Raw genomic sequence first — 461,373 nt, 5'->3', positions numbered from 1 at the left:
GAGCTTCGCTGGATTGACGTAACAGAAGACGGTCGCGTGCGCACGGATGCAGATTATTTGCGAACAATTATTGACGAGCGCACGAAAATCGTTGCAGTTACGCATATTAGCAACGTTACTGGCGCTGTTACGGACGTTTCGTCGATTTGCAAGCGTGCTCATGAAGTTGGGGCGATTTTTGTGCTCGACGCATGCCAGTCAGTTCCGCATATTCCAGTTGATTTTCACGCATTAGACGTTGATTTTGCGGCATTTAGTGCGCATAAAATGTATGGTCCTACGGGAGTTGGATTCTTGTATGGTCGTCGCGAGCTTTTGAACGCGCTTCCGCCTGCGAATTTTGGCGGCTCAATGGTGGAGCTTGCTTGGCTTAACAAGCCGGCGCAATACATGGATGCGCCTTACCGCTTTGAGGCTGGAACTCAGCCTGTTGCGCAAATGGTTGCGGCAGGAGTTGCAGCGGATTGGCTGCGCTCGTTGGACATGAACCGAGTTGCAGAGCATGAGCAGGAAATTGCTGCAGAATTGCTAAAATTACGGGATGTTCCAGGCGTTCGCGTTTTAGGTCCGACTGATTTAGAGAATCGAATTGGCACAGTTGCTTTTGAAGTTGAGGGCGTGCATCCGCACGATGTTGGACAGTTTTTGGATGCTCAAGGCATTGCGATTCGCGTCGGGCATCATTGTGCTCAGCCGATTCACCGTCATTTTGGTGTATACGCTTCGAATCGCGCTTCTGTTGGTGTTTACAACACAGTTGACGAGGCTCGCGCGTTTGTTGAAGCAGTCTCACACGTTCGCGCCTACTTTGGCGCATAATATTGTTAGCGAGCGAGTTGGATAGTTAGCGAGTTAGGAAGTAGGTAAGGAGTGCGTATGTTTGATATGGGTTTTGGTGCGGGCGCTGGTTTTGGTGCGGGCGCTGGTTTTTCAGATGCGGCTGGTGACGGCTTGGAAAGCATGTATCAAGAAGTGATTTTGGATGCTGCGCGAAATCCGCATGGCAAAACTCATTTTGAAAGCACGGATGCGCTCGCACAAGCGGAATTGCAGGAAGAATCTCAAGAATCTGCTGAATCTGCCGAATCTGCAGAAAATACAGAATCTTCCGAAAATAAAGAATCTGCTGAAAATACAAAATCTGCCGAAATCACCCTAAATAATACTCACGAAAGTTGTGCTGTTACATCTGACGAAAACTCTGCTTTAGGTCAATCGCACCAATTCAATCCAACTTGCGGCGACGAAGTTACCATGCGCGTGGAGCTTTCGCGCAGCGCAAATAATGACGAAACACCAATAGTATCAAGTATTAAGTGGGACGGTCACGGCTGCTCAATTTCGCAAGCAAGCCTTTCAATGATGGTTGATCTAGTCGAAGGAAAATCAGTTGACGAAGCCTTACAATTAGACGCGCTTTTCCACAAACTTATGGAATCTCGCGGAGAAGGTTTGCAAAGCGAAGAGGACGAAGATGCGCTGGAAGATGCAATGGTTTTGCAAGGCGTATCGCGCTACCCAATGCGAATTAAGTGCGCGCTTTTGGCGTGGGAAGGCTTAAAAGACAGCATCGCAAAAGCTTCACAAAACTTGAATCCGCAAATTCTTGGCAGCTTGTAAAATCGAAATTTGGTACAAGCAAAGCAAGGAATATTATGGAAGAAAATAAATCGGCAGTTGAGGTGGCGGCGTCGACACCTTTAAGCGCGAACGATATTGGCAGGGTTACCGAAGAAGATATTAAGGAAGCGCTTCACGATGTTGTGGATCCTGAGCTTGGCATTGACGTGGTTGATTTAGGCTTGGTTTATGGCATTGAAATTGATGAGCTTGGGCGCGCAATTATTACTATGACGCTTACCACGCCTGCATGTCCGTTAACTGAATTGATTGAGGATGAGTGTGCGAATGCGCTCGCAGGCTTGGTGGAAGAGTTTCGTATTGATTGGACGTGGAAGCCGCGTTGGAGCGTTGAAAACATTAATGAGGACGGTCGCGCGCAGCTTGAGGCGCTTGGCTACAATCTCAACAGTTTGCAAGCGAATTTTGCTGCAGGAATGTACGGTTCTGGCGTAGTTGGCGATGCGTCGATGAGTGCTGGTATTCCGCCAACTGTGTGAGTATTTGGTTGGCGTGCTGTTTTGTTTTGTTGTTTTGTTTTGAGAGCAACGTATTGCACAAGTGGGAATTATGGGCGCTGAAATAAAGGCAGTTAGTGCAAGCGGTATCTGTGATGTGCACGAAATAAGTGATGTGCGCAAAATAAGTGATGTGCGCGAAAATAGTATTCGCAAGTATGCTTTGCGCAAAATAACTGACGTTGTTTTCGACTTGCAATTGCTGGTGGATTGGGATGCGCGCCGCACTCTGGCTGCGGATTATCCGGATTTTATTGGGGAAGTGCTTTTTAGTTTCGAGCCTGAGTGGGGATTTGAGTTTCACGAGTCATTGCGCGAGGCTGGGTGGAGCAGCAAGCAAGCGCTGGATTCGTTTGATGAGCATCACGGACCGGCAGTTACGTGGCTATATCGCTTGTATTTTGAGCGTTTCGAGCGCGGTTTTGCAGGCGAGCTCGCGGATGCTTCGGCTGTGGCGCGTGAGTTGATTGCGAGCGGCGTGCGCGTGTGGGCACTTGGTAACGCTTCTTGCGATTGGTTAAATTGCGCGCGCAAAACTTGCCCAATACTCGGCGAGCTTAACGGCGTTTGTGCATCTTACGAATCGCATTTGCGCAAACCCGACGTAATGCTTTACCGCACGTTTTTGCAACAAACCGGTCTTTCCGCTGCTTCCGCGCTTTTTCTCGAAAGTGACTCTCGCGCAGCTTCTGCAGCGTCGCTGCTTTATTCTTAAGCTGCATTTCTAATCTGCGCGCGCTCGGCCGCTTCGAGCGAATCGTAGCCATACATGTGCACGGTATTCGCGATTATCATTTGCGTAAGATTTAGGTTTTCCGCGCGCAAGTTATGTACAAAACGCTGGTATTTAGCGAAAGTTGCGTCAGAATACGTGCTTAATTCGCCTCGCAAATACGTTTCAAAAGACGTATTCTCTGCCGTATCCTCGCTAGTTTTAAGCACGCGCATCGCAAAACCCAAATTTGGGTAGCGATTGCGAAAACCCACAGCCCACTCAACTTGAGTTAAAATAATCTGCTCCTGCGCGCTTTTTCTAGGCTCCAAAATCGGCTTAATATAAGGCTTAATCGTGCGCTCAAAAATTTCCGGCGCAGTCGACTCCATCATTCGCGCATACTTTTCCGTAATCAAATTGCCGCCGTCGCTATTCGCGAGCTCAAGATCCTGTTTATAAGACTCCTGCAAATCAAGCGGCCACGCCAAAAACTGACTTATGCGCATAATGCGAAAAGTTGGCCAGTTTCCTTGGCAATTCGCGCGTCCACCTTCGTTTTCTGTAAGCTGGAACTGATCCCACTCGAGTTTAGTGATTTCTTCCGCAAGATTTTCTGCTTTCGCAAGCTTTTGCGCTTTCGTATTTACTGATAAATCGCACATCATAAGCTCTTCAAACATGCTGCACGCGAGTGAATATGTGCTTCAACGTACGGCCGCTGCCATTCCAAAAAAGTTTCGCTGCAATCGCTTAAGCCTTGATATTGCAATTCTCGCACAATATCTTCGCAAATGCTGTCAATTATTTGCGTAACTTGCTTTTGCGCAATTCCGGCTCCCTTCCCGCCTTCGCCAAAACTGTCTCCGCCAAAACTGTCTCCGCCGGAGCCGTCTCCGCCAAAGCAAGAAGCGGAAGAAAGTCGCATTATTGACTCAAGTTTGCTGCACACTTCCGGAAGCCTAGAAGCCATGCGGTTGCAGAGCTTTCGTAACGCTGCAAACTGCCACTTGTAGTACGGCAAGTAGCCTGCGGTTACGGGATTGTTGAGCAGAAACACGAGTGAAGCGGTTGCGTGTACGAATTCGTTTATAGAAAGCCATGCGGCGGATGCGTCTTTGCGCGCGATCATGCGGGGGAAATTGTACTGGCCAGCTTGCGAAATCATGCCAAGTCTGCGAGAGATTAGTGAGATTCGCACGTCGTCCGGCATGAGCTTGAAGCTTTGGCGCGCCTTTGAGAACTCGCCAAGAGGATCCGCGAAAATTTTGCCATTCGTCGCTGTTGCAAGCGTTGACTCGCTTAGCGATAGCCATAAGTGCGGCTCGTTTTGGCTTGGAGCGGTGGGGAAGCCGGTTAGATTTTCAAAAAATTCGCTTATGCGAAATACTCCGACGCGCTTGCTGCTTTCGCATGATTTTGCGCGCGGTGTTTCGTTGCGAGAGTCAAAACCGGCGTATTTTCGCGGAAGTGCGTCGTAAGCAGTCTGCAAATCCGCGCCGATTTCCGCGTAATCTTCGTTGGTAAGCCATAAGCAGAATCCTGGTCCAAAATCGTGGTCTCGCGAAATCTCGTCGTCAAAACCGTAACATTCCGATCCGTGTCCAACTAATCCCGCAGCTATGCGGTTTTTGTATTTTGCAAATTTTGGCTGATCAAGTAACGTTTTTCCGTAAGTTTGCCAATATGATTGCGCTAATTGCATGCCGGTTTTTATGTTATGGTTTGCTGCGTTCTGGGTTGCTGCGTTCTGGTTTGCTGCGTGTGAGTTCGTTGAGTGTTGTTCTGTTATATCTTGGTTTGCTGATCCTTGAATTTTTGTAGATTTTTTCGTAACTTTTTCTGCCAACTCGCGCGTCTGCCGCAAATTTTCCGTCGTAATCGCGTAAGATTCGCTATCTTTTCCGTAGCATCTCGCAATCAAATCAAGTGCCTTACTGTAACTCTCCTCCGCTTGAGCGTACTCGCCGCGCGCGCACTGTACTTGCGCAAAACCTGCCAATGCAGAAGCGTAGTGCGGCTGATTTTCGTTATTCCCCGCAATATACATGCGAACGCTGGTCGAAGCGTGTTCAAAAGCGGATTCAAGAGTTGCGGATTTGCTGTTTGTGCTGGTGTTGGGATGCGAGCACTCCTTCGTACACTCCTGCAGCATCGCAAGCGCAAGATTCGTGTGCGTGGCGGCAATATCGATGTCGCGCTCAGGATCCGTGCTCGTATTTTGCAAAATTTCAAGCGCCTGATTAAGCTCCTCAATTGCATCATGCGTGCGACCGGTTTCGCTGTAAAGCATCGAAAGATTGTTGTGAAGCGCGGCGAGCTTGCGATTTTTGGCGCCAAGAGTCATGGCGGATTCGTTAAGAGCCTGAGTGTAAATTTTTTCGGCGCGATCGTAGTCGCCAGCCGCGCGGAGGCTTGTGGCGGCGTTAATTAGTGTGGTTGTGCCAGCTTCGGTGCCAGCTAGCTGCATTTTGTTTGCAAGATTTAGAGCGCGATTGATGATTGGCTGATTTTTTGTGTGCTCTCCGCGCGAACGGTAAAAGCCCATGAGTTCGTTGAGAATAGACAGTTGCAGGGGATTGGCTTCGGTAAGTTTTCGCAAAAGATACGTTTCAATCGCGTCTGCGCTCGCGTGATTCGCGAACATTTCGTCAAGCTCGTTATAAAATTGCGCAGCGTCCTCCATCAAAGCCCCTTGCTATTGCGCTTGTTCACAATCAATCGACTTCAATTTTACAGCCATGTAAAGAAACTGCCGCTTTCACGCCAAATTGCGGCAGAAACTTTACGCACGTGTAAAGGAAATATCGCCTACGCGCCTTAATTCGGCAGAAATTTTACAGCCTTGTATAGGAAACGTCGGAATTGTGGGGGGGGGTAATGTCAAAAATCAAAAGTCGGGCTGGCGGGATTTGAACCCGCGGCCTCTTCGTCCCGAACGAAGCGCGCTACCAAACTGCGCTACAGCCCGATGCTGAAACTAGCGAAAGCATATGCGCATAAAAGTTCCAACAACGTCCGTAATGTTACAGGTTGGCTAATACAAATTATTGTAAAGCGTGTGCAAGTCGCGCAAAGCAAGTCACGCAAAGTAAGTCCCGCGTAAGCATATTGCTACAGGCTGCGGAATTTCTTTGTAAACATATCGCAAATTATCACTGCAAGTCGCGTATAAAACCTGTATTACCTACTGGCTACAATTAGCGTTTATGACTGACACCAATACTGCAATGTCTGCCGCGCAAAGTGCCGCAGAATCTGCCGCTAAAAATGCAGCAGAAAACGAAGCAACAGATACCGTCAATGAAATTGACACTGTTGAACATGCCGAAATGTTACTCGCTCAAGACGAGGCAATCGCCAAGCGCGTAAACGAAGGCGCAACCTTGGATGAAGCAATCGACCCAAGCAATAAAGAATTTGGGCCACAAGCTCATCCTGAGCAGGTACAGATGCGCGTTGCTAAGCGTGCAATGATGCTTAAGGAGGGTGTGCAGCCTTATCCTGTGCATCTTAACGTTACTGACACAATCGAAAAGGTGCGTGCTGATTTCGATGGCAAGCTTGAAGCTGGCGAAGAAACCGATACCGAGGTTGGTATTGCAGGTCGCGTGCTTTTCTTGCGTAACGCTGGCGGCTTGTGCTTTGTTAAGCTTTCTGCCGGTGATGGTACTACGATTCAGGCGATGGTTTCCAAGAAGGAAATTGGTGAGGAGTCCATTAAAAGTTTTAAGCAGATGGTGGATTTGGGTGACCACTTGTACGTTCGTGGTCGCGTGATTTCTTCTAAGACTGGCGAGCTTTCTGTATTTGCAACCGAGTGGGCGATTGCGGCTAAGGCTTTGCAGCCGCTTCCGGCTTTGCATAAGGAATTAAGCGACGACACTCGTACGCGCAAGCCTTATATTGGCATGATTGCGGACGAGAAGATTCGCGATATGGTTCGCAGGCGTTCGCGCGCTGTGGCTTCGCTTCGCCGCACTTTCGACAGTCATGACTTCTTGGAAGTCGAAACTCCAATGTTGCAAACGGTTCATGGCGGTGCTGCTGCTCGTCCATTTACAACTCACATGAACGCTTTCGACATTGATCTTTATTTGCGCATTGCGCCTGAGCTTTTCTTGAAGCGTTGCTTGGTTGGTGGTATTGAGCGCGTGTTCGAAATCAACCGCGATTTCCGCAACGAAGGCGTGGATGCAACTCACGCTCCAGAGTTTACAATGCTTGAGGCTTACCAAGCTTACGGCACCTACGATACGATTGCTGCTCTTACCAAGGAGTTGATTCAGAAGGCTGCTGTCGATGCTTTCGGTTCCACTAAGGTGACTTTGCTTAATGGCGAAGAGTACGATTTTGGCGGCGAGTGGAAGCAGATTACCATGTACGGCTCGCTTTCTGAGGCTTTGGGCGAGGAGATTACTCCGGAAACTTCTGTTGAGCATTTGGGTGCGATTGCAGACAAGCTTGGCGTTGAGCGCGATGACGTGGAAAATCACGGCAAGTTGGTTGAGCACTTGTGGGAGCACTTCTACGAGGATAAGCTTTACGAGCCAACGTTTGTGCGCGACTTCCCAGTGGAGACCAGCCCTCTTGTTAAGGGTCACCGCACAAAGCCAGGAATGGTTGAAAAGTGGGATTTGTATGTGCGTGGATTTGAGCTTGCAACCGGCTACTCCGAGCTTAACGATCCTGTTGTGCAGCGCGAGCGTTTTGTTGCTCAAGCTAAGGATGCTTTGGCTGGAGACGTTGAGGCAATGGATATTGACGAGGACTTCATTGAGGCTCTCGGCGTCGGTATGCCTCCTGCTGGCGGCATGGGAATGGGTATTGATCGCTTGCTGATCGCTCTTACGGGCGCAACTATTCGCGAGACAATTACGTTCCCACTCGTGAAGCCACTTCGCTAGTTGGTAAGTTTTAAGGGATATAAAGCCGTTGGATGTTGGTTAACATTCAGCGGCTTTTTTGTATGCGATGAGGTTGCTGCGTAGTGCTCCATTTGCGAGCGTTTTGGCTGTTTGTAGAAACATTTGCCGTGTTTTTCTTTGGCGTTTATGGTCAGTTTGGTTGGTTTTGGAAACATTTGCCGGTAAATTCTACGGCGTTTGTTGTCGTTTATGCATTGTCTGACCACATTTGCCGTGTTTTTCTCTGGCGTTTGCGCGACGACATGCTTGAGTGCAGCATAGAGCGCGCGAAAGCAACTCGGAGCGGAAACTCGCTTAGGTTGGAAGTCCGGGGGACTTCCAACGCGAGTTTCGTAGCGAGCGCGTTACCCGCACGAGCGTTGCCTCACATTTGGAGCGTTTAGGTCTGTCGTCGTAAGGCGTGAATAAACTAGGCAATTATGACATACAAATTAGTATTGCTCCGACATGGTCAGAGCGCATGGAATAAAACCAATCAGTTCACTGGTTGGGTTGATGTACCACTGACTGAGCAGGGTGTTGAGGAAGCTAAGCATGGTGGCGAGCTTCTTAAGGAGAAGAACGTTCTTCCAGACATCGTGTTCACTTCTTTGCTTCGTCGCGCTATCAACACCGCGAATTACGCGCTTGATGCAGCCGACCGCCTTTGGATTCCAGTTCGCCGCAGCTGGCGTTTGAACGAGCGTCACTATGGCGCTTTGCAAGGCAAGAACAAGTCTGAGATTCGTCAGGAATATGGCGATGAGAAGTTCATGATTTGGCGTCGTTCTTACGCAACCCCACCTCCTGAAATCGATCCAAACGACGAGTATTCTCAGACGAACGATCCTCGTTACGCAGGCGATCCAGTTCCAGAAACTGAGGCTTTGGCAAACGTTGTAACTCGCGTAACTCCTTACTGGGAGTCGGATATTATTCCTGAGCTTAAGTCCGGCAAGACCGTAATGATTGCTGCTCATGGCAACAGCTTGCGCGCAATCGTTAAGATGCTCGATAACTTGAGCGAGGAAGAGATTTCCAAGGTGAACATTCCAACCGCTATTCCTCTGCTTTACGAGTTGGATGAGAACTTCAAGCCAATCAAGTCTCGCGGTGAGTATTTGGATCCAGAAGCTGCTGCTGCCGGCGCTGCTGCCGTGGCTGCTCAGGGTCAGAAGTGAGACTCTGATTAAGCTGGATTTGGTTTGCTTAAGTTAGCTTTGAACTGATTAAGTTAGCTTTTACAATAAAAGTAGGTTTGCAATTAATTTGCAAACCTACTTTTTGTTTACTTTTATTTTCATGCGCACTTTGAGTAACTTGAAAGTGCGTAGCGCGTTTCGCTGTAACCGCTTTACGCTACAACCGTGTCTTTATCTGGCTCCGGCTTCTTGGACGGATCGAATCCGGAAACAATAAACACAATTTGCCTTGCGACGGCAACGCAATGGTCTCCAATTCGCTCAATAAAGCGGCTAAGCAGAACGACATCAATTAACTGCCTGCGTGTACCCTTCCAATTTTCGCCTTCTACCAGCTCAAAAATCTTTTCGTGCAATTTGTCGAGCGCATCGTCGCCAGCAATAATAGTTTCCGCCATTTGCACATCGCGATTTGCAACCATGGTCGTTAAGCGGCCTGACAGTTCGTGCAAGAAATCAACCATTGCAACAATAGTTTCGCGTCCTTCTTGCGCAATAGCAGATTCAGGCCAGGTTCGTCTAGTAATTTGAGCGATATGACTTGTTAAATCTCCCATGCGTTCAAACGTTGCAGCTAATCGCATTGTAGCTACAACTTCGCGCAAGTCCGTTGCCACAGGGTTTTGGCGAGCAAGCAAAGTCAAGCATTGGTCAATAGTGCTTGCTTCTAAAGCGTCTAAGTTTGCGTCTTTATCGATAACAGTTTGAGCAGCTTCCAAATCCGCGTTTAAAAGCGCGCTTCCAGCATCGTTCATAGCTTTTGCTACAAGTTCTGCCATGCGCTCGATGTTTGAAGCAATCGCCTTCATTTCTTCGTTGAAAATTACTCGCATGGTGCGTCCTTTCTCAGTGCTGTGAGTTTATTTGAACGCCTAGTTTGCACGTCTCTATAAGTCAGGCATCCTATGTAATTATAGACGACGCTGGTAACGAAGCGACCGAAACTTTACAGCCGTGTAAAGTTTCTGCCGCTTTTTAGTTGCATAGTTACAAAAGCGCGCAAAATATGAGATTATAGGAGTATGCCTCAAGGTTCTTCTGCGGTTGTGATCGTTGTATTTGTTGCTTTCGGCGTGCTTGCGTTGTGCGTTGTGCTTTCGTTGTGTGTGTTGATGTCGGATTGGTTTTCTACAGTTTTGCGTCTTTTTAAGCGAGCGTTTAATTATATTCGTGGCGCAAGGTATGGCACAAAGTATGACGAAAGCGACGACATAAGCGACGACATCAGCGACAACGCAAGCGACGACATCAGCGACGACGCGTCCCAAGTTTTGGCAATGCTCGACATGCCAACTGTTGTCATTGATGCCAACAATGACGTAATTCGCGCAAGTTCTGAAGCTTATTTGCTAGGTGTTGTTAGCGATGATTCGCTATGTCAGCCTCGCGTTCTTCAAGCTGCTAATTCCGTACGCGCTTCTGGTGGATTCGAGCGCTTCTCTTTGGTCACTTCGACCCCTGAGCGTTATGTGTCAATAACTGCAAATCCTCAAGAGTCAACCACTGTTTCGCGCCCTAATTGGCTTACTGTTACGGCTGGAAGCATTGGAGGCGGTATTGTAGTTGTAATTATTGAGGATACGAGTGCAGCTCACCGTTTTGCGCAAACTCGCGACGACTTTATTTCCAACGTTTCTGAGCAGTTAATGCGATCTACTCGCAACTTAACTCAGCTTACGAAAGTTTTGCAAAACGAACAGGTATCTGCGCAAAAAATTAAAGATATTGCGCAAATTGCCGGTAAATCTTCCAAGAAACTTGAGCACATGCTTGAAGATTTGTTATGGCTGGTTCGCGCTCAAAATCCTATTGATTTAGATTCTGCGCAAGTATTTTCTTTGAATGATGTTTTGTCGTATGTGCAAAATCAAGTTGCTGCGTTTGCTAAGGATTGTTGCGTACGCGTCGTGTCAAAAGTCGATTCGCACTTATGCGTGCGCGGTGAAATTTCGCAAATTCAAGCTGCAGTGCGGAAATTAGTTGAGAATGCAATTACGTATTCTCCAAAAAATTCTACAGTTTCGCTATCTGCGTCACTTTCAACAGATGGTCAATACGCTGTGATTCGTGTTGTAGATCGCGGAGTTGGCATTGATTTGCAAGATCAGTCGCGAATTTTTGAACGATTCTATCGTGCGAATAATCAAAATAGTCAAAGCCAGGATGGTGTAGGTTTAGGGCTTGCAATTGCTAAGCATGTGGCACTTACGCACCACGGAAATATTACGCTTTGGAGTATGCCGGGGCAGGGTACTACCGTAAGTTTTGCGCTACCAATTGCAAATAAATAAGCAGCAAGTTAGCAAGTTAGCAAATCAGCAATAAACTATTTTCCTAAGCGCCTGTAGTCCCAACGGTCAAAATGTTCCCAGATTAATAGCAGAACGCCAATAATTGTTCCCGATACGCAAAACAGCACAGGAAACCAAGTTGTAATATGCAATAACGCAACGATAAGCGCAATCATTGTTGCGACTAGCCACGCGATCGTTCCTATAGCAAAAACCTTTCGCAAATCAACGCGCAGCGGTTTTGGTGCTGCTTTTCGTGCATCAGGATTAACTATAGGTGCAAATTTCATACTTCCAACCATACAACTTACCGAAGTCTAAGTGTGACAAGTGCAGCTTAAGCGCGAAAATTGGCGGATTTAGGTTGTGTGCGTTTCTTACATCCTAACCACGTTGTAACCTTTCACATAGAAGATTGGAAGAAAATCAGTTGGGGGTGTAGCGTTTGTGCGCTGCGTTCCACGTTTAACATAAGAAAGTGATTAGTATGAGACATGCTGCACATGGTGCCACAAAAGCAAAGAGGCGTGGTGATTCGCCGCTTTCGCTGTTTGTAGCTCAGCATGGCGCGCATGGTGCGCATAGTGTGCGCGGTATGCGTTCTGTTCAGGCTAATCGTGTTAGTGAGCGTTTGGCTGCGGTTGCTACTAGCAATGGTGCTGTTGTAGAGCTTCCAGAAGCTGTTTCTGAGCGTTTGCAGGAGCTTGTTCCTCAAAGCAGGCGCGCGCTTAGGTTGTCTAAGCTTGCTAATGAGCGTCGTCACAATGTAATACTTTCGGCTTCTCTTGTTGCAATGGTTGGTACTGTTGCAGCTACTATGGCTTTAACTAAGGTTAATAGTTTTGATGCTCGCGCTTCCGAATTTGAGCCGTCTATGACTGCAGTTGGCGACGCATCTTCAACAGTTTCGCGTTCTAGCCAGCGCGAGTCTCTTGATCCTATGGCGACTATTAATAATGCTGTTGACTCTATTGAGAATGCTGCTAAAAAATCGCATAATGCGGGCTCTGCTGATGCTGCAAATAGCGCGAATGAAGATAGTTCTGCTCGCTCGGATTCGAAGCATGGAAACTTAGCCAATAAGGTTGCTAATTCAGTACAACCTGGCACTTTTTCTACTATATCTTCGAAGTCTGATTCGTGGAATTTAGGTTCTGATTCAGGCTTTAATATTGCGGAAATGTCGCGTTCTGCTGCGAATAATCCTAAGGTTGCTTTGTTGATAGATAAAGACTTTGACGTTTTGCCGAAGGGCTTTAACCCAAATCACGCAACTGGGGATACCGGTAACGCGTATGAGTTCAGCCAGTGCACGTGGTGGGTGTATATTCGCCGCCATCAGTTAGGTTTGCCTGTTGGCTCGCATTTTGGCAACGGAAATATGTGGGCTGATTCTGCGCGCAGTCTTGGCTATTGGGTAGATAATTCCGCTCGTCATGTTGGCGATATCATGGTGTTCCGCTCGGGTCAGGCTGGTTCTGATCCATTCTATGGGCACGTTGCAGTTGTTGAAAAAATTAATTCAGACGGTTCTATTGAAACTTCTGAATGTGGCGCTTCTTACCAAGGACGAACTTTCTCGCGCAAGTTTGACGCTAAGGAAGTTTCTCAATATCAGTTTATTCATTACTAAAGCTGCATTACTGAAGTTTCGTTACTAGAGCTGGTTTGCTAAAATTAGTTTGCTTATTACTGGCTTTGCTATTTTTCTCGTATGTAATACCCAGATGATACACTACGGAAAGTATGCTAAAACAAAGTAGAATTTTCTCAGTTTTTGTATCAACTGCCGCTGCAGCTTCAATGCTTACTGTTATGGCGCCATTCGCCATGGCAGAGTCTTCGCATGAGCTTTCCGAGTCAGCTGTCACTTCTACGCGCGCATTTCCAAAGGTGACGAATGTGCGTCGCGATATTTTAACTGAATCTACTTCTACTGATGTCGACGCAGATTCTCATTGGGGTGGCATAGAAAGCTTGAATGTACCTCAAACTAAGACTCCTAGCGAACAAGCTGCTGAAGTGGCACACCGTGCTTTTGCTGGAAATGTTGCTGCAAGCCGTTCTGGTTTCCGCAGTGGTGTTGAGCAGGTTCCTCTTGCTTCTGTAGTTCCTCCTGACGGTAAGTCTGTTGTCTCTCTTTTGAATTTTGCTACTCAATTCTTAGGCAAAGTTCCGTATCGTAGTGGTGGCAATACTCCTGCTGGATGGGATTGCTCCGGTTTTGTGCAGTATGTTTTTGCTAGTGTTGGTGTTTCTTTGCCTCGTACTTCTGGAGCGCAGGCAACTGTTGGAACCCCAATCCCAAGTTTGGCTCAAGCGCAGCCTGGAGATATTATCGCGAATGCGCAGCATGCTTCTATTTATGTTGGTAACGGCATGGTAATTAATTCGCAGCTTGCTGGCACTAAGTACGATCCTATCCGCTGCGTGTTCCCAGGCGGATACTCTATTCGTCGCGTTCTGTAGTTTCTATAGCTTCTGTAGAGTTTCTGTAGTCATATATCGCAAAACTGGCCAACACTCAATCTAAAATTACGCTACAATAGTATTTACAAGTTGTGCGCGAGTGACGCTGCTGTCGCAAGTGCAAGTATGAGGAGGTTGGCAATGATCCCAGAAAAAGCTGTATTGGTTGGAGTTGACGGCTCGCACGCGAGCTATAAAGCGGTTTGGTGGGCTGCAAATTACGCAAAGCATGCTGGGTTGCAATTGCAAATTGTTTGCGCTTATTCGTTGCCGAGTTATGCTGCTGTTTCTTTTGATGCCACTTACACTGCGATTGGTGACGATAATGCAGCTCATCACGATGCACAAGAAATTCTATCTAAAGCAAAAGCTGTTGCTCTTGAGCAGGGTGTTGACGCGACTACGCTAATTGTTACGGGCGATCCTTCTTCGGTTTTCGTGGAGCTTTCTCGTAACTATCAGCTTATTGTGATTGGCAATCGCGGCAAAGGTGGCTTGGCAGAGCGTTTGCTCGGCACAACTAGTTCTTCGCTTCCAGCTTATGCGTATTGCCCAATTGTGGTTGTGCCTTACACTGACGATGACGGTCAGCGTATTCATTTGAATAATACGATTACGCGTGTGGCTGTTGGCTCTGACGAGTCGAAGTGGGGACTTAAAGCTCTTGAAATTGCGGCTGATTTGGCGGATAGCTGGCATGCTGAGCTTGATGTTATTTCTGCAGTGCCAAGAGTGCAAGGTGCTGAGGGCGATACCGCTGTTATGGGCTCGTACATGGAGGATCTTGAGGAGCGCGTGAAGCCAATTTTGCAGCGTTTGCCGGATTTGCAAATTCATCGAACTGTTGTGCCTGGTTCTGCTGTTGAAGCTTTGACTCAAGCTAGTTTGAATCATGATCTTGTGGTTGTTGGTTCTCGCGGTCGCGGTGGCTTTACCGGTTTGCTGCTTGGCTCGATTAGCCAGGGATTGTTGCAGCATTCTTCGAGGCCTGTGTACGTTGTGCCGCGCAAGTATGTGGAATTTAGTGCAGCTCAGGTTGCGGCAGCGCAAAAGCAGCATTCTGAAGCGTCTATTGACGATATTTCCGGAGTGCATGAGGTTGATGTGCCGAAGGCTGGTAAAGAAGCTGCTAAGGAGATTGAACAAACAATCGATCCGCTGCGATAATGCAACGACTGCTTGGGATAACGCTCGCGTTGCTGCGACGACCTGCTTGAGCGCAGCACAGCGCGCGCGAAAGCAACTCGGAGCGCCGAGCTTGCTTAGGGTTGAAAGCACGGTGTGCTTTCAACGCAAGCGAGGTCTGCCTTCGTCTCGATTGACGAAGGCAGGACAGATTTGTGTGGTTATGCTTTAGAAACTAGGTTGTGTTTTGTGTGCGCTGACGACCTGCTTGAGCATTGAATTACTAGCGTTGACTTGCTTTCTGCGCGCGTGTCTCATTTTGCCCATTTTGAGACACTGGTGCAGATGAGTTACTGCGTTATTGTCTCTGTTTGGTTGTTTTCGGACATTAGTGCAGATTGCGTACTGCATTAGGGTCTCATTTTGCTTGTTTTGAGACATTCGTGCAGATTGCGCTCGCGCTGATTACGCTCGCGCGTGAAACTCGCGTTGGAAGTCCACTGGACTTCCAACTTAAGCGAGTTTCCGCTCCGAATTGCCTTCGCGCGCTAAAATCGCAGCGCGAAAGCAGGTCGTCGCGCTGCGCGCGTGTCTGAAGACCGGCGTAGTGAAACATTTGCCGGAGTTTTTACTGGCGTTTGTTGTTGGTTTTGCCGAAGCTGACCACATTTGCCGGGGATTTTATCCCACATTTGGAGCGCGCAGGTCATCTAGTCTTGCGGCTTTTGCGGCTCTTGCGACTCCGCTTCAGTATTCTCGCGCTTTTTCAGCATAAAACGCGCGCGCCTGGCATCTCGCTTAGCTTTCTTTTCAGCGAGCTTTTCTTTATTCATCTCGATTGCGCGCTTGTAAATCTTAAGCAGCTCACGCGCTTGGCTCTTAAAATCGTTATTTTTCGAATACTCGAGCACGTTCGCCTTAAGCTGAGCCTGCTCAGCCTCGCTCATATTCAAAACTTTACTAAAAACAGTTTTAAAATCTTCCTTAGTATCCCACTGATACCCGTTTTGACCGCTGATAATCTGCTTCTCATTCGGTACATCATGCTTTACAAGCGCAAACAGACCGGAAGCCATTGCTTCTAACATCGAAAGTGAGTGCATTTCGGAAAGTGATGCGGTTGTGTAGTAGTCCATTGCGTGCAAATACTTTGGAATTTCCGTGTGAGCAATAGGCCCAAGCAAGCAAATTCTGTCGTCAAAACCATTATCTGCCACGCGCTTGCGCAACGATTCCAAATCAGGACCGCCGCCAATAACAAATAAGCGCGCTTTTTCGCGAGGAAAATCGCAATACATAAAGTTGTCAATTAATTCTGAAATATTTTTTTCAGCGCCGATTCTACCAACGAAAACAAACAGCTTAGTAGAGTCAGAAACGCCATATTTTTCGCGGAAAGCTTTGCGGAATGCAAGTCGCTCAGGCGTTGGTAGGAACTTTTTATATTCCACAGCATTATTCAGCACAATTACTTTTTTATCAACCTTCTGACGGTCAATATATGCCTGTGCTTTAGGAGACATGCTCGTAATAATTGTGGCATTTTTCGAGAATCGCATAAAATATTTCGCCGAAATATTGCGAGAGAACTCAGTAAAATGCTTTAAGCCAATGTAAAACAGGAATTTATCGTATTCTGTATGAAGCGTGTAAATAACGGGAATATGCTCTTTTTTTGCTACTTCCAAGCCGATTTCGCCAATGCCAAATTCGTTTTGAATATGAATGACATCCGGCTTAAATTTAAGAGGAAGTTGCTTTCGCATGTGACCAATCGGAAGCGCAACGCGGTATTTGTAAAGCTTTTTAAGCAATATGCCCGGAACGTAAACAACTCCATCTTCAAGCTTGGTTTTGCGCTGTTTTTCGGAGCCGACCGTGACTACTAGCACTTCATGCCCAAGCTCTTCATACATCTTTTTGAGCATATAAGACTGTGTTGCGACGCCATTTATGTACGGTGGATACGTTTCGGTAAAAATAGCGATTTTCAAAGTTTCCTCCGGTTGCATACATGCATGCGTAGCGTCATTATTGCGCAAATATCTTGTGTACTCAATTGTGCCACACGTGGTGAATTTTAGTGTGATTTTTCGCGACTTTTGGTGCGACTTTTGGCTTATTCTAGCTGCGAACCGTAACGTTTACGCTAACTTGCGCGCCTTTTTCGAGCGTATGCTTAACAGTACAACCCCTGGAAATGTGGCGTTCCATGCGCTCTTTTAGTGCGGACGCATCTTCCTCGCTCAGCGCAGGTTTTGCCGAAGTCGCGTCAAGAGTGACGTCTTCTTGAAAACGCAAGTATGCGCCTTCCTCCGCGTCGTACGTGCCGTTTACTACAACTCGCGCTCCAGCGCCCTCGCCAATAGCGTGTTCTGCAGCGTACTGGCTGCTAAGAGCTGTGCAACCAGCTAAAGCGATTTGCATTAATTCAACCGGGTTGAACATGCCTTCGCCGTGACCAAACTTCAAGCTCACACCGTCGTCGCTGTGTGCTTCCCAAGTGCCGTCCTCGTTGCGCTCTACCCATAATCTTCTAGACATTTTTGCTCCTTTGCTGTAGTCGTATTTGTTCATGTTATCGTAAGGATTGTAACTTTGTGCTCAATTGTCGAATCTAGCGTTTTGCGTGGTATGCATATGGTTTTACGAGCGCGATTCTTTAAATTTATTAGCACTTTGTTAACATGGCAGCATGGCTTTAACAGAAGAAGAACTTGTCGCAATTCGCGCGCGCGTACCACAAAAACCGCTTTCCAGCATCCCAACTCCTTACGAGGATTTAGTGCGAAAAATCCTTACGGAAGGCACTTTAAAATCAGATCGCACCGGCACTGGCACAATCTCGCTTTTTGGTCAGCAAATCCGCTTCGACATTAGCAAATATTTCCCGCTTATCACCACGAAAACCGTGTTTTTCAAAGGACTTGCGTACGAGTTGCTTTGGTTCCTTAAGGGTTCGAGTAACGTGCGTTGGTTGCAAGAAAACGGCGTTCATATTTGGGACGAGTGGGCGGACGAAAACGGCGATTTAGGTCCTGTTTACGGTGTGCAGTGGAGGAGTTGGCCGGCACCGACCGCGGAAAATCCAAACCGCACAATCGACCAAATCGCAAACGTGCTGGATCTTATGAAGAATCACCCGGATTCCCGTCGCATGATTGTTAGTGCTTGGAATCCTGCGGAAGTTGAGCATATGGCGTTGCCGCCTTGCCATTCGCTTTTCCAATTTTACGTTGCTGACGGCAAGCTTTCGTGCCAGCTTTACCAGCGCTCTTGCGATATGTTCCTTGGTGTGCCGTTTAACATTGCATCCTACTCGCTTTTGACGATGATGATGGCTCAGCAAGCAGGTCTTGAGCCGGGCGAGTTCGTATGGACGGGCGGCGATTGCCATATTTACGACAATCATGTTGAGCAGGTGCTCGAGCAGCTTTCGCGCGAGCCATACCCGTATCCGCAGCTTGAAATTCGTAAGGCGGATTCGATTTTTGACTACGATTACAGCGATTTTAAGGTGATTGATTACAAGCATCATCCGACGATTAAAGCGCCGGTTGCTGTGTGATAATTGCGAATTATTTTGCTTGATTTAGCGTGTGAGGTGCGTATATGGCAAACAGCGTGTCACATAATTTCCCTGTGCGACTGATTTGGGGCGAGGCTTTTGGTTTGGACGGCAGGCCCGGCGCGATGGGCGTAAACGGAGGCATGCCGTGGCGACTTTCGCCGGATTTGCGCTATTTTAAGGCGATGACTATCGGTTGCCCTGTGATTATGGGTCGCGGTACATGGGATGCGATGCCGCCGAAATTCCGTCCGCTTCCGGGGCGCGAAAATATTGTTGTTACGCATAATCCTGATTTTGTGGCGGATAGAGCGCGTAGTTTTACTAGCATTGATGCGGCTTTAGATTATGCGCGCGAATGGCTGGAAAATAGGGAAGTGCTGGAAAGTCAGGAAAGCGTATCTCAAGACTCGCCTTTAGACGGACGAGCAATCTGGGTTATTGGCGGAGCTGCGATTTTGCGCGAAATGCTTGCGAATTATCACGCAGACGCAGCTTACGTAACGCAAATTGAAGCGAAAGTTGCAGCGGACACATTTGCTCCGAATATTCATGCATTAGTTGATGCAGGAAAATGGCATGTTGCGCGCGAAGGCGAGTTTGAGGAAGCGCCGCTGAAAGTTGGTAGCGAAAGCAATCCTGCACGATACCGGTTTATGGTATATGAGCCTGCTCAGTAAACGAGAAATCGCAAAGTAAACGAGACAGCAAAATAAACGAGGAAATATGACTGAAGAATCAAGCAAAATCAAGGTCGACGCGCGTCGCCCATACACTGTTATGACGGTTTGCACAGGTAATATTTGTCGCTCGCCAATGGCGGAAATTGTGTTGCGCAACGAGTTTCAATTGAGGGGATTGGGTGACGTTGTTGCCGTGCGTTCCAGTGGTGTAAGCGACGAAGAGTACGGAAATCCGATTGACCGTCGCGCGCAAAGGGAATTAACTAAGCGCGGATATAGGATTCCTGCGTCGCATTTTGCGCATCGAATTGAAGCGGATGAAATTGCGGAAACGAACCTGTTTTTGCCTATGACGGCTTCGCATATGCGCTCGCTTTTGCGTTTGTTGCCTGTGCAAAAGCGCGAACTTGTGCATATGTATCGCGCGTTTGATCCGTCGCTCCCTAAACCGCAGCCTGGTCGCGAGATGTTGCTTGACTTGGCTGATCCGTGGTACGGAGGTCCTCGCGAGTTCGAAGTTGCGATGGATCAGGTTGAGCAGTGCGCGCCTTACATAGTTGATTGGGTTGCTGCTCGCATTGAGAGGGTTAACTAAAGTAAGCGCTCCAAATGTGAGGTAACGTTCGCGCTATAAGCGAGCACTTATAGTGCGAGCGTTTCCTCGTGTTTGCGGACATAGTTTAAATTTGTAGGTATAGTTTTACAGGTATCAATTACCGCTCTGTTACTTTTAGTTGGGAGGATTTATGGCAGGTTTGGCTGTCGAAGACGTGCGCGCTCGCGTGCAAAACGCCTGGAATGATGTAGTTTCCGTGTTGAATAAGAAGATTTCGCTGGCTGCGGTTTCTGCTAAGGGTATTGCCGGCGAGCATATGCAAAAGTCCGCGCAATACGTGGCTGGGGTATTGCGTGAGGTTGGTATTGACGCGCGCGTTGAGCAGTCCACGAATCCGGACGGCACTCCGGGGGCTTTTGAAGTGGTCGGCTCTCGTATCGTAAACCCAAGTGCGCCAACGGTTTTGCTGTACGCGCATCACGATGTGCAGCCTGTTCCGGACCCATCCGAGTGGAACACAAACCCATTTGAAGGCACAGAGCGCGACGGTCGCCTCTACGGACGCGGCTCAGCTGACGACGGCGGCGGAATCGCAATTCACTACGGAGCTTTGCGCGCACTAAGCGACGATTTGCGCGTAAATATTAAGGTTTTCATCGAAGGCGAAGAAGAAATGGGCTCGCCAAGCTTCATCCCGTTCATTGAATCGCATAAAGACGAGTTCGAATCCGACGTAATTATCGTTGCCGACTCCGGCAATTGGTCCGCCGAAATCCCAAGTCTTACAACGAGTTTGCGTGGAAATACCGACGTGGATGTAAGGGTTAAAGTACTTGGTCATCAAGTGCATTCTGGACAGTTTGGCGGTCCGATTTTGGACGCTTACACGCTCGCTTCCATGCTTATTGCCTCGCTTTACAACGAAGCTGGCGACTTGGCAGTTCCTGGAATTGAAGCACAGGAACCGGTTGGCGGTTTGCAGCGCGATTTGGACGAAGCACAAGTGCGCGCCGACGCTTCCGTGGTCGATTCTTATAAGCTTGCAGGCACCGGTTCTCTCGCCGCGCGCATGTGGACTAAGCCAAGCCTGACGGTAATCGGCATGGACGCACATCCTGTTGAGGGCAGTTTTAATGTGATTGCGCACGAAACTAAGTTGCGTCTTTCGCTTCGTACCGCGCCTTCGCAGCGTCCGGAAGAAGCGCAAAAAGCGTTGTGTGACTTCTTGGTATCTCACGCGCCTTTTGGTGCGGAAGTTACTGCAGAGCCGATTGATAACGGCATGGGTTGGGCAATGGATCCGGATGCTGTTGCAACGAAGGATGCGCTCGCTTCTATGCGCGATGCTTTCGGCGTGGAGCCGGTAAACAAGGGCGAGGGCGGCTCGATTCCGTTTATTCCTGAGCTTCAGCGCATCTTCCCGAAGGCGCAGGTGCTGGTGACGGGTCCGGAAGACCCTAAGTCTAATGCACACAGCCCGAACGAGTCGATTTCGCTTTCTGGTTTGCGCGGAAATATTGTGACGGAAGCGCTGCTTTTGGATCGATTGGGCGAGTAATTCTGGCTAATTTTGCGCGAAGGCGGCAGAAACTTTGCAACGCTGTAAAGTTTCTGCCGTTTTTTGATATGTACCCCTTTTTCTTTACATGCGCGTAAAGTTTCTGCCGTTTTTGTGGCGATTCTCGACCGAAATTTTACGTTACTGTAAATTTTCTGCCGTTTCCGCCGCGTCTGCATGCGTCTAGTCTGTTGAGTAATCTGCAAACATGACATGGAATCCATTTGCAAAGAAAACTGCCAATAATGAGGGCGCGTCTACTCCTTCGTCGCAAAAGAAAGTAGCGGATGCAGAATCGTCCGTAGCGACGAAATCTCGCGAAAAAAACGCGCCGACTCCTAAGCGCAACGCTGCTCAGGCGCAAAAGCTTCGTCCACTAGTGCCGGCAGATCGCAAGGAAAGTGCAAAACGCGCGCGCGCTCGTCTTCGCGAATCTGAGAATTTGCAATACAACGCAATGCGCACTGGCGATTTGGCGCATATGCCAAAAATTGAGCAGCTTCCGTGGCGTGTGTATATTCGCGATTACGTGGATGCTCGAATTAATATTGGCGAGTTTTTCATACCAGTTGCAGTGCTGATTATGATTTGCTTGTTTGCGCTATCTAAATTTGTGATTGTTTATTTTGTTTTTGCAGTGTTCTTGTACGCGTATTTGTTTGCATCTGTAATTGACATGTTTGTTATGTGGCGTAAGTTGCGTAAGGAGCTGATTCGTCGTTTTGGTGATGTGGCTGTGTCGCGCAAATCGCGTTCCGGCATGTATGCATTCAGCCGCGCTATGCAGCTTCGTCGCTGGCGTTTGCCTAAGCCGAGTAGCGCAAAGCGTGGTAACTGGCCGAAGTAAGTGCAAAAGTAAGTGCAAATTTATTAATATTTGCACAAGCTACTATTATTATTTGGGATACTCAAAATAACGCGAATATTATGGGGTAAACGCATGTCACAAGATAAAGCACAAAGCAAATCGCAAGGCGCGTCTCAAGGCGCGAAGCAAGGTATGAAGCAGCCTAAGAAAAAGCAAGGCATGTTCTCGCAGATCATACGTATTTATAAGTACACGCATTCTGACGACAAGCAGCTGCCTTTGTGGTTGTCTTGCGCATTTGCTGCGCCGATTTTGGTTGCTGTAATTCTTGGAATTGTATCTCGTTGGTCCATTTTGATGTGGATTATGATGCTTATTACAGCGGTGATGCTTGGTTTGCTGCTGTTTACTGTTGTGCTTACGAAGCGTGCAGATAAAGTTGGTTATGCAAAGTTGGAAGGTCGCCCGGGTGCGGCTGCCGGCATTATTTCTGCGATTAATAAGGGCGGTTTTACTTTTCCGCAGCAGCCTGTGTGGGTGGATGCGCGTACGAAGGATGCGCTTTGGCGAGGCACTGGTTTTAATGGAATTTTCCTCGTTGGTGAGGGTAATTACGAGCGTTTAATGCATGCTATGGATCGACAGGAGCATGCTATTAAAAGCGTTACTGCCGGATCTAATATACCTGTATACCGTATTGCTGTTGGTAATGGCGAAAATCAGGTGAAGCTTAAAGAATTGCGCGGAAAGGTGTTGCGCTCGAAGACGCTACAGCCTGTGAAGCACAAGTTTGCGTTGTTCGATAAAATTCATCCGAACCGCCGATTCTTCCTTACTAAGACGGAGCTTGCGATTTTGAATGAGCGTTTGCGCACGTTGCAAAGCAAGAGTGGATTTGGCATTCCGAAGGGCATCGATCCAACGCGTCCGCAGCGCATCAGCCGTCGTGCAATGCGCGGTAAGTAAATTAAGTAAATTTTAGTGTTTTAGCCTTATTGTTGCGTGCGTAAGTGGCGTTTGTTCGGTGCTTGCGCACGTTTTTTATTGACGTGACGGACCTGTTTGAGCGCAGCACAGCGCGCGCATTTGGAAGGTTTGGTGTGGTGTTTTGCTCCGAACGTGGGTAGCTTTTCTCGCGTTTGGAGGGTTGGCGTCGACGCAGTGCCGTACAATCGTCAATCGACACGGGTGCTCTGTGTTCTCGCTTATGCAAGCGTGAACATTCAGAGCTGAGAGAAAACCGCTTGAACGTGAATCCGGGTAATACCGGCGCACGGAGGTCTGTTTTTCCCGTGCCTGGAGAGGTGTTGCAAGGTTTCTTTGTAACGCAAAGTATTGCATGTAATGCATCGCAATGTAACGCGTTTGACGCACAGCATCGTAATGTACACATGTAACGCAAAATATTGCATTGCGCACAATGTAACGCATTGCAACACGTAACAAGAAAGGCACATTTTTATGTCAGAAGAAAATTATCAGTCCAACATGCAGTGGCGTGTTGCAGACATCGCAGTTGCTTCCGTAATTGGCGTTGTTTCTGCTTTTATTTATTGGGTTGTTGCCATTTTTAGTGAGGTTCCATGGACTGCGCTAAACAGCATTCTTCCAGGTTTTGCAGGTCTTATTAACGGTCTTTGGCTCTTCGCTGCTCCTTTGGCCGCAGTAATCGTGCGTAAGCCGGGTGCTGCTATTTACGCTGAAGTCGTAGCTGGCGTGCTCGAAGCTTTGATGGGCAATCAGTGGGGTGGTGCTGAAACCTTCGCTATTGCAGTGGTTCAGGGTTTGTTTGCTGAAATTGCGTTCATTATTTTCGCTTACAAGAAGTGGAATTTGAACACAATGATTCTTTCCGGCGCATTGACTGGTATTGGTTGCTGGGGTTACACCTTCCTCGGTAAGTTGCAGGCTGTTAGCGTATTCGGCAAGTATGGTCTTCCATACTTCGCCAGCACAGTGGTTTCCGGAATTGTGTTTGCTGGTGTTTTAATGTGGTTCTTGTATGTGGGAATCGCTAAGACCGGCGCGTTGGATCAGTTTGCGTCCGGTCGCGAAATACGCGAAAAATAGCGAATAGCGTATTAAGAAATAACTAAAATCTATCATTGCCATAAAGGATTTACTATGCCTGATGCTACTCAATCGCAAGAATCTGAAACTTTCCTTCCAACAGATTTAAGTGATCGCAAGAGTATCAGCAACGCTAGTGACGCAAGTAGAGCTAGTGATAACGCTTCTAACGCAAGTAACGCTGAACTTCGTTTTGAAAACTGGGGTTATCGTCATGCTTCCCGTCGCGCTTTTGCTGTGCGCGGGTTGGACCTCACGATTAAGGCGGGGCAGCGCGTGTTGCTGCTTGGTGCATCAGGCATCGGTAAATCCACGATTTTAAGCGGCGCGGCAGGTCTTATTGGCAATGATTTTGTGGCGAAAAATAGCGCAAAATCCCAGCAAACCACTCTCGTCGAAGATGCCGATGGTGGTGTGAGCGAGGGTTGCGTTTTGGTTGACGGCGTGCCGGTTCGACGTGCGCGCGGTCGTGTTGGTTTGGTTTTGCAAGATCCGGATGCACAGGCGATTTTCCAGCGTTTGGGGGATAACGTTGCGTTTGGTCCGGAAAATATGAACGTTCCGCGCAGCGAGATTTGGGATCGCGTGCGCAAAAGTCTTAAAGAAGTTGGGTTGGATGGCTTGCAATTGCATCGCTCAACTTCGCATTTAAGTGGCGGTCAGATGCAGCGTTTGGCGCTTGCTGGCGCGCTCGCTATGCAGCCGAGTGTGCTGCTTTTGGACGAGCCGACTGCGAATTTGGATCCGGATGGCACGCAGCAGATTGTTGGTGCTGTGCGCGCGGTTTTGGATTCGACGCATGCCACGATGGTGCTTGTGGAGCATCACGCGGAACCGTGGATTGACATGATTGACCGCGTGGTTGTGCTTGGGCTTGAGAATGATGAAGCTGCGAACGGAAAAGCTGCGAACAACGAAACCGTTCACGACGACGATATTGCGCGCGCGGCTTCTTCGCGCACGGTGATTGTGGCGGACGGCACGCCAGACGAGGTGTTTAATCGCACCGATTTGGACTTTGAGGATCTGGGTATTTGGCTTCCGGAACGCTACAAGAAAAACGTAAAATCTTCTGCAAATGAATCTTCCGTAAGTAATTCTTCCGCAAATGCAGAATCTTCTGAAAAATATTACGAAAACTGCGATTCAGCAGAAGGCTACGGAGAAGTGCTACTTTCCACGAAGGACCTCGCAATCAGCCATAATAGCGAGCCGATTGCGCGTCACATCAACCTTGAGTTTAAAGCCGGACAGATTACGGCTTTGGTCGGCGCGAACGGTGCTGGAAAATCAACGCTTTCGCTCACTTTGGCTGGTCTTTTGCCGGCAGTAAGCGGCGAGGTTGTGGCGAGTGATGCTCTTACTCAAGGCGCGAATGGTACGGATCCAATGAAGTGGAAGTCGCCTGATTTGGCGAAGCGCATTTCGTACGTTTTTCAGAATCCGGAGCATCAGTTTGCGTGTGGTTCGGTGTTGGATGAGGTTATGTTGGGGCCGCTTCGCACGGGTGTTTCGGCGGATGAGGCGCGCGCGAAGGCTCAGGAGTTGCTGAAGCGATTCCGTCTGGCTCGTTACGCGAAGGCGAATCCGTACACGCTTTCGGGAGGTGAAAAGCGTCGTCTGACTGTGGCGGCGTCGCTTGCTGCGGCTCCGCGTGTGCTGATTTTGGACGAGCCGACTTTTGGGCAGGATCGCAAAACTTGGTTGCAAATTATTCGCTTGATTGCAAGCCTTCGTAGCGAGGGTGTGAGCATTATTGTGGTGACGCACGACCGTGAGCTGGTTGAGGCGTTGGGTGCGCGCTTGGTTGAGCTTGTGCCGGATGTGAAAGCTGAAGCTGCTGAAATGAGTGCTGCTGAAGTGAGTGCTTCCGAAGTGAAATCTTCCGAAGCGCTTTCCGCAACTACCGGCGCAACAGACATTTCGCGTATCAAAGTGAGCGCTGTAAACAATCGCGACGAGGAAGCGAAACTTTCAAGCAAATCGCCGCTTCTCGCGTCAATTAATCCAGTATTTCGCATTTTTGGAGCGTTCGCGGCTTCGATTCCGCTATTTTTTACGCTTGATTGCGTTTCTGCTTCGGTCGCGTTGCTGTTGGAATTTGTGATTTTTGCGTGCATTAAGCTTCCGCCATGGCGTGTGATTCGCCTTTCGTGGCCTGTGTGGGTGGGCGCGCCGACTTCCGCGCTCACTGTGTTGCTATACGGCAAAAGTGGCGGAAATACTTGGTTCCAGTGGTGGCTGATGCATGCTACGGATCGTTCGGCTATGCTGGCTATTGCAACTTCGCTTAGGATTTTGGCGATTGGCGTGCCGTCGATTGTGATGGTGATTGGGCTTGATGCTACGGATTTGGCAGATGCTTTCAGTCAGGTGCTACATTTGCCGGATCGATTCGTGTACGGCGGTTTGGCAGGAATTAGGCTGTTTGGCGTGCTACAGGATGATTGGGCGGCGCTGACTGCGTCGAGGCGTTCGCGCGGTTTGGGTGATGAGCATCGCGTGAGGGCGTTCTTCCCGCAGTCGTTTGCGCTGCTTGTGCTTTCGATTCGACGTTCGACGACGCTCGCTACTGCTATGGAAGCGCGCGGTTTTGGGGGAGTTGGTGCGCGTTCGCACGCTAGGGTGAGTCGTGTGCGTGCGCGCGACTGGTTGATTTTTGCTGTGTGCGCGATTGTGCCGTCGGTTGCTGTTGCGGCTGCGCTTTACTTTGGCACCTTTGCCTTCCTCGGTGGCGCGTGATGACTGTGCGCGCGATTGCGTGCGCAGGCGGCATAAACTGCGCGCGGCTGTAAACTTTCTGCCGTTTCTTCCGGTTCCGCGCTTCTGCTCGCACCTTCTGTCCGCACTCGTGTAAAGTTTTTGCCGGATTAAGGCGTGCAAACGACTTTTCCTTTACACTCGTGTAAAGTTTCTGCCGTTTTTTCGCGCGCGCTGTGCTGCGCTCAAGCAGGTCGTCAGCGCACGCAAAACACAACCGAATTCACAATGAACAACCACACTAACCTGCCCTGCCTGCGTCAATAAAGCCGCAGGCAGACCTCGCTTGCGTTGAAAGCACACTGTGCTTTCAACCCTAAGCAAGCTCGGCGCTCCGAATTGCCTTCGCGCGCGCAATGCTGCGCTCAGGCAGGTCGTCGCGCATCCTCACTAGCGTGTATACTTTCTCGAGTTGCGGGCTTGTAGCTCAGTGGATAGAGCGTCTGCCTCCGGAGCAGAAGGTCGTGGGTTCGAACCCCATTAAGCCCACTTTTGATTTTCTACTTTTGGTCGTGCCTGTCTATTCGTTGCTTTTCGTGTAGTGTTTTGTAGAATATTTGCATATGCGCTGGTGCATTTAAAGAGTCATCGAATGCTATTGGGGTAGTATTCGCAAAAATAAAAGATATTTATCCATAGTTTGGAAAAGGGGAATACATAGTATGGACAATCAATGCGATTCGGATATAAAGAAAACATGTGCAATTAGTAAATTGCCTGTGAAGCTTTCGTCAATAGATCAGATAAAACATCTTAAGAAGCAAGGTATAACTTTTAACAAACAATCTGAAGATTCTGCAATTTCCTACCTTTCAATCTTCTCATATTATTTTGAGACTTGTTCATATAAAAAATTGTTTAGCAAGAGAGTTGGTGGATCTAGGGATGGCCAGTATATTGACTTGGATTTTGATCAATTATGCAAAATAGAGCAGCTTAATAGGATGTTTCAAATACTTTTGCTTCTAATAACTTTAGCTATAGAGCATGAGGCAAAAGTTAAGTTAATGAAAATGTTTACTGAAAATCCTGAAGAAGATGGATACTCCATTGTTGAAGATTACATGTCTAGTCTTTATAACGATGACCGCAAAATACTAATTGCTGAATTAGAACGACTTAAAGATGGGAAATATAGCAGAGAATCGGCGGCAAAGTATACAGGTGGAATGCCAATTTGGGTATTTGTTGAAGGTATTACATTTGGAACATTGTTAAGATTTTATCGTTTTTGCGCAAAAAGATGGGGTAGTAGAGAGATGCAGAAAGAGCATCACTTATTGTGCAGGGTAAAATCCGTGCGTAATGCTTGTGCTCATTCTAATTCAATATTGGATGGAATTACTGAAAAGAGTTTTGACAACGTGCTTTTGCTTGAAGAAGTAAGTAAAGCTATTGAAGCTGTAGGGTTCAATAAGCGTGCGAGGCGATCGAATATGTGTAATGCGAAGATGAAAGAAATAGTGATAACTGCATATATGTATAAGAGATTTTTGTCTAGGAATTATCAATGTGATGAATGCGTGAATGATCAAAAAAGCATTATTAGATACATTGCAGGAGGATTTATAAAAAAGGCATCTGAGTACACAAAAGAGTATGATAAAGCGAGTAAATTTAACTCATTGCTTGCTTTTATTTGTACTGTTATTGACAGTTGGATATGTGAAAGATAGAATTGAAAATGCTTGAAAACCTTAGGGTTTTGGGGGGCGGAAGTGCGAGAGTGCATCTGCCCCGATTTTTTTTTGCGCGCAAACGACTTTTTCTGTACACGGCTGCACAGTTTCTGTCGGATTTTCTTGCTGACGCGACGACCTGCTTTCGCGTTGCACAGTATATATAGCATGGCATATAGTGACGAATCTCACACAGTATATAGCGACGAAGCACACAGAATACAGCAGCGCAGCACACAACACACACAGCATATACCAGCACAGCATATAGCGGTGCGATGCATGCGCTATAACAACATGTAGTACTTTGTGTTGGGAAAGTGGTCGGTTTTTAGACACGCCGAAGACGCGATTTCGTCGTTTTGGCGTCGGAAATTATTCATTATAAATGCGTTTTACAGTAGATTTTTTAGCGATATTCGTGAATTATAGAAATTTTTTATATGCACGAATATAACACGTGTTTTGCTTGAAATCATTCATGGGGGGGGGTATAAATATTAGAGGCTTTTCAGCAACCATGCTTGCATATAGGGCATACAGGTATGTTATACTGACTACCTGTGGTTAGCTCTGTCTATGGCATTTGCAGTAGTGTGCGTACAAGGTTTTAGTACGCTGAGCATTGGCATCGCATGCAGGTTGAGTACGTGAAGTCTTAAAGATTAGAGAGTTGGAATTTGGGATATACTGCGGCTTGTTCAGCAGTTGAGGACCAGGAAGGCGAGAAAATGTTACCAGCAAAGTTCCGTGGATTCGCATCACGCGTGGGTCGTCTTGCGTCGCGCGCTTTGGTCTGGCGTAAGACCAACGAGCGTGATGCCGCCGTTCGTACTTCCAGCACCGCAGTTATTTCTTCCAGCAATGCCAATACTTTTGGCACCGCCAACACTTCTTTCGACAATGCAGTCACTTCCAGCAGCGCAGCTACTTCCGGCAGCGTCACCATCGCTCGCGCAGCACGCCCATCTCGCACTCTTCATCGCGCGCTCTTCGCAATGTTCGTAGCCGCCGCCACCATAGTAACCATGCTCATAGTGCCGCCGGTAAAAGAAGCAAATGCAGCTAATGTTAGTTGGGATTACATTGGTAATGGATATATTTCTCCTAACTCTGTTGCGAGTTGGGATGTATATAGGGATTTCGATGTTCAGCCTCCAGATATAAATACAATAACCGTTAATGGAAAGAAAAAAACAACCATCACTTGGAATGTTCTTTTTAACGCAAATGGATGCAGAATTAAAAAAATAGAAAACCCAAATGTAGATTGTGATGAAAATACTGCTCTACATGCATATGATGGTAGACCTGATTTTTATCTTATTCTTCCAAAAAACATCAAGGATAATAGCATAAGAATTACAAGGTATCGTACAAAATTTGCTGGCTACAGTGGTAGAAGCAAAAAGTTTGTTTGGGAAGAACGAGGCAAAGATCAAATACCAAGCGATTTTAATGGTTATACTAATGCTACGCGCTTACCAGGTGATAGTGATTATGAGAATTTCTGGAAAGCATCTATTGAAAAATGTGGTTTAAATACAGATGCAACATGTGAAGTAGATACATGGCGTCGAGCTGGTAATTTTGGTAGGTTATTTAAATCTTGGGAACAAGATAACGCTGTAGATTCTATTCGCTGGATTGTTACTGCAGAAGTTGAAGAAGGCAGTGACCCTTATAAGTTACCTTTTATGGCAGGTTGGATTTCCTACTATGGAGATAAGCATAAGTTTACAGTTTTTGGTCCGTATGATCATGATGGCGACGGCATACCAGACTTGGAAGAGTTTAAGTATGGTTTAAATCCTAAAAATAATGATGACATCCAATTCCCAGAGAAGTCTAAAAATGACGCTGTTTACGGTGAAGTTACTTCCGTGAAACCGTATATAAATACTGGTGAGTGGGTTGGTGATTCTTATAACGGCGATTTTAAATATTATAAGGACATGCCAAATCATGGGGGCAGAACTACGTCTGAGATGATTCCAACTGATGCTGGAATAGAATTTACGTTTAAAAAGAATGAAATTGGAAATCATGAGATACTTCCGGATGGTGTTACTAAGACTAATAATCCTAATAATATGCAGCCTGGTCAAGCATATATTAACCCAAAAACAGGCGAAGTTAAGTATAGTCCTAAGGCTTCTGATAGAAACAAAACTATACATTTTGATGTTCAAATAAACTATCCTGATCCTAAACCTAACAATTGTAAAATGAACAATTCAATTGTGAAGGTCAAAGGCGTTGATATACACGTTGTTTCGCAGGCGTCCCGGTATAACCCTTACTATGACGATACTACAGTAAAAGCTGGTGAAGAAAAGAATTCTCCAAATCCAAAAGACAGGGGAGGGAAGAAATTCCCATCTGGCACTAAGTTTAAGGCAGAAATTTATAATAAGTATCAAAATCCACCAACTTGGGCAAAGATTAATAACGAGTCCACTGGTGTTGTCACTTTCCACCCAAATAAGTGGGTTCCTGCTTCTAAAACTGGTCAGCCTGAGAAGAGACCTGTAGTTGTGCATTATCCTGATGGTTCAACTTCGAAGGATAAAGATTCTGGTAATCATGGTGATCCAGTTAATGCTCCAGTGTATGTAACAAGAGATAACCCTGGCACTGGTGACTTGCAGCTCCATATTCATAAGAACCAAAATGGTCAAGAGATTGACTACAACGATGGATTCGTATTCCGCAAGAATCGTGAAGTTAAGCCACAACCATGGATAGATTCTTGGTCAGTGCAGGAACCTGGCGATATTACTATTCGCTCTGTGTGTGCTGATACTACAAATCCTCTGAATCTTAAGTTTTATCTTAACGGTATTAATGGAATAACAATAAATGGTGAAAAACCGTGGCCTCATGCTACTGATGAGGAACAAGAAAAGTGCCGAAATGGTCAGGGCTGTGCAGCAAACAAATTATTTGATAGCACAGGCAGAACCATGGAGCGTACGCGTGGTAGCATCACAGGAAAGCCACTAAAGGTTGGCAATTACCAGTGCACTGTGTATGCTTTGAAGCCTAAAGCTTTGAAGAAATTTGAGGATGCTGCTAAAAAGAACAAAGATATTGAAAAGCAAACCGGTTCTCCTACCAATATCATTAATCCGGATACCTTCAAGGGTTTAAGAGAAGATATTGATTATACATCTAGGACTGTGCCAATTAAGGTTCACTCCGACGCGCATTATTATAACCCTCAATACGATAAGGTATATGTGCAGGCTGGTGGTAAGTCTAAAGAATCGGCTGCTCCAGTAAGCCATTCTGGTGCTAACGGCGTGAAAGGTAATGACAAGAGTCAACAGGAGCTTGTGCAGAATGGTACTAGGTTGCCAAAAGGCACTTGGTTTGAGCTAAGAACCTATCCTAAAGATAATGAACATGTTCTTACATGGTATAAATTTGTCAATAAGCAAAGTAACAAGAAATCAGGCAAGGATGAGCCTGAAGATAGTACTACTGACGCTAGATATGGCAAAGTTACTTTTTCTCCAGAAAAAACTGTAATGCTTGGTGAATATTTTGCTCCTGTAATTGTGCATTATCCAGATGGTTCCACTTCTGAAGATCCGGATTCTGGTAATCTTGGCAAGCCTGTATATGCGCCTGTAGAGGTAACTAGTCAACCGATCCAAAAAAATGATTTAAAGCTCAATGTTTATTCGCAATATGGCGGAAGACGAATTGAAAACAATGATAAAAATGGTATGCGTTTCCGTAAAGATGAAGTGTTAGGCGACGCTACTGGTAACACTAAGCCAATGTTCTTTGACTCATGGTCAAGTGCTAAGCAAGGAAAAATTTATCAGCGCATGCTTTGCTATAAAAAGAATCCACAAACTGGTAAACCTGAAAGCTATGAGATTGATGGTATTAATGGTCTGACACTTGCCGGTCGAAAAGGTAATACTACAAGCGGTGAATTTATTGATAAACAACCATCACAATGGACAAGAGCTACTGAAAAGAATAAGTATGAATGTACGGTTCGTGGTAAAAACTGCAACCGTAACCTTTACTTATACGGTGATGAGCATGATACCGTAGAGCGCACTTGGGGTTGGTTACATGGCAAGGTTAAGGAAAATGGCGACTTTGTGTGCACTGTGTACGCTATTAAAGACCTTGAAAATAAAGATGGTAAGCATGGTGATTTACAAAATAAGTTTGATAAAGCTGTAAATGACTTTGTAAAGAAACCTGCTGATCGCAAGTTTGAAGAGGTTATTAAATCAGTCTTAACAGATAAGCCGGGTAGTGAAGATAGTCCTCAAGAAGCCACTCAAAGGCATATCGATTGGGATTCGGTAACCTTCCCAATTCATGTGCATAGTGATGCTCACTACTACAACCCAGAGTATAAGACTATTAGCATGGAGGCTGGTACCAAACAAGCCACTGAGGTGCCTAAGAGCAAGAAGAATGCCAACGATGCTAATACGTTGCAAGACGATGTGCGCGAAGGTGATCTACCGGACGGAACTTGGTTTAAGTTTAAGAAATCTTTAAGCTACACATTCTTTGAGGATGATCAAGATAATAAAGCTGACTCTGGTGATTCAGCTAAGAATGGCACGGGTCAGTTTGGCAAGGTGACGTTCCGACCGCACAAGTGGTTCCCTGTTGGTTCTGACAAAGTGCAGGTTATTGTGCACTATCCGGACGGTTCTACTTCTGAAGATAAGGACTCTGGTAATCTTGGTAAACCTATTTATGCGAAGGTAGACATTACGCGATCGCATGATGAGGATGCTGGTAATTTACGGCTGAATGTTGGCGATCGTGAAGGTAGCGGCGACTGGAATGATACTACCATCAAACTCACTAAGGGCGAGGAACTTAGTACTTCTAAAAAGACGACCCGTTGGCTTGATTCATGGTCCAAGTATAAGCCTGGAAAAATCAATTTGCGCACAATTTGCAATAAGATTAATTCAGACGGCACTAAGTCTCACTACCAGTCGGGCGGTATTGCCGGCATTAAGATGCAAGATGTAAAGATTTGGGATCATACTGAAGATGCGTCAGCGCAGAAAGCTTGCGAGAAGGATGCAAGTCAGTGCCACCCTGATAGGCAGCTGTACGACGATTACATTGCAAATGGTAACTCAAAAGATACCACTGAGCGTACTCGTGGGTGGATTAAAGGCAAGGCTAACGAATCCGGCGACTACGAGTGCGTAGTTTACGCGATTAAAGCAAAACAGTTTAAGAATGACAATAACGATTTGCTTGCTAGATTCGATGCAGCTGTTGGCGCACTTAACAAAGATGCAAGTAAGAATAACACTGATCCTTTGAAAGATTTCAAGTGGAAGCTTGATGGTAATAACGGCAACAAAAACGCGGTTAAAGGTGTTGACTACGCGTATCGCGCAATACCAATCCACATTCACAACGACAACCACTTCTACAACCCGAAGTATGTTGATGTGAGCGTTACGGCTGGTCAAAAGGTTGAGAATGCTGTGCCGCAAAGCGTTAAGAGAGCTAACGGTGCGGATAAATACCAGGATGCTGTGAAGGCTGGTGCGCTTCCGGACGGAACTTGGTTTGAGTTTAAGGATGCTACTCACGGATTTGAAGTAAATAATGACGGTACTGCTGGAAACAAGGTGTCTTTAGACTGGTCGTATTGGGCTTCTGGCAATGCTGCCGATAAAACTGGTGAGCAAAGCAATAAGCCTGACAATCCTTCCAAGCAAAAGAAGGGCAAGCACAGTTCCAAGGATGACGGCACTCGCTACGGCAAAGTGACCTTCCACCCAGATCAATCTGTTGCTCCTAAAGCGTACTTGAAAGAGATTGTCATCCATTACCCGGATGGCTCCACTTCGGACGACTCGGATTCTGGTAACAACGGCAAGCCTGTGTATGCGAAAGTTACAGTTGGAGACCTCAGTGGAGCTGAGAAGGATCTTAAGATGACATTGCTCAGATCTCAAGACGCTGATCCTGTTCATGACACGCTTGGTAGTGGTAATTCTCTTACCGTTATGAGCGGCACGAGCCTTACTAAGAATCCGTATGTGCTCGCGTGGAGCTTGAAGGATCGTAGCAATATTTCATTGCGTATGATGTGTGCTAAGCAAGGCGAGCAAAAGTGGAGTCGCGGGCTTGACGATACGCTCAATATGCACCTGAACCAGAATTATGGCGAAAGTGTAAAGCCGTGGGCTTTTGCAAATGCTGATCAGCGAAAGTCTTGCAGTCAAGACAGTAAGAATTGCACGGCTAACTTGCTGTATGGCTTTACGAAGGATAAAGATCCGAACAGCATAGAAAGTGCTGTGTCTCGCAGTGAAGACGATATTGCTGGCGTACCTCAAAAGGCTGGAAATTACACGTGCGCTGTGTTTGCGTTGAAGCCGAATGCGCTGACGGTGTTTAATAACACTGTTAATGGAAGTCTTATTGAAGGTAACAAGTATTCGTCTACAAATATGCAAACAACTCAGCTTGCCGGCGTAACCGTTGGAAAAGACTGGAACAGAATTGCTGTTAATGTGACCGTGATCGATCCGCCTAAATTCGCTCTGCCAAAGACCGGCGGAATGAACTGGAACGTGCTGCTTGGTGCGTTTGCTGTGATTGGCACGGGCGTGATGGCGGCTGGGTTCTTCCTTGAGCAAACCAAGTGGGGGCGCGCGATGCTCGAGGCGTTGCTGCGTAAGACACTGCTTAAAGATTTTATTTGCAAAACTGCCAAAAAGCTTCGCGCTTTAAGGCGACGTAGCGAAAGGTGGCGATGCTGATGAAAATTTTCTGCAGCTTAAAAACTGCAGTATCAACGTTCCATGTGCTGGCAATGGCATTACGCGTTACGTAGTGATGGTACACAGTGACGGTAATTATGCCGACATATGGTTCGTATTTAATCTTGCTGCGCGCGGCGCAAATCGTAGCCGCCGACAGAGTTCATGCGGCTTTGCGATGACTCCGCCGACCGTGCGCAACACAAAATAAAACAATAAACGTATTTTCCTCAAAACCTGCCCACAAGGGCACTAAAAATAAGGAGAAGAAAGTGAATAAATTCACTAAACAATGCGTGGCGGCATTCGCCTCGCTCGCAATGGCTGGCACGCTGTGCGTCGCCGGCGCCGTGGTGGCAAACAACGTAGCATTTGCTACGGGTGCTACAGCAGCTGAAAAAGCCCCATGGAATCTTGGCAATGAAGCTACCACCAAGAAGGGTTCCATTACCATCAAGAAGTATAAGGACGAAGTTGATGATCACGGTGCTCAAAAGAAGTCTACGCCTATTAATGGTGCAGAATTTAAGATTACAAAAGTGCTAAAAATTGATAGTACAGCTATTGATCTTAAAAAACGTGATGATTGGGTAGCTATTGCTGCAGTAGTTAAAAAACTTAACGAGCATAAAGAAACTGAAGCTAAGATTACCTTAGGAACAGATGCTTCTAGCAGCCAAACTAAAACAACTGGTCACGACGGTCAGAAAAATGGTGAAGTACAATTCAATAATCTTGAACTTGGATTATACAAGGTCGAAGAAACGAAGGCTGCTGAAGGTTATTCAAATGATGTAGCACCATTTTATGTGACTGTCCCTCAAATTACCCGCGAAAATACAGAAGTAAATAATACCTACACTTATGATGTTGTTGTAGAACCGAAGAACGCTTACATTAAGGATAGTGTTACTAAAACAGCAGACACTACTAAGATGGTTGGTGCTGGAGATGAAATCACATACACTATTAAAGCTAAGTTGAATAAGACGAAAGCTACTAATGGCAATAAGGATCTCACTGAAAAAGATCTTCAGGACTTTGCTATTTATGATGATGTTTTAACTTCAGCATACAAAACTGTTAATCAAAGTGTTATTGCTGAAGTAAAAATCAATGGTGAAAATGCTGCAATGACTAAAGATCAGGACTACACCGTTTCTGAAGAATCTGGAACTGCTAACAATGGCATTAATACTGATCGCAAGCGCATTAAGGTTACATTTAAGAAGGGTGTTACTAATAAAGGCCTTCAAGCTATTGCAACAAAAGCAAATGCTCTTGATTCAAAACCGGTAGAAATTGATGTTACTGTAAAACTTCAATTAGTATCAGACTTGAGTAATTTTGTCGGTAAAAACAAAGTTCTTGAAAACAAGTCTGGCTTTATTCCTGGTCACGGTGATGGTATTCAACCAAAGCCAACTCCTGGTGGCAGTGCAACAACTGAATTCCGTAAGTTCCACATTAAGAAAGTCGATGCAACTGATAAGACAAAGGTTCTTAATAAGGCTCAATTCAAGGCATTCGCAGATAAAAAGGAAGCTGAGAAGTGTGCTGCTGACCCAACTGCTGCTGATGCTTGCGCTAAAGCAATGACTGGTTTTGCTGATACTGCTCCACAAACTAATACCGAGGCTACTATCACTACAACTGGTGTTAACCAGGGTAATAGTGGTGTGACTAAAGATTATGTTGCTAAGGTTACGGACCAGAATAGCAAGATTTATCTTGTTGAGATTAAGGCTCCAGAAGGATACACTCGTTCTGATAAAGTTCATGAAGTTTCTTTGACTTCTGGCGATACTGCTCAGGAGATTGAGATTGTGAATATTCCAGATAATAAGGGTGGCTTCTGGTTCAACCTTCCAAAGACTGGTGCTGCAGGCGTGATTATCTTCGCTCTTGCTGGCATGTGCTTGGTTGCTGTTGGTATGTTCATCTTCTTGCGCAATCGCAAGAAGGATGAAGAGCAGCAGGCTGCCTGATTGTAATTGGTGACTGCTGAGAAAAAAATCAGCAGTCACTGCTACATGAATGTAAATATCTGTTTGCATGGCATAAATATTGGAGCTGGGTGCGACTTGTTGCTCCCGGCTCTATATTTGTACGCTTTAATTGAACTAACTAGCGAGCGCAAAATAAATAAATCGTAAATCAAATCTAAATCCAACGAAAAACCCACGAAACGAGGAAGCATGAAATTAAACGACGCTGTTGCTAAAGTATATGCTTTCCTCAACAAAATCTCCCAAAATAAGCTTTTCAAAAACCAAACAAACGCAACCCAAACTAACGAAACCAACTTAACCGAAACCAACTTAACCGAATCAAACGCAACCGAAAATAACGCAACTCAAGCCCACGCAACCGAAGCAAAATCCGCCGAAAGTAATCAAAAATCTAAGCAAAAAACCAATCGAAAATCTAAGCTCCGCCGCATCGTCGAGCCAATCGCATTCGTGTTGGCAGGCATTTTGTGCTTCAGTTACCCTGTTGTTTCAACACTTTGGAACAATCGCGTGTCGAAGGAAATTTCTAACGCGTACGACAAGTATAACCACGATCAGGCTGGTGATGTGCGCCGCGCTCACATTCGCGCAGCGAAGCTTTACAATAAAAGTCGCAAGAATATGCTTACCACGGATCCGTATGGTCCGGATGGTCAAAAAGACGTAACTAACACGCCTGAATACAAGCGTTATCTTAAGGCACTTGAGGAGCCTATGGGCATTATCGGCATCGTAAAAATTCCGAAAATTGGCGTAAAACTTCCTATTTATCACGGCAGTTCACAGGAAGTTTTAGCGCACGGCGCTGGTCATTTGTACGGCACGGATTTGCCGGTTGGTGGCAAGAACCGCCACACAGTTATTACCGCGCACACAGGTCTTGCGGATGCAACCATGTTCGACGATTTGGTGAATTTGAAGAAGGGTGACTATTTCTACCTCGACGTGCAAGGCGAAACTTTGCGATACAAAGTGTTCCGCATCAGCGTGGTTGAGCCACACGATATTAGTTTGTTACAGCGCGAAAAGGGGCGCGACTTGGCGACGCTGCTAACGTGTACTCCGTATGGTGTGAACTCGCATAGGCTTTTGGTGACGGGGTATCGTGTGCTGCCGGACCCCGTGAAGCCGCCGAATGACCACATGCAATGGCCGCTTTGGATGACGCTATTCGTGATTGCAATGGCGTTCTCATTGATTATTTTGTCCATGATGATTGCCGCGGCAACGTCTAAGCGATGGCGGCAGCTCGACATTCGCGGCAAGCATTTGCTGGTACTTTCGCGCAAGATGCTGCGTAAGTTGCGTCGCGAGTAGCGCAAGAGTAGGCGAGTAGCGTGACGACTATATACAGCGAGCGCGTTACTGCGCGCGTTTGGAGCGTCGCACAACGCTAATCCCTCCAAATGTGAGATAACGCTCGCACTATAAGTGCTCGCTTACGAAACTCGCGTTGGAAGTCCACTGTACTTCCAACTTGAGCGAGTTTCCGCTCCGAGTCGCTTTCGCGCGCGCTGTGCTGCGCTCAAGCATGTCGTCGCGCCTGCGTTTGGAGTGCTAAAGTAGCGCAAACCCTCCAAACGTGAGATAACGTTCGCGCGAGCGTAAAATTTAGGTCAGTTGCGCATATCGTCGGTTGGCTGAAAAATTTACGGTTTATATTGCGCAACGCACTAACATTAGTTGGTAAATCAACAATATTTTTTTAAAAAATATTGCCACAATGCAAGGTTGTTGAAAAATTCTGTAAATTATATGTTAACTACAGATTTTTTACATGTTACTTGTGGAAAAGTGTTTGCGAGGAAATGGCGTAATTTAGCCATTTTTTCTATCCTAAATACAAATTTTTCAAATTTTATTTGCTAAATTAACAAGTTAAAAAAATTTTTTCTCTTTAAACAAGTGCTAGAGTATATGAAAAATATTTTGTTGCACTTGCAAAAATACACCATTATTTGCTGTTTGCATGGGGGGGGGTATATCTCTTATGCGATATTTAGCGGAAACGATTCAAACCAGCGTAACAAAAATATTTACACCCGCATGAAAAATTTTGGCAGCCAGTATGAAAGATTTTGGCAGCTGGCATGAGTTTGTGATAGCTAGAACCGAAATTTTTCCGGGATAACAACCACCATTTTGAAGGAGAGTATGTTTATGAAGTTCAAACGAACGTCATATCTGACTCGTTTAGCAGCATTAGGCGTGGCTGCGGCGGCGCTTATGGTACCGCTTGGTACAGCAAATGCTAAAGACAATAGTGCTGAGAACAATAATCTCGCACAAGTTGTAAATCAAAAGAATAAGAATAAGAAGAATAAAACTACTAAATATCTTGATCCTAAGATTGTTAGCAGAATAGTTAATAATCCATTTAATAGGACTGGTACTTCTAATAAGCCTGTTACTGTTATCGTTACTTTGAAGAAACAGCCAAAACTTCCTTCGAAACAAGCTGAAGACAGTAATAAAGTTGACCAGAATCGTCTTATTGGAAAATGGTCTTCAAAATATGGCATGACAGTACGTCGCCAATTTGGTTACCTGATGAATGGTTTTGAAGCAACATTACCAGCTAAGAAAGTTGCGGCTTTACGTCATGAACATGAAGTAGCTTCTGTTGCAAAAGAACGTTTGTATTATCCTCTTGAAAATTATGCTCGCGGTTTGCAGGGTGTAAATGAAGAATTTAAGAAGCGTGGACTTGATGGAACTGGGATGCTTGTGGCTATTATCGATACGGGCATCGATCCAAGTCACCATGATATGAAGCTTGATTTCAAAGCTGAAAAAGCTCGTAAGATTAAGGACACATTCCCGTCTAATGGTGTAAAGTTCACTAATAAAGTTCCTGCTGGATTCAACTATGCTGATGAAAACTACACTATTACAGATAGTGGTGCAGAGCAGCATGGCATGCACGTAGCTGGTATTGTGGCAGCTAATGGTGATGATGAGAATAAGCCAGCTGATAAAAACGGTCATATTAACGGCATTGCTCCAAATGCTCAGTTACTTGCAATGAAAGTATTTTCAAATAAGCCGGGAGCGCACGGAGCTCGTGATGCTGATATAGTTGCTGCAATTGAGGATTCTGTAAAGCTTCATGCGGACGTTATTAACATGTCTCTCGGCTCAGATAACGGTTTTGGTGGAACTTCTAATGCTACATCTCTCGCTTTAAAGAAGGCTCGCGAAGCTGGTGTGCTTCCAGTTATTTCTGCAGGAAACTCCGGTTTAAGCTTCTCTACATCTGGAGGAACTAATGATGCATTAGGAAAGTGGGATGATGCAACTCTTGGTTCACCGTCTTCTTATCCTTCTGCTTTCAGCGTTGCTTCTGTAGAAAATTCTTATATTATTCAAACCGCTGGTTCATATACGGATAAAGCTAATAAAACAACTGAGATTCCTTACTCTATAGCCTCAGGAAAAGCTGATGGTAAAGAACATGAGATTGTGAATATCGGTCTTGGCAAAAAAGATGAAGTTAAGGATTTGGATCTTCATGGAAAGTACGCTTTAGTTGAACGTGGCGCAATAGCATTTAGTGAAAAATTCCAGAATGCTATTGATAAGGGTGCTGATGGTGTAATCGTTTATAACAAAGCTGGCGATTCGGCACAGTTCCTTGGCATGGCTGGAGTTGATAAGTTCACATGCTTTGGAGCATCAATTCGTCGTGAAGATGCTTTAAAGATTGTTGATGCACTCAAAGCTAATGCAAGTGGTACAGTTAAGGTTTCCTTCTCTGATAAGACAATGGGCATTGCAAATCCTGATAAGTTGCATCCTTCTAGCTTTACTTCTTGGGGTCCAACGCCAGAACTTGATTTTAAGCCTCATATTGCTGGCATCGGCGGTAACGTGTGGTCTACTCAGAACAACAACAAGTACACTAATATGTCTGGTACTTCTATGGCTGCTCCAAACGTTTCCGGTCTTTCAGCTTTGGTGATGGAAAGCTATAAGAAGCGCTTCCCTGAGCTTTCTGCTAAAGATCGTGCTACTCGTGTTGAACAAGCCTTGATGAATACGGCTGAGATTCTCAATAATTCCAGCAATGTACCATTTGCTCCTCGTCAAATCGGCGCTGGATTAGCTCAGGTTGATAAAGCTGTTGCTACTAACGTGATTGCAACAGTCAATGGCAATTCGTACGTGGCTCTACGCCAGGTTAATGGAGATCGTAAGTTCACTGTTAAACTGCATAATTATGGAGATAAGGCTGTAACTTATGAAGTTCCTAAACAAAATGTTGTTAATGAATCTAATAATGCTAATGCAGAAACGACTACCTCTATTAGCTCAGAAACATTAGCTTCTTCGACTAATACGGTTACAGTAGATCCTAAGTCAGAAAAGGAAGTAGAGTTTACATTAACTCCAGACGTGACTCGCGACCATTATGTTGAAGGTTGGGCGCGTTTTACTTCAAAGACCTCTGGGGAACCAGATTTGGCTGTTCCATATCTTGGCTTTGTTGGCAATTGGGATAAGGAACCAATTCTTGTAAAGCCTGGTGAAGAGTATCTTAAAAATGCAATTAATATGACTACTTCGCTTATTGCTGAAAGTTATTTTGGTGATGTGCAAGTTAATGATGAAGCTCCTGATCATTTAGAATTTTCTCCAAATGGTGATGAGTTATTTGATAAGATACGACCATCACTAGCATTATTCCGTAATGCAAGTCTAATACAGTATTCTGTTTTGGATAATTCTGGTAAGACTGTTGCAGAAGTAGGAGAGGAACATGACGTTTCTCGTTCTAATTTCTCAGAATTATTACGCGATCCAAGAGCATTAAATAGTTCTGTTGAATTTGATGGAACTATTTATGATAAGACATCTACTGATATCGCGCATTGGAATAAGAAGCTTCCTGATGGCAAATATATTTATCGAGTAAAAGCTTGCTTGACTAAGGATATGTGCCAGACGACTGATATGCATTTTAACCTTGATACTAAAGCTCCAACCGTTACAATTAGCGAACCTGATAAAGATGGTGAAATTACCATTACAGCTCATGATGAGTTAAGTGAAACATTGAGTGAACCAGGTGTAAGAGTTAATGGTAACAGTGATTATATCAAGGTTGATGAGAAGGACTGCAGTGAAACTCATGACGCAAATGGCTATACTCGCACTTGCAAAGTTAATGTAGGTAAGGATGCTTATTACGTCAATGTCAGTTTGCATGATGGAGGTTTCAATGAAACCAATACTTCCAAAGTGTTTAAGGGATTTGCTAATAAAAAGATTCTCATAAATAATGAGGTTAATCTTAAGAATATTGGCATTAAGGATGTCACTGCTAAAAAAGATAACGGTGTTGATAAATACAGCATCGAAATCTCTGGACGTATTGCTGATGGTTGCAAGGATGTGAAAGCTTATGTTCAATCAGGAACTGAAGCAGAAGAAGAATTAGCTGTTAAGACAGATGATTCTGAATTTAGCTTTACTGCTCCTATTAAATCAGGTGCTAATACAATAAAAGTTAAGGCAAAAGGTTCTGATAATAAAGAAGTGGTTGAAACTCTTGTAACTAATTTCGACGAAAATGCACCAACAATTAAACTAACTAATGCAGATAGTAACGGGAATGTAACAATTGACCAAAATGGTGCAGTAGAAGTTAAAGGTGAAGTTAAGGACGATACTACTCCAAAGCAGAAGCTCACGCTTACTGTTAAGTATAGTAAGGATGAGGTTGTTGGCGGTGAAGTCCAGACTGAACAAGTGGAAGAGCCTGTAAATGTTGCTACTGATGGCTCATTTACTGTAAAAGTTACTCCATCTGCTAGTACATATTCAGTTACCTTGGTTGCTAGTGATGGAGTTAACACAGCTACTCAGAATGTAGGTTTTGCTAATCGCGTTATACCAACAAAGCCAAAGCTTTATAATATTTCACTGAGTAATGCTAACGGCTTAGAATCATACAACTGGATTGTTCCTGGAAATAGTGGTACTTCGCTCAATTCATTTACTGCAAAAGGCAAAGTAAGTAACAAAGCTACAGAAATGCTATTTACAAAAGCTAATCGAGTTAAAGATGATGGTTCGGGGTATGAGGATTTTGATCCTATAGCTGCAACAATCACTAAGTCCACTAATGCAAATGCTGATTCTACATTCACGGTAACTCTGCCAATGCATCCTGGAATAAATGACTTTAGGATGATTGTCAAAGAGGGAAGTGATGTGGTATTAGACACTCCAGTTGCTTTCTACTTCGACAGACAGGCTCCAGAAGTAATGTTTAGTACTCCAAAGTTGTATGGCGGCAGAATATTTACTAATAATGACACTGTGAAATTCAAGGGTGTTATTAGTGATGATTTTGCTGGCTATACTCTTAAGATTAATAATCTTATTGCTTCAGACAACTTCAGTACTGATTCTAAAGGCAAAGAAACTAATGCTCAGAGCTTCGATAGAGATGTTGAAGTTAAAAATGGAGAGTTTGTATTAATCCAAGCCATCGATCAGATGTCTAGCGCACTGTATGGTCGTGCTCCTGTTGTTGTTGATAAGGATGCTCCTTCTGTGACACTTGGAATAAAGGACAATGATCATGTTGAAGCAAATCGTAAGATTTCTGTAACAGCTAAAGATGATCATTTGAAGTTATTGCGAGTGAAGATTGATGGTAAAGAAGTAAATCATGCAAGTAATGGTCTTAAAGAAACGGATATTAAGCTGAGTAAGAATAATCCTTACGATGCTACTTTTGCCGATCTGAAAGATCTGAAGGATCCGCTGAAGGTAGATGTTGATTTCAATTCACTTTCTGCCGGAAAGCACTTAATCACAGTTGAAGCTGTTGATTATGCTGGTAACGTTGCAACGAAGAATACTTCCGCAGAATTCGTCGTTGAAAAGAAGTCGAATGATGGTCATGGGAACGATCATGGTTCCTCCTCTGTAACTGTCAATCCTCCTTCCGTCTCAACTCCAGCACCTAAAGCTCCTGAATCTATCGCAAAGCTAGATCAGTCACTTAAGGGAATCCTTGTTGCTGGTGAACATATGAATGATGTTGTTCGTGCTGGTAAGAGCAATCCTGTGAAGTTGTATTTCGCTGGCATGGATGCTCCTGCTAAGGGTGATGCTGGCTCTAAGTCTCACAAGACTAAGGTCTCTTCTGCCATGAGCAAGTTCATCAAGGAACTTAAGAAAAACAAGGTTGCTTACGCTTATGCTTACATGTATTCTTCGCCTGTGTTATTGAAGGGCGCAGATGGATCTAAGTATGTGAAAGTAACTTTGGATAAGAATGGTCAACCTCAGTTTAATGTTGTGATTCCAGCTGGCTACTTCGGTAAGCATACGATTGTTTTGCTTAACGATAAAGGTGAGCAGCTTGCTTGGGCTAACGTGTGGGTTATTGCTGAGAATGCTACAGCGTCCGATGAAACAGATGCAGAGATTAACCTGAAGTATTCGGAGCTTCATTCTGGTACTGGATTCGGCAACGGATTAGGTGCTGGTTCTGGATTTGGCACATTTACTGGCACTACTTACGTTGGTACAGACGGAAATGCCTCCAGCGAAAGTGGCAACGCAGGTGCTGCGAATGCTAACGCTGCTGCAAAGCAGAAGGCTGCTGAAAAGGAGCAGGCTGCCGCTAAGTCTGCCGCCAAGAAGATGACTTCTGACTTGGCGATGACTGGCAGCAGTGTGATTGGCATGATTGTGACGTTTATGGTGCTGCTTGCAAGCGGTGCTGTAACGTTTAAAACTCGCCGCCATCATGCGCATGTAAGCAAGTAAATAAACAAAATAAGTAAATAAATAAACAAAAATAAATAAACAAAGAGCACTTTCATCTTCTAGTAAGGTGGGAGTGCTCTTTGCTCCTTTCTTATTAGTGGAGGAATCATGAAGCTAGCTGATTTTGCAGAGTCTGCTCGCGCGCTATTTAAGCGGCTGACTCGTATGCGCGCTAATAAGTCCTCCAAAAGTGCGGAATCTTCCGCAAGCTCTGGAATCGCTGCATCTTCCGAAAATACTGAATCTGCGCAGTCTACGCAGTCTTCGTAATCTTCATCATCACAAGAGCAATCTTCCCCAAAACCAATGTCCACACTTCGCAAGCTGGCTGAGCTGATTGCGCTTGTTACTATTGGCGTTTTGTGTTTCAGCTATCCTGTGGTTTCTACTTTGGTCAACAATCACGCTGCCAAAGAACTCTCAATCTAGTACGATAAATTAAATAAGGAAAAGACTAAAGAAAATCGCGCGGAAATTTTGGGAAAAGCGCGTGAATACAACGCTCGCCACAAGGCGATTATTAGCGCGGACCCGTATAACGGCAATAACGACTACATGGACACTCCCGAATATAAAGAGTACGAAAAAGTGCTTAGTGATGTCGATGCTGAAGGCGTTGTGAAAATACCGAAAATTGACGTGAGGCTGCCGATTTACCATGGAACTACTCAAGATACTCTCGCGATGGGAGCGGGGCATTTGTACGGCACGGATTTGCCGGTGGGCGGCAAAAGCAGGCACACGGTTGTGACGGCGCATACGGGTATGCCGGATGCCACAATGTTCGACGATTTAAACACGCTGAAAAAAGGTGATTACTTCTACTTTGACGTGCAAGGCAAGACTCTTCGATACAGAGTGTTTCGCATAAATGTGGTGGAGCCGAACGATATTCGTTTGTTGCGGCGCGAAAAGGGGCGCGACTTGGCGACGCTGATTACGTGTACCCCGTATGGAGTTAACACGCACAGGCTGCTCGTGACGGGGTATCGTGTGTTGCCGGATCCTGCTAACGTGCCGGGCGACCATATGCAGTGGTCATTGTGGATGACGTTGTTTGTGATATCGATGGTGATGTCTGCGGTGTTGATGGCGATGATGCTGATTGCGTCGTTGCGAAAGAAGAATGGTGTGAGTAGTGTGCAAGGCAGGCATTTGCTGGCGGTTTCGCGCAAAATCTTGCGTAAGTTGCGCAAACGACCTGCCTGAGCGCAGCAATGCGACACGCCGGCTTGCGTGCAAGCTCATTCTGAGTATAGTAGTTACTCGGTTCGCGAAACGAGCCAAGATAACCAACGCCCCTTTAGCTCAGTTGGTTAGAGCAGCTGACTCTTAATCAGCGTGTCCAGGGTTCGAATCCCTGAGGGGGCACAAGCGAAACCCAAGCTTCACTGCTTGGGTTTTTTCGTATCTAATCTCTCCGTCACGCATATGCAGCAGCGCGCGTTTGTCCTTCTTTGCGGTCAAGCTGGAAACATGACCTCGTCAAATATGATGCCGCAATTATTCCAGGATGATGCCCAGCTTGAACAGCCGCAACCGTCGCAACAACCGCTGCTAAATTTAGCACAGTCGCAGTCGCAACAAGTTCAGTCATCGCCGCAACTACTTACGCCGCAGCAAGCTCAGCTGCGACAGCTCCCTCTAAAAGCCGCCGACACGACTGCCGAAAATCCATGGCCTGTTGCCGTTTTAAGCCAAAAGTTCCACAGTGCAGTAGAACGCTGGCCAGCCGCGTGGATTGAGGGTCAAATCGTCGAAATTAACATGCGCCGCGCTTCTTCCGGTTACATCACCCTTCGCGACAGTAATGAAGAAGTGTCGATTTCCGTAATGGGCTTCAGCAATTTCGTGCAGCAGGCGCGCGAACTTCGCCAGGGTGACCGCGTAGTCGTTCACGGCAAGGCGGATATTTGGGTAAAAGCCACGCGCTTAAGCTTCGTTGCAGACGAAATCCGCCGCGTCGGTGCCGGTGACTTAAAAGCGCAAATTGACGAGTTGCGAAAAAAGCTTAAGGGCGAGGGCTTATTTGACGCTGAAAATAAGGTTCCGCTGCCGGAATTTCCTAAGTGTGTCGGTCTCGTGTGCGCTCCTCAAGCGCGCGCGGAGGGCGATGTTATTACGAACGTGAATTTGCGCTGGCCTGTTACGCGCTTCAAAGTTATTCACGCGCACGTGCAGGGCGTGCAGTGCCCGGCGGATATTATTGCCGCAATTAAGCAGCTCGACGCGGATCCAGAAGTTGACGTTATTATCGTTGCTCGCGGCGGTGGAAGCTTTGAAGATTTGATTGGTTTTTCAGATGAGGGTGTGGTTCGCGCTACTGCTGCGTGCATAACTCCGATTGTGTCTGCAATTGGCCACGAGGACGATTGGACGCTGATTGATTTGGCTGCAGACATGCGCGCTTCGACTCCTACGGATGCTGCAAAGCGCGTGGTTCCAGACGTACGCGAGCAGTGGCAGCTTATTGATAACGCGTTGCAAACTATGCGCATGCGAATTTCTGCGCGCGTAGACAATGAGATTCGTCTCGTTGAAGGTTATGCGAATCGCCCGAGCCTTACGCGCCCGAGCACTATGCTTGAGCCGCACGAGCGTTTGGTTGAGCAGGCTGTTGAGCGAATGCGTCACGGTTTGGTGCGACTTCTTGACGACGCGAGTTTGACTGTTGAGAAGGCTCACGCGAGCTTGACTGCGCTAAGTCCGCAATCGACTTTGAATCGCGGGTACGCTGTTGTGCAGCTCAGTGGTGGGCGAGTGCTTGACGATGCGGCTTTAGCGAAAGTTGGCGACGATATGACAGTTACGCTTAAAAGTGGCGTGGTTCTTGGCAAGGTGACTGGAACAAAGTCAGCTGTTACTAAGTCTGCTTTCATAAAGCCAAGTAAAAAGTCAAGTAAGTAATTTTTTAGATATTTTAGATATTTATTTAGATACAACGAAAGGTTAGATATGAGTGAGAAAGTAACGAAAAAAGCGGAAGAATCAGCAGAAAACACAGAATTTGCAAGCACACTTACGAAAGAAGAGCGCGCTGCGATTGAGACGATGCCGTACGAAGAGGCTCGCGAAAAGCTGGTTCAGGCGGTTCAAGCGTTGGAAGCTGGCGGTTTGACACTAGATCAGTCCATGCGTCAGTGGGAGATTGGCGAGGCGCTGGCAAAGCGCGCGCAGGGTTTGCTTGCCACGGTTCGCGCTAAGTTGGACGCGGCACAAGCGGAACAATCGGCGACGGCAGCTACGGCTGGCACGCAATCGAATCTTGAGGATTAGCACTCGCTGATTATGCGCTCAGGCGGCATAAACTACTCGCGACTGAGTCGTTTTGGTCGGATTCTTGCGAAAAAGCGGCATAAACTACTCACCCTTGCACTGTTTCTGCCGTTTCTGCTGCGCGCCGCAGTGACACGCCATAGTGTATAATTGCCATTTGTTGCCTCGGTAGCTCAGTGGATAGAGCACCACTCTCCTAAAGTGGGTGTCGTCAGTTCGATTCTGATCCGGGGCACTTTTATGTGTGGACGTTGTGCAGTTTATATTTGTGCAATGGTGTTGTGTGCTGTATAATTCGCCTATTTTTTGTTGACAAATATTAGTTTCTTTCGTATAATTGAGTAGTGGTGAAGCCAGGCAGTGTCTGGTTCGCAAAGAGCCAATCAAGCGATTGATTGGCTCTTTGTGCATCTAATAGCGGGGGATTGGTGGGGATGATGGTGATTTATAAACCTTTTACTACTATCAGACAACAAATAGAATTACTTAAGTCTAGAGGAGTAGTGTTTCCTGATGAGATTAAAGCTATGGAAATACTTGAAAGAGAAGGTTACTATAGCGTTGTAAATGGATATAAAAATCCATTTCTTGAGTCAAAAAATTCGAATAAATATGTTCAAGGAGCAAAGTTTGAACAAATTTATTATCTTTTTAAATTTGATCGTGAACTTCGCAGTATTATCTTTGCGGCTACAACTAGAGCAGAAGCATTGTTAAGGTCATCATGTTCATATTGCTTTAGCCAAATGCACGGTAATGAAGTTAATGCTTACCTTAATGAAACTAACTATGAAGATCCAAAGGAATCAGGTGGTTTAATTAAAGCATTTAATCGAATTATAGAAAATAATAAGTCAAATAATCAAAAATTAAATATAGGAAAAGAGTACATACGACATTGTATCAATAATCACGATGGGCAAGTTCCATTATGGGTTTTATCTAATGATTTGACTTTCGGACAGATGTTCTGGTTTTACAAAGCGCAAACTAAATGCGTGAGAGGTTTGGTTGCTAAAAAATATACTGAACTTTATAATTCTTCACACTGTTCTCAAAAAGATATTACGTCAATAAAAACTGATTCTATTTATAGAAGAATTAAAGAGTTCAGAAATATTTGTGCGCATGATGAACGTTTGTATTGTGCTAGACCGCATAGTGATAATGCAACAGTCTTTCAGCTTATTAAAGATTTCGACATATTATTAGAAACTAGCTATTATCTAGAGTTTTTAGAGAAGATTGAAAAATTACTTGTTGCGCTTTGCGATAAAGTTCCAAATTGCTCTAAAAATGTTATTGAATGCATTGGAATGTCTAGTATTGATGAATTTTATGATTGGAAAAATAAAATTAAAGAAAATATTATCTTGAATAGTAACTTGTCTGTTCCAAACGAGGCAACGCTTAAGGCTATGAATCACGCTAATCAAATTATGAATGGCAAAATTTCTGACGATGGCATTGCTTTTAGCAATGCTAATGAAGCTAAGGCATTTTTGGATAATATGTCATGAAAATGTCATGAAAATTATTCGCGAGTCGCGAAATTATTCCTAATGTTAGGGGATAGTGTTAGATTATTTCTAACTTAAGCGATGATCCGTTATCGGCGGGGAGTTTTCGGAAGAACGGCGAGGATTCGTAAGGTTTTCGCTTATTAGAACCGACGGGGTTGGCCCGCACAGCCAAACACGAGAGGCTATGGGAATAGTTCGATTGCGTTGCATATTTGTGTTACGCACTTGCGTTATGCATTGCGATACACGTTACGTAATCATCTTATAGCAAGCGAGGTGGTACCGCGGCAGTAACTGTCGTCCTCGCAGGGAAATATTCACCCTGTTGAGCGAGGAGAGCACAGTGAGCGAATCCACTAATCCAGCAGCAAACGCGTCCGAAAATACGTCCGCAAATCACGTATACCCAAAGGTAAGTGTTTCAGCATCAACGCAAGAAAACTCCGGCGCGCAAGTTGCACCAAATCCTTCCTTCCCAAAGCTTGAAGAATCAGTTCTCCAATACTGGGATGCAAACAACACTTTCCGCAAGTCAATCGAATACCGCCCGTCCGGCAAGGGTAGCCAAAACGAGTTCGTGTTCTTCGACGGCCCTCCATTCGCAAACGGTCTTCCTCACTACGGCCACCTGCTCACAGGCTACGCAAAAGACGTCGTTCCGCGCTATCAGACTATGCGCGGTCGCAAAGTAAACCGCGTTTTTGGTTGGGATACTCACGGTCTTCCTGCAGAGTTGGAAGCGCAGAAGGAACTCGGCATTGAATCGGTTGAACAAATCGAAAAAATGGGCATCGCAAAGTTCAACGATGCTTGCCGTGCCAGCGTTTTGAAGTACACGAACGAGTGGCAAAACTACGTGCATCGTCAGGCTCGCTGGGTTGATTTCGAGCGCGGTTACAAAACGCTGAACATTCCATACATGGAATCCGTTATGTGGGCATTTAAGCAGCTTTACGATAAGGGCTTGGCTTACAAGGGTTACCGCGTGCTTCCGTACTGCCCGAAGGACCAAACTCCACTTTCAGCCCACGAGCTTCGCATGGACGCGGATGTGTACCAGAATCGTCAGGATACTACCGTTTCCGTTGCCGTTAAGCTTCGCGACGAAGCCGACGCTTACGCAGTATTCTGGACCACTACTCCTTGGACTGTGCCAACCAATTTCGCAATCGTAGTTGGCGCAGACATCGACTACGTGGAAGTTCGCCCAACTGAAGGCAAGTTCGCAGGTAAAAAGTTCTACATCGGTAAGCCTTTGCTTGGCTCCTACACTAAGGAACTTGGCGAAAATTACGAAGTTGTGCGCGAACTTAAGGGCGCTGAGATGGCTGGTTGGCGCTACTACCCAGTGTTCCCATACTTTGCAAGCGATTCCGCGCTTTCCGAGGGTGGCACTCCTGGTCCTAACGCTTTTACGATTTTCACTGCAGATTATGTTGACACCGCTGAAGGTACTGGTCTCGTTCACCAGGCTCCTTACGGCGAGGACGATATGAACACGCTTAACGCGCACGAAATTCGCAGCGTTGACGTGCTCGACGCAGGCTGCAAGTTTACAAGCGACTGCCCAGATTACGAAGGCTTGTACGTTTTCGACGCGAACTTGCCAATTTTGCGTAACTTGCGTGCAGGAGACGGTCCGCTTGCTCAAATGCCGGAAGATCAGCGCGCGTTGCTATTCCAAGAAAAAAGCTACGTGCACAGCTATCCTCATTGCTGGCGTTGTGCAACTCCGCTTATTTATAAGCCTGTTTCTAGCTGGTTTGTGTCTGTTACGAAGATTAAGAAGCGCTTGCTTGAGCTTAATCAGGAGATTAATTGGATTCCTGGAAACGTTAAGGACGGTCAGTTTGGTAAGTGGCTTTCTAACGCGCGCGACTGGTCGATTAGCCGTAACCGCTTCTGGGGTTCGCCAATTCCAGTGTGGGTGAGTGACGATCCAAAGTATCCTCGCGTAGACGTGTACGGTTCTTTGGAAGAGCTTAAGGCTGATTTTGGCGACTATCCGCGCGATGACGACGGCAATGTGAATATGCACCGCCCGTATATTGATCGCCTTACTCGTCCAAATCCAGACGATCCTACTGGAAAGTCGCAAATGCATCGTATTACGGATGTTCTCGACTGCTGGTTTGAGTCTGGTTCCATGCCTTTCGCGCAGTTCCATTATCCGTTTGAAAATAAGGAATTCTTCGAAGAGCACTTCCCATGCGACTACATCGTTGAATATATTGGTCAGACTCGTGGCTGGTTCTACACGCTTCACATTATGGCTACGGCTCTATTCGACCGCCCAGCTTATAAGAACGTGATTTGCCACGGCATCGTGCTTGGTTCCGACGGCCAGAAGATGAGTAAGCATTTGCGCAATTACCCGGATGTGAACGGCGTTTTCAACGAGTACGGCTCGGACGCAATGCGCTGGTTCCTCATGTCTTCGCCAATTTTGCGCGGTGGCAATTTGATTGTGACTGCAGACGGCATTAGGGATACGGTTCGTCAGGTTATGCTTCCAGTTTGGAGCTCGTACTACTTCTTCACTTTGTATGCGAATGCTGCAAACGGTGGTAAGGGTTATGACGCTCGTCGCCTTCGCGCGGATGAGGTTGCAGGACTTTGCAACATGGATCGTTATTTGCTTGCTCGCACGCGTTTGCTTGTTGAGCGCGTAGAAAAGTGCTTGAACGCGTTTGCGATTAGCGATGCTTGCGCAGCAGTTGGCGATTTTATTGACGTGCTTACGAATTGGTATATTCGCGGCAGTCGTGACCGCTTCTGGAATGAAGACGAGACTGCTTTCAACACGCTTTACACTGTGTTGGAAGTGTTCATGCGCACGATTGCTCCTCTTGCTCCTATGGAAGCTGAGGCTGTTTGGCGCGGTCTTACCGGTGGCGAATCCGTGCATTTGGCTGATTGGCCTTATTTGGTGGAGCCTGAAACTCTTTCAGACGGTGAGAAGAACCCTAAGGCTGGAACAGTCACTGAGCTTGGTGCTGTTCTTGCTCATGACGATGCTTTGGTTGCTGCTATGGATAAGGTTCGCGAGGTTGTGTCTTCTGCGCTTTCGTTGCGTAAGGCGGAACAGTTGCGCGTACGCCAGCCATTGGCAAACTTGACGGTTGTTGCAGAAAATACTGCTGCTGTTGAGCCTTACGAGCAGGTTCTTGAGCGCGAGCTTAACGTGAAGAATGTTACATTCTGCACTTTGGAAGACGCAAGCAACCACGGTTTGAAGATTGTTCACGAGCTTAAGGTGAATGCGCGCGCGGCTGGTCCTCGTTTGGGCAAGCAAGTGCAGTTTGCTATTAAGTCTTCTAAGAGTGGCGATTGGCGAGTTGACGAGTCTGGCGCTCCTGTTGTTCAGACTCCAAACGGCGAAGTTGCGCTTGTTGAGGGCGAATATGAGCTTGTAAATCGCGTTGAGTCTTCGGATGCTCAAGCGGCTGCGAATACTGCTTCTGCTGCAATGCCAACTGGCGGTTTCGTTATGCTCGACACTGCTTTGACTAGCGATTTGCTTGCTGAAGGTTACGCTCGCGACGCTATTCGCGCTGTTCAGGATGCCCGTAAGGAGAACGGTTTGGATATTAGTGACCGAATCGCTTTGACTTTGAGCGTGCCAGCTTCGGACGTTGTTAAAGTTGAGCAGTTCCGCGATTTGATTGCGGAGGAGACTTTGGCTACGAGCTTCGAGGTTGTTGAGGCTGATTCTAGCGCAACTGAGCTTAGCGTAACTCTTAAGCGTGCGTAGCTTAAGTGCAAATCTTAGCTAACTAAACAAAACGTGCCGGTGTATTTCAATGCGTCGGCACGCTTTGTTTTATTTCTAGTTTTGCTTCGAACTTTCTAGTTTTTCTGCAATGAGTGTATTGACGACTGCGTTTCTGCTAATAGCAAGAATTTTTGCACGTTTATCAAGTTTTTCAATAATCCATTCTGGCATAGTAAATGTTACGCGTTTTTGCACATTTGAGTTATGCTCTATAGTTGGATGTTCCAAATCAAAGTACTCAAGTACGTCTTCACCGTTATCGAATTTTTTATCGAGTTCTTTGTCACTTATTTCCTTATTCGTTGTAGTGCTCTTCATAATATTGCTCCTCATTTTTACGCGATTTTCTTACAGAAATAATACGAATTCGATTATTTCTTTTTGTTATTATTGCCGTCCAATGTTTATTGTTTATTTTTCCAAAAACTAAGTAGCGAGAGTTGTCGTTTCCTGAATTTTTGGATTCTAATGTAATTGTTGTATTCTCCCAAAGTAATTGGGCTTTTTTGAAACTGATACCATGTTTAGCAAAATTTTTTAAGCTTTTTGCAGGATCGTGTTCAAAATCCATTCTCACCTCCTAGTGTGTATTTTACATCAAAACAACATCAATATGAAGCAATTTTTTAATGATTGTTGTTTTGTATTAAGTATCGTAAATGCTTTAAGTCGGCTTTCCTAGATTTTTTACGCATTGTGATTAAAGGCTATTTATAAAAGCGCGCTACCGCATTGGGTCTCTTTTCGCGCTACGCTTAATCGAAAAGCGAGTCAATGTGACACCCCGTTTTCTATGGGTTCCTATAGTGTCGATAAGACAACAATACAAATTTTTACTCGATTTGTGTTTTGCGTTAATTTATATTGCATGATATTCAAAAAGAAAGTGCAGGTGACGAAATGAGTAAAGATGAGAAGGGTCGGTGTATTTCGTTCACGCTATAAGCGTGATTCATCTAGCGTCACCGTTCCTACTGGAAATAATTCTGGCATTATTATCGGAAGTATAATTATTGCAATTTTTGTGATTTTGGCAATTTTTGCCGATGCTTTTACTGCAATCACTGGCAATAATCCTTATGATGAGCATCCAGAATATTTAGATTTTAATTCTGTTCCAACAGGTTTTGGTGGCATTAATTTCCAGCATTGGTTTGGTCTTACGCCACTTCGTGGTCTTGATATTTTTGCAATTGTGGCTCATGGCGCGCGCGTATCTCTTGGAATTGGCGTCGCTTCTACCATAATATCGCTATTTCTTGGCATCGTAATCGGCATGATTGCAGGGTATTTCAGTGGTTTTGCAGATGCTTTGCTTTCGCGCACAATGGACGTGTTCTTCGGTTTCCCGTTCCTGATTTTTGCGATTGCTTTGTCTGCTGTTGTGCCGCAAGATTTTCCGCGTCCGCTTCTACTAATACTTGTTTTAGGATTTTTTGGTTGGCCAAGTATTGCGCGTTTAGTTCGCGCTCAAACTCTTACGCTTAAATCTCGCAATTTTGCAGTTGCATCTCGCGTAATGGGAGCCGGTACGTGGCATGTTCTTCGTGAACAAATAATGCCAAATATGATGCCGTTGTTGCTTGTGAATGTAACGTTCCTTATTCCTGGACGAATTGGAGCTGAAGCTGCGTTGTCTTTCCTTGGCGTTGGTATGAATCCGCCTTCGCCTTCGTGGGGTCGCGCTATTGCGGAAGCTGTGCAGTGGGTTTTAGTTGACCCATGGTATTTACTTTTCCCTGGAACTGCACTGTTCTTGCTAACTTTCGGTTTTAATCTTGTTGGTGACGGTTTGGCCAGTGCTCTTCAGCCTCGCGCTAAAAAGGCGGCGACGGCATGAGATATAAGGAAAATATTAGTAATAGCGATACAAAAAATAGTAATAGCAGTACGAAAAATATCAGCAATAAGCAGAATGTAAATAATACGCAGAAGAAAAATATGCAACAAAATATTAGTAATAACAGCAATAATGAATCCGCAAAAAACTCGCGAATTATTAGCAAAACCGTAGATTTTCTTACGTTTTTAATAAAGCGTTCAGCAAGCGCGGTACTTGTTTTAACACTGATTGCAGTTGTATTATTCCTTATTTTCTTTATGCTCCCAGCGAATCCTGCGCAACTAGCTTGCGGAAAGCCGTGCACTCCTGAGCGTTTGGCTCGAGTTTCCGCATTTATGGGCACGGACGCGCCGTGGTATGAGCAGCTTGGAAACTATATTCGTGGGATATTTTTTGGACGAGAATTTGGAACTAATTCTGCATCCTCAGGAATTTCAGCCGCTGGTGCCGCAATTATCTGCTCGTCTCCATGCTTAGGCTGGTCCTTCACGCTTAACGAACCAGTCACAGATCTTATTATGAGCCGTTTTGCTGTGACAGCTTCTTTGGCGATTGGCGCTGCATTACTTTGGGTAATTATTGGTGTAGTAACCGGAGTGATTTCTGCTTCTAAAGAAGGATCGCTTTTTGATCGTGCATTTAGAGCGCTTTCTTCAGTGGGGATTTCGTCCCCTGCTTACCTGATTGGTATGCTTGCAATACTTGCTTTTGCAGTATATCTGCCAATTTTCCCTACAGGCGGTTATGTGAATTTTTCGGATGATCCTTTAGGTTGGCTGCAGCATTTGCTACTTCCGTGGATTGTTTTGGCACTTCTTAACGCTGCTTATTATACGCGACTTACTCGTGCTCATATGCTTGACGAGTTGCAACAGGATTATATGCGCACTGCCTTGGCTAAGGGTATGCCGCGAACGAAAGTTATAACTCGTCACGCTCTGCCTAACGTAATGCTTCCTGTGCTAACAATGTTTGGCTTGGATCTAGGCGGTTTGCTTGGCGGTGCTGTGATTACTGAGAGAGTTTTCTCTATGCAAGGTTTGGGTTCGCTACTTCTTGATTCTGTTAAAAATCTTGATTTGCAAGTGCTGGTTGGTGTGACGCTTTTTGCGGCTGCGCTTGTGATTGTTGCGAATCTTATTGTTGACATCTGTTATCGTTTCATCGATCCTCGTGCCGCAGTCTGTTAGTGCCTTTCGAGTGAAATTGTTAGTGGGCGAGGACTAAGCGCTTGCGTTTGCTTGATGCTGCTCGTGTCAGCTCGCTCACTTTTTCTCAAGTTCAAAAATGTTAAATAGCTTATGCGCGAGTTTTAAAGAATTAAATTTTAAATAGAAAAGATTAAAGAAATAAGGGGATTATTATGTTCATTTTCAAAAATAATACGGCTTCAAAGAAAATTCTTGCTTCAACAGCAGCTTTTTCACTACTTACAATTTCACTACTTTCGCTTTCAGCTTGCACAAATTACAACTCTGGGAAAACCAGTATTACGAACGCTTCCGTGCTAAATTCTAATCCTAAAAAAGGCGGAACTTTTACAATATTTACGTCAAATACGAATATGAATTTCGATCCAGCTCGCAGTCAGGGTTTGCCAATTACGTCAAATAATTTCATCTTCCGCGCACTTACTACGTGGAAAGTAAGTCCGGATTCAAGCGAGCAAACGCGCGTAGTTCCAGATTTGGCAACGGATACTGGCACAACAAGTGACGGCGGAAAAACTTGGAAATACACTCTTAAAAAGGGTGTTAAGTATGAAGATGGAACCGAAATCACTTCGCACGATATTAAATTTGGTATTGAGCGCTCGTTTGCAGATTCGTTAAGCGGTGGTTTTGGATATCACAAAACTCTTCTTGTTGGAGCTGAAAACTATAGAGGACCATTCGACGGAAAGTCGCTTGATTCGATTGAAACTCCAGATAATCAAACGATTATTTTCCATTTGAAAGCACCTTTTGCAGATTGGCCGTGGGTGACATCTTTGGCTGCATTTGTGCCAGTTCCAACTAGTTCAGGCGATGCTCAGACATATAGTAAAAGGCCGAAATCTTCAGGACCATACAGGATTGTGCAGAACGAAGTTGGAAAGCAAGTTGTAATGCAACGCAATAAGTATTGGGATTCCAAGCTCGACAGTACTCGCACAGCTTCTGCAGATGAAATTGTGTGGAAACTTGGTTCAGACACTACTGTTTCAGCTCAGTCTATGATTCAAGGAAATACGGATACAAAAACCGCATTTTTGGCTGATTTTGTGCCGCCTGCTCAGCTTGCACAAGCTCAAGCGCATCCTCAATCTCGCAAGTTGCTAACTACTAGTAGTGATGGTGCTCTTGAATATTTGGCTATGAATACGCGCAGAATAACGGATATCAATGTTCGAAAAGCGATTCAGTATGCTGTTGATAAGCAGTCGTATCGAACTGCGAAGGGTGGCGAAATTGCTGGAGGTTTTGCTACTACGCTTATTACGCCTGGTATTTCTGGTCGAAAGCAGTTTAATTTGTATTCTGAAGATCCTCGAGGGAACGTTGAGAAAGCTAAACAACTGTTGAAAAAATCAGGTAAAACCGATATTAAGTTGATTCTGATTGCTCGTCCGGATCAAACGCAAGTGGCATCTTCTGTGCAATCAAGTTTAAAGCGAGCTGGTATTAAAGTGACGATTAAAACTGTTGATGCAATAAACTTTACGGATGCAATTACGTCAAATTCCGGAGATTACGATTTGGCTTTGGCTTCGTGGCAGCCTGATTTTCCTTCTGCTTTTGCGAATTTGGGACCGCTTTTTGATTCTTCGCAAATTGGCGGCGGTAACTGGAATATTTCTCGTTATTCGAATCCTAAAGTAGATGCTTTAATTCGCGAAGCTGTGCAAACTGTTGACGAGAATTCGGCTCATAAACTGTGGCAAAAGGCGGATCACGCTATTATGGAAGATTCTCCTGTTGTTCCGCTTATTTACTCGCATAATACGTTTATTCATGGAAGCGGTGTTGAGAATTTCTACATCGGAAGTTTTCCTGCTTACCCTAATTATGCAGCTGTGTCTTTGAATAGGTGATTGAAGATGACGAATTTGGATGCGCAAGCTTTGGATAATAAAGATTTGGATGCGCGTAAAAGAATTGTTATAAGCGTTGAAGATTTGTCAGTTTCGATTGACGGTAGGCAAATTACACGCAATGTTTCTATGCGATTGCGTGATGGAATGGTTTCTGCGTTAGTAGGCGAGTCCGGTTCTGGAAAGTCACTTACTGCGTTGGCTCTTATGGGATTGCTCGATAATAATGCGCGTGTTGAAGGGAATGCGGCGCTTCTTAACGCTTCGGATGCTAACGAATCTTTTATAAATTTGCTTAGCGAAGATGCCTCTTATGAGCATATTCGCGGTGGCATGATTGGCATGATTTTTCAGGAGCCGTCCAGTGCGTTTAATCCTGTGAAAACAATTGGCAAGCAAATAGAAGAAGCGCTAATATATCATCCTGAAAAAGCAGGAAAGCTTAGCCAAAGAGAGCGTAAGAAGCGTGTGATTTCGCAGCTCCTCGAGGTTGAGTTGAGTGATGCTGAGCGCGTGTATCGTTCTTATCCGCATGAGCTTTCTGGCGGCCAACTCCAGCGTGCGATGATTGCTATGGCTTTAATAAATCGTCCACAAGTTTTGATTGCAGACGAGCCTACAACAGCACTCGACATCACCACGCAACGAGATATTTTACGTCTTATACGTAATTTGTCGGAGAAATTACAGCTTGCTGTGTTAATTATTACGCACGATATGAGTGTTGTGCGCGCGCTCGCAGATGAAATGTATGTAATGCAAGGCGGGAATGTTGTGGAATCTGGCGAAGTTCAGCATATTTTTGCGAATCCTAAGCACGAATATACGCGCACTTTGCTAGATTCTGTTCCTAAATTTGATATGCAATATGCTTCAAGTGGTGATTCTTATGAAAGTATAGAAGAAGTAGCAAAAGCAATTGCTAAGAATATTGCTAAGAATATTTCTGAATCTCCAGGTTCTGAATCTCCAGTAGTTGAAGTTCAAGGCGTAAGTGTGAAGTATTCGCATGCTCGTTTTAGCAAAGATTCAAATAAGCTTGCTCTCGCTAATGCAAACTTGCGCATTAACTCTGGCTCTACACTAGCTTTAGTCGGGGAGTCTGGAGCTGGGAAAACCACTATTGCAAAGCTTATTTCTGGGCAAATCAAACCAAATTCAGGATTAGTGCTACTTAATGGAGAAAACTTAAACAGATTAAACAATAAAGTTCGCCGCCAAGCATTATCGCGAATTGGATACGTTTTTCAAGATTCAGGTTCCGCACTAAATCCGCGTAAAACCATTGGCTGGAGTATTGCAGAACCATTACTTTTACACACGAATCTTGATGCCAATGAGCGTTTAGAGCGCGTTGGAGAAATGCTTAATCAAGTACAACTGCCAGTTGAATTCGCAAGCCGTTTTCCTCACGAGCTTTCCGGAGGTCAAAGACAGCGCGTAGGTATTGCGCGAGCGTTGATTTTGCAGCCTTCTCTGCTTATTGTGGATGAGCCAACTTCTGCGCTTGACGTAACAGTGCAACGTTGTGTACTTAACTTATTGCATGATTTGCAACAAAAATACCGTTACGCATGCTTGTTTATTACTCATGATGTTGGCGTTGTGCAAGAAGTTGCTAGCGAAGTTGCCATAATTAGAAATGGCAGCGTTCAATATATTTCGTAGTATGTTTTCCTAGTATGTTGACACTCGCCATTACGATAGTAAGCGTTTTTAGGAGGTAGTTTATGGCATCGTCGGCAGCAATTGGCGTTTTTGATTCTGGGCTTGGAGGCATTTCCGTAGCTCGTCAGTTGCATGCTGCTCTTCCGCATGAGCGAATTATTTATTTCGGCGACTCTGCAAACGCGCCATACGGCATTAAAACGCCTGAAGAAGTTAAAAAGTTAAGCTTTGCAATTGTCGAGCATTTTGTTCGCCTAAATGTAAAAGCTGTTGTAATTGCTTGTAATACTGCCACTTCCGCAGCTGTGAACGATTTGCGCGCGCATTACAATATACCTATCGTAGGTATGGAGCCGGCGCTTAAATTAGCTTGTGATTTAGGTAAAGGTGAGCCTCAGCGCGTAATTGTGGCCGCAACTGAGCTTACTTTGCGCGAGCATAAGTTTGCGGATTTGCTGCAACGTTTTTCGCAAAATAACACGATTTTTTCGCAGCCTTGTCCTGATTTAGTGCGTATTGTTGAGCGTGGGGAGCTTAATAATCGTGATGTAGTTTTTGCTGCTTTTCACAAGTATTTCGACGAGTATGATTTAGACAGTATTGATTCGGTTGTGCTGGGCTGCACTCATTTTGTGTTTTATAGGGATTATTTCCGCGAGTTTTTGCCTGCGCGCACGAATATTGTTGACGGCAACGAAGGAACTATTAATCATTTGCGCAAAATATTGGAACTTAATAATGAGCTTGCAAGCGATTCTCAAGAAGGCAGCATAACTCTTACTAATTCGGATACAAGCTTGCGCATGCAGCAACTTGCGAAGAGCTTGTGCTGTTAAAATCTTGCGTTAAAAATCGCTCTTATTTAGCCAAAAAATACTTTAGAATATTGGCACAAAATCAAAGTAAGCAATGCCGCAATCCAAAGCACGTCTATGAGCAAGTCGTATCGCAAACGGTAGTAGCTTTCCAGCAAGCTAAAACGCTTAACAAGCAACTTTTGCGAACTTACGCTTGCGTGAGTCAATGATATAAATTGCATTGTTGTGGAGAACATAAGCACAATGCACCACGGGCACAACGCGTGAATTACGAACATAGATTGCGAAAACAGCCAGTAAGCGTAGGCAAGCGCGCATAATCCACCAAGCCAAGTGCAAATTGCGAACCATCGCGGCACGCGTACGCGAATCATTCCAATAACTGCGAGCGTTACGAATACGCTTTCTGCAGCAATTCCAAAGAATGCGTTTGGGAAGCTTAATTCGCCAAATTTCACAATTTCTGCCTGCCAAGTTTGCGCAACTCTAGAGCAGGATACTACGCTGTTGAAGTCGCAACTGAGCAGCTTATTAGGTTCGCGCGCTAAAGCAAGGGTTTCAGCAGAAAGTATAAGCGAAGTTATGAGTGCTACCGCAGAGAAAAATAGCATAATGCCATACGTCCATACTGCAGAGTGCCTCCATCCGCTAAGTGTTGTTTCATAGTCTTCTTTAGCGGCGTTAGTTTGCTTCATTGCTGCTCCTAAAAGTTACTAATTGCGAATGATGTGAATAATAATAAATAATAGCAAATAATTATGTGTGCATATTCATTTCTCGTTACATGGCACAGTTTACGATGATTATATGACCGCAATAAGCAACAACCAACGTGACGCATCAAATCATGCTAGCGATAGCAACTCCAGCATGATGAATTTTGCGCGCGAACGCTGGGATTTGCACTGTCATACTGTTTATTCAGACGGCACTGCAACTCCAGAAGATTTAATTACGCAAGCTAAAATCGTTGGTTTGCAAGGTGTTGCTATTACTGACCACGACACAACTGCAGGATGGCATGATTTTCAAGAGGCTGCTAAAGCTTCGAATGTGCCAGTATTATTTGGTTCGGAGATTACTGCGCAAGACTCAGGCGTGTTTGTGCACATGCTCGCATACCAGTACAATCCGAAAAATAGCATGATTGTGAGCATGTTTGAGCTTACTAGGAAGCGTCGTTTTGATCGCACAAAGCGTATGGTTGAATGTATGTCGCGCGATTTTCCAATTACTTGGGATGACGTTTTGGCTCAAGCGAAGCTCGGCGACTTAACTACAATCGGGCGGCCGCATATCGCTGATGCTTTAGTAAAAGCTGGCGTGTATAAAACGCGTTCTGAAGCTTTTGCTGGGCCTATTTCTCCGTGCAGCCCGTACTATATACCAACTCCTTCTCCAAATGTTCGTGAAGTTATTGAGGCTGTTAAAGATGCTGGAGGGGTTGTTGTTATTGCGCATCCTGCCGACCCTACGCGTAACCGCGTGCTTCTTTCGGATAATCAAATTATATCGTTTGCTAAAGCTGGTCTTGACGGTTTAGAAGTGTATCATCGCGGAAATTCTAAAGCACAGCGTGAAAGACTGCTTTCTTTAGCGAGTAAGTGCGATTTGCTTGTGACGGGCGGCTCGGATTGGCATGGCTACGGTAAGCCAAATCGTTTGGGCGAAGAAACAACAAGCCGCGAAGTAGTATCGGAAATACTCTTGCGCGGCTATAAGCTCTAAAACTATTTATTTATTTATTTATTTATGTTGCTGTAAAGTTTCTGCCGCTCTTAGCGGAATTTCGTTATTTTAGTTGAGTGCTCCGAAGCCTACTGAATGCTTTGGCGTATCGCCGATGAGTGCGTAAGACAGCGACGAAGCTGAGACCATAATAGTGCGCCCATTTACGTCCGTAAACTCAAGCATATCCTTGGAATCGTTAATCACTTTGCGCACTTCTTCTGCGCTTTGGTTGGTTTCAAAATCGATGGAATCAGAAACGTTTTTTACTCCTAAAACAACTCGCATACATACTCCTTTTGCTTTTTACGCTATTTATCGTTTTAATTAGTATTTAGTATTTTATTTATCTTAGTCTAAGTCTGCTTGTGCGTCGCGCATTGCTCGTTCTTCACGCTCTAGCAGAGGGATGATTACGGTTTCTGGTTTATCGTCATTTTTTTGCGTATTTCTTTCTGTATCTTCAGAAAGTTTTGAGTCCGAAGAAGTCTCGTTTGCGCTATCAACCTTACTGTCACGCTCAACTATAACTTCATCCTTAACCTCAGAATCATTGTTGTTCTTGGCGTCCTTAGCTTCCTCATTGCTACCAGCGTTACTAACGTTTTCATGCTCAGCACTAGCATTGCTATCGGCAGATTTACTCATTGCAGTTTGCACAATAGTTTCTGCGGTTTCGTGTACTGTTTGAGTTTTTACATGAGTAATTACTTGAGTTGCTGTGTCGTCAGCGAGTTGTGCTGCTTTTTCAGCCTCCTCAGCGTTAGCTGCGTGTGTGCCAGCATATTGAACTTTGCGCTCATGAGTATCGTCGCTTATAGTTTTGTTGCTATCGTAAGTCTCGTCTTGAGTGTTATTTAATTCAGTATTTCTTTCTGAAGTAATGTCTCGCTCATGAGTTTCGTCGCTATTTCCAGTGTTTAGTTGGTTTTCAGTAGAATTATTCTTAGAAATTTGGCGACTTTGCGTATTGTCATTTTCAAGAAGCGTTCCAACTGTAATAGTCGAGACGGGATTTCCTGCAGCACGACCAGTTTTAGCAGTTTGTGCATTGCTAATACGACTAAGCTCGTGCGCTAAACGCTCAACTTGAGCCTTAAAACGCATAATACTAGTGTTATCTGCACGTTGCAAAGCTTGAACAAAATCGCCAACTTGTTCCATTTGCAGCCACAAGTTTGCGCGAAGCATAATCAAACTATCTAAACGAGAACCCATAATTCTACCGTATGCAGAAAGCACTGCGTTTCGGCGCTGCTCGTTAAGTTTTGCAAAAATCCAAGCCAAATCGCGCGCAGGATCGTTAATTTGCATTCTTTGCCAATTTGTCACAGCAGTAATTGTTGAGCCAGCAAACAAAATGTCGCCATCCATAAAACCGCCGTGTACTGGGCAAGTTTCAAATGACCACAATCCTTCAGTTTCCAACACTCTTGACCAACTGTCAGTAATTTCGGTTGGAATATGACCGGCTTGACGAAGTCTTTTAATCCAACCGGTTAACTGTGCGCGAATTTGACCAGTAGTAAAAGCAGAGTATTTTCCGCGCGTTACGAAAGTAGGGCGCAGGCGATGAATAGCGCCGATTGCAGTTCCAACATTTGCGCAATCGTCAGTAGTAAGAAGACGCAAGTCGCGAGCGCTACCTTCAAGATGTTCGCAAATAAGCACAGTGTCTTCATCGTTGTTGTTGGCAATAATGCTTGACATTCGTATAGATTGCTGTTGTGTAGATTGCTGTTGTACGTATTGCTGAGTGCCAGCAACTGTAGAATTTTCATCGGTTACATTATTTGCAACATTTCCAGCGTTATTATTAGCATCTTCGCGTTTTCCTGGCATAAACGTGAGCATAGTGTCGTAAGCGAATCCCAAAGCTGCCAAATCTTTACTGTGCTCAAGAGTCCATGCTGCACGAGCCCGGTCATGCAAACGCTTGCGACCTTTACTATCCGCACTGATAAAAACGTCGTAAAGCTTACCGGAAATATCTTGCACAACGGCGTGAGAAATTCCAGCCGCGGTATCAGTGGCATTAACTTGCTCACTTTGGCGTGTTCCTGCAAACTGTACTTCGGGCATGGCTGCAGATGCCAGTGCTGCCAACTTGAATCTACTGAGTTGTGTCACACTCCCACAGTAATACAAAGCACCGAAATTTTGCCAATTTTTTGTAAGTTATACACATATTTTTATTCTTGTTGCGTAAGCGTTGTTATTGCTGCAACAATAGAATTATGAATTCTTCACCAGAACCTTCGCAAGTGACTTCTAAAACTTCTCAAGTGACTTCTCCAGAAGCACTTTTAGACGGGTTGGATAATTCGCAACGCGAAGCTGCTACCGCACTAGAAGGGCCAGTGCGCATTATAGCTTGTGCAGGAGCTGGTAAAACGCGCACTATTACGCGCAGAATTGCGTATGCTTGCGCTACTGGTAAGTGGGATCCTGAAAGAGTTTTGGCAGTTACTTTTTCTGTAAAAGCAGCTGCGGAAATGAGATCGCGTATTGAGGCTCTTGGTGTAAGTAATGTTGGATGCGTCTCAACATTTCATTCTGCGGCTTTGCAACACATTCGCAGCGTGTGGAACGACGTCTGTTCAGCACAATTTCCATCAATTATGAATGATTCTCAGCAAATCATAGCTTCTGCGCTTAAGCGTTATCCGGATTTTGCGGATATGACTTTGTTGCAAACTCGCGATATTTTGGCAGAAATTAATTGGGCGAAAGTTTCGCTTATTGCGCCTGACGATTACTTGCGTGTGTGCGCTTCTACGCACCGTTTGCCTCCTGCAGGTTTAGAGCCGCAGCAATTTGTCGATATATATGAAGCTTACGAAACCGAAAAAAATGCGCATAATTGCATCGATTTTAACGATATTCTTCTACTTTGCTGCCATATTTTACGAAATTTTCCGGAAGCTGCAAACCGTATTAAGCAATCAATCGGATGGATCACAGTTGACGAATATCAGGATGTGTCTCCTTTACAGCACGAATTGTTGCGATTATGGATGGGGCAGAACCGCGATATTTGCGTAGTGGGCGATCCTGCGCAAACAATCTACTCGTTTGCAGGTGCGAATAGTTACTATTTGCTTTCATTTCCGCAAGAATTTGCTCCTCTTGGAGCAGATATTAGTTTGAATACCGACTACCGCTCCACAGAACGCATAGTAGGTCTTGCTAATAGAGTGCTTGCGGCTTCTGCGCATAAAAAGGATTACGTAAAAGTTAAGGCGGCAACAAAAGGCGGCGTTCGTGTTAGCCAGCAAGTTTTTGCAACCGATGTTGAAGAAGCTTTGGGCGTAGTTGAGCAAATTGCAAAACTTGTAAAAAGCGGCGTTGCACATCTTGGGGAGTGCGCAATACTAACGAGAACCAATGCTCAACAGCAAGTAGTTTGTAAAGCGTTAAAAGCAGCAAAACTTCCGTATCGCGTGAGAAAAGACGTGGGGTGGCAGCGAAATGTTTTAGAGGATGCGCAAAGCTACGGTTCTCAAGGTATTTCTGACATTTTTGCATCTTCTAATATTTCAACTGTTACTGTTTCAACTATTCATGCTGTTAAAGGTTTAGAGTTTGCGCATGTTTACGTAATTGGCTGCTCTGAAGGGCTTATTCCTTTTGGCTCTACGGCTGATGACAGTGCTTTGGAAGAAGAGCGCAGACTTATGTACGTTGCAATAACTCGCGCAGAAAAGACTTTGCATCTTTCTTACGCTTCTAGAAAAGACAGTGGAACTGGCATGAATCGCGTGCCTAGCCGCTTTCTGGCTTAATCTCGCGGCATAAATTTTACGCTCGTGTAAAGTTTTGGTCGTTTTTGGTTGAGACCGACCTTTTCTTTACACAGTTGCACAGTTTATGCCGTTTTGAGCGTTGATGTCGATTATTCAGCTGGATTGTTATTGAATCAGGAGTTTTACAAGAGTTTTATTCGCCGTCAGCATCAGTTTCGTCGGAATTGCCGGATTCGTTGCCAGCTTCGTTACCGGATTCGTCGCCGGATTCGTCGTCAGTTTCGTTACCGGTTTCGCTGTTTTGCTTCTTTTGGCGTGCATCCTCTTCCAAAAGCTTGCTAAGTTCAGCATCCCAATCATTTGTGCCTAAATCGTCTTCTGTTAATTTTTCAAAAGATTTTTCGATAGGCGCATTTTCGATAGCGTTATCAGTATTTTTGTTACTTTCGTAACTGTCTGCACTTTCGTGACTTTCGCTAGTTTCGCTAGTTTTTTCAGTTGCTTCGCTAGTTTGGTTAGACTGAGTTTCTATTGCATTTTTTGCAGCAGTTTTCGTTGCATCCTCCGCATCGATTTCTTTCGTAACTTCGTCACCTGCGTTACCAGCTTTACTTTCATTACCAGCGTCTTTCGCAACTTCGCTAGCTTCCGGCAAAGTTGGCAACAAATCTGGATGACTCCACAAGCTATCTCGCTCTTCAATACCGCGCTCGCGAGTCAACTTTTCCCACAATTGCGATGCCTCGCGCATACGGCGAGGGCGCAAATGCAAACCAAGTAACGATTCAAACGTCACTTCTGCAGGTCCTCCTGCAGCTCGCTCGCGACGCATCATCTCTCGCAACTGCTCAATGTGCACAATATGAGCCATTCCAGACTGCCATGTAACACAATCAACCCAACCTTCAACAAGTGCAAGCAAAGTTTCCAAACTATGCAAAGCTTGACACTGCTCTTCAGAATCATTGCTGCCAATATTTTGCAAATTAACAGCTCCTGAAATTGCTTCCGGATTCATTGTTTCCACGTCGCGAAGCTGTTCTTCCATAGCCTCTAAATCAATGCTTATTCCGTTTGCGTACTTAATAATCAGCGCTTCAAATCGTGGCATAAGCCATGGCACGGATGCAAATAATCTTGCGTGTGCAGCTTCTCGCAAAGCCAAATAATTCATGACTTCTGTAATATCCAATTCCCACACTTTTGCATACTCAATGCAATTATATGGAATTAATCCGCCTGCAGGATTTTGTAAAAGCGCAAGACCTTGATCAAAACTGCCGTGCACTTCGTGTGAAAGTGCTCCAGCTGCTTGACCTAGTTGCATAGCAAACGAAGTGTTTCCAAGCAGTTTCATTAGTTGCGCTGGATTATTCATTCCTTCAGGCAGTGGAATTGGCACAACTCCTGCAAATAATCCTTTTACTTCAGCATCATCCACATCGCGGAATCGCTCTTCAATAACAGAAGTGAGTGCTTCGTTTACTGATTTTGCAACAGGATTAGCGAATTTAACCCAAGCTTCCAGCGTTTTTTCTACCCAATCAGCTCTAGACAATACTTCTGGCGTTCCAGGAGCAGGATTGAAATTGCACGTTATATCTAGCCACAAGTTCGCTTGGCTTAAAGATCTTCGTGTGGCATCTGCTACGTCTGCATTTACATTTCCTTGATCGCCATTAGCGTGCTGTAGAGCAATAGATTGCGCTAACTTGCGATTAATTGGCCCTTCTTCAAGTGTTGCTTCCATTTCGTATGGATTATTAAGACCGCCTGCACTAAAAGCTTGCATCATTCCGCGAACTTCGTCTGGTTTAGGAAGCTTATCTGGATTCTGATTTAAGAGTTGTTCGCGTAGCTCAAAAGGAAGCTGATCAAGTTGTTTCCATGCTTCTTCTCCTTGTATTGGCCCAAAGCATTCAATGAGCCATTGGTGAATTGCATCGTCATTCATGAGCGTATCCTTCTCGTGCCACGTGTTGCATAATTTACAGTTTTTATTTTTATACGTTTCGTACCTGCACGTATTTGTACGTATTTTATAAGTATTTATACGTATTTTACACGTCTTTATATGCGAGTTTAGCGCATCTTCTTAATAAAAATATTTCTTAATACAAATATTCTACTCGATAATATGGTTTTATGCGCTATAACTTGCGTGCAAATATATTTTAAAGCAAAACTATATAGGGCTTGTGTCATGATACAAGCATGTTTCGCTTTTCTACAGGTGCTAGTGTATTCCGTGCGTGTTTTAAATCCTTGCGCTCGCTGTCTCATGCTTTAGTTTTGTACATTACTTCGCATTCTTTGCGATATTTTGCAGGATTCTTTACAGTAATTGTTGCGATTTTTGCGTTGTCGCTTCCAAGTGCATACGTCGTAGAAGAGCCTGGTCCAACGCAGGATGTTTTAGGATCCCTATCAAATACTCCTGTGATTGATATGTCTGGTTCTCGAGTAAAAGAAAATCATGATACTGGTAAATTATTGTTGATTACTGTCAATGTTTCTGGTGTTCCTGGATATGAGGTTTCAACATTTTATTCATTGATTTCATGGATGGATCCTCATAAAAGTTTGTTGCCTCGTGAAGCTATTGTGCCAGTAGGACAGAGCGCTGACGAGTATGAGAAGGAATCCACGAACGAGATGGATAATTCGCAAAATCTTGCTCAAAATGTTGCGTTGCAGTACGCGTCTAAGCATCTTGGAATTAAAAAAGAAGATGTAAAAGTTCGTTTACATATTGAAGATATTGGTGGACCGTCTGCCGGAATGATGTACACTCTAGGAATTCTTGACAAGCTTACTCCTGAACAAGAAACTGGTGGTAAGACGATAGCCGGAACTGGAACTATTGAAAAATCGCAAAAAATTGGTGCAATTGGTGGTATTCGTTTAAAGATGATTGCAGCTAAAAGAGATGGAGCTACTTGGTTCTTAGCGCCTTACGATAATTGCAATGAAGTTGTTGGGCATGTGCCACAAGGTTTGCGCGTTGTAAGTGTAAAAACATTGGATGATGCTTACAAAGCGTTAAAAGCTATTGGTTCTGGTCGTGGTGCAAATAAATTGCCAAGCTGCAATGTGAAATAAAACTATAAACCAAATAAAGCAGAAACCAAATAAAGAGCAGAAAGTGGGCGATGAGGGACTCGAACCCCCGACATCCACCGTGTAAAGGTGGCGCTCTAGCCAGCTGAGCTAATCGCCCGTTTGCAACAAATTAAAAACATACATGATGGTGTGTACGAATGCAACGTGTGGCGCGCGTCGTAACAATCGCGTACAGTATACTGAATAAGAACATGTGCTCAGGAGGTCGATATTCGATGGCTCAGAAACCTGATACCGCTCGTAATGCTTCAGCAATGGAGCGTGTGGGTAAGCGTAAGTTAGGATATAACGTCGCACAGGTGAATGCTTTTCTAGAGCGTGCTCACACTTTGTACGAAAGCGATGAAGCTCGACTTACGCAGAAAGATATTCAAGAGGTTTCTTTTGACTTGGAGCGTAATGGTTACATTATTGGTCAAGTTGATGCTGCGTTATCGCGTTTGGAACGTGCGGTAGTAGATAAGTGCACTGAGCAAGAATTGGCGCAATGCGGACGAGTTGCATGGAAAGCTCGTGTAGAAGTGCTTTATCGTAAACTTTTGCAACATGCTCAAAGAGATTATCGCGATCGTTTTGATCGTGGTTCTTCGCGTCACCCGTCTTATGCGCGTAAACAAGTGGATATTATGGTCGATCAAGCCTTAGATAAGATTGCTCTTATGCTTGGTCATGAGCTTGAGTGGGAAACGGACAAAGAAACATTACAAGATATTGATTCTGCTTATGTTTCTAATGTGATTTTTACGCAAAAAAACGGTAAGCACGGTTATGATGAGCGTCAAGTTGATTATTATTTAAACGCTTGTGTGCGTTTGCTTAGCAGCTTGGAATCTTTTGAGCGTGTAGAACAGTATGTTGATGCGGATAATAGTAGTTCCTCATACTCTCGAGCAGCATCTGAATCTTATTCTGCTCCTGCTTCTGTTTCACCTTCTATCTCGGCTTCCGTTCCACCTTCTGTTATTCCTGTAACTAAAGCTGAAGAGCCTGCTAAATCTTCAGAATCTACGGAATCTTATAACCATTCTGAAGAGCCTGTTCCATCATTTGCTCCTTCAATAAAGCCTGCATCTGATTTCAGTGCTGCTTCTGCAGCTTCTTCCGCTTCTGCCACTGCACCTTCTGCTTCTTCAATATTCAAACCTGTTGAGGATGCTGTGGATGATGAAGACACTGCGGATAGATTGTCTAAGATTGCACCTCGCTCAATACCTAGCGTGCCAAATCATGATAAACAAAGCATTTTTGCTCCTGTAGATTATGCTAATCAAGATTCTAATGATTCGTTTGAAGCGTTAAATAAGTCTGAGCGCGCAATATTTACACCTCATGCTGCTGCAAGTAAGCCTTCTAATGTTCTTAACGATACTGATAGCAATGACGAGCTTTTGCAAAGCGCTACAGTAATGCGAAACTCTTCTGAATCTTCTGTGCTACCTCCTTCTTTCACTCCTGCAGCTCGTAATCGCAATAATTCATCTGCACCTAAGCCTGTTGCGGCTCCTGCTCCTGATGAATCAATTCCATCATTTGCTCCTCAAGATTCTGCACAGCATTCCTCGCAGCATTCTTCGCTTAATATTCCGGAGTTGCATGTTTCTAATTTGCAGTCGAGTAAGCCATTGAGTTTAGATATTCCAGATTTGTCATTCCCAATTATTGGTCATATTGATGAATCTACTAATTTCGGTAGCTCTTCTCAAGGCGACGACGATTCGGAAAATAACGATCGTAATTAATCTAACTATTAAAAAAGATATAGTTTGATTTATGCCATTGTATCGCGATGAAGCTGTTGTGCTTCGTACTTTTCCTTTAGGTGAAGCGGATAGGATTGTTGTGCTTCTTACTAAGCGGCATGGCAAAGTTCGTGCTGTTGCAAAGGGAGTTCGTAGGCTTAAATCACGTTTTGGTGGTCGTCTTGAGCCGCTTATGCGTGTTGATTTGCTTCTTGCACAAGGTAAATCTTTGGATGTAGTCTCGCAGGCTGTTTCTATTGCTGCTTATGCTGGTGAAATTTGTGCAGATTATACGTCCTATGAGTATGCAAACGTCATGCTTGAAGTTGTGGATTTGCTTGTTTCTAACGAATATACAGATGAATACAGGCGTGAATATCAAGATACGCTAGGGCAGTATCGTCTACTTACTGCGGCTTTACTTTCATTGTCCAAGCATAAGCATTCTCCTGATGCTATTGGCGTGTCGTATATATTGCGAGCATTGTCATTAGCTGGGTGGTCTCCGCGACTACAAGCTTGTGTTGTATGTGGGAAAAATGAAGATTTGTGCTATTTTTCGCCTTGCGCAGGTGGAATGATGTGTGCAAGTGATCACACTCCGGATTCAATAGTTTGTGCTAATTTGACGCGTTTGCAATTGTGTGCGCTTGCGCAAGGAAACTGGTCTGTTCTTGACGGAGTGTCGGTTGATTCTTCTACTATGCGATGCGTTCAGCAATGGGCTGAATATTATCTTGAGCGACCTATTCGTTCGATGGGGTTGTTACATTCGTAAGTATGGCTTTTGAAAACGTGGATTATAAGTCGCTTGATATTCCAGCGGCTCCTTTTAGTGACCCTTCTCGCATACCAGATTTTCCTAAGGGCAAAGTGCCTCGTCATGTCGGTGTGATTATGGACGGAAACGGACGCTGGGCAAAAGAGCGCGGAATGATTCGAACCGAAGGTCACAAAGCTGCAGAACCGGTAGTTTTTGACGTTATTGCAGGAGCTATAGAAGCAGGAGTTCGTTACTTAAGCTTATACACTTTTTCTACCGAAAATTGGAAGCGATCTCCACAAGAAGTGCGCTTTTTAATGGGATTTTCTAGGGAAATTATCCATAGGCGAGTTGCGCAAATGAACGAGTGGGGAGTGCGAGTTCGTTGGGCAGGAAGGCGCCCTCGTTTGTGGAAGTCTGTTATTGACGAGTTGGAAAAAGCGCAAGAAATCACCAAAAATAATAAAACTATTGACGTTGTTTTTTGCATAAATTACGGCGGTCGTGCAGAAATTGCGGATGCTTGCGCGCAAATCGCGAAAGAAATTCAAAATGGCAAAATTAAAGGCGATCGTGTAAGTGAAAAAATGATTGCTGAGCACTTGTATAATCCGGATATTCCAGATTGCGATTTGGTGATTCGCACTTCCGGCGAGCAGCGCACTAGCAACTTTTTGCCTTGGCAAGCATCCTACGCGGAACTTGATTTTGTGCCGGAACTATTCCCGGATTACGGCCGCGAAGCGCTGTGGAGGTCGATTGACCGCTATGCGCATCGCGACCGCAGGTTTGGTGGCGTAAAAAACGCCTAGTATCTCACTAAGATTTGTTACTTTTCGCTAGTGAGCCAAGCGCAAGCTGCCACAACTGCAGCTTCTAATCCGCGATTAAGAGTGGGCTGCAAATCTGGGGCGAATGCCGGATTGTGATTTCCAGGAGCATTCTGCATATCCGCAAAACCACCTAAGCCCCAGTAAGCGTAAGGAGTTTTAAAAGCGTTCGCGACTATAGAAAAATCTTCCGAAGCAGAAGCGCGCGAAATATCTACAGAATCTTCTCCAAAGTATTCATCAAAAGCTTTACGCACGCGCAAAGACGCATTCTGATCATTATTTGTAAGCGGATAGCAATCATAATACGTAAACTCTGGTTCTTTAGGACATCTTGCAAGCTCGCACTCTCCACGCACAATTCGTTCAATAGCATTGTGCACAAATTTTTGAGTATCTTCGCTATAAGTTCTTGTGTTAATTAAAAGCTCGGCATCATCAGGAATAATATTCGACTTACTTCCTGCATTAAGCGCGCCAACTGTAACAATTGCGTAATCTTTAGCTGCAAGTTCGCGAGAAACAATCGTCTGCAATTTAAGCACAATTGACGAAGCAACAACCACCGGGTCAACGCTCAACTCAGGCATAGAACCATGCGAACCTTTACCAAAAATGTGCACGCGAATCGAAGCTGCAGTAGTTAAGAACGCGCCCGAACGAATACCGACTGTTCCTGCAGGAATAGCACCCAACACATGCTGACCAAGGTAAACGTCAGGCTTTGCAATCATGCTCATAATGTCATTTTCCACCAAGTCTTTTGCGCCTTGAGCTGTTTCTTCTCCAGGCTGAAAAACGCCAATATACGTTCCTTTCCAAGCATCTTTATGCTCATTAAAAGCCTTCAAGGCACCAAGTAGGCTGGAAATATGAAAATCGTGACCGCAAGCGTGTGAAACTCCAACCGTTTTGCCATTTTCGTCTTGCGCACTAACTGTTGAAGTGTAATCTTTTCCTGAATTTTCTTTAATTGGAAGCGCATCGATATCCGCTCTCATAGCAACAACAGGACCTTCGCCGTTTTTAATCTCTGCCACAACGCCTGTTTTTCCAACTCGCTTTGTTTCAATCCCAGCTTCGCTAAGAATATCAATAATTGTTTGAGCTGTATGATCTTCTTTCATTGACAGTTCAGGATGTTGATGAAAGTATTTGTATTGTTTTTCTCGTTCTCTTTGGGTTTCATCTAAATCGGATAATATTTTCTGAACTGCCGTAAGTTGCAGCATAAATTCCTGCTTTCTTTTGTTTTATTATAACTTTTTCGAGTTTTGAGATTATTTGAGATTATTTGATTTCAGTTTTATTCTTCTTTATTTCGTTCGTCGAGAATCTTATCTACAAGCGCACTTTTTGCGTCAATTTGATTGCTAAAACCAGGGCGAATATCTAATTTTAGTATTACTCCAGTACGGTATCCTTTACTAACTAAAGTCATCGTAGCATCTTTCACAACGCGCATAACGTCATCAAATTCGCCCTCAATATTCGTAAACATTGCGTTAGTTTCGTTCTTTAATCCAGAATCGCGAATTACTTGTACGGCATCTGCCACGTACTCGCTCAACTCGTCTCCGACTCCGCTTGGAGCAATGCACAACGCCGCGACCGTGTTAGTTCTGTGCTCGTTCATGTGGTCGTTTGTATTCTCGTTATTATTTTCACTCATAGTAACAATCCCTTTAAAATCGTAATCTTACGCAAATCTAGCAAAACAAGACAACGCCAAATAATGCGTCAACAAACCTATAAATTTGCATTACTTTAACAATTTTACAAGCGTCACAGGGTTTTTCTATAATAGCAACGTTTTCACCCGAATTTTCTAGTTTTTACGAAAAGGTGTATTGTGGCTGTTTCAAAGCTTGATGAAGTCGTTTCCTTGGCTAAGCGTCGAGGATTTGTGTTCCCAGCCGGCGAAATTTACGGTGGCACGCGTTCTGCGTGGGATTATGGCCCACTCGGTGTTGCGTTGAAAGATAATATCAAGCGCGAATGGTGGCGCTACATGGTGACCACGCGTGGAGATGTTGTTGGTGTGGATACTTCCGTTATTCTGCCTTCACAGGTGTGGGTTGCTTCCGGTCACGTTTCCGTGTTTAACGATCCTTTGATTGAGTGCTTGAATTGCCATAAGCGTCATCGTGCAGATAAGTTGGAAGAGTCTTATGCTGAAAAGCATGGCGATAAAATGCCAGAAAATGGCTTAAAAGACATTGCTTGCCCAGATTGCGGTACTCGCGGAAACTGGACTGAGCCACGCGACTTCAACATGATGCTTCGCACTCATTTAGGACCGGTTGAAGACGAAAATAGCTTGCATTATTTGCGTCCAGAAACAGCTCAGGGCATTTTCGTTGATTTTAAGAATGTCATGACTTCTACTCGTCAAAAGCCACCTTTCGGTATTGCAAATATTGGTAAGTCTTTCCGCAACGAAATTACGCCTGGAAACTTCATCTTCCGCACTCGCGAGTTTGAGCAGATGGAAATGGAATTCTTCGTAGAGCCTGGAACCGACGAAGCTTGGCACCAGTATTGGATTGACACTCGCGTGCGTTGGTATGTTGATTTGGGTGTGAAGCCAGAAAACTTGCGCATGTATGAGCATCCTAAGGAGAAGCTCAGCCACTATTCCAAGCGCACTGTCGATATTGAATACAAATTCGGCTTCCAAGGTTCGGATTGGGGAGAGCTTGAGGGTATTGCAAACCGTACTGACTACGATTTGTCTGCTCATGCTAAGCATTCCGGCGAGGATTTGAGCTACTTTAACCAGGCTACTGGCGAAAAGTATGTGCCTTATGTTATTGAGCCTGCGGCTGGTCTTACGCGCTCGCTTATGGCATTCTTGGTTGATGCTTACGACGTTGACGAAGCTCCAAACACTAAGGGCGGAGTTGACAAGCGCACTGTTCTTCGACTTGATCCTCGTTTGGCTCCTGTTAAAGCTGCAGTTTTGCCTTTGAGCAAGAAGCCAGAATTGCAAGCTGTTGCTCAAGATTTGGCTGCAGATTTGCGTCAGCATGATTGGGTTATCGATTACGATGAGGCTGGAGCTATTGGTCGCCGCTATCGTCGTGAGGACGAAATTGGTACTCCTTTGTGCGTAACAGTCGACTTCGATACTTTGGAAGATCATGCTGTTACAATTCGCGAGCGCGACACCATGCAACAAGAGCGCGTTTCTTTGGACAAGGTTGCAGATTACGTTGCTAGCCGAATTAACGAAAAGCGCGTTAAGTATCCGCAAGGTCCTGTTGAAATCGTTGGTACTCGTGCAGCCGACGGTGCTACGGATATTGCTAAAGAAGCTGGCGAAGACGAGTCTAAGCCTGTACAAATCGCTACTGCTGGCGGATTGTACTAATACGCGTTTGAGTAGTGCTTAAGCGAGTAGTGCTTAAGCACTAATAAGCAAAATTATTATTATAGTGAACGGAGTTAAAGCAATATGAATTTTTCTATAAAACCAGTAGATTTAGGGAAAGTTCATATTGCAACTCCTGTTGTTTTATCTCCAATGGCTGGGATCACTAACTGGCCGTTTCGCGTAATTTGCCGCGAATTTGGTCCGGACGGGCTTTACGTAGCAGAAATGATTACAGCGCGAGCTCTAGTTGCACGAAATCCAAAAGCACTTAGACTTTGCCGTTTTGCGCCTAGCGAAAAAGTGCGCTCTTTGCAGCTTTATGGTGTAAATCCTTCTATTGTAGAACAAGCTACTCGAATTGTTGTCGACGAAAACATGGCTGATCACGTTGACTTAAACTTCGGCTGTCCAGTTCCAAAAGTGACGCGACGTGGCGGCGGTTCTGCTCTTCCTTGGAAAACTGATTTGTTGCAAGAAATTTTGCATCGCGTTGTTTCTGTTTGCGAACCTGCAGGAATCCCTGTTACGGCTAAATTCCGTGTTGGTATTGACGAGAATCATGAAACTTTTATTCAAGCTGGTCATATTGCGCAAGAAGAAGGATGCGCTGCTGTAACTTTGCATGCTCGCACAACTGCAGAATATTACGGTGGTCATTCAGACTGGCAGCGTATTGGTGAGCTTGTAGAGACGCTTGATATTCCGGTTTTTGGCAATGGTGATATTTGGGGTGCGGAAGATGCGCTCGCAATGTTTAAAGAAACTGGCTGCGCTGGCGTTGCTATCGGTCGAGGATGCCAGGGTCGCCCATGGTTGTTTGCTGATATTCGCAATGCTTGCGAAGGTAGCGATAATCGTGTTAATCCTACTTTGGCGGAAGTGGGATCAGTTATTTTGCGCCACTTAAATCTTTTAGTTGAGTTTTATGATGGCGACGAGCGTATGGCTGTTCACGACTTGCGTAAGCATATTGCTTGGTATTTAAAGGGCTTTCCTGTTGGTGGTGGCACTCGTAAAGCGTTTATGGAGTGCGAGTCGATTGAGGATGTTCAACGTAATCTCGATATGCTTGATGGTTCTCTTTGTTTGCCAAAAAAGGTGTTAGACACGCCGCGTGGACGAGTTAGATTTGCTAAAAAAGTTCATTTGCCGTATGGGTGGTTAGATTCTCGTACAACTAGTCACGAAGAGCGAGAGGCGTTATTTGGTGACGATCCAATGGATGCAAGTTACTAGTATTTTCTAGGGCTTTCGTCATTTTTTTGCACTGATTATTTCGATAATGTTCTATTAAAATCACCTTGTGCTCATATTTGCATATAGCACGGTGTATTATCAAAGCAGTGACATTTTTTCAGTTTATTGTGAAAACGTCGTCAGTATCGAGCGTTTTACGCTAAAATATTGTGTAAACGTGCGTGAGTGACAGGAGATAACGGTGAGCGAGATTGCCCAGACTGACAATTTCAACGACAAAACCATCATCAAGGTAGTCGGCGTCGGTGGTGCCGGCGGTAACGCCGTCAATCGGATGATCAGCGAGGGTCTACAGAATGTAGAGTTTGTGGCCATTAATACTGACGCTAAAGATTTACTGCGTTCTGATGCTGATGTAAAGATTTCATTATCTGATGCTTCGAGCCGAGGCTTGGGTGCTGGTGCTGATCCTGAAAAGGGTGCTAAGGCTGCGCAGGATCATCAATCAGACATTGAAGAGGCACTTAAGGGTGCTGACATGGTGTTTGTTACCTGCGGTGAAGGCGGCGGCACGGGTACTGGTGCAAGCCCAATTGTGGCTCGTGCAGCTCATCAGCAAGGTGCTTTGACTATTGCTGTTGTTACACGTCCATTCGGTTTTGAAGGACCGCAACGTGCTGCATCTGCAAAACTTGGTATCGAGAATCTTCGCAAAGAAGTTGACGCGTTGATTGTTATTCCAAACGATCGTCTTTTGGAAATTTCTGATCGTACTATTGGAATTATTGAAGCATTTAAGACGGCAGATACTGCGTTGCTCGCAGGTGTGCAAGGCATTACTGATTTAATTACCATGAATTCTTACATTCATGTTGATTTCTCTGATGTTACAGCTGTTCTTCGCGGAGCAGGTACCGCACTGTTCGGTATTGGTGCTGCAAAAGGCGAGGATCGTGCAACTCAGGCAGCTGAAATTGCTATTAGCTCCCCATTGCTGGAAGAAAGCATTGAGGGTGCTCACGGTGCTTTGATTAATATCGCAGGTCCAAGTGATTTGAAGCTTCAGGAAGCTTCTGCTGCAACTGAACTTGTTCGTAAAGCTATTCATCCAGAAGCTCAAATTATTTGGGGTCTTTCCCTCGATGATTCTTACGGCGATGAGGTTCGAGTTACGGTTATTGCTGCTGGATTTGATGCTCATCCTAAGGCGGAGGAGTCCTCGGCTAAAGCTGGTCAGTTTGTTGATATGCAAGCAGATGTTAAGCCTGTAGCTCCTGCACAGTCTACCTCATCTTTCAAAGAGGAAGCTCAAGCTGCTCCACAAGTAGAACAACCTGCTTCTATGCCTTCTATGTTTGAGCCTGCGATGAATCATCAGCAATATTCTCCTGCGGCAGCTCCTGTACAGCAGCCTGCTGAACCTGACGAATTAGATATTCCTGATTTTCTGCGTTAAGCGTAACGAGAGGAGGGTTGTTTCATGGCTGGCTTTATGAAGAACGTGATGTCATACGTTGGTATGGCAGATGTGCCTGAGGATGATGATTATGCTGAATCTGATGTTCAAGAAACGTCATTCGATAATGATCGCTCGGTAACTCCTGCTGTGTCGCAACATGGTAATGATTTGCGTGGTGGTTCTGCTCGTGCGAATGCTAGTCGTATGAGTCGTATTACTACAATTCATCCTAAGTCTTACGATGATGCGCAAATGGTGGGTCGTGCTTTGCGTGACGGTGTTCCAGTGGTTTTAAACCTTACTGGTGTAACTGAATCGGTTGCGTATCGTATTGTTGATTTTTCTGCTGGAGTTGTATTTGGTGTTCGCGGTTCTATTGAGCGTGTGACTCCTAGGGTATTTTTGCTAAGCCCGGCACAAGTGAATATCAAAGTGGAGGATGCTCCGAACGACAATACTGCGCGTGACTTGTTCTCCTAAAATTGTATTTGCTAAAGAATTAATTGAGCAGCGTTTGTTTAACAACTTTCGCTGCTTTTTTATACTTTTTGGTAGCATAAAAGCGATGTGTACGAGCATGACTAAAATCATGCGAATTTAAACTAAAGGCATGTAACCCAAATAACGAAAGTAATCTCATGAGCACTGAAAATGAAAACGAAAACACTATGCAAGCCAAGCAACGCACTGTATTGTCGTTTGTGCGTCGTTCTGGGCGCTTAGATGCGCGTTTACAGCACGCTCAGGAGCGTTATGCAAGTCAGTACCTGCTAGACGTTACTGAAGCACCTGGCTCATTTAGATTGCGCGAAAATTTGAACATTACGCATGATTGGATTAGCGATAAGTGGGGGAATGACAATCCGCTTATTGTTGAAATTGGTTCCGGACAAGGCGAAAACATTGTTGCCGCAGCTGAACGTTTGCCGGAAACTAACTTTTTAGCGCTTGAAGTTTATGATCCAGGCGTTGCTCACACAATGCTTCTTGCTGGAAAGCAAGGTTTGACTAATCTTCGTATTGCACAAATTAACGCTCCTGATTTCTTCGCTGCGTGCGACTGCGGAGTTTTAGAAGAAGTTTGGACTTTCTTCCCGGATCCATGGCCTAAAATGCGCCACCATAAGCGTCGTATTGTGCAGCCAGAGCTTGTCTCTACAATACACCAGGCATTGCGTAGAGGGGGTGCGTGGCGCATTGCTACAGATATTGAGGATTACGCTTTGCATGTGCATGAGATTATGGATTCTCGCGAAGATTTTGCAAATATTGGCGAATTAAGCGCAAGTCTTCCAATTGAGCATGTAGGGAAAGGTACAGCTGATACTGCAGCAGCTCTTCCGCACGCAGATTTTAGCGAGTCTGAGCGCTTTGCTGGTCGAGTTCTTACGAATTTTGAGCGCAAAGGCTTGGAGGCTGGTCGCACGATTCACGACTTCACCTACATAGCACAATAATGCTCTGCCGCCGCTGTTCTCGTAGCTTTGCAGTTGTACTTAGTCTCAACACGCCGTGAGTTGCGTACTGCTTTTTTGAGTGTTAATATCATATGGTTTGGTTCGAAGCCCCCTTCGTCTAACGGTTAGGACACCAGACTTTCAATCTGACAACAAGAGTTCGACTCTCTTAGGGGGTACAAATTACAACGCCGCTGGGTTTTCAGCGGCGTTTTTCGTTTTTTGTATTTCTGATATTCGTATTTCTATTTTTGCTGCTTACCCTATTTTTCGTATTTTGCGCAGCAATTAGTTTTTCATATATTTTTTCTATAAATCGATATAAGATCTGACAATGTATTAAATATCACAAAAGGTATGTTGTGCTTTTTAGAGGTGATACACTTTCTCATTGGTACTTCTGCCCGGGCTGCGTAGGTCAGGAAGTATTCAATTCAGTAATTTACAATGCGCAGCAGCTTAAAAAAGGATTTCCTATGAGCGATATTTTCAATACAAATAATAATGGGTTAGAATCATCTAATTGTGTAACGGATCAAGTGGATAGTAATGCTGCTTCTAGTATTAATAGGGTTGTGAGCATGCGTTGGCGTGTTGCAGATATCGCATTAGGTGCTGCTCTTGCTGCTGTTTTTGGCGTTATCTTGTATGGCTATGGCTTGGTGTTTATTCCTTTGATTCGTACTTTGAATGCAGCTGTTCTTCCTGGTTTTGCAAGCATCACGCATGGTGTTTGGTATTTGTCTGGAACTCTTGCAGTTTTGCTTATTCGTAAGCCAGGTTCTGCAGTGTATGTAAATGTTGTTGCAGCATTTGTACAGGTGCTACTTGGAACTCCGTTTAATATGCGAGATACGCTTATTTCCGCACTTTTACAGGGTGTGTTTGCGGAGATTCCGTTCTTAATTTTCCGTTTGCGAAAGTTTAATTTGACTTTGAGTGCTCTTTCTGGTTTGCTTGTGGCTTTTGAGTATGGTGTGTTCTTAAGCTTCACTAAGTATCAGGCCAAAGCTTCTACTTATATTACGATTCATATGATTACAGAGCTTATTAGTGGATTGTTGCTTTCTGGAGTGCTTGTGTGGTTTGTGTATTTGGCTTTGCGTAAAACTGGTGCTCTTGATAACTTCGCATCTGGACGCTCTGACCGAGCTTGAAATCATCGGGATTTCAAGCTCAGTAATCCTAAGCAAGGTCAAAAATTCGACTCACTGAGTTGGCGACGTTTATGGGTATGTGCTAATCTAGTCGTTGCTAACTTTGTTAGCGTGGGGCTTTAGCTCAGTCGGTTAGAGCAGCGGACTCATAATCCGTCGGTCCAGGGTTCAAGCCCCTGAGGCCCCACAAGATATTAATAATGCCACTTCATTATGATTTATGAAGTGGCATTTTTGCATCTTATAATTTAAATTTTATTTTTTGTTTTATTTGTTATTTTCTGCCATTGACAAGTAATCTGGTATTTGTTTTGGATACTTAGGCCATGCTCCTTCTTGAGTGCACACAAATGCTGCAGTATTAACAGCTGCGCGATGCGCCTCTTGCAAGCTTTCTCCCTTAAGAATATGCGCTGCAAATGTTCCTGAGAACGAGTCTCCAGCACCAACTGTGTCAAGAACTTCAACGTGTGGAGTTGGGATAGTTGAGCTTTCTCCAGTGCTAGTAGTAATCGTGCTAAAAGTAGAGCCGCCTGTAAGAATCACATAATCTAGTCCGTAACGAGCTTGGAACCACTTGCAAGCTTCCTCGTCTGAAGTGTCGCGAATATTGAACATATCGCGTAATAAGAATAGTTCCGAATCGTTAAGCTTAAATACTGTTGCTTCTTGAAGTAATGTGTCAATAAGATCCTTAGAGTAGTGATCGCTTCTAATGTTAATATCGAAGAACTTCATTGCTCCAGGCTTAGTATGCTTTAACAATTGCAAAATTGTGTCGTGAGTTTCTTGAGAACGTAAGCTTAGAGTGCCAAAGCATACTGCATCTGCTCGTTCTACTAAATCAATGAGTTCTCGAGTGTAAAGAATATGATCCCATGCTATATTTCGCAGAATAGTGTACTCTGGTATTCCATTTTTTAGTGTTACTTCTACAGTGCTTGTTGGCCAAGCGTTGCGTTGAATAATTGAAGCGATGCCAGCTTTGTTCACTTTGTCAATCAGCTCATCGCCGAGTTGGTCTTGACCAACAGCGCTAATCATGCAACTTTGCGCTCCGTGACACTGTGCATGATATGCAAAATTTGCTGGTGCTCCGCCAACACGTTTTCCGTGTGGAAGCAAATCCCATAAAAGTTCGCCGAGTGAAAGAACAATTGGCTTAGTCATAATATTCCTTTCGCACGCGTCAGTGCAGCAAGTTTGTAGAGCTATACTTTTTACTAAATATCTTCTCGCTTCTTCAAAAGCATTTTGATGCAAATTTTGCTTGTAAAAATGCTATACAAACAATTATGGTGCGCCCTTTCGATAAGTAATATGCGCAATGCGTGTTACGTTTCTATAGAGCGCACCATAAGTGCTATATTGTGTACGTTTAACTTAGCTTATGCTGGCGTACTATATTATTATTATTCTTTTTTATTATATTTTTCTATTATTTTGATTTATTGCTTAATGCTGAAAAATATCACTTTTGTGAGCTTGTTCAGCCATCCATGCTTCTACATCATCGATTTGCTTTGGAATGTCAATAGAAAGCCACTCTGGACCGTTTTCAGTCATTAGTACATCATCTTCAATACGAATTCCAATTCCGCGCATTTCTTCCGGTAGTATCAAATCGTTAGCTGCAAAGTATAATCCTGGCTCAATAGTGAATATCATTCCTGGAGTAATTTTTGCGCCCTGATAAGACTCGTAGCGTGCTTGTGCGCAATCGTGCACATCCAAACCAAGATGATGAGCAACGCCGCAAGCGTGCCAACGACGATGTTGTTGACCTTCTGGCGAAAGTGATTCTTCAACGCTTACTTTCAAAATTCCCCATTCGTGCAAGTGTTCAGCTAGAACGCGCATGCAAGCATGGTGAATATCGGAGTAGGTTGCACCTGGCTTAGCAGCCTCAAAACCGGCTTGCTGAGCGTCAAGAACGCACTGGTAAAGCTTCTTTTGCAAGTCAGTGAATTTGCCGTTCGTTGGGAAAGTTCGTGTAATGTCAGCAGTGTAGAGGCTGTTAACTTCAACGCCGGCATCAATAAGTAGCAATTCTCCGCTGGAAACAACGCCAGTATTGCGCATCCAGTGCAAAATTGGCGCGTGCTTGCCGGAAGCAACAATCGTGTCGTAGCCAACTTCGTTGCCTTCTTCGCGAGCAACAGAATTAAAAGCACCCTCAATCATGCGCTCGGAATGCTCATGACCCAAAGCATTAGGCAAACGCGTAAGCATGCGGTCAAAACCAAGTTTTGTGGCGGCAATAGCTTTGCGCATTTCGCGAATTTCGTAGTCGTCCTTAAGCATTCGTGCTTCTGCAGCGAATTCGTGCAATTTGTCGTCTGCGCAAGTGTTTGCATCTTCATCAGTAAATCCACTTGCTTCTCGCATTGTTTCAACTTTTGCAGTAAGCTCAGGATCGGTTTCTCGAACAATTCGCACGCGAATGCCTTCACCATTAGCATCGTCGCTTACGTTCTTTGCAATAGCGTCATCAAGTTCTGCAATATCGCGCGTTTCAATGCCAGTCATTGCTTTAAGTTCTTTTAAGCCTGCGCGAGGACCAACCCAATATTCTCCGTAGTGAGGATCCTTGTAAAATGCTGAAGTGCTGTTATCTGCGCGTGGAGCTACAAAAAGCTCAGGTACATGCGTTTTTCCAGCCTTAGCTTCTTCGCTGTCTTCGCTGACTGGCTCCATAACAAGCACAGCACCAGCCTCATAGTCTTGACCTAAGCCAGTGTAGTAAGCAAATGTAGTGTCTGGACGGAAAGCATAATCGCAGTCGTTATTACGCACCTTTGGTTGTCCTGCAGGAATAACTAAACGTTCACCTGGGAAACGCTTTGAAAGAGCCTCTAAACGAGCTGGAATGTACTTGCTAGATTCAAGAGCTTTAACTTCTGGCTCCTGGTTATCCCAGTTATTCGTCATAAAATCTTTAAAAGAATCACTGTTTGGACGAAGTGAACGGTTATTTACGCGATCTTCTGCCTTTTGCGTGCCGTCAGCTTTTAGCTCTTCGCCGTGCTCAGTTGGCGTATATTCTGCCATTATGAGACTCCTTAATTTTTGCTTGTTAATTTTTGCTTGCGCAAATTATACAAATAGTAAATAAACAGTCAATAAACTAACATAGTCTTATTTAGTGTTTTATGCGAGTTTTTTAGTGCAAAATAGCAAGATTTTATACGCAATTTACAAAGTGCGTATAAAACGCTTTTGCTATGTGAATATTGTCACAACATATTTATATGCGTGTGTTGTTGGTATCAACTAATCTAGATTGTTGGAAAATGAGTAAGCGAGCGTAAAAATTAGGGGGAGTAGTTATGTCTATTGAAAATCCAAATCGCAATAATGAGCGAATTGTTGATATCGAACGCAATATTATGAGTCGAGCTCCAGAACACAATAAAACTAATCTCGACTTGGATCGCATGCGTCTTATTCTCGATATTTTAGGTCATCCAGAGCAGTCTATGCGTGTTATTCACATAACTGGTACGAACGGCAAAGGTTCTACTGCTCGAATGGCTGAGTCAATTTGTCGAGCATACGGTTTGCGAACCGGATTATATACTTCTCCACATTTGGAGCGCGTAAACGAGCGCATTATGATTGACGGACAGGAAATTAGTGACAATCAGTTCGTTGATGTGTGGGATCAAATGAAAGACATTATCGACATGGTTGACGCTCGCATGGAAGCTGACGGTAAGCCAAAAATGAGCTTTTTTGAAGTGCTTACAGCCATGGCAATTTGGGCTTTTGCGGACGCTCCTGTTGATGTTGCTGTTATGGAAGTTGGCATGGGTGGCGAATGGGATGCCACTAATGTTATGAATGCTGATGCTGCAATTATTGGGCCGGTTGATATGGATCACATGCAATGGCTTGGAAACACTGTTGAAGAGATTGCTCGCACGAAGGCTGGTATTATTAAGCCAAATTGCACTGTTATTTTGGGTCCTCAGCCGCATGAAGCTAAGGTTTTGCCAATTATTAAGGAAGTTGCAGAGCGCAACCATGCTACATTATTGCGCGATTCTTCTTATGGCGATGGCGAACTTGAAGTTGTGTCTCGTACTCCTGCAGTTGGTGGACAGGTTGTTACTTTGCGTACACCTCTTGGCACTTATGAGGATGTTCCGGTTGACAAGTTTGGCAAGCATCAGGCTCATAATGCTTTGGCAGCTCTTGCTGCTGCGGAGGTTGTGCTGCCTGTAAGTGGTGCTTTGGATGGCGATTTAGTTGCAGAGGCTTTAAGTCAGGTTAAGGTTCCTGGGCGTATTGAGCAGGTTCGTACTTCGCCGACAATCATTATTGATGGTGGACATAACGTGAATGCTGCCGAGTCTCTTCGTGAAACTATTGAAGAAAACTATCATTTTGAGCAGCTTATTGGCGTTGTGGCAATGATGGCAGATAAGCAAGTTGAAGAATACTTGGGTGTTCTTGAGCCTATTTTGACGAAGATTATTGTTACGCGTAATTCTTGGCGCGACCGCGTAATGGATCCGGAAGAACTCGAAAAGATTGCTGTAGGCGTATTTGGCGAGGATCGCGTAATTCGTGTTGACGAGCTTCCGGATGCTATTCAAACTGCTGTTGATTTAGTTGATGAAGACGATGAGCTTGGTGTTGGCTATGGTCACGGAGTGCTTATTTGCGGTAGTTTCGTCACTGCAGGAGACGCGCGCACAATGCTTGTTGAGCACGTGAATCCGGATTTAAAAAAGCCGAAGGATCAGCGCGTAGCAATCCACCCAAATATTGACGAGTCCTGAAAATTAAGCTATTTCTGCTACTTCATTCGCAAAGATTTAGCTTTTTCTACAGTATTTTTTACGAGTACTGCTTGAGCGTCAACTAACGGTATTTGCGGAAGAGGGAAAGCTTCATTAAGCACGCTTAATTCTGTGCAACCCAAAATAAGTGCGTCGCAACGGCACGTTCCTGCAGGGTCGAGCATGTCGCTTAAAACGGACTCGTAACGGCGTAAATTAAGATTGCCTGTGCCTTTTACATCATCATAAATAAGTGATGTAATGCGTTTTTGCAAATCGTCGTCGGGTGCTACGAATGTGTATCCTGCTTCTTCTATAGCGCGCTGATACACTCCAGCTTTACGCGATCCTGCAGTACCTAAGAATCCAATACGGTTACATTTAGACTTTGGGTAACGTTTAGAAACTTCAGCTACAGCACCACGCGGCATATGTATAATTGGCACGTCGGTGAGTGCTTGGAACTTATCGTAAAAGTAATGCGCAGTATTGCACGTGAGCACAATAAATGAAGCACCTATCGCAGTTGCTTTAGCTATGTCGTCTGCAAGAGTAGGGAATGGGCTTTCGGATGATTCGCCAACAATATATGCTGTTCTATCTGGCACAGAAGCATCATTGAATACCACATAATCTAAAAACTCTTGATCGTTATGTGCATGCGTTTCTTTATTAAGTAAACGAATATAGCTTTCTGTTGCAAGTGTGCCCATGCCGCCAAGTACAGCAAAAAACGGACGTTTCATTGTCTCATATTCCCTTCAAAGTTACGTAATAATTTTCACGCTTTATTGCGGAAAAATTCTGCGTAACGCCTTGTGTAAATTGAAAACATATGACGAATCATCAACCAGCGTAGCAGATTCATATCTTTTTTATATTCTAGCGTAGTGCCCCAATCGCCGCGACGAATCATATTAAGACCGCGCTTCTTTTCATCGCCTTCTGCTACATAATTGCAAAATATCGATCGCGGAATCTCCATCCACAACTTTTCTCCACGACCGAACACAGTATTTCCGTCAAAAGGCTTATGGTCAATTAAATCTTCAACAAAATATTTAGCAATATTAAATCCGTTTAAAGTGACGAAATAGCTTGAACGGCCTTGGCGTAAATTGATTTCAAAAAGCTTATATTTTCCGTCTCTCTCATCGTATTTCATATCAAAATTAGCTACGCCAACGTAATGTATATCTTCCAAAAATGCTTTAATATTTTGGAAAACTTCTTCATTGTAGTCTGGAATAATAGCTGCATAATTGCCAATCGCTTCTGGAGTTGGATCCTCCAGCAGAGGGTGTCCTAGAAACATCATGCGCACATGATGATTGCTATCAACGTAAGCGTTTAGCACACGCATGCGGCTGTCGTCTCCAGGAATAAAGTCTTGCAAAATCATTTCGTCATCGTAGCCAGCTTTGTACGAGCGTTGAATAAGAGTATCAAGTTCTTGCGGAGTATTGATAATAAAAGCTTTTTTGCGTCCCTCAAAATCAATATCAAGCCATTTAGTGCTATTCGCTGGTTTCATAGCAATAGGGAAGCTGAATGGCAAATCTTCATAAGCGTGCGCTGCTACTTCTTGAGCGTTTACAACTTTAGTTTTTGGATGAGGAAGATTGTATTTTTCACAAGTTTTATAGAATGAGCTTTTAAGGCTAAGCTGGCGATTGAGCGAATTTGGCAATGTGTGGAAAGCAAAATATTCGTGCAATTCATCACCGCATTGGCTTAGAAGGTTCGCATATACGTCGCCGCAAGGAATAAGCAGAAGTTTGGTATTAGGATGCTCTTGATGCCATGATTTAGCAAAATTAAGCATTGTATTGCGGAATGTAGGAAGTTCTCCAAAGCCTGGAACAATTCTCACATCGACAATTTTGCTAAATTTCGTAGGTGAAAGTTGGAAGTGCGCAAAAGCAATTGAAGTAATGCCATATTCTTCATGGAATGCTCGAGCCATGCCGTATGCGTTTATATCGCTACCGAGTAACACAGGTTGAAATCGTTGATTCTTCATTTGTATCTTCTTCATTTGTTTTAATTTGTTATTTAACTTGTTTGTTATTTAGTTTGTTAGCTAGCTTGTTAGTTAGTTTATGTAGTAATTGCGTTTATTTTATTCGTATATTTTCATACTTTCGCATAAGCGTATTACAGACCAAAAAGACGCTTTATTACGAATGAATCACCCTCATACGGCACATGCTTTCGTTTGTTTTTAATCCAACGTTCATCGCCCTTACCAATAGCAAGAAGAATGTTTAATCTTCCATTTTTTTGTTCGCTACTTGCTGCATCGTTGTAAGCGCATTCTATTGCTTCAGCTCTGTCGATAATAATGCGTGAAGAAACATTTGGGTTCGTAACATAACTTTGCATATCCTCGCAAATATGCATTACGTCTTCAGTATCAGTATCTTCAGTAGTGAAAATAAACTGTTCTATGCGGTTTTGCGCGGCTTCAACAATTTCTTTACGACGGTCGACAGCTTTATCTCCTGTGGAACCAGTTATTAGCGTAATTCGAGGATTAAATTTGCCGTAGCGTTCTTCTACAAAGTCAAGAACTGATTTTGTAGAAATGTAGTTATGCGCATAGTCGACAACCGCAATCATGTTTGAGTGCGTGTCTTTGAAAACTTCCATGCGTCCAGAAATTTTCACATTCTCAATAGCGTGTAGTGCGTGTAAATCAGTATCCTGATTAATTCCCAATTCTCCTGCAATAGCGATTGCAGCTAAAGCATTTTCGTAGTTAAAATCTCCTGCAATAGACAATGCGAATTCGTCAATAGGGCAGTAGTGCACGTCTTCTTCGTAGTCGTTATCTTCATAGTCGTCGTCTTCGCTTGAGTCTCGCATAGCGATGCAATGTGATTCACTATTTTCTACTGGCATTGCAATGTAGTCAGGAGTAAGTAATTCCGTGTAATCGTCATCGTTAGCAGGCGCGCAATAATTTATGCGATCGTCGTCAAGATCATCGAAATTGTCATTTTCGCAAGCATCGCCTTCTATTTCATCTTTTTTAATGCGAGCAAAAGTTGTTACGAGCACATTGTTGCGTTCCGCATCTTGTAAAAGAAGATCTGCGTGATCTGTATCAGAATTTAGTACTAAACGCTTAGTATTTGCAATAATTTGTCGTTTGCAATACAAGTAATCTTCAAAAGTTGGGTGCTCAATAGGGCTAATGTGGTCTGGGCTAATGTTTAAGAATGCTGCAACATCGAATTTAAGACCGTATACGCGATTCACCTTATAAGCTTGCGAAGAAACTTCCATAACAAGATACTTCATGTCGTTATCTACAGCTTCGCGCATCATTTTGAAAGCATCAAAACTTTCAGGGGTAGTTAAATTAGATTCAACGTAATTTTTTCCGTCTACGCAATTATCTACTGAGGAAAACAGTGCTGCTTTACCGTGCGAATGGGAGTTTAGAATAGCGTGAGTAAAGTAGGCTGTAGTTGTTTTGCCTTTAGTTCCAGTAATTCCAACAATAGTGAGTTTTTCTTGTGGATTTCCAAAGAATGCTGCTGCAAGCACGCTCATTGCTTTTTTAGCATCCGTAACAATTAAACCAACAGCTTTTGTGTATTGTGCGTAGCTTTGTTCAGCAACATATGCAGCAAGTCCTTTGTTGTCTGCATCTAAAAGATATTCCGACTTAAAATTGCCTTTAATAAACAGAAGTGTTCCAGATTTAATATCGCGAGTATCGTAAGTTGCGTTAGTAAAGTACTCATCTGCATCAATATTTGGGAAATAATACGGATTTAAAGACCATATTTCATTGCGAGAATGAGTAGAGTCTATAGTTTTTTCTTTAGTATTAGCACCATTAGCAGTATTAGTATCTTCTGCTTTACCATATTGAATCATTTCGCGTAACAATCCATAGTGTTGCAAAATTTCACTTGCGTTTGCTAGTGACAACGTGTTATGCATGATCATAATTTACTTCTTTTCACCAAATGTTTTATAGCCATGTTCCAGTAATAGGCTCACGTCCGTGAGATTGCAGCCATTGATTGAAGCTATCTCGCCAATTAATATAAGCTTCGCGCTGCCAATCCATCATAGTATTCAGCCTCATGCAACTTACTGACTCATATAGTTTGCTCATTGGAGCAATCAAATCAAGAGCTGCAACTGTGTCTGCTGTAGCATCGTGGAAATCTCCGATTGGTTCAACCCCGTAAAACTGAGATGTAATAGTGAGAGTACGCTTGCCGGATCTTCTAGAAACAGCCCTATCGATAACAAGAGGGTCAACAGTAAGAATGTCATTAGCGTTTAGTGCATGTATTGGACAAGTTGCGCGTTCTTCTAGCGCAGTAAGATGCCAATGCTTCAAGTCGTGACGTAACATTGCAATATCAAATGGAGCGTTATAAGCAAGTAGTGGAATATTCTTAGCTTGAGCCATGCTTACTGCACGTGCAAGGAATTCAAGTTCTTCTTCAGGCTCTCCGCCGTGTTCTTTGAGGTATTCATCTGTGAAACCATTTACTTCGCTTGCTTTAGGATTCATAGGCTGATGAGGGTTAATTAACCAAGTTGATACCACATCTCCAGTGTGAGCTAGTTCAGGATTGCGTAATACTAGAGTTGCAGAAACAATGGCATCTTTACCAATATTTGCACCTGTAGTTTCAGTGTCGAAACCAAGTAACCATGATTCAGCAAGTAATGTATTCTCATCTTGCTTAGGTGCTAAATCTAAAGCATTTAACAATTCTTGAATATGAGTTGGCATAGTCACAATACTACCGCAATGTCACGCAATGTCACACTATGCCGCGCTGCGTTATTGTGCTGCGATGTGTTATCATCTTGCGCTGCGTTGCACTATGTAGCACGATAAATCAGTAGCTATATGTGCAAAATGAAAGTATTATTGACTATATGAGTGAGCAAATCGAGAAGACAAATGTTATGTGCTCTAAAAGCGTAAGAGCTAAAAAACAAAGTGCAAAAAATTGTAATGCTCGCTTATTTAGTGATCGTTTAGTAAATACTAAGCAAAGTTCTGCAATGGAAAGTCGACGCAAAAGATTTGAACAACTTGTATCTACTTGCGTTGATTCTTTATACACCCAAGCTATGCGTCTTACGCAAAATGCGCAGGATGCGCAAGATTTAGTGCAAGATACTTTTGAGCGCGCTCTTAAATCTTTTGAAACTTTTCAGCCTGACACAAATTTTGCTGCCTGGATTAACAGAATTGAACGAAATTTGTATTTTAATCAGTACGCGAAAGCAAAACGAAGCCCTAAACGTGCTAACGATGAAACTGGTGACTACAATGATTGGGATATTTATGAGGCTTCTAATCATTGCGCAAAAGGAATGCTTTCTGCTGAACAAGAATATTTAGAAGGGTTTGCTCCACAAGAGATTATTGCGGCGCTTAGTAAGTTGCCACCTGAGCGTAGAAAAGTTTTTATTGAAGTTGCTATTCGAGGTAAATCTTATAAACAAATTGCGCAAGAAGAAGGCGTAAAAATAGGAACTGTTATGAGTAGACTTAACCGCGCTCGCATGCAACTTAAACGTGAACTTTCTGATTATTCTAGTGAATAAAAGTATGTTAAAACGAAAAAGCCCACGATTGACGTGGGCTTTACAGTATGTATAAGCGAATTTATAGCTTAAGCATTTGGTCTTTTGCCATGATTCGCTGCTTTTTTACGACGCGCCTTGCGCTTGCGGCCACGCATACCCATAATGCACTCCTTAACGATTAATGAACAACCTTAGGGATTATCGCACGTTGCCAAGACGTTATATTTGTAAACGTACTAATCTCGTGCGAGCAATCACTTGTTGGTAGCAATATTTGCAGTGATGAAGCTTATGTTGCTTATGCTGCTATATCAGCTACAGTTGCGTTTAATAATGTTACGATATCTTGAGGATTAAGAACTACGTCCAATCCTCGTTTTCCTCCAGAAACAAGAATCTCATCAAATTGCATTACGCTACTATCTAGTACTGTTTCATGATGCGTTTTTTGTCCGAATGGTGAAATTCCGCCAACTACGTAGCCGCTTTCTCGTTGCGCGACTTCTGGGCTTGTCATACTTGCTTTCTTTGCGTGTACGGCTCCTGCAATTGCTTTCATATTGAGACGTCCGTTTACTGGAACAATTCCAACTACTCGCTTTTCACCAGTGTCAACCATGAGAGTTTTGCAAACTTGAGCTGCGCTTACGCCTAGCTTCTCAGCAGCCTCAATTCCGTAGCCGTCGTCCATGTGATCAGCGTCATGCTCGTATTGCGCTATGCGGAAGGTGATGCCTGCGTTTTCGAGTTGCGCAATAGCAGGAGTTGCTTTTCCGGTTTCTGCATGTTTTTTACTCATTTGTTACCGTGCCTTATACTCAGCCATCAAATTGTGTTACATGATATGCTATACCGACTGTTGACTTAATGTATATTAAACATATAAACCCCTTGTGTAGCTTAGAAAGCAGCACAAGGGGTTTTTGATATATTAAATATTCGCACAAGCAACTATTGCTAATCGATGCTTAGCGAAATCACTCGGAGATTTCAGCGAAGTAAAGAAGGGTGCGAATCATGTTGGAAGTGAAGCCGTACTCGTTGTCGTAGAAGGTAACGGTACGAGCCAAAGTTACACCGTCAACAGTGTTCACATCGGTCTGAGTTGGATCGAAAACGCCACCGTGGGTGTCGCCGATGATGTCAGAAGACACGATACTGTCTGCATTGTAACCGAAGTACTCGCAGTTTTCGAAAGCCTTCTTGAAAGCGTCGTTAATTTCTTCAGTGGTTGCTGGCTTCTCAAGAACAGTAGTTAACTCGGTAACAGAGCCGTCTGGAACTTGAATGCGCTGTGCGTGACCCTGGAGCTTGCCGTTAACTTCTGGCACAACCTTGCCGATTGCCTTAGCAGCGCCGGTGGAGTGCTCAATGGTGTTGCAAGCTGCGGAACGGTTGTTGCGTGGCTTGGAGCCGCGTGGGCCGTCGAGAATCATCTGAGTGCCGGTGTAGGCGTGAATTGTGGTCATGAAGCCGGACTTGATTCCCCAGTTATCTTGAAGCAACTTCACCATTGCGGCCATGGAGTTGGTGGTGCAAGAACCAGCGGAAACAATGTTATCAGAAGCCTTCAAGATTTCGTGGTTAACACCGAACACAACTGTTGGAGTGGTTTCGTCCTTAGCAGGAGCAGAAATAAGAACCTTCTTAGCGCCTGCGTTCAAGTGAGCCTGGGACTTTTCTGCAGAAGTGTAGAAACCGGTGCATTCGAGAACGAATTCAACGCCATCGTTCTTAACCCATGGAATGTTATTTGCGTCTTTTTCGGCGTAAACCTTATAAGTCTTGCCATCTACAACGATTGCGTCTTCGGTGGAGGTTACCTCAACTGGGGTGCCGTCATCGTGGCGGAATGTGCCGTGGGTGCTGTCATACTTGAGCAAGTAGGCGAGCATCGAAGGGGTGGTCAGATCGTTGATGGCTGCGACTTCGATGTCACCTGCTTGACCGCCGCGAGCTTGAAGCTCAAAAATACGACGGAATGCGAGACGACCGATGCGACCGAAACCATTAATACCAATCTTGACTGTCATGTGGTTCTCCCTTGAGTGAGACCTCGTGCGCAACGTTTTAAGCCGCGCTATTTTCGCGATGAAAACTCACGCATTTAGGTCATCGTTATTTGAATTAACGGTGTTCATTTTAGTGTGCGGTATGTACGAAGAGTTGTAATATAGCTCACTTTTATTGCAATCATGCACTGTGAGAACAGTGAGCGTTAACATGCTGTGTTTTATGAGTGTTTTTGTGAATTTTTTGATAGTTTCTAGTTGCGTTTTTGCATAACATTTTACGAATCAATATTGTTCAATTGAACAACGCATGTAATTTTAAAAAGAAAAATGCTGACGAGTTTTCAAGTAAAAGATCCTCGTCAGCCATTTGTGCAAACTAAAGTTTGCGCTATTCGTTATACGTCATTGCTTCAGCAGCTGCAGTAGTCGAATATGTTGGAGTAGTCTCGCTTTCAAGAGGAACTGCTAATGCTTCCGATATAGAAGCATCAACTTCGCCTAAATCTCCAATTGGTCTTTTAAACCAGCTCACCTGTGGCAATGGAGCGTTAATAGGGAAGGTTACAATAAGTGTTCCTTCATGAACGTCAATATGAGCCGGCGTATCATTTAATAATTCGTTACTTAAACCTTGTACTGCATCTCCATGCATGGTTGCGTGTTTAAGCTGATACTTTAATCCAACTTCATTTACATCATTAGAAACTGGAGTATGAGAAAAAACGGAAACTATGCGCAAATCATTTCCAGATGATGCTGGAAAATCAAGAGATCCATCATGTATTGCTGTAACAATTTGACCGTCGCCGTACAAGAATCCAATTCCACCGCGACGCGCTAAACGAACCATAAGTTGAATATTAGAAATAGTATGGTCAACTCGACCACCTAATCCTCCGAAAATATGAAATTCTCGAGAGCCTTTAGCCCAACCGACTTTCAACGCAGAAAGTAAGTCCGGATCATCTTTTTCTGCAGGCAATCTAGTAATAACTGCATCAGTAGGGAGCTTTAATCTAACAGAGTCAAAATCGCCGATGAGCGCATCCACATGCAAACCTAATTTACATGCATGATCCCAGCCTCCATCAGCTGCAATTGTTAAAGCGCGATCTGGCACATGCTCACGCGTATGATCGTAATAATCTCCTGCTGCTAATACTACGCAGCGTTGCAAAGGTTCCATAGCAACATAATAACGCTGCATTTGTACTGATGACATACATTTATAACAAGAGTTTATAAGCGTAGTGTCAACCAACATTTGACTATGTTTTATGCCATTTTTTGGATTTGGTTTTAGCGTATTTTATTGTTTTTATTCCGGCAAATACAGGAATTTTTAGACTAATACTCGCTTAACATAAAGTGCTTGGTGTAATATTGCATGGCAAGTTAGATTTTCCAAGTTATTATGGATTTTCGTTAATTATTTGCTAGTAGACTAACGTAATGCTGTGTTGTATATTCTACGAGGAGAAATAAATGTGCGGAATTGCAGGGTTCATTAATGACACCCCAATTAACGTCAAAAGCCAAATTGTAAAAGATATGACAGATGTGATTGTGCATCGTGGTCCTGACGAGTATGGAACTATGATTGACGAACACGCAGCACTTGGTTTTCGTCGACTTAGCATTATAGATCTTCACGGTGGATCCCAACCTATGTACAACGAGGATGGGAATCTTGCAGTTACTTTTAATGGCGAGATTTATAACTACAAGCCACTTCGCGAAGAACTTATTAAAGCTGGTCACACTTTCCACACTGATTGCGATACAGAAGTATTAGTGCACGGATACGAAGAGTGGGGTAAAGGCTTACTTAATCGTTTACGCGGAATGTTTGCATTTGTTATTTGGAACAAGAGTACTCAAGAATTGTTTGGCGCTCGCGACCATTTCGGTATTAAGCCTTTTTATTATGCGCAAATGAACGGTACTTTTATGTACGGATCCGAAATTAAATCTTTACTGCGCCATCCAGATTTTAAGAAGGAACTTAACGAAAATGCGCTTAAGCCGTTTATGACATTCCAATATCCTGCAATTAACGAAACTTTCTTCAAAGGCGTTTTTAAGCTGCGTGAAGGTAATTGCTTTACGTATAAGAATGGCGAAATGAAGATTGAGCAATATTACGATCCTAATTTCAAAGAAACAAAGCAACGCTTGAATGAATTAGTTGATTCTATCGATAAAACAGTTTGTGATTCTGTTCAAGCTCACCAAATTGCGGATGTTGAAGTTGGTTCGTTCCTTTCTTCTGGAGTTGATTCAAGTTATGTTGCCGCTGTTGCGCGCCCTGAACACACATATTCTATTGGTTTTGCTGGTGGAAGATACAATGAATCCAAACAAGCAAGCGAATTGGCAAAAATTATTGGCTTAAACAATAAATCTGAAATTATTGACGCCGCTGACGCATTCCGTTATTTTCCACAAATTCAGTGGTATTTGGACGAACCTGATTCTAACTTCTCTTGCGTCCCATTATTCTTCCTTGCAAAATTAGCTTCGCAAGATTTACGCGTTGTGCTAAGCGGTGAGGGAGCAGATGAATTATTTGCAGGATACATTGATTATGGTGTTCATACGCGTTCTAAACTTATTAAAGTTGTGACTCGCATGCTTGCAAAGTTGCCAAAAAAGTTACGTTACGCGATTGGTCGAGCTGCAAAGGGTAAGCATTTCCATGGAGCGTGGCACTTGTACGCTAATTTAGCTCCAGCTGAGGAGCATTTTATCGGCCAATCAAAGGTCTTCAATGAGGAAGATGCTGTAAAACTTTTGAAGCCTGAGTATCGCAAGGGTCCTAGCGTTCGCAGCATTGTTGATGCTATTTACAATAGAATTGCTGGTAAGGGACTTTCTGAAGTGAAGAAAAAGCAATATCTTGATATGCATCAATGGATGCCAGGAGATATTTTGCTTAAGGCAGATAAAATGACTATGGCACATTCTTTGGAGCTTCGCGTGCCTTTGCTTGATCGCGTTCTTATGGATGTTGCAGAAAAAGTTCCTACTAAATATTTAATTACTGACGAAAATACGAAGTTTGCTTTCCGACAAGCTGCGTCCCGTCATTTGCCAAAAGCTTGGTATGACAGAGAAAAGCTTGGTTTCCCTGTGCCAGTTAAGGATTGGTTGCGTGAGGAACGTTTTTATAAGATTGTGCGTAAGACGTTTGAAAGTGACGATGCTGCTAAATTCTTCGATAGAGATGCTTTACTTCGTATGATTGACGATAATTATGCAAAGAAAAATGACGATCGTCGTAAGATTTGGACAGTTTACACATTCCTGACTTGGTATGATGTGTACTTTAATCATGATGGATTGAAGCCTGAGCCAATGCAGTTAGCGTAGAAATCGCATAGTTCTAGCTTTGATTTGTGGCAGTCAAAACACGTTTCGTGTGTTGACTGCTTTTTTGTCAAGGCTTCTAGTAGAATAGACATTCGGCTTGAGTAATCAAGAAAGTGGGATGTCCCCACCTGGAAGCCTGCTGTGGTTTCGGGTTCATGACTTCGGTCACGCAAGTTAGCTTCTTGTGCTGCTTGCTGCGCTGTTTGTAGCGTTTTATTGATATGAAGTAGTGAATCTTAAGCTCTTGGACTTCTTGGTGTATTGCATCTTACAAGTATTTAGAAGGATTGGAGTCATCATTAGCGACGAACCACGCATTAACGAGGAAATTCGAGTCCCTCAGGTGCGCCTTATTGGTCCAAAGGGCGAGCAAGTGGGAGTTATCGCAACCTCTGTCGCGTTAAACCTTGCAAGGGAAGCTAACCTCGATCTTGTCGAAGTTGCACCTACTGCTAAGCCTCCAGTAGCCAAGCTTATTGACTACGGTAAGTACAAGTACAACGAAAAGATTAAGGCTCGTGAAGCACGTCGTAATCAAACCGTCGCAGAGGTTAAGGAAATTCGTTTCCGCCTTAAGATCGACGATCACGATTTCGATGTGAAGAAAGGTCATGTGCTTCGTTTCTTGAACGGCGGAGACAAGGTAAAAGTAACTATTATGTTGCGTGGCCGTGAGCAATCTCGTCCGGTTGGTGGCGTTGAATTGTTGCGCCGACTTGCAGATGAGGTCTCTGAAAGTGGCACAGTAGAGTTTGCGCCAAAGCAAGAAGGTCGAAATATTATTATGACTCTTGCTCCAAAAGGCAAGAAAATTCATACACAGTCTGAGCAGCGTCGTCGTGGCGCTGAATCTCGCGCTGAGCGTCAAGCTCGTCAGGCTGCTCGTCTTGCAGCTAAGCAAGAAGTTCAGTCACAAGCTGCAGCTGCAGTAAATGCTATGCAATCCGATCAACATCACAAGGAGGGCAGCAATGCCGAAGATGAAAACTAATTCCGCAGCGTCCAAGCGCGTTCGTCTTACCGGTACCGGTAAGGTGATGCACGATGGTAGCGCCATGCGCCACAACTTGGAGCACAAGTCGGCTCGTAAGCGTCGTGCTCTTTCTGAAGATAAAGTATTGGCTACTGCGCAGAGCAAGAAGCTTAAGGGCTTGCTCGTTAAGTAAGTAACAAGTAAGAATTGCTTGTAAACGAATACGCAATCGAAAATTTTAAGAAAGCTGAGGAATACTTATGGCACGAGTAAAGCGCGCAGTAAACGCTCACAAGAAGCGTCGCGTTGTTCTTGAGAGGGCTTCTGGCTACCGCGGTCAGCGCTCCCGTCTTTATCGCAAGGCAAAGGAACAGCTGCTCCACTCATTTACTTATAACTTCCGCGACCGCAAGGCTCGCAAGGGTGATTTCCGCAAGTTGTGGATTCAGCGCATTAACGCAGCAGTTCGCGCTGAAGGCATCACTTACAATCGCTTCATTCAGGGCTTGCACTTGGCAGGCATCGAATTGGATCGTCGCGCTCTTGCTGAGCTCGCAGTTTCCGATATTGAAGCTTTCAAGGCTGTTGTCGAAGCTGCTAAGGCTGCATTGCCAGCTGATGTAAACGCTCCAGTTGAAGCCTGATTTTGCTTTAATAGAGTTCTATTTTAAGCCCACCAATTTAGGTGGGCTTTTTCTTTTAAATCAACAAATTTACTTATTAGCTATAATTATTTTTATGCGCTCAAATCTTGATTCTGACAATAGGGAAAATAATATTCCTGAAGAGTTTGCACTTCATATTCAACGCTTTATTGCGCATATTGATATTGAGCGTGGTCTTTCTAAAAAAACAGTATCTGCGTACGCTTCAGATTTGCAAGATTACACATGCTGGCTTTGCGACGAACGAAAAATAAAAGATATTGCTACTATTTCTCAATTAGATATTGAATCATACATTCGAACTTTGAATGAATTAGGGTTGGGGACTAGGACAGTTGCGCGTCGACTTGCAAGTATTCACGAGTGGCATCGCTTTATGCTTGCTCATGGTGACATACAAGCTGACGTTTCAGCGCAAGTAAAAGCTCCAAAACAAGCAGACTACTTGCCGGATGTTTTAAGTATTGAAGAAGTAAATAGAGTTATTGAAGCTGCAGGGAATTTTGGAAGTTCCGATGCTATTTCGATTAGAGATACTGCTCTTCTCGAGTTTTTATACGCTACTGGAGCGCGAATTTCGGAAGCAGTTGGCGTAAAATTCGAAGATATTGATTTAAACGAATCTGTTGTAAAACTTACAGGTAAAGGCTCTAAGCAGCGTTTAGTTCCGATTGGTGGTTGTGCTGTTCGTGCTCTTCGTAACTATATGGAGAAATCTCGCCCAGAATTAGCGTTAAAGGGCAAACGTGAATTGCACACAATTTTCTTAAATAAGAGAGGTAATGCACTTTCTCGTCAATCAGCATGGGCAATAGTAACGCAAGCTGGCGAGCGTGCAAAACTTGACAAACCATTGCATCCGCATACGCTGCGTCATTCTCTTGCCACGCATCTTATTGCAGGTGGTGCTGATGTGCGCACAGTTCAAGAGCTTCTTGGTCACGCTTCCGTAACAACTACGCAAATTTATACGCATATTAGTCCCGACGCATTAGTTGAAGCTTACGTAATGAGTCATCCTCGAGCTAAATAATTTTATGCTCAGAGTTTCGTGAGTATACCTGTTGATAAAGTGGGGAACATGCCTACTGATTTACTTGGACGCGAATACGAAACTTTTCATGCACCAGAGCCGTTAACTTCACATGGTCCTGCTCGCATTATTGCAATGTGCAACCAGAAAGGTGGAGTTGGTAAAACTACAAGTTCCATTAATATTGCTGGCGCACTAAGTCAGTATGGTCGTCGCGTTTTGATTGTTGATTTCGATCCGCAAGGTGCGGCAACAGTTGGACTTGGAATTAACGCAAATGCGCTTGATAATACAGTTTATACGGCATTATTTGATTCGTCTGTAGATGTTCACGACGTAATTCGTCATACTGAAACAGAAAATATTGATATTATTCCTGCAAATATTGATTTATCTGCAGCTGAAGTTCAGTTAGTAACTGAAGTAGGACGAGAGCAAATATTAGCAGGTGTATTGCGCAAAGTGCGCGACGAATACGATGTTATTATAGTCGATTGTCAGCCTTCTCTCGGCTTGCTTACTGTAAACGCGTTAACGGCAGCTGATGGTGTGATTATTCCACTTGCTGCAGAGTTTTTTGCTCTTCGAGGCGTGGCTCTTCTTATGCAATCAATTGAGAAGGTACAATCTCGTATTAATCCAAATCTTAAAGTATTTGGAGTTCTTGTCACTATGTACACTCGCACACTTCATAGTGAGGAAGTGTTGCAGCGCATTTATGAAGCTTTCCAAGATCGCGTTTTGCACTCTGTGATTTCGCGTTCTATTAAGCTGCCAGATTCTACAGTTGCTGCAGTTCCTATCACTATTTTTGCTCCTGAACACAAGACTGCAAAAGAGTACCGCGAAGTTGCGCGTGAGCTTATTGCTAAAGGTGTTGTTGCGTAAGTTCTTGTTGTTCTGCGTTAGTGTGGATTAAAAGCTGTCTGCGCTCACTAGTAAAATCGGTGCGGTTTGGCAGTTTACCTATTTGGGTGCTTGTCAATAATGTATATAGCTACTGTTTCAGCCGATATTTATAGCTTAAGCGGTTGCATGTTAATAATTACTTAAACGCGAAGAATGGAAGAGGTTTGTGATGACTGTTCGCGGTGATATTCGAAATGTGGCAATTGTGGCGCACGTAGACCACGGTAAGACCACTCTGGTAAACGCCATGCTTCAGCAGTCGCACGTATTTTCTGAGCGTGAAGAAGTTCCAGATCGCGTTATGGATTCCAATGATTTGGAACGCGAAAAGGGCATTACTATTCTTGCTAAGAACACTGCTGTGCAGTACACAGGTCCATTAGCTGAAAAGTATGGTCATCCAGAAGGTATCACTATTAACGTTATTGATACTCCAGGTCACGCTGATTTCGGTGGTGAGGTCGAGCGTGGTATCTCTATGGTTGACGGCGTTGTTTTGTTGGTTGACGCTTCTGAAGGTCCTCTTCCACAGACTCGCTTTGTGCTTCGTAAAGCTTTGGAAGCTAAGCTTCCTGTTATTTTGTGCGTAAATAAGGTAGATCGTCCAGATGCTCGTATTGAAGAAGTTGTTGGCGAATCTACAGATTTGCTTCTTGGCTTGGCTCAGGATGTTGTCGAGGAAGGTATTGACCTCGATCTCGACGCTTTGCTTGATTTGCCAGTAATTTATTGCGCTGCTAAAGCTGGTTATGCTTCTGTTAATCAGCCTGAAAATGGTGGTTTGCCAGATAACGATAATTTGGAGCCATTGTTTGATTCTATTATTTCGAACATTCCAGCTCCTGAATACGAAGAAGGTGCTCCTCTTCAAGCTCATGTTGCAAACATTGATTCCTCTGACTTCTTGGGTCGTCTCGGTTTAGTGCGAATTTACAACGGAACTTTGGAAAAGGGCAAGACTTACGGTCTTTCTCGCGTCGACGGTTCCATTGAAAACTTCCGTGTTTCTGAGCTTCTTCGCACTCAAGGTTTGGAGCGCACTCCTGTAGCTTCTGCAGGTCCTGGCGACATTGTTGCTGTTGCTGGCGTAAACGACATTATGATTGGCGAAACTATCGTTGACCAAAACGATCCAAAGCCGCTTCCATTAATTCATGTCGACGATCCTGCAATTTCTATGACTTTCGGAGTAAACGATTCTCCTCTTGCTGGAACTGAAGGCAAGGATCATAAGCTTACTGCTCGTATGATTAAGGATCGTTTGGATCGCGAGCTTATTGGTAACGTTTCTATTAAGGTTATTCCAACTGAGCGTCCAGATGCTTGGGAAGTTCAAGGTCGTGGCGAGCTTGCTTTGGCTGTGCTAGCTGAGCAGATGCGTCGCGAAGGCTACGAGCTTACAGTTGGTCGTCCTCAGGTTGTTACCAAGACTATTGATGGTCAAATTAATGAGCCTATGGAAAGCACTACGATTGACGTCCCAGAAGAGTACATGGGTACCGTCACTCAGCTTATGGCTGATCGCAAGGGTCGCATGGATTCTATGAGCAACCACGGTTCTGGTTGGGTTCGTTTGCAATTTACTGTTCCTTCGCGTGGTCTTATCGGTTTCCGCACTGCTTTGCTTTCTGCTACTCGCGGAACTGGTATTGCAAGCTCTATTTCCGCCGGTTATGCTCCATGGGCTGGTCAGATTGTGACTCGTCAGAATGGTTCCATGGTTTGTGACCGCAAGGGTGTTGCAACTCCTTATGCTATGCAGCGTTTGCAAGCTCGTGGCGTATTCTTCGTTGATCCACAAAGCCCAGTTTACGAAGGACAAATCGTTGGTATTAACAACAAGCCAGATGAGCTGGATGTAAACATTACGCTTGCTAAGCACATGACTAACATGCGTTCTTCAACCGCTGATGTTCTCGAGACCTTGACTCCGCCAATCAAGATGAGCTTGGAAGAGTCTCTTGACTTTGCTAACGAAGACGAATGCGTGGAAGTTACACCTGAAGCAATTCGCGTGCGCAAGATTATTTTGAGCCGTGACGAATGGTATAAGTGGCGTGCTAAGCAGCGTCGTCAAAACAACAACGCTGCATGATAATCGCAATATACCAATTAGTAATGGAACGTTAGGTTTTATTATGTCGTCGAAACCGTGGTCGCATCGCTTGCCTTCGTGGGGCAGGTATGCGACCACGTGTGTTTCTGCAGTAATATGCGCGTTGATTGGTACTTTTGCTCATCGCTGCGGTGCAATGGATAACATTCCTTACGGATTCGTATTATCTATGCTTTTGCTGTTTTTGTCTGCTTGGTGTGCAAGATCTCGTAGTGGTTGGAGTGGATTACTTATTCACGCAATAGTTTTCTCCGCGTTTGCTTGGATTCTCGCATTAGATTTTATTGGCAGTGCAATTCTAGTACCTGTTGGTTTCACAATACCGTTGCCATGGTGTTCGCAATATGTTGGATATTTTTGGCTTTACGGCGTTCTTGTTGCTCACTTAGTCTTGCTTTGTATGCCTCAGCGTTGGTTTGTTATTGAATAGTGAAATGAGCAAAGAATTTGCAATAATTTAAGCGTGACTTCGCTGTGAATTTTGCATACAAAGAAGTATTAAGCAGTATTTTTTACAGTAGTCTTGATTACAATATTCTTAACTGCAACAGTTTTTAAGGAATACTTATGAATAGTAGTAACAGTAAGTTCTCACGTAAATTATGCTATTTAGGGCCGGAAGGTTCTTTTACTCATCAAGCAGCTTTAAAAGTTCAGCAGCAGTTACAATCATTTGAGAATTTGCGACTTATTCCAATTGCTTGCGAGAATGTTCTTAGTATTGCTAGTGAAATTGAAGAGCATAACAATTGGGGTGTTATTGCGTGGGAAAACAATATTGAGGGCGTTGTAATACCTAATTTAGATTTACTAATTGATGCAAAGAATATGGTTGGTATTGCTCGCGTAGGAGTCGATATTAGTTTTGATGCTGTTATTTGCAAGTCAGATTCAATCGATAACTGTTCTACTATTGTTGCTCATCCGCATGCGTTGGCACAATGTCGTAAGTTTGCTCAAGAGCGTGGATTGAAAGAAAAAACTGCGTCTTCAAATGCTGCTGCTTGTAGGGATTTAGTTCCTGGAGAAGTTGCTTTATGCCCTAAAATTTGTGCTGATTTATACAATAGGCAGATTGTGAGTGAAGCAGTTGAAGATTTTTCTGGCGCGCGAACTGAGTTTTTAGTGCTAGCTCCTCGAGATCAGGCTTTAGATTTTGTTAATGTGCAGCGAGAAAACTTTTCATCATTTTCCTCAATTATTGCATTTATTCCGCGTTGCACAGGTGCTGGCGTGTTAGCAAATTTGCTTGATGTTGTGCGTGATCATGGTCTTAATATGACTTCCTTTATGTCTAGACCGATTAAAGGGCGAGGCGGTTTATACAGTTTTATTGCAACTGTTGATTCTGCTCCTTGGGATTCTATGTGTAAAGATATGATTCAAGAGGTTGTTGAACATGGTGATTGGGTTCGAGTTTTAGCAGTGTATTCTTCTGATAAACGCAAGAATCCGGTGATGGATGATTGGATGCTACCTCATGGTGGAGTGTGCGTTGAACCTTCAGTTGATGCTTTACGTAATTTGAACGTAATGCGTGCAGAAAGAGAATTATTATGGTAGACGATGCTGAATTTTCTCAAAATTTTTCTGTTGGTATTGTAGGTCTTGGTCTTATTGGTGGATCTCTTGCAAAACGACTTGCTAAACTGGCAAATTGCAACGTATATGCATGGAATCGTCATAATGAGCCTTATGACGAAGCTAAAAGTTTAGGAATTACTTGCGTAGACAATGTGCAAGATTTAGCTAAACTTCGTCCAAATGTTTTGATTTTATGCAATGCTTTAGCCGCTATGCCAAGTATTTTGCATGAAGTTGCACCTTATATTGACAAATCTTGCACAACTATTAGCGATGTTGGTAGCGTAAAAACTTTAGTTAGAAATCAGGTTGCTGCAGCAGGTTTGCAAGATTGCTACGTTGGTGCGCATCCGATGGCTGGTAGTGAATTTACTGGTTGGAAAGCTTCTAGTGGTGAGCTTTTAAATGGTGCTTTGTGGGCTTTAACTGTTGATGATTCTACTGAGTTTTGGCGAGTTAGAAATATTTTGCAAATGATTGTTTCGCTATGCAAGAATCGCGCAATAGTTTTGGATGATGCAACGCACGATAATTCTGCAGCTCTTATTTCTCATATGCCTCATGTTGTTGCAACAGCTCTTGCAAACGTATTATGTGAACAATCTAATCGTGCTATTGCTTTACAACTATCTGCAGGTTCCTGGCGAGATATGACACGAGTTGCTCTTACTGATCCTCAACGCACTCGTGCTATGGTAAGTGAAAATCGGCATAATACTGCGAAATTATTGCGTTCCGTAATTTCTGAGCTAACTTTTGCTGCAAATATGTTAGATAATGATGTTGAAACCGCGGATGCTTTAGAGCAAGAGTTTTTTGCTAAAGCTCAATCTTGGAGAGAATATAAATACTTGCAGCGCAACTCGTCTAAAACTAGTATGCAACAAAGCGATGCTGCAAATAGCAGATTGTGGAAGTATGATTCTCAAATCAATTGGCAGCAGGAATTATTAGAATCCGCGCGCTTAGGAGAATCCATTGTTGAACTTTCCGGATTTAACATCAACGAATCTTCGCAACTGCTATTGCGCTCAGATGCTTCCTTGAGAAATGTGTAAAACTTGCTCCTTATCAGACAATTCTACAGACTAAGCGGCTTTTGGAATTTGCGTTCTGGGATTGGCTTTAAACGGTAAATAGTTTTGGCATCAATGAACATTTCTTCGGCAGCTCTAGTGCCGTTTGCTGCAGGATCTCGAAGTAAATGAAGCATTACCCCGTCCCACTCGAGTACGTGCCCAATTGCATCATGATACTCGATTTTTTGTGTTCCATTGTTATTGTCTTCTATAATTTTGTAAGTTCTTACTACTATGCGCGAGCCTGCAGGTATTTGCTGTGGTAGTGTAGTTAAATTCCGTGTTTGTGTGTTCATAACATGCTCCTTGTTGTATTATGCATGTGACTGAAGTATATGGCAAACGTTTTGTTTTAAACTTTTATGGAAGGGTGAGTTAAGTATGAGCAACAATAAATTTGTTTCTGAAAATTTCTTAGGCTTACCTTCTAAATATATGAGTTTAATAGATGATTATATTGATTATGTTCGTGCTAATAAAGGCTTGGGTGAACGCACGCAGAAAGCTTATGCCAGTGATATTTTGCAATGTTTAGCATGGTGTAATCGGCACGGATTTAATAATATTTCGGAGCTTACTACGGATGATTTGCGTTCGTGGATGGCTGATGAGTCGCGAAGTCATGCGCGTTCAAGTTTGGCTCGCAAAGTAGTTGCGGTGCGTGGTTTTTTTGCGTGGTGTCAGCATGTTGAATACATAAGCGGTAATCCTGCAGAAATTTTAATGACGCCAAAAATTAAAAATATGCTGCCATCTGTTTTGGATGAATATCAAGCAGAATCATTAATGAATAATGTTGATTCTAAAGCTAATGTTTCAACTTCGTGTCCCAAAAATCAGAAAGCTATAGGACTTCGCAATGCTGCAATTCTGGAGCTTTTATATGCGACTGGTATTCGTGTTGGTGAGCTTACTAGTTTAAATATTCAGGATATTAATTTTTCCTCGCACACTATAAAAGTTACTGGTAAGGGAAATAAGCAGCGTGTTGTGCCTTTTGGGGTTCCTGCTTATAAAGCTTTATCTGCTTGGATTTCTAAAGATGGACGAGAAATTTTATTGCGAAATTCTGTTGAAGAGGCAGTATTTCTTGGTACTCGCGGAAAGCGTATTGATCAGCGTTTGGTAAGGCAGATTGTGCATGACGAGGCTAAAAGTGCGCATGTTCCGGATATTTCTCCTCATGCTTTGCGGCATAGTGCTGCTACGCATATGTTGAATGGAGGGGCAGATTTACGCGAAGTGCAGGAATTATTGGGTCATTCATCGCTTAATACTACTCAGCGTTACACTCATGTTTCTATTGAATCTTTAAAACGTAAGTATTCTCAAGCTTTTCCGCGTGCATGATAGTAAATGTTTTAAACATTCAATTATTCATATTTAACATGTTTTTTACATAATAAATATGTTAATTTACATTTTTGTAATATACATATATCTATAAAAAACAATAAATTTTACTATATAAATAATAAAATTTTCGGTATTTATAATTAAATCTAGACTTAAATAATTAATTATTACTAATATACAATATTTTTTTCAATTTTCTTTTACTATTGCATTGTTTGTAAAAATACGTATCATTGAATTTTAATCAACGAAGAGGCCTCGTCATTGGCTTGCGAGAATCCATCTGGCAATAAAAACCGGATGGATTTTTATGTTTTAGCTGATGTTTGGCTTTTTTGTGATATGACAATCCTGCCTACCAGACGTTAGGAGAAAAATATATGAAGAATAAGGCTTTGGCTTTCGCTGCTGCTGCCTGCTCGCTGGCAATGTTACTTGGTGGCTGTGGCTCTTCCGCTAAGAATGCACAAACAAACGGTGGCAAGGTTATTATTACCGTTTCAAACTCTGAGCCACAAAACGAATTAGTCCCTGGAAATATTAACGAAAATGCTGGCGCTCGTCCTGCCATGTTGGTTAATTCCACGTTGGTAACTTTCGATGAAAAAGGTAATCCTGTGAATGAGGATGCTGAAAGCATCACTCCAAATGCTGATGCTACCCAGTACACCGTGAAGGTTAAGAAAGGAAAGAAGTTCAGCGATGGCACTCCTATTACAGCCGAAAGCTTTGTGAAAGCTTGGAGCTTCGTCGCTAACGCTAAGAATGCTCAGAAGTGTGCTTCCTTCTTCCAAACCATTAAGGGTTATGCTGATTTGCAGAAGGATGGTACTAAGGGTGACGAACAGCTTTCTGGTTTGAAGGTTGTTGATGAAAATACTTTTACCGTTGATTTGGAACAGCCAGATTCTGTATTCCCAATTAAGGTTGGCTACTTGGCATTTGCTCCACTTCCGGAATCCTTCTACAAGGATCCAAAGGCTTATGGCGAAAAGCCTGTTTCTTCTGGTCCATACTTGTTCAAGTCTTGGGATCACAACAAGCAGATTGAAGTTGTGAAGAACCCAGATTACGATGGTCCACGTAAGGCTCAGAATGATGGCGTAACTTTCAAGGTTTATACAGATGGTAACGCTGCATACCGCGATGTGCAGGCTGGAAACCTCGATATGACTGATAATATTCCAGATACCCAAACTAAGACTTTCCAGAAAGATACAACTGTTAAGGCTTACAACCGTCCAGGTTCTGTAATCCAACAGTTCACTATTCCTTCAAGTCTCCCGCACTTTGATGTAAAGACTGAAGAAGGTAAGCTTCGTCGTCAAGCTATTTCTATGGCTATAGACCGTAAGGTGATTATCAACAAGATTCTCAATGGCACTGCTTCTCCTGCGAACGAATTTACTTCTCCATTGACTCCAGGCTATAAGGCTGATCTTAAGGGTCATGAGAACGTAGAATTTAATGCAAAGAAAGCTAAGGAACTTTGGGCTAAGGCAGATAAGATTTCTAAGTATGATGGATCTCTTACTTTCTCCTACAATGCCGATGGAAATGCAAAGTCTGTGTTTGATGCTGTTGTGAATTCCCTCAAGAATAATCTTGGAATCAAGGCTGAGACCACTCCAATTCCTACATTCCAGGAATTCCGTAATGCTTGCGCTAAGCGTCAGATTAAGGGTGCATGGCGTGCAGGTTGGATGCCAGATTATCCAAGTGCAGAAAATTACTTGACTCAGGAATTTGCTTCCGTTGCAGCTGATGGCAATGGTTCCAACGAAGGTGATTATAAGAATCCAAAGTTCGACGATTTACTTAAGAAAGCTGCATCTGCTAAGCCAGAAGAGGCTATTAAGCTCTATCAGCAAGCAAACGAAATCCTTCTTGAGGATCTTCCATCTGTCCCATTGTTCTACTCGAACGCTAAGGCTGTGATGGTTCCAACTTTGAAGGGCTTCACAATGGATTGGCAGAATATGCCGCTGTACTATCAGCTTCACAAATAAGCTGGTAGCTAATTAAGAAAACAGCATAGTGTTACATACTTTTTAGAAAGTTAGTAGGTAACACTAGTTGGTTCCTCTTAATAATTTAATATCGCTTATTGCGAAATTGCTGCTCCAGCTAAACTAGTTAAATAAAACTATTGAGCTGGAGCGGCACTTTGTTGTTTTTTGAGTAAGTTTTAACAATTCAAGGAGAATTCGATGGGTAAGTACATTCTGCGTCGTATTTTGCAGATGATTCCTGTTGTTCTCGGCACAACATTATTAGTTTATGCTTTAGTATTTGCTTTGCCTGGAGACCCAGTAAAAGCAATGTTTGGAGAAAAACCTGTTAATCCTGCAGTGGCTGCACAAATACGAGCCGAGTATAACTTAGATAAACCATTTATTATTCAATATTTACTTTTCTTAAAGAATGCTCTTACCCTCGATTTTGGTCATACTTTTGCAGGTCAACCAGTTATCGATGAAATTGGTCGTGCATTCCCGGTTACTGTTCAACTAGCAATTATGGCATTCGCTTTCGAGGCAATATTTGGTGTCATATTTGGCATAATTTCAGGTTTGAAGAAAGGCAAGTGGTATGACAGTGTGATTCTGGTTGTATCTCTTCTTCTTATTTCTGTTCCAACATTTGTGACAGGTTTCGTAGGACAATACTTATTTGGTGTTAAATGGCGCATATTACCAGTTACAGCTAGTAACGATCCTGGATTCTTCGATTTGCTTCTTCCTGCAATGGTTCTTGGTTCTGTGTCTATGGCGTATATCATTCGACTTACAAGATCTGAAATTTCTTCAAATATTTCGCTCGATTATGTGCGTACAGCTCGTGCAAAGGGCTTAAAAGAAGGCTCTGTTATTGTTCGTCACGTTTTGCGCAACTCGCTTATACCTGTCGTCACCTTCTTAGGTCAGGATTTGGGTGCTCTTATGGGCGGTGCAATGATTTCGGAAACGATCTTCAACATTCATGGCGTTGGATTCCTCACATATCAAGGGATTCTAAAAGGAGAAGGAAACCTTGTTGTTTCCATTGTCACGCTTTTGACATTGATATTTGTATTTAGCAATTTTCTTGTTGATATGTTGTACGCGGCTCTTGATCCGCGCATTCGTTACGCGTGAGGGGAGTACACTATGGAAGATAATTTGATGAAAAATGATTTGATTGCAAATAATGCTTCAAATTGCGATATATTACCGGGGCAAGAACGCTACGTTGCACCATTAGACGATACGCCTATTCAAGAAGTGGATTCCGTAGACGAATCCGCTGCTGCAACGAGTATGTGGGCAGATACTTGGAGAACTTTGCGCAGGAATCCATTGTTTATTGTTTCTGCAATTTTGATTATTGCAATTATTTTTGTTGCGTTCTTCCCAAGCATTCTTACAAAGCACAATCCTAATTATTGCGTTTTGGAACACTCTCTTGAGCCAGCTTCAGCCGCGCATCCATTTGGTTTTGATATGCAAGGTTGCGATATTTATGCTCGAGTTGTTTATGGTACTCGTACATCGCTAAGTGTTGGTTTGCTTGCAACTATTTTGGTTGTACTTGTTGGTTCTTTAATTGGTGCGTTAGCAGGATTCTTCGGAGGCTGGGTTGATACTATTCTCAGCCGAATAACTGATATCTTCTTGGCTTTACCAATGCTTCTTGGTGCAATCGTAGTTTTACAAATGTTCCGTACATCTAAATCAATTTGGAAAATTGTGCTTGTTATGGTGCTTTTTGGATGGGTTAGCGTTGCTCGTATTGCACGAAGCGCTGTTATGGAATCAAAAAATCTTGAATTCAATACCGCATCTACTGCTTTAGGATCTACTCCAATACGTAATCTTTTCAAACACATTATCCCGAACTCTTTGGCTCCAATCATTGTTGTTGGAACAACTTCGCTTGGAACTTATATTGTGTTGGAAGCAACATTAAGCTTCCTTGGAATTGGTTTACCAAGTACTACTGTCAGCTGGGGTGGAGATATTTCTACCGCTAGAAATGTTCTTACTACGAACCCAGAAGTCTTGTTCTATCCGTCTATTGCACTCGCAATTACTGTGCTCGCCTTTATTATGATGGGTGATGCTGTAAAGGATGCATTAGATCCGAAGAGCCGTAAGGCGTGAATTTAGCGTGGAGGAATAAAACTTATGAATACAACACGTAAAGATATAGACATTCGCGCCATGCAGCTAGAGCAAGGGCCATTGTTGGAAGTAAAAAATCTCCAGGTTGATTTCACAACAGACTCAAAAAAAGCTGTTCATGCTGTTAGAGATGCTAGCTTCTGTGTTTATCCTGGTCAGTGGGTTGCAATTGTAGGTGAATCTGGTTCAGGAAAGTCCACTTCTGCAATGGCTGTTCTTGGTCTTCTTCCTGGAACCGGTCATGTTACAGGTGGATCTATTAAGCTCAAGGGTAAAGAAATTAGCAGTTTGAAGCCAAAAGAGATTGCTGCCTTGCGTGGTACTGCAATGGGCCTAGTTCCGCAGGATCCTATGAGCAACTTGAACCCTGTGTGGCGTATTGGCGAACAAGTTAAAGAAGCATTAATCGCAAATGGTGTTGACGTTGATCACGAGAAGCGTTCTTCATTAGCTGAGGCTCTTGCAGGCGATTCTGTTCAAGTCAAAAGCAATGAGGATGAAACATTCCTTGGCTCTAAAGAATTACCAGATTTGATTGAAGTTGCTAAGAAAGCTTTGAAAGAAGTTGGGCTTGATGAGCATAACGATGCTGAAAAGTTCAATGAAGCTATTGATTACTACAAGAAAGAGTGGGTTCCAGGCTCTGAAACTCGTTGGCGCGTAGCAGACGATTTAATCAAATATGGTGTAAATGACGACAAAGCTTGGGAAATTGCCAAAAAGTATGTTGTAGGTGCAAGCGTTGAAGATCGTATTGCTGGTTTGCTCGATGAAGCTGGTTTGCCAGATGCTGCAACTCGTGCACGTCAGTTCCCACATGAGTTTTCCGGTGGTATGCGTCAGCGCGCTTTGATTGCTATTGGTTTGGCTTGCCGACCGGACTTGCTTATTGCAGATGAGCCAACTTCCGCTTTGGATGTTACTGTGCAAAAGCGTATTCTTGACCATTTGCATACACTAACTGATTCGCTCGGAACTTCTGTTCTCTTCATTACACACGATTTAGGTTTGGCTGCCTCTCGCGCGCAGCATGTTGTTGTTATGTATAAGGGTCGTGTTGTTGAGTCTGGCCCATCGTTGGAAGTTTTGCAGCATCCTCAGCATCCGTATACAAAGAGACTTGTTGCTGCCGCTCCAAGCTTAGCTTCTCAGCGCATTATTTCTGTTAAAGAACACGGTGGTAACGCTGATAACTTGCTTGAGCATCATGTAGTAGGTGAGCAAACTCTCGAAAAAAGTGAGCATATTATTACTGTGGATCACTTAACTCGTGAGTTTAAGCTTCCTCGCAAGAAAGAGCTTTTTAAGGCTGTTGACGACGTTTCATTCTCTATTAAGCGTGGTACGACGTTAGCTATCGTTGGTGAATCTGGTTCAGGTAAATCTACCGTTGCGAATATGGTTTTGCGACTTCTTAAGCCAACAAGTGGAACTGTTACTTACGAAGGTAAGAATATTTCCGATTTAAAGGGTGCGGATTTGCTTGACTTCCGTCGCCATGTGCAGCCAGTTTTCCAGAATCCGTATGGTTCTTTGGATCCTATGTACTCAATTTATCGTTCAATTGAAGAACCTTTGCGTATTCATAAGATTGGTGATAAAAAGAGTCGTAAAAACCGTGTGGTAGAGCTTCTAGACATGGTTCGTATGCCTGCTTCAGTTATGACTCGATTCCCGAACGAACTTTCTGGAGGACAGCGTCAACGAATTGCGATTGCTCGTGCTATGGCTTTGGACCCAGATGTTATAGTTTGCGATGAAGCTGTATCTGCTTTGGATGTGCTTGTGCAAGATCAGGTTTTGCACTTGCTTAACGATTTGCAGGCGGAGCGTGGTTTGAGCTATTTGTTCATCACACACGATTTGGCTGTCGTTCGTCAGATTGCAGACGAAGTTGTTGTTATGCAGCATGGAAAGCTTGTTGAGCATGCAACTACAGATGAGGTATTCAATCATCCACAGATGGAATACACTCGCGATTTGCTTGATGCAATTCCAGGAGGAAATTTGGAACTTGGTTTAGACTAAATAGTACAAGCTGATAAAAAGGTGCAGGTTTTATAGAATCTGTACCTTTTTATTTTTCTATTAATTCCGTGTTTATTGGTTGAGTAATCCATAACTTGTAATCTGTGTTGGTTGCGTGATTTATGTCTGTTGCTTAGTGGTGGAGCTGTTTGTGTTGTGTACATATTAGAGTTGATTACATGATTACAATTACGACTTCGAATTTAAACGGTATTCGTGCAGCTGAGCGCAAAGGTATGCTTAACTGGTCTGACGCGCATACTCCAGACGTGTGGTGTATGCAAGAAGTGCGCGCTCCGCAGGATGCAATCGACCCAATTATGACAAAAATTGAAATGGGATATCGTACGTCTGAAAATATCGTAAATTCTATAAAAAACGATAATTTTACTTATACAAATGAAGTTTGCCGTGTAAAAGGTCGAGCTGGAGTAGCTCTAGTTACGTCTCTTCCTGTAGTTGAAAAACGCTACGGTTTGCCTGGCTTAAACGAGGATGTTGATTCTGGGCGATGGGTTGAAACTGACGTGCGTACCCCTGAAGGGTATGAAATTACTATTGCTTCTGTGTATGTTCATGCTGGCAATGTGGACGATCCGCAGAAAATGCAACAAAAATTCCGCTTTTTAGACACAATGCTTATACGCTTGGGGGAGCTTCGAAATATTGCAGCAAGTGGCGGAAATCAAGCGATTTTGTGCGGTGACTTTAATATTGCGCATACTTCACTTGATATTAAAAACGCTAAGGCTAATGAAAAAAGTGCAGGATTCTTGCCAGAGGAACGCGCTTATATTGATCGCTGGATTAACGAATATGAATTTGTGGACGTTATGCGCATGCTTGCAGGAGATATTCAAGGACCATACACTTGGTGGAGTCAGCGCGGTAAAGCTTTCGACAATAACGTTGGCTGGAGATTAGACTACCAGTTCGCAACTCCTGAAATTGCGGAAAGCGCTCGCGGATTTGTGATCGATCGTGCTGAAAGTTATGATGCGCGATGGTCTGATCACGCGCCGTTAAGTATAAAGTATGACGTGTGATGCGTAAGTATTAATTTGCATAATGTGAAATAACTAAATAATCGCACGTGTATATGAATGTACTATATACGCAAATTTTTCAGTGCTTTGCTTGTGCTATTCTGGTGAAGTTAGGCAATTTACAATAATAAGTAATAAATATATTTTTGTAGATTTGTTGTTTTAAGAAATGAGGAATAATGGGTTGGTTATTTGGCCGACATGAAGAAGAAAAATCTTCAAAAGTTGAAGACAAAATCGTAGAGGTAAAAACTGGTCCATGGGATTTCAATGATGAAGATGCTCCTGATTTTAGCGATTATCTAGATTTTGGTTCAATCTATATTCCATATTTTCAAGGCATTGAGTTGCGAGTAAAAAAGCAGCATGAAACATCGCAAGTTCTTGGTATGACAGTAACTTATGGTTCTTCAAGCGTAGAAGTTGAAGCTTTTGCTGCGCCTAAAACATCTGGTATTTGGCTAGAAGTATGCAAAGATTTGCTTGATGGTAATAGTCAAGCGTGTACAGTACAAGGCGAATTCGGTACTGAGCTACTGTTGCCTGTAAAAGTTGGAGAAAAAACCATTACAACGCGTATTGTTGGCGTTGATGGTCCTAGGTGGATGCTTCGCGGAGTATTCTCTGGACCTGCAGCAACAGAGCTTGCAGATAATAATAACGAAACAAAACAATTAGACGAATGGTTTAAGGGGATTGTTGTAAATCGTGGTGAAGAGCCGCTTGCGCCTCGCGATTTTATTCCTATGCATGATCCAATAACTAGAGAAGAAAAAGAAGCTGCTTTAAATGCAGAAAATAGCGGTAAAGATGGGGAAAATAATACGTCTGATGAAGATGCTAATAATGCACTAAAAAAAGACGATAAACCATTAGGTTACGACCAACAAGTAGAAGTAAAAACTACGCTTACACGCGGTCCAATGTTTGCTGAAATTAGATAATGCAAGTAGTAGAAAGTTAATTGAATGGATTCACAGGAATCTTTACAGAAGGTCGAAGAAGAGTTTTCTTCGCAAGAGTTTTCAAATGAAGTAAAACTCGACGATTATGCGCAAACCAACAATTTTGTGCAGACTAAAAAACGCTCAGGATTAGCGACATTGGCTTCAATCGGAGCAGAAGGGTCTACATTTTCTGTAATTGATTCATTGGGTGGCATTCGAGGCGTAATTGAATCCATGCTTCCAGGCTTGCTGTTTGTTATTTGCTTTGTTGTAACGCGTAACGTACAAACAACGGTTATTGTGGCAGCTGTGATTGCTGTTTTGCAAGTTGTGGTTCGTCTTATTCAGAGGCAATCGCTTATGGGAGCAATTAGTGGACTTGTTTCCATTGCAATTTGCCTTATTTGGGTGTGGACGAGTCATCAAGCACGCGACTACTACATGATGGGTTTTATTACAAACGCTGTTTATGGTGTGCTTCTTGCTATTTCGCTGATTGTGCGCGTGCCTGCTTTAGGGCTTGTGATTGAGTCAATTCGCAAAATGCCTACAGAAAACTTTGGTGCGTGGCTTCATGAATGGCTCGATTATAAGCCGCTTAAGCGAGCGTATATGTATGTGACAGGATTGTGGATTGCTGTTTTTGTGCTGAGGCTCGTTTTGCAAGTGCCATTATATTTGACGAATCACGTTGTATGGCTTGGTACCGTTCGCTTGATTATGGGATTGCCGTTTTGGGCGCTCGCAATTTGGGTTTCTTACTTGATTATTGCAACGCCGTTTATGCGTCTTCATCATAAAAATCATGAAGAGAAGCAGAGCGAAGAAAATCAGCTTAACTAAAATCAGCCTAACAAAACGCAAAACTAGGGGGTAGTTTATGCAAGTGACGATGCGAATCGAGCGATATGCGGATCAAGGAAGATGTGTAGGTCATCTTGACGGACGCGTTGTATTCGTGCGATTTGCGCTGCCTGGTGAGCTGGTTATTGTGCGTATGGATGAGCCGATGCGTGCAAAAGCGCACTTTTTCACTGGTGAAGTTGTGGAAGTTTTGGAGCCTAGCGCGGATCGTGTGGAGCCGCAATGGAAGCTCGCTGGTCCTTTGGCTCAAGGCGGCGGAGTTGGAGGCGCAGATTTAATTCACGTTTCTTTGCCTGGACAGATTCGTTGGAAGGCGTCCGTGATTGCCAATCAATTCCAGCGTTTAGCACATATGGATGTTGCGGATAACGATGTTAGCGTTGAGCGAATGCCAGGTGATGAGGAGCTTAACGGATTTAATTGGCGTACGCGCATGGAGTTGGTTGCGGATGATGAAGGGCGATTGTCTATGCGAAAGCGTGAGTCGCATGATCGCATTGCGATTGATACTATGCCGCTTGCGTCGCGCGCGGTTTTGGCTGTTGCGGATTCTTTGGATTTGTGGAATCGAGAATTTGAGCCAAATTCGCAAATTCGTCTTGCTGTTCCAGAGCCTCGGGTTGAGGGTTTGGATTTTAATGACAAGGCTGCGCTTCTTGATGCGATTGGCGAAAATTATGCGCTTATAGTAAATGATGAGTTGGTTGCAGGCTCGGCTTTGCTGCGAGAGCGCGTGCGAGTTGCGGTTGATGGTGATTCGTCGCGTATGCGTACTTTTGATTACGATGTTGACGCGCGCGGTTTTTGGCAGATTCATCGCGCAGCTCCAGAGCATTTGGTGAACTACGTTTTGGGATTAGTTCGTTCTGCGCTTGGTGGGCGTAGTAAGAATACGGTTTTGTGGGATTTGTATTCTGGATCTGGTTTGTTTACGATTCCGCTTGCAACTTTGGCTAATGTTGGCGGAGATTCTTATGGTGCTTATGATGCTGTAGGCGCTTTTGGTGCTGCTGAACCAGCTCGCGTGCTTAGCATTGAGGGTGCGCCGATTGCTGTAAAGAATGCAAGGCGAAACATTGGGCGTGCTGGTCTTAGCAGGGATGTTGTTGAAGCGCTTGAAGGCGATGTTGCGCAAACGCTTGAATCGCAGGTGTTTAAGGCGAGTAAGTCGTCTAAGATTGTTCGCCGATTTGCGCATCCTGATGTTGTTGTGTTAGATCCTCCGCGCGCTGGTGCTAAAGCTCAAGTTTGTAAGCAGATTGCGAAGTCTGGAGCAAGAAGCGTTGTGTATGTTGCTTGCGATCCGACTAGTCTTGCTCGCGATGTTGGAACGTTTAGTGAGCTTGGCTACAGCGTTCAGTCTTTGCGTGTGTTCGATATATATCCCAACACTCACCACGTTGAGAGTGTCGTATTGATGTCAAAGGCTGATTAGGTGGGTGCATTTTTGCCCTTGTGTATCAGGGGTTTGCGAGGGCTATCGTTAAAAGGTTTAGCGTGTGGTGGCTTTAAGCTGGGTTCTTGCGATTTTTGAGCGCAGTTTGGCTGTATGAGGGAAGATATCAACGTTCTAGGGTCGAGTGCACAGGATGTTAACGTACTTCGCTTGCGTTGAAAGCACACTGTGCTTTCAACTTTGAGCAAGCTCAGCGAATCGAAGTGCATTCGCGAATTATATTTAATCGCTCATGCAAGTCGATTCGCCACTTTGCACCCACCTTGTGGAGTGGGAAAATAAGGTTTAGGCTAATTATCATGGAGAAGAAATCTAAGTTTCGTTAGTCTAATAATAAGGAGAGATGGCTATGGATAAGATAGATGAGCTAAATAAAGATGTGATAGTCATCCATCCTCAGCGTGTAATTAAGGATTATGCGGTTGGGGTTTATGCTCGTGTGAGCACAAATCGTAAAGAGCAGTTGGATAGTCTTGCTGTTCAAGTGTCTGGTCTTACTCGTCTTGCTGCTTCTCACATGACTTGGTTTGTTGCTGATATTTTTCTTGATGTTGCTTCAGCTAAGGTTGGATCTTCAAGAAACGAGTTTAATCGAATGATTGATGAGTGCGAGAAAGGTAATCTTGATATTATTCTTACTAAAAGTGTGAGCCGTTTTGGTCGTGATACGAAAGAAGGCTTAGAGGCTATTAGAAAGCTTAAAGCTTGTGGCACGAGAATTATCTTTGAGACAGATAAAATTGATACGGAAACTGTCGATGATGAACTTTTAATCAGTGTGGTTCAGGCTTGTAGTCAAGCAGAGAATGATTGGCGTAGTGAGAATATTGTTTGGGGATTAAGACGTAGGGCAGAAGATGGCACATCAGGTCTTTATAGCAGAGTTTGTTATGGTTATAAAAAAGATAAACATGGCATGCTGATTATTGATGAAGAGCAAGCGAAGGTAGTGAGAGCTATCTTTGATTGGTATCTAGAAGGTTTAAGCGTTGTTGGAATTATTGAAAGATTAAAAAGTAAAGGTGTTAAGTCTCCAAAGGGGAAAGACAGTTGGAGTAAACGGGCTGTTGAGAGCACTTTGACTAGGCGTAAATATACAGGCGATGTGGCTATAGCTGATTCAGGCGGTTCTGACAGGCAATATTTGTATTCGGATCATCATTCCGGAATTATTTCTAAAGAGAAGTTTGAAGCCGTTGAGCTTGAGATGGCGGCTCGGAGTAATGTGGAAGTTGGAGAGGACGGGACTATTGTTAGAAAGAAGAAAAAATATAGCTCGAAGAAATAGGAAGGAGTCGAGATATGGATTGCAGAGGACATGCAACAAGAGAAAAGATTGCTCAAGATTACGAAATTCATCCTAGAGCACATATAAAACTATTAAAAAATCAAAGTAAACATAGTGATGCAGGGCCTATTATTCAAAATGAATACTATATTTTAATGCTAAGAGAAGAAATGATGGGGAGCTAGAAATAATTCAGTGTGGTATGGGTGCAGCAAGAGATTTTCTTGAATTAATTAAGCATCAAGGGCTACCAATTTTTAATCCCCTAAAAGTTAATTACAGAGATTCAAACGGTGATGAAAGTAATACTACTGGTACTAATAGCTTAAAAAATGTGACCTGGAATGAAACTGCAAAACAACTGTATAACGCAATCATGTGGCTAATTGTATTATGGGATGCCAAACCTGATACGCCTCTCTTTGATTTTATGGATGAAGTAATCAAATACAAAAAATGTGAGCCTTTTGATAGAAAAATCAGAAGAGTAAATACTGCTATACAACATGGAGGCAAAGGTAGGACTTTAACAGAGATGATTGATGATTATAGAAAGTACAATGATTTTAAGAATGATATTTGCAATTTTGAACTTCTTAGCGACAAAATTAATAATATGAGGGACAAAGACGGAAGTAAAATAAAATCCTATTTTTAAGGCTCGCTAGATGGAATAGAAATTATATGCTTGAAATAGCCTAATCAAGGATAGAAAGAGCTGAATGAAACAACCTCCTCTAATAGACGCAGCAACACAGGAAAAACAAGTACCTTAGCCAATTTCCAAATTTAACCTAACAATCTCACGTCGAGAGTGTCGTATTGATGTCTAGGGCTTAATAGGTGGGTGCATTTTTGCCTTTGTGTAGCAGGGGTTTGCGAGGGCTATCGTTAAAAGGTTTAATGCGAAGCAGCTTTAAGCTGTGTTCTCGTGATTTTTGAGTGCGATTTTTCTGTATGAGGGAAGATATCAACGCTCTGGGGTCGAGTGCACAGGATGTTAACGTTAAAAGGTGCACCCACTTTGCACCCAGCTAGAAGTTAGGAAATAGGAGTTTAGAAACTTTCCTGTACCGTATGAGGGAGAAACTGAGTATGTGTTTAAGATGCAAACACGGCTAGCAGAAAAAGTAGCAAAACTACTACAAACACAAGCACAGCCAAAACGCGTGAAGATATAGGCAGTCAGATAAAAGAACGCGCCGAGGAACTTAGAAGAAGTGCGAAAATACTAAACCAAAACCGTCCCACCAACCCGCACAGAGGACACGGAAGATGAAACTAGGATCTCTCCTGAAACAGCAGACCCTAAACGATTCGTTTTTGTCATGCTGTTAAAGATAAGTTAAACGTTTTCTTGAGTATGTGAAATAATTTCTGTAAAAAGCAGATGAAAGATTCCAATAGGTACTCCTGCGATATAAACTAATTAAAGGAGGCCGAAAAAATGGCAAGAAGCAAAAAAGAAAACATCCACAAAGTGAAAATGACTGAAGGGAAGCGGAAAATCATCCAAGGACTTCTCCAAGAATACGAAATTAAAACGGCAAAAGATATTCAAGATGCACTAAAAGATCTATTAGGCGGAACAATCAAAAGAGATGCTGGAAGCTGAAATGGATAATCATCTAGGATACGAGAAATCGGAACGTAGCAACTCAGAAGATTATCGAAACGGCTACAAAGAAAAGACAGTAAACACAAGCTATGGTTCCATGTGCATAGAAGTTCCGCAGGATCGTAAATCCACATTTGAGCCACAGTTAGTAAAGAAACGCCAAAAAGACATATCAGAAATTGATCAAAAAATCATCTCAATGTATGCCAAAGGGATGACAACAAGGCAAATTTCAGATACATTGATGGATATTTATGGATTTGAAGTATCAGAAGGTTTCATATCTGACGTAACGGACAAGCTGCTACCACAAATAGAAGAATGGCAAAATCGACCATTAGATGAGATTTATCCGGTATTTTTTATTGATGCAATTCACTATTCTGTACGAGAAAATGGAATAATACGCAAACTTGCAGCCTACGTCATTTTAGGCATCGGCTGTAATGGCAAGAAAGATGTTCTAAGCATAGAAGTTGGTGAAAATGAGAGTGCAAAGTACTGGTTATCGGTCTTGAACAGCCTAAAAAATCGGGGCGTAAAAGACGTGATGATCATATGTGCTGACGGACTGGCCGGCATTCGTGAAGCTATATCTACAGCTTTTCCTAACACTGAATACCAACGTTGTATAGTTCATCAAGTCCGAAACACTCTGAAATATGTGGCAGATAAGGACAGAAAAGAATTTTCTAAAGATCTAAAGACAATCTACAATGCGGCAAACGAAGAACAGGGGCGCAAAAATCGAGATTATGTGACAGAAAAGTGGTCGACTAAATATCCCAATGCCATGAAACGCTGGGAAAGAGATTGGGATGTTATAACGCCTATCTTTAAGTTTTCAGCTGATGTTCGTAAGGTTATCTATACTACGAATGCAATTGAAAGTCTTAATGCAACTTATCGCAAATTAAATCGCCAAAGGAGCGTTTTTCCAAGCTCACAAGCGTTATTGAAGGCTTTGCATCTATCTACTTTTGAAGCTACGAAAAAATGGACTATGCCACTTAGAAACTGGGGTCAAGTTTATGGCGATTAACGCTCATGTATGAGGATAGGCTACCTGAATAACTTGAAAATACCAAGCAAAAGAGCAGACAGGAAACACCTGCCTGCTCTTGACATGCAATTTCACATGAATTATATAATAAATAACTGCTAAGTAGTTGGAATAGTAAGCATCTGGGCTCATTAGCAGAAAATTATATCACAGGAAATCTTATTTACAGAGATTTATTTACACGCTCGTTTTCTTTGTCGTAACCACGCTTGAGCGTTCGGTTTCCTAGTATTCTTCCAATAGTAAAACCAGTAAGAAACACTATAAGAAACACTAACCAAGTAGGCATTCCTGTTCCTCCTGCTTAACAGTGGGTAGAAACCCATGTCCAAAAGAAGCCTTCTCCTAGGGCTACTAATACGGCTATTGCCGGATTTACCCCAACAAGCGTTAATGCAAATTGCCAAGCGCTAGCATGTAAAGTCCCAACTGCGCTAACTAGATAAGGGCACACATCTGATTTCGAAATCCTAGATTGTGCACTAGCTAGGAGGTAGGAGCGTTGTTCATCGTCAAGATTTTTCATTGTATTGGATAGTTGACTTACTAGCTCTTCACCTGAAAAAACTTTTATCGTTCCGTCATAGTTAGAAGCAATAACTGTTCCTGTCTCGTAGTTGATTGTTACAGTTACTGTTCCTTTATTAGGGATAGTAACTGAACTAGTTTTTATTCCTTTTAGGTCACCTCCTGCGAAAGCAGGGATTTGGGATGGGTTGTCTGTAATTCGGTTAAATGAGAGAGGGATATTTTCTATGCGATTTATTACTGGAGTTTTCTGCTCATCTGCAGTAGCAACTGCTGAGCCACTAAAAACTAGTGCAATGGAACACAATGCGGTAATAGCTTTGGTAAGTTTCATTTTTGCCTCCTTAATCAGTAGCTGCTAACACCCAATTGCACCCGTAACGGTCATGCATGGGAGGGATGTAGCTACCGGCATCATTGTGGTATCGATTGTGGATTCTGCGGAATCTGCAATCAAATTTGCCAGTTCACTTGCGTCTGTGAACACAGATTCAATGACCTTGTCTTCGAGTATGGTATCCTGCATCATTGAAGTTCCTTCTCTAGATTTTCTTGAGGTCAAGGTTTACGTATTATGATATACTTAAACTTAATTTTAGGTTACCACACTGTCACGACTCGGGCAATATTTCGATGGAATGAAACTGCGGGGCTAAGATATAAGATAGTTTTCTTCATGTAGCCCCTGACTACGTTGCTGACGACTTGACGCACTTGTAATACCTGCCGATGAAGATGACTGGCCAAAATCTCCCGAGCAACCTGTCATGATGAGTTTTGACGAATCTGAATCAATACTCGTGATCAAGAACCCGAACCTAGCGAGATACTTTGAGACAGCTTACGAGAAGGCAAGGAACTCATACCTCCTTCGTAACCGATTGCCTGATACGAGGTGGAACACCGAGAATTAGCACCATTTCTGCTTACCTACATGGGCAGGGCAAATGCCAAGATGTTTCCTTTTCGGTTTAGTATGAACTACTCGAAGGCAATCGCAACAAATGGATGTCTCATGCTTTATCTGTGCGGCGAGCAGAAGAAAGTAATTCAAGATGAATCCCCTCAGACATCGAGAATGTCCACGACGTCCTCAGTCAATTGTCGAAGGACTTGTTAATTGCTGATGCTTGCGTCTACGGGGGGGGTGACCTTAGGGAAATCTACCCGAAGGAGCTTCCCAATATCCCCGCTTCTCACCTAAGTCACATGCTCGGGTTCACCCAACGTCCTCAACAGGGGTCTTGTTCTAGGGTACAACCGCGTTTCCCTCTCATGTTGAGCGTCTTGCCATCATGCCCGCTAAGCTCTAATCAGGAGCAATAGCAATCCCGATAGCAAATACTTTTTGGCGCCTGTGAAACCTTTTGACACTTCACTTCTACTCACGGTCAGAGGGGGCACAAGGTAGTGATCAAGCAGTCAAGGTGTAGAAGAACTTCGCTCCTGGACTACGCAACACTCAAATAGTCTGAGAAGAATCACGTGTCTTACCTAGCCAGGACACAATCAGGCGAAGAACCTAGGCAAGCAGTAACTACGCCGCTTGTATCCAATACGGACGCTTGTGCGAAATGATTTGTTGGCAATCAGAGAGCGTCTCAGAATTTTGTTACTTAAAATAAACCAAAGATTAAGAAGTGCAACTGAACTTACAGAAACTTATGAGCAGATTATAAAAGAGTTGTCAAAGATATATAGTGAGGCACCACAAACGACAGATAAGGCAGCGAAAGAAGCATCAATATCCCTGAATATCAAAAGGGATAACGAGTTCTATGACGAGGAAATTAATGCAAATTTACCAAAATCTCTAAAAAGGAGTCAACTGTAATACGAAGAGGTATAACAAAGTAATATCAGTAGAGCAAAGAGAAAAGATAAGTAAAAGGTATCACAAAATAACATCAGCAATAAATGAAGAATTCTGGAAGATAAATAGTTCAATTGACAATAGTCTTTATGTTGGGTCATATGGGCGAAACACAGCAATTTGTACAAGTGACATAGATATTTTACTTTGCTTACCAAGTGCTATTTTCGATAGATTCAATGCCTTACGGGTAATTCACAGTCAAGATTATTACAAGCAGTAAAAACAGCAATAAAAGAAGCATATCCAAATAGTGATATTAGGGCTGATGGACAAATAATTAAAATAGCATTTTCTGATGGGATAATATTTGAATGTTTACCAGCTTTTAAGAATATATCAGGTTCATTTGTATATCCAGACTCAAACATTGGCGAAAATGGCTATCAACTAACCCTAAAGCGGAGCAGGAAGCTATACGTGAAAAAATAAGACTAGCAATGGTCTGCTCGTATCAACATGTAAGCATATGAGGTATATACGAGATAATTTTTTCAAAAGTTATAAATTATCAGGAATCGTGATAGATAGTTTTGCTTATCAAGCAATTGGAAGCTGGAGATTTACTGAATCTGGTGGCAGTGAACCATTTTATTATGAGAAACATTTGCTTGCGTTCTATAATGAGCACTGCTTTGGTTGGCTTTTGTCTGGAATGGGTGCTGCTGTTCGCAAGGCTCGTCACTAAGCATTGCGCGCATTAGCTAATGCGCAGCTACCAGCGCTTGTAGTGTAGTGGCTTTGTAAATGCTAATGTTATACTTATGGTGGTTGTGGGTTCTCCTGCAGCCACCATTTTTCTAACTAATTGAATATATAAATTAATCAAAATTATTAATTAATCAAAATTATTATAGAATCGAGGCGACGCGGCCTATGTGTATTAAAAATTATAATTCGCAAACTGATTCTAAAGTTGAAACTTGTAAAGAGTGTATAGATAAAAAAATTTTAGACAGTATTAGTAGTTGTATAGGATTCTTTTATGTGTTTTTAGCTGCTATACCAGTATCAGTGGTATTTATATTTTATAAAACCGATACTTCTATTGGTCGTTTATTTATTCTTCTATTTATGCTAGCTGCCTATATTACTTTTATTTTCTTTTATGTATATGCAAAAAAAGTTGAATGTACAGAAATTCAAGATGATTTAAAACCTAATACCTTATATATGTTGATTCTAACGACACTTGTGGGTTTATTTAGTATTATATCTACTTGTATTAAGTCAGATGATTATATTAAAATCAATGCACTTGTTATTCTGTTAGTTACTTGTTGTATTGGTGTTAAAGTGAAATCTTACAATAATAAATACACCTTAGCTAAGATTGACATAGACTATATGTCTACAACAAATAAGTATTCGAAGATTGGAGAACATGAAATAGAGAGTAAACTTCTTGTTAAAAGGAAGTCTTATCTAAAGTATTATAAGGTAATGGAAACGAATTATCTTATGATGTCAGCGCTCTTTACATTCATAACATCTGTATTAGGCATTAGTTCTATTGGCTTATTATAGAATGTAGCAAGTTGTTCGTGCTAAGTATAGCTATGTAGTTCTTTTATTCCCGTGTATGCATAACATGTTGCTATGCATACACGGGAACATGGTTTTATTGGCTTCAATTCCGTATATTTAGTTTTTACCTGTCTATTTAGTTTTTACTGTTTTTATCCGTTTCATTCTTACTTGAATGAGATTTTATGTGTGTTATTAAATCTCTTAGGAACGAAATTGCTGGTAATGCCAATGGCGTCCATGACCATTGGTTATTTGTAACAAGGAAAGCTATTAGTCCAGAAAGCAAGCATAAAACGAATAGTACAGCGCTTATCCATGTATTTCTTTTAGATGTTTCTATTTCTGCTTTAACAAGTTTGTCTTGTCGTTTAGACTCATCGACCGTAAAAGCATCTGCCTGATTAAGTATTCTTTCTTGTACATTCGTTGGGTACAAATTAAAACTTTCTGGATCTGGCAGTATTCCGCTCCATTCGTCGCTATAACCTAGAGTCTTGAGTGCAAATATAAGTGAAGCAGCTTGTTTTTCTTCAAAGGTAGTTGAATCTATTGTTTCGTTAATGTCATTTGACGTAATTCCGTCGACACTCCCAGCAGTATTCGAGTCATTCTTCGATTCATGATTTGTTTTTGAGCGTTCTTCATTGACGCCTGGCGATATTGTTCCAGCTTCTGAGTCTGATTCGCGCTCGGAATCGTCGGCATAATTGAAATCATTTTTCACAAACTCCTACCTTTTGCTAGTGCGGTTTGATTCTCAAATGAGAATTTAATAGTTTACGCAATATAAAACAGTCTACACAATATAATGAAACTATTTTACATTATTGTTTATTGCTTAGCTAGTGTATAACAAGATTGTTTTTGATTAAAGCAGTAATGTTTATTGAGTTATAAAAGTGATTGTGTTTTTGTTTTAACATTTTATCTCTTATTTGTGTTGGCGTTGGTTGCGTATGTGTGTGTTTTAAGTGTTGAGTGTGTTGCTTTCGGTTTTGTTTGCTACTAGGGACATTCAAAACCGAAAGCTTTTTGTTTTTTACTCTTTTTGTTTTGAACTGTTTTAGTCTATAATCCCTGTTTTTTTTTGTAGTGTTTTTGTTGTTTTGTATTATTATTTGTTGTTTTTTTGACCAAGGGTATAGTGTTATCAAATTTGTCAAATAAGCTATTTGATTTGTGTAGTTTGTAGTGAATTATTTAAGTTGGATAGCGATTTGCGAGTAATTATGTAAGTTTGCATGTAAGCCTGCGTGTAAGTAGTTATGTAGTCTTGCACGCAAGTTTGCATTATTTTGAAAGAGTTTTATGGGAGAGCTGGTTGCTGTGAAGACGATTTTTAGCAAAGATAATATTTTTATTCGTATGAGATCTATTAGTCCTGCATTGCGATGGGCTCTGGTTGGCTTCTGTTTTTCTATGCTCGGCAATCAAGCGTATGAAGGCTCGGTTTTGCCTATACTCGCGCTGATTTTTACCGCCGGTCTTCTTGTTGTTTTGCCGCAGCTACCAAACACGAGCTACGCTACAGACTAGGGATGTAGTTGTGATTTTGAGTATTCTAATTGTAGTCTATTTGCATAATTTAGTATTTGGGGGAATAACCCTATTCCTATTTGTTACAAGTAAAACTGAGAACACCTTATACATTTTATATATTATCAAAAATAACAACAACAATTGTATGGCAAAAAATTATGGAATAAGATGAGTACTAAACCTAATGATAGGTCTTTTATATATTGTAATTACAAAGGGGAATTTCTATGAAATGTCATATTTTTAAGTCTATTGCTGTAGTTGTTGTAGCATTATCAACCTGTATTTCTCTGGTATCAACTGCTCAAGCTAGTGAGATAGTGGATAACGGACCAAGTGTTGTAGAAAGCAATGTCAGTGATGCGAATATAGATAATTATGCTAAGCGTCTTGAAATTATTTTTTCAAGGTATCTCAAGTTTAATGAAATTAATAAAAAATGGACTGTAACACAAGCAGGGGAGTTTTCTCATGTTCCGAAAGAAGTGCTTGAGAATTTAATTCATAAGCTTAATGCAAATGCATCTGTTGATAAGATTTCGTCTAATGATAATCATGCAGTGCGTTCGAAGGATTATGCTAAATGTATAATTAATGCTACTGGGCTAGGCACCCTTGCTGGAATATTTCGTGGTGCTTTAACAAAGTTACTTGAAAATCAGCTTTGGAAGCAAGCTGCTATGTATATCTTAAAGGCAGTTGGTCCAGCCGCATTTAGAGGTGGAGCTGTGGGTCTAGCTGCATTCTTAGCAGCTTCTGCTATTTGGTGTGCGACTCCGTGGAGTAAGTGAGGAGGATATTCTTATGTACAAGGTTCTTATGTTCGTGCTGAAGTTGGTTATGTTTACAGCTGTGAATTTTATGTTCCTTTACTTGTCGATGGTGGTATACGGCCATGATTTTGGTGTGATGTTCAAAACGTATGGGAATGCGCTCGGTCCGTTTACGTTCATGCTTGCTTTGATGACAACGATGTCGTTGCCTAATGAAGGAACTATTTTTGAGGGTAAGCGGCAAAAAAGTGTGTCTAAAAACCCGAGTTATCGTTGAAATACTACGGAAAACTCGCTGTAGTTAAGCTAAAAAAGCTTAACATTCAGCATTACTTGACATTGAAAACAAAAGGGGCTTAAAAGATAATCGTGCTATTACTGCATAAAATACTTAAGAAATTATCATAAGCCCCTTTTCGGCCTATAGACCTTCTTTTTAGTGGATTATATTTAGCCTAATTTTGTTAATCTTTAAAAATTTGTATTAGTTACAACAGTATATTTTACTTTTTCTCAATGATCGTTTTCTTTTTAACACACAATTTAGTATAAAATTTTTCATTCATACAATAATTTACTATAAATCTTTCTTAAAATAATTAATAAAATTTATTATTTGTTACTGTTTTGTATTCATGACTTATAACTGTATTGTATTTTTTGTAAGAAGTAATAGTATCTCCTATTAAAGTTCTTAAATGAACTTAAAAGGAAATTAAATGAGTTATTATTTTTTTATTGAAAGGTGAATATTATGGGACGTACAGACTTCTAACGAATATGTATAATGACAATATCAAGAATAAGATGGTTAACTCCCAAGTATGAATAATTTGACTAGAAACTACTATCAAAATTTACTTATCTAGACGAATACACATTGTTGCATCTTCGGTAGGAGCTTTTCTATGAGAAATCACAATCACTAGCTTACTCTCCGATAACTCATGTATGACTTCGCAAACCAAGCCTTCTGAATCATCATCCAAATTTGAGGTAGGCTCATCTAAAATTAGAATTGGTGTATCTCTTAATATGCCTCTAATAAAACTGAGTCGTTGAATTTGACCCGCAGAAGCCTCTGAAATTACGTCAGAAATCTCAGAATCCAAACCTAATGGAAGATTATCCAAAAATTGTTCCAGATTAAGTTTTCGCATCCACTCAAGAACTCTCTCATCGGATATGTTTTTCCCTAAAGTTATGGATTCTCTAACATTTTTCCCATATAGGGGGGCATTTTGTAATACTAGAGTTACAAGATGCTCTCTAATATAGCTTCCTTCCAAATCGTTGATGTCAGTAGAATTAAGTCGAATTACTCCTTTTTCTGGACTCAACAATCCAATTGTCGAAAGGGCAATCGTTGTTTTGCCAATTCCTGATGGACCTACAATTGCAACAAGACCTCTTGAGGGTGTTTGAAAAGTTAAATCTTTAAGTGCTAACAATGAGTCTTCTGAATATCTTACAGAGACTCCATCAAAAGATAGGCTTACATTAGAAAAAGAAGTTTTATCTAGGTGCAAGTCTTTAATAATGTGTTTATCGGATTGACTTGAAATTAGAGGATGTAACCTTCTAATAGCGGCAGTCGCAGACGCAATGGTTCCAATTGCTGTTGTCGCACTACTTAATGGAGCAATCATCACAAACAAGAAAGTAATTATTATAGCTAGATTCTCATATGAGAGATCTGATGAATGTACTCTTACTCCACCTATAATTACAACTATTAATATTAATCCATTTGCCATGAGTGAAGATAATGGTGTTAGCGCGGACATAAAACGTGCGAAATGACGCGAAGAAAAAAACAGCTCATTTGCAGAAGCAATATATGAATTAAGAGATTTTTCTTCCAGATTATTTGACTTAACGAAAATAACATTAGAAGTAAATCTTTGAATTCCTTGTCCTATTTTAGAATAAGTTTCTTGTATCGATTTAGTAATATTATTAATAAATTTACCAGAGATAATAGTGATTAATAGGAGCACTCCTAGAGAAACAATAATGACAAGCGATAAAACCCAGTCAATGAGAAGTATTGTTATAACCGATGCAATAACAAGTAAGAATGCTCCAGGAAGCGATAAAACACTCTGGCTAACAATTTGACGGGCGACAGAAATATCAGTAATAATTCTTGATGTTAACTCACCATTAGAATAGTTTGACATTTCTTGCATAGATAAGTTAAATATTTTTTTCCCAGCTAAGACATGATAATTCAGTGTAAATCGTTGAGATAATAATTGGCATCCATAATTTATAAGTGCACCAATTAGCGAGTTGAGAATCAAAAATCCAAATAACATACCCAGCGTTAAAAGGTCAAGGTGACCCAAATCAGTATATGAACCTACAAGCTTACCAATCCAGAACGGTTGGATATATGTGACAAAGAACGATAAAAATGTTGAGAAGACAAGCATGCTTAATAGAACGTAAGACCCTCTAATGCTTATTTTAATATCTTTCCACATACATGCTCCTTTATTTCAAATGATTGCAGATAGGGACTTCTCCCTATCTGCAATCATTTTCTGTTCAATCCGACATGCAATCACTAGCAAATCAATAAACTAACTGAACTAAACTTCTTGCAGCTAAAAGCAACGCTTACCGAAGAGGCAAATGCTACTGCGTTCTCCTCTGATGCAAGAGCCTGTAAAGACAGAACCTTGTTCATAATACACCTCCTTCCTTATTGGTCAACTGTTTATTTGTGGGATAGAACACACTCTTCACCCCTGGAATAGTTCCGAGAATTTCTCCCGATAAAGCATATATCCAACCACACAGACCCGTGGCTAAATCAGTGGAAAATCGGTATGAAAAATCTCCTGGTGCATAGAGAACACCGTCATTCCTTGCTTCAACCAGATAGAGCGAAGCATACCGTAAGATATCACGCTCCTCTTTTTCTGAAAGATGATCTAAATAAAGAAGAGTTCCTAAAAGTCCTGCTTCTCCTTTAAATAAACCTGCGTGTGCACATGGACGTGCACTCATAGTATTAGATATTGCACGATAATCTATTGTCAGATCACATTCATCGCAAAGAGATTCTCGTATACTCATTACAATGGCTAAACCAGCACTTCCTAGCGAAAAGTATGGCATAAGCCTTCCGTCATCCGTCCAAAGATTGTATAGACCATCATCAGTTCTTAGTCTATTAACATCACTCTGTAAAAATTCATCTGCCATTTCAAGATATACTCGATTGTTTGTGATTTTATAAACTGCTAATGCAGCTAAGGCAAATCCTGACTTTCCAAACAACAAGCCAGTCTTGGTTGCATTCTCATCGAAAATAGTACTTGACATGTCATTCTCATCGTTTGCTTTGAGATACTTTAATGCTTTTTCTGCAATATCTAATGCGTGCGAAGATCCAGTCTCACGGTAGTAATACGCAAGAGTTAATATAACTCCAGCAAGACCAGACTCTAACGATAGATTACTAAATAAACGCGTGGACTCAATATATTCTCCCAATCTATTTACTAGTGTATCGGCAATTTCGTAATCCTTGATGCGTAAAGCCAATCCAACAAAACCAGAAATACCGGTATACAAGCCGATGGAGAATGGATCTTCAATCAAATCTTCTAAAGAACCTGTAATCCTGCGAAGCCAAGAAGAAATATTCCCGTATAAATTATTATAATTAGGACAATAGTCTAGCAATGTATTCCAAATCCCAGCCGCACCATAGGAAAGGCAATATTCTCTAATCATCCCTTCATGCTGCAGTGGATCGCCATAACCAAGACTAGGCTTACTAAAATCAACTTGTTTCAACAAAGAAGTAACCATGCGTCTGACATAATCATCCCTTGTGTTAATTGCAATCGGTGTGGATTGTATCAAACTTGAATTAGCTGACTCAATTTCAAAGCCCTCAGAGACTGCTGCTAAACGTACTTTGGAGATAATCTTCTCACCTTGCGATCCGAACTCAGAAGCAATCCAACAATTATATTCTTGCTGTTTAGCTGAGCCAAGAAGTTCCTCGGTTCCAATAGGTAATAAAGCACCACGGATTGTGCGATAAAGACCAATCCAGTCTCTTTTCTTTAGAGAATCTCTTGGAGAATCGTAGTAACCAGGAGTACCTAGGGTGATGAGTGGTTCATCCTCATCAGAAGAAGCTGTTTCGAAATCTATAATAGTAGCTGAGTATGAATCAGGATCAACCAGAATATTGTGTGGCTGAATATCTCCGTGGAACCACTTCTTTTTGTGAATTGACTTGATAGTTGACACTAATACATCTGTAAACCGATCTAAAGTATTCAAATATTGATTAACATCATTCTTAGAAGCGGTTGAGTTAAATGGATAAGAAATAGCTATCCATCTACCGAATGTCATTTTTTCATGGTAAGTCTGGATAATATAATGGTGTTCCCAAACGTCAAACTCATCGACTATTTCAGGGATTCCCGCAGTTCCTTCAAGGTCTCGCAAAACATCAGCTTCATGAGAGATTCTTTGTATGGCATCCTGTTGTGCTGCATCTAAACCAGCGAAAGGACGACCTTCCTTCATAACATACTTGTGATTATCTTTCAGTACGGAATAAACACCACCACCTGTACTGAAATGCAATGCACCTTGTACTTCAAAACCATGGAAGTCCGAGGATGAGGAGTTTTCTTCTGTTTCATTTCTTAATTGGTCTTGTAGAAGAAAGTCTGGTGTTTTAACCCAATCTGGAACTCTGTAATACGGAACTCTGATATCTTCCTCTTTTTTGTTATCCGGATTAAGTATACAGAGCTTACCTTGTTGATCAAAAATTTTAACGAAACCACCATATCGATAATAAACAGGCCCAGATTGGAATCGCATATCACTTAGTATGTAGGGTGCTTCTCGATACTGCTCTAAGAGAGAGTTGAGACAAAACATTGTAGATTCAAGATCATCAGCTGAAGGATAAATTGTTATAAACTTTCCAGCTGAAACTCTATTACCACCTTTAGAGTTGCGAACCAACAGGCTTCTATACGATGGAGCATATTTAAACGAAATACCATGTCTGAAGCAAAACTTCGCAACTATATCAAGAACTCTCTGAGCGTTTTTGATTCTGGAAGAAACATGCAACTTCCAGCCCTGAATAGGCAGATTACCATAATTTGGTGTCATGAATGTCCACTCAGAATCAGGAACTGTCTCCCAGTTGTCAGGGGCTTCACATCTAAAAAGATTGTCTTCTGAATCTTTGGGAAGCTGATAATATAATCCCGATTCCAGAATACTATCAAAATAACGCTGATACATTTCAGCCACCTATTCCACAACAGTTAAGACTTCGGGATACAAATCCAAAGACTAATAGTGCTTTTAACCTTACACACAAATCCTAGACTGATAGTAGACGCACCGCTATCTGAGGTTTCTTCAGTATCTAGACGCTGCAAATTAAGTACAATATTCATCATTATTTCTCCTTATAACCTATAGCAACATTACCTGTTTTATTAATCCCTGGTACTTTAAGAACATTAGAGCTTGGCTTGTCTTTTAAATCAAATTTACCAACTAAAAATAAAGCTTTATACCCTGAACTAGGCAAATTAAACTGTGAGTCAACTAATTTGATGGGCTTATCTCCAAGAGTAACTTTAGACAAATCATAATGAGAATCAAGAATGTCTCGTGACACAAAGAGATACAGTTCACCTTTATTCATGTAATCGTCTGGTAGGCGATATTCTTTCTGAGATACCTCTACTGTTTCCCAATGATATGACGCAAGCTCCGCCTTCTCATCATCGTCGGAACATCCCGCAAGAGAAAAGAGTGATCCTAGCAGCAGAAGCACAACGAGACAATTTTGAACAATTATTTTATTCCTCATATTCGTCACCCCTAGCAAAGTAATACCGACGCACTACTCATTGGCATTAGAGTAGTCCAGACGCAACCTGCAACAGAAAGAAGTGAGAAGATGGAATCAACCTTTGTTTCTTCCTCAACTCGCAATGACTGCAAATTCAAAACCTTTTTCATAATTAACCTCCTTTTAATTAATAACACTTTCATTAGTATCATCGAAACCTGCAGAGAGAGACCATTCTGTGACATAGTCTGAAACACAAAACAGTTCTTCAATATCTACTTGTAACACATAAGCAAGCCGCGCAGCATGCTCTAATTTTGTATTGCTGTCTCCTTTCTCTAATACAAGAATCCCACGTCTTGTCAGTCCAACTGCCTTTGCTAATTGATACTGAGTGAGTCCTTTCTTTTTCCTAAACTCTCGCACTCTATTCTTAATATCAATCTCCCAAAATTTCCACTCTTGGTCGTCTTGAGTCGACCTTTTCTTTGATTATAACTCTGAGATGGACATTTGTCACTAAGCTTATGGGTTATTCTACAAAATAAAGCTTGTCAGTTTTAATATCTGTTTCTGCCATGATTTGATTTTAGTTTCAATCTAATAAATATCCACATCATGCAAAAAGCTCACGATGATTTCAGGCATACCTTTAGTAAGACACCTCATCCAGTAATAAGCTGACACTTTTTCTGTTTAAACAAGTTTTACACTATCTTTATTCTATTCGACAAAAACTTGACTTTTTCACAAAATCATATTTGACAACAGCTCTTTTAGCTATTTCTGTCACCTGCTCTCAATTAGTCATGTTTTTTGGTTATTCCCCAAATGTGTGTACAGAATTTCTTGTTTTTTTTCTTATTTGAGGCGTGTTATGAATTAAGCTCGTATTGTGGTGTAAAAATGAGGGTAAGCGGCAAAAAAGTGTGCTAAAAAACCGAGTTTTCGTTGAAATACCAAGGAAAACTCGCTGTAGTTAATCTGAAAAAGCTTAACATTTAGTATTACTTGACATTGAAAACAAAAGGGGCTTAGGACAGTTTTTAGACATTTTGTGCAACCATAGCACGATGTTCCATAATTGTCTTTTAAGCCCACTTTTTACTCTGTGGTTATTATAAGAATTAATTGCTTGACGTAATTCTTCTGTACTATCCCAGTTAAGTGGATAATACATTTCTGTTTTCATTCGTCTAAAAAAGCATTCACAGGCAGCATTATCTCCACTATTTCCTTTTCTTTACATGGAGCGTGTAATACCAAGACCTTCTAATCTCTCAATCCACCTGCCATCTCTATAGTGACCTCCTCTATCTGTATGAATAACTAAGCTTTTACATTCTGTAGTGTCAAGGGTAGTTAAAGCCCCTTCTAACATTTCATCTACAAGACACTGATCTGGGTGGTTTGGAAGAGCGTAAGAGGCCACTTTACTATCAAAACAGTCAATCATAGGGCTTAAATAGAGTTTTGACTCTTTTGCTGAAAACTCAGTAATGTCTGTAAGCCAAATCTTATTAGGTGAATCTGCATGAAAATTATTATTAACAATGTTTCTACATGCGGGAGTAATTTCTCCTATGTAACTTGAATAGCGTCTTTTATGCCTGGCATATCTAACTTCAATTAACTCTTCTTTCATGAGCCGTCTTACTACTTTTTCAGATATTTTAATACCTTTAGTTCTCAACATTAACCATATTCTAGGAGAGTCATAAGTAAAGAAGTTTTCTTCTGCAATCTTGTGTATGCAACCTCGTATATGTGCGTATTTGTCAGGTTTTTGAAGAGCATTTTTAGCATAGTAATAACTTGAACGTTTTATCTGAAGTGTTTTAATCAGAAGCTCTAACGGTAATACTAAAAGTAGTTAGGCTTATAACACTTTTTGCGGAGTGAGGATTTCTGATATTAATACGGTTGGGATTATATTAGATTTGTTGGGATTGTATTAAATACAGTTGGGACTTTATTAGCTACGGTTGGGACTCTATTAGAGCGTGGCTAATGCTCGTTTTGTTTTCTAAAACGAGTGTTGTTTAACGAGAAGGGGGGTGAAAACATTGTTAACGCTTAAACCTCAAAGCACGTAGCTTTCAAGGCAAGTGTGGTTTTTACATGTCAAACTGTTATAAAAACGAGATTATTCCACTCTTTTTTACACTCATGATACGGGTTTTAAGAAAGAGCGGGTAAATGTTGTAAGAATTTTTGGAACAATTAACAAGATTGTGGTTAATGATTAATCAATAAGACACTACTAATAAACAGTTAAAGCCTGATTAGCTATAGGGCGATGAGATACGTCAATAGGATCCTCATGGTTTTTTCATGACTCCTATGAAGTACCTCTATTCTACTATGGCTGTTTTTCAGGTATTAGAGTCGGTGCTTCATAAAGTATCGGCTCTTTTTTGTATGTGTCTTCACCCTACCGCTGCAGGCGGGAAGGGTGAGCATGAGGACTCGTAAAACTAATAGCAACGATCGAGCAACATATAAGTATGCAAGTTGTGTTCGTAATGAAGATGGTAGTTATAGTGAAGAAACTATCGAGATTAAGCCGGGCGAGAATGGTGTAACCGTTGCGGATATTAAGATGCTTCACTCAATAGATGACAGTGAGGTTTACTACAACAATAAGAACCTGCGTCCAACTAGAACTGATGAAGAAAAAGCTGAGATTGAAGCTTGGAAAGAAGAATATATCCAGCTTTTTAAATCTAAACATGGTTATGAACCAAATAAAGATGATGTGGAGTATGCGGCTGAAGAGCGTTTCCCGCGTAACTATAATCTTTCGCTTGACTTTGATGCAGATGGCGAGCTTGAAGTAGATAAAAGCCATCTTGCTGAAGCTCTTAGTACTACTGATGATTATGGTTTTAGTGCTGATGACCATGGCTTTGAATGGTCAGAAAAAATGGAGCATGCACTTTCAACACTCACTGACAAGCAACGTCAGGTTATTTGTTTGATGTTTGTTGATGGCTATCTTCAGTCAGAGATTGCAAGAATTCTTGGTATCTCGTCTGCCGGCGTGAAAAATCATCTAGATAGTGCCATCGTAAATCTTAAAAAAGTTTTACCGGAAAAATTCTAGAAATTTTTTTAGGAGGAGGTTAAAAACTCCTCCTTTTTCTTTGCCTGTGATGTGTAAGGAAGAAACCCCTTATAGAAAGGAGGCAAAACTCGTGAAACACAAGATCGTTATTAACGTCACCGGTGAAAACGGTGAGAAGAAACAGGTTCTACGTGGAGCTGTGATGCGATTACCTCAACGGTTTATCCGCTGGTTGTTTGGTGATTACTCGCAAGTCTACCTATTAGATCCTGGAAAGAGCGTTCAGTCAGTTGATGTCAAAGAAGTTTAAGGAGGAAAGCCGTGAACAAGGAAATATTGAGAGAAGTCATCAAAGACTTGGAAAACTTAACAGCTCATCTTAAAACACTATTTGATGATGCCGGTGCTTCTGGTGCTGGTTGTAAAGAAACAGCTCCTAATAATAAGGAGTCTGTTAAAAAGGTGAGTTTAGAGGATGTACGAGCGGTTTTAGCAAAACTTAGCCAGATGGGAAAGACAGCTGATGTGAAGAAACTCATCGTAAAACACGGTGCGCAAAAGCTCTCGGATGTTCCTGAAAGCGAGTACGCGAGCCTATTGCATGAAGCGGAGGGAATTAAAGGTGACTAAGCATGCTTTACTTTCCCCATCTTCTGCTCACAGGTGGATTAAGTGTACTCCGAGTGCTGTTTTAGAAGAAAAGTTTGAAAACACTACTTCTGCAGCGGCTGAGGAAGGAACGGCGGCACACGCGTGGTGTGAGTACAAGCTGAATAAGCTTCTTAACCGTCCGTGTGAAAAACCGTCAACAGAGTATGACTCAAACGAGATGCAGGAATGCTCGGATGCTTACGTGGATTTCGTAATGGAAAAGTATGAGCAGGCAAAACTTAACTGTCAAGATCCTATTTTTCTCATCGAGCAGAAGGTTGATTTTTCAGCTTACGTGCCTGACGGGTTTGGTACAGCGGACTGCATTATTGTAGGCGAAAAAACGCTGCAGGTTATCGACTTTAAGTACGGTCAAGGCGTGCTGGTTGATGCTTACGAGAATCCTCAGATGAAATGCTACGCTCTTGGAGCTTTAACGCTTTTCGACAGCTTGTACGAGATTCAAACTGTTGAGATGAGTATTTTTCAGCCAAGACGTGACAACGTATCAACTTTCACACTACCTGTCGCGGAGCTTATTTCTTGGGCTGAAAGCGTGCTTAAACCTAAAGCAGAGCTTGCTATTAAAGGCGAAGGTGAATTTGAAGCCGGTGACTGGTGCAGGTTTTGCAGGGCAAAAGCCACGTGCCGTAAACGGGCGGAAGAAAACCTTAAACTTGCAGAATTTGAGTTCAAACCGCCTTCTGTTTTAACAGATAGTGAGATTGAAGAAGTACTCACGCTTATCCCACAGTTAACTAAGTGGGCTGATGATGTTTTAGCGTACGCCACAGATTCCGCTATAAACCATGGTAAAGAGTGGAGCGGTTTCAAACTCGTAGAAGGCAGATCAGTTCGCAAGTTTAAGGATGAGACAGCTGTTATTGAGAAAGCGAAAGCTCATGGCTTTACCGACATTTTCAAAACTAGTCTTATCGGTTTAACGGAAATGCAAAAGCTGATGGGCAAGAAAAAATTTGAGGATATTCTGGGCGACCTCATTATCAAACCGTCCGGAAAACTTACGCTCGTACCCGATTCGGATAAGCGGGCAAAAGTCAATGTAACAAATGTAAATCAAGAATTCAAAAAGGAGAATTAGTACTATGTCTAAATTAAATAACACGAAGGTTATCACCGGCAAAAACACACGCCTTTCCTATTTTAACGGTTGGGAGCCAAAGTCTATTAACGGCGGCCCTGAAAAATATAGTGTTTCACTGCTTATCCCTAAAAGTGATGTTGAAACGATTACGGCTATTGAGAAAGCTATTGATGCTGCGATTGAGGAAGGTGTCGGCAAGTTCGGCGGTAAGAAACCAAACAAGGCTGCTCTTAAAACACCACTGAGGGACGGGGATATTGAGCGTGATGATGAAGCGTATAAAGGACATTACTTCATTAACGCGAACTCAACCACGGCTCCGCAGATTGTAGACAAACAGGTAAAACCAATCATGGATCGCAGTGAAGTGTATTCAGGCTGCTATGCGAGAGTTTCCATCAACTTCTACGCTTTTAACTCTAACGGTAATAAGGGTATCGCTTGCGGTCTTGGCAATATTCAAAAAATTCGAGACGGTGAGCCACTCGGCGGACGTAGTCTCGCAACCGATGATTTTACGACTTTAGAAGATGATGATTTTCTAGCATAAGGAGCGTGAGTTAATTATGGAAATTGTTATAGCGGTTTTTATTTCAGTGTTTATAGGAGTATTACTTCTTGATTTCACGGTAAAGAAACTCGTGAGTCTTTACGTTGATATTAAACACATTCTAAATAGGAATTAGAAGATTCCTGAAAATAGGAATTAGAAGATTCTATAAGTGGGGTGGCAGGTTTTCTGTCACCTCTTTTATAAGCTTGGAGGTGATGTAATTTGGAAAATTTGAGTGTGGATTTGGAAACGTTTTCGAGTGTAAATCTTGGTAAATGTGGTGTTTACAAGTACGCAGAATCGGATGATTTTGAAATACTGCTTTTTGGTTACAGTGTGGACGGTAGTGAAGTTCAGGTCGTTGATTTAGCGCAAGGTGAAACCATACCCGAGGTTGTGCTTTCTGCTTTAACGGATGAAACGGTGACAAAGTGGGCGTTTAACGCTCAGTTTGAAAGAGTCTGCTTATCACGCTACCTGCGAGATAAAGGCATCAATGTTAACCCTGGTAAGACAGTGAAAAGTGAAGGCTTGTTTTTAAACCCCTGCTCCTGGCATTGCACAATGATCTGGTCAGCCACACTGGGACTTCCCATGTCTTTGGAAAGCGTGGGAGCAGTACTGGGGCTTGATAAGCAGAAACTCACTTCGGGTAAGAATCTTATTAAATATTTCTGCCTGCCGTGTAATCCTACGAAAGTAAACGGTGGAAGAACAAGAAACAAGTATTTTCACAATAAGGAAAAGTGGGAGCTGTTTAAATCGTATAACAAGCGTGATGTGGAAGTTGAGATGAGTATTCAAGAAAAGCTCTCACGCTTTCCCGTGCCAGATTTTTTATGGCAGGAGTTTTATCTCGACCAAACTATTAACGATCGTGGGATTGAAATAGATTCTCTTTTCGTTGATTCAGCTATAAAACTCGACCAGGAGGTGAAAACGCATCTCGTGAGTGAGATTAAACATGTTACAGGTTTAGAAAACCCGAATTCAGTGTTACAAATGCGCTCTTGGCTTAAAAAGCATGGTCTTGAAATGGAGTCGCTTGGTAAAAAAGAAGTCGCTAAAGAGCTTAAAACAGTGGGTAAAGAGTTGGCGGAAGTGTTGCGGCTTCGTCAGCAGCTTGCTAAATCCTCGGTGAAAAAGTATACGGTGATGAAAAACGCTGCCTGTATGGATTATCGGGAGCGTGGCATGTTTCGCTTCTATGGTGCAAACCGAACAGGAAGATTCGCAGGAAGGCTCGTGCAATTACAAAATCTACCACAAAACCATTTTCCTGATCTAGCGGAGGCTAGAAGTCTTGTTAAACAGGGAAATGTTGAAGCGTTGGAAATGCTTTATGGGGATATTCCGGATACTTTATCCCAGCTTATTCGCACTGCTTTTATTCCACGCACGGGATTTAAGTTTATTGTCGCGGACTTTTCAGCGATCGAAGCGAGAGTCTTGGCTTGGCTTGCGGGTGAAAAATGGCGTATGCGAGTATTCGAGGAAGGTAAAGACATTTACTGCTCGTCAGCCTCTCAAATGTTTAGCGTGCCTGTTGAAAAGCATGGAGTAAACGGGCATTTGCGGCAGAAAGGGAAGATCGCGGAACTTGCTTGTATTGCTGAAGGTGAACTTGTACTCACAGATGAAGGGCTTGTTCCAATTGAAGAAGTCACTACAAAACAAAAAGTGTGGGACGGAGAAAACTGGGTTAACCATAACGGAGTTGTTTTTAAGGGTGTAAAGGAGGTAATCGAGTATGAAGGACTTAGAGCAACACCGGACCATCTCGTCTGGGTTAAGGGGAAACCGAAGCCAATACGGTTTATTGAATCCGCCATCTGCAAAACACATCTCATACAAACCGGAGATGGTCGGAGAACAATACGGCTGGGTGAAAATCATCAGTGCAGAGAAACACTGGAATCAAAAGCAAAACCACTGTTATGTATTGACACAATGCGTAGGGTGCGGAAGCGTTCAATGGCAGGACTTAAACAGTCTAAAGTCGGGCAAATCAAAAGGGTGTCAAGCTTGCTCGCAGCCGAAACAAATACCAATATGGCTAGAAAAGCGGCTAAGTGCTGCGAAACAGCGATGCATCAATCCAAGAGATCCAAATTACAAAAACTATGGTGCAAGAGGGATAAAGTGGTGCTTCCATTCTGTTTTAGAAGCAGGCTTGTGGATTTTACAAGAGGTAGACAATGTGCGAAAAGACTGGGAATTAGATCGGATAAATACAAACGGCAACTACGAAAAAGGAAATATCCGCTTTGTTCCAAGAATAGTCAATCAAAACAACAAGCAGAACGCTATCTTAACACGGTGGGAGCAACAATATTGGCCATACGCAAGATTGGTAGTTACAAGAATGTTATCGAAAGGAATGGGCAGAGAAGAAATCATATCAAGAGCAAATACAGCTGTAGTGCAACACAGAAAAAACTGGCGTTTAATCGAAGCAAGGCTCGAGTTTATGACATACGAAATGCCGGACCAAATCATCGTTTTACCGTATCGGGAAAGCTCGTGCATAACTGTGGCTACGGTGGTGCAGTAGGAGCATTAAAGGCAATGGGTGCTCTTGATATGGGTTTACATGAAGATGATTTGCAACAGTTGGTTAATGATTGGAGATCTGCTAATCCACATATTGTTTCATTGTGGTGGGATGTGGACAGAGCGGTAAAACAGTGTGTACACGAACACGTATCTGTTCGAACACACAATATTGTGTTCACTTACAAGAGTGGGTTTCTTATCATCAAACTGCCTTCGAAAAGATGCCTTTACTATGTGAAGCCACGTGTGGAAGAAAACAAGTATGGTGGTGAATCGGTCACATATGAGGGTGTGGGATCTACTAAAAAATGGGAGCGGCTGGAAAGCTACGGTCCTAAATTCGTAGAAAACATTACGCAAGCTATAGCTCGTGACATCCTCATCTATGCTATGCAAACGCTGAAAGAATATCGCATCGTCGCGCACGTGCATGATGAAGCCATTATCGAAACCGATAAAAGCGTGAGTGTTCAAAGCGTGTGTGAGCTAATGGGAAGAACACCACCTTGGGCAGAAGGTTTACTTCTTAGAGCTGACGGCTACGAGTGCGAGTTTTACAAAAAAGATTAAAAAAATTTTAGGAGCAGGGTTAAAAACCTGCTCTTTTTCTTTGCCTGTGATTTAGAAGGCAATACCGCCTTTTAGAAAAAATCATAGGAGGTAATTTTATGAATGAATTACAAGTATTTAAGAATGTAGAGCTTGGCTCTGTTCGCACAACAGTAGTAGATGGTATCCCATATTTTGTGGGCAAGGACGTGGCTGAGATTCTTGGTTATCGTGATACATCTGATGCACTGAAAAGGCATGTAGATGAAGATGATAAGCTGACTCGGTGTTTCACCGACTCAGGTCAGAACCGAGAAATGTATGTTATTAACGAGTCTGGTCTTTACAGTCTTATTCTTAGAAGTCAGCTCCCTAAAGCGTGTCAGTTTAAACGATGGGTTACATCACAGGTTCTTCCGAGTATCCGTAAGCACGGTATGTATGCGACAGATGAGCTTATCAACAATCCTGATATGGCTATCGCTGTTTTTAACGCATTGAAAGAAGAGCGTGCTAAAAGAGAAGCGTTAGAGCTTACGACTGCTGTGCAAAAACAGCAGATAGCTGAGCTTAAACCGAAAGCCAGCTATTACGATGTTGTGCTTAAATGCAAAGACATAATCTCTATGCGTGTGATTGCAAAAGATTATGGCAAGTCAGCACAGTGGATGAATAACTTTTTGCATGAGCTCGGTGTGCAGTATAGGCAGTCTGATATCTGGCTTTTATATCAAAAGTATGCCAATCAGGAATATACGAAATCTCGCACAAATACCTACGAGGATTCTAATGGTGTTACACACTCAAAAATGCATACTTATTGGACTCAGAAAGGCAGGCTTTTCATCTATCACCTCATGACACAACACGGGATCTACCCGTTGATTGAACAGGAGGCTAAAAGTGAGTAAGTCTTATAAAAAGCATTTAGAAACAACACCGAATTTTAAGCCTATCGTCTACATTTGTGCTCCCTACCGTGGAGATAAGGAGAAAAACGTGCAACGCGCTATTCGGTGTGCGGCATACGCGTATTTGCGCGGAGCAATCCCAGTAACACCACACCTGCTTTTCCCGTTCATGGATGATGAGAATCAAAAGCATAGAGGGGATGCGATGTTTATGGACATTATTCTCTTAGGCAAATGCAACGAACTATGGGTGTTCGGAGAAAAAATCACAGGCGGCATGCAAGTAGAAATCAATCTGGCTGAAAAACGAAACCAGCCGATTAAGTATTTTACAGATAAGGATTTAGGGGGTGAATGTTGATGCTTGAGTGCAAAATTTATACAGCTTCCTGTGTTGGAAACAGTAGTAACTGCTTGTATCCTGACGAAATAAAAGTCTGTGATCGAGATAGTTTTAATAAGGCTATCTCTTTTGACCATGTCACAGCACAATTTACTAACAGTTATAGGTCTAAAGATAATTTCATTTCATCTACCTGTATTCCGATGGACTGTGATAACGATCATTCTGATGTTGGTAAAGACTGGGTGACGCCTTTTGATGTTGCTTTAGCGTTTCCGAACGTGTGCTTTTATGCGTCTTATAGTAGAAACCACATGAAAGACAAGCATGGGAAGTGTGCAAGACCACGTTTTCACGTTTATTTTCCAATTGAAGAAGTAAGCGATGCTAAAGCTTATGTGGAGCTTAAAACAAGGATTCAATCAGTATTCCCGTATTTTGACAGCAACGCTCTTGATGCGGCACGTTTCCTCTACGGTGTTAAAACTCCGCTGGTAGAACTTTATGAGGGTGAAAAAACAATCACTGATTTTCTCTCGGAAGAAGCTTTTGGTGAATTTGATGCAGGAACAGAAGAAATACCATCAGGGCAGAGAAACTCTAGGCTTAGTCATATTGCCGGAAAACTCATCAAACGTTATGGGGCGACAGATGAAGCGCATGAGAAGTTTTTGAGTGAAGCTGAGAGGTGTAATCCTCCTTTGCCTGACGCAGAATTATCTAAAATCTGGTATTCGGCTAAAAAGTTCGGGCTTAAAGTAGCAAGTCAGGAAGGTTATATTCCGCCTAGCGAGTATGGCAAAAGCTATGAGGAGTATAAGCCGGATGATTTAACGGATATTGCGATGGCTGAGGTTTTTGCCAAACATAACAAGAATAAGGCTGTTTATACGATGTCTGCCGGCTGGCTTTACTGGACGGGAAAGAAGTGGGAAGCGTCTGAGCTTAAAGTTATGAAACTTTACATGCTTATTGCTAAAAAGGTTTTGAAAAATGCCGGTGTTGAGTTTAAGACAGCTTACGAACAGTTCATTCAAGCCGAATCATCAGGTGATAAAGAGCAGGCGGATAAAGCAAAGAGTGAAGTGAATCAGGCAAAACAGTATCTTTCGTTTGCTAAGAAGATGAATGATCACAGCAAAGTGTCCGGGATATTGAAACTTGCTAAATCCATGCTGGAAGTTGCAAACGAAGAACTGGACCGTGATGCTTTCATTCTAAACACGCCTTGCGGAATCGTGGATTTAAAGACAGGCATGCTAAAAGCACATGATCCGTGTTCGTACTGTACGAAAATGACCGCTGTTTGCCCTTCACAGGAGAACATGGGATTGTGGCAGACAACGCTTGATATGGTTACCGCAGGTGATAAAGAGTTTCAAACATTTCTTCAAAGCCATGCGGGTAGTACGCTTATAGGTCAAGTGTTTGAAGAATCGCTTTTGCTAGTGTACGGGTCAGGCGGTAACGGTAAGTCGACCGTGTTTAATGCGGAAGCACACGTGCTTGGAGATTATGCGGGGAAAATACCTGCGGAGTCTTTAACCACTCGGGCTAAAAACGTGAAAGTGGATTTAGCAGAGCTTTGCGGTAAAAGGTTTATTCTTGCCTCGGAAACTGAGGAAGGACAAAGGCTTTCTATTTCCATGCTGAAACAGATAGCAAGCGTGGATGATATTTCAGCTGAGAGGAAATATTATGCTCCTTTTACGTTTACACCAAGCCACTCAACTATTCTCTACACGAACCATCTGCCGAAAGTCGGTTCGAACGATAAGGGAACGTGGCGGAGAATCTTTGTCGCACCGTTTACGAAAGAAATCAAGAATCCGAAAACAGACTATGTTGATGAACTTTTGCAAAAAGCAGGTGGGGCAATACTTCAATGGATGATTGAAGGAGCCAAGATTTATATCCAAAACAGTTATAAATTCCCTACTTGTAAGGTGGTAGAGCAGGCTAAGGACGCTTATCGTGCTGAAAACGACTGGATAGGCCATTTCATCACTGATTATTGCATTAAGGGCGTGAATGAAACGGAGATGAGTAGGAGTCTTTACTTGTCTTACCGCCAGTGGGCAAACCTTAACGGTGAATATGTTAGAAACGATAGGGATTTTTCTAAGGCTTTACTGTTAGCGGGTTATAGCAAAAAACGGACGGGTAAAGGCTACCAGTGGTGTGGGCTTTCCATTAATCCGAATTTGCAGGCACAGGAGGATTTTCTTTGATGTAAAGCACGGTAAAACTGAAAGATACTTCCTGAAAAATGTATTGGCGTGTAGGCAAATGTTTTACATGGTAAAAACCGGGTTCAGAGAAAAATGCTCTATGAGATTTTTTCATACACGAAAATAGGCGTTGCCTACACGCTACCATGCACGTTTTCAAGAAAGAAAAGCCTGATAAATAGGGGTTTTGTATTATAGTGTACCCTTTTTCTTTACTTTTTATATAAGAAGAAAAAAATAAAAGAAATATAAGTATATATATATAGAGAAAAGTAAAAGATGGGTCTAAAGCATACATGGCTACACAAATAACATTCGCCTGATGTAAACGGGCAAAACCAACGAATGAAACAACACTATCCAATAAATGAAAAATAAGATTTGAGAAAGGTGGAATAAACCATGATTAACAAACAAGAGAGAACAGTAGAAACCTACAAGCAAGCAGGAGCAGCAATGCGACTGACTAAGAGTCTGATTAACCAATTAGTGGTTGATATCAGTCCGCTGCTTTTAGCGAAAGATCAAGACAGACTGTTAAAAGCCATGAACATGATTGATGAAGTATCTTCGCATGCTGAGGACAACATGTTCAAAGATCACCCACAGTTAAACAATCACTATATTGACGTGTTTTACGGTGATGTTGCTAATGAGCCGAGAAACGAAGTGGATAAGAAAATCATTGAGATGGCAAAAGAGGTATCTGATGGGCTTTTTACGAGAAAAGGAAACTGAGCGAAAACTCGTCCGTGAAGTCAAAGCTGCGGGAGGACTTTGTTTAAAGCTTACGAGTCCTTCTGTTGACGGGCTTCCAGACAGGCTCGTTTTACTGAACGGCGGAAAGATTGGTTTTGTCGAGCTTAAAGCACCAGGTAAAAAGCCTAGAGTCTTACAGGTGAAACGGATGAAAGACTTACAGGATTTAGGTTTTAAGGTTTTCGTGGTTGATGAGAAAAGTCAGATTGGAGGTGTGATTGATGCGATACGAGCCACATGAGTATCAAAAGTATGCGACTGATTTTATTATCACACACCCGGTTTCAGCGGTTTTGCTTGAAATGGGACTTGGTAAGAGTGTTATAAGTCTTACAGCGATTAACGACCTGATGCTTGACTCGTTCGACGTTTCCCGAACTCTGGTTATCGCTCCTCTTAGGGTTGCGAACACTACGTGGCCTTTAGAGTTAGAAAAGTGGGAGCATTTAAAACACCTGACTTATTCTGTTGTGACGGGCACTGAGAAGGAGCGGATTCAAGCACTAAAAACGCCTGCTCACGTTTATATTATTAACCGTGAAAACGTGGAGTGGCTGATAATGAAAAGCGGCCTGCCGTTTAATTTTGACATGGTTGTGATAGATGAGCTTTCAAGTTTCAAATCATATCAGGCGAAACGTTTTAAAGCATTACTGAAGGCTAGGCCGAAAGTTAAAAGGATTGTAGGTCTTACAGGCACGCCTTCTTCTAACGGGCTTATGGATTTGTGGGCTGAGTTTAGGCTGCTTGATATGGGTCAAAGGCTTGGCTGCTACATTACGTATTATCGGCAGAACTTTTTTGATCCAGATAAGCGTAACCAGCACATGATTTTTTCCTATAAGCCTAAAGATGGTGCTGAGAGTTTAATCTATAAACAGATAGCTGATATTACGATTTCGATGAAGTCAAAAGACTATTTGAAAATGCCAGCGTGTGTGATAAACGAGGTGAAAGTAGAGTTATCCGGTAAGGAGCGAAAACTCTACGATGAGCTGAAACAGGATATGGTGGTGTCGTTGGAGGGTAAAGAGATTGATGCGATTAACGCAGCGTCTCTTTCAAATAAACTTCTTCAAATGGCAGGCGGCGCGGTTTATAACGAGAAAAAAGAAAGCGTTCATATTCATGATCGTAAGCTGGACGCTTTAGAGGATTTAATCGAGGCTGCTAACGGTAAACCGGTGCTTGTAGCTTACTGGTTTAAGCATGATCTTGAGCGGATTAAGAAACGTTTTAACGTGCGTGAGATTAAAACGAGTGCTGATATTGCTGACTGGAATGCCGGCATGATTCCTGTAGCATTGATTCACCCGGCTTCTGCAGGTCATGGTCTTAACCTACAGGCTGGCGGTTCAACGCTTATCTGGTTTTCCCTGACTTGGAGTTTAGAACTTTACCAACAAACAAACGCCAGGCTTAACCGTCAAGGGCAAACTAGCACGGTTGTAATCCATCACATCATCACTAAGAACACGATTGATGAGGATGTGATGAGGGCTTTAAGCATGAAGGCTAAAGTGCAGGATGCTTTAATCGAGTCGGTTAAAGCAAGACTATCAATTAACGAAGTGAGGGAAAGGGGTTCTAGAGAGAACTTACCTCAAAATGGAGGTAAGAATGAACAAAAAAGAATACTTACGGCAAGCCTATCTTCTTGATAAGCGGATTAAAGCTGACATGGATGAGGTAGTAAGACTGCGTGAGCTTGCTACAAGTGTTTCTTCATTAAGATACGACAGGGAGTATGTGCAGACGACTCGAAGTATAGAAGCTCCGTTTGTGAAAGCTCTTATAAGGGTTATGGATTTAGAAGCAAAGATTAACATGGAGATTACGATGCTTATCAGTTTGAAAGAGCAGATTTTGGATGTGATTTCTAAACTTGAAAGCGTGGATGAGCAGATGATTTTACGCTACCGTTACATGAGTAACATGACGTGGGAGGATATTGGTAAAGAACTCCATGCTAGCAGAATGACGATTATAAGGTGGCATGGTAAAGCGTTAGAGCACATGGTTTTACCAGATAATCTAATCCAAATCTAAAAAATGGTACGGTTTGGTACGCTCTGATACGAGATGACACTGCCTTCTATATGGTATTATATAGTTAGCAAAAATTATAAATACTAAGCCTTGGAAGAGTAATCTTTCAGGGCTTTTTTCATGCCTAAAAGGAGGGCACAACATGGATCAGATGGTATTACTAACACAGCAATGGTTAAACAAAACCTATGGTGATAAGCCTGGGTTTGGTTCAGTTATTACTGATGGGAATACTGGTTGGGATACAATTAATGGGCTTATTCGTGCTTTGCAGATTGAGCTTGGTATAACAGCAACAGCAAATAATTTTGGTGCTGGTACAACACGTAAATTTAATCAACGTTATCCACATGGTGTTAAGCAACAATCCGATAGTGATAAGTCGCAAAGTAATGTTTACTCGATTATTCAAGGTGCTTTATGGTGCAAGGGTTACTCTACTGGTAATGATATTACACAAAACTTTTATGGTGGTACTGGGAATGCTATTAAAGAGTTGAAGAATGATATGGGCATTGGTGGTGATTCTACTGTCACAATTGATGTAATGAAAGCTCTTCTTTCTATGCAGCAGTTCGTTTTACTAAAGCGTTACGGTGGTATTGACGTTATTAGGATTATTCAACAAACTATTAACCGAACCTATAAGGATTATACAGGTATCATTCCTTGTGACGGCTTGTATGGTCGAGAAATGAATACCGCACTTATCCAAATTTTACAGTCGTTAGAAGGCTATTCGCCTGATGATGCCACGGGTAATTTTGGACATGGTACACGAGGTAATTTGAAAACTATTAGCAGGCAAAACGCTTCTTCCTATGGTAAGTGGGTATGGCTAGCAAAAGCTGTACTTAATTGTATTAGATATGATTGTCTTCAAAATGAGAATTGGGATGATGATTTTGCTGAGCAACTCACTAAATTCCAGAAAGACTATAAGCTTCCAGTCAGCGGAGCACTTGATGTTAACACGTGGATGTCGTTGTTAACTAGTAAAGGCAATCCAGACAGAGCTGCCAAGGCGTGTGACTGTGCAACGGTACTAAATGCTCAACAAGCTAAAGATTTAAAAGCGGCAGGATACCAGATTGTTGGAAGATATTTGACTGGGTATGTTGGAAAGTCAACATCTAAAGCTCTAACTTTAGATGAAATTAAAAACATAAAAAACGCTGGTCTTTCCGTATTTCCAATTTATCAAGATGGAGGATATTATCCTGAATATTTTGCGAATCCTAACCAGGGAACTGTTGATGCACAGGTTGCTATTTCCGCTGCAAAAAGGATTGGTATTCCTTCTGGTAGTACAATATACTTTGCTGTTGATTTTGATGCTTATGGATATCAGCTGGACAGCATGATTTTACCGTATTTCAAGAAGATAAGTTTACTATTCAACAGTTGTGAAAATATTAAGAAATACCAAGTTGGTGTATATGGCCCAAGATTAATCTGCTCAAAAGTAAGCAAAGCAGGATATGCTAAATATTCGTTTGTAGCGGATATGTCTACTGGTTTTAGTGGGAATTTAGGTTATGCAATTCCTAACAATTGGGCGTTCGACCAATTTAATGAATTCTCTTTCCAATCTAGACCGACTTTTGCTCTTGATAAAGATGCATATTCTGGAAGAGATAAAGGTATCGCAAAATTTGATAGTGTAACAAAAATGACGAAAGGCGAACTAGAAAAGGAAAATATAAAAGACAAAGTAAATATTGCAAGAACACAGTTTGTGTATGATGTAGTAGAGCCTCTACATCTGCTAAATCAGCTTACTAGTTTTGGTCTTTCATATAATAAAGAAATTATTCTTAGTTATACTGAACTGCCTACTATTAGTATTCAAACCTCGGTAGAAGCAGTAACAGAATTGATGACAGTGCCTAATAATTCCTACAACGTTTCGATAGAACTAAATAGTGATGGTTCTCTAAGTGCTGCATGTGAAAATAAAATTTCTAAAATTGCTAAAGATATTAGAATTATGAAGGGCGGAGACATGATTCAAAAATCTATAGCAAATATTGCAGCATCAGTAAAATCGGGTGATATTGCATTCACTGGAAAAGTTATTTCTCCAAATCAAGTGGAGTTAGCTATTGAGGTAATGTCAGAAAATCTATTACCAACATTAGATGATGTTGATGAACATATAACGGTGATTGTAAAATACTTAATTACATTTCGTGATTTTACAATAAAGGTTCCTGAAATTCCTGAAGATGTTGTTGAAATAGGTGTAGCAGTAGCGGGAGTAGTTGCTATTTGTGCTTTTGTTCCAGTATTAATTACAGGTATTTTGGGATTCTTAGTAACATTAGGGTTGGTTGTTGCTGCTGATGCATAGAATGCATGAAAGAGAATAGGATCTGCTTTATGATAAGGTAAAGTTAGATATTAGAATTTGGTGGAGTATGAATAAGATAAGTAAAAAAGCGAAAGTGCTGATATTTTGTATTTCAATAGTTGTGGCTATCGTTTGTTTTATCACCTTATTCTTGCATCGTATTGATAATAATGCATTTAATGCTCAAATTGATAGTAAAGAGAAAATAGCTTCATATAGGGCTAACTATAACTACATAGATGTATATAAGCAAAAAGATAAAATAATTATCAACACCTATTCTGATAGTAAGTTTGACGAACCAAATCGGATTGTTGTTCCATTTGAAGGTAAATTAAGTAAAAGTGATATTCTAGTAAAGTGGAAAACCGCAAATGGTGATGTTATTGAGCAAGATAGTGATAGTATCCTTGCGGCGAGTATCATCATTGAGAAAAATGGAAAAACTATATGTAATGAAAACATAAATTTTTGTGAAAAAGGCTGGAAAGTATTAAACGATGTAATTGGAAAATAGTGATATAGTTTTGTAAATGATTTTGTTAAAAGCTCTTTGAGATTATCTCAAAGGGCTTTTTTCATGCCCGAAGGGAGGATAAGTCTTGCCAAGAAAACCTAAAAGACCGTGTTCTTATCAAGGCTGTCCGAACCTAACTGACGGCAGGTTTTGTGAAGAACACTTAAAACAAGAGAACAGACGATACGAAAAATACGAGCGTCCTTATGATGCTCACAAGCGTTACGGTAGAGCATGGCAGAAAGTAAGGGATTCTTATGTGAAAGAGCATCCTTTCTGTGAGCTTTGCTTTAAGAATCGTGTGCTTGTTCCTGTTGAGCAGGTTCATCATATTAAACCGATTGCTGAAGGCGGAACGAATGAGAGGAATAATCTTATTTCTCTATGCAAATCCTGTCACTCTAAAATTCACGCTAAGCGTGGAGATCGCTGGCATAACAGATAAAAACCACCCCAGGGGCGGTCAAAATCTCTAAAAACCTATTCCCTGGGGAACGGGCGCAGGGTCTCGCGTGCAAAAACAGCGTATTCAAAAGGGTAATAGGCAAAATCAGACACAAAAATTTTTTAATAGTTAAAACTCGCGTGGGAAGGAGGCGAAAAGTTTGCCTACAAAATCAAATAATATCGGCGGTCGTGGCGGCAGACGCGTAGGTGCCGGGCGTAAAAGGAAAGCAGTTGTTGAAAAAGCGAATGACGGAAACCCCGGTGGCAGGCCTTTAAGCGTTCTTGATATTCCGGAGATTGAAGGCGCTGAAATGCCTCAGCCTCACGAGTTTTTATCCGCCACACAAAAAGACGGTACTCAGCTTCAGGCTAAAGAAATTTTCGCTGAAACATGGAAGTGGCTAAAAGACATTGGTGTGAGCAGTAAAGTGCCATCTCCTCTTATTGAACGGTATGCGATGAGCTGTGCTCGTTGGATTCAATGCGAGGAAGTAACCAGTAAACTCGGGTTTCTTTCCAAGCATCCAACCACGGGAAAACCGATACCATCGCCTTTTATCAACATTGGTATTAACTACATGAATCAGGCGGTCAGGCTTTGGAATGAGATTTTCCAGATTGTGAAAGAAAACTGTTCGACTGAGTTTGATGGTGTTTCACCTCAAAACGATTTAATGGAACGCCTGCTTTTAACACGTAAAAACATTTAGGAGAAAAAATTATGATAGAAAAAGTAAATCCAAGTCACCCGGACAAGATTGCGGATCGTATTGCCGGAGCAATTGTTGATCTGGCTTACAAGATTGATGAGAACCCGAAGATTGCTGTTGAAGTGATGCTCGGGCATGGTAAGTGTGCCGTGTGCATTGAAAGCACGGTGATGTTTAAGTTTAAGGATATTAAAAATATTATCCACCGTTTAAGCCCAGGGAAAGTAAAGATTGATATTACGGTCGTGCCACAGGATAAGCATTTAAGCCAAAACCAGGATGGTATGGTTCGCTCGGGTGATAACGGGATTTTTAAAGGCGTACCACTAACAGACGAACAGAAGAAACTCTCGGCTATTGCTCGAAAGGTTTATGAAAAGTATCCGTATGACGGCAAGTATGTTCTTGATGGTGAAAAGCTTATCATCTGCCAGTCTCACGCTAAACGAGAAGACTTATTGAAAGACTATCCGAATGCGTTTGTTAATCCTTTAGGCGACTGGACGGGTGGTATCAGCGTTGATACGGGAGCGGTTAACCGAAAACTCGGGTCAGACATGGCTGATGCTGTTACAGGCGGCGGTCTTCATGGTAAAGATCTTACGAAAGCTGACGTGTCGGTTAACATTTACGCGTTTTTGAAAGCACAGGAAACCGGCCGGGTGGTTGAGTTTTCTTGCGCTATCGGGGATGAAATGGTTGATGGTAAACCGTATTCGCAGATTGTGAAAATTGCGAAAGATTATATTGACTCGGTGGGTGGTTTTGAAAAGCTGGCTTGCTGGGGTCTTTTCTAACGGGAGGAAAGCTTATGGAAAAAGAAATGCAGTATTATTTGGCTGACGTAAGTGAGCTTATCCCGTATGTGAGAAACGCTCGCACGCACTCTGAGGCGCAAGTAGCTCAGATAGCGGCAAGTATTCGCGAGTTTGGTTTTCTATCCCCAATTCTAGTGGCGGAGGATAATACGATTCTCGCAGGCCACGGTAGGCTTGCCGCGGCATTAAAACTGGGTCTTAAAAAAGTTCCGTGCGTGAAAGAAAACCATTTAACTGAAACACAAAAGCGTGCTTATATTATCGCGGATAATAAGCTTTCACTTAACGCCGGCTGGGACAATGAGCTTTTAGCAGTCGAGTTATCGGAGCTTGAAGGAGCGGATTTTAACCTTGATCTTCTCGGGTTTGATGAGGCGGAGCTTTCCAGTATTTTTGATGCTGATAAAGACGTAAACGATGATGATTTTGATGTTGAAAAAGAGCTGGAAGAACCGTGTTTTTCTAAAACAGGTGACATGTGGACGCTTGGCAGGCATCGTGTTATTTGCGGTGATGCTACTAAGTTAGAAACATATAAGACGCTTCTTGAGAATACTAAAGTGAATCTGGTGGTTACTGATCCGCCTTATAACGTGAACTATGAGGGTGCTGCTGGGAAAATCAAAAACGATAATATGGAGGATGATAAGTTTTACCAGTTTCTTTTCAACTCGTTCGTGAACATGGAGCAGGCGATGGCAGATGATGCGTCTATCTACGTGTTTCATGCTGACACGGAGGGATTGAATTTTAGAAAAGCATTCCAGGACGCGGGGTTTTATCTTTCAGGTTGTTGTATTTGGAAGAAACCGTCTCTGGTGTTGGGTAGAAGCCCTTACCAGTGGCAGCATGAACCATGTTTGTATGGGTGGAAGAAAAAAGGTAAACACAAGTGGTACGCGGGTAGGAAAGAAACTTCAGTTTGGGAGTTTGAAAAGCCTAAGAAAAACGCTGATCATCCAACCATGAAACCAATAGCTCTTTTAGCGTATCCGATTAAAAACTCGAGTATGACGAACTCGCTTGTGTTAGATCCGTTTGCTGGAAGTGGTAGCACGCTTATAGCCTGCGAGCAGACTGGTAGAATCTGCTACGCTATCGAGCTTGACGAGAAATATTGTGACGTGATTGTGAAACGTTATATTGAGCAGGTTGGAAATGATAAGAGTGTGAAAGTTTTAAGAGGCGGTAAAGAATACTCGTTTACTGAAGTATGTACTAACAAGTAAGACTCGTATTTTATATGAAAAATAGTTTGCGACCGCTTGATAAAAACCTTCTTTAGAGTGATTTATATATGTACCCGAAAAAACCTAAAGGAGGCAAAATGGAATTAAAATACGGGTTAAAAGGAAAAGATAGGCAGCCGCTTATTAAAGCTATAGAGGATTCTACGGGAGTAAAGGCTGTTTACTTAAAAACTCCAAGTATGTCTTACAAGATAGGTGTTTTCAACATTAGTAAAGATGGTACGGTCACGTGTAGTAGTGAAGAAAATTTAGATGATTTAAAAAACATGTTAGACGCTGACTATGGTATAAGTCTTCCAGTCTGCGCGTGTGATGGTACGCAATATTTTAGTGTTGAGTTTCCTAAAGATAAGGCTGATGTGGTAAAGCTTAAGAAAATACTTGATAATAAGGGCGATCTTATTAAAAAAGCGTTAGGAGTGAACAGTCTTAATATTAAGGAAGAAGATGATAAGCTTATTTTTCCTTGGTTTGAGCAGGCTAACCAACCAGGCTTGGCATCCTATGCGAAGTTTATAAACAGTCTTTGTAAAATGAGCGTGGAAATTAAACGCGTAAATAATAGTAAGCGTGAGACAGTTAACGATAAGTATGCTTTCAGATGTTTCCTTCTTAGACTCGGGTTTATAGGAGACGAGTTTAAACAAGACAGGAAAATTATGCTTTCCCGTTTAGAAGGCTCCTGCGCTTTTAGAAACGGGGGTGAGCGTAATGCTGTATGCGAGTGAAGACCAGGCGTACGAGTTGAGTGAAGACTGTACTACAGGCTCTTTGGTTGAAGAAATTTTCGCGAATTTAGAGCAAGAGAACGAGGTTTTTGTAAAAGCATGTTTTACTGTAGTAGATGATTTTTGGGTGATTATTATTTCAGCATGATTTTAGAAACATTTTAACGGTTTTTAAGAGTAAAAAAATTAGCGAAAACTGGTGGGGAAAAACGTGTAAATACCCGGTGTTTCTTGGCTTAAAAGCTTGCTATTGCGCTCTTTTAGAGTGATATATAGTATCAGCAAAAACACGTGCGCAAAGGAGAAAACCTGTGAAAAAAGAAATCTTACAAAACCTTACAAACGAAGTTAAAACATGCAGACGCTACGCGCTAAACGCAATCAAAAAAGCTGAAGAAGGGAAAATTAGTTCGGCTATCAGCATGCTCGACATTGCACAAACAGCAAAAACCTGCGCCAGTAAAGCTCACGAGGAGCTTTGGAAGGTAAGCGGAGGAAAACTAAACGATACGGAGTTTGAACTGTTTGCGGATGCTGAAACCTTGGACAAGGATATTCAAAAAGCTTATCAAGCGATTCAACAAGCAAGAAGCTAAAAGAAAGGGGGATAGTCAGCCATAGGGTTGGAAGGCTGGAGAAAAATCGTGGAATTATCCGCGATTTTTTCTCGTTTACGGCTTGCTATTATGTGCTTTTAGAGTGATATATAGTACTAACAAAAAACACAGAAAAAGGAGAAAAATCATGTGGGAACAAGATACGCTTAGGGTTGAAGATCAGGTTGTAAGCTACAGTATGAAGGTTTTTGAAGAGCCAAGCGAATATGGGATTAACCAGGGGCGAATTTCCAAGCTTACTTTGAAAAACAATAACAAGGTTATCGCAAACTATGATAGAGGCTGGGATATTATGCCAACAGGCAAGCTTGCAAACGAGGCTTTAGAAATGATCCTTGACGCAAGAAACTAAAGAGTAAAAACTTTAAGTTTAGTTAAAAGCAGCAGGGCTTTTTAAGGCCCTGTTTCTCGTAGGAAAGATAAGAAATGATGTGGACGCAAGTAAGCGTCTTTTTTTATGCCTAAAGAAAGGAGGAGCTTAAGTTGCAAAAATACGAGGTTACTAAGTTTAAAAAAGAAGATTCAACCTATAGTAAAGAGCTTGCGGATTATGCCGTGAGTTTTATCGAATGTTTAACACACACGAAAGGCACGTGGGCTGGTAAGCCTTTTAAGCTCCTTGACTGGCAGGAGCAGATTATTAGGGACTTGTTTGGCGTGGTGAAACCGAATGGTTACCGTCAGTTTAATACTGCTTATATTGAGATACCTAAGAAAATGGGTAAAAGTGAGCTTGCCGCGGCAGTAGCCTTGCTTTTATGCTGTGGGGATAATGAGGAGCGAGCGGAAGTTTATGGTTGTGCGGCGGACCGTCAGCAGGCAACGATCGTGTTTGATGTGGCGGCGGACATGGTTAGAATGTGTCCGGCTCTTAATCGTAGGGTTAAAATTTTAGCTTCGCAAAAACGTATTATTTTCCTACCAACTAACAGTTTCTACCAAGTGTTGTCGGCTGAAGCTTACTCTAAACACGGGTTTAACATTCACGGTGTTGTGTTTGATGAGCTTCACACGCAGCCTAACCGTAAACTTTTTGACGTGATGACTAAAGGCTCCGGGGATGCTCGCATGCAGCCACTGTATTTTCTGATTACCACAGCCGGTACGGATACGCATTCTATCTGCTATGAGACTCATCAGAAAGCAGTGGATATTCTCGAGGGTAGGAAAATTGATCCAACTTTTTACCCAGTGATTTATGGTGCAAAAGATTCGGATGATTGGACTGATCCGAAGGTGTGGAAGAAAGCTAATCCTTCTCTTGGGGTTACGGTTCAAATGGAGAAAGTTAAGGCTGCTTTCGAGTCCGCTCGGCAAAATCCTGGTGAAGAGAATGCTTTCCGTCAGCTTCGTCTTAACCAGTGGGTGAAACAGTCTATTCGTTGGATGCCGATGGAAAAGTGGGATGCTTGCGGTTTTCAGGTGAATGAGGAAGAACTCGAGGGCAGGGTCTGCTACGGGGGTCTTGACCTTTCAAGCACCACTGATCTTACGGCTTTTTCGCTTGTGTTTCCGCCTTTAGATGAGTCGGATAAGTTTCGTATCCTACCATATTTTTGGGTGCCTGAAGAAACCTTGGATATGCGTGTGAAACGGGACCATGTGCCGTATGACGTGTGGGAAAAACAAGGGTTTATTAAAACTACGGAAGGAAACGTTGTTCACTACGGGTTTATTGAAAAATTCATCGAAACATTAGGTGAACGTTTCAATATTCGTGAGATTGCTTTCGACCGTTGGGGCGCGGTGCAAATGGTGCAAAACCTTGAAAACATGGGGTTTACCGTGGTCCCGTTCGGACAGGGATTCAAGGATATGAGTCCGCCTACCAAGGAGCTCATGAAGCTTGTGCTCGAGCAGAAAATCGCACACTCTGGGCATCCGGTGCTTCGCTGGAACATGGACAACATATTTATTAGGACAGATCCTGCAGGAAACATTAAGGCAGATAAGGAAAAATCAACCGAGAAAATTGATGGTGCTATCGCAACCATCATGGCACTTGACCGTGCTATCAGATGCGGTAACGCGAACACTCAAAGCGTGTATGACGCTCGAGGAATCCTATTCATGTAAGGAGGTGGGTCATGAATATTTTTAGTAAAATTTTTAAGAGTAGAGATAAGCCTGAGAATCGTTTTAACTTGAATGCTCAAAGGTTTATTAGTGGCATGTCTTCTTCGGGTAAGAGGGTGAATGAGCGTTCGGCGATGCAGATGACGGCTGTCTACTCGTGTGTGCGTATCTTGTCTGAAGCGGTGGCTAGTCTGCCGCTTCACGTGTATGAGCGGACGAGTACGGGTACGGCTAAAGCGGTTAAACATCCTTTGTATAAGGTGCTTCATGATGAGCCGAATCTTGAAATGACAAGCTTCGTGTTTAGAGAAACACTGATGACGCATCTACTGTTATGGGGTAATGCTTACGCGCAGATTATTCGAAACGGTAAAGGCGAGGTTTTAGGCTTATACCCTTTAATGCCTGATCGTATGAGAGTTGACCGGGATGAGAGTGGCCAAATTTTTTACGAGTATACGTTAAATGATAGTGATGTTTTAGCGGGTAAAGAAACGAGTGTGAAACTTAAACCTTTTGACGTGCTTCATATTCCCGGTCTTGGTTTTGACGGTCTTGTTGGCTATTCGCCTATTGCGATGGCAAAAAACGCTATCGGTATGGCGATAGCTACGGAAGAGTATGGTGCATCGTTTTTCGCTAACGGTGCTACACCAAGCGGCATCTTGGAATACCCTGGAACAGTGAAAGATCCGTCTGGTATGAGGGATAGTTGGAATAAGGGGTTCTCGGGTTCTAACTCGCATAAGATAGCGATTTTAGAGGAAGGCATGAAGTATACGCCTATTTCTATTTCGCCTAACGAAGCACAGTTTCTTGAAACTCGTAAGTTTCAGATTAACGAGATCGCTCGTATTTTTAGAGTCCCACCACACATGGTTGGTGATTTGGAAAAATCGAGTTTTTCTAATATTGAACAGCAGTCGCTGGAGTTTGTGAAATACACGCTTGATCCTTGGGTGGCGCGTTTTGAACAGTCTATTACGAGACGGCTTTTTACTGATAAGGAGAAAGAAACCTATTATGTGAAGTTTAACGTGGATGGTCTTCTTCGAGGAGACTATCAGAGTCGTATGAATGGTTATGCTACCGCTCGTCAAAACGGTTGGATGAGCGCAAACGATATTAGACAGTTAGAAAACTTGGATAAGATTCCCGCCTGTGAGGGTGGTGACTTGTATTTGATTAACGGTAACATGCTCCCGCTTAACCGTGCAGGAGCGTTCGCAAACAGTAGCGGAAAGGAGGAAAAAGGTGATGAGGAAGTTTTGGCAGTGGAAAAACCAGGCGGTCAACAGTGAGAATAATGAGATTTTTGAGAGGACACTGTTTCTTAACGGTACGATTGCTGAAGAATCATGGTTTGATGATGATATTACACCACAACTTTTTAAAGACGAGTTAAACGCTGGTAGTGGGAATATTACCGTGTGGATTAACTCGCCTGGCGGCGATTGTGTGGCTGCGGCACAAATCTATAACATGCTCATGGATTACAAGGGTTGTGTGACGGTCAAAATTGACGGTATTGCAGCATCGGCTGCATCAGTGATTGCGATGGCCGGGACAAAGGTTTATATGAGCCCGGTGTCAATGCTTATGATCCATAATCCTATGACGGTTGCTTTTGGCAACAGAAACGAAATGGAAAAAGCAATATCAATGCTTGATGAGGTCAAAGAGTCCATTATTAACGCTTACGAGATTAAAACAGGGCTTAACCGTGTGAAACTGTCGCATTTAATGGATTCGGAAACGTGGATGGATGCTAACAAGGCGGTAGAACTCGGGTTCGCGGACGGTGTTTTAACTAGAGGTGAAACCACTGATATTGGCATACCACAGGTTTCAACATTGTATTCGAAAGCAAGCGTGCAAAACACGTTATTGGAAAAAATATGTAAAGCCTGCCGGATAAGCGGTAAGGAAACAAACAATATTAGTGCAGACGATCTTATGGATCGTCTTTTTTTAATCAAAAATTGGAGGTAAACATGATGAACACTATTTCAAACATGGTTGAGAAACGTAACAAGGCCTGGCAGGGTGCAAAAGCTTTCCTTGAGTCTAAACGTGACAAGGACGGGCTTATTTCAGAAGAAGACGCGAAAACCTATGATGAGATGGAAGCGAAAGTGAAAGCTTACAGTATGGAAATTGATCGCTTGGAGCAGATGGAAGTAATGGATAAGGAGCTTTCAAAACCAACATCTGAGGCGATTGTTGCAAAACCTATGAAAACAGGTGTGAACTCTGAAAAACAAGGTCGTGCGCGTGACGAGTATAAGCAGGCGATGCTTACAGCTCTTAGAAGTAATTTTAAACGAGTCGATAACGTGTTGCAGGAAGGCGTGGACACTGACGGCGGGTATCTTGTGCCGGAAGAATACGATAATCGTCTGATTGAAACGTTGAAAGAAGAAAACATTATTCGCTCTCTTGCTACCACGATTACCACTAGTGGAGAGCATAAGATTAATGTTGCGATGAGTGATCCTGCAGCGGCTTGGATTGAAGAAGGCGCAAGCCTTAACTTTGGTGATTCCAAGTTTGCTCAAATCCTGCTTGACGCTCATAAGCTTCACATTGCGGTAAAAGTTACTGAAGAACTCTTGTATGATAATGCGTTTAACCTCGAGAATCATCTTCTCACATCCTTCGGCATGGCGTTGGCTAACGCGGAGGAAGACGCTTTTCTTAACGGGGATGGCGTTGGAAAACCGACTGGTATTTTCAACAAGAAAGACGGCGGCACGTTCCTTAAAGAAACTACCGGTATTAAAACTGATGATCTGATTGATCTTGTTCACGCTTTGAGGCGACCATACCGTAAAAACGCGAGTTTTATTATGAACGATAAAACAGTCGCGAGCATACGAAAACTTAAAGACAATAATGGCGCGTACGTTTGGCAGCCTTCATACCAGGATGATGAGCCGAACAGGATTCTCGGATACCCGGTATACACGTCTGCTTACGCGCCTGAAAACATGGTGGCTTTTGGAGACTACTCGTACTACAACATTGGCGACCGTGGTTCACGCTCGTTTAAAGAGCTTACCGAACTTTTCGCTGGAAACGGCATGATAGGTTTCGTTGCAAAAGAGCGTGTAGACGGCAAACTCGTGCTTAAAGAAGCAGTACAGATTCTGCCTGTTAAAACAAGCGTAGCAGCTTAAAAGTTAAGGAGGGGTGTTGATGATAGTTACAGTCGAGGAAGCAAAAAACTATCTTAGGGTGGATAGTCGAGAAGATGATGAGCTTATCAACACCCTTATTCGTTCTGCTGAAAAACTCTGCCAGGGAGTAGCTCGTAAAAACGATAGGAGTTTGATTAGTGAAAACTTTGACGAGTATCGGCTCGCAGTCTTATACGCTACAGGCTACTTGTATGAGCATCGGGAAGAAGCAGACCATCACACGCTAACTCTCACTTTACGTTCGATGCTTTTTACTGTTAGAAAAACGGGGTTTTAAATGAGAATAAGTTTATTAAACGAGCGTATTGTGCTGCTTAAAAACAGTGTTGAAATTGATGATATTGGTAACCATAAGATTAAGTGGAGTAAATATTACGAGTGTTACGCTACGGTGAGTGCTGAAAGCCCAATGGAGCAGACTTCGGCGGGAAACGTGTGGGATGAGTCAAAAATAGATTTTACTATCCGCTATTCGAAAGAAACAGCCGTAGTCTCATCGCTTGGTTACAGGATTATTTTCCGTGATACGGTTTATGAGATTTTAGGTGTTGACCACATGAATTACAGGAAGAAAAGCCTGAAACTTCACTGTAAGAGGTGTAAAAAGTGAGCAAAGTAAGTATTGGCAGCCTCTCTAAAGAAGTTATTAGAGAGCTTAAAACTTACGCGAAAGTTACAACCGGGAAAGTAAAAGAAGCAGTAAAAAACGCTGGTAAAACAGCAAAAGAAGAAATTAACATGACAGCTCCTAAACGAACTGGAGCGTATGCGAAAAGTTGGGCGGTTAAAACATTAAACGAAACAGGCAGCAGACTAGTTCTCGTAGTGCATTCTAGAAACAAGTATCAGCTTACACACTTGTTAGAGTACGGTCATGCTAAACGAGGCGGCGGACGCGTGGAAGCAAGAGCACACATTGCTGAGGCTGAAAGTAAAGCAGTACGAAGTTTTGAAAAAGAAATAGAGGAGGCGGTTAAAAATGGGTAATCTTTTAAACATTATGAGGGAGATAGGTTTTCCTTTCGCATATCACCATTTTGCTGAAGGAGAATCCCCTAATCCGCCTTTCCTCCTGTTTCTTACGCCTGCGAGCAGTAATTTTTCTGCAGACGGGAAAGCGTATTTTAAAGCAAACGAAGTTCATATTGAACTATACGCAGACTATAAGAACCCCGTGCTGGAAGAACAAGTTGAAGCCGTGCTTGACAGGCACGGCATTTTTTATAACAAAACAGAAACATTCATAGAGTCGGAACAGCTTTATGAAACACTCTACATTTTTGAAATGGAGGTAACAGAAAATGGGAAACAAGGTTAAATACAATCTTAAAAACGTGTACGCGGCAAAACTTAAAAAAGATTCGAGTGGTTTCTCCTACGATGAGCCTAAACCTATTCCGGGAGCGGTGAGTATAAGCCTTGAGGCTGAGGGTGAATCCTCACCGTTTTACGCTGACGGGATTGTTTACTTCAGGTCGACTGCGAACAACGGTTACAGTGGCGACTTGGAAATTGCTCTTATACCTGAATGGTTTAGAACGGAAATACTACGAGAAGAACTAGATAAAAACGGTGTGCTGGTAGAAAACGCGAAGATTAGCGAAACAGAAAAATTCGCGCTCCTGTTTGAGTTTGATGGTGACGTGAACGCGATCAGACACGTTTTATATAACTGTTCAGCAACACGACCGTCTATCGAGTCAGAAACTAAGGAAGACACTATAGAACCGGGTACGGAAACTTTATCGCTCACGGCTGATCCTAGAGAAGATGGTTTAGTGAAATCTAGGAGTGGTGACACTACTTCAAAAGAAACCTATGAGAAATGGTATAAGAGCGTGTACGTTCCGCAAGTTAACACGGAAATCAAATAAGTTTTAAAGGGGTAAAAGTGTTAGAAAAAACAGTAAAAGTAAATGGTAAAGACGTGAAGTTTCGTTCTTCCGCCACTATTCCAAGACTGTATCGTATTAAATTCAAGCGTGATATTTTCAAAGACCTATCAAAATTAGAGCAGTCTTTCAAAAACAACGAGGGTGTTTTTGAAATAGCAGATCTTGAAATTTTTGAAAACGTAGCCTATATCATGGCTTATCACGCGGATAATAGTATTCCAGCAAGTATTGATGAGTGGCTTGACGAGTTTGAAATGTTTTCTATCTACGAGATTCTTCCTGAAATTCTAGAACTTTGGGGAGCAAACTTGGAAACTGAAGTAAAATCTAAAAAAAATTTAAAGCAACAACACGGCAAATGACAACCGCGTTGTTTCTTCTTAGATGCACCGAAATTGGGATTAGTATTTGCGAACTGGATCTTTTAACCATCGGCATGATTTTAGACATGTGGACGGAGAAAGCAAACGATAGTGTGAAATACGATAAGCTCGCAAGCCAAACAGAATTTGATAGGTTCTAGAGGTACAATGGTTGCGAAAGTTATAAACGAATACCGTCATATTCTTACATGTATTAAAGGGTCATTAGCAATGGATAAAAAAGAAAAGAAAGAAAGAAAAGAAAAATTAAGTAAGTATGTCAATTTCGGGAATGGTAAATTTAAGGATCAAGAAATTGAGGATTTAGAATATCTGGTTGAAAACAGAGAAAAATTTGATGGAGCAACTAAAACATATGGTTCATCATATAAATCATTTGATTCTGAAGGCACATATCGCGTATATGAGGAAGAAACATACACTTTCCATAACGACGAAGAAGGAATTCATATTGATAAGAATCTTCAACGAGAATGGGATGATGGTCAAAAAGATGTTTGGGAAAGCTCCTATGACACAGCTCATGACATCCTCAAGAACGCGTACAGATTCTTTGAAAGAGACTAATTAGTTAACTAATTAAGATGTTGATATAAGGCACCTGCTGAATTGTAGGTGCTTTTTTCATACCTAAATTAATGGAAAAAGGAGGTGAAGTTATGGCAAACAGGATTAAAGGTATTACTGTTGAAATTGGTGGGGATACTACAGGCTTAGATAAGTCTTTACAACAGGTGAATTCGACTATTCGCTCAACCGAGCAGTCGCTTCGTGATGTTAATAGGCTTTTGAAACTTGATCCGACTAGCACGCAGCTTTTAAGCCAAAAGCAGGCTTTTTTGCAGAAAGAAATCCAAGAAACGTCTAATAAGCTTAACGTTTTGAAACAGGCGGATAAGCAGGCTAAAGTACAGTTGGAAAACGGGGAGCTTGGTAAAGACAAGTATGATGCGTTGCAGCGTGAGATTGTTGAGACAGAAAATAATCTTGATAGTTTAAAAGAAAAATTAAAACAGGTAGGTAGTGTTAGTTTAACCAAGCTTAGTAGCCAGTTTGATAGTACGAGTAAAAAGATAAAGAAACTAGGAGATGGTATGTCATCTCTTGGTCAAAGTTTAAGCACGAAAGTTACGCTGCCGATTGCTGCTATTGGTACTGCTGGTTTTACTGCTGCAGCAGACTTACAGGATGCTATGGGGGCTACAGAGCAGATTTACGGTAAGTCTGCTAACAAGATGCTTAAATGGTCAGGAAGTTTGAAATCCTATTATGGTATTGCTCAAGGTCAAGCTTTAGAGTATGCGAATACTATGGGCGCGATGTTGAAAAATATTGGTGGGAAAAGTGATGCTGAAGCAGCCGAGATGAGTCAGAAGCTGGTTGCTCTTGCAGGCGACTTGTCTGCTATGTTTGGTGGCACAACCGAGTCTGCTGTTCTTGCTTTAACGGGCGCGCTTAAAGGTAATAATGCGATGCTTGACAATTATGGTATGGGTGTTAACGAGGCGACTATTAAAGCTAAAGCTCTTGCCATGGGTTTGCATGATGGTAGAGGCGCGATGAGCTTGCAAGCGAAACAGGCTGCTACTTTGGCTCTTATTATGGAGCAGACTGCTGACGCTCAAGGGCAGGCTGGGCGTGAAGCTGCGGGCGCTTCGGGTTCTATGAAGATTCTAAAAACAGAGTTGCAGAATATTGCTGCGACTATTGGTAATGTTTTACTTCCCGTCATAACACCATTAATGCAGAAAATATCAGCATGGCTTTCTAAATTTAAACAGCTTTCTCCAGAAAGCCAAAAACTTATAGTGACACTTGGGCTGATTGCTGCGGCAGTCGGCCCTTTTTTAGTGGTTCTTGGAACGTGTATTTCTAAAATAGGTGTTGCTATACAAGGGTTTTCTAAACTAGCTTTGTTTATAGGTAAAATGTTCGCAAGTTTTACTTCCGGCTCTAGTATTCTTGAAGGGTTAGGCGCTGTTTTAGGTGGAGTATCCGCGCCAATACTCGCGGTTGTTGCGGTTATTGGTGTTCTGGTAGCAGCTTTTGTAACCTTATGGAACACTAACGAAGAGTTTAGAAACAGTGTTATTGCTGTTTGGGAGAAAATCAAGGAAACTTTCACCGGTTTTGTTAATAGTGTTAAAGAAAAACTGTCAAGCCTTGGTATTGATTTCACGAGTATTGTTGAAGGGCTTAAAACAGTGTGGAATGGTTTGTGTGCTATTCTAGCTCCACTGTTTGAAGGCGCTTTAAATTTAAGTTTTACTAGTTTCAAAACCGTTCTTGATTTAATCACAGGCGTTTTAGACGTTTTTATAGGCTTGTTTACCGGTAACTGGTCTCAGCTTTGGAATGGTGTAAAAGAAATTTTTACCGCTGTTTGGAACGCGGTTAAAAACACGTTCATAACGGTATTTAACACGTTAAAAAACGTTTTTAACGTGTTTTTGTCTTTCTTTGGCACTAGTTGGAACAAACTGTGGTCGAGTGTGAAAAACTTTTTCATGAATGTTTGGAATGGTATCGTATCGTTTTTCACTAACGTTTTAAACGGTATTAAAAACACGGCAACAAGTGTTTGGAATGGTATTAAAACTGCGATCATGAGCGTGGTAAACGGTATTAAAACAAGCATTTCAACAGTGTTTAATTCAGTAGCAAACATGGTTAAGTCTGTGTTTAACGGTATTAAAAACACGGTTGTGTCAGTTTGGAATGGTATTAAAAACGCTATCATCACTCCGATTGAAGCTGCGAAAAACAAGGTTAAAGCAGTAATCGACGCTATAACAGGGTTTTTCTCTGGCATAAAACTTAGTCTTCCTCATATTAAACTGCCGCATTTTAGTATTAAAGGACAATTCTCTCTTACGCCACCGTCTGTACCGTATCTTGCTATCGACTGGTATAAGAAAGCAATGAACAAGCCAATGCTGTTAAACGGGGCGACTATTTTCGGTGAGAAAAACGGGCGTATGCTTGGCGGCGGTGAAAAAGGTCCGGAAGTGATTATGGGGCTTGATACTTTGCAGAATATGAGCGCGGGAGCGAACACGCAAATGCTTAGTGTTATGAACCAGATTCTAGCGATTATGGACGCGTATTTCCCACAGTTTTCCAACCAGAGTATTGTGCTCGACACTGGCGAACTAGTGGGTGGTATCGCGCACAGGATGGACAGTGAGCTTTTTAAGCTTCAAACAAGAAAAGCAAGGGGGTGGTAAAAGTGTATGGGATGCTAATAAACGGGTTGCATAGTTTTAACGATCTAGGGCTGGTTGCTACAAGCCGTCCACGAATTCAACTTCCAGAACCCAAATTAGAGTATTTGCAAATACCAGGCAGGCAGGAAAGTATTGATATTAGTGAAAGTCTTGCCGGTGAAGTGTTATACGAGATGCGTGAAGGCTGTTTTGAATTCATTGTCGCAAACAAAAACAAGTGGAGTGAAACATGCCATAGTGTTAAAACGTTAATCCACGGCAAGAGTGTGAAACTGTCTCTTGATGATGAACCATTGTTCTACTATCAGGGTCGAATGTGGGTTAGTGATTTTAAATCGGATAAAAACTATTCAACTCTCACACTCAACTATAAGCTGCAGCCATATAAGTATAGTGTAGATGATTCGGATGGGGTTCACACAATATGGGGTATGCAAGTAGATGATAAGCGTGAAATAACACTCGTTCACGATTTTGACATGACACTGATTCCAGAATTTAACAACCTGTCATCTAACAGTATGCTACTGGATTCTAATGGTAAAAACTATGAGATTAAAACAGGCGTTAACCGTTTCCCACAGCTTCGTTCAAAAATAAGCATGCGCTTAACATTCGTTGGAAACGGGATGGTAAATATTTCCTATAAAAGGGGGTGGTTGTGAGTGTACAGGATCATGCTTGACGATAATACGATTTACTATCCGAATGATGATAAAGCAGTACTTGATGATATTACGTTAAACTTGGAGCTTAACACTGCGGGAACGTTAACGTTTACTTGCCCGAGTCAAAACCCTTGCTATGAGCTTATTAAAAACCGGAAATCAATAGTAAGCGTGTGGCGTGACGATGAGGAGATTTTCTTCGGCGAGGTTAGAGAGCAAGTAAAAGACTTGTATGGTAGTAAGAAAGTAACTTGCGTAGGGTTGTTAACTTACTTAGCGGATAGTATTCAACCTCAGAAAGAATATCATGATCAGAGTTCCTACCAGCTTTTAGAAAAACTTTTACAAGCTCATAACAGTCAGGTAGATGATTATAAGAAAATAAGAATTGGTTTCGTCACAGTATCTGACTCGAATGATTCGCTCTACAGGTTTACTAATTTTGAAACCACGCTTGAAGCGATTATGGGTAAAATGGTTGAAAAGCTTGGAGGATATTTGCGTCTTAGAAAAGAAGACGGGAAACTTTACTTAGATTACCTACGTTTGGAGGAAATGGGTAAAGCTACAAGCCAGCATATTAGTTTCGGTTTAAACCTGCTTGAATACGCGGAAAACCTTTCAGCAGAGGATGTTACTACAGCGGTTATTCCTCTCGGCAAAGAGTTGGAAAACGAGAATAGTGAAAACGAGGTTCTTAAAAAGCATGTTGATATTACTTCAATAAACAATGGGAAAAACTATATAGTATCTCGTGAAGCGCAAAAAACATTCGGCTGGGTTTGTAAAGTTATTAATTTTAATAATGTGACAGTCCCAACTAATCTTATGCGTAAAGCTGTTAAATGGTTACAGGATAACCAGTTTGAAAGGGTAGAAATAAGCCTTAGCGCGGTTGACTTATCCGAGTTAGGTTTACATTATGCGACGATTGAGTGTGGGGATAGGGTTCGTTGTCTCGCTCCACAATTTGGCATGGACCGAGTGTTTCCTGTAGTAAAACAGACTATACCGATTCAAAAACCAAGCGAAATGAGAATCGTGCTTGCGAGCAGGATTTCTAAAGGGTATGTGCAAAACGTGTCGCATGCTGTTCAAACGTTAAAAGAAGAAGCGGTTGAAGCTAGAAAAATAGACAACGAGCGTGTTAAAGCTGCGATCGATAATATTAAAGCGCAAATGGGTAATTCTCAAAGCGGCTATAAGATAAGCGAATACGATAGTAAAGGCATGTGGGTTCGTGACCTTTACATGGATACGCCTGATAAGAACACTGCTACGAAAGTTTTACAGGTTAACATGAATGGTATTGCTGGAAGCCATAACGGTTTTTCAGGCCCTTACAGTACTGCGATGACTCTTGACGGCATGGTGTATGGTGACAGGATTATCGGACATTCGATTGACGCGGAAAAACTTTCAGTTTCTTACACTTCGCAGGTAGAAAAGCAGATTAGTAAAGCAAAAAACGAGGCTATAAAAGACACTGGTAGGAGGCTTGAAAACTATTACACGATAAGTGAAATCAACACGAAACTGAATGTTACAGACGGTAAGATTGAGGCTGGTGTTGAAAGCGTTAACCATAGTCTTAAACAGAAAAACGGTAACTATTACGGCTCGTATACTCCAAGCCAGTTTAACGCTCCTATGAGCTTGTGGCTGACTGATAGTGAAAAAATGCAGCATGTTGGTGATTTTTTCTACGACACGTCAACCGGCTACGCTTACAGGCTTATTGTTAAGCAGGAAAGTTTAGCCGTAAAATTTAATGAGAAGTCGCACACGGAATCAGCTTTTGACGATTTTGTAGACATTTTTTACAAGTATGAGGATAAAATTTACGCTATACCTGGTTTAACTGGTGAAAAAATTTCTGGCGCAACAGTGTTTGTTCCATCAAGTGAGTTTTGGCTACATTTTAGAACTAACTGGTCTCCGTTTGACAATTATGGTTTTAAGATTGATAGCATTAAAAAAGAGTATTCAGGAGAAATTTCAGGATACGTGTCTAAACTGCCTGAAGATATTAACATTATTGAGGTTGAAGGTGAAAATTATCCTGAGTCTGAACACCCGTATAAAGGTGGAACAAGCAAACTATGGCATTACGTTTCCGCTGACAGTATAAGTAGTTTTAGAACGTTCGCTTGGATCAGAGTTAAAGATAAAGACATTGAGGCTGCTAAATCCACGGCTGATAAGGCTATTTCTAAACTAACCATAGTAGAAGATTCCATATCTTCAATGGTTAAAAAAGGTGATTTTGGTAGTTTCATGCAGCAAAACTATAACAGTTTCCTTCTCGGGTTTAACCATTCGAGTAAATACGTGCAAATAACACCCGGGCAGATAGAACTTTACGATGGTGAAGTTGATGAGGATCATAAAAGAGCTGTTTTTGATAAAAATGGGAACAACTTCTACCGTAACGGCGTGTATATTGGCTATGTTGGAACCGGCGAGTGGGAAGAAGATAATTCTCACAAGGGTCTAGTTTTTCATCTTACTAACGACGGAAAGTATATGGCTTTCGCGCAGCGTAAATCAGCTGATGAAGAAACATACGCTACTATGCTGTGTTTTTCACGTTCGCAAAGCATTTATAAAGAGTATGGTATTCACGCTGGATGCAACTTTTACATGCATGGTAACAAGATTATAGATCCTGTTTGGCAAGACGGTGCAGGAGTAGACGCGGATATTAACTATGTGCAGATTATTGAAATGAACCAGGATGGGAAAGCTTCAAAATGGGGTTCTAACGCTCACATGGTGTTTAAAAACGGGATACTCATGAAAGTTAAATACTATTAAAAACGCGGAAGTGAACGTTGGTGGAAGCGTTGATGGAAGCGAGTGAAGCGTGGAAGTGAACTTGAGCGGAAGCCGGATGGAAATGGAGGAGAATTTGTTATGGAGAAACTTATTATTCCCACAAACAAAATAGTGGCTAATAAAGGCACGCGCTTAAAAGACGTGACAGAAAGTATTACAACACCTGTAGTTGATAATACGAAAATTTTATGCGAAATCAGCCACAAGCTGGATATTATTCTAAAAAGATTGGAGGAGAGTAGTGGTAAAACCGACAATTAGCTACGCGGTAGCTGTGCAAAAATATAAGGCTGAGTTAAACGAAAAAATAGTCGAGTTGAATAAGCAAATACCAATACCTACTTACATGATAGAAGGCATTGTTGCAAGCGTATTATCTGATATGCGTTCGGCAGTGATCGCGGAAAACTCGATGGAATATGAAGCGTATGTGAAACAGTTAGAAGACTATTTTAATTCTAGAGAACGCGAACTTAACGACGAAATTTTGAAAATAAAAGCCGAAAAAGACGAAAAAACTGAAAAAGATGAAGCGGCTGGGAAAAGTGAAGATGCTGAAGAATGTGTTAAGTAGTAGTCATGTGTTGAAAAATAATATCAGTCGAAATACTGAAAAGCTGAAATGCTGAAATGCTGAAATGCTAGGGCAGGTGTGGTTTAAACCATGCCTGCCCTTTTTATTACTTTCTACTTTTTGTTTTTATAAGAGTACTGGCAAATGTTAGGAAAACTTGTAAGGAGAATTATGAGAGGATTTTGGAATATTGCTCAACTGGCTTTCACACTGGTAGGCGGCTGGCTGGGATACTTTTTAGGCGGATGCGACGGGCTGATCCTCGCACTCGTTTTATTTGTAGTTGCGGATTATATTACAGGCGTGATGTGTGCGGTCACGGATAAGAAACTGTCTAGCAGCATTGGTTTTAAGGGCATTTTTAGAAAGGTGCTCATTTTTATGCTTGTTGGCATAGCAAACATTATAGATTTTCATGTTTTGAAACAAGGAAGCGTGATTAGAACCGCAGTAATTTTCTTCTACCTATCTAACGAAGGATTATCTTTAACCGAAAACGCGGCTCACCTGGGGCTTCCCGTGCCTGAGAAATTAAAAAACGTTTTAGAACAATTACACGACAAGAACAGGAAGGACAATACTCATGAGTAAAAAAGGAATAGACGTATCAGAATGGCAGGGTGACATTGATTTCAACGCGGTGAAAGCATCCGGTGTTGAGTTTGTGATCATTCGAGCAGGATACGGTATCGGATGCAAAGACAAGTGGTTTGAACAGAACTATCGTAAAGCAAAAACATGCGGTCTTGATGTTGGAGCCTACTGGTATTCGTACGCAAACTCTGGTTTTGAGGCGGCTGAGGAGGCTCAAAGCTGTGTGAACATGCTTTCAGGTAAGAGTTTTGAGTATCCTGTTTACTTTGATTTGGAAGAGAAAAGCCAGCTTAACCGTGGGCGAGCTTTCTGCGATTCGCTGATTACCAGTTTTTGCAGCAAACTGGAAACTTACGGGTATTATGCAGGCTTTTACACTTCGCTTTCAGTGGTTAATAATCTTGTGTCCGCTCATGTTAGAGACCGTTACGCTTTGTGGATTGCACAGTGGAACACGCACTGTGATTATCAGGGTTCGTATGGTCTTTGGCAATACTCGTCAAGTGGCAGTGTGCCTGGAGTAGCCGGCAGAGTTGACATGGATTATGCTTACGTGGATTATCCGAGCATTATTAAAAACGCTGGATTAAACGGGTGTAAAAACGGCGGCTCTGACCAAGCTGCGCGCACGTCAAGTATTGATGAGGTGGCGCGAGAAGTTATTAACGGCGCGTGGGGTAACGGCAGCACGCGTAAACAGCGTTTAACTTCTGCCGGATACGATTATGCGAGCGTGCAAAATAAGGTTAATGAGCTTCTCGGTGTTAAAGCTTATAGAAAGTCGGTTGATGAGCTTGCACGTGAAGTAATCCGAGGCGCGTGGGGTAACGGTAGCACGCGTAAACAGCGTTTAACTTCTGCCGGATACGATTATGATACGGTACAAAAACGAGTAAACGAACTCTTGTAAAACAGTTTGAAACATGTAAAGCCCGAGGCTTGTTCCTACATTGGAGCAATCCTCGGGCTTTTTTTTATTTTTTAAGGTTAAATTGTCAAGTCAATAGGTTAAAAAACACTGTTTTTTCTTTGCCTGTGATGTAAGGAGGCACAGGCAAATGAATATGGAAGAAAAACAGCAAGTCAAATTACTAAGAGATGAAGGCCTTAGCTATACGCAGATTGCAAACCGTATGGATGTTTCCGTTAATACGATTAAAAGCTACTGCAAACGTAATAGTCTAGGCGTAATCCAGTCTATGAAAACACAGACGGAATTATGTGAATCTTGTTCAAAACCAATTAAGCAAAACACAGGAAGAAAAGTTAAACGTTTCTGCTCTGACGCGTGTAGAAACACGTGGTGGAACAAGCATACACAGTTGGTAAAAAGACAGGCAAACTATGAGTGTGCTTGTCTTAACTGCAAAAATTCTTTTATCTCTTACGGTAATAAAACCAGAAAATACTGCTGCCACGCCTGCTATATAGAACATCGTTTTGGAGGTGAGCATCATGCAAATAAGTAATGATGCTCACGGGCTAAAGGATGTTAAAGCGAGAGCTTGGACAAAAGAGAGTATGCAGGCGGATTTTCGTTTTGAAATAGCCGAAAAACTTACCGTTTCACTCTTTAAAAAAGGGCTTATCAGCGAGCAAGAAAAAGAAAAAATAAGCCGTCTTAACAGGGAAAAATTTCACCCGTTTTACAAGGAATTATTGGGTTAAAAGCTTGATAAACACTGCTTTTAGAGTGATGAATAGTATTAGCTGAAAGTGAGGGAAATAGTGAAAGAAATAATAAAAATAGACTCTACAATGCGAAAAACTGGTTTTGAGAAAAAGACGCGGGTTGCAGCGTATGCGAGAGTTTCTAGTGATAGTGATGAGCAGCTTCTCAGCTTAGAAGTGCAGAAGGAGCATTACGAAAACTATATTAAGTCTAATCCCTGCTGGGAGTATGCGGGGCTTTACTTTGACGAGGGTATTAGCGGCACGAAAATCGATAAGCGTGAAAGTCTTAAACAACTGCTTAAAGACTGTCAGAGCGGTCAGATAGACAGGATTATTACAAAGTCTATTAGTAGGCTTGCAAGAAACACGGTTGACTGTCTTGAAATAGTTAGAAAACTTACCGGTCTCGGTATTTATTTGTATTTTGAGAAAGAAAACATTGATACCGAGCATATGAGTTCAGAGCTTATGCTTTCTATCCTGAGTTCTATTGCGCAAAGCGAGTCAAGATCCATCTCGGAAAACAACACGTGGGCAATTCAAAAACGGTTCGAAAACGGAACCTTCGTCATTTCTTGCCCTGCGTATGGGTATAAAAACGAGAATAAGAAAATGATTATAGTTCCCGAGCAAGCCAGGGTAGTAAAAGAAATTTTCAACATGGCTCTTTCCGGCATGGGTGGAGAAGCAATAGCACGAGTATTGACCGATAAAAAGATTCCAACTAAAAAGGGCGGAAGTTGGACTTCAAGTACCGTGAATGCTATTTTGAACAATAAAACATACACAGGGGATGTGATTTTTCAAAAGACATTTACAGACGATAATTTTAACCGTCATAAAAACTGTGGCGAGAAACAACAGTATGTTATTGAAAACCATCACGAGGCTATCATCAGTCATGAAACTTTTAATCTTGTAAAAGAGATTATCGCGTGGAGAAGAAGTGAAAATAACATAGTATGTGGTAGTGGTAAGTACAATAAGCTTTATGCGTTTTCAGCTAAAATTCGTTGTGGTGAGTGTGGAAGCAAGTGTAAAAGACGAATAATTTATCAACATAATAAGGCGTATGGCATATGGGTTTGTATAACGCATCTTGAAGATATTCATGCTTGTTCACAAAAGTCTGTTATGGAAAGTTATCTTAAAATTTCCTTCCTGCAAATGTTAAACAAGTTAAAAGCAGGATACGTTCAAATGTTGACTCCTCTCGTAGAAAGTTTGAGAGGTGTGAATAATAAAGACGGTTTGAACAAGGTTATCGAACTCGAAGAAAAAATAGCTAAATTGCAAGAACAAGAGCAAGTACTCAGTAAGCTTTTAGCCGGTGGCTACATTGAGATGGATTCCTACTATCTGGAAAGCAATCAGCTTAAAACGGAAATAGATACTTGTCTTAAGGAAAAACTTCAGCTTTCCAACAGTTTAAACGGTAACTTAACGCACTTAAACGAGGCGCAAAAACTTCAACGGTTCGTAAGCGTCACAGAAGTATTTAGCGAGTTTAAGGATGAGGATTTTCTGGATTTTGTAGACGGCATAGTGGTAAAAAGCAGAACAAGATTTCTTTTTATTTTGAAATGCGGATTGGAATTAGAAGAAGAGGTGAAAGAAACATGGCACGCATCCCATATGGTTACAGAATAGTAGACGGTAAAGCGGTTATAGATGAAGTAAAAGCTCAAGAAGTAAGAGAGTTTTTTCGTTTCTATCTTGAATTTAAAAATATTTCTCAAGCTGCTAAAAAATCAGGTATAAAAAGGGATTGGCCAGTCACGGGCAAAATTCTTAGCAAGAAATTGTATTTAGGAACAGAGTTTTATCCTCAGATTATCGATGAGGATATGTTTAGACAAGTGCAACAAATAAGGCATGAGAATGCTATCAGGAATCATCGTTATAAAGAGCCTAAGCCAATAAAGGAAATTCGGCTTATTACAAGCTACCAGTTAGAAAAGGTAGAAAAGAAATATGATGATCCTTATCGGCAAGCAGTATATGCGTACAGTCAAATCAAGGAGGTGTAAAATGAGTGCCAACGTTATAATTATTCCACCAAGAAAAATAGCGGGGAATACGGTAGATAAGCATGAAGATAAGCCGAGGTTAAGAGTAGTAGCGTATTGTCGTGTTAGTACTGACAGTGAAGAACAGGCAACAAGTTATGACACGCAAGTTCAGCATTATACGGATTATATTTCAAGAAATCCTCTCTGGGAGTTTGCTGGCATTTACGCTGATGACGGTATTTCAGGAACTAGCACGAAAAAACGTGTCGGTTTCAACGACATGATCCACGATTGCATGAGTGGCAAAGTAGACATGGTTATCACTAAGTCGATTAGCCGTTTTGCGAGAAACACTATAGACTGTTTAAAGTTTGTTAGGCAGTTGAAAGACAAAAACATTCCGATCATTTTTGAAAAAGAAAACATCAACACCATGGAAGCAAGCGGAGAACTATTGCTTACTATCATGGCTTCTTTAGCTCAACAGGAATCCGCGTCACTTTCTCAGAATGTGAAGCTTGGACTTAAGTTTCGCTACCAGGAAGGCAAAGTGCAAATCAACCATAACTGGTTTTTAGGATACACAAAAGACGATGAGGGGAATCTTGTAATTCTTGAACAGGAAGCAAAAGTCGTAAGAAGGATTTATAGAGAATATTTAGAAGGAGCAAGCCTTAGAGATATAGCGGAGGGTCTTGAAAAAGACGGTGTTAAAAACGGTGCCGGGCATTTAAAATGGCACTTGTCTAATATTAAAACCATCTTGCAAAACGAAAAATATATTGGTGATGCTCTTTTACAAAAAACCATCACGACAGATTTTATTAACCATGTTCGTATAAAAAATGATGGAACAGAACCACAGTATTATGTAAAAGATAGTCACACGCCTATTATTCCAAGAGATATTTTCTTTAAAGTTCAAGAAGAAATGGTAAGACGAGCCAACATGTTTAGCGGTGAGGAGAACAAAAAAAGGAGAGTTTATTCCAGCAAGTACGCTTTATCCAGCCTGTGTGTTTGTTCTAAATGCGGGGATGTTTACAGAAGAATTGCTTGGAATAATCGAGGAGTGCGTTCTGTTGTTTGGCGTTGTTGTACCAGATGGGAAAATGGTCCTAGTGCTTGCGATGCTCCGACAGTACAAGAGAACGAACTGCAGTCTGCCATAGTGAAAGCCATAAACAAGGTGTTTAGTATATCGGATGAAGTATTGGATACGTTGAAGAATAATATTAGAGAAATTATCGCGGGCAACAACTTAAGTGAGCTTGAAACGGTTGATAAAAAAATCGCAGACAAACAGGCGATACTGCTAACCTTGCTTAAAGCTAAAAAAGACTACACGAAAATAGCTGATGAGATTGATGAACTGAAGGGTAAGAAACAGCAGCTTCTTATAGAAAAAGCAGGTCAAGAAGATGCTAAAAGACGAATCAGAGAAATGGAAGATTTTCTGAAAAGTGAGCGTCACGAGCTTAGTGAGTATGATGAGAAGCTGGTAAGAAAGTACATCAAGAAAATAAAAGTTTACGAGGACAGGTTCAGCGTAACTTTTAAATCAGAGATTAGTGTTGATGTTGAAAGGGCATCGTAAAAGCCAAAAGAATGTGAGTATTTGAAATGTTACAAAAGTTAGCCTAGGGGGAATCCTCTCTAGGCTGTTTTTTATGCTCAAGAATCAAGCTATCAAGCCAATCTTAAACTTTTTAACGATAGCTTTTCCTATCGTTAAAAGGTGCACCCAATATCCATAGTGTGCACTCAAAAAAGTGTAACTATACTTGGAGTTCTCTCAATCCATACAGAATCAGTGGCGCTCCTTTACAAATCGTGACTGTTTCAAGATATCGTTTTGATGACACCTACTTGCGTACAGTCTAGTTGCTGCGTTTTAGGCTTTGTGTAGCAAGGCTTAGCGAGGGCTATCGTTAAAAGGTTTAGCGTGTGGCGGCTTTAGGCTGGCTCGGCGTGGTTTTTGAGCGTGTTTTGGCTGTATGGGGGAACATGTCTACGCTTTAGGGTTGAGTGCACAGGATGGATAACGTACTTCGCTTGCGTTGAAAGCACACTGTGCTTTCAACTTTGAGCAAGCTCAGCGAATCGAAGTGCATTCGCGAATTATGTTTTAATCGCTCATGCAAGTCGATTCGCCACTTTGCACCCAGGGTGTGAAGTGGGAAAAATTTATGCAGAAGGGAATGTACTGTATCATATGTGGGAGAAAAAATATACGAGTCTAGTGAACAGGTTTAATACTGTAGAATCAAGGCTTAAAGAAGTCAAAGCTATTATTGTTGATAAGCAAGCAAGACGTGATGAGGTTGAATATTTTATCGAGGACTTGAAAAAACAGGATTTGTTAACTGTGTTCAATGAAAACGTCTGGCTGAGCATGGTTGATTATCTAACCGTGCGTCACGATGGAAAGGTCGATCTTATCTTCCTTGATGGGAGCAAAACAGAACTAAAGTGTTAAGCTTATAGGAAATGTTACAAGGCAAAATAAAGGCACATCAGCAAGTGCTGACGTGCTTTTTCTGTTAAAAGAGTTACATGTTGAGTATAATAGGATTAGTTGAGTATCGATGGAGAGAATTTCCTATGAGTAATAGTAAAACTTTTAACCTTTTTTTAATGGACGGCGAGGTTACAGGGCGTATTAAATGTACGCTTCCTAGTTGGAGTGGTTTAGCTTATAAAGTTCCTAGAACTTATCTAGATAAATGTAAGGATAGAAAGCAACTCAAGCAGTGTGGCGTTTATTTTTTGTTTGGCAAGAATGACAATGACGAGGATGAAGTATACATCGGACAAGCTGGCATCAGAAAAAACGGTGAAGGTGTTCTTTTTTAGAGTTAATGAACACCTAAAAGACGATTTTTACTTTAGTGAAGCGGTTATGTTTACGACGAGTGACAATTCTTGGGGCCCAACGGAAATAAGCTACCTTGAAAACAAATTCACTAACCTTGCTATTGATACTGATCGTTATAAAGTAAGGAATGGTAATGATCCTAACCCTGGTAATGTGACGGAAGAAAAAGAATCGGAGTTAGAGGTTTATGTTGATCAGTTTAAGATGATGCTTGGTGTTTTAGGCTATAAGATTTTTGTACCTTTAGTAAAAACGCAAGTATCTGTAGTTGAAGAGCAAGACGATAATGAACTGTTATTAAGTCTTTCTCGAAAGATTAAGCGATCGCATAAAACCATAGAAGCACATTGCAAACGAACGAACGAGGGTTTTGTGGTATTGACGGGAAGCCAGATTGAAGAAACAGATTCTGATGCTATCCCAGATACCATAAAAGAGCTAAGACAGCGGTGCAAACAAAATAACGAAATTAAAGACGGCGTGCTCACCAAGAATTATTTGTTTAAGAGCCCGTCTTATGCCGCTTCATTTGTTTTAGGAATGACAACAAACGGTAAGACCGACTGGAAAATGGAGGATGGCAAATCGCTTAAAGATTTAGAAGAAATGGAAATCTAAAAGCGTTATGTGTAAATAATTAAGGCGGTAGTAATACCGTCTTTTTTGATGTCTAAAAAGGTTTCAGAGTTCCAAGCTAAGGTTTCATTGTATCCAACACGTGATGAAACTATATACGAAAACTGCCAACGAGATTGATGAGCTTAAAGTTAAGAAACAGCAGCTTCTTATAGAAAAAGCAGGTCAAGAAGATGCTAAAAGACGAATCAGAGAAATGGAAGATTTTCTGAAAAGTGAACGTCACGATATTAGTGAGTATGATGAGAAGCTGGTAAGAAAGTACATCAAGAAAATAAAAGTTTACGAGGACAAGTTCAGCGTAACTTTTAAATCAGAGATTAGTGTTGATGTTGAAAGGGCATCGCAAAAGCCAAAAGAATGTGAGCATTTGAAATGTTACAAAACTCAGCCTAGTGGGGCATCTCTAGGCTCTTTTTGTTTTTATGCTCAAAAACCAAGCTATCAAGCCAATCTTAAACCTTTTAACGATAGCTTTCCCTATCGTTAAAAAGTGCACCCACTATCAATAGTGTGCACTCAAAAAAGTGTAGCTATACTTGGAGTTCTCTCAATCCATGTAGAGACGGTAGCACTTTTGTCCAAACTCGATGTCGATAAGCATATAGACGTTGAAACTGTGCTGGATGAGCTTGATTTGACCAGTGCTGAAAGTAAGGCAACATATGCTCAAATCAAAGAATATGTTTGGAATAAATTTGAATTAAAAGTTCCGACATTATATATTGCACAGATAAAAAGGAAATGTGGAATAGAATTACGAGAACATTACAACAAGTCTAAAAAGGAGAAACAAATTATTCTACAGTGTACACCTGAAAAAGAAGAAGCCATCATGGATGCTTTGAGACACTTCAAAATGATTGAATAGAAATGAATGACAGTCCATGAGATGGATACTAAAAATAGTTTTTTCCTCAATCGGTCTTTTGTTAAGTGTCCTCGCTGCGTTTCTGACATTCTTACTCAGCATAGGAACGTCACTACTATATTTGCTGAAGATATTTTGTATACTTGGAGCGATAGCATCCTTTTTACAAAAAGAAGTTACCATTGGTATAGAAGCATTGATTATTGGATTCTTAATTAGTCCATATGGAATACCGATGGTTGGAGCCGCTGTTATAGCGTTCTTGCAAGGTATAAATGAGAAAATAAAATCAGTTTAAATCAAAAACTGAAAAATTTGAATTTATTAAGGTGTGCATATGGAAGAAAAAGACCTGATTTTAAAGATATAAAATCATTTGAAGAATTTAACAAATACTATTGGTATCGAGAAGAACTTTCACAAATTTGTAAATCTCTTGGATTAGAGTATAGATGTACGAAGAAAGAATTGAACTACATTATTGAACAATATTTCAAGGGAAATAGAGTAGAAAAATTTTTGAGTAAAGGTAAGAAAAGTCAAACCGAAGTTATAACCTTAGAGACTCCGTTACTTAACTGTGGCTTTTCATTTAACCAAAAATTTCGAGATTATTTTTCAGCTGTAACAGGTATTAGTCCGTTTAAATTTAGTGCTGATATGGCAACTGCTTGGAGAAAAGTAAAGAGGGACAACGATATAAAATTCACTATTCAAGATATGATTAAAATATATTATGGTGAGTCGGATTATGCCAAGTATGATAGTTCGGCTTGTCAATGGAATCAGTTTCTAAAAGATTTTTGTACAGATGAATGCAGTAACAATTATTCTAATAAGTTAAAAGTTGCAGCTATACTTTGGAAAGAAGTTAGAGAATCAAAGAATGAAAAAGTTTATTCAAAATTACTTCTGAATGAACATAGATACAAAATTGATGAGTATCATAAATAAACATCTCCCAGATTGTCAAATTGTTCTGGGAAGAAAAATATGAATTTTGTATAAGGGAGTGATAGGAAAAGTGCAACAAATGGAAATTAGATATATAACAAATTCAGATGATAGATTGGCTATCAGCAAAATTTACGAAGAAAGTTGGAAATATGCCTATAAAGGGATAATTCCACAAGAATATCTTAATTCAATTCCTGAGGGAAGATGGTCAAAAAATTTTGATATACCTGGATGGAAGACACTTGTTTGTATTGTCGATGGAAAATATATCGGCACAAGCAGTTTCTGCAAGTCTCGTTTTGAACAGTTTCCCGATTGTGGTGAAATTATTTCTATATATTTTCTTCCTGAATATATGGGAAAGGGCTACGGGAAAAAGCTTCTTGAAACTTCTATTTTAGAACTTAAAAAGCTAGGTTTTGATGAACTGTTCTTGTGGGTACTTGATGACAATATAACAGCTAAAAATTTCTACGAACATTTGGGGTTTCTCCAAACAGAGGAATATCTGGATGACACTATTGGAGGAAAAGAGTTTCGTGAAGTGAGATTTATTTATAAAAATGAGAGGTAGAACAAAAATGTGCGAAGAATGCTATTCATCAGACAATAGTGTAACTCTTTATTGAATCCGTTAGACTGCTTGGAAAATCATATGCAGTATATTTGCGGTACTTGCCGGCGATGTATATGCATTGGACATGATTCCAAGCGAGGATTGCAAAGATGGAATTTTCCGTTCAAATCATTGGGAATAGCAAAATTGTATTTAAGAACTGCCGACTATACAACGAAAAAGTCTTGTGGGGTCGATGAAATCAAAAGTAAAAATGGCAGAGTATCATACAAAATCTTTGCATATTATGAAGACCTGCGAGTATATCTGAGAAAAAATAAAGATAAAATCTGTGATGCAATGGAGCCTGCTTTTCGAGTAGAAGAATATAAAGAGTATCCCAATACGCAGGTAAGAAAATTAACGGCTGACAAAATACAAAAGTATATGTCAGAAAGATACAATATGGAAGTGCGAGTATGAAGGTGCATTACTTTCAGCGTTATACACAAAAAGAGAATGTCGTAACATCCAATACAATACTATTGCTTTCACGGCTGTATCATTATTCCCCGGATGAGTTCTTTCGTTTTTTGAAGGAAAGTATCTTTATAGATGATAATCAGTTTGAGCCGGAGATACAGTTCGCACTGCAAGAGAAAGCGCAGAATACTGTGCCTGATGCAACAATTACACAGGACAGTTTTAAGATTGTAGTAGAAACTAAACTCTCTGACTGGTTTTATACGGAACAACTGCAAGGGCATCTGGAAGCTTTCGGTACTGAAAAAACAAAGGTACTGATGACATTGGCACCAATTACACTTGCCGGTGATAAAATCAATCAAATCAATAAAGCTGTTGATAATTACTGCCGGGTTCACTCAGTAAAAATATGGTATATCCATCGAACTTTTCGACAACTGATAGATTCTATCAGTCGGATTATTGACGAGCGTGATTATGAGATGCAGGATGTTTTGAATGATTATATTGATTTTTGCTCCGAAGAGGGACTCCTACCAAGCAAAGCTGTTATGAGAATGCAGCTTGCAGGAACAACATTTGATTTTAATGTGAAGTCAAATGTTTATTACGATAAAGTTGAGCGTGGATTTCGGACACATCAATATCTTGGGCTCTATAAAAACAAAAGCGTCAGAGCGATTGGAAAAGTTTGTGCAATAATACGCGCAGTTGAGGAAAATGGTTCTATAAGATTCACTAATGAGATGGGAGAGTTAACAGCCGAGAGGAAGCAGATTATAGAGAAGGCAATGAATGATGCAATTACATGTGGATATGATATCCGCCACTATGAGCATAGATATTTCTTCGTTGAAAAATTCTACGAGACAAATTTTCAGAAGGTATCATCTGGATGTTGCATGGGGTCGCGGATTTTTGACTTAGAGGAAATTCTTGACTTTGATAACAATAAATCTGTACCAGACACATTTTTGATTGCAGAGGAACTAAAGAAGCATAGTTGGCGATAATAAAAAGATGTTGACATACATTCTCCGACATCACTCTTTTTGCCAGCTTCTATACTGCAACGAGTGTTAAGACCAAGTTTCTGATGTAGGGTTATCACCGGGGTGGTTTTGACACAAGTCGAAACGGTAGCGTTGTTGGAGTTGAGAAAATAAATTGAATATGAACAATAAAACTCGATATGTATTTCAAAAATGCATATCGGGTTTTTATTGCAAAATTATTGAATATAAATTCTATGAAATGATAATTCGCAAGTATAAAAAATTTAAATAAAATGGCAAAATATTTGAGTTGATGATAAATTAAATGTAGGTTTAATTATTATAATGTAGGTATGTTTATGTAAATAAGTATAATGTTTATAGGGTTGAGATTATAAATTCAAGTGATAAAAAAAGAAGCAACTCCACGAGGGGCTACTTCATTGATTTTTGTAAGTGGGTACATACTTACTGTGCTTGCTACAAAAGTTGTAAAATAATGATTTGTAATACAAGCGTTAAGCAAGTTTTAAATATCGAATAAATATAACATAAAAGTAGTGGTTTTCTAAAAGAGCGTAAGAAGTTAATTATTTTAATGGATAAAAGTTCAGGTACAAAGCATGCAGACGCAAAACAAAAACTCATATCGCAAATGCAGGTTCATATTGAAGTAAGTTTAAAAAGACAATCAAAAGAAGAATATGATCCAATGCTTGCCCATATTTTAGCCAGTAACTTTACGGAGGGGCTTCTTGAAATAGCAAGGCACTATCAAAGTGAAAAGTGGGCAAAAGATATGCTAAAACTTATTGCAAGGTGTTATTACAAGGGAGTGGAATCCCTGTAATCAGCACTAAAAAATAGACTTTGCGTAATCAGCAAAGTCTTATTTTAAACCTTAATGCTGAATTAAAGTTCAGTATTATTCAGTTTTGAAAGGAGCGTTGTTCATGCCAGAAAAAGAATTAAGGAAAAAGTGATAGGGAAAAATAGTTTATCCAATTCACTTCTTGCTTTAAAAATAGTATTTGATTTGATACCACAAATCCTACTTGTATACTTGATTAGTTCTTTAATCACAAACAATATTAACGAAGAGAATTTAAAGTATGTATTCTTTGGAATCTTTATCTCATTTGTGTTAAAAGGCATGTTTTACTATTTTGCAACAAAGGTTGCTCATGAGAAAGCATACGAAAAATTAACAGAACTTAGGTTAGATATTATTGATCATCTAAAAAAACTAAGTTTAGGATTTTTTAAAGAACATAATACAGGAGAGCTTATCAACATTGTTCAGCATGATGTGAAACAAGTGGAAGTATACCTTGCCCATGGTCTTCCTGAAATAATGTCAGTTACACTTCTACCTACCATTATTTTTGTAGCTATGATTTTTGTGGATTGGCGTCTTGCTCTTGGAATGATTGCCGGAGTTCCACTTATGTATTTGGTAAAAGTTCTTTCGCAGAAAACAATGGATAAAAACTTTGCTATTTACTTTAACCATGAAAACAAGATGAGAGAAGAGCTAATGGAATATGTAAAAATATTTCTGTGATTAAGGCTTTTGCTAAAGAAGAGGAGATTAGCGAAAGAACATTAAAAACGGCAAGAGAGTATGTTTACTAGGTTAAAAAGAGTATGGGGGCAATCACAATTCCAATGGGACTTATTGACATATTTATAGAAATTGGAGTAGTTATTGTCATGATTTTGGGAAGTATATTTCTTTACTATGGAAATATTACAACCCTTAATTTTATACTTGCAATTATTTTATCATCTGCGTTTACAGCATCCATAAGCAAGACAGCTACTCTACAACATTTTTCTATTGTATTTAAGGAGGCATTAAAGGCGATTGACAAAGTTTTAACCGTTCCGCTTCCCAAGAAAAAGACAGAACAAGGTTTAGAATTTGGAAACATAGAAATGGTTCAACAAATAAGCGTTCAATTGAAATTCAAAAATATGGCTTTTCAAGGAAATCTGCTCTGTACATATTACAACACGAAGCAGAATACGTTTTTTATAAATCAGAAACAGAGCTAGAACTCAAGAAATCGCTATTATAATGTCTTAACAAGGGTGTTAAAGCAGATGCTGAGTTGGCTTGGTATAATACACCGGAACTGTTTCTGGAGGAGGAAGCTTAATGAAAAAGATAGAAGGTTCACCAAAGAATCTCAAGCAGCTTTTGCAGAATACAAAATATTCAATTCATTACTATCAGCGTGAGTATATGTGGCAGAGAAAGCATATTGAAGAACTGATAGACGATTTAACTTCGGAATTTTTAGAGTATTATCATCGGGGGGACTCTAGACCAGCAGTTGCTGATTATGGAGCGTATTTTATGGGATCCATTGTATTAGCGGGTAGGGAGAATGCTATTATCGATGGTCAGCAAAGATTTTCGTCTTTAACACTATTGCTGATGTATCTTAATAACAGATTAAAGAGCATCGGTCAGAGTTATAACATGATTGAGACCATGATTTTCTCTGAGTCCTTTGGCTCGAAGTCTTTTAATATCAATGTAGATGACCGGCAGGATTGTATGAATGCAATTTTCAACGATACTGACTTTGATACTACTGGTGCTGGTGAGTCCGTAAAAAATCTATATGGTCGTTATCAAGATATTCAGGATGTTTTCCCGGCATGCATTACAGATGATATGTTGCTGCATTTTTGTGATTGGGTTGCGGAGAAAGTATTCTTTATTGAGATTGTAGCAACAACAGAACAGGACGCTCATAAGATATTCGTTACAATGAATGATCGTGGTTTGAGTTTGACATCCACCGAAATGTTGAAGGGCTATTTGCTTTCGGAGATAAAATCTGACTCCATACGAGAAAAAATGAATGGCCTTTGGAAAGAAAAAGTTCTTACTTTGAAGAAGTACGATGACAAAGGCGATGAGATCTTTATTAAGGCATGGTTGAGAGCTCACTATGCAGAAACAATTCGTGAAGCAAAAGCTGGTGCAGTAAATAAGGATTTTGATATCATCGGCGGTTTCTTCCACAAATGGGTACGAGATGAACGTGATAAGCTGGGACTTAATGGTTCCGATGACTTTGAGTTGTTCATAAAGAAATTTGCAAAATTCGCAGAGGTTTATGAGCGTATCCGTCAGGCAGAAACAACGTTCGCTGAAGAAACAAAGTATGTATATTACAATGCGCAAGTTAACTTCACATTACAGCCACAGCTATTATTAGCACCTGTATGTTATGAAGATTCATGGCCAGTTATTATTGAGAAGATTAATCTGGTAGCAAGATTTATTGATGTTTTGATTGTATCCAGAGTAACGAAGTGCAGCTCTGTAAATTACAGCACAATTAAAAACTTTGTTTTCAATGTTACTAAGGATATCCGCATGACAGACATACCTACATTGAAACAGAAATTAGAACAGCAGTATATCAATCTCGCATTTGACCCGGCAGCAGCATTAAGTAATTTAGGACTTAACAGCTTTACTAAGAAATACATTAAGAATATCCTTGCACGTATTACAGGATTTATTGAAGAACATACTGGTGTTGCATCAAACTACTGCAATTACATGAACACTCAAACAAAGAATCCATTTGAGATTGAGCACATTATTACAGACCATTATGAATGGTTTACCGCGGAATATTCTGACCGAGACGATTTCAGACGTTGGAGAAATAGCATCGGTGCGTTATTGCTTCTTCATAAGAGCATCAATGCAAGCTTAAATGATGCAAAGTATGATTACAAATTGAAAAAGTACTGTTCCAATGAAGGAAATATCTATACTGAATCACTTGGTGATCTGGCATATCAGAATAATCCCCAATTTAAGAAGTTCGTTTTAGATAATAATCTTGGCTTCAAATCGTATGCTTCATTTGGTAAGAATGAAATTGCTGAAAGAATAGCAGTACTCATTGACTTGGTAAAACTCGTTTGGAACGATGATATGTTTATGTAATCCAGCGAAAGGAGGCAGGTTTTATGGTTTTTAATACTTTTATAAAATGTCAGGTTTGCGGATGTATTACTAGAGTTCGTTTACAAGTTGGCTGTCAAGAAGAACATCCGATAGAAGTAGCATGCGGTAAATGTGGAACCTCTTTGTCTGGTAGCGTGAAGATAGGGCAAGATCGTCCGGGGTTAAGTTTTTCTTTTGATAATGCTGATGAAGTTCAGGGCGAAAATGCGGATTACATTATTGAGTGTTCTGGTGAATTTCCTACCTTAAAACAAGTAGAAGCAGCTGATTTAGAGAGACTAGTGATTACACCGTTTATTCGATATATGAATTGTATGAAAACGAATGATTCTTATGAGGAATTTGGACAAGATGTGTCTAAGTTGAACGTAACTGCCAAAAAGTGGAAGAACTATAAAAGAATTCTCAATTTAGCAAAAAACAATAGCGAATACTTAACTCAAGAGATTCAAAAGGAGTTTTCTGGTCATTTTTTTCAATGTAGAGATGAATTCGAAACATTGAGAGCTGTCCATATGATTGAGGTATATGGATTTTATTCATCATTAAGAAAAGATATCTATAATGACCTTTCGTTTAGCACTGGAATATTGAAAATGGATTCAGCGCAAATGAAAGACCTGATTGAGTTCCTTAATTCTCATGATGGATTCCACCTTGAAGAATTACAGGAACTGATCTACAAGGTCTACGATGAGTTTATGGTCGTATATCAAAGACTTATACCTGCATTGGCTATACAATACTGTAAAGATAATTCTTTTGATTTTGAATACGAAGGTTCCACAACGAGCAGTTTTGATAGTGTAAAACAGTTTTATCTGGATGTTTATGAGGCATTAGGTAATTTGATGATTATTCCTGTTGCTCTTAACAATATTAAGTATAGGTCTGATATCAATGCTATGAATCCGATTGAGAAAAATGTAAAGTTTTTAGAGGATTATATTAAACTCACAAAAGCATCAAGATATCATTTTTGCTTGGATTCTGAGGACTATACAGGCTTTTTGAAAATCCTCGTGAATGCGAAATTGAGAAATGCTATCGGTCATAATGATGTTGAATACAATTCAGTAGACCAGCTGATAACTTATATTCCTAATCCGAAAGATAGAACAAAAAAGAAAACAGAATATTTGCTTGAATTTGAAAATGAGGCAATGTGTATGTTTCAAGCTATATTGGGAGTCTCTGAATATTTATATCGTCTTAGGGAACTTGAACTTATGTATGACGGAAAAATTCCTATTATGGTTCAGGAAAGAGCAAATTGGCCGAAGAAGATAGGCCGCAATGAATTGTGTCCATGTGGAAGTGGGAAGAAGTATAAGCGTTGTCATGGGCGATGAGAGCATACAGAAATTCATTCATTGTTTATTATAGAGTGATTTATCGAAGAAGGAGGTCTCTTATTTGAAAAAGAAAAAAGATGAAATAACCATTCGTTCCAGTGCGGCAGAATATCTGACCTATGTTGCCTCTGTCGGCGATCAGCAGGACAGTATTGAGATGCGCTATGAGGACGAAAACATATGGCTGACACAGAAGATGATGGCCACGCTGTATGGCGTGGATGTTCGTACAATTAATGAGCATATTAAGAAGATTTATTCCGACTTAGAGCTTGAGGAAGATACAACTATCCGGAATTTCCGGATAGTTCAAACCGAAGGTTCACGTCAGATTACTCGTGATATGAAACATTATAATCTTCAAATGATTATTGCTGTTGGATTCAAGGTGAATAATGAACGAGCAGTGCAGTTTCGTAAATGGGCCAATGGCATCGTAAAGGACTATACCATCAAAGGATGGGTTATGGATGATGAGCGTTTAAAAAACGGTGGTTCCGTGCTCACAACAGAATATTTTGATCGTTTGCTTGAGCAGATTCGTGAGATCCGTTTATCTGAGCGTAGATTCTATCAGAAAATAACGGACATCTATGCTACAGCTCTTGACTATGACCGCACAGCAAAAACGACAAAGCAGTTTTTTGCCAAGGTGCAGAACAAGATGCATTATGCAGTTCACGGACATACGGCAGCAGAGTTAATTTATGAGCGAGCAGATGCAGGCAAGCCGCATATGGGATTAACTACATGGGCAGCAGTACCAGAAGGCAAGATCGTAAAAAGTGATGTGACTGTTGCAAAAAATTATCTTTCTGATCGGGAAATGCGTTCATTAGAGCGTATTGTTTCAGCGTATTTAGATCTGGCAGAGGATCGTGCTGAACGTCACATTCCGATGACAATGGAGGACTGGGCAAAGCGTCTGGATCTATTCCTGATGGCTGATGACAGAGAGGTCCTTCAGGATGCAGGAAAGATTACGGCAGAGATTGCCAAGGCTAAAGCCGAGACTGAATTTGAAAAGTATCGTGTTATTCAGGACAGATTGTTCATGTCTGACTTTGATAAATACATGTTGGAACTGGAAGAAAATGCAAAGAAATAGTTAAAATGTTTCTCTCGTTCAATGCAGGATTTTCAGGTATGATAAGGTCGAGTGTACGGAAACCTGGCTATCAGTTAGGACGAAAAATAGCTGTTGACCTGTTTTTGTAGGAAGAACGGACAAGGTTGAGGCGATGGCGGTTCCTCGCAAGATTTGACTTTTATGTTGGAATCACTATAAATAGTAGAAACAAATAAAAAAGTTGAACTTTTTCCTTGGATGGGTGAGGTTCAGACCGTGATATGGATAGCGGAATGTATCAAGAATTTTCTGCTATAGAATTTGTGGATATGTTTCCACTAACAAACGGAGATATGTTGCTACATTTCGTATTAGTCTGAATAGGTTCCTGATGACTGACATCAATCCGGACCTATCGTGCCACGTCGAGACTGTCGTATTGATGTCAAAGGCTGATTAGGTGGGTGCAAGTTTGCCCTTGTGCAGCAAGGCTTAACGAGAGCTATCGTTAAAAGGTTTAATGCGTGGCGGCTTTAAGCTGGGTTCTCGCAGTCTTTGAGTGCGATTTTGCTGTATGGGGGGAAGATGTCTACGCTCTAGGGTTGAGTGCACAGGATGTTAACGTACTTCGCTTGCATTGAAAGCACACTGTGCTTTCAACTTTGAGCAAGCTCAGCGAATCGAAGGCGTAAAACAAAAATAAGGATTGGAGTTATAGGTTAAAATTGTCCTAAGCCCCCTTTACGTCATATCTCTCATGCTCATTCTTGACAAACCCATACAACAACTTTAATATTTTTAATAAAAATTTAATTTAATTAAAGTTTTATAGGTTGAAGAAAGGGGTGATATGGATCATATTCCAAAATGGATGGCTAATCTCACAGATGAAGATATGTCGTTTATAAAGAACTTTGTATTATCGTCTGGATCGTTAAAAGAAATGTCGCAAATGTATCAAGTCTCTTACCCAACGATGAGAATCAGACTTAACAGGCTCATTGAAAAACTGCGCATAAGCGACAATGAACCAGAAGATCCGTTCGTTCTTTTGGTAAAGAGTCTTGCTATTGACGATAAATACGATGTTGACACAGCTCGAACACTCATAAACGAATATAGAAAAAGGAAGGATGAATCATGAGCTATGCATTATTTGGTCCGATAATTGACATTCTTATCGCACTTGCTATATGTGCTTTAGTGTTCTTTATTGCAAGAAGTCTTATTCGATATGCGCATTCTCTTAAGAAAGACGATAAGTCATCTAAGCAGTCTGCAGAAGATAAAAGAATTGCATTACAGGATTTATAAAACACAAAAATAACAAGTTATCGTGGCAGAAATTGCAAAATTAGCAAAAACTGCCACGATAGCTCCATAAATATGTCTTTATTTAAGAATGGTTCCAAAATGTAAATATTTTTAAATGTTGGTTGTTAGGAACATACAAACTACTAATAGTAAAAGTTTTTTTAAAAAGTTTTCTAAAAGCACTATCGTTAAAAATAGGTACACCTATTTGTGTAGATAAAATCTGCACGTTAGTATGTTGGTAATTTACGAAACGAGAATCACGAGGAGGTGCTTATTATGACTAATCCTTTGCGCGGTATACGAGAAGAAGATATCGTCAAGTATTTTAAAGATCACAATCTTTCAGTTGATAAGACGTATGTATTTACAATGAAATACGACCCTTGGTGGAAAGATTTAATCAAACTATTTTTGTTACCTAAATTATTCTATGTAGCGCAAGGCGTTGATGCGCGTATTGTCGCTGCCACTAATAATGAGTTTATTGTGGTTAATCCGAATGCCATTTTAGGCTCGGGTAATCTAGCTAAATTAGACGATAAGCATCTTCGTCGCATTCCGTGGAATCAACTCACTAATTTTGAAGTTATAAATAAGCCAACAACTCAAATAATTCGCTTTACTGTCAATAGTAAAACCGAAGAATGGAGTGTACCAACGGAAAGTGCTAGCGTATGGCACTTTAATGTGTACAATCTTGATAATTTGAGAAAAACAATACAATCGCACATTAAGTAAGGAGATACGGTCATGTTAAAGGTAAAAAAGATTGTAACATCACTGATTGTGACTGTTTTGTCTTTCGGATTCTTGTCAACAACAATTCCAGCTGCGGAAGCGACTGAAAATAAGTCTACAGCTATTGTACAACAGGATGTTAAGAAAATTGAACAAGAAGTTCGTTTTATTTTTGAAGAAGCTAGCAGTTATAAGAATGGCGTGGTTTCTGTTAAAGATGAGCTCCTTAAGATGAAATATGGAAAAGTAATGGCCGCATACATTGCTGAAGGTATTCGACAAGTATATACAAATGATAACCTGTTGGACGCAATCCGCGCGAATAGCCAAGATAAGGATTTTTGGTCTTGCATGGGCGGCGAACTTATAGGTTTAATTCCTGGGATGGATATTGCTCAACTGCTTTCCAGTGGTGATTTTAAAGCTTATATTGAAGGGCATGCTTGGGATAAGCTTGCTAAATTCCTTGCAAAACAAATCGCTAAATTTGGATTGAAGGTGAATGTTGCAGGTATCGTAGCATCAATCGCAATTGGCGCTGGGAAATGTCTCATTTTTGGATGAAATAGTAATAAATTGTTCACTTTTGTCATAGATTTATGATGCATGTATTGCAATTTTGTATTGCAAAATATGAAAATAATGCTTTGGCTTTATCGCACAATTACTTTGCGACAGAGCCGAAGCATTTTAATCATCATTCTAAACATCTATTGACAAGCAAATTCCAAAACAAGATATCATATATTGTATGAACACTACTTATGCAATTGTTGATAATGACACGTTTGTATTGCGATATATGCAACTTCTTTTAAAAAGTCGTTTGCCTGAAAACTTTGTTTGTGCATGGATGTGTTCTTCTGCAAAACAAGCTATTCATCGTTGCGTTACAGAAAATACTCCTGACGTACTTTTAGTAGATATGTCAATGAGAGAAATGAGTGGTGTTGATGTAATTAAAGCAATTCGCGAGCGCAATAGCAATATTGTTTTAATTGGCATTACTTCCTACATGCTGGATGAATACGTATTGCAAGTTGCTAAGTCGGGTGGTCAAGCGCTAGTGCATAAAGACAATTTAGCAGACGTAGTTGCAGCTATCCAATCGCGCGCAACGAGCTACGGGTGTCCAGAATTGCCACAATATATTGACTATTTTCACACTCCGCAAGAATCATTTAATATGATTTCTCAACTTCCGAAGACTTCAGTTTTGTCTCCTCAAGAATCGGAAATTATGCGCTTGTGTAAACAGGGGTATTCGTCAAAAGAGATTGCAGATCAGCTTAATGTGAAAGTTTCAACAGTCAACACGCATTTACGGCGTATTTATGGAAAACTTCAAGTTAAAAGTCGCATGCAGGCGCTTGCTGTGCTCGCAAAATATTCACATGACATATAACGTGTAAGAAATTAACGTGTAAAAGTAGGTAGTTATGAAATTATTAACGCGTATGATCAATTTTTTGCCGCATGATGCCTGGCAGAAAATTGGAATTGGTGTAATCATAAGTTGTACTTTGATTCTTGAGATTTGTTCCTATAATAATCTTCATTACTACTCTAATTGGCATGCAATTACAGTTGAAATAGTATGGATTGTAATCTGCTTATGCATTGCAATATGGCCACGTAAAGCATCTTTTATTGTACTTATTTGGATGCCGTTGGTAATTATTGCGCCAAATATCAACTACTCATCTATGATGCTTACCATATTGATTTGTTTGGCAATTGCTGTAATTACTCAACCTTGGTACACCGTGCTTTCTTCTTGCGGAGTATCTTCATGGTTCTTTATTATCTGCGATTTTCAAAACGCTTATGTGTTAGCGTGGTGGCTTCTTATCACTCTTATTTCTAGTGCAATCGTAAAATACTATATTTCTACTATTCACCAACAGCAGGAACAGTTATTTGCGCAGCGTTACAACGTTTTTCAAAAATATGCCACTATTGCCGCAATTCGCATGCACGATGAAGTAACTAATGAGCTTTCCAGCATTATGATGATGGCTCAACAATCTATTGAACCTCAAACAACTCATGAGCAAGAGCATGAAAATTCGCGAGAGATTCTTCAACGTGCTACTACAACTGTTCATAGAGCACGTAATATCATTTCTCTTCTTGACAATGCTACAACTGCAAGCACTGGCGATGTTATGCAATCGACTACATGTTATAAAGATTTTTGTACAGGCTTACGCGTTTTATTTGACTGTGAACAAAAGTCATTTGAAAAGCTTGGCTATATTGGTTCCATTGACTTGAGTAGTGATTTAGCTACTGAAGATTCTCAATCAATCCATTTGCCTTTTGAAGAATGTGCTCAAATTGAGTATATTTGCCGAGAACTGCTTGCGAACGTAAAAAAGCATGCTGCAAAGCCTAAAGAATACGCCATGAATGTAATGCTTAATGACCATGAATGTCATATTACGTGTATAAATAGTGCGCAACGAGGTATTCTTGCTAACTTGCAATTAGGATATGGACTGCGTTTTCATAAGATGCTTGCGGAACGCGTTGGTGGAACTTTTAAAGTTATTGAAGATGACGATTCGTGGATTATTAATGTACATGTTCCGCTTCATGCAGAGAAATAGCCATTGCGCAAGATGCTTATTGTGCTTTCTTGCGCTTCAATCGAGTATTTGGACGAACCTTTGTGCAGCAGATGCAAGTAGGTGGTTAATTTGCAATGCAGAATGCTGCTTCGTTGCTATGTTATACCAGTTATCGTGGCAGTTTTTGCTAATTTTGCAATTTTTGCCACGATAACGCGCGATTTAGTAATAATTGTGTGCACAATGGTGCTACTTTGGTATTACGTTGGGTGCTGTAGGTCTGTTATAATAAAGCAAAGCATGAATAACAAATTCATGATTTTGAGCTTAAAGGAAACGACATGACTTCTACAAAAACAGCTAGAACAGGCAGATTAAGTGTAAGAGTTAATCCAGAAATACGGGATAGCGCATCGCAAGTTCTTGAACATTATGGTCTTGATATGAGTTCAGCAGTCAACCTATTTTTATATCAGATTGTAAATACGCAACGTTTCCCATTTTCACTTGAAAGTTCTCCATATGAGCATGCTATTGATGAAGCTATGAAAGAAAAACCAATAGCTGCAGGTACTGTAGACGATTTTGCTGAGCTGATGCGCAATGCCTAAACCGCCATTTTATAGTCCAATCTATCTGCGAGATGTTAAGAAATATAAGCAGAAGCATTACGATATTGAGCAAGTAATCAATATTGTAAGACTTATTTGCAATGGTGCAGATTCTCGCGAACTTGCAACTTATAGAGATCATATTCTTAAAGGCTCATATAAAGGCGTGCATGAATTGCATGTGTCTGCAGATGTTCTACTGTTGTATCAAGTTAAAGAAGATTGCATTATATTTCTACGCTTAGGATCTCACGACGACTTATTCTAGCTAGCAAAATCTACCACGATAACTTGCTTAAAAATATAGTTATACAAAAGGAATCACATTTTCAAGCGTACTTGATGAAATTATAAACTTATTGAACGTTCTTAACTCTAAGCAAAATGACTAAATTTTGTATCCATTGGCGACAAAGCAACAATTTTGGCGACATAAAAATGTCGCTTGGGGCTTAGGACAATTTTTAGACATTTTGTGCAACCATAGCACGATGTTCCATAATTGTCTTTTAATCCCCATTTTAATTCTGTGATTGTTGTAAAAATCAATATAAGTATGAATAGCTTGACGTAATTCTTCTGTACTATCCCAGTTAAGTGGATAATACATTTCTGTTTTCATTTGTCCAAAAAAGCCTTCACAGGCAGCATTATCTCCACTATTTCCTTTTCTTGACATGGAGCGTGTAATACCAAGACCTTCTAATCTCTCAATCCACCTGCCACCTCTATAGTGACCTCCTCTATCTGTATGAATAGCTAAGCTTTTACATTCTGTAATCTTAAGGGTAGTTAAAGCCCCTTCTAACATTTCATCTACAAGACACTGATCTGGGTGGTTTGAAAGAGCGTAAGAGACCACTTTACCATCAAAACAGTCAATCATAGGGCTTAAATAGAGTTTTGACTCTTTTACTGAAAACTCAGTAATGTCTGTAAGCCAAATCTTATTAGGTGAATCTGCATGAAAATTATTGTTAACAATGTTACTACATGCAGGAGTAATTTCTCCTATATAGCTTGAATAGCGTCTTTTACGCCTGGCATATCTAACCTCAATTAACTCTTCTTTCATGAGCCGTCTTACTACTTTTTCAGATACTTTAATACCTTCAGTTCTCAACACTAACCATATTCTAGAAGAGCCATAAGTAAAGAAGTTTTCTTCTGCAATCTCGTGTATGCAACCTCGTATATGTGCGTATTTGTCAGGTTTTTGAAGAGCATTTTTAGCATAGTAATAACTTGAACGTTTTATCTGAAGTGTTTTAATCAGAAGCTCTAACGGTAACACTAAAAGTAGTTAGGCCTATAACACTTTTTGCGGAGTGAGGCTTTCTGATATTAATACGGTTGGGATTATATTAGATTTGTTGGGATTGTATTAAATACAGTTGGGACTTTATTAGCCACGGTTGGGACTCTATTAGAGCGTGGCTAATGCTCGTTTTGTTTTCTAAAACGAGTGTTGTTTAACGAGAAGGGGGGTGAAAACATTGTTAACGCTTAAACCTCAAAGCACGTAGCTTTCAAGGCAAGTGTGGTTTTTACATGTCAAACTGTTATAAAAACGAGATTATTACACTCTTTTTTACACTCATGATACGGGTTTTAAGAAAGAGCGGGTAAATGTTATAAGAATTTTTGGAACAATTAACAAGATTGTGGTTAATGATTAATCAATAAGACACTACTAATAAACAGTTAAAGCCTGATTAGCTATAGGGCGATGAGATACGTCAATAGGATCCTCATGGTTTTTTCATGACTCCTATGAAGTACCTCTATTCTACTATGGCTGTTTTTCAGGTATTAGAGTCGGTACTTCATAAAGTATCGGCTCTTTTTTGTATGTGTCTTCACCCTACCGCTGCAGGCGGGAAGGGTGAGCATGAGGACTCGTAAAACTAATAGCAACGATCGAGCAACATATAAGTATACAAGTTGTGTTCGTAATGAAGATGGTAGTTATAGTGAAGAAACTATCGAGATTAAACCAGGCGAAAATGGTGTAACCGTTGCGGATATTAAGATGCTTCACTCAATGGATGACAGTGAGGTTTACTACAACAATAAGAACCTGCGTCCAACTAGAACTGCTGAAGAAAAAGCTGAGATTAAGGCGTGGAAAGAAGAATATATCCAGCATTTTAATCTTAAGCATGGTTATGAGCCTAACAAGGATGATGTGGAGTATGCTACTGAAGAGCATTTTCCACGTAACTATAATCTTTCACTTGACTTTGATGCACGTCGAGAGTGTCGTATTGATGTCAAAAGCTGATTAGGTGGGTGCAAGTTTGCCCTTGTGTAGCAGGGCTTAGCGAGGGCTATCGTTAAAAGGTTTAATGCGAAGCGGCTTTAAGCTGGGTTCTCGCGGTTTTTGAGTGCGATTTTGCTGTATGAGGGAAGATATCAACGCTCTAGGGTCGAGTGCAATAAGTTCAATGATTGTTGCTTGTGCACAGTGTGATATACAAATGTATCAATCACTTGGATTTTCAATTCAGATTGGGAACTTGTTTGCATTTGAACCATAAGTCACAGTCATTAGATAAAAAATAAAGGAGTAAACTATGGAACATAATTGCGGATTTATTAACGATAAAAAAGCATTTAGATATAGAGCAGCAGCCATCATAGTAGAAGAAGGTTGTGTGCTATTTGCAGGAAATGATGAGGACGACTATTACTACTCAGTTGGCGGAGCGGTTCACATGGGCGAGACATCAGAAGAAGCCGTTAAGAGAGAAGTATTTGAAGAGACAGGTCTTAATTATGAAGTAGATCACCTTGCTGTCATACACGAGAACTTATTCATCGGCAGCTCTGGCTTGAAAGGAGTAGACTTCCATGAGCTGACATTCTACTACATGATGAAGCCCATGGGCAAAAGAGATTTTACGAGCCAAAGCACTACAGAGTCAGATGCTAAAGAGACAATGCATTGGTTACCTATAGATGAGCTTGATAAGTTCAAGGCTTACCCGACATTTATGAAAGAATATCTTAAATCGGAGCATAGTGGAATAGAGCATATAATTTCAGATGAAAGATATTAATGAATTCCGCTATTATGGCAAGAGATCGTTACATAAACATTAGTTCTAGTTTCTTAACTCTTGTATGCAATGAAACTTTTCCTTTTATACTCTGAAACTGTTGCTTTCTATGTTATATATCTCAGCATGCTCTTGACAACAAACTTATGTTTCTGTTGCCTTATTCCGTACGTTTGTTGTTGGAGATTGGCATGAATGAGAGCAGAGCAATGAGGTGGATATCGGTCTTCGGCGCGTTGTGTTGTATGGCTCGTGCACCTTGGATTTTGTACATTCTCTGTTAGTTTTGTATAAATTTCTTTTGAAACAGCTATTTTCACATAATTATGTGCGCGTGTGCTAAGAAAATGCCATGTTACGATTCGTAACGCTTGTGTTCTAGTTAGTTCCTTTTCTATTCATATGTTGCTCGTTAGCATGTAATTACGCAGTGCGGTTATTAATTGCATTACGAGCAAAACAAATAATCGTTAAGAACGAAAGCTCATAGCCAATGAAAGGAGTTATACGATGTTGTTGGGAGAAAAAATCAGAAATGCGCGCGTGGAAGCGGGTTTAACTCAGGAAGAACTTGCTGAAATGATTATGGTTTCGCGTGCTGCGGTAGCGAAGTGGGAAGGTGGTCGCGGTCTGCCGGATGTTGCAAATTTGAAGGTGATTGCGGATGCGCTGGGTGTTACTGTCGACCATTTGTTGGATAAAGACAATGCTATTGATTTGTCAATCATTAAGAAGCCTATTGATTTAGCGAAGTATGGTCTTAATGAAAAATTGAGTGTTCGTAAGAAAATCAAGATGAAGGAACAAATTATTCGTGATGAATATGCAGACGCTGAAATTATTATGCTCACGGTGACGAAGTTTATTCCAAATTCGTCTGAAAAGTTTATGGATAATTTTATCGGGTGTATTACTACTTTGTTCGGTGATATTCCTTTGTTTGATACGTTTGCATTCGGTAAAGCGGTAGAGAGTATTGGCAGTGAACAGTATTACTTGGTGAATAAAAAAGAAAAGCAATTTTTTGTGCTGATAACGGATGAGTATATTATTAGCAGAATGATGCGAGTAAAGTTCACTGATAAGAAGATGTGTGTTGGGGATAAGGAATTTACGCAAGTTGGTAAGTTGCGTGATAAGTAAGAACCGGGAACCGGTAGTTGGTTGGGAATTGGTCAGAAGAATGTGTTTTTCAGTTTTGATTTCCGCATTCTTCTGATTTTTAGTTTCCGGGTTTTGTACATGCTTTTAGTGTTTTACATGACAGTTGATCATAAGAAATGAAATTCGATTTTTGCACACATATAAAAATGCATATTCTTTGCATCTGGCTAGTCTACTGAAATTATTTGACCTGTGCGTCAAAAAAGTTCATTGGCACCAAGTCATGATTTTGACTATATAAAACGTTACATTGGGCTTTTAGAAAGATATGTCACATATTGTCGAATTTCCATTATTTGTTGTTGATAATATTTTCAATGTTTCTGCCTGTATAAAAGATACGAACAATCGTCACGCTACATTTATCTTCATCTAAGAGGTAAAAAGCTGTGTAGCTATCTATGGGAACCCTGTGTATTTCCATAGAACACCAAGGCTCCCAGCCAACAATCTAGTATTGCATGGGCATGGTGTTAGTAGAATGGATATCATGCCTGAAATCAGGCTATAAAGTCAATTCTAAACCTTTAACGATAGCTTTTTTAATAATCGTTAACATAATAATGATAGTTATTAGGAATAGTTATTCCAGTAGTGCGTCAATATTTCGTTTTGAATATAGAAGTCTGCGCACTTCCATAGTGTCGTCGATGACAACGTAAAAAACAGAAAAGTTGCGTACGCTAATCCTGTAGTAGGGGTGTTCTCGTGTTGTTGATGATTGGTAAGGAGCAAATAAGAGGGGCGATTCAAGCCGTTTATCGATTGCTGATTCTATATCGTCAACAAGTCTGTGAGCAGCTTTTGGGTTTTGCAGTGTATTGGTTATATAGTCAACTGTTTCTAATAAATCTTCTTTGAATAGTGGTAGAAAGGTTAATTTATACGTGTTCTTGCTCATTAATCCTTCTCCTTACGTTATCAAAGACGTCAGCTTTAGAAAGACGCGTAGAAGTGTTTGCGGCAAAAGTATCTGCTTCATCGAGTTTTCTTTCAATGTCGTCAGTGAGGGCAGAGTATTGTTTGATGCTCATGAGAACCATAGTCCCATAACCATTTTTTGTAAGGAATACTGGTGTATTTGAATTTATAACTGTTTCTTCTACTTCTGGGAATTTATTTCTTAAATCGGAAACTGGACGAATATTAATCATAGTATCAACCTCCTTTTATCAAAAAAGTATCATAATATTATCAAGATTACAATAGTTAGCGCGCTATCGAATTTTTATTCCGACGTTTGGCGAGATATTAGTACGATGATTGGCTTTGTTTAGAAATGTGGTTGTAAAGACTAAATGTTAAAAGGTTTAGCGCACGGTAGATTTAAGATTGCTTCTCGAGATTCTAAATGTGATTTTGCTATTTTGCTGTCGAGTAGTTGTGCGATTTAGTTGCTTATGTTTTGGGGAACAAAATGGTATAAAAATTGTAAAAAAGTTCCCTACATTATTTGATTTCTCACAGTAAAGGCTTGCTGGTTATTCCAAAAAATAAGGTTTCTGAGTTTAAGAAGTTGTTTGTTGAGTATTATGAAGGTGAAGATTTGCAGGTGATTGCTTCGTTTATGAGGGAATATTGTTGGAAGCATTAAACGTGCATGATGATATTGATTCTTCTGGTTCTTCTGTTTCGTGAACCTTGCTGTTTATGAAGAGTATAGTTTGCTAGTAAATGAAGAGATTAGCGTTGATAATCTAGACAAATTAGTACGAAAAAGTAATATATTTATTAAGATTATTACAGTAATCAGAGTGAATGGTAGATCTTGTTTACTTAATAGTCTGTTTTATGATCATTTGATACAGAGTCGTGTTAACGAAAAGGAGGCTAGTAGTGTTATGAGAAGTAAAACTATTTTTTGTAAAAACATTTTTCAAAGTTGTCTTGTTATACTTCTGCTACTAGGCACTCTCTTTTTTCTTGCTGGATGCGCTGACGATGATGAGAAGGCGGAGCTTGCGTCGTATCATTGGGAGACGGTGGCGGTGTCTAGGGAAGAGTTTCGTATACCAGAAAACTATATGAATAAGGATGAGTTGTATCTCTTTGTGTCGCGGGATATTCTGGATTCTCATTATGATTTGTCTAAAGTTACTCTTGGAGATAAGCGTATTAAGTTAGTTGACTCATCGTTCAATTTACCTGGTCCAGGACTTAAAGCTTTATTTTTAGTTGGAAAATTTGATTTAAAAGACAAGCCAGGCTCTTGTAAGTCAAGCTCTTGTGTTCTTAAAGTACCAGGGCTTAATAAAGCAGGTAATGTTGCTATAGGTTATAAGAAGAAATAGTAATATTTTGCACATGTTAAACAAATGTTTTGTGATTGCTTATATTTGAGTTTTTTGCGGAATGCTAATATAATTTTCCACGTAAAGCACATTTAAGTTTATGAGGTGTTGCGCTATGACTGCCCAAATGATCGCTAGTCTTAAGAACGGTTTGAAAGGCATATAAAAGCACATAAAACAGCTTAAGATACATATTCTTTAGCAGTATTAAACACGCATTGCACATGGTGTTTTGTTTCATTATGTTTGCGCATGCGCGTTGGTTTTTGTACGTTTTTTTTTGCATGTTTTTGCGCGTTCTTATCGTTCTTGTAAGCAAGCGTTATCTCTTTATCTAATTAATTTTCATTGTTGAAATTTATTCAATAACAGTAAAAATTAAGCTTTAATAACACGTAAGAACGAAGTAATAATAATGAATAATAATATAGAAAACGCAACTGATAGTCGCGATAACAATAATAAGCAGTCAGCTAGCAACTTAATATTGCGTATTGATAATATAACAAGATCTTATTCTCGTGGATTTGGTCGTAAGAAGACAACTCGCCAAGTTTTACATAACGTATCTTTTGATATTCATTCTGGTGAAATATTTTGCTTGCTTGGCCCTAATGGTGCAGGTAAAACAACTACCGTAAAAATTGTTGGTACGTTGTTAGCTCCTGATAGTGGTAGTGTTCGTATTGCCAATATTGATGCTGTGAGTAATCCTCGAGAAGCGCGTAAGCATGTGTCGTTACTTCTTGGAGGTGAGCGAGGATTTTATCAAAAGTTAAGTGCATTAGATAATCTTCGTTATTTTGCGGATCTTTCTGCTGTTCCATATAGGGAGCAAGGAAAGTGTATTCACGATGCTCTTGAGCAAGTTGATTTACTTGATAAAGCTCATGATGCTGTTCAAACTTTTTCAAGGGGAATGTGGCAGCGGTTGCATATTGCTCGATCGCTGGTTGCTAGAACGGATCTTATGCTTTTAGATGAGCCTACCACTGGTTTGGATCCTGAAAATGCTAGGAAAGTACGTGAAATTATTCATGCTTTACGAGATCAAGGAATAGCGATTTTGTTAACTACGCATGAGATGAGTGAGGCTGAGAAATTAGCTGATACTGTTGCTGTAATAAATCACGGTAATATTATTGCTCAGGGAAGTGTTCAGCAGTTGGCTTCTTTGCAGCATATTGATCATGTAACAATGTACGCGTATGAAGGTGAAACATCAAGTGGAACTCCTAGTGTTAAGGAAGAATTGCAAAAACTTGATGGAGTGTTGTGGTGTGATGTTTTTGAATCGCATGGAGTGTTAAATATTACTATCGCGTGGAGCAAAGCATTATCTCAAGAACGAAATGTTAAAATTCCTGTTGATGGGATTACACGTTTAGGTGATCGCGCTGCAAGTTTGGAAGAAACGTATCTTGCTATTGTGCAAAATGATAATATTTCTGCATCAAATACTTCTACTTCTTCTGCTGCTACGTCGTCTTCTTCGTCTTCTTCACTTTCATTGAGTAAGTAGGAGGCTTAATATGAATACTTCTACTCGTTCATGCGCTTCTGTGATTCGTGGCATGTGGTTTCAGCTTAAAAGCTTAGCGAAAACAACGTTTTTCTTGCAAAATGCGATACTTGCTCCAGTATGTTTTGCGTTGATGAAAATTGTTGCATACTATGGTTTTTCTCATAATTGTGCCAACTTCCTTAATAATATTTGGGTTGATTCTTCTATAGCTGGATTATGGTCTGCTACAACTACTGCTGTTGGAATTATTGGATACCAGCGTTATTTAGGAACATTACAATATTTAACTTTAAGTGTTATCTCACCTTCTGAAGTGTTTCTTCCTATTGTAGGATCCGCAGCTTTACTTGGGTGCATTGGTATGCCGCTTGCGATTATTACCGTTGCTGTTTTCTGCCATGGTTTCTTTATGATAACATTCACGCAGTTAGTTGGATACTTACTTTCTATGCTTGCTTGCGTAGCTTCTGCTGCATTATTATCTGGAATTTTTGTATTATGCCGTAAAGCTACAGTTTATGAAGGTTTGATTTTAATTCCTGTATGGATGCTTTGTGGAATAGTGATACCTGTAGAATCAATGCCATTGCCTGCTCGCATTATTGCGTTTATTCATCCGCTCACGTCTGCAGTGTGGGTGGTTCATGCGCAATCGTTTAATACTACTACTGTGTTAGCAATTGTGTTATGCGTTGTATTATCCAGCGTTCTGCTTGTTATTGCAGGTTTTATGTTACGTCATGCTATTCGACTTGCAACGCTTAATGGAAGTTTGAACATAATATGATACGAAATAATAATCAGGTTGAAACTATGCAAAATAAAATTATTAAAAATAGTAAGTACGCTGAATTGCATCAATATAATCAATATTCTCAGTATGGTCACGTGAGCGTGTTATCTAGTATACGAACTGGCGCAAGAGTGAGTATACAGAGTATACCTAGCTTAAATAGTTGGAATACTGCTGTTATTCGTATGATTATTGAGCCTCTTTTATCCACGTTCTTATACGTTTTTCTAGCTGGGGCTGTAAGTGGAGGATTCAATGGAGCAGCTAGTGCTGCAACTAGCGCTGGTTTTAATCATAGTTTGATTGCTTCAACTCTTGCTGCTGTGATGTGTGCATGTTCTATTTCCACAAGTATGACTGTGTCAGAAGCACTAGCATGGGATCGTTTTGAAGGAACAACACCATTCGTGCTTACAAGCGCGAAAGTTGCATTACCATTATGGTTCGGCCGTATTGTTGCGCTCGTGACTATTTCTTTAGTGAGTGATGCTGTGACTTTGTTTATAACAATGCTTGTAGTAAGCCCGAGTGCTTTCTTGATGATTAATATGAGTGCGTTGATGCTGTTGTTCCTTATTGTTCCTGTTGCTTCTACGGGATTTGGTATTGCTGTAGCTGCTATAAGCATGATGATGAATGATGTTTATACTATTTCTAACGCGCTTAGTGCAATACTTCCTATTGTTTGTGGTGTGATTGCTCCAATTAGCGTATTTCCTAAGATGATGCAATACGTGTTATATGCGATTCCAGTAACTCATGTTACTCAAGCATCTCGTAGTATAGTTGATGGTTCTGTAAATGTTGGCGTATCGCTACTTGTGATTCTTGTTGTTGGCATGTTATGGGCAATTGTTGGCGTGATTATATGGAATGTTGGTGTGGCGGTTCAACAGCGTAAAGGTACTTTAACAAATATAGGGTTTTAGGTAATAAATATGGGATTTAGTTAATTATATAAAGATTAAATTCGCGTATGGAGAGTGGGTGTAATGCTAGTGGCATGTTGATTATTGCGTAAGATTGTTCAGCAAGCTATTAAGCAGGTCTTAAACCTTTTTGCGATATTTCCTATCGTTTAAAAGTGCACCCACTTTTTGTTTGTATATTTGGCTGTATCATACATTATTTTTCTAGTAGAAGCTGTGCTTTATGGAAAAGAAAAATTTTATGGATTTGAAAAGCTCGCACTAATTGAAAGAAAAAATAAAAAAATTTTTCTTTAATAAAGCTTGTATGTGTGGTTTTTTTAAACAGTAATACTATTAAAGCTAAACAGACTATTATGGACTCTAATTTTAATAGAATTGTATTCTTATTAGAATCACATATTAAGAATAAGGAGAACTTATGAAATTAATTAGACCAGATAGTAAATATATCCAAGGTTATATAGAAGCAAATGAAGAAGATGAAATTTTTAGGCCGAATGCAGAAAGACGTTTTATAAACCCCGAAACAATTATAGAGAGTTCTTATAATATTGAACATGGTATAAATTTGCCTGAAAATTATGTTAGAGCTACTACGTTTTGGCTGATAGATAATGAAAAATTTATTGGTGAAATTAATATTAGGCATGAATTAAATTCTTTTTTAATTAACTATGGTGGTCACATAGGATACGAAATTAGACAATCTGAATGCATGAAGGGCTATGGAACAAAAATGCTTTCTATGGCACTTACATATTGTAAAGAGACTTTGAATCTGCATAAGGTTTTGATTACGTGTGATGATGACAATATCGGATCGATAAAAGTTATAGAAAATAATGGTGGAATTTTAGAAAACAAAGTGAAAAATAACTTATCAAGAGGAAACGTTACAACAAGAAGGTATTGGATTAATATATAGGAAAAATATTAAAAACAGCGAATGTGAATGTGAGAATACAAGAAAATATTAAGCAGCAGGCAGATCGAATTTTGGAAACGATTGGAGTCCCTAGAGCTATGGCTATTGACATGTTTTATCGTCAAATCATTCTTAATAATGGTATTCTGTTTTCGCTTACTATTCCAAAGTCTCTTACAGCACAAGATGCTATGGATGAGAAAACGTTTAATGCGTTGATGGTTAAAGGATATGATCAGGCGGTTCGTGGTGATAGCTATCTGATAGATGATGTTTTTTGAAGAGCTTGAATGCTGATTGGCAGTCGTGATGTGAGATTGGTTTTAGAAAATTAAACCTTTTTGTGATTGCTCGCTTCTATCGTTAAAAAGTGCACCCACCCTGTGAAGGTTGGTTCATCAAGATCTGAATTTAATCGAATGATTGATGAGTGTGAGAAAGGTAATCTTGATATTATTCTTACTAAAAGTGTGAGTCGTTTTGGTCGTGATACGAAAGAAGGCTTAGAGGCTATTAGAAAGATTCGATCATGTGGTACAAGGATTATCTTTGAGACCGATAAGATTGATACGGAAACTGTCGATGATGAACTTTTAATCAGTGTGGTTCAAGCGTGCTGTCAGGCTGAAAATGATTGGCGTAGCGAGAATATTGTTTGGGGATTAAGGCGTAGAGCAGAAGATGGCACGTCGGGTCTTTATAGTAGGGCTTGTTATGGTTATAAGAAAGATAAGCATGGCATGCTGAATGCAGGCATTATTTCTAAAGAGAAGTTTGAAGCCGTTGAGCTTGAGATGGCGGTTCGTAGTAATGTGGAAGTTGGAGAGGACGGAACGGTCAAACGCAAGTCTAAGAAATATAGTTCGAAAAGATGAAGATCATAGGAGAATGTATATGAAAGATAAATTTTCTAAATCAAATATTAACACCGTTTCAGGGAATGTTTTTAATGGACCCACTAATATTGTTTCCGGAAACAATACAGATTTTAATGGGAATTCATCGGGAAAAACTGCGACATATACGCCTGAACCTGTTTGGAGAAGCCCTATAACAATGGCAATTCTATCATGGATGGGAATCTTTATTTCCCTGATAGGAATTTTCCCGTTTTATAAACTATTTGAACCTTTAATTAATTTATTTACCAATAAAAGTATTCAAATAAATGCAAACAATAATATTATATATTGGGGAATCTTAGCTATAGTAATAATTATACTTTTGGCAATTATTGTATGGTTAAGAGATATTACTAAAAGAGAAACTAGGCATCCGTTATTCTTTAATTATGCAATTAGTGGTCTTGGAAGAAAACTTACGATAGAAAAAATTCATATTGAAAAATGCCCTATATGTGGTGGCACAATGAAATATTTCAATAAGGCTGTAGAATGGAGAGATACAACATATCCTAATGGAAAAACAAAACGTGAGGTTACAAAAAAAGTGCCTGCTTTGCAATGTAAGCGAAACCCAGATCATTTCTGTGAAGTTGATCCAGCTGCAGATAAAATAAATTAGGTTTAATGAAAATAAGTATACTGTTATTGTAAAGTTGCAACTCTATGCAAATTAAAAAATTGCAGATGATGCTGGACAAATATTTCGAGCGATAAATCTCTAAAAAAGATTAATAGTTTATATAATATATACATTAGTCTAATCAAAACTTATATGCTCGAAACAACAGAAATCTTATAGTTTTTATAAAATCAAATGGGTTTTGCAGAGATATTTAATTTTTCAAAATAGCCTAATAATCTTACATGGAGAGTGTTGTTTTGATGTTGAGAGTGACAGAAAATAGCCGCAAAAGCTCGGTAATGCTGCGGTTTTCTGGCAATCTGGGGACTTCGGAATTGGGCAGACAAAACACTCTGCAGAAATTTATCCAAAGGAGAACCAACCAAAAGTGTGATGGTAGAGTTGCCAAGATAGATGTCAATAAATGGAGTTGCCGGGTTAGATGTCGGGTAGTTGTGGTTGTGAGATAGATATCAAGATTGGTGAGGCTTGATTTATTCGCAAAATTTACTATTCCTATTATAGAACGTTAAAAGGAGGAACTTTGAATATAGAGTATGTTGTAGTTGGCATATGTATTGTGGCAGTGGTGATGATTGCTGCTTTCCTAATTAATAGGCTAAAGAAAACAAATATTCCCGAAGACGAGAATAGCTCTGATTTGAATAATAGTGCGATGATAGTAAAGAAAACAAGTAAATTATCTCAGCCAAATCAAAAGCTCGATGAACTTGTCATTCAGATGGAAATGCTTCCGGTAGAAGCAATATCTGATGATAGTAAGCTGGTGGAGATAACTGATAGTAAAATTCTGGGGCGTGTGAACAATTTGTTTTCCGGATTGGTGCAGGCTAGTATAGCAGGTTCCAATGCAGTCCAAATTGCAAAAGCGGGAAGCGAGGTTTTGTATCGCGCTATAATCCCGGCTGGTGCTAAACTTACCAATTCTAAGGCTATGAAAGGAGCGGTTCGAGGACTCTATTTTGGTGCTAATGGAATCAAGGGTCATGCAAACCTTGTAGCGGTTAAAGCTAAAAATGTAGTAGCGAATAATGTGGGTGTAGCCATGGGATTGGCATCAATTGTTGTTGGGCAGTATTACATGACGCAGATAAATGCAGAGCTTGGATCAATCCGTGATGGAATTTCAAAAATATCTGATTTTCAAGATAATGAATTTCGAAGTCGGGTTTTTTCACTTGTTGCTCATGTTAAGAAAATTGCCGACTTTCAAGTAGAGATCCTTGAGAATGATGAATTGAGACTGTCAAAGATTGCGCAGCTCGATAATATAGAAGAAGAATGTACTCAGTTACTTGGTCAGGTTAATTTAACTTTGGCGGGCTTTACAAAGAAAAATGACCTGGATTATGCATCTTATGAAAAGGAATTAAAAGAAGCGCAAAACTGGTATACATACCAAAAAGCATTGCTTGATGTGCTGTATAAGATTTCCGACTTGAGGTATACGCTTCATCTGGGGTCTGTCTCAAGAAAGCAGTGCCTAGCGCTTTTGCCGACATACACAAAGCAGGTGGAAGATACTCAAGCATTATTGACTGGCTGGCATCAGACATCCGTAAATCGTTTAAGCATTGATACAGATGAGATCAAGCGTAAAAGAGATGGAATCGATCGCGTCATTCATTTTATTCCTGGATTATTTGATGATGACCTTAATTTTAGGGCGATTAACAAAAAAACAGTAGATATGATAACGGCTCAAGCATCAGTCAAATCCATTAAACATCCGCAGGACACCTCTGACCTGTATGCCGAGGATGTGCAATTGATTTCTAAAGACGGTAAAATCTACTACTTACCAATGGGTAAGGCAGAATGAATGTGAAAAAAGAAGAATGATAAGGTGACAGATACGTTGTAACAAAAAGTATGACAGTATTCGTCCTCTTGACATGAATGGTGCCACCGTCACTCAGAATGCCATTCACGCCAACTATGATAATTTGTTAATTAGTGAGAGAGGTACTTTAGCACCGTTAGTTTCAAATAGTTGAATTTCATCAGTGGACGTTAGCATTATTGTTATATTATCGTCCACTTGAGACCCTGGTGATTCTAAATGCACCAGCTTACTAGGAAGGCATCTAAATGAGTAAATGTTCAAACTGTCGTAAGCAAATGCAGCTAGTTTCTATTCTAATAAGCGTAATGGTTCCAGTTATTGCAGCTTTCGCTATTATGGAGTTATATCATCTGCTTGGAGTAGCCATTGCAATGGAACTGATTCTTATCGCTTGGACAGTCGTGCTTATTAAGTCAAGCAAGTAAAACAATTCTCCGACTAGACAGCGAGACTAATTAAATGGATGACATCATGCAAGTACGTGTTTTGCAACTCCTAAGTGGAGTGGACGCGATGTATTTATTCTAAAGAGTGTCCACGGCTAGCTTGGGTGAGGTCAGAGACTTTTTGCGATAGATTTCTAAATAGCGTTGAGTTCCATGAGCTTATTCTTCATAATGTATTTAGATTAAATTCCGAAATGGAAATAATTCTAAATAGGAAGAGGCGTACGTTTACGAGATGTTGTTCACAGATATAATATACGTTTAATGTTAATAATAAAGGCATCAAGAAACAGTTAGAAGTTGATTTCATAGCTAATCTTGGAAGTAAAAGATATTATATTCAATCTGCCTATAGTCTTCCTTCAATCGAAAAGATACATCAAGAAAAAGCGTCCTTGTTATATATTGATGATTCATTTAAGAAAAATAATTATCGTAAAAGATAGAATAAAACCTTTTTTGGATGAGCATGGAATACTTACTATTAGTTTATTCGACTTCCTATTGGATAGGAATAGTTTAGATTTGTAGTGAATAGCTTAACGTATTAGTTATGCTTATATTCCCACACATATTCCCGAGCACGAGCTTTTGAAAACTATTAACTTTTATTCATTTCATATTTGTCTCTCAATCCACGTGGAGACTGTTGTATTGATGTCAAGAGCTGATTAACTGGGCAAATTTTGTCTTTGTGTAGCAGGGGTTTACAGGGTCTATCGTTAAAAGGTTTAATGAGTGGCGGCTGTAAGCTGGCTCGGCGTGCTTTTTGAGTGCAGTTTGGCTGTTTGAGGGAAGATATCAATGCTCTAGGGTCGAGTGCACAGGATGGTAACGGTAAAAAGTACACACGACTTGCTCACAGGCTACAGCGTCAAAGATAGGCAATTTCTTATAATGTAAAATATCTAGTAATATATACAAATATAATGAAATATATCCAAATACAACCAAATACATTGACCTTTTATAAAAAGCAGATATAATGGTAGTTGGGTCTGTAGTGATGAAAATTTAGAGGTGGTATAACACAGATGAAAAATGAAGAAGGCTATATCAGCATTGATGAAGCGGCAGAATACTTGGGGATAAAAACTGTCACTCTGAGAACCTGGATAAGAAAAAAACCAGATATGCCAGTATATAAAATAGGAAAACTTTGGAAATTTAAACGCTCGGAATTAGATAAATGGATTGCCAGTGGAGAAAGTGCAGAGTAGCTGTTAAGTTAGGAGAGTGATTCATATTGTCTAAAATAGAACTTTACAACGATGACTGTATTGTTGCTATGGATAATCTTAGGGCAAAATCAATAGATTTAATTGTTACAGATCCGCCATATAATCTTGGTAGTTTTATGAAAACTAGAGATACTAATCTAAAAAAGATGAGAGACAATTTTTTTGCTGCCGCAGGTTGGGATGACATGGGTTTTGAGGAATGGAAGAAATCCATGGAGTCTTTTTTTGAACTATCTTCTAGAGTCATGAAAAAGGGTGGCTCTATGATTGTGTTTATGGCTATTATAAAAGTTGAAACGATTATAAAGTTAGCTGAGGAATATGGATTTTACTATAAGACAACAGGGATTTGGCATAAAACTAACCCTATGCCCAGAAATATGAATTTACATTTTGTAAATTCTACAGAAGCATGGGTGTATTTCACTTATAAAACAAAGACTGGAACATTTAACAATGGTGGAGCTATGTTTCATGATTTTATAGAAACATCCGTCACTCCGAATAGCGAAAGAAAATATGGAAAACATCCAACGCAAAAGCCAGAAAGTTTGATGCAGCACTTTGTAGAAATACTTTCCAACCCTGGTGATAATATTCTAGATCCATTTATGGGCTCTGGAACAACGGGAGTTGTTTCAAAACGAGCTGGTCGCAATTTTATAGGTATAGAATTAAACTCAGAATACTACAACATTGCTAAATCTAGGATAGAGGGCAAATAAATGCAACCAACGGTAATAGATTTATTTTCAGGCGTAGGAGGATTATCGTTAGGCTTTGAAGAAGAAGGATTCAGTGTTCTTTTAGCTAATGAGTATGATGAATCCATTGCAAACGCTTATATGAAAAATCATAAAACAACAAAAATGGTCGTTGGTGATATTACCTCTCTTGATTTGGATGCTGTTTTTGGAACATATAAAAATAAGATTGACGTCATTATAGGAGGGCCACCTTGCCAAGGCTTTTCGCAAAAAGGTCAGCGGAAAACAATCTACGATAAAAGAAATTTTTTATTTGAATATTATGTAAAGGTAGTTGAGCTTGTAAAACCTAAGTATTTTGTAATGGAGAATGTCCCAAACCTGCTTACTGCTGAAAAAGGTTATTTTTTTAATGAAATTGAGACGCTATTTAATGCTATGGGGTACTTTTTGCAGCATGGAGTACTTAATGCCGCGGATTTTGGAGTACCACAAAATAGAAAAAGAGCAGTTATTATTGGCAAAATGAATGGGGTTGCTCCGTCTTTACCATCCTCGCTGAATGAGAAAGTAACTATATGGGACGCAATTAGCGACTTGGCATTTTTAGAATCAGGAGAAGGTGATGAGGTGCAAGAATACAGATATGCGCCTCAAAGCGAGTATGAAAAAAAATTACGTGGACATGCTAACCTTTTGTATAATCATAAGGCAACAAAACACTCTCCACTTTCATTAAAAAGATTGAGAATGATTCCTCCTAATGCCGGTAAAGAAGTTTTACCAAAAGAGCATCTAACTAAATCCATATATAGTGGTACGTGGACCAGGATGAAAAAAGATGATATATCCGTCACGATAACAACAAGATTTGATACACCTTCTTCAGGCAAATTTACTCATCCTTTTTTAAATCGGGCAATAACAGTAAGAGAAGCGGCCAGGATACAGTCATTCCCAGATGAATTCATATTCATTGGTAGTAAGAGTTCTCAAATGAGACAAGTTGGTAATGCTGTTCCGCCACTATTGGCATCAGCAATCGCTAGAGTAATTAAAAATGATATTATGGAGGGAAACATTGATGAATAGACCAGATAATATGTCCGCTTATAGTGCATTGGATTTAAAGCTTGGTATTAAATCTTCGCTCCCACATGTTAAGAGTGCTGTCGCGCTAATACTTTTGTTTTGGGAGTGCTCTATTAAGTCTGCTGAGCTTCAGTATTCCGTGCAAAGTGGAGACAAAATAGTAATTAATCCAAATTTGAAAACTGCTATTAAAAATAAACTAGCACAAATTTGTAAACAAGATGGTATTAACATTGATACAGTAATAGATGCTATAAATAATAATTCACTATTTAAGTCTCAAATGGAATCGCTAATAGTAGCCTTTGAGCTAATTTGGAAGTTAGCAAAAATCAGCTTTATTGATGAAGATAAAACTGCTGGTGCAGAAAGGACAGGTGGAATAAGGTATCCCAAAAAATTAATCTATACGGTCAATGCTGACATTATCGATACTCTAATTGACAATGATTGGGATGCTTATGTACGTATTTTGATTTTGTGGATTGGTGTTGATATTAATTATGATAAGCAGATAGAGACTCGATTGAGTCGCTTGTTAACTGCAATATCTGAAGGCGCAATCTTTAAATTAGTTGATGGTACTAATGATGTTATTTTTAATCAAAACGACGTGTATAAGAAACTAATGCAAACTAAAAATAATGTAGACTTAAATGGAGATGAAGAAGCTAAAGGTTCTTTAAGAATACTTAAATCTCTGCTTTCGGATGGACTAAACCCATACCTTGAGGGCCATAATGGAGATGTTCAGATATTAAAAGGTCAGTTTAATAATCTAGAGGAATATCAAAAAAGGGTAGAAACCTTTCTGCAGCTATCAGCCACAAAAATAATAGGCTTCAAGGATGCAAATATAGATAAAGAGACCGATAGACAAGATTCGCTTGAAAATAATCGCGTTGTAAGTGGGCGTAATATTCTTCTATATGGTGTTCCGGGTTCTGGTAAGAGTTGGACTATTGAGCATGAATATTGCAAACCTGGAAGTGTTGTAGAAAGACTTGTATTTCATCCTGACTACACTTATTCAGATTTCATTGGACAGATTCTTCCAGCAGTTTCAGATGATGGACAGGTAAGTTATAAGTTTACTCCTGGACCTTTTACGAATATCCTTCGTGAATCATATAACAATCCGAGCAAGGAATACATCCTTATTATTGAGGAAATTAATCGTGGTAACGCTCCTGCTATCTTCGGAGAAGTGTTCCAGTTGCTTGACCGTAAAGTAGAAATTCGTGATATTGATGACAACGGATATCCCATCGGTACAAGTGAGTACGGTATTACAAATATGAATATTGCTGAGGAGATGTACGGCAAGGATAGAAAAACAGAAAAGGTTCGTATTCCTTCAAACCTTTCCATCATAGGTACGATGAACACATCAGATCAAAATGTTTTCACGTTAGATACAGCTTTTCAGCGCAGATGGGATATGCGTCTTATCGAGAACGATTTTGCCAGTGTCGACAGTTCGCTTGCTGATGCAGAAATCCTTGACACTGGAATAACATGGAAAAATTTCTGTGTTGAAATCAATAAGATTGTTGTTGGGAATAGTACAAGGATGACTTCTGCGGAGGATAAGAGACTTGGAGCATATTTTGTTCATGTTCATGACCTTAAATACGATGACACTATGGGAGATCTGAAAGAATACGATGCTCTTCGTGTGAAAGAAACCAGTGGTTCCCTTACAGATGATGAGAAGTCCAGAATTGCAGTGATTCGTGATGCAATGCGACAAAATAGGAAGTTCCCTGAAAAGGTAATAAAATATCTTTGGGATGATGCATTTAAATTCAACCGTGAAATTATTTTTGATGTTGATAAATATCAAAGTCTTGAACAAGTAATACATGCTTTTATGTATGCCAATGGTACTGAGCGCTTTAAGGTGTTTAAAGATAATGTCAGGGATGCATTTGCTAATGTAGAAGAAGATTAAGTCGGTGATTTATATGGATTTAGACTCAGCATCAAATTCAATCAAGGAATTTGATATTAAAAAACACTGCCATGTTAACACAAATGAAGATGGTGATCGTTTTGTTGGTATCAAAGCTGATTCTGATAATGCTATGGTCTATTTTCCAATCGGATATGAGTTGCCAAAAACCGATGCTGAAATCAGAACAGACATAAAGCATTTAATACAAGTGTTATCTGAATTTACAACAAAAGATGACAGATTATTGGCAATTAATAAGTTTACAGCACCACAATTGGTAGGCTTCCCTATCAATGCGTATAAAAATGTTATAGAATATTATTTTTCAATTGGTGGCGCCTATTATGTTGAGAAAGAGCAAGTATATACTACTGCTTCAACTGGTAAGCAGGATTGGGCAAGAACTGCACGAAAGCAAATGCCTCTTGTTCAAAGCAGAAATGGTGTGAGTTCTTTTGTATTTACACAGTTTGAAGTTCGATCTTCAACTCCAAATGACACGAAAGAAATAACGCAGATTAATAGATTCTGTGTGTATGAAGCGTTTAAGAGACTTGGATGGCTGTATGTTCCCTATATGCCAGAGGAATCAGGGTCACATCCGGATATTAAGACGTCAATAAGAATTGTCCAAAACAAGCTTGCTACTACAAATGACGATAGGAAGAAATCCTTATTTCGTAGCATGAATGACATGCTTGAGTATATGGATGAGAAGACTTCCGATAAGCAATTCTACTTTGGTACAGATGACTTTGATCACGTGTGGGAAAAATTAATTGATCGAGCATTTGGAGAGAAGGACAAAAATAAATATTTTCCTCGTTCAAGATGGTTGCTTGACTACGGCAAATACAAAGAAAAGAGGCCTTTGATACCGGATACAATCATGATATATAACGATAAATATTACGTTCTTGACGCTAAGTACTATAAATACGGTTTGACTGGGATTCCTGACCATCTGCCTAACGGTTCGTCAATCAATAAGCAAATTACATATGGCGAATATTTGGAAAAGAATAAGAATGTAGATGCGAAATCTCTATTTAATGCTTTCATCATGCCGTACAATATGGCAAAGAACTATTTTAGTCTGACGTCTTTTGTTGGAAACATTGGTGAGGCAATTGGCGACTGGAGACGCAACAAAAAATACTATGAACGAATCCAAGGAATTGTGATTGATACAAGATATCTAATGTACCATTATTCAGGTAAACCGATAAAGGAAAAGGCTGCACTTGCAGAATCTATAGAGTCTGTTCTGAGCAGGAAGGAAATAAAATTTACAAAGGAATCATCTCTTTCTAAAATAGTATCTTATGCGCGTAAGCCTACTGATTCTATGGTTGCCGAAGACCGTGGCACGTACGATATAGATTAAATATAAAAAATACTATTGCAGAATCTCTGTTTGTAGTACTACAGACAGAGACTTTATTTTATAGTTCTTCTTTTTCCTTTTCTTTTCCTATATCGGTCTTGTGTAACTCTGTTGCAGCATTCTTTGCTACAGAAACGTTTCCTTGTTGATGTGGTATTTACAAGGAAATACCGACCACATCTAGGATTATCACAGGGGCGATATAACTCAAGATCTGGTTTCAAGTAAAATATGGAGAAATATACAGCACTAAGAAGTGAATCTACTTTCCAGGAAGGAGTCATGGTTTCTGGATCATAAACAGGATGTATATCTTTAATATTGTAATTAATTTCTTCCTTAATTAGAAACTTAGCGATTTCAATTACTGCTACTTTCATTATTTCAGAGAAATTATTGGAGCTATCTCCATTCATGTCATAAAAGAAGTGAAATAGGAAATCGGAAATTTTCTTAGCTGTATCTTGTTTCTCATAATTAACAAACATCAAAGTTACTTTAATATATAGCTCGTTTTGAAATCCTTGAACAGATTTATAACCTCCAATACTATCGTTATAATCATTGATGCTCAGATTATATGTGCCATATAAAGAGTCTGCAATAGTGTAGGTATCTCCATCAAATTTTTCCTATTTTCTTTTAGGAGATAATTCAGATGGAGAGTTGTTAATCGTTTCAAGATAAGAATTGTGGCAGCTTGAATAAGGTTTATTCATAAAATCTGTATTTATAGAAATATCCTTACGGAGGAGTAAAGAGATAACCAATTCGCAAATCTTTTTATAATTCTTTCTAATTTCACTACAGCAGTCATTAACTCAACTGTCGCTTTCAATCGGTTGATTATTTCATACAAAATTTTTTCATCGAATCCAGTATAGGAAGTTTCTGATACAGGAAATAAGAAACCATTGCTTTTAAAGAAAGAAAAAAGTTCTTTAGTTAGTTTGTTAGATAATGAAATTAATTTACCAAGTATATTTCGATCCTCTGTGCTTACATTAGATGCAATCCGAAATAAACCACCTTTGGCAGTGTAACCAAATTTCAGGTATTGCTTGTAATTTTAATCTGATTGTAGGCTCTTTCCCTGGAGATGTGTGTTCTATATCTTCAACGCAGTCACAACTACAGCTTTCAAACATAAATAAAAAATTTTCAAAATTAGGGGCATTCACTTAGGGATTTAATTCCTAAAAAATTATCGGCGTAATCGGTATTACTACCGGCTACGCCGATTTTACTTATGGAGTGGAATATCAACTGCACCTATGTAATTCCACTGTATCCATATGGTTTGTTTCTTGGTTCTTGTACCTGCTACCTTTTCAGATTTTTCAACATAAATCTTATCTACAAAGGTTCGAATGATCTCTGCATTAAGTTCTTGTATATCTGTGTATTGTCGTACTAATTTCAAGAAAGAATCTACGTTGAGACATTCCTCTTGCGCTTTAGAAATAAAGGCTTCAAGGGATTCAATCTTGCTTTTCAGTTCAGCTTGTTCCTTGTCGTAGGACTCAGACATGCTCTTAAATCGTTCATCAGAAATTTTACCGTCTAAGTTGTCTTCATAGAGATGCTGAACAATTGTGTCAAGTTTGCTAATTCTTGCTTTTGCTTGCTCGAGTTCCCTATTAGAGGACTTTAACTTTTGGGTTAGTTCTTTCTCGCTTTTCTTCATCACAAGTCCCACGAACTCTTCTTCGTGCTGTTTGGCAAATGAAGTAATAGTTCTAAGCTCGTGAAGCAGTATTGCTTCGATCTGAATATTTCTAATTTGATGTGATGAGCATTTGCCTTTTTGCTTACGATAGGTAGCACAGACAAAGTATTCTTTATCATGGCTCCAATCTTTTCCTCGAACCTGATAAAGCTTGTTACCACAATCCGCACAAAATAGCATTCCTGATAACACTGGCATTTCTCCAAGATTGGCACGCACTCGTCTACCATCTCTTATACGTTGAACTATGTCAAAAGTTTCCTGGTCAATAATTGCTTCGTGTGTGTTTTTGAAAATTAGCCAGTCTTCTTTGGGATTCAATAATGTTTTCTTGCACTTGTACGATTTCTTTCTTGTTTTGAAATTGACCGTATGCCCAAGATATTCTTGCTTTTCAAGCATATTAGAGATAGTTTTTTGATTCCAGACTCCCTTAATCTCCGATTTCGCGGAAGGAATTTTAATACCAAGAGAGAAAAAATGCTCAGAAGGTGTTGGAATATTCCTTTTGATTAGCTCATTGGCAATCTGGCTAGGCCCATACCCATTAACGCAGAGTCTAAAGATTTCACGCACTACACTGGCAGCTTCTTCATCTACAATCCAATGATTTTTATCTTCAGGATCCTTAAGATACCCATAAGGAGGATTGATGCAGAGCGGCTTCCCACTTTGTCCTTTTGCTTTAAACACAGCTTTTATTTTTCTGCTTGTGTCCTTAGCATAAAACTCATTGAAGATGTTGATGAAAGGTGTCATGTCGTTGTCTGACTGATTATTGCTATCTACGCCGTTATTTATTGCAATAAAGCGAATATCAGCGTTAGGGAATACCATCTCTGTATACATACCAACTTGCAGATAATCTCTACCCAAGCGTGACATGTCCTTGACGATAATGGTTCCAATCTTTCCTTCGTCAATGAGAGCAGTTAATTTAAGCCAATCAGGTCGCTGGAAATTAGTACCCGAGTAGCCATCGTCTACAAAGAACATAAGATTGTTGAAATGATTATCCTCGGCATACTTTTTCAGCATGCTCTTTTGATTGATAATGGAATTGCTGTCACCTTGTAATTCATCGTCTTTGGATAAACGGCAGTAAAGTGCCGTTATCTTGCCTATATTATCTAGAGTATAAGAAGGCTGTCTATTTAGTTTATTCATCTGTTTTTCCTCCTTTCCGACAGCCTTCAAGCGGTCAGTATATATTCCCGTATAACTCAGAATTTATCAAGTTATTTAGCTTCTATTACATGGTTTAAATTGCTTAAAATAAGGTGCTTGATTAGGTCTTTGACACCTTTCTGAGCACTCTTGCTTTCAAGAGAGTGAACCGTAAATTCAGTATTTCCGATTCTTAACACTTCGGTTTTTACCGGTGTATCCCTAATTTGTTCATCCATGCATTTTGACCTCTTTGTTTAAGAAAGTTGCAATACTTTAATTGCTTCAGGATGTACCAGTTTCCCATCCAAATACTCAAAAGAAAGGTAACCTATCTGGTCCATAAGAGAAAATAGTTCGTTTAGAACCTTGATGGTTGGGTTATGGCGTTCGATAATCCAATAGTTGGAAAAATCACCAAAAGCGATAACTTTTGCTCCCTTTTGAGAAGAAGGCATGGCATTGTCAATGACCACAGGTCTGCCCATTAAGTTGCCATCAAAATCAGGTAGGATGTATGCTCCGTTAGTGTCCTTTAAGGTTTGAAGATAAAGAGCAGTTTCATCATTCATAAGCCACGTGGCATTTTCTCGATACTTACTATCTAGCGAGAAGAATAAACGTTTGATGACATCTGCGGAAATCTCTTTTGCTTGAACAGCAACCTCAGCACCTGATGTATCTGATAAAATTCCTGTCGGCTTAGTTATCCCATCACCATTTATAAAAGCTTCCGACTCACTCAATGTAAATTGCTTTGTCAGTTCGCTTGTTATGAACTCTTCGATATCAAAGTCAAGGTCAGCTGCAAAATCCGTACCCAAACGAATGAGGTTAACTAGGGTATAATCCGTTACATCAATACGCTTAAAACCATCTTTAATAGGCATATACGTCATGATGCTTGTGTCATAATCTTTCATCCATTTGGTGAACGGTGAGGCTTCATAGATGAACAATTTACTTGCTTGCGAGTGTGCTTTTACCACTGTACACAGTTTTCTAAGATTACTTTTGTTTGCAAGCTTTGCTTCGAGTTTTGCTAGAGAAGAAGTCGGCAAATCATAGGCATCCGTATAATGGTGGCGCAGCTTTTTTTCAATATTATTCGCATTACCATTTGCATTACGCAGTACATTCCAAAACGTGCTGTGGTAGTCCTGACTTGCTAGTTTCATTTCTTTTTCAATATTTCTGTTAATCATAATCGTTAGTTCCTTTCATTACTGTTTTCTGCAATTGCTGCAGTAATTTGCTTGATTTTGCCCATTTACCCTTTTGAATTCGCTGTTTTTGCACGCAAGACCCTGCGCCCGTTCCCGAAGGGGTACTCTTTAGAGATTTGACCCCCCCTAGGGAGTTAGGTTCAGAAAGTAGTATGCGAATAAATTTCCAACAGCACAGTATCTAGGCAGGTTTTCTTTCTTCAATGTTGTCAAAAGCTGAAATCATTTCAGTATTTTGATTTGTGCATGATAGTATTTCTTCTTCATGTTCAACACAGGTTTGCGATACGAATTACGCAATCATAGGCACCACCTCCTTAAACGTGGCATGATGTGGCAGTTAAATTTCGTTATTGCCTTATAGGGTTATATGGGGATATAGGTTATTAACTGCCACTAATTGCCACTTAAAAAATCGCTAAACTCACTTTTAAGCCTGTAGCCTTTAAGAAGCGTGGTTTTTTCTCCGCCTGTATTGGGACGCTTTCTTACAACCTCGGCAAATTTTCTTAATTCCTGATTGAAGTTTCTGCTGTTCTCAGAAAAACAGCCGTTATCAATGCACCACTTCTTGTAGTGGTCGTATACAACTGCCGTTCGAATCTCAGAGCTTTGGTCTTTAACGAGTACATCTTCAGCAAACTGTGCCATTTTGTCACTGTCGTGGGCATAACTAAAAATGGCATCAAGAACGCTATTAGGTGGCTTAAAGCCTTCATCTCGGAGGTGGGTAAAGCCTTCAAGAAGCCAGTTTAAAATGGCACTTTGCACCTCTTTTTTAGAGAACTCCGCCTTTAAGGTTTTATCCTGTTCCCACGCTTCAAAATGCCTGTTAAAGGGAATAATCTGCATGCGGTCGCTACTAAACACTGTCATATCGCTGATGACGGGCAGATAATTGGTGTTCACGTACAGTTTGAACTGTGGTTTAAAGTCAAAGCTGTTCTCATGCAGGAATCGAGCGTTTAAGGTATCACTTCCCGTCATGTATTTAACTTGGGCTGAATTAAGGAATAGTCCTCGGCTCGGCTCAGATATATTGGCAAAGCGAACACCGGCAAGGCGTGCTACATCCTCGGTCGGCTGTGAGCTATTAGGGTTCTTCTTTAGAGCAATGGTTTCCGCGCGTACCGCTTTTCCGTAATCGCCCATCACAGACAGAACGCTTTCCATGAGTGTGCCTTTACCGTTTCTTGTGCTTTCTCCAAAAAGAAAGAACATGCACTCATAGCGTGTATCACCGCTTAACGCATAGCCTAATGACTTTTGAAGATACAAGGCTTTCTCACAATCTCCGCTCATAATTTCATCGACAAACTGGCGAAAACGCTCACTTCTTGCCTTCGGGTCATAAAACACAGGTGATACTTTGGTAATAAGATCTGTTGCTAAGTGCTTGCGAAATACACCGTGCTGAAGGTCTAAAGTTCCGTTTTGGCAGTTAAATAGATAAATGTTCTTATCGAACGCTTCCATCGAAATGGGGTAAACGCTTTGAGCTTCCTTGATATAAATCTCACGGTTACGACGGCTGCTCCATTTGTTCCAATACTCAACAAGCATGGAACGGGTTCTCTCGTCTTTAATGGCACCAGCATAACGTATAAGAGAAAGAGCTAAATCCTTGCATAGTTCCATCGTTTTAAGCGTTCCAATATCGCAAGTCCAACGTACACCATCGAAGATGAACCACATTTTGCGCTCCGGTACATAGTGCAGAATGTTTTGGAAAATATCAGCAAACAATCTGCCATTACCTAAATCACCGTTGCGATATCGTATATTTTCATCAGGCTTTAATTCCTGTAATTTAGATAAGAGATCATCAAAGTCTTCTTCAGCACTTGCATTATGGAAAGGCTCATAGAAGGTATGACATTTAGAAACAGCTTTCTGAATGGTTGTATTGCCATAAGTATCCGTGCCACGGTGTTCATCCCACTTAGGACGGAATAAAGCAGACTTACGAAAAAGTCGGTCTATTTGCTCCTTGTTGCCACCACAGTAAAAGGCGAGAATAGACACAAGCGCTGCATCCGCTTCGCTATGAGAAGGGTAAGCCGAAATGTCACCATGCCAAAGTGCTATAAATTTAGCTCCATTTACAGCGTTACCAGCTTTTTCAATAACAGATGTATCGCTTAAATATGACCTTGCACACACGTTATTTTCTTTTTCATGAGTGTTTATGTTTCGCTTCATGTACGTGTCTAAAAGCCACATGATGGCTTCATCGTCTTCTAAAAGCTCGCCTTCCTGATACACATCACCCGTAACCGTTAGATAGCGATTCGTAGCTAGAGCGCTGTAAACCTCAATATCCCCATGCTTGATGTAATAAGACTTTTTATCGTATGCGCCATTAAACAGAAGCAGGATATGAAAACCATGCTTACTTGGGCTGTATTCGATATAAGCGTGCTTGAAACGGGAAATAATATCTTTTGCCCAGTCTTTAATGATGCCATTATCGATGCAGTGGTCTAAATCGATACCTAAGAGATTGTCAACAAGCTTTATACCAATTCCGTCGTATTGGTCTTTTACTTTCATGGCATCATCAAGCGAGGCAAAATCGCTTAAGTTGTCTGTAGCTGCTTTCTTTCCCGTTATGGGGTTATAAGGCGGCTTAGTGAGCCTACCGTTTTCTTGCTGCTCGTACTTCCATGAACAAAAGATATTCTTGTTCTTTAGTGCTTTTGGCAGTTTCTCTAGATCCATATTTGATCCTCCTTTTCTAGAAGGCTTATCCCTTCTACATCACAGGCAAAAGAAAAAGCCGACTTTTTAACCTGTCTTAAAAAGTTTTTTTGGTCTTCTACTTGGTAGCCATGAAAGAGGATGTAATCTGACGGTTTTAGAAAAAATTTTTGACAATAAAAATCTCCTAAGCATTCATTAGGCATTTGCCTTGAATGAATAGAAAAGGAGACTTTTTAACCTGCTATATTCCGGAGTGGCTAGCTCTTTATATCGTTGATATACTCACAGAATCGTGATAATATTTAACTATTAAAATAAGGAGGGAATTATGGCTGTTAGTTATAAAAAACTATTACATCGCATGATTGAAGAAGATATTTCCAATCAGGACTTAATGAGAATGAGCAATATTTCCGCCAACATTATTACGAAACTACGCACTGGGCAATATATATCACTGGAAAAAGTGGAAGGTATCTGCACAGCTTTACACTGCACGCCCAACGATATTTTGGAATTTATAGCGGAGGATGAAAAGTAATGGCTAATAATCAAAAACTGGAACTTACGTGGCTTGGTAAGGATAAAGAAATCAAAATAGAGCCTAGGATTCTAGTTGAGGATAAAGAAAAATCAAACTGCAAAAATGATCCTAATACAGAAAACATGCTCATACATGGAGATAACCTACTCGCACTAAAAGCGTTAGAAAACAAATATGCAGGTAACCGCGATCACTTCTTCATATTTGAAGTAAGTACCGTAGATGAGAATCCGCTAATCTATCATTATACATATAAGAAAACTACAATATATTTAGCAGAAAAATAGGAGCAGTTCAATTGACTGTTCCTATTTTTAATATTCATAAAATCTAAAGTCTTTATACTCTTTAACAATGGAGTCGCCAACCAGAACAGACTATACTGACCAGCGACTACCTTAAATTTAATGTTTCAGATTTATTTTCTTATCTCTAATTTCATAAACTACATCTGCTACATTTTCGAGTAATCGTTTATCGTGGGTGATAAACACGATAGTTCCGGTGTACTCCTTCATTAGTATTTCCAAAGCCTCTAAACTTGGTATGTCAAGGAAGTTACTGGGTTCATCCATTATTAGGATGTTATATCTACCCATGAGCATTTTAGCAAGCAACAATTTTATAATTTCTCCACCGCTTAAAACAGATAAACTTTTTCCAATATCGTTCTGTTTGAACCCCATAGATGCTAGCACTGAACGAATTTCTGATATATTGTAGTCACAATCCTTCTGCATAAACTCCATAACATTCTGATTACTGTTGTACTTGTAACCATTCTGTGCAAAGTAACCTATTTTTGCCTTAGGCGAAATAGAAATTCCTTCTTCATGGTTTAAGATCATTTGGATTAAAGTTGTTTTTCCGATTCCATTACCACCAGTTAACGCCACTTTTGCTCCTAACGGAATTTGAAAAGATGCATTTTCAAACAGAGCCTTATCCCCAAATACTTTATTAATTTCTGCACCGACTATAGGGTATGGATTATGGAGCTCCAATGCTTTACTTTGCCTGAAACGAATTCTGCGAATGCCTTCCGGAGCTTCTACTTTTCCTAAGGCCGCAATCCTGTGCTCTAGGGTTTTAGCAGCATTATACATCTTTTTTTCCTTACTTCCTATTGATTTTTGATGAGCTAAACGCCCTCCGTCTTCAGTACTTTTTTTCTTTGAAGAACCTTTTGCCTTCTGTTCTATTTTACGAGCCTGTTTTCGCTTTTCCTCCGCAGCCCTTTCCAATCGGGCACGTTCCGCAATAAATTGTTCGTATTCTGCAGCTTGGCTCTTACGTTCTTCCTCTTTCTGACGAAGATAATCAGAATAGTTTCCCCAATACTCAGTGATTTTGCCATCTTTCAGTTCCCATATTTTATCTACTATTTCATCAAGAAAATAGCGGTCATGGCTAATAACTAACAGTGCACCTGTAAAATATTTTAGCTGTCCTATTAGAAAATCAATTCCTTCACGGTCTAAATGGCTCGTAGGTTCATCCGCTAAAATACCATGAACCTGTGCCGATAAGGCCTGTGCTATTTTAAGCCTTGTTTCTTCACCACCGCTCATAGTCTGTATATTTAATTGCTCAACACCTAGCTTGCCTACAAGTGCAAAATCTTTTTCCTCCTGCAGAGTTACTTCGTCCAACTGGGGAATATAGGCAAGTTCACCCAGACGATTCATTTTACATCCTGGGGGAGTTAATTCTCCTAAAAGTACCCTGAGTAAAGTGCTTTTTCCAGCACCATTTGCTCCTACTAAACCAATACGGTCATAATCATATACTTCTAATTCATTTATATCTAAAACATCGCGTCCTTTGAATTCCACACGAATGTCTTTTGCTTTTAATATTAATTCCATAACATTTCCTCCTGTCTATAATCGCATGCTTTCATTTGCTTGTATGCAGGGAAAACCCTGCGATTTTAGCAGGAAGAGTTACATGAAAATAAGATACATAAATATTCCTCCAATATTGTTTATTTTAAATCTAATTTTCTAACCTCAGTTATCATTTGGCAAACTATAGCAATGCCAATAATTAAAATACCTGATAGTAAAAACCAATGATTTACACCGATTTTATCAGCAAAGAATCCAGAAAGAATTAACCCAATTGGCATAGCAAGTGACATGATACTTCCGATCAAAGAAAATACACGTCCTAAATATTCAGGCTTAATTTTCTCCTGAAAAAGAGCTGTTTGCACACCGCTATAAAATGGCACCGAAAGCCCCATTATTGCACAGCAAACTACGAATATTACAAATCCATTTGGAGGAAGTATTCCCGAAACGGCTAAACTGGTCCCCATTATAAAAAATGAACTTGTTATTAGTAATACATGCTTTTCGAAGCCCCCTAATCTTCCTAATAATAAGCCTCCTGCTAGCATCCCAAATGCAAAGGAAATTTCCGTAATAGAAATATGCACAGGCGTTCCATTAAAGTGTTCCATGCTTATTAAAGGAAATAGTGCATTGATTGGCATATAAACAAAAGTATATAGTGTTCCTAAGAGTAATAAGGCAAACAATCCTTTGTTTTGTCTCAGAACCACAACTCCTTCTTTCATCTCCCTTATGAAATTTGGTTCTAAACTTTGCACTTGATTACCCAGCTTAGGTATACGTACAATTGCTACCGTAATAGATGCAATCACAGCACCCAATACGTCGATGGCAATAATAGCATTTAAATCCCAAACGGAGTATAAGAGTGCTGCAACTGCCGGACTAACAATATAGCTTATAGACTGCAAAGACTGACTATAGCCTGCGCATTTCGTTAGCTGTTCTTCTGGTACTAAAAGTGGTGTAACCGCATTGAGTGCTGGGGTATGAAAAGCTGTTCCAATGCTACGGATAAACAATACTATCATAATCATCCAGACAGGTAGCTCCATACAGAATGCAACAATAGCAAGCACTGCACCAGCTGCTGCGATAATTAAATCGGCACCAATCATTATCTTCTTCCTATCATGACGATCCACTAGCACACCAATGGCAGGTCCCAAAATCGCATAGGGTAAAAAACCTACTAATGAAGCCATAGACAAGACCATCGCAGATCCTGTTTTTTCTGTAAGGTAAAAAATAATCGCCATTTGCAGGATGGCACTAGTGATTAATGATACTGCTTGCCCTGCCCATATTGCATAAAATTTTCGTTTCCAATTGTTGTATTTTTCCATTTATATTATCTCCTGCATATTATTTTGCTTGAATTTCTATTTTGAATAGCATTCTAGGCAATAAAAAATGCAGGCCAAACCCCACAATGTGGCTTTTGGTCTGCATACATACAATTTGGAAACATTCATATTAAAGACATAGTTAAATAAAGGTATAGTTAAATAACCAATATCCTCACCGTAACTAATGAATGCTCAATATCGTATAAATAAGCACAACAAAAAAGCCTATCATCGGGTATAGATTCTGCTTTTTTTATTGCCAGCTTATCTTAAACGCATTGAGGCTGTCATAGTTTCGGTTCCTCCTACATCTTTGTTTATATCAATTTATAGTATAACACAACAAGATGATATGTTCAATATAAAAGTTATGGAATGAGACTCATACTTCCAATTCGATGCCAGATTTAAAGGATATGACGAAGTTTTCTTCATAGACTGTAACGCTCTGGATTATCTTCCTTAGTAGCAAGCGATTAGCTTTCACAAAATCTTCTGTTTGTAGTTTTAAAAATTCATCAGGATTTTCTAACTCAACCTCAAAATATTTCATTTTACATTCCCTCATTTCATTTATTGATAAATTGAGTTTGCAAAAAAGAGTGGACAATTTTTGTCTACTCTTAACCTTTAAAATAGTTTTTTTTTAATCGATTTGAAGTTGCCTAAATTATTACTTATTCGGTAAAATGAAGTATTGCTTTCAACAGATTTCCTTCAACTACACTTCACTTGATTCAAACAAGGTGGGTACATTTCTATTCCCACAAACTCCTTGTCAATGGAAACAAACACGTACCCACAGGGTAAATGGAAATAGAAACTGATAATTTCTAGCTATCACTTCTACTCATTCCAAAAATTTTCTCACTCTGATACTTACCCACCATAAAGCAAAAAGCCTTGCAATCAAGGCTTTCATTATCCCTTTCGTTCAAAGGTTTCTAAGCTTTTACGAGCAGAGCGACACACTCAGCGGTTCGCTATCTCCGTTCTGTCTGCGTGCTAGCACTTGTCAATCACGGACAGCTATCGCATGGGCGGAAGTAAATGCTAATCTTCGTCGTTTTACTCCTTGACTAGCAAACTTACCGCCTCAACATGCTACGTTTGTAGGTTTCACAGGAACTCCTATTGCCGAAACATATCAGACCTTTGGTCAGGAAATTGATAGATACACTATGGATCAGGCGGTCGCAGATGGACTAACTGTTTCTATTAAGTATCATCCTCGTATTGCCAAGGTGTTACTTGATAAGACCAAAGCTAAAGAAATTGAAAATTACTATAAAAAGTGTGCCGATGATGGTGCAACGTATGATGATATTGAAGCCAGTAAACGTGCAATGAGTTCTATGGAAGTTATCCTTGGCGAGCCTTCTCGCTTGGAGAGGCTTGCTATAGATATTCATGACCATTATATTTCATCTTGTGATAGTGACCCAGATAGAATTCAGAAAGCAATGATTGTCTGCTCTAGCAGAAAAATTGCATATTCACTTCTTTTGAAATTCAAGGATAAATATCCGGAATGGTTTGAAGAAAAGAAAACTCCTGACGGAGTTACTGCAACAGATGAAGAACTTAAAGAATTAAAGCCTATGCCATTTATGGCTATGGTATCGAGTGTTGGAAGTAATGATGAAGCTGAGATGTATAACTATCTTGGTGGAGTTAAAAATGATAAACGTTGCGAAGAACTGGATGCAGCCTTTAAACAGGAAAAGTCTAATTTCCATATTGTTATCGTAGTTGATATGTGGATTACGGGATTTGATGTTCCGTCACTTACATATTTATATAACGATAAGCCTTTGAAGAAGCACTTGCTGATTCAAACTATCAGTCGTGTAAACAGAAAATATCCCGGCAAAGAATATGGTATGGTTATCGACTATATTGGCATTCGCGATAATATGCGTGAGGCCATGAAGGTTTACGGTGGTGATACATCAGTTGCTCCCACATCGGATGACGTTGAGCAGGCTACCTCTGCATTCAGGGAGGAGATTGAAATACTTAAAGCACTGTTTACAGATTATGACTTAGCTCCATTCCTTAATACGAAATGTGACCCTGTTGAAAGATATAAATTACTTTCCAAAGCGGCTGAGTATGTCTTTACATCAGCACAGGTCTTGCAGACAGAAGGAAACGGAAAAACTAATCAGGTCTCATTTAAGACATATTTCTTAAAGTCTGTTAAGAGAATGAGAAGTGCTTTTGATATTTGCCAACCTTCTGGAAATCTGGGCGAAGAAGAATCTGCGCTTGCACAGTGCTTTATGGCTATAGCAGGCTTCGTTCGTAAAATGAGTGGAACCAGCGATGTTGATGCTGAAACTATGAATCTTGTGGTATCAAAGATGGTTGAAGAGGCATTAAAATACAATAAGGTAGAAAGTGTTCTTGAAAGTGGCGAGGAAGAAGATATCTTCTCTCCTGAATACTTTGAAAAATTATCAGATGTAGAAATGCCTGCTACAAAGTTAGAATTACTTATCAAAATGCTCCGTAAGCAAATAAAGGAATATGGCAGGGTTAACCAATTAGCAGCGAAATCTTTCCAAGAAATGATTGAAAAGACTATTGATGAGTACCATGAAAGACGTAAGCACCTTACTGCTGAAGAAGCCGGGGCAACACAGGAAGCTGCCTCAGAAGATATTATTAAGGCTGCAACTGAACAAGCTTTAGTGATACTTCGTCAGATGAACGAAAATCGTGAGAGTTTCCGTAAAATAGGATTAACCTTTGAAGAAAAGGCATTCTATGATATTTTGATTGCTCTTCGTGACCAGTATAAGTTTGAATATGGCATTGACAAAGAAGTTAACGGTGTTGTGATAAACGATAAATGCAAGACACTTGCTAAAAAAGTTAAGGAAATAATAGATACCGAGTCTTCATTTGTGGACTGGCTCAACAATCAGAATGTGCGTAATCAGTTAAAATTGAAGATAAAGATTTGTTTGGTTAAGAACGGCTATCCGCCACAGTATAGTCCTGAAGTGTTCACAAAGGTGATGGAGCAGGTAGAAAATTTTGAGGAGCATTCTGAAACAACTTCAGAAAGTTAGATTATTCCTTTTCCTTATTGCTTCTATGTGAAGAACTATGATGTTTGCTGAGAATAGTGCCCTATATGGTAGAAAGAAGGATGGTGAATAACATGGGAAGTATTGTTTTAGAATTACAGAATGAAATTGTGTCATCAAATTGCGATGTTGTTAATATATTACGCAAAGCACATTTGATTGCATCAAAATTAAAGCTTGCTGATTTTGATCAATGGATTCAACACGAATTAAATGGTTATCCTGACCCAGAATCTTGCCCTGAGTATAGAAAGGTTCGTGGAAGTTTAAAAACTTTCAATCCTTATCGCGGTTGGATTCCAACCTCAATACAGGATAATGAATACGAAAAAAAGATTTGTGAAAGAAAGTTAGTAAATTCAATTTCTGAAATCATTTCTTTATGTCAGTCCTCAGGAAATGTATTAACTTTAGATTTTTCAGGCGAACAACTTGCATTGTTTGATAAAATGGCTGATTCGCTACTTCCAATGGATTATGCATTACATGTACCTACAACTGCAGTTAAAGACATTGAAGAAAAAGTCAAAAATACTATTTTAGAATGGACATTGAAATTAGAATCGGAAGGTATTGTAGGGGAAAATATGGTTTTCTCTGAGACTGAAAAAGAATCCGCAGTGAACATGCCGCAAACCGTGAATAATTATTACGGGAATACAAGTGTGATCAATTCGCCATCCGATAATGTACAGATAGTGTCTGGAAGTGAGAATACAGTTACATTTTCCTATGATAAAGTTAAGGATGTAGTTGATGCCGTTGAAAAAAGTATTAGTGAATCTGATTTATCAAAAGAGGATATAGAAACCGCAACAGAATTATTAGCTGACATCAAATTAAAAATTGAAGAAGAGAAGAAACCGCATATTTTAAAATCAGCATTGGTTGGACTAAAAGACTTTTTAATTAATACAGGTGCCAGCGTTACTGCAGTGTTAATACAAGCTCAAATACAAGGTTTGTTCTAAAAATCTCAAATACTATTTCGGTATCTGAGTATAAGAAAACGGCCACACAGAGTATCTCTACTCTTGTATGGTCGTTTTATTTCTTATGTTCCCGCTTAAAGGCTTTCAGTTGGTTTTCTTTTAATCCCTTACTGAACACTCCTTTATTTACGGAATTTTTTCTTTGATCAAGGGCATTTTGAATCCTTTCTATTGTAATAAAGTCATGGATTATAGCATGGCTTTATTTTTTGGTTGCAAAAAGTAATGTCAATTTATTTGGAATATATCGCTTATATACTTTAATGACGAGTAATGTAAATAATTTAGCATTACTTTTCCATTAAAGTTATGCTATTTTTTACTATCTTCTATTACTTTCTTTACTTGATTATATTTAATTCAGAGTTAATCAATAACTCTGATGTGATTTCAACTAATGAAATGAATATCGTTGCATAGGTTGAGAACATCAAATTTAAATCACAAAGCCTGATTAGCTATAGGGCGATGAGATACATCGTAGAGTCTCTACGGGTTTATTCCGTGGGGTGCTATGTGAAGTACCTCTATTTTCCTATGGTTATTTTCAGTTAAGAAAGCCGGTACTTCACCTAGAGTACCGGCTCTTTTTGTATGTTCTCTCCATCGCTCCGACCGCTACAGAACGCCTGCTTATTACACGTAAAAACATATAAGGAGAAAAATTATGATAGAAAAAGTAAACCCGTCACATGTCGACAAGATTGCGGATCGTATTGCTGGAGCAATTGTTGATCTGGCTTACAAGCTGGATGAGAATCCGAAGATTGCTGTTGAAGTGATGCTCGGGCATGGTAAGTGTGCCGTGTGTATTGAAAGCACGGTGATGTTTAAGTTTAAGGATATTAAAAATATTATCCACCGTTTAAGCCCTGGGAAAGTAAAGATTGATATTACGGTTGTGCCGCAGGATAAGCATTTAAGCCGAAACCAAAACGGTATGGTTCGCTGCGCTGATAACGGGATTTTTAAAGGCGTACCACTAACAGGCGAGCAGAAGAAACTTTCTACTATTGCTCGAAAGGTTTATGAAAAGTATCCGTATGACGGCAAGTATGTTCTTGATGGTGAAAAGCTTATCATCTGCCAGTCTCACGCTAAACGAGAAGACTTATTGAAAGACTATCCGAATGCGTTTGTTAATCCTTTAGGCGACTGGACGGGTGGTATCAGCGTGGATACGGGAGCGGTTAACCGAAAACTCGGGTCAGACATGGCTTATGCTGTTACAGGCGGCGGATTGCATGGTAAAGATCTTACGAAAGCTGATGTGTCGGTTAACATTTACGCGTTCTTGAAAGCACAGGAAACCGGTCGGGTGGTTGAGTTTTCTTGTGCTATCGGGGATGAAATGGTTGATGGTAAACCGTATTCGCAGATTGTGGAAATTGCGAAAGATTATATTGACTCGGTGGGTGGTTTTGAAAAGCTGGCTTGCTGGGGTCTTTTCTAATGGGAGGAAAGCTTATGGAAAAAGAAATGCAGTATTATTTGGCTGACGTAAGTGAGCTTATCCCGTATGTGAGAAACGCTCGCACGCACTCTGAGGCACAAGTGGCTCAGATAGCGGCAAGTATTCGCGAGTTTGGTTTTCTATCCCCAATTCTAGTGGCGGAAGATAATACGATTCTCGCAGGCCACGGCAGGCTTGCCGCGGCATTAAAACTGGGTCTTAAAAAAGTTCCGTGCGTGAAAGAAAACCATTTAACTGAAACACAAAAGCGTGCTTATATTATTGCGGATAATAAGCTTTCACTTAACGCCGGCTGGGATAGTGAGCTTTTAGCAGTCGAGTTGTCAGAGCTTGAAGGAGCTGATTTTAACCTTGATCTTCTCGGGTTTGACGAGGTGGAGCTTTCCAGTATTTTTGATGCTGATAAAGACGTAAACGAAGACGATTTTGATGTTGAAAAAGAGCTGGAAGAACCGTGTTTTTCTAAAACAGGTGACATGTGGACGCTTGGTAAGCATCGTGTTATTTGCGGTGATGCTACTAAGTTAGAAACATATAAGACGCTTCTTGAGGATACTAAAGTGAATCTGGTGGTTACTGATCCGCCTTATAACGTGAACTATGAGGGTGCTGCTGGGAAAATTAAAAACGATAATATGGAGGATGATAAGTTTTACCAGTTTCTTTTCAACTCGTTCGTGAACATGGAGCAGGCGATGGCGGATGATGCGTCTATCTACGTGTTTCATGCTGACACGGAGGGATTGAATTTTAGAAAAGCATTCCAGGACGCGAGGTTTTAGGCTTATACCCTTTAATGCCTGATCGTATGAGAGTTGACCGGGATGAGAGTGGTCAAATTTTTTACGAGTATACGTTAAGTGATAGTGATGTTTTAGCGGGTAAAGAAACGAGTGTGAAACTTAAACCCTTTGACGTGCTTCATATTCCCGGTCTTGGTTTTGACGGGCTTGTTGGCTATTCGCCTATTGCGATGGCAAAAAACGCTATCGGTATGGCGATAGCTACGGAAGAGTATGGTGCATCGTTTTTCGCTAACGGTGCTACACCAAGCGGAATCTTGGAATACCCCGGTACAGTAAAAGATCCGTCTGGTATGAGGGATAGTTGGAATAAGGGGTTCTCGGGTTCTAATTCGCATAAGATAGCGATTTTAGAGGAAGGCATGAAGTATACGCCTATTTCTATTTCGCCTAACGAAGCACAGTTTCTTGAGACTCGTAAGTTTCAGATTAACGAGATCGCTCGTATTTTTAGAGTCCCACCACACATGGTTGGTGATTTGGAAAAGTCGAGTTTTTCTAATATTGAGCAGCAGTCGCTGGAGTTTGTGAAATACACGCTTGATCCTTGGGTGGCGCGTTTTGAACAGTCTATTACGAGGCGGCTTTTTACTGATAAGGAGAAAGAAACTTATTATGTGAAGTTTAACGTGGATGGTCTTCTTCGAGGAGACTATCAGAGTCGTATGAATGGTTATGCTACCGCTCGTCAAAACGGTTGGATGAGCGCAAACGATATTAGACAGTTAGAAAACCTGGATAAGATTCCCGCCTGTGAGGGTGGTGACTTGTATTTGATTAACGGTAACATGCTCCCACTTAACCGTGCGGGAGCGTTCACTGTAATTGGCAGAAATAAGTTAGGTGATTAAGATGAATTTGTGTCTTGATAATATTAATATAACATGTTAAATTAATATTGTTATAGTATAACTGTTTAGACAGTGGATGAATCATTTAGGCAACGAAGACATAACGAATTATCTTAACGTTAAGCGAAAAATAGAATTTAATCTCTATGGATACTTAACTAAGATAATATCCTACACTATGAGAGTATACAACAAATTAAGAGTAGCAGAAAGGGTGGAATAATTTATGTGACATTATAAAAATCATAAAATGTACAAGAATAATGATTATTCGAGATAAAAGCTGATTAATCTCAATCTTACTTAGTCAAAGATGTTGTTTTTAAGGAGGTGCTTACAAATGGTTAGAAAAAGAAAGATGTTATCAGCAATAACCGCTTATGTAATGGTTGTTGGAATGTTGTTTTTTACATCCAATTCTGTTGCTTATGCGTATACTTTATCTCAACCAAAATCGTTTTATGATAGTATTTCATGGACATGGTTTTATAGTGATAAGGCTACGCCAGCATATAATTGTCTAGGATTTGCAACTGGTAGTATGACGTACGAATGGCCTAGTGACTTTGGTGATGCTGCTACTAAAGCGCAATTGGATAATTATCTGGCAAAGAAAGGTTATAGACCTTATAAATATGATCCATTTATTCTAGCGTATGGTCATTCTCCTGATAAAATTGTTCATTTTGCAAAGGTTACTGGTCTTAAGTGGTGCCGTGCTAAATGGGGACAATTGGAGCTGTTTAACCATGGTAGTCATGATCCTTATTACCCTAATTCTGTTTATGGTTCTTTGCAACACAAATACACTGCGAATTAGAATTCTAGGAGGTGTAATACTATGTCTAAGAAAAAAATGTATATTTCGCTAGGAACTTTACTTTTATTGGTTCTATTTGTATCTACTGGAATTTTTATTATTGGAAATAATCAAGCATCAAAGAATAGTGGGAATATAGCTCATAAATTGATGCCAGTAAACGTAGCTTATGCTGAAACGTTAGATGATATAAAGGGATCCATGAATAAGTTGATGGTGGAATTAGAAACTGAGACGAAGACTAATCCACAAGTGGCTATGCAGGCACATCCAGGAAAGTTTATTAGGAATTCTAAAAACTATCAAAGAATATTGAAACTGGGACTGAAGGCAATTAAACCTCTTTACGATGCTATTTATGATAGTAGAGATGCTGGATGCTATGAGTATATTCTAGCTATGGCTATTGAAGACATAACTGGTGAAAAGTTTGTTTACAATTCTGACTATGGTTGGAAAAATTCGTTAGAGTTTAGGATGGCTTATGACGAAAAAGTAAACAATACAAGGTTTAATGTTGAAAGAATCAGTAATAATGAAACTTTGAATGATCATGACCGAACTCAGAAATTCAAGGAATTAGGGATTTTTGCAGTTTCTGATTTAATTAAAGAGTATAGGAAAAGTGATTCCAAAGTTTCTAAACCATCGATATTAGAAGCTGTTAAGGGAATTACTAGTAAGTATAAAGAACTTGCAATAACGGAAAGAACTCCAACTGAGAGTATTCTAGATGAAATACAATTATTTGATTCTCTAGTTTCCTTAAATGGAAGAGCATACAAGTAAGGTGGATTATCTAACTGTAAAGCTAGTTCTTTAGGTATTATATGAGTGTTATACAAACATGAAGCGACCAAGGTTTTCTTGGTCGCTTCTTTATATAAGAGAGGAGGAAAAGGTAATGAGGAAGTTTTGGCAGTGGAAAAACCAGAAGGAAAATCAGGAGTCAAATGAAATATTGGAGAGGACACTGTTTCTTAACGGTACGATTGCTGAAGAATCATGATTTACTGGAATATTATGAAGTGCAATATTCCTTAGAAATAGAATCAGATGATAAAGCTTATAACGGAAGCACATACAAATCTCTTTATAATTAATAAGTGTAAGGAAATTATTGAAAGAGAAAAGCAATATTCTAAGAAATTTTCTACAGTATCAGAAGAGTTAAAGAAAAAATTTCTAGTAAATATATGAATCAGCAAATAGATTTGATGGTAGCAATGTGTAATGAAAATCCGACAGAAGCAATAGGAAAGTCAAAAGAATTACTAGAAAGTTGTTGTAAAACAATCATTGAAAGCAACGGTGAAATTATAAAAGATTCAATAAATATGGGACAACTTGTAAAACAAACTCTAAGTTCATTGAATATTCCCAATAAAGGCGTGGCAATGGATTTAGAAGAAGAAATTGTGAAACAAATTACAGGGAGTCTTAATGGTTTAAGTAGTGGAATAATTGAATTAAGAAATCATTATGGAAGTGGGCATGGTCGTTCTGCAAAATTAATGGATTAACAAAACGACATGCAGAATTATCTGTTGGGGCAGGTATAACTCTTGTCTGCTATTTGTGGGATATATTTTTATTAATAAATGCAAATAAATGAGAATGATAAAATTAAATGGAGATACTAAAAATGGTAGATTTTAAGAAAAGAATTGCTTTAAAAAGTAAATCGAAAATTACCAATCCTATTGATTTATATAAAACGCTTGATAGAAAGAGTATCGCAGGTCCTTTAAGACCTGTTCAAAAATATGCTTTGGAAGAGTGGTATAACAATAGAAAAGATGAAAGAGATCTCATTGTAAAGCTTCATACTGGAGAAGGGAAAACTTTAATTGGTTTACTAATGCTACAATCAGTACTTAATTTAGGAGAGGGTCCATGCATATATGTTTGTCCTAATATTTATTTAGTCAAACAGGTTTGTTGGGAAGCTGAAAAATTTGGTATTCCATTTTGTGCAATTGATAATAATAATGAAATTCCTAATGAGTTTTTATCAGGTGAAAAAATACTAATAACTCATGCACATAAAATATTTAATGGGAAATCAATTTTTGGAATAGGTAATAATTGTACAAAAGCAGGAACAATTGTTTTGGACGATTCTCATGCTTGTATAGATGTATTAAAGAATTCGTTTACTGTAACTATAAGCAGGGAAAACAATGAAACCATTTATAATAAGATACTAACGTTATTCTCAGATGATTTAATAGAGCAAGGTGAGGGGAGCTATTTAGATATTAAATCTGGAGAATACGAAACTTTCATGATGGTTCCATACTGGGCATGGAATAGTAAAAAGGCTGAACTTTTATCTATTCTATCTGATTTTACCAATATGGATGAAATTAAGTTTGTGTGGCCATTGATGAAGGATAAAATAATAGAATATTCTTGTTTTATTTCAGGAAGTAAGATTGAGATTGCTCCATATAACATTAACGTAGAACAATTTGGGACATTCTCAAAAGCTAAGAGAAGAATTTTAATGTCTGCAACAACTCAAGAAGATATTTTCTTTGTCAAAGGATTAAATTTTTCAAGTGATGCAGTAGCTAATCCAATTGTGTATCCACAATTAAGATGGTCTGGTGAAAAGATGATATTGATGCCATCACTAATATGTGAGACCTGTGATAGAGACTTAGTTGCAACTAAATTTGCATCGGTGAATACTAAGAATTTTGGAATTGTTGCTATTGTTCCAAATACAAAAAGAGCTATCTATTACAGTAAATTAGGTTCAAAACTTCCACAAAATAATCAAGAATTATTTTCTGTGATAGACGATCTAAGAAAAAGTAATTTTGGAAAAACCGTTGTGATAAATAATAGATATGATGGGATTGATTTGCCAGATGAAAGCTGCAGAGTTTTGATAATGGATTCAATGCCATTTCTAAACAACTTCTCTGATAGATATGAAGAAAAGTGTTGCCCTAATAGTGAAATTATAAATAAAAAAATAGCACAAAAGATTGAACAAGGATTAGGAAGGGCTGTTCGTGGAGAAAAAGATTATTGCGCTATTCTTGTAATAGGATCTGATATAGAAAAATTTATGAGAGGCGTGTTAACAAGAAAATATTTTTCTGCCCAGACACAGAAACAAATAGAGATTGGGTTTGAAGTCGCAAAAATGGCAAAAGAAGAAATTAGTGAAGAAGATCAGCCTATGAAGCAGATTATTTCACTAATAAGTCAAATTCTCAAAAGGGATGAAGGGTGGAAAGAGTATTACACTGGTGAAATGAATGCAATTGTTCAAGATAACGTAGAAAATAAAATTTATGACAGATACGCAGAAGAAAATGAATTAGAAAAATTATTTTCACAGGGAGAATATGAACTTGCTGTAGAAAGGACACAAAAATTCATTGATAAGTTTATCAAGGATGATTTAGAAAAAGGCTGGTATTTAGAGCAGATGGCAAGATATGCCTATATGTATTCAGAGGAAAAATCAGAAAAACTTCAAAAGTCCGCATTTAAAAAGAATCCTCAATTATTAAAGCCTAAAGAGGGAATTGCATATTCAAAAATCTCTTTCCTGAATGAAAATAGAATAAATAGATTCAAAAGAAATATTGGCAAATATGACAGTTTTAATGAATTTAATCTTTATATAAATGAACTGATAGAAAATCTTTCTTTTGGCATTGCGGCTGAAAAATTTGAATCTGCATTAAAAAACTTAGGTGAAATTCTAGGCTATGTTAGTCAACGACCAGATAAAGAAATTAGAAAGGGTCCAGATAATTTGTGGTGTGTTTCAAATAAAAAATATGTATTTTTTGAGTGTAAAGATGAAGTGGACGAAAATAGAAATGCTATAAAAAAATCAGAAGCAGGTCAATTTAATAACCATTGTGGATGGTTTAAGGAAGAGTATGGGGAACTTGTAGATGTTTTGCGCATAATGATAATTCCTACTAAGCAGTTAGCACATGATGCGGATTTTAATGAGAAAGTTTTCGTGATGAGAAGGAATGGTTTAAAAAAGCTAAAAGATAATCTAAAAAAGTTTGTAAAAGAAATCGAAAAATACGAATTAGATTCATTATCTGATGAAAAAATCCAAGGGTATTTAAATATGTACAAATTAAATATTGAGAATTTTCCAGGAAATTATATTGAAGATATATATCATTTAAAAAAATAAAATAGTTAATAGAGATGGAGAGACGCTATCTCTCCATCTCCTTACCCATATAAATTCCATAGTTCTTTCGTATTTGATAAAGCTCGTCCATTGTAGATTTTGCAGAAGAATGCTCTTGCATAATGGTATTCTTTTTCCTTGCAATTTATCAAGTTTATCTAAAATATCCTTTGAATTAGGCGACTTTGAATAGGACTTTTTTTAAGTTTTGTAAGAGCTTTTTCGTAGCGTGTGATTTCAGCCTTATACTCCTCGAAAAATGCCTTATTAGAAGGACTTGCTTTATATTCTTTGTAGTAGGCTCGATACTTTTTAACAGTATGAACTTGTTCCATCGTATCAGAAAGCAGCTGCATATCCTTATCAATTTCTTTGATTTTATCTTATAAGTTCTGTCTTTCTTCAGCACTTTTCTTTATGTATTCATCAAGTTGCTTAACGGATTTAATACCTTGTTCTCTGAGAAAGATAACAGAGTCAGCCATTATATTAAGGTTATATTTGGTTGCCCAATATTCATAGCCTTTGCTTCCTTTCACCTTTCTTCAGTATAATCTTCTCCGATTGTTTTAGATCTTGTAAATCTCGGCTTATCTTTCGGTTTAAAAGCAATGTGTTTGCTATACTTAATTTCATAGCCAAGATTAGCCATTTTCTTTAAAAAATCATCCCAATCCTTAAACTGTTTTACCATTCTGTCAATATCAAATTGCAGCCTGCTTTTCCAAGAAGTACCACGCTTTGTCTGTTTATTCTCATACCAAGATTTACCGTTAGTCTTATATTTCTTCTTGTAACTTTCGTAAAACTCATCAATGACAGGTAGGTTGTTTTCTTTGCATAACTTGTCGCTTTGATACCTGATTTGATGACAGCTTTTCTTATTAGACTGGTGGCATCTACCCGTTATCATATTTACATTGTTGAAGATGATGTGATTGTGGATATGCCCTTATCTACGTAAGTAGATAAGACAAATTCGTACTTGTCTTTAAGTATATTCTTATACAGCTTTATACCAATCTGGTGAGCCATTTCAGGACTTGTTTCTCCCGGTAAAAATGATTGAATGAGATGTCTTGCAAAAACGGTTTTTTGCTCTCGCGTCTTTCGTGTCCTTAAAAACTGAGTGTGGGCAGTTGATTCGTGGCATTTATGAGTGCGTAGTAAAAGTTGCTTGTTGAATATTATGAAGGCAAAGATTTGCAGGTAATTGCTTCGTTTATGAGGGAATATTGTTGGCGACATTAAATGCGCATGATGGTGTTGTCTGCTTTTGCGGTTGTTGCCGCTGCTACTTCTGTGTATGAAAAGTATAGTTTTACTGCTACCTTGTCTTGTGTTGTTTCCAGAACACTAGAAGCGTCACCACAGCACCGGCCAAAATTGTAGCGACGGTATTAATCTGTGTTCCAGGACTCCAAGCATAGCTAATAAAGTGCAAATTAGACACATATGGCTACTATCTCCTTACGATCTTAGGTAAAACCATTCATAATTAAGCGGTCAAAACATGCAAAAAAGACTACTTAAAACCTACGCAAGACATGTGGGCACACAAAGTTCGCTAGAAACGATTAGGCAAGATATACAGTATTACAAGAATAGTATACAATAATTTACTATAAGTCTTTCTTAAAATAATTAATAAAATTTATTATTTGTTACTGTTTTGTATTCATGACTTATAACTGTATTGTATTTTTTTGTAAGAAGTAATAGCATCTCCTATTAAAGTTCTTAAATGAACTTAAAAGGAAATTAAATGAGTTATTATTTTTTATTGAAAGGTGAATGTTATGGGACGTACTAGAACTGAACACAGCACTCCACATCTTACTAGTATGAGTGATTTCTTTGTTGGTGAAATACCAGACGATGATGAAAATTGAAATAAACATGCTGGCGGTTTTGTTATTTTGTAATAAAATTGCCAGCATTATTTTGTGAAAAGATATGTTATGGTTAATTTTGTTTCACCTGAACGAGAATTTACATTGATGGATTCTTTGTCATCAATTATTGAGGTATTTGCCTTAAAGAAGTGGCAATGGAGTGTTGAAGTATCAGCATTAGACACTACTTGTATTTTGGATTCGTGTGTTTATTTAGATGAGGCTGATTGTGCAGATATTGTTTTAGAATCCGCTAGAGGTAAAGGTCTTGGGCTTGAATCTCTAACTAGCGGTTTATATGAATTATTGGAACATATAGTATATTCGAATCAGTCTGTTTTGTATTCTTGTTCATCATCTCTTCGAATAAAAGGAGATGCGATTCTTAATCTTTCTAATTCAGCAAGCAAAAATACTGATTATACTTTTTATAGTATGAGTGATAATGCTATTGCTTCGTTACCACCAGAATACTGCGGTGGAAAGTCTACTGGTGAGTTTTCTTCTATTGATGAAAATTTAATTCGTTGCTACTATACAAATAATGGATGGGCCGCAGGTGCTTCTATCCAAGAAGCGACTTTGCATGCGCTTAATGAACTTATTGAACGAGATGCAACATCTAATATTCTTCTTTCTAATATATTTGATGATGTATGCGTAGAGTTTTTAATTCCTAATTGTGAATTATTGAAAGAAATAAAACAGGCTATTGAGAGCGCAACTGGTAACAAGGTGTATATTGTATCGATTCCAGCTTTGTCTGGCTCAGTGGTGCTATCTATATGTTATAAGACAGATAGAGAAGAAATTCCTACTTTTGGATGCGGCGCATCGCAATTTTTAGGATACGCAACATATCGTTCGCTTCTTGAGTTATGGCAAGAGTTATGTGCAGATAAAGATTATTCTAATCCTGAAGAACGTGATAGATCCAAAAGACTAAAACATCTTGTACATTCATATCCAAATATTAAGAAAGCTTTATTCTTAGAAAAAATTAGACAGGATAGTGGGAAATTTTCACAAAAATTAGTGTCATATGATATACGTGACACTTTATCTATTCCTAACATAGAAATTCAGATAAATAATATAGTAAATGATCTTCATAAGTACGGAATAGATATATGGAAACGTGACGCATTCCACTATGAGCGTAAATCGATGAAATGCAATCCTAGTGTTGTGCAAATTGTCGCACCAGGATTGGAACGTTTTCATGTTATTCGTCATGGTTTTCCTGCTGAACTTATAGGTCGTCTAAGAAAACGTAAATCAATAATGTCGATTCGTCAACACAATTAATGTAATTTATAAGGGGCTTATTATGAAGGCTATTGGTAAGCGGAATAATATTTTTATTCGTATGAGATCTATTAGTCCAGCATTGCGATGGGCTTTGGTTGGCTTCTGTTTTTCTATGCTTGGTAATCAAGCGTATGAAGGATCGGTTTTGCCTTCTATTATTATTGTGGGTTTGCCAGCTTGGGTGATTGGTTTTCGTAAGACTTTTATGACGGTTGCCGATTTTCTTTCGCCATGCTCTGGTTGGATTGTTGATAAGCTTGGCGGTTTTCGCGCTCTTGCTATGACTGAGGGCGTAGAAGGCGTGCTCGGTTTGCTGCCGCTTCTTATGTTTGGCTCTCCTGCGTGGAAGTGGTCGCTTGTAGCTCTTTCTTGTGCATTGTTGATTACAGGTCAAGTGATTGATATTGCTAGCGAAGTTTTCGAGGTTGATGCTGCAGGCGGCGACGACAGCATGATTGTAAACTACAGCGGCATTGTGAGCATTTTGGCAAGTATTACAGGAACATTACTTGGCTCTCCATTAGGATCGTGGATTGCGAGCTGGTCGATTCCTGCGGTTTTGATTTTCTCGTCCGTGACTTCTTTTGCGGCTTGTGCTACGCGATTTATTATGAAACAAGACATTGCGCAAGCGTCTTGCGCAGAAGAGGAAGCGTTGCAAGATGTAGAGAATGAATCGCAAGCGATTAGTGAAGAAGGAGAAGTATCGCAAGTATCGCAAGTATCGCAAGAAAATGACGTTGCCAATAAATCTGCAGCTAAGCAATCTGCGAATCCGTCACTCAAGAGTAAAATCATGCTTCTTGCAGGATCTCTTTTGGTTGCTTTTATTCCTGCATGCTCTGTTTCTTATATTCTTCTCGGTATCGGTAAACAATATAGCTCTCAATCTTTAACAATACTGTATATTTTCACTGGTGTAGGAAGCGTGCTCGCATCCGTTTTATATGCGCACTCTTCTCAAAAACTCGGTTTAAGAAAAGTTGCGATTTTAGGTATTGCTGTGAGCTTGCTTGCTTATTGCCTTATGTTTATTAATCTTTTGCCAATGATGTGCTTCGCATTCTTCCTTCAAGCGATTGGTGGAATGTTACTAGTAGAGCCGATTATTGTTGCGCGTCAGATTCTGTTTAAAGGAAGTGCGCTCGCTAAGTTTTCTGGTTGGGCACGACTCGCGTTTGCGATTGGTGCTACTACTGGTTCTTGGATTGGATTTGCATTCTCATCTACGTGCCAATGGCAGCTTTTGCCTATACTCGCGCTGATTTTTACCGCCGGTTTGATTGTTGTTTTGCCGCAGTTGCCAAACACTAGCTATGCGGCGCTCGCATGATTATTTGTAATATTTAATATTGAATATAGTTGTTACCTTAATCGCATGGTAGTTTTTGCCTATATTACTTGAATTATTACGCGGGGGGGGGTATCCTTTGCTCTATTAACAAGCTCTTTTACAAGATGTGAGTTTACGTCTGCAGAGCGAGTTGAAGAGAAAATATATAAGTGAGGACTGTTAATGGTTAAGAAAACACAAGCTGCTAAAAATGCTTTACATGTGTCTAAGAATTACGCGTATTTGAAGCCGAGTACACTTCGTTCAATGGCGAAAGAGATAAGTGGAACTCGTTTAGAAGCATGTAAGTCGTATGCGGTTTCACGTTTACCGAAAATTGCTGTGACTGCAACATTGGCAAGCTTGCTTGCTTGTGGTGCTGGTTTGCCAACTCATCAAGCTTGGGCTAATGGTTTTAATCTTCCTGATGGTAGCTATAGGTATGCGAATCGCGATTCTTCTACAAAGGCGCAGAGGTATGTGGATATTAAACTAGTGCCATGCGATGAAAAACAAAACGATAATAAGGAAACAGCAGACAGAAAAACTTACGGACAATATTATAAGGTTGAGTACCAGTTTAATTCTCAGGGTGAATGGTGGGGTGGTCGACCATTCTGGTGGGCGAGTGTGCCTAAGGGTGTTGACATTGTAGATAATAAAATTACTTTGTACAAAGATGAACAGTTGACTGGTGATTCGTCTTCTCAACAAACAGGTGCAACATATACAAAGGAGTCTTGGAATCAGTCTGTCAGCCGTTTCTGGTTTGATAATAATAAAGAGCAAGGCACTGAATTTAAGAATAACTGGGAAAGAATGACCGGTGAAGCCGGTGGTTATGACGAATCTGGTAATACTCTCGGTACTTCTAGGGAATATAAGGACGCTACTAGTGCCTTGATTATTAACTGGGAGAGTAGAGGCAATAGAAAGTCTAAGATTAGCTTCGTTATTAAACTGAATGATAAAACGAAGCCTTTGAAATTTGCTGCAGGTGTGTACCAGGTGATGGGCAACTGGCATTACACTGCTGGTAAGGTTGCGCTTGCGCCGACGTTGCCAAAATACTCACAAGAATTGGAACTTACTTATCCTACAGATAAAGTAGAAGTTGATTCTTCGACATATGGAAATAATCTTTCAGAAGATGAGAAAAAGGCTGTTCTTACAAAGCTGTGGAATGCTAATAAGAGTAATACCGATGTGCTGAAAAAGCTTAAAGGTATGGAACAGACTCAAACTGAAGAGGCTTTCAAAAAGGCTGTAAAAGTCAATAACGATGGTAGCGCAACGGTAACATACAAGGATAACTCTACGGATACTATTTCTAAGGAGAATCTGACTAAGCGTTATATTCCTTTTGCTGATAAGGTGAAAATTAACTATCCTACCAATTTAACTCCTGTTAAAAATATTTCTCAATTAAGCAAGGAAGAGAAACAAGCTGTAAAGAATGCTATTTTAGCAGCTAATACTGGTAAGCATATTAAAGATTTGACTGTTGATGCTAGTGGCAATGCGACTATTACTTTCACTGATAAGATTGGCGCTCCTTCAACTAAAAAGCTTGAAGGCAAGTATCTTGTAAAGAAGCAGCGTTTACTTGCGGATAAGTTTACGCCGTACTATCCAGTGCCAATGGCAGTTGGAAATCCACAAGGGTTGACTGTGAATGAGCAGACGGAACTTGTGAAGAAAGTTTATGAAGCAAATAAAAATAAATCTGACTTCATAGATGCAATTGGTAAGCCTAACAATCTAGAAGAAGCTAAGAAATCTATTACAGTAGATAATAAAGGCAACGTAACTATCACTTATAAAGATAATACTGCTGATTTTCCATCTACTGATAAGCTCGATGGCAACAAGCTGGTGTATCAAGCGAAGAAGCTTAATGAGACCACTTACATTACGCTTCCAGCTCGTACAGCTGTAAAAGATGCTAAGGCAATTCAAACCAATGAACAGTCAACTATTAGGCAAGCCATCTTAACAGCCAATAGTGGTCTTCAAAGCAAACTAAAAGGCAGTAATGAAAATACGGCGATTACGTTTGATGATGCTAAGCATACTATGACTGTTAAGTTTAATGATGATTCAACTTCTACCTTCGACTATTCTGAGTTGGTATACACCAAGGGGAATCCAGAAAAGCCAAAAACTGAAACAAAAAATAGTAATGGGTACAAGTACAACATTACTAAGATTGTCATTAAGGATAAAAATAAACCAGTGACTGCTGATTGGAATAGTTTTGCCCGACAGTTTATTAGAGATAACTGGAAGTCTAAGGATGTCAGTAATCCAATAACGGATCAATTCATTAATAGTAATCCTGATCTTATGGGTATGTTCCATTCTTCTGATCCAAAATCTTCTGGAGGAATGAAACTCTATAATTTCTCAAATAAATGGGAAAATAACAATTCTAATTTAACTTTATCTGATGGGTCTTGGAATAACTATAATATTGTCTCTATTTATGAAGGTGGTTCTGGGTTTGAAATAAAAAAGAATGATAATTATGGTCCAAAAACAATAATCATTCTTTCTGCAGATGATTGTTTTGTATCTAATGCTGCCGCTCCTAATCCTGAAGCGCTTAAGAAGGAAGCTGAGGATCTTATTGACAAGATTCTTCAGAAGCATGGCTTGAGTAAGGATGAGATTGATAAGTTCAAGAAAGATCATCAGAACGATATTAACAAGATCACTAAGCCAGAAGATGTAGACAAGATTATTAAGTCTGCTGATGAGCATGGTAAAGATGAGAAGAAAAAGAAAGATGCTCAGAAGCAGATTGAGAATGCTACTAGTGGCTTAGCTGAGAAAACTAAGAAAGAGCTTGAAAAGAAGATTGGTAATGAGACTGATCCTGAAAAGATTCGTGAGAAGATAAACGAGTTCCAAAAGGATCAGGATCAAAAGAAGCAAAAGGAAGCTGATCAAAAGCAGCAACAAGCTGATCAGCAGGCTGAGCAGGAAAAGCAACAGCAGCAGCAGAAAGATGATGCGAAGGTTGATGGCGAGGTAACGAAGCAGAATCAACAGGAGCAGCAAGACACAGGCAAGGCTGAAGAAGCTAAGAAGAAAGCTGAGCTTGAGAAGCAAAAACAGGCTGCTATTAATGAAATTAACGGGAATGATAAACTCAAGCCTGATTGGAAAGAGCAGTTTATTCAGCAAGTTAATGAAGCTCAGGATACTGATGGTGTAAATAAAGCCAAAGATGCTGCTAAACTAAAGGGCACTCAGAATCAGACTGCTGCTGATAACAGTAATAATGATGGTCTTAATAACGCTAAGACTGATGCTAAGAAGAAGATTGGTGAGTTGACTAATCTCAGCGAACAAGATAAGCAGAAGTATCAGGGTGACATTGATAACGCTAAAGATCTTGATAAAGTTGCAGAGATTCTCAACAATGCTGAGTTTGAGGATGCTAAAGCTGATGCTAAGAAGAAGATTGCTGATCTGAAGCAGAAAGGTGATATTACTGAGCAAGAAGCCAATGGTTTAACCGGTCGCATTGAGAATGCTAAGGATTTGCGAGAAGTTGAGGGTATTCTTGAGGAAGCTGAGCTAAAGAAAGCTAAGAAGGATGCTGAATCTGAAGTAGATAAGCTCACCAATCTTAACAAAGCTCAGAAGGATGCGCTTAAAGCAGAGATTGATGATATTGAAACTGACCCGACCAATGAGAATATGAAGACTATTGAGAAGGTCAAGACCGCTATCACTGCTGTTGTTACTAAGGCTAAAGAGCTTGATGGCAAGATGAAGTCGCTCAAGGATCTTGTGACTCTTGTTAATGGTCAGAAGTCTACTCTTACAGCAAAGCCTGATTATAAGGATAATAAGAAGACTGCTTTTGACAGTGCGTTAAAGGCTGCGGAAGATCTTGTTAAGACTGATTCGGCTGAGAACAAGACTGCTGATGAAGTTGACAATATTAAGAACGCATTAGAAAAAGCTGTTAAGGATCTCGGTGGCAAAACTGTTGATAAGTCTGCGCTGCAAGAACTTATTAACGGTGACACTGGCTTCAAGAAGACTATTGTTTACATTAATGCAGATAAGAGTAAGCAAACTACTTATGATAAAGCTATTACTGATGGTAAGTCAGTGCTTACTGATGCTAATGCAACTGTTGAGCGAGTGACTCAAGCTGTTAATGCTATCAATTCTGCTAAGGCTGCTCTTGATGGCAAAGTTAATACAACTGAACTTGAGCAGAAAGTTTCTGAGGCTAAGAAGCTGAAGAAGTCAACTAACCCTCAATCTGCTGGCGATGCTAAGTATGAGAATGCTTCTGAAGCAAAGAAGTCTGCGTTTGATACAGCTTTGCAACAGGCTGAGTCCGCTCTTACTGAAGCTAAGAGCGATCAGTCTCAGAAGTCTCCTGAGCAGAAGCAGCAAGCTGTTAATGATGCGTTGACTGCGCTTACTAAGGCTGTTCAAAATCTTGACGGTAATGACGTGAGTAAGTTGCAGACTGCTATCGCCAATGCAAAAGCTAAGCAGCAAGAAGTTGTTTACAAGAATGGTACTGCTGTGAAGAAAAAGGCTCTTGATGATGCTTTGAAGACTGCCGAAGATCTTGTTAAGACTCCTCACGGTCACACTGATTCTGAAATCAGCACAGCTTTGAATAACTTGAATACTGCAATAAGCGGTCTTGATGGAATGGTTAATACAGCTGAGCTTCAGACGGCTGTTGATAATGCTAAGAAGTTGACCGGTGTTACTACTCCTAAGTCTCAGGACGCATATAAGTATGAGAATGCTTCTGAAGCAAAGAAGTCTGCGTTTGATAAGGCTTTGCAACAGGCTGAGTCTGCTATTACTGAAGCTAAGAATGCTAAGTCTACTAAGACTCCTGAGCAGAAGCAGCAAGCTGTTAATACTGCGTTGACTGCGCTTACTAAGGCTGTTAATGAACTTGACGGTAACGACAAGTCTCAATTGGTAGCAAAGCTCGCAGAAGCAAAAGGTAAGAAGAATGATGCTTCTTATAAGAATGCTTCTGCTGCTAAGCAAGCTGCTCTTGACAATGCTATAACCTCTGCAGAAGGTATTGTAAAGAAAGCTGGTGCAACAGCAGGTGAGATTACTAACGCTATCACTGCTCTTACAAATGCTGTTACTGGTTTGGACGGTCACGATATCTCTACTTTGCAGACGGTTGTAACTGCTGCCGAGTCGAAGAAGAAGACTATTGCTTACATGAATGCTCCTGATACTACGAAGACTGCGTTTGATCAGGCTTTGCAAGCTGCTCAAGATATCTTGAAGAATCCTCAGGGCAAGACTGAGCAAGAAATCAACGATGCTAAGACTAAGCTTGAAACTGCTTCTAGTGCTCTTAATGGAACTGTAGATACGTCTAAGTTACAGGCTGAAGTTGACAAAGCTGATTCTTTGAAGAAGTCCGTACAGTATACAAATGCTGTTCAGGATAAGAAATCTGCGTATGATACTGCTCTTGCTGCTGCTGAGTCTACTCTTGCTGATGCGAAGGATGCTCAATCAACGAATAATCCTGAGCAGAAGCAGACTGCTGTTAATGATGCGCTACAGCAACTTCAAACCGCAGCTGCTGCACTAAATGGTGTTGATATTGCTGATTTGCAAGCTGAGATTGCTCTTGAGAATAGTGTGAAAGAATCTGTAAAGTACGTGTATGATACTGCTGAAAAGCAGCAAGCATATAATAAGGCTTTGCAAGATGCGAAGGAGCTTATATCTAAGCTAGCTGATCCTGCTGGTCAGGGTGTGGAAGTTGCTGCTAAGTCTCAAGCAGATCGTCAAGCTCTTGTTAATACTGCGTTAAAGAGTCTTAAGAATGCTAAAGATGCTTTGAATGGTGTTAATAAGACGGTATTGCAAGCTGAAGTTGATGATGATTCTCACTTTAGCAAGTCGTTTGCCTACTTGCTTGGTGAAGCTCCTGATTTGGATGTGTATAAGAAGGCATTGGCTGAAGCTAAGAAGGTTGCTGCTGATCCTAACGCAACTCAGGCTCAGGTTGATGCTGCGGCTAAGAAGCTTTCTGCTGCTCGTAAGGCTTTGGCGTCTGCTAAGGCTCATGCGGCTGAGGTTCGTGCTTCTGTGCGCGCTCAGGTGTTGAAGAGTGGTAGTGTTGCTCAGCTTAGTAAGACTGGTAGTGACGTGTCTGTGTTTGGCTTGTTTGCTGCAACTCTTAGTGCTGCTGGTGCTGCGCTTTTCTCAGCTAAGCGTCGTGGTACTTCTCGTCACAGTAATAAGTAGAATATTTGCTAGCTGGTCTGGTTATTGCAGATCAGCTAGTTTTAGAGCTGTTTAATGTTTGCTTAATTGTATTCAGTAAGTTTGCTGAGTATTGAGTTAATTAGCATAATGAAGTTAATGTAAAATGTGCCTCACTTTGCGTCTTTCTTTACTACGCAAAGTGAGGCATTTTGCTATTTTAATTTGCGATTACATGGGAAGTTATTGTTGCTTACTATATTTTAAGAGTTATCTTGCTTACAAAGCACTTATTGAAGCGTTTAGTCACTGAGTTGCTAAGTTATTGAAACATCGAAACATTAAACCTTAACGATTTGCATATGTATGCATATATGCGTATAATATGTAAAAATAGAAAATCTTGCGAGTATGAATACAAATAAAAGAGTATAAAATATTCTGCACAAATTACTATACAGGAGACTCTCATGCACAAGATTGTTCAAAAATGGAATAACATTGACCTTATTTTACGCATTGTAATTGGTCTTTTTCTCGGTGCTGTGCTTGGTATTTTTGTGCCAGCTCACGTCTATGTGCTAGATCTTATGGGGAAGCTTTTTGTCAGTGCGCTTAAATCTGTTGCGCCAATTTTGGTATTTTGCCTAGTTATTGGTGCACTTGCGCAAGCAAAAAGTGTTGGCAACATGAAAGTGGTAATAGGGCTGTACGCGCTATCTACGTTTACTGCAAGCCTTGTAGCTGTATGTGCGGCTATGATTTTCCCTGTTGATTTTACTTTTGCTCATGTTGCAGCAGCGTCTTCGCCGTCTCCTCAAGGAATTGGTGAGGTGCTTAATTCACTTGTGCTAAATATTGTTGTTAATCCTGTAGATGCTCTCGTTAAAGGTAACTTTATTGGTATCCTTTTCTGGGCGATTGCTTTCGGTGTTGCGTTACGCTTGGCTGAGCCTTCTACCAAAGCATTTTTCGATAACGTTTCGTCTGCTATTGGAAAAATTGTCCACTGGATTATTAACGCAGCACCTTTTGGCATTATGGGTCTTGTTTATACAACAGTTGCAAGTAATGGTCTTCGTATTTTTAGTGAGTATGGTTTCGTTATTGCTTTGTTAGTAGGTACTATGGCTGTTGTTGCTTTGATTCTTAATCCTATTTTGGTTTTCGTGCTTACACGTAAGAATCCGTATCCTCTTGTTTTTAGAACTTTGCGCGATTCGGGTGTTACAGCGTTCTTCATGCGTTCTTCTGCTGCAAATATTCCTGTGAATATGAATTTGTGTGAAAAACTTGGCTTTAACAAAGATAATTACTCTGTTTCAATACCGCTTGGCTCAACTATTAATATGAGCGGAGCTGCTATAACTATTTCTATCATGTCTTTGTGCGCTGCTCACACGCTTGGTATTCGCGTTGATATTCCAACGGCTGTGATTCTTTCTGTGCTTTCTGCAGTTTCTGCTGCAGGAGCATCTGGTGTAGCTGGTGGTTCGCTTTTGCTTATACCTCTTGCATGCTCGTCGTTTGGTATTTCAAATGATATCGCTATGCAAGTAGTTGCTATTGGTCTTATTATTGGCGTTATTCAGGATTCTTGCGAAACTGCACTTAACTCTTCCACGGATGTTCTCTTTACTGCGGTTGGCGAATATCGCATGTGGCAGCGTGCAGGTATTGAATTCAAAATGGGCAAGGATCACGAGACTGTGCAACTTAAAAAGTAGATGTTCTGCTGTTGCTAGTTTTTGCTAAGTATTCTTGCTAGTGCGTGTTCTTCCGTTTTTACGTTTTAGATCGCGCACTTTTATTATATTTGGATGTTTATTGTAAATGAATCTAGCAGATGTTCAAATAAAATAGTAGAAGTGGAATCGGTATTTTTAGCGCGCATTAGGCTTTAGGGAAGTGGTAGGTTGTGTTTGCAGGAATACTGCGGTTTATCCACGCGTTTGCTGCGATTATACTTCCGCTTCCGATTGTTGTTTCGCCGCCAAGAATAGTAGCATTTGCGTAAATTACTACGTTGTCTCCAATATTCGGGTGTCACTTTCCGCCTTTTACAGGATTTCCATCCTCGTCTAGCGCAAAGCTTTTCGCACCAAGCGTTACTCCTTGGTAAAGCTTAACATGCTCGCCGATTATAGTTGTTTCGCCGATTACAATGCCAGTTCCGTGATCAATGCAAAAATATGCACCAATTTTTGCTCCTGGATGAATGTCAATTCCGGTTTTTCTGTGAGCATATTCGCTCATAAGTCTAGGAATTAGTGGCACGTTAAGCTCGTAGAGTGCGTGAGCTGTGCGGTGAATAAGCATTGCGTAAAAACCAGGGTATGCGAGCGTGACTTCTACTTTGCTTGTGCAAGCAGGATCGCCTTCATATATTGCTTGAATATCTGTTAAAAGTAACTTTTTAATTGCAGGAAGTTTATGTATGAATTGATTGCAAGTTTCTTGAATTTTAATTGAGTTGCTTGTATAGGATTGAAGTTCGTGGAATATAATGCGTTCTATAGTGTCTAACGCGTTTGAAGTAACGGTATTCAAAGTGGCATTGAGTTGCGCAGTATCGTTACTTACATTGCGTGCATGCAACTCAGGCAAAAGTAACACCTGAGTTGCATGTATGAGCGCAATAATATTGTGATAGTTAGGTATGAATGTAGCTTGCCTTATGTCAGAATCATGAATTGAGTTGAGTTTGTTTATAAGGTCAAGATGCTCATTCATACATTAATCTCCAGTATTTTCCTTGTCTTCTTTATTTTCTTTATTTTCTCGTTTTAATTACTAATTAATATTTGCACATATTATTTAATCAAAACTTGCGTATTTAAAGTAGTACTCCTAAATGTATTTAGTCTTCAAATAATGCGGTAGACAAGTATCGATCTCCTGAATCTGGCAGTATTGCAACTATGGTTTTGCCACTATTTTCTTCTCTTTTTGCTTCTTGGATTGCTGTCCAAATCGCAGCTCCGGAAGAAATACCAACGAGGACGCCTTCTTTTTGCTTATAAGCTTGCCGTTTTCGATTGCGTCTTCATTTGTTACGTGAACAATGCGATTATAAATGTTTTTGTTGAGCACATCTGGCACGAATCCTGCGCCGATTCCTTGAATCTTGTGCGCTCCTGGTTTTCCGCCTGCGAGCACAGGGGAGTCGGCTGGTTCTACTGCGATTACTTCAAGATGCGGATTTTGCTCTTTTAAGTATGTGCCAGTACCAGTGATTGTGCCGCCTGTTCCAACGCCTGCAATAAGCATATCCACGTTTCCGTCAGTGTCTTGCCAAATTTCTGGACCAGTTGTGTTGTAGTGCGCGTGCACATTTGCTTGATTGGTAAACTGTCCTGGAGTCCACGCATTTGGCGTGCTTTCAACGATTTCCTTCGCTTTGGCAATTGCGCCTTTCATTCCTTCTGCAGCAGGTGTGAGCACGAGTTCGGAGCCGTAAGCTTTCATGAGTTTTCGACGTTCAATAGACATGCTTTCTGGCATTACAATAATGCTTTTGTATCCTTTTGTTTGCGCAATCATTGAAAGACCAATGCCAGTATTTCCAGAAGTTGGCTCAACAATTACTGAGCCTTGTTTAATCGTGCCTGCGGCTTCTGCTTCTTCAATCATCTGCTTTGCGATGCGGTCTTTTACGGAACCTGCTGGGTTGAAGTATTCGAGTTTTACGAGGATTTTTGCTTGAAGATTGTACTCTTTTTCAATGTGAGTAAGCTCCAGAAGTGGAGTGTGGCCTACGAGTTCTTGCACGGACTTGTAGATGTTGGACATAATATTTCCCCTTACTTGTTTGTTTTACTTGTTTGTTTTGTTTAATTTAATTTGTTTAATTTTGTTTATTTTTAATTTTTAAAAAATAATTTTTTATTAATAAAGAGATTGTTGTTTATTAGTTGTTTCTAAAAATGCCATTTATCTGTTTAATATCTAATCCGTATTAAATTGTTATCTTTTCAACGTTTTATATTCGAATTTTGGCATAAAAAAAAGAAACAGCGCGCTGTTTCTTAAATCGTAATTTGCTGTGTTCTAACGTAAATGCTTTTAACACAGGCTAGATGTTATGCATATTTAGTGCTTGCAAACATCATTTCGATTAAGAAATGCGCAACAGCATACGTCACAACAACAGTTTGTCATCATATTTGTATGATACATGTGCACTCCTTTACTCGTCGAAATGGTGATAGGCGATGACTATAGCGAATGGATTTGCGTTTGTCAAACTTAATTTAAGTTCGCTAATCTTAATTTGTGCTTTATGATCCTATTTTATGTTTGCCAAACTTAATTTTAAGAAATTATATGTTACTTTCATGTATCTTCGTTATTGTTGCTTTTGAGAGTTGGTTGTTTAGCAGATTTGATAGTTTATTTGTGAGTTATCTTATACTGGAATTTGCTAAGTTTGTTTGTTATAATTGGCGTGTTAATTCGGTACGGAAGTTGACAAACTGAGATCATGAAAAATATAATCCTCGACAGACAGACAGACAGACAGACAGACAGACAGACAGACAGACAGACAGACAGACAGACAGACAGACAGACAGACAGACAGCGTGATGCTGTCTTTTTCGTAACATAATTTTTATCGTCTCACCACTCTATACATTGTTTATTTTGTATTGAAATAGGTTAGTGGTTCTGCATATTTACACGCATTTTTGGTTTTGCGTTTGCACTATATAAATTTTCGAAATTTAATAAAAATTATTGTTACGATAATAGTTAGTTTGGCTGGAAATAAAAAATGAATAATAAAATAATAAAAAAAGTTATTAGTCTAGCAGTTGCTTTTGTAGCTACGATTGGACTTTTTGCTGGAACAGTGACTGCACAGGCTGCTGATAAGGGAACTGCAGAAGTCAAGAAATATCCGCTTTCACTCGATATGGATATCGCTTTGGACCCTGGGTATGGCCACACGCATCCAGGTGGTAAAGGACAGATTGACAAAAACATTGAAAGCATGTGGGAAAATCTTCCAATAACCGTTGAGGATGAAAACGGAAAGAAAATTGATGTTAAGAAGAATCTGCAATCTAACTTTCAGCGGTTTGTTGGCGATTTTGCGATAGGAGAAAAATTAACAATAACGATTGATACTGATAAAATTCCCGTGGGTTATCATCTTTCTCATGATACGGATCGCACATATATTCCAGCAAAGGGCTACTCTAAATTCACCGTTACGTATAAACTCGACGATGGTAAGCCCATACCTCTGCGAATTTCGTTTGGAAAATTGAACGTGAAATTCGATCTTAAGGGCGGAAATATTGAAGGTAAGACGGATCCAATCGTCAATACTGTAAAAACGGATAATACGGTTGATTTCCCAGCTGACCCTGCAAAAAAGAATTTGGTGTTTGGCGGATGGTATACCGAGCTTCCTGATATTGAATATTATCAGAATCATAACATGGCAGGCAAACGCTACTACTGGAATAAGAAGTCACTATTTTCGGATACCAGTTGTGACGTGCCGCAGTGGAATGATGAGAAATTAGATCCTCGGGGCGACTATCAATTTTTACTTCGCGCACAGTGGAATGCGAAAGTTTCGTTTAATGCTAATGGTGGCACTTTTATTGACGGTAAAGCTGAGAAAAGTGGTGCAATACGACAAGGTAAGAGTATTAAAATGTTAGCTGCTCCTACGCGCGAAGATTATCAGTTCTTAAACTGGGTAGATGCTGCTGGTAAAACTTACAAGCCTGGTGAAGAATATACTTTGAATGCTAATACTGTGTTTACTGCCAAGTGGAAGCAGATTCGAAGCACGGTTACTTTCAAGAACGGCGATAAGACTCAAACGGTAAAGGTGGAAACTGGTAAGGCTATTGATACGGATGCGTTAAAAGATCAGTCAATGCCTAAGAATCCAACTAAAGATGGCTACACGTTTAAAGAGTGGAATACTAAGGCGGATGGTAAAGGTAAAGCATTTACTGGAACAACGCTTGTAAATAGTGATTTGACTGTGTATGCCATTTTTACGAAGAATCTGAAACCAGCACCTACTCCAGATCCAATTTTGCCTGCACCTTTTGAGCCTGAATCAGGGATGGAGAATCCATTGTCAGTTCCTGAATCTCAAACTCCGGAGACTAAACAAGAGCTATCTCATGCACCTAAGTCGGAGCATGAACATAATACAGCGCATGAATATGTGAAATCTCCTATTGTTGAGCATAAGACTGAAAAGCATGTTCCAGATATGCCTAAGACTGGTGAGTCAGCTTCAGTTGTTGCGTTGATTTCTGCTTTAGGTTTTGCTATTGCTGGTTTCGCTGTTGTGCGATTGAGGAGAGTGTTTGAAGCAAAATCCGTAAGATAACTAGTGTTTACTTGCGTAAGTTGAAGTTTTACGCGCTTTTATAAGGCTTCGTAAAGTCTTATAAAGTAAATGAGGCGGCCTTGACTAGTTGATAGTTAAGGCCGTTTTGTTTACTGACGCTTGTTTTTGTTTACTTATATGGCTGATAAGTAAACAAATTCGGGGAAGTGCTCTTGTTTTTGTTTACTTGTGTACCCTCTAAGTAAACAAATTCGGTGAGAATCTCGCTAGTTAAATCTCTTACGAAACTCACGTTGGAAGTTCACAGTACTTCCAATCCAAGTGAGTTTTTGCATCGAAGGAAATTGAAATTCCAATGGTTTCAATCTCGGTCAAAGCGCTATAGTGGTACACAAATGCACAGGTTGTCTTTAGCGCATTAAAGGCCTATGTTAAAAGAAGAGATAGGCGACTTGATATACTGAGCGATTACGCTAGAAAATTTAGGGTTTCAACGTTGATTGCACAATATTTGGAGGTGTTATTGTCAATGAATTTAGCGGATGTTCAAATAAAAGAGTATGAAAAGTATAATAGCAAAGATATTTTAAGGTTGTATGATTCCGTTGGTTGGTCTGCGTACACAGATGATTTAGTTGCTTTGGAAAATGGTTTTAACAATTCACTCAAGGTTTTAGCTGCATATAAAAATGATGAGCTAATTGGCATTTCTAGAGCTGTTGGCGACGGATATACGGTTGTTCTTATTCAGGATATTCTTGTTTTGCCTGAGTATCAAAGGCAGGGGATAGGGTCTGCTTTGTTAAAGGCGATTGTGGATTGCTATCCTAACGTTCGTCAAATTCAATTGACCACGGATTGCACTGAAAAAACTATTGCTTTTTATAAGTCTGTTGGTTTTATTGAGTTTTCAGAAATTGATTGCTGCGGTTTTATAAAAGACAGGACATGATGCAGAAAATATGATTCTCTAGTAGCCATTAAGTGCGAATTTGCATAGATTGGCCACTTTGTGATTTTCGTGTGCTAATGCGTGTATTTGTGTATAGGATTGAGTTGCTTGTAGGATGGAGCTGATCTTATGAAGGAGCTGATTGTATGGCAGAATATGATTTGCCGATTTTAGAGTATGATTCCGATAAAAGTGCGGTTATTATACCAAATCACGATAATATTTCTGTTCAGCTTCCATCTAAAGCGGTTTTTGCTTTTTTAGGCGATGAAATCGATCAGTATGCTTTAAGTAGGAAAGCTACGATTGTAGCAAATTTTGAATCTGCAACTAAAGTATATCCAATATATGTTTTGGAAGAAAAAGTAGAGAAAAAAGTAAAGGAAGACGCAAACAGCGAAGTAGAAGAAGAAACTCAAAAAATCTGCTTAGTACAAGCTCCAGTTGGCGCTCCTGCTGCTGTTCAGATCTTAGATTGGTTGATTTCTTACGGCGTTAGGGAAGTTGTTAGTGCTGGTTCTTGTGGGTCGCTAGTTGATTATGCGGAAAACGTTTTTCTGGTTCCGTATAAAGCTTTAAGGGATGAGGGGACTTCTTATCATTATTTGCCTCCAAGTCGTTATGTTGATGTTTCAGAGCGTTCGAGGCGTGCTATTTTGCAAACTTTGCAGGCGCATAATTTGCCTTATCATGAAGTTAAAACGTGGACTACGGATGGGTTCTTCCGTGAGACTAAGACGAAAGTTGCTAATCGTAAGCAGGAGGGATGCGCGGTTGTTGAAATGGAGTGTTCTGCTTTAGCGGCTTGTGCGCAAATGCGTGAGATTGTTTGGGGTGAGATTCTTTACACTGCAGATACTTTGCACGATGTTGAAAATTATGATGAGCGCAATTGGGGCGGGGATTCTAAAGCGTATGCGCTTGAGCTTTGTGTTGAAGCGGTGTTGCGTATTTAATTTGATTTTTTTTTTAACTCTATGCTTATTATTTCTAGTAAGCATTACGTATAAGTGTGTTTAAGCATTTATAGGTGTTATCAAGCAGATAAGCATGACCAATCAGGATAAGTATGATAGTGTGTCTTTCAATACTTAGTAGAGAGTGGATTAGCAATTCGAAAGCGAAAATGCTAGCTGCGAAAATGCTATTAGCGAAAAATAGCAAAAATAGCAAGAATAGCAAATAGATATAAAGGAAGTGAGAGGTAGCGAGAATGAACAAAACTGACAATACAGCAAATCAGCAATCGCCCGCGAATCAGCAATCATCCAAACTACATCCCGACGTAAAAAATTACGTAAAACTATTTTTCAAGGAAAACAAGCTTGTAGCTTTTCTTTCGATGATAGTTTTTATTTCCTTGTCTATGATTTACACTGCTATTTCTTGGATTTTGCAAATTATTTTCGACTATATGGCAGGTAAAGGAGCTTTCTCTTTAACTACTATTTTGCTGCTTGTTGTTTCCTTTATGCTGGCAATCTCCCTGATTTTCGCGTTGAAGCGCAGCTCGTACCCTCGCTTTCTTGAAAAAGCAATGAATCAGTATAAAGAGTCTGTTATCAAGAAGCTTTTACAGAAGAGTTATAGTGATTTTTCGCTCGCGAATTCCGGCACGTATCTTTCTGTACTTACTAATGATTGTGAGCGTATTCAAGAAAAGTATTTGAAGAAGATTTTTGATTTTGTTCAAGACGTTCTTATGCTTGTAAGCTCTCTGGCTCTTATGATTTATTATAGTCCATTGCTCACTGTTATTGCTCTTATTATTTCTGTGCTTCCAATGGCGTGCTCGATTCTTACAGCTAACGGAATTGCCACTCGCGAGGAGCAGGTTTCCAAGTCGAACGAGTCTTATACAGCCTTAACGAAGGATGTTTTGAACGGCGTTTCGGTTATTAAGAGTTTTAAGGCGGAGCAAGAGGTTATTAACCGTTATCAGAATCAGTCGATGGAGCTTGAGCATACGAAGAATCTTCGCGAAAAAACGATGACTACTGTTTCTGCTCTTGGTACTATTTCAAGTCTTGGGACTCAGCTTGGCGTGATGCTTGTTGGCGCTTGGATGGTTAACGCTCATGTTGGCGTTATTACTGCTGGAATGGTGTTAGCTTTCACTAATTTGATGAACGGCGTGCTTCAGCCTATTGCAAGTCTTCCGCAAATGCTTGGCGAGATGAAGGGTGCTAAGAAGCTTATTAGCAAGATGGCTGATTATATGAGTAATGTTAAGGAAGATTCTGGCGAGATCATTGACGATTCTATTAAAAGCGTTGTTTTGCGCGATGTTTCGTACGCTTATGACCTGGATCATAAAGTCTTGAAAAATATAAATCTAACTTTGCAAGCTGGAAAATCTTATGCAATAGTAGGACCTTCTGGAGCTGGTAAGAGTAGTTTGATTAATCTGCTTATGGGATACTACAAGGATTATGAAGGTAGTGTGAAGCTGAATAATCACGAGCTTAGCAATGTAAGCAAGAGTTCGCTTTACGATAAGACTACTCTTATGCAGCAGTCTGTGTTTATGTTTGATGCTTCGATTTTAGATAATATTACGCTTTTTAAGCCGTTCCCGAATGCGGAAGTTAATCGCGTGATTCACTTGGCTGGTTTGGATGATTTGATTGCTGCTAAAGGCAAGGATTATCAGTGTGGCGAGAATGGTAGTCATCTTTCTGGCGGCGAAAAGCAGCGTATTGCTATTGCGCGAAGCTTGCTTAAAAAGTCCGAGATTCTGCTGGTTGATGAGGCAACGAGCGCGTTAGATAACGAGACGAGCGCGAACGTAACGCAGTCTATTTTGGATTTGCAAGGAATTCTTCGACTTGTGGTAACTCACCGCTTGGATGCTAATTCGCTTAAGCAATATGATGAGATTCTTGTGATGAAAAGCGGCGAGCTTATTGAGCGCGGAAGCTTTGAGGAGCTTATGAATCAGAAGGCTTACTTCTACTCGCTTTACACTGTGTCTATGTGAGGCTGTGGAGCTGGTTTGCTTTCAATGCGCTGTGCAATTTAGCGCAATAGATTCTGAGCCCGTGTTAGTAGCCATTAAGTGCGAATTTGCAGCAATTGGCCACTTTCTCAGCAATGCAACCTGCTTTTGAGTTACATTTTAAGGAATTACGCTGTTACTTGCAGTGCTTTCTTTGCTTTAAAATTTTGCAAAATAAATTTTAGTCAAAATCTGTTTTTATTTAATGATCTTGTGTAATTTAGATTGTATAGAGTTAGAGAAAAGGCATATAAGGAACAGTTTAATCAGTATGACTAATGACCAGAGTAACTATGATTCAAGTAATCAGAATCAGACAAACCCAAACAATGATACTGTAAATTCAAATCCTACAACGTTGTGCATAGTGATTCGCAAAATATGTCAAAAATGACGAGTGATTTATAAAAGGGAGATGACATGAATGTAAAATATGGTAGCGTATTTACAAATCCAGAAGTTTTAAACAGACTCGCACAAATAGAACAATCTCCCCAAATACAAGGAAAATTAAGTGCTTTAAAAGAAGACGTAAAAAATAACTCTTTTGATCCAATTCGTTTAATTCCATTAATACCGGTAGTAATGGTTTTAGGCACTTTGTATAACTATTTTCCAAATATTGATTACTCTCGTTACAAATATTATTTGCTAATAGTAGGTGTTTTTGTTGTTTGCTTTGCAGGTAAGTTTTTTGTAAATAATAAGGTTGATGTAGACGCGCTATATGCGGATAATGTTTTAACGCCGATTTTAAATGTGATTCTGCCTGGAACAGTATTAAACAATTCCGAAGGAATTGACAGCAGCATTTTTGATAATCTTCTGCCAATATCTAGTAAGTATTATTCAAGTAAACACATAATTTTTGGCGATGAATTCAGAACAGAATTTTCAAATATGCAAGCAATACACTTTTCTAGAAGTGAAAGTGGAAAAAGTGTTAAAAAAACGGATTTTGTTGGGCAAGTCTTATTAATAAACGCAAAAACCAATATAAATGGTCATATTAGAATCGTTCCAGTTACTGGAAAGAACTTTATGGGGAAAAAATTAAATGGATACTATGGTAGAAAAACAAAAGAGGAGAGCGAAGTCCAAACAGAATCCATTGAATTTAACAACTCGTATTCAATCTTTTCTACAGACGATTTTTATACAAAACTGGTATTAGATCCAAGTTTTATAGAACTAATGAATAATTTGCAAAAAAGAATGAGAGTTTGCATATATCTAGATAGCGAGCACATTATTGCAGCCTTTGACTCTGGCTGGTATTTATTCGGCGCTCCAGGAAAATCTGGAGTAGAAAACCTATCTTTAACAAGAGAATATGCAAGATTTAGAGATGTTTTGGCTGAGTATTACGAAATAATTAACGTAATTAGAGAAAAATTGCAAAAGTAGAAATTGCAATACTAGCGAATTGCAAAATTAGAAAATACTAGAACTAAAGGAGACGTTATGAGTGACGTTATGGATAAGAACACTGTGCTAATTTGTGTTGCAATAGTGCTTATAGCGCTTATTGCTTGGTTTATAGGCACGTTAAATAGGCTAAGAAAATATAGGGTGATTATAGAAGAGTCGCGGAAAAACGTTGATATTGCGCTCGCTAAAAGATATGATACGATTTGCCAAATGCTTAAAGTTGCGCAGTCGTTTGCAAAGTACGAAAAAACAACCTTAGTGGATTTAGTGAGTTTAAGAGAAGGATTGGGATCAGCGGATTCTAGTTCGGTAATCAAAAATCAGAATCATGCAATAGGGAAGATTTTTGCTTTGGCGGAAGCTTATCCGGAATTAAAGTCTTCTGAGCAGTTTTTGAACTTGCAAGAGGAAATAAACGATGAAAATGAGCAGCTGGCGGCGGCAAAAAGAATCGTAAATAGTAACATTAGTACTCTTAATCAAAATATCGTTACCTTCCCAGTGTCGCTTATTGCAAGCTTAAGCGGAATAAAGCAGATGGCTTTTCTTGACGAAGATAATCTAATCAATAAGAAGAATATTGATAGCATACTGAGCTAGTGAAAATGTTTAGCTAGACGGTATATCTAATGTAGCCAATCGCCCGCGAATTTGCAGTGATTGGCTACTTTGTGATTTGGTTAAATGTGGTTTGGCTATTTGCACTTTACGATTTGCTTGCGCATTCGATACGTTTATGCTGATATAATATATTAAATCAGCGTAAACGTGTCATTAAGTAGGTGGGCAAATGTTAAAAGATCAATTGCGCAATTACATAGAGAAAAAGCAAGTTTTAAGCATTGATAGTGTCATCAAAGAACTTGGAATTAGCCCGTCTAGTGTTTATCGATTTATTAAAGATGAGAGCTTAGAGCGTGTATCAAAAGGCGTTTATGTTAACAGCAGTTTGTGGAATGATGAAATGAATTTATTGTCAAAGCGCACATCTGTTGCTGTTTTTTCACATGAGTCCGCACTTCTTTTACATAATTTGACTGATAGAGAGCCTTCTTCTTTAACAGTGACTGTTCCGTCAACTTATAATGCAAGTAGTCTAATTAAGACTGGTGTTAGAGTGTTTTATATAAGACCAGATTTTTTAGGAATTGGTAAGACGAATCTTATGTCGCTTGAAGGTAATCTTGTGCCTTCTTATGATTTAGAGCGCACAATTTGCGATATTTTGCGTTCTCGTTCTCAAATAGATGCACAGGTGGTATTTGGTGCGTTAAAAGCTTATGTTAAAAGAAAGGATAAGCGACTTGATATACTAAGCGATTACGCTAAAAAATTTAGGATTTCAAAGTTGATTTCACAATATTTGGGGGTGTTGTTATGAGAATGAAGGATGCTAATCAGCTTAAAGCAAAAATAAAGAATGTTGCACTCCAAAAGGGTGTAGATCCTCGCGTGCTAATGCGCGTATATATGATGGAGCGTTTTTTAGATCGTGTTTCCCGCTCGCGGTATAAAGACAATTTTGTTCTAAAAGGTGGAATGCTGATTTCTTATCTTGTTGGCGTAAATCTTCGTACAACAATGGATATTGATACAGCTATGCAAAATATTTCTCTTAGTGAAGATGATGTGCGTATTTTTATATCAGATGTAATATCTATCAATATCGATGATGGTGTTAAATTTACGCTACAAACGCTTGATTCTATTATGCAAGAATCTGACTATCCAGGGGTTCGAGCTAGCCTAATTGCAGATTTTGATGGTACAAAAACTCCTGTCAAAATCGATATTTCAACTGGGCATGCTATTACTCCATCTGCTATGGAAGCAGAATTGCCTTTAATGTTCTCAAAATCTATCTCTTTATTGACTTATCCAATTGCAACGATTTTAGCAGAAAAGTTGCAAACAATTCTTGTGAGGGAAGAATTTAACACGAGAATGCGAGATTTTTATGATTTGCATGCTCTTAGAGTGTCTCAAGGAGATAATGTCTTTAAGAAAGAAGAGATTGCTAAAGCTTTTTACGCTACTTCTCAAACGAGAGACACCCTTTATTTACTGAGTAACGTGAATGAAATTTTCGATAGGATTAAAGATAGTGAAGTGATGAGAATAAAGTGGAAGGATTACCAAAGGAAAGCACCTTGGGCTAAAAGTCTTTCTTGGGAAGAAATAATGCAAGATATGAATTTCTTTTTGATGTTATTTCATAATGAGGTTGTAGCTTAAGTTATTTTATTATTTGAATGGCTTTTCTAAATCGTCGGGAATCTTGTCTTAGTGGTCAATCGTTATAAATTTGCAGCGATTGGCTACTTTGCGATTGGCTACTTTGCGATTGGTTGATTGGTATTTAAAAATAAACGCCAGGGAGTTTATTCAACTCGACTGGCGTTTATTAGTCATTTGTGTTATTCGCTAGTTGCGTTTTTACTTGCTGTGTTTGCCAATGCGCGTGCGTTTAAGCGAAAATGCGCCGAAGGCTGACAGCAAGAATGCTAATCCAGTACCTGCAATGGTTGAGGTTGCAGAACCGGTGCGTGCGAGCGGTTCGTGTGTTTGTGGAGCTGGTACTTCTTCCGTTGTCTCTTCTTGTTCTGGCTCTGGTTCTGTCACTGGCGTTGGCACTGGTTCCGGTTCCGAAATTATAGGCACTGGGATAGGCTCAGGCTTAGGCTCTGGAGTTGTAACAGGAGTTGGTTCTGGTTCCGGTTTTGGTGTTGATGGAACAACAGGTGGTTTTGGTGGTTCCGGTTTTGGCGGTTCCGGCTTTGGTCTCGTTACTGTCAAATACGTCACAGATATTCCCATAGTTTTCGTGTATGTATTCGGTACATGACAAGTCTCTACTCTATAAACAGGAATTGTGCGACTTGTTTCGCCTTCCTTCCAGTCTGTGATGGTAGGAGTGCCGATAACAGTTTTAGTTTCAAAATTGAACGTTAAGCCGCTTAAACCATCACCGCCAATCATTACTTCATGATAGTTTCCTGCCAGATCGCTATAAGTTGTTGAACCAATTGTAGTTTTGGTAACCGCGTTAAAAATTTCTTGATATTCTTTGTATTTGAAGAACCACGGGGTTTCTGTAATGTCCTTTACAACTTTAGGTTCCGTTTCGCCAGCCTTTAGTATTTTGAGCGTGATATTGGTATATTTCCTTGCAACAACGTTATGGTTGTTCTCAGCATTACTAAATGGGATAGTACACGGTTCTGCGATTAGCACGTTGTTATTGGGATCATATTTGAGATAGTTGCTATATGCCGCTGCTCGATACATATCGGTACTAGTCACTTGCCAGCGTATATATTGTCCACTCTTATCAGTGGCTAGTCCTTCAGCCAATTTATTAGTGCTATCAGTAAATTGTGGCGGCTGCGGTTTCGTAGGGTCTAGAACTGGAGTTGCTTGTGGATTACTCACTGGCCATTCAAACATGCTTAAGCTCATAGTTTCCGAGCCATCATCGCCCCTACGAATTGTTGCCATATAGATGGTAAGTGTACGAGTTGTTTCGCCTTCTTTCCAGTCTGTAATGGTAGGTGTACCAGTGATGCCTTGTTTTCCAAAGTCGTATTTCAGGCCAGTTAGCCCCTTGCCACCGATTCTTTGTTCAATGTTGGATCTCTTAAAATTATGCGAACCAATTGTCGTTTGATTAATTTCGTTCCAGATATTCGCATACTGCTGGTTCTTAAAAAACCACGGCGTTTCTTTAATACCGTCTACGGCCGTAGGTTCCGTTTCGCCAGCTTTCAAGGTCTTGAGGGTGATATTGTTGTATTTCCTTGCAACAACACCTTGCTTCTCATTCTTAAACGGCTCCGTGCTTGCAGTTGTAGTCAACACTTTTTTATCAGGATCATAATTGAGATAATCACTGTACGCAGTCATTTGTTCTGAGTTAGAGTTGGTGGAATTATTTATTGCTCGCCAGCGAACATATTCACCACTTGCATCGGTTGCGAGTGCTGCCGACAGCTCGTTCCTGTCAAACGCAAATGGCTTTGGCTCAGGCTTATGATTCTCCGAGCCTGCAGTCTTAAATGTTGGAACAATCTCTTCTTGGAGTTGCTTCCCGTTCTTGTCATACATACGAAGTCCTGTGACGCGGATGGTAGCGTTAGGATGTTCGCGAGCTGCGCTCGTGCGCCATTTGAACGTGTAGCTATAATCTTCAGAGCGCGTTATAGCACTGCCATACGCAAGTTCGTATTTGTCGCCGTTCTTATATTCGACGCGTATATACTCATAAGAATCTCGGCAAGGACCGTATTTCTTTGATTCAGCTAACGTAATCTCTTTATCGCCGCGCATGAACTTTGGCTTGATGGTAACCGCTACACCTGGTTCTGCCACTGTCATTTGTGGATATGAAACAGTTTCTTCCTGAGAGTCTGCTTTTTCTGTTGTAGCTTCTGTTTCCGTAGTCTTAGCAGTTGTAGTAGTTGTAGTAGATGGAGTTATACCGCGGTATTCTGCAATGCTGGCTTTATTTTCGCGAGATTTATTATCTTCTGTTTTATCGTTTCTAGTTTTATTTTCGTTAGCTTTATTATTGCTGGCTTTGGTGCTATTTTCTAAATCATTTTGATTAGTGAGATTGGCAGGGGGGGGGTAGTTGTTTTTATGTTATTTGTATCAGTACTAGCAGCGTAAGCTGTTTGGCTCATGCATACTGCGCAAGCTGCTGTGGCAATACCCATCATGGTTGAAGTCAGAATTATTTTCGCTGCCTTATTCATAAAACACCCAACTCTCTAATCAACTACCTAATCAGCTATCTAACTAGATACCTAAATAAATTTATTTTATTTTATTTCGAAATATACAATAAATATATTGTAAATTCGAAATTTGCATGTTACATTATAATGTTTTTGATAAAAAATAAAAGTGTTTATCGATAATTTTATCAATAAACACTTTTGCGTTTCGAAATACTTAATCTCTATTAAATATTCAACTAAATATTTAGCTAAATAATATGAGATATTTAGTATCTAATCTTAAGAAATCTGCTAAATAAACTGCGATATTACAATGCCTGCAACCATAAGCGGAATGTTGAAAATAAGGAATGTTGGAACGCAAGTATCCCAAATGTGACTGTGCTGTCCGTCCGCATTTAAGCCGGCAGTAGGCCCGAGCGTGGTGTCGGAAGCAGGGGAGCCTGCGTCTCCAAGAGCTGCAGCGGAAGACATAAGAAGAATCGTTGCAGGAGTGCTAAAACCAATGCTCTGGCAAAGAGGTACGAACAAAACAGCAAGAATAGGAACCGTGCCAAACGAAGTGCCAATGCCCATAGTCACAAGCAAACCAATAAGCGTAATAACAAATGCGGCAACAAGTTTGTTCTGTCCCATAGAAGCTACGCCAAAGTTTACAAGCTCCTCAACTCCTCCTGTCGCTTGGATCACGTTAGCATATCCGCCCGCAATGAGCATCACAAATGCAATAAGACCCATGAGTTTTACGCCGCCAGTAAGCTGATTGTCAATGTCATTCCACTTTATTGCTCCAAAAATAATCATGGTTGCAAGACCTGCAATAGACGAAAGCGAAAGATCTTTACTGATAACTTGCACTACTACAACAACAATAATTGCGAGAATGGTTACGTAGTGGCGTTTCTTAAGAGGTCCGACAACGGCGTCGGCTGCGCGAGTGTCAGTTTCTGTAGTTTTGTATTCGCGAGGTTTTCTGTAAAGCACAAATACAGCAAAAAGTAGTGATGCAAACATTGCAAGACCTAAATACCAGTTCACAGCACTAACGTCTGCAACACTAACCTTCATGCCATTTTTAGAAAGATTCGTAGCAATAACAGTTTGGAAAATAAGACCAAAGCCAAATGGAATAGCAATATACGGAACTTCAAGACCGAAAGCAGTGCAGCATGCTGCAGCTCGGCGGTCAAGCTTCATCTTATTCATAACTCTCAAAATAGGCGGAATAAGAATAGGAATATAAGCAATATGAACCGGCACAATATTTTGAGACATGCACGCAATTAGAGTTAGTACTGCAAGTAGAGCGTACTTTTTCATGCCAATAATTTTGCTAATTTTTTTAGAAATAATTTGAGCTAAGCCTGTTGCAGTAATTGCTTCCGCAAAAGTTCCAAGCAAAATGTAGGCGAGCGCAGTTTGTGAGTTGGTGGAGAAACCGTCGCAAAGCAAAGCCATAATTGTGTGATTTCCGTCACCAAAAAGAGGAAGATGACCGGCAATGCCACCTGCAATGCAAGCTACTATCATTGATAGCAAAACATTAAGTTTTGCAAGACTAAGTGCGCATAGCACTACAACCGACACAATAACCGGATTAAATATAATATTTAAAATTTGCAAACTTAGCATGCCGTTCACCCCTTTAAATGCTTGAATTTAATATATTGTTTGAAGCAATACGTTTTATTTCGTATTGCTTACGTCTGTATTTTTTGCATACGTATTCTTACATATGTATTTCTTACATTTAGTAATTAAAGACAATATAGCATGGAAGTGTTTACAACTTGTTTCTTGAGTGAATATAAAATATAAACAATTAAATAAAAAAATTAGTGTAACTCAACAATTGTTTGCACAAAAGAGTATTCTAAATGATTAGTGGTGAAGAATTGATAAATCACCAAATGTTCGGTTTTACACCGTTTTATTGCAGTATTGCAACGTGAGTTTACCGCTGAAAAGTGGCGATAAAGCAATGCGAAAATTAAAAATTGTTTTGCTAATTGTGAAGATCTAAAAATAAGCAGTAAACAATAAACAACAAACTGAAAAACTAAAAAACTGAAAATAAGTTATTTAGAGTATTTAGAGTAAGGAGGAATGCCTGGCGCTCTAAGTAAAAAGGATATTACGACATATCTTAATTACAAGCGTCAAACATGCAAATTATGAAAGATAGTAAAACACTTTTAGAAGCTAAAGAATTAGGCTTACAAATATTTAGAAGAACACCATTTTGGGACGTATCGTTAAAAGTAGAGCCTCATCAAATCGTTGCAATATCAGGTGAACACGGCTCTGGAAAATCAGCTTTGCTGCTTGCACTGTCTGGTTATATGAAATTTACGAACGGAACTCTTACTATTGCGGACTCAACTCTTCCTAACGATTTTAAAAAATCACGTAAATATGTGGGATTGGGATTATTCAACGGAATTAACGAATTCTACAAAATGCAAACAATAGAAGAAGCTTTGATGAGTGAGCTAAAACTCGCATCATCTTCGCCACTATTTCGCGAACAGTATAAAAATGATGTAAAAAATCGCGAAGCATTGCGCCAATACGCGTACAATCTTCTTGCTCAATGGAAAGTATTTTCTCCTCACAAAACAGCAATAGGAGAGTTGACTCCGTGCGAGCGCATGCGTTTGGCAATTGCGTTGGCATTATTAAAGCAACCGTGGCTGCTATTTGTTGATGGAATTGAGACGGAGCTTACTAGTGAGCAACGCGAATGCTTACTTTCCGATATTCGCGAATATGTTAGCAAAAACTACTGCTCCTGCCTTGTTGGAGTTTTGCAAAGTGAGTTAGAAAAGCAAGCGGATCAAGTCTTAAGACTTATGCCAAATAATGAGAAAACAGAAAATTCTCATACTGATTCTCAACTTGCTACAAGTGAAGCAAACGGTGGTGAAAACAATGCACGTTAGTACTATTGCTCTTGCATTTCGTGAGATTAACAATACGATGAAAGGAAAAGCTCGAAAGCTTGTTATTGGAACCGTAGCTTTGATTCCACTTTTATACGGATCGCTTTACTTATGGGCATTTACAAATCCTTATAAGACTTTGGATACTGTGCCTGTGGCTGTTGTTGTTGAAGACAATGGCGCTATGATTAACGGCAAAATGCGAAACATTGGAAACGAAATCAAAACTCGTTTAAAGAATCAAAAAGACGGTAGTGAAGGTTTCCAATGGAATTTTGTAAATAGTGCTGAAGCAAATAAGGGCCTTAAAAATGGCAACTATTTTATGGTAGCAACTATTCCAGCTTCCTTCAGTAAGTGCATTGCTTCCGCGCAATACGATACTCCAACTAAAGCAAAACTTCACGTAAAGTACGATCAAGCAAGCAATATGCTGGCTTCACAAATTGGTAAAACTGCTTTCCGCACTATGCGTACTGAGATTAGCGAGGCGATTGCTCAAGAGTATTGGGAGCACATGTTTGCGAAAGTTAATTCAGCTTCCGATTCTCTTGGTGCTGCTGCAAACGGTGCTGGAGCATTGCATGAAGGTTCAAAGTCTTTGCAAGGCGGAATAAATAAGCTTGCAGATGGGTCGAATAAACTTTCGCAATCTTTGCAAAAACTTCAAGGCGGATTAGGGGAGCTTCAAAAAGGCGCGAATACGCTAACTGAAGCCAATGCTCGCAGCAAAGAAGGAGCTCAATATCTTGCACAAAAAACGCAAGATTTAGCAAACGGAGCCCAACAGTTAAGCGAAGGAACGCAAAGGCTATCGGCAGCGACAAGCGAATTCTATGAAGGAGCTCAAAAGCTTGCAGCTTCAAGCAACGAATTAGAAGAACATGTTAAAGCTGGAAACGCTGAAACAAAAGCACAAATTACTGGTCTTCTTATGCAAGCGCAAAACCCAGCAGTAACAAAGGAAGACGTGCTTGCTAATTTGCAAAGATTGGCAGAAGGATTAGGTGAAAATTCTAATCTTCTAGAAACAAATCTTTCTGCTTTAAGCGCTGGAGCAGACAAGCTTTCTGCAGGGAGCTTGCAAATAAAGGGCGGTGCTGAGGCTCTTATGCAAGGCATGGAGAAAGTTAATGTTGGTTCAGATAAGTTAGTTGCTGGCACAAATAAGCTTGCTGACGGTTTGGCTCAAGTAAGTAACGGTAGCGAGAAACTAAATAGTGGCGTGAATGAAGCTGCACAAGGTTCTGCGAAAATAGTGAACGGTTCTGATCAGCTTAATTCCGGCGCTAAGAAGCTATCTGATAACACTCCAAAGCTTGTTGATGGTACTAAGAAATTGCATGACGGGCTTAAAGATGCTCAAAAGTCTGGAAAAGTAAACGGTATTGTTCAAAAAAGTAAGATGATGAGCGCACCAGTTTCCTTGGAGGAGCACGAGTATTCGCACGTTGAAAACTATGGAACTGGTTTTGCTCCTTACTTTATTTCTATCGCCCTTTGGGTTGGTGCTCTTATGACAACATTCGTTTTGAGAGTTATGGATAGGCGAGCGATACTAAACGGCATGAATCCGCTTAAAAGCGCGCTTATTAGCTTGACGCCGTTTGTGATTATGGGCGTTTCGCAAGCGATTATTCTTATGGGCGTTGTTCAAGGAGCGTTGAAGTTCCAAATCGATAATGTTGGTGCATTCTACGCGCTGGGGATTATAGCGTCAATAGTCTTTATGGCTATAATGCAAATGATTATGGTGGTGTTCCGCATGCCAGGGCGAATAGTTGCGATTGTGCTACTTATGTTGCAAATCACAAGCTCTGCAGGAACGTTCCCAGTACAAATGACGCCGGCATTCTTTAGAGCTGTTCACCCATATTTGCCAATGACGTACTCGATTATGGGGTTGCGTCAAGCAATGTCTGGAAAGAACAGTGGTGAAATAGTTTCAGGCATTGGAATGCTTGTGTTTTTCGGCGTTATTGCGATTGCTATAACAAGTATTGCCTTCCGCATGAAGCGTACTGTAAAAATGTTTGATTTGCATCCTGTAATAACGCTTGATGCATAAGTGTTCATGTAGGCGCGATAATTAAAATCCCCGCAGCTCTTGTTGGTTGCGGGGATTTTTTAGTGAATTTTGTTTAATTTAGTTACTTTATAAATACGTTATCCGACTTTAGAAAGTAGACGCGTAGACTTCGGCAATGGCGGCTTCGTCCATATGCATGTAGGAGTTCTTCAAAAGTCGCTGCTGCTCTTTGACAACGCTTGCAGCCCAACTTTGAATCATATCCTCGGTCATTCCATACTCGTGAAGCTTGTGCTTAGGAAGAATGGTGTTAAGCGCTTCGTCGAGCTTGTCTAGTACGTCCGCTTTTTGGCATTCAAGAATATTTGCCATAAAGTCGAAAAGTTTAGAAAGCTCAGTGTTTTCAGCGCTAGTGCTGTTTTTAGTGTCGTGCTTAGCATAATATCTCAAAACGCTGGTAAGAAGAGCTGCATTCGTTTCGCCGTGAGCCACGTGGAAAGTTCCACCAAGCGGATAAGCCATCGCGTGAACGCAACCGCAGCCAGCGTTACCAAACGCAATACCAGCGTAAAGACTTGCCGAAACCAAGTCGCTTACAACTTGGCTTTTTGCGCTGCTGCCTTCTTTAACAACTCGCATATAACTTTGCAAAATAAGCCCGCAAGCCTTGTAACTAAACATTTTTGTAAGCTCGGTTGCAATAGGAGAAAGTGCGGACTCAATCGAATGCGTAAGAGCGTCAATAGAGCTGGTTGCAAAAACGTAATCAGGCAGGCTCTTTAACAATTCTGGAATAAGAACAGCGTCCGTAGCATAGCAAGCATCGTTCGCCAAACCCTTCTTGGTATTGCGCCTAGTAAGCGAGAACACCGCAACGTTCGTAACTTCGGAGCCAGTGCCGCAAGTAGTTGGAACAAGAATAAGATCCGCGCCTTTTTGTGCAGGAATCTTGCCGTCAATCAAGTCTTCAAGCGGGCTTGTTTGCTTCAACGCACAAACCTTCGAAATATCCAAAACAGTGCCGCCGCCAATGCCAATCACGCGCTTTGGAGTTGTGTGAATGTCACTAACGATTGCATCAACCATTGCGTCGCTCGGCTCACCCTTGCCGTATTTCTCTTGGAAAATCACGTCGCAATCAAGATTCAAATCGCCAAAATAAGGCTCCCAAATGTACTGGTTTGTAATAACCAAATCGCCCTTGCTGAGCTTGAATTCTTGCGCGAAGTCGCGTGCGTTCTCGAACTTATGAATAGTTGGTTTAATAGAAAGCTGCTTCATCCTAGACTCCTTTGTTTTAATCTGCATGTCTTATGCTAATAGTGCGCGTTTTGTGCGCTCTTTTGTGCGCGGATGATTAAAAAACCAAGCAACTGCTCCATTATAGAACAGATTGCTTGGTTTAATAAATGCGATTTAAGCTAATCAGCAAAGTCTAATCATCCCTTCAACAAAGCCGTGTAAGCAGCCATCGTAATGTAGTTGTACGGCTGGTTGAAGTGAGGCATGAAGAAGATGTCGCACAAAGCAAGCTCTTTAATCGTGACCTTCTTTTGAATAGCCAGCGAGAACAGGTGAATTGCGGCAGACATATCGTAGTTAGAAGCCAACTGGCATCCAACAATAACCTTCGTATCCTTCTTGTAAACGATGCGAATCTTCACCTTTGGATTCTCAACTTCCATAAACGCAGGCTTTTGAGTATCCTCAAAATCAACGTAATCAACGTCCATGCCCTCTTTTTGAGCGGCAGTCAAGCTCAAGCCAGTGCAAACAAGCTTGTAATCGTAAATCATCATTGCGCTAGAGCCTTGCACACCCTCGGTTTCTACAGGAGTTCCGCAAACGTTGTGACCTGCAATCAAGCCGCTTCGAACGGCGTTAGTAGCGAGCGCAATGTAGTTCACGCGGTCTCGAGCATTGTCGTAGATTGTAGCGCAGTCGCCGATTGCGTACACGTCTGGATCGGAAGTTTGCTGCTTCTTGTCAACGAGGAAAGCGCCGTTAGCATACTGCTTTAAGTGGTCTTTTCCGAGCGCAACGTTTGGGTGGAAGCCAATAGCGCAAATCACCATGTCGGCTTCGTAAGTGCCTTTGCTTGTTTTAACAGCCTTGACTTCAGTGTCTCCAACAATTTCTTCAACAGTTTGACCAAGTTCAAACTTAATGCCTTTATTCTCCATAATTTGCTTCAAATTATCGGAAAACTCTGGGTCAAAGTAGCCGTTAAGAATATGGTCTTCCATGTCAATAAGAGTTACGTTCTTGCCAAGGCGCTTAAAAGCTTCTGCAAGTTCTACGCCAATGTAGCCGCCGCCAAGAACCACGACGTTACGGAAATCGCGCTCTTGAAGCTTAGCGATAACAGTTTGAGCGTTCTGGAAAAGCTTTACCATTTGCACGTTTTCCAAGTCAATGCCCTTAATGCGAGGCTTGTTTGGAAGGCTGCCGGTGGCAAGAACCAGCTTGTCGTAAGAATCGTGAATAACAGTGCCGTCTTTAAGTTCGACTGTTACTTCTTTCTTTGCGTAATCAATGTCGAGAACTTTACTTTCAAGATTTACCTTAGCGCCTTTTTTAACGAAATCTTCTGGCTTCTGGTAGAACAGTCCGTCGCTGCTTTGAATCTGCTTTCCAATCCACAAAGCCATTCCGCAACCAAGGAAGGAAATATTACTATTCTGATCGTAGATGGTAAGCTCGTTTCCTGGGTAGCTCAAAATGGTGTTAGCGCAGGCAGTGCCGGCGTGATTTGCGCCAATCTGAATGATCTTCGTCATCGGTAATCTCTTTTCGTCATTGAATCTAGTTTTAGTTTTGTTTATTTCTTTTGAATTCTGCTGAAATTAATTTAATTTAGTTAATTTAATTTCGCTAAATTCTGTTGAAATTATTGTATGTGCTTCAACTGCTTTGTTTAATTCACGCTGCGGCGCGAATGCACATCCAATGCACAATACTATTACACGAATGCGAGTCTTACCAATTTTGATTTTGTGCGTGTTGTGGGGGTGTATTTCACAATCTGACTATCACTAATCTTTTTGCGAACATGAATTACATAGTAGAATCCTGAAGTTTGTATACTGTTTATATACAGTGACATTCACATATGTACAGTTTTTTGTGGTGCGTTTTAATGTTTTAATAAAGTGATATTCGTGTGAAGGGGTATTGTGATGCGTATTTTGATTACTGGTTTTACGCCATTTGATAATGAGTCTATAAATCCGTCGTGGGAGATTGCACGATCAGTGCATGCGCCTGATGGTGTGGAACTTGTTCGTTTACATATCCCTACGGAATTTAACAAGGGTGCGCAAGAAGTTATTGAAAAAATAGAGGAAGTTCACCCTAATGCCGTGCTTTCGTTAGGACAATTTGGTGGTTCTGCTTGTTTTAACGTTGAGTATGTTGGCATTAACTGTAGAGCTGCGCGTATACCAGATAATAGTGGATATAAACCTTGGTATGAGCCTGTTGTGCAGGATGGTGATGTGGCTTATAAAGCGACTTTGCCAGTTGTAAATATAGTTGAGGCTTTGAATAAGGCGAAATTGCCGGCGTCTGTGTCTTTTTCTGCGGGCGCGTACGTGTGCAATGATGTGCTTTACAGTGTTTGTTATTATTGCCATACTAGGAAATTGCCGATTAAGAGCGGTTTTATTCACGTTCCGTATTTGCCTGAGCAAGTTCTTGATAAGCCGAGTACGAGTTCCATGAGTTTAGCTGATATGCTTCGAGGTATTGAAGTTGCATTGCAAGTAATTGCGGATGATTGCTAATAATTACGAGTAATTACTAATGAATAGTGTGAAATTTTGGGGAATAGCTCGAATTGTATTTTCTATGCTCGCTCAAGCACGCGTTCAATAGCGTTATTTTGCGAAAGAAGATACACGCAATACTGGTTCATGCTTATTCCTTCGGCTTGAGATTGCTCAGCCAATTGCCTGTGTAATTCTTTAGGTAGACGCAGTTTGAATTGACCAGAATAGTCATTCAGCTCATGGTAAGACGGCTCTTTTATGTTGATTTTGCTTTCAAGAGCTGCTTCAAACCAAGCATGCTTAGCGTCCTGCGCATTTGCTGCTGCTTCCTGTTCGGAGTCTCCTGAACTTATGCATCCTGGCAAATCAGGGTAGTAGGACACAAATCCGCCTTCATCTGGATCTTTTACAATCTCAAGTTTGTATGGCAGTGACATGTAGTAGCTAAGCGTTTTATTTGTAAGTGTTTTTACCATATTTGATTTTCCTCTTTTATTTCTTCATCTTCTGCTTCTACTACAGATTTCACCATTTCTACGTATATCTTTTTGATTGGTTCATGCTTAGGAATTGTAATTGGGTTTGCGTGATTTTTGCGAAAAGTATAATGACTGCTTCCGCTTCTTGGATTGCACATTTCATATCCGTAGGCTTCTAGCACTTTTTTCAATTCATCAAATCTCATATCTTTAGATAAGCTAAGTATTCGCTTAAGTAATTTGTCCCATTGCGACATTTCACCCCCAGTTAATAGCGTATTTTTGTGTTTATAAAATTATAAGTGGTGTTACATGTGGTGTCAATGTCTACGTTGGTTTATGATACCTAGATTTAATTAGTAAATCGTTAATTGATGTAAACTTAATACTAGATTTATTCTGTAGATGATTAAGCTTTGCAAGTAGATAGGTGGTTGGTATATAGATGGCTGATAAAAATGCGGCGAATATAGGTTTTGAAAAGCAATTATGGGATGCTGCATGCGTTTTATGGGGGCATATTCCAGCTGCTGAATATCGCAAAGTAATTATTGGCTTAATTTTTTTGAGGTACGTTTCTACTGCATTTGAGAAGCGTTATAAAGAACTTGTAGAAGAAAATGATGGCTTTGAAAACGATCGTGATGAGTATCTTGCTGATAATATTTTCTATGTTCCAGAAAATGCAAGATGGAATGTGATTGCTTCTGCTGCTCATACTCCTGAAATTGGTAAAGTCATCGATAATGCAATGGATGCTATTGAGCGAGAAAATAAGAGTCTTAAGAACGTATTGCCAAAAAATTATGCAAATCCTGATTTGGATAAGCAGGTTCTTGGCGACGTTGTCGATATTTTTACAAATAGCATTGATATGAGCGGTAATGGACTTGATGAAGACATTATCGGAAGAACTTATGAGTATTGCATAGCTCAATTTGCTGCTGTAGAAGGTAAAGATGGTGGAGAATTCTATACGCCTTCCAGCATAGTAAAAACTTTGGTTTCCGTGTTAAAACCGTTCGATAATTGCCGCGTGTATGATTGCTGCTGCGGTAGTGGTGGAATGTTTGTTCAGTCTGAGAAGTTTATTGAGGCTCACAGTCATCGTCGTGGAACTATTTCTGTTTATGGACAAGAAGCTAATCCAGACACTTGGAAAATGGCTAAAATCAATATGGCTATTCGTGGTATTGATGCAGATTTAGGACCGTATCAGGCAGATACTTTTACTAATGATTTGCATCCTACTTTGAAAGCTGATTTTATTCTTGCTAACCCTCCTTTCAATTATCACCCGTGGAATCAAGAAAAACTACTTGATGATGTGCGTTGGAAGTATGGAGTCCCTCCTGCAGGAAATGCTAATTATGCTTGGATTCAGCATATGATTCATCATCTTGCTCCAAACGGGAAAATTGGTCTTGTTCTTGCTAATGGTGCTTTGTCTACTTCAACTACTTCAGAATTCGATATACGAAAGAAAATTATTGAAGATGACTTAATAGAAGGCATTATTGCTATGCCGACTCAGCTTTTCTACAGCGTTACTATACCGGTTACATTGTGGTTTATTACTAAGAATAAGAGGCAGACTGGTAAAACTGTTTTTATTGATGCCAGAAATATGGGTCATATGATTGACCGTAAGCATAGGGATCTTTCAGATGAAGATATACAAAAATTATCCAATACGTTTGAAGCTTTTCAGAATGGTACTTTAGAAGATGTTAAAGGTTTTTGCAAAGTAGCAACAACAGAAGATATAGCTAATCAAGATTACATTCTTACTCCAGGAAGATATGTTGGTATTGAAGAGCAAAATGATGACGGAGAGCCATTTGAAGAGAAGATGACTAGGCTTACTTCTGAACTTTCAGAAATGTTTGCAAAATCGCATGAATTAGAAGCTGAAATCAAGAAAAATTTGGGGGCAATTGGGTATGAAATTTGATGTTTTTTCATTAGGAGAAATTGCCAAAATCAGATACGGAAAGAACCAAAAAAATGTTCAATCAGATAATGGTGATATTCCTATCTATGGAACTGGTGGATTGATGGGATATGCTTCGCGTTCTCTATACAATTATCCATCTGTATTAATAGGGCGAAAAGGAACAATTAATAAGGTTCGTTATGTGGATCATCCGTTCTGGACAGTAGATACTCTGTTTTACACAGAGGTAAATGAGGAACTTGTAATTCCAAAGTACCTCTACTATCTCATGTCCTTGCTTGATTTGGATTCCTATAACGAAGGAACGACGATTCCAAGCCTGCGGACAGAAACGCTCAATCGGCTTGAGTTTGGCATTCCAGACCTTGATTACCAAGAAAAGGTACTGTCTATGCTTGAGCCTATTGATAAAAAAATAAAACTCAATAATGAGGTAAACAAGAATTTAGTGGCTTAAAGGTTGATGTTGGAGACATCGAGTTCACCGGTCATTAGTTTTGGGAGTAATGTATCACGTATTGTGGCAAGTTTACTGTTCTCTATACGATTCGAGATTACGAGATCATATAAAGGTGCAAGAAGGCCACCAATGCGTTCATAATCAGAATTCGAAGGTATTAGCACTCTAGATTTAGCAAGCTCTTCTCGCTTAATGTGTCCCATCGTTGTAGCCATATCAGCAGCAATTGCAGCAAATTTTTGAAGATAATAATTAGTCCATGAATAGTAAAACCACTTATCATATATATTTGATGTAACCTTAAACAGATGCTGGTTTAATCCGCATGTACCACCGCACCAAAAATCAACTAGGAGACTGCCCGACCATGAGAAAATAACATCACCATCGTGAATGATATAATCGGATTTAATGCTTGGAGAGCATAACTCGCTATTATCATTACAACACCCTTGACGAAGTTCCTTGATTTTAAGAACCGGAATGCCGCTTTCGTCAGCGGTTGGACGATATTTTTGCATAGCAAGACCGTTTAGATAGTCTGCAATGTCTATCAAACTGGCTTGTTTCCAGCCTTTGGGTAGAGTAGCAAGAGATAAAAACTCATTGGCGAATATTGATTGAGCTTGCTCCTCTAAATTCTTGTTTATTTTATTATTTTGGTTAATCTTTTCTTCAATAGAATCTAATACCGAAACTATTTTATTTTGTATAATCAAAGATGGTAAGTCTATTTCCATCGCCTCTATATCTTTTGTAGATATATTAGCCTGACTTGCACTTCCTTTTGCAATAGATGCCAAAGCATAAAAATTATTGAATGCACGGAAGTAATAGTAAATATATTTGGCATTAAGTTCTTCATTTGGAACCAGTTTGCATACTCGTTGATTAAGTAATGCCAATTGATCATCTTCATATATAGAAACTCTACCTACCCAACTTAGGGGATTGTTTTTATTAACAGGATCCCCTGTAAGTGCAAACAAAACATCTCCCTTTTCTACTATGTATTTTTCAATAATTCGTTCATCATCAACATTTACCGATACACTATCATTAAAGAATCTAACCTTACCATTCTTTAATTCTTTAATCTTGATAGTCTTATACTTTCCATCCTGCACAAAATCTTTTGACTTAAATGCATATCCATTTTGAAAGCTAGCCACTTCTCCAATTTGCATATAATCACCTTTACCTATCTATCCAATATATTTCCTATGTGCTAATTTTACATTGCTTTGTTTTACCATTGCGTATTGCAGTGTAGTATCAATCCGCTTATGACCAAGCAGTTGTTGCAATTGTTCGATAGGCATACCTTTGTCAATCGCCATCGTAGCAAGCGTGCGGCGGAACTTATGTGGATGAACTTTCAGAATATCCAGATGTTTACCCATTTCACGCAAGCGTGATTCTATACCACCAATTTTAATTCTCTCATGCGGAGAACGCAAAGTGACAAATAGTGCCGGATTATCATCAGTGCGTTCTTGCAAGTAGTTAAGCAAATGAATCTTAGTTCGTGCGTCAAAGTACACCATTCGCTCCTTGCTACCTTTACCGAACACCACACATTCCCGTTCCTCAAAGTTGATATCATTCCTGTTAAGGAGAACCAGCTCTCCAACACGCATTCCCGTTGATGCAAGCATATCTATTAGTGCCAGATCTCTTGCTTCTTCGCAATTATCGCGCATTTTTTCCAAGGCTTCATCGGTGTATGTTTCTTTGATAGTTAAAGCTGCTTTAACCTTATGGATACGACGTGCCGGACTCTTTAGAATATAATTCTCATCCTCCAACCAAGAGAAGAAGCTCGATAGAATTCTTCTAATATTGTCCACAGTAACCTTGCTTGAGTTTTTCTCATGCTGATATTCTGTCAAATATGTACGCAGATCATCTGTTTCCATCTCTCTGACATTCTTTTTAATTCTTGTTGTCATACATTCAATTGTTGCCCGATAATAAGTTAACGACTTTTCAGAGCATCCCTCGATCCGCTTGGCTGCGAGAAAATTATTCAGAAACTGTTCATTTGTTAGCTCCGCATTAGCTTCTTCCTCTGTTTCGCTTACTTGCTTATGGAACAATGCGTGTTCCAGCACTTCTTGCAGCTTTTCTAACTGCATATTGTTGAGGCAGCCGAGCATGCCTTGCATAACCTCATTTATTACTTTCTGTTTCATAGTCTATTCTCCTTTTCTATCGTAGAGAAAGACTACGGAGTGGCAATCCCTATTTTTAACTCCCGTCACTCGCAAGAGTTATGGCTGTACGCTAAACAAGAATTTAGTGGCTTAAAGGTTGATGTTGGAGACATCGAGTTCACCGGTCATTAGTTTTGGCAAGAGAGTGTCACGCAACATGGATAGTCTAATATTTTCTTCTCGATTTGAAGCAATGATATTATTGGTTGCGTCAAAATTGTCAATGATATAGAAATTGTCAAGATCTCTTGGTGCATAAAACGAAAAGTTCTCGAGGTTTCCTTTAGTAATAAATTTGATAACCGAACCACGGGCAGCTAACGTAATTTTTTTTAGATTCTGCTTAATTGCGTAGTATAACCATGCCGTATATTTTTCATTGTAAGGAATCAAGACATAAGTGCGCTGGTAAGCCTCAAATTTGCCATTATAAAATTTTGCATTAAAGTCCCCATTTCCAGCGACTAGGATTGCACTCCCTTCGAATGAATAGTCATCTGTCCAAGAAAGATTTTGAGAGCAACTGAAAAATGGATACAGACCACTTATTGAAGAAACATTTGCATTTTTTTTGCCAGTTATTACGGGTAGGAACTCGCTAAGCTTATATTCCTTCCAATCAGGTGGAATGTTTCCATTAAATGGCTCGAAATCTACGAACCAAGACTTAAAAATTGCCTGTGCTTGCTCCTCTAAATTCTTGTTTATCTAAATAAATTTGCTTATATAGTGCAAAACTTCTCAAATAGTAGGATAATAATAGAAATCCTAATACGAGGGAGTGTGAAGCATGCAAGAATCCTATACTGAAGCAGATTATGAAAATTCTATAATAGAGCTTTTTCAAAATATGGGTTATAAGCATGTATATGCTCCAGATTTAGAACGTGATTTTTATAGCCCTTTATACGAAGAAGAGCTTAATGATGCTCTGCATAGGCTGAATCCTAGTGCGTCAAAACATGCAATATCAGAAGCATTGCGCAAAATCAAGAACTTTGAGAATGCAGAGCTTGTGCAAAAGAATGAATTATTCATGAATTATTTGCAAAATGGCGTTGAAGTAAAATATTTTGAAGATGGTGAAGAGCATTCAGATATTATTTATCTTGCAGACTACGAAAATAAGAATAATAACTCTTTTGTGGTAGCTAATCAGTGGACATATATTGAAAATAGCAATAAGCGACCTGATGTTATTTTGTTCCTTAATGGATTACCAGTAGTTTTAATGGAACTGAAATCTCCTTCTAGAGAAAACACTGATGCTTCAGAAGGTTATTTGCAAATTAGGAATTACATGCAAGAAATTCCTTCCATGTTCATATACAACTGCATTTGCGTTATAAGTGATCAGCTTACTAGTAAGGCTGGCACTATTACTTCCAAAGAAGATCGTTTTATGTGTTGGAAATCTAAAGATGGAAGTTATGAAAATACACAATATGCGCAATTCGATACTTTCTTTGAAGGCATGTTTACTAAAGAACGCTTGCTTGATATTATAAAAAACTTCATTTGTTTTTCAGAAAATGGCAGTGAATTAATAAAAATTTTAGCTGGCTACCACCAATATTTTGCTGTTAAAAAAGCTATTGAATCAACTAAGCGTGCGTCGGAAACAGATAGAAAAGGCGGTGTTTTTTGGCATACACAAGGCAGTGGAAAATCGTTGTCTATGGTGTTTTATGCGCACTTGCTTCAGCAAGTCTTAAACAGTCCAACAATAGTTGTTATTACTGATAGAAATGATTTAGACGATCAATTATATTCTCAGTTTGCTAAGTGCAAGGATTTTCTTAGGCAAGAGCCTAAGCATGCTGAAAGTCGTAATAATTTAAAGAGTTTGCTGGAAGGAAGAAAAGCAAACGGAATTATCTTCACTACTATGCAAAAGTTTGAAGAGTCTTCTGAGCCATTGTCAGATCGCAAAAACATTGTTGTTATGGCTGATGAAGCGCATCGTAGCCAATATGGTCTTTCTGAAAAAGTAAACAGTGAAGGCGAAATTAAAGTAGGTAATGCGCGAGTTATAAGGGATGCTCTACCTAACGCAACTTTTATAGGGTTTACTGGAACGCCTATTGAAGCTAAAGATAGAAATACTCGCGAAGTATTTGGTGATTATATTGATGTTTATGATATGACTCAGGCTGTTGCCGATGGGGCCACAACTCCTGTTTACTATGAGAGTAGGGTTGTAAAGCTTAGGCTTGATGAATCAACTTTGCGCATGATTGATAATGAATATGATGCAATGGCGGATTATGCTGATTCTGAAGTTATTGAGAAAAGTAAAAGAGAAGTTGCAACGCTTGATGCAATTCTTGGTAATGATTCAACAATAGACTCACTTGTTAAAGATATTATTACTCACTATGAGAATTATCGCGAAAATCTTTTAACAGGCAAGGCAATGATTGTTGCGTATTCTCGTGAAATTGCAATAAAAATTTATAATAAGATTCTTGAATTAAGACCTCAATGGGATAAAAAAGTCAAGGTTGTAATGACTGAAAGCAACAAAGATCCTGAAGAGTGGAGAGCAATTATAGGCAATAAAAGTCATCGTAAGGCTCTGGCAGAAGAGTTCAAAGATGACAATAGTGATATGAAGATTGCAATAGTTGTTGACATGTGGCTTACTGGATTCGATGTGCAGTCGCTTTCGACCATGTATATTTATAAACCGATGAAGGGCTATAACCTTATGCAAACTATTGCGCGCGTAAACAGAGTATTTGCAGGTAAAGAAGGTGGCTTAATAGTAGATTATGTAGGCATTATTTCTGCTTTGAAGCAGGCTATGAAAGACTATACTGTTAGGGATAAAGAAAATTATGGTGATATGGATATATCTCATTCTGCTTATCCTAAATTCTTAGAAAAATTGTCGATTTGCAAAGATCTTTTTTATGGATACGATTATTCAAAATTTGTTAATGGAACTAATTTAGAAAGATCAAAAGCTGTTTCTGGAGCAGTCAATTTTATACTCGATGTAAGTAAAGAGAAAGAATTAAAGAATTTTGTAAAAGAAGCGCTTCTATTGCATCAAGCATTATCTTTATGCTCGTCAATTGTTGAGCGTGATTTAAGAGTTGAAGCGGCATTTTTTGAGTCTGTACGCGTTATTTTATCTCGTATAAGTGATAGCGGATCTGGCAAGAAAATTTCTCTTCAAGAGATGAATAGCAGAATTAACGACCTTCTTAAGAATAGTATTAAAAGTGAGGGTGTTATAAATCTTTTCTCCGATTTTAAGGAAGGTTTTTCAATTTTTGATTCTGAATTTATGAGTGAAGTTTCAAAAATGAAGGAAAAGAATATTGCTGTAAAGATTTTGGAAAGTCTTATTTTGGAACAGGTTCGCATATACAAAAAGACCAATGTTGTAAAATCTGAAAAGTTTAGCGAAATAATGCAAAATATTATAAATAGATACATTAATGGCATGATTACCAACGAAAAGGTCATAGAAGAATTATGCGATATGGCTAAACAGATTATGCATGAAAAAAATATTGGTAAAGAACTTGGTCTTACTGATGAAGAACTTGCTTTTTATGATGCATTAACAAAGCCGCAAGCGATAAAAGATTTTTATGAGAATGACCAGCTTGTTGCCATTACAAAAGAGCTTACAGAAACATTACGTAAAAATCGCACTATTGATTGGCAAAAGAAAGAATCAACGCGTGCCAAAATGAGATCCTGCGTCAAGCATCTTCTAAAGAAGTATGGTTATCCACCTAAAAAACGCGAGTATGCACTTGAAACTGTTATAAAGCAGTGTGAACAGTGGTCCGATAGAACAGATTTGTAGTGTAGTGAATGTCTGCGCGTGTTGTGGAGGAGTTTACCCCCACAACAGCCACTTATGTTGAAGGTGTGGTATAAAAGTCTTATGTTTTCTAAACGTGCTATTACCATTTTTGCGGCTGCTGTCGTAACTGCTTTAACGTTGGGTACGTTGAGTGCTTGCGAGCCGCAGGGTAAAGCCGTTGGTAGCACTGGTCGCGCTGGAGACATAATCCACGATGGTGTGGATATTGATGATATTCATCTTCTTGTGATTGGTTCAAAATTAGCTGCGCTTGATGACGAAGTTATGAAGCATTGTAAAACGTCAAAATTGAGTGCTTCTTATGTGCCACTATCAAATGTTATTAATCCCAACGAAGCGGCTCAGCAAGCTATTCGCGCTGCAAGCGAGCAACCTGTTTCATTAATACTTATAGACGCGCTCGACGTAACAGGCGTTGACGATCCGCATAACGCTAATAATCAATCAAATATAAAAGAGAATAACAAGCTTAATAACAGCACTCGCAATAAACAAAACGAAAGCAAAGCATGGATTTCTGCGCTGCAATACGCGCGTTACGCTGGAGTGCCAGTTGCGTTAATAAATCCTGTAAAAGCACCAAAAGACGCAACTTTATACGCAGCTACTTTGTATTTTGATAGCGATGGAAGTGGAATTGGAAAAAATATTCATGAATCTGATTTATCAAAAAATAGCGAATCTTTAAACAATAAAAGCAAGAAATCAAAATTTGAGCGTTCGTCTTTGCTAAGCATTGTTCGAGCAATAATTGACAATACGCCACACGGTAGGGAAGTGATTATAAATGACAAATAACGAACAAAACGCAATGGCATCTACAGAAATTAGCAAAAATAACGCTATTGCGGTGCTTCCTAAAGTAGAAGTTTCTGGTTTGAGCACAGAAGAAGTTGCGCAGGCAGTCTCTCGCGGAGATGTGAATATTACTTCTAAGCAGACTTCTCGCTCTTTAATGGATATTGTGCGCGCGAACGTGTTTACATTGTTTAACGCGATTATTTTCACAGCAATGGTTGTTGTGCTTGCCACTGGTTCGTGGAAGGATGCTGTTTTTGGTGTGGTAATTCTGGTAAATACTGGAATTGGCATTGTGACTGAATTAAAAGCAAAGTGCACTTTGGATAGGCTTTCTATACTTGTGGCGTCTTACGCAATGGTGCGTAGAGGTGGAAAAAATATTGAGATTCCGCACAAAGATATTGTGCTTGGGGATGTTTTGTGGCTTAGAGCTGGCGAGCAGGTTCCAGCGGATGTAGAAGTGTTGGAATCGTGGGGTTTGGAAATGGATGAGTCCATGCTCACGGGCGAGTCTGCTACAGTTCGAAAAGCAAAAGGTGATAACGTTTATTCCGGATCTACTGCAGTTTCTGGAATGGCTTTAACGCGTGTTACTGCCGTAGGAGAGCACAGTTATGCGGCAAAATTGGCGGCGCAAGCGAAAGTTTATACCAAAACAATTTCCGACTTAAGCCGTGGAATTAACACGATTTTGAAGTATATGACGATGGTTGTGGTGCCTTTGTGTGTGCTGCTTGTGTGGTCGCAAATGCACAAGGTTGGCGGATTTGTTGAAGCTTGGCAGACTGGTGCTTGGAGGGGAGCTGTTGTTTCTGCTGTTGCAGGCGTTGTTGGCATGATTCCAGAAGGATTGGTTCTTCTTACTTCGCTTAATTTTGCGGTGGCTGCTATGCGGCTTGCTCGTAAGCAAACGTTAGTTCAGGAGTTGGAATCTGTAGAAACTTTAGCGCGCGTAGACTGCTTGAATCTGGACAAAACTGGCACTATAACCGACGGTGGTATTGCATTCGTTGGCGTGGAAAATCTAGATAATAGTGGTGCCGAAATATCTTTGCAGACCAACTTGCAAACCAATCAAGCTTTATTCGACTTATCAAATGAAGAAAATCCGAACGCAACAGGTGTTGCGATTATGGAAGGGCTTGGCTCTAAAGGAGTTGCAGCTAGCCAGCATGTATCTAACCGTCTTCCATTCTCTTCTGCTAGAAAGTGGAGTGCTGTGCAATATGTACAAAGCAGTGGAGAGCGTGCAACTTGGTATATGGGTGCTCCGGAAGTGTTGCTCAGCGCGATTGATTATGCAAATACTAATGAACTTTTAGCGAAAGTTAATTCTTATGCGGAGCTTGGTGAGCGCGTGCTGCTGCTTGCAAAAGTAAGTAGCGATAGTAGCAGCGTAAGTAGCGTAACAGAAACAGATAAAACTTTTGGTGATTCTCCAACTATTTGCGTAAATGCTCATCCTATTGCTTTAGTTCGCTGCTCTGAGCGTATTCGTGATGATGCTCGCAAAACGCTTAAATGGTTCCGTGAGCAGGGTGTGCGTTGCCGCGTAATTTCGGGAGATAACCCTACAACAGTTGCGGCTGTTGCTGCAAAAGTTGGCTTAACAGGAGATCGCAAGCCTGCTGCAATGGACGCTAGAAAATTGCCAGAAGATATTAACGAATTGGCTAAAGTGCTTGAAAATGTGGATGTGCTTGGGCGCGTGCTTCCTCATCAAAAGAAAGCGATTGTTCAGGCGCTTCACACTCAAGGTCATGTTGTTGCTATGACTGGTGATGGCGTGAACGATACTTTGGCTCTTAAAGAAGCTGATTTGGGCGTTGCTATGGGCAATGCTGCTCCTGCTGCAAAAGCTGTAGCTCAAGTGGTTCTTGTTGATTCACGATTCTCGCATTTGCCGGATGTTGTGGCTCGCGGTAGGCAAGTGATGGCAAATATGGAACGTGTGGCTGGCTTATTCCTTGTAAAAACTGTTTATTCTGCGCTTATTTCTGCAGGAGTTGTGCTTCTAGCGTTGCACTTCCCGTATTTGCCTCGTCACATTACTTATATTGGTTCTTTAACTATTGGTATTCCAGCATTTTTGCTCGCTTTAGCACCTAATACTCGTCGATACATTCCAGGTTTCTTGAAGCGAGTTGTTCGTTTTGCTGTTCCTAGCGGATTTGCTATAGCTGCTTCTGTGCTCGCTACTGCTGTTATAGCTCCGCGAGTTTTGGGATTAAATCTTGACGATGTTGTTGCAAATAATTTGATAGCATCTCGTTTTATTGTCTCAAACGTGCAAGCTTTGGTAACTACTCGCAGTATTTGTTCCGTAATCGTATTTGTTCTCGGCATACTCGTGCTTGCAAGCGTTGCCAAGCCGTTGCGCTCGTGGAGAGGAATTATGGTTGCGCTATTTGCTGCAGCTGGAGTTGCTGGAGCTTTTATACCGTTTACTGCAAAATTCTTCGAAATTCACGTGCCGACTGCAGGAAGCGCGTTTACTGTAATGCTTATAGCTGTTGTTTTAGCTGTAATCTTATGGTTTGTGTGCGTGAGTTTAGCAAACTTGTTATCTAAACAAAGTAAGAAGTGAACAATCTAACATATTTCTCATGTAATTAGTGTGTCGACGTGAGCTTAATGATGCTTACAATAGATACGTGTTTAGTATTTTAGAGATGTTTTCAGTAGGCGTTGGTCCTAGTTCATCACATACAGTAGGTCCTATGCGAGCTGCGTGTTCGTTTGTTTCATCGCTTAAAAAAAGTGGTAGTCTTGCAAACGTTGCGCACGTAAGTGTGACTCTTTACGGATCACTGTCTTTAACAGGTCTTGGTCATGGCACTGATCGCGCTTGCGTTGCAGGTCTTGAAGGAAATCTTCCAGATAATGTAGACACTGATCATATGCTTACTATTCGTCAGGAATGCAAAAAAACTGGCACTTTAACGCTCGCAGGTGAACATACTATTGCTTTTGATTACGATAAGGACGTAATTTTTGAAAAATGGATGCGAATGGTTGTTCATCCTAATGGAATGCGTTTTGTTGCAACTGATTCTGACGGAAATAAAATCGATGAGCAAGTTTGGTATTCAATTGGCGGCGGATTTATTCGTCAAGGGTGTGCAGATGATGCAATGGTTGGCTTGCATGAGCGTGTTACTGAGCAAGATGAAAATAATGCCAATAAGAATGGTGTAAGCGAGAATAATAGCGAAAGTAATAGCGAAAGTAATAGCGAAAGTAATAACGGAAATAGTAGTGATAATGCTGCAAGCTCCTCAAATCAAACAAAAGATTCCACTGTACCTTATCCTTTTACTTCATGCGACGAGCTTATAAATATTTGCCGAGAAAAGTATATGTCAATAAGCGATGTTGTGTGGCAAAACGAGCTTGCATTGCATGAAGGTGATGCTGACTACGTGCGCAACTATTTGCTGCATGTTTGGAAAGTTATGAGTAAATGTGTAGAAAACGGATGCAACTCAAAGCAACCGATTTTGCCAGGAGGTCTTGATGTGCCTCGCAGAGCTCCTCACATGTATGAGCGTTTGGCTGCAAATTCAGACATGCTTCGTAACAATCGTCGTCGTTCGGATGCTGCTTTAGAAAGTTCAGACTCTGCGTGGGTTAATCTTTTTGCGCTCGCTGTTAGTGAAGAGAATGCTGGTGGTGGGCGTATTGTTACTGCTCCAACGAATGGTTCTGCAGGAATTATTCCTGCAGTATTGCAGTATTATTGGCGATTTGTTGATTCTGCTAATGAAGATGGAGTTGTGCGATTCTTGCTTGCTGCAGGTGCTGTTGGTTACTTATTTAAACGAAATGCTTCAATTTCTGGAGCTGAAGTTGGTTGTCAAGGAGAGGTTGGTTCTGCTTGTTCGATGGCTGCTGCAGGATTGTGCGAAGTGTTGGGAGGGACCCCGGAACAGGTTGAAAATGCTGCAGAAATCGGTATAGAACACCATTTGGGATTAACTTGCGATCCTGTAGGCGGTTTGGTACAAATTCCTTGTATTGAGCGCAATGCTATGGCTGCAAATACAGCAATTAATGCTGTTCGAATGGCAATGCTTGGAGATGGCTCGCACATGGTAAGCCTTGACAAAGCGATTAAGACTATGAAAGAAACTGGTCATGACATGATGTCTAAATATCGCGAAACCTCAAAAGGTGGGCTAGCTGTAAACGTTGTTGAGTGCTAATTTGCTAATATTTTTGCATTAATTCGTTGATGTTTTGAGATTAATTTTTGCTAAGTTATACACAATGCGTATATTTCATGTACATACGTAACGTTTCAGTGCTAATCTAGGACAGGTTAATCTAGGAAGTGTTAGTCTAAACTGCATTTATTCGAATGTGCATTTACTTAAATGTACTATTTAAAATGCGCTGCTTTAGTAATGCAGGATGGTTAAAAGCTGTCTGTGTAGATGTTATACTGTTCAGATTATACTGTTTGGAGTTTGTAAAGGAGGAAATATGGCACAAGATATGCCAGAAGTGATTGCAGAATTTGGCACTACGCCAACGGTGACGTTCCCTGAATCTGAACCGCCAGCAGGCCTTAAAGTTGTTGAATTAGTTGAAGGTAATGGTCCTGTAGTTCGTGCAGGTGACACTGTAACTGTGAATTATCATGGTGTGGTTTGGGGTAGCGACAAGCCATTTGATTCAAGCTTTGCTCGTCATACTCCAGCTAGTTTTGGTATTGGTGTCGGTCAAGTGATTCAGGGCTGGGATCGTACTGTTCCAGGTCATAATGTTGGATCTCGTTTGTTGATTTCTATTCCTCCAGAGTATGGTTATGGCTCTCGTGGCATACCGCAAGCCGGTATTGGCGGCGGAGACACGTTGGTATTTGTTGTTGATATTATTTCAACTCGTTGATAGAAGAGCGTGAATTTTATTTACGAACGCATAGTTTTTATTTTTAGAGATTGTTGTATAAGGAGGTAGCAATGGCTGAAGAAAAAACTATTTTACTTACGCAGGAAGCGTATGACAAACTAAAAGAAGAGTTAGCACATCGTGAAGGTGAGTATCGAGAAGAAATCACTGAGCGTATTGCTGCAGCTCGTGCTGAAGGTGATTTGTCTGAAAATGGTGGTTATCAGGCTGCTCGTGAAGAGCAAGGAAAGAATGAAGGTCGCATTAATGAGCTTATTGTAAAGCTTCGTAATGCGAAGATTCTTGAAGCACCGAAGGATGGCACTGTTGGCAATGGTTCTTTGGTTACTCTTGAGCTTGCAGGTCGAGAAATGACTTATGTTCTTGGTTCTCGCGATATTGCTGTAGCTACGGATTATGACGTTATTAGCCCGGAATCTCCAATTGGGGCAGCTATTATGGGTGCTCATGCTGGTGATACTGTTAGCTATGCAGCTCCAAATGGACGTGAAATTTCAGTGACAATTAAGGATTCGCATCCACTTGCGTAAGTTGCGTAAGTTACATGATTTTCATAATCTGCATAAGTTGATTTTATAAATATTATTCTCCCCACTTAGTCCATATTTTGAAATAAGTGGGGAGAATATTTTTTGAGGGGTTGGTGGGTAAGTTCTATTATATTTTTCGCAAAACTGTAACAACTTTTCCCATAATAGTTGCGTGTGATCCGTCAATAGGAGAGTAAGCCGGATTATGTGGAATAAGCCATACGTGACCGTGGTCATTTCTGAAAGTTTTAACAGTTGCTTCGTTATCTAACAGTGCTGCAACAATGTCTCCATTTACAGCCTCATGCTGCTCTCTAACTACTACATAATCGCCATCGCAAATAGCGGCGTCAATCATCGAATCGCCGTGTACTTCAAGCATAAAAAGATTTCCTGTACCTGTAAGACGTTCTGGCAATCGCATTACATCTTCAATATGCTGTTCTGCTGTTATTGGAGCTCCTGCTGCGATTCTTCCCACTAGAGGAACATCTCTAGAATTTATAACAGAATCAGATTCGTATGCGCTAATATTGGCAACTCTTGAAGAATTTTTATTAATTTTGTTATTTGAATTCTTTTCAACAATTGAATTATCAAGAATTTCAATAGCGCGACCTTTATTTGCATTAATTCGCAAAATCCCTTTATCTTCAAGTGTTCGCAATTGATGTTTCACAGAAGATGGGCTTCTAAGTCCAACTGCTTCTCCGATTTCGCGGAAAGAAGGAGGGAATCCATGAATTTTTATATTGTTTTGGATGGCATTGATAATATTGCGTTGGCGGTCAGTAAGTGACATTGCGCTAATATCGCTAGCATTAATGCCATTGTTATCGTTATTTGTGCCATCGTTATTCATGGTGCTCCTTTCGCTTTTACTATTTTAACGCACTTTCTTAAAAAAATCAAACATCTGTTCGACACGCCGTTGCAACTATCGAACAAATGTGTCATTATTAATACATCTGTTCGATAGAACAAATGTTCAGTCGATTAAGGAAGGAGAAAGGATAATTATGAGTACGTCATTAATTAGAAGTGGCAGGGAAGTTAGAGTAGGTATGCAAGAAAATACTTATTTGATTCGTAAACGCTGCGTTTCTAATAAGCATGCGCGCAAAACTAGAGTTTTTCGTGTAACTGTACTTTTGATGACAGCAATAACATTCTGTACATTGTTTATGCCAAAGACTGCTGTTTCTGCAATACCTGAAAGAGTTGTTACATATACAGTTCGTCCTGGAGATACGTTATGGAATTATGCTGCTACTATTACTCCTAAAAACGGTGATATATCAGATAATGTAGAGCGTTTAATGGCTTTAAATCATCTTTCTTCTGAAGATTTGGTTATCGGACAGTCTATTAATGTTCCATTAAATGATGCTCAATAGTTGATTGAGTGCAAATAGTATGAAAATGGGGGAAATATGAGAAGGGAAAATATTACTATATTTGAAATTGAAACTGATGAGCTAAGTTTTACTGAAAATGATGATGTAATATTCAGTGTGTTTTATGGAGTATTTCGGATTATGGACAATAAAATCGTATAATATTCGGAAATATTTGAATAAAGTGAATAATATTATGTAGTTTTTCGCTATTTTTTAGTATGCTGAATATATGCATTGTCCTTTTTGTAAGAATTCTGATACGAAAGTTATAGATACTCGTATCAGTGAAGATGGTTACTCTATTCGCCGTAGACGTGAATGCCAAGTTTGTGGTAATCGATTTACTACGGTGGAAACAACTCAGTTGCTTGTAATGAAGCGTTCAGGCTCTATTGAACCTTTTGATCGGGCAAAAGTTGTTGCCGGTGTTAGCAAAGCATGTCAAGGACGTCCCATTAATGCTGAAGCGTTAAAGACAATTGGTATGCGAGTAGAAGCTGATTTGCGAGCACGAGGTTTAGCGCAAGTTACATCTGAAGAAGTTGGCAAAGCTATTCTTAAGCCATTGCGTGAATTAGATGAAGTTGCATATCTTCGTTTTGCAAGTGTGTACCAAAACTTCGCAGGTCTTGAAGATTTTGAACATGCCATTGAAGATTTAAAGCGCAGTAAAACAGAAAAATAATAATTTTATCGATTATTGTTACAGAATATCTATTCCCTGCGCTTTTGCATTATTTTGAGTTCTATTTCTCAAAATTTGCGTCATCTGCAGTGCGTATTATATGCAATTTTTGAGTTGGTCTAGTCATTGCAACATATAGATTGGCTGCAGCAGTTAGTCTAGATGCTGCTTCCTGCTCAATCTGAGAAGGTTGCAACACTATGACAGCGTCATATTCAAGACCTTTTACTTCCTCAGCTGTGCAAACGCTGCATTGGCAATCATCGGCATTTTGTTTGTTTAACTGATTCCATAATTTTTCAGGTAATGCATGTTCTAATGCTTGATTTACAACCTTTTTAGCATGGCTAACCATACTGTTAGGAGTAATGATTGCAATACGACCACTACCATCATCAGAGACAAATTTTTCGAATAGTTTTGTACAAGATTCTGCAAGTGCAGTATCGAGTTCATCTTGTGATTCAACCGTTTGTGATACGAGTGAATCAGGTACTGAGCGAACTGCATGAACAGTAGAAATGTATAATCCTGAATCTGTTGCAACTTTGCTTGCTGCTTCAGAAACTTCACTAGGATTTCGATAATTAATTGTTAACTCGTAAAGATCCCAATTTGGTTCTCCAAATAGAGAATTCATATTCTTCTGCCATCTGTGAGTTCCTCCGAGCGCAGAAGTTTGTGCAACATCGCCAACAATAGTAAAGGAGCGTGAAGGACAACGACGAATAAGCATTCTCCAATCCATTGCTGTAAGCTCTTGAGCTTCATCGACAACTACGTGACCATATGTCCACTCGCGGTCAGAAGCTGCTTTACGGGCAAGCATTCCTGCATCGTTGCCTTGCAGATTATCAAGAAGCATATCGGCAGTTACTATGCCATTTCCAATACCAGCTTGTGCTAAAGTGTCAGCTGCAAATTGTTGTTCTTCAAGTTTTTTTGCTTGTGCTGCAGATCTTTGAGCGTCAAGTTTTGGATCAGGACCGAGCAATTCCATAGCTTCATCAAGTAATGGAATATCAGAACGAGTAAGCGGGCTGCCCTTTGGTCTAGTAAGTGAGTTAATGTCTTCGTCGCTTAACCAAGGTGCGTATGTGCGTAATTTGTCAGGTTTAGCAAAAAGTTGGTCAATGAGCCATTCTCCAGTCATAGGTAACCATGCAAGATTTAAAGTAATGCGCAGTTTATCGTCAAGACGAAGTTGAGAAGTTATATCGTTTAATTCAGCTTGATCTGGAACATAATCAAGTTTTTCCAAATAACGATTTTTCAATATGCTGAGCACGGTTTTTATAAAAGTATTTCGTGCCTGGTTATGCGGCTGGTGAGTCCGTTGAGCATCTGATTGAGCTATCTCAATATCTTCTTTTAGAAGAGGAATACTAAATCCTCCAACATGAATTGTTGGAAGATTTTTAGGAACGCGAATACGAGCGGCAATTGCATTCGCAATAACTGTTCGCATACGATACATTCCTTTTAATTTTGCTGCGTATGGAGAATCTTCATCTGTAGCACAAATTCCAGGAATTAAGTCGGAAATAGTTCTACTTACTACACCTGTTTCACCAAGAGAAGGGAGTACTTGATCAATATAACGCAAGAATGCCGAACTTGGACCAACAATAAGAACTCCTGAACGCTCAAGTTTGCGCCTGTGAGTGTATAACAAATAGGCTGCTCTGTGCAAAGCAACAGCTGTTTTTCCTGTGCCAGGACCTCCCTGTACAACAATAGTGTGATCAAGAGGAGCGCGAATAATTCGATCTTGTTCTGCTTGAATAGTGGCAACAATATCAGTCATTTTGCCGGTTCTGCGAGAACCTAAAGATGCGAGCAGTGCTCCTTCACCAGTAAGAGTACCTTGTTGTGAAGCTTTTCCTATTTCATCAGAATGTATGTCAAGTACTTCATCTTCAACACCAATAACGTCTCTGAAACGGAGTGTAATATGACGACGCATAACAATATCGCCATGATGCGAAGGGGTTGCCTCATAAAAAGGTCGTGCAGCTTCAGCGCGCCAATCTGTAAGAATAGGATCATGGTTTTCGCTAAGCAAACCAATGCGACCAATGTATCGCCTAATGCCTTCTGTGTTATCAAGTCTTCCAAAAACAAGACGATCTTCAACAGCTCGTAATTGTGTAAGACGATCTTCGTACATGGTTGCGAATGAGTCGCGCTCTGTGCGCTGTGTTGGTGAACCGTGCGAACCTGACGCGCGCACAGCGTCTAAGCGCGCGCGAATAGTATTACGCAAATCATCTAGACGGCTATAAGCTCGGTCAACAGCTTGTTGTTCTTCGCTAAGTTGTGAGGAATAGGTAGACATACGCTTCCATTCTTCGTAAAATCTGCAGCCAAATCAAAGCCAATTTTTAGGCATTTAAGTGTATCTCGAGGCATAAACCACTGATTTATTTCGTGTTGTAATCTAAATTAAAACAAGCTAAAAGCTTAGCGAATAATTGCGTTTTATTTTGCCGCAAAAATATAATCTAAACATATGTTTATAAGGGTTGATTTTGAATTATAGAGAGATAGAATTCTTGAGTTGTGAAGCATAAAACGATGAGGTTGACGCCTACTAGTTTGTTGCAACTTAGAAATAAACAGAATGGCTTACTGCATCACTGTTGATGTAGCGAGTTTGTAATCAGAAAGGTAGTTCACATGAAGAAGCTTATTCTTGATTTGGATACTGGTGTTGATGATACCTTAGCAATTTCTTATGCTCTTGGTAGCCCTGAGGTTGAGCTGATCGGTATTACTGGTACGTATGGCAACGTTTTAATGGAACAGGGCGTTCGTAATGCTCTTGCTATAACAGATTTATTTGGACATCCAGAAGTTAAAGTGTATCGTGGTTTGCCGCATGCGAGCAAGAAAGATTCGTTTGAAGTTCTGTCTATTTCTGCATTCATTCACGGTGACAATGGTATTGGCGATGTTGTTATTCCAGATTCAAAGCGTGAAGCTGAGTCTGAGCCAGCTGTTGATTTCATAATTGATTCAGTTAAGACTTATGGCAAGGATCTTATTTATGTTCCAACTGGTCCTATGACAAATATTGCTGCTGCATTGCATAAGGCTCCAGAAATCAAAGATGAAATTGGTAAGATTGTTCTTATGGGCGGTGCTCTTACAATTCATGGAAATGTAACTCCTTGGATGGAAGCAAATATTTCCCAAGATCCAGATGCAGCAGACGTCCTATTCCGTTCTGGCGCCCCTGTAACAATGGTCGGTTTGGATGTGACTTTGCAAACCTTGCTTACCTATAAGGAAACGCAACAGTGGCGTGACCTTGGTACAAAGGCTGGCAAGTTCCTTGCAGATATGACCGATTTTTACATTAAGGCATATGAAACAACGGCTCCACACCTTGGTGGCTGCGGTTTGCACGATCCGTTGGCTGTTGCAGTTGCTGTTGACCCAACGCTTGTTACAACTCTACCAATCAACATGCAGGTAGATGTTGAAGGCCCAACTCGTGGACGCACAATTGGTGATGTTACGCGCTTGAATGACCCTGTTAAAACAATGCAAGTTGCTGTTGGTGTTGATGTTCCACGATTCTTGAACGAGTTTATGACGCGCATTTCTGGCTTGGCAAAAATCGCTGGATGAGTGTGGATTTTACGAGTTTTAGCTCCGCTTTTTGTTGTTCGACACGCCGTAAATCGCAACATTTTCCGCAATATACGACGTGCCTTATTTACCAATGTAGAAACTAAAAATATTAATTGATTGGATTATTATGACTGAGATTGCAAAATTTAGCGCGGTAGACCCATACGAGGATCCAAAAACCCGCGACAAAGTGGCGATTTACTCGCTAATTTTACTTCTTATAACCTTTATTCTTGGAACATTGTGTTTGCAAGGATTTAATCTGGTATTCGATCAGATTGGTAAAGCTGTTGGTGCTCCTAATCAAGCTTCTCTTATTACGAGTTTGCCAATTATTGTTTTAGGCATTGTGTGCTTTATTTACGGTTCTTTGGGTGACTTTGTGTCGCTTCGTAGACTCATAACAATCGGACTTGTAACACTGTTTGTTGGATCCTTGTTCGGTTTTATTGCAAACTTCTTCTTCACTCCAAACTTGTGGACTGTTATTATTGCGCGTATTTTACAAACCGCTGGCGAGCAGGTAGCAGGTTCTTCCTTCCTTGTTATTGCAACTAAGTATTTGCGCAACGATCTTAAGGTAATTTTCTTTGGACTCTTTACTGCAGCTTATCAGCTTTCTGCTTCTATTGGCGTTTTTGCTGCTGGTGCTCTTAGCTCTATTGCTTGGCAGTATTTGTTCTTGATTCCTGCAATTACTATTCTGTTCTTGCCAGTTCTTGTTAAGTGCTTGCCTACAAAGAACGGTATTGGTGGGAAGATAGATAAGCTTGGCTTTACAGTGTTTGGTATTGCTGTTGCATTGCTGACTTTGTTCTTCTCGTACAAGGCATGGGGGTTGTTGCTTGGATCCATCGTGCTGTTTGTTGTGTTTGCTGGCTATATTATGAAGGCAAAGAACCCGTTTGTAACTCCTGCATTCTTTAAGAATAAGCGTTGGCTTTCGGGCATTGTCTTAATATTCATCTTCTACTTTACTAACTATTGCATGCCTCCAATTTACAATGTGATTGGCGGTGCTTTGTATCATATGAGCACTGAGGCAGTTTCTTCCTACCTTGTATGGGCATTCGTTGTAGCAGCAGTGTTTGGAACATGCTCTGGGACAATTATCGGTTTTATTGGACGTAAAGCTGGCATTATTATAGCTGCTGTTCTTATGATTCTTGGATGGGTTGGAGCTGCTGTATTCATCAATTGCGGATTCCTTGTTCTAACTTTGTGCGCATGCGTTTACTACGCTGGTTGCGGACTTATGTATTCGCCAATCGTTTCAACGGTTCTTAGCGCATTGCCTGTTGAAGAATCGGGTCGTGGATGCGGTATGAATGATTTAGTTATGAATGTTACAGCATCAATCGGTATTTCCATTTTCAGCGGTTTCTTTGGCGGAAACTTGCTAAAAGGATTCTCTTTTGCTGGAATCCAAGGCTTAGGTGCAGGTTATTCTAACTTGCTTATGATGGGCGCTATTGTAGCCTTTATTGGCTTAGTAGTTTACATTGCTCGTAGTCTTATGGTTAAAGAGTAATTATTATTTACTCAATATGTTAGTGGCCACTAGCTTGCAGTCGTGTTGGGCTGATTGGTTAGTGGCCATTTTTGTATTACTTTGCTTGCACGCTATCAAATCTTTTTCATACGCTGAATACTAATCTTTTGATATTGTATTGGTGAAGCTTATTTCTAATGATTATTTAAATTAATTACCGTTATAGCCAAAATCCTCACTTTTTAATACTTCTTTCCACCATGATTCTCTGCCTAAAACAAAATCATCATCAACTTTCGCATTAAAAATTAAATCTGTAATAAGTGAGTCTTTGTTGTTTTTGTTAAATATAGAAGCAGTTAATTTGTAATCTTTAACCAATTGTGCCAAAAATTAGGCATTTAAGTATACCTCGAAGCTTATACACCGAGATTGTATTCCTATATTGATCTAACGAATATTATTTGCGAGGATCTCCGAACCATGCAGAATAAATCAATGAAAAATTGCGATTTCCATATGCTGAGCACGAATTTCCTTCGCCGTATCCAGCTTTTAACGATTCTATATTTGGCTGATAAGGAGTATAGATATAAAGTAATGCAGTAGCCTTATTTTCGATATAAACATTGCTAGATCCGCATGATTTATTTGGCGAATATTGAATTGTGTTAATCGTGTTAGGGTGGTAGTTATATTGATCGTTATGAAGAAGATAATATCTATATCTTCTTGCGGAACCAATTACTTGTTTAAAGAATCCTGCAAAACGTGGGTTGCAATGAGAATCATCTGGACAATCTAATCCCATAGCTGATTTGTATTGGAAATCGCTAGGATCAGTGTCTGTTACAAGATGTTGTTCTTTTTGCAGCATGGTAAGTAATACTCGTTGACTGATATGACATGCTTTTGCTGATTTGTATATTATGTCTGCAGAAGATTCTTTGCTTACACTTTGATACTTTGAGCATAGTGAATCGGCAGGAATAGTGTGAGTATTAAAGTACGCATTTTTTAAGCAATTTTTACCAGTGCATTTTGCTCCTTTTTTGCGTATAAAATTGCGTACTTCGTCTTTACTCATTGCGTTATCGTCAAAAAATTGAGAATCAGAAATAATATTGCCTGGATTAAAATCGAAGCGTGACACAAGTTGTTCTTGTTTGTTGCGAAGATTAGAAACAGTCTGTTCCCAACGTATCCACTGAACAACAGGAATGATAATAGCAATGCCTATGACAGCAATAATAATGTTTCGTAAAATTTTATTGGAGTAAAACTTATGCTTTAATGAACTGTTGTTTTTATTGTGATGAGCACCACTATTATGTCCACTATTTAGGTTGACATGAATAGAATCATGTTTCTTTCTTCTCTGCACCATGTTTCCTCCTACTTAGCTTGTTACATTATAAGTGATATGCGAATCATTTTATTATTGTGATTATTTTTTAAAATTGTTCCTAACTTTTATTGTTGATTGTAACTATCAAACTGTAGAATTATCCGATTGAGTAGCTACGCGCGAAGAATTTGTTGCGATTAACTTTAGATTGTTAGAGCAGATTGATTTATTTGCAGTAGTTTTCTGCATAAATATTTGGAATTATTAGGCTGTTGTAGGGGAGTAAGACGGTGATGATTGGGACTAAACGATTTGATTGTTCTTCTGTGGATCCTTATGATGACCCAGAAAAGCGCGATAAGGTTGCTGTTCGTGCGTTAATACTACTGCTTATTACATTTGTTATTAGCACCTTGTGCTTGCAAGGTTTCAATCTTGTTTATAAACAAGTTGGTATAGATGTGAAAGCTGTTGATCAAGCGCCTCTTATAACTGGTTTACCTGGCATTATTTTAGGAATTGTATGCTTTATTTACGGTTCTTTAGGCGACTTTGTGTCATTAAAAAAGCTAGTAACTATTGGATTAACATCTTTGTTTATAGGCTCAGTTTTTGGATTTGTAGCTAATTCTTGTTTTGAGCCAAATTTGTGGACAGTTATTGCTGCTCGTATTATGCAAACAACTGGTGAACAAGTAGCAGGTTCATCATTCTTAGTAATTGCAACAAAATATTTGCGAAATGATTTGAAAGTTATCTTCTTCGGATTATTTACAGCATCGTACCAGCTTTCTGCATGTATTGGAGTGTTTTCAGCGGGATTGTTAAGCTCTATTGCTTGGCAATATTTATTCTTAATTCCAGCATTAACTATTCTAATATTGCCGGCATTATTGCATTATTTACCAACAAAAAACGGCAATGGTAAAAAAATTGATGTTGTTGGTTTTACAGTCTTTGGATTTGCTGTTGCATCTCTTACATTGTTCATTTCATACAGAAACTTGTTGATGCTTATTTCAGCAATTATATTGTTTATAATTTTTGGTATTTACATTAGTAAAGCTAAAGAGCCGTTTGTTACACCAGCTTTCTTTAAAAATATTCGTTGGCTTTCTGGCATAATTTTGATGGGCATAATATACTTCACAAATTATTGCATAAGCCCACTGTTCAATAGAGTTGGAAAAACTTTGTATAACATGACTACTTCACAAGTAGCTTCTTATTTAGTTTGGGCTTTTATTGTTGCTGCAATATTCGGTTCATGCTCAGGCTTAATAATTAGTCGCATAGGAAGAAAAACAGGTTTATTATTAGCAATATTGTTTATACTTTGCGGATGGATTGGTATTGCAGTATTAATAAATTCTGGATTCTTAGCCATAGCTTTATGTGCATGCGTTTATTATGCAGGTTGTGGAATGGTGTATTCTCCACTGGCCTCAACAATTCTTTCGTCTCTTCCAGTTGAAGAATCTGGAAGAGGGTGCGGAATGAATGATTTAGCTATTAGTGTTTCTGCGTCTGTTGGTGTAGTAATTTTTGACGGAATATTAGATAAAAACATGCTGAGTGGAAATTCTATAACGGGTGCTTCTGGTATTTCGTCTGGATTTGCAAACATATCTCTTATGTGTGCTGCTGTTGCATTATTAGGAATTATCGTATTTACATTCAGAAACTTTATTACTAAAGAAAGCAATGCAATTGAAGTAAACGAAGATCAAGAATAAGACCAAAATAATAGTAAAAGCAAAAGCAATAAGAGACGATTTAGCAATAGCTTAGCAACTGTGCAAATAAAGTTTGTTTGCAACGTTATGAGCAATATTGTTTACAACATTGCAAGCGCTAAGAAAAAATATATGCATATATGCGAAACAGCTTTCACCTTCCGCCAATCATCTTTCGCATGCGTTGTATGCTAATCGGATATGCAGTTCCCAATTCTTGCGCCCAAAGAGATACATAGAATTCTTCGCACATCCAACGTAATTTCTCAGCGATTATTTGTGACTCGTCATGTGCTGGTCCTGATGGGATTTTCTGAGCGTCTTCTTGAGCTTTTACTACAAGCTTATGTGCTTCATCTGCCTGCCAAGCCCAACGTACGTCACGGTTTTTGTCTGCCTTAGCTTTAGTAAGACGAATCACGTCTGCATGCAAGTAGCGTTCAATACGAGGCAGAGAATCAGATGGAGTTTTGGCAATAAACCCTCCGTATACAAGACTTGCAGTGTGTTCGCGGATTGATTGCAACACTGAAAGCAACGGCAAATCAGCCTTGCCAGAAACAGCTTTACTAACTTCCGCATCACGCTTTAATATAGCAATCACATCGTGAGCTACATCGTATACCGTATCCTCGTATATTTCGGAAATGTTGGCAACAGTTTCGCGTAATAAATTGTCGTCAGTAATATTATCTGTGTTCGCAATTAGTCGTTTTACTGCAGCCATTTGCAAGTCTTCTGCTAAAGCGTTAGAAGTTGAATAAGGTGCAGCTGCGAGCATTAAAGATTCAGCGCCAAGCCAGCGAGAAGTAATACGCTTATTGTCTAAATGCAGCATATTCAATGCACTTTGCCAAACCATTTGTGCGCGCGAAAGATTTGTAGCACCAGATTTGTGTAATAAATCTGCTCGTTCAATTACATTTCCAGCTTGTGCAGCTTTATTTGCTTTGAAATTTACAACTTCTCGTGCAGATTCTTGTGCTTCTTTTGCAAAACGCTGTTGCAATGCAATTAATGATTTGTCGGTTCCAAGAATAGTAGGTTTTACGCGATTAGAGTACTTGTTACGACCTGCAGGTTTATTGCGATTTTCGTTAGCTTTTCTCTCTTCAACACTAAACGTCATGCGCAAGTATGGTGAGAGTTTGCTTATTTGCTCGTCGTCGAAAACTTCAGGATGTATTTGCGCTCCAACTACACAAATTGCAGCTTTAGTGAAAACTTCTCTAAAATCTTGCCATTCGCTTTTTATATTGCTTTCTGTTTCTCCAGTCCCAGGAAGCTCGTCGTAATGTTCGTCAATCCAAGAGCGAATTTTTTGAGCAGTATCAGGAGCTGGAACAAACTGTACTCGTAGAGCTTTAGGCAAAGATTTAATCATGCCAATAATAAGCTCATCTAATAAACCTGGAACATTCCAAGTAAATTCTTCAGGAGTTAAGCGCGAAAGTACGTAAAGCGGCACATGCACAGTTACGCCGTCCAAAGGATTAGCCGGATCATACACATAACTTAAACGCAACCTTATAATCTGACCATCTGTACCAACTGTATCCCAATGGTCAGGATAGTCAGCTAAATCAGTACTTTGCGTAGTTTGTAAACGTTCAACTTCATCGGGATTAAAGTCTAACTTGTGTGGATTTTCTTCGCGGTTATCTTTCCACCATTTTGCAAGAGCTGCAATAGTAGTTGCTTCTTGAGGAATGCGAGTGTCGTAAAAAGTAAATAAATCTTCGTCGTTTACAGTTTCGCTTATTTGACGAGTGCGATTTGCTTGATTATCTGCATCTTCAAGCACATTGTGATTATTTACAATAAACTCATCGTGTGCAAAACGCTGTTGCACATCTGCTTCAACTAAGCCTTGACGAATCATAATCATACGAGCTTCGTAAGGATTAACTCTAGTCCATTGAACTGTACGATCTTGAACAATAGGCAATCCGTATAGTAATACTTTAGATTTTGCTACAGCAGCACCTTTAGAAGCACTCCAATGAGCGTCAGAATACGTGATTCTAGTAAGATTTTTAGCAAGAGGCTCGGCCCAAGCAGGATCGACTTGTGCGCAATATCTTGCCCAAAGTCTAGATGTTTCAACTAATTGCGTACACATAACCCATGAAGGAGTTGTTTTCGAAACAGATGAAGCTGGGAATATTGCGAATCTTCCTCCGCGTGCGCCTTGATAGTCGTTTTTAGCCATTTTTTGAGCGCGTTTCATAGCTCGAATTTTTGCTGATCCATGCAAATTAGCAAAATCTGAAGCTTTTGGTTCACGCACTACTTGCATTCCCAACATAGAAAGCAATCCTGCAAGCATCGACGAGTGTATTCCTTGCGAATCCCAAGAGCAGCACAAGCTGTGAGCAGCCTGTTGATTATTAGGAAGCTGACGAATTTCCAAAGATACTCTTTTAGATGGAATAGGCTCGCCAACTTTATAATGCAACTCTTTACACAAGTCTTGAAGTTGATTAACTAAATCTTTCCACTGTTTTAAACGCAAAAAGTGGAAGAATTCCGCTTTACAAAGTTTGCGAAGAGCATTATTGCTCATATTTCCGTCTGCTTGGAAAATATAATCCCAAATATTTAAAGCAGTTAAGAAATCGCTTGTTTCATCCGCATAACGATTATGAAGTCTATCCGCTTCTTCACGCTGTTCTTCGGGGCGCTCGCGAGGATCTTGCAAACTCAAAAACGCAACAATTACCAGCACAGCTGCAAGAGTATTCGGAGTTGTTTTACGCGCCGCTTCAATAATCATGCGTCCTAAACGAATGTCAATCGGCAATTTAGAAAGCTCGCGGCCAATATGAGTTAAAGTGATGAAACCTGATTTTCTATTTATTGCGCCAAGCTCGTTAAGCTCATTAAAGCCGTCGCTTACTGCTTTCATATCAGGAGGGTCAATAAAACCGAAATTTGTAATATCTTCGCCAGTTTTAGCAACTCCTACTGAAAGCATGTGCAATACTACTGCTCCAAGCGAAGTGCGCAGAATCTCAGGATCGGTAAAACGAGGGCGAGTTTCGTAATCTTCGCGCGAGTAAAGTCTAATAGCAATTCCGTCCGCGATTCGTCCGCATCGCCCAGAACGCTGATCTGCGCTCGCTTGAGAAATTGGCTCTATAGGAAGTCTTTGCACTTTTGCAGACTTAGAATATCTGCTAATTCTCGCAAAACCAGGATCGACAACGTATCGAATCCCAGGAACAGTAAGCGAAGTTTCAGCAACGTTCGTAGCAATAACAATGCGTTGATGAGAGTGATGTTCAAATACTCGATGCTGATCTTTTGCAGAAAGACGCGCAAAAAGCGGCACTATTTCAATAGCATCAGCTCGCTTCATATCACTTGCTCGAGTGCCAAAATATGAGCGTAATCCTGCTTCAAACTCTCGAATATCGCGCTCGCCAGAAGCGAAAACCATAATGTCGCGCGCGCCTTGCTCGTGGATTGAATGAATCACTAATTGAGCACATGCGCGAGTTACTGCAGATGTCATATCTTCATCTGTAATATCGTCTCGATTGCTTTCGTTAGATTGGCTTTCTGCAGCAGTTTCCTCATCCATTGTTATGTCTGCAAAGCCGGGGACGTGTTGCATAAGTGAAGGAGCGGATCCAAGTGGTTCATAAAGAACTCGCACAGGGTAAGTGCGTCCAGAAACTTCAATAACAGGAACTTTTATGTGTAAAGCTTGCTCAAAATGTTCACGGAATTTTGCAGAATCTATTGTTGCTGAAGTAATAATCAGCTTCAAATCGCGTCTTTGCGGAAGTAAAGTCGTTAAATATCCTAGCAAAAAGTCAATGTTAAGACTGCGTTCGTGAGCTTCGTCAATAATAATCGTGTCGTATTTAGTAAGAAGAGGATCTCGCTGAATTTGCGCAAGTAAAATACCGTCAGTAACAATTCGGAGCTTTGTTTTAGGTGAACTTTCGTCGGTAAATCGCACTTGATAGCCGATTTCTTCGCCTAGTTTTACTTCCATTTCGTTTGCGATTCGCTCAGCAACAGTGCGTGCAGCTAAACGGCGAGGCTGAGTGTGCACGATTTGCTTACCTCTTCCGCCTCTTCCAAGCTCAAGCACCATTTTTGGGATTTGCGTAGTTTTACCGGAGCCAGTCTGTCCGGAAACAATCACGACTTGTGAAGACTTAATTGCTTCTATTATTTCGTCGTGTGCTGCGCAAATAGGAAGCTCAGCAGGGTAGTCGAATTTCATAGTGTATATTTCTTTTCGTAGATTTTTGCTTTTTAGTACTTCTTTAGTATTAGTACGTTTTATTATTTCGTTTTTATTACTTCTATAATTCGGTATCCTTTAGAACTTGCATATTTTTCAACTATGTAGTTTTCGCCAAGATTTTCAGCAAGCCAAGGAATAAGTGAGTCTGAGCCAAGATTTTTTTGCACAACTAAGTAAGCTGCTCCTCCTACTTTTAAACGCGGAATCCAAGTCATCAAAATGTCGTGCAGCATTTCTTTTCCAACGCGAATTGGGGGATTGGACCATATGAGATCAAAATTATTAAATTCCAAAGTATTATTTTCTTTTAAAGCGTCATCTACTAAAGAAGTGCGAATATGCTTTAAGCCAGCGTTTTTTGCGTTTAGCTCAGTAAGCTCTAGCGCGCGCTCATTTACATCTACAGCTACAATCTCAGCTTCTGGAGATTCTAAGCCCATTGCAATGCTGATAGGCCCCCATCCGCATCCAATATCAAGGAATTTGCCATTTTCCGGTGGTTTTGGAGCATGTTTTAGTAGCACAGACGTGCCTAGATCAAGCTTAGAAGCACTAAATACTCCGTTTGAAACTTGTACAACAGTTTCATGATTTCTCAAAGTTACATGTAACGTTCTTCGCTCATCGCAAGATGATGGTGTTGCAGAAAAGTATTGTTCGCCACTGATTTTTTGCGTTTTTTCTGATTTTGGTGATTTGGTTTTATCGTATTGTTTAAATTGTTGATGACTGTCCATGATCTCGCTCAAAAATACCGTATTTCGCCTATAAATTTAAATTTATTAATATACTTTTTTCTATTGTATCTTTATTTACATATCATACATATATGTTGTGTTCATATATTGTCGTCTCAAGTTACCATAATAAGACAAACGTTGTAAAACGCTATTTACAATGAAATAGAGGAGGGACAGTTGGTGGATAGTAATGTGGCATCCGGGCGAGATGATGTGCTTAATTCAAACGATTTTTCCTCCCTCGAAAATGATTCTAATAATATGAATGAGCATAATCTCACCAATAATGCAGTGCTTTATGCTCATTCGGATGTGCTTCTAGACACTACTTCTGACAGTGAAAAGCATGATGAAGTTTGGCAGGAGCGTGAATCTCGTAATGCTTTAAAGCGAGTAGCTGGCCTTGGCGAATTACAAGATGTTACCGAAGTTGAGTATAGAAAGCTTCGTCTTGAGCGCGTTGTGCTAGTAGGAGTGTGGTCTAGCGCAAAAGGAACTCTTGCTCAAGCTGAAGAATCGTTGCGTGAGCTTGCAGCGTTGGCACAGACTGCTGGTGCTGTTGTTTGCGATGGCATGTTGCAACAAAGATATAGGCCGGATGCTGCAACTTATGTTGGTTCAGGTAAAGCGCGTGAGCTTGCAGCAGTAGTTGCTCAGCATGATGCGGATACGATTATTGTTGACGATGATTTACCTCCTAGCCAGCGTAGAGCTTTAGAAGATGCGACTAAAGTTAAGGTTGTCGATCGCACTGCTGTTATTTTGGATATTTTTGCTCAGCACGCTACAAGCCGTGAAGGTAAAGCTCAAGTTGAGCTTGCTCAATTGCAATATATGCTACCTAGGTTAAGAGGCTGGGGTGCTGCTCTTTCTAGGCAGGCTGGTGGTAGAGCTGCAGGAGATGCTGGTATTGGTTCTAGAGGTCCTGGCGAAACTAAAATCGAAATGGATCGTCGAGCTATTCGCAATCGTATTTCTAAACTTCGTCACGATATTGCGAATATGGCACCTGCGCGCGATGTAAAACGTGGTTCTCGTAGACGACAAGATATTCCAACTGTAGCTGTTGTTGGATATACGAATGCTGGCAAGTCGTCTATTATAAATCGCCTTACTGGATCACAAGAATTAGTAGAAAATGCACTGTTTGCAACTCTTGATACTGCAGTACGTCGTTCTCAAACTCAAGATGGTAGAAGCTATACTTTGGTAGATACTGTTGGTTTTGTTCGCAGACTTCCAACTCAACTAGTTGAAGCATTTAAATCCACTTTGGAAGAAGTTGGACAAGCAGATGTTATTTTACATGTAGTTGACGGTTCGCATCCAGATCCTATTTCGCAAATTAATGCAGTAAACGAAGTTCTCGCTAATATTTCTGGTGTAGAAGATATACCTCAAATTATGGCATTGAATAAATCAGACATGATGAGTGATGCTGCGAGAGAACGTTTTTCTTCTCTTTATCCTGATACCGTTATTGTTTCTGCATTTAGTGGCGAAAATTTGCAAATATTGCGCAATCGTTTAGAAGAATTGTTACCGTCTCCTCGTGTTCGTGTAGATGTAACTTTGCCGTACGAGTTTGGTGGATTATTATCAAAAGTTCGTGAAAATGGTGTAGTTGAAAAAGCAGAATATGTAGATTCGGGGGTTGAACTTATTGCTTGGGTTGGACCATCGTTAGCTGCAAAACTTATGAAAGTAGCGTTGTAATAATAAATTCCGGTGGTGCGATTAGAGTAAAGGTGTTCATACCAAAAGCTCTTAATGTGAGAGCAGCCCTTAGTAATGCATAAATCGTGGTATTTTGTGTGCTTATAAGGGTGTGATAGGTTGTTGAAAAGAGGTTTTTGCTCATGGTGAGTTCGCAGGTTAAGCCAACTAAGCTTGCAATTATTGGTGCCGGCGCGGTCGGATCTACTCTCGCTTTCGCTGCTGCTCAGCGTGGTGTTGCGCGTGAGATTGTGCTTGAAGATATTGCTAAGGAACGTGTTGAAGCTGAAGTTTTGGATATGCAGCATGGTTCTAGCTTCTATCCTGCAGTTTCTATTGCCGGTTCTGACGATGTGGAAATTTGCCGTGATGCTGACATGGTCGTGATTACTGCTGGTGCTCGCCAGAAGCCAGGTCAGACTCGTTTGGAGCTTGCAGGTGCCACTATCAACATCATGAAGTCAATCATTCCGAACGTTGTGAAGGTTGCTCCTAACGCAATTTACATGTTGATTACTAATCCTGTTGATGTTGTTACGCACGTTTCTATGAAGCTTTCTGGTCTTCCAGCAAACCAAATGTTTGGTTCTGGTACCAACCTTGATTCCGCTCGTCTTCGTTTCTTGATTGCTCAACACACTGGCGTTAATGTTAAGAACGTTCACGCATACATTGCTGGCGAACACGGTGACTCTGAAGTTCCACTGTGGGCTTCTGCAACCATTGGTGGTGTTCCAATGTGCGATTGGAACGCTCTTCCAGGTCATGAGCCACTTGATGCTGCTAAGCGCGAAGAAATCCATCAGGAAGTTGTTAACGCTGCTTACAAGATTATCAACGGTAAGGGTGCAACAAACTATGCTATTGCTATGTCTGGTGTAGATATTGTTGAGGCTGTTCTTCGCGATACTAACCGCATTCTTCCAGTGTCTTCTTTGCTCGATGACTTCCACGGCATTTCTGATGTGTGCATGTCTGTGCCAACATTGCTTAATCGCAATGGTGTAAACTCTCGTCTAAACACTCCAGTTTCTGATCGTGAGTTGGCTGCTTTGAAGCGTTCTGCTGAAACTTTGCGCGAAACTGCTGCTAAGTTTGGTTTCTAGTTTTAAAGAGTAATTTATAAATTATTAAACCGCTTCTTCTTTTAATTGAGGAGGAGCGGCTTTTCTTATTTAAAACAACAACATACCTCACAGAATTTTCTGTGAGTTCGATATATTATTACATTATGGCTGATTTTTCTAACATTCTTGCTACTCGTCCTGATTTTAATGACAGTGATCGTGAGTGGCTTCACCATTTGGTGGTCGATTGGCAGGTTATTGCAGATTTGAGTTTCGCAGATTTGCTGCTGATTATTCAAAATGGTGACGGTGATTATGTTGTTGCTGAACAATGTCGTCCTTCAACAGCTATTACTTTGCGTACTGATGATTTGTTAGGTAAAAAATTAGATGATTCTTTAGTACCTGAGCTTAATGAGGCGATGAAATCTGAGACAAGTTTCCACTCTTCGACCTTACGTTCTATTGGTAGAGCTACTGTATGCTACGTTTATGCTCCAGTTCGTCATAGGGGTAAAACTCTTGGATTGGTTATGCGCGAAACTAATTTGGCAACGCGTGAATCTAATGGTCGTTATGAAACTGAAAGTATTAATGCTGGTAAGACTTTATTTGACATGATTCCTCGTGAACAATTCCCATATCGTGAATCTGTATTAAATCAACGACATAATGCTCGAGTATCCGATGGTTTTATTGTGCTAGAAGACGATGGAATAGTTCGTTATGCTTCCCCTAATGCCATTAGTTGTTTCCGCAGACTTGGCGGATTAAACACTATGCAAGGTGAATATTTAAGCGAATTTGGCACTAGGTTGTTGCATACGAACGATAATGTTCCCGAAAGTTTACCTCTTGTATTAACTGGAAAAGCTGATGTAGATTGTGAACTTGAAGCGAACCATTCTATAGTTTCCATGCGCTCCTTGCCTCTGTGGGGTCCAAATAATCGTGTTGGAGCTGTAGTGTTATGCCGTGATGTTACTGAAGTTTTGCGGCGCGAACAAGAATTGCGTACTAAGAATGCCACTATTTCTGAAATACATCATCGCGTAAAAAACAATTTACAGGCTGTTTCTGCTCTTTTGCGTTTGCAAGCTCGTAAAACAAAATCTATTGAAGTTAGAAAAGAACTTGAGGAAGCTCAACGTCGTGTGCAAACTATAGCACTAGTTCATGAAGGCTTGAGTCAAACTGCTGACGAAATTGTTGATTTTGACAAAGTTATTTCGAGTTTGTTGAAGATGTCAATTGAGTTGGCATCTCAGAATCAAAATATCGATATTGATTTTGTTGGAAAATTTGGCAGATTAGCAGCTCAGGATGCTACACCATTATCTCTTGTTTTAACTGAGCTAGTGACGAATGCAGTTGAACATGGTTTTGAAGGTCGTGAAAAAGGTCATATTCGTATTGCAGTTGGTAGGGGCGGAGACAATCTTAATATTGTCGTTGAAGATGATGGAGATGGTATAGATAGCGAGTCTTCTCATGGAATGGCTAAACCATCTGGCTCTGGCCTTGGAACGCAGATTATAAACACATTTGTCACTAACGATTTTGGTGGTACAGTTCGTTGGTCTCCTCGAAGAGAGGGCGGAACTAGGGTAGTGTTAGACATTAAATTGCGCGTATCTGGTATTGAGTAGCTTTAGTAAAAATTGTTTTCCAACGTGCATTAAATGTTATACATTTAGTGTAAAAAGTACAGGAACAATTAAAATTGCTAATAAAGATGCAAAATACCTTGAAAAAACTTTCTTTTCATGATTTCCTTACATTCAGGGGAACTTCTAAAGCTCACCGTTGTAGGTAAGAAATGAGGATAATAATTCATGAGCAACTCGTTTGATTGGCGCACAACAGCAGCATGTAGTGACAAAGATCCTGAACTGTTCTTTCCTCTTGGAAGTGCTGGTACAGCAGTTCAACAGCTTGAAGAAGCAAAAGCAGTATGTCGCTCATGTGATGTTGCAACAGAGTGTTTAAAATGCGCATTAGAAACTAACCAAGATTACGGTGTGTGGGGAGGATTAAGCGAGGATGAGCGTAGAACTCTAAAGCGTCGAGCAATGCGCGCACGTAAAAATCAAGATGCGTCACTATAGATAATTTTATTCTAGGTGCACTAGTTGAGTTAAACTTGCTGATCCTGGAGTGATTAAAACGCATCGTCCTGGAAGTTGATAGTCTTCAATATCAAAACTTTTAGATAAAGCAGAAGGTATTCCAAGCATTGTATCTGTGCCCACATCTCCTGTTGGAAATATTATCCTTACTGGTGCTTGCTCAGGTAAACGTAAGTAGCGAGAAGTGCTAGTGCTCATAATAACTGGGCATTGTTTACTATTTAATCTTTTTTGAAAAGCAATAGCAGTTTGTTTAGTATTTAGCGGATCAAGCAATTCATCTGCATCGTCAATAATGATTGGCGTATTTTCGTTGTAAATGTTATTAATGTTTTGTTCATATAGTGATTTTCCTGAATATATTGGCAGGTTTAAAGTTTTAGAAATTATTTTTAATATTGTTGTTTTGCCTTGTTTCCTACTACCAATAACAGCTATATTTCCAAGGTGAATTGGTAATAGAGCAGGATATAAGTGTATGGTATCGTCTTGCAACCCAATAATAATATGCTTCGTATAAAATTCTTGAGTACGTAAACTTTGAGATATTTTTTGCTCCGAATTTTTGTATTTGTAATTATTTGAATACTCTGCAAGTTGTTTTGCTGAAAGAATCGACGGCAATGGTTTGCTAAATAATTCTGGAGAATGATCATGATGGCAGAATCTACCAGCTAACTGTATTGCTCGTACTAAATGTGCAGGATTGCTGCTTTGAGCACATCGCAAAGCTTCTACTCCTTCTCCAATATTGTAATATGCTGCTCCTGGCGTATTTGGGCTTATTCTAGCTGCATGCGCTGTTCCTAATAATTCTTGCGATTGCATTCCGTCTCTAACTCTCAAGCAAATATTAATAGAAATATTAGCTTTCATATCTGCGCTTACTTGTGCGAGTGGATTTTGAGTTCCAGCAATAATATGCATTCCCAAAGATCTGCCTACTGATGCAATTCGTATAAGACGAGGCATGTAGTCGGGAAGTTGATCTTTTAGAGCATGAAATTCGTCAATAACAATAAGCAATGAAGGTTCAGCTGGGGTTACTTGTGCAATATTATTACATCCATGATGAGCTACTAGTCTTTCTCGTCTATTTAGTTCTAGTTCGAGACCTTTTAGAGCGCGTATTGCGTGTTTAAGATTTAGATCTCCTACGTTTCCCATAGTATGTGGGAGTTTAGATAGTATGTCAAAAGTTGCTCCTCCTTTAAAATCCATAAAAACAAACCGTAGCTGCTGCGGACCGTATTGAAAAGCCAAAGCTAAACACCAAGTCGTAAGAAGTACTGATTTACCAGAACCAGTTGTTCCAGCAACTAAAGCATGTGGCCCATTGTTAATTAAATCTAAATAGCAGTAGCCATTATTACTTATTCCAAGTGGAGCTATAAGGTGTTTAGTTTTTGAATTAGGCAAGTAGTTATAAATATTTGTATTTAGATTTTCCTTCATACTATTGGATTTGTTTTTTATGTCGTATGTTCCTGCATTTTTTAACCATGTTTGCAATACTTCTTTCCAGTGATGTTGCGTATTAGAAATTGCATTTCTTCTCATAAGTAATGTTTCTAAACTTACTGGTGTAATAGTATCTGGCAAACTTTCTACAGTTTGTTGATTATAAGTTACGTTATTTGACGATTGCGTAGTGTTTAATAATTGAATTTGCTGATTTTGTTGAACATTTTGAACAGAATTTTTCTCAGATATGTATTGAAAAATTTGTGGAATAAGACTTGCTATGTACATCATAATGCTTGGAATAATCATGGTTAGCATCATCCAATTATCTTGCATCCATGCCATTATAGCCAATGCTACGTGAGCGAATATGGGAACTATACTCGCTGTCATCTGTACATGCATAAGTACTTTAGTTGTAGACATTCCTGTATTAGATTTGTTGCCCATAAATGTATGAGACAATATTTTTGATTTTTGTGCAATACTTATGCAAGATTGTGGTTAAAAGATACGAGTTTAGTGCTTTCTAAGTTGTGGTATCTAATTGAAGTGTTGTTTACACAACAATACTTCGAAATTATTGTTGCTCTGCAAGAGTTCCAACTGATCCAGGTTTATGAGTTCCTGATGCAAGTTGGTTGAATAAATCTAAGTTTTTAGCATCATCGAGAAGCACAGATGAACCAACTCCTGGAACTTGATAGTCAGGATTCGTCCAATATACTGTTCCAGATATGCCTGACGGTCCAGTTGCTTCTTTGAATGCTTGAGCCATTTCCCATAATGTTCCTGGATTGGTTTTCTCATCAAAAATAACTGAAGCAAGTCCCGTTTCAGCAAGCTTTTTTACTTTTCCAAAATTCAATAAGGTATTGTGATCTAAAGCTTTTTTCATAATAGCTGCAATAACCATTCGTTGGCGTGCAGCTCGTCCAAAATCAGATTCTGGATCTGCGTATCGCATTCGCGAAAATGCTAACGCTGTATTCCCATCAACGTGATGGCATCCAGAAGTCCAATTTAACCCGCTAAACTTATCGCTTACTGTACGGTTGTAGCATAAATCAATGCCATCTATAGCGTTAACAACATTAGTAAGACCGCCAAAACGTATTTCTGCAACATGGTCAATGCGATGACCTGTAATTTTTTCTATTGCTGCTGTTAATGCTTTATTCCCAGCTGCTTGCGCAACGCTATTAATTTTTACTTGTTCGCCATTTAAAGAAACAAGAGAATCTCGAGGAATAGAAATTAGAGAGCTGTGACCATTGCTCGGCTTTGTCAATACAAGAATAGTATCTGTTCTAAATCCTGTTATCTCTTTAGCTTCTTCGCCTTCTCGTTGATCAGAGCCAAGAATAAGCCATGCTTTGCCTTGAGTGCTAGGAGTACTAGTAAGCCAAGTAGTGCGGTTAATTCTTGAGTCAACCCAGTTCCATGAATATACCCCAAAACCAGTTACACCTATTGCCAGAACAACAAAAAATGCAATAAATGCATGTAAAATTCTGTGCGGTTTGTGCGGTAGTATTTTTGCTGTACTTCCAACTGCTTTATTTATAGTTGTTGGAATACGCATTTGTGAAATAGAACTTGTGCGCGGTGCTGGTCTTGGTTGCAATTGCGATGTGTAAGAAACAGGTCTAGAAGAACATTGTTCTGGACTTTTTAAGATTCTTGTTCTTTGAGTTGTAGGCGCAAAAGAAGGCGCTTGTGATGGAAGCGCATTAGACTCTATTTTGCCTCTTTTTACGCGTTTTGGAGTGAAACTAGGAGGCACGTTTGAGTTAGATGAATCGTTATTATGAGAAGGAGTGAAGATAGGTGGGTTTATATTATCTTCAGAAGGGTCCTCATACAATCTCGAATTCATTCATCCTCCAAAATAAGCATGTATCTTCAATGACTATGAATACATAATATATAAATTTTATGTTCGTACATTATATATTCATAGATTACATCTTGCTTAAGTGTTTATTTTTTTCTAGGCACAGCGCAAAGTACATTGTTTGCATACTTGTCTGCAAAGCCAACGTATTGTCCTGTTTGTGGATTGTGAATAGTTCCATTTTCAGGATTTACAATTCCTCCAGTATTTGGATCAATAAGTTGTCCTTGAGAATTTTTTATTAATCCTGTTTTTGGATCAACACGTCCCATCTTCTTTGGATCTGTAGTTTTATTAAGCTTGTCGTTTTCGTTTATATTGCTATCGTCATCCGTATCTTCATTGTCTTGATTATTCGTATTCTTAGACGAATTATTGGCATTCTTTTTGTTAGTGCCGTTAGTTTTATGATTTAGCGATAGCGGTTTATTTTCACGCATCAAATCCCAAATATTGTTTGCTTCATCAGACCACACAACACGATTTGGATCATAAGGATCTGGAATAACAGGAGTAGTACGAGCATAAATATGTGAAGAATCTAATTTACGCATGCTTAATGCCAAACCGACCAAAGTGGTAGGATTTGCCAAGCCTTCACTTATATTCAATGCTCCCAACGATGCTTTTGCAAGCTGGTAAAGCTCACTTGTCTGAGTAAATAAGTTTTTAGACAGTGCTTGATGTAAAAGCTGTTTAATCAAGTATTGCTGTCTTGTTGTTCGCATTATGTCAGAGCCATCGCTTGCTGTATCGTGACGCATTCTAGCGTATTGAGTAGCAAGTCGACCATTAAGATGCTGCATTCCTTGTTTGAAATTCACGCCCGTATAGGCATCGCGAGTTGCTGTTGGGATGCACACAGATACTCCACCAACTGCATCAATCATATTGCTTAATCCACTGAAATCAGCGACTATAAAATGATGAATATTTAAACCAGTAAGTGAATTAACAGCTTTTAACGAGCATGATGCTGCTGAAGCTAAATCTCCACCTTGCGCATATCCTAAGGCGAAAATTGAATTAAACATCACATGTTTTCTTGCAGGAATATGTCCTTTTGTAGTGTCGCATGCTGGTGCGTTTACCATAGAATCTCGTGGAATAGAAACGATATTCATGTATGATCTATCTGCGCTAATTTGAACTACCATAGTAGTATCTGACTGATGATCACCAGTTTCGCCGTCATGGGTAAAGCTCTGATTATTCCCATCTCGAGAATCTTGACCTAAAACAAGAAAAGTTACTGGTTTGCCTGCGTTAATATCAAGTGTTTGATTAGCTTCTGGATCTTTAGATATAACGTTTATGACTCTGTTACTTACAGCAGAAGAAAAATCTAACCACACTGCAGCTATGATTGTTGAAAAGAATGTAAGTACTGAAATAACAAACATGCACAGTATCTTGCGCGTGCGGTTAATCATTCTATAACCAAGACTATGATGAGGAGTTGAGTTCCAATCTTCGCCTGGTTGGTACCGCATGCCTTCAGGATACCGTGAAGTTGTCATCGTACCTTCTTTCTCAATAATGAGTAACCTTTTAGGTTGTGGCAATATCATTTCTTTTGTCATCAAATAAATCAATATTCAATGGACACATATAGCGTGTAATTATAGCATGCTGCAGTGAGATTTATGACATCTGGTTGTGTTGAATATTATTTGATATTTTAAAGAAAATTTTAATAAGTTTACGCAAATATTCTAATTAAATTTATATGAAGCATACTGGTTAATATGAGCAAAAATAATTAATAAAATATGTATAAATTTATTTAGAATTACGACTTGTGTTTTGGCGGATACATACCCCCTGCGTAAACTGGTAAGTATGGATTCGATAACCGCTCATAATCTTACATTTGAAGACGAAGTTTTACAGGTGCTGTCATCTGCGAAAGATGCGCATCCTCATGATGTGGATTCGTCCATTATGGCAATGATGTGTGTGGAGCGAGATACTCGTTTTTATGCTGATACGTTACATGCAGTACTAAGTCAATCAATTCTTCCTGGAACTTTAGTAATAGTCGATTGTGCTAGTCGAGTAAAGCAGACTATGCAAACGAATTTACAAATAAAAATTAATTCATCTAAGCTTGCGGGAGCAATTAATACTAGGAAATCATTATTGCAGAATGCTAATAATATCGATTCCAATAATGCAATTGATAGCGATTCAAAATATAGACCAAATACTAATCGCGTAAATAATACTCGCGTAAACAATAGTGAAAATAAATCTGTACACATAATTATTATTCCCATTTCTTATGCTCATTCTTTTGGAGATGCAATAGAAAAATCTTTGCGCAAGATTTTGCCTTGTGCAGGAGTTTCTGCATTATGGCTTTTGCATGATGATTCTCGTCCTGCAGACTTCCATTGCTTAGAATATTTGCGTGAAACTTGGCGCAATACTCCGACTGCATCAGTATTGGGAGCTAAACAAGTTGATTGGCAAGGAAATATCTTGCACAACGTTGGAATGTATGCTTGGCGTCACGGTGTTCATACTCTTACTGTTGACGGCGAGCCAGATCAAGAACAGTATGATGGGCGTGGAGATGTGTATGCAGTATCGCTAGCAGGTGCTTTAGTCACATTAACTGCATGGCAGACTTTACGCGGTACGCAACAATGGATGACAACTTTTGGCGAATCAAGAGATTTTTGTCGTAGAGTATGTCTATCTGGAGGTCGTGTTGTTGTAGTTCCTTCAGCTCGTATCGCACACAGGCGTGCAAGGTTAGAAGGTATCCGTACTCGTAACGGTGATGCTAGAAATCATAATAATTCAGGATCTAAGTATGGTGTAGCAGCTTCTCTCGTAGCTAAGCAGCGTTACAAATACACTGATATTAGTATTTTTTTGTGGCCTCTTATATGGATTCTTAGTTTGCCTGCTTGTTTCGTTGGCGCTTTGCATTCGCTGTTTGCTAAACATCCTTATATAGCGTGGATTCGTCTGCTTTTGCCATGGCTTGCTATTATGCAATTACCTAGAGCAGTTTTTGCTCGCAGAAGGGTTGCAAGGAATACTCGTGTTCCATTAAAACGACTTGTTCCTCTTATCGCAGATCGTCATCAAGTTGCACGTTGGCGTGATCGTAGTTCTGCTTTCCAAGCTCAACAGCATTTCGTGCTGTTGAGTCCTCTAGCGAAGCGGCATTTGCATATTCGAGTGTTGCGTAGGTGGAGTGCTGTTATTCTTGCGTCTCTTCTTCTTTTTGCAGTCATATTGAATTTATATGGCTCTCCATGGCGTGAAATTTTAAGTGGCGCTTCTTGGAATGCACAGCAATGGTTACCAACGGGTGCAGATTTCAATCAACTATGGAATTCTGCTATTGGTGCATGGGTTCCTGATGATGGTTTTGGACCTGCAATTCCTCCAGCACCATGGCTAAGTATTTGGGCAATCGCATCAATTGTGGTTGGTGCTAACCCGTTATTGGCTGTCACATTAATGTTCTTCTTAGCTGCTCCAGCTATGTGTTTAAGTTTTTGGGCTCTTGCTGGCGTATTTACGCGCTCGGATACTGTGCGTGTATGCGCTGGTATTTGCTGGACTATGATTGCTATTGCTTTTGGTTTGTTTGCACGCGGTGATTTGCCAATGTTAATGACTATGGCATTTTTGCCTGCAGCATTTGCTTTTGCGTTCCATGCTGTTGGAATGTACGTAACAGAAGATCCTGTGCGTCCTGTTAAATCCACTCAATGTGCAGCATGCGCAGCATTATGCTTTATGGTTCCAGTAGCTGCAGAACCGCAGCTTGTTTTGCCTCTTATTGTTATTTTTATTGCGTCGTTTATTATGGTGCGCTCTCATCGTATTATGTTCGCGCTTATGCCTATACCATCGATAATTGTTTTGCTTCCTACAATAGGAAGTGCTATTAGATATGGCGAATCTGGAATGTGGCGTCAATTGTTCTCTAGTATGGCTTTGCCATTGAGAAGTGTGCAAGGTGCTCCACGCGTAAGCGATTACGCTGATGTTTTGTTGCACGCTTTTAATATGGCTTCTCCTAATGTTGAAATTAATATGCCATTGATGAGCTTAAGAACAATAATAATGGTAATTTTTGCAATTCTAGCTGTTGTTATGGCTGTTACGTCATTAACTTTGCCTTTTGCTTTGCGAGTTTCTCGAATGATGTGGGTTGTGATTATTTCCGGAATGCTGTTATCTCTTATTGCCGCTCGTGTTGTAGTTGCATCCGATATTTCAGGACCTGTTGCTGCAAGCGTTTTGCCTGGAGTCGCATTATCTACTGTCGGCATTTTATCTTGTATGTGCATGGTTGCCGGTCAAGCTGTTCGACGCTTTGAGCCACTACGTACTTCGAAGGAATCTGAGTCTCAAATTTTTGATAACTATAAAACTCGTGCAAGTAGACGTGCTGCAATGCGTCGTTCTGCGGCACAATTGTTGCAGCGCATAATTCGCATAGCACGCGCTGTTCTTGCAAGTAGCATGTTGACTATGGCGGTTCTTTTGGGTCTTTTTGCTGTATTGAGCGGACCTGCTACATCTATTTGCGCAAATAACAATGAGCTCCCTATGGTTGTTTCTGATTATTTGCGAAAAGACGATACTCGGCGAATACTTGCTTTAAGAGCTCAAAGTAGCCATGATTTGTCAATCTCTATTATGCGAACATCTAAGGGAGATGCAATAGACGAATCTCCAGCACTTCGTGTTAGACAAGTAATGTTTGGTGATTCATCAAGCAATAAAGCAATATATCGTGCCTCAGCACAATTGTTATCTCATGCAGATAATGGCGCAATTTCAACGTTAAAGCAACTTGGAATTGGCGGTATTTATATTGTTAATAGTTCAGAAAATAAGCAGGTTTCCCATAAAACTTCTATGTCAATACAACAATTGTTACATCCTTCTGTGCAAACAGTGAGTAATGTTAACAAAGAAGCTACTGAACAATTAATTGCACACGTTAACGCTTCTGACGGTACACAATTGGTTGTTTCATCACCGCAAGGAACTTATTGCAGATTTGATGGTGTGCCTGATTCTAAGTCGTTGTCTTCTACATCTCCGTATTATCGATCTAGGCCTCTTGCGTGGAGAGTTCCTTGGATTATTGTTTCTTCTATGGTATTACTGCTGTACTGTATTGTTGCCGTGCCTCGATTTGGCAGACATGCAATGATAGAACGTTCAGATGACAGGCATGAGGAGGAATTAGATGAACTGGCATAAAAATCCTCATGAGGGCTCTAAGCATGGTGAAGTAAATGCGGATGTAGATATTAATCGCAAGAACAAAATAGTCAGTATTGTCTCACTTGCTATTTTTAGTGCAATAATACTTATTGCTTCTGCATGTGTTGTTGCATTATGCTTACCAATGTCTCACTTTGTAGACAATCCTAATACTCCATCTAGTGGCGTTATAAGTAGTGTTGGTTCTACTCGTTTGCAAACTATTTGTCCTATTCGATTGTCTCTTCCAGATTTGACTCAATATGGTGATAGCGAATATAACGAATCAGAAGGCGATTTACAATCTTCTGCTCGTTATGGTGCTTTTGGAGATGTGTATAGTTCTAGCTTGCGTAACATACGAGATAACAATGATCAATCTATTACGTTGAATTCAAAATCAACTGATGATGATACGTCAGCTTTTATTGCTAACAATAATGTAAATCATGACGCTCAAGTTCTAGAAGGACATTTGTCACGAGTTGGATCTGGCACTGGAATATCTGCTTCCATGGTTTCATGGGCTACTAAAGGTGACGTAAAAGGTTTATCTGCAACTACCTGTTCAATGCCGTCTATGAAACAGACATTCCTAGTTCCAGAATCTGCTGATGGAATTTCTATTCGTTTAGAAGCGTTTAATGCTGCTTCAAAATCCACTGTTGTTCGTGTTAGAGCTTGGTCTGCTGAGCATGGCAGCAATCAGTTAAATCTTTCTACAGGAAGTGCTTCTACTGTTCCTGCTCGTTCTCATGCATATTTTGATCTTGCTGCTGCCTCTCCTAAGACTTCTGGATTATACGTGCAAGTTGAAAGCGAGCAGACACCTATAGCATCATTTGTAAAAGTCGTTCATATGAGTGGCTTATCTGTAAAAGGTGTAGATATTGTTCATGAATTAAGCACTCAATCTAATACAAATATTCTTTCAGGTATTAGTGAAGGCGATCAATCTAAGTTATATGTATGGCCAAATAAAGATGGTAATGTAACGCTTTCATGGATGAATGATACAGGTTCTAAAGAAGTAAAGAATTTGACGTTAAAAGCACACCATTTGCAAGTTGTCGATCTTGGAAAAGTTCCGGAGCATGCTAATGCTTTGAGCGTAAGTGGAGATGTTCCTACTCAAGTAATGATGTCCATTACTAAAGATGGCAAAGATAATCAATCAGATGTAGCTTTTATTACACCATCTAACGTACAAGGTAGTGGCGCAATTGTATCGCCTGTTTCTGCTAATGAAACAGCTCTATACCTTTCTTCTTCAAGTGATAAAGATACTGCTGTGCGTTTGCAAGGATTTGATTTAAATGGTGTATTAGCTGCTACAAAAAACGTAACGATTCCTGCGAATGCATCTTTAAGAATTCCTGTTTCAGAAATTTCGCACGATGCAGTTATGTTTATTGCGAAATCGCATAGCAAAGTTGCTTTGTCTGCCCGTATTCATAAAGATGAAATCGATAAGGCTGGTATAGCAGGTATTTCTTGGCTTTCTGCGCAATCTTTGGAACCGCAAGAAATGAAGGTATACGTTAAAACTGACAATCATATTGTGCAATAATACGAATAAAAATATTGCTATAAGCGACTATAAATTAATTAAAATACTTAATAATTTTAATTAATTTAAAAATTGTTTACAAACCCCAATCTGGATCAATTTCTTCTGGTCTGCGACCGTATAGTTCTGCTAAGCATTGCACAAGCTCATCTCTGATAGCATATTGAAGTTCACTTCTGCTGCTTACATGAGTGCATAGCGGAAGCCTATACAATACAATTCTAGATTGCATACCACGGCTAGCTGGAAAAGCTTGCGAAAGTATTCTGCGGTTTTGCTCCCATAACAGTGGTTGCGAAGGCGGCACATCTTCTACCGCGAATTGAACGTCTTTAGTTAATGCTTGCCAAGCACTGTTAAGGCGTCTAATTTGAGCTGCTACCATGGCATCAAACATTCCGCTAGCAGTTCTATATTGTGGAAGTCGAGTACCAAATATTGGTGCCCTAAGACCTCTACCATGCCTATTTCTATAGTGACGTTCTTCCCAAATTAGACCTGTCATGCTTCCACTTTACGAGAAGGCTAGGGCAATAATATGTAAATAATTAATATGCGGTGTGTGAAATACGCTCACACTATAGAATACTGTATATATGGTTTTAAAAGTCAGGAGGATTTGTAATGCTCAAACCAATAGTGCATGATTGGAATGAGTTTAATCTTGACTTGAGCATTGCTAAATCGTCTCTTATTGCTTTTGATTTAGATAACACACTGGCATGTTCTAAAAAACCTATGCTTAAATCGATGGCTGAATCATTAAGTAAGCTGATTGATATAATTCCTGTTGCTGTAATAACAGGTGGCTGCTTAGAGTTAGTTAAGAAGCAAATTTTAAATATGCTAACTATTGGCACTAATCTTAAAAATATTCACATAATGCCCACTAATGGAACTAGTTATTATCGTGTGAATAATGACATGTCATTGCAATCTGTTTATGAACATACTATCGATTTTAAGCAAGCGCAATGCGTTATTGATGCAATACACAAGTGTGCAAAAAATATAGGCGTTTGGAAAGAACCCGGCGATCCAATGCTGTGGGGAGAACAGATAGAGAACCGCGGTAGTCAAATTACTTTTTCGGCACTAGGACAACTAGCTCCTATTGAATATAAAAAAACTTGGGATCCTAGCGGTTGTTTGAAAGCTCAACTTGCACAAAGCATTTCTCAAGCTTTACCTAATTTTGCTGTACGCGCTGGAGGAGATACTAGCATCGATATATACAGGCGCGGTGACGATAAAGCTCAAGCTTTGCGAATGCTGTCTCAATATTGTGATGTTAATATTGAAAAAATTACTTTTATTGGCGATCGTATGTATCCTGGAGGAAACGATTATCCTACTGCCTTTACAGGAGCTTTAATTATTAAAGTAAGTAATCCTTCGGATACTTTAGAGCTTTGTAATAAGGTACTTAATATTTTAGAAATATAGAATTTTATTAATTTTTCATTTTAAGATACCTTTTATCCACAATAACATTTTTTATTTGCATAGCCAATAAGCTATCGCATATGCTGTCATTATGGTTGGGAGACGCAAGGTTATAAACCACCAAAACAAAAAGAAGTATAGAAGCGTGACATCTCATGGGGGATTAGCATGTCACGCATCTGTACCTTGTGGTGTATGTGAAAACAAGGATGTTGATTTTATAAATTGGCGTTTTGCTAGTTGGAAGAATGTAGCGATTGCTTTATTTAATTTATTTTTGCCTCGCGCATGTGCAGGCTGTGATACTCCAGATTATATATTGTGTGAAAACTGCAAGAAAGCGTTGCAATGCTGGAAACGTGCACCATTTGCCAGAACAGTATGTGGATATCGCTACGCGTGTGGTTCGTATTCTACGGTTGTTCGCCGCTCAATATTATTGTGGAAGGATCATTTCGATATTGCATGTGACAAAATATTTGGTGAACTTATTGGCGATTTAGTAGTAGAAGTTATATCTAAATTTTTGCGCTCGCATTCTTGTTATATAAGTGAAAAACCTATATTTGTTATACCAGTCCCGTCGTCTAAGCATTCATCAAGGCATCGTGGACGTAAGCATATGTTGCCTGTTGCAAATTGTGTTGCTAAACGATTGTGTAATAGTGGCATTAGAGCATACGTTTTAGATATTGTAAGTATGGATGCTAGAATTACTGCGAAATCAGTGCAAACTTCCGGTTTTCGCGGAAGGTCTAACAGAATTTCTAAGGCGTTTAGCATCGATTTTAAAGAATTGAGAAAGCAAAAGTTTGAAAATCAACGCGAGTACAAAGCTATTGTATTGGATGATATTGTAACTACTGGCTCAACTATGAATAGCTGCGTTTCAACTTTACAGAATAGTGGAATTACTGTTTTAGCATGCTTTTCTTTAGCATGTGTATGCAATAAGGATAATCGTACAGCAAATTACAAATGTTAGTTTGCTATTGTATTGCTATAGTTTAGCGGAAGCGCAATTTCAAAGTTCGGACCGCGTTTATCGTCTACTACTTTTACAGTTCCATGGTGCAATTGTGCAGCCCAACGAGCAATTGATAATCCTAATCCTGTTCCTCCTGATTCTGTGCCAATTCGCTGATTTCCTTTAACAAATCTTCTGAAAATATCGGCGCGATCTTCTTGAGGAATTTGTTCTCCGAAATTCACAACATTGCATATTACAGAGTTTTGGCTGTGATTAATATGAGCACTTATAAGAACACGAGTTCCATCGTCTGAATGTTTTAGAGCGTTAGAAATAATATTAGTAAAAAGTTGCGAAAGGCGAGCTTGATCTCCTGTTAATTCAATCTCATCATTAATTTGAACTTCAATATTATGATTATGACCTGAATCAGCTATTTCTAGTGGTTCGATAATTTCGTCAATAAAGTCTGTGAAATTAAATGAAGTTATATTAAGGCTTTCCGCGCCTGCTTCAACTCTAGATAAATCAAGAAGGAAAGTAATAAGATCAGCAAGTCTATGAGTTTGGTTTAATATAGCTTCCATATTAGATGGAGTAGGATCAACAACTCCGTCTGCAAGATTTTCAAGCATCGCTTGTAAAGCAGAAACAGGAGTGCGCAGTTCGTGACTTACGTTTGCTATAAGCTCTCTACGCATTTGATCTGCATGTTCAAGTTCTTCTGCCATTTCATTAAATGCAAGAGTTAATTTACCTACTTCGTCACGACGATTTTCTACAGCAACTCGCACAGAATAGTCGCCGTCAGCCATAGCTTCTGCAGCATTTTTCATTTGACGAAGTGGTGCTGTAAGTCCTCTAGAAAAAATGTATGTAATTCCCAGAGCAACAATAAGTGTTAATGGCATTGCAATCCAGCCATTTAGACCAGTTTTAAGTAAAAACCATGCCATTACGAAAGCAATTGCTGTTGCAAAAACAATAATTGCCGAAAGTTCAATTTTTAGAGATGAAAAAAATCCGACAGGTCGATTTGGATAATTATGCTTTACAGAAGAATTCGTAAATCGCATTTTTGACTTATTTTTAAGTTGAGCATTTGAGTTTTTATTTAATAAATTACGTTGTTTAGTATTTTTATATTGCTCAGAATTAGCATTATCTATTTTATTTTCTAATACCATTTACGAATTTTCCGAAGCTAAAGTGTTGTAATTATTTACTATTTATGAAAGTAATAATTATTTATGAAACTTGTGATTGCAGAACTTTGTCGTAATCACTAATAGGTGGCTCGAATGCGTATCCTATTCCGTGTACAGTACGAATCCATTCCGATCCAATTTTATGTCTCAAAGACTTAATGTGTGAATCTACTGTGCGAGTTCCAGAAGCATCCGGCCAATCCCACACCTCTTCAAGTAACTTTTCACGCTTAAATACAGTATGAGGATGACGAGCTAGAGTAGCGAGCAAGTCAAACTCAGTTGGTGTAAAATGTACCTCTTTGTCGTTTAAAGTTACAAGTCTTTGACGAGGTCTAATAATAAGTGACCCAAAATTAATTGTGCGTTCATGTTCCATTGTCTTTGCTATTTGCGATGCGCGTTCTACGCGTCTCAGCAATGCTGCGCAACGAGCAATTAACTCACGTGGCGAAAATGGTTTAGTCATGTAATCATCTGCGCCTGCGCTTAAGCCAACAATTTTATCGGCTTCTGCGTCGCGTGCTGTTAACATGAGGATAGGAACAGGCATTTTGGAGATAATTCGTCGAGTTGCTTCAATCCCATCCATAATAGGAAGCATAATATCCATAATTATGAGATCAGGTTTTAGTTGTTCGGCAGCTCTAACAGCAGACGCTCCATCTGTAGCGACTCTTGCTCTCCAGCCTTGTGCAGTAATGCGTTGTGCAATTGCTGTAGCAAGATCTGGCTCATCCTCAACAACGAGAATTGTACGAGCATTTACGCTAGCTGATGGAGCGTTTAGCATATTTTAAAAAGACCTTTCAGTGTTGTACTGGCTTCAAGAATACCGCACCTAACGCTGGAACAGTGATTCTTGCAGAGTATGGTCGAGAATGATACTCTGCAGCAGTAGCAGTGAATGTGCCGTTGTGAATATTAGATCCGCAATACTTTGCATCATCAGTTGTGAGTATCTCTTCCCACTGTCCGTCTTTTGGTAACGCAACCTGATAGTCTTGCCAAGCTTGACCTGAGAAGTTTACTACTACAACGATTTCTTCTCCGTCGTCGCCAATACGCATGTAGCTTAAAGTATTGTGATCGGAATCGTCGCTTGTAAGCCACTGGAAACCATCAGGAGTAAAGTCTTGACTCCAGAATGCGCGAGAGCTCTTATACAGAGTATTCAAATCTGCAACAAGCTTTTGCACACCTTGATGGAACGGCCATTGCAGCTCATTCCAGTTAAGAGAAGTATTGAAGTTCCATTCGCTGGACTGTCCAATTTCTCCACCCATGAACAGAAGGTTCTTGCCTGGATGAGACCACTGGTATGCAAGCAATGCGCGTAATCCTGCGAACTGTTGCCATTCGTCTCCTGGCATCTTTCCAAGTAACGAACCCTTACCGTACACAACTTCATCGTGGCTTAATGGCAACACATAATGCTCAGAGTATGCATAAACCATTGAGAATGTAATTTCGTTATGATGCCAACGACGATTAATTGGCTCCTCTTTAAGGTATTGCAAAGTGTCGTGCATCCAGCCCATATTCCACTTCAAGCCGAATCCTAAGCCGCCCATATCGGTTGGTGCAGTTACGCCTTGATAAGCAGTGGATTCCTCAGCAATCATCATGATGCCAGGATTATTCTTGTATGCAGTTGCGTTTGCTTCCTTAATGAAGTCAATTGCTTCAAGATTTTCGCGTCCGCCGTAGATATTTGGTCTCCACTGTCCTGCTTCACGGCTGTAATCCAAGTAAAGCATTGAGGATACTGCATCAACGCGCAACGCGTCAACATGGTATTCATCAAGCCAGAAGCAAGCATTAGCAACCAAGAAGTTACGAACTTCATGACGACCAAAGTTGAAGATGTAAGTACCCCAATCAGGATGCTCGCCTCGCATAGGATCAGGATCTTCATATAATGCTGTGCCATCAAAACGACCGAGTGCAAAGTCATCCTTAGGGAAGTGAGCTGGAACCCAATCCATAATGACACCAATGCCTGCTTTGTGGAGTTTATCTACCAAGTACTTAAAGTCATCAGGGGAGCCAAGGCGAGAATCTACTGCATAATAACCCGTTACTTGATATCCCCAAGATCCAGAGAATGGATATTGTGTCAACGGCATAAACTCGACGTGAGTAAAGCCTTCTCTTTGCACATAATCAACTAAATGATCAGCAAGTTCGCGATAATTACCCAAATCGCGATTCCAGCTGTTAGCTTGTACTTCGTAAATGCTTATTGGACCATTGTGGGCATCTGTTTTTGCGCGCTCATCCATCCAATCAGTATCGTGCCACTTAAACTCAGAATCAACAACAACAGATCCTGTGTTTGGTGGAACTTCATGAGAGCGCTCCATTGGATCGGCTTTCATAATCCAATTGCCAGATTGTGTAAGAATTTCGTACTTATATACTTCTCCTGCTGTAACTCCTGGAATAAAAAGTTCCCAAATGCCAGAAGAGCCGAGTGAGCGCATAGCGTGGCGACGACCATTCCAGTAATTAAAGTTACCAACTACGCGTACTGCACGAGCATTTGGTGCCCACACTGAGAAAGCAGTACCAGTAACTTTCTTTACCATCTTTCCAGTTTCAGGAGATATAAGTCCCCATGAATCTGTTATCGTTTTGACGTGTGCGCCTAATGCTTCCCAAAGACGCTCATGACGACCTTCTCCAAATAAGTACATGTCAAGTTCGCCAACTTGAGGCAAATAACGGTAAGGATCATCATCTGTGGACTCAGAACCGTCTATTTCCACAGTGTAAACGCGATAACTAGGAACAGACCAAGACTTTGTTTTTGTATGCTTTACTGCAGGAATAACAGCTGTAAAGATGCCGTTATATTCGTGTTTAGCTTCGTATTCACCGTTCTTAGTAAGAATAACAACTTTCTTTGCCATAGGGCGCAATACGCGGACGGTTACAGTGTCGGCACCTTTGCCAGTTCCAAGGTGACCTCCAAGAACCTCATGTGGATTGTAATATTCTGCATTGCTCACCGCAGCTAATACATCCTGTCGGACTGGAACTGCGACTGCATCTTCATTGATGTTAGTAACTGTACTCATGCTGACTATCATACATGCTTTATTGCTGTAAGTCGCGTGTGTTTCGCGCTATTGTGAAAAAAATATGAAAATTTTTTCAAGTCGTGACCTTATGGGAAACTGTTATGAGTTTTTCTGTGCATACGGAGGGTTCTGTGGAATATCAAGTCGGCGATATGGTCGTCTATCCTCGTCATGGTGCGGCTCGTGTTGAAGAAATTAGTGAGCGCACCGTAAAAGGTGTAACTCGTCAATATTTACGATTGGTAGTGTTATCATCTGATGGTTTAGAAATTAACGTACCTGTCGATAATGTTAAAAAAGTTGGCGTGCGAGACATTGTTGGAGCGCAAGAAGTTGCAAAAGTTTTTGAGATTTTGCGTACTCCAATAGTTGAAAAAGAGATGAATTGGTCTAGACGCTACAAGCTTAATGTAGAGAAGATTGCTACTGGCGATGTTAACAATATTGCTGAAGTAGTTCGTGATTTATCTCAGCGAGATGTTGATGAACATGGTTTATCTGCAGGAGAAAAGCGAATGCTTGCTCGCGCTCGCAGTATTTTAATTTCCGAAATTGCTTTGTCTGAAAAGATTGATGAGATTGAGGCGGAGCGACTTTTAGATGTGAATCTTGGATACAAGGAGCCTCAAGAAGGCGATGAAAATCACCATACTGTAGCTCCAGAAGAGCCTGCATCGCGAACTTTAGCGCTGTTAGAAGAGCGTAGCAAGAAATCTAAGAAAAAATGATTTGCGATATGCAAAATAAATAAATAAATATTAATTGTTCATATTATTTTAAGCCCTTCTAAATGTCGGTATATCGGCGAGTTAGAAGGGCTTTTGCTTATATATTTGCTTACGTATTTATTGTATGTTTTGCTTTTGTTCTTGCTTAAAACAGATAATAAAAAATCCTTGCATTTGTAAAATGCAAGGATTTTTATGTTTATAGATTCACCTAAATTTACTTACCTGGATCTTGCTGACCTTGGTTAGAATTTTTAGGATTAGTATTCTTTGCTACATGTGGCTTCTCAGTGATTGGCTTTTTTTGAGACTCTTTATCATCAATGTCTTTACGCATATCCTTTGTCGCTTTTACAGCATTATGTAGGTCGTCACAAATCTTCATAATCCATTTATCAAGCTGATCTGCGTATTTTGGCATAAGTTCGCTTACTCGTACTGTAGACGTGTAGCTGCGTCCTGCGATTCCGCTTAGCAAGTTCAGAACATCGTTTCCTTGCTGGCTATCGCTAATCAACACATCAATTTTGCGACCTTCAATAAGCTTCTGAAACTCCTCAACGCTTGAATGTTCTGGTTCATTATTGTTATTTACTGCGTCAACATATTCTTTAGGTGAGCTATCTTTCAAATTGGCATCAGACATTAGCCAGAAAAGAATAGGAGATGTAGAAGCATACTTTGCGTTACCATTTTCTTTAGAGAAATCACTTAAGTAGGTGGTTAATTTCTTTTCCTTTTCCTGCCATTGTGCTAGTCGCTTAGAAAAAGCTTGCTTTTTTGATGGCAAAACTTTGGAGAAGGTGTCAGCCATGGCAGATGCCATAGCATCCCTAGCATCGTGAGAAAACCAAAGATATGGATTGTCTCCGTTAAGTGCTCCTACAGTACCTGCTGCACTAAGCACTTCAGCTTTAGCTGGGTGTACTTTGTTTGCCCAATCATCGTAGCCTGCACCATTTGTAACTAATACTTGTGCATTCTGCATATTTTTTAAATCTTTTGAGCTAGGTTTAAACGACGATATGTCTGTATCTGAGCCAGTCATAATTGATTCAACTTTGACGTCAGAGCCACCGATCTCTTGAGCTAAGCTACCCCAGGTGTCAACAGTGGATACAACAGAAATATTTGTTGCAGCTTTTGGTTTTTCTTTTGGTTTTTCCTCAGTTTTTCCACAAGCTGCAAATCCAAGTATTACTGCAGAAGCAATAAGGCATGTTATGGCAGTTTTTCCAAACTTCTTTACTGCACAAAGAACGGTACGCATCACTGTGACTCCTCCCGTGATAATGGTGCGTCGGCGCACGTAAAATTGTTAGTCGACCCATATCTTCTATACTTCACGATAGCCTATCCTTACGAATTGTGCGAGTTGGGAGGAATTTTTTATGACTATTGTGTTAGATGGTAAGGCTTTAGCTAGTAAAATTAAAAAAGATTTGGCAGCGCGCGTTGCTATTTTACATAAAAAAGGCATTGATCCAGGTTTGGGTACGTTGCTTGTAGGTAGTGATCCTGGTTCGTTGAAATATGTTGCTGGTAAGCATCGTGATTGCGAAGAAGTGGGGATTAATTCTATTCGTTGCGATTTACCAGAAGATGCTACTGAAGATGAGATTCTTGCTGCTTTACAGAAATTAAATAATGACCCTCTTTGTACTGGATTTATTGTGCAACTGCCATTGCCAAAAGGTATTGATGCTCAAAAAGTTATTTCTTCTATTGATCCTGCAAAAGATTGTGATGGAATGCATCCATATAATTTGGGTGAACTTGTTACGCATATTTCCGGTAATATTACAACACCTTTGCCGTGCACGCCGCGTGGAATTTTAGCTTTGCTTGATGAGTACGGTATTGAACTTTCTGGTAAGGAAGTTTGTGTGCTTGGTCGTGGCATTACGGTTGGGCGTACTATTGGTCTTCTGTTAACACGCAGGGGAGTAGATGCAACTGTTACGTTGTGCCATACGCATACTCGGAATGTTCAGGAGATTATGCGCCGTTCTGATGTAATAATTGCAGCAATGGGTTGTGCTGGTTTTGTTAAGCCTGAAGATATTAAACCTGGCGTTGTTCTTGTTGATGTTGGTGTATCTCGTGTTTTTGATGAAGAGGCTGGCAGATACCGTGTAAAAGGTGATGTTGATTCAGCTTGTCGAGAAATTGCTGGAGCGTATTCTCCGAATCCTGGTGGAGTAGGTCCGATGACTCGAGCTATGTTGCTGGCGAATGTTGTAGATATGGCTGAGCGAGCAGCTAATTGCAAATAAAATGCGACACGCCCGAAGTAAAGCGTAAATTTTGGCTATACCTGTATATAAAATCGACAAAGCGTGTGCATAGTATGCACACGTAACGTAAATACATAATTAAATATCGAGTAATATCCACCCCAAGAAGAAACCACTAATAACTAATGGCAGAGAATAATAACGAAGTCGCCAAGGTTGCGATTAATGATATTGGCACCGAAGAAGACTTCATCAAGGCAGTCGATTCAACCATCAAAAATTTTGATGATGGTGATTTAGTTGAAGGTACCGTCGTAAAGATTGATCACGACGAAGTATTGCTAGACATCGGCTACAAAACTGAAGGTGTAATTCCTTCCCGTGAACTTTCCATCAAAAAAGACGTTGATCCAGATGATGTTGTCGAGGTTGGCGACACCATTGAAGCCCTTGTTGTAACTAAGGAAGACAAGGAAGGACGTCTTATTCTCTCCAAGAAGCGTGCACAGTATGAGCGCGCTTGGGGTGACATCGAGAAGATTAAGGATGCAGACGGCATCGTTGAAGGTACCGTTATTGAAGCTGTTAAGGGCGGCTTGATTGTTGATATCGGTCTTCGCGGCTTCTTGCCAGCTTCCTTGGTTGAGATGCGTCGCGTGCGCGATCTTTCTCCATACATTGGCCAGAAGATTAAGGCTAAGATTCTCGAGCTCGATAAGAACCGCAACAATGTTGTGCTTTCTCGTCGCCAGTTCCTTGAGGAGACTCAGTCTGAAGTTCGTGAGACCTTCCTCTCGCAGCTTAAGAAGGGTCAGATTCGCGAAGGCGTTGTGTCTTCTATCGTAAACTTCGGTGCGTTTGTTGATCTCGGCGGAGTTGACGGTCTCATTCACGTTTCTGAGCTTTCCTGGAAGCACATTGATCATCCATCTGAGGTTGTTAAGGTTGGCGATAAGGTTACCGTTGAAGTTCTCGACGTTGATCTCGATCGCGAACGTATTTCCCTTTCCCTTAAGGCAACTCAGGAAGATCCATGGCAGCGCTTCGCTCGCACTCATGTTCCTGGACAGGTCGTTAAGGGCAAGGTCACAAAGATTGTTCAGTTCGGTGTGTTCATCTCCGTTGAAGATGGCATTGAGGGCTTGGTTCACATTTCTGAGCTTGCAAACCGTCACGTAGAGAACCCAGAAACTGTTGTTAAGGGTGGCGAAGAAGTATTCGTGAAGGTTATCGACGTTGATCTCGATCGTCGTCGCATCTCCCTCTCCTTGAAGCAAGCTACTGAAGCTGTAGATCCAAATTCTGAAGATTTTGATCCAGCTCTCTACGGTATGCCAGCTGAATATGATGCTGAAGGCAACTACAAGTACCCAGAAGGCTTCGATCCAAACACTAACGAATGGATGGTCGGTTACGAACAGCAGCGCGAAGAGTGGGAAGCTCAGTATGCTGCAGCACACCAGCTTTGGGAAGAGCACAAGGCATTCGCTGCTAAGGAACTTGCGGCTGCAGCTGAATCTGCTGCTGCTGACGGTCAGAGCGAAGAAGCTGAAAAGAAGCCAGCTAAGGAAGAAAAGAAGGAAGAAGTTGCTTCCAACTATTCTTCTGAAGCAACTAGTGAAGGTGCTTTAGCTGATTCTGATCAGCTCGCAGCTTTGCGTGAACAGCTTTTGAACGAAAAGAAGTAGTTTCTACTTTCTACTAGAAGCTTGTAAATAAAACAGTAAGATGCCCTCGGTGACTAATCATCGGGGGCATCTTGCGTATTGTTGTTCATAATGTTTGACGTCTATTTTGAGTACATTTGACAAGTATTTTATAACTCAAGTTTTGTAATTAAATATAAGTACAATCAATTTTCTTTTAATAATCGTGATTATATGATGTAAAACGTCAATCGTATTTACTAATCGTATTTACTAAAAGGATGGTTAAAATATGAACACTTTGGAAAACAACCAGCAAAATGCTCAGTTCCCTTCGTACGATGGGAATAGTGGGGAGAACACTAAAGCAACTTTAGTAAGCTCGCGCAAGAAAATTGTTGCAGGTTTGCTAGCGATTTTCTTAGGCACATTAGGTATTCACAATTTTTATCTTGGTTTTAAAGGAAAGGCGATTGCACAGCTGCTTATTTCTGTTCTTTCCTTTGGGTTCCTGTTGATTATTACGGGAATATGGGCATTGGTTGAGGGTATTTTGATTCTTTGCTCAAAGCCTGGAAGTAAGTGGCACAAAGATGCTGATGGTGCCGAGTTAAAAGACTAAAAATAAATATTTAGTATTAAGATTTATAAGTAATTTTACAAATAAAAGATGCGTTTTAGAATTCAATTTTCAAAACGCATCTTTTATTTTTATGCCTAAAATATTAGAACAAATGAATAATATAGTAAATACACTTATTCTTTAATATTGCATATTTTTTAATTTCATTAATGCTGCAGAGATAATTAGTACTTATATAACGATGGTTATGTAGAATCAAATATGTATATGTCGATTAAATATGTTGTGTTGTAATACGGATAGTAGCTTGTATAAAGGGTTTTTATGAAGAATATTGAAATTAAAAAATTAGATTATTTAGAAGCCAAAGATAATATGAATATGCTTTTAGATTTATATCTAAAAGCATTCCCTAAAGAACTAGATCGTATAGATAATGTTCGTGAACGCATATTAGATAGTTTGAAATATAACAATAGTGCGCTTTTACTTGTTGCTATGATGAATAATCGTATTATCGGTGTTTTATATGGCATAGAATTATTACAAGATAATTGGTATGCGCATCAAATTAAGCCATTTTTATCAGAAAATTATGATTGGTTCAATCAAAGCTTAGAGCTAAATGAGTTGTTTGTAGACACCGAATTTCAACATTTAGGTGTGGGCAGTGCGCTTATGAAGAAAGTCGAAAATCTTGAATTATATAAAACAATAATTTTATCTACAAAAAAAGATAACAATGCTGTTGCTTTAGATTTTTATAACAAGCTTGGATACAGTTTATTAACCGATAATTGGAAATCCTATTACGGGCCTATTTACTGCGTATTATATAAGAAGTTTTAGTAGGGTCAATGAAAATTTACGCTATTGTGAGAAATGTATCGTTTATAATCAAAATATGACAATGATGCGGATTGCTGTAACGGGCGGAATTGCAGCTGGAAAATCTACAGTAGTAAATCATTTGCGTTCGCTTGGCGCGTTTGCTATAGATTACGATGTTTTAGCGCGTGAATGAAACTTCTATCGAAGGTGCTTTAGCTGATTCCGATCAGCTCGCAGCTTTGTGTGAACAGCTTTTGAGCGAAAAGAAGTATTTTTCTACTAAAAGCTTATAAATAAGATGCCCTCGGTGAGTAATCATCGGGGCATCTTTTAATATCTTTAGTAATAACGCTTTGATTTATTAATTTTTTATTATACAGTTTTTAAGAAAATAAATTTCTTACGAGAGAAAGTGTGATTATTGTGAGTGATTTAGATAATCAAACTGGAGATTACTCCGGCTCTGACGGACAGACTCAGTACGGACAACCACAGTACAATGATCAGTCCCAGCAGTATAACCAGGCTCAGCCACAATATAACAACCAATCCCAGTATGGTGCTCATACTCAGTACAATGCTCAGCCACAGTATGGTCAGACTCAGTATGATCAGAATTCATATGCTCAGCCGCAATACAATGCTCAGCCGCAATATGGTCAGTACTCTCAGTCTACTCCTCAGTACAATCAAGCATCTTCATACTCTAACTATGGGTCTAATTATTCATCAAACACATACAGAAGCTCTCGTAACAAGATTGCTGCAGGCCTGTTAGCCATTTTTTTGGGTGCTTTGGGTGTGCACAATTTCTATCTTGGTTTTAAAGGCAAGGCTGTTGCTCAGCTGCTTATTTCTATTCTTTCTTTCGGCTTGCTGGCTTTTGTTTCTGGAATTTGGGCATTTATTGAAGGAATTTGCATTCTTTGCTCTCAGCCTGGTTCTAAGTGGCATAAGGATGCCGATGGAGCTGAACTTCAAGACTAATTTTACAATTATTATTTAGCGTATAATGCCCTGGTAATTATTTGCCGGGGCATTATTTATAATTTATATATGACAATGATGCGGATTGCTGTAACGGGCGGAATTGCAGCTGGAAAATCTACTGTAGTAAACCATTTGCGTTCGCTTGGCGCTTTTGTTATAGATTACGATGTTTTATCGCGCGAGGTTGTGAAGCCAGGAGGTTACGTATTTCAGCAAATCGTAAGCATTTTTGGGGAGAATGTCGTTTTGAATGATGGCTCTTTAAATCGCGAGTTTATTGCAAAGCATGTTTTTGGGTACTCCGATGAGAGTTGTGCAAATCGTAAGAAGCTTGAGTCGCTTATTCATCCTGCTATTTATGATTGCGCAAAGCTCTTAGAAAGCAAGTATGAAAGCGAGTATATTAGTAAAATTTCTAAGGAAAATCGCAACGTGTTGGACAGTATAAATTCAGTTATTGTGCACGATATTCCGCTCCTTGCGCAAGTAATCGACAGCATTCCATTTAGTTTTGACCATATTATTACTGTTGAAGCGCCTCAAGAAATTCGCGTTAAACGAATGATAAGCGAGCGAAATATGACTGAGGATCAGGCTTTGGCGCGCATAAATAGTCAGCTTCCTAGTAAAATGCGAAAAAATATCGCAGATTTTGTAGTTGATTCCACTAAACCAATGGAATCGATGCTTAACAGTGTTGACAATACGCTAAAATCATGGTTGTGTGACGCAAACAATAAAAGTGCTGAAATGACGAAACTGGGGAAGTAAATACATGTCGAATAAAATTCAGCGCACAAACAAGCCTTTTGTAGTAAAAGCGCCATACAAGCCTTCAGGAGATCAGCCGCAAGCAATCGACGAGCTGGCTAATCGCATTGAAAACGGCGAAAACGACGTTGTTTTAATGGGTGCTACAGGAACTGGTAAAACCGCTACAACCGCTTGGCTTATTGAGCGTTTGCAAAGGCCTACCCTTATTATTGAGCCGAATAAAACTTTGGCAGCTCAGCTTTGCGCAGAGTTTCGTGAGCTTATGCCAGATAATGCTGTGAGCTATTTTGTGTCTTACTACGATTACTACCAGCCAGAAGCGTATATTCCGCAAACAGACACGTATATTGAAAAAGACTCGAATATTAACGACGATGTTGAGCGTCTTCGTCACGCAGCTACAGCAAATTTACTTACTCGACGGGATTGCGTTGTTGTGGCTACTGTTTCTTGCATTTACGGCCTTGGTACTCCAGAGGAGTATGCCGAGCGAATGCTTATGCTAAGCGTTGGTGATCAGCTTGAGCGAGACGATTTATTACGCCAATTTGTGAGCATGCAATACAAGCGCAACGATATTGCGTTTACGCGCGGAACTTTTAGAGTGCGAGGTGACACAGTCGAGATTATTCCAGTGTACGAAGAATTAGCTGTGAGAATTGAGTTCTTTGGCGACGAAATTGACAGAATTACCATGTTGCATCCGCTTACGGGGGAAGTAATTCGCCAGGAGAGTAGCGTTCATATTTTCCCAGCATCTCACTATATTGCAGGACCTGAGCGCATGGAGTGCGCGTTAAAGGCGATTGAAAAAGAGCGTGATGAAAGAGTAGCGCAGCTTAAAAAGCAAAATAAATTGCTGGAAGCTCAGCGTTTAGAGATGCGAACTACGTATGATTTGGAGATGCTCCGCCAGGTTGGAGTGTGCCCAGGAGTGGAAAATTATTCTAGGCATTTTGACGGCCGTGCGGCTGGCACGCCTCCGCATACTTTGCTTGACTTTTTCCCAGATGACTTTTTGCTTGTTTTAGACGAGTCACATGTAACAGTTCCGCAAATTGGAGCCATGTATGAAGGCGACGCTTCGCGCAAAAGAACGCTTGTAGAGCATGGCTTTAGGCTGCCTTCTGCAATGGATAATCGCCCGTTAAAGTGGAAAGAATTTTTGGAGCATGTTGGTCAAACTGTGTATCTTTCTGCAACGCCTGGAGATTACGAGCTTGGGCTTTCGGATGGCGTAGTTGAGCAGATTATTCGCCCAACTGGCTTGCTTGACCCTAAGATTGAGGTTCGACCTGTGGAAGGGCAGGTTGACGATTTGCTTGCGGAAATCAAGGCGCGAGTAGCAAAAGATGAGCGCGTTCTTGTTACTACGCTTACGAAGAAAATGGCGGAAGACTTAACTGATTACTTCCTTGAGCTTGGTATTAAAGTTGAGTATTTGCATTCGGATGTTGATACTTTGCGCAGAGTGGAGCTTTTGCGCGAGCTTCGCGAAGGAAAAATTGACGTGATTGTTGGCATTAATTTACTTCGTGAGGGTTTGGATTTGCCGGAAGTTTCGCTTGTTGCGATTTTGGATGCAGATAAGGAAGGTTTCTTAAGATCTTACCGTTCGCTTATTCAGACGATTGGTCGTGCTGCTCGTAACGTTTCTGGAACTGTTCTTATGTATGCGGATACTGTTACTGATGCTATGAGCAAGGCGATTAGCGAGACAGAGCGCCGTCGTGAAAAGCAAATCGCGTATAACAAGGCTCATGGAATTGATCCTAAGCCTTTGCGAAAGAAGATTAGTGATGTGAACGACATGCTTGCTAAAGAGGATGTTGATACTCAAACTTTGCTAGCAGGCGGTTACAGGAATGCTAATAAGGCTGGGAACTCGCATTATGGCGTGCCAAAAGAGCCAAATCTTGGGCAGCAAAGCAAAGAAAAGCGTATGGCGAATGTTTCTGAGTTGCCGCAAGACGATATTATGTCGTTGATTAAAAATTTGAATGAGCAGATGCATGTTGCTGCAGAGCAGTTGCAATTCGAGCTTGCAGCGCGTTTGCGCGACGAGATACGCGATCTAAAGAAAGAGTTGCGTCAAATAAGCGATGCTCAAAGTTAGAAAATAACTATTATTCTCAATTATTATTCAACTATTGTTCAAGCATTATCTGAGCGTTATACAAGTATTTTCTGCGATTTTATGTTATTTTTTGTGAGCGTTCACAAAACGCCGAATAAATACAATAAGCGGTCACAATACGTTGATACACTGGAAAGCGGAATTGGGCGTTTTATGGTTTCTATCATTAAATCGCTCATAAAAAATAAACAGAAATAGAAAATAGGTAGGCATTATGCGTAAAGCCAAAATCGTTGATACTATTGGTCCAGCTACCGAATCCTTGGAAGGTATTACCAAGCTTGTTGAAGCCGGTATGGATGTTGCTCGTTTGAACCGTTCTCACGGCACTCCTGAAGATCATTTGCGCGTTTACAACAACGTTCGTGCAGCTTCCAAGTCCACTGGCCGCAATGTTGCTGCTCTTGTTGATTTGCAAGGTCCAAAGATTCGCTGCGGTTGGTTCAAGAAGAACGCTGAAGGCGAAGATAAGGTTTATTTGGAAGAAGGTCAGGAGTTCATCATCACTACTGATGATGTTGAAGGTGACGAGCACCGCACTTCTACAACCTTTAAGGGCTTGCCAGGAGATTGCCACGCAGGCGACCCAATCCTTATCGATGACGGTAAGGTTCGTCTTGAGGTAACCAAGGTAGAAGGCAACGACGTTCACACTAAGGTTATTGTTGCTGGTCCAGTTTCCAGCCACAAGGGCATTAACCTCCCAGGTGTTGCAGTTTCTCTTCCAGCTTTGACTGAAAAGGATGAGGCTGATCTTCGTTGGGCTATTCGCACCGGCGCTGACATTATTGCTATGTCCTTCGTGCGTTTCGCTACCGATATTGATCGCGCTCACGAAATCATGGACGAAGAAGGTCGTCGTATTCCAATTGTCGCCAAGATTGAAAAGCCACAGGCTGTTGAAAACTTGGAAGAGATTGTTAAGACCTTCGATGGCATTATGGTTGCTCGTGGTGATATGGCTGTTGAAATGCCTCTCGAAGAGGTTCCACTGGTCACCAAGCGTTGCATCGAGCTTTCTCGTCGCTATGCAAAGCCAGTTATCGTTGCTACTGAAGTTCTTGGCACAATGGTTAACTCTCCAGTTCCAACCCGTGCAGAAGCTTCTGACTGCGCTAACGCTGTTCTCGACGGTGCTGACGCAACAATGACTTCTAACGAAACTGCTGTTGGTAAGTACCCAGATGTTACCGTAAAGACCATGTCCCGTATTTCTCAGTACGCAACTGAGCACGGCTATGATCGCATTCCTGCTGTTGAGCTTGATATGTCTAGCACCGGTGCTGTTTCTTCTGCAGCTGTTGATTTGGCAGATAAGCTTAATGCTAAGGCTATTGTTGCTTACACTCAGACTGGTCGCACAGTTCATCGTATTTCTCGTGAACGCCCAACCGCTCCAATCTTTGGCTTGACTAACAATGAGCACACTTATCGTTGGTTGGCTTTGAGCTGGGGCACTGAAGGCTTCTTGATTGATGAAGATTACCATGACATGAATCGTCACGATTTGATGATCTTCACCGACAAGGTTCTTCGCGAAGCTGGTAAGGTTTCCGATGGTGATCAGATTGTTATCTTGAGCACTGCTCAGGGTGAACGCCAGGCTGGTCGTACTGACTCCATCTACGTTCACACCGTTGGTGCTTGCGACTAATTGCTTGATTCTGCGTTCTTGTACTAATACGCTAGTTCTTCTAGTTTAAGTGCATTTGCGCAGTAGTATAGTTTGCATAATGCGCGCTAGCTGTTTTGCAGTTTGCGCGCATTATGTTATGTATGATTAATATTATTGATTTGCGACACGCGCAAAACGCTTTAACTATTTGCATGTGGCTTAAAGTGTGCTATAGTCAACAAGTCGCAAAAAAATGCGGAAAATTAAAAATGCCCCTGTATCCCAATTGGTAGAGGAAACAGCCTCAAAATCTGTGCAGTGTGAGTTCGAGTCTCACCGGGGGCACGTGCACGACGTCGCTTAGCTTGCTAGGCGACGTTTTTATTTTGTATTTTAATGTTTTGTGCATAAACAATGAGCGTATAATAATAAAAGTATTCTCGCACAATGAAAAGTGCTGTACGTATGTGAAAGGAACAACGATGATCCACAGTGCACAATTGCAAGTAAGTGAGCGTAAAAAAAGTAATTATGCTTGCGAATTAATCGATAATTACAAGCGCAATGTAATGTGCTCTTTTACTGCAATTGCTGCAATTGCTGCTGTAGCAACAGTATTAATGTGTATTTTTGCTATTGTTCCAAATTCTTCGGCATTTGCTTCAACTAAATCAACAGACGGTCTTCCGCCAAAAGGTGTGATTGTTACTGCTTTTCAGCAAAATTGGAAAAGTATTGCAAAAGAGTGTAAGCAAACTTATGGTCCTGAGGGTGTGAGTTATGTACAGGTTTCGCCGCCGCAGGATCATATTAAAGGTACAGCGTGGTGGACTTCTTACCAGCCAGTTAGTTACAATCTAAATTCAAAGCTTGGCACTGAAGACGAGTTTAAAAATATGATTACTACTTGCAAGGCTGCTGGTGTTGGAATTGTTGTTGATGCTGTAATTAATCACACAACCGGTGATAGCAATAAAGATAGTGTAGGTGTTGGCGGTAGTAAGTATGATGCGGCAAATCAAAGCTATCCGGATGCTGGTTACACAAAAGATGATTTTCACCAAATAGATAAAGATATTTACACATATAAAGATGCGCAAGTCGTTTGGAATTATCGTTTAGTTGGTTTGCTTGATTTGGATACTTCTAAGTCTCATGTGCAAAAAATTCTTGGTAACTATTTTGCAAAATTGCTAAAAATGGGTGTTGCAGGCTTTAGAGTTGATGCCGCAAAACATATGTGTCCTGAAGATGTGAAAGGCATAAAAGAAGCTGCTGCTAAAGCTGCTGGAACGAAGCCTGAAAACATATGGTGGATGCAAGAAACAATTGGTTTCCCTGAACAAGATCCTAAAATTCAGCCGAATCAATATGTTGGTACAGGTGAAGTAGATGAGTTTGAATACTCGTATCGCTTGCGTAATTATTTCTATGGCTCAATTGAGAATTTGTCTCATATTACAGATCAGCTTATTCCTAATAAGAAAGCCGCTATTTTTGTGACTAACTGGGATACTGAGCGTGACAATTCGACTCGAGTTCTCACTTATAAGGATGGAGCAAAGTACGAGTTAGCTAATGCTTTTATGCTTGCTTATCCGTATGGAACACCAAATATTTATTCTGGATATAAGTTCACGCAGCGCGATGACGGTGCTCCTGGTGCAACTGATACGCACATTCCAGATGTAAAGTGCGGCAAGACTTCAAAGTGGCAGTGCACTCAGCGTTGGACTTCTATTCGTGGAATGATTGGATTCTACAATGCTGTTAAGGGCACGAAAGTGACTCAATGGCAGGATGACAACGATAATAACATTGCTTTTAGCCGCGGAAACAAGGGATTCTTGGCGATTAACAATACTGATAAGCCTAAAAATGTGAGTTATAAAACTGATTTGCCTGACGGTGAGTATTGTAACGTATATGCTTCACGTAAATGCTCTAGCACAGTTACTGTAAATGGTGGGAAAGTTGAGACAACTATTCCAGCTTATTCTGCTATTGCTTTGCATGTTAAGGCTGTAGAGCATTTTGGAAGTACTTCCACGTTTAGTACTTTGTTGATGATTGTAGTTGTTTTCGCTGTGCTGTTGATTGAATTAGTGCTGATTCTGTGCAAGAACAAGGCTGATTCTAATAAAAAGTTAGGTTCTGGTAAAAATTAGATTCTAACAAAAGTTAGATCCTAGTAAAAATTAGATTCTAACAAGTAAGCTGATTTTAATAAATAAGCTGAAAGCAGATACTGATTGTAAATAAATTGGTATTGTAGTGTTTGAATGATACAATTTTCTCCGCTGATTATACACATTATGGGCGATGGTTAGCATCATGGTTGTGCTAGCCATCGCTTGTGTATTAAAGCTATTAATGCATCCAAGGAAGAAGCGCGTTAATACCAATGGAGGAAAGGATACTGATGAGTCATCGTCGACACTTTGCATCGAAGATGGTTGCTGTTGTTGCGTCTGTTGCAATGCTTGTAACTGGTTTTGCTGTTACAATTAGCGCAAACGCTGCGACTAGCGGGGAGTCTAGCAATAGCAAAGAAACTTCTACTAATGTAACTCTTAAAAGTAAGGGTGTTATTGTTACTGCATTCCAGCAGAATTGGAAAAGTATTGCTAAGGAATGTGAGCAAACTTATGGTCCTGAAGGTGTGAAGTATGTGCAGGTGTCTCCACCGCAGGATCATATTAAAGGTAAAGCTTGGTGGACTTCTTACCAGCCTGTGAGCTACAAATTAAATTCTAAACTTGGCACTGAAGCTGAGTTTAAGAATATGATTACTACTTGCAAGGCAAAGGGCGTTGGGATTATTGCTGATGCTGTGATTAATCACATGGCTGGCGTTGATAATAAGGATACTGTTGGCGTTGGTGGTAGTAAGTATGATGCTGCTTCGCAGACTTTTGAAGACGCTGGATACACTAAGGATGATTTCCATAAGAGCACTGAAAATATTAAAGATTACACGAATGCTGAAGAAGTTTGGACTCACAGACTTGTTGGTTTGCTTGATTTGGATACTTCTAAGCCGCATGTTCAGCAAGTTTTAGGTAAGTATTTTGCAGATTTGTTGAAGCTTGGTGTTGCTGGTTTCCGTGTTGATGCTGTAAAGCATATTTCGCCAGAAGATATGAGGGGCATTAAAGCTTCTGCTATAAGGCAATACAACGAAAGTGTTGAAGATAGCAAAAAGATTCATGACATCTGGTGGATGCAGGAAACTATTGGCAATCCTTCAGAAGCTCAACAAATTCAGCCAGCTGCGCATTTGAATGAAGGCGAAGTTAACGAGTTTGGCTACTCTTACCAGCTTATGCAAAGTTTCAAAGGCTCGCTGATGAAGGCAAGCAAGCCTTTGAACAAAGTTCAAGACGGAATGGTTAAGAGCGATAAAGCTGCTATTTTCGTTACGAATTGGGACACAGAGCGCGGTAACAGCGTGCTTACGTATAAGGACGGTCGTCGTTACGCTTTAGCAAACGCTTTCATGCTCGCGTGGCCATACGGCACTCCAAACGTGTATTCCGGATACAAGTTCGATAAGAATGATGATGGTGCTCCTGGTGCAACTGAAACGTCTGTTCCGGAAGTAACTTGTGGTGCTAATTCAAAGTGGCAGTGCACTCAGCGTTGGACTTCGATTCGTGGAATGATTGGATTCTACAATGCTGTTCAAGGTGCGAAAGTCACAAATTGGCAGGATGATGGCGATAACAACATTGCTTTTAGCCGCGAAAAGAAGGGCTTCTTAGCGATCAACAATTCTCTTGACGAAAAAGAAGTTTCTTATAAGACTGATTTGCCTGATGGTGAGTACTGTAATGTGTATGCTGCAGGAGACTGCTCTAAGACTGTTAAAGTTGAAAAAGGTGAAGTTAAAACCAAGATTGGCGCTCGCGAAGCAGTAGCATTGCACGTTGATGCAACAAAAGCTAATCATCCAAAAGGCTCTGCCACTGATCCATCTGATCCTAAATATGGTGAAGAAAAGCCTGATGCAGGCATGCCAGAAGATCCTACAACAACTATTTACTTTAAGCCAGACGAAAAGTTTAAAGATAAAAAAGTATATGTTCATTACGGCATAGGCTCAAGCTGGACTACAGTTCCTGGCGATGAGATGCAAAAGGCTTGCGATGGTTGGTATAAGAAGACAATTACAACCAATGGCAAAGCTTATGAAGCAGTATTTAACGATGGCAATGGTTACTGGTATTACGAAGGAGATAGTAATAACTTTAAGATTCCAGCTCACGCTGATTCGTATGTAGCTCAAGATCACAAGGGTAGCGTTGGAGTAAATCCTTGCCCAGTAGCGTATAATCCAAAGACTACTGTTCGCATCCACTACGCACAAAAAGCGGATGATACTCGCGATATTGGCGTTTATTTGTGGGGCAAAGACAAGGATGGTAAAGAGCTACATGGAGCTTGGCATAAGTTTACTGGCACGGATTCTTTCGGCAAAGTTTTTGAAACTACGGTTGATGGTGCTTTTGAAAATAAGTCACTTTCCTTTATTACTACTACAGAAAATTGGGGTAAAGATGGTGGCGATCGTGCTATTGAAAACTGTGCAAGTGGTCTTGCTGAAGCTTGGGTAACAGGCGGATCGGATACTACGCAGTTCACTGCTCCAGACAATCTTAAGAAGAAGCCCAAAGAGCTAAAGGTAACAGTTCATTATCGCAGGAATGCTGGCGATTATGAAGGCTGGAATATGTGGACTTGGAATGACGGAACCGGTGGTACTGCTCGTTACTTCACTTCGCATGACGATTATGGCAAAGTTGCAACCTTTACTGCTAAGAATGATGCTGGTATTGACAGTGTTGGCTTCAAAGTTAGAAAGTCTACGCCAAATAATGCTTGGGATAAACAAGATCCTAGCGATCGCAGTATTCCAAACAACGCGATTAAGCTAGATCCAAATGATCCAAACAAGGGTAGTGCTGAAGTCTGGTTAATGCAAGATGATATGGCAGTATACTTAAACGCTTCTATGCCGCAACTTACAGCTCACGTGATGTCTGCTGATATTGTTGGCTTAAAGAAGTTAGTTGTAAAAGTGTCTGGTGACGTGTCTTCTGTAAAAGATTCTGACGTAACACTTTTGGATACTAGTGAAAATCCTAGCAAGAAAGTTGAAATTACTTCTGCTAAAGCTAAGGGTTCAGAGATTACTATCGAAACCAAGAATGACCTTAATATTAAGCATAAGTATGAGTTGAGTATTAAGGGATTAGCTAAAGATATTAAGCTTTCTGCTTCCTCAAAAACTGGTGCTAGCGTAATTCGTACCGATGAATTCGATAAGAAATATGCTTATGCTGGCGATGATTTAGGTGCTGTGTATTCTGCTTCTTCAACTACTTTCAAGCTTTGGGCTCCAACAGCAACTGAAGTAAAGCTGATTACTTATAAGTCGACTGCTGAAAAAGCTGAAAAAGACAAAGAAACAGCTATGAAAGCAGAAGATCGTGGCGTATGGTCTGTAAAGCTTGAAGGTGACAAAGCTAATACAGCTTACGCATATGAAGTTCATTTTGCTGATGGCACAGTGAATGTTTCTGCTGATCCTTATGCTAAAGCTGCAGTAGTAAACGGTGAGCGTTCTGTTGTATTAGCAGATAAAGACGCAGGTAGTGCTGGAAATCGTATGCTAAGCTTTACGAATCCAAGTGACGCAACAATTGCAGAAATGGATGTTCGTGACTTCTCAATCAATCCAAACTCTGGTATTAGCGATGCTCATCGCGGTAGGTATCTTGGTGTAGTGGAAGCAGGTACGAAGACTACAGATAAGCAGAATGTTTCTGGCCTTGATTATTTGAAGTCGCTTGGTGTCACTCACGTGCAAATCATGCCAATGTATGATTTTGGTTCTGTGAATGAAACTGGTGACTTGAGCTATGGAAAGCCAGGTGCTCAAAACTGGGGCTATGATCCGCAAAACTACAATGTTCCTGAAGGATCTTACTCTACGGATCCTGCCAATCCAACAACGCGAGTTCAGGAAGCTAAGCAAATGATTGCTGGTCTTCATAAAGCTGGCTTGCGTGTGATTATGGACGTGGTTTACAACCATGTTTATAACGCACAAAATCATTCGTTTAACAAGACTGTTCCTGGATACTACTTCCGTTATAAGGATGGCGCTCTGAATGGTAACTCTGGTTGCGGTAACGATACTGCTTCTGAGCGTCAAATGATGCGAAAGTATATTTTGGATTCTGTAAAGTATTGGGCTACGAATTACAACCTTGACGGCTTCCGATTTGATTTGATGGGCTTAATTGACCTGAAGACTATGCAGGAAGTGCGTGCTGAGCTTAATAAGATTGATCCTTCAATTATTGTGCTCGGTGAAGGCTGGGATATGAATGAACTGCTTCCTAAGAGCGAGTCTACTATTCAACCAAATGCTTATAAGATTCCAGGAGTAGCGTTCTTTAACGATTCATTCCGCGATTCTGTAAAAGGTTCTGTGTTTGCTGCTAAGGGTACTGGTTTTGTAAATGGCAATACAGATAAAGGTGTTAAGGCTTTGCTTGAGCATAATTTGCTTGGTTGCCAATTTGGCACGAGTACTATTAAGTGCTCGAATGGTAATGCTGAAACGCACTTTGCTGATGCAAGTCAAGTAGTTCAGTATGTTGAAGCTCATGATAACTTGTCGTTGTACGATAAGCTAAAAGTTTCTGCGCCTAAAGACACTGAAGAAGTACGATTGAAGCGAGTAAAGCTTGCAAATTCAATGATTTTGCTTTCTCGCGGCATGCCATTTATTCAACTTGGTCAAGAATTCTTAAGAACTAAGAACGGAGAAGGTAATAGCTATAATAAGGGCGATGTAGTCAATGCTCTTGATTGGAATCGTGCTGCTGACAAGTCTGATTCCGTGAACTATTTCAAGGGATTGTTGAAGCTACGCAAGAGCATTAGATCTCTTCGTGATTTTGATTATGCAACAATTAACAAGAACATGAAGATGATTGATGGCACTCCTGATGGTGTAATTGCTTACACGCTTAAAGATAAAGATAAGCAATATGTTGTAGTGTTTAACGCTAACAATGCTGAAACTGAAGTTAAGATTCCAGCAGGGAAGTATTCTGCACTTGTTGCTAATGGCAAAGTGAATGATACTGCTCAAGATGCAACTGTTGCTGATGATGGCACATACAAGATTGCTCCTGTTTCTACAGCAGTATTGCTTAGTAAAGATAAGGAATCTAAGCCAATTCCTCCGGATGCAAAGCCTGGTGATGAGCCTGGCAAACAGCCTGAGAATCCGTCTGAGCCTGGTGAAAAGCCTGGTGAAAAGCCAAAGCCTGGTGAGGATCCTAGTAAGAAGCCTGAGAAGCCGAAACCTGATCAGCCTGGCACAAAGCCAGCTCCAGCTCCAAAACCTGGTGAGCATCAGCAAGTTCCTGCTCCTGCTCCGAAGCCGACTCCGTCTGAGTCCAGTGAACAATCAAAGCCGTCTAAGCCTTCTGTTCCGTCGGAAAAGCCAGTTCCGTCGGAAAAAACAGAAAAGCCGGCTCCAGCTGATTCTGCTAAACCAGCTCCAGCTAAGCCAGCAGAATCTACTCCTGTACCTGTTGCTCCGAAAACAGTTCAGCAGCTTAATCCAGAATTAAAGGGAACTCTTAGCGTTGGTAACAATAATGTTGCAACTGCAGGTGTTGTTAACACTGTGAGCATTAATGTTGTGAACAGCGAGTTCACTGAGCGTTTGCAACGTGATGGAGTAGTTTATGCATACGCGTATATCTACTCATCTCCTCGTTTGCTTAAGGGTGCTGATGGTTCAAAGTTTGTGACTGTTCGCATGGTTAATGGCAAGCCTCAATTCGACGCTCAGTTCCCAGCTGGATACTCCGGAAAGCATACGGTTGTTTTGGTTGACGAGAAAGGTAATCAAGTTGCTTGGGCTGAAATAACAGTAGTAAATAATGCTGTTAAGAAGAATGTTCATGCGTTAAGTTCAACAGGCAGTAGTGTAGCGCCAATCGCATTTATTATTGCAATATTGTTGCCTGTTGCAGGTGCTTTCTCGATTAAAGTAAGGCGTTCTAAGCATCTGTCTTGCAATTATTAAAATCCAAAGTGCTTTCCGCATAATTTTGTGTTTTGTGATTAAGCACTGAGGTTTTAATAAAAATGAGGGTAGTAGCAATTGCTAAGCTATTACCCTCATTTTTTATTTTTGCTTGCGTGTTGCGCTTATTTTTAGAAATTTTTTGCTTTGAATAATTTCGGGCGTTTTTTAAAATTATAGTAGCTGTTTTCCTTATGTAAGAATGGTTTATAGGAGATTTTTAAAAAGTAATGTTTTGCTTATATTTTTGAAAATATAATCATATTTTACGAATCAATATTTGCATTTGTACTTTTGCAGTGTTAGCATCATTTCCAACACAAATAAATATCGAATACTTCGGTTGAGGTTTGTGTGTGAACCACAGTCAGCTAATGAGCTTAAGGAGGCAGTTATCATGCGTAACATGAACATGAATGCTGAATCTCACAATGCTCTTAACGCTGCTCGTATGTGGTGGTGGCAGTCTTCTCTTTGGTGTGAGTTTACTCTGAAGTTTTAGAAGCTGCGTATAAAAGCTTATAAAAGACCTCCGGGGTAAGCCCGGAGGTCTTTTTGTATATAAGCTTAAATTTTAAAAAATAACCAAATCACAAATCACAAATAACAACAAAATATTCGATAGCTTTGTATTCAAATAATGTGAAGCTTAAACAAGGAGAGAAATCATGGCTCAAGAAATTAACGAAACCGTTAAGGAAGCTTATAACAATGGTGCAAACGCAACTACAGATGCTGCAGCTGCAATGATGCAAAATGTGAAAGTTAAGAATCACGCATTAGATATTACTTCACTGGTGTTAGTCGCAGTACTTTTTGCAGCTGGATGCATTCTTGACTTTACTGTTGCAAAATCTCTTTCTATTGGAAATATTCAGCCTGAGTTTGTTATTGCTTCATTCTGCTTGTCGATTTTGCTTGTTAGGCCGAAGCTTTACCAGGGTGCTATTATTGGTGCTTTGGCTGCAACGTTAATTCAATTTAATACTTCGATTCCGTTCCTTGAGTATGCTTGTGATATTCCAGCTGCAATCATTATGACTGCAATATTAATTGGTTATATTCGCGTGTTCCCAAAGGATGCAGCTCGTAAAGTAAGCGTATTCCCATTTATTGCTACTTTCATTACTACAGTAATTTCCGGTTGCATTTTTGCTCTTATTGCAGCTTTCTTTATTCTTCACTCTCCAAATATGGTAATGGTTATGTTGCCAATTATTTTGGGAACTGCAGTATTTAATGCAGTTGTTGTTGAAGTGCTTTACGCTCCAATTCGACTTGTTTTGCACAAGTAAAACAACATTGAAGAATAAGTAAATAAATTAACTTGAATAAACGCAAACAAATATAAACAAACATAAATGAATGTAAGTAAGCATAAATAAATATCAAAAGTCGATAATTAAAATTTGATTATCGCATTATGAAGGAGAAGATTATGAATCAGGAAATTAGCGAACATGCAGATAGCATGATTAATGCTGTAAGCATTAAAAAGCATGCTTTAGATATTACGTCTTTAGTGTTGGTTGCAGTTCTTTTTGCAGCAGGATGTATTCTTGACTTTACTGCTGCAAAAGCACTTTCAATTGGAAACATTAAACCAAACTTTTTAATCGCATCATTCTGTCTTGCAATCTTGCTTGTTCGTCCAAATGTTATTCAGGGCGCGATTATTGGTGCTTTGGCTGCAACTTTGATGCAATTTAACGCATCTATTCCTGGTCTTAATTATGTTTGCGATATTCCGGCAGCGATTGTTATGACTTTGATGATTATGGCTTATGTTCGCGTTTTCCCTAAGGATGCTGCTAGAAAGTTCAGTATTTTCCCACTTATAGCAACTTTTATAACTACAGTTGTTTCTGGTTTAATATTTGCTTCTACTGCATCTTTCTTTGTTCTTCATTCTCCTAAGACGATTTTTGTTATGCTTCCAATCATTTTTGGAACTGCTGTGTTTAATGCTGTTGTTGTTGAAGTGCTTTACACCCCAATTCGACTCGTTCTGCATAAGTAAGTGTTTGAATTTGTTTTGGATGATTTATTTTAGATGATATGTATTTTGGATAATATGTATTTGATGATTTTGTTGAATAGTTTGTGCTGGATAATATGCAGCAAGTCATATAATCATCAAAGAATATAATCGCAGAATAAATATAATCGTAAGATATCATTAGTAATTGTAATTGTTAGGTTTCTAAGAGTTAGGAATTATTGTGCCTTTGCTTGAGCTAAAAGATGTGTCTTTTAAGTATGTGAATCGGAATAAAGATGATTCTTTAGACTCTTCAGAGGCACAAGATTCCACTTTTGCACTAAAAGATGTAAGTCTTAGCGTAGAATCTGGCGAATTTGTGGGAATTATTGGTCCTTCTGGCTCTGGAAAAACAACTCTTGCTTCGCTTTTTTCTGGCGCGATTCCGCATCATTATTCTGGCGAACTTTTAGGAAGCGTTAAGATTGCGGGTCAAGACACTAACAATCTTGCTTTAACTAACATTGCTTGCTTGGTTGGATCTGTTATTCAAGATATTGATGCGCAAATGGTTGCCGCAAATGTTGAAGATGAGATTCTTTTTGGCTTAGAAAATTTTGGCGTTGCGCATAGCGAAATACCAAGTCGAATAGATGAAGCTTTGCAAATTGTTGGCATTAGTGATTTGCGTAACCGTGATTTAGACACTTTGTCTGGAGGTCAAAAGCAGAAGGTTGCAATTGCTGCTATTCTTGCGCTAAAGCCTAAAGTTATGGTGTTAGATGAGCCGACGTGCGCTTTAGATCCTGTTTCTTCTAAAATGATTTTTTCGATTCTTAAAGATTTGAATAAGAATTTTGGAATAACGGTTGTTGTAATTGAGCAAAAAGTTGCGCTTTTAAGCGAGTATTGCAAGCGTTTAGTTGTGCTTTCTAATGGCATTTTGTCGCTTGATTTGCCTGTTAGCCAAGCGTTGAAAAATATGGATTTGCTTTATTCTATTGGAATAAATTATCCGCGTACTACGCATTTGGTTAATGATTTACAGCGTGAGAATATTTGCTCTAAAAGCGATTTGCCTGTGTCTGTAGAAGATACAGTAAATACTATTGTTAATACGATTAATAGTGAAAAATCTTTGACTTCACATGTTGATTCACATAGTGAATTTGATAATCGTGAATGCGATTCAAATAAATCGGCGCTTGCTTGCGACTTTTCACACGAATCGCAAGTCTCTACACAATCTTACGCACAAAATAAATCGAAAAACGATTCACCATGTCTTTCGCTTAAAAACGTCAGTTTTTTGTATCAAAGTGGCGTTAGTGCGCTAAAAAACGTGTCTTTTGAAGCTTACGCTGGAGAGCTCGTAACTCTTGTTGGTAGAAATGGTGCTGGCAAAACAACTATTACCAAAATTATTAATGGTTTATTAAAACCAACAGAAGGCAACGTAACAATTGATGGCGTTGACACTAAGTCTCTTCGTATTAGTCAAATAGCAAAATATGTATCTACCTTATTTCAAAATCCTGACCGACAATTATGCAAAGAAACGGTACTTGAAGAAGTTACTTTAAGCTGTATTTTGATTGGTCAGAATGAGGACGAAGCTAAAGCTCACGCAATGGAAATTATTGATGAGTTGGAGCTGGATTCTGAAGCTAGCCCGTTTATGCTCTCTCGTGGCCAGCGTCAAATGGTTGCTTTAGCTGCAACAGTTGTAACAAATCCTAAGATTCTTCTTCTTGACGAGCCAACTTGCGGTCTTGATTACAAGGAATGCATGAGAATTATGCAAGTTGTAGAGCGTTTAAGAAAAAACGGTTGTTGCGTGATTATGGTTTGTCACGATATGGAAGTTGTGCTTGATTATGCAACTCGACTTATAACAATTAATGATGGAAAGCTTATTATTGATGGTTCAGCGTACGATGTGTTTGAAAAACCGGAAGTGTGCTCTGCTGCAGCATTGTATCCACCATTATTGTGTTCCGTTTCTCAAGGCTTGGTTGCGCATGGATTTAATAAGTGCAATGGCTTGTATGTGCGCGAAGAATTAGTAGAAGCGTTGCGCGGCGAAAAAATCACAAAACAGACTGTACAGAATCAGCAGAATTAACAGAAGCAATAGCAAATAAAAGTAGCAAATAAAAGTAGAAGTAAAGGCGTCTGATATTTATGAAAACGAGATTATTAACTTACCAGCCAGGTAACACTTTTCTTCATCGCACTAATCCTATTGCAAAACTAATTCTTGCTACGAGTGTTGTAATAAGCGTGTTTATTGCTAAACAGTATTCCGCGCTTATTGCGCTTGCAGCTATTATTTTTATTGGCATGGCTTTTACTCGTGTTGTTAAAACATTATCTGGTCTTATTAAAGCTATGCTAATAATTTCTTGCGTAATGTTTTTGCTGCAGACTGTTATTGCTCAAAGTGGCAACTATATTTTCTTGTGGTTCACATTGCACGGCATTGATATTGGTGCAAAAGCTGCTTTGAGATTGTTCTGCTTTGCTTTTCCTCTTGTTACCGTACTAACAGTAACTAAATTAAACGATCTTGCAAATGCTGTAGTGCAATATTTGCATGTGCCATACTGCTACGCTTTTACTATTACAACGGCAGTGCGTTTCGTGCCAATTTTTGCTTACGAAATGTCTCAAATCACAGAAGCTCAAATGGCTCGTGGTGTTGAGTATGATACTAAAAATCCGTTTAAAAAATTAAAACTCATGATGCCTCTTATTGTGCCTCTTTTGGTTTCTTCAGTGCGTAAAGCAGATAGTTCTGCGCTAGCAGCGGAAGAGCGCGGTTTTTATTTGCGCACACGCAAGTCTTCGTATTACAAATACCCATTCGGATGGCGTGGATTCTTGGCTTTAGTTATTTCTGCACTTATTATTGCTTTACCAATATGCACTTCAATCTTTTTGCCAAATTTAGTATAAAATATTTGTGTAAATCATAAATAAATAAATAAATAAATCATAAATAATTTATGAGGCTTTTGATGAAAAGTGTAAAAATTTGGCTTAAGGGTGCAAGAATTTACACGCTTCCAATAGGCTTAGTTCCTGTTGTTATGGCGTTTGCGGTTTCATTTAGAATGATACGATTTTCGTATTTTGAAGAACCAGTTATGCATCTAGAGCAATGTTTTATACAATTTTTCTTGTGCTGCATGGTTGCTGCGTTTATACAAATCGCCGTCAATTATGCCAATGATTATTGTGATGGATTAAATGGCTTGGATGAGAATCGTAGTTTGCGTGCTTTAAGTAGCAATAATTCAAAACCTTTGTGCGATGTATCTTGGCGCCTTGCAAATGCTGGAATTTCCGCGAAATCTGTGCTTAAAGCCGTAATAATTTCTGCTTTTATTTCTTGTATTTTTGGTTTGATTATTGTTTTGCGAACTGGAATATATTGGTTTATTTTACTTGGAATTGCGTGCTTAGCTGCAGCATGGTTTTATGCAGGAGGTAAACATCCTTACGGTTATAAAGGTTGGGGAGAAGTAAGTGCGTTTGTATTTTTCGGTCCTGTTCCTTTTATTGGTTCGTTATGCGCAATTACATACGGAATTGGTATTCCAGAAACTAGCATATTTATCAATAACAGGCAAAGGATTTTGGCGTGTGTGCTAATATCTTGCATTCCTGGTGCTTATTCGGCTTGCTTAATGATGGTAAACAATCTTCGAGATATTAAAAGCGATAAAGAGCATGGAAAAATAACTGCTATGGTTAGAATTGGTGAGCGCAATGGTAGGCGTTTATGTGCTGCTATGAGCATTGTTTCTGCTGTTCTTTTGATTGCATATTCTATTTTGATTATTGTGTTACCTTCTGCAGTGCCGTCAATATGGCGATTTTATAGTGTTGAAGTTTTCCTCAGTTTTAGTGCGATTGTATGCAATGCTTCATGGCATTTATTTTTTGCTGCTTTTCAGTGGCTTTTATTGTTAGTCATTGTGATTAAAGCCTATAGGTTTACTAAATGTGTGCTTATAGGTGATTATAAGAATGCTTTTCCTATGTGCGTTGCTCAGGCAATACTTGGTGCGCTGGCTGTATTATTATCTGCGATTATATAAAATAAGCAAAATAGTGCTAACTGTATGTGTTTGTTCGCGCGTCTTGCAATTCTTATGATATTATTAATTGACACGAACATGGTGCGCGTGCGGTATTTTAATGACTTGCAAATTGTGTTATGATGCGCAATTTTCGCTAGTGTTTGTGAGTGTGCCGTTGCGTGAACGCCATGTTAAAGATGCATGGCGATGTTTCCTTGTGAATGTGTGGCAATGAAGTGAGGTTTTGAATATGCCAGGTATGGATGAAAATGAAGGGATAGAGCCGGCAATGCCTGAGGTACTTACTGATGATGAGCTGCGCAAAGCTGCAGATGATGAAGCTGTTCAGCGAGAAGCTAAAGAAAAGAAAGCCAATCATATTCGTACTGTAGTAGTTGCAGAAGATGAATCAGTTAATCGCATGGATTTAGTTGCAATGCTTGAAGATAACGGATATCAAGTTATAGGTCAGGCTGCTAACGGTCAAGAAGCTATTGAGTTGACTCGTGAAAATCATCCAGATGTTGTGTGTATGGATGTTAAGATGCCTGTTATGGATGGCATTACTGCCGCTGCAACAATCTGTGATGAGAATATTGCTCCTGTAGTAATGCTCACTGCTTTTTCACAGTCAGATTTAGTAAAACAAGCAACTGGTGCTGGAGCGATGGCGTACGTTACTAAGCCATATGAAGAATCTAAACTTCTTCCTGCTTTGGAAGTTGCTATGGGTCGCTTTAGCGAGATCAACGATTTATTAGATAGTGTTGAGCGTGCAGAAAACAAGTTACACGATGCTGAAGATCAGTTGAAGAAAACAGAAGAAAAGTTGAAGAAAGCTGAAGATACTTTAGAAGAACGTAAGCTTGTAGATCGTGCTAAGGGTCTTCTTATGGATAAGGCTGGATTCTCTGAACAGGGTGCTTTCCGCTGGATTCAAAAAACTTCTATGGATCAGCGTATCCCTAAGAAGCGTCTTGCAATGGCTATTATTGCAAAGTATAGCGATGATAAAGTAGAATCTTCATCTGAAAATTAGTAGGGTTATATTTATTCATTTTTATATAAGTGCATAGTTATTTATTAGTAATTACGGAACGCAGGTGAGTAGTCAACAGTGAATACCGACATCGTTGAAGAACATTCTTCGGAACTTAAGAATGAGAAAGGAACGTTGTTGGTTGTTGATGGCCATTCTCTTGCGTTCCGTGCTTTTTTTGCAATATCTGCGGATAATTTTTCTACTCGCTCTGGGCAAGCAACAAATTCCATTTGGGGATTTATTACTATGCTTTCACAGGTTGTAAAAAAAGAGAAGCCTGACCGCTTAGCTATTGCTTTTGACGTTAAAGGTGGAACTTTTAGAAATACTATGCTGCCTCAATATAAAGGTACTCGTGATGCTGCTCCACAGGAGCTTCTTTCGCAGCTTCCTATCATTCAACAGATGCTTAAAGCTCTTGGTGTCACTTATATTGAGAAACCCGGTTATGAAGGTGATGATGTTATTGGCACTCTTGCAGTAATGGGTTCGAATGCCGGTTATAGAACTTTAGTACTTTCTGGCGATCGTGATGCATTCCAACTGATAGATGACAATATTACTGTTTTATATCCAGGACAGCATTTTAAAGACTTAAAAGAAATGGATAAGAATGCTGTTTATGAAAAATATCATGTTACGCCTAAGCAATATCCTGATTTAGCAGCGTTAAGAGGAGAAACTGCAGATAATATTCCAGGAGTTCCAGGTGTTGGAGATGGGTACGCTGCTAAATGGATTAATCAATTCGGCAGCCTAGAAAATATTATTGAACATTCGAATGAGATTAGCGGTAAAAAGGGAGAAGCTTTAAGAGAAAATATTGATCAAGTTCGTTTAAACCGTAAAGTTAATGCTTTAGTTTGCGATTTGGATTTAGGCGTAACTGTAGATGATTTGTGCTTTGGTGATGTTGATGCTGCAAAATTAGGAATCTTGCTGTCTCAACTTGAATTTGGCGAATTAAAAAAGAGAAAGATTCTCAAAACTTTTAGCAACGGTATGCAACAATCTATCGAAAATAATATGCGTATAATGTTTTCGTCTACGTATGAAGGTGACGCTAATGACGATAAGCTAGCTCAAAGTGCTCAATCAAATATTGACGCAGAAAATTTTCAAGAAATGCTAGCAGGCATTGACTTACATCATGTTAAAACTGTAGAGGACTTTATTGATTGGGAGAATTCAGTTTCTTCTTTGCTTTATACAAAAATAAAGAAAGATTCAAAAAATACTGAAGATACTTTCGATCAAGTAAGTTCTGAGGAAGAGAATTTTGAAGAATTAAATTCCGAAAAAATTATAAATAATTCTCGTAAATGTGCTGAACCTATACTGAAAAATCAAGAAGTAGTGATATACGCTCATGAGTGCAATAAGAATTCAAAACATCATTTTGAGTTGATTGCAGATTGTTTAATAATTCTTATTGCTAATAAAGCTGCAATATTATATACGACTGATTTGCAATCGTCAGATCAAGCTTTGCTTGAGATGTTGCGAAAGTTCTTGCAAAAAAATTCCTCAATAACAGTATTGCATGACTATAAAAAGCATTTGGGATTGCTAAAATCGCTAAAATTATTCGATTCGAATAATTCATTTGGCACTCCACTTCTTGATACTCGATTGGCATCATATTTATTGGAGCCAGATTTTCGAGCTGAGACTTTAGAAAATATGGCTGAGCATTATTTAGATATTCAGTCAGTTGAAGATAATTTGGGTGAAAATGAAGCTAAGCAAGGTGAGCTTGATCTTCTTATTGACAATGAAGTGTCATCTAGTGAAGAAGAAACTAATGAAAAGCAAACTCAAGCACGTGAAGCAAAATTCTTGAAAACTGCGCTTCTTATTCGTCTTTTGGCTCTTCATTTTGCTTCAACACTTGACGATAGGAAACAAACTGGTTTGATGACTGATTTGGAAATGCCTATTTCGCGAGTTTTGCGTGGCATGGAAGACGTCGGTGCTGCAGTTGATATGCAACGTTTAAGTAGTATGCTTAAGCAATTTTCTGCAGATGCTGAGTTTGCGCAAAATATGGCTTGGAAAGTTGCAGGTAGTTCTGTTAATTTACAAAGCCCTAAGCAGTTGCAACAAATACTTTTTGAGCATTTTGGTCTTAAACCTACTCGTCGCACAAAGAATGGCTCGTACACGACTAATGCCGAAGCTTTGCAAGCTATGTACGTTAAACTCGATCCCGAAGAGCCTGCAAGTCAATTCTTGGGTGCTTTACTTAAACATCGCGAAACTAATAAATTGAAACAGATTGTGCAAAGTTTAATTGATGCAGCTCATTATGACGATAGGCGCATCCATACAACTTTTGAGCAGACTATTGCAGCAACTGGACGTTTAAGTTCTGCTGATCCTAATCTTCAAAATATTCCTAATAGGAATGCTGCTGGTCGTGAAATTCGTGCTGCTTTTATTCCAGGAGAAGAATTTGAATATTTAATGAGTTGTGATTATTCACAAGTTGAGCTTCGTATTATGGCCCATGCATCTCATGATAAAACTCTTATTGAAGCATTCCGTTCCGGCGTAGATTTTCATAAATATGTTGCTAGCTTAGTTTATAAGATTCCTGTTGAACAAGTAAGTCCGGATCAACGTTCTCACGTAAAAGCTATGAGCTATGGATTGGCATATGGATTGAGTACTTATGGGTTGGCAAAACAACTTTCTATTAGTCCGGCTGAAGCTGAAATGTTGAAGAATAAGTATTTTGATACTTTTGGCAATGTTCATGACTATTTGGAATCTCTTGTGTCGAAGGCAAAAGAACTTGGGTACACAGAAACTATGTTTGGTCGACGTAGGTATTTCCCGCAACTTTCTTCCAATAATCGTGCATCTCGTGAAGCTGCTGAGCGCGGAGCTCTTAATGCTCCAATACAAGGTACTGCCGCAGATATTATGAAACTTGCTATGCTTCGTGTTGATTTGGGATTGCGTGAAGCAAAAGTGCGCAGCCGCGTAATATTGCAAATACATGATGAATTGATTCTGGAAATTTCACATGGTGAGCAAGCGCAGGTAGAAAATATTGTGCGTAAAGCTATGGAAAATGCTGTGCATTTAGATGTTCCTCTTAATGTTTCTACTGGAGTTGGTGTAGATTGGCAACTAGCAGCGCATTAGCACTGCTTAAAGGTAGAAGAAATGATTAGATTAAGCAAAGTAATTGAAGCTATAGAAACATTGTACCCATTAAGCTTTGCTGAAGAGTGGGATGAGCCTGGTCTTATTGTTGGAGACTTGAATTCCCAAATTCAGCGAATCGTATGTGTTAGTGATCCTACGATTAGCGCAGTTGATCGAGCGTTATCAATGGGTGCAAACCTATTAGTGACTCATCATCCGCTATTTTTCAAAGCTGTGCATGGAGTTTCAAACGAAACTGTTCGTGGCGAAATTGTGCAGCGCTTAATTAGTAATAATTGTGCGCTATGGGTTGGTCACACTAATGCAGATGTCGCGTGGCGCGGAGTTGCTCATGCTGCGGCAGAGTATTTTGGTCTTCATAATTTGCGTCCAATTGTTGTTTCTAAACAGATTGATTCTGCTGGACGTAACATTGGCTTAGGCAGAATTGGTGTTTTGGATGTGCCAATATCATTGCGTGATTTTGCGCAAAATGTTTTTAACGTTCTTCCTCATACAAAAGTTGGTGTTCAAGTTGCTGGAAATCTTGATGCGAAAGTTAGTACAGTAGCTGTTTTGCCTGGTTCTGGGGAAAGCTTGTTAGATGAAGTTCGCAAGGAAAAAGTTGACGTATATGTTACAAGCGATTTGCGTCATCATCCTGCACTTGATGCAATTGAGCGAGCTAAATATGAATCGAAACTGCGTCTTTCTTCTGGTGAAGATTACATTCAACACACATATCCTATGATTATTAACACTTCTCATAGTGCTATTGAATCATTGTGGTTTACTTATGCGATTAATGATATTGCTGATTGCATAGAAGAAATGTATGGAGAGCGTCCAGAAGTTGCTTGGTTAGGTGAAGCTTGCGATCCATGGAATTACGTTATTAATTGAGGCTTTCATTTAAATTCAATCTTTTTTTAAATAACGTCAACATGACGTGAAAACTACTCGAATATATGAGATACTTATATTATGCATATACGACCAGGTTCCATGTATCCGCTTGGCGCAAACTATGATGGCGCTGGCGTGAATTTTGCGCTGTTTTCCGAAGTTGCAAAGCGCGTTGAATTATGTTTATTTGATGAGCATGATAACGAAACACGTATTGATATGACTGAGCAGAACTCATACGTGTGGCATAACTATGTTTCAGGCATACAGCCTGGTCAGCGTTATGGTTATCGTGTTCACGGACCTTATGATCCTTCTCATGGTTTATGGTGTAATCCTCATAAGTTGTTGCTTGACCCATATGCCAAGGCGATTGAAGGAAATATAGACGGTGATGAGAGTCTTTTCTCGTATTGGTTTGATAATCCAGATGATATTTCAGCAATGAATACTTTAGATTCTGCGGATCATACGATGAAGGCTGCAGTTATTAATCCGTATTTTGATTGGGGTAATGATCAGCACCCTATGATTCCGTATCATGATTCCGTTATTTACGAAGCTCATGTTCGTGGAATGACTAATCTTGATAAACGTGTTCCTCCAGATATTAGAGGCACTTATGCTGGACTTGCACATCCAAGCGTTATTTCTTATTTAAGGAAGCTTGGTGTTACTGCAATAGAATTGATGCCTATTCATCAGTTTGTAAACGATTCTTTCTTGCAAAATAAAGGATTAAGTAACTACTGGGGATACAACACTATTGGTTTCTTCGCTCCTCAAAATTCTTACTCCAGTTCTGGTCAGCGCGGAGAGCAAGTTAACGAATTTAAATCAATGGTTAAGGCATATCATGCTGCAGGTATGGAAGTTATTCTAGACGTGGTTTACAATCACACTGCTGAAGGCAATGATCGTGGTCCTACTTTGAGTTTCCGTGGTATTGATAATCGCGCATATTATCGCCTTGTAGATAATGACCAGCGTCATTATTTTGATACTACCGGTACTGGTAATTCCTTACTTATGCGTTCTCCAAAAGCATTGCGGTTAATCACAGATAGTTTGCGTTATTGGGTAACTGAAATGCATGTTGATGGCTTCCGTTTCGATTTAGCAGCAACTCTTGCGCGTCAGTTCCAAGAAGTAGATAAACTTTCTGCATTCTTTGACATTATTGAGCAGGATCCTATTATTTCAAGTGTAAAACTTATCGCTGAGCCTTGGGATATTGGTGTTGGTGGATATCAAGTTGGTGGATTCCCTCCAAGTTGGTCCGAATGGAATGGAAGATATCGCGATTGTGTCCGCGACTTTTGGCGTTCACAACCATCTACATTACCTGAATTTGCCAGTAGACTTATGGGTAGCTCAGATTTATATGAGCAAAATGGACGAAAGCCTGTAGCCTCCGTGAACTTTATTACAGCTCACGATGGCTTCACTATGAACGATTTAGTTAGCTATAACGAAAAGCATAATGAAGCTAATAAGGAAGGCAATTGCGATGGTGCGAACGACAATCGTTCGTGGAATTGCGGTGTTGAAGGACCTACTAATATTCACGATGTTAATGAATTGCGTGAACGTCAAATACGTAATTTGTTCTCAACTCTTTTGATGAGCCAGGGTATTCCTATGATATGCGCTGGTGATGAAGTCATGCGTACGCAGAAGGGCAATAACAATGCTTATTGTCAAGATAACGCTATTTCGTGGATAAGCTGGGATTATAACGAAACTCAACGAGATATGTTCGATTTCGTTTCCAAGCTTATTCACTTGCGATTAAAGCACCCTGTGTTGCATCGTCGTCGTTTCTTTACGGGTCGTTCTGCTGGAGATGATGTAAGCGATATTCCACAAGTTGAATGGCTTGATCATAACGGTACTGTTATGGATATGGAGGACTGGTCAAATACTCATGCTTTATCTGTGATGATTTATTTGAATGGTTCGGATATTCCAGAAACTGACTGGTATGGAACAAGAATGGTTGATAATGACTTTATTCTTATTTTTAATGCGCATTATGAACCTATTACTTTTACTTTGCCAGATAAACGTTATGGTGAGAAGTGGAAGTTGATTGTGGACACATATAATCCAAAGGGTCCAGAATTGTTATATGAGGCAGGATTTAATATTGTTGCACAATCTCGTAGTTTCTTGCTTCTTATGAGTGAGCATAAACCAGAACATTAAATATTATGCTTTATTTGTAAAGAATTTCGTGACTTGTAAAAACTAAAAGCAGCGCAGAAATTTAAGTTTCTACGCTGCTTTTGTTAGTTTAATTTATCTTTTTGTTCTTATTCTATTTGTGCTTTTGAGCTTCTATTTAATACTAAAGCTTGATTTATTTTTGATTGAATACGATCGCTTTGCATAGCCGCAACTTGTCGTGAAAATACAATAATCCATCCAAGAAATAGCAGACACGATAATGCTTCAACATTTGTAAGAGTATTATTTCCATGTATCCACTGATTTCCTGCCCACGCAGTAAGAATAACCGCTAAATCGGAAGCAATATAGAATGTGCGAGAAAGCTTAGGCGCAAGCCATGGAAGACATACAAGCATTGTGCAAATTAATCCTGTTACTCCTCGAGCACACAAATCATGTAAGAAAGGATGTGGTGTGTATCTAAAAGTTCCTATTCCAATAAACGATATTCCTCCAAGAATCAGCAAAGCTGCCATAACAGTTGTGCGCATCTTGAAGTGTTTAATTAGTTTTTGGCTATTGTGTTGCAGCATTTCATGCTGCGTTGCAACGAATTCAGTAATAGCAAAGTAGCTCGTTATGATAATGCAAATTCCTGACAAAACAAGTGTTGCATTAAACATACTAGCTGCAAATGTTGTGCGGTCTCCAAGTTGAGAGAAATTATTGTTATACCAGTACGGATCATCTGTCGTAAGACCTGCAGTTGCAGCTCCAGAAATAACGAATAATGGCAGGAGAGAAGCCACTGTTTTAGCTTCGAGAAGTTCAGCCTGAATAAGAGTTGCGTATCCAACAATTCCAGATAATGCTGAGCATAATACTGGTAAATAACTGTTCATTGCTGCTCTGCCAATAATACTATTAATAATAGATAGCAAAGCAAAAGACATAAGAAACATTGTCGCGCCGTAAATCGTAGAAAGTGCTGTTATTTCAAACGCATGCTTAGCTACTCGAATTAAGTGATGGCTGATAACTTTTTTATTTGTACGCAAGTATCCAACAATAAAAGCGCCTACGCTGCACAAAGACACAATAGTTGAAGCTGTAAGGAATAGTCGCTGACTAATTTGCCAAAACGCTGGCATTGTTACCATATACATTCTCATAATAATCATTCCACAAGCTGCGCAAACTATGAATGATATTAAGCCCATTGCCTCTGTTCGCTGGAAGCGTCCCATACTTAGCCCCTTTTTCTTCAAACTAATTCTATTGTATCGTTTGGTAGCTAGTAATGAGTTTTGCTAGTTGAATTTTGTAATGAAGAAAAAATTTTCATAATACGTGTGTCGTAATTTGCATTTGTCTGCAAAGTGCGCTATTGTAATTGATTGTGCTTGGAACTGGTAATCAGTTCAAAAGTCTCGGGGTGTAGCGCAGTTTGGTAGCGCGCCTGCTTTGGGAGCAGGATGTCGCAGGTTCGAATCCTGTCACCCCGACTTTTTATATCTAATGAAATATGCGTATTTTTGCTTTTTTATTCTTATTTAGCAGTACATGTTAATCGATAGTATTCATAGTATGAGTGATATTAACGATATTGCAGATTGCACTACTCCTTGGAAAGCACCGTATGCTAATCATCAATTAAAAGCTTATATTGAGGTTCCTGGCAGTAAATCTTTGTCGAATCGTTATTTAATTTTGGCAGCTTTGGGCACAAAATCAGTAGTTTTACAAGGATTATTGCGCTCGCGCGACACGGATCTTATGATTAACGCTTTATCTACATTTGGCGTTAGATGTGAGTCATTAAATGAAGATGGAACTAAGCTTCGTGTAATTCCTCCAGAAGACGGAGTTTTTAGGGTTTCAGATAATGCTGAAGTGTATTGCGGTTTAGCTGGAACTGTAATGCGTTTCGTTGCAGCATTAGCTTTATTTGCAAATAAAGCTGTGCGATTTGATGGCGATAAGCAAGCTTATGCTCGTCCTATGAAGCCAGTTCTTGACGGTTTAGAGCAGCTTGGTGCTCGCGTAAAATATCACGAAGAAGAAGGGTTTTTACCTTTTACTATTACGCCACCTTCAGTCGAATTTAAAATAAATAATTTTTCTGAAAAAATCGTGCAAATTGATTCTTCTTCATCATCACAATTTATTTCTGCGCTGCTTCTGATTGGTTCACGTATTCCTGGTGGATTAGAGCTTAAACATATTGGTGACACATTGCCAAGTATGCCACATATTCGCATGACTATGGACGATATTTGCAAAGCGGGTGGGTCTGTAAATATGACTAGCAACGCAATGTGGCATGTTAAAGAGAGTAAAATAAATCTAGCTAACGTTGTTACTATAGAGCCTGATCTTTCTAATGCTGCGCCATTTTTAGGAGCATCATTGATTGCTGGAGGAAGTGTCAGTATGCCTAATTGGCCGTTTTCTTCAACTCAACCTGGAGGATTGCTTCCTGGAATATTAGAAAAAATGTGTGCAAAAGTTAATTTTGAAAAAACAGGTGATGATGCTGGAATAATGCATGTGGAAAGCGATAGTGCGATTAAAGCAATTCCATATCTTGATTTGAGTGCAGCAGGGGAGATTGCTCCTAGTATTGCAGCTATTCTTGCTTTTGCGGACGGTCCAAGTGAACTTCATGGTATCGCGCATTTGAGAGGGCATGAAACGAATCGTTTGCAAGCGTTAGTTAATGAATTGAATCGAGTTGGGATTGGCGCTAAAGAGCTCGAAGATGGAATTCGTATTGAGCCAAGTAACCATATGCATGGGGAAGTAATGGAAACTTATGCGGATCACAGAATGGCAACTTTTGCTGCAATGCTTGGATTGCGCATAGAAAATATAAGAATCAAAAATATTTCTACTACTCGCAAAACGATTCCTGATTTTCCAGGAATGTGGCATAAAATGCTTGAATAATAAATAATCCCGAGCCTTTTTGACCCGGGATTATTTATATCTATTTATTTGTTTGTTCTACGCAGTTAAGCGCAAACAATTTAGTGCTTGAACTTGTTGCCGTAGCTATCTTCGCCAGCTTCAGCAATAGCTGCAGCCTTGCGTGCGATAGCCAACTCTTCGTTCGTTGGAATTACAGCAATAATCACAGAGCTGTCTGGAGTGGAAATAACGCGTGGCTCCTTAGAACGAACCAAATTCTTTTCCTTATCGAGCTTAACGCCGAATGGCTCAAGCTTTTCGCATACGCGAGCGCGCACGATTTCGTCGTTTTCGCCAACACCAGCTGTGAAGGTAATGACGTCAACGCCGCCCATTTGAGCAGTGTAGTTGCCAATGTATCCAACAATGCGGTGCACGTATACGCCGAGAGCGAGCTTAGCGTTTTCATCGCCTTCTGCGATGAGCTTGTGAATATCACGCAAATCGCCGTGACCAGTCATGCCCATCATGCCGGAACGCTTGTTGAAGAGAGTGTCAAGTTCGTCCACGTTCATGTGAGCGTTGCGAATAAGGTGGAACACTACAGCTGGGTCAATATCGCCAGTGCGACCGCCCATCATTAAGCCTTCGAGTGGAGTTAAGCCCATAGAAGTTTCAACTGGCTTACCAGAAATCTGAGCAGAAGCAGAAGCACCGTTACCAATGTGCAAAACAATCTGCTTCAAACCTTCTGCAGGCTTACCTACAACGCTTGGAACAACAGAGCCAATGTATTCGTGAGAAGTGCCGTGAGCACCATAACGACGAATATGATAGCGGTCTGCAATTTCCTTATTCAAAGCATAAGTTGCTGCAACCTGTGGCAAAGCATGGAAGAAGGAAGAATCGAATACCATAATCTGCGGAACATCTGGCAAAAGTTCAGTCATGACTTCAGCGCCAACAGCTTCTGGGCCGTTGTGAAGTGGAGCCAAAACTGCCAAATCCTTAACCTTATTGATTGTCTTTTCATTGACTAATGCAGGCTTAGGGAATGTTAAGCCACCCTGAACAACGCGGTGACCGACAGCAACAATGCCAGACTCTGAAAGCTTTGGACCATATTCTTCGAAGAATCCAAGTACGCGCTTCAAGCCCTGCTCGTGGTCGTGAACTGGCTCATCGAACTCATGCTTTTCGCTATTGAATACGTGCTTGTAGTGTCCGTCAACTGGCTCGCTAATCTTCTCAACGATGCCGGAAGCGATACCTTCACCGCTTTCCAAGTCAACGAGTTGATACTTAATCGAACTGGAACCAGAATTGATAACAAGAACGGTTTTTGCCATGTGGGCATCCTCCATAAGTATTGATAAGGCTTATAAATTGCCACGCTCTAGTTTAGCGTTAAGTTCCTACAAACTTAAAGATATTGAGTGCAATGCAATACCTAAAAATCGTGTATGCACTGTGGTGCTGTTTTAGGAGCTTTATTATGTTTATTCTGATTGTGCTTCTAACGCGGTTAAAGCAACGGTATTAATAATATCTTGTACTAAAGCTCCTCTAGACAAATCATTTACAGGCTTATTTAATCCTTGCAAAATTGGACCAACAGCCAGTGCTCCGCTAGAGCGTTGCACGGCTTTATAAGCGATATTTCCTGCGCATAAATCAGGGAATACAAATACATTCACATGACCAGCAATACTATTATTTTTTGCTTTTGCTGCAGCAACTGTAGGAGACCATGCTGCATCAAACTGTATAGATCCAACAATTGCTAAATCAGGTGCTTTTTCTTTCGCAATGCGTGTTGCTTCCTCTACAGTATCAACATCTGGCCCTTTTCCTGAACCAAGCGTTGAATAGGATAGCATTCCAACTTTAGGGTTGAGTCCGAAAGTCTCAGCAGTGTGTGCAGACTGAATAGCAATATCAGCAAGCTGTTCTGCACTAGGATTTGGGTTGATTGCACAATCTGCAAATACAGATACGTGATCTTTGAAGCACATAAGAAATGCTCCAGAAACCAGCTTAGAACCAGGCTTAGTTTTGATAACTTGAAGAGCAGGACGTACAGTGTTAGCGGTTGAATTAACTGAACCAGAAACAAGACCGTCTGCTTGACCTAGTACTACTAGCATGGTGCCGAAGTAGCTTGCATCTGTTAATTGTTCACGCGCTTGCTTTTCTGTCATTCCTTTCTTTGCTCTTAATTCGCAAAGTTTTGTAATCATATGGCTTAGCATTGCCTCATCGTGCATAGATTGGAAACTAGCCTTGCAAAGAGAATTGAGATTTAGTTCTTCTGCTCGAGCAAGAATAGATTCGCGTTCTCCAATGATAATTAGATTTACAATATCACGTTCTAGCAAGTAGTTTGCTGCTTTAAGAATACGATCTTCTTCTCCTTCTGGAAGAACTATAGTTTTCTTATTTTCTTTTGCTTTTCCTAATAAACTGTATTGGAAAGCATAAGGTGTAGTTGGAACTTTAAATGGTTGGTGAAGAGCATTAAGAACATCATTTTCTCGAACGCAATTTACGAATGTTTCTAATGAAGAATTCTTAGTTTCTTCATCTATTGGTGGCAAAACCCATAATGGAGTTTGGCTTACTCGAGATGCTTCGTCGTTTGAGTTTGCATAATTCCTAGAGCTATAGTCACGCATTAACTCAGCTCCAAGTTCTGGATCGCAGTTTGTAACAAATACTCCTAAAACTTGTGTGCATGATTTAAGAACGCAAGCATTTGCAGAATCTATAGTTTGTAAAATTTGTTGCGAGTTTCTGCCTTGAGCTGAAACTGTGAGAAAAACAGGTGATGCCAAGTCAGCTGCAACAGTTGCGTCGAAAGAAAATAGTTCTGGATCATATGCTGGGTTTGCGTCACTAGAAACAATAATAGAAGCTTGAGCAGAGGTGGATTGCAATAATTCGTTATAGCGCGCAACGATATCTCCTCGCACTGTGTCTTTATTTGTTCTAACTATTTCTGGAGTTGTTGCAATAACTTGCTCTAATTTCGTTGAAGTATTTGCGATACCCAAAAGTTGTTTAGTAAAAGTGTCATTTGGTTGAGCGCATGGACGAAAAACAGTAGTGCTGTAGTTATTAGACAGAATATGTGTTATTCCGAATGCAACAGCATTTCTGCCGTACATATCTTCGTTGCCGATAATTGTTACATTAATACGCGACACGATGCGTTCTCCTTTGATACTTCGTGTTACTGCTAGGTTTATATTGTTAATGTAAGTTTTGCATTTTGCAATATAAACAAACTTTTTCTATTGTACGGCTTATCTATGTTGTACACGCACAAAATAGTAATTATAAATGTAATTTATTTTGCATATAACTAGTTTTATTGCATTGTTTGTTTTTAATAGATGAAGCTTTTTTGTTTTAATACACAAAACGGGAGCCAACCTTTTGATTGACTCCCGAAATGTTTTAGCTAACCAGTTTTAGCTTTATCAGCTTAAAACTACTCGTTATCGCCTGCGGTTGCAGCGGTAGCGGTGACAGCACCTGGCTTGTCGGTCTTAACGCCTGGCCATACCCAATCGGTGTAGTCTGGGTGATCAAGACCCTTGTCGACTGCATACTGGAAGGCTTCGAGACGGAAGTCCTCGAGCTCCTTGATTTCGTCGGCATACTTAGCTGCGTCAACCATGCGCAATGCTTCAGCGGTAAGCTCGTAACGATCCATGTCATTCACGCGAACCATATCGTATGGCGTTGTGGTGGAGCCCTGCTCCTTGTAGCCATGAACGTTGAAGTTGTCGTGGTTTGGACGATCGTAAATCAAGCCGCGAACGTCATGTGCATAGGAGTGATAAGCGAAGAGGACTGGCTTGTCAGCAGTGAAGAGCTCAGTGAACTCTTCGTCAGTCAAAGCTTCGTTGTTTTCCTTAGCGGACTGCAACTTGAGCAAGTCAACAACGTTAACAACCTTGAACTTAACGCCAAGCTTGTTCAACTTGTCGGCAGCTGCCATCAATTCCTGCTGTGGAACATCGCCAACACCAGCGAGAACAACCTGAACTTCGTCATTGTTCTTAGCATTGGAAGCCCACTTCCACTCTGCAGCACCCTTCTCGAGCTCTTCGCGAGCTTCGTCGAGAGTCAACCAAGTGGCGGCTGGCTGCTTACCAGCGAAGATTGCGTTAATCATGTTGGTGGACTTGTAAGCCTTTTCAGCAACAGCGAGCAACATGTTGGAATCTACTGGGAAGTAGATGCCGATTACATGATCGTTGTTGAAGGTCTTGTTCAAGAGCACGGAGGTTACGCCTGGATCCTGGTGCGAGAAGCCGTTGTGATCCTGACGCCATACGTGAGAGGATACCAACAAGTTCACGGAGGAGATTGGCTTACGCCATGGAATCTCGCGAACGGTAGCCTCAAGCCACTTTGCGTGCTGGTTCAACATGGAGTCGATAACGTGTACGAAGGACTCGTAAGAGCTCCAGATGCCGTGACGGCCGGTGAGCAAGTAACCCTCGAGGAAGCCTTCCATCTGGTGCTCGGAAAGCTGCTCGGTGACCTGGCCGGTAACAGCCATGTGCTCATCGACTAAGCCGGAGAGATAGCCAGCATCCCACTGCTTGTTGGTTACTTCGTAAGCAGCCTGCAAACGGTTGGAAGCGGTCTCATCTGGGCCGAAGATACGGAAGGAATCTGGGTTGTTCTTGATGATGTCACGAGTGTAAACACCAAGGCGACGGGTAGCTTCGAGCTGACCCCAGCCGTGACCGAATTCCTTAACTTCCTTGACTTCGTAATCATCGAGTTTTGGAAGCTTCAAATCTTCACGAATACGACCACCGTTGGCGTTTGGATTTTCGCCAATACGGAGTTCGCCCTTTGGCATGAAGGAAAGAACGTCTTCCTTCACAGCGCCCTTTTCATCGAAGAGCTCTTCAGGCTTGTAGGACTTCATCCAGTTCTTCAAAACCTCGAAGTGAGCTTCGGTATCGCGAGCAGATGCCAGTGGCACCTGGTGTGCACGCCAAGAACCTTCGGTCTTCTTGCCATCGATGAACTTCGGGCAAGTCCAACCCTTTGGAGTGCGGAAGATAATCATTGGGTAGTAAGGACGAGTTACATCGTTAGTTTGAGCCTCAGCCTTAATATCGCAAATTTCATCGAAGATAGTTTCGAACATGTCAGCGAAGCGACGGTGGATGGACATATGATCCTCATCGTCGAAGCCAGCAACGAACTCGTATGGTTCGTAACCCATGCCATGGAAGAACTCATGAAGCTCTTCATCGGAAATACGGGAAAGAATTGTTGGGTTAGCGATCTTATAGCCATTCAAGTGCAAGATTGGAAGCACGATACCATCGGTACGTGGGTTCACAAGCTTGTTGGACTGCCAACCGGTAGCCAAAGGACCGGTCTCAGCTTCACCATCGCCAACGATTGCTGGAACGAACAAGCTTGGGTTGTTCATAACAGCGCCGTAAGCGTGGGAGAGTGCATAACCAAGCTCGCCACCTTCGTGGATGGAGCCTGGGGTTTCAGGAGCGAAGTGAGAAGGAATACCGCCCGGGTAAGAGAACTGGCGGAAGAACTTCTGCAAACCAGCTTCGTCCTTTGTAATCTTTGGATAGTACTCAGTGTAAGTACCGTCGAGGTAAGACTGAGCAGTACCAGCTGGGCCGCCGTGACCCGGACCCATGATAATCACGGTGTTCTGCTGGTGATCAGCGATAAAACGATTGATGTGGCCGATAAGGAAGTTAAGACCTGGAGTGGTGCCCCAGTGGCCCACCAGACGATGCTTAACGTCTTCGCGAGTGAACGGCTCCTTCATTAGAGGGTTGCTGCGAAGATAAATTTGGCCAATTGCAAGATAGTTGGCAACGCGCCAGTACTTGTCTACGCCTTCGATAGCTGCCTCGGAAACTGGAGCGTTGAGCTTCTTCCAAGGTGTGCCAATAACAGGACTCGTCATGTGTACTCCTGTACTCAAGCACTTTTCAGTGCAATTTGATCATTACCATTTGGTTATAGAGACTGGAAAACAAATGTATTACAGCTCTTTTTCCATCCGTTTCAGTATAGTGCCAACGTCTGACTTTTGTTCGTTTGGTTACTTCTTCGTGCATTTGTGTTGAAAAAATGTGTGATTATGTGCGTAAAAAATGAGCCATTTGTATAGATTATGTTATATTTAATGTTCATTTTATACTTTATAGTTAAGCGTTTCGCACAAAAATCTGCCAACGTTATTTGCAGTGTTAGACTGTACGTGTAACTTTTGTGTTTAATTTTCGGCGTTTTGTAATTACGTAACGTCGCAAAGTTTCACTATTATAAGTTGAATCGTGTTAGAACATGTATATAAGGAGAATCATGGCAAAAGGACCAGTGCTTGTCGTTGATTTTGGCGCTCAATATGCTCAGCTTATTGCTCGTCGAGTGCGCGAAGCAAATGTGTATTCAGAACTTGTTCCTCACTCTATGCCAGTTGACGAGATGCTTGCTAAGGATCCTCAAGCTATTATTCTTTCAGGCGGTCCTGCTTCTGTTTATGAACCAGGTGCTCCTGACATTGATCCAAAGATTTTTGAAGCAGGTGTACCGGTTCTTGGTATTTGCTATGGCTTCCAGGTAATGGCTCATGAGCTTGGTGGCGATGTCGATAAAGCTGCACTTGGTGAGTATGGCAAGACTGCTGCAACTATTGATGATTCTGAAGGTTTACTTTCCGGATCTCCATCTGCGCAGAATACTTGGATGAGTCACGGTGTTGCTGTTAAGCGTGCTCCAGAAGGTTTTACGGTCTTGGCTCACACAGAAGGTGCTCCAGTTGCAGCAATGCAAGACGAAAGTCGCAAACTTTACGGTGTGCAATGGCATCCAGAAGTTAAACACACTCCATTGGGTCAGGAACTTATATCTACATTCTTACATAAGTGTGCAGGACTGAATAATAATTGGAATCCTTCTAACATTATTGAGGATCAAGTTGCTAAGATTCGCGCAGAAGTTGGGAATGCACAAGTTATTTGTGGTCTTTCTGGTGGCGTAGATTCTGCTGTTGCTGCAGCATTGGTGCATAAAGCAATTGGCAATCAGCTTACTTGCGTTTTTGTTGACCACGGTTTGCTTCGTAAAGGCGAAGTTGAGCAGGTTAAGCATGATTTTGTTGAAGCAACAGGCATTAAACTTATTGCAGTTGATGCAGAAGATGACTTTTTGAACGCACTTAAAGGCGTGAGTGAGCCGGAGCGCAAGCGCAAGATTATTGGCGAAAAGTTTATACGCACTTTTGAAAAAGCTCAGCGTCAAGTTATTGAAGAAGCTGGTAAAACTGGAGCTGAAGTTAAGTTCCTTGTGCAAGGCACACTTTACCCGGATGTAGTTGAGTCCGGTGGTGGTGATGGTGCTGCAAATATCAAATCTCATCACAATGTTGGAGGTTTGCCAAAAGATTTGAAGTTTAAGCTTATTGAACCTTTGCGTACTTTGTTTAAGGATGAAGTTCGTGCTATTGGAACTGAGCTTGGACTTCCAGATGAAATTGTTTGGCGTCAGCCATTCCCGGGTCCTGGTTTAGGTATTCGTATTGTGGGTGAGATTACACGCGAACGCTTAGCTGTTCTTCGTGAAGCAGATGCTATTGCGCGCGAAGAGCTCTCTAAAGCTGGATTGGATCGCGACATTTGGCAATGCCCAGTCGTTTTGCTTGCTGATGTTCATTCTGTTGGTGTTCAAGGTGATGAGCGCACATATGGTTCTCCAATTGTTTTGCGTCCTGTGAGCTCTGAGGATGCCATGACAGCTGATTGGTCTCGTGTGCCTTACGATGTATTGGCAAATATTTCTACTCGAATCACGAATGAATGCCGTCAAATTAATCGTGTAGTGCTTGATGTAACGTCTAAGCCGCCTGCCACGATTGAGTGGGAGTGACAGTTTTTGATGAGAATTATTGACCGAAATATAAACATATGTTTATGCGGTAAAACATATGTTTATTTTCATTAAAAACTGTAATAATTACTGATTTTTATAAAGCACTTCGTGAAAATGGAGTGCTTTTTTCTGTATATTGGTGTGTCGAATTTTCTAAAAACAGGTAAATTTTCGAATTTTATCGATATTTAATGAATATTTTAGTTATAAATAGTGTTATTTTAATTGTTTATAATGTTTAAACGATATAATGAATCTGACATGAAACAACAGTATGAGCTGTAACAGTAGTTGTTGGCTGGGTATAAAAACTACTGCTCGTAGTAGCTCTTACTACTTTGCTTCATTGCGGAACCGTGAATTTTGTATGTGTAGTTTTACTGTGCTACGAAACTAATCGTGTATTTCGAATAGTTTCGCCTACGGTATCGTTTGCGAAGTTTGTAAGATATTTTTGCCGCCAATAATTGCGTAAGCCGCTCAAACTATATCGATTAATATGGTAAGGAGAGTTACGTGGACGGAATTCTGTCAGTACTGCTCGATATTTTCAGACAGCCATCTGTTATAGTTGCGCTTATTTCTTTTATTGGGCTTGCAGTGCAAAGAAAGAAATTCTCGGATATTTTGCAAGGATCAATCCGTACTCTTGTTGGTTTTCTTGTTTTAGCAGCTGGTTCTGGAGTTATTACTGAAGCGTTGAACCCCTTTGGCAAAATGTTTCAATACGCATTTCATGTGCAAGGCGTAGTGCCGAATAATGAAGCAATTATTGGAACTGTTTTATTGAAGTATGGCTCTGAATCTGCGCTTATTTTCTTCTTTGGAATGATTGTTAATATTATTCTTTCTATTACTTCTCGTTTTAAATTTATCTATTTAACGGGTCACGTAGCTTTCTATATGGCAAGTATGCTTGCAGTTATATTTAATGTTGCAGGATTTAGCATGTGGGAAGTTCTTTTATGGGGTTCAATTGCTCAAGGATTGTTTACGACAATTTCTCCAGCACTGGTGCAGCCGTTTATGAAGAAAGCTTCAGGCAAAGATGATGTTGCTTTAGGACATCCTGCTGGTACTGGTGTTGCTTTAGGTGCGTTAATTGCAAAGCTTACTGCTTCAAAAAAGCGTCCTTCTAAGTCAACTGAGGATATTAAATTCCCAGCAGCATTGGGATTCTTGCGTGATACAACAGTTCTTATCACGCTTTCTATGGCTGTTATTTATATAGTAGTGGCACTTTTTGCTGGATCTTCGTATGTCGAAACACATTTATCTAATAGTCAAAACTTCATTGTTTTCGTTATGTTGAAGGCTGCAACTTTTGCTGCAGGTGTTTATATTATTCTTGCAGGCGTGCAGATTGTTCTTGACGAAATTGTTCCAGCTTTTAAGGGAATATCGGAAAAGCTTGTTAAAAATGCGCGTCCTGCTTTAGATGCACCAATGACTTTTGGCTTTGCTCCTAATGCTGTTCTTATTGGTTTCTTAGCTAGTTTCTTTGGCGGTTTGCTTGGAATGACGCTTATGGCGATTTTGGGAACGACAATTATTATTCCTGGAATTGTTGCGCATTTCATGGCTGGTGGTGCTGCAGGAGTATTCGGTAATGGTCAAGGTGGAATACGTGGTTGCTTGACTGCATCATTTATTAATGGTCTTTTTATTACTTTCCTTCCGTTGTTCCTTTTGCCAGTGCTTGGCGATTTGGGAAGCGCAAATTCTACATATTCTGATGCGGATTATGGTGTATTTGGTGTAATACTTGGTTACGCAAATATTGTCGGTGGTCGTACTGTTTTAATTTCTGTAATACTTATTGCACTAATATTGTTCTATTCTGTTTCGATATTGATGAATAAACGCGATTCTAATAATTTTGAAAAGGTTGAAGAAATAAAATAAGTAAAGAAAATAAAAATACAATTAAATAATTGTATATACATATAAAAATTAAAAATTTTTTTACTCATTTTCTTATTTATTTGTACATTTTATTGTATGACTGGTAGGATAACAGAGTTATTAGTTTTGCATGAGCCGTTGTTACTATGCTGTGTTTTACACAAACTAGTATCAACGGCTTTTTCATATTAGCGTTTAGCTAGGGGAGAGTGATAATGGTCGAAGGTGTGCCTAAATACATTGCTGTGCGAGATAATCTACGCGCTCGCATTGATTCTATGGAAGCGAACGAACAATTACCTCCTGAAATTGAATTGTGCAAACAATACAATGTGAGCCGTATTACTTTGAGGCATGCAGTCGATAACCTTATTACTGAAGGATTACTTGTTCGTGAGCAGGGTAGAGGAACATTTCGAGCTTCTTCAATTATTCCTAGTTATAGTCAAGAAGTAATTTCTGATCGTGCGCAAGGATTTTACGAGCAGACTTATTCTAATGATGCAAAAATTAGAATAAAAGTTATTGAAAACGATGTTATTCATGATGAAGATGCTGCTGCTCGTTTAGGCCTTGATCCAGTAGATGAATTGATATGTTTGAAACGCTTGCGTTATGTTGACGATGTTTTATCGCGTTATAGTGTGCTCTATTTGCCTGCTTCTCGTTTTCCTAAAATTTTGACGCATGATTTTGTTATCTGATTTTTTGCTTAAAGCGTACGCTGTTCAACTTGTAGAAAATGAAGTGTCTGTGCATATAGAAAATCTATGTGACAGGCTTGCAGCAGTACTTAACCTTGAAGTTGGAACTCCTGCAATTACAGCTTATTCTACTGTAAAAGATAAGTTTGGTACGATTATTGCTTTTGGTGCATCTGTTTATGCGCCAAATTCTGGTGAGATTCGTTTCCACCTGCATTCAAATGCTGCTTAATTAAACTTTAGGGCTAACTAAGAATGTCTTAGCTAGCCCATTTTTGTGTTAAAAAACAATAAAACCTTGCTGGTTTTCCAGCAAGGTTTTTTCGTGTCCGGAGCGGGAGTTGAACCCGCACGCCTGTAACAAATAGGCACTAGCACCTCAAGCTAGCGCGTCTACCATTCCGCCACCCGGACAGGTGTTTTAGACAACAGATAAGACTATAACATCTTTTTTTCTTCTTCGCTTCGGCGTGTTGAAAAAATTACGAATTTTCAAAATATTTATATATGAAAATAGTAATAATAGTTTTAAATTATGCTATTTTCAGTATAAAAATCTCCTTTACTATCTTGTTTAAAATCAATAATATTCACTGACTTTTTTGCCAAGTTTCCATCAAAGTCAATGAACGAGTGTTGTGGCAATGAAGAAATATCATGTTTTGGATAGTCTCTTCTAAAGAAAGCACCTCTAGATTCATGTCTAGCAAGTGAAGATTGCAATACTGCCTTTGCAAGTAGTGACATGTTCTTTATTTCCCATATTGCAGTAATTTCTTGGTTAAAAACTAAATTATTGCTATGGATGTGTAATGACTGAATTTTAGGATCTATAAATTCTTGTATTTCATTAAGTGCTTCCTTAATTGATTGCTCGTCACATGATATTGCAACAGCGTTTTCCATGATTTTTCCTAAATCTGCAAATAATTTATAAGGATTATATTCTTCTTCTATTTGTGAAAATTCGTCGTTATAGCTGTTGTCTGTAAAATCTGTAGCTTGATTCGCACTTGTTTTCATAAGCTGATTAAGCTCATTATTTCTTTGTTTATATAAGACTTGTAGCGCAGTATTATTTGAGAAAGTTTTATTGGTTTCGTTGGTTTCGTTGGTTTTGTTACTGTTAGTTTCGTCATCCTTGTTTAAGTTTTTCAATTCTTTTGCTATTGTTGCTCCCGCGCGATTTCCAAAAAGGCATGCGTCAAGCAAGGAGTTTCCTCCTAATCGATTAGCTCCGTGCACTCCTACGCATGAGCATTCTCCGGCAGCGTATAAACCATAAACAATAGTTTGGTTGTTATTTTGCCATCTATATACTTTTCCATCCAAAGTTATCGGTATTCCGCCCATTGTGTAGTGAGCTGTAGGACGAATTGGGACTAAATCGCAAGTTGGGTCAAGATGAGCATATTTTTCAATAGTTTCTGTGACTTGTGGCAAGTATTCTAACATATTTTCTCGGCTGATATGTGTCATATCTAGCCAAACGCAATCGTTATGTGAATTGCTTTGTTGCGTAGTTGTTGAATCGTTTACACCTCTGCCTTCGCGAATTTCTTGGGCAATTGCACGAGAAACAACATCTCTTGGAGCTAAATCTGCATGTACTTCATCGTATTTTTTCATAAAAGCTTCGCCATTTGAGTTCCTAAGCACGCCGCCTTCAGCTCTTGCTGCTTCTGAAAGCAGAATACCAGTATGAGCTAGTCCAGTAGGGTGGAATTGAATGAACTCGCAGTCTTCAAGTTGTAATCCTGCTTTTAAAGCTAAAGCCATGCCATCGCCTGTTAAATCCCACGAATTAGATGTTGTTGCAAATAATCTTCCCGATCCGCCTGTAGCTAAAAGTAGGAATCTAGATTTTATTGCTCGCAAGTTTCCTGCAGATAAATCAAATGCAACAATTCCTTCAACGCTCATAGTTTGATCGTTTATAGCAACATCTGTTACGTAACAATCTTCAGCAAATACAATATTCTCGGAAACACATTGTTGCCATAAGCTATGTAAAATTTGGTGACCAATACGATCTGCAGCAAAAGCTGCACGTTCAATTGGATTCTTTCCAAAATTAGCAGTATGTCCACCAAAACGGCGTTGGTTAATATATCCATTTTGTGTTCGAGAAAATGCTACGCCATCATGTTCAAGCTGAATAACTGTTTTTGGTGCTTCTTTTGCAAGTAGCTTTGCTGCATCTTGATCGCTTAGCCAATCTCCGCCATGAACTGTGTCATAATAATGCCATTGCCATTTGTCGTGCTCTACATTCCCAAGGCTTGCTGCTATACCTCCTTCAGCAGAACCCGTGTGTGAACGCAATGCTGGCACTTTAGAAATCACTAAAATTGATGGTGTTTTTCCTTCTTTTTTCATGCATGCGTATTCTTCGGATTTAATTAATCCTAGTGCTGCAGATAATCCTGCAGCTCCAGCGCCAACAATAATAACATCGTAGTATTCGCTTGATTGCATACTTTTATTTTCTCACATATCTTGTATTGAGCGCGTTATTTTACGCTACTTTTTGCTGTGATAATGTTAAATTTTCTTTATTTTGTACAATAATTCCTTCCAATTCTAGCAATGCAATTTTTCCAGAAATTTCAGCAATAGATGGTATGTAATCTAATTGTTTTTCTTTGTAAGAAGTTTTTATTATTTCGTATATTCTGTCAATATTTGCAAGTTCGCGTTCGCGTTTGCACGTTGTAATTGCGTCGATAATTAGTTTTTGTGTATTGTCATAATTTTTATAGTCTATACTTAATTTTTCTGGTTTAGGTTGAGAATAAGCAAAGTAGTGATGAGATTGAGGAAACAGAATATCTATATCTTGAGTTGAACACAATATTATAGCTTGTGAATCGTGTATTAGCTTGTTGCATCCCGCATTATTAGGCTGATTGATATCTCCTGGTATAGCGTATAGTTCGCGATTTAAATTCGTTGCCCATGTTGCAGTATTTAGTGCTCCGGATTGTAATCTTGCTTGAGCAACTATAATTTTTGATGCTAGAGCTGCAATAATTCTATTTCGCAATAAAAATCTGTGGCCTACTGGTGTTGTATCTGGGCATAGTTCGCTAATACACACTCCGCCTTTTGCAATAATTTGTTCAAAAAGCTGATAATTGCATCTGGGGCCCATATGATTTAATCCTCCTGCAAATACAGCAATGGTTTTTCCTGTAGGCTTATTTTCATCTATATCTTGTGCATCTAATGCGCCCCAATGTGCTGCTGCATCAATTCCGTACGCTCCACCAGAAATAACAGTATGACCTTTCGAAGCGCAATCATAAGCAAATTGATATGCGAGTTCTCTTCCGTAGTCTGTGCAAGAGCGTGAACCAACAATAGCAAGTGGATTATGACATTGTGTTAATGTTTGTGGATTCCCTACGCCCCACAAGCATAAAGGTGGTGAGAAATGACTCTGAAAAGCCAAATCTTGTAATTGTTTCGGCCAATATTTGCTGTGGGGTGCAATAATCCATTGCTTTCCGCCACAAGTGAACCATTGACATAGTGATTCATTATTCCATGTCGGCAAATGCAATAATCGAACGCACCATTTTGAAATAGAATTGTGTAGCACTTCTAAAGATTTAGGCGCATTATTGTTGTGATAACCCCACGCTGTTAAGCCCTTCTTGAAATAATTTTCTAAGAGAGCAAGCTCTTTATGTTTTTTTATGAAACTTAACATTGTAGATACTAATTCTTGATTTTTGTTACGTTTTCTTGAGCTAAAAGTTTTAGAATTGGCATCGTTTTCTTGATCTGCTACTTCACTAATAATTGGAAGTTGCATTTGTTGAGCTGAGTCTGTTGATTGTTGTTTCGTATAATTTTTCACAATTGTTTTTAATAGTGAAACAATTTCTTTAGCGCTTTTAGATCCCAATAGTAGTGTGTACATAATTGCATCCACTCCTTCAAGGCAGAATGTAAGTATTGCACGAGATATTGTTTCTTCGTCTGGTGAAGAAAAATCGCTAGATGCACTAATGGTTTCTTTAGTGTTATCCGTGTTGTTTATGCTCTTAGTGTTCATATTCGTGTCCTTAAACTGATAGCTTGTGCCATGTCTGTCATGTCTGGTGAAGTGTGTCCAGAAAGATCAGCAAGTGTCCACGCGAGTCGCAATGCTCTATCTGCTCCGCGCAAACTCAATTGATGCTTTTCTAATGCACGGTTAATAAGTCCTACAGCTTGCTGTGAAGTGTATTTTCTAAGCCACGTTCCAGATGCTTGTGCGTTGCAATCCCAACCTTGTTTTATAAAACGATCGCGAGCAATTTTACGAGCTTCTATTACGTTACCTCGCATTGTTTTGCTATTCAGATACGTGTTTTTAACTGAGTTTTGTGCATTGTCTTGATGATGGTTTGAAATAATAATTCGTTCTACTGGAGGTACATCCATTTGAATATCAATACGGTCAAGAATTGGACCTGAAAGGCGTGAAAAATATCGTGCTCTTTCGCGCTCTTTGCAAGTGCATCTTTCTCCATTTCCGTATGCGTAGCCGCAAGGACAAGGATTTGCAGCAATAACAAGCTGGAATTTAGCTGGATAAAGAGTTGTACCTTTTGAACGAGAAATAGCAATATGCCCTGATTCCAATGGTTCTCTTAGGGTTTGCAATACTCTAGGAGAAAACTCTGGAGCCTCATCCATAAACAGCACTCCGCAATGTGCTCTAGTAATAATCCCAGGTTTTGCAACTCCTGTTCCTCCTCCAATAAGAGAAGCTGCTGAAGCAGTATGGTGAGGTGCTTCAAATGGTGGAATATTGCTAATTCCGTAGTAGGGAAGTGTGCCACAAAGTGAACGAATTGAAGCAACCTCAAGCTGTTCTTGTTCGTTAAGTGGACACATAATGCTTGGTATTCGTGAAGCTAGCATGGTTTTTCCAGATCCTGGAGGTCCAATCATCATCACGTGATGTCCTCCAGCTGCAGCAACTTGTAGAGCCCATTTTGTATGTTCTTGCCCTATTACTTCAGACATATCTCCAATTTCATATTTTGGTTCAATTTGTAGTGGGGAAGTGCTTTCTTCGTGAATTGACGGATTATAATCTTCTTCTCCATTGTTATAATTTCCATTTCGCTCAAGAACTTGCATATGTTTATACGCAGGGTCTTCTTCAATAAGCTTTAGTGATTCCTCGCTCAAACTGCCATGCAATTGCGTCACTAAATCTAAAATATGGTGTATTCCAATAGATTCAATTCCATCTACAAGTTGTGCTTCGGCAAGATTTTCTTGTGGAATAATCATTCGTTTAAAATGCATCTTTTTTGCGTAAAGTGCAATAGGAAGAATGCCTTGAATAGGTAATACTGTCCCGTCAAGATTTAGTTCTCCTAGAATAACTGTATTTTCTAATTCTGTAAGTGGAATATACTTTTCTGCGCTTAGTATGCTTGCTGCGATAGCTAAATCGTATGATGCTCCGCTTTTTGGCATTGAAGCAGGTGATAAGTTTACTGTTATCCTTCCTTCAGGCCATTTGCAATGCAACGCAAAATGAGCTGATTTAACGCGCTCTCTTGCTTCGCTTAATGAAGTGTCAGGTAAGCCGATAATAGAAAAGTTTGGCATATTTCCAGATATAAAAGCTTGCAGCTGAATAGTAAAAGCTTTAAGACCAATAAGTCCTATTGATGTTGCGTTTCCAATATGCATTAGAATGCTCCTTGAACATGCTTGAATTGGATTGATGAATTATCTTCAATTTCTTCCAAGGATTGCAATTCATATGCAGAATCTGGATAAGTGTATTTGTTAATAACGAGAATTGATACAGCATCAAATCGAATACGGTAATGAGGTATGTCGCTTCCGCATTCTTCCAGCCATTTCATACCAGTTGTACGTAATTTGCTACATTTTTCTTGAGTAATTGCTTCAAGTGGAGTGCCACAACGTACGCTTCTTCGAGTTTTTACTTCTACGAATACCAATTTTTGTTCTGGAGTAATCATTACCAAATCTAGCTCTCCATTGCGGCAATGCCAGTTTCTGTCAATAACGTGCCACCCTTTTTGCATAAGTCGCAAAGCGGCGTATGTTTCTCCCAGTTTTCCCAACTCTTTACTTTCAAGAGAATCATCTTGAAGCTCGTTGGACACTTGTTCAAGTTTTTCTTGCAAAAATACTTGAGCAGTTTCAGCGTTGTCAATCTCGTCAAGCGAGATAATTTCATCGTCAATAATGTGTTTTTGTGTAATCATGCTGCTATTTTCTGTGCTTATTGAGCAGTAATCCAGATTTTTTAAGCATTGTGGATAAAAGCTGCATACGGCGTGTTGTATTAGAAATTCAGTATATTTTCCGTATTTTTCTAAAACAAATTTCGCTATTTTTTGCAAACTGTTAATTCGTTATAGCTAATTTTGATAACCACAGGTATGTACGAATGAACCATAGTGGCATATTGTCGTTATCACTTAAATAAATATGTAAACAGAAAACGGAAAAGTAAGCGGATGCGCAAAGTAAGCTGAAGCAAACTAATCTACTGTTTAAAAAGTCGCAAAACTGGAGGGGTATTATGAGCGATATTGAAGAAACGCAAGGAAAGTATCATTTTGAGACCTTGCAATTGCATGTAGGTCAAGAGCAGGCGGATCCGGCAACTGATTCTCGTGCAGTTCCTATTTATCAAACAACAAGCTACGTATTCCATGATTTTGACCATGCTGCAGCTCGTTTTGATTTGCGTGACGCTGGAAACATTTATGGTCGTTTAACGAATTCTACTCAAGATGTTTTTGAGCGCAGAATTGCAGCTCTTGAAAGTGGTACTGCAGCTTTGGCTGTTGCTTCTGGCGCGGCCGCTGTCGACTATGCTATTCGTAACATTACGCAGCAGGGCGATCACATCGTGTCTTCAAAGAATGTGTATGGTGGAACTTATAACCTTCTTCGTCACACTCTTCCTCGAGATGGTGTAACAACTACTTTTGTCGATCCTAAGCATCCTCAAAACTTCGAGGATGCTATTCAACCAAATACAAAGCTTGTATACTTTGAAACTTTCGGTAATCCTAACGCAGATTTGCCTGATTTTGAGACTATTTCCGAGATTGCTCATCGCCACAATCTTCCTGTTTTTGTTGACAATACTTTCGCAACTCCATATCTTTTCCGTCCGCTTGAGCATGGTGCAGATATTGTAGTCGAATCTGCTACGAAATTTATTGGCGGTCATGGTACAACTCTTGGTGGCATTATTGTTGAAGGCGGCAATTTTGATTGGGCTAAAGTCCCTGGAAAATTCCCAACTCTTACAGAAGCTGACCCAAGTTACCACGGTTTGAACTTCTATGAAGCTTTAGGACCTGTGGCTTTTGTGACGCGTATTCGTGCGATTATTTTGCGCGATACTGGTGCTTGCATTAGCCCATTTGCAGCATTCTTGCTTTTGCAAGGCACGGAAACCTTGAGCTTGCGTGTTGAGCGTCACGTTGAGAATGCGTTGAAGGTTGTTCAATATTTGCAAACTGTGCCAGAGGTTGAATCTGTAAGTCATCCTTCTATTGAAGGTCGTTCTGATCACGAGCTTTATAAGCGTTACTTCCCGAATGGTGGAGGCTCTATTTTTACGTTTGATATTAAAGGTGGAAGGGATGCAGCTCGCGTATTTATTGACAATTTACAGCTTTTCTCATTGCTTGCAAATGTTGCTGACGTGAAGTCATTGGTTATTCATCCTGCATCTACTACGCACTCTCAGGAAACTCCTGAAGAATTGGAAGATCAAGGCATTCATGAAGGCACTATTCGTTTGTCTATTGGAACTGAACATATTGACGATATTCTTGCTGATTTACAGCGCGGGTTTGATGCAGTTCGTAAAGCAGGACTTGCTTAAATAGAAAAGAGAAAGCAAAGCAAAAATTATCAATTAAAAATATTCCTGAAGATCCATTACCATTTTATTCGGAGCGCATATTGTATTTGTATGTGCTCCGATTTTTATACATTTTGTAAATTTGTGCATCATACTTTAGGATGAGACGCTAATTTTTTCTCAATAATTTCCGCCTTACGCACGATGGTAATCAGCTGTATTTTTCCGTAAATTTAAGTATTAGCAGTAGATAACTATGCGATTACTACTTTTTAAGAAAAGGAGCAGTTATGAACAGTCCGTACGAAACAAGCTCATACGAGCAAGAAAATGCTTTAGATTTTAGAGCAGATTTTAACCAAAACTTGATTGGTGAAACAGCAGTTGCAGCTTTGCATGTTGTTAAAGATTTTGGCAAGGGTGCAGGCATTGTTCACGCTTTGCGAGATGTAAGCGTAAGTTTTGAACGCGGCAAGTTTACGGCGATTATGGGTCCTTCTGGCTCAGGTAAGTCAACTTTAATGCATTCCTTGGCTGGTCTTGACAGCGTTAATTCTGGAAAAGTTTTGGTTGATGGACTAGATATTACAGGCATGAGCGATAAGCAGCTTACGCTTATGCGACGCGAAATGGTCGGATTTATTTTCCAAAGTTTTAATCTTCTTCCAATGTTTAGCGCTGAGCAAAATATTCTCATGCCTCTTACTTTGGCGGGCAAAAAGCCAGATAAGCAATGGTTTAATACTTTGGTTAATACTCTTGGCTTGCAAAATCGCTTAAAGCATAGGCCTGCTGAGCTTTCTGGTGGCCAGCGCCAACGTGTTGCAATCGCTCGAGCTTTAATCTCTAAGCCTTCCGTAGTTTTTGCAGACGAGCCTACCGGAAATCTTGACTCTGCTTCCAGCTCAGAAGTTTTGCATTTCTTGAAGAAGTCTGTAACGGAGCTTGGTCAAACTGTGATTATGGTTACTCACGACGCTGTTGCAGCCTCTTACGCGGATCGAGCAATCGTGTTTGCAGATGGCCAAATCGTTGAAGATGTGCAAAATCCTACTGCGGAAGGCATGAGCAAGATGCTTATGGAACGCAGCGAGGCTGGTATTAGTAATCAGTCTGCTCAATTGCAATAAAAGGTGGTGAAGTTAGAATGTGGAAAATCGCGCTAAAACTTATGCGTAAAAGCGTGCGCATGCTAATCGCCTCTGGAATTGCAATTCTTATAGGCAGCATGTTTATGAGCGCTACTTTGCTTTTTGTAAACAGTGTTGACGACTTGATGGTTCGCAATGCAACGGAAGAATTCCATAGCGCAAATTATGCAATCTCATCTAAAAGCTCTAACAGTTCTCCGAATAGTGGAATTCATTATAAAGACCTTCATTTAGACGAAATATCGAAGATGCCTGGTGTCAACGGTATTCGTAGTGACGATGCGACTGCGCTTGTAGGAGTAGAAAAAGGTGATAAATCAGTTACAAGTATTGCTTGGTCTAGTGGTTTGTATGGAAATCTTCCCGTGTATAAATCAACAGAAGGTAGAGATCCGCAAAAAATAGGCGAAATTACGCTTATTAAAAGTATTGCTAAATCCATACATGCAAATATTGGCGATACTATAACCTTGGTTAAAGTAGATGAAACTGGCGAAAATAAAGAAAAATCGTACGATGTTCGTGTGGTTGGTCTTGTTGACGATGGAGAACATTCTCAAATACCAATTTCAAATCGCGGCACGTATCTTGGTGGCATAACGAATGATTTTTGTGCAAAACTCAACAATCTTAAAAATTTTGACAATCAAGTTGTGCAAAGCAAAGTGTACATGAGTATTGATGAATCTAAAATAAACGATTTATCTCCTAAGATTAACGCTTTGCTTCCAGAGCAATTTTCTCTTATGTCTAGGCACGAAGTTGGTGTAAGAGCTGTTCGAAGTGTGTCAAACGGCACAAATTTTGTGACTATGTTCTTGCTATCGTTTGGTGTTCTAGCGTTGCTTATTTCTTCGCTTGTTATAGCAAACACATTCCAAGTGCTGGTTGCTCAACGCAGACGCACTCTTGCGCTTTTGCGCGTAATCGGTGCACAATCTCACCAGCTTTATGCTGCAGTTTTGCTTGAAGCTGCAATACTTGGAGTTATTTCCGCGGCTGTTGGTGTGCTTTGCGCAATCGGATTTATGGGCGCAATTAGTAACGTGAATATTAATTCTGGACCGTTATCTAAGATTCCTTTGATTGTCTCGCTTCCAGCGGTTGTCTGGCCAATAGCAATTGGCACGATTGTAACAGTTCTTGCGTCTATGAGTGCTGCGCGATCTGCTACAAAAGTAACGCCTATGGAAGCGCTACGACCAATGGATTTGATGAAAGATAAGCGTGCAAGCATTATTCGCGCTGTTTTTGGCGTGATATTTATTGTTGTAGGTATTTTAGCTACGGCTTTAAGTGCTACTTCTTTAGCAAGCATGATTGCGGGGAAGTCTCCTACTGCTGGTTCTGATTCTTGGATGACTTTGCTTGGAGCAATGTTTGGTTGTGCGCTTGTGTTTATTGGAATTATTATTACAGCAACATTCTGGATGCCGTTTGCTATGAAGGCAACTGGCGCAGTTATGGCACTTTGTGGTCCTGCTTCTAAAGTTGCTAACGCAAACGTGCAACGAAACCCTAGAAGAGTTGCAGCAACTGGAACAGCTTTGCTTATTGGGGTAACGCTTGTTTCAACAGTAGTAACTGGCGCAATGTGCGGTAAAGCAACTCTTAAAGGTGTTGTTGATGACCGTTACAGTGTTGACATTATTATTCAAGGCAAGAATGTTGATGAATCTTTAGCTGCCGACATTTCAAAGATTAGTGGAATAAAGCATACTGAGTTGCTTCCTGCAGTTCCTATGACTTTTAAGAACGCTAAGGGCAAAACTGAGTACGCTATGGCAGCTGGAGTTGATAATGTAAATCAACTTAGAAATGTAATGCACACTGACCTTGATGGCGTTAATATAAACAAAGATTCTGTGCTTTTGCCTAAGTTTAATGATGAAGGTGGAGAGCCTTTTGATCTTAAAAAAGGAAGTCTTAATCTGCAGGCTTATGTAGAAAAGTACAGTTCTGGTGAAACAGACAGTGATAATATTACGCCATTTACTGGCATGAATACAGACTCTAGTAATAACGATAAGAGCATTACTGTAAAGCAAGTTCAGTTTAAGAAGTATCGAAATGTTGGTGTGTATTCAAATAATACTGCTTTTGTGAGCAAATCCTACTTCAATAACTACCTTAAGCCTACAACGCATATTTTGCTCATTTCGGTAGACTCTAGCAAAGCTAATCTTGTAGATATTGCTAAAAACATTCGAAATGTTACATCTAGTTATGCGGAGGTTGTGTCTACTGGAAGCGTGTTTGAGCGAGCAAAGTGGGAGAGTACTATCGACGCAATGATGATGGCGCTTGTTGGCTTAATAGCAGTAGCTGTTGTGATTGCTTTAATAGGCGTTGCAAACACATTAAGCTTGTCTGTTATTGAGCGAACCAAAGAATCTGCAACTTTGCGCGCAATCGGCATGACAGGGGGACAGGTTAGAAGGTCTCTTGCATTGGAAGCAACGTTGATTTCCTTAACAAGCACTGTTTCAGGCTTGATTGTTGGAACAGCATTTGGTTGGATTGGATCCTACATGGTATTTAGCACAATTGGCAAAGTTCCGTTTGTAGTTGATTGGACTATTTACGCGGTTCTTGCTCTCATCGCTTTGCTTGCAGCTCTTCTTTCCAGCGTGCTTCCAGCTCGTAGAGCAGTGAAGTCTTCGCCAGTAGTTGCGCTCGCGGAGGACTAAATTTCGTAAGAACATATGTGAAAAGATAGTCTGTAGAAGTTAAGTTGCAGAAAAAATAGAGATAGTGCCGGTATGTAAATTTTACTTATCGGCATTATCTTTTTCTTAGGCTTTTTCGACACTCTGAAAAAATTTGTAATATTGTTATTATTTTTTTATTAAAACGTGCGTATAATTATGCGACTAGCATAATATTATGTAAAAAAAAAGAGCATTTTTTATTAGTAATATTCAAAAATAATACGATTATTATTCATCATGACAAGTTTTATCGGAAATATTCCGAATAAATGGCATTGAAAATGTATTTATTTCTTTGTTATGCTCAAAATGACTGCTGACATAAGTTAGACATGAAGGCCGCTACGAGCAAGGAGTAACAAATATGGTAACGGTCAAGAAAAAATCTGCCGCAGCAATCGCAGGATTTGTTTTGTTCCTGCAAGGTCCAATGCCAGCATGGGCGCAAGAAGCTGCTGAGGTTGTACAAAATACGCAAGCTCAAACAGAGGTGACTGCAAAAGCATCTACTGAAAATAAATTATTGCAAGTTGAGCATAACATTGAAGAATTAAAGTCTAAAATTGATGAGCAAACTAAAAATCTTGAAGATGTAGTAAATAAGTTAAATAAGACTATAGAGAATATTAATACTTTTACAAAAGGTATTGCTAAAAAAGAAAAAGAACTTGATGGAATAAATAAAGTTATTGGAACTGATTTAGCTCAAGCACAAGCTGTTCTAAAAGATCTTAAGAAGAAAAAGCAGCTAAAAGAAGTAGAACTTAAAAGTCTTGAGATTCAGAAAGAACAGTCTAAAGATAATTATGAAAAATCAAAAAATGAATTAGATTCTCTTATCTCTCTTGAGAGTGAAGAATCTTCTAAGAAAGATTCATACGAGAAAATATATAAAAACTATGAGAATAAGATGCAGAATCTTAATTCAGACATTAAAGTTCTTTCTGAAGAAATAGAAAAGGATAGAGCTGCTCTGCTAAAACTTAGTGCTAAAGTAGATGAAGATGCGAAAGCATTGGAAGATGCAGAGCATCAAGATAATGCAGATTTTGATAAATTGCGTTCTAATCTTGAAAATGCTGACAAAGAGTTTAATTCTTTAAATCAGGAAATTGGTGTAAAGAAACTTAAGCTTAGCGATATGAATTCTTCTTTAACTCAGCTTGAGCCTAAGTTTAATGAAGCTGTAAAGTCGTTCGAAGAACAATCTAAGCAGCTTGAAAGTATTAAGCAAGATTTAGACATTGCAAAACAAGATACAGAAGATAAGCTTAAAGATTTGAATGATAAGACTAGTTCTATTGAAAACATTAAAGAAGAGCTTTCTGCAATAGAAGTAGATATCAACAGTTATGAGCTTTCTAATAATGAATCTGAAAGAAATAAAAAGATTGAAGGTTTGCGAACAAATATTGCTGTACTTAAAGATCTTCTAAAAAATTTCCAAGTTCAAAAAGTAGACAATGAAAAAGCAAAGAAGAATTTAGAAGATACTTTGAATGATCTTAAGAATCAGCATAGTCTTGCATTAGCTGAACTTGACGCTTTGAAAGCTTCTCAATCGGAAAAGAAGAAGAGCTCTGAAAGTGACTCTACTTCACCTGTTCCTAAAAGAAATAATTCTGATTCTCAAACACAATCTAATGATTCTGAAAGAAGAATTGCTCCTAATAATCCGCAATCTTCTGTAAATTCAAAAGATAATGCTGATTCTTCTATGCATCCTAAAGTTTCTACTCCTTCTGATGTAGAAACTTCGGGAGCGCCTTCTGTAAAGCATTCTGGAACTTCTTCTAAAACTCCTTCTGAAGCGCCTTCAAGTGCGACTAAAGAAACCTCTTCTTCTAGTGAAAGCTATGTTCCTCCGGTAACTGCTGTTGAAGAACAGAAACAGAATGAGAATATTTCTCAGGAGCAGCCTGCAGCTCAGTCTTCTAATCCTGTTCGTACTGTTGCAGTAAAGGATATTGTTTCTGAAGATGCTGCAGATAAGCAGTCAAAGCCTGTTGAAAGCAAGACTGTTGAATCTGCAAAGCCTTCTGCAAAGACTTCTGAATCTAATGTGGCTAAAGAAAACGCTAAAACTGCAGAAAGTACTGAAACTGCCGAAAATGATGATGTTCAGGATCGTCCTGCTAACGAAACTGACGAAAAGATTTCGGATACAGTAAGCGAAAAGCCAAAAACTCAAGCTAGTGCTACAAGCGAGAACAAGTCTTCTGGCAATATGCTTAGCAATATAATGTTGGGTGTTTTGGGTGTGCTAACTATTTCTGGAGCTGCTGCTGCCGGCGTTACTGTTATGCGTCACCGTCGCCTTCCGAGAGCATAAATTATAAAAAACTACTCGGTACGTTGATAATCTAAATTTGCGGCTATTTGTGTCTATCATAAATAGCCGCAGATTTATATGCTTACGGCTTAACTAAGCCATTTTCATAAGCGAAAACTACAGCCTGCACGCGGTCTCGAGCACCGATTTTTCCTAAAATATGCGCAACATGAGTTTTAACTGTTGGCAAACTAATAAATAGTTTGTCAGCAATTTCCTGATTTGAAAGTCCGTGAGCAATTTCAACAAGAACTTCGCGTTCTCTATCAGTAAGTTCTGTAATAGCTGAATTTGTGTACGCGCAGCTTTGTGTTGCTTGCGCAGCCGGATTTGCTTGTACATCGTAACTTTCTTGTGCAGCGTAATTCGCAGTGTAATTCGCAGCACTGTTTTCTGTAGTATTTGTTGCTACTTTGCCTTGCTGAATCATATTTTCAATCAAACGCTTCGTAGCAGTCGGAGCAATAATTGCGTTTCCTTGATACACTGTTCGTATTGAATTAAGCAAAGTTTCAGGTTCAGTATCTTTCAAAAGGAACCCGGAAGCACCAGCATGAATTGCAGCCATAACATATTCGTCTAAATCAAAAGTTGTTAGAATAATAATTTTAGTATTTTCGTTAGTTTTTTGCTGCAGAATTTTGCGAGTTGCTTCCAATCCGTCCATTACAGGCATGCGAACGTCCATAAGAATAATGTCTGGATTTTGGCTTTTAGAAAGCTCCACAATTTGTGATCCATTAGAAGTCTGAGATACAACGTGCATATCTTGCTGCGAATTTATTACCATCGCAAATCCTGCTCGCACAAGCTCCTGATCGTCTGCTATTGCAACGCGAATTACTTCATTGTTTTCCATATTTTCCATAGTATCAACTTACTATTGCTTATTTAATGCGTTGTGTTGAATTTGCTCATCAAGTGGGGCAGCAGGGCGAATAGCAATCTCAGTTACATTCGCAGCATTATTTGCTGAATGAACGCTTGAACCTGTTTCTCGCAAAACTCCAAGCAATTTTCGCATATATTTCAGTGCCGAACGACCTTCATCTCCAATATTTTTAAAGGCTTTACTAATTTCTTCACTTTGTTCCTGTGATTGCTTTGGTTCTGATAACTTTCGATTTTCTGCATTGCTATTTGTTTTTTCGTATTTATTTAGCATATCAATTCCGCTATTTGCGGCATCGATTACTTTATGCAATGTAATAGCAACTTTTTGCTGAATATTTGAGCTAAGTCGTTGCCTTTCTGCGTTAGCTGCAAGTACTTCTAGCTGTTTTTGCTCTTGCTCTAATTCTGTTCTGCGCGCTTTTAGAATCAGCAAATTATTGTCATCGTTTCTGCGGGAATAAGCAAATGCAATGGCCGCAAAACAAATTAACGCAACTATAAAACCAAAAACTAATCCAACGGACGCAAATTGCATAAAGTCATAAAAATTGGTTGTGGCAATATTTGATGTAAAGAATCGTATTGGAGTTTCAGTTTGTGGAATATTTTTTGATGAAATACCAATTTTTACGGCGAAAATAGCAGATTCGGCAAGCACTACTGCGCTAACCCATTGCCATGCGCGTTTTTTACCGTAGAGCACAGCAGCGTAAATAATATTTGGTATGAAAAAATTAGCGAATAAAATATTCGGCAAGAGTATAAGCTGTATTGCAGAAAATACTGCTGCAACAATTGCGCATGCGGTTGGAGCTTTTCTGCGAAACATGAATGGCACCATGGTTGTAAGAGTAAATACTTTATAAAGTATTTGTAATGAAAGCGAGTTGGAATATTGTGAAGACATTCCAACTCCAACAATAAAATCGTAGGTTGGCAGAAAGAGCATCATAACAACCCAAGGTGATGCATAAATAATGTCTCCAATAAGCCAATGTTGTTCAAACCATTGTGATACTTTCTCAATCCTATTTTTTGAAGTATTTGCTTCTGGTAAAACGTATGGCAAAACGTTTGTCGAAACTTCCGATGATGTTGAAACGTTTGCATTTTCCGGTTTTGTTTGTGCTTCTGCTTGATTATTAACTTTTGCATTCTTATGAGTAACGTTATGAATACTATTTAATACAGAAGCAGTACTGTTTGACTGGTCTGCGCTGTAGGAATATGGAATAAAAGCAACAATACTAAACGTTCCATCATTCATTTTTCCATAATCAAGCGTTCCGTGAAGATTTTCAATTCGCTCTTTCATGCCAATCAAACCATAACCGTTTTTATGTGGCGCATTGCTATTTTGCGTTTGGTTAGCTTCGATTTTGTGTATTTCATTTGTAATTTTTAGTTTTAAACCTTGGTTGTTCCATTCTTCATGAATGTTTACTTTAACGCATTCGCCTGCATGCTTTCGAATATTAGTAAGAGACTCCTGAACAACGCGGTATGCAACGGTTTGTGCGTCCGCGTTAAGCCTATTTTGAGAATTTATGCCATCAACAGTGTGCCAAAAAATATTTTTAGGAGATGCAATTTTTGCTTGCTCAATAAGAGAAGGCACGTGATTGAAGTCCAATTGACCCGATGGAGCGTCTGTTAAAGCTTCTAGAAGTCGGCGCATATCGTGAACGGCTCGCTCGGCTTCATTTTTAATAATATGCATTGTTTTTTTAGCAAGCGAAATATCTTTGGTTGCTGCATAACGACCACCATCTGCTTGCACAATAATAATAGAAAGCGTGTGAGCAACAATATCGTGCATATCTCTGGCAATTCTTGCGCGTTCTGCAGTAACAGCAATATGCTGAGCTTTTTTGCGGTATGCGCGAATAGAATTATTGTGATCTTGTAAAAGTTGAATAGTATGCACGTGAGTGCGCTGCCAGTAGCCAATAATAACCGTAATAGTGGTAGTAATAATCGCAAAAATTATTGAAGGAATTGCAAAATTAAGTATATTTGAAACGCAATTTTTTATGTTACTACTATTTATATTTTGTACACTACAAGTGTAACTAGCTTTTGAATGATTGTTGCCATATATTGGCCCCATTACGATATTCCACGATATTATTGCGCAAGATAATACTGTTGTTACGTAAGCTGCAATAACAAAAGCTTTTGAATGTTCTGGATTTCCGCGCGCAATAGCATTAACAAGTAGCACGAAACCAAAGAAATCAGCGAAAAGTTGAGTAGAGCCAAATGCTACTTGCACAATGAAAATAACAATAAAAATAGTAGCCGATTGTTCAGGCCATAGTTTTCGGACTGAAAGTAGTAATGCAACAACAATATTGATAAGCGTTACTGTAATAAGCGAACCTTGAGTCAAAAAGCCATCAACGTTGCTTATAACGTAGCGATCGCTTGAAAGCATAAAAAGAATAAACGGAATAATACCCCACAATATATCGTTTAGCGTAAGTTCAGTGCGTAAGCGTTGTATGCAACTGTTAAACGTGTGAGATATTTTCATATTTACTAGGCTAGTGCATAGTACTTTATAGAACAATCAAACTTGAGTATGATTTATAAATAGAGTGTGTAATTGATAGTTGCAATGTAGCACGAAAATAAAGAAAGGGATGGCAAGATGGCATTGCTTACAAGCTATTATGTTCCGGGATTGCATATTGAAGAACGAGCGATTGATGTTCCGCTTGATTGGGAGGGTAACACTCCGGGTGGTGCTATCAAAGGTGAGACTATTCGCTTATTCTGCAGAGTAGTTTGCGCTCCTGAGCATGTGCATGACGATTTGCCGCTGCTTGTGTTCTTGCAAGGAGGCCCAGGCGGGCAGTGCCCACGTCCGCTTTCACCTTCTAGCGATGGTTGGATTCAAGAGGCTATTAAGCATTTTCGCGTAGTTTTGCCGGATCAGCGCGGTGTTGGACGTTCCTCAAGGGTAGATGCTTCAACCATGAAGCGTATGTTGGATGACGGCGTTAGTGTTGAGCGTCAAGCATGGTATTTGAAGCGTTTCTTAGCTGATTCAATTATTCGCGATTTTGAGCATTTGCGACTTACTGAGTTTGATGCGAAGCCGTGGGTGTCTTTGGGACAAAGCTACGGCGGTTTCCTTACGCTTACATATTTGTCACTGTTCCCGCAAGGATTAATTGCAAGCTTCACAACCGGCGGTATTCCTCATGTTCCGGCGAATGCGCGTGAAGTTTACGAACACACGTTCCCGCGTATGGCTCGCAAAACAGAGCAATTCTATGAGCGTTATCCGCAGGATGTGGCTCGCGCCGCTGCTATTGCAGACCGTATTGCTCAAGGAGACGTTATGCTTCCAAATGGCGAAAAACTTACGGTTGAACGATTCCAAATGTTGGGCTCTTCCTTTGGTATGAAACCAAGTTTTGAGCGAGTGCACTGGCTTCTTGATTCCGCTTTTTCTGACGGTGACGGTTCGCTTAAAGCTTTCAAACACGCTGGCGGTTCTGTTGCTGGTAGTTTAAGCGACGAGTTTGTTTACGGTGTCATGGACTCTACAGCTTCTAGTCCACTTTATTGGCCGCTGCAAGAATTTATTTATGCTGACGGTGAATTGGAACACCCAATTTTGTGGGCTGCTCAACAGGTTCGAGAAACTATGCCAGAGTTTTCTGGTTCTGCACGTCCGCTTCTTTTTACGGGCGAAGCTATGTTTCCTTGGATGTTTGATCAAGAAAAAGCTTTGCAGCCATTCTTGCCAGCAGTTGACTGCTTAATGAGCGACAAGCAGTTTGGCAAGATTTATGATCAAGAGCAGCTTGCTAATAATGAAGTTCCACTACAGTCTGCAGTCTACTTTGATGACATGTATGTTGATTCTGGTCTTCAGTTAGATACGCTTTCTCGTATTGCAAACTCCCATTATTGGACAACGAATGAGTTTGAGCATGATGGTTTGCATGGAGATGTAGTATTCCGTCATCTATTTGATGAGGCTTTAAATCGCGGTGATTTAGAGGGAATTTACAAGAGATAAGCCGTATACAAAGGTAATAATTTTAATATGCGCAATGATTATAGTGCACTCTTTGCTATGCTATACATCTGTTTGCTTAGTAATGAGTGCACTACTGTTTTATCAATGCGCTAAAGGGAGTCATGTATGGGTACTTGTGTATCTGGAACTGTTGGTTTTATAGGCTATGGCAATATGGCACAAGCAATCGCTAAAGGTGCGCTGAATGCAGGAGTATTGCAAGGTGAAAATATTGTTGCGTGCGCGCATAATTTTGAAAAACTCGAGCGTAATACTTCACTAATTGGCGCTCGCGCTATGCGTACTGCTCAAGAAGTGTGTGAAGCAAGTGATGTGATTATTATTGCTGTAAAGCCGTATCAGGTTGCTGAAGTGCTTAAGCCAATTTGTGAAGTTATTAATGAACGAGGTATTGCTGTTATTTCCGTTGCAGCCGGTTGGACGCTTGAGCGTTACATGGAACTGCTTGGCAAGAATGCTCATGTTCAGTGCATTATTCCGAATACTCCTATTGCGGTCTGCCAAGGCGTGACTTTAGCTGAAACTACTCATACGCTTAGTGATAGTCAACTTTCAATGTTTAGTGCTTTATTTGAGCCAATTTCTTTGGTAGAGCGAGTGAATAGTGATCATATGAATATTGCAATGTGTATTTCTAGCTGTGCTCCAGCTTTTACAGCAATGTATATGGAAGCATTGGGCGATGCTGGTGTGAAATATGGTTTGCAACGTGATTGTGCTTACCGTTTGGCTGCAAAAATGATTGAAGGAGTAGGTGCGTTATATATGGATTCGCGCACTCATCCAGGGATTATGAAAGATGCAGTGTGCTCTCCTGGAGGAACAACTATTCGTGGCGTTGCTGAGCTAGAATCTCGCGGATTTAGGGGAGATGTGATTGCTGCAGTTGATGCTATTGAAAATAAATAGTAAATAAAATCAAGTTGTGTCGGCTTTCCCGGCGCTGGTCTAAACTAGGTAAATATGTCTTTAACTATTGGAATTGTTGGATTGCCAAACGTTGGTAAGTCCACTATGTTTAATGCTTTAACCCGCAACAACGTTTTGGCGGAGAATTATCCGTTTGCAACTATTGAGCCTAATACTGGTATTGTTCCGCTTCCGGATTATCGTCTTCCAGTTTTAGCTAAATTAGTTAATACTGAAAAGATTGTTCCAGCAACAGTTACTTTCGTTGATATTGCAGGAATTGTTAAGGGTGCCTCCGAGGGTGAAGGCTTGGGCAATAAGTTCCTTGCTAATATTCGCGAAGCAGACGCTATTTGCGAAGTTGTTCGCGCGTTTAATGACGACGATATTGTGCATGTTAACGGAAAAGTAGATCCTGCTGACGATATTGACACGATTAATACTGAGCTAATTCTTGCCGATATGCAAACTATTGATAATGCTTTGCCAAAGCTTGAAAAAGATTTGCGCGGTAAGAAAGTTACGCAAGAATACGTAGACGCTGTAAATAAAGCTAAGGAAATTCTTGAATCTGGCAAAACTATTGACCAGGCTCATAACGAAAAGCTTATTGATAAAAACGACGTGTATGATTTGCACTTGCTAACTGCTAAGCCATTTATTTACGTGTTTAACGTGGATGATTCGGAGTTGGCTGATGAAGATTTAAAGTCTAAACTTTCTGCATCTGTCGCTCCTGCAAAAGCAATATTCCTTAATGCTCAATTTGAGTCCGAACTTACTGAGCTCGACGAAGCAGATGCTCGTGAAATGCTTGAAGATGCTGGTTTGAAGGAATCTGGTTTGGATCAGCTTGCTCGCGTAGGATTCGATATTTTAGGTCTTCAAACCTATTTAACTGCCGGTGTTAAGGAAGTTCACGCCTGGCAGATTCATAAAGGCTGGACTGCTCCACAAGCTGCTGGTGTGATTCACACTGATTTTGAGCGTGGATTTATTAAGGCAGAAATTGTGTCATATGATGATTTTGTTGCTGCTGAAGGATCTATGGTCAAAATTAAAGAGGAAGGCAAGCTTCGTCTTGAAGGCCGTGATTATGTTATGCAAGACGGCGATATTGTTGAATTTAAGTTCAACGTATGAGATTGTTTGCGAAAATAAAAGCAGTATGATTCATATTTAATATTGCTGAATTAATAAGTGAAAAAATATTGCTTTTTGCGCGTTGCATCTAATAATTTCCTGCTAAACTATTGGATGCAACGCTTTTGCATTTATATAGGAGACATAATGCAGTTTATTCGTAACATAATGAATGACATTAAAAAGTGCATTCGCATTGCTGCGAAAATGCGCAACTGGTGGAGGAGAAGCTCTAAAGCTGCTCGTATTACGTCTTCTGTTTTATTAGCTTCTTTGCTGATTGCATGGTTGTGCTTTATTATTTTCGAAACTGTTAATATGGTTTCTTACTCGTCTAGATACAGCGCAAAATTGCAGAATTCTGTATTAATTCAGCGCGAAAAAAATGCTTATAGTGACAATCTTGGTAATAAAGACAATGAGGTTGCTGATAATAAGTCGTTTGAAAAATATTTCGATAAATATTGCAAACAAAAGTTAGATAAATCAACGGTTAATCATGTTTTTTGGAAACATCCTACTGGTGGTGAATATCCAAATCTTTCAGGGGTTAAAGTTTCTGACTTAAAAGTTAATGTGGACTTAAAAAAGCAACGAGTGCATATTCTTGCCAATGGTAAAACTGTATATACAATGATTATGAGTTCTGGAATGGGTGATTCCACTCCTCATGGTGATTATCACATTAATATGCGCGGAAAACATTTCTTTAATCATGAGGAAAAAGTTGGTGCTGATTATTGGGTTGGTTTTATTGGTGGAGAATACTTATTCCATTCGGTTCCAACGCGCTACAACTTTGGTGAATATATTCCGTCGGAGGGCATGAAACTTGGTAAGCCTGCTTCGCATGGTTGTGTGCGTTTAAGTGTTGCGGATGCCAAATGGTTTTATAAAAATATTCCTGATGGAACGGCTGTGCATATTAGATAGATTTTTCAAGAATACGCGAAAATAAATTATCGAGAATATAAAATGAGGATCTTCAAACGAAGACCCTCATTTGTTAAGCAAAACTATTCTGTAATGTTTTATTTAGAAGAACAGTACTGCAGCTGCATAAGCCAAAGCAACTAAAACAATAGAAGCTAGGAAGCTTGCTGCAAATGCTGCGCGACCTTGCTTGAAAATAGCTCGGAAGTTTACGTTAATTCCAAGTGCAGCCATAGCCATGCCAAGGAAAACGTATCCTGCTTCTACAAGAGTTGATGCGTGTGCCGCTACGAAAGGAACGTAAGTTCCAATAACAGATGCTGCAATAAAGCCAAGCATAAACCATGGGAAGCTAATCTTATGCTTTCCGCCATTTTCAACTTTGCTATGACGAGCATTCCACCAAATTGCAATAAAGATGGAGGCTGGAACGAGCATAAGAACTCGCGAGAGCTTCATGATTGTTGCAACATCGATACTATTGAACGCTCCGCCAGCTGCAACAGCATGTGCAATTTCGTGAAGTGATGCACCTGCTGTAATGCCAAGCTGCTGCTTAGTCATGCCAAAGTTAGGCAGGATGAAAATTTCAGCAAGAGCGTAAATAGTGCCCATAATTGCAACTGTTGCAACAGCCATAACTTCGTTCTGTTCTTTCTCATCTTCCTCTTCTGGAAGAACTGGCATTGAGCCAGAAAGACCCATAACTGCAGCAGCTCCACAAATACTTGTGCCTCCTGCTGTAAGCATTGCAAGCTGAGGATTTACTTTCAAGAGTTTAGCAATGTTATAAGTTACGCAAACCATTATTGCAACTAACACAGCTGCAATAGGCAAGCATTTAATGCCCTTGGTAAACAAATCATGCAAATTCAGCTTAAATCCGAGGAGAATAATACCTAGGCGAAGAAGTTTGTTTGCAATCAAACCAGCAGCGCTTTTAACGCCTGCTCGCCTTGAATCATTATTCATTTTGTACACGTGCAATGGCAGCTGCAGAGCCATGCCAACAAGCAACGCAATAATAAGAGCACCAAGTAATTGGAAACCTGGGTACTGCTTAAGCCAGCTGCCAATAAAGGAAGCTAGAAGTGTCAATACAGCAATAAGAGCCATATCGATGGTGCAGATTTTCTTTTTCCATGTATCAAAGAAATTAACCATTTAGCCAAGTATTCTCCCATAATCGGACAAAAACGAACATAAATTAAAAAAATTAAGCAAATTTTATATAATTTTGCTGCAAATAAACGCGACACGCCGACATAAAATCACATAATCGAACATAATAACTCAATTTATATCGCAGATATCTTTTGCTAGTAAATAATTCCTTGAAAAAATAAATAAAGCTGCGATTATGGTAAACGTATAAAGGAGATTTTATGAACAAGTGCACTGTGAAGATTAAGCGTGTGTATGAAACGATTAGTGAAGATGATGGTGTGAGAGTCTTGGTTGATAGACTTTGGCCGCGTGGTATAAGCAAAGAATATGCTCATATTGATAAATGGCTTAAAGATATTGCTCCTACTTCGCAGTTACGCAAGTGGTTTAATCATGACCCGGAGCATTTTGAAGAATTTTCACATCGTTATGTTGAAGAACTTGATTCAAATCATGAAGCTGTTGGTGTGATTATGGATTTGTTTAATAAGTATCAAACTATAACTTTGTTGTATGCTGCAAAAAATCCAAAAGTAAATCACGCATTAGTTTTGCAAGAATATTTACAAAAATTACTTGCTTGAGTATGTGTTTACTAATTTTGCGATTGTTTAACTTTGCCTAACTTTAATTATTTTATAAACATAAGTTAGTAAGTATCAACTTTAGTTGGTGTTCATTGCATTCTTTTCAACACGCCGACCTTGCTTGATATTCCAACAAAAATAAAAAACAAAACTGTAATTTTTTTCTTATGCTCGACACTTTCGTTTTGCGACATTAGAATGTCCCTTTGGCATATGGGTCGGTGGTGCAATGGACCTCCCAGAAGCTGCCATCCCAGCGCTCAATGAGTGCTTGTTTTTTTAGCGACACTTGTTTTACACAACATTTTGCATAGCTTGTTTTTGCAAGGAGAAGAAATGAATTCATTATTCACGTGGCAGCTTCACGGTAATGGCAAAACGTTAAAGCCTGGTGAAGTTGTAGAGCCAGACGAGCGTTTGACTTGGACTCGTACTGCTGGAATTGGTGCTCAGCATGTTATTGCAATGTTTGGTGCTACGTTCTTGGTGCCTATTCTTACGGGCTTTGATCCATCAACAACATTGATGTTCACTGCTATTTCTACAGCACTGTTCTTACTTATTAACGCAAATAAGCTTCCTAGTTATCTGGGAAGCTCTTTTGGTCTTATAGCACCTGTTATGGCTGTAACAACAGCTCATAAAGGTATTGCAGTTGCAAGCTTTGGCATTATGTGCACAGGTTTGCTTCTTGCTCTTATAGGTGTGCTTGTACATTTTGCAGGAGCTAAGTGGATTGACATTATTATGCCACCTGTCGTAAACGGTGCAATCGTTGCAATTATTGGTTTTAATTTAGGACCTGCAGTTTGGACTAACTTCCAGAAAGCTCCAGATACAGCTCTTGTGACATTAGTTGCTGTAATGCTTATTGCTGTAGTATTTCGCGGTCTTCTTGGTCGTTTAAATATTCTTTTAGGTGTTCTCGTTGGTTACGCTTATGCATGCTTCCAAGGTCAAGTCGATTTTAAAAAGATTGAAGAAGCTTCTTGGATTGGTTTTCCTAAATTCCACACGCCACAAGTTGATTTCTCTGTTCTACTTATGTTCTTGCCGGTAGTACTTGTTCTCATTGCAGAAAATGTTGGTCACGTAAAGTCTGTAGCTCAAATGACTGGTCGCGACTATGACTCTAAGATTGGAACTGCATTATTCGCAGATGGTTTTGGTACAGCTATTGCTGGTTTATTTGGCGGCTGTGGTACCACCACGTACGGTGAAAATATCGGTGTTATGGCTGCAACAAAGGTTTATTCTACTGCAGCTTATTGGTGTGCTGCAGCTTTTGCTTTTATATTGAGCCTTTGCCCAAAGTTTGGCGCTGTTGTAAATTCAATCCCAGCTGGTGTTCTTGGTGGCGTGACCACTTTGCTTTACGGCATGATTGGCATGATTGGCGTAAGAATCTGGGTAGAAAACAAAGTTAACTTCGATAAGCCAGTGAATATTATGATTGCTGCAATCGTTATGATTATTGGTATTGCTAACTTCCAGTTTGCTATTTCTGGAATTCAGTTCAACGGTATTGCAATCGGAACCGTTGTGGTGTTGGTTGTATACCACTTACTGAAGGCTATTGGAAAGCTTACTGGTACGATTGCTAAAGATGATCCTGATGTTGCCTAGCTTAAATACTCCAATTTGATTTAATTTAATCGCTTTAAGCGCGTTCGCATTAACTTGCGGGTGCGCTTTTTGTAATTAATTTTGATTACATAATATATAGATTGGGAATAATTAGTATAGTATCATTAACCTTATGTTGAAGCTCATCATAGAAGTAATTATTGGCATTATGTGGGTTGTTGCTGGTGCATATATGGCTAAAAATAATAAAAATAGTAAGAGCAGTGCGAGCAATAAAAGTAACAAAAATGTACAGACTATATTCTCAATGATGATGAGAAAGATAACAACAATAAGCTTAAGAATGAAAGAAATTGTTCTATGAAAGTTAATCTGAATTTTGCAAAATTTACTTATACTGCAAAAAAGTGGAGGTGGATTCTTGCGATAGTAGTGTTAATTGTCGCGTTTGCTGTAGCTGCAATATTTGCTCTCGCAAGGTTCATAACTGATTGCATGTGGTATTCGCAGCTTGGATTTGAAAGTGTTATTTGGATTCAGCTTGCAGCAAAAGTGGGCGTTTGGGTGCTTTATGCAATATTAATGTCTGCTTTTGGATACTTGTCTGCAGCTTTGGCAATAAAAGCGCGTCCAAGCAATGCAGATGGAACTTATATTCGAATTAAAGGCAATGTTATTGATTTAAAGCAGGGAATTAGTTCAAAGCTTGCTTTGCATGTTGCAGGAATTTTTTCATTGATTGTAGGCGCAGTATTTGGATTTAAATTCTACAATCATTGGGCGCAAATTTTGTTAATGTTTAACGCCCAACCTTTTGGCATTAAAGATCCGCAATTTGGAATTGACAATGGCTTCTATGTATTTGTGCTTCCAGGATTAAGGTTATTTATAAGCGCATTTGTGCTTTTATTGGTAATATCTCTTGTTTTCTCTATTATTACGCACATTCTTATGGGAGCAATTCGTTTTAGTATGCCTATCGATGGTAAAGGCATATTAAGTATTACAAAACGAGCACGTAGACAAATTTCTGTATGGTTTATGCTTGTGATTTTGACATGGGCACTTCAACAGATTTTAGACATGTTCGCTTTAGTAACTCTTGATGGATCTCGAATTACAGGCGGCTCATACACTGACATGAATGCTGGTGTTCCTGGAAGCATAGCAATGGCAGTGATAACAGTGTTAGTTGGTTCTGTTATTGCATTTTGGTTTATGAAATCTCATGCTTTATCTGTAGAAGCACCAATTTCAGTGCGTTTTAAAACAGCAATTAAGGCATGGAAAACACCAATTATTGCTTTAGCTTTTATGATTGTTTGCTCAATTGTTATATCTTTCGCTTGGCCGGCACTTGTGCAGCGATTTAAAGTTGCTCCTAATGCTCAGGAATTGGAAGCTACTTATATTCAGCGTAATATCGATGCAACAAAGTTTGCTTACGGGCTAAATAACGTAAAGAAAGAATCGTATAACGCTACTTCTAAAGGTAAATCAGGTGCATTATCAAAAGAAGCAGAGTCAACTGCGCAAATTCGTTTGTTAGATCCACAAGTTACGTCTCCAACGTTCCGTCAATTGCAGCAATCGAAGCAATATTACACTTTCGCAGATACGCTTTCAGTTGATAAATACGATATTGACGGTGTAAGTCAAGATACGGTTATTGCTGCGCGCGAGCTTGATTTAGCTGGCAACGATAATCGAAACTGGGTTAATGATCATACAGTTTATACGCATGGCTATGGAATTGTTGCAGCTTACGGAAATAAAGTAACAACAGATGGACAGCCACAATTTATGGAGTATGGTATTCCTGCTCAAGGCAAACTTACTAAGTCACAAAAGTATGAACCGCGTATTTACTTCTCACCAAATGCTCCTGAGTATTCTATCGTTGGTTCTCCAAAAGGGACATCTCCATGGGAGTTTGATTATCCGACTGGCTCTCAAGGTGCTTTAACTACTTTCAAAGGCAATGGTGGTCCAAGTTTAGGAAACTTCTTCTCTAAACTTTTGCATGCAATTAGATTTGAGTCTGATCAGATTCTTTTTTCTGACCGTGTGACTTCTGAATCTCAAATTTTGTATGATCGTGATCCTAAGACACGCGTGTCTAAGGTTGCTCCTTACTTAACTTTGGATGGTCGAGTTTATCCTGCAGTAGTAGATGGTCGCGTTAAGTGGATTGTTGATGGCTATACTACTTCTGATTCTTACCCTTATTCTCAAATGACTGATTTTGGTAAGGTAACTCAAGATTCCACAACAACAACTTCTCATTCTATTAAAGGGTTGACAAATCAGCGCGCAAACTACATTCGTAATTCTGTGAAAGCTACAGTTGATGCTTATGATGGATCTGTTGATTTGTATGTGTGGGATACGAAAGACCCTGTGATTAAAGCATGGCGTTCAATTTTCCCAGGTCATTATCATGACATTTCTAAGATTTCTGGCGATTTGATGAAGCATTTGCGTTACCCAGAAAGCTTGTTTAAAGTTCAACGTCACTTATTAGCAAAGTATCACGTCGATACAGCAAGCCAATTCTTCTCTGGAGAAGACTTCTGGCAGATTCCTGTTGATCCAACTGAATCTCAAAAAGCACAAAAAGAAGATATTTTGCAACCTCCATACTATTTGACTTTGCAAACTGGAGACGCAAAGAAACCAGTATTTTCGCTTGTTTCTACTTATATTCCGGCAGGTAAAAGTACTCGTGAAATATTAACTGGTTTCTTGTCTGTTGATTCAGATGCGGGGGATACTCCTGGAAAGATTGGTCCAAATTACGGTAAGATTCGTTTGCAAGAATTACCTAAGATATCTAATGTTCCAGGACCTGGTCAAGCTCAGAATAATTTCAACGCTAATGCAAATGTTTCTAAAGAATTGAATTTGCTTGAATCCGGTTCTACTAAAGTTAAGCGCGGCAATTTGATTACATTGCCTCTTGGCGGTGGGCTGGTTTATGTAGAGCCTGTTTATGTGCAATCTAGCGGTTCTACTAGCTATCCTTTGCTTAAGAAGGTGTTAGTTGCTTTTGGAGATCAAGTTGGATTTGCAGATACGTTAGATGAAGCACTTAATCAAGTATTTGGCGGAAACTCAGGCGCTTTGGCTGGAGATGCTTCTAATAATTCTTCTTCAAACAATGCTGCTGAAAATAATGAATCTAAGGATGCTGATTCTAAAGAAGGTACCTCTAAGGAAAATGAGTCTAAGAATTCAGAAAAATCTCATTCTATGAGTCAAAAAGCTAAAGAAGCACTTAAACGTGCAGCTCAAGCGTTAAAAGATTCTGATTCTGCTATGCGATCCGGAAACTGGGAAGCTTACGGAAAGGCGCAAAAAGAGCTGAGCGATGCTATTAATGAAGCAATGAAAGAAGAATCAGGTAAGTAAGTAGGTTTTCGTTAATATATCAGTTTGTGAGTTACAAGAGTAGCGAATATTGCGTTATTTTCGTTACTTTTGTAGCTCACATGCGCTGTTTTAATGCAATTTCATAATTGGTTATCTGGATCATCATCTTCGTCTACTGAACCAAGCAGAATTCTTTCGCAAGCATTAACAATGCACATAAGAAGCGCAGTAAGAATTATTATTACTATTGTTGCAGAAAAAATAAGTGGTGTTCTAAATGAGTTATAAGCGAATTGAAGCCAAATTCCTAGCCCATCTTTAGCTCCCAAATATTCTGCAGTTGAAGCAGTTCCGAAAACATAAGCTGCACTAATGCGTATGCCACCAAAAATTTGGCGAGCTGCAACCCTTAATTTAACATGCCACAAAGTCCAAGTTCTACTTGCTCCACAAGTTAAAGCAACATCTGTATAAAAACTTGGAACAGCGTCAAGACCTCGTATAGTTTGCACAGCAATAGGGAACATGCTGAAAACCATTACGATTACAATTTTTCCAGATATTTCAAAACCAAACCAAATCAAAAAAATTGGCGCAATAGAAATTAGTGGCATAGTTTGTGCTGCACATAAAAGCGGGAATAAAGCAGATTTAACAAGCTTACAAACATGAAAAATAACGCCTAAAAGAATTCCAACTACTATTGCAATAGAAAAACCGATAACTGTTTCTTGTGTTGTAATTAATGCTGCAGGTAATAGAGTTGGCAAAGCGTCAGCTGTTGATTGAGCAATTGAAGATGGTGTTGGAATCAAATTTTCCGAAATTTTATAATATTCGCATGCGTACTGCCAAAAAACAAGTAAAACTATTACAGAAAATACAGTTGGCAGATATTTAATTAGCATACGTTTAAAACGCGATTGCGTCATGAAAACTCGATTCCTTTCTGTAAATGACTTCGATTGCTGCCCCAACCGAATTATTTAAGACTACAAATAGCATGTACATTCTATTAGAAGCGCACAACTTCTGTGAATTTAATAGTGTACATGATTTTTATTTGTCTCTTTAACCGTGCATAATCTAAATGTTTCGTGAGTCAATGTGTGGCAAACTGTAGCAGGTTGAATCTGCGCAGGGGCATTGAACGGCGCGAGCTAGGCCCTTTGTTACCGTTTTCTGCCGAGTTCGTGTCACTTTCCCAGAAGAACGGTACAAGAAACAAAGTAGGGAACTCATGAATATGCGTATTGTAAAGCGTACTCTTGCGTTTGTTCTTTCTGCGTGCTGCGTATTTTCTTTCTCGGCATGTGGATCTGCAAGTAGTAGTAAGAATGCAAATCTTCGTAAAGTGTCGTTTATGCTATTTTGGGCACCGGATACTAATCATATTGGTATTTATGTTGCTAAGCATAAAGGATGGTTTAAAGATGCTGGATTAGATGTCAATATACTTGCTGTTGCTCAGACTGGTTCGGAACACGCAGTTGATAGTGGTGTTGCTGATTTTGCTCTTAGTACTTTGACAAATGCTGCTGATTTTTCAACAAAGGGAGCAAATCTTGAGCAAGTTATGCAAGTTCAGCAAAAGCCAAGTGCTATTTGGTGTTCACTTGCTTCGAACAATAAAATTCATTCTCCAAAAGATTTTGATGGTCGTACTTTTGCAACTTTTGGTTCAGCTGAAGGTGATGCTGTAATTCGTAGGATGATTCAACACGATGGTGGTCAAGGTAAGTTCGACAAAGTGACTGTTGGAACTTCAACTTTTAGAACTCTTGAATCTGGCAAAGCTGATTTTGGTGGTTTCTACGGCACTTGGGAAGGTGTACAGTCTGAAATGTTTGGACCAAAGCTTCGCTGCTTCATGGAGGGCGACTACGGTGTACCAGGTCAGCCAGATACTATTGGAATAATCGCAAATAAGCGTACTGTAGCTAAAGACCCTAAGCTTGTTCGAGCATTTGTTAAAGCTGCAAAGCGCGGATATGAGTATGCTTATGAACATCCTGATGAGGCTTCTGAAATTCTTGTGAAAGAAGCGAAAGATGCTAATCTCGACATAAAGTTTGTTCAGCGTAGCATGAAGATGATTGTTGACGGTCAATATTGGGGCAATCGCGCGGATATTAAGAGCGGAAAATTTGTGTTCGGAACCACTGATGTTAAAGGCGCTCAAGCTTACTTTAACTTCTTAAGTAAGGAAGGTGCTTACACTGATTCTAAAGGCAAAGTAACTCATAAAACTCCGCAAGCAAAAGAATTGTCTACTGACGAATTTTTGAAATAAATAACATAATGACTTGAGTCTTGATAGAATAGGCTGAAGTATATAAGGGCGTATCGAGTAGTTGTAATTTTACGTTCAGCTACAATCGATGCGCCCGTTTTGTTGTTTTGCTAAATATTTGAATGGGGAGTGGTCTGCCATGGCATCGGATTTTTGGCTTATTGCTGGCTTGGGAAATCCTGGTACAAAATATGAGGGTACTAGACACAACATGGGTTTTATGGTTGCAGACGTTTTGGCACAACGTTGGTCAGTATCTCTTTCGGATCACAAAGGTTTAGCTAAACTTGGCAAAGGTGTTATGAATCTTGATGGTCGCGTAGCAAAGTTTTTCCTTGCTAAACCGTTGACTTTTATGAATGATTCTGGTGCTGCAGTATCTTCTATAAGCTCCTATTATCAAATAGAACCGGATCATATTGTGATAATTCACGATGATATGGATTTAGATTTTGGACGCATTAAAGTAAAAGCAGGAGGCTCTGCGGGAGGACATAACGGTATTCGTTCTATCGATCGCTCTCTTGGCACTCCTCAATATTCTCGAGTGAGAATGGGTGTTGGTCATGCGCAGCGTGGTGCTCACGCGCACGATAATACTGTCAATTGGGTTCTTGGAGGTTTTGCTGCAGCTCAAAAATCTGATCTTCCAAACTTTTTAGCAGATGGTGCTGATGCTGCAGAAAGTATTATTTTCCATGGATTAGCAGCAACGCAGGAGAAGTTTAATGGCCGCTGATAGCAGGTCTAATATCAAAAACAACAAGAATGATAAGACTGATGATATTTCAGCAATAAGCTTGAGAGATATTCTTAATGATTTATCAACTAAGGATTCACTTTTTAAAGCTTTATCTGAATATAATCTTGATGCGATATCTGATTATTGTTGCGAAAGTGCAAATAAAAATCGTAAAGATTTAGATTCAATAAGTGGAGATTTAACAATTTCTTCTCCTATTGGCATTCGTTCTGCTATTGTTGCTGCATTAGCTAAGAAAAAGCCGGTTGTTGTTATTGTTCCATCGAGTAGAGATGCTGAAGATTTTATTGCATCTGTACGTGATTGGTACGATGGTGATGCTCAAGACGTTGCTAAATTAGAAGCGTGGGAAACGTTACCTCATGAAAGGCTTTCGCCTAGAGCAGATACTGTTGCTAGCAGGATTGCAGTGTTTCGTAGGCTTTGCCATCCTGAAAATAACACATCACTTTTTGGTCCGATTCGCGTGTTGGTTATGCCTGTGCGATCGCTTATTCAGCCTGTAGTTGAGGGCATTGGTGATATAGATCCTCTGTTATTTGAGTGCGGAAAAGAATTAACTCTTGAATATGCTGTGAAACGTTTGGTAGAAAACGCATATAATCGTGTTGATTTGGTGATGGAACGCGGAGAGTTTGCTGTTCGCGGTGGAATTATTGACGTTTTTGCGCCAACGATGACACATCCTGTGAGAATTGAATTTTTTGGTGATGAAATTGATACTATAAAGCAATTTCATGCTTCTGATCAGCGCACTTATGGCAATAATATTGCAAGTATTTGGGCTACGCCTTGTCGTGAGCTTCAGATTACAGAAAAAATTTGCAAGCGTGCGCGTTCTCTTATTGGCTCAATTCCAAATGCTGACGATATGCTTGAATCAATCGCAAATTCTATACCTGTAGAAGGTATGGAGTCTTTGTTGCCTGCACTAGTTGATCGCATGGAATCAGTGCAAAATATGCTTCCAAAGGAATCTGTTATTATTCTATCTGATCCCGAAAAATGCCGTAGAGCTGCAGATGATGTAACTGCTACAGCTAACGAATTCTTAGCAGCTAGTTGGCATGTTGCTGCTTCTGGTCACGGTTCTGGAGCTCCAATAACATTCGATCAAGCTAATTTCTTGGATTTTGATGAAACGATTTCATCGTTAGAATTGTCTAATCATGACGTATGGAAATTAACATCTTTTGGTGTTGACAATCAAATTTATGGAAATATTACTTTGCCAGCATCGGCGCCACAAGAGTTTCGAGGAGATGAATCGAAAGTTTCTGGCGGCATCACTTCTCTTGTTGACAATGGTTTTGCTGTAACTATTACTGCAGCTGCTTCTGGTACTCTTGCACGCTTGAGGCGCGCTATATATGCGACTGGTGTACATGAATTTACTACAGTGCGCTCAAGTATTTCGGATGGCTTCATTGATAATGTTGCGCGTATCGCGATTCTTACAGAGCGTGATCTGACAGGTAAATCTTCTGCATCAGCTCAACTAAAAACTCCAAAACGCAGGCGCAAAGCAATCGACCTAATGGAACTAAAGCCTGGTGATTTCGTTGTGCACGAGCAGCATGGTATTGGACGTTTTGTTGGCATGAAACAACGTAATATTGCTGTTTCGGGTGGCAGTGCAACTCGCGAATATTTAGTCATTGAATATGCTCCTAGCAAACGTAACGCTCCTAACGATAAGCTTTTTATTCCAACTGATCAGCTTGATTTAGTGAGTAAATATATAGGTGCAGAAATACCAAAGCTTAACAAGCTCGGAGGTTCCGACTGGGCTCAAACTAAAGCAAAGGCTAAAAAGCATGTTCATGAAATTGCTGAAAATCTTATTAAACTTTATTCAGCAAGGCAGCAATCTCGCGGATTTGCATTTAGTAAAGATACTCCTTGGCAAAAAGAGTTGGAAGACGCATTTCCTTATCAAGAAACTGCTGATCAGCTTACAACTATTGATGAAGTAAAAGCAGATATGGAAAACCCAATCCCAATGGATCGCTTAATTTGTGGAGATGTTGGTTTTGGTAAAACTGAAATTGCGTTACGTGCAGCTTTTAAAGCTGTGCAGGATTCCAAGCAAGTTGTTGTTTTAGTTCCAACGACCTTGCTTGTTCAGCAGCATTACGAGACTTTTACAAATCGCTTTGAAGGATTCCCTGTAAAAGTTGCTGCAATGAGTAGATTCCAAACTTCTAAAGAGATTGAAGAAACTTTAGCTGGATTGCAAGATGGAAGCATTGACGTTGTTATTGGAACGCATAAGCTTTTGAATCCTAGTATAAAGTTTAAAGATTTAGGTTTGGTTATTATTGACGAAGAGCAGCGTTTTGGTGTGGAACATAAGGAAACGCTTAAAGCTTTGCGCACAAACGTTGACGTATTAAGTCTTTCGGCAACGCCAATTCCTAGAACTCTTGAAATGGCTGTAACTGGGATTCGTGAAATGTCTACTCTTGCAACTCCTCCAGAAGATAGGCTTCCAGTGCTTACATACGTTGGTGCGTATGATAATTCTCAAGTTGCTGCATGCATTAAGCGTGAATTGTTGCGTGGGGGTCAGGTTTTTTACGTCCATAATCGCGTTGAAGATATTAGTTCTGTTGCAAGTAAGATTCAGGAGCTTGTGCCAGATGTTCGTGTTGCTATTGCTCATGGAAAAATGGGTGAGAAGCAGCTCGATGCTGTTATTCGTGATTTTTGGCATAGAGATATTGATGTGCTTGTTTGTACAACGATTATTGAAACAGGCCTTGATATTTCTAATGCGAATACACTTATTGTCGATCACGCAGATAGATTCGGTTTAAGCCAGTTGCATCAGCTTCGTGGTCGAGTAGGTAGAGGTCATGAGCGTGCTTACGCTTACTTTTTGTATGATCCGTCTAAGCCTATGACACAACAATCTCACGATAGGCTCTCAACAATTGCTCAGCATACTGCGCTTGGTTCTGGTTTTGATGTTGCGATGAAAGATTTGGAATTGCGCGGAACTGGAAATTTGCTTGGAGATGAGCAAAGTGGACACATTGAGGGTGTTGGATTTGATTTGTATGTTCGTATGGTTTCTGAAGCTGTTGAAAAATATAAGGAACCTGAAAGAGTTGAGCCTGTTTGCGTAACTATTGATCTTCCTGTTGAAGCTTCTCTTCCAGTTGATTATATTGCCTCTGACAAGCTTCGTTTGGAAGCGTACAGGAAGCTTGCTGCTGCTAAGGATAATAGTGATTTGCAAGAACTTCACGATGAGCTTCTTGATCGCTTTGGTAATCCACCTGAAGAGTTTGAGTCTTTGTGTGATGTTGCTCGTTTGCGTTTTAAAGCACGCGAGATTGGTATTACGCAAATCAGCTCTCAAGGAAAATCAGTGCGAGTTGTTGGCATCGATCCAAAAGAGTCTGTGATGATGCGTTTGAAGCGTATTTATAAAGGATTGCAGTATCGTCCTCTTACTCATATGCTTATTATTCCAGCGCCTTTTGAATCTTCGCTTGGAACTAGCGCAATGAGCGAGCACGAAATACTTTCATGGGTGCGTCAACTTCTTGAAGATTTAGCTTGGTAAATTTGTTCAAAAAATTGTGCATGTCACTTTTATGGAATGAATAGTAAGGGTGGAATGAATAGCAAAGGAGACTTTTTTTAATCTGCTATATTCCAGAGCTATTGGTTCTTTATATCGTTGATATACTCACAGAATCGTGATAATGTTTAATTATTAAAATAAGGAGGGGGTTTTGGCTGTTAGTTATAAAAAACTATTACATCGCATGATTGAAGAAGATATTTCCAATCAGGACTTAATGAGAATGAGCAATATTTCCGCCAACATTATTACGAAACTACGCACTGGGCAATATATATCACTGGAAAAAGTGGAAGGCATCTGCACGGCTTTACACTGCACGCCCAACGATATTTTGGAATTTATGGCGGAGGATGAAAAGTAATGGCTAAAAGGAAACTGCTGAAAAGGCATTAAATATAGATAGTATACTTTTTAATTGTAGAGATTACTTACGTGCAGCACGAAATTCTGGCTCATTTTTTGAAAAAAGAGATATGATGCTCACACTTGTATTCTTGCGTTTTATCGGTGAGAAATACGAAGACGGCATCGAATCACTCCGTAAGACTTTAATTGAGCAGGGACTAGACCCTGATGATGAAAACATCAGAGCTGCATTCTTTGATGATGCTACTTTTGCAGATGGAACATACAACCTTCCTGTAGAAGCAAGATGGTCAACCATCATTAACACACCGGCTCCAAAACTCAATGTTGCACTTGACACTGCATTAAGCAGACTTGAAGAGGAAGATCCTCAGCTTAAAGGTTGCTTTATAAAGGGTACATTTACCACTCGTAATTTAGCTGCTAATGACATCAAGAAAATTGTTGATGAAGTTAATAAAATCAGTCACAAGGCTTTTGGTGAAGAAAAAGATTTAATTGGCTATGTGTATGAATATTTCCTTAAAGAGTTCGCAGTTAATGCAACAAAAGAAGAAGGAGAATTTTATACTCCTCACGATGTAGTTAAGCTTATTGCAGCTATGATTGAACCGTTTGAAGGCACACTTTATGACCCTGCCTGCGGTTCTGGAGGTATGTTTATTCAGAGTGCCGAACTTGTGAAATCAAAGCAGGGCAATCTTAATAGCATCAATATTTATGGCCAGGAAAAGGAAGCTGCAACTTATCGCCTTGCAAAGATGAATTTGGCACTTCGTGGCATCAGCCATAACCTTGGTGGCACAAATGATTCTTCATTTACCCATGATTTACATAAGGGATTATATTTCAACTACATCATGGCAAATCCGCCTTTCAATCTTAAAGGCTGGTATGATGAAAATCTAAAGAATGATCCTCGCTGGGCAGATTATGGCACACCGCCTGAAAGCAATGCCAACTATGCGTGGATTTTACATATACTCTCACACTTAAAGCCTTCTAACGGTGTTGCCGGATTCTTGCTTGCTAACGGTGCATTAAACGACAGTGATACATTGGAAATTCGCAAAAGACTTATTCAAAATGATAAGGTGGAAGCAATTATTGTTCTTCCGCGAGAGTTGTTTATTACAACGGACATCAGCGTAACACTTTGGATTCTAAATCAGAATAAAAAAGGCGGAATATATCACGGTAGAAATCTCCGCAACCGTGAAGGCGAAATACTTTTTATGGATTTACGTACCTGGACAGAAAATGCTGTCAAAGGTGAAAACAAGAAAAAAGTACGCCTTAGTGCCGAACAGATTCAGCATGCTGCCGATATTTACCACATCTGGCAAAGTGAAGGCACAGACGGCAATAATTATGCCATTCCTGAACTTTATCGCAGTGTCGGGATGCCGGAAATTGAAAGCAAGGGATGGTCTCTCACACCAAGCAAATATATCGAGTTTATCGACCATGATTTAGATATAGATTATGAAAAAGAAATGGCACGCATTCAAGCCGAGATGAAAGACATCCTGCGTGAGGAAAAAGAGTCGCAAAAGATGCTTGAGGACGCCTTCAGGGGGATCGGCTATGGGATTGAGTAGATATAAAATTGGTGACTTAATATCTGTTATTGATGAACGAAATAATTTAGGTATACGCAAATTTTGTGGGATAAATATTAATAAGGAAATTATGCCTACTTTTGCGAATACCAATGGTTTAGATGAAACCAAATATAAAGTCGTTAGAAAAGGATGCTTTGTTTATAGTGGGATGCAAACAGGTAGAGATAAATGCATAAGAATAGGTATGCAATTAGATGAAGATCCAATAATCGTTTCTCCTGCATACACAACCTTTGAGATTACATCCAATGATACAGTAATTCCCCTTTATTTTTTTATGAAATTCTTAACAAAAGAAGAAGATAGATTTGGAGCATTTTGCAGTGATGGGAGCATCCGTTCAAATCTTGATTGGGATGTTTTTTGTGATATGGATATTGACCTTCCGCCACTTGCTATACAGAAAAAGTATGTGAATGTCTACAATGCCATGGTGGCTAATCAAAAAGCCTATGAGCGTGGCTTAGAAGATTTAAAGCTTACTTGCGATGCATTAATTGACAATTATAAACATAAATCGACTAAAAAATCGGTTGGTGATATTCTTCAGGAAGTGGATGTCAGAAATGTTGATGGAATAATATCCAATGTTCAAGGTATTAATATTACAAAACAATTTATGCCTTCTGTTGCAAATACAAATGGCGTTGATTTGTCAAAATACAAATTGGTCTCCAAAGGTCAATTTGCATTTTCGGGAATGCAAACAGGACGAGATGAATGCATACGAATTGCACTGTTTGATAAAAAAGAACCAATAATTATTTCCCCAGCGTATAGCATTCTGCAAATAAAAGATGATAATGTCCTTGCAGAATATGTAATGATGTGGTTTTCTCGTAAAGAACTTGACCGTTTAGGCTGGTTTATGAGTGATGCAAGTATAAGAACTAATTTAGGTATGGATCGATTCTACGAAATAGAAATACCAGTACCAGATTTAGAAGTTCAGAAGGCTATCATTGATATATATAATGCCTACAATGTTCGTCGATCCATCAATGAAAAACTAAAAGCCCAAATCAAAGATATTTGCCCTATTTTAATTAAAGGCTCTATCGAAGAAGGAAGAAACACAAAGGAGGCATAATCTATGGCAAAGTTAAAGGAATATAACGGCCACTACTGTGAATCAGAGTATGAGTATGCCTTCATTGGATTCTTGGAAGCGGAAGGCTGGGATTATATCGCCGGCAATAATATCAACCGCATCAGCAAAAGAGATGTGTTGATTGCCGATGATTTCAAAAAGTTTATTGCCAATACGAATCCAGAACTTACCGAAGATGAGGTTACACAGATTTTCGACAATGTTCGTCTTGTAGGTGCTGAAAGTGATTTTGCCACCTTGCATAAAGTCTATGGTTGGATGGTGGACGGCATTCAGTTTACACCGCAAGACGGTTTAGCCAAGATGATACCTCTTATTGACTTTGAAAATCTTGATAATAATATCTTCCGTGTTGTGAACCAGTTTACTGTGGAATATACAAATAACGGACAGAAGGAAAATCGCAGACCTGATGTGCTGTTGTTTGTTAACGGTATGCCATTATGCGTTATCGAGCTTAAAAATCCAGCTGATGCGCATGCAACAGTTTATGACGCTTGGGAACAGATTAATATTCGTTATTGGAGGGATATTCCCCATTTATTGCATTACTGTCCTCTTGCCTGTATTTCCGACGGTGTGAAGACAAGGCTTGGAACAGTTCGCACTCCTTACGAGCATTTCTATGCTTGGAGACGTGTGAATGACGGCGATAAAGTTTCTACGCTTCCTTTCGCTGAAACTGAAACAATGATTAAAGGTGTATATTCACCTGCCAGATTTTTAGAGATTTTCAGAGATTATATTTATTTCCAAGATAGTATTTATGACAGTGCCGAAGTTGAAATTGTATGTAGATATCCGCAGTTCTTTGCTGCAAGATTATTAAAGCAAAGCATTGTTAATTCTATCACTACCGGAAATGGTAAAGGTGGTACATATTTTGGAGCAACTGGCTGTGGTAAAACATATACAATGGCTTTTCTTGCCAGGCAGCTTGCACTTCGTTGTTCTAATAATCCTCAAGTAGGTTCACCGACAATTATTCTTATCGTTGATCGAGAAGAATTACAAAAGCAGGGTGCAAAGCTATTTACCAAAAGTAAAGAATTCTTAAATCTTGGTGAAGTATCTGTTGTTAAAAACAGAGCACAGTTAAGACAGGAACTCTGTGCAAGACAAAGCGGTGGTTTCTATATCTGCACAATTCAGAAATTCTGCGACCGTGAAGATGATAAAATCGGGCTTATCAATGACCGTCAGAACATTATATGTTTTTCTGATGAAGCTCATAGAACTCAGCTTGAACATTCTAAAAAGATTCAACTCAGTAAAGATGCTGATGAAAATATGAAAGCTATGGTATCAAAGCCATATGCAAAAGTATTAAAAGAAGCATTTCCGCATGCTACGTTTGTAGGTTTCACAGGAACTCCTATTGCCGAAACATATCAGACCTTTGGTCAGGAAATTGATAGATACACTATGGATCAGGCGGTCGCGGATGGACTAACTGTTTCTATTAAGTATCATCCTCGTATTGCCAAGGTATTACTTGATAAGACCAAAGCTAAAGAAATTGAAAATTACTATAAAAAGTGTGCCGATGATGGTGCAACGTATGATGATATTGAAGCTAGTAAACATGCAATGAGTTCTATGGAAGTTATCCTTGCCGAGCCTTCTCGCTTGGAGAGGCTTGCTATAGATATTCATGACCATTATATTTCATCTTGTGCTAGTGACCCAGATAGAATTCAGAAAGCAATGATTGTATGCTCTAACAGAAAAATTGCATATTCACTTCTTTTGAAATTCAAAGATAAATACCCAGAATGGTTTGAAGAAAAGAAAACTCCTGACGGAGTTACTGCAACAGATGAAGAACTTAAAAAATTAAAGCCTATGCCATTTATGGCTATGGTATCGAGTGTTGGAAGTAATGATGAAGCTGAGATGTATAACTATCTTGGTGGCGTTAAAAATGATAAACGTTGCGAAGAACTGGATGCAGCCTTTAAACAGGAAAAGTCTAATTTCCATATTGTTATCGTAGTTGATATGTGGATTACGGGATTTGATGTTCCGTCACTTACATATTTATATAACGATAAGCCTTTGAAGAAGCACTTGCTGATTCAAACTATCAGTCGTGTAAACAGAAAATATCCCGGCAAAGAATATGGTATGGTTATCGACTATATTGGCATTCGCGATAATATGCGTGAGGCCATGAAGGTTTACGGTGGCAATACATCAGTTGCGCCCACATCGGATGACGTTGAGCAGGCTACCTCTGCATTCAGGGAAGAGCTTGAAATACTTAAAGCACTGTTTACAGATTATGACTTAGCTCCATTCCTTAATACGAAATGTGACCCTGTTGAAAGATATAAATTACTTTCCAAAGCCGCTGAGTATGTCTTTACATCAGCACAGGTCCTGCAGACAGAAGGAAACGGAAAAACTAATCAGGTCTCATTTAAGACATATTTCTTAAAGTCTGTTAAGAGAATGAGAAGTGCTTTTGATATTTGCCAACCTTCTGGAAATCTGGGCGAAGAAGAATCTGCGCTTGCACAGTGCTTCATGGCTATAGCAGGCTTCGTTCGTAAAATGAGTGGAACCAGCGATGTTGATGCTGAAACTATGAATCTTGTGGTATCAAAGATGGTTGAAGAGGCATTAAAATACAATAAGGTAGAAAGTGTTCTTGAAAGTGGCGAGGAAGAAGATATCTTCTCTCCTGAATACTTTGAAAAATTATCAGATGTAGAAATGCCTGCTACAAAGTTAGAATTACTTATCAAAATGCTCCGTAAGCAAATAAAGGAATATGGCAGGGTCAACCAATTAGCAGCGAAATCTTTCCAAGAAATGATTGAAAAGACTATTGATGAGTACCATGAAAGACGTAAGCACCTTACTGCTGAAGAAGCCGGGGCGACACAGGAAGCCGCCTCAGAAGATATTATTAAGGCTGCAACTGAACAAGCTTTAGTGATACTTCGTCAGATGAACGAAAATCGTGAGAGTTTCCGTAAAATAGGATTAACCTTTGAAGAAAAGGCATTCTATGATATTTTGATTGCTCTTCGTGACCAGTATAAGTTTGAATATGGCATTGACAAAGAAGTTAACGGTGTTGTGGTAAACGATAAATGCAAGACACTTGCTAAAAAAGTTAAGGAAATAATAGATACCGAGTCTTCATTTGTAGACTGGCTCAACAATCAGAATGTGCGTAATCAGTTAAAATTGAAGATAAAGATTTGTTTGGTTAAGAACGGCTATCCGCCACAGTATAGTCCTGAAGTGTTCACAAAGGTGATGGAGCAGGTAGAAAATTTTGAGGAGCATTCTGAAACAACTTCAGAAAGTTAGGTTATTCCTTTTCCTTATTGCTTCTATGTGAAGAACTATGATGTTTGCTGAGAATAGTGCCCTATATGGTAGAAAGAAGGATGGTGAATAACATGGGAAGTATTGTTTTAGAATTACAGAATGAAATTGTGTCATCAAATTGCGATGTTGTTAATATATTACGCAAAGCACATTTGATTGCATCAAAATTAAAGCTTGCTGATTTTGATCAATGGATTAAACACGAATTAAATGGTTATCCTGACGAAGAATCTTGCCCTGAGTACAGAAAGGTTCGTGGAAGTTTAAAAGCTTTCAATCCTTATCGCGGTTGGATTCCAACCTCAATACAGGATAATGAATACGAAAAAAAGATTTGTGAAAGAAAGTTAGTAAATTCAATTTCTGAAATCATTTCTTTATGTCAGTCCTCAGGAAATGTATTAACTTTAGATTTTTCAGGCGAACAACTTGCATTGTTTGATAAAATGGCTGATTCGCTACCTCCAATGGATTATGCATTACATGTACCTACAACTGCAGTTAAAGACATTGAAGAAAAAGTCAAAAATACTATTTTAGAATGGACATTGAAATTAGAATCGGAAGGTATTGTAGGGGAAAATATGGTTTTCTCTGAGAATGAAAAAGAATCCGCAGTGAACATGCCGCAAACCGTGAATAATTATTACGGGAATACAAGTGTGATCAATTCGCCATCCGATAATGTACAGATAGTGTCTGGAAGTGAGAATACAGTTACATTTTCCTATGATAAAGTTAAGGATGTAGTTGATGCCGTTGAAAAAAGTATTAGTGAATCTGATTTATCAAAAGAGGATATAGAAACAGCAACAGAATTATTAGCTGACATCAAATTAAAAATTGAAGAAGAGAAGAAACCGCATATTTTAAAATCAGCATTGGTCGGACTAAAAGACTTTTTAATCAATACAGGTGCCGGCGTTACTGCAGGGGTAATACAAGCTAAAATACAAGGTTTGTTCTAAAAAATCTTTGATACTTGAGTATAAGAAAACGACCACACAGAGTACCTCTACTCTTGTATGGTCGTTATTTCTTATGTTCCCGCTTAAAGGCTTTCAGTCGGTTTTCTTTTAATCCCTTACTGAATACTCCTTTTTACAGTCGCCTTTATCAATTATTTTTTTTCGTTCTTATTGTAACGCTTCTCTAAGCTCATCTTCTATTTCAACGTGATTATTTGGACGCTTTTGTGCATCAAGTTGGCTTCGATCAATATTCCAGTTTTTCTCGATGATTCCGTTTTTAATCATAAGAATTCTGTCAGAAAGTCTTACTGCTTCGGAAATATCGTGCGTGACCATTATCGTGGTCCAGCCATGTTTTTGCCTTAGATTATCAAGCAAATCTTGCATGTCTAAACGAGTTAAAGCGTCTAATGCTCCGAAAGGCTCGTCTAAAAGTAGTAATTCAGGATTATGAACTAAAGCTCTAGCTAATGAGACTCGTTGGGCTTGACCACCTGAAAGTTCTGATGGCCATTTCGAACCATAATTATTAAGTTGCATATCGTTAAGAGCTTTTTCTGCAATAGATTTTAGTTCTGATTTGTTTCCTTGCATGCCGAAAACTACGTTCTTACTTACTGTTAGCCATGGTATTAATCTTGCATCTTGGAAACCTATTGCTTGATGTTGTGTGACGTTTATTGTTCCAGAATCAGGTTTGATTAATCCTGAAATAACTTTAAGAAGAGTGGTTTTTCCGCATCCTGAGCGTCCTATTAGAGATACGAATTCGCCTTTTTTAATATTTAGATTTATATCTCGTAATATTTTAGCGTTATTTTTAAAAGTCACGCCAATATGTTCTAGAGTAACGCAGTAAGAGTTATCTTTAGTCTCATAGTTTTCTTCTATTTGAGTGTTCATATTTACTCCTACTGCGTTGCTCTAAATCATGTTTATATAATCTTGTTATATAACTTTGTTTTAATTTTGATTAATCAGTTATTTATTATTTTATTTTGATATTTAATTTTGTTTTTTATGAATATGTGTTTTATGGATAAATGATAAATGAATTAATTTACTTTGTGCAATCCATTACAGAATCTTTCAAATTCTTTGGAGCTTGCTTAATTAAACCATATTTCACGTATTCTTTAGCCTGAGTTTCCATCATTTTCAAACCTTTTTCATCGATTGGACGAATAGTTGGATTGTCAAACTTTTCAATTTGCTTAATAATAGTTTCGCTTGCTCCGAGCTGCTTGTATGCGTTTCCAATAACATTGTTTTCTTTATGAGACTTTTCTGCTTCGCGAACAAGAGCCTTGTACATCTTCTTAACAAGATCTGGATGCTTTTTGGCAAAGCTCTTAGAAACAATGTGAATAGTAACGTTCATATTGCCGTACTTTTTAGCATTTACAAGCAATTTTGCGCCTGGAGTTGTCATTGCTGCAGCAAGATTCTGATCGAATGAGGAAATTGCGTCAATCTGTCCAGAAGTAAATGCTGCCTGGAAGTTCTTAGGGCTCATCTCAACTTTGTTAACTTTAGAAACGTCTAAACCGCTTTTATCAAATGCGCGGTGAAGCATGTAATCGCCAGTGTCACCGTTGTGAATAATAGCAACTTTCTTACCATATAAGTCTTTTAGTGTTTTCACTCCGCTTTTTGCGGATGCAACGATTCCTTGAGAATCACCATTGTAATATTCGAGCGCAAAAGCTACCCATGGCTGTCCTTCAGCAATCAAATCAATGAAGCGTCCAGTTCCAGTAGTTGTAGCATCTGCATTTCCGCTCATCACAGCAGTAAGACCGTCAACTGGAGTGTAAGGACCAGTGTAAGTTACTTTAGATTTTCCAAATTCTTCTTGAAGGAATTTCTCATTTTTCAAAGTAGTTAGATAATTTGCTGTAGAAAGATAAGCAACTCTCATAGTTCCAGCATCTTCTTTTGAAGAAGCGTTTGATGATTTTTGTGAGCTTCCGCAAGCTGCAAGAGATACAGTTGCACAAGCAGCGCAGATTAATGCAATAATGCTCTTTTTAGAAAATCGCATTTTTAAATTGGCCATGATATACAGCTCCTTTTGTTTGTTGTTTTGTTTGTTGTTTTGTTTATCTGTTGTTTGTTTGGTTGTTGAATCTAAATATTGACTAATTCTTAAAAAGCAATTTAATGCATTTTAAAAAGTAGTTAACTTTAGAAAAATGTTGATATTACTAGATTATTGGCGTGATTTTTTATTTAATCTGCGTTCAGGTATAAGAAGATACTCTAATATGTTTGCAGTAAGCTCAGATCCAAGACCTGCAATTGCGTACATAATAACGCATGCCATCATTTGATCTGGTCTAAAGAATTCTTGTGCTCTTGAAAGAATGTATCCAATTCCAATAGAAGAATTAACTGTTTCGCAAGTCACTAATGCAACCCATGCTACAGATATTGCAAATCGCAAACCTGTCATAAAACTTGGAAGTGTGCCGCGAAGCAAAATAGATATAAAAATAGTAGATTTTTTAACGTGATAAACCTGCGCTAATTCAAGAAGTTTTGAATCAATATTACGAACTCCGTCGCGAATATTAACGTACATAGGTCCAAAAACACCGACAGCTATAAGTGCTATTTTCATCGTTTCATCTATTCCGAGGAAAATTATTAATATTGGAGCTAAAGCCGGGAATGGGATTGACCTCAACATGTGGCTTGGTTTATCAACTACAATATTGCCAAGCTTACTGCCTCCTGCAAGTATTCCTGCTGGAACAGCAAAAATAATTCCTAACAAAAGTCCTAAAAGAACTCGTAAAATACTTATTCCTAAGGATTTTAATAATATGCCTTCGTTGTTTAAATCAATAAAAGCTTGTATTACTTCATATGGGGATGGCAAAGAACGGTCTTCGGTTGGAGAAAGAGTTGTGAAAAACCACAAAACCAAAATGAGGATAGTTGAAATCCACACTTTACATGAAGATACCGCTTTAAATGCAATCTTCAATATGTTCTTCGCTTTATTAGGCGAACTGTAAGTCATGCGACAATCCCTTCGATAGTTTTAGCTATATCAGGTTCAACGAGTGTATTCTCAGCGCAACACTATATGTATTGTTGTTTGGCACGATGTAGTTGCGCACCCCGTGTCTGAGGTCATTATCACTTAAGGGTATGGACAAGTATATTTTAAATCGATATTTATAAACAATATTGCTTAAAAATATACAATTGGCTCATATGACTCGAGTTGAATCAAAATATTGTGAACGTTCACGGCATAAATACGCTGGTACTCAATATAACGTCCATAAAACGCACTAATCTTAAAAGAGTCATCACAACCCATAGGTATAAAGGAGTAGTTGTGGCAGCTATTGAAAGCGTATATGCACGCGAAATTTTGGATTCTCGTGGAAATCCTACTGTTCAGGTTTATTTGGAGACCGAAGATGGCGCTCAGGGTATTGGTTTAGTGCCTTCTGGTGCTTCTACTGGTGAGGCTGAAGCTTGGGAACGTCGCGATGGCGACAAGTCCCGTTATCAAGGCAAGGGCACGTTGGAAGCTGTTAAGGCTGTCAACGAGGTAATTGCACCTAAGGTTATTGGCATGGATGCCACCGATCAGCGCGCTCTTGATGAGACGATGATTGAGCTTGATGGCACGCCAAACAAGGGCAAGCTTGGTGCTAACGCAATTCTCGGCGTTTCCCTCGCTGCTCTCTACGCTGCTGCTGAATCCGCTCAGCTTCCGTTGTACCGCTACATTGGCGGCACCAATGGTCACATTCTTCCAGTTCCAAACATGAACATCATGAACGGTGGTGCTCACGCTGATTTCGCAACCGATATTCAGGAGTACATGATTTCTCCTTACGGTTTCGCAACCTACAGCGATGCTTTGCGCGCTGGTGTTGAGGTTTATCACACCTTGAAGAATGTTTTGAAGAAGGAAGGCTTGGCTACTGGTCTTGGCGACGAAGGTGGCTTCGCTCCAAAGATGAAGTCCAATGAGGATTCCTTGAAGTACATCATGGATGCAATTGCAGCCGCTGGCTACGAGCCAGGCAAGCAGATTGGTATTTCTCTTGACGTTGCTTCTTCTGAGTTCTACAACAAGGAAACTGGTAAGTATCGTTTCGATGGCGAAGAGCGCGAATCTGCTTACATGCTTGATTACTACGAGAAGCTCATCAACGAGTATCCAATCGTTTCCATTGAAGATCCATTCCAGGAAGAAGGATGGGATGATTGGGCAGAAATCACCAAGCGTCTTGGTGATCGTTTGCAGTTCGTTGGCGATGACTTGCTTGTCACCAATCCAAAGCGTTTGGCTAAGGGTATTGAGCTTGGTGCAGCTAACTCCTTGCTCGTGAAGTTGAACCAGATTGGTTCCGTTACCGAGACTCTCGACGCTATTGAGCTTGCAACCAAGAATGGCTTCACTTCCATGGTTTCTCACCGTTCTGGCGAAACCCCAGATACCACCATTTCTGATCTTGCTGTTGCTAAGAACACCGGCCAAATCAAGACTGGTGCTCCTGCTCGTGGCGAGCGTATTGCTAAGTACAACCGCTTACTTGAGATTGAGGAAGAGCTTGGTTCTACTGCTCAATATGCTGGTTACAGCGCATTCAAGGCTTGCAAGAAGTATATGAAGTAATATGCTAGAGCTTTTATAAGTTCTACGTAAGTCTTGTTTAAGATCTAGACTGTAGCATAAATCGGTCAGTCGCATTCGTGCGATTGGCCGTTTTTCGTATATTTTAGCGATTTTTTGAAAAAATATATAAATTTTTCTAACATTACTTTTATTCTCATCAAAATAGTGCTATTTTTTATGGAAAACTAAAAACGGAAGGAGATGTTTCATATGAGAAAAGTCGCAGTTATAGGCATGGGAAACGTTGGTGCAGCAGTAGCGCATCAACTTGTTGTTGGCGGTCACGCTGATGATTTGTACCTTTATGATACAAACGAGGCAAAGGTGAATGCCGACGCATTGGATTTTGAAGATTCAATGGATAATGTGCCTTTTAATGTTAATATTACGGTTAATGATTATGAAGCATTAAAAGACGTAGAGGTAATCGTAAGCGCCTTGGGTCACATAAAGCTTTTGGACGTTCCTCATCCAGATCGTTTTGCAGAGCTTAAGTATAATCGTAAGGAAGTTGCAGAAGTTGGTGCAAAGATTAAGGCTTCTGGATTCCACGGTGTTTTGATTGACATAACAAATCCTTGCGACGCTATTTGCCAGCTTTACAAGGAAGCTACTGGTCTTCCTTACGAAAAGATTATTGGAACTGGCACTTTGCTTGACTCTGCGCGCTTGCATCGTGCAGTAGGCAAGTTCTTTGGCGTGCATCCAAAGGCTGTTAAGGGATATAGCTTAGGAGAGCATGGTGATTCGCAATTTGTTGCGTGGTCCACAGTTAAAGTCTTTGAGCAGCCTATAACAGAGCTTATTAAAGAAAAGAACATGGATTTAGACGCTATTGATGAGGAAACTCGCGAAGGCGGATTTACAGTGTTCTACGGAAAGAAGTACACAAACTACGGTATTGGTGCTGCTGCAGTTCGTTTAGTGGATGCAGTTCTTTCAGATTCTAAAGAGCAAATGCCTGTTTCTAACTATCGCGAAGAATACCATTCTTATCTTTCTTACCCAGCAATTGTTGGTAGAGAAGGAATTGTTAAGCAATGCCAACTTGACTTGACTGAAGAAGAGTTGCAAAAGTTGCAGCATTCTGCAGATACAATTTTGAGTAAAGCTCAAGCAGAATAGATAAGTCAAAAAATAAAATAACTAAAAAATACTACTTTTGAATCTAAAATATTTTACAGATTTTAGATAAAAGCGTATTGGAAAATGTCGTTGTAGGTTTAATTGCTCCTAAAGAGTGTTGAATTTACAGCGACATTTTTGTTATAAAAATTTTTTGATATTAGCTTATTTATTATTTGAATTTATAAAGTTGGCTAGTCCTAACTGTTCATGATATATACTTTTAACTATAAATTGAATTATTTTTTTGGGGGTGGAAATATGATTTCCAGTGCATACATAAGTGTTGGAAGCAATATAGGTGATAGATTACTTAATTTGCGTCAAGCTGTTTCGCTATTGAAGCAAAATTCACATATAAGCAATATTATCGTTTCTTCAGTGTATGAAACTGAACCAGTTGGTGACGTAGTGCAAGACAGTTTTTATAACATTGCTTTACGTTTGGACACTGATTTAACAGCTTTTGAATTGCTTGATTTTATTCATGATATTGAACAGCGTCTTCACAGAAAGCGCATAGTTCGTTGGGGTCCTCGAACAATCGATTTGGATATTATTGATTTTGGTGGTCAAACTATAAAAAGTGAAAATCTTACGATTCCGCACAAAGAAAGAGATAATCGCAGATTTGTATTAGTTCCTTTGCTTGAAATAAGCGCAGACGATGCAAATTATCATGAACTTATACAAGATAAGCTTAATAAAACTAGCGACACTAATTGGATTAATATTATTGAAAGTAGCGAAGTTTTTAATTAGTTTGGAATATAAATTTAGTTTTTTAAATATGAGGTTTTAGAAAGAAAGAATACGAATGCGAATTATTGAAAGCAATTTGGAGAATGCGTCTTCTAAAAGTATTGCAGATATAGCGTTGCTGCAGGATCTTTGTGTAAATCAAAAAATTTTATGCACGTGGGAAAATATTAGCGAAAACGATTTAAGCAAAGTAGCTGATTTTCTCGATCATTTTGATACAGCTATCAAAGTTTCCGAGTCTTCTATTGACTTCATTTTGCCGCTTATTGCTCTTAAACCTTTTATGCAAGAATGCGAAAAAGCATGGTACGAAGATCAAGAATTACTTGCAAGTTTGCGCTCGATATTAAAGCAAAAAGCAATTGTGTGGAATGCAGGGCGATTCTGCTTTGATACACTTGACAAGCCGATAGTTTACGCGATTTTGAATATTACTCCTGACTCATTCTATGACGGCGGCAAGTACCAAAGTGAAGACGAGATAAATAGCCATATTAAAGAAATAGTTGAAGCTGGTGCTGATGTTATAGAAGTAGGCGGTCAAACTACAAAACCTGGCGGTTATTTAGAAATTACTCCAGAAGAGGAAATAAGTCGCGTTATACCTGCTATTAAGTATATTCACAAAAATTATCCTCAAATTGCTGTAGCAGTAGACACTTACAAGTTACCTGTAATGGAAGCTGCAATTGAAGCTGGCGTAGATATTATAAATGATGTTCGTGCGTTTGATTCTCCAGAAAAAGTAAAGCTTATGGCAGATTCTAACGTTGGATTAGTAACAATGCATAGCAATAGAGATACAGAATATGACAATTTAACAAAGGTTATGTGTCAATTCTTTAGCGATAATTTAAAAATGCTTGTTGATGGAGGAGTTGACTTAAATAGGATTATTCTTGATCAAGGAATTGGCTATGCAAAGGTTGCTGATGGTGAACAAGATTATGCAATGATGCGCAATATTAATCAATTGCATCGTTTTGGTCGACCAATACTGGTTGCGATTTCTAGAAAAGGCTTTGGTAAGAAGCTTTTTAATTTAGATAAAGAAGATCGTTTGCCTGTCACTTTAGTTGCAGAAACAGCGATGTTTATGGCTGGTGGACGTGTAATACGTGCTCATGATATTGCAGAAACAAAGCAATTAGTTGAAATGATCGATGTTATTAATAGAAATTACTGGTTTAAGTAGAAAAATTTGAATATTTTTTTGCAGTTTTGTTCGTCAGTTTTTTTTTAATTTTAATAACGAATAAATGTGAGTTACTGTAAATGTAGCGTGACTGTAAATGTGGCACAACAGCATTTTGCATCTAAAAGCGCGTAAGATACTAGCGGAATGTATGATGTTTTCACGTCGAATACATCAAGTAATTTAGAGAGTATGGTTATGAAAAAGCGTCGTAAAACAGCATTAGGTGAAGATGTAGCACCATTGCAACAGCGTCGACTACTTTCAGGACCACTTGTGTTTTTATTTATGGTTTTTGTAGTTACTGTTGGTTCAATTGAGTGCATTTCAACAGTTAGAAATTATGCGTTAAGCTTATCTGAGCTTCATGCACTTCAGCGTGAAGAAAGTGATTTACGTGAACAAAAACGTACGTTGGATAATAATATTGACCGATGGAAAGACAAAGCATACGTTACCGCTCAAGCTAGAGATCGTCTCGGCTTTATTTTTCCCGGTGAGCAGGCTGTTCGCGTAGAGCATCCTGAAGCAGTAACTGGAAAAGTTCCGAATGAATTTGCTCAAGAAAATAGCGAAACTAAGACTCATTCAGTCTTGCCTTGGTATAGTGACTTAATGTATGCAATACATAAAGCAGACAAACCAGATACTGTGCCATCCTTATAACATATAAACTGATAAAATATATAAACTGATAAAGTAAAAGATTATTTATTTGTAAAACAGCTTTAACAGGAGTAGAAACGCATGGCTAACAGCCAAGAAAGTTCAGATAAAATGCAGAACAGTAATAAGAAATATATTCCAGAAGAAGCTGTGAAACGTTTATTTACTACACCTGCAAGTGATGCTGAGCGTACAATTGTTGAAAAGCAACTTGGAAGATTCCCTAGAGGAATGGTAGCTGTTGGTGCGCGTTGCGTTTGTGGTAGACCTCTTGCTGTTATTACTAGACCATGCTTAGAAGATGGCACACCATTCCCAACTACATGCTACCTTACCAGTCCTGAAGCTGTAAAAGCGGTGTCTCGCGTAGAAGCAGACGGTATTATGCGAGAATATAACGAGCTATTACAATCGGACGAAGATCTGAAGAAACAATATGAGCGTGCGCATAAGTATTATTTGGAATTCCGTCATGAATTAGCTGTGTCTTTGGGGGATAGTGAAGAGCATATTAGTCAGATGAGCGCTGGTGGAATGCCAGTTCGTGTTAAATGCTTGCATGCTTTGCTCGCGCAAACATTGGTAATGGGCAAAGGTGTAAATCCGATTGGTGACATGGTACTAGAGCGCATTAAAGATGAGTTTGATCCTAACGTGTGCCGTTGTACTACTCCGTGGAGCGATGATGCATATGCTACTGAAACGGAAGTTGTTGTGGAAGACGAAACGATTGCAAAAGATAAAACTGCAGAGGGCGAAGCTGTGAAAAGCGACACGACTACTTGTGCAGAAAAAACAGTACAGGTTGCCGCAATTGACTGTGGTACGAATTCTATTCGACTAAAAATTGCGCAAGTTTCTGAGCATGGAATGAAAGATATTGTACCTCGTATGCTTCGCGTTGTTAGACTAGGTCAGGGAATTGACGAAACTCATCGTTTCGCAGATGACGCTTTGGAGCGAGTGAGGGATGCTGCGCACGAATTTGCGCAAGTTTTGAAAGAACATCCAGTTGATGCGATTCGTTTTGTGGCAACTTCAGCTACACGAGATGCTGAAAATCGTGAGATTTTTGAACAAATGATGATTGATGAGCTTGGTGTTCGTCCTGAAGTTATTAGTGGTACTGAAGAAGCAGCTCTTAGCTTCCTTGGTGCAACAAGCGTTGTGTCTCGCGATGAGTTGCAGCCACCGTATCTCGTAGTTGATTTAGGTGGAGGTTCTACTGAGTTAGTGCTTGGAGGGGATGGGGACTGCTTGCCGGCGCACAAGGTTTCTGCAGCATACTCCATGAATGTTGGTTCTGTTAGAATGACTGAAAGGCATTTGCATACTGATCCTCCTACGGAAGAGGAAATTCAAGCTGCGATTGAAGATATTGACAAGCATATTGATGATGCTTTCAAAGTTGTCCCTGCAGGGCGAGCTCGTACTATTATTGGCGTTTCTGGAACTGTGACAACTATGGCTGCTTTGACTATGGGATTGCAGCATTATGATCATACTGCTGTCGATGGTGTGCATATTGGATTAGAGCAGGCTTATGCTGTTAATAATCGCTTTTTGCGTATGCCTAGGGACTGCAGGCGCACGTATGCGACGATTCACCCAGGGCGTGTGGATGTTGTCGGCGGTGGAGCAGTGATTTGGAGCCGTGTGTTGGAGAGATTAGCAAAAGCTGCGTATGAGGATCACGGTGGGGTTTTGGATACGTTTGTTGCAAGTGAGCATGGTTTGCTTGACGGAATTACGCTTGATTTGGGAAGAAAGTTACTCGCCACACGCTGAGCTTGTTCTTTGCTTAGATATATGGCATAATAAGTGATTGCTGCCTCTGTGGCGGAATTGGCATACGCATCAGACTTAAAATCTGACGCCCTTACGGGCTTGTGGGTCCGAGTCCCACCGGAGGCACAAACAAAGCGCTGCACAGTTTTTAGCTGTGTGGCGCCTTTTGCTTTTCTGTTGGTTTTACCTATAACCCATAATGCGTGCATGTTGACAGCTTGTGATTACATAGTTATAGACAAAGTAATTGATAATAGTGAACCCCGGCTTAGGCTGGGGTTCATTGCGTATAAGGCAAAATGCGAATGATATTGAGAAACGATATCGCCCAAATATTTTAATATTTTAGGAGGTTGGAAAGTGCATAATCATAACGATGTAATTCAAACTAACGGCACTGGTTCACGCTCAAGCAGTGTGAATGCAAATGTCAACTCTTCCGATACTAATTACAATAATGCCAACGCAGCTTCCCAAGCAGAAGCAATTCACGCAAGTCATGCACATCAGCATCGTTTGCTTCTTACGCTTTCTCTTACTGCAACTGTGTTCTTTGCTGAGGTAATTGGTTCTTTCATAACCAATTCCTTGTCGCTTCTTATAGACGCAGGTCATATGCTTACAGACATTTCGGTTCTTGCAGCTTCAACAGTTACTGCAATTCTTATGCGTCGTCGTCCAAATAGTAAGCGCACGTGGGGTTGGGCGCGTCTTGAGGTTATTACAGCTGCTGCGGGAGCTCTTATTTTACTGCTTGTAGGAGTGTATGCTCTTGTTGAAGCTGGAATGCGTCTTTTTGGTAGTGGCCATCAAGGCATTCACGATGTAAATCAGCTGCTATTCTTTGGTATCCTTGGTTTAGCTGCGAATTTAGGTTCTCTTGTAATTCTTATGTCTCAATCGCAAGACAATATGAATATGCGTGCTGCTTTTCTTGAGGTTATGAACGATGCTCTTGGATCTGTTGCAGTTGTAGTCTCAGCTATTGTAATGATGAGTACAGGTTGGGCAGGTTTTGATGCTTTAGCTGGCGGTATTATTGCGCTTCTTATGATTCCTCGTGCGTTAAAGCTTCTTAAGAATGCTGTTAAGGTTCTTCTTGAGCAGACTCCTGAAGGTCTTGATTTAAACAAAGTTCGTGAACATCTAGAGCATGTTCCTCATGTTCTTGCAGTTCATGATTTGCACGCTAGTACTGTCTCTACTGGTATGCCGATTTTTATGGCACATGTTGTTGTGGATCCTAATATGACAATGTCTCAATGCTCTCATGTGCTTTCTCAGCTTCAGGACTGCTTACGCGAACATTTTCCTGTTTCTGTGTCTCACACTACTTTTCAACTTGAGCCTAAAGGCTATACAACTTCCAGTGCTTCAGAGCATCATGAATAGAGTTTATAAGGTTTTGCTTATAAGTTTTGTTGCAATGAATGTGGCAGGTTTGCATAAATCTGTGAATGTGTATTTCCTGTGTCGTAATCGTTTTTGAAGTAAAGTTATATTTATGCCGTTAAAAGAACTAATTGATAATACTCACAGTGAGCGCGTGCGCAGACTCGTTTCTTTAGGTCGCGCAAAGTCGCATGATTTGCAGCGTTTTTTAGTTGAAGGTCCGCAAAGTGTGCGCGAAGCTGTACGTTATGCCACAGATTCGTTATGTGATATTTATGTTACTAAAGATGCTTGTGAAGGTAATGAAAAGAAAAGTTCCCAATTTTCTTCTTTGCGGGAAATAGTTAAAGAAGCTTTATCTCGATCTTGTTATGTTCATCCTGTTGAACCGAGTATTATGCAAAAAATTAGTGCTGATTCACAGGGAATTGTTGCGGTTGCTAATTCGAAATCTTTAGATGATATCTATTTTAGTGAGTTTAAAAATTTGCAACAATCAGCACAAGTAAAATCAAAAAACGATTTTAAGCCTCTTCGTATTGCAGCTTGCTGGCAGGTAAGAGATCCTGGCAATGCTGGTGCTATTATTCGCGTTGCAGATGTTGCTGGATGCGATGCTGTTGTTTTTGTTGATGATTGCGTAAGTCGTTGGAATTCTAAGCTTGTGCGTTCGACTGCAGGTTCACTATTTCATCTTCCTGTAGTGCAATTAAGCGTTCAAGACTGGTTCGAATGCGCTGCAAAATCAAATATTCGAATTATTGCAGCTGATATTTACGGAACTGACAAGATTAAACCTGTGCCATTTCCAAAAATTTTAGTCAATTCCGAGGTTATTAGCAGTTCTTTGGCTATTTTATTTGGCAATGAAGCTAGAGGCTTACCTAAAGAAGTATTGCAACAGGTTGACGATATTTCAATAATTCCAATATATGGAAAAGCAGAATCAATGAACCTTGCAACAAGTGCAGCAGTAATGCTTATGGGCTTGGCTATGTCGAGTCATGAGCGAAAAATATAACTTTGGGCAATATTTTGCAATATCGTATATAAACAATGAATATACGTATAACACAGATAGGAAGGGTGCTGTGACCGATAATAAGCCATTCGATATTAAAGCTGTAAGTAAAGCAGTAAAAGAAGGTATTGCTAGCGTTACAGCTGCTCAAACTATGGAAGAGCTGAAGGCTGTTAAAACTAAGTATGCTGGCGCGCAGTCAGTGATGACTGTTGCAAGTAAAGCAATTGGTTCTTTGCTTGCGGATCAAAAGAAGGAAGTTGGCAAGGTGATGTCAACTTTGCGAGCTGATTTTGGTCGAGCTTTTGCAGAAGCTACAGAGCGAATTAAAGCTGTTGAAGAGGCTAACATGCTTTCTGCAGAAACTGTAGATATGACTCTTCCAATTAATCGTAAGCCTTTAGGTGCTCGTCATCCTATTGCTCGTATTATTGAGGATTTTGAAGACTTCTTTGTGTCTATGGGTTGGCAGATTTCTGCAGGTCCAGAAGTTGAAACTGAATGGTTTGATTTCGATGCATTGAACTTTGGTCCGGATCATCCTGCGCGTCAAATGCAAGATACTTTCTACGTTCAGGGTAATCAAGCTAAGGATGCTGCAGGCTTTGTCGGTTCAAATATGGTTTTGCGCACGCAAACTTCTTCTGATCAAGTACGTGCGTTAATTGAGCGTGGAGTTCCTCTGTATATTGCTTCTCCTGGTAGAGTGTTCCGCACTGATGAACTGGATGCAACGCATACTCCAGTTTTCCATCAATGTGAAGCTTTGGCTGTAGATAAGCATTTAACAATGGCTGATTTAAAGGGTGTTCTCGATCGTTTAGCTGTTGCGATGTTTGGTCCAGATGCAAAGAGCCGCTTGCGACCAAGCTACTTCCCATTTACTGAGCCTAGTGCTGAGCTGGATCTTTGGTTCCCAGATAAAAAGGGCGGTCCAGGCTGGATTGAATGGGGCGGTTGCGGAATGGTTAACCCTAATGTGTTGAAGTCTGCAGGTTTAGATCCACAAGTGTATACCGGTTTTGCTTTTGGTGTCGGCTTGGAGAGGACTCTGCTTCTTCGCCACGATATTAACGATATGCATGATTTGGTTGAAGGCGATAAGCGCTTCAGTGAACAGTTTGTAATGGGGGAGTAAAACTCATGCCAATGGTAGATATTGACTGGCTCAAAGATCATGTTGAAGTGCCAGAAGGTTTAACTTACGAACAGCTTGCTAAAGATTTAGTTCGTGTTGGTCTAGAGGAAGAAGAAATTCATACTTCTCAAGTTACCGGTCCAATTGTTGTCGGTTACGTAGTTGACGCTACTCCTGAACCGCAGAAAAATGGCAAAACTATTAATTGGTGCCATGTTGATGTTGGAGATAAATACAACGATGTTGACGAGAACGGCAAGAAAGTTCCTCGTGGCATTGTTTGCGGTGCTCCTAATATGGCTGCCGGTGAAAAGGTTGTTGTAACTCTTCCTGGTGCTGTTCTGCCTGGAGATTTTAAGATTGAGCCGCGTAAGACTTACGGTCATATTTCTGACGGTATGTGTGCTTCAGAGCGTGAGCTTGGTTTGGGAGATAGCCACAATGGCATTATTTTGTTGCGTGAATATGGCTTCTCTAAGGCTGAATACGATGAGTTGAAGCCTGGCGACGACGTAATGGAGTTGTTGCATCTTAATAAGCCGATTTTGGAGATTAACATAACGCCTGATCGTGGATATGCTTTCTCTTATCGTGGTGTTGCTCGCGAATATCATCATTCAACTGGTGCTGTTTATACGGATCCTGTTTCAAAGTTGAATGAGCAGGTATCGCAAATTAATGATGAAGGTCACAAGACTTCAGATATTGACGTGAGTATTGAAGATACTAATCCAATTCATGGTGTACCTGGTTGTGATCGATATTATGCGCGTGCTGTACACGGTTTTGACTCCACTTGTGCAAGCCCACGTTGGATGCAGCGTCGTTTAACGCGTGCAGGTATGCGCAGTATCTCTCTTGCTGTTGATATCACTAATTATGTCATGCTTGATTTGGGTCAACCTCTTCATGCTTATGATTTAGACAAAATTGAAGGTCCAATTGTAGTTCGTCGTGCACATGAGGGCGAACATCTTACGACTTTGGATGGCAAAGATCATGAATTGCATGTTGAGGATTTAGTTATTTGCGATTCTCCTCGTGGAAACCATGGTTCACGCGTGCTTGGCTTAGCAGGTGTTATGGGCGGCATGTATGGCGAAGTTACGAGTGAAACGAAAAATATTTTGATTGAGGCAGCGCACTTTGATCCCGTTTCAATTGCTCGTACTGCTCGTCGACATAAGATTCCTTCTGAGGCTTCTCGTCGTTTTGAGCGTGGCGTTGATACCCAATTGCAGCCAGCAGCTGCACAAATGGCTGCAAATCTTTTGGAACAGTTTGGTGGAGCTAAGCCATCTACATCGCCGTGTGATGTCAATAATACTCAGTCGCGAAATGTGATTGTGTTTAAAGCTAATGAAGTGCAGCGAGTTGCCGGTTTGGATGTTGATTTGAATCGCATTAGCGATATTCTTACCGATATTGGTTGCTCTGTTGCTGGTGGTGGAAATGGATCCTTCTCCGTTCTTCCTCCAACTTGGCGTCCTGATTTGAATGAGCCTTGCGATCTAGTAGAGGAAATTGCTCGACTTGTTGGATATGATGAGATTCCTGTTAAGGTTCCTGCTGTTCCTGTTACTGGTCGAACTGGCTTAACTGCGCAACAGCAAACTAGACGAGCTATTGCTTATGAGTTAGCGGAAACTGGTTTTGTTGAATCTTTAAGCTATCCATTTGTTGGTGAGGAAGATATTAAAGCTTTCCGTCAAAATGTGGATGAAGTTGCTGAAGTAAGTGTTCGTATTGCTAATCCTTTAGCTGGAGACAGGCCTTGGCTTCGTCGTTCTGTTTTGATGACTTTGGCTGGTACTGTTCGACGCAATCTTCATCGTGGTTTAACAGATATTTCCATGTATGAGCTTGGTCATGTGTACTTTAGCGATCCAAATGCTCCTGCAATTCCTGCATTACCTGGTTCTGTTAGACCTTCTAATGCTGAGCTTGCTGCGTTGGATGCTGGATTACCGGAACAACCTTTGCATGTTGCTGCTTTGCTAACTGGTCATGCTGAAGAAACTGGTTGGCTTGGTACTCATAGAGATGTTGATTGGAGCGATGCTGTTGAAGCACTCCAGCGAGTTGGTAAGAGAATTGGTGTTAAGTTCATTCTCGAACAGTTTAAAGCTCAAGATGCTCCATCTTCTTGGCATCCTGGTCGTAGTGCTCAAGTTTGTGTTCTTGCTGAAGATGGTTCAAGCGTCAATCTCGGTGTTGTTGGCGAATTGCATCCACATGTTTGTGAAGCGCTAGATTTACCTAAGCATTCTGCAGCATTCGAGCTTGATTTAACTGAATTGTTTAAGAATATGATTATGAAGCCTGTTCAAGCTAAACCAATTTCGACTTTCCCTCCTGTAAAGCAAGATTTCGCTTTCACTGCACCAATTGAGTTGAAAGCGAATGAATTGCAGTCTGCTATTGAAAAGTCTGCTGGAGATTTGCTTGAATCTGTTGAGTTGTTCGATGTGTATGAGGGTGAGCAGCTTGGAGAAGGTTTGCGTTCTCTTGCTTATTCCGTAACGTTCCGAGCAAATGATAGAACACTTTCTGGCGAAGAGATGGAAGAAGTTCGTAAGAAGATTACGGATGCTGCTGAAGTCTTGCACGCAACTTTGCGAGTGTAAAATATAATATATTTTAGTTAATGCGATTGTGCATACGTTCTAATAGTAGTATGCATAATCGCATTTATTGTATTATTAACTCTTTTTCTTTTTATGTAAAGTAACATCTATTTTTTAAATAAAATATAGCATTTTCATGCATAATAGATATGTGTGACGAAGAACACATAAATAATTTTTTATGCATGTAGATATGTATACACATATTCGTATATATTTAATTGAAAATATGTTTATGAAAGGTTTTGATAAAATTATGATGAATCCAGAAACGGATGCAGAATCAAATAACGAAGTGTCAATAAAACAGCAACGTCCTGCAACAAAAGCAGCGCGTTTAAACGCTATTGAACAAGCGTTACTGGCAGAAGTGATTACTTCTCAATCTCAACTCGCTAAAGTGTTGGCGCGTCATGGTTTTAATGTTACTCAAGCTACTTTGAGCCGAGATTTAGATGAGTTAAATGCCGTTAAAATTCGATTAACGGATGGCAGGATTGCGTATGTGCTTGGCGATGGTACTGGCAATCGTCATGCTATGGATACTGTGCGAATTGATCAGCAAGTTGCTCGCACTTTAGCAGGTCTTGTCACTGAAGTTGGACATGCAAATAATATTGTTGTTATTCACACTCCATCAGGCGCTGCACAATATGTTGCAAGTGTTATAGATCGTCAGCCTTTGAAAGGTATTTTAGGATCAGTTGCTGGAGATGATACAGTTATTATGGTTTGCGTTTCAAATGAAGAAGCTGAAAATCGAGCAAATTGGATGCTTTCAGTAGCTTCTCGTTAAACAATTTATTAAAAAATATTGTGGCTATTTAATTAAATATTGCATTAAAAAAATAATTTTGCAGTAACGAAAAGATTTATACGCGTGCAGTGCATTGTTGAGCTGCGCGCGTTTTTATATGTATAACTATAATTGATATATTTTTTTATATTTTATAATAACTCTTCGAAGATGATAAAAATATAATAATTTTTTGGCGCATCTGTTGATTTTATTTTAGATGTATAATATGCTCTTTATTGTTTATTTATTCAATACATGACCTGGGAGGTCACAATGACTAATAAAAAACGTATTGTCTTGGCGTATTCAGGTGGCCTCGATACTTCGGTAGCAATTCCATACCTTAAAGAGCAAACAGGTCAAGACGTTGTAGCTGTGTCGCTAAACGTTGGTCAAGGCGGTGAAGCGCTTGAAGTAATTAAGAATCGTGCTTTGGCTTGTGGTGCAGTTGAGGCATATGTTGTCGATGCTCGCGAAGAATTCGCAGATAATTATTGCATGCTTGCATTAAAAGCTAACGCAATGTATGAAGACGTGTATCCATTGGTTTCTGCTCTTTCTAGGCCTTTGATTACTCGCCACTTAGTGAATGCAGCTCATCAATTTGATGCAGACACAATTGCGCATGGTTGCACCGGCAAAGGAAACGATCAGGTTCGTTTTGAAGTTGCAATCCAATCTTTGGATCCAGAATTAAAAGCTATTAGCCCAATTCGAGACTTGTCACTTACTCGTGATGTTGAAATAGAATTCGCTAATGAGCACAAGCTTCCAATTGAACAAAGCAAGAAAAGCCCATATTCGATTGACCAAAACGTGTGGGGTCGTGCAATTGAAACCGGTTTCCTAGAAGATCCATGGAATGCTCCGACTGAAGAGTGCTATTCTTATACGCAAAATCCTCTTGAATCTCAAGAACCGGATGAAGTTAGAATTACTTTTGAAAAAGGTATTCCAGTCGCAATTGACGGTCATAGTGTAACGCCTTTGCAAGCAATTGAAGAAATGAATGCAAGAGCTGGAGCGCAAGGAATTGGACGAATCGATATTATTGAAGATCGTCTTGTAGGAATTAAATCTCGTGAATTGTACGAAGTTCCAGGTGCTCAATCTCTAATTGTTGCACACCAAGAGCTTGAAAATTGCTGCCTGGAGCGTGAGCAGCATAGGTTAAAGCGTGCTCTTGATAAAAAGTGGGCTGAATTTGTCTATGATGGTCAGTGGTTCTCTCCAGTTGTGTGTTCTCTTAACGCATTTATTAATGAAACTCAAGAGCATGTTTCTGGAGAGATTCGAATGACTATGTATGCTGGCAAAGCTGTAGTTACTGGACGTCGTTCTGAGGAATCATTGTATGACTTTAATTTAGCAACGTATGATTCTTCAGATACATTTGATCAGCGTGCTTCCAATGGATTCATTGAAATCTACGGATTGTCTAGCAAGGTTGCAGCAGCAAGAGATATGCGCGTTGCAAACAACAACTAATACGATATATATAAAAAGATATAAAGGTAATAAACTATGCACGATGCAACAAAAGCAGCAGCCGCAGAACTAGAAAATAATGAAAGTAATAATACTAATCACCCTATTGCATTGTGGGGTGGACGATTTAGTTCAGGTCCTTCAGCAGAGCTGACGAAACTAAGCAAGTCCACACAATTTGATTGGCGATTAGCGGATGATGATATTGCTGGTTCTAGAGCTCATGCGCATGCGTTGCATCGTGCAGGTCTTCTTAACGAAAAAGAGTATGCTGATTTATCTTGTGCATTAGATGAATTGCAAAAGCGTGTAGATGATGAAACTTTTGCACCCATTGAGGAAGATGAAGATGAAGCTACAGCATTAGAGCGCGGTTTACTTGAAATTGCTGGAAATGAGCTTGGTGGAAAGCTTCGTGCAGGTCGATCTAGGAATGATCAAATTGCAGCTTTAATACGTATGTTTTTGCGTAGGCATGCGCGCGTTATTGCATCATTATTGTTGTCAGTTTGCCAAGCGTTGCTGAATCAATCAAAAAATGCAAAAGACGCAGTGATGCCGGGTCGCACTCACATGCAACATGCTCAACCAATTTTGCTTGCGCATCAGTTAATGGCACATGTTTGGCCGCTTTTACGAGATGTAAATCGCTTCATAGATTGGGATTTGCGTGCAGATGAAAGCCCTTATGGAGCAGGAGCTTTGGCAGGCAATACTCTTGGTCTTAATCCAGAAGAAGTAGCTAAAGAGCTTGGTTTTTCTAAAGTTTGCGCTAATTCTATAGACGCAACTGCAAGTAGAGACTTAGTCGCAGAATTTTCATTCATCGCAGCAATGATTGGCGTTGATATATCACGATTAAGTGAAGAAATTATTATTTGGAATACTCAAGAATTTGCATTTGTTCGTTTAGATGATGCTTATTCAACTGGCTCATCGATTATGCCTCAAAAAAAGAATCCAGATATTGCTGAACTTGCTCGCGGTAAAGCTGGTAGATTAATAGGCGATTTAACTGGTTTAATGGCAACTCTTAAAGGTCTTCCTACTGCTTATGCTCGCGATTTGCAAGAAGATAAAGAAGCTGTTTTTGATCAAATTGACACTTTAGAAGTGCTTCTTCCAGCTTTTGCTGGAATGGTAGAAACTATGAAATTTGATCTAAATAGACTTTATGAACAGTCTTCTACTGGTTTCGCTCTTGCTACAGATATTGCAGAATGGCTTGTAAAAAAGGGTGTTCCATTCCGTAACGCTCATACTTTGTCTGGTTTGTGTGTAAAGCGAGCTGAGGGAATTGGGGGAGATCTTGCTGATTTAAGCGATGATGATTTTTCAAATATTCTAAGCGGTTTTGTTGATAGCGCAGAAATTGCGAATATCAGAACAATATTGACTAGTGCTGGATCTGTGTCTGCCAGATGCGGTCGTGGCGGTACAGCCTTCGCACGAGTTAAAGAGCAAATTGTAGAGGCTGAAAATGCAATGGATAATTATTATAAATTTGCAAATTCAAAAAGCGATGGTTCTGCTTATATCTCGCCTATAAAATAATTTTAAAATTAGATTATTAGCTGTCACGTTATAGTGCCAAATATTGTACTTTATAATATTTGGCACTTTTTTATTATGCGTGTCGTCATGTGCTGCAAAAATTGAAAGGCTTGTGGACGCGCAAAGCGCCCGATATTTATCGGTATTCTGTATTAAGGAGATACGAATGGCTCAGGTCAGGAACTACAAGGAAGCAGGTTTTGCTTCTTTGTTTGAAGAGCTTAAGTGGCGTGGATTAATTTCACAATCTACTGATGAGCAGCAGCTTGCTCAAGCGCTTGACGGAGAACCATTAACGTATTATTGCGGTTACGATCCTACTGCTGCTTCATTGCATATTGGTAATCTTGTACAGCTTATTAATATGCGCCATTTGCAGGCTGCAGGTCATCATCCTATTGCTTTAGTTGGTGGTGCCACTGGTTTGATTGGTGACCCTCGTCAAAGCGGAGAACGCACTCTTAATTCTAAGGATATTGTGGCTGGCTGGGCTGAACGTTTGCGTAAGCAGATTGGCAGAATTTTGCCTCTTGATGGTGAAAATCCTGTTCGTTTTGTCAGCAATTACGACTGGGTTTCTAAGATGTCTGCTATCGACTTCTTGCGTGATGTTGGTAAGAATTTCCGTGTTGGCACAATGCTTTCTAAGGATATTGTGGCTCGTCGCTTAAATTCCGATGAAGGTATTTCTTTTGCTGAGTTTAGCTATCAAGTTTTGCAAGGCAACGACTTCTTGTACTTGTTTGATAATTACGACGTAACTTTGCAACTTGGCGGTTCGGATCAGTGGGGTAATCTCACTTCCGGCATGGATTTGATTCGTAAGGTTCGTGGCACATCCGTAAACGTGTTTACTAGCCCGATTATTACAGATAATCAAGGTCGTAAGTTTGGTAAGTCAGAAGGTAATGCCATGTGGCTTGATCCTTCTATGCTTAGCCCTTATCGCTTCTACCAGTTCTGGTTCAATCAGCCTGATGATGAAGTTGTTAAGTTGCTTAAGGTGTTCACTTTCTTGCCAAAAGATGAAATTGAGCGTTTAGCTCAGCAAATTCAGGATGATCCTGGAAGTCGTGAAGCTCAGCGCGTGCTTGCGTGGGAAGTTACAAGTTTCGTTCACGGTGAAGATTTAACAAACCAGGCTATTGAAGCTTCTTCCGCTTTGTTTGGACGTGGTGATCTTTGCAATATTGATGAGCAGACTCTTGAAGCTGCTTTAGATGGCGTTAAGGTTAAGGCTGAAGACGGTAGTTTAGATTTCGCTAAGGCTAAAGTTGCAGATCGTGTTGTTGAGGCTGCAGTTGCCGCTGGTCTGTTCCGCACTGTTTCTGAAGCTCGTCGTGCTATTGAAGCAGGCGGTTTGTATCTGAATAATGAACGTGTAAGTGGTGTCGACGATGTGTTAAGTGAGGGCTCTTTCTTGCACGGTCGTTTCGCTTTGCTTCGCCGTGGCAAGAAAGCTATCGGTGCCGTAGAGCGCGCTTAATAAATGTTTGTGATTTATTAAAAATACATCTGTTGTAAGCTTGCTGCTTGATGTATGCTATAGCTTGCTTCAGCAGATGTTTAGTTGTTTTATGAATATAATTAAAATGTGATTTTGTAATAAAATTGCACATAGATGAGAGGTATGCCAGAATGGGCGAAGAACGCGAACACTCGCGGAGTGGTAAGAAATCTTTTGGTGAACGTGGTGGATTTGGTCATCGCAATGGTGGTAAAAGTAGCGAGCGTCGCGGTGGTTTCCATAAGGATGGTTTCCATAAAGGCGGTTTTAAGAAGGGTGGTTTCCGCCGTAATGATGATGACCGTGAAGAGAGCTTCCACTCTGGCGTAAAGCGTGATGGTGATCGTCGTTTTAACCGTCATGACGATCGTAAAGATGACCGTCGCGGTGGTTTTAAGAAGAATGGTTTTAAGAAGGACGGATTCCGCTCAGAGAATCGCGATAATGATCGTCGCTTTGATCGTAACCGTCATTTTGATCGTATAGATGATTGTCGCGATGACCGTCGCTCTAGAGATTTTGAACATTCTGGTGAAGAAGGTGGCAACCCACGCTACAAGAAGTTTGATGGTGAACATCGTTTTAACCATCGTGACGATCGCAGGGATAATCGTCGTGAGAACCATAGCAATGGCGATTTCCATAAAGATTTCCATAAAGGCTCTAAGGGTGGCTTCCGTGATGACCGCAGAGACGATCGTCGCGATGAGCGCAGAGATAATGAGCGTCGTTTTGATCGTCGTGACGATCGCAGAGATAATCGTAGCACAAATTCGCGTAGTAACTTCCGCTTTGAAGATGGTCCACGCCGCAATTCTGACGGAACTGTTTCTTATCCATCTCAAAATCCTTATACAGCACGTCGCCCTGGTGAACCTAAGATGCCAAAAGGTTTGGAATGGGCAATGCTTTCTAAAGAAGATCGCGAGCGTTTGCGCGGTCTTTCAAAGGAGCATGCTGAAAATATTGGTCTTCATATTCTTGCAGCTTATACTTTGCAAGAAGAAAATCCTGAACTTGCATTAGAACATGCAAAGTGGGCTGCTAAGCAAGCTTCTCGTATTGATTTTGCTCGCGAAACTTTAGCTTTTGTGGCCTATCGTCAGGGCGATTACAAACTTGCTTCTAAGGAATTCCGCACTGCAATGCGAATGAATGGTTACCTTGATTATTTGCCATTTATTGCCGATTGCGAGCGCGGTATGGGAAATCTAGATAAGGCTTTAGAAATTTGCATGTCAGATGAAGCAAAAACCTTAAGGGGAGAAGTAAAAGCCGAAATGTTCCTCGTTTATGCAGGTGTTTTGGCTGATACTGGTCATGCTGATAAGGCTATTGAATTGGTTCATGCAATGGGTCGTTCAAAGGGTCTTCCTGGGGAGTATCGTATGCGTGCAGTTCAAGCAGAACAATACTTCTTGGAAGAAGCCGGGCGTAGTGACGAAGCAATTGAATTAGAGTCTTTGCTTGATAAGCTTGAGCAACAGTATGCTGATGTTGATGACGAAGATATAAATCCTGATGATATTGTTATCGACTATGATTTAGAGCATTTGAATGATGACATGATGGATGAAATTGGCATGAGTGAAGATGATGCTCAATTTGCTCCTGATGAAGAATCTGATGAATATGCTGATGAAGAATCTGAAGCAACTGAAGATTCTGAAGATTTAGAAGACTCAGAAGAGACAAGTAACTCTGAGAATGCGGATAATACGGATACAATCGAGATGAGTGCTGTTCACGCTGACGAAGAGTAGTTCGTAACATTTGAATATTTGCGCCCGGCTGCTTTTAAGTAAGCCGGGCACTTGCTGCTTTGAGAGTTGATATTTATAAAATATATTTGAAAAATTTGAATCTAAATTAAGTGCAGTGTTTAGCAAACTTAAATGAGGTATAGTATGCAAGTTGAAACGAAAAAGAATTTTTCTTCATGTAATCGTCCGTTAAGCGATGCATTTCGTTTAGCACTGCTTGATTTAGATGGTGTTGTATATCGTGGTGGAAATGCTGTTGAATATGCGTCTGATTCCATTTTGTTTGCGCAAAAAAATGGAATGGCAATTGAATACACAACTAATAATTCTTCGCGTTTCCAATCTGTTGTTGCAAAACAACTGGAAAGTTTTGGCTTAAAAGTAGAACCATGGCAGATTATAACGTCTTCTGTTGTTGCAGCAAGGATGGTAGCTCGCAATGTTGAGAAAGGATCCAAAGTTCTTGTTCTCGGCGCTGAACATTTGCGTCAAGAAGTGCAACGCGTAGGATTACAACTCGTAGATTCGTGCGAAGATAATCCTAAAGCTGTTATTCAAGGCTGGTATCCTCAAATGACTTGGCAAGAAATGGCGGAAGTTTCTTTCGCTGTTGAGCATGGTGCAAAATATTTCGTTACTAACCGCGACTTAACTATTCCAAGAGAGCATGGTATTGCTCCTGGATGCGGTTCCATGATTCAAGCTGTTATTAATGCTACGGGTGTAGAGCCTATTTCGTCTGCTGGAAAACCAGAATCTGCAATGTATGATGAAGCAAGGTTTTTGGTTGCTGCTAATGCTAAGCATGATGATTCTGAATGTGAAGAATACACTGAAAAAGACGAGTATGGGAATCCTGTAATTAGTATTGAACATTCATTAGCAGTTGGAGATCGTTTAGATACTGATATTGAGGCTGGAACAAGAGGAGGCTATGCTTCATTACTTGTTCTTACTGGAGTTACAGATCCTCGCATGCTTATGCTTGCGCCAAAACATTTGCGTCCAAGTTTTGTTTCTAAAGACTTGCGAGGATTAAACGAATCTCATAACGCTCCTGAACGCGTTAACGGTAGTACTTTTACTTGTGAAGATGCTATAGCAAGAGTTGTGAATAATAATATTATTGAAGTTAATAACACTAACGATTGCAATGCTTTAAGAGCTGCTTGCGCGCTGGCATGGAGCTTGCAAGATTGCGGTGAAAATATGGAAAATTATACTCTTCCGGAGTTTTCCTTATGACTTTGAATGAGGATTTAAGTAAACTTTCAAATAGCAATATTTCACAACGCTTAGATTGCGCTTTGGTTAATCGTGGTTTAGCAGAAAGTAGGACAACTGCTCAACGTTTAATTCGTGCTGGCGTAGTGAGTGTTGACAATCGAAATATTACGAAATCCTCATTTTTAGTAAACAATTCACATACAATAACAATCGACGAATCAAAAAATACGCAATCTTGTATTAGATACGTTTCTCGTGGAGCACTTAAGTTAGAAGGTGCTTTCGAAGCGTTTTCTAAAAATGGTTTAACTACTTCCAAATCAACTAAAGCTCTAGATATAGGTGCATCAACGGGTGGTTTTTGCGACGTTCTTTTGCAAAGAGGTGTTCATTCTGTAATAGCTTTAGATGTTGGTCATGGTCAATTGCATCCAAAAATAGCTAACAATTCACATGTAATTGAAATGAGTGGCGTAAATATTCGAGATGTGTACGAAGAGAACTTGCCATATAAGCCAAATCTTATAGTTTCGGATGTTTCTTTTATTTCTCTAACGTTTGTTATTCCAGTAATTTCTAGAATAGCTCAATTGCATGCAGATATTGTGCTTTTAGTTAAGCCGCAATTTGAAGTAGGAAAAGGAAACCTTGGAAAAGGTGGAATAGTAACTGACGAGACTTTAAGAATTAAAGCTTTAGAAACAATAAAAAGTTGTGCAAATCAAAACGGTCTAAAGGTTATCTCCTCTTGCGAATCTCCTATTGAAGGAACGCATGGCAATACGGAGTATCTTCTTTATGCGCGTTACGAGAAGTAAGTTAATTATTGAATGTTTAGCATTTTTCAATATGTATCCTAACAATTACAATAGTAGTAGTTGTGTTTAAACAGTACGAAGGGGCTGTATATGCAGGAACATTTCGATACTAATTCCGCTTCGTCGGCTCGTCGTGCTCTTGTAGTTACTCACGCTAGAATCGATGTTCATAGTGATGTGGTAAATCAAGTCAAGACTCAACTTATTAAAGCTGGATTCGTTGTTGACGTATTCAACAGTGCTTCTGTGTCTGATTTTGCTAAAAAAACTACTCGTATAGTTGATGAAAATACGGAAATAGTTGTGGTGCTTGGGGGAGATGGCACCATGCTTCAGGCTGCTGAGTTAGTGCATTGCACTACCGTTCCAATTATCGGCATAAATCTTGGTCATGTTGGTTTTTTGGCAGAATTTGAAAGTTTTCAAATTAATGATGCTATTCGTAGGATTGCAAACAAGGATTACACTATTGACAGGAGAATGGAAGCTCATGTAGATGTGTGGCTTCCTGGCGAAAGTAAGCCTTTAAGTGATTGGGCGTTGAACGATATAACTCTTGATCGCGAAGACAGAGGTCGAATGGTAGAACTTTCAATACGAGTAGACGATGTTGAAATGTCATCTTTTGGTTGCGATGGTGTAATAGTTTCAACTCCTACTGGTTCCACAGCTTACGCATTTTCAGCAGGTGGATCAATCATGTGGCCAAATGTAGAAGCGTTACAACTAGTGCCATTAGCTGCTCATGCTCTTTTTGCGCGTCCTCTAATTATTGGTGCCGGTTCTACTTTTACTATTGATATTCTTAATGAATCGTCTTCTGGAGGTTGGATTTGTTGCGATGGTAGAAGACAGCGCGCTCTTCCTCAAGGGTCAAGGATTCAAGTTCGTCAATCAAAAGATGACCTATTATTAGCTAGACTTTCTGGTGCTCCTTTTACGAAGCGTTTAGTTACAAAATTTGATTTGCCAATAGTTGGATGGCGTGAGCACAATAATAATTCTTTAAACTGAATTATTTAAGTAGAAAATAATATTAAATATAGCATTTATAAAACGAGGTACAGCGTGCTTGAAGAGTTAGAAATACGTAATCTTGGGCCAATTTCACATGCGCTTATTACTCCTTCGTCTCACATGACAGCTATTACGGGCGAAACAGGCGCTGGAAAGTCAATGCTTTTAAGTGCTATCAAGCTTATTTCTGGATCCAAAGCAGAAGTTGCAAGGATTTCACCAAACGCTAAAGAAGCATGGGTTCAAGGCATATTTAGTATTCCTAAAACAAGTGAATTAGTAGATGCTGTTGGAAAATCCGGTATTGAATTAGAGCCTTCAGAAAATGACGAAAATAAATCAGATATGTATGTTTCTAGAACAGTACCACAAGAAGGTCGTTCAAGAGCAACAATTTCTGGTTTCGCAGTACCAAAAACAGTTCTTGAACAAGTATGCTCACGATTGATAGTTATTCATGGACAAAGTGACCAATTACGTATAGCAACAAATTCAAAACAACGCGAATTGCTTGATACTGTATCTAAAAATAGTGAATTACTTAAGCAATACGCATGTGCGTATCAAGCGTGGAAAGATGCTAAAGAAACATGTAATCGACTAGAAAATCAAGCGTCTTCTTCGCGACAACGTGCAGATTACCTTAGAGAATCGTTAGCGAGAATACGAGATGTGAATCCGCTGCCTAATGAAGATAAGGAATTGCGTGCAAAAAGAGAAAGAATTGAGAATTCTGCTCAAATTGTTAAAGCAGTGAGCATTGCGCTCGCATCCCTTGATTCCAGTCAAATAGATTATGGTGCTTCAGAATCATCTGAAGATGCTTGTTTTCTTGTAGATAAAGCTTCTCAAGCATTACGAAATATTCGTGTAGATGATTCTTTCAATTCTATTGCAAATCAACTTGACGATATTCATGCTCAACTTGACGATATTGTAATGCAGCTTGCTCAACAGTTGGATATCGATGTAAGTGAAAAAGATTTAGATGATTTAAATTCTCGTATTCATGATCTTACTGATTTAACTCGTAGGTGGGGTCCAACATTAGATGACGTACTTGATTGGTCCGAAAAAGCTCAGTTTGAACTTGAAGATTTAGATGATTCTCCTGAAGCTATTGCCAAAGCGCGTGCTAAGTGTGCTCAACGATATGATGATGCTCTTAAACTTGCTGAAGAATTATATAAAACTCGTTTAAATGCAGCTCATGATTTTGGCACTTTAGTTAGTGAAGAATTACATTCTTTGGCTATGCCAGGTGCTCAATTAATTATCAGTGTAAATAGGCGTTGCGAAGATTTATCTGGTTCTATTCCGCTTGATTCTAACGGATGTGATGATGTAGAGTTTTTGTTCCGACCATTTCCTGCTTCTTCAGATTTGCCGATGAGCAAAAGTGCTTCTGGTGGTGAATTAAGTAGGCTTATGCTTGCAATTGAGCTTGTTGTTGCGAAGTTGACAGATTGCGACGAAGAAAATATGACATTTGTTTTCGACGAAGTAGATTCTGGTGTTGGTGGTGTTGCGGCAGTAGAACTCGGTAAACGTTTGGCTCAACTTTCTCAACATGCTCAAGTTATTGTTGTTACTCATTTAGCTCAGGTTGCTTCTTTTGCAGATGCACAATTTGCAGTACAAAAAAATCTTGTTGAGAATAGTGAGAATAGTTCTTCTGCTATAGTTGCGGATACTTCTGTTATTGAGCTTAATGATTTGATGCGTGAGCAAGAGATTGCTAGGATGCTTGATGGAAGTGAATCAAAAACTTCATTAGAACATGCTCGTGAGCTATTGAGTGCAAGTAGGAAGATCATTGATGGATTTACAAAATAATTCGTCTATTGTTGCAGCGATTTTTGATTTTGACGGCACGTTACTTGATTCTTTAAGCGTTTGGGATGATATTGATCGAGTAAGTTTTGCGAAACGTGGTATGAACGTTCCTTCAATCTTTGCGAATACGACTGCAACAATGAATCCTAGACAAATTGCAGAATATGTTATTAAAAATTACGGATTTACTGATGCTCCTGAAGATTTGATGACGGAGTGGTCAGATATGGCTTTTGACGCTTATGCTAATCATCTTCCGCTAAGAAAAGGCGCGTATGAATATGTGCATTATTTGCGTTCTAATGGTATAAAGCTTTTTCTTGTTACAACTCTTTCTAAACGCTTGTGTATTCCAGCTTTAAAAAGAGTTGGCATTTTTGATTGTTTTGATTTTCTTCATTTTGGAGAAGATTTATCTGAAAAAGGTAAGCATAGTCCTAAAACTTATATCGATATTGCTAATCAACTTAAAGTAGATCCAGCTAAATGTGTAGTTTTTGAAGATTCTGCTACAGCTTTATGTTCAGCTCAGCAAGCTGGTATGCAAACATGTGGGGTAGTTGATAATTCAAACGTAAAAATTGATTTAGATTCGTCGTTTAATAAATGCTTAGCAGTATTTTCTGATTTTTCTTTCGCTCCAAGAATCAGCGATATAAGTTGAAAATATGCTATTGGTTGAGTTGATGAGGTTTCACATACCCCGGGTTTTGTCGCATACACAAGTGCATGCGGATGGCCATCCATCTCGATTTGACGTTACCGCCAAACTCTAGCAGTCTACCCGAAGACTTGAGCGAGCAGCTCTAAAGCGTCTTCTGCTTGACCTTGCTCCCAATGAGGCTTGCCATGCGGCTTACTGTTACCAGAAGTCCGGTGGTCTCTTACACCGCCGTTTCACCCTTACCCGAACGAAACGTTCAGGCGGTCTATTCTCTGTTGCGCTATCTCTCAGGTCGCCCTGGGCGGACGTTATCCGCCATTGTGCTCTGTGGAGCCCGGAAGTTCCTCAGCCACTCCGAATGAACATTGTGACCGCGGCCATCGTGAAACCTCAACCTTCCCAATTATAGCAGATGATATTAATATCGTAAAAAATTCGTTATTTTATAAGAAATTCCGTAATAAACGTTAATTTTTTTATTTTAATTTAATAAATCGCTAGGTTTGTATGGATTTAGCAGATATAATAGAAGAACCGACGGCATCGTGGCAGTCGGGTTGTACAAATCGAACTTAAGGTTCGAGTCTATATGGGGAGGTTTCGCATGGAAATCGTCATTACTGGTCGTCATACGCAGATTAATCAAAGGTTCCGTGACGTTGTAGAAAGTAAGATGAATCGTGTGACCGCCATTGCGCCTGATGCGCAGCGCGTGCAAATCGTGTTGACTCATGAAGGCAATCCAAGGCAGGCTGACACAGCAAAGCGAGTTGAAATTACTGTTGTTGCAGGAAGCACTGTGATTCGCGCAGAAGCTTCTAGCACTGATCAATTTAGTGCATTAGATATGGCGCTTGATAAGTTGACGCTTCGTTTGCGTCGTACTCGCGATCGTCGTAAGGATCATCGCCGTGGATATACGGAAATGACCCCTGTAGATATGGGTGCTGTAGAGCCTGAGATTGAGACTACTGTTGAAGAGGCAGAAGAAAATGAGGTTAATAGCGCAGATGCTGCTGTTGCTTCTGATTTAGGTCCTGGTGAATCTGTGGAAGTAAGTGTTGGCGACACTCCTATTGTGATTCGTCGTAAGCTACATATTGCAGAGTCTATGAGCATAGATGAGGCTTTGTATGAGATGGAGCTTATTGGGCATGATTTCTTCTTGTTCGTAAACAAAGAAACTATGAGACCATCTGTAGTATATCGCAGACATGGTTGGAGCTATGGCGTATTTGAAATTGATACACCTGAAAATGTTGCTAAGCAAAAGTAATAATTAAAACACATCTAAAATGCGCGAATAAGTGCGCATGCCCGTCTAGCACAATGTTGGGCGGGCATTTTTATGTAGTAATCAGACGCGCTAACTTATAAAAATCGTAGCCGTCGCGTAATATAGGCACAGTTTACGTCTATGTTGGCTAGGCCGTCGTCATAGACATGACCTAAGGGAGCAAAACGTGGTAGATATCGTCGATAAAGCCTTGCGTATGGGTGAAGGCCGTCAATTGAAGCGCCTTGAGAACGTAGCAAAGGCTGTGAATGCGTTGGAAGATGAAATTTCCGCGCTTTCCGATGAAGAATTGAAGGGTCAAACTGCTAAATTCAAGCAGCGTTTAGACAATGGTGCAAAGCTTGATGATTTGATGCCTGAAGCTTTCGCTACTGTGCGAGAGGTTTCAAAGCGTACGCTTGGCCAGCGTCATTTCGATGTGCAGCTTATGGGTGGTGCTGCATTGCATTGGGGCAATATTGCAGAAATGAAAACTGGTGAAGGTAAAACATTGGTTGCTACTTTGCCAAGCTATCTGAATGCTTTGGAAGGCAAAGGTGTGCACGTTGTCACAGTCAACGATTACCTTGCTAGCTACCAGAGCGAGCTTATGGGTCGTATTTATAGATTCCTTGGCATGAGTGTTGGATGCATTATTACAGACCAGCAGCCGCCAGAGCGTCGTAAGCAATACAATGCTGATATTACTTACGGTACAAATAATGAGTTTGGCTTCGATTACTTGCGTGATAACATGGCGTGGGAAAAGAGCGAGCTTGTGCAGCGCGGTCATCACTATGCAATTGTCGATGAGGTCGATTCCATTCTTATCGATGAGGCTCGTACGCCACTTATTATTTCAGGTCCTGCTGAAGGTGATGTAACTCATTGGTATCGTGAATTTGCAAAGCTTGTTTTGAAGCTTACTCGCGATGTTGATTACGAGATTGATGAAAAGAAGAAAACCGCAGGTATTCTTGATCCTGGCATCGCAAAAATTGAGGATTACTTGGGCATCGATAACCTTTATGAGCCAAGCAATACAGCTCTTATTGGTTATTTGAATAACGCTTTGAAAGCTAAGGAGCTTTTCCTTCTAGATCGTGACTATGTTGTTACAAACGGCGAAGTTTTGATTGTCGATGAGCATACTGGTCGTGTTCTTCCAGGTCGTCGTTATAGCGAGGGCTTGCATCAAGCAATTGAAGCTAAGGAAAACGTGGAAGTCAAGGCAGAAAATCAGACTTTTGCTACTATTACTTTGCAAAACTACTTCCGCATGTACGACAAGCTTGCTGGTATGACTGGTACTGCTGAGACTGAAGCTGCAGAGTTCATGGGAACTTACAAGCTTGGTGTTCTTCCAATTCCTTCCAACCGTCCAGTAATTCGTAAAGATAAGGACGATTTGATCTTCCGCACAAAGAAAGAAAAGCTTACTGCTATTGTGCGAGATGTTGCTGAGCGTCATGCAAAGGGTCAGCCTGTGTTGCTTGGTACAGCTTCTGTTGAATCTTCTGAGATTCTTTCTTCGCTTCTTGACGTTGCTCGCATTCCTCACCAGGTTTTGAATGCTAAGCAGAATGCTAAGGAAGCTGCTGTTGTTGCTGTTGCAGGTCGTAAGGGTGCTGTAACTGTTGCTACTAACATGGCAGGTCGTGGTACCGATATTATGCTTGGCGGCAATGTTGAGTTCCTTGCAGATGCTAAGTTGAAGGCTGAAGGATATTCTCCAGACGATACTCCTGAAGAGTATGAGAAGCGTTGGCCAGGCGTTTTAGCTGAAGTTAAAGAGCAAGTTAAGGACGAGCACGAAGAAGTTAAGAATCTTGGTGGCTTGTATGTACTTGGTACTGAGCGTCACGAATCTCGTCGTATTGATAACCAGCTTCGAGGTCGTTCTGGCCGTCAGGGTGATCCTGGCGAGTCCCGCTTCTACTTAAGCTTGGAAGATGATTTGATGCGCCTGTTCAACACTCAGCTTGTTGCTCGTGTTATGGCTAAGGGATTGCCAGAAGGCGAACCAATTGAGTCTAAGTACGTTTCTAACGGTGTGCGCACGGCACAGAAGACTGTTGAAGCTCGTAACTTTGAAATGCGTAAGAACGTTTTGAAGTATGACGATGTTATGAATAAGCAGCGTACTGTGATTTATGCAGAGCGTCAGATGGTTCTTAAGGGTGAAGATATTCACGAGGACATCTTGAAGTTCATCAGTGACACCGTAGAAAGTTATGTGCGTGGCGCAATGAACGGTTCTGATAAGCCAAAGAATTGGGATTTGGACGGCTTAAAAGATGCTCTTAACTCTGTAATGCCTGTACTTCTTGATTGGGATCAGGTGTGTGAAACGATTATCAATCTTAAGGGCGAAAAAGCTGTTTCTGCTTTGCGTGATTTGATTGTCGACAGTGTAGTAAAGGTTTACTCTCTCATCGAAGATCGTCTCGGCGCTGATCCACTTCGTCAAATTGAACGTCGCGTTGTTCTTTCTGTTCTCGATCGCAAGTGGCGTGAACATCTTTATGAGATGGATTATTTGAAGGATGGTATTGGTCTGCGTGGTATGGGTCAGCGTGATCCGCTCGTTGAATATCAGCGTGAAGGCTACCAGATGTACAATTCGATGATTGAGGCAATTAAGGAAGAAAGCATTCAGCTTCTATTCCACATTGATATCAATCAGATTGCTTCTACTGAAGATATTTCTTCTGACGATGAGCTTGATGAAGATGTTGCACAAGCTTCGTCTGAGGTAGATGCTGAAGATCAGGCTGCTGGTATTGTTGGTCCTGCACCTTTGAGTCATGCTGAGGGAGATGTTCCGTTGAGCATGCGACCAAAGAATGAAGAATGGAAGACTCCATGGTCTGATGGTCGTACATTCCCAGGAACAAATAAGAATGAAGAGTGCCCATGTGGTTCTGGTCGTAAGTACAAGCTTTGCCATGGTCAAAACGAATCTGAAAATGAAGCTGAGTAACTTGAAAGCTGCTAGGTAAAATAAATAAAAGGCGGTGTGATTATAATCATGCCGCCTTTTATTATATTCGATTGATTATTAGCTATACTCGAGCACCATCTCCATAATCGCTGTAATCTTCTTTATACGGATTAGGTTTTTTGCGATTCATAAGTAATCCTGCTCCACTAAGTAGCGTTAATAGGCCGCATATAATACCAACAATGTTTGCTATAGCAGGAATAAAAGCACTTACAATAACACCGAAGATACCTATAACAAATAGAATCCACAAAACTACATTAACTAAAGATACGTTATAAAATTGTGGATTTGGGGGCACAAAATCATCTCCATAGTCTTCCATAGTCTTATCTAAATCAAGCCAACTTGTGCGTGTATTATCACGAGGACCTTTAGCAGTTATGATCGTGTGAGGGTCTTGCATTCTAGTAGGAATAATATAGGATTTATGGCTGCTTAAATTGTTTAAGCTAAATTTATTTTTTATAGCATTTTTTTGATTTTTAGAATTATTATCGCTTGCTATGCTGTTGTGATTTTTCTTTTTTTCTTCTTTCTGAGCATGCTTTTCAAAGCTTTTTGCGCTACGTGAATTAGCAATATCATTCATATCGTCAGAATGCTCTGCAATAAAAGATGACCAATCATCATCAAAATTTCTATTGTTTTGTTTTTGATTATTCTTTAATGATTCTGACGTTAACTCGTCATCACGGCGAGGGTCGTTGGTATTCTTAGAAGAGGTCATGAACTATACTGTAGCAAGTCTTCCTGATTCTATGCTTAAAATGTTCGAAATTGGACTTGCAAGAAAGGATATGGTATGTTGTACTGGTTCTTCGTGAAGGGACTTGGGGGTATTGCCTGCATGAGGATTCATCCATCAGCGCAAGGTGTTAAAAATGTACCTAAAAAGGGTGGAGCTATTATTGCTGCAAATCATCTTGCTGTTATTGATGACGCGCTTCTGCCATTGACTTGTCCTCGTATGATTCACTTTATGGGTAAAGCAGAATATTTTGAAGGCAAAGGTTTAAAGGGTCGTTTCAAGAAGTGGTGGTTTACTTCTGTTGGCGTTTTTCCTGTAGATCGTTCTGGAGGCGCAAAATCGCTTGGCGCCTTGAATCATGCTCGTGAAATATTAGAAAAAGGTCAGCTTTTTGGTATTCATATTGAAGGTACAAGAAGTCCAGACGGTCGTTTATATCGCGGTCATACTGGTGCTGCACGTCTTGCTCTTGAAACAGGTTGCCCGATTATACCAGTTGCAATTATTGGAACTAGAGAATTGCAAGTGCATGGTCAAGTTATTCCTGCAAAAGGTAAAACTAAGGCAATTTATGGCGAGCCTATTCAAGTAGAGCGTGTTTGTGACGAAAGCGAGATTACCCACGAGCGTTTACGTGAAATTACAGATAAAGTAACTAAGTCTATTCAGCAAATGAGTGGTCAAGAATACGTTGATGAATATGCTCAAACTGTAAAAGAACGTATGCGTAAAAAACGTGAAGAAAGTAATGAAAATAAATAATATAATTCTAATGCTATTAGGCTAGCGTTATTAGATATTTAAATTTTATTTATATTCAAATATGTAAGCGGCGAAAGTTATTTAGCTTCCGCCGCTTTTATAATACTTAAAACACGCTTATATTACTGTAAGAGTGATAATAGAAGGATTTCCATTAGAATCCTTCAATGGTACTTCACTTCCAGCTCCAGGGGATTGGAAGCGCACTACGTGCATTAAATCACCAAGTGGAGCAGAAATACGAACTTTTAGCCCTAGATTTTCAATAATCCTTTTAGCTTCATTACTGTTCTTTCCGCAAACGTTTGGCAATGTAACAGTTTTTGGACCTTTTGAAACAACAACTTTAACACTATCGCCCCAATGTAAGTCAGAACCAGCTTCAACGGAAGCGCGGATAATCTTACCCTTTGCTACAGTATCGCTATTTTCTTCTTCGTACTTTACATCCAGCTTAGCGTCAGTTAAAGCTAAGTCAGCTTCACTCTTTGTTTTCCCAACAATATCTGGCATTTGCACAGGCTTAGGTCCCTTGGAAAGTAAAACACTTACTTCTTCGTTATGGTTCATGCGTGTGCCAGGTTTAGGGTTAATATCAATTAAGCTGCCAGCTGGTATGTCTATAGAATACGTGTCTCCTGACTTATCGTGAACAATGTTAGTAAATCCTGCTTTACGCAATGTTTTCAAAGGATTTTTGCCATTGTAAGTCTTTGGATCTGTAATATCGTCCGGGATTGTAGACTTGCGAATTCCACGCGAAATCACAACATTAAGAGTGCTATTATTGTGCTTTTGAATATGGCTTCCTACAACATCAGGATTTGTTGAAACTACTTTTCCTTCTGGCACATCGTCACTATAATCTTTTGAAACTTTGTAAGGAATTCCAGCAATTTTAAGCGTGTGCTCATATTGTTGCCAATTGACATCAGTTATTTTGCAAGATGCATAATTTTTGCATTGAAGGTCGTCGGGCTTAGGCAACGTCCAATAACTGCCAGGACCTAAGAAATACCAAAAACCACCAATAGCAGCAATTGCTAATACTCCAGCTGTGCTTAAACCTGCAATAAGGAAAACACGCTTTTTAGAAGAACGATTAGGCTTGTTTCCTAAGTTTTTTTCCTTATTTGACATGCCAAACGGTTTTGCTGCATTTAAGTTGTTGTTAAAATTGCGAGAGCTAATAGCAATTGTTGGCATATTGCTATCGTCAAATTCTTCTAAAGGATTATCTTGCGAATTGTATGACACATCTTCTGCATTAGCAGCATGCCATTGCATAGCTTGTGTTTTTTGAAGATTATTCGTATCGAAAGCACTGTCGGACTTCGCTAGTGAATTGTCTATTGCTACATTATTGACTTCAGGATTATGTAGATCATTATTTGTGTGTGAATCGAGTTCACTTACAGAATTATTTCTAGGTATTGCAACAGTTTCGTCTGTAGCATTTTGCAATAAAGAGTTGGAATTAGCAGAAAAATTAGAGCCTGAAGTATTTATTGCTCGTGTAGCATCTGAGTCATTATTAGGATTCAATTTGTCCGAATAATTTGCTTCAGGGGAAACACGCAAATTATTAATAGGAGAAAAGTCTGTTTCTTCTGAAAACTCTTGTGGTTCTTCTGCTTTGTATTGCCAATCTTCAGAGTTTAATTGTGTAGAAAGTGCACGTAATTTTGCTAATGCTTCACTTGCATCTTTAGGTCGTTCGTTCATGTCGCGAGCAGTGAGGTTTGCTATGAATTGTGCAACTTTTTCGCTAATTCCAGGGCAAGCTGTAGCAATGGAAGGAGTGTTTTCATGCACATGCTTGAAAACAAGCGTAACAGGATTATCTGCAGTAAAAGGCACTCTTCCTGCAAGCATTTCCCAAGCCATCATGCCTGCTGAATACAAATCACCTTGAGGAGTTGCAAGATTATGCTCAATAAGTTCAGGAGCAAGATAAGCTGCTGTGCCAAGAAGTAATCCTGTAGAAGATAGTGTTGCTTGCGAAATTGCTCTAGCTAAACCGAAATCAGTAATTTGAACATGACCTCGATCGTTAATTAAAATATTTTCCGGCTTAATATCTCTATGTACAACTCCAGCATTATGTGCAGAAGCGAGACCATCCAAAGTTTCTGCAAGTAGACGCAGCGTATCTCGCACACTGAATGTGCCTTGCATATTCATTTCATAACGCAAATTAACGCCATGAACATATTCCATTACGAGATAATCGAGCCCGTCATATTCGCCTGTATCATAAACTTGTACAATATGTGGATTTGCAATTGCTGCAGCAGAAGTCGCTTCTCTGCGGAATCTAGCAATAAATTGCTGGCGATGCACCCCTTGAGCAAGTTGAGTGTGCATGATTTTAATTGCTACAGGTCTATCAAGGCGTTCGTCTTCTGCTTGATACACAGTAGCCATGCCACCCTGAGCTATTTTGCGCACAATGCGATAGCGATTTTCAATGCGCATACCTGGCTGCGCCTGCGTAGCTTCATCCATTGTCACAATCCTTATACGCGTAAAACCATTTTTACTACTTACGAGTGTACAAGCAAGATAGTAAAGAAAGCTAATTTCGAGCGTTATTTGCTAAATATTATTGTACATTACGCCATGCTTCAGGTATAAATCGTTTGCTAATTTCATGCAAAATAGCTTTTCCATTGTCGCTCAATGTACTTGATTCGATTGCGTGTTGTGAATCATTCCACAGAGTCTCAATTCGCTTTTTTGATTTTTCAATAGCACCAGAAGTATGGTAAATCTGTATTATTTTATTTACATCATCTTCGCTTCGAGTACTACTCGTGTAAGCTTTTAATAGTATTTCTCTTTCGTTATCGTTTCCGTATTGCAAAGCATCTGCAAGAAGAACCGCACGCTTACCTTCTCTAATATCACCGCCAATAGGCTTACCTGTAATCTTGCTATCTGAAACAATATCAAGCAAATCATCAGCAATTTGGAAAGCAACACCTAACGAATTGCCAATAGAATTAGCAAGATTGTATGCTTCAGTTGGTTGCATATTTGCTGCAAGAAAGCCGAGAGTTAATGGAGCAACAGTAGTGTAGCTGGCTGTTTTCCATCTAAAAACATTCAAAGATGATTCCGCAAGTTGTATTGGATTATCTAGTTGCATCATTTCTATTGACAAATCCAATACTTGACCAATACCAACATTTCTTTGCATAGACGCAAATGCTGCTAACAATTCCTCGCCATAAGTAAAATTCTTCGCACGATTTCTTGCAATATCGAAACTTTCTGTGGCAAGTAGATCTCCCAGCATTAAACCTAAGCCTGTGCCAATATGCTTATTATTGCAAGCTTTACTTAATGCACAATACGCACTAGGCTTTCCACGTCTTAAATAAGATTCGTCAATAATATCATCATGAATTAATGCAGCTGTTTGAAATACTTCTAGAGCACAAGCTATGTCAAATACAGACTGTTCATGGATTTTTTGAATATTGGTTTCTTTTGATGCAGCGTAAAATGCTGAAATCGTAAGAAGAGCTCTAAGACGTTTTCCGCCTTCGCTTGAAACAATAGCTTGCTTTATTACTTGCTGTAGTATTTGCGCACATGTGGATGAAAGATTATTTTCTAATCCCGTATTAAATTGCTGAGAAATTAAAAAAGTAATTCTAGATTCAATATCGTTAAGACTGTAATTGTTGCCTATAAATGTGCTCATATTATGAAAGTTATCCACAGGGCTGAACATTACAAAACGCAGTTATTATTATGGTTTAATAAGCTTTTCACCGCGGAAATAGTTTTTTATTGAATGCTGACTCATATCTTGAGAAACTTCAATATATCAAAAATGCTATTGCATAGTTTGATTATCAAAATAAAAAATCATGTAAAAAATGAGGGGGAGTATGCATGGAAATTGTAGAGGATGATTTGAAAACGAAGATATCGCATAATTGTATTGATGACTTTGATATGCAAAGTCTTATGCAAATTTATGGTGAAAGCGCTAATTCTTTTAATGGTTGTTTAGATTTTGCAGGTTCAGAAGATTTTGAAAGTTTTGCTGGAAGAGAAATTTCAGATATTAATGGGAATATATATCCTTCCAAAGAGTGCAGCTTTTTTATGACTTTCTCTAAGGAATATATTTACAACAACTGTAGTGATAGTGCGCAATGGATTAAAGGATTAGAATATTGGGTTCCGGCAGTTTCGGAAGCTTTTATAGAAAATGTTGATCGAAATGGCAAGCAATACGCTATTAGAGATATTGCAAGTAGAGCACTTATGCGATGGTACAACATGTTTGCTTATGATGAAAAAATTTTTGGATATGATCTAGTAAACCTGCCAATAGCAATGTTGCATAATATTAATGTTCGTGACGCAATGCTTATTTCTATTCTGGATGAAAATCAAGAATGGTATGACGAAAAAACTTTGTCGAAATTTGCTTGGTGTCCTCACACTCCTGAAGTATCTCGTAATTTGCGGCATTGTTTAGAAGCAAAATTCACTCAAACAAATAATAAGCCTGATATAAAGAGAGCTATTTTCGCGTGCAAAATTTTAAAATCTATGGCTATTATTACTAAAAGCATTCCAAAATTATCTGTGCAAGTTTACGCTTTATTAGCTTATATCAGCTGGTGGTTTAGGCTAGGAGAAGTAAAGTATTATTGTGATTGTGCATTGCGCATTGATCCTGATTGTTCTATGGCAAAAATAGTGTGTGGAGCATTCGAAAATGGTCTTGAGCCAGCATGGATTGAATAATTCGCCACGCCGCAAAAAATTAGTTGGGGAATAATCGTCTTGCTTAAATGGTTTACTACTTAAGGTAAAACTTGCCCTTGCATGAACTATGCCTATATGCGTTACAAGGGGATAATACAGGAGGAACAGTTTGACGAGTGAAGTTGGATCAACGGTCGACAGCGACGAAATGCAAGATGATACTAAGCCTGTAAAAACTCGCAAGGCTAGCGCTGCGCGTAAAACCAGTACTCGAACTTCGTCAGCTGATAGCAAGACACGCAGTTCTCGCTCAAAGAAAACTGAAGACAACAAGATTGATACTGAATCAGTATCGTCTGATGCTAAACATGACGAAACTGAGGATAGCGTAGATATTGAATCTCAAGATCAATTATCTATTGACGATCCTTTAGATGACGATCCACATCTTGATGTTGATGATGAACATTTGAATCTTGATGATTTAGACGATATCCAGCCAGAAGATATATCTGATGTTGACGATTTAAGCGATATTGACGTTGCAGATGATCTTGATGATGAAGAGTCTGAAGATCTTGATGAAATTGATGATCACGACGAAATTAAGCATGATGCTCCGCAAGTGCCACAAGCAAAAGGCGCATTTGTTGTACGAGACGATGACGATGATGATAATCTAACTCCGTCTGGTAATCCTAAGCGTCGTGTAATTGCTACAGGCGCTACTGCAGATCCTGTTAAGGATTATTTAAAGCAGATAGGTCGCGTGAGTTTGCTTAACGCTGAGCAAGAAGTTGATTTGTCAGAGCGTATTGAAGCTGGATTGTATGCTCAGCATTTGCTTGATACTCAAATTGATCAAATGGAGTTTAAGCGTAAGCGTGAGCTTAAGTGGGCTGCGGCAGATGGTAAGAAAGCTAAAGATCATCTTCTTGAAGCAAACTTGCGTCTTGTTGTTTCTCTTGCTAAGCGTTATACGGGTAGAGGCATGCTTTTCCTTGATTTGATTCAGGAAGGTAACCTTGGTTTGATTCGTGCAGTTGAAAAGTTTGACTGGAAGAAGGGCTTTAAGTTCTCAACTTACGCAACTTGGTGGATTCGCCAGGCTATTACTCGTGCTATGGCAGATCAGGCTCGTACTATTCGAGTTCCAGTGCATATGGTTGAAGTTATTAATAAGCTTTCTAGGGTTCAGCGTCAAATGCTTCAAGATTTAGGTCGTGAACCTACACCAGATGAGCTTGCTCGCGAACTGGATATGCCAGTAGAAAAGGTTCAGGAAGTACAAAAGTACGGTCGTGAACCGATTTCTTTGCACACTCCTTTGGGTGAGGATGGCGATTCTGAGTTTGGCGATTTGATTGAAGATACTGACGCAATCGCACCGTCTGATGCTGTTGCATTCTCGCTTCTTCAAGAACAGTTTAGGCAAGTTTTGGAAACTTTGGCCCCTAGAGAGGCTGGAGTTATTAAGATGCGCTATGGCTTGGAAGATGGTCAACCAAAGACTTTAGACGATATTGGTCGCGTTTATGGTGTTACTCGTGAACGTATTCGTCAAATTGAGTCTAAAACAATGTCTAAGCTGCGTCATCCTTCTAGATCGCAAACTTTGCGTGACTTCTTAGATCAGTGATTGTGTGAAGTTATATTACAAAGTGTCGTATTGTTGCTTTTGCGATAGTACGACACTTATTGCTTAAAATAATCGGTTGTACGTTTAATAAGTGCAAGGGGTAGAAGTGGTCTCTCATAAAGAGCAATATGATGCTGATAGCTTGACTGTGCTTGAAGGCTTAGACGCAGTTCGTAAGCGTCCAGGCATGTATATTGGCACTACAGACAGTCAAGGTTTAATGCATTGCCTTTGGGAGATTATTGACAACGCAGTTGACGAAGCTTTAGCTGGAGCTTGCGATCATATTATTGTTACTCTTCACGACGATGGATCTATTGAAGTTGCAGATAACGGTCGTGGTATTCCAGTAGACGTTGAGCCTAAAACAAAACTTACAGGCGTTGAAGTTGTTTTAACTAAGCTTCATGCTGGAGCAAAGTTTGGCAACGCTTCTTATAATGCTGCAGGCGGTTTACATGGTGTTGGATCTTCTGTTGTAAACGCTTTAAGCTTGCGTTTAGATGTCGAAGTTGATAGAGACGGTAAAACGCATCATATGGCGTTCCATCAGGGACATCCTGGAGTTTATAGTGATGCAGATCCAGAGCATCCATCTCCTGCTTCTCCGTTTAAGCGCACGCGAAAAAATAAGCCTACTGAGCTTGAAATTATTGGCACTGTTTCGCCAAAAACTACCGGCACTCGTGTACGCTACTGGGCGGATCCAGAAATTTTTAACTCAACTGCGCATTTCAGCTATGAGCAGCTTATTGCTCGCGTGCGTCAAACAAGTTTCCTGGTTCCAGGCTTAAAAATTACTGTTATTGACGAGCACGTTCCTGAAGGTGAATCTGCAAATATTGAAGAAATTGATTCTACTAAAGATGATGTTGCAGAAAATAATATTGCGGAAAATAATCTTCTTGAAAATCAGCCTGATAATATCGATGACTCTGTGTCTGAATTTGAAGAATTAGAATCTGAAACAACATTAGAAGATGAAGGTGATTCTGAAGATAAGACTGAAAATATCGCGAATGAAGATGAGACTGAAGATGCTGAATCTGAAGAATCAGTTGCACAATCTGTTGCAAATGCTCAGTCTGCTAACTCAATGCAAAATAAGCATCATCCTCGAGTAGTTGAATTTTTGCACAACGGTGGTGTTAAAGATTTCGTTGATTTTCTTTCAAAAGGTGAAGCAGTATCGGATATTTGGCGTATTTCTGGCGAAGATACTTATATAGAAGAAACGCAAGCCGTTGACTCTTCTGGTGAATTACACGCGCAGCAAGTAACTCGAAAATGCGGTGTTGATATTGCAATGCGCTGGGTAAACGGATACGATTCAACGATTATTAGTTTCGTAAACGTTGTTGAAACTCCTGGCGGAGGCATGCACGTTGACGGCTTTATGCAGGGATTAACTAAGCAAATTCGTAAAGCCGTGGAAGATAATGCTAGAAAGCTTAAAGTAAATCTTAAAGACGCCAACACAAAAATTGAGCGTGATGACATTATGGCAGGCTTGGTAGCAGTCGTAACTGTTCGTATTGCCGAGCCTCAATTCCAAGGTCAAACTAAGGATGTTCTTGGAACTGCTCAAGTTAAGCCAATCGTTACCAAAATGACTGACGCTCAATTCGGTGAGATGATTACCGGTTCTAAGAGAGGATTCAAAGAGCAGTCTTCTAGAGTTTTGGAAAAAATAGTTTCCGAAATGCATGCGCGTATTCAAGCGCGTAAAACTAAGGAAGTTACCCGCAGAAAGAACGCTCTTGAGTCTGCTTCAATGCCGCCGAAACTTTCTGACTGCCAGCCTGGAAACGACGATGTTGCAGAGCTTTTCATCGTCGAGGGCGATTCTGCACTTGGCACTGCAAAAGCTGCTCGAAATTCTGCTTTCCAAGCTCTTCTTCCAATTCGCGGTAAGATTTTGAACGTGCAAAAAGCAAGTCTTGCACAAATGCTTTCCAACAAAGAGTGTGCTGCAATTATTCAGGTTGTTGGAGCAGGATCGGGCGCAAGTTTTGATATTTCACAAGCACGTTATAACAAGATTGTTATGATGACAGATGCTGATGTTGACGGCGCGCACATTCGTATTTTGCTGCTGACGCTGTTCTATCGTTATATGCGTCCGCTTATTGAGCACGGTCATGTTTATGCTGCAGTGCCGCCTCTTCACAGAATTGCGCTCGCTGGAAAGCGCAAGGGCGAGTATATTTACACGTATTCCGACGATGAATTGGCTGGAAAGCTTGATGATTTGCAAGCTAAAGGCATTGATTTTAACAGCGATATTCAGCGTTACAAGGGCTTGGGCGAGATGGATGCAGATCAGCTTGCAGACACAACCATGGATCCTAGAACTCGCATGCTTCGAAGGATTCGTATGGAAGATGCTCAGCAAGCGAGTGAAGTATTTGATTTGCTAATGGGCGATGATGTTCCTCCGCGCAAGCAGTTTATTGTTGATAACGCAGACGACTTCGATCGTTCCAAAATCGATACCTGATATCGGTATGCCGCTCGCGTCGCTTTATGTCGCCTTGTATATTTGTATTCCTTTATATTGCTTTATAAAGTCGCGTTGGCATTACAAATATGAAGTACTAGTGTTGGGGAATTTTTATGGTTAACCTTCTTCTTGCTGTTATTTATCTTGCTTTTATAAGCTTGGGTTTGCCGGATCCTCTTCTTGGAGCTGCGTGGCCTACGATGAGTCATGATGTTGGTGCGCAAATTTCTTGGGCTGGTGGAATATCAATGGTTATTTCTGCAGGAACAATTGTTTCTGCGCTGCTATCTAATAGGCTTACGCATAAGTTTGGCCCTGGGAAGGTTACGCTTATTTCAGTTGCTTTAACAGCTTTAGCGTTACTAGGTTTTTCTTTTGCTCCGAATTATCTTGTGCTTATTTTTCTAGCTATACCATACGGTTTAGGTGCTGGAGGAGTGGATGCGGCTCTTAATAATTACGTTGCAATTCACTATGAAAGCTGGCACATGAGCTGGCTTCACTGCATGTGGGGAATTGGAGCTTCAGCAGGCCCTTACGTTATGGGTTTCGCACTTTCTCACGGTCAGCGTTGGCCTGCAGGCTACCAGTATATTGCTGTTATACAAATTGCTCTCACTCTTGTGTTATTCATAAGTTTGCCGCTGTGGAAAAATAATAATAAAAAGGCAGAGACGCATAATCTTACTGAGGTAAAGAAACAATCTTCTGGGATGCTATCTTATAAGGAAGTTTTGCGCATTCCAGGAGCTAAGAATATTCTTATTATGTTCTTTTGCTATTGTGCGTTGGAGCAAACTGCAGGATTATGGGCTAGTAGTTACATGGTTTTGCATGGAGGAGTTAGCCGCATTGTTGCGGCAGGTTGGGCAAGCTTGTTTTATGTTGGCACTACAGTTGGTCGTTTTGTAAGCGGATTTCTTACTATGCGTTTTAACGATGCAACGATGATTCGTATTGGGCAGTGCGTAATGCTTATGGGCATTCTGGTATTGTTGCTGCCTTTGCTGAATCATATTGAGCTTATTGCAGGATTTGTAATTATTGGACTAGGCTGCGCTCCAGTTTACCCATGCATTATTCATTCCACGCCGCATTATTTTGGTGCAGATAAGTCTCAAGCTATTGTTGGCATGCAAATGGCAAGCGCATATATTGGGTCTATGGTAATGCCTGCGATTTTTGGACTAATTGCGCAGAATGTTTCTATGGTGCTTCTTCCGGCTTATTTGCTTATTCTTCTCGCTGTAATGACTTTTATGCACGTGCGCTTGCTTCGAACTTGCGTAACTCGAGTCTGAAAGCATTTGTGTGCGCGATTGCTTATATTTTTTTGATGTAGACTTGTGTTAGATGTGTTATGTGTGCTAGGTGTGTTAGAACTTGTTGTATACGCATTATCTAGTAGATGTATTTCTAATAATGTTTTTACAAAAGGAGGGGTTATGAATGATATTAAGCAAGAAGTCTTTGACAAAGATAAGCTTGATTTTGCAATATTTTGTATTGAAAATGTTGCTAAGAAGCTTAATCAAAACCCTCGCGATACGTATGATGCTTTGACTAAGAAGAGTAATATTCTTATGTCTTATATTGTTCCATCTTATGACGTTTTGCACACTCAAGGCAAAGAGTATATTACAAACGATATTATTTCCTTCATGCGCGAAAAAGGTGTAAAAGTATGATTGTTTATCACGGTTCTTTTATGCCTGTTGAATTTCCAGATGTATTGCATTCGCGTAAAGATGTTGATTTTGGCGCAGGATTCTACGTTACATCAATACGTAGTCAGGCTGATAATTGGGCGAAGAAATTTATTCGCAAGGACAAAGATGCTTTTGTTTCTTCTTATAATTTTGACAATAATGTTCTTAATGAATTATCTGTTCTTAAGTTTGATTCATATTCTGAAGAATGGCTTAATTTCATACTTAATGCTCGTTCTGGAAATGATGCAAGCAGTTTTGATGTAGTAATTGGCGGTGTAGCAAACGATAAGGTTTATAACACACTTGAATTGTTTTTTGATGATTTAATTAGTAAGTCTGAAGCTTTAGGCAGACTAAAATATGAAAAACCTAATAATCAAATATGTTTTAGAAGTCAAAAAGCTATTGATTTGTGTCTTACATACATAAAAAGCGAGTGTGTAAATAGTAAGTTTTTAGGGGAGTGATGGATTTTGAAGGCGAATCCTATTTTGTTGCAAAAGAAGTATGCTAGGGTTGTAAGTCTTCTGGCTGAGCGTGCTGGGTTGAGTTATGAGCAGGCGCTTGACGTGTTTTACCATTCTGTTACTTACGATTTGATGCGTAATGGTATTTCGGATATGCATTG

The 461,373-nt window shown here is 40.2% G+C and carries 364 protein-coding genes, 11 tRNA genes, 1 other RNA gene, 13 pseudogenes and 1 riboswitch (2 of these 390 running past the window's edge); of the genes and pseudogenes, 293 read left to right on the top strand and 96 right to left on the bottom strand.

The window, feature by feature from the left end; translation table 11 throughout:
- The 4 genes from HXT48_RS05575 to HXT48_RS05560 all read left to right on the top strand — a co-directional run.
- Positions 1 to 819, top strand: the 3' portion of a protein-coding gene (locus tag HXT48_RS05575; RefSeq protein ID WP_421793210.1) for a SufS family cysteine desulfurase. The gene continues 534 nt to the left of window position 1, outside the view; 819 of the gene's 1,353 nt are visible here — the last part of the coding sequence; its start codon lies off the left edge, out of view; its stop codon occupies positions 817 to 819.
- 57 nt (positions 820 to 876) lie between these two features.
- Entirely contained in the window at positions 877 to 1,620 is a 744-nt protein-coding gene (gene sufU, locus HXT48_RS05570) for a Fe-S cluster assembly sulfur transfer protein SufU (protein ID WP_076002659.1), read from the top strand.
- Positions 1,621 to 1,655: 35 nt separating this feature from the next.
- Positions 1,656 to 2,120, top strand: coding sequence for a metal-sulfur cluster assembly factor (locus tag HXT48_RS05565; RefSeq protein ID WP_119522434.1), 465 nt, complete (start codon positions 1,656 to 1,658; stop codon positions 2,118 to 2,120).
- Positions 2,121 to 2,190: 70 nt separating this feature from the next.
- A complete protein-coding gene (locus HXT48_RS05560) occupies positions 2,191 to 2,853 on the top strand; it encodes an HAD family hydrolase (protein ID WP_421793028.1) in 663 nt (220 codons plus the stop codon).
- Here HXT48_RS05560 and HXT48_RS05555 read toward each other — a convergent pair.
- The 3 genes from HXT48_RS05555 to HXT48_RS05545 all read right to left on the bottom strand — a co-directional run bounded on the left by HXT48_RS05555 (position 2,850) and on the right by HXT48_RS05545 (position 5,821).
- Positions 2,850 to 3,518, bottom strand: a complete 669-nt coding sequence (locus tag HXT48_RS05555) for a DUF4125 family protein (protein WP_415690163.1) — start codon at positions 3,516 to 3,518, stop codon at positions 2,850 to 2,852. The two genes, HXT48_RS05560 and HXT48_RS05555, sit on opposite strands and share 4 nt — an antisense overlap.
- Positions 3,515 to 5,536 carry a DUF4037 domain-containing protein gene (locus HXT48_RS05550; RefSeq protein ID WP_421793027.1) on the bottom strand — a complete coding sequence of 674 codons (2,022 nt, stop codon included), beginning with the start codon at positions 5,534 to 5,536 and terminating at the stop codon, positions 3,515 to 3,517. Before HXT48_RS05550 ends, HXT48_RS05555 begins: the two co-directional genes overlap by 4 nt.
- A 211-nt stretch (positions 5,537 to 5,747) precedes the next feature.
- Positions 5,748 to 5,821: transfer RNA gene (locus tag HXT48_RS05545), tRNA-Pro, on the bottom strand.
- Positions 5,822 to 6,059: 238 nt separating this feature from the next.
- On the opposite strand from HXT48_RS05545, the gene lysS reads away from it, so the two are divergent.
- Together lysS and HXT48_RS05535 are read left to right on the top strand one after the other, a co-directional pair.
- Positions 6,060 to 7,757 (top strand): lysine--tRNA ligase, encoded by a 1,698-nt coding sequence (gene lysS / locus HXT48_RS05540; protein ID WP_415705540.1) that lies wholly within the window; start codon positions 6,060 to 6,062, stop codon positions 7,755 to 7,757.
- Positions 7,758 to 8,197: 440 nt separating this feature from the next.
- The gene (locus HXT48_RS05535; protein ID WP_004110639.1) at positions 8,198 to 8,938 is read left to right on the top strand and encodes a phosphoglyceromutase; all 741 of its coding nucleotides are present in this window, start codon (positions 8,198 to 8,200) and stop codon (positions 8,936 to 8,938) included.
- Between the two features lie 173 nt (positions 8,939 to 9,111).
- On the opposite strand, the gene phoU is transcribed toward HXT48_RS05535, so the two are convergent.
- Positions 9,112 to 9,792, bottom strand: a complete 681-nt coding sequence (phoU, locus tag HXT48_RS05530) for a phosphate signaling complex protein PhoU (RefSeq protein ID WP_004110636.1) — start codon at positions 9,790 to 9,792, stop codon at positions 9,112 to 9,114.
- Positions 9,793 to 9,981: 189 nt separating this feature from the next.
- Here phoU and HXT48_RS05525 point away from each other — a divergent pair, with 189 nt between their 5' ends.
- Positions 9,982 to 11,250 (top strand): sensor histidine kinase, encoded by a 1,269-nt coding sequence (locus HXT48_RS05525; RefSeq protein WP_116431885.1) that lies wholly within the window; start codon positions 9,982 to 9,984, stop codon positions 11,248 to 11,250.
- A 35-nt stretch (positions 11,251 to 11,285) separates the two neighbouring features.
- Here the strand turns inward: HXT48_RS05525 and HXT48_RS05520 are convergent, their stop codons facing one another.
- On the bottom strand, positions 11,286 to 11,552 hold the full coding sequence (locus HXT48_RS05520; protein WP_004110629.1) for a DUF2530 domain-containing protein: 267 nt from the start codon (positions 11,550 to 11,552) through the stop codon (positions 11,286 to 11,288).
- Between the two features lie 185 nt (positions 11,553 to 11,737).
- Between HXT48_RS05520 and HXT48_RS05515 the strand changes: the two genes are divergently transcribed.
- From HXT48_RS05515 to HXT48_RS05505, 3 genes are all read left to right on the top strand, one after another.
- Entirely contained in the window at positions 11,738 to 12,883 is a 1,146-nt protein-coding gene (locus HXT48_RS05515; RefSeq protein WP_116773805.1) for a CHAP domain-containing protein, read from the top strand.
- A 113-nt stretch (positions 12,884 to 12,996) separates the two neighbouring features.
- Positions 12,997 to 13,719 (top strand): C40 family peptidase, encoded by a 723-nt coding sequence (locus HXT48_RS05510; protein WP_421793026.1) that lies wholly within the window; start codon positions 12,997 to 12,999, stop codon positions 13,717 to 13,719.
- 141 nt (positions 13,720 to 13,860) lie between these two features.
- Positions 13,861 to 14,886 (top strand): universal stress protein, encoded by a 1,026-nt coding sequence (locus HXT48_RS05505; RefSeq protein WP_004105206.1) that lies wholly within the window; start codon positions 13,861 to 13,863, stop codon positions 14,884 to 14,886.
- 668 nt (positions 14,887 to 15,554) lie between these two features.
- Here HXT48_RS05505 and HXT48_RS05500 read toward each other — a convergent pair.
- Positions 15,555 to 16,838: a glycosyltransferase gene (locus HXT48_RS05500; RefSeq protein ID WP_050770734.1), complete on the bottom strand. Its 1,284-nt coding sequence runs from the start codon at positions 16,836 to 16,838 to the stop codon at positions 15,555 to 15,557.
- Between the two features lie 130 nt (positions 16,839 to 16,968).
- A complete protein-coding gene (locus HXT48_RS05495; protein WP_102155386.1) occupies positions 16,969 to 17,388 on the bottom strand; it encodes an OsmC family protein in 420 nt (139 codons plus the stop codon).
- A gap of 151 nt (positions 17,389 to 17,539) precedes the next feature.
- On the opposite strand from HXT48_RS05495, the gene HXT48_RS05490 reads away from it, so the two are divergent.
- From HXT48_RS05490 to ileS, 21 genes and pseudogenes are all read left to right on the top strand, one after another.
- The gene (locus HXT48_RS05490; RefSeq protein ID WP_421793025.1) at positions 17,540 to 18,412 is read left to right on the top strand and encodes a thymidylate synthase; all 873 of its coding nucleotides are present in this window, start codon (positions 17,540 to 17,542) and stop codon (positions 18,410 to 18,412) included.
- Positions 18,413 to 18,456: 44 nt separating this feature from the next.
- Positions 18,457 to 19,092: a dihydrofolate reductase gene (locus HXT48_RS05485; RefSeq protein ID WP_102703392.1), complete on the top strand. Its 636-nt coding sequence runs from the start codon at positions 18,457 to 18,459 to the stop codon at positions 19,090 to 19,092.
- Between the two features lie 46 nt (positions 19,093 to 19,138).
- A complete protein-coding gene (locus HXT48_RS05480) occupies positions 19,139 to 19,690 on the top strand; it encodes a low molecular weight protein-tyrosine-phosphatase (RefSeq protein WP_116431883.1) in 552 nt (183 codons plus the stop codon).
- Between the two features lie 151 nt (positions 19,691 to 19,841).
- The gene (locus HXT48_RS05475; RefSeq protein ID WP_076002670.1) at positions 19,842 to 21,209 is read left to right on the top strand and encodes a dipeptidase; all 1,368 of its coding nucleotides are present in this window, start codon (positions 19,842 to 19,844) and stop codon (positions 21,207 to 21,209) included.
- 208 nt (positions 21,210 to 21,417) lie between these two features.
- Positions 21,418 to 22,056, top strand: coding sequence for a DUF3043 domain-containing protein (locus tag HXT48_RS05470; protein WP_076002671.1), 639 nt, complete (start codon positions 21,418 to 21,420; stop codon positions 22,054 to 22,056).
- A 153-nt stretch (positions 22,057 to 22,209) separates the two neighbouring features.
- On the top strand, positions 22,210 to 22,983 hold the full coding sequence (locus HXT48_RS05465; RefSeq protein WP_064621921.1) for a DUF4191 domain-containing protein: 774 nt from the start codon (positions 22,210 to 22,212) through the stop codon (positions 22,981 to 22,983).
- 495 nt (positions 22,984 to 23,478) lie between these two features.
- A complete protein-coding gene (locus tag HXT48_RS05460; RefSeq protein ID WP_004105192.1) occupies positions 23,479 to 24,087 on the top strand; it encodes an ECF transporter S component in 609 nt (202 codons plus the stop codon).
- A 54-nt stretch (positions 24,088 to 24,141) separates the two neighbouring features.
- A complete protein-coding gene (locus HXT48_RS05455; protein WP_421793024.1) occupies positions 24,142 to 26,829 on the top strand; it encodes an ATP-binding cassette domain-containing protein in 2,688 nt (895 codons plus the stop codon).
- A 434-nt stretch (positions 26,830 to 27,263) separates the two neighbouring features.
- Positions 27,264 to 27,336, top strand: a tRNA-Arg gene (locus tag HXT48_RS05450).
- A gap of 173 nt (positions 27,337 to 27,509) precedes the next feature.
- Positions 27,510 to 28,523 carry an Abi family protein gene (locus HXT48_RS05445; RefSeq protein WP_004110605.1) on the top strand — a complete coding sequence of 338 codons (1,014 nt, stop codon included), beginning with the start codon at positions 27,510 to 27,512 and terminating at the stop codon, positions 28,521 to 28,523.
- Positions 28,524 to 29,257: 734 nt separating this feature from the next.
- Positions 29,258 to 35,308, top strand: a complete 6,051-nt coding sequence (locus HXT48_RS05440; protein WP_421793023.1) for a Rib/alpha-like domain-containing protein — start codon at positions 29,258 to 29,260, stop codon at positions 35,306 to 35,308.
- A 272-nt stretch (positions 35,309 to 35,580) separates the two neighbouring features.
- On the top strand, positions 35,581 to 37,296 hold the full coding sequence (locus tag HXT48_RS05435; RefSeq protein ID WP_116773798.1) for a SpaH/EbpB family LPXTG-anchored major pilin: 1,716 nt from the start codon (positions 35,581 to 35,583) through the stop codon (positions 37,294 to 37,296).
- 210 nt (positions 37,297 to 37,506) lie between these two features.
- A complete protein-coding gene (locus HXT48_RS05430; protein WP_415685081.1) occupies positions 37,507 to 38,637 on the top strand; it encodes a class C sortase in 1,131 nt (376 codons plus the stop codon).
- An 843-nt stretch (positions 38,638 to 39,480) separates the two neighbouring features.
- Positions 39,481 to 45,108, top strand: coding sequence for a S8 family serine peptidase (locus tag HXT48_RS05425; protein WP_102704509.1), 5,628 nt, complete (start codon positions 39,481 to 39,483; stop codon positions 45,106 to 45,108).
- Between the two features lie 108 nt (positions 45,109 to 45,216).
- Positions 45,217 to 46,317: pseudogene (locus HXT48_RS05420) on the top strand (class C sortase).
- A gap of 88 nt (positions 46,318 to 46,405) precedes the next feature.
- Positions 46,406 to 46,479, top strand: a tRNA-Lys gene (locus HXT48_RS05415).
- Between the two features lie 120 nt (positions 46,480 to 46,599).
- On the top strand, positions 46,600 to 48,015 hold the full coding sequence (gene xseA / locus HXT48_RS05410; protein WP_421793209.1) for an exodeoxyribonuclease VII large subunit: 1,416 nt from the start codon (positions 46,600 to 46,602) through the stop codon (positions 48,013 to 48,015).
- A 48-nt stretch (positions 48,016 to 48,063) separates the two neighbouring features.
- Entirely contained in the window at positions 48,064 to 48,384 is a 321-nt protein-coding gene (locus HXT48_RS05405; RefSeq protein WP_004110585.1) for an exodeoxyribonuclease VII small subunit, read from the top strand.
- Positions 48,385 to 48,546: 162 nt separating this feature from the next.
- Positions 48,547 to 48,619: transfer RNA gene (locus tag HXT48_RS05400), tRNA-Arg, on the top strand.
- 199 nt (positions 48,620 to 48,818) lie between these two features.
- Positions 48,819 to 49,904 carry an Abi family protein gene (locus tag HXT48_RS05395; protein WP_421793207.1) on the top strand — a complete coding sequence of 362 codons (1,086 nt, stop codon included), beginning with the start codon at positions 48,819 to 48,821 and terminating at the stop codon, positions 49,902 to 49,904.
- Positions 49,905 to 50,250: 346 nt separating this feature from the next.
- Positions 50,251 to 53,661: a mupirocin-resistant isoleucine--tRNA ligase gene (gene ileS, locus HXT48_RS05390; RefSeq protein WP_012913935.1), complete on the top strand. Its 3,411-nt coding sequence runs from the start codon at positions 50,251 to 50,253 to the stop codon at positions 53,659 to 53,661.
- 75 nt (positions 53,662 to 53,736) lie between these two features.
- On the opposite strand, the gene brnA is transcribed toward ileS, so the two are convergent.
- Together brnA and HXT48_RS05380 are read right to left on the bottom strand one after the other, a co-directional pair.
- Positions 53,737 to 54,000, bottom strand: coding sequence for a type II toxin-antitoxin system BrnA family antitoxin (gene brnA, locus HXT48_RS05385; protein ID WP_012913936.1), 264 nt, complete (start codon positions 53,998 to 54,000; stop codon positions 53,737 to 53,739).
- Positions 53,978 to 54,253, bottom strand: coding sequence for a BrnT family toxin (locus HXT48_RS05380; RefSeq protein ID WP_012913937.1), 276 nt, complete (start codon positions 54,251 to 54,253; stop codon positions 53,978 to 53,980). The genes brnA and HXT48_RS05380 overlap by 23 nt, the downstream gene beginning before the upstream one ends.
- Positions 54,254 to 54,592: 339 nt before the next feature.
- Here HXT48_RS05380 and HXT48_RS05375 point away from each other — a divergent pair, with 339 nt between their 5' ends.
- The 5 genes from HXT48_RS05375 (at position 54,593) to murI (ending at position 61,102) form a co-directional block, all read left to right on the top strand.
- Positions 54,593 to 55,522: an ABC transporter permease gene (locus HXT48_RS05375; RefSeq protein WP_004110570.1), complete on the top strand. Its 930-nt coding sequence runs from the start codon at positions 54,593 to 54,595 to the stop codon at positions 55,520 to 55,522.
- The gene (locus tag HXT48_RS05370) at positions 55,519 to 56,715 is read left to right on the top strand and encodes an ABC transporter permease (protein WP_012913938.1); all 1,197 of its coding nucleotides are present in this window, start codon (positions 55,519 to 55,521) and stop codon (positions 56,713 to 56,715) included. The genes HXT48_RS05375 and HXT48_RS05370 overlap by 4 nt, the downstream gene beginning before the upstream one ends.
- Positions 56,716 to 56,888: 173 nt before the next feature.
- Positions 56,889 to 58,598 (top strand): ABC transporter substrate-binding protein, encoded by a 1,710-nt coding sequence (locus tag HXT48_RS05365; protein WP_415690082.1) that lies wholly within the window; start codon positions 56,889 to 56,891, stop codon positions 58,596 to 58,598.
- 6 nt (positions 58,599 to 58,604) lie between these two features.
- Positions 58,605 to 60,266, top strand: coding sequence for a nickel ABC transporter ATP-binding protein NikE (gene nikE, locus HXT48_RS05360; protein ID WP_421793022.1), 1,662 nt, complete (start codon positions 58,605 to 58,607; stop codon positions 60,264 to 60,266).
- 62 nt (positions 60,267 to 60,328) lie between these two features.
- Positions 60,329 to 61,102: a glutamate racemase gene (gene murI / locus HXT48_RS05355; protein WP_102155360.1), complete on the top strand. Its 774-nt coding sequence runs from the start codon at positions 60,329 to 60,331 to the stop codon at positions 61,100 to 61,102.
- Between the two features lie 26 nt (positions 61,103 to 61,128).
- Here the strand turns inward: murI and HXT48_RS05350 are convergent, their stop codons facing one another.
- Entirely contained in the window at positions 61,129 to 61,779 is a 651-nt protein-coding gene (locus HXT48_RS05350) for a vitamin K epoxide reductase family protein (RefSeq protein WP_012913942.1), read from the bottom strand.
- Between the two features lie 175 nt (positions 61,780 to 61,954).
- Between HXT48_RS05350 and HXT48_RS05345 the strand changes: the two genes are divergently transcribed.
- The gene (locus tag HXT48_RS05345; RefSeq protein WP_076003140.1) at positions 61,955 to 62,812 is read left to right on the top strand and encodes a PHP domain-containing protein; all 858 of its coding nucleotides are present in this window, start codon (positions 61,955 to 61,957) and stop codon (positions 62,810 to 62,812) included.
- Positions 62,813 to 62,881: 69 nt separating this feature from the next.
- Here HXT48_RS05345 and HXT48_RS05340 read toward each other — a convergent pair whose 3' ends face one another.
- Both HXT48_RS05340 and HXT48_RS05335 read right to left on the bottom strand, forming a co-directional pair.
- Positions 62,882 to 63,100: a DUF3107 domain-containing protein gene (locus HXT48_RS05340; protein ID WP_004105154.1), complete on the bottom strand. Its 219-nt coding sequence runs from the start codon at positions 63,098 to 63,100 to the stop codon at positions 62,882 to 62,884.
- A 63-nt stretch (positions 63,101 to 63,163) separates the two neighbouring features.
- Positions 63,164 to 64,918 carry a phosphotransferase gene (locus HXT48_RS05335; RefSeq protein ID WP_080514460.1) on the bottom strand — a complete coding sequence of 585 codons (1,755 nt, stop codon included), beginning with the start codon at positions 64,916 to 64,918 and terminating at the stop codon, positions 63,164 to 63,166.
- 131 nt (positions 64,919 to 65,049) lie between these two features.
- On the opposite strand from HXT48_RS05335, the gene HXT48_RS05330 reads away from it, so the two are divergent.
- Entirely contained in the window at positions 65,050 to 66,597 is a 1,548-nt protein-coding gene (locus tag HXT48_RS05330) for an ATP-dependent helicase (RefSeq protein WP_421784319.1), read from the top strand.
- A 154-nt stretch (positions 66,598 to 66,751) separates the two neighbouring features.
- Here HXT48_RS05330 and HXT48_RS05325 read toward each other — a convergent pair whose 3' ends face one another.
- Positions 66,752 to 68,512, bottom strand: a complete 1,761-nt coding sequence (locus tag HXT48_RS05325) for a zinc-dependent metalloprotease (RefSeq protein WP_288231274.1) — start codon at positions 68,510 to 68,512, stop codon at positions 66,752 to 66,754.
- A 260-nt stretch (positions 68,513 to 68,772) separates the two neighbouring features.
- Here HXT48_RS05325 and HXT48_RS05320 point away from each other — a divergent pair, with 260 nt between their 5' ends.
- Positions 68,773 to 69,660: a YlbL family protein gene (locus HXT48_RS05320; protein ID WP_248893177.1), complete on the top strand. Its 888-nt coding sequence runs from the start codon at positions 68,773 to 68,775 to the stop codon at positions 69,658 to 69,660.
- A 44-nt stretch (positions 69,661 to 69,704) separates the two neighbouring features.
- Here the strand turns inward: HXT48_RS05320 and HXT48_RS05315 are convergent.
- Positions 69,705 to 69,778 (bottom strand) — tRNA-Val (locus tag HXT48_RS05315).
- A 118-nt stretch (positions 69,779 to 69,896) separates the two neighbouring features.
- Here HXT48_RS05315 and HXT48_RS05310 point away from each other — a divergent pair.
- Genes HXT48_RS05310 through HXT48_RS05300 form a run of 3 tightly spaced genes read left to right on the top strand, consistent with a single transcriptional unit; the run spans position 69,897 to position 72,995 of the window.
- A complete protein-coding gene (locus HXT48_RS05310) occupies positions 69,897 to 71,420 on the top strand; it encodes a DivIVA domain-containing protein (RefSeq protein ID WP_248893179.1) in 1,524 nt (507 codons plus the stop codon).
- A gap of 31 nt (positions 71,421 to 71,451) precedes the next feature.
- The gene (gene recO / locus HXT48_RS05305) at positions 71,452 to 72,198 is read left to right on the top strand and encodes a DNA repair protein RecO (RefSeq protein ID WP_421793021.1); all 747 of its coding nucleotides are present in this window, start codon (positions 71,452 to 71,454) and stop codon (positions 72,196 to 72,198) included.
- A gap of 2 nt (positions 72,199 to 72,200) precedes the next feature.
- The gene (locus HXT48_RS05300; protein ID WP_116431863.1) at positions 72,201 to 72,995 is read left to right on the top strand and encodes an isoprenyl transferase; all 795 of its coding nucleotides are present in this window, start codon (positions 72,201 to 72,203) and stop codon (positions 72,993 to 72,995) included.
- A gap of 17 nt (positions 72,996 to 73,012) precedes the next feature.
- On the opposite strand, the gene HXT48_RS05295 is transcribed toward HXT48_RS05300, so the two are convergent.
- Positions 73,013 to 74,245, bottom strand: coding sequence for a M20 family metallopeptidase (locus HXT48_RS05295; protein ID WP_076002689.1), 1,233 nt, complete (start codon positions 74,243 to 74,245; stop codon positions 73,013 to 73,015).
- 74 nt (positions 74,246 to 74,319) lie between these two features.
- Positions 74,320 to 74,685, bottom strand: coding sequence for an MTH1187 family thiamine-binding protein (locus HXT48_RS05290; protein ID WP_012913950.1), 366 nt, complete (start codon positions 74,683 to 74,685; stop codon positions 74,320 to 74,322).
- Between the two features lie 180 nt (positions 74,686 to 74,865).
- Between HXT48_RS05290 and HXT48_RS05285 the strand changes: the two genes are divergently transcribed.
- From HXT48_RS05285 to HXT48_RS05250, 8 genes are all read left to right on the top strand, one after another.
- A complete protein-coding gene (locus HXT48_RS05285) occupies positions 74,866 to 76,386 on the top strand; it encodes a glycine--tRNA ligase (RefSeq protein WP_004105144.1) in 1,521 nt (506 codons plus the stop codon).
- A gap of 84 nt (positions 76,387 to 76,470) precedes the next feature.
- On the top strand, positions 76,471 to 77,625 hold the full coding sequence (gene dusB, locus HXT48_RS05280) for a tRNA dihydrouridine synthase DusB (RefSeq protein WP_012913951.1): 1,155 nt from the start codon (positions 76,471 to 76,473) through the stop codon (positions 77,623 to 77,625).
- A 202-nt stretch (positions 77,626 to 77,827) separates the two neighbouring features.
- Positions 77,828 to 79,042, top strand: coding sequence for a cell division protein FtsZ (gene ftsZ / locus HXT48_RS05275; protein ID WP_012913952.1), 1,215 nt, complete (start codon positions 77,828 to 77,830; stop codon positions 79,040 to 79,042).
- Positions 79,043 to 79,066: 24 nt separating this feature from the next.
- Positions 79,067 to 79,525 (top strand): cell division protein SepF, encoded by a 459-nt coding sequence (locus HXT48_RS05270; RefSeq protein WP_004105139.1) that lies wholly within the window; start codon positions 79,067 to 79,069, stop codon positions 79,523 to 79,525.
- A gap of 158 nt (positions 79,526 to 79,683) precedes the next feature.
- Positions 79,684 to 80,502 carry a tRNA (guanosine(46)-N7)-methyltransferase TrmB gene (trmB, locus tag HXT48_RS05265; RefSeq protein WP_012913953.1) on the top strand — a complete coding sequence of 273 codons (819 nt, stop codon included), beginning with the start codon at positions 79,684 to 79,686 and terminating at the stop codon, positions 80,500 to 80,502.
- Positions 80,503 to 80,609: 107 nt separating this feature from the next.
- Positions 80,610 to 80,681: transfer RNA gene (locus HXT48_RS05260), tRNA-Glu, on the top strand.
- A gap of 297 nt (positions 80,682 to 80,978) precedes the next feature.
- Entirely contained in the window at positions 80,979 to 81,659 is a 681-nt protein-coding gene (locus HXT48_RS05255; RefSeq protein ID WP_041160559.1) for an ECF transporter S component, read from the top strand.
- Positions 81,660 to 81,772: 113 nt separating this feature from the next.
- Positions 81,773 to 81,846 (top strand) — tRNA-Ile (locus HXT48_RS05250).
- Positions 81,847 to 81,926: 80 nt separating this feature from the next.
- Here the strand turns inward: HXT48_RS05250 and HXT48_RS05245 are convergent.
- Complete coding sequence (locus HXT48_RS05245; RefSeq protein WP_004110445.1) at positions 81,927 to 82,829, bottom strand: carbohydrate kinase family protein; 903 nt, start codon at positions 82,827 to 82,829, stop codon at positions 81,927 to 81,929.
- Positions 82,830 to 83,114: 285 nt separating this feature from the next.
- Positions 83,115 to 84,710 (bottom strand): aminopeptidase P family protein, encoded by a 1,596-nt coding sequence (locus HXT48_RS05240; protein ID WP_012913955.1) that lies wholly within the window; start codon positions 84,708 to 84,710, stop codon positions 83,115 to 83,117.
- A 278-nt stretch (positions 84,711 to 84,988) separates the two neighbouring features.
- On the opposite strand from HXT48_RS05240, the gene HXT48_RS05235 reads away from it, so the two are divergent.
- Positions 84,989 to 86,446, top strand: coding sequence for a bifunctional folylpolyglutamate synthase/dihydrofolate synthase (locus HXT48_RS05235; protein WP_012913956.1), 1,458 nt, complete (start codon positions 84,989 to 84,991; stop codon positions 86,444 to 86,446).
- Between the two features lie 17 nt (positions 86,447 to 86,463).
- On the opposite strand, the gene HXT48_RS05230 is transcribed toward HXT48_RS05235, so the two are convergent.
- From HXT48_RS05230 to HXT48_RS05215, 4 genes are all read right to left on the bottom strand, one after another.
- A complete protein-coding gene (locus tag HXT48_RS05230; protein WP_076002693.1) occupies positions 86,464 to 87,192 on the bottom strand; it encodes an aspartate/glutamate racemase family protein in 729 nt (242 codons plus the stop codon).
- A gap of 35 nt (positions 87,193 to 87,227) precedes the next feature.
- Positions 87,228 to 88,469 (bottom strand): carboxylate--amine ligase, encoded by a 1,242-nt coding sequence (locus HXT48_RS05225; RefSeq protein WP_081378923.1) that lies wholly within the window; start codon positions 88,467 to 88,469, stop codon positions 87,228 to 87,230.
- 134 nt (positions 88,470 to 88,603) lie between these two features.
- On the bottom strand, positions 88,604 to 90,409 hold the full coding sequence (locus HXT48_RS05220; protein ID WP_421793020.1) for a UDP-N-acetylmuramoyl-L-alanyl-D-glutamate--2,6-diaminopimelate ligase: 1,806 nt from the start codon (positions 90,407 to 90,409) through the stop codon (positions 88,604 to 88,606).
- Between the two features lie 25 nt (positions 90,410 to 90,434).
- Positions 90,435 to 91,214 (bottom strand): exonuclease domain-containing protein, encoded by a 780-nt coding sequence (locus HXT48_RS05215; RefSeq protein ID WP_012913960.1) that lies wholly within the window; start codon positions 91,212 to 91,214, stop codon positions 90,435 to 90,437.
- 278 nt (positions 91,215 to 91,492) lie between these two features.
- Between HXT48_RS05215 and HXT48_RS05210 the strand changes: the two genes are divergently transcribed.
- Positions 91,493 to 92,041, top strand: coding sequence for a sigma-70 family RNA polymerase sigma factor (locus HXT48_RS05210; protein WP_041160560.1), 549 nt, complete (start codon positions 91,493 to 91,495; stop codon positions 92,039 to 92,041).
- 68 nt (positions 92,042 to 92,109) lie between these two features.
- On the opposite strand, the gene HXT48_RS05205 is transcribed toward HXT48_RS05210, so the two are convergent.
- The 4 genes from HXT48_RS05205 to HXT48_RS05190 all read right to left on the bottom strand — a co-directional run bounded on the left by HXT48_RS05205 (position 92,110) and on the right by HXT48_RS05190 (position 95,224).
- Positions 92,110 to 92,184 carry a 50S ribosomal protein bL37 gene (locus HXT48_RS05205; protein ID WP_369803150.1) on the bottom strand — a complete coding sequence of 25 codons (75 nt, stop codon included), beginning with the start codon at positions 92,182 to 92,184 and terminating at the stop codon, positions 92,110 to 92,112.
- A gap of 137 nt (positions 92,185 to 92,321) precedes the next feature.
- Positions 92,322 to 92,822, bottom strand: coding sequence for a Cys-tRNA(Pro) deacylase (gene ybaK / locus HXT48_RS05200; protein ID WP_004105119.1), 501 nt, complete (start codon positions 92,820 to 92,822; stop codon positions 92,322 to 92,324).
- A 178-nt stretch (positions 92,823 to 93,000) separates the two neighbouring features.
- Positions 93,001 to 94,056: a type I glyceraldehyde-3-phosphate dehydrogenase gene (gene gap, locus HXT48_RS05195; protein ID WP_004573912.1), complete on the bottom strand. Its 1,056-nt coding sequence runs from the start codon at positions 94,054 to 94,056 to the stop codon at positions 93,001 to 93,003.
- Between the two features lie 370 nt (positions 94,057 to 94,426).
- Positions 94,427 to 95,224: a thiamine diphosphokinase gene (locus HXT48_RS05190; protein WP_033888660.1), complete on the bottom strand. Its 798-nt coding sequence runs from the start codon at positions 95,222 to 95,224 to the stop codon at positions 94,427 to 94,429.
- A gap of 299 nt (positions 95,225 to 95,523) precedes the next feature.
- On the opposite strand from HXT48_RS05190, the gene asnB reads away from it, so the two are divergent.
- The 10 genes from asnB to HXT48_RS05140 all read left to right on the top strand — a co-directional run bounded on the left by asnB (position 95,524) and on the right by HXT48_RS05140 (position 105,748).
- Positions 95,524 to 97,410 carry an asparagine synthase (glutamine-hydrolyzing) gene (asnB, locus tag HXT48_RS05185; protein WP_102703416.1) on the top strand — a complete coding sequence of 629 codons (1,887 nt, stop codon included), beginning with the start codon at positions 95,524 to 95,526 and terminating at the stop codon, positions 97,408 to 97,410.
- Positions 97,411 to 97,663: 253 nt separating this feature from the next.
- Positions 97,664 to 98,401: a translation initiation factor IF-3 gene (infC, locus tag HXT48_RS05180; protein ID WP_174182727.1), complete on the top strand. Its 738-nt coding sequence runs from the start codon at positions 97,664 to 97,666 to the stop codon at positions 98,399 to 98,401.
- On the top strand, positions 98,382 to 98,576 hold the full coding sequence (gene rpmI, locus HXT48_RS05175) for a 50S ribosomal protein L35 (RefSeq protein WP_004128670.1): 195 nt from the start codon (positions 98,382 to 98,384) through the stop codon (positions 98,574 to 98,576). Before infC ends, rpmI begins: the two co-directional genes overlap by 20 nt.
- Positions 98,577 to 98,643: 67 nt before the next feature.
- Entirely contained in the window at positions 98,644 to 99,027 is a 384-nt protein-coding gene (rplT, locus tag HXT48_RS05170; protein ID WP_004105106.1) for a 50S ribosomal protein L20, read from the top strand.
- A gap of 94 nt (positions 99,028 to 99,121) precedes the next feature.
- Positions 99,122 to 100,081, top strand: a complete 960-nt coding sequence (xerD, locus tag HXT48_RS05165) for a site-specific tyrosine recombinase XerD (protein ID WP_116440631.1) — start codon at positions 99,122 to 99,124, stop codon at positions 100,079 to 100,081.
- Between the two features lie 48 nt (positions 100,082 to 100,129).
- Positions 100,130 to 100,969 (top strand): ParA family protein, encoded by an 840-nt coding sequence (locus tag HXT48_RS05160; protein WP_004110398.1) that lies wholly within the window; start codon positions 100,130 to 100,132, stop codon positions 100,967 to 100,969.
- Between the two features lie 190 nt (positions 100,970 to 101,159).
- Positions 101,160 to 103,085 (top strand): translational GTPase TypA, encoded by a 1,926-nt coding sequence (typA, locus tag HXT48_RS05155; RefSeq protein ID WP_064621387.1) that lies wholly within the window; start codon positions 101,160 to 101,162, stop codon positions 103,083 to 103,085.
- 43 nt (positions 103,086 to 103,128) lie between these two features.
- Positions 103,129 to 103,536, top strand: coding sequence for a hypothetical protein (locus HXT48_RS05150; RefSeq protein WP_041160476.1), 408 nt, complete (start codon positions 103,129 to 103,131; stop codon positions 103,534 to 103,536).
- A 137-nt stretch (positions 103,537 to 103,673) separates the two neighbouring features.
- Positions 103,674 to 104,669, top strand: coding sequence for a prephenate dehydratase domain-containing protein (locus tag HXT48_RS05145; protein WP_116440547.1), 996 nt, complete (start codon positions 103,674 to 103,676; stop codon positions 104,667 to 104,669).
- Positions 104,663 to 105,748, top strand: coding sequence for a prephenate dehydrogenase (locus HXT48_RS05140; RefSeq protein WP_116440548.1), 1,086 nt, complete (start codon positions 104,663 to 104,665; stop codon positions 105,746 to 105,748). The genes HXT48_RS05145 and HXT48_RS05140 overlap by 7 nt, the downstream gene beginning before the upstream one ends.
- A gap of 23 nt (positions 105,749 to 105,771) precedes the next feature.
- Here HXT48_RS05140 and HXT48_RS05135 read toward each other — a convergent pair whose 3' ends face one another.
- Positions 105,772 to 106,065, bottom strand: a complete 294-nt coding sequence (locus HXT48_RS05135; protein WP_012913969.1) for a DUF6725 family protein — start codon at positions 106,063 to 106,065, stop codon at positions 105,772 to 105,774.
- Between the two features lie 85 nt (positions 106,066 to 106,150).
- Here HXT48_RS05135 and HXT48_RS05130 point away from each other — a divergent pair, with 85 nt between their 5' ends.
- The 13 genes and pseudogenes from HXT48_RS05130 (at position 106,151) to HXT48_RS05070 (ending at position 121,609) form a co-directional block, all read left to right on the top strand.
- Complete coding sequence (locus HXT48_RS05130) at positions 106,151 to 107,119, top strand: tyrosine recombinase XerC (RefSeq protein WP_116440549.1); 969 nt, start codon at positions 106,151 to 106,153, stop codon at positions 107,117 to 107,119.
- Between the two features lie 386 nt (positions 107,120 to 107,505).
- Positions 107,506 to 109,134: a peptide ABC transporter substrate-binding protein gene (locus HXT48_RS05125; RefSeq protein ID WP_004110383.1), complete on the top strand. Its 1,629-nt coding sequence runs from the start codon at positions 107,506 to 107,508 to the stop codon at positions 109,132 to 109,134.
- A 201-nt stretch (positions 109,135 to 109,335) separates the two neighbouring features.
- Positions 109,336 to 110,262, top strand: coding sequence for an ABC transporter permease (locus HXT48_RS05120; RefSeq protein ID WP_004105077.1), 927 nt, complete (start codon positions 109,336 to 109,338; stop codon positions 110,260 to 110,262).
- A 12-nt stretch (positions 110,263 to 110,274) separates the two neighbouring features.
- Positions 110,275 to 111,267 carry an ABC transporter permease gene (locus HXT48_RS05115; RefSeq protein WP_064621766.1) on the top strand — a complete coding sequence of 331 codons (993 nt, stop codon included), beginning with the start codon at positions 110,275 to 110,277 and terminating at the stop codon, positions 111,265 to 111,267.
- Positions 111,268 to 111,291: 24 nt separating this feature from the next.
- Entirely contained in the window at positions 111,292 to 113,316 is a 2,025-nt protein-coding gene (locus tag HXT48_RS05110; RefSeq protein ID WP_421793019.1) for a dipeptide ABC transporter ATP-binding protein, read from the top strand.
- A 179-nt stretch (positions 113,317 to 113,495) separates the two neighbouring features.
- On the top strand, positions 113,496 to 114,362 hold the full coding sequence (locus tag HXT48_RS05105; protein WP_012913973.1) for an exodeoxyribonuclease III: 867 nt from the start codon (positions 113,496 to 113,498) through the stop codon (positions 114,360 to 114,362).
- Between the two features lie 179 nt (positions 114,363 to 114,541).
- On the top strand, positions 114,542 to 115,306 hold the full coding sequence (locus HXT48_RS05100) for a DUF3710 domain-containing protein (protein ID WP_004105066.1): 765 nt from the start codon (positions 114,542 to 114,544) through the stop codon (positions 115,304 to 115,306).
- A 24-nt stretch (positions 115,307 to 115,330) separates the two neighbouring features.
- Positions 115,331 to 116,152 carry a DUF3159 domain-containing protein gene (locus tag HXT48_RS05095; RefSeq protein ID WP_415685096.1) on the top strand — a complete coding sequence of 274 codons (822 nt, stop codon included), beginning with the start codon at positions 115,331 to 115,333 and terminating at the stop codon, positions 116,150 to 116,152.
- Between the two features lie 37 nt (positions 116,153 to 116,189).
- On the top strand, positions 116,190 to 117,608 hold the full coding sequence (locus HXT48_RS05090; protein WP_421784316.1) for a class I SAM-dependent RNA methyltransferase: 1,419 nt from the start codon (positions 116,190 to 116,192) through the stop codon (positions 117,606 to 117,608).
- A 370-nt stretch (positions 117,609 to 117,978) separates the two neighbouring features.
- On the top strand, positions 117,979 to 118,917 hold the full coding sequence (locus HXT48_RS05085) for a recombinase family protein (RefSeq protein WP_174143064.1): 939 nt from the start codon (positions 117,979 to 117,981) through the stop codon (positions 118,915 to 118,917).
- A 14-nt stretch (positions 118,918 to 118,931) separates the two neighbouring features.
- Positions 118,932 to 119,102 carry a hypothetical protein gene (locus HXT48_RS05080; RefSeq protein ID WP_421777204.1) on the top strand — a complete coding sequence of 57 codons (171 nt, stop codon included), beginning with the start codon at positions 118,932 to 118,934 and terminating at the stop codon, positions 119,100 to 119,102.
- Positions 119,103 to 119,119: 17 nt separating this feature from the next.
- The gene (locus HXT48_RS05075) at positions 119,120 to 119,575 is read left to right on the top strand and encodes a hypothetical protein (protein ID WP_101890222.1); all 456 of its coding nucleotides are present in this window, start codon (positions 119,120 to 119,122) and stop codon (positions 119,573 to 119,575) included.
- A 789-nt stretch (positions 119,576 to 120,364) separates the two neighbouring features.
- Positions 120,365 to 121,609, top strand: a pseudogene (locus HXT48_RS05070) (IS256 family transposase).
- 293 nt (positions 121,610 to 121,902) lie between these two features.
- Here the strand turns inward: HXT48_RS05070 and HXT48_RS05065 are convergent.
- Positions 121,903 to 122,460: a hypothetical protein gene (locus tag HXT48_RS05065; protein WP_004111534.1), complete on the bottom strand. Its 558-nt coding sequence runs from the start codon at positions 122,458 to 122,460 to the stop codon at positions 121,903 to 121,905.
- Positions 122,461 to 122,484: 24 nt separating this feature from the next.
- Positions 122,485 to 122,655 (bottom strand): hypothetical protein, encoded by a 171-nt coding sequence (locus HXT48_RS05060; protein ID WP_157754341.1) that lies wholly within the window; start codon positions 122,653 to 122,655, stop codon positions 122,485 to 122,487.
- A gap of 1,038 nt (positions 122,656 to 123,693) precedes the next feature.
- On the opposite strand from HXT48_RS05060, the gene HXT48_RS05055 reads away from it, so the two are divergent.
- From HXT48_RS05055 to HXT48_RS05040, 4 genes and pseudogenes are all read left to right on the top strand, one after another.
- On the top strand, positions 123,694 to 123,960 hold the full coding sequence (locus HXT48_RS05055; protein ID WP_421793018.1) for a hypothetical protein: 267 nt from the start codon (positions 123,694 to 123,696) through the stop codon (positions 123,958 to 123,960).
- A gap of 22 nt (positions 123,961 to 123,982) precedes the next feature.
- Positions 123,983 to 124,431 (top strand): annotated as a pseudogene (locus HXT48_RS05050) (SMODS domain-containing nucleotidyltransferase).
- A gap of 88 nt (positions 124,432 to 124,519) precedes the next feature.
- Positions 124,520 to 124,687 carry a hypothetical protein gene (locus HXT48_RS05045; protein ID WP_004111538.1) on the top strand — a complete coding sequence of 56 codons (168 nt, stop codon included), beginning with the start codon at positions 124,520 to 124,522 and terminating at the stop codon, positions 124,685 to 124,687.
- 188 nt (positions 124,688 to 124,875) lie between these two features.
- A complete protein-coding gene (locus HXT48_RS05040; protein ID WP_004111540.1) occupies positions 124,876 to 125,526 on the top strand; it encodes a hypothetical protein in 651 nt (216 codons plus the stop codon).
- A 136-nt stretch (positions 125,527 to 125,662) separates the two neighbouring features.
- Here HXT48_RS05040 and HXT48_RS05035 read toward each other — a convergent pair whose 3' ends face one another.
- Positions 125,663 to 126,253, bottom strand: a complete 591-nt coding sequence (locus HXT48_RS05035; RefSeq protein WP_004111541.1) for a hypothetical protein — start codon at positions 126,251 to 126,253, stop codon at positions 125,663 to 125,665.
- A gap of 602 nt (positions 126,254 to 126,855) precedes the next feature.
- Between HXT48_RS05035 and HXT48_RS05030 the strand changes: the two are divergent.
- The 3 genes and pseudogenes from HXT48_RS05030 to HXT48_RS05020 form a co-directional block, all read left to right on the top strand.
- A pseudogene (locus HXT48_RS05030) lies at positions 126,856 to 127,002 on the top strand (MFS transporter); the annotation flags it as partial.
- A gap of 293 nt (positions 127,003 to 127,295) precedes the next feature.
- Positions 127,296 to 127,859 carry a hypothetical protein gene (locus HXT48_RS05025; RefSeq protein WP_421793017.1) on the top strand — a complete coding sequence of 188 codons (564 nt, stop codon included), beginning with the start codon at positions 127,296 to 127,298 and terminating at the stop codon, positions 127,857 to 127,859.
- A 13-nt stretch (positions 127,860 to 127,872) separates the two neighbouring features.
- Entirely contained in the window at positions 127,873 to 128,118 is a 246-nt protein-coding gene (locus HXT48_RS05020; RefSeq protein WP_102155332.1) for a hypothetical protein, read from the top strand.
- Between the two features lie 580 nt (positions 128,119 to 128,698).
- On the opposite strand, the gene HXT48_RS05015 is transcribed toward HXT48_RS05020, so the two are convergent.
- From HXT48_RS05015 to HXT48_RS04975, 9 genes are all read right to left on the bottom strand, one after another.
- The gene (locus HXT48_RS05015) at positions 128,699 to 130,330 is read right to left on the bottom strand and encodes an ABC transporter ATP-binding protein (protein ID WP_421793016.1); all 1,632 of its coding nucleotides are present in this window, start codon (positions 130,328 to 130,330) and stop codon (positions 128,699 to 128,701) included.
- 83 nt (positions 130,331 to 130,413) lie between these two features.
- Positions 130,414 to 130,536, bottom strand: coding sequence for a class III lanthipeptide (locus HXT48_RS05010; RefSeq protein WP_421793015.1), 123 nt, complete (start codon positions 130,534 to 130,536; stop codon positions 130,414 to 130,416).
- Entirely contained in the window at positions 130,533 to 133,142 is a 2,610-nt protein-coding gene (gene lanKC, locus HXT48_RS05005) for a class III lanthionine synthetase LanKC (RefSeq protein WP_421793205.1), read from the bottom strand. The genes HXT48_RS05010 and lanKC overlap by 4 nt, the downstream gene beginning before the upstream one ends.
- Positions 133,143 to 133,165: 23 nt before the next feature.
- Entirely contained in the window at positions 133,166 to 133,303 is a 138-nt protein-coding gene (locus tag HXT48_RS05000) for a class III lanthipeptide (RefSeq protein WP_421793014.1), read from the bottom strand.
- On the bottom strand, positions 133,303 to 133,722 hold the full coding sequence (locus HXT48_RS04995) for a hypothetical protein (RefSeq protein WP_421793013.1): 420 nt from the start codon (positions 133,720 to 133,722) through the stop codon (positions 133,303 to 133,305). The genes HXT48_RS05000 and HXT48_RS04995 overlap by 1 nt, the downstream gene beginning before the upstream one ends.
- Positions 133,723 to 133,733: 11 nt before the next feature.
- Positions 133,734 to 133,874, bottom strand: coding sequence for a hypothetical protein (locus HXT48_RS04990; RefSeq protein ID WP_421793012.1), 141 nt, complete (start codon positions 133,872 to 133,874; stop codon positions 133,734 to 133,736).
- 13 nt (positions 133,875 to 133,887) lie between these two features.
- On the bottom strand, positions 133,888 to 134,130 hold the full coding sequence (locus HXT48_RS04985) for a helix-turn-helix transcriptional regulator (RefSeq protein ID WP_421793011.1): 243 nt from the start codon (positions 134,128 to 134,130) through the stop codon (positions 133,888 to 133,890).
- Between the two features lie 568 nt (positions 134,131 to 134,698).
- Positions 134,699 to 134,884 carry a hypothetical protein gene (locus HXT48_RS04980; RefSeq protein WP_421793204.1) on the bottom strand — a complete coding sequence of 62 codons (186 nt, stop codon included), beginning with the start codon at positions 134,882 to 134,884 and terminating at the stop codon, positions 134,699 to 134,701.
- Between the two features lie 63 nt (positions 134,885 to 134,947).
- Positions 134,948 to 135,532: an IS3 family transposase gene (locus HXT48_RS04975; protein ID WP_421793203.1), complete on the bottom strand. Its 585-nt coding sequence runs from the start codon at positions 135,530 to 135,532 to the stop codon at positions 134,948 to 134,950.
- A 633-nt stretch (positions 135,533 to 136,165) separates the two neighbouring features.
- On the opposite strand from HXT48_RS04975, the gene HXT48_RS04970 reads away from it, so the two are divergent.
- The 68 genes and pseudogenes from HXT48_RS04970 to HXT48_RS04635 all read left to right on the top strand — a co-directional run bounded on the left by HXT48_RS04970 (position 136,166) and on the right by HXT48_RS04635 (position 194,372).
- Positions 136,166 to 136,810, top strand: a complete 645-nt coding sequence (locus tag HXT48_RS04970; RefSeq protein WP_421793010.1) for a sigma factor-like helix-turn-helix DNA-binding protein — start codon at positions 136,166 to 136,168, stop codon at positions 136,808 to 136,810.
- Between the two features lie 49 nt (positions 136,811 to 136,859).
- Positions 136,860 to 137,081 carry a hypothetical protein gene (locus HXT48_RS04965; RefSeq protein ID WP_016815920.1) on the top strand — a complete coding sequence of 74 codons (222 nt, stop codon included), beginning with the start codon at positions 136,860 to 136,862 and terminating at the stop codon, positions 137,079 to 137,081.
- Positions 137,082 to 137,092: 11 nt separating this feature from the next.
- Positions 137,093 to 137,401 carry a hypothetical protein gene (locus tag HXT48_RS04960; protein WP_421793009.1) on the top strand — a complete coding sequence of 103 codons (309 nt, stop codon included), beginning with the start codon at positions 137,093 to 137,095 and terminating at the stop codon, positions 137,399 to 137,401.
- Entirely contained in the window at positions 137,394 to 138,524 is a 1,131-nt protein-coding gene (locus HXT48_RS04955; protein ID WP_421793008.1) for a DUF2800 domain-containing protein, read from the top strand. The genes HXT48_RS04960 and HXT48_RS04955 overlap by 8 nt, the downstream gene beginning before the upstream one ends.
- A gap of 4 nt (positions 138,525 to 138,528) precedes the next feature.
- Complete coding sequence (locus HXT48_RS04950; protein ID WP_014554452.1) at positions 138,529 to 139,077, top strand: DUF2815 family protein; 549 nt, start codon at positions 138,529 to 138,531, stop codon at positions 139,075 to 139,077.
- Positions 139,078 to 139,302: 225 nt separating this feature from the next.
- Positions 139,303 to 142,206: a DNA polymerase gene (locus HXT48_RS04945; protein ID WP_421793007.1), complete on the top strand. Its 2,904-nt coding sequence runs from the start codon at positions 139,303 to 139,305 to the stop codon at positions 142,204 to 142,206.
- A 98-nt stretch (positions 142,207 to 142,304) separates the two neighbouring features.
- Complete coding sequence (locus HXT48_RS04940) at positions 142,305 to 143,096, top strand: phage antirepressor (RefSeq protein WP_415706675.1); 792 nt, start codon at positions 142,305 to 142,307, stop codon at positions 143,094 to 143,096.
- Positions 143,089 to 143,457, top strand: a complete 369-nt coding sequence (locus HXT48_RS04935) for a DUF4406 domain-containing protein (RefSeq protein WP_020758837.1) — start codon at positions 143,089 to 143,091, stop codon at positions 143,455 to 143,457. The genes HXT48_RS04940 and HXT48_RS04935 overlap by 8 nt, the downstream gene beginning before the upstream one ends.
- Positions 143,451 to 145,670, top strand: a complete 2,220-nt coding sequence (locus tag HXT48_RS04930; protein WP_233186369.1) for a phage/plasmid primase, P4 family — start codon at positions 143,451 to 143,453, stop codon at positions 145,668 to 145,670. The genes HXT48_RS04935 and HXT48_RS04930 overlap by 7 nt, the downstream gene beginning before the upstream one ends.
- Before the next feature lie 402 nt (positions 145,671 to 146,072).
- Positions 146,073 to 146,408, top strand: a complete 336-nt coding sequence (locus HXT48_RS04925; RefSeq protein WP_421793006.1) for a hypothetical protein — start codon at positions 146,073 to 146,075, stop codon at positions 146,406 to 146,408.
- Positions 146,380 to 146,670, top strand: a complete 291-nt coding sequence (locus HXT48_RS04920) for a VRR-NUC domain-containing protein (protein ID WP_020758834.1) — start codon at positions 146,380 to 146,382, stop codon at positions 146,668 to 146,670. The genes HXT48_RS04925 and HXT48_RS04920 overlap by 29 nt, the downstream gene beginning before the upstream one ends.
- Entirely contained in the window at positions 146,651 to 148,090 is a 1,440-nt protein-coding gene (locus HXT48_RS04915) for an SNF2-related protein (RefSeq protein WP_020758833.1), read from the top strand. Before HXT48_RS04920 ends, HXT48_RS04915 begins: the two co-directional genes overlap by 20 nt.
- Positions 148,050 to 148,478, top strand: coding sequence for a sigma factor-like helix-turn-helix DNA-binding protein (locus HXT48_RS04910; protein WP_019260867.1), 429 nt, complete (start codon positions 148,050 to 148,052; stop codon positions 148,476 to 148,478). The genes HXT48_RS04915 and HXT48_RS04910 overlap by 41 nt, the downstream gene beginning before the upstream one ends.
- Positions 148,479 to 148,620: 142 nt before the next feature.
- Positions 148,621 to 150,831, top strand: a complete 2,211-nt coding sequence (locus tag HXT48_RS04905; protein ID WP_019260868.1) for a glycoside hydrolase domain-containing protein — start codon at positions 148,621 to 148,623, stop codon at positions 150,829 to 150,831.
- 67 nt (positions 150,832 to 150,898) lie between these two features.
- Positions 150,899 to 151,348, top strand: a complete 450-nt coding sequence (locus tag HXT48_RS04900; RefSeq protein ID WP_019260869.1) for a hypothetical protein — start codon at positions 150,899 to 150,901, stop codon at positions 151,346 to 151,348.
- Positions 151,349 to 151,433: 85 nt separating this feature from the next.
- A complete protein-coding gene (locus HXT48_RS04895) occupies positions 151,434 to 151,793 on the top strand; it encodes an HNH endonuclease (RefSeq protein WP_029600105.1) in 360 nt (119 codons plus the stop codon).
- 160 nt (positions 151,794 to 151,953) lie between these two features.
- Complete coding sequence (locus tag HXT48_RS04890) at positions 151,954 to 152,505, top strand: P27 family phage terminase small subunit (protein WP_421793005.1); 552 nt, start codon at positions 151,954 to 151,956, stop codon at positions 152,503 to 152,505.
- An 11-nt stretch (positions 152,506 to 152,516) separates the two neighbouring features.
- Positions 152,517 to 153,302, top strand: a complete 786-nt coding sequence (locus tag HXT48_RS04885) for an S-adenosylmethionine synthetase N-terminal domain-containing protein (RefSeq protein ID WP_421793004.1) — start codon at positions 152,517 to 152,519, stop codon at positions 153,300 to 153,302.
- Positions 153,303 to 153,316: 14 nt separating this feature from the next.
- Entirely contained in the window at positions 153,317 to 154,552 is a 1,236-nt protein-coding gene (locus tag HXT48_RS04880) for a site-specific DNA-methyltransferase (protein WP_421793003.1), read from the top strand.
- A gap of 98 nt (positions 154,553 to 154,650) precedes the next feature.
- Entirely contained in the window at positions 154,651 to 155,301 is a 651-nt protein-coding gene (locus tag HXT48_RS04875) for a virulence protein (RefSeq protein WP_065189400.1), read from the top strand.
- The gene (locus tag HXT48_RS04870; RefSeq protein WP_180946780.1) at positions 155,285 to 155,449 is read left to right on the top strand and encodes a hypothetical protein; all 165 of its coding nucleotides are present in this window, start codon (positions 155,285 to 155,287) and stop codon (positions 155,447 to 155,449) included. Before HXT48_RS04875 ends, HXT48_RS04870 begins: the two co-directional genes overlap by 17 nt.
- Positions 155,450 to 155,612: 163 nt before the next feature.
- Positions 155,613 to 155,897 carry a transcriptional regulator gene (locus tag HXT48_RS04865; protein WP_065189401.1) on the top strand — a complete coding sequence of 95 codons (285 nt, stop codon included), beginning with the start codon at positions 155,613 to 155,615 and terminating at the stop codon, positions 155,895 to 155,897.
- 148 nt (positions 155,898 to 156,045) lie between these two features.
- Entirely contained in the window at positions 156,046 to 156,270 is a 225-nt protein-coding gene (locus HXT48_RS04860) for a DUF7678 domain-containing protein (RefSeq protein WP_065189402.1), read from the top strand.
- Positions 156,271 to 156,401: 131 nt separating this feature from the next.
- Positions 156,402 to 157,994: a terminase large subunit gene (locus tag HXT48_RS04855; protein ID WP_421793002.1), complete on the top strand. Its 1,593-nt coding sequence runs from the start codon at positions 156,402 to 156,404 to the stop codon at positions 157,992 to 157,994.
- A gap of 11 nt (positions 157,995 to 158,005) precedes the next feature.
- Positions 158,006 to 159,295 carry a phage portal protein gene (locus HXT48_RS04850; RefSeq protein ID WP_415704842.1) on the top strand — a complete coding sequence of 430 codons (1,290 nt, stop codon included), beginning with the start codon at positions 158,006 to 158,008 and terminating at the stop codon, positions 159,293 to 159,295.
- Positions 159,252 to 159,986, top strand: a complete 735-nt coding sequence (locus HXT48_RS04845; RefSeq protein ID WP_421793201.1) for a head maturation protease, ClpP-related — start codon at positions 159,252 to 159,254, stop codon at positions 159,984 to 159,986. Before HXT48_RS04850 ends, HXT48_RS04845 begins: the two co-directional genes overlap by 44 nt.
- 2 nt (positions 159,987 to 159,988) lie before the next feature.
- Positions 159,989 to 161,173: a phage major capsid protein gene (locus HXT48_RS04840; protein ID WP_415707615.1), complete on the top strand. Its 1,185-nt coding sequence runs from the start codon at positions 159,989 to 159,991 to the stop codon at positions 161,171 to 161,173.
- A 19-nt stretch (positions 161,174 to 161,192) separates the two neighbouring features.
- Positions 161,193 to 161,471 (top strand): head-tail connector protein, encoded by a 279-nt coding sequence (locus HXT48_RS04835; RefSeq protein ID WP_415682663.1) that lies wholly within the window; start codon positions 161,193 to 161,195, stop codon positions 161,469 to 161,471.
- Entirely contained in the window at positions 161,472 to 161,804 is a 333-nt protein-coding gene (locus tag HXT48_RS04830; protein WP_415682662.1) for a phage head closure protein, read from the top strand. It abuts the gene before it with no gap.
- Entirely contained in the window at positions 161,801 to 162,181 is a 381-nt protein-coding gene (locus tag HXT48_RS04825) for an HK97 gp10 family phage protein (protein ID WP_004104983.1), read from the top strand. The genes HXT48_RS04830 and HXT48_RS04825 overlap by 4 nt, the downstream gene beginning before the upstream one ends.
- Positions 162,174 to 162,512: a hypothetical protein gene (locus HXT48_RS04820; protein ID WP_421777188.1), complete on the top strand. Its 339-nt coding sequence runs from the start codon at positions 162,174 to 162,176 to the stop codon at positions 162,510 to 162,512. The genes HXT48_RS04825 and HXT48_RS04820 overlap by 8 nt, the downstream gene beginning before the upstream one ends.
- Positions 162,496 to 163,068 (top strand): major tail protein, encoded by a 573-nt coding sequence (locus tag HXT48_RS04815; protein ID WP_014554473.1) that lies wholly within the window; start codon positions 162,496 to 162,498, stop codon positions 163,066 to 163,068. Before HXT48_RS04820 ends, HXT48_RS04815 begins: the two co-directional genes overlap by 17 nt.
- 17 nt (positions 163,069 to 163,085) lie before the next feature.
- A complete protein-coding gene (locus HXT48_RS04810) occupies positions 163,086 to 163,451 on the top strand; it encodes a hypothetical protein (RefSeq protein WP_004117064.1) in 366 nt (121 codons plus the stop codon).
- A 231-nt stretch (positions 163,452 to 163,682) separates the two neighbouring features.
- Entirely contained in the window at positions 163,683 to 164,039 is a 357-nt protein-coding gene (locus tag HXT48_RS04805) for a hypothetical protein (RefSeq protein ID WP_421793001.1), read from the top strand.
- Between the two features lie 92 nt (positions 164,040 to 164,131).
- Positions 164,132 to 166,699: a hypothetical protein gene (locus tag HXT48_RS04800; protein ID WP_004117054.1), complete on the top strand. Its 2,568-nt coding sequence runs from the start codon at positions 164,132 to 164,134 to the stop codon at positions 166,697 to 166,699.
- Positions 166,700 to 166,710: 11 nt separating this feature from the next.
- Complete coding sequence (locus HXT48_RS04795) at positions 166,711 to 167,364, top strand: hypothetical protein (protein ID WP_421793000.1); 654 nt, start codon at positions 166,711 to 166,713, stop codon at positions 167,362 to 167,364.
- A gap of 12 nt (positions 167,365 to 167,376) precedes the next feature.
- Positions 167,377 to 170,184 carry a phage tail spike protein gene (locus tag HXT48_RS04790; RefSeq protein ID WP_421793199.1) on the top strand — a complete coding sequence of 936 codons (2,808 nt, stop codon included), beginning with the start codon at positions 167,377 to 167,379 and terminating at the stop codon, positions 170,182 to 170,184.
- A 42-nt stretch (positions 170,185 to 170,226) separates the two neighbouring features.
- Positions 170,227 to 170,466 carry a hypothetical protein gene (locus tag HXT48_RS04785; protein ID WP_410294680.1) on the top strand — a complete coding sequence of 80 codons (240 nt, stop codon included), beginning with the start codon at positions 170,227 to 170,229 and terminating at the stop codon, positions 170,464 to 170,466.
- Positions 170,447 to 170,779 carry a toxin gene (locus tag HXT48_RS04780; RefSeq protein ID WP_421792999.1) on the top strand — a complete coding sequence of 111 codons (333 nt, stop codon included), beginning with the start codon at positions 170,447 to 170,449 and terminating at the stop codon, positions 170,777 to 170,779. Before HXT48_RS04785 ends, HXT48_RS04780 begins: the two co-directional genes overlap by 20 nt.
- 171 nt (positions 170,780 to 170,950) lie before the next feature.
- A complete protein-coding gene (locus tag HXT48_RS04775; RefSeq protein WP_004118368.1) occupies positions 170,951 to 171,370 on the top strand; it encodes a phage holin family protein in 420 nt (139 codons plus the stop codon).
- Positions 171,363 to 172,283, top strand: coding sequence for a GH25 family lysozyme (locus tag HXT48_RS04770; RefSeq protein ID WP_421792998.1), 921 nt, complete (start codon positions 171,363 to 171,365; stop codon positions 172,281 to 172,283). The genes HXT48_RS04775 and HXT48_RS04770 overlap by 8 nt, the downstream gene beginning before the upstream one ends.
- A 148-nt stretch (positions 172,284 to 172,431) precedes the next feature.
- On the top strand, positions 172,432 to 172,842 hold the full coding sequence (locus HXT48_RS04765; protein WP_016811295.1) for a helix-turn-helix domain-containing protein: 411 nt from the start codon (positions 172,432 to 172,434) through the stop codon (positions 172,840 to 172,842).
- Positions 172,829 to 173,041, top strand: coding sequence for an SHOCT domain-containing protein (locus HXT48_RS04760; RefSeq protein ID WP_004117908.1), 213 nt, complete (start codon positions 172,829 to 172,831; stop codon positions 173,039 to 173,041). Before HXT48_RS04765 ends, HXT48_RS04760 begins: the two co-directional genes overlap by 14 nt.
- Positions 173,042 to 173,101: 60 nt before the next feature.
- The gene (locus HXT48_RS04755) at positions 173,102 to 174,697 is read left to right on the top strand and encodes a recombinase family protein (RefSeq protein WP_004117907.1); all 1,596 of its coding nucleotides are present in this window, start codon (positions 173,102 to 173,104) and stop codon (positions 174,695 to 174,697) included.
- Positions 174,667 to 175,077 carry a hypothetical protein gene (locus HXT48_RS04750; protein WP_004125819.1) on the top strand — a complete coding sequence of 137 codons (411 nt, stop codon included), beginning with the start codon at positions 174,667 to 174,669 and terminating at the stop codon, positions 175,075 to 175,077. The genes HXT48_RS04755 and HXT48_RS04750 overlap by 31 nt, the downstream gene beginning before the upstream one ends.
- 1 nt (position 175,078) lies before the next feature.
- Positions 175,079 to 176,656 carry a recombinase family protein gene (locus HXT48_RS04745; RefSeq protein WP_421792997.1) on the top strand — a complete coding sequence of 526 codons (1,578 nt, stop codon included), beginning with the start codon at positions 175,079 to 175,081 and terminating at the stop codon, positions 176,654 to 176,656.
- A gap of 618 nt (positions 176,657 to 177,274) precedes the next feature.
- Entirely contained in the window at positions 177,275 to 177,538 is a 264-nt protein-coding gene (locus HXT48_RS04740) for a hypothetical protein (protein ID WP_415685252.1), read from the top strand.
- Positions 177,539 to 177,663: 125 nt separating this feature from the next.
- Positions 177,664 to 177,915 (top strand): hypothetical protein, encoded by a 252-nt coding sequence (locus tag HXT48_RS04735; protein ID WP_410310410.1) that lies wholly within the window; start codon positions 177,664 to 177,666, stop codon positions 177,913 to 177,915.
- Positions 177,848 to 178,555, top strand: coding sequence for a GIY-YIG nuclease family protein (locus HXT48_RS04730; RefSeq protein WP_415690069.1), 708 nt, complete (start codon positions 177,848 to 177,850; stop codon positions 178,553 to 178,555). Before HXT48_RS04735 ends, HXT48_RS04730 begins: the two co-directional genes overlap by 68 nt.
- Positions 178,556 to 178,655: 100 nt before the next feature.
- Positions 178,656 to 179,063, top strand: a complete 408-nt coding sequence (locus tag HXT48_RS04725) for a hypothetical protein (protein WP_415690068.1) — start codon at positions 178,656 to 178,658, stop codon at positions 179,061 to 179,063.
- 87 nt (positions 179,064 to 179,150) lie between these two features.
- The gene (locus HXT48_RS04720) at positions 179,151 to 179,444 is read left to right on the top strand and encodes an RNA methyltransferase (protein ID WP_415685205.1); all 294 of its coding nucleotides are present in this window, start codon (positions 179,151 to 179,153) and stop codon (positions 179,442 to 179,444) included.
- Positions 179,445 to 179,460: 16 nt separating this feature from the next.
- Positions 179,461 to 179,742 (top strand): CD1845 family protein, encoded by a 282-nt coding sequence (locus tag HXT48_RS04715; RefSeq protein WP_119522990.1) that lies wholly within the window; start codon positions 179,461 to 179,463, stop codon positions 179,740 to 179,742.
- Between the two features lie 17 nt (positions 179,743 to 179,759).
- A complete protein-coding gene (locus tag HXT48_RS04710) occupies positions 179,760 to 180,398 on the top strand; it encodes an SAP domain-containing protein (protein ID WP_415685206.1) in 639 nt (212 codons plus the stop codon).
- A gap of 79 nt (positions 180,399 to 180,477) precedes the next feature.
- Entirely contained in the window at positions 180,478 to 180,975 is a 498-nt protein-coding gene (locus HXT48_RS04705) for a GNAT family N-acetyltransferase (protein WP_036764424.1), read from the top strand.
- 461 nt (positions 180,976 to 181,436) lie between these two features.
- Complete coding sequence (locus HXT48_RS04700; RefSeq protein WP_415685207.1) at positions 181,437 to 182,456, top strand: hypothetical protein; 1,020 nt, start codon at positions 181,437 to 181,439, stop codon at positions 182,454 to 182,456.
- A 550-nt stretch (positions 182,457 to 183,006) separates the two neighbouring features.
- Positions 183,007 to 183,288: pseudogene (locus tag HXT48_RS04695) on the top strand (TetR/AcrR family transcriptional regulator); the annotation flags it as partial.
- Positions 183,289 to 183,391: 103 nt separating this feature from the next.
- Positions 183,392 to 184,439 (top strand): annotated as a pseudogene (locus HXT48_RS04690) (ABC transporter transmembrane domain-containing protein); the annotation flags it as partial.
- Positions 184,440 to 184,599: 160 nt separating this feature from the next.
- Entirely contained in the window at positions 184,600 to 186,420 is a 1,821-nt protein-coding gene (locus HXT48_RS04685) for a DUF262 domain-containing protein (protein WP_415685208.1), read from the top strand.
- Positions 186,421 to 186,443: 23 nt separating this feature from the next.
- Positions 186,444 to 187,793 carry an SEC-C metal-binding domain-containing protein gene (locus tag HXT48_RS04680; protein WP_415690067.1) on the top strand — a complete coding sequence of 450 codons (1,350 nt, stop codon included), beginning with the start codon at positions 186,444 to 186,446 and terminating at the stop codon, positions 187,791 to 187,793.
- A 64-nt stretch (positions 187,794 to 187,857) separates the two neighbouring features.
- The gene (locus tag HXT48_RS04675) at positions 187,858 to 188,904 is read left to right on the top strand and encodes a virulence RhuM family protein (protein ID WP_116994848.1); all 1,047 of its coding nucleotides are present in this window, start codon (positions 187,858 to 187,860) and stop codon (positions 188,902 to 188,904) included.
- A gap of 811 nt (positions 188,905 to 189,715) precedes the next feature.
- Complete coding sequence (locus tag HXT48_RS04670) at positions 189,716 to 190,009, top strand: DUF2089 family protein (protein ID WP_004110367.1); 294 nt, start codon at positions 189,716 to 189,718, stop codon at positions 190,007 to 190,009.
- Entirely contained in the window at positions 190,006 to 190,179 is a 174-nt protein-coding gene (locus tag HXT48_RS04665; protein WP_004110365.1) for a hypothetical protein, read from the top strand. Before HXT48_RS04670 ends, HXT48_RS04665 begins: the two co-directional genes overlap by 4 nt.
- A gap of 279 nt (positions 190,180 to 190,458) precedes the next feature.
- A complete protein-coding gene (locus HXT48_RS04660) occupies positions 190,459 to 190,920 on the top strand; it encodes a hypothetical protein (protein WP_004110362.1) in 462 nt (153 codons plus the stop codon).
- Between the two features lie 12 nt (positions 190,921 to 190,932).
- Complete coding sequence (locus HXT48_RS04655) at positions 190,933 to 191,484, top strand: hypothetical protein (protein WP_076002703.1); 552 nt, start codon at positions 190,933 to 190,935, stop codon at positions 191,482 to 191,484.
- A 187-nt stretch (positions 191,485 to 191,671) separates the two neighbouring features.
- A complete protein-coding gene (locus HXT48_RS04650) occupies positions 191,672 to 192,325 on the top strand; it encodes a response regulator transcription factor (protein ID WP_004110353.1) in 654 nt (217 codons plus the stop codon).
- Positions 192,326 to 192,359: 34 nt separating this feature from the next.
- Complete coding sequence (locus HXT48_RS04645; RefSeq protein ID WP_102703430.1) at positions 192,360 to 193,532, top strand: exodeoxyribonuclease V; 1,173 nt, start codon at positions 192,360 to 192,362, stop codon at positions 193,530 to 193,532.
- Positions 193,533 to 193,834: 302 nt separating this feature from the next.
- Positions 193,835 to 194,104 carry a type II toxin-antitoxin system RelB/DinJ family antitoxin gene (locus HXT48_RS04640; protein WP_004110348.1) on the top strand — a complete coding sequence of 90 codons (270 nt, stop codon included), beginning with the start codon at positions 193,835 to 193,837 and terminating at the stop codon, positions 194,102 to 194,104.
- Positions 194,097 to 194,372, top strand: coding sequence for a type II toxin-antitoxin system YafQ family toxin (locus HXT48_RS04635; protein WP_012913985.1), 276 nt, complete (start codon positions 194,097 to 194,099; stop codon positions 194,370 to 194,372). The genes HXT48_RS04640 and HXT48_RS04635 overlap by 8 nt, the downstream gene beginning before the upstream one ends.
- Before the next feature lie 120 nt (positions 194,373 to 194,492).
- On the opposite strand, the gene HXT48_RS04630 is transcribed toward HXT48_RS04635, so the two are convergent.
- Positions 194,493 to 195,398, bottom strand: coding sequence for an IS3 family transposase (locus HXT48_RS04630; protein WP_415690066.1), 906 nt, complete (start codon positions 195,396 to 195,398; stop codon positions 194,493 to 194,495).
- 597 nt (positions 195,399 to 195,995) lie between these two features.
- Here HXT48_RS04630 and HXT48_RS04625 point away from each other — a divergent pair.
- From HXT48_RS04625 to HXT48_RS04615, 3 genes are all read left to right on the top strand, one after another.
- On the top strand, positions 195,996 to 196,388 hold the full coding sequence (locus HXT48_RS04625) for a hypothetical protein (RefSeq protein ID WP_231130970.1): 393 nt from the start codon (positions 195,996 to 195,998) through the stop codon (positions 196,386 to 196,388).
- Positions 196,389 to 196,680: 292 nt separating this feature from the next.
- Positions 196,681 to 197,166 carry an NUDIX hydrolase gene (locus HXT48_RS04620; protein ID WP_076002746.1) on the top strand — a complete coding sequence of 162 codons (486 nt, stop codon included), beginning with the start codon at positions 196,681 to 196,683 and terminating at the stop codon, positions 197,164 to 197,166.
- Positions 197,167 to 197,676: 510 nt separating this feature from the next.
- Positions 197,677 to 198,309: a helix-turn-helix domain-containing protein gene (locus HXT48_RS04615; RefSeq protein ID WP_012913988.1), complete on the top strand. Its 633-nt coding sequence runs from the start codon at positions 197,677 to 197,679 to the stop codon at positions 198,307 to 198,309.
- Between the two features lie 604 nt (positions 198,310 to 198,913).
- On the opposite strand, the gene HXT48_RS04610 is transcribed toward HXT48_RS04615, so the two are convergent.
- Together HXT48_RS04610 and HXT48_RS04605 are read right to left on the bottom strand one after the other, a co-directional pair.
- Positions 198,914 to 199,231 (bottom strand): type II toxin-antitoxin system RelE/ParE family toxin, encoded by a 318-nt coding sequence (locus tag HXT48_RS04610; RefSeq protein WP_016635624.1) that lies wholly within the window; start codon positions 199,229 to 199,231, stop codon positions 198,914 to 198,916.
- Entirely contained in the window at positions 199,212 to 199,484 is a 273-nt protein-coding gene (locus tag HXT48_RS04605) for a type II toxin-antitoxin system Phd/YefM family antitoxin (protein ID WP_101885967.1), read from the bottom strand. Before HXT48_RS04605 ends, HXT48_RS04610 begins: the two co-directional genes overlap by 20 nt.
- Before the next feature lie 299 nt (positions 199,485 to 199,783).
- Here HXT48_RS04605 and HXT48_RS04600 point away from each other — a divergent pair, with 299 nt between their 5' ends.
- From HXT48_RS04600 to HXT48_RS04525, 16 genes are all read left to right on the top strand, one after another.
- Positions 199,784 to 199,924 (top strand): hypothetical protein, encoded by a 141-nt coding sequence (locus HXT48_RS04600; protein WP_421789331.1) that lies wholly within the window; start codon positions 199,784 to 199,786, stop codon positions 199,922 to 199,924.
- Between the two features lie 247 nt (positions 199,925 to 200,171).
- Positions 200,172 to 200,621, top strand: a complete 450-nt coding sequence (locus HXT48_RS04595; protein ID WP_421792996.1) for a hypothetical protein — start codon at positions 200,172 to 200,174, stop codon at positions 200,619 to 200,621.
- Positions 200,622 to 201,036: 415 nt separating this feature from the next.
- Entirely contained in the window at positions 201,037 to 202,143 is a 1,107-nt protein-coding gene (locus tag HXT48_RS04590; protein ID WP_076002750.1) for an ABC transporter ATP-binding protein, read from the top strand.
- Between the two features lie 10 nt (positions 202,144 to 202,153).
- Entirely contained in the window at positions 202,154 to 202,933 is a 780-nt protein-coding gene (locus HXT48_RS04585; RefSeq protein ID WP_004110937.1) for a hypothetical protein, read from the top strand.
- Positions 202,930 to 203,868, top strand: a complete 939-nt coding sequence (locus tag HXT48_RS04580; RefSeq protein WP_076002751.1) for an ABC transporter permease — start codon at positions 202,930 to 202,932, stop codon at positions 203,866 to 203,868. Before HXT48_RS04585 ends, HXT48_RS04580 begins: the two co-directional genes overlap by 4 nt.
- A 421-nt stretch (positions 203,869 to 204,289) precedes the next feature.
- Positions 204,290 to 204,796, top strand: coding sequence for a GNAT family N-acetyltransferase (locus HXT48_RS04575; RefSeq protein ID WP_004110930.1), 507 nt, complete (start codon positions 204,290 to 204,292; stop codon positions 204,794 to 204,796).
- 5 nt (positions 204,797 to 204,801) lie between these two features.
- A complete protein-coding gene (locus HXT48_RS04570; protein WP_076002752.1) occupies positions 204,802 to 205,077 on the top strand; it encodes a type II toxin-antitoxin system RelB/DinJ family antitoxin in 276 nt (91 codons plus the stop codon).
- A gap of 102 nt (positions 205,078 to 205,179) precedes the next feature.
- Positions 205,180 to 205,671, top strand: coding sequence for a recombinase family protein (locus HXT48_RS04565; protein WP_012913996.1), 492 nt, complete (start codon positions 205,180 to 205,182; stop codon positions 205,669 to 205,671).
- A gap of 19 nt (positions 205,672 to 205,690) precedes the next feature.
- On the top strand, positions 205,691 to 206,320 hold the full coding sequence (locus HXT48_RS04560) for a hypothetical protein (protein WP_012913997.1): 630 nt from the start codon (positions 205,691 to 205,693) through the stop codon (positions 206,318 to 206,320).
- Positions 206,321 to 206,867: 547 nt separating this feature from the next.
- Positions 206,868 to 208,166, top strand: a complete 1,299-nt coding sequence (locus HXT48_RS04555; protein ID WP_421792995.1) for a hypothetical protein — start codon at positions 206,868 to 206,870, stop codon at positions 208,164 to 208,166.
- 269 nt (positions 208,167 to 208,435) lie between these two features.
- Positions 208,436 to 208,615, top strand: coding sequence for a hypothetical protein (locus tag HXT48_RS04550; protein ID WP_012913999.1), 180 nt, complete (start codon positions 208,436 to 208,438; stop codon positions 208,613 to 208,615).
- A 1,055-nt stretch (positions 208,616 to 209,670) separates the two neighbouring features.
- Positions 209,671 to 209,856 carry a helix-turn-helix domain-containing protein gene (locus tag HXT48_RS04545; protein WP_012914000.1) on the top strand — a complete coding sequence of 62 codons (186 nt, stop codon included), beginning with the start codon at positions 209,671 to 209,673 and terminating at the stop codon, positions 209,854 to 209,856.
- A gap of 26 nt (positions 209,857 to 209,882) precedes the next feature.
- Positions 209,883 to 210,602, top strand: coding sequence for a DNA-methyltransferase (locus HXT48_RS04540; protein ID WP_004110918.1), 720 nt, complete (start codon positions 209,883 to 209,885; stop codon positions 210,600 to 210,602).
- Positions 210,603 to 211,676, top strand: coding sequence for a DNA cytosine methyltransferase (locus tag HXT48_RS04535; RefSeq protein WP_012914001.1), 1,074 nt, complete (start codon positions 210,603 to 210,605; stop codon positions 211,674 to 211,676).
- On the top strand, positions 211,669 to 213,630 hold the full coding sequence (locus HXT48_RS04530) for an McrB family protein (RefSeq protein WP_076002754.1): 1,962 nt from the start codon (positions 211,669 to 211,671) through the stop codon (positions 213,628 to 213,630). Before HXT48_RS04535 ends, HXT48_RS04530 begins: the two co-directional genes overlap by 8 nt.
- 13 nt (positions 213,631 to 213,643) lie before the next feature.
- On the top strand, positions 213,644 to 215,020 hold the full coding sequence (locus HXT48_RS04525) for an LlaJI family restriction endonuclease (RefSeq protein WP_004110911.1): 1,377 nt from the start codon (positions 213,644 to 213,646) through the stop codon (positions 215,018 to 215,020).
- A gap of 53 nt (positions 215,021 to 215,073) precedes the next feature.
- On the opposite strand, the gene HXT48_RS04520 is transcribed toward HXT48_RS04525, so the two are convergent.
- From HXT48_RS04520 to HXT48_RS04500, 5 genes are all read right to left on the bottom strand, one after another.
- Complete coding sequence (locus tag HXT48_RS04520; RefSeq protein WP_033888673.1) at positions 215,074 to 215,508, bottom strand: CGNR zinc finger domain-containing protein; 435 nt, start codon at positions 215,506 to 215,508, stop codon at positions 215,074 to 215,076.
- Between the two features lie 755 nt (positions 215,509 to 216,263).
- A complete protein-coding gene (locus HXT48_RS04515; RefSeq protein WP_421792994.1) occupies positions 216,264 to 217,916 on the bottom strand; it encodes a recombinase family protein in 1,653 nt (550 codons plus the stop codon).
- A 71-nt stretch (positions 217,917 to 217,987) separates the two neighbouring features.
- Entirely contained in the window at positions 217,988 to 218,155 is a 168-nt protein-coding gene (locus tag HXT48_RS04510) for a hypothetical protein (protein WP_194251715.1), read from the bottom strand.
- 18 nt (positions 218,156 to 218,173) lie between these two features.
- Positions 218,174 to 219,121 carry a phage major capsid protein gene (locus tag HXT48_RS04505; RefSeq protein ID WP_421792993.1) on the bottom strand — a complete coding sequence of 316 codons (948 nt, stop codon included), beginning with the start codon at positions 219,119 to 219,121 and terminating at the stop codon, positions 218,174 to 218,176.
- Between the two features lie 417 nt (positions 219,122 to 219,538).
- Positions 219,539 to 221,863, bottom strand: coding sequence for a phage/plasmid primase, P4 family (locus HXT48_RS04500; protein WP_421792992.1), 2,325 nt, complete (start codon positions 221,861 to 221,863; stop codon positions 219,539 to 219,541).
- Positions 221,864 to 222,173: 310 nt separating this feature from the next.
- Between HXT48_RS04500 and HXT48_RS04495 the strand changes: the two genes are divergently transcribed.
- Together HXT48_RS04495 and HXT48_RS04490 are read left to right on the top strand one after the other, a co-directional pair.
- A complete protein-coding gene (locus HXT48_RS04495; RefSeq protein ID WP_004121956.1) occupies positions 222,174 to 222,386 on the top strand; it encodes a helix-turn-helix domain-containing protein in 213 nt (70 codons plus the stop codon).
- The gene (locus HXT48_RS04490; protein ID WP_004121959.1) at positions 222,386 to 222,676 is read left to right on the top strand and encodes a DUF5960 family protein; all 291 of its coding nucleotides are present in this window, start codon (positions 222,386 to 222,388) and stop codon (positions 222,674 to 222,676) included. Before HXT48_RS04495 ends, HXT48_RS04490 begins: the two co-directional genes overlap by 1 nt.
- Before the next feature lie 117 nt (positions 222,677 to 222,793).
- Here the strand turns inward: HXT48_RS04490 and msr(D) are convergent, their stop codons facing one another.
- The 3 genes from msr(D) to HXT48_RS04475 all read right to left on the bottom strand — a co-directional run bounded on the left by msr(D) (position 222,794) and on the right by HXT48_RS04475 (position 226,150).
- Positions 222,794 to 224,257, bottom strand: a complete 1,464-nt coding sequence (gene msr(D) / locus HXT48_RS04485) for an ABC-F type ribosomal protection protein Msr(D) (RefSeq protein WP_000420313.1) — start codon at positions 224,255 to 224,257, stop codon at positions 222,794 to 222,796.
- A gap of 119 nt (positions 224,258 to 224,376) precedes the next feature.
- Entirely contained in the window at positions 224,377 to 225,594 is a 1,218-nt protein-coding gene (gene mef(A), locus HXT48_RS04480; RefSeq protein ID WP_000417519.1) for a macrolide efflux MFS transporter Mef(A), read from the bottom strand.
- Between the two features lie 385 nt (positions 225,595 to 225,979).
- On the bottom strand, positions 225,980 to 226,150 hold the full coding sequence (locus HXT48_RS04475; RefSeq protein ID WP_000873143.1) for a hypothetical protein: 171 nt from the start codon (positions 226,148 to 226,150) through the stop codon (positions 225,980 to 225,982).
- A gap of 580 nt (positions 226,151 to 226,730) precedes the next feature.
- Between HXT48_RS04475 and HXT48_RS04470 the strand changes: the two genes are divergently transcribed.
- The 9 genes and pseudogenes from HXT48_RS04470 (at position 226,731) to HXT48_RS04430 (ending at position 237,818) form a co-directional block, all read left to right on the top strand.
- On the top strand, positions 226,731 to 228,677 hold the full coding sequence (locus HXT48_RS04470) for a type I restriction enzyme endonuclease domain-containing protein (protein WP_225791482.1): 1,947 nt from the start codon (positions 226,731 to 226,733) through the stop codon (positions 228,675 to 228,677).
- A 92-nt stretch (positions 228,678 to 228,769) separates the two neighbouring features.
- Positions 228,770 to 229,666, top strand: coding sequence for a hypothetical protein (locus HXT48_RS04465; protein WP_004122116.1), 897 nt, complete (start codon positions 228,770 to 228,772; stop codon positions 229,664 to 229,666).
- 688 nt (positions 229,667 to 230,354) lie between these two features.
- Positions 230,355 to 231,140 carry an S-adenosylmethionine synthetase N-terminal domain-containing protein gene (locus HXT48_RS04460; protein ID WP_421792991.1) on the top strand — a complete coding sequence of 262 codons (786 nt, stop codon included), beginning with the start codon at positions 230,355 to 230,357 and terminating at the stop codon, positions 231,138 to 231,140.
- Between the two features lie 14 nt (positions 231,141 to 231,154).
- Positions 231,155 to 231,940 (top strand): annotated as a pseudogene (locus tag HXT48_RS04455) (ParB N-terminal domain-containing protein); the annotation flags it as partial.
- Positions 231,934 to 232,815, top strand: a pseudogene (locus tag HXT48_RS04450) (phage portal protein); the annotation flags it as partial. The pseudogenes HXT48_RS04455 and HXT48_RS04450, both read left to right, overlap by 7 nt.
- A gap of 340 nt (positions 232,816 to 233,155) precedes the next feature.
- Positions 233,156 to 233,635: a DUF7689 domain-containing protein gene (locus tag HXT48_RS04445; protein WP_102155302.1), complete on the top strand. Its 480-nt coding sequence runs from the start codon at positions 233,156 to 233,158 to the stop codon at positions 233,633 to 233,635.
- A gap of 21 nt (positions 233,636 to 233,656) precedes the next feature.
- Positions 233,657 to 234,424: a hypothetical protein gene (locus HXT48_RS04440; protein ID WP_102155301.1), complete on the top strand. Its 768-nt coding sequence runs from the start codon at positions 233,657 to 233,659 to the stop codon at positions 234,422 to 234,424.
- A 407-nt stretch (positions 234,425 to 234,831) separates the two neighbouring features.
- Positions 234,832 to 235,158, top strand: a complete 327-nt coding sequence (locus tag HXT48_RS04435) for an abortive infection family protein (protein ID WP_004110896.1) — start codon at positions 234,832 to 234,834, stop codon at positions 235,156 to 235,158.
- 122 nt (positions 235,159 to 235,280) lie between these two features.
- Positions 235,281 to 237,818 carry a DEAD/DEAH box helicase gene (locus HXT48_RS04430; RefSeq protein WP_102155299.1) on the top strand — a complete coding sequence of 846 codons (2,538 nt, stop codon included), beginning with the start codon at positions 235,281 to 235,283 and terminating at the stop codon, positions 237,816 to 237,818.
- A gap of 25 nt (positions 237,819 to 237,843) precedes the next feature.
- Here HXT48_RS04430 and HXT48_RS04425 read toward each other — a convergent pair.
- Positions 237,844 to 239,000: pseudogene (locus tag HXT48_RS04425) on the bottom strand (relaxase/mobilization nuclease domain-containing protein); the annotation flags it as partial.
- A 779-nt stretch (positions 239,001 to 239,779) separates the two neighbouring features.
- On the opposite strand from HXT48_RS04425, the gene HXT48_RS04420 reads away from it, so the two are divergent.
- From HXT48_RS04420 to sstT, 4 genes are all read left to right on the top strand, one after another.
- A complete protein-coding gene (locus tag HXT48_RS04420) occupies positions 239,780 to 241,021 on the top strand; it encodes a YcaO-like family protein (RefSeq protein ID WP_102155297.1) in 1,242 nt (413 codons plus the stop codon).
- Between the two features lie 22 nt (positions 241,022 to 241,043).
- Entirely contained in the window at positions 241,044 to 242,357 is a 1,314-nt protein-coding gene (locus tag HXT48_RS04415; protein ID WP_102155295.1) for an MFS transporter, read from the top strand.
- Positions 242,358 to 242,540: 183 nt separating this feature from the next.
- Complete coding sequence (locus HXT48_RS04410; RefSeq protein ID WP_421792990.1) at positions 242,541 to 248,630, top strand: GA module; 6,090 nt, start codon at positions 242,541 to 242,543, stop codon at positions 248,628 to 248,630.
- Positions 248,631 to 249,058: 428 nt separating this feature from the next.
- On the top strand, positions 249,059 to 250,315 hold the full coding sequence (gene sstT / locus HXT48_RS04405) for a serine/threonine transporter SstT (RefSeq protein WP_004110866.1): 1,257 nt from the start codon (positions 249,059 to 249,061) through the stop codon (positions 250,313 to 250,315).
- Positions 250,316 to 250,481: 166 nt separating this feature from the next.
- Here the strand turns inward: sstT and HXT48_RS04400 are convergent.
- Together HXT48_RS04400 and cysK are read right to left on the bottom strand one after the other, a co-directional pair.
- Positions 250,482 to 251,321, bottom strand: a pseudogene (locus HXT48_RS04400) (serine O-acetyltransferase).
- A 127-nt stretch (positions 251,322 to 251,448) separates the two neighbouring features.
- A pseudogene (gene cysK / locus HXT48_RS04395) lies at positions 251,449 to 252,380 on the bottom strand (cysteine synthase A).
- 982 nt (positions 252,381 to 253,362) lie between these two features.
- Between cysK and HXT48_RS04390 the strand changes: the two are divergent.
- From HXT48_RS04390 to HXT48_RS04355, 8 genes are all read left to right on the top strand, one after another.
- Positions 253,363 to 254,952 (top strand): InlB B-repeat-containing protein, encoded by a 1,590-nt coding sequence (locus HXT48_RS04390; protein WP_102155291.1) that lies wholly within the window; start codon positions 253,363 to 253,365, stop codon positions 254,950 to 254,952.
- Between the two features lie 490 nt (positions 254,953 to 255,442).
- Positions 255,443 to 255,865 carry a GNAT family N-acetyltransferase gene (locus HXT48_RS04385; RefSeq protein WP_102155289.1) on the top strand — a complete coding sequence of 141 codons (423 nt, stop codon included), beginning with the start codon at positions 255,443 to 255,445 and terminating at the stop codon, positions 255,863 to 255,865.
- Positions 255,866 to 256,011: 146 nt separating this feature from the next.
- Complete coding sequence (locus tag HXT48_RS04380; RefSeq protein ID WP_012914012.1) at positions 256,012 to 256,821, top strand: nucleoside phosphorylase; 810 nt, start codon at positions 256,012 to 256,014, stop codon at positions 256,819 to 256,821.
- 257 nt (positions 256,822 to 257,078) lie between these two features.
- The gene (locus HXT48_RS04375; protein ID WP_415690058.1) at positions 257,079 to 258,845 is read left to right on the top strand and encodes an ABC transporter ATP-binding protein; all 1,767 of its coding nucleotides are present in this window, start codon (positions 257,079 to 257,081) and stop codon (positions 258,843 to 258,845) included.
- Between the two features lie 438 nt (positions 258,846 to 259,283).
- The gene (locus HXT48_RS04370; RefSeq protein ID WP_102155285.1) at positions 259,284 to 260,270 is read left to right on the top strand and encodes a DUF3137 domain-containing protein; all 987 of its coding nucleotides are present in this window, start codon (positions 259,284 to 259,286) and stop codon (positions 260,268 to 260,270) included.
- A gap of 57 nt (positions 260,271 to 260,327) precedes the next feature.
- Entirely contained in the window at positions 260,328 to 260,894 is a 567-nt protein-coding gene (locus tag HXT48_RS04365; RefSeq protein ID WP_102155283.1) for a LemA family protein, read from the top strand.
- A gap of 190 nt (positions 260,895 to 261,084) precedes the next feature.
- Positions 261,085 to 261,675, top strand: a complete 591-nt coding sequence (locus HXT48_RS04360) for a type IV toxin-antitoxin system AbiEi family antitoxin domain-containing protein (RefSeq protein ID WP_012914017.1) — start codon at positions 261,085 to 261,087, stop codon at positions 261,673 to 261,675.
- Positions 261,672 to 262,529, top strand: coding sequence for a nucleotidyl transferase AbiEii/AbiGii toxin family protein (locus HXT48_RS04355; RefSeq protein WP_421792989.1), 858 nt, complete (start codon positions 261,672 to 261,674; stop codon positions 262,527 to 262,529). Before HXT48_RS04360 ends, HXT48_RS04355 begins: the two co-directional genes overlap by 4 nt.
- Before the next feature lie 201 nt (positions 262,530 to 262,730).
- On the opposite strand, the gene HXT48_RS04350 is transcribed toward HXT48_RS04355, so the two are convergent.
- Positions 262,731 to 264,662 (bottom strand): hypothetical protein, encoded by a 1,932-nt coding sequence (locus HXT48_RS04350; protein WP_174182802.1) that lies wholly within the window; start codon positions 264,660 to 264,662, stop codon positions 262,731 to 262,733.
- Between the two features lie 662 nt (positions 264,663 to 265,324).
- Positions 265,325 to 266,665 (bottom strand): Na+/H+ antiporter family protein, encoded by a 1,341-nt coding sequence (locus HXT48_RS04345; protein WP_174182803.1) that lies wholly within the window; start codon positions 266,663 to 266,665, stop codon positions 265,325 to 265,327.
- Between the two features lie 533 nt (positions 266,666 to 267,198).
- On the opposite strand from HXT48_RS04345, the gene HXT48_RS04340 reads away from it, so the two are divergent.
- Together HXT48_RS04340 and HXT48_RS04335 are read left to right on the top strand one after the other, a co-directional pair.
- Positions 267,199 to 267,975, top strand: coding sequence for an ATP-binding cassette domain-containing protein (locus HXT48_RS04340; protein ID WP_004110838.1), 777 nt, complete (start codon positions 267,199 to 267,201; stop codon positions 267,973 to 267,975).
- Entirely contained in the window at positions 267,965 to 270,043 is a 2,079-nt protein-coding gene (locus HXT48_RS04335) for a YhgE/Pip domain-containing protein (RefSeq protein ID WP_102155759.1), read from the top strand. The genes HXT48_RS04340 and HXT48_RS04335 overlap by 11 nt, the downstream gene beginning before the upstream one ends.
- A 108-nt stretch (positions 270,044 to 270,151) precedes the next feature.
- Here the strand turns inward: HXT48_RS04335 and HXT48_RS04330 are convergent, their stop codons facing one another.
- Positions 270,152 to 271,285 (bottom strand): 4-hydroxybutyrate dehydrogenase, encoded by a 1,134-nt coding sequence (locus HXT48_RS04330; protein WP_102155279.1) that lies wholly within the window; start codon positions 271,283 to 271,285, stop codon positions 270,152 to 270,154.
- Positions 271,286 to 271,443: 158 nt separating this feature from the next.
- Positions 271,444 to 272,784, bottom strand: coding sequence for a H2O-forming NADH oxidase (gene nox, locus HXT48_RS04325; RefSeq protein ID WP_033888677.1), 1,341 nt, complete (start codon positions 272,782 to 272,784; stop codon positions 271,444 to 271,446).
- A gap of 399 nt (positions 272,785 to 273,183) precedes the next feature.
- Here nox and HXT48_RS04320 point away from each other — a divergent pair, with 399 nt between their 5' ends.
- The gene (locus HXT48_RS04320; RefSeq protein WP_102155277.1) at positions 273,184 to 273,789 is read left to right on the top strand and encodes a pyroglutamyl-peptidase I; all 606 of its coding nucleotides are present in this window, start codon (positions 273,184 to 273,186) and stop codon (positions 273,787 to 273,789) included.
- Positions 273,790 to 273,851: 62 nt separating this feature from the next.
- Here HXT48_RS04320 and HXT48_RS04315 read toward each other — a convergent pair whose 3' ends face one another.
- Positions 273,852 to 274,250, bottom strand: coding sequence for a toxin-antitoxin system HicB family antitoxin (locus HXT48_RS04315; RefSeq protein ID WP_076002768.1), 399 nt, complete (start codon positions 274,248 to 274,250; stop codon positions 273,852 to 273,854).
- On the bottom strand, positions 274,244 to 274,510 hold the full coding sequence (locus HXT48_RS04310) for a type II toxin-antitoxin system HicA family toxin (RefSeq protein ID WP_076002769.1): 267 nt from the start codon (positions 274,508 to 274,510) through the stop codon (positions 274,244 to 274,246). The genes HXT48_RS04315 and HXT48_RS04310 overlap by 7 nt, the downstream gene beginning before the upstream one ends.
- 188 nt (positions 274,511 to 274,698) lie before the next feature.
- On the opposite strand from HXT48_RS04310, the gene HXT48_RS04305 reads away from it, so the two are divergent.
- The gene (locus tag HXT48_RS04305; RefSeq protein WP_076002770.1) at positions 274,699 to 276,207 is read left to right on the top strand and encodes a type I restriction-modification system subunit M; all 1,509 of its coding nucleotides are present in this window, start codon (positions 274,699 to 274,701) and stop codon (positions 276,205 to 276,207) included.
- On the top strand, positions 276,197 to 276,667 hold the full coding sequence (locus HXT48_RS04300) for a restriction endonuclease subunit S (protein WP_018638196.1): 471 nt from the start codon (positions 276,197 to 276,199) through the stop codon (positions 276,665 to 276,667). Before HXT48_RS04305 ends, HXT48_RS04300 begins: the two co-directional genes overlap by 11 nt.
- Here the strand turns inward: HXT48_RS04300 and HXT48_RS04295 are convergent.
- From HXT48_RS04295 to HXT48_RS04285, 3 genes are all read right to left on the bottom strand, one after another.
- The gene (locus HXT48_RS04295; RefSeq protein ID WP_415688201.1) at positions 276,664 to 277,857 is read right to left on the bottom strand and encodes a restriction endonuclease subunit S; all 1,194 of its coding nucleotides are present in this window, start codon (positions 277,855 to 277,857) and stop codon (positions 276,664 to 276,666) included. The genes HXT48_RS04300 and HXT48_RS04295 overlap by 4 nt on opposite strands.
- Before the next feature lie 18 nt (positions 277,858 to 277,875).
- On the bottom strand, positions 277,876 to 278,865 hold the full coding sequence (gene xerA / locus HXT48_RS04290) for a site-specific tyrosine recombinase/integron integrase (RefSeq protein ID WP_004131423.1): 990 nt from the start codon (positions 278,863 to 278,865) through the stop codon (positions 277,876 to 277,878).
- A 111-nt stretch (positions 278,866 to 278,976) separates the two neighbouring features.
- Positions 278,977 to 279,468 carry a restriction endonuclease subunit S gene (locus HXT48_RS04285; protein WP_421793198.1) on the bottom strand — a complete coding sequence of 164 codons (492 nt, stop codon included), beginning with the start codon at positions 279,466 to 279,468 and terminating at the stop codon, positions 278,977 to 278,979.
- A 208-nt stretch (positions 279,469 to 279,676) separates the two neighbouring features.
- On the opposite strand from HXT48_RS04285, the gene HXT48_RS04280 reads away from it, so the two are divergent.
- The 6 genes from HXT48_RS04280 (at position 279,677) to HXT48_RS04255 (ending at position 288,978) form a co-directional block, all read left to right on the top strand.
- The gene (locus tag HXT48_RS04280) at positions 279,677 to 282,712 is read left to right on the top strand and encodes a type I restriction endonuclease subunit R (protein ID WP_076002771.1); all 3,036 of its coding nucleotides are present in this window, start codon (positions 279,677 to 279,679) and stop codon (positions 282,710 to 282,712) included.
- An 81-nt stretch (positions 282,713 to 282,793) separates the two neighbouring features.
- Complete coding sequence (locus HXT48_RS04275; RefSeq protein WP_076003152.1) at positions 282,794 to 283,531, top strand: hypothetical protein; 738 nt, start codon at positions 282,794 to 282,796, stop codon at positions 283,529 to 283,531.
- Entirely contained in the window at positions 283,521 to 286,121 is a 2,601-nt protein-coding gene (locus HXT48_RS04270; RefSeq protein WP_076002772.1) for an HAD-IC family P-type ATPase, read from the top strand. The genes HXT48_RS04275 and HXT48_RS04270 overlap by 11 nt, the downstream gene beginning before the upstream one ends.
- Before the next feature lie 85 nt (positions 286,122 to 286,206).
- Positions 286,207 to 287,739, top strand: a complete 1,533-nt coding sequence (locus tag HXT48_RS04265) for an L-serine ammonia-lyase (RefSeq protein ID WP_421792988.1) — start codon at positions 286,207 to 286,209, stop codon at positions 287,737 to 287,739.
- 280 nt (positions 287,740 to 288,019) lie between these two features.
- Positions 288,020 to 288,427 (top strand): FKBP-type peptidyl-prolyl cis-trans isomerase, encoded by a 408-nt coding sequence (locus HXT48_RS04260; protein ID WP_004107148.1) that lies wholly within the window; start codon positions 288,020 to 288,022, stop codon positions 288,425 to 288,427.
- A 71-nt stretch (positions 288,428 to 288,498) separates the two neighbouring features.
- Positions 288,499 to 288,978: a GreA/GreB family elongation factor gene (locus HXT48_RS04255; RefSeq protein ID WP_004110818.1), complete on the top strand. Its 480-nt coding sequence runs from the start codon at positions 288,499 to 288,501 to the stop codon at positions 288,976 to 288,978.
- 127 nt (positions 288,979 to 289,105) lie between these two features.
- Here the strand turns inward: HXT48_RS04255 and lexA are convergent, their stop codons facing one another.
- Positions 289,106 to 289,780, bottom strand: a complete 675-nt coding sequence (gene lexA, locus HXT48_RS04250; protein WP_102155756.1) for a transcriptional repressor LexA — start codon at positions 289,778 to 289,780, stop codon at positions 289,106 to 289,108.
- A gap of 217 nt (positions 289,781 to 289,997) precedes the next feature.
- Between lexA and HXT48_RS04245 the strand changes: the two genes are divergently transcribed.
- Both HXT48_RS04245 and nrdR read left to right on the top strand, forming a co-directional pair.
- Positions 289,998 to 290,375, top strand: coding sequence for a LysM peptidoglycan-binding domain-containing protein (locus HXT48_RS04245; protein ID WP_012914030.1), 378 nt, complete (start codon positions 289,998 to 290,000; stop codon positions 290,373 to 290,375).
- Positions 290,376 to 290,607: 232 nt separating this feature from the next.
- Positions 290,608 to 291,063 carry a transcriptional regulator NrdR gene (gene nrdR / locus HXT48_RS04240; RefSeq protein ID WP_012914031.1) on the top strand — a complete coding sequence of 152 codons (456 nt, stop codon included), beginning with the start codon at positions 290,608 to 290,610 and terminating at the stop codon, positions 291,061 to 291,063.
- 61 nt (positions 291,064 to 291,124) lie between these two features.
- On the opposite strand, the gene HXT48_RS04235 is transcribed toward nrdR, so the two are convergent.
- On the bottom strand, positions 291,125 to 293,401 hold the full coding sequence (locus HXT48_RS04235; RefSeq protein WP_421792987.1) for a HelD family protein: 2,277 nt from the start codon (positions 293,399 to 293,401) through the stop codon (positions 291,125 to 291,127).
- Between the two features lie 341 nt (positions 293,402 to 293,742).
- On the opposite strand from HXT48_RS04235, the gene HXT48_RS04230 reads away from it, so the two are divergent.
- Entirely contained in the window at positions 293,743 to 294,699 is a 957-nt protein-coding gene (locus tag HXT48_RS04230) for a nucleoside hydrolase (protein ID WP_012914033.1), read from the top strand.
- Positions 294,700 to 294,829: 130 nt separating this feature from the next.
- Positions 294,830 to 296,233, top strand: a complete 1,404-nt coding sequence (locus HXT48_RS04225) for an MFS transporter (RefSeq protein WP_012914034.1) — start codon at positions 294,830 to 294,832, stop codon at positions 296,231 to 296,233.
- A 171-nt stretch (positions 296,234 to 296,404) separates the two neighbouring features.
- On the opposite strand, the gene HXT48_RS04220 is transcribed toward HXT48_RS04225, so the two are convergent.
- Together HXT48_RS04220 and HXT48_RS04215 are read right to left on the bottom strand one after the other, a co-directional pair.
- A complete protein-coding gene (locus HXT48_RS04220; RefSeq protein WP_041160484.1) occupies positions 296,405 to 296,584 on the bottom strand; it encodes a hypothetical protein in 180 nt (59 codons plus the stop codon).
- Positions 296,585 to 296,654: 70 nt separating this feature from the next.
- On the bottom strand, positions 296,655 to 297,581 hold the full coding sequence (locus tag HXT48_RS04215; RefSeq protein WP_012914035.1) for a hypothetical protein: 927 nt from the start codon (positions 297,579 to 297,581) through the stop codon (positions 296,655 to 296,657).
- A gap of 254 nt (positions 297,582 to 297,835) precedes the next feature.
- On the opposite strand from HXT48_RS04215, the gene HXT48_RS04210 reads away from it, so the two are divergent.
- Positions 297,836 to 299,278, top strand: coding sequence for an MFS transporter (locus tag HXT48_RS04210; protein ID WP_174182805.1), 1,443 nt, complete (start codon positions 297,836 to 297,838; stop codon positions 299,276 to 299,278).
- 154 nt (positions 299,279 to 299,432) lie between these two features.
- Here HXT48_RS04210 and hrpA read toward each other — a convergent pair whose 3' ends face one another.
- On the bottom strand, positions 299,433 to 303,518 hold the full coding sequence (gene hrpA, locus HXT48_RS04205) for an ATP-dependent RNA helicase HrpA (protein ID WP_102155269.1): 4,086 nt from the start codon (positions 303,516 to 303,518) through the stop codon (positions 299,433 to 299,435).
- A 62-nt stretch (positions 303,519 to 303,580) separates the two neighbouring features.
- Entirely contained in the window at positions 303,581 to 304,279 is a 699-nt protein-coding gene (locus HXT48_RS04200; protein WP_004110795.1) for a class I SAM-dependent methyltransferase, read from the bottom strand.
- Between the two features lie 264 nt (positions 304,280 to 304,543).
- Here HXT48_RS04200 and hflX point away from each other — a divergent pair, with 264 nt between their 5' ends.
- The 4 genes from hflX (at position 304,544) to HXT48_RS04180 (ending at position 309,173) form a co-directional block, all read left to right on the top strand.
- Complete coding sequence (gene hflX, locus HXT48_RS04195; protein WP_102155754.1) at positions 304,544 to 305,998, top strand: GTPase HflX; 1,455 nt, start codon at positions 304,544 to 304,546, stop codon at positions 305,996 to 305,998.
- Between the two features lie 143 nt (positions 305,999 to 306,141).
- Positions 306,142 to 307,104, top strand: a complete 963-nt coding sequence (locus HXT48_RS04190; protein ID WP_004107125.1) for an L-lactate dehydrogenase — start codon at positions 306,142 to 306,144, stop codon at positions 307,102 to 307,104.
- 125 nt (positions 307,105 to 307,229) lie between these two features.
- Entirely contained in the window at positions 307,230 to 308,714 is a 1,485-nt protein-coding gene (locus HXT48_RS04185; RefSeq protein WP_004110792.1) for a sensor histidine kinase, read from the top strand.
- A gap of 186 nt (positions 308,715 to 308,900) precedes the next feature.
- On the top strand, positions 308,901 to 309,173 hold the full coding sequence (locus HXT48_RS04180; protein ID WP_004110789.1) for a WhiB family transcriptional regulator: 273 nt from the start codon (positions 308,901 to 308,903) through the stop codon (positions 309,171 to 309,173).
- A gap of 6 nt (positions 309,174 to 309,179) precedes the next feature.
- Here the strand turns inward: HXT48_RS04180 and HXT48_RS04175 are convergent, their stop codons facing one another.
- The 3 genes from HXT48_RS04175 to HXT48_RS04165 all read right to left on the bottom strand — a co-directional run bounded on the left by HXT48_RS04175 (position 309,180) and on the right by HXT48_RS04165 (position 314,075).
- On the bottom strand, positions 309,180 to 311,051 hold the full coding sequence (locus HXT48_RS04175; protein ID WP_421793197.1) for an FtsK/SpoIIIE domain-containing protein: 1,872 nt from the start codon (positions 311,049 to 311,051) through the stop codon (positions 309,180 to 309,182).
- Between the two features lie 187 nt (positions 311,052 to 311,238).
- Positions 311,239 to 312,537 (bottom strand): LCP family protein, encoded by a 1,299-nt coding sequence (locus HXT48_RS04170; RefSeq protein WP_012914040.1) that lies wholly within the window; start codon positions 312,535 to 312,537, stop codon positions 311,239 to 311,241.
- Positions 312,538 to 312,641: 104 nt separating this feature from the next.
- Positions 312,642 to 314,075, bottom strand: coding sequence for an LCP family protein (locus tag HXT48_RS04165; RefSeq protein ID WP_033888681.1), 1,434 nt, complete (start codon positions 314,073 to 314,075; stop codon positions 312,642 to 312,644).
- 322 nt (positions 314,076 to 314,397) lie between these two features.
- Between HXT48_RS04165 and HXT48_RS04160 the strand changes: the two genes are divergently transcribed.
- Together HXT48_RS04160 and HXT48_RS04155 are read left to right on the top strand one after the other, a co-directional pair.
- Positions 314,398 to 317,799, top strand: coding sequence for a glycosyltransferase family 2 protein (locus HXT48_RS04160; RefSeq protein ID WP_076002781.1), 3,402 nt, complete (start codon positions 314,398 to 314,400; stop codon positions 317,797 to 317,799).
- Positions 317,786 to 319,372, top strand: coding sequence for a DUF5719 family protein (locus tag HXT48_RS04155; protein WP_012914043.1), 1,587 nt, complete (start codon positions 317,786 to 317,788; stop codon positions 319,370 to 319,372). Before HXT48_RS04160 ends, HXT48_RS04155 begins: the two co-directional genes overlap by 14 nt.
- A 76-nt stretch (positions 319,373 to 319,448) precedes the next feature.
- On the opposite strand, the gene HXT48_RS04150 is transcribed toward HXT48_RS04155, so the two are convergent.
- Positions 319,449 to 319,877, bottom strand: coding sequence for a metallopeptidase family protein (locus tag HXT48_RS04150; RefSeq protein ID WP_012914044.1), 429 nt, complete (start codon positions 319,875 to 319,877; stop codon positions 319,449 to 319,451).
- A 119-nt stretch (positions 319,878 to 319,996) separates the two neighbouring features.
- Between HXT48_RS04150 and HXT48_RS04145 the strand changes: the two genes are divergently transcribed.
- Positions 319,997 to 320,818 carry an HAD-IIB family hydrolase gene (locus HXT48_RS04145; protein WP_012914045.1) on the top strand — a complete coding sequence of 274 codons (822 nt, stop codon included), beginning with the start codon at positions 319,997 to 319,999 and terminating at the stop codon, positions 320,816 to 320,818.
- A gap of 91 nt (positions 320,819 to 320,909) precedes the next feature.
- Positions 320,910 to 321,803, top strand: coding sequence for a ComF family protein (locus HXT48_RS04140; protein ID WP_102155267.1), 894 nt, complete (start codon positions 320,910 to 320,912; stop codon positions 321,801 to 321,803).
- Here HXT48_RS04140 and HXT48_RS04135 read toward each other — a convergent pair.
- The 3 genes from HXT48_RS04135 to glgB all read right to left on the bottom strand — a co-directional run bounded on the left by HXT48_RS04135 (position 321,800) and on the right by glgB (position 326,079).
- Complete coding sequence (locus HXT48_RS04135) at positions 321,800 to 322,975, bottom strand: sensor histidine kinase (protein ID WP_004110763.1); 1,176 nt, start codon at positions 322,973 to 322,975, stop codon at positions 321,800 to 321,802. The two genes, HXT48_RS04140 and HXT48_RS04135, sit on opposite strands and share 4 nt — an antisense overlap.
- A gap of 61 nt (positions 322,976 to 323,036) precedes the next feature.
- Complete coding sequence (locus tag HXT48_RS04130) at positions 323,037 to 323,789, bottom strand: response regulator transcription factor (protein WP_004110759.1); 753 nt, start codon at positions 323,787 to 323,789, stop codon at positions 323,037 to 323,039.
- Between the two features lie 16 nt (positions 323,790 to 323,805).
- Positions 323,806 to 326,079: a 1,4-alpha-glucan branching protein GlgB gene (gene glgB / locus HXT48_RS04125; protein WP_041160487.1), complete on the bottom strand. Its 2,274-nt coding sequence runs from the start codon at positions 326,077 to 326,079 to the stop codon at positions 323,806 to 323,808.
- 134 nt (positions 326,080 to 326,213) lie between these two features.
- On the opposite strand from glgB, the gene HXT48_RS04120 reads away from it, so the two are divergent.
- A complete protein-coding gene (locus HXT48_RS04120; RefSeq protein ID WP_012914048.1) occupies positions 326,214 to 326,810 on the top strand; it encodes a CarD family transcriptional regulator in 597 nt (198 codons plus the stop codon).
- A 217-nt stretch (positions 326,811 to 327,027) separates the two neighbouring features.
- Here HXT48_RS04120 and HXT48_RS04115 read toward each other — a convergent pair whose 3' ends face one another.
- Positions 327,028 to 328,080: a metal ABC transporter solute-binding protein, Zn/Mn family gene (locus tag HXT48_RS04115; RefSeq protein ID WP_415685256.1), complete on the bottom strand. Its 1,053-nt coding sequence runs from the start codon at positions 328,078 to 328,080 to the stop codon at positions 327,028 to 327,030.
- Between the two features lie 121 nt (positions 328,081 to 328,201).
- Here HXT48_RS04115 and HXT48_RS04110 point away from each other — a divergent pair, with 121 nt between their 5' ends.
- The 21 genes and pseudogenes from HXT48_RS04110 (at position 328,202) to glgX (ending at position 359,120) form a co-directional block, all read left to right on the top strand.
- Complete coding sequence (locus HXT48_RS04110) at positions 328,202 to 329,086, top strand: bifunctional methylenetetrahydrofolate dehydrogenase/methenyltetrahydrofolate cyclohydrolase (protein WP_415693402.1); 885 nt, start codon at positions 328,202 to 328,204, stop codon at positions 329,084 to 329,086.
- Between the two features lie 146 nt (positions 329,087 to 329,232).
- Positions 329,233 to 330,735 carry a 30S ribosomal protein S1 gene (gene rpsA / locus HXT48_RS04105; RefSeq protein ID WP_012914051.1) on the top strand — a complete coding sequence of 501 codons (1,503 nt, stop codon included), beginning with the start codon at positions 329,233 to 329,235 and terminating at the stop codon, positions 330,733 to 330,735.
- 250 nt (positions 330,736 to 330,985) lie between these two features.
- The gene (locus HXT48_RS04100) at positions 330,986 to 331,315 is read left to right on the top strand and encodes a TM2 domain-containing protein (protein ID WP_415691615.1); all 330 of its coding nucleotides are present in this window, start codon (positions 330,986 to 330,988) and stop codon (positions 331,313 to 331,315) included.
- Positions 331,316 to 331,600: 285 nt separating this feature from the next.
- Entirely contained in the window at positions 331,601 to 332,125 is a 525-nt protein-coding gene (locus HXT48_RS04095) for a GNAT family N-acetyltransferase (protein ID WP_415693400.1), read from the top strand.
- Positions 332,126 to 332,180: 55 nt separating this feature from the next.
- A pseudogene (locus HXT48_RS04090) lies at positions 332,181 to 332,297 on the top strand (dephospho-CoA kinase); the annotation flags it as partial.
- Positions 332,298 to 332,521: 224 nt separating this feature from the next.
- Positions 332,522 to 333,094, top strand: coding sequence for a TM2 domain-containing protein (locus HXT48_RS04085; RefSeq protein ID WP_004111293.1), 573 nt, complete (start codon positions 332,522 to 332,524; stop codon positions 333,092 to 333,094).
- Positions 333,095 to 333,163: 69 nt separating this feature from the next.
- Positions 333,164 to 333,868, top strand: a complete 705-nt coding sequence (gene coaE / locus HXT48_RS04080) for a dephospho-CoA kinase (protein WP_004111294.1) — start codon at positions 333,164 to 333,166, stop codon at positions 333,866 to 333,868.
- A gap of 4 nt (positions 333,869 to 333,872) precedes the next feature.
- Positions 333,873 to 335,987: an excinuclease ABC subunit UvrB gene (gene uvrB / locus HXT48_RS04075; RefSeq protein WP_415693399.1), complete on the top strand. Its 2,115-nt coding sequence runs from the start codon at positions 333,873 to 333,875 to the stop codon at positions 335,985 to 335,987.
- A gap of 235 nt (positions 335,988 to 336,222) precedes the next feature.
- Positions 336,223 to 337,662, top strand: a complete 1,440-nt coding sequence (gene pyk, locus HXT48_RS04070; protein ID WP_004111304.1) for a pyruvate kinase — start codon at positions 336,223 to 336,225, stop codon at positions 337,660 to 337,662.
- Positions 337,663 to 337,894: 232 nt separating this feature from the next.
- Positions 337,895 to 337,968: transfer RNA gene (locus tag HXT48_RS04065), tRNA-Leu, on the top strand.
- Positions 337,969 to 338,192: 224 nt separating this feature from the next.
- Positions 338,193 to 339,791 (top strand): alpha-amylase, encoded by a 1,599-nt coding sequence (locus HXT48_RS04060; RefSeq protein ID WP_410309493.1) that lies wholly within the window; start codon positions 338,193 to 338,195, stop codon positions 339,789 to 339,791.
- 284 nt (positions 339,792 to 340,075) lie between these two features.
- The gene (gene pulA, locus HXT48_RS04055) at positions 340,076 to 345,739 is read left to right on the top strand and encodes a type I pullulanase (protein WP_421793196.1); all 5,664 of its coding nucleotides are present in this window, start codon (positions 340,076 to 340,078) and stop codon (positions 345,737 to 345,739) included.
- A 668-nt stretch (positions 345,740 to 346,407) separates the two neighbouring features.
- Positions 346,408 to 347,034, top strand: coding sequence for a hypothetical protein (locus HXT48_RS04050; RefSeq protein ID WP_415693397.1), 627 nt, complete (start codon positions 346,408 to 346,410; stop codon positions 347,032 to 347,034).
- A gap of 143 nt (positions 347,035 to 347,177) precedes the next feature.
- Positions 347,178 to 347,759, top strand: a complete 582-nt coding sequence (locus tag HXT48_RS04045) for a tryptophan transporter (RefSeq protein ID WP_012914058.1) — start codon at positions 347,178 to 347,180, stop codon at positions 347,757 to 347,759.
- A gap of 202 nt (positions 347,760 to 347,961) precedes the next feature.
- Positions 347,962 to 349,845 carry an ABC transporter ATP-binding protein gene (locus tag HXT48_RS04040; RefSeq protein ID WP_103013977.1) on the top strand — a complete coding sequence of 628 codons (1,884 nt, stop codon included), beginning with the start codon at positions 347,962 to 347,964 and terminating at the stop codon, positions 349,843 to 349,845.
- Between the two features lie 59 nt (positions 349,846 to 349,904).
- A complete protein-coding gene (locus HXT48_RS04035) occupies positions 349,905 to 350,678 on the top strand; it encodes an energy-coupling factor transporter transmembrane component T family protein (protein ID WP_116431772.1) in 774 nt (257 codons plus the stop codon).
- 62 nt (positions 350,679 to 350,740) lie between these two features.
- A complete protein-coding gene (menA, locus tag HXT48_RS04030) occupies positions 350,741 to 351,826 on the top strand; it encodes a 1,4-dihydroxy-2-naphthoate octaprenyltransferase (protein WP_012914061.1) in 1,086 nt (361 codons plus the stop codon).
- Positions 351,827 to 352,058: 232 nt separating this feature from the next.
- Positions 352,059 to 352,847, top strand: coding sequence for an ANTAR domain-containing response regulator (locus HXT48_RS04025; protein WP_049762317.1), 789 nt, complete (start codon positions 352,059 to 352,061; stop codon positions 352,845 to 352,847).
- Positions 352,848 to 352,925: 78 nt separating this feature from the next.
- A complete protein-coding gene (gene polA, locus HXT48_RS04020) occupies positions 352,926 to 356,003 on the top strand; it encodes a DNA polymerase I (protein ID WP_421792986.1) in 3,078 nt (1,025 codons plus the stop codon).
- A 21-nt stretch (positions 356,004 to 356,024) separates the two neighbouring features.
- Positions 356,025 to 356,909, top strand: coding sequence for a Nif3-like dinuclear metal center hexameric protein (locus HXT48_RS04015; protein ID WP_004106979.1), 885 nt, complete (start codon positions 356,025 to 356,027; stop codon positions 356,907 to 356,909).
- An 81-nt stretch (positions 356,910 to 356,990) separates the two neighbouring features.
- Entirely contained in the window at positions 356,991 to 359,120 is a 2,130-nt protein-coding gene (gene glgX / locus HXT48_RS04010) for a glycogen debranching protein GlgX (RefSeq protein WP_012914065.1), read from the top strand.
- Between the two features lie 107 nt (positions 359,121 to 359,227).
- Here the strand turns inward: glgX and HXT48_RS04005 are convergent, their stop codons facing one another.
- Positions 359,228 to 360,331, bottom strand: a complete 1,104-nt coding sequence (locus tag HXT48_RS04005) for an ABC transporter permease (protein WP_102155257.1) — start codon at positions 360,329 to 360,331, stop codon at positions 359,228 to 359,230.
- A gap of 184 nt (positions 360,332 to 360,515) precedes the next feature.
- On the opposite strand from HXT48_RS04005, the gene HXT48_RS04000 reads away from it, so the two are divergent.
- Positions 360,516 to 360,589, top strand: a tRNA-Pro gene (locus HXT48_RS04000).
- 82 nt (positions 360,590 to 360,671) lie between these two features.
- Positions 360,672 to 362,033 (top strand): 3-phosphoshikimate 1-carboxyvinyltransferase, encoded by a 1,362-nt coding sequence (gene aroA / locus HXT48_RS03995; protein ID WP_102155255.1) that lies wholly within the window; start codon positions 360,672 to 360,674, stop codon positions 362,031 to 362,033.
- An 80-nt stretch (positions 362,034 to 362,113) separates the two neighbouring features.
- Here aroA and HXT48_RS03990 read toward each other — a convergent pair whose 3' ends face one another.
- The 3 genes from HXT48_RS03990 to HXT48_RS03980 all read right to left on the bottom strand — a co-directional run bounded on the left by HXT48_RS03990 (position 362,114) and on the right by HXT48_RS03980 (position 367,965).
- Positions 362,114 to 363,343: an acetate/propionate family kinase gene (locus tag HXT48_RS03990; protein ID WP_174182806.1), complete on the bottom strand. Its 1,230-nt coding sequence runs from the start codon at positions 363,341 to 363,343 to the stop codon at positions 362,114 to 362,116.
- 150 nt (positions 363,344 to 363,493) lie between these two features.
- A complete protein-coding gene (gene pta / locus HXT48_RS03985; RefSeq protein ID WP_064621522.1) occupies positions 363,494 to 365,200 on the bottom strand; it encodes a phosphate acetyltransferase in 1,707 nt (568 codons plus the stop codon).
- A gap of 287 nt (positions 365,201 to 365,487) precedes the next feature.
- Complete coding sequence (locus HXT48_RS03980) at positions 365,488 to 367,965, bottom strand: phosphoketolase (RefSeq protein WP_041160490.1); 2,478 nt, start codon at positions 367,963 to 367,965, stop codon at positions 365,488 to 365,490.
- A 401-nt stretch (positions 367,966 to 368,366) separates the two neighbouring features.
- Here HXT48_RS03980 and guaA point away from each other — a divergent pair, with 401 nt between their 5' ends.
- The 3 genes and pseudogenes from guaA to HXT48_RS03965 all read left to right on the top strand — a co-directional run bounded on the left by guaA (position 368,367) and on the right by HXT48_RS03965 (position 372,773).
- Complete coding sequence (gene guaA / locus HXT48_RS03975) at positions 368,367 to 369,929, top strand: glutamine-hydrolyzing GMP synthase (protein ID WP_004111344.1); 1,563 nt, start codon at positions 368,367 to 368,369, stop codon at positions 369,927 to 369,929.
- A 519-nt stretch (positions 369,930 to 370,448) separates the two neighbouring features.
- A complete protein-coding gene (locus tag HXT48_RS03970; RefSeq protein WP_421792985.1) occupies positions 370,449 to 371,837 on the top strand; it encodes a PTS ascorbate transporter subunit IIC in 1,389 nt (462 codons plus the stop codon).
- Positions 371,838 to 372,052: 215 nt separating this feature from the next.
- Positions 372,053 to 372,773, top strand: a pseudogene (locus HXT48_RS03965) (GntR family transcriptional regulator).
- Between the two features lie 94 nt (positions 372,774 to 372,867).
- Here the strand turns inward: HXT48_RS03965 and HXT48_RS03960 are convergent.
- The 5 genes from HXT48_RS03960 to HXT48_RS03940 form a co-directional block, all read right to left on the bottom strand.
- Positions 372,868 to 372,955, bottom strand: a tRNA-Leu gene (locus HXT48_RS03960).
- A gap of 114 nt (positions 372,956 to 373,069) precedes the next feature.
- Positions 373,070 to 375,019, bottom strand: coding sequence for an FAD-binding protein (locus HXT48_RS03955; protein ID WP_076002788.1), 1,950 nt, complete (start codon positions 375,017 to 375,019; stop codon positions 373,070 to 373,072).
- A 40-nt stretch (positions 375,020 to 375,059) separates the two neighbouring features.
- Complete coding sequence (gene dprA / locus HXT48_RS03950) at positions 375,060 to 376,604, bottom strand: DNA-processing protein DprA (protein ID WP_421792984.1); 1,545 nt, start codon at positions 376,602 to 376,604, stop codon at positions 375,060 to 375,062.
- Positions 376,601 to 378,244: a YifB family Mg chelatase-like AAA ATPase gene (locus tag HXT48_RS03945; RefSeq protein WP_064621976.1), complete on the bottom strand. Its 1,644-nt coding sequence runs from the start codon at positions 378,242 to 378,244 to the stop codon at positions 376,601 to 376,603. The genes dprA and HXT48_RS03945 overlap by 4 nt, the downstream gene beginning before the upstream one ends.
- Positions 378,244 to 378,792 (bottom strand): YraN family protein, encoded by a 549-nt coding sequence (locus HXT48_RS03940; protein WP_033888751.1) that lies wholly within the window; start codon positions 378,790 to 378,792, stop codon positions 378,244 to 378,246. The genes HXT48_RS03945 and HXT48_RS03940 overlap by 1 nt, the downstream gene beginning before the upstream one ends.
- 320 nt (positions 378,793 to 379,112) lie before the next feature.
- Here HXT48_RS03940 and HXT48_RS03935 point away from each other — a divergent pair, with 320 nt between their 5' ends.
- From HXT48_RS03935 to HXT48_RS03920, 4 genes are all read left to right on the top strand, one after another.
- The gene (locus HXT48_RS03935; protein ID WP_064621975.1) at positions 379,113 to 380,435 is read left to right on the top strand and encodes an O-acetylhomoserine aminocarboxypropyltransferase/cysteine synthase family protein; all 1,323 of its coding nucleotides are present in this window, start codon (positions 379,113 to 379,115) and stop codon (positions 380,433 to 380,435) included.
- Between the two features lie 269 nt (positions 380,436 to 380,704).
- Positions 380,705 to 381,544, top strand: coding sequence for an ABC transporter ATP-binding protein (locus HXT48_RS03930; RefSeq protein ID WP_082915503.1), 840 nt, complete (start codon positions 380,705 to 380,707; stop codon positions 381,542 to 381,544).
- A gap of 17 nt (positions 381,545 to 381,561) precedes the next feature.
- Positions 381,562 to 384,255, top strand: a complete 2,694-nt coding sequence (locus HXT48_RS03925) for an ABC transporter permease (protein WP_421792983.1) — start codon at positions 381,562 to 381,564, stop codon at positions 384,253 to 384,255.
- Positions 384,256 to 384,640: 385 nt separating this feature from the next.
- Positions 384,641 to 386,608: a hypothetical protein gene (locus HXT48_RS03920; protein WP_012914079.1), complete on the top strand. Its 1,968-nt coding sequence runs from the start codon at positions 384,641 to 384,643 to the stop codon at positions 386,606 to 386,608.
- A gap of 82 nt (positions 386,609 to 386,690) precedes the next feature.
- On the opposite strand, the gene HXT48_RS03915 is transcribed toward HXT48_RS03920, so the two are convergent.
- Together HXT48_RS03915 and HXT48_RS03910 are read right to left on the bottom strand one after the other, a co-directional pair.
- Positions 386,691 to 387,476: a response regulator gene (locus tag HXT48_RS03915; protein ID WP_012914080.1), complete on the bottom strand. Its 786-nt coding sequence runs from the start codon at positions 387,474 to 387,476 to the stop codon at positions 386,691 to 386,693.
- Between the two features lie 12 nt (positions 387,477 to 387,488).
- Positions 387,489 to 390,038: a sensor histidine kinase gene (locus HXT48_RS03910; protein WP_421792982.1), complete on the bottom strand. Its 2,550-nt coding sequence runs from the start codon at positions 390,036 to 390,038 to the stop codon at positions 387,489 to 387,491.
- Between the two features lie 117 nt (positions 390,039 to 390,155).
- Here HXT48_RS03910 and HXT48_RS03905 point away from each other — a divergent pair, with 117 nt between their 5' ends.
- The 4 genes from HXT48_RS03905 (at position 390,156) to HXT48_RS03890 (ending at position 394,544) form a co-directional block, all read left to right on the top strand.
- The gene (locus tag HXT48_RS03905) at positions 390,156 to 391,538 is read left to right on the top strand and encodes an alpha/beta fold hydrolase (protein WP_288231111.1); all 1,383 of its coding nucleotides are present in this window, start codon (positions 390,156 to 390,158) and stop codon (positions 391,536 to 391,538) included.
- Between the two features lie 126 nt (positions 391,539 to 391,664).
- Positions 391,665 to 392,468, top strand: coding sequence for a pyrroline-5-carboxylate reductase (proC, locus tag HXT48_RS03900; protein ID WP_064621611.1), 804 nt, complete (start codon positions 391,665 to 391,667; stop codon positions 392,466 to 392,468).
- 54 nt (positions 392,469 to 392,522) lie between these two features.
- Entirely contained in the window at positions 392,523 to 393,611 is a 1,089-nt protein-coding gene (gene ychF, locus HXT48_RS03895; RefSeq protein ID WP_004111381.1) for a redox-regulated ATPase YchF, read from the top strand.
- A gap of 147 nt (positions 393,612 to 393,758) precedes the next feature.
- Complete coding sequence (locus HXT48_RS03890; RefSeq protein ID WP_064621610.1) at positions 393,759 to 394,544, top strand: L,D-transpeptidase; 786 nt, start codon at positions 393,759 to 393,761, stop codon at positions 394,542 to 394,544.
- A 102-nt stretch (positions 394,545 to 394,646) separates the two neighbouring features.
- Here the strand turns inward: HXT48_RS03890 and HXT48_RS03885 are convergent, their stop codons facing one another.
- Positions 394,647 to 395,708 carry a YeiH family protein gene (locus HXT48_RS03885; protein WP_033888753.1) on the bottom strand — a complete coding sequence of 354 codons (1,062 nt, stop codon included), beginning with the start codon at positions 395,706 to 395,708 and terminating at the stop codon, positions 394,647 to 394,649.
- 221 nt (positions 395,709 to 395,929) lie between these two features.
- Between HXT48_RS03885 and HXT48_RS03880 the strand changes: the two genes are divergently transcribed.
- The 3 genes from HXT48_RS03880 (at position 395,930) to HXT48_RS03870 (ending at position 401,296) form a co-directional block, all read left to right on the top strand.
- Positions 395,930 to 396,295 carry a DUF488 domain-containing protein gene (locus HXT48_RS03880; RefSeq protein ID WP_012914086.1) on the top strand — a complete coding sequence of 122 codons (366 nt, stop codon included), beginning with the start codon at positions 395,930 to 395,932 and terminating at the stop codon, positions 396,293 to 396,295.
- Positions 396,296 to 396,634: 339 nt separating this feature from the next.
- Positions 396,635 to 397,924, top strand: coding sequence for a uracil-xanthine permease family protein (locus HXT48_RS03875; RefSeq protein ID WP_004119362.1), 1,290 nt, complete (start codon positions 396,635 to 396,637; stop codon positions 397,922 to 397,924).
- A gap of 321 nt (positions 397,925 to 398,245) precedes the next feature.
- Positions 398,246 to 401,296: a UPF0182 family protein gene (locus HXT48_RS03870; protein WP_421783159.1), complete on the top strand. Its 3,051-nt coding sequence runs from the start codon at positions 398,246 to 398,248 to the stop codon at positions 401,294 to 401,296.
- 101 nt (positions 401,297 to 401,397) lie between these two features.
- Here HXT48_RS03870 and HXT48_RS03865 read toward each other — a convergent pair whose 3' ends face one another.
- A complete protein-coding gene (locus HXT48_RS03865; protein WP_421783161.1) occupies positions 401,398 to 402,189 on the bottom strand; it encodes an ABC transporter permease in 792 nt (263 codons plus the stop codon).
- A gap of 308 nt (positions 402,190 to 402,497) precedes the next feature.
- Between HXT48_RS03865 and HXT48_RS03860 the strand changes: the two genes are divergently transcribed.
- The 8 genes from HXT48_RS03860 to HXT48_RS03825 all read left to right on the top strand — a co-directional run bounded on the left by HXT48_RS03860 (position 402,498) and on the right by HXT48_RS03825 (position 415,326).
- Positions 402,498 to 403,550: an ABC transporter substrate-binding protein gene (locus tag HXT48_RS03860; RefSeq protein ID WP_004111395.1), complete on the top strand. Its 1,053-nt coding sequence runs from the start codon at positions 402,498 to 402,500 to the stop codon at positions 403,548 to 403,550.
- A 139-nt stretch (positions 403,551 to 403,689) separates the two neighbouring features.
- Positions 403,690 to 404,289, top strand: a complete 600-nt coding sequence (pth, locus tag HXT48_RS03855; protein ID WP_004111397.1) for an aminoacyl-tRNA hydrolase — start codon at positions 403,690 to 403,692, stop codon at positions 404,287 to 404,289.
- Positions 404,279 to 407,887, top strand: a complete 3,609-nt coding sequence (gene mfd / locus HXT48_RS03850; protein WP_421792979.1) for a transcription-repair coupling factor — start codon at positions 404,279 to 404,281, stop codon at positions 407,885 to 407,887. The genes pth and mfd overlap by 11 nt, the downstream gene beginning before the upstream one ends.
- Positions 407,888 to 408,059: 172 nt before the next feature.
- Positions 408,060 to 408,272, top strand: a complete 213-nt coding sequence (locus HXT48_RS03845) for a helix-turn-helix domain-containing protein (RefSeq protein ID WP_421788766.1) — start codon at positions 408,060 to 408,062, stop codon at positions 408,270 to 408,272.
- A gap of 34 nt (positions 408,273 to 408,306) precedes the next feature.
- Positions 408,307 to 409,878 carry an N-6 DNA methylase gene (locus tag HXT48_RS03840; RefSeq protein ID WP_421793195.1) on the top strand — a complete coding sequence of 524 codons (1,572 nt, stop codon included), beginning with the start codon at positions 408,307 to 408,309 and terminating at the stop codon, positions 409,876 to 409,878.
- Complete coding sequence (locus HXT48_RS03835) at positions 409,865 to 410,992, top strand: restriction endonuclease subunit S (protein WP_421792977.1); 1,128 nt, start codon at positions 409,865 to 409,867, stop codon at positions 410,990 to 410,992. The genes HXT48_RS03840 and HXT48_RS03835 overlap by 14 nt, the downstream gene beginning before the upstream one ends.
- 3 nt (positions 410,993 to 410,995) lie before the next feature.
- A complete protein-coding gene (locus HXT48_RS03830) occupies positions 410,996 to 414,337 on the top strand; it encodes a type I restriction endonuclease subunit R (protein ID WP_421792975.1) in 3,342 nt (1,113 codons plus the stop codon).
- A 92-nt stretch (positions 414,338 to 414,429) separates the two neighbouring features.
- On the top strand, positions 414,430 to 415,326 hold the full coding sequence (locus HXT48_RS03825; RefSeq protein WP_421792973.1) for an ABC transporter substrate-binding protein: 897 nt from the start codon (positions 414,430 to 414,432) through the stop codon (positions 415,324 to 415,326).
- 168 nt (positions 415,327 to 415,494) lie between these two features.
- On the opposite strand, the gene HXT48_RS03820 is transcribed toward HXT48_RS03825, so the two are convergent.
- The 3 genes from HXT48_RS03820 to HXT48_RS03810 form a co-directional block, all read right to left on the bottom strand.
- The gene (locus HXT48_RS03820) at positions 415,495 to 416,232 is read right to left on the bottom strand and encodes an ABC transporter ATP-binding protein (protein ID WP_421792971.1); all 738 of its coding nucleotides are present in this window, start codon (positions 416,230 to 416,232) and stop codon (positions 415,495 to 415,497) included.
- Positions 416,233 to 416,389: 157 nt separating this feature from the next.
- The gene (locus HXT48_RS03815; RefSeq protein WP_103013993.1) at positions 416,390 to 417,388 is read right to left on the bottom strand and encodes an ABC transporter substrate-binding protein; all 999 of its coding nucleotides are present in this window, start codon (positions 417,386 to 417,388) and stop codon (positions 416,390 to 416,392) included.
- 153 nt (positions 417,389 to 417,541) lie between these two features.
- On the bottom strand, positions 417,542 to 418,357 hold the full coding sequence (locus HXT48_RS03810) for an ABC transporter permease (protein WP_004111408.1): 816 nt from the start codon (positions 418,355 to 418,357) through the stop codon (positions 417,542 to 417,544).
- Positions 418,347 to 418,471, bottom strand: a riboswitch (TPP riboswitch). Its footprint overlaps the gene before it by 11 nt.
- 210 nt (positions 418,472 to 418,681) lie before the next feature.
- Between HXT48_RS03810 and eno the strand changes: the two genes are divergently transcribed.
- From eno to HXT48_RS03705, 21 genes are all read left to right on the top strand, one after another.
- Positions 418,682 to 419,977 carry a phosphopyruvate hydratase gene (gene eno, locus HXT48_RS03805; RefSeq protein WP_004111411.1) on the top strand — a complete coding sequence of 432 codons (1,296 nt, stop codon included), beginning with the start codon at positions 418,682 to 418,684 and terminating at the stop codon, positions 419,975 to 419,977.
- 210 nt (positions 419,978 to 420,187) lie between these two features.
- Positions 420,188 to 421,102: an L-lactate dehydrogenase gene (locus HXT48_RS03800; protein WP_012914093.1), complete on the top strand. Its 915-nt coding sequence runs from the start codon at positions 420,188 to 420,190 to the stop codon at positions 421,100 to 421,102.
- A gap of 261 nt (positions 421,103 to 421,363) precedes the next feature.
- Positions 421,364 to 421,864 (top strand): 2-amino-4-hydroxy-6-hydroxymethyldihydropteridine diphosphokinase, encoded by a 501-nt coding sequence (folK, locus tag HXT48_RS03795; RefSeq protein ID WP_004119382.1) that lies wholly within the window; start codon positions 421,364 to 421,366, stop codon positions 421,862 to 421,864.
- Between the two features lie 55 nt (positions 421,865 to 421,919).
- Entirely contained in the window at positions 421,920 to 423,059 is a 1,140-nt protein-coding gene (gene folP / locus HXT48_RS03790) for a dihydropteroate synthase (RefSeq protein WP_012914094.1), read from the top strand.
- 192 nt (positions 423,060 to 423,251) lie between these two features.
- Entirely contained in the window at positions 423,252 to 423,725 is a 474-nt protein-coding gene (locus tag HXT48_RS03785; protein WP_012914095.1) for an FtsB family cell division protein, read from the top strand.
- Between the two features lie 111 nt (positions 423,726 to 423,836).
- Positions 423,837 to 425,513, top strand: coding sequence for a DUF501 domain-containing protein (locus tag HXT48_RS03780; protein WP_049762351.1), 1,677 nt, complete (start codon positions 423,837 to 423,839; stop codon positions 425,511 to 425,513).
- 42 nt (positions 425,514 to 425,555) lie between these two features.
- Positions 425,556 to 425,639 (top strand) — tRNA-Leu (locus tag HXT48_RS03775).
- A gap of 291 nt (positions 425,640 to 425,930) precedes the next feature.
- A complete protein-coding gene (locus HXT48_RS03770) occupies positions 425,931 to 426,905 on the top strand; it encodes a cation diffusion facilitator family transporter (RefSeq protein WP_415685259.1) in 975 nt (324 codons plus the stop codon).
- Positions 426,906 to 427,017: 112 nt separating this feature from the next.
- Positions 427,018 to 427,926, top strand: a complete 909-nt coding sequence (locus tag HXT48_RS03765) for a TrmH family RNA methyltransferase (RefSeq protein ID WP_012914098.1) — start codon at positions 427,018 to 427,020, stop codon at positions 427,924 to 427,926.
- 70 nt (positions 427,927 to 427,996) lie between these two features.
- On the top strand, positions 427,997 to 429,064 hold the full coding sequence (gene pheS / locus HXT48_RS03760; RefSeq protein ID WP_041160572.1) for a phenylalanine--tRNA ligase subunit alpha: 1,068 nt from the start codon (positions 427,997 to 427,999) through the stop codon (positions 429,062 to 429,064).
- Between the two features lie 5 nt (positions 429,065 to 429,069).
- The gene (gene pheT, locus HXT48_RS03755; protein ID WP_004111426.1) at positions 429,070 to 431,691 is read left to right on the top strand and encodes a phenylalanine--tRNA ligase subunit beta; all 2,622 of its coding nucleotides are present in this window, start codon (positions 429,070 to 429,072) and stop codon (positions 431,689 to 431,691) included.
- Positions 431,692 to 431,947: 256 nt separating this feature from the next.
- The gene (locus HXT48_RS03750) at positions 431,948 to 432,487 is read left to right on the top strand and encodes an arginine repressor (RefSeq protein ID WP_032842537.1); all 540 of its coding nucleotides are present in this window, start codon (positions 431,948 to 431,950) and stop codon (positions 432,485 to 432,487) included.
- A 276-nt stretch (positions 432,488 to 432,763) separates the two neighbouring features.
- Positions 432,764 to 433,978 carry an argininosuccinate synthase gene (locus HXT48_RS03745; RefSeq protein ID WP_012914101.1) on the top strand — a complete coding sequence of 405 codons (1,215 nt, stop codon included), beginning with the start codon at positions 432,764 to 432,766 and terminating at the stop codon, positions 433,976 to 433,978.
- A 36-nt stretch (positions 433,979 to 434,014) separates the two neighbouring features.
- A complete protein-coding gene (gene argH, locus HXT48_RS03740) occupies positions 434,015 to 435,532 on the top strand; it encodes an argininosuccinate lyase (protein WP_012914102.1) in 1,518 nt (505 codons plus the stop codon).
- A 166-nt stretch (positions 435,533 to 435,698) separates the two neighbouring features.
- Positions 435,699 to 437,018, top strand: coding sequence for a tyrosine--tRNA ligase (gene tyrS, locus HXT48_RS03735; protein WP_012914103.1), 1,320 nt, complete (start codon positions 435,699 to 435,701; stop codon positions 437,016 to 437,018).
- Positions 437,019 to 437,170: 152 nt separating this feature from the next.
- Positions 437,171 to 438,802 (top strand): hypothetical protein, encoded by a 1,632-nt coding sequence (locus tag HXT48_RS03730; protein ID WP_012914104.1) that lies wholly within the window; start codon positions 437,171 to 437,173, stop codon positions 438,800 to 438,802.
- Between the two features lie 144 nt (positions 438,803 to 438,946).
- Positions 438,947 to 440,047, top strand: a complete 1,101-nt coding sequence (locus HXT48_RS03725; protein WP_012914105.1) for an HAD-IIA family hydrolase — start codon at positions 438,947 to 438,949, stop codon at positions 440,045 to 440,047.
- Positions 440,044 to 440,847 (top strand): TlyA family RNA methyltransferase, encoded by an 804-nt coding sequence (locus HXT48_RS03720; RefSeq protein WP_012914106.1) that lies wholly within the window; start codon positions 440,044 to 440,046, stop codon positions 440,845 to 440,847. The genes HXT48_RS03725 and HXT48_RS03720 overlap by 4 nt, the downstream gene beginning before the upstream one ends.
- Before the next feature lie 90 nt (positions 440,848 to 440,937).
- Positions 440,938 to 441,861: an NAD kinase gene (locus tag HXT48_RS03715; protein WP_012914107.1), complete on the top strand. Its 924-nt coding sequence runs from the start codon at positions 440,938 to 440,940 to the stop codon at positions 441,859 to 441,861.
- Positions 441,862 to 441,915: 54 nt separating this feature from the next.
- Positions 441,916 to 443,700 carry a DNA repair protein RecN gene (gene recN, locus HXT48_RS03710; protein ID WP_012914108.1) on the top strand — a complete coding sequence of 595 codons (1,785 nt, stop codon included), beginning with the start codon at positions 441,916 to 441,918 and terminating at the stop codon, positions 443,698 to 443,700.
- Positions 443,684 to 444,364 carry an HAD family hydrolase gene (locus tag HXT48_RS03705; protein ID WP_012914109.1) on the top strand — a complete coding sequence of 227 codons (681 nt, stop codon included), beginning with the start codon at positions 443,684 to 443,686 and terminating at the stop codon, positions 444,362 to 444,364. Before recN ends, HXT48_RS03705 begins: the two co-directional genes overlap by 17 nt.
- Before the next feature lie 19 nt (positions 444,365 to 444,383).
- On the opposite strand, the gene rnpB is transcribed toward HXT48_RS03705, so the two are convergent.
- An RNA gene (rnpB, locus tag HXT48_RS03700) (RNase P RNA component class A) lies at positions 444,384 to 444,757 on the bottom strand.
- Between the two features lie 211 nt (positions 444,758 to 444,968).
- Between rnpB and hpf the strand changes: the two genes are divergently transcribed.
- Together hpf and secA are read left to right on the top strand one after the other, a co-directional pair.
- A complete protein-coding gene (hpf, locus tag HXT48_RS03695) occupies positions 444,969 to 445,640 on the top strand; it encodes a ribosome hibernation-promoting factor, HPF/YfiA family (protein WP_421792968.1) in 672 nt (223 codons plus the stop codon).
- A 187-nt stretch (positions 445,641 to 445,827) separates the two neighbouring features.
- Positions 445,828 to 448,623, top strand: a complete 2,796-nt coding sequence (gene secA, locus HXT48_RS03690; protein WP_288231117.1) for a preprotein translocase subunit SecA — start codon at positions 445,828 to 445,830, stop codon at positions 448,621 to 448,623.
- A gap of 82 nt (positions 448,624 to 448,705) precedes the next feature.
- Here secA and HXT48_RS03685 read toward each other — a convergent pair whose 3' ends face one another.
- Positions 448,706 to 449,374: a hypothetical protein gene (locus HXT48_RS03685; protein WP_102703060.1), complete on the bottom strand. Its 669-nt coding sequence runs from the start codon at positions 449,372 to 449,374 to the stop codon at positions 448,706 to 448,708.
- Between the two features lie 75 nt (positions 449,375 to 449,449).
- On the opposite strand from HXT48_RS03685, the gene HXT48_RS03680 reads away from it, so the two are divergent.
- The gene (locus tag HXT48_RS03680) at positions 449,450 to 450,157 is read left to right on the top strand and encodes a lysophospholipid acyltransferase family protein (protein WP_012914113.1); all 708 of its coding nucleotides are present in this window, start codon (positions 449,450 to 449,452) and stop codon (positions 450,155 to 450,157) included.
- Positions 450,158 to 450,274: 117 nt separating this feature from the next.
- Here the strand turns inward: HXT48_RS03680 and HXT48_RS03675 are convergent, their stop codons facing one another.
- Positions 450,275 to 452,665, bottom strand: a complete 2,391-nt coding sequence (locus tag HXT48_RS03675) for a Stk1 family PASTA domain-containing Ser/Thr kinase (protein ID WP_076002813.1) — start codon at positions 452,663 to 452,665, stop codon at positions 450,275 to 450,277.
- A gap of 97 nt (positions 452,666 to 452,762) precedes the next feature.
- Positions 452,763 to 453,869: a polyprenyl synthetase family protein gene (locus HXT48_RS03670; RefSeq protein ID WP_102703061.1), complete on the bottom strand. Its 1,107-nt coding sequence runs from the start codon at positions 453,867 to 453,869 to the stop codon at positions 452,763 to 452,765.
- A 194-nt stretch (positions 453,870 to 454,063) separates the two neighbouring features.
- Between HXT48_RS03670 and HXT48_RS03665 the strand changes: the two genes are divergently transcribed.
- The 7 genes from HXT48_RS03665 to HXT48_RS03635 all read left to right on the top strand — a co-directional run.
- Positions 454,064 to 454,930 carry a hypothetical protein gene (locus tag HXT48_RS03665; RefSeq protein ID WP_102703062.1) on the top strand — a complete coding sequence of 289 codons (867 nt, stop codon included), beginning with the start codon at positions 454,064 to 454,066 and terminating at the stop codon, positions 454,928 to 454,930.
- A gap of 130 nt (positions 454,931 to 455,060) precedes the next feature.
- Positions 455,061 to 456,530 (top strand): RNA polymerase sigma factor, encoded by a 1,470-nt coding sequence (locus HXT48_RS03660; protein ID WP_004106787.1) that lies wholly within the window; start codon positions 455,061 to 455,063, stop codon positions 456,528 to 456,530.
- Between the two features lie 106 nt (positions 456,531 to 456,636).
- Positions 456,637 to 459,030 carry a DNA gyrase/topoisomerase IV subunit B gene (locus HXT48_RS03655; RefSeq protein WP_415690049.1) on the top strand — a complete coding sequence of 798 codons (2,394 nt, stop codon included), beginning with the start codon at positions 456,637 to 456,639 and terminating at the stop codon, positions 459,028 to 459,030.
- 116 nt (positions 459,031 to 459,146) lie between these two features.
- Positions 459,147 to 460,334 carry an MFS transporter gene (locus HXT48_RS03650; RefSeq protein ID WP_421792964.1) on the top strand — a complete coding sequence of 396 codons (1,188 nt, stop codon included), beginning with the start codon at positions 459,147 to 459,149 and terminating at the stop codon, positions 460,332 to 460,334.
- A 144-nt stretch (positions 460,335 to 460,478) separates the two neighbouring features.
- Positions 460,479 to 460,721, top strand: coding sequence for a DUF3791 domain-containing protein (locus HXT48_RS03645; protein WP_012914119.1), 243 nt, complete (start codon positions 460,479 to 460,481; stop codon positions 460,719 to 460,721).
- On the top strand, positions 460,718 to 461,212 hold the full coding sequence (locus HXT48_RS03640; RefSeq protein ID WP_421792962.1) for a DUF3990 domain-containing protein: 495 nt from the start codon (positions 460,718 to 460,720) through the stop codon (positions 461,210 to 461,212). The genes HXT48_RS03645 and HXT48_RS03640 overlap by 4 nt, the downstream gene beginning before the upstream one ends.
- A gap of 6 nt (positions 461,213 to 461,218) precedes the next feature.
- Positions 461,219 to 461,373: the 5' portion of a DUF3791 domain-containing protein gene (locus HXT48_RS03635; RefSeq protein ID WP_004111475.1), read on the top strand. It continues 73 nt past the right edge of the window; 155 of the gene's 228 nt are visible here — the first part of the coding sequence; the start codon lies at positions 461,219 to 461,221; its stop codon lies off the right edge, out of view.

The organism is Gardnerella sp. KA00127 (assembly GCF_049244125.1).
GTDB classification, from domain to species: Bacteria; Actinomycetota; Actinomycetes; order Actinomycetales; family Bifidobacteriaceae; genus Bifidobacterium; species Bifidobacterium swidsinskii.
The sequence above is the reverse complement of the archived record's forward strand: the minus strand, read 5'-3'. Positions and strand labels throughout refer to the sequence as shown.

Bases quoted from the DNA above. Each gene is read 5' to 3' on its own strand.
- HXT48_RS05430 (WP_415685081.1), top strand. From the start codon at position 37,507: ATGAAATTAAACGACGCTGTTGCTAAAGTATATGCTTTCCTCAACAAA.
- HXT48_RS05145 (WP_116440547.1), top strand. From the start codon at position 103,674: ATGAATAGTAGTAACAGTAAGTTCTCACGTAAATTATGCTATTTAGGG.
- HXT48_RS05395 (WP_421793207.1), top strand. From the start codon at position 48,819: ATGATGGTGATTTATAAACCTTTTACTACTATCAGACAACAAATAGAA.
- HXT48_RS05150 (WP_041160476.1), top strand. From the start codon at position 103,129: ATGTCGTCGAAACCGTGGTCGCATCGCTTGCCTTCGTGGGGCAGGTAT.
- HXT48_RS04415 (WP_102155295.1), top strand. From the start codon at position 241,044: ATGAAGGCTATTGGTAAGCGGAATAATATTTTTATTCGTATGAGATCT.
- HXT48_RS04005 (WP_102155257.1), bottom strand. From the start codon at position 360,331: ATGGGACGCTTCCAGCGAACAGAGGCAATGGGCTTAATATCATTCATA.
- HXT48_RS05320 (WP_248893177.1), top strand. From the start codon at position 68,773: ATGTTTCGCTTTTCTACAGGTGCTAGTGTATTCCGTGCGTGTTTTAAA.
- HXT48_RS05065 (WP_004111534.1), bottom strand. From the start codon at position 122,460: ATGAAACTTACCAAAGCTATTACCGCATTGTGTTCCATTGCACTAGTT.
- HXT48_RS05255 (WP_041160559.1), top strand. From the start codon at position 80,979: ATGAGCGATATTTTCAATACAAATAATAATGGGTTAGAATCATCTAAT.
- HXT48_RS03880 (WP_012914086.1), top strand. From the start codon at position 395,930: ATGAACAAGTGCACTGTGAAGATTAAGCGTGTGTATGAAACGATTAGT.
- pyk (WP_004111304.1), top strand. From the start codon at position 336,223: ATGCGTAAAGCCAAAATCGTTGATACTATTGGTCCAGCTACCGAATCC.
- HXT48_RS04775 (WP_004118368.1), top strand. From the start codon at position 170,951: ATGAGAGGATTTTGGAATATTGCTCAACTGGCTTTCACACTGGTAGGC.
- HXT48_RS04330 (WP_102155279.1), bottom strand. From the start codon at position 271,285: ATGAAGCAGCTTTCTATTAAACCAACTATTCATAAGTTCGAGAACGCA.
- HXT48_RS05220 (WP_421793020.1), bottom strand. From the start codon at position 90,409: ATGATCATGCATAACACGTTGTCACTAGCAAACGCAAGTGAAATTTTG.
- HXT48_RS04310 (WP_076002769.1), bottom strand. From the start codon at position 274,510: ATGTCGCAATGGGACAAATTACTTAAGCGAATACTTAGCTTATCTAAA.
- hflX (WP_102155754.1), top strand. From the start codon at position 304,544: ATGAATGAGCATAATCTCACCAATAATGCAGTGCTTTATGCTCATTCG.
- HXT48_RS04860 (WP_065189402.1), top strand. From the start codon at position 156,046: ATGTGGGAACAAGATACGCTTAGGGTTGAAGATCAGGTTGTAAGCTAC.
- HXT48_RS03915 (WP_012914080.1), bottom strand. From the start codon at position 387,476: ATGGAAAATATGGAAAACAATGAAGTAATTCGCGTTGCAATAGCAGAC.
- HXT48_RS04315 (WP_076002768.1), bottom strand. From the start codon at position 274,250: ATGGTAAAAACACTTACAAATAAAACGCTTAGCTACTACATGTCACTG.
- sstT (WP_004110866.1), top strand. From the start codon at position 249,059: ATGCACAAGATTGTTCAAAAATGGAATAACATTGACCTTATTTTACGC.
- HXT48_RS04050 (WP_415693397.1), top strand. From the start codon at position 346,408: ATGGCTCAAGAAATTAACGAAACCGTTAAGGAAGCTTATAACAATGGT.
- HXT48_RS03745 (WP_012914101.1), top strand. From the start codon at position 432,764: ATGACTAATAAAAAACGTATTGTCTTGGCGTATTCAGGTGGCCTCGAT.
- HXT48_RS04025 (WP_049762317.1), top strand. From the start codon at position 352,059: ATGCCAGGTATGGATGAAAATGAAGGGATAGAGCCGGCAATGCCTGAG.
- HXT48_RS04990 (WP_421793012.1), bottom strand. From the start codon at position 133,874: ATGAAAAAGGTTTTGAATTTGCAGTCATTGCGAGTTGAGGAAGAAACA.
- HXT48_RS05190 (WP_033888660.1), bottom strand. From the start codon at position 95,224: ATGGAACCTTTGCAACGCTGCGTAGTATTAGCAGCAGGAGATTATTAC.
- HXT48_RS03860 (WP_004111395.1), top strand. From the start codon at position 402,498: ATGAATATGCGTATTGTAAAGCGTACTCTTGCGTTTGTTCTTTCTGCG.
- HXT48_RS04155 (WP_012914043.1), top strand. From the start codon at position 317,786: ATGAACTGGCATAAAAATCCTCATGAGGGCTCTAAGCATGGTGAAGTA.
- HXT48_RS05080 (WP_421777204.1), top strand. From the start codon at position 118,932: ATGGATTGCAGAGGACATGCAACAAGAGAAAAGATTGCTCAAGATTAC.
- HXT48_RS04700 (WP_415685207.1), top strand. From the start codon at position 181,437: ATGAAGGTGCATTACTTTCAGCGTTATACACAAAAAGAGAATGTCGTA.
- HXT48_RS05075 (WP_101890222.1), top strand. From the start codon at position 119,120: ATGGGTGCAGCAAGAGATTTTCTTGAATTAATTAAGCATCAAGGGCTA.
- trmB (WP_012913953.1), top strand. From the start codon at position 79,684: ATGAGCACTGAAAATGAAAACGAAAACACTATGCAAGCCAAGCAACGC.
- glgB (WP_041160487.1), bottom strand. From the start codon at position 326,079: ATGAGTACAGTTACTAACATCAATGAAGATGCAGTCGCAGTTCCAGTC.
- HXT48_RS04135 (WP_004110763.1), bottom strand. From the start codon at position 322,975: ATGGTATTAGAAAATAAAATAGATAATGCTAATTCTGAGCAATATAAA.
- HXT48_RS04615 (WP_012913988.1), top strand. From the start codon at position 197,677: ATGTTGTTGGGAGAAAAAATCAGAAATGCGCGCGTGGAAGCGGGTTTA.
- HXT48_RS05475 (WP_076002670.1), top strand. From the start codon at position 19,842: ATGGCAGGTTTGGCTGTCGAAGACGTGCGCGCTCGCGTGCAAAACGCC.
- HXT48_RS05100 (WP_004105066.1), top strand. From the start codon at position 114,542: ATGGGTTGGTTATTTGGCCGACATGAAGAAGAAAAATCTTCAAAAGTT.
- HXT48_RS05485 (WP_102703392.1), top strand. From the start codon at position 18,457: ATGGCAAACAGCGTGTCACATAATTTCCCTGTGCGACTGATTTGGGGC.
- HXT48_RS04845 (WP_421793201.1), top strand. From the start codon at position 159,252: ATGAGGAAGTTTTGGCAGTGGAAAAACCAGGCGGTCAACAGTGAGAAT.
- rpsA (WP_012914051.1), top strand. From the start codon at position 329,233: ATGGCAGAGAATAATAACGAAGTCGCCAAGGTTGCGATTAATGATATT.
- HXT48_RS04585 (WP_004110937.1), top strand. From the start codon at position 202,154: ATGAATACTTCTACTCGTTCATGCGCTTCTGTGATTCGTGGCATGTGG.
- HXT48_RS04515 (WP_421792994.1), bottom strand. From the start codon at position 217,916: ATGAATAAACTAAATAGACAGCCTTCTTATACTCTAGATAATATAGGC.
- HXT48_RS04535 (WP_012914001.1), top strand. From the start codon at position 210,603: ATGCAACCAACGGTAATAGATTTATTTTCAGGCGTAGGAGGATTATCG.
- typA (WP_064621387.1), top strand. From the start codon at position 101,160: ATGACTGTTCGCGGTGATATTCGAAATGTGGCAATTGTGGCGCACGTA.
- phoU (WP_004110636.1), bottom strand. From the start codon at position 9,792: ATGCGAGTAATTTTCAACGAAGAAATGAAGGCGATTGCTTCAAACATC.
- HXT48_RS04210 (WP_174182805.1), top strand. From the start codon at position 297,836: ATGATTGGGACTAAACGATTTGATTGTTCTTCTGTGGATCCTTATGAT.
- HXT48_RS03905 (WP_288231111.1), top strand. From the start codon at position 390,156: ATGGCATTGCTTACAAGCTATTATGTTCCGGGATTGCATATTGAAGAA.
- nrdR (WP_012914031.1), top strand. From the start codon at position 290,608: ATGCATTGTCCTTTTTGTAAGAATTCTGATACGAAAGTTATAGATACT.
- HXT48_RS04920 (WP_020758834.1), top strand. From the start codon at position 146,380: ATGGGCTTTTTACGAGAAAAGGAAACTGAGCGAAAACTCGTCCGTGAA.
- xerD (WP_116440631.1), top strand. From the start codon at position 99,122: ATGCGCTCAAATCTTGATTCTGACAATAGGGAAAATAATATTCCTGAA.
- brnA (WP_012913936.1), bottom strand. From the start codon at position 54,000: ATGAAGAGCACTACAACGAATAAGGAAATAAGTGACAAAGAACTCGAT.
- HXT48_RS05490 (WP_421793025.1), top strand. From the start codon at position 17,540: ATGGCTTTAACAGAAGAAGAACTTGTCGCAATTCGCGCGCGCGTACCA.
- mfd (WP_421792979.1), top strand. From the start codon at position 404,279: ATGGCCGCTGATAGCAGGTCTAATATCAAAAACAACAAGAATGATAAG.
- HXT48_RS05480 (WP_116431883.1), top strand. From the start codon at position 19,139: ATGACTGAAGAATCAAGCAAAATCAAGGTCGACGCGCGTCGCCCATAC.
- HXT48_RS04345 (WP_174182803.1), bottom strand. From the start codon at position 266,665: ATGCTAAGTTTGCAAATTTTAAATATTATATTTAATCCGGTTATTGTG.
- xerA (WP_004131423.1), bottom strand. From the start codon at position 278,865: ATGAAACAGAAAGTAATAAATGAGGTTATGCAAGGCATGCTCGGCTGC.
- HXT48_RS03890 (WP_064621610.1), top strand. From the start codon at position 393,759: ATGCAGTTTATTCGTAACATAATGAATGACATTAAAAAGTGCATTCGC.
- HXT48_RS05525 (WP_116431885.1), top strand. From the start codon at position 9,982: ATGCCTCAAGGTTCTTCTGCGGTTGTGATCGTTGTATTTGTTGCTTTC.
- HXT48_RS04140 (WP_102155267.1), top strand. From the start codon at position 320,910: ATGGTTGGGAGACGCAAGGTTATAAACCACCAAAACAAAAAGAAGTAT.
- HXT48_RS03990 (WP_174182806.1), bottom strand. From the start codon at position 363,343: ATGGCAAAAACCGTTCTTGTTATCAATTCTGGTTCCAGTTCGATTAAG.
- HXT48_RS04530 (WP_076002754.1), top strand. From the start codon at position 211,669: ATGAATAGACCAGATAATATGTCCGCTTATAGTGCATTGGATTTAAAG.
- HXT48_RS04620 (WP_076002746.1), top strand. From the start codon at position 196,681: ATGGAACATAATTGCGGATTTATTAACGATAAAAAAGCATTTAGATAT.
- HXT48_RS05115 (WP_064621766.1), top strand. From the start codon at position 110,275: ATGGAAGATAATTTGATGAAAAATGATTTGATTGCAAATAATGCTTCA.
- HXT48_RS03870 (WP_421783159.1), top strand. From the start codon at position 398,246: ATGAAAGTTAATCTGAATTTTGCAAAATTTACTTATACTGCAAAAAAG.
- HXT48_RS04110 (WP_415693402.1), top strand. From the start codon at position 328,202: ATGACTATTGTGTTAGATGGTAAGGCTTTAGCTAGTAAAATTAAAAAA.
- HXT48_RS04270 (WP_076002772.1), top strand. From the start codon at position 283,521: ATGACAAATAACGAACAAAACGCAATGGCATCTACAGAAATTAGCAAA.
- HXT48_RS04770 (WP_421792998.1), top strand. From the start codon at position 171,363: ATGAGTAAAAAAGGAATAGACGTATCAGAATGGCAGGGTGACATTGAT.
- HXT48_RS04100 (WP_415691615.1), top strand. From the start codon at position 330,986: ATGAACACTTTGGAAAACAACCAGCAAAATGCTCAGTTCCCTTCGTAC.
- HXT48_RS04295 (WP_415688201.1), bottom strand. From the start codon at position 277,857: ATGCAAATTGGAGAAGTGGCTAGCTTTCAAAATGGATATGCATTTAAG.
- HXT48_RS04370 (WP_102155285.1), top strand. From the start codon at position 259,284: ATGAATGTAAAATATGGTAGCGTATTTACAAATCCAGAAGTTTTAAAC.
- HXT48_RS03875 (WP_004119362.1), top strand. From the start codon at position 396,635: ATGAATTCATTATTCACGTGGCAGCTTCACGGTAATGGCAAAACGTTA.
- HXT48_RS03765 (WP_012914098.1), top strand. From the start codon at position 427,018: ATGCCGTTAAAAGAACTAATTGATAATACTCACAGTGAGCGCGTGCGC.
- menA (WP_012914061.1), top strand. From the start codon at position 350,741: ATGAAAAGTGTAAAAATTTGGCTTAAGGGTGCAAGAATTTACACGCTT.
- HXT48_RS05270 (WP_004105139.1), top strand. From the start codon at position 79,067: ATGGCTGGCTTTATGAAGAACGTGATGTCATACGTTGGTATGGCAGAT.
- HXT48_RS04800 (WP_004117054.1), top strand. From the start codon at position 164,132: ATGGCAAACAGGATTAAAGGTATTACTGTTGAAATTGGTGGGGATACT.
- HXT48_RS05135 (WP_012913969.1), bottom strand. From the start codon at position 106,065: ATGAACACACAAACACGGAATTTAACTACACTACCACAGCAAATACCT.
- HXT48_RS04160 (WP_076002781.1), top strand. From the start codon at position 314,398: ATGGATTCGATAACCGCTCATAATCTTACATTTGAAGACGAAGTTTTA.
- dprA (WP_421792984.1), bottom strand. From the start codon at position 376,604: ATGAACACTAAGAGCATAAACAACACGGATAACACTAAAGAAACCATT.
- tyrS (WP_012914103.1), top strand. From the start codon at position 435,699: ATGGCTCAGGTCAGGAACTACAAGGAAGCAGGTTTTGCTTCTTTGTTT.
- HXT48_RS03940 (WP_033888751.1), bottom strand. From the start codon at position 378,792: ATGATTACACAAAAACACATTATTGACGATGAAATTATCTCGCTTGAC.
- HXT48_RS04430 (WP_102155299.1), top strand. From the start codon at position 235,281: ATGGTAGATTTTAAGAAAAGAATTGCTTTAAAAAGTAAATCGAAAATT.
- HXT48_RS04015 (WP_004106979.1), top strand. From the start codon at position 356,025: ATGATTAGATTAAGCAAAGTAATTGAAGCTATAGAAACATTGTACCCA.
- HXT48_RS05375 (WP_004110570.1), top strand. From the start codon at position 54,593: ATGAGAAGGGTCGGTGTATTTCGTTCACGCTATAAGCGTGATTCATCT.
- HXT48_RS03815 (WP_103013993.1), bottom strand. From the start codon at position 417,388: ATGGCCAATTTAAAAATGCGATTTTCTAAAAAGAGCATTATTGCATTA.
- HXT48_RS04880 (WP_421793003.1), top strand. From the start codon at position 153,317: ATGGAAAAAGAAATGCAGTATTATTTGGCTGACGTAAGTGAGCTTATC.
- HXT48_RS04340 (WP_004110838.1), top strand. From the start codon at position 267,199: ATGCAAATTATGAAAGATAGTAAAACACTTTTAGAAGCTAAAGAATTA.
- HXT48_RS04760 (WP_004117908.1), top strand. From the start codon at position 172,829: ATGCAAATAAGTAATGATGCTCACGGGCTAAAGGATGTTAAAGCGAGA.
- HXT48_RS03835 (WP_421792977.1), top strand. From the start codon at position 409,865: ATGGGATTGAGTAGATATAAAATTGGTGACTTAATATCTGTTATTGAT.
- HXT48_RS05470 (WP_076002671.1), top strand. From the start codon at position 21,418: ATGACATGGAATCCATTTGCAAAGAAAACTGCCAATAATGAGGGCGCG.
- pth (WP_004111397.1), top strand. From the start codon at position 403,690: ATGGCATCGGATTTTTGGCTTATTGCTGGCTTGGGAAATCCTGGTACA.
- HXT48_RS03945 (WP_064621976.1), bottom strand. From the start codon at position 378,244: ATGCATATTGGAAACGCAACATCAATAGGACTTATTGGTCTTAAAGCT.
- HXT48_RS03935 (WP_064621975.1), top strand. From the start codon at position 379,113: ATGAGCGATATTGAAGAAACGCAAGGAAAGTATCATTTTGAGACCTTG.
- HXT48_RS04735 (WP_410310410.1), top strand. From the start codon at position 177,664: ATGAGTAATAGTAAAACTTTTAACCTTTTTTTAATGGACGGCGAGGTT.
- HXT48_RS05565 (WP_119522434.1), top strand. From the start codon at position 1,656: ATGGAAGAAAATAAATCGGCAGTTGAGGTGGCGGCGTCGACACCTTTA.
- nox (WP_033888677.1), bottom strand. From the start codon at position 272,784: ATGACGAAGATCATTCAGATTGGCGCAAATCACGCCGGCACTGCCTGC.
- folK (WP_004119382.1), top strand. From the start codon at position 421,364: ATGATTTCCAGTGCATACATAAGTGTTGGAAGCAATATAGGTGATAGA.
- proC (WP_064621611.1), top strand. From the start codon at position 391,665: ATGGGTACTTGTGTATCTGGAACTGTTGGTTTTATAGGCTATGGCAAT.
- HXT48_RS04685 (WP_415685208.1), top strand. From the start codon at position 184,600: ATGAAAAAGATAGAAGGTTCACCAAAGAATCTCAAGCAGCTTTTGCAG.
- HXT48_RS04115 (WP_415685256.1), bottom strand. From the start codon at position 328,080: ATGCGTACCGTTCTTTGTGCAGTAAAGAAGTTTGGAAAAACTGCCATA.
- HXT48_RS03715 (WP_012914107.1), top strand. From the start codon at position 440,938: ATGCAGGAACATTTCGATACTAATTCCGCTTCGTCGGCTCGTCGTGCT.
- HXT48_RS04595 (WP_421792996.1), top strand. From the start codon at position 200,172: ATGAGAAGTAAAACTATTTTTTGTAAAAACATTTTTCAAAGTTGTCTT.
- HXT48_RS05535 (WP_004110639.1), top strand. From the start codon at position 8,198: ATGACATACAAATTAGTATTGCTCCGACATGGTCAGAGCGCATGGAAT.
- HXT48_RS04170 (WP_012914040.1), bottom strand. From the start codon at position 312,537: ATGAATTCGAGATTGTATGAGGACCCTTCTGAAGATAATATAAACCCA.
- HXT48_RS04905 (WP_019260868.1), top strand. From the start codon at position 148,621: ATGGATCAGATGGTATTACTAACACAGCAATGGTTAAACAAAACCTAT.
- HXT48_RS04355 (WP_421792989.1), top strand. From the start codon at position 261,672: ATGAGAATGAAGGATGCTAATCAGCTTAAAGCAAAAATAAAGAATGTT.
- HXT48_RS04980 (WP_421793204.1), bottom strand. From the start codon at position 134,884: ATGTATTATCCACTTAACTGGGATAGTACAGAAGAATTACGTCAAGCA.
- HXT48_RS05330 (WP_421784319.1), top strand. From the start codon at position 65,050: ATGAATTCTTCACCAGAACCTTCGCAAGTGACTTCTAAAACTTCTCAA.
- HXT48_RS05380 (WP_012913937.1), bottom strand. From the start codon at position 54,253: ATGGATTTTGAACACGATCCTGCAAAAAGCTTAAAAAATTTTGCTAAA.
- HXT48_RS05140 (WP_116440548.1), top strand. From the start codon at position 104,663: ATGGTAGACGATGCTGAATTTTCTCAAAATTTTTCTGTTGGTATTGTA.
- HXT48_RS05060 (WP_157754341.1), bottom strand. From the start codon at position 122,655: ATGATGCAGGATACCATACTCGAAGACAAGGTCATTGAATCTGTGTTC.
- HXT48_RS05370 (WP_012913938.1), top strand. From the start codon at position 55,519: ATGAGATATAAGGAAAATATTAGTAATAGCGATACAAAAAATAGTAAT.
- HXT48_RS04580 (WP_076002751.1), top strand. From the start codon at position 202,930: ATGATACGAAATAATAATCAGGTTGAAACTATGCAAAATAAAATTATT.
- HXT48_RS05310 (WP_248893179.1), top strand. From the start codon at position 69,897: ATGGCTCAGAAACCTGATACCGCTCGTAATGCTTCAGCAATGGAGCGT.
- HXT48_RS04910 (WP_019260867.1), top strand. From the start codon at position 148,050: ATGAACAAAAAAGAATACTTACGGCAAGCCTATCTTCTTGATAAGCGG.
- glgX (WP_012914065.1), top strand. From the start codon at position 356,991: ATGCATATACGACCAGGTTCCATGTATCCGCTTGGCGCAAACTATGAT.
- dusB (WP_012913951.1), top strand. From the start codon at position 76,471: ATGAATTTTTCTATAAAACCAGTAGATTTAGGGAAAGTTCATATTGCA.
- HXT48_RS04805 (WP_421793001.1), top strand. From the start codon at position 163,683: ATGGATAAAAAAGAAAAGAAAGAAAGAAAAGAAAAATTAAGTAAGTAT.
- HXT48_RS03800 (WP_012914093.1), top strand. From the start codon at position 420,188: ATGAGAAAAGTCGCAGTTATAGGCATGGGAAACGTTGGTGCAGCAGTA.
- HXT48_RS05460 (WP_004105192.1), top strand. From the start codon at position 23,479: ATGTCAGAAGAAAATTATCAGTCCAACATGCAGTGGCGTGTTGCAGAC.
- HXT48_RS05300 (WP_116431863.1), top strand. From the start codon at position 72,201: ATGGCTTTTGAAAACGTGGATTATAAGTCGCTTGATATTCCAGCGGCT.
- HXT48_RS03780 (WP_049762351.1), top strand. From the start codon at position 423,837: ATGCAGAACAGTAATAAGAAATATATTCCAGAAGAAGCTGTGAAACGT.
- recO (WP_421793021.1), top strand. From the start codon at position 71,452: ATGCCATTGTATCGCGATGAAGCTGTTGTGCTTCGTACTTTTCCTTTA.
- HXT48_RS04665 (WP_004110365.1), top strand. From the start codon at position 190,006: ATGAGCTATGCATTATTTGGTCCGATAATTGACATTCTTATCGCACTT.
- pulA (WP_421793196.1), top strand. From the start codon at position 340,076: ATGGTTGCTGTTGTTGCGTCTGTTGCAATGCTTGTAACTGGTTTTGCT.
- HXT48_RS04705 (WP_036764424.1), top strand. From the start codon at position 180,478: ATGGAAATTAGATATATAACAAATTCAGATGATAGATTGGCTATCAGC.
- HXT48_RS05040 (WP_004111540.1), top strand. From the start codon at position 124,876: ATGTGTATTAAAAATTATAATTCGCAAACTGATTCTAAAGTTGAAACT.
- HXT48_RS03750 (WP_032842537.1), top strand. From the start codon at position 431,948: ATGATGAATCCAGAAACGGATGCAGAATCAAATAACGAAGTGTCAATA.
- HXT48_RS05340 (WP_004105154.1), bottom strand. From the start codon at position 63,100: ATGCGAGTTGTTTTAGGAGTAAAAAACGTTTCTGATTCCATCGATTTT.
- HXT48_RS04180 (WP_004110789.1), top strand. From the start codon at position 308,901: ATGAGCAACTCGTTTGATTGGCGCACAACAGCAGCATGTAGTGACAAA.
- HXT48_RS05210 (WP_041160560.1), top strand. From the start codon at position 91,493: ATGGAAAGTCGACGCAAAAGATTTGAACAACTTGTATCTACTTGCGTT.
- HXT48_RS03830 (WP_421792975.1), top strand. From the start codon at position 410,996: ATGGCAAAGTTAAAGGAATATAACGGCCACTACTGTGAATCAGAGTAT.
- coaE (WP_004111294.1), top strand. From the start codon at position 333,164: ATGACAATGATGCGGATTGCTGTAACGGGCGGAATTGCAGCTGGAAAA.
- HXT48_RS05010 (WP_421793015.1), bottom strand. From the start codon at position 130,536: ATGAACAAGGTTCTGTCTTTACAGGCTCTTGCATCAGAGGAGAACGCA.
- HXT48_RS04300 (WP_018638196.1), top strand. From the start codon at position 276,197: ATGAAATTTGATGTTTTTTCATTAGGAGAAATTGCCAAAATCAGATAC.
- hpf (WP_421792968.1), top strand. From the start codon at position 444,969: ATGGAAATCGTCATTACTGGTCGTCATACGCAGATTAATCAAAGGTTC.
- HXT48_RS05295 (WP_076002689.1), bottom strand. From the start codon at position 74,245: ATGCTGCAACTTACGGCAGTTCAGAAAATATTATCCGATTTAGATGAA.
- HXT48_RS04940 (WP_415706675.1), top strand. From the start codon at position 142,305: ATGAATGAATTACAAGTATTTAAGAATGTAGAGCTTGGCTCTGTTCGC.
- HXT48_RS04255 (WP_004110818.1), top strand. From the start codon at position 288,499: ATGGCTGAAGAAAAAACTATTTTACTTACGCAGGAAGCGTATGACAAA.
- HXT48_RS04435 (WP_004110896.1), top strand. From the start codon at position 234,832: ATGAATCAGCAAATAGATTTGATGGTAGCAATGTGTAATGAAAATCCG.
- HXT48_RS03705 (WP_012914109.1), top strand. From the start codon at position 443,684: ATGGATTTACAAAATAATTCGTCTATTGTTGCAGCGATTTTTGATTTT.
- HXT48_RS04200 (WP_004110795.1), bottom strand. From the start codon at position 304,279: ATGGACAGTCATCAACAATTTAAACAATACGATAAAACCAAATCACCA.
- HXT48_RS05160 (WP_004110398.1), top strand. From the start codon at position 100,130: ATGCCTACTGATTTACTTGGACGCGAATACGAAACTTTTCATGCACCA.
- HXT48_RS05350 (WP_012913942.1), bottom strand. From the start codon at position 61,779: ATGAAGCAAACTAACGCCGCTAAAGAAGACTATGAAACAACACTTAGC.
- HXT48_RS03730 (WP_012914104.1), top strand. From the start codon at position 437,171: ATGGGCGAAGAACGCGAACACTCGCGGAGTGGTAAGAAATCTTTTGGT.
- HXT48_RS04510 (WP_194251715.1), bottom strand. From the start codon at position 218,155: ATGGATGAACAAATTAGGGATACACCGGTAAAAACCGAAGTGTTAAGA.
- HXT48_RS04260 (WP_004107148.1), top strand. From the start codon at position 288,020: ATGGCACAAGATATGCCAGAAGTGATTGCAGAATTTGGCACTACGCCA.
- HXT48_RS04840 (WP_415707615.1), top strand. From the start codon at position 159,989: ATGATGAACACTATTTCAAACATGGTTGAGAAACGTAACAAGGCCTGG.
- HXT48_RS03685 (WP_102703060.1), bottom strand. From the start codon at position 449,374: ATGACCTCTTCTAAGAATACCAACGACCCTCGCCGTGATGACGAGTTA.
- HXT48_RS05505 (WP_004105206.1), top strand. From the start codon at position 13,861: ATGATCCCAGAAAAAGCTGTATTGGTTGGAGTTGACGGCTCGCACGCG.
- folP (WP_012914094.1), top strand. From the start codon at position 421,920: ATGCGAATTATTGAAAGCAATTTGGAGAATGCGTCTTCTAAAAGTATT.
- HXT48_RS05405 (WP_004110585.1), top strand. From the start codon at position 48,064: ATGAGTGAGAAAGTAACGAAAAAAGCGGAAGAATCAGCAGAAAACACA.
- HXT48_RS04505 (WP_421792993.1), bottom strand. From the start codon at position 219,121: ATGATTAACAGAAATATTGAAAAAGAAATGAAACTAGCAAGTCAGGAC.
- HXT48_RS04045 (WP_012914058.1), top strand. From the start codon at position 347,178: ATGAATCAGGAAATTAGCGAACATGCAGATAGCATGATTAATGCTGTA.
- HXT48_RS03955 (WP_076002788.1), bottom strand. From the start codon at position 375,019: ATGCAATCAAGCGAATACTACGATGTTATTATTGTTGGCGCTGGAGCT.
- HXT48_RS03680 (WP_012914113.1), top strand. From the start codon at position 449,450: ATGTTGTACTGGTTCTTCGTGAAGGGACTTGGGGGTATTGCCTGCATG.
- HXT48_RS03725 (WP_012914105.1), top strand. From the start codon at position 438,947: ATGCAAGTTGAAACGAAAAAGAATTTTTCTTCATGTAATCGTCCGTTA.
- HXT48_RS03640 (WP_421792962.1), top strand. From the start codon at position 460,718: ATGATTGTTTATCACGGTTCTTTTATGCCTGTTGAATTTCCAGATGTA.
- HXT48_RS05245 (WP_004110445.1), bottom strand. From the start codon at position 82,829: ATGACTAAGCCAATTGTTCTTTCACTCGGCGAACTTTTATGGGATTTG.
- HXT48_RS05510 (WP_421793026.1), top strand. From the start codon at position 12,997: ATGCTAAAACAAAGTAGAATTTTCTCAGTTTTTGTATCAACTGCCGCT.
- HXT48_RS03980 (WP_041160490.1), bottom strand. From the start codon at position 367,965: ATGACGAGTCCTGTTATTGGCACACCTTGGAAGAAGCTCAACGCTCCA.
- uvrB (WP_415693399.1), top strand. From the start codon at position 333,873: ATGTCGAATAAAATTCAGCGCACAAACAAGCCTTTTGTAGTAAAAGCG.
- HXT48_RS04475 (WP_000873143.1), bottom strand. From the start codon at position 226,150: ATGAAATATTTTGAGGTTGAGTTAGAAAATCCTGATGAATTTTTAAAA.
- HXT48_RS04360 (WP_012914017.1), top strand. From the start codon at position 261,085: ATGTTAAAAGATCAATTGCGCAATTACATAGAGAAAAAGCAAGTTTTA.
- HXT48_RS04765 (WP_016811295.1), top strand. From the start codon at position 172,432: ATGAATATGGAAGAAAAACAGCAAGTCAAATTACTAAGAGATGAAGGC.
- lysS (WP_415705540.1), top strand. From the start codon at position 6,060: ATGACTGACACCAATACTGCAATGTCTGCCGCGCAAAGTGCCGCAGAA.
- HXT48_RS04930 (WP_233186369.1), top strand. From the start codon at position 143,451: ATGTTGATGCTTGAGTGCAAAATTTATACAGCTTCCTGTGTTGGAAAC.
- HXT48_RS04095 (WP_415693400.1), top strand. From the start codon at position 331,601: ATGAAGAATATTGAAATTAAAAAATTAGATTATTTAGAAGCCAAAGAT.
- HXT48_RS04495 (WP_004121956.1), top strand. From the start codon at position 222,174: ATGGCTGTTAGTTATAAAAAACTATTACATCGCATGATTGAAGAAGAT.
- HXT48_RS05550 (WP_421793027.1), bottom strand. From the start codon at position 5,536: ATGGAGGACGCTGCGCAATTTTATAACGAGCTTGACGAAATGTTCGCG.
- HXT48_RS04795 (WP_421793000.1), top strand. From the start codon at position 166,711: ATGCTAATAAACGGGTTGCATAGTTTTAACGATCTAGGGCTGGTTGCT.
- HXT48_RS04365 (WP_102155283.1), top strand. From the start codon at position 260,328: ATGAGTGACGTTATGGATAAGAACACTGTGCTAATTTGTGTTGCAATA.
- HXT48_RS03785 (WP_012914095.1), top strand. From the start codon at position 423,252: ATGGTTATGAAAAAGCGTCGTAAAACAGCATTAGGTGAAGATGTAGCA.
- HXT48_RS05095 (WP_415685096.1), top strand. From the start codon at position 115,331: ATGGATTCACAGGAATCTTTACAGAAGGTCGAAGAAGAGTTTTCTTCG.
- HXT48_RS04465 (WP_004122116.1), top strand. From the start codon at position 228,770: ATGGGAAGTATTGTTTTAGAATTACAGAATGAAATTGTGTCATCAAAT.
- HXT48_RS04730 (WP_415690069.1), top strand. From the start codon at position 177,848: ATGACGAGGATGAAGTATACATCGGACAAGCTGGCATCAGAAAAAACG.
- HXT48_RS04385 (WP_102155289.1), top strand. From the start codon at position 255,443: ATGAATTTAGCGGATGTTCAAATAAAAGAGTATGAAAAGTATAATAGC.
- HXT48_RS05520 (WP_004110629.1), bottom strand. From the start codon at position 11,552: ATGGTTGGAAGTATGAAATTTGCACCTATAGTTAATCCTGATGCACGA.
- HXT48_RS04275 (WP_076003152.1), top strand. From the start codon at position 282,794: ATGTTTTCTAAACGTGCTATTACCATTTTTGCGGCTGCTGTCGTAACT.
- HXT48_RS04870 (WP_180946780.1), top strand. From the start codon at position 155,285: ATGCTGTATGCGAGTGAAGACCAGGCGTACGAGTTGAGTGAAGACTGT.
- HXT48_RS04320 (WP_102155277.1), top strand. From the start codon at position 273,184: ATGCGTATTTTGATTACTGGTTTTACGCCATTTGATAATGAGTCTATA.
- xseA (WP_421793209.1), top strand. From the start codon at position 46,600: ATGATGCCGCAATTATTCCAGGATGATGCCCAGCTTGAACAGCCGCAA.
- HXT48_RS04525 (WP_004110911.1), top strand. From the start codon at position 213,644: ATGGATTTAGACTCAGCATCAAATTCAATCAAGGAATTTGATATTAAA.
- HXT48_RS04715 (WP_119522990.1), top strand. From the start codon at position 179,461: ATGAGATGGATACTAAAAATAGTTTTTTCCTCAATCGGTCTTTTGTTA.
- HXT48_RS04605 (WP_101885967.1), bottom strand. From the start codon at position 199,484: ATGATTAATATTCGTCCAGTTTCCGATTTAAGAAATAAATTCCCAGAA.
- HXT48_RS05345 (WP_076003140.1), top strand. From the start codon at position 61,955: ATGATGAATTTTGCGCGCGAACGCTGGGATTTGCACTGTCATACTGTT.
- HXT48_RS04175 (WP_421793197.1), bottom strand. From the start codon at position 311,051: ATGACAGCGAGTATAGTTCCCATATTCGCTCACGTAGCATTGGCTATA.
- gap (WP_004573912.1), bottom strand. From the start codon at position 94,056: ATGACAGTCAAGATTGGTATTAATGGTTTCGGTCGCATCGGTCGTCTC.
- asnB (WP_102703416.1), top strand. From the start codon at position 95,524: ATGTGCGGAATTGCAGGGTTCATTAATGACACCCCAATTAACGTCAAA.
- HXT48_RS04650 (WP_004110353.1), top strand. From the start codon at position 191,672: ATGAACACTACTTATGCAATTGTTGATAATGACACGTTTGTATTGCGA.
- HXT48_RS04245 (WP_012914030.1), top strand. From the start codon at position 289,998: ATGAGTACGTCATTAATTAGAAGTGGCAGGGAAGTTAGAGTAGGTATG.
- HXT48_RS04740 (WP_415685252.1), top strand. From the start codon at position 177,275: ATGTGGGAGAAAAAATATACGAGTCTAGTGAACAGGTTTAATACTGTA.
- HXT48_RS04610 (WP_016635624.1), bottom strand. From the start codon at position 199,231: ATGAGCAAGAACACGTATAAATTAACCTTTCTACCACTATTCAAAGAA.
- HXT48_RS03820 (WP_421792971.1), bottom strand. From the start codon at position 416,232: ATGAACACTCAAATAGAAGAAAACTATGAGACTAAAGATAACTCTTAC.
- lexA (WP_102155756.1), bottom strand. From the start codon at position 289,780: ATGTCACTTACTGACCGCCAACGCAATATTATCAATGCCATCCAAAAC.
- HXT48_RS04545 (WP_012914000.1), top strand. From the start codon at position 209,671: ATGAAAAATGAAGAAGGCTATATCAGCATTGATGAAGCGGCAGAATAC.
- HXT48_RS05325 (WP_288231274.1), bottom strand. From the start codon at position 68,512: ATGAATGACGATGCAATTCACCAATGGCTCATTGAATGCTTTGGGCCA.
- lanKC (WP_421793205.1), bottom strand. From the start codon at position 133,142: ATGTATCAGCGTTATTTTGATAGTATTCTGGAATCGGGATTATATTAT.
- HXT48_RS05225 (WP_081378923.1), bottom strand. From the start codon at position 88,469: ATGAAGAATCAACGATTTCAACCTGTGTTACTCGGTAGCGATATAAAC.
- HXT48_RS04670 (WP_004110367.1), top strand. From the start codon at position 189,716: ATGGATCATATTCCAAAATGGATGGCTAATCTCACAGATGAAGATATG.
- HXT48_RS03865 (WP_421783161.1), bottom strand. From the start codon at position 402,189: ATGACGCAATCGCGTTTTAAACGTATGCTAATTAAATATCTGCCAACT.
- HXT48_RS04280 (WP_076002771.1), top strand. From the start codon at position 279,677: ATGCAAGAATCCTATACTGAAGCAGATTATGAAAATTCTATAATAGAG.
- HXT48_RS04490 (WP_004121959.1), top strand. From the start codon at position 222,386: ATGGCTAATAATCAAAAACTGGAACTTACGTGGCTTGGTAAGGATAAA.
- HXT48_RS05465 (WP_064621921.1), top strand. From the start codon at position 22,210: ATGAAGCAGCCTAAGAAAAAGCAAGGCATGTTCTCGCAGATCATACGT.
- argH (WP_012914102.1), top strand. From the start codon at position 434,015: ATGCACGATGCAACAAAAGCAGCAGCCGCAGAACTAGAAAATAATGAA.
- rplT (WP_004105106.1), top strand. From the start codon at position 98,644: ATGGCACGAGTAAAGCGCGCAGTAAACGCTCACAAGAAGCGTCGCGTT.
- HXT48_RS05555 (WP_415690163.1), bottom strand. From the start codon at position 3,518: ATGATGTGCGATTTATCAGTAAATACGAAAGCGCAAAAGCTTGCGAAA.
- HXT48_RS03925 (WP_421792983.1), top strand. From the start codon at position 381,562: ATGTGGAAAATCGCGCTAAAACTTATGCGTAAAAGCGTGCGCATGCTA.
- HXT48_RS03930 (WP_082915503.1), top strand. From the start codon at position 380,705: ATGAACAGTCCGTACGAAACAAGCTCATACGAGCAAGAAAATGCTTTA.
- HXT48_RS04950 (WP_014554452.1), top strand. From the start codon at position 138,529: ATGTCTAAATTAAATAACACGAAGGTTATCACCGGCAAAAACACACGC.
- HXT48_RS04145 (WP_012914045.1), top strand. From the start codon at position 319,997: ATGCTCAAACCAATAGTGCATGATTGGAATGAGTTTAATCTTGACTTG.
- HXT48_RS04335 (WP_102155759.1), top strand. From the start codon at position 267,965: ATGCACGTTAGTACTATTGCTCTTGCATTTCGTGAGATTAACAATACG.
- HXT48_RS04645 (WP_102703430.1), top strand. From the start codon at position 192,360: ATGAAATTATTAACGCGTATGATCAATTTTTTGCCGCATGATGCCTGG.
- HXT48_RS03675 (WP_076002813.1), bottom strand. From the start codon at position 452,665: ATGGATGAAGCTACGCAGGCGCAGCCAGGTATGCGCATTGAAAATCGC.
- HXT48_RS04790 (WP_421793199.1), top strand. From the start codon at position 167,377: ATGCTTGACGATAATACGATTTACTATCCGAATGATGATAAAGCAGTA.
- HXT48_RS05515 (WP_116773805.1), top strand. From the start codon at position 11,738: ATGAGACATGCTGCACATGGTGCCACAAAAGCAAAGAGGCGTGGTGAT.
- HXT48_RS04925 (WP_421793006.1), top strand. From the start codon at position 146,073: ATGATTAACAAACAAGAGAGAACAGTAGAAACCTACAAGCAAGCAGGA.
- HXT48_RS05455 (WP_421793024.1), top strand. From the start codon at position 24,142: ATGCCTGATGCTACTCAATCGCAAGAATCTGAAACTTTCCTTCCAACA.
- HXT48_RS04660 (WP_004110362.1), top strand. From the start codon at position 190,459: ATGACTAATCCTTTGCGCGGTATACGAGAAGAAGATATCGTCAAGTAT.
- nikE (WP_421793022.1), top strand. From the start codon at position 58,605: ATGACGAATTTGGATGCGCAAGCTTTGGATAATAAAGATTTGGATGCG.
- HXT48_RS04900 (WP_019260869.1), top strand. From the start codon at position 150,899: ATGAATAAGATAAGTAAAAAAGCGAAAGTGCTGATATTTTGTATTTCA.
- HXT48_RS04830 (WP_415682662.1), top strand. From the start codon at position 161,472: ATGAGAATAAGTTTATTAAACGAGCGTATTGTGCTGCTTAAAAACAGT.
- HXT48_RS04590 (WP_076002750.1), top strand. From the start codon at position 201,037: ATGAATAATAATATAGAAAACGCAACTGATAGTCGCGATAACAATAAT.
- HXT48_RS04655 (WP_076002703.1), top strand. From the start codon at position 190,933: ATGTTAAAGGTAAAAAAGATTGTAACATCACTGATTGTGACTGTTTTG.
- HXT48_RS03650 (WP_421792964.1), top strand. From the start codon at position 459,147: ATGGTTAACCTTCTTCTTGCTGTTATTTATCTTGCTTTTATAAGCTTG.
- HXT48_RS04995 (WP_421793013.1), bottom strand. From the start codon at position 133,722: ATGAGGAATAAAATAATTGTTCAAAATTGTCTCGTTGTGCTTCTGCTG.
- HXT48_RS04410 (WP_421792990.1), top strand. From the start codon at position 242,541: ATGGTTAAGAAAACACAAGCTGCTAAAAATGCTTTACATGTGTCTAAG.
- HXT48_RS05365 (WP_415690082.1), top strand. From the start codon at position 56,889: ATGTTCATTTTCAAAAATAATACGGCTTCAAAGAAAATTCTTGCTTCA.
- HXT48_RS04560 (WP_012913997.1), top strand. From the start codon at position 205,691: ATGAAAGATAAATTTTCTAAATCAAATATTAACACCGTTTCAGGGAAT.
- HXT48_RS05110 (WP_421793019.1), top strand. From the start codon at position 111,292: ATGAATACAACACGTAAAGATATAGACATTCGCGCCATGCAGCTAGAG.
- HXT48_RS03645 (WP_012914119.1), top strand. From the start codon at position 460,479: ATGAATGATATTAAGCAAGAAGTCTTTGACAAAGATAAGCTTGATTTT.
- HXT48_RS04820 (WP_421777188.1), top strand. From the start codon at position 162,174: ATGGGTAATCTTTTAAACATTATGAGGGAGATAGGTTTTCCTTTCGCA.
- HXT48_RS04165 (WP_033888681.1), bottom strand. From the start codon at position 314,075: ATGACAACTTCACGGTATCCTGAAGGCATGCGGTACCAACCAGGCGAA.
- HXT48_RS04440 (WP_102155301.1), top strand. From the start codon at position 233,657: ATGTCTAAGAAAAAAATGTATATTTCGCTAGGAACTTTACTTTTATTG.
- HXT48_RS04915 (WP_020758833.1), top strand. From the start codon at position 146,651: ATGCGATACGAGCCACATGAGTATCAAAAGTATGCGACTGATTTTATT.
- HXT48_RS04850 (WP_415704842.1), top strand. From the start codon at position 158,006: ATGAATATTTTTAGTAAAATTTTTAAGAGTAGAGATAAGCCTGAGAAT.
- HXT48_RS04190 (WP_004107125.1), top strand. From the start codon at position 306,142: ATGGTGAGTTCGCAGGTTAAGCCAACTAAGCTTGCAATTATTGGTGCC.
- HXT48_RS04520 (WP_033888673.1), bottom strand. From the start codon at position 215,508: ATGTTTGTTAATTATGAGAAACAAGATACAGCTAAGAAAATTTCCGAT.
- HXT48_RS04575 (WP_004110930.1), top strand. From the start codon at position 204,290: ATGAAATTAATTAGACCAGATAGTAAATATATCCAAGGTTATATAGAA.
- HXT48_RS05000 (WP_421793014.1), bottom strand. From the start codon at position 133,303: ATGATGAATATTGTACTTAATTTGCAGCGTCTAGATACTGAAGAAACC.
- HXT48_RS05090 (WP_421784316.1), top strand. From the start codon at position 116,190: ATGCAAGTGACGATGCGAATCGAGCGATATGCGGATCAAGGAAGATGT.
- HXT48_RS05560 (WP_421793028.1), top strand. From the start codon at position 2,191: ATGGGCGCTGAAATAAAGGCAGTTAGTGCAAGCGGTATCTGTGATGTG.
- HXT48_RS03665 (WP_102703062.1), top strand. From the start codon at position 454,064: ATGGAAATTGTAGAGGATGATTTGAAAACGAAGATATCGCATAATTGT.
- HXT48_RS04680 (WP_415690067.1), top strand. From the start codon at position 186,444: ATGGTTTTTAATACTTTTATAAAATGTCAGGTTTGCGGATGTATTACT.
- HXT48_RS04150 (WP_012914044.1), bottom strand. From the start codon at position 319,877: ATGACAGGTCTAATTTGGGAAGAACGTCACTATAGAAATAGGCATGGT.
- HXT48_RS05290 (WP_012913950.1), bottom strand. From the start codon at position 74,685: ATGAGTGAAAATAATAACGAGAATACAAACGACCACATGAACGAGCAC.
- ybaK (WP_004105119.1), bottom strand. From the start codon at position 92,822: ATGAGTAAAAAACATGCAGAAACCGGAAAAGCAACTCCTGCTATTGCG.
- HXT48_RS04130 (WP_004110759.1), bottom strand. From the start codon at position 323,789: ATGCTAAACGCTCCATCAGCTAGCGTAAATGCTCGTACAATTCTCGTT.
- guaA (WP_004111344.1), top strand. From the start codon at position 368,367: ATGGCAAAAGGACCAGTGCTTGTCGTTGATTTTGGCGCTCAATATGCT.
- HXT48_RS05025 (WP_421793017.1), top strand. From the start codon at position 127,296: ATGAAATGTCATATTTTTAAGTCTATTGCTGTAGTTGTTGTAGCATTA.
- HXT48_RS04625 (WP_231130970.1), top strand. From the start codon at position 195,996: ATGAGGACTCGTAAAACTAATAGCAACGATCGAGCAACATATAAGTAT.
- HXT48_RS04035 (WP_116431772.1), top strand. From the start codon at position 349,905: ATGAAAACGAGATTATTAACTTACCAGCCAGGTAACACTTTTCTTCAT.
- HXT48_RS04875 (WP_065189400.1), top strand. From the start codon at position 154,651: ATGGAATTAAAATACGGGTTAAAAGGAAAAGATAGGCAGCCGCTTATT.
- HXT48_RS03670 (WP_102703061.1), bottom strand. From the start codon at position 453,869: ATGAGCACATTTATAGGCAACAATTACAGTCTTAACGATATTGAATCT.
- HXT48_RS05440 (WP_421793023.1), top strand. From the start codon at position 29,258: ATGTTACCAGCAAAGTTCCGTGGATTCGCATCACGCGTGGGTCGTCTT.
- HXT48_RS05125 (WP_004110383.1), top strand. From the start codon at position 107,506: ATGAAGAATAAGGCTTTGGCTTTCGCTGCTGCTGCCTGCTCGCTGGCA.
- HXT48_RS04970 (WP_421793010.1), top strand. From the start codon at position 136,166: ATGAGGACTCGTAAAACTAATAGCAACGATCGAGCAACATATAAGTAT.
- HXT48_RS05020 (WP_102155332.1), top strand. From the start codon at position 127,873: ATGTACAAGGTTCTTATGTTCGTGCTGAAGTTGGTTATGTTTACAGCT.
- HXT48_RS04640 (WP_004110348.1), top strand. From the start codon at position 193,835: ATGACTTCTACAAAAACAGCTAGAACAGGCAGATTAAGTGTAAGAGTT.
- HXT48_RS04420 (WP_102155297.1), top strand. From the start codon at position 239,780: ATGGTTAATTTTGTTTCACCTGAACGAGAATTTACATTGATGGATTCT.
- HXT48_RS05230 (WP_076002693.1), bottom strand. From the start codon at position 87,192: ATGAAACGTCCGTTTTTTGCTGTACTTGGCGGCATGGGCACACTTGCA.
- HXT48_RS03910 (WP_421792982.1), bottom strand. From the start codon at position 390,038: ATGAAAATATCTCACACGTTTAACAGTTGCATACAACGCTTACGCACT.
- HXT48_RS03920 (WP_012914079.1), top strand. From the start codon at position 384,641: ATGGTAACGGTCAAGAAAAAATCTGCCGCAGCAATCGCAGGATTTGTT.
- HXT48_RS03825 (WP_421792973.1), top strand. From the start codon at position 414,430: ATGGGAAGTATTGTTTTAGAATTACAGAATGAAATTGTGTCATCAAAT.
- HXT48_RS04815 (WP_014554473.1), top strand. From the start codon at position 162,496: ATGGGAAACAAGGTTAAATACAATCTTAAAAACGTGTACGCGGCAAAA.
- HXT48_RS05235 (WP_012913956.1), top strand. From the start codon at position 84,989: ATGTCTATTGAAAATCCAAATCGCAATAATGAGCGAATTGTTGATATC.
- HXT48_RS04445 (WP_102155302.1), top strand. From the start codon at position 233,156: ATGGTTAGAAAAAGAAAGATGTTATCAGCAATAACCGCTTATGTAATG.
- HXT48_RS05105 (WP_012913973.1), top strand. From the start codon at position 113,496: ATGATTACAATTACGACTTCGAATTTAAACGGTATTCGTGCAGCTGAG.
- HXT48_RS04225 (WP_012914034.1), top strand. From the start codon at position 294,830: ATGACTGAGATTGCAAAATTTAGCGCGGTAGACCCATACGAGGATCCA.
- HXT48_RS04885 (WP_421793004.1), top strand. From the start codon at position 152,517: ATGATAGAAAAAGTAAATCCAAGTCACCCGGACAAGATTGCGGATCGT.
- HXT48_RS05085 (WP_174143064.1), top strand. From the start codon at position 117,979: ATGGATAAGATAGATGAGCTAAATAAAGATGTGATAGTCATCCATCCT.
- HXT48_RS04375 (WP_415690058.1), top strand. From the start codon at position 257,079: ATGAACAAAACTGACAATACAGCAAATCAGCAATCGCCCGCGAATCAG.
- sufU (WP_076002659.1), top strand. From the start codon at position 877: ATGTTTGATATGGGTTTTGGTGCGGGCGCTGGTTTTGGTGCGGGCGCT.
- HXT48_RS04500 (WP_421792992.1), bottom strand. From the start codon at position 221,863: ATGGATCTAGAGAAACTGCCAAAAGCACTAAAGAACAAGAATATCTTT.
- HXT48_RS04965 (WP_016815920.1), top strand. From the start codon at position 136,860: ATGTGTAAGGAAGAAACCCCTTATAGAAAGGAGGCAAAACTCGTGAAA.
- HXT48_RS04745 (WP_421792997.1), top strand. From the start codon at position 175,079: ATGAGTGCCAACGTTATAATTATTCCACCAAGAAAAATAGCGGGGAAT.
- ychF (WP_004111381.1), top strand. From the start codon at position 392,523: ATGTCTTTAACTATTGGAATTGTTGGATTGCCAAACGTTGGTAAGTCC.
- aroA (WP_102155255.1), top strand. From the start codon at position 360,672: ATGAGTGATATTAACGATATTGCAGATTGCACTACTCCTTGGAAAGCA.
- HXT48_RS04305 (WP_076002770.1), top strand. From the start codon at position 274,699: ATGGCTGATAAAAATGCGGCGAATATAGGTTTTGAAAAGCAATTATGG.
- HXT48_RS05495 (WP_102155386.1), bottom strand. From the start codon at position 17,388: ATGTCTAGAAGATTATGGGTAGAGCGCAACGAGGACGGCACTTGGGAA.
- HXT48_RS04230 (WP_012914033.1), top strand. From the start codon at position 293,743: ATGAAGAAGCTTATTCTTGATTTGGATACTGGTGTTGATGATACCTTA.
- rpmI (WP_004128670.1), top strand. From the start codon at position 98,382: ATGCCGAAGATGAAAACTAATTCCGCAGCGTCCAAGCGCGTTCGTCTT.
- HXT48_RS04185 (WP_004110792.1), top strand. From the start codon at position 307,230: ATGGCTGATTTTTCTAACATTCTTGCTACTCGTCCTGATTTTAATGAC.
- HXT48_RS04635 (WP_012913985.1), top strand. From the start codon at position 194,097: ATGCCTAAACCGCCATTTTATAGTCCAATCTATCTGCGAGATGTTAAG.
- HXT48_RS05130 (WP_116440549.1), top strand. From the start codon at position 106,151: ATGAGCAACAATAAATTTGTTTCTGAAAATTTCTTAGGCTTACCTTCT.
- HXT48_RS03720 (WP_012914106.1), top strand. From the start codon at position 440,044: ATGACTTTGAATGAGGATTTAAGTAAACTTTCAAATAGCAATATTTCA.
- HXT48_RS04835 (WP_415682663.1), top strand. From the start codon at position 161,193: ATGATAGTTACAGTCGAGGAAGCAAAAAACTATCTTAGGGTGGATAGT.
- HXT48_RS03810 (WP_004111408.1), bottom strand. From the start codon at position 418,357: ATGACTTACAGTTCGCCTAATAAAGCGAAGAACATATTGAAGATTGCA.
- pheT (WP_004111426.1), top strand. From the start codon at position 429,070: ATGCCAATGGTAGATATTGACTGGCTCAAAGATCATGTTGAAGTGCCA.
- HXT48_RS04060 (WP_410309493.1), top strand. From the start codon at position 338,193: ATGTGCTCTTTTACTGCAATTGCTGCAATTGCTGCTGTAGCAACAGTA.
- HXT48_RS05445 (WP_004110605.1), top strand. From the start codon at position 27,510: ATGGACAATCAATGCGATTCGGATATAAAGAAAACATGTGCAATTAGT.
- HXT48_RS04380 (WP_012914012.1), top strand. From the start codon at position 256,012: ATGGCAGAATATGATTTGCCGATTTTAGAGTATGATTCCGATAAAAGT.
- murI (WP_102155360.1), top strand. From the start codon at position 60,329: ATGGCATCGTCGGCAGCAATTGGCGTTTTTGATTCTGGGCTTGGAGGC.
- HXT48_RS04750 (WP_004125819.1), top strand. From the start codon at position 174,667: ATGGCACGCATCCCATATGGTTACAGAATAGTAGACGGTAAAGCGGTT.
- HXT48_RS05425 (WP_102704509.1), top strand. From the start codon at position 39,481: ATGAAGTTCAAACGAACGTCATATCTGACTCGTTTAGCAGCATTAGGC.
- HXT48_RS04390 (WP_102155291.1), top strand. From the start codon at position 253,363: ATGAATAATAAAATAATAAAAAAAGTTATTAGTCTAGCAGTTGCTTTT.
- HXT48_RS04265 (WP_421792988.1), top strand. From the start codon at position 286,207: ATGTTTTCAGTAGGCGTTGGTCCTAGTTCATCACATACAGTAGGTCCT.
- HXT48_RS03885 (WP_033888753.1), bottom strand. From the start codon at position 395,708: ATGGTTAATTTCTTTGATACATGGAAAAAGAAAATCTGCACCATCGAT.
- HXT48_RS05120 (WP_004105077.1), top strand. From the start codon at position 109,336: ATGGGTAAGTACATTCTGCGTCGTATTTTGCAGATGATTCCTGTTGTT.
- HXT48_RS04215 (WP_012914035.1), bottom strand. From the start codon at position 297,581: ATGGTGCAGAGAAGAAAGAAACATGATTCTATTCATGTCAACCTAAAT.
- HXT48_RS04235 (WP_421792987.1), bottom strand. From the start codon at position 293,401: ATGTCTACCTATTCCTCACAACTTAGCGAAGAACAACAAGCTGTTGAC.
- HXT48_RS05015 (WP_421793016.1), bottom strand. From the start codon at position 130,330: ATGTGGAAAGATATTAAAATAAGCATTAGAGGGTCTTACGTTCTATTA.
- HXT48_RS04550 (WP_012913999.1), top strand. From the start codon at position 208,436: ATGAGTAAATGTTCAAACTGTCGTAAGCAAATGCAGCTAGTTTCTATT.
- hrpA (WP_102155269.1), bottom strand. From the start codon at position 303,518: ATGAAATTCGACTACCCTGCTGAGCTTCCTATTTGCGCAGCACACGAC.
- HXT48_RS05240 (WP_012913955.1), bottom strand. From the start codon at position 84,710: ATGGCAGAATATACGCCAACTGAGCACGGCGAAGAGCTAAAAGCTGAC.
- HXT48_RS04460 (WP_421792991.1), top strand. From the start codon at position 230,355: ATGATAGAAAAAGTAAACCCGTCACATGTCGACAAGATTGCGGATCGT.
- HXT48_RS05215 (WP_012913960.1), bottom strand. From the start codon at position 91,214: ATGCCAACTCATATTCAAGAATTGTTAAATGCTTTAGATTTAGCACCT.